At 63.0% G+C, this 458,351-nt stretch carries 424 protein-coding genes, 2 tRNA genes, 5 pseudogenes and 1 riboswitch (2 of these 432 running past the window's edge); of the genes and pseudogenes, 213 read left to right on the forward strand and 218 right to left on the reverse strand.

Annotation, left to right across the window (positions count from 1 at the left end):
* Both QFZ88_RS06685 and QFZ88_RS06690 read left to right on the forward strand, forming a co-directional pair.
* Positions 1-794: the 3' portion of an extensin family protein gene (locus QFZ88_RS06685; RefSeq protein ID WP_024925371.1), read on the forward strand. Its footprint begins 19 nt before the window's first position; 794 of the gene's 813 nt are visible here — the last part of the coding sequence; its start codon lies off the left edge, out of view; the stop codon is at positions 792-794.
* An 88-nt stretch (positions 795-882) separates the two neighbouring features.
* Entirely contained in the window at positions 883-2,193 is a 1,311-nt protein-coding gene (locus QFZ88_RS06690; RefSeq protein ID WP_024925372.1) for a hemolysin family protein, read from the forward strand.
* 75 nt (positions 2,194-2,268) lie between these two features.
* On the opposite strand, the gene QFZ88_RS06695 is transcribed toward QFZ88_RS06690, so the two are convergent.
* Entirely contained in the window at positions 2,269-2,871 is a 603-nt protein-coding gene (locus QFZ88_RS06695; protein ID WP_024925373.1) for an NADPH-dependent FMN reductase, read from the reverse strand.
* An 86-nt stretch (positions 2,872-2,957) separates the two neighbouring features.
* Here QFZ88_RS06695 and QFZ88_RS06700 point away from each other — a divergent pair, with 86 nt between their 5' ends.
* Positions 2,958-3,332, forward strand: a complete 375-nt coding sequence (locus QFZ88_RS06700) for a winged helix-turn-helix transcriptional regulator (RefSeq protein WP_024925374.1) — start codon at positions 2,958-2,960, stop codon at positions 3,330-3,332.
* A gap of 12 nt (positions 3,333-3,344) precedes the next feature.
* On the opposite strand, the gene QFZ88_RS06705 is transcribed toward QFZ88_RS06700, so the two are convergent.
* Positions 3,345-3,737: an acyl-CoA thioesterase gene (locus QFZ88_RS06705; protein ID WP_024925375.1), complete on the reverse strand. Its 393-nt coding sequence runs from the start codon at positions 3,735-3,737 to the stop codon at positions 3,345-3,347.
* A 208-nt stretch (positions 3,738-3,945) separates the two neighbouring features.
* Here QFZ88_RS06705 and QFZ88_RS06710 point away from each other — a divergent pair, with 208 nt between their 5' ends.
* Genes QFZ88_RS06710 through QFZ88_RS06720 form a run of 3 tightly spaced genes read left to right on the forward strand, consistent with a single transcriptional unit; the run spans position 3,946 to position 7,684 of the window.
* Entirely contained in the window at positions 3,946-5,562 is a 1,617-nt protein-coding gene (locus QFZ88_RS06710; protein ID WP_024925376.1) for a GMC family oxidoreductase, read from the forward strand.
* Entirely contained in the window at positions 5,559-6,770 is a 1,212-nt protein-coding gene (locus QFZ88_RS06715; RefSeq protein WP_024925377.1) for a mandelate racemase/muconate lactonizing enzyme family protein, read from the forward strand. Before QFZ88_RS06710 ends, QFZ88_RS06715 begins: the two co-directional genes overlap by 4 nt.
* Positions 6,767-7,684, forward strand: coding sequence for an NAD(P)-dependent oxidoreductase (locus QFZ88_RS06720; protein ID WP_024925378.1), 918 nt, complete (start codon positions 6,767-6,769; stop codon positions 7,682-7,684). Before QFZ88_RS06715 ends, QFZ88_RS06720 begins: the two co-directional genes overlap by 4 nt.
* 109 nt (positions 7,685-7,793) lie before the next feature.
* Here the strand turns inward: QFZ88_RS06720 and QFZ88_RS06725 are convergent, their stop codons facing one another.
* Positions 7,794-8,732, reverse strand: a complete 939-nt coding sequence (locus QFZ88_RS06725; RefSeq protein WP_024925379.1) for a diacylglycerol/lipid kinase family protein — start codon at positions 8,730-8,732, stop codon at positions 7,794-7,796.
* 757 nt (positions 8,733-9,489) lie between these two features.
* Between QFZ88_RS06725 and QFZ88_RS06730 the strand changes: the two genes are divergently transcribed.
* A complete protein-coding gene (locus QFZ88_RS06730) occupies positions 9,490-9,996 on the forward strand; it encodes a hypothetical protein (RefSeq protein WP_024925380.1) in 507 nt (168 codons plus the stop codon).
* Between the two features lie 90 nt (positions 9,997-10,086).
* Here QFZ88_RS06730 and QFZ88_RS06735 read toward each other — a convergent pair whose 3' ends face one another.
* The gene (locus QFZ88_RS06735; RefSeq protein WP_024925381.1) at positions 10,087-10,329 is read right to left on the reverse strand and encodes a DUF1344 domain-containing protein; all 243 of its coding nucleotides are present in this window, start codon (positions 10,327-10,329) and stop codon (positions 10,087-10,089) included.
* A gap of 523 nt (positions 10,330-10,852) precedes the next feature.
* Between QFZ88_RS06735 and QFZ88_RS06740 the strand changes: the two genes are divergently transcribed.
* Both QFZ88_RS06740 and QFZ88_RS06745 read left to right on the forward strand, forming a co-directional pair.
* The gene (locus QFZ88_RS06740) at positions 10,853-11,110 is read left to right on the forward strand and encodes a SemiSWEET family sugar transporter (protein ID WP_024925382.1); all 258 of its coding nucleotides are present in this window, start codon (positions 10,853-10,855) and stop codon (positions 11,108-11,110) included.
* A 47-nt stretch (positions 11,111-11,157) separates the two neighbouring features.
* A complete protein-coding gene (locus tag QFZ88_RS06745) occupies positions 11,158-11,640 on the forward strand; it encodes a YegJ family protein (RefSeq protein WP_244431127.1) in 483 nt (160 codons plus the stop codon).
* A gap of 4 nt (positions 11,641-11,644) precedes the next feature.
* Here the strand turns inward: QFZ88_RS06745 and QFZ88_RS06750 are convergent, their stop codons facing one another.
* Together QFZ88_RS06750 and QFZ88_RS06755 are read right to left on the reverse strand one after the other, a co-directional pair.
* Entirely contained in the window at positions 11,645-12,694 is a 1,050-nt protein-coding gene (locus QFZ88_RS06750) for a CapA family protein (RefSeq protein ID WP_024925384.1), read from the reverse strand.
* Between the two features lie 121 nt (positions 12,695-12,815).
* Positions 12,816-14,246, reverse strand: coding sequence for an amidase (locus tag QFZ88_RS06755; RefSeq protein WP_024925385.1), 1,431 nt, complete (start codon positions 14,244-14,246; stop codon positions 12,816-12,818).
* 333 nt (positions 14,247-14,579) lie between these two features.
* Here QFZ88_RS06755 and QFZ88_RS06760 point away from each other — a divergent pair, with 333 nt between their 5' ends.
* The 5 genes from QFZ88_RS06760 (at position 14,580) to QFZ88_RS06780 (ending at position 19,603) form a co-directional block, all read left to right on the forward strand.
* Positions 14,580-15,119, forward strand: a complete 540-nt coding sequence (locus tag QFZ88_RS06760; RefSeq protein WP_137901377.1) for a hypothetical protein — start codon at positions 14,580-14,582, stop codon at positions 15,117-15,119.
* 103 nt (positions 15,120-15,222) lie between these two features.
* Entirely contained in the window at positions 15,223-15,663 is a 441-nt protein-coding gene (locus tag QFZ88_RS06765) for an SH3 domain-containing protein (RefSeq protein WP_024925387.1), read from the forward strand.
* Between the two features lie 109 nt (positions 15,664-15,772).
* Positions 15,773-18,847, forward strand: coding sequence for an excinuclease ABC subunit UvrB (uvrB, locus tag QFZ88_RS06770; RefSeq protein WP_024925388.1), 3,075 nt, complete (start codon positions 15,773-15,775; stop codon positions 18,845-18,847).
* A 121-nt stretch (positions 18,848-18,968) separates the two neighbouring features.
* Positions 18,969-19,148, forward strand: coding sequence for a hypothetical protein (locus tag QFZ88_RS06775; RefSeq protein WP_024925389.1), 180 nt, complete (start codon positions 18,969-18,971; stop codon positions 19,146-19,148).
* 26 nt (positions 19,149-19,174) lie between these two features.
* Complete coding sequence (locus QFZ88_RS06780) at positions 19,175-19,603, forward strand: VOC family protein (RefSeq protein ID WP_024925390.1); 429 nt, start codon at positions 19,175-19,177, stop codon at positions 19,601-19,603.
* Between the two features lie 218 nt (positions 19,604-19,821).
* On the opposite strand, the gene QFZ88_RS06785 is transcribed toward QFZ88_RS06780, so the two are convergent.
* The gene (locus tag QFZ88_RS06785; RefSeq protein ID WP_024925391.1) at positions 19,822-21,534 is read right to left on the reverse strand and encodes a tetratricopeptide repeat-containing sulfotransferase family protein; all 1,713 of its coding nucleotides are present in this window, start codon (positions 21,532-21,534) and stop codon (positions 19,822-19,824) included.
* A 130-nt stretch (positions 21,535-21,664) separates the two neighbouring features.
* Complete coding sequence (locus QFZ88_RS06790; RefSeq protein ID WP_024925392.1) at positions 21,665-22,075, reverse strand: Kazal-type serine protease inhibitor domain-containing protein; 411 nt, start codon at positions 22,073-22,075, stop codon at positions 21,665-21,667.
* 543 nt (positions 22,076-22,618) lie between these two features.
* Between QFZ88_RS06790 and QFZ88_RS06795 the strand changes: the two genes are divergently transcribed.
* From QFZ88_RS06795 to QFZ88_RS06805, 3 genes are all read left to right on the forward strand, one after another.
* Positions 22,619-22,831 carry a cold-shock protein gene (locus tag QFZ88_RS06795; protein ID WP_024925393.1) on the forward strand — a complete coding sequence of 71 codons (213 nt, stop codon included), beginning with the start codon at positions 22,619-22,621 and terminating at the stop codon, positions 22,829-22,831.
* Positions 22,832-23,030: 199 nt separating this feature from the next.
* Positions 23,031-23,243 carry a cold-shock protein gene (locus QFZ88_RS06800; protein WP_024925394.1) on the forward strand — a complete coding sequence of 71 codons (213 nt, stop codon included), beginning with the start codon at positions 23,031-23,033 and terminating at the stop codon, positions 23,241-23,243.
* 191 nt (positions 23,244-23,434) lie between these two features.
* Positions 23,435-23,857, forward strand: a complete 423-nt coding sequence (locus QFZ88_RS06805) for a BA14K family protein (RefSeq protein ID WP_024925395.1) — start codon at positions 23,435-23,437, stop codon at positions 23,855-23,857.
* A 97-nt stretch (positions 23,858-23,954) separates the two neighbouring features.
* On the opposite strand, the gene QFZ88_RS06810 is transcribed toward QFZ88_RS06805, so the two are convergent.
* The 3 genes from QFZ88_RS06810 to QFZ88_RS06820 form a co-directional block, all read right to left on the reverse strand.
* Complete coding sequence (locus tag QFZ88_RS06810; RefSeq protein ID WP_024925396.1) at positions 23,955-24,596, reverse strand: MBL fold metallo-hydrolase; 642 nt, start codon at positions 24,594-24,596, stop codon at positions 23,955-23,957.
* Between the two features lie 145 nt (positions 24,597-24,741).
* Positions 24,742-25,053, reverse strand: a complete 312-nt coding sequence (locus QFZ88_RS06815; RefSeq protein WP_024925397.1) for a hypothetical protein — start codon at positions 25,051-25,053, stop codon at positions 24,742-24,744.
* 143 nt (positions 25,054-25,196) lie between these two features.
* Positions 25,197-26,090 carry a branched-chain amino acid aminotransferase gene (locus QFZ88_RS06820; RefSeq protein ID WP_024925398.1) on the reverse strand — a complete coding sequence of 298 codons (894 nt, stop codon included), beginning with the start codon at positions 26,088-26,090 and terminating at the stop codon, positions 25,197-25,199.
* Between the two features lie 243 nt (positions 26,091-26,333).
* Between QFZ88_RS06820 and QFZ88_RS06825 the strand changes: the two genes are divergently transcribed.
* The 4 genes from QFZ88_RS06825 (at position 26,334) to QFZ88_RS06840 (ending at position 30,266) form a co-directional block, all read left to right on the forward strand.
* On the forward strand, positions 26,334-26,879 hold the full coding sequence (locus QFZ88_RS06825; RefSeq protein ID WP_024925399.1) for a MarR family winged helix-turn-helix transcriptional regulator: 546 nt from the start codon (positions 26,334-26,336) through the stop codon (positions 26,877-26,879).
* The gene (locus QFZ88_RS06830; RefSeq protein WP_024925400.1) at positions 26,866-27,585 is read left to right on the forward strand and encodes a response regulator; all 720 of its coding nucleotides are present in this window, start codon (positions 26,866-26,868) and stop codon (positions 27,583-27,585) included. The genes QFZ88_RS06825 and QFZ88_RS06830 overlap by 14 nt, the downstream gene beginning before the upstream one ends.
* Positions 27,586-27,641: 56 nt before the next feature.
* On the forward strand, positions 27,642-29,051 hold the full coding sequence (locus tag QFZ88_RS06835) for an ATP-binding protein (RefSeq protein WP_024925401.1): 1,410 nt from the start codon (positions 27,642-27,644) through the stop codon (positions 29,049-29,051).
* Positions 29,052-29,243: 192 nt separating this feature from the next.
* A complete protein-coding gene (locus QFZ88_RS06840; protein ID WP_024925402.1) occupies positions 29,244-30,266 on the forward strand; it encodes a glycosyltransferase family 4 protein in 1,023 nt (340 codons plus the stop codon).
* A 14-nt stretch (positions 30,267-30,280) separates the two neighbouring features.
* On the opposite strand, the gene QFZ88_RS06845 is transcribed toward QFZ88_RS06840, so the two are convergent.
* The 3 genes from QFZ88_RS06845 to QFZ88_RS06855 all read right to left on the reverse strand — a co-directional run bounded on the left by QFZ88_RS06845 (position 30,281) and on the right by QFZ88_RS06855 (position 31,781).
* Positions 30,281-30,640 (reverse strand): tRNA-binding protein, encoded by a 360-nt coding sequence (locus QFZ88_RS06845; RefSeq protein WP_024925403.1) that lies wholly within the window; start codon positions 30,638-30,640, stop codon positions 30,281-30,283.
* Between the two features lie 6 nt (positions 30,641-30,646).
* Positions 30,647-31,147 carry a YbjN domain-containing protein gene (locus tag QFZ88_RS06850; protein WP_024925404.1) on the reverse strand — a complete coding sequence of 167 codons (501 nt, stop codon included), beginning with the start codon at positions 31,145-31,147 and terminating at the stop codon, positions 30,647-30,649.
* Between the two features lie 319 nt (positions 31,148-31,466).
* Positions 31,467-31,781, reverse strand: a complete 315-nt coding sequence (locus tag QFZ88_RS06855) for an accessory factor UbiK family protein (RefSeq protein ID WP_024925405.1) — start codon at positions 31,779-31,781, stop codon at positions 31,467-31,469.
* A gap of 89 nt (positions 31,782-31,870) precedes the next feature.
* On the opposite strand from QFZ88_RS06855, the gene lgt reads away from it, so the two are divergent.
* From lgt to QFZ88_RS06895, 8 genes are all read left to right on the forward strand, one after another.
* Positions 31,871-32,773: a prolipoprotein diacylglyceryl transferase gene (lgt, locus tag QFZ88_RS06860; RefSeq protein ID WP_051504762.1), complete on the forward strand. Its 903-nt coding sequence runs from the start codon at positions 31,871-31,873 to the stop codon at positions 32,771-32,773.
* A complete protein-coding gene (locus QFZ88_RS06865; protein ID WP_024925407.1) occupies positions 32,770-33,870 on the forward strand; it encodes a class I SAM-dependent methyltransferase in 1,101 nt (366 codons plus the stop codon). Before lgt ends, QFZ88_RS06865 begins: the two co-directional genes overlap by 4 nt.
* 11 nt (positions 33,871-33,881) lie before the next feature.
* Entirely contained in the window at positions 33,882-34,754 is an 873-nt protein-coding gene (locus QFZ88_RS06870; protein WP_024925408.1) for a phosphotransferase family protein, read from the forward strand.
* Between the two features lie 124 nt (positions 34,755-34,878).
* A complete protein-coding gene (pgeF, locus tag QFZ88_RS06875) occupies positions 34,879-35,676 on the forward strand; it encodes a peptidoglycan editing factor PgeF (RefSeq protein WP_024925409.1) in 798 nt (265 codons plus the stop codon).
* Positions 35,676-36,827 (forward strand): M24 family metallopeptidase, encoded by a 1,152-nt coding sequence (locus QFZ88_RS06880; protein WP_024925410.1) that lies wholly within the window; start codon positions 35,676-35,678, stop codon positions 36,825-36,827. The genes pgeF and QFZ88_RS06880 overlap by 1 nt, the downstream gene beginning before the upstream one ends.
* Before the next feature lie 58 nt (positions 36,828-36,885).
* Positions 36,886-37,521, forward strand: coding sequence for a hypothetical protein (locus QFZ88_RS06885; protein ID WP_024925411.1), 636 nt, complete (start codon positions 36,886-36,888; stop codon positions 37,519-37,521).
* Between the two features lie 134 nt (positions 37,522-37,655).
* Positions 37,656-38,591, forward strand: a complete 936-nt coding sequence (locus QFZ88_RS06890; RefSeq protein ID WP_024925412.1) for a ribose-phosphate pyrophosphokinase — start codon at positions 37,656-37,658, stop codon at positions 38,589-38,591.
* A gap of 240 nt (positions 38,592-38,831) precedes the next feature.
* Complete coding sequence (locus QFZ88_RS06895) at positions 38,832-39,875, forward strand: GGDEF domain-containing protein (protein ID WP_051512044.1); 1,044 nt, start codon at positions 38,832-38,834, stop codon at positions 39,873-39,875.
* A gap of 49 nt (positions 39,876-39,924) precedes the next feature.
* On the opposite strand, the gene QFZ88_RS06900 is transcribed toward QFZ88_RS06895, so the two are convergent.
* Entirely contained in the window at positions 39,925-40,689 is a 765-nt protein-coding gene (locus QFZ88_RS06900; RefSeq protein ID WP_024925414.1) for a sulfite exporter TauE/SafE family protein, read from the reverse strand.
* A gap of 48 nt (positions 40,690-40,737) precedes the next feature.
* The gene (locus QFZ88_RS06905; RefSeq protein ID WP_024925415.1) at positions 40,738-41,184 is read right to left on the reverse strand and encodes a hypothetical protein; all 447 of its coding nucleotides are present in this window, start codon (positions 41,182-41,184) and stop codon (positions 40,738-40,740) included.
* Positions 41,185-41,399: 215 nt separating this feature from the next.
* On the opposite strand from QFZ88_RS06905, the gene QFZ88_RS06910 reads away from it, so the two are divergent.
* The gene (locus QFZ88_RS06910; RefSeq protein ID WP_024925416.1) at positions 41,400-41,990 is read left to right on the forward strand and encodes a TetR/AcrR family transcriptional regulator; all 591 of its coding nucleotides are present in this window, start codon (positions 41,400-41,402) and stop codon (positions 41,988-41,990) included.
* An 8-nt stretch (positions 41,991-41,998) separates the two neighbouring features.
* Here the strand turns inward: QFZ88_RS06910 and QFZ88_RS06915 are convergent, their stop codons facing one another.
* Positions 41,999-42,832, reverse strand: coding sequence for an AraC family transcriptional regulator (locus QFZ88_RS06915; RefSeq protein WP_024925417.1), 834 nt, complete (start codon positions 42,830-42,832; stop codon positions 41,999-42,001).
* Between the two features lie 114 nt (positions 42,833-42,946).
* On the opposite strand from QFZ88_RS06915, the gene QFZ88_RS06920 reads away from it, so the two are divergent.
* The 9 genes from QFZ88_RS06920 to QFZ88_RS06960 all read left to right on the forward strand — a co-directional run bounded on the left by QFZ88_RS06920 (position 42,947) and on the right by QFZ88_RS06960 (position 50,728).
* Positions 42,947-44,173, forward strand: a complete 1,227-nt coding sequence (locus QFZ88_RS06920) for an MFS transporter (RefSeq protein ID WP_024925418.1) — start codon at positions 42,947-42,949, stop codon at positions 44,171-44,173.
* Positions 44,174-44,397: 224 nt separating this feature from the next.
* Positions 44,398-45,036, forward strand: a complete 639-nt coding sequence (locus QFZ88_RS06925; protein ID WP_024925419.1) for a 50S ribosomal protein L25/general stress protein Ctc — start codon at positions 44,398-44,400, stop codon at positions 45,034-45,036.
* 27 nt (positions 45,037-45,063) lie between these two features.
* The gene (pth, locus tag QFZ88_RS06930; RefSeq protein ID WP_024925420.1) at positions 45,064-45,807 is read left to right on the forward strand and encodes an aminoacyl-tRNA hydrolase; all 744 of its coding nucleotides are present in this window, start codon (positions 45,064-45,066) and stop codon (positions 45,805-45,807) included.
* An 87-nt stretch (positions 45,808-45,894) separates the two neighbouring features.
* The gene (gene ychF, locus QFZ88_RS06935; protein WP_024925421.1) at positions 45,895-46,998 is read left to right on the forward strand and encodes a redox-regulated ATPase YchF; all 1,104 of its coding nucleotides are present in this window, start codon (positions 45,895-45,897) and stop codon (positions 46,996-46,998) included.
* 9 nt (positions 46,999-47,007) lie between these two features.
* Positions 47,008-47,805: an APH(3')-II family aminoglycoside O-phosphotransferase gene (locus QFZ88_RS06940; protein ID WP_024925422.1), complete on the forward strand. Its 798-nt coding sequence runs from the start codon at positions 47,008-47,010 to the stop codon at positions 47,803-47,805.
* Positions 47,806-47,965: 160 nt separating this feature from the next.
* Positions 47,966-48,940: a magnesium/cobalt transporter CorA gene (corA, locus tag QFZ88_RS06945; protein ID WP_024925423.1), complete on the forward strand. Its 975-nt coding sequence runs from the start codon at positions 47,966-47,968 to the stop codon at positions 48,938-48,940.
* 92 nt (positions 48,941-49,032) lie between these two features.
* On the forward strand, positions 49,033-49,497 hold the full coding sequence (locus tag QFZ88_RS06950; protein WP_024925424.1) for a MaoC family dehydratase: 465 nt from the start codon (positions 49,033-49,035) through the stop codon (positions 49,495-49,497).
* Positions 49,494-49,961, forward strand: coding sequence for a MaoC family dehydratase (locus QFZ88_RS06955; RefSeq protein WP_024925425.1), 468 nt, complete (start codon positions 49,494-49,496; stop codon positions 49,959-49,961). Before QFZ88_RS06950 ends, QFZ88_RS06955 begins: the two co-directional genes overlap by 4 nt.
* Positions 49,962-50,095: 134 nt before the next feature.
* Positions 50,096-50,728, forward strand: coding sequence for a LysE family translocator (locus QFZ88_RS06960; RefSeq protein WP_024925426.1), 633 nt, complete (start codon positions 50,096-50,098; stop codon positions 50,726-50,728).
* Positions 50,729-51,883: 1,155 nt separating this feature from the next.
* Here the strand turns inward: QFZ88_RS06960 and QFZ88_RS06965 are convergent.
* The 12 genes from QFZ88_RS06965 to QFZ88_RS07020 all read right to left on the reverse strand — a co-directional run bounded on the left by QFZ88_RS06965 (position 51,884) and on the right by QFZ88_RS07020 (position 65,247).
* Positions 51,884-52,429 (reverse strand): adenine phosphoribosyltransferase, encoded by a 546-nt coding sequence (locus QFZ88_RS06965; protein ID WP_024925517.1) that lies wholly within the window; start codon positions 52,427-52,429, stop codon positions 51,884-51,886.
* Positions 52,430-52,537: 108 nt separating this feature from the next.
* Complete coding sequence (locus QFZ88_RS06970; protein WP_024925518.1) at positions 52,538-53,899, reverse strand: MFS transporter; 1,362 nt, start codon at positions 53,897-53,899, stop codon at positions 52,538-52,540.
* Positions 53,900-54,061: 162 nt separating this feature from the next.
* Entirely contained in the window at positions 54,062-54,754 is a 693-nt protein-coding gene (locus QFZ88_RS06975) for an acid phosphatase (protein WP_024925519.1), read from the reverse strand.
* Between the two features lie 134 nt (positions 54,755-54,888).
* Positions 54,889-55,761 (reverse strand): cytochrome c1, encoded by an 873-nt coding sequence (locus tag QFZ88_RS06980; protein WP_024925520.1) that lies wholly within the window; start codon positions 55,759-55,761, stop codon positions 54,889-54,891.
* A 28-nt stretch (positions 55,762-55,789) separates the two neighbouring features.
* Positions 55,790-57,091 carry a cytochrome b gene (locus QFZ88_RS06985; RefSeq protein ID WP_024925521.1) on the reverse strand — a complete coding sequence of 434 codons (1,302 nt, stop codon included), beginning with the start codon at positions 57,089-57,091 and terminating at the stop codon, positions 55,790-55,792.
* A gap of 17 nt (positions 57,092-57,108) precedes the next feature.
* On the reverse strand, positions 57,109-57,675 hold the full coding sequence (gene petA / locus QFZ88_RS06990; protein ID WP_024925522.1) for a ubiquinol-cytochrome c reductase iron-sulfur subunit: 567 nt from the start codon (positions 57,673-57,675) through the stop codon (positions 57,109-57,111).
* A gap of 222 nt (positions 57,676-57,897) precedes the next feature.
* Complete coding sequence (locus QFZ88_RS06995) at positions 57,898-58,212, reverse strand: DUF6665 family protein (protein WP_024925523.1); 315 nt, start codon at positions 58,210-58,212, stop codon at positions 57,898-57,900.
* Complete coding sequence (locus tag QFZ88_RS07000) at positions 58,213-58,698, reverse strand: GNAT family N-acetyltransferase (protein WP_024925524.1); 486 nt, start codon at positions 58,696-58,698, stop codon at positions 58,213-58,215. It lies immediately after the preceding gene.
* Between the two features lie 4 nt (positions 58,699-58,702).
* On the reverse strand, positions 58,703-60,592 hold the full coding sequence (locus tag QFZ88_RS07005; RefSeq protein WP_024925525.1) for an ABC transporter ATP-binding protein: 1,890 nt from the start codon (positions 60,590-60,592) through the stop codon (positions 58,703-58,705).
* A 144-nt stretch (positions 60,593-60,736) separates the two neighbouring features.
* The gene (locus tag QFZ88_RS07010; protein ID WP_024925526.1) at positions 60,737-62,647 is read right to left on the reverse strand and encodes an ABC transporter ATP-binding protein; all 1,911 of its coding nucleotides are present in this window, start codon (positions 62,645-62,647) and stop codon (positions 60,737-60,739) included.
* A gap of 143 nt (positions 62,648-62,790) precedes the next feature.
* Positions 62,791-64,680, reverse strand: a complete 1,890-nt coding sequence (locus QFZ88_RS07015; protein WP_024925527.1) for an ABC transporter ATP-binding protein — start codon at positions 64,678-64,680, stop codon at positions 62,791-62,793.
* A 42-nt stretch (positions 64,681-64,722) separates the two neighbouring features.
* Entirely contained in the window at positions 64,723-65,247 is a 525-nt protein-coding gene (locus QFZ88_RS07020; RefSeq protein WP_024925528.1) for a hypothetical protein, read from the reverse strand.
* 289 nt (positions 65,248-65,536) lie between these two features.
* On the opposite strand from QFZ88_RS07020, the gene QFZ88_RS07025 reads away from it, so the two are divergent.
* Positions 65,537-65,995, forward strand: a complete 459-nt coding sequence (locus QFZ88_RS07025) for a tRNA (cytidine(34)-2'-O)-methyltransferase (RefSeq protein ID WP_024925529.1) — start codon at positions 65,537-65,539, stop codon at positions 65,993-65,995.
* 212 nt (positions 65,996-66,207) lie between these two features.
* Here the strand turns inward: QFZ88_RS07025 and QFZ88_RS07030 are convergent, their stop codons facing one another.
* Complete coding sequence (locus tag QFZ88_RS07030) at positions 66,208-66,459, reverse strand: hypothetical protein (RefSeq protein WP_024925530.1); 252 nt, start codon at positions 66,457-66,459, stop codon at positions 66,208-66,210.
* A gap of 100 nt (positions 66,460-66,559) precedes the next feature.
* Between QFZ88_RS07030 and hemF the strand changes: the two genes are divergently transcribed.
* Together hemF and QFZ88_RS07040 are read left to right on the forward strand one after the other, a co-directional pair.
* Positions 66,560-67,474, forward strand: a complete 915-nt coding sequence (hemF, locus tag QFZ88_RS07035; protein WP_024925531.1) for an oxygen-dependent coproporphyrinogen oxidase — start codon at positions 66,560-66,562, stop codon at positions 67,472-67,474.
* 145 nt (positions 67,475-67,619) lie between these two features.
* Positions 67,620-67,805, forward strand: coding sequence for a DUF1059 domain-containing protein (locus QFZ88_RS07040; protein ID WP_024925532.1), 186 nt, complete (start codon positions 67,620-67,622; stop codon positions 67,803-67,805).
* On the opposite strand, the gene QFZ88_RS07045 is transcribed toward QFZ88_RS07040, so the two are convergent.
* Genes QFZ88_RS07045 through QFZ88_RS07055 form a run of 3 tightly spaced genes read right to left on the reverse strand, consistent with a single transcriptional unit; the run spans position 67,806 to position 70,338 of the window.
* Positions 67,806-69,077, reverse strand: a complete 1,272-nt coding sequence (locus QFZ88_RS07045; protein WP_024925533.1) for a CCA tRNA nucleotidyltransferase — start codon at positions 69,075-69,077, stop codon at positions 67,806-67,808.
* Positions 69,074-69,709 carry a CoA pyrophosphatase gene (locus QFZ88_RS07050; protein ID WP_024925534.1) on the reverse strand — a complete coding sequence of 212 codons (636 nt, stop codon included), beginning with the start codon at positions 69,707-69,709 and terminating at the stop codon, positions 69,074-69,076. Before QFZ88_RS07050 ends, QFZ88_RS07045 begins: the two co-directional genes overlap by 4 nt.
* Entirely contained in the window at positions 69,709-70,338 is a 630-nt protein-coding gene (locus QFZ88_RS07055; protein WP_024925535.1) for a DUF1285 domain-containing protein, read from the reverse strand. The genes QFZ88_RS07050 and QFZ88_RS07055 overlap by 1 nt, the downstream gene beginning before the upstream one ends.
* A gap of 147 nt (positions 70,339-70,485) precedes the next feature.
* Between QFZ88_RS07055 and QFZ88_RS07060 the strand changes: the two genes are divergently transcribed.
* The 4 genes from QFZ88_RS07060 to QFZ88_RS07075 are packed head-to-tail and all read left to right on the forward strand — an operon-like array spanning position 70,486 to position 77,288.
* The gene (locus QFZ88_RS07060) at positions 70,486-71,490 is read left to right on the forward strand and encodes an AAA family ATPase (RefSeq protein ID WP_024925536.1); all 1,005 of its coding nucleotides are present in this window, start codon (positions 70,486-70,488) and stop codon (positions 71,488-71,490) included.
* Entirely contained in the window at positions 71,490-72,407 is a 918-nt protein-coding gene (locus QFZ88_RS07065) for a DUF58 domain-containing protein (protein ID WP_024925537.1), read from the forward strand. Before QFZ88_RS07060 ends, QFZ88_RS07065 begins: the two co-directional genes overlap by 1 nt.
* Entirely contained in the window at positions 72,404-75,214 is a 2,811-nt protein-coding gene (locus QFZ88_RS07070; protein WP_024925538.1) for a DUF4159 domain-containing protein, read from the forward strand. The genes QFZ88_RS07065 and QFZ88_RS07070 overlap by 4 nt, the downstream gene beginning before the upstream one ends.
* Position 75,215: 1 nt before the next feature.
* Positions 75,216-77,288 (forward strand): membrane protein, encoded by a 2,073-nt coding sequence (locus QFZ88_RS07075; RefSeq protein WP_024925539.1) that lies wholly within the window; start codon positions 75,216-75,218, stop codon positions 77,286-77,288.
* Positions 77,289-77,480: 192 nt separating this feature from the next.
* Here the strand turns inward: QFZ88_RS07075 and QFZ88_RS07080 are convergent, their stop codons facing one another.
* The 3 genes from QFZ88_RS07080 to QFZ88_RS07090 all read right to left on the reverse strand — a co-directional run bounded on the left by QFZ88_RS07080 (position 77,481) and on the right by QFZ88_RS07090 (position 78,514).
* Entirely contained in the window at positions 77,481-77,696 is a 216-nt protein-coding gene (locus QFZ88_RS07080) for a hypothetical protein (RefSeq protein WP_024925540.1), read from the reverse strand.
* A gap of 252 nt (positions 77,697-77,948) precedes the next feature.
* A complete protein-coding gene (locus QFZ88_RS07085) occupies positions 77,949-78,206 on the reverse strand; it encodes a hypothetical protein (RefSeq protein WP_024925541.1) in 258 nt (85 codons plus the stop codon).
* Positions 78,207-78,238: 32 nt separating this feature from the next.
* Positions 78,239-78,514, reverse strand: a complete 276-nt coding sequence (locus QFZ88_RS07090) for a hypothetical protein (protein ID WP_244431128.1) — start codon at positions 78,512-78,514, stop codon at positions 78,239-78,241.
* Between the two features lie 264 nt (positions 78,515-78,778).
* Here QFZ88_RS07090 and QFZ88_RS07095 point away from each other — a divergent pair, with 264 nt between their 5' ends.
* Both QFZ88_RS07095 and QFZ88_RS07100 read left to right on the forward strand, forming a co-directional pair.
* A complete protein-coding gene (locus tag QFZ88_RS07095; RefSeq protein WP_024925543.1) occupies positions 78,779-79,498 on the forward strand; it encodes a response regulator in 720 nt (239 codons plus the stop codon).
* Positions 79,495-80,898 (forward strand): ATP-binding protein, encoded by a 1,404-nt coding sequence (locus tag QFZ88_RS07100; RefSeq protein WP_024925544.1) that lies wholly within the window; start codon positions 79,495-79,497, stop codon positions 80,896-80,898. Before QFZ88_RS07095 ends, QFZ88_RS07100 begins: the two co-directional genes overlap by 4 nt.
* Here the strand turns inward: QFZ88_RS07100 and QFZ88_RS07105 are convergent.
* The 4 genes from QFZ88_RS07105 to choX all read right to left on the reverse strand — a co-directional run bounded on the left by QFZ88_RS07105 (position 80,895) and on the right by choX (position 84,654).
* Positions 80,895-81,512 carry an alpha/beta family hydrolase gene (locus QFZ88_RS07105; RefSeq protein WP_024925545.1) on the reverse strand — a complete coding sequence of 206 codons (618 nt, stop codon included), beginning with the start codon at positions 81,510-81,512 and terminating at the stop codon, positions 80,895-80,897. The two genes, QFZ88_RS07100 and QFZ88_RS07105, sit on opposite strands and share 4 nt — an antisense overlap.
* A gap of 48 nt (positions 81,513-81,560) precedes the next feature.
* Entirely contained in the window at positions 81,561-82,742 is a 1,182-nt protein-coding gene (gene choV / locus QFZ88_RS07110) for a choline ABC transporter ATP-binding protein (RefSeq protein WP_024925546.1), read from the reverse strand.
* Complete coding sequence (gene choW / locus QFZ88_RS07115) at positions 82,739-83,593, reverse strand: choline ABC transporter permease subunit (RefSeq protein WP_024925547.1); 855 nt, start codon at positions 83,591-83,593, stop codon at positions 82,739-82,741. Before choW ends, choV begins: the two co-directional genes overlap by 4 nt.
* Before the next feature lie 125 nt (positions 83,594-83,718).
* Complete coding sequence (gene choX / locus QFZ88_RS07120; protein ID WP_024925549.1) at positions 83,719-84,654, reverse strand: choline ABC transporter substrate-binding protein; 936 nt, start codon at positions 84,652-84,654, stop codon at positions 83,719-83,721.
* Between the two features lie 207 nt (positions 84,655-84,861).
* Here choX and QFZ88_RS07125 point away from each other — a divergent pair, with 207 nt between their 5' ends.
* The 8 genes from QFZ88_RS07125 to QFZ88_RS07160 all read left to right on the forward strand — a co-directional run bounded on the left by QFZ88_RS07125 (position 84,862) and on the right by QFZ88_RS07160 (position 94,762).
* The gene (locus QFZ88_RS07125; protein ID WP_024925550.1) at positions 84,862-85,473 is read left to right on the forward strand and encodes a thymidine kinase; all 612 of its coding nucleotides are present in this window, start codon (positions 84,862-84,864) and stop codon (positions 85,471-85,473) included.
* A gap of 126 nt (positions 85,474-85,599) precedes the next feature.
* Positions 85,600-85,941: a c-type cytochrome gene (locus QFZ88_RS07130; RefSeq protein WP_373426400.1), complete on the forward strand. Its 342-nt coding sequence runs from the start codon at positions 85,600-85,602 to the stop codon at positions 85,939-85,941.
* A gap of 138 nt (positions 85,942-86,079) precedes the next feature.
* Entirely contained in the window at positions 86,080-87,168 is a 1,089-nt protein-coding gene (locus QFZ88_RS07135) for a hypothetical protein (RefSeq protein WP_024925552.1), read from the forward strand.
* 88 nt (positions 87,169-87,256) lie between these two features.
* Entirely contained in the window at positions 87,257-88,402 is a 1,146-nt protein-coding gene (locus QFZ88_RS07140) for a hypothetical protein (RefSeq protein WP_024925553.1), read from the forward strand.
* Positions 88,403-88,437: 35 nt separating this feature from the next.
* Positions 88,438-90,348, forward strand: coding sequence for an AAA family ATPase (locus tag QFZ88_RS07145; RefSeq protein WP_024925554.1), 1,911 nt, complete (start codon positions 88,438-88,440; stop codon positions 90,346-90,348).
* Positions 90,348-91,634, forward strand: a complete 1,287-nt coding sequence (locus QFZ88_RS07150) for a DUF6638 family protein (RefSeq protein WP_036254425.1) — start codon at positions 90,348-90,350, stop codon at positions 91,632-91,634. The genes QFZ88_RS07145 and QFZ88_RS07150 overlap by 1 nt, the downstream gene beginning before the upstream one ends.
* Positions 91,635-91,655: 21 nt before the next feature.
* The gene (locus tag QFZ88_RS07155; protein WP_024925556.1) at positions 91,656-92,777 is read left to right on the forward strand and encodes a DUF2333 family protein; all 1,122 of its coding nucleotides are present in this window, start codon (positions 91,656-91,658) and stop codon (positions 92,775-92,777) included.
* A 305-nt stretch (positions 92,778-93,082) separates the two neighbouring features.
* A complete protein-coding gene (locus tag QFZ88_RS07160; protein ID WP_024925557.1) occupies positions 93,083-94,762 on the forward strand; it encodes a formate--tetrahydrofolate ligase in 1,680 nt (559 codons plus the stop codon).
* A 117-nt stretch (positions 94,763-94,879) separates the two neighbouring features.
* Here QFZ88_RS07160 and QFZ88_RS07165 read toward each other — a convergent pair whose 3' ends face one another.
* Positions 94,880-96,529, reverse strand: coding sequence for a hypothetical protein (locus QFZ88_RS07165; RefSeq protein WP_024925558.1), 1,650 nt, complete (start codon positions 96,527-96,529; stop codon positions 94,880-94,882).
* 136 nt (positions 96,530-96,665) lie between these two features.
* On the opposite strand from QFZ88_RS07165, the gene QFZ88_RS07170 reads away from it, so the two are divergent.
* On the forward strand, positions 96,666-96,836 hold the full coding sequence (locus QFZ88_RS07170; RefSeq protein WP_161773324.1) for a hypothetical protein: 171 nt from the start codon (positions 96,666-96,668) through the stop codon (positions 96,834-96,836).
* A 110-nt stretch (positions 96,837-96,946) separates the two neighbouring features.
* Here QFZ88_RS07170 and QFZ88_RS07175 read toward each other — a convergent pair whose 3' ends face one another.
* Together QFZ88_RS07175 and QFZ88_RS07180 are read right to left on the reverse strand one after the other, a co-directional pair.
* The gene (locus QFZ88_RS07175; protein ID WP_024925559.1) at positions 96,947-97,420 is read right to left on the reverse strand and encodes a 6,7-dimethyl-8-ribityllumazine synthase; all 474 of its coding nucleotides are present in this window, start codon (positions 97,418-97,420) and stop codon (positions 96,947-96,949) included.
* Positions 97,421-97,496: 76 nt separating this feature from the next.
* Positions 97,497-97,643, reverse strand: a riboswitch (FMN riboswitch).
* Between the two features lie 56 nt (positions 97,644-97,699).
* Positions 97,700-98,245, reverse strand: a complete 546-nt coding sequence (locus QFZ88_RS07180; protein WP_036254427.1) for a sugar O-acetyltransferase — start codon at positions 98,243-98,245, stop codon at positions 97,700-97,702.
* A 139-nt stretch (positions 98,246-98,384) separates the two neighbouring features.
* Here QFZ88_RS07180 and QFZ88_RS07185 point away from each other — a divergent pair, with 139 nt between their 5' ends.
* The 3 genes from QFZ88_RS07185 to QFZ88_RS07195 all read left to right on the forward strand — a co-directional run bounded on the left by QFZ88_RS07185 (position 98,385) and on the right by QFZ88_RS07195 (position 101,395).
* Entirely contained in the window at positions 98,385-98,846 is a 462-nt protein-coding gene (locus QFZ88_RS07185) for a membrane protein (protein WP_024925561.1), read from the forward strand.
* The gene (locus tag QFZ88_RS07190) at positions 98,843-100,225 is read left to right on the forward strand and encodes an FAD-containing oxidoreductase (protein WP_024925562.1); all 1,383 of its coding nucleotides are present in this window, start codon (positions 98,843-98,845) and stop codon (positions 100,223-100,225) included. The genes QFZ88_RS07185 and QFZ88_RS07190 overlap by 4 nt, the downstream gene beginning before the upstream one ends.
* A 117-nt stretch (positions 100,226-100,342) precedes the next feature.
* Positions 100,343-101,395, forward strand: coding sequence for a succinylglutamate desuccinylase/aspartoacylase domain-containing protein (locus tag QFZ88_RS07195; RefSeq protein WP_024925563.1), 1,053 nt, complete (start codon positions 100,343-100,345; stop codon positions 101,393-101,395).
* 42 nt (positions 101,396-101,437) lie between these two features.
* On the opposite strand, the gene QFZ88_RS07200 is transcribed toward QFZ88_RS07195, so the two are convergent.
* Complete coding sequence (locus QFZ88_RS07200; RefSeq protein WP_024925564.1) at positions 101,438-102,151, reverse strand: DUF1868 domain-containing protein; 714 nt, start codon at positions 102,149-102,151, stop codon at positions 101,438-101,440.
* Positions 102,152-102,226: 75 nt separating this feature from the next.
* Entirely contained in the window at positions 102,227-103,141 is a 915-nt protein-coding gene (locus tag QFZ88_RS07205; RefSeq protein ID WP_024925565.1) for a DMT family transporter, read from the reverse strand.
* A 101-nt stretch (positions 103,142-103,242) separates the two neighbouring features.
* Here QFZ88_RS07205 and QFZ88_RS07210 point away from each other — a divergent pair, with 101 nt between their 5' ends.
* Positions 103,243-104,103, forward strand: a complete 861-nt coding sequence (locus QFZ88_RS07210) for a LysR substrate-binding domain-containing protein (protein WP_024925566.1) — start codon at positions 103,243-103,245, stop codon at positions 104,101-104,103.
* Between the two features lie 15 nt (positions 104,104-104,118).
* On the opposite strand, the gene QFZ88_RS07215 is transcribed toward QFZ88_RS07210, so the two are convergent.
* Positions 104,119-104,901, reverse strand: coding sequence for a MerR family transcriptional regulator (locus QFZ88_RS07215; protein WP_024925567.1), 783 nt, complete (start codon positions 104,899-104,901; stop codon positions 104,119-104,121).
* Between the two features lie 268 nt (positions 104,902-105,169).
* On the opposite strand from QFZ88_RS07215, the gene QFZ88_RS07220 reads away from it, so the two are divergent.
* Positions 105,170-107,359 (forward strand): anthranilate synthase, encoded by a 2,190-nt coding sequence (locus QFZ88_RS07220; protein ID WP_024925568.1) that lies wholly within the window; start codon positions 105,170-105,172, stop codon positions 107,357-107,359.
* 6 nt (positions 107,360-107,365) lie between these two features.
* Positions 107,366-108,295 (forward strand): cation diffusion facilitator family transporter, encoded by a 930-nt coding sequence (locus QFZ88_RS07225; RefSeq protein ID WP_024925569.1) that lies wholly within the window; start codon positions 107,366-107,368, stop codon positions 108,293-108,295.
* A gap of 2 nt (positions 108,296-108,297) precedes the next feature.
* Here the strand turns inward: QFZ88_RS07225 and QFZ88_RS07230 are convergent, their stop codons facing one another.
* A complete protein-coding gene (locus QFZ88_RS07230) occupies positions 108,298-109,395 on the reverse strand; it encodes a hypothetical protein (RefSeq protein ID WP_024925570.1) in 1,098 nt (365 codons plus the stop codon).
* Positions 109,396-109,486: 91 nt separating this feature from the next.
* Between QFZ88_RS07230 and QFZ88_RS07235 the strand changes: the two genes are divergently transcribed.
* A complete protein-coding gene (locus QFZ88_RS07235) occupies positions 109,487-109,924 on the forward strand; it encodes a DsrE family protein (RefSeq protein ID WP_024925571.1) in 438 nt (145 codons plus the stop codon).
* 60 nt (positions 109,925-109,984) lie between these two features.
* Positions 109,985-110,284, forward strand: a complete 300-nt coding sequence (locus tag QFZ88_RS07240; protein ID WP_024925572.1) for a putative quinol monooxygenase — start codon at positions 109,985-109,987, stop codon at positions 110,282-110,284.
* 50 nt (positions 110,285-110,334) lie between these two features.
* On the opposite strand, the gene QFZ88_RS07245 is transcribed toward QFZ88_RS07240, so the two are convergent.
* The 3 genes from QFZ88_RS07245 to QFZ88_RS07255 form a co-directional block, all read right to left on the reverse strand.
* A complete protein-coding gene (locus tag QFZ88_RS07245) occupies positions 110,335-111,327 on the reverse strand; it encodes a Bug family tripartite tricarboxylate transporter substrate binding protein (RefSeq protein ID WP_024925573.1) in 993 nt (330 codons plus the stop codon).
* A 171-nt stretch (positions 111,328-111,498) separates the two neighbouring features.
* Entirely contained in the window at positions 111,499-112,275 is a 777-nt protein-coding gene (locus QFZ88_RS07250; protein WP_024925574.1) for an esterase family protein, read from the reverse strand.
* Positions 112,276-112,278: 3 nt separating this feature from the next.
* Positions 112,279-113,445: an ATP-grasp domain-containing protein gene (locus tag QFZ88_RS07255; protein ID WP_024925575.1), complete on the reverse strand. Its 1,167-nt coding sequence runs from the start codon at positions 113,443-113,445 to the stop codon at positions 112,279-112,281.
* 416 nt (positions 113,446-113,861) lie between these two features.
* On the opposite strand from QFZ88_RS07255, the gene leuA reads away from it, so the two are divergent.
* The 4 genes from leuA to QFZ88_RS07275 all read left to right on the forward strand — a co-directional run bounded on the left by leuA (position 113,862) and on the right by QFZ88_RS07275 (position 121,346).
* Entirely contained in the window at positions 113,862-115,568 is a 1,707-nt protein-coding gene (gene leuA, locus QFZ88_RS07260) for a 2-isopropylmalate synthase (protein ID WP_051504763.1), read from the forward strand.
* A gap of 153 nt (positions 115,569-115,721) precedes the next feature.
* Complete coding sequence (locus QFZ88_RS07265; RefSeq protein ID WP_024925577.1) at positions 115,722-119,876, forward strand: hypothetical protein; 4,155 nt, start codon at positions 115,722-115,724, stop codon at positions 119,874-119,876.
* A 7-nt stretch (positions 119,877-119,883) separates the two neighbouring features.
* Positions 119,884-120,645, forward strand: a complete 762-nt coding sequence (locus QFZ88_RS07270; protein WP_024925578.1) for an alpha/beta fold hydrolase — start codon at positions 119,884-119,886, stop codon at positions 120,643-120,645.
* Between the two features lie 80 nt (positions 120,646-120,725).
* Positions 120,726-121,346 (forward strand): hypothetical protein, encoded by a 621-nt coding sequence (locus tag QFZ88_RS07275; protein ID WP_024925579.1) that lies wholly within the window; start codon positions 120,726-120,728, stop codon positions 121,344-121,346.
* Here QFZ88_RS07275 and QFZ88_RS07280 read toward each other — a convergent pair.
* Positions 121,336-122,256 (reverse strand): metallophosphoesterase family protein, encoded by a 921-nt coding sequence (locus QFZ88_RS07280; protein WP_024925580.1) that lies wholly within the window; start codon positions 122,254-122,256, stop codon positions 121,336-121,338. The two genes, QFZ88_RS07275 and QFZ88_RS07280, sit on opposite strands and share 11 nt — an antisense overlap.
* A 53-nt stretch (positions 122,257-122,309) precedes the next feature.
* Between QFZ88_RS07280 and QFZ88_RS07285 the strand changes: the two genes are divergently transcribed.
* On the forward strand, positions 122,310-122,810 hold the full coding sequence (locus QFZ88_RS07285; RefSeq protein ID WP_024925581.1) for an NUDIX domain-containing protein: 501 nt from the start codon (positions 122,310-122,312) through the stop codon (positions 122,808-122,810).
* Between the two features lies 1 nt (position 122,811).
* Here the strand turns inward: QFZ88_RS07285 and QFZ88_RS07290 are convergent, their stop codons facing one another.
* The gene (locus QFZ88_RS07290) at positions 122,812-123,801 is read right to left on the reverse strand and encodes a glutathione S-transferase family protein (protein ID WP_024925582.1); all 990 of its coding nucleotides are present in this window, start codon (positions 123,799-123,801) and stop codon (positions 122,812-122,814) included.
* 277 nt (positions 123,802-124,078) lie between these two features.
* On the opposite strand from QFZ88_RS07290, the gene QFZ88_RS07295 reads away from it, so the two are divergent.
* The 6 genes from QFZ88_RS07295 (at position 124,079) to QFZ88_RS07320 (ending at position 128,930) form a co-directional block, all read left to right on the forward strand.
* On the forward strand, positions 124,079-124,603 hold the full coding sequence (locus tag QFZ88_RS07295) for a GNAT family N-acetyltransferase (RefSeq protein ID WP_024925583.1): 525 nt from the start codon (positions 124,079-124,081) through the stop codon (positions 124,601-124,603).
* 85 nt (positions 124,604-124,688) lie between these two features.
* Positions 124,689-125,450: a 3-hydroxyacyl-CoA dehydrogenase gene (locus QFZ88_RS07300; RefSeq protein WP_024925584.1), complete on the forward strand. Its 762-nt coding sequence runs from the start codon at positions 124,689-124,691 to the stop codon at positions 125,448-125,450.
* 8 nt (positions 125,451-125,458) lie between these two features.
* Positions 125,459-126,634: a CaiB/BaiF CoA transferase family protein gene (locus tag QFZ88_RS07305; RefSeq protein WP_024925585.1), complete on the forward strand. Its 1,176-nt coding sequence runs from the start codon at positions 125,459-125,461 to the stop codon at positions 126,632-126,634.
* A 36-nt stretch (positions 126,635-126,670) separates the two neighbouring features.
* Positions 126,671-127,444, forward strand: a complete 774-nt coding sequence (locus QFZ88_RS07310; protein ID WP_024925586.1) for a HugZ family protein — start codon at positions 126,671-126,673, stop codon at positions 127,442-127,444.
* 154 nt (positions 127,445-127,598) lie between these two features.
* The gene (locus QFZ88_RS07315) at positions 127,599-127,937 is read left to right on the forward strand and encodes an ArsR/SmtB family transcription factor (protein WP_024925587.1); all 339 of its coding nucleotides are present in this window, start codon (positions 127,599-127,601) and stop codon (positions 127,935-127,937) included.
* Between the two features lie 189 nt (positions 127,938-128,126).
* A complete protein-coding gene (locus QFZ88_RS07320) occupies positions 128,127-128,930 on the forward strand; it encodes a TrmH family RNA methyltransferase (protein ID WP_024925588.1) in 804 nt (267 codons plus the stop codon).
* Positions 128,931-128,985: 55 nt separating this feature from the next.
* Here the strand turns inward: QFZ88_RS07320 and QFZ88_RS07325 are convergent, their stop codons facing one another.
* Positions 128,986-130,224, reverse strand: coding sequence for a hypothetical protein (locus QFZ88_RS07325; RefSeq protein ID WP_024925589.1), 1,239 nt, complete (start codon positions 130,222-130,224; stop codon positions 128,986-128,988).
* A 137-nt stretch (positions 130,225-130,361) separates the two neighbouring features.
* Positions 130,362-130,883, reverse strand: coding sequence for a DUF1134 domain-containing protein (locus QFZ88_RS07330; RefSeq protein ID WP_244431141.1), 522 nt, complete (start codon positions 130,881-130,883; stop codon positions 130,362-130,364).
* A gap of 384 nt (positions 130,884-131,267) precedes the next feature.
* Here QFZ88_RS07330 and chpT point away from each other — a divergent pair, with 384 nt between their 5' ends.
* Both chpT and QFZ88_RS07340 read left to right on the forward strand, forming a co-directional pair.
* Entirely contained in the window at positions 131,268-131,897 is a 630-nt protein-coding gene (gene chpT, locus QFZ88_RS07335) for a histidine phosphotransferase ChpT (protein WP_024925591.1), read from the forward strand.
* 194 nt (positions 131,898-132,091) lie between these two features.
* A pseudogene (locus tag QFZ88_RS07340) lies at positions 132,092-132,448 on the forward strand (PleD family two-component system response regulator); the annotation flags it as partial.
* A gap of 74 nt (positions 132,449-132,522) precedes the next feature.
* Here QFZ88_RS07340 and ctrA read toward each other — a convergent pair.
* Positions 132,523-133,218 carry a response regulator transcription factor CtrA gene (ctrA, locus tag QFZ88_RS07345; protein ID WP_024925593.1) on the reverse strand — a complete coding sequence of 232 codons (696 nt, stop codon included), beginning with the start codon at positions 133,216-133,218 and terminating at the stop codon, positions 132,523-132,525.
* A gap of 448 nt (positions 133,219-133,666) precedes the next feature.
* Between ctrA and QFZ88_RS07350 the strand changes: the two genes are divergently transcribed.
* Entirely contained in the window at positions 133,667-134,044 is a 378-nt protein-coding gene (locus QFZ88_RS07350) for a flagellar export protein FliJ (RefSeq protein ID WP_024925594.1), read from the forward strand.
* Positions 134,045-134,087: 43 nt separating this feature from the next.
* On the opposite strand, the gene QFZ88_RS07355 is transcribed toward QFZ88_RS07350, so the two are convergent.
* Positions 134,088-134,474 (reverse strand): winged helix-turn-helix transcriptional regulator, encoded by a 387-nt coding sequence (locus QFZ88_RS07355; RefSeq protein ID WP_024925595.1) that lies wholly within the window; start codon positions 134,472-134,474, stop codon positions 134,088-134,090.
* Positions 134,475-134,563: 89 nt separating this feature from the next.
* On the opposite strand from QFZ88_RS07355, the gene QFZ88_RS07360 reads away from it, so the two are divergent.
* Complete coding sequence (locus QFZ88_RS07360; RefSeq protein WP_024925596.1) at positions 134,564-135,490, forward strand: NADP-dependent oxidoreductase; 927 nt, start codon at positions 134,564-134,566, stop codon at positions 135,488-135,490.
* A gap of 69 nt (positions 135,491-135,559) precedes the next feature.
* Here the strand turns inward: QFZ88_RS07360 and QFZ88_RS07365 are convergent, their stop codons facing one another.
* Positions 135,560-135,835, reverse strand: coding sequence for a DUF1153 domain-containing protein (locus QFZ88_RS07365; RefSeq protein WP_013529904.1), 276 nt, complete (start codon positions 135,833-135,835; stop codon positions 135,560-135,562).
* A 257-nt stretch (positions 135,836-136,092) separates the two neighbouring features.
* On the opposite strand from QFZ88_RS07365, the gene mnmA reads away from it, so the two are divergent.
* Positions 136,093-137,283: a tRNA 2-thiouridine(34) synthase MnmA gene (gene mnmA, locus QFZ88_RS07370; protein ID WP_024925597.1), complete on the forward strand. Its 1,191-nt coding sequence runs from the start codon at positions 136,093-136,095 to the stop codon at positions 137,281-137,283.
* Positions 137,284-137,311: 28 nt separating this feature from the next.
* Here mnmA and QFZ88_RS07375 read toward each other — a convergent pair whose 3' ends face one another.
* The gene (locus tag QFZ88_RS07375) at positions 137,312-138,277 is read right to left on the reverse strand and encodes a Gfo/Idh/MocA family protein (RefSeq protein WP_024925598.1); all 966 of its coding nucleotides are present in this window, start codon (positions 138,275-138,277) and stop codon (positions 137,312-137,314) included.
* A 314-nt stretch (positions 138,278-138,591) separates the two neighbouring features.
* Between QFZ88_RS07375 and QFZ88_RS07380 the strand changes: the two genes are divergently transcribed.
* A tRNA-Met gene (locus QFZ88_RS07380) sits at positions 138,592-138,668 on the forward strand.
* A gap of 830 nt (positions 138,669-139,498) precedes the next feature.
* On the opposite strand, the pseudogene QFZ88_RS07385 reads toward QFZ88_RS07380, so the two are convergent.
* The 10 genes and pseudogenes from QFZ88_RS07385 to QFZ88_RS07430 all read right to left on the reverse strand — a co-directional run bounded on the left by QFZ88_RS07385 (position 139,499) and on the right by QFZ88_RS07430 (position 153,096).
* A pseudogene (locus QFZ88_RS07385) lies at positions 139,499-140,122 on the reverse strand (tyrosine-type recombinase/integrase).
* Between the two features lie 137 nt (positions 140,123-140,259).
* Positions 140,260-142,272 carry a putative 2-aminoethylphosphonate ABC transporter permease subunit gene (locus QFZ88_RS07390; protein WP_024925599.1) on the reverse strand — a complete coding sequence of 671 codons (2,013 nt, stop codon included), beginning with the start codon at positions 142,270-142,272 and terminating at the stop codon, positions 140,260-140,262.
* A 1-nt stretch (position 142,273) separates the two neighbouring features.
* Complete coding sequence (locus QFZ88_RS07395) at positions 142,274-143,449, reverse strand: putative 2-aminoethylphosphonate ABC transporter ATP-binding protein (RefSeq protein ID WP_081766952.1); 1,176 nt, start codon at positions 143,447-143,449, stop codon at positions 142,274-142,276.
* Between the two features lie 66 nt (positions 143,450-143,515).
* Positions 143,516-144,538 (reverse strand): putative 2-aminoethylphosphonate ABC transporter substrate-binding protein, encoded by a 1,023-nt coding sequence (locus tag QFZ88_RS07400; RefSeq protein ID WP_024925601.1) that lies wholly within the window; start codon positions 144,536-144,538, stop codon positions 143,516-143,518.
* Between the two features lie 260 nt (positions 144,539-144,798).
* The gene (locus QFZ88_RS07405) at positions 144,799-145,917 is read right to left on the reverse strand and encodes a TIGR03364 family FAD-dependent oxidoreductase (RefSeq protein ID WP_024925602.1); all 1,119 of its coding nucleotides are present in this window, start codon (positions 145,915-145,917) and stop codon (positions 144,799-144,801) included.
* Between the two features lie 41 nt (positions 145,918-145,958).
* Complete coding sequence (locus QFZ88_RS07410; protein WP_024925603.1) at positions 145,959-147,305, reverse strand: (R)-1-hydroxy-2-aminoethylphosphonate ammonia-lyase; 1,347 nt, start codon at positions 147,303-147,305, stop codon at positions 145,959-145,961.
* Between the two features lie 58 nt (positions 147,306-147,363).
* Positions 147,364-148,818, reverse strand: coding sequence for a phosphonoacetaldehyde dehydrogenase (gene phnY, locus QFZ88_RS07415; protein WP_024925604.1), 1,455 nt, complete (start codon positions 148,816-148,818; stop codon positions 147,364-147,366).
* 11 nt (positions 148,819-148,829) lie between these two features.
* Positions 148,830-150,092: a phosphonoacetate hydrolase gene (phnA, locus tag QFZ88_RS07420; protein WP_024925605.1), complete on the reverse strand. Its 1,263-nt coding sequence runs from the start codon at positions 150,090-150,092 to the stop codon at positions 148,830-148,832.
* Positions 150,093-150,119: 27 nt separating this feature from the next.
* Positions 150,120-151,316: a 2-aminoethylphosphonate--pyruvate transaminase gene (locus QFZ88_RS07425; protein ID WP_024925606.1), complete on the reverse strand. Its 1,197-nt coding sequence runs from the start codon at positions 151,314-151,316 to the stop codon at positions 150,120-150,122.
* 115 nt (positions 151,317-151,431) lie between these two features.
* Positions 151,432-153,096, reverse strand: a complete 1,665-nt coding sequence (locus QFZ88_RS07430) for a Na/Pi cotransporter family protein (protein WP_024925607.1) — start codon at positions 153,094-153,096, stop codon at positions 151,432-151,434.
* A 99-nt stretch (positions 153,097-153,195) separates the two neighbouring features.
* Here QFZ88_RS07430 and QFZ88_RS07435 point away from each other — a divergent pair, with 99 nt between their 5' ends.
* A complete protein-coding gene (locus QFZ88_RS07435) occupies positions 153,196-154,053 on the forward strand; it encodes a LysR substrate-binding domain-containing protein (RefSeq protein WP_024925608.1) in 858 nt (285 codons plus the stop codon).
* Between the two features lie 40 nt (positions 154,054-154,093).
* Here the strand turns inward: QFZ88_RS07435 and QFZ88_RS07440 are convergent, their stop codons facing one another.
* The 4 genes from QFZ88_RS07440 to QFZ88_RS07455 all read right to left on the reverse strand — a co-directional run bounded on the left by QFZ88_RS07440 (position 154,094) and on the right by QFZ88_RS07455 (position 158,860).
* Positions 154,094-155,233 (reverse strand): hypothetical protein, encoded by a 1,140-nt coding sequence (locus QFZ88_RS07440; protein WP_024925609.1) that lies wholly within the window; start codon positions 155,231-155,233, stop codon positions 154,094-154,096.
* A 29-nt stretch (positions 155,234-155,262) separates the two neighbouring features.
* Entirely contained in the window at positions 155,263-156,780 is a 1,518-nt protein-coding gene (locus QFZ88_RS07445; protein WP_024925610.1) for a sugar ABC transporter ATP-binding protein, read from the reverse strand.
* Positions 156,781-156,876: 96 nt separating this feature from the next.
* On the reverse strand, positions 156,877-157,845 hold the full coding sequence (locus tag QFZ88_RS07450) for a sugar ABC transporter substrate-binding protein (protein WP_024925611.1): 969 nt from the start codon (positions 157,843-157,845) through the stop codon (positions 156,877-156,879).
* A gap of 43 nt (positions 157,846-157,888) precedes the next feature.
* Positions 157,889-158,860: an ABC transporter permease gene (locus QFZ88_RS07455; RefSeq protein WP_024925612.1), complete on the reverse strand. Its 972-nt coding sequence runs from the start codon at positions 158,858-158,860 to the stop codon at positions 157,889-157,891.
* A 163-nt stretch (positions 158,861-159,023) separates the two neighbouring features.
* Between QFZ88_RS07455 and QFZ88_RS07460 the strand changes: the two genes are divergently transcribed.
* The gene (locus tag QFZ88_RS07460) at positions 159,024-160,154 is read left to right on the forward strand and encodes an ROK family transcriptional regulator (RefSeq protein ID WP_024925613.1); all 1,131 of its coding nucleotides are present in this window, start codon (positions 159,024-159,026) and stop codon (positions 160,152-160,154) included.
* Positions 160,155-162,184: 2,030 nt separating this feature from the next.
* Here QFZ88_RS07460 and QFZ88_RS07465 read toward each other — a convergent pair.
* The 12 genes from QFZ88_RS07465 to QFZ88_RS07520 form a co-directional block, all read right to left on the reverse strand.
* The gene (locus tag QFZ88_RS07465) at positions 162,185-164,407 is read right to left on the reverse strand and encodes a nitric oxide reductase activation protein NorD (protein ID WP_024925614.1); all 2,223 of its coding nucleotides are present in this window, start codon (positions 164,405-164,407) and stop codon (positions 162,185-162,187) included.
* A 4-nt stretch (positions 164,408-164,411) separates the two neighbouring features.
* On the reverse strand, positions 164,412-165,245 hold the full coding sequence (locus QFZ88_RS07470) for a CbbQ/NirQ/NorQ/GpvN family protein (RefSeq protein WP_024925615.1): 834 nt from the start codon (positions 165,243-165,245) through the stop codon (positions 164,412-164,414).
* Between the two features lie 262 nt (positions 165,246-165,507).
* Positions 165,508-166,545, reverse strand: coding sequence for an aliphatic amidase (locus tag QFZ88_RS07475; protein ID WP_024925616.1), 1,038 nt, complete (start codon positions 166,543-166,545; stop codon positions 165,508-165,510).
* A gap of 37 nt (positions 166,546-166,582) precedes the next feature.
* The gene (gene urtE, locus QFZ88_RS07480; protein WP_024925617.1) at positions 166,583-167,278 is read right to left on the reverse strand and encodes an urea ABC transporter ATP-binding subunit UrtE; all 696 of its coding nucleotides are present in this window, start codon (positions 167,276-167,278) and stop codon (positions 166,583-166,585) included.
* Positions 167,271-168,029, reverse strand: a complete 759-nt coding sequence (gene urtD / locus QFZ88_RS07485; protein ID WP_024925618.1) for an urea ABC transporter ATP-binding protein UrtD — start codon at positions 168,027-168,029, stop codon at positions 167,271-167,273. The genes urtE and urtD overlap by 8 nt, the downstream gene beginning before the upstream one ends.
* Entirely contained in the window at positions 168,026-169,156 is a 1,131-nt protein-coding gene (gene urtC, locus QFZ88_RS07490; protein ID WP_024925619.1) for an urea ABC transporter permease subunit UrtC, read from the reverse strand. The genes urtD and urtC overlap by 4 nt, the downstream gene beginning before the upstream one ends.
* Before the next feature lie 34 nt (positions 169,157-169,190).
* A complete protein-coding gene (gene urtB, locus QFZ88_RS07495) occupies positions 169,191-170,060 on the reverse strand; it encodes an urea ABC transporter permease subunit UrtB (RefSeq protein WP_024925620.1) in 870 nt (289 codons plus the stop codon).
* 123 nt (positions 170,061-170,183) lie between these two features.
* Positions 170,184-171,431 carry a transporter substrate-binding domain-containing protein gene (locus QFZ88_RS07500; RefSeq protein ID WP_024925621.1) on the reverse strand — a complete coding sequence of 416 codons (1,248 nt, stop codon included), beginning with the start codon at positions 171,429-171,431 and terminating at the stop codon, positions 170,184-170,186.
* Between the two features lie 228 nt (positions 171,432-171,659).
* The gene (locus tag QFZ88_RS07505; RefSeq protein WP_024925622.1) at positions 171,660-172,328 is read right to left on the reverse strand and encodes an ANTAR domain-containing response regulator; all 669 of its coding nucleotides are present in this window, start codon (positions 172,326-172,328) and stop codon (positions 171,660-171,662) included.
* 22 nt (positions 172,329-172,350) lie between these two features.
* The gene (locus tag QFZ88_RS07510) at positions 172,351-173,508 is read right to left on the reverse strand and encodes a transporter substrate-binding domain-containing protein (protein WP_307417109.1); all 1,158 of its coding nucleotides are present in this window, start codon (positions 173,506-173,508) and stop codon (positions 172,351-172,353) included.
* Positions 173,509-173,601: 93 nt separating this feature from the next.
* Complete coding sequence (locus QFZ88_RS07515) at positions 173,602-174,618, reverse strand: alpha/beta fold hydrolase (RefSeq protein WP_024925624.1); 1,017 nt, start codon at positions 174,616-174,618, stop codon at positions 173,602-173,604.
* A gap of 62 nt (positions 174,619-174,680) precedes the next feature.
* Positions 174,681-175,994: a purine-cytosine permease family protein gene (locus tag QFZ88_RS07520; RefSeq protein ID WP_024925625.1), complete on the reverse strand. Its 1,314-nt coding sequence runs from the start codon at positions 175,992-175,994 to the stop codon at positions 174,681-174,683.
* Positions 175,995-176,334: 340 nt separating this feature from the next.
* Here QFZ88_RS07520 and QFZ88_RS07525 point away from each other — a divergent pair, with 340 nt between their 5' ends.
* On the forward strand, positions 176,335-176,961 hold the full coding sequence (locus QFZ88_RS07525; RefSeq protein WP_244437871.1) for a hypothetical protein: 627 nt from the start codon (positions 176,335-176,337) through the stop codon (positions 176,959-176,961).
* A gap of 49 nt (positions 176,962-177,010) precedes the next feature.
* Here QFZ88_RS07525 and QFZ88_RS07530 read toward each other — a convergent pair whose 3' ends face one another.
* Together QFZ88_RS07530 and QFZ88_RS07535 are read right to left on the reverse strand one after the other, a co-directional pair.
* The gene (locus tag QFZ88_RS07530) at positions 177,011-178,318 is read right to left on the reverse strand and encodes a M24 family metallopeptidase (protein ID WP_137901234.1); all 1,308 of its coding nucleotides are present in this window, start codon (positions 178,316-178,318) and stop codon (positions 177,011-177,013) included.
* Positions 178,319-178,822: 504 nt separating this feature from the next.
* Positions 178,823-179,306: pseudogene (locus QFZ88_RS07535) on the reverse strand (transposase); the annotation flags it as partial.
* 436 nt (positions 179,307-179,742) lie between these two features.
* Here QFZ88_RS07535 and QFZ88_RS07540 point away from each other — a divergent pair.
* The 6 genes from QFZ88_RS07540 (at position 179,743) to QFZ88_RS07565 (ending at position 184,936) form a co-directional block, all read left to right on the forward strand.
* Complete coding sequence (locus QFZ88_RS07540) at positions 179,743-180,582, forward strand: cytochrome c oxidase subunit II (RefSeq protein WP_024925628.1); 840 nt, start codon at positions 179,743-179,745, stop codon at positions 180,580-180,582.
* Positions 180,583-180,649: 67 nt separating this feature from the next.
* Positions 180,650-182,425, forward strand: coding sequence for a cbb3-type cytochrome c oxidase subunit I (locus QFZ88_RS07545; protein WP_024925629.1), 1,776 nt, complete (start codon positions 180,650-180,652; stop codon positions 182,423-182,425).
* Positions 182,422-183,126: a cytochrome c oxidase subunit 3 gene (locus QFZ88_RS07550; protein ID WP_024925630.1), complete on the forward strand. Its 705-nt coding sequence runs from the start codon at positions 182,422-182,424 to the stop codon at positions 183,124-183,126. Before QFZ88_RS07545 ends, QFZ88_RS07550 begins: the two co-directional genes overlap by 4 nt.
* 98 nt (positions 183,127-183,224) lie before the next feature.
* Positions 183,225-183,947, forward strand: a complete 723-nt coding sequence (locus tag QFZ88_RS07555; protein ID WP_024925631.1) for a heme-copper oxidase subunit III family protein — start codon at positions 183,225-183,227, stop codon at positions 183,945-183,947.
* 9 nt (positions 183,948-183,956) lie between these two features.
* On the forward strand, positions 183,957-184,343 hold the full coding sequence (locus QFZ88_RS07560) for a cytochrome C oxidase subunit IV family protein (protein ID WP_024925632.1): 387 nt from the start codon (positions 183,957-183,959) through the stop codon (positions 184,341-184,343).
* A gap of 119 nt (positions 184,344-184,462) precedes the next feature.
* Positions 184,463-184,936, forward strand: coding sequence for an aminoacyl-tRNA deacylase (locus QFZ88_RS07565; protein ID WP_024925633.1), 474 nt, complete (start codon positions 184,463-184,465; stop codon positions 184,934-184,936).
* Between the two features lie 39 nt (positions 184,937-184,975).
* On the opposite strand, the gene QFZ88_RS07570 is transcribed toward QFZ88_RS07565, so the two are convergent.
* The 12 genes from QFZ88_RS07570 to QFZ88_RS07625 all read right to left on the reverse strand — a co-directional run bounded on the left by QFZ88_RS07570 (position 184,976) and on the right by QFZ88_RS07625 (position 196,873).
* Entirely contained in the window at positions 184,976-185,797 is an 822-nt protein-coding gene (locus tag QFZ88_RS07570) for a DUF2189 domain-containing protein (RefSeq protein ID WP_024925634.1), read from the reverse strand.
* A 495-nt stretch (positions 185,798-186,292) separates the two neighbouring features.
* Positions 186,293-186,673, reverse strand: a complete 381-nt coding sequence (locus tag QFZ88_RS07575) for a c-type cytochrome (protein ID WP_024925635.1) — start codon at positions 186,671-186,673, stop codon at positions 186,293-186,295.
* Positions 186,674-186,993: 320 nt separating this feature from the next.
* The gene (doeB, locus tag QFZ88_RS07580) at positions 186,994-187,995 is read right to left on the reverse strand and encodes a N(2)-acetyl-L-2,4-diaminobutanoate deacetylase DoeB (protein WP_024925636.1); all 1,002 of its coding nucleotides are present in this window, start codon (positions 187,993-187,995) and stop codon (positions 186,994-186,996) included.
* 5 nt (positions 187,996-188,000) lie between these two features.
* Entirely contained in the window at positions 188,001-189,179 is a 1,179-nt protein-coding gene (gene doeA, locus QFZ88_RS07585) for an ectoine hydrolase DoeA (protein ID WP_024925637.1), read from the reverse strand.
* Positions 189,180-189,315: 136 nt separating this feature from the next.
* Entirely contained in the window at positions 189,316-190,308 is a 993-nt protein-coding gene (locus tag QFZ88_RS07590; RefSeq protein ID WP_024925638.1) for a cyclodeaminase, read from the reverse strand.
* Positions 190,305-191,294 (reverse strand): hydroxyectoine utilization dehydratase EutB, encoded by a 990-nt coding sequence (gene eutB, locus QFZ88_RS07595; RefSeq protein ID WP_036254473.1) that lies wholly within the window; start codon positions 191,292-191,294, stop codon positions 190,305-190,307. Before eutB ends, QFZ88_RS07590 begins: the two co-directional genes overlap by 4 nt.
* A 5-nt stretch (positions 191,295-191,299) precedes the next feature.
* Complete coding sequence (gene eutA, locus QFZ88_RS07600) at positions 191,300-192,076, reverse strand: ectoine utilization protein EutA (RefSeq protein WP_024925640.1); 777 nt, start codon at positions 192,074-192,076, stop codon at positions 191,300-191,302.
* 5 nt (positions 192,077-192,081) lie between these two features.
* Positions 192,082-192,741 carry an ectoine/hydroxyectoine ABC transporter permease subunit EhuD gene (gene ehuD / locus QFZ88_RS07605; RefSeq protein ID WP_024925641.1) on the reverse strand — a complete coding sequence of 220 codons (660 nt, stop codon included), beginning with the start codon at positions 192,739-192,741 and terminating at the stop codon, positions 192,082-192,084.
* A 17-nt stretch (positions 192,742-192,758) separates the two neighbouring features.
* Positions 192,759-193,418 carry an ectoine/hydroxyectoine ABC transporter permease subunit EhuC gene (ehuC, locus tag QFZ88_RS07610; protein WP_024925642.1) on the reverse strand — a complete coding sequence of 220 codons (660 nt, stop codon included), beginning with the start codon at positions 193,416-193,418 and terminating at the stop codon, positions 192,759-192,761.
* A 200-nt stretch (positions 193,419-193,618) separates the two neighbouring features.
* Positions 193,619-194,470, reverse strand: a complete 852-nt coding sequence (ehuB, locus tag QFZ88_RS07615) for an ectoine/hydroxyectoine ABC transporter substrate-binding protein EhuB (RefSeq protein WP_024925643.1) — start codon at positions 194,468-194,470, stop codon at positions 193,619-193,621.
* 93 nt (positions 194,471-194,563) lie between these two features.
* Positions 194,564-195,349, reverse strand: coding sequence for an ectoine/hydroxyectoine ABC transporter ATP-binding protein EhuA (ehuA, locus tag QFZ88_RS07620; RefSeq protein WP_024925644.1), 786 nt, complete (start codon positions 195,347-195,349; stop codon positions 194,564-194,566).
* 138 nt (positions 195,350-195,487) lie between these two features.
* Positions 195,488-196,873 (reverse strand): PLP-dependent aminotransferase family protein, encoded by a 1,386-nt coding sequence (locus tag QFZ88_RS07625; RefSeq protein WP_024925645.1) that lies wholly within the window; start codon positions 196,871-196,873, stop codon positions 195,488-195,490.
* Positions 196,874-196,957: 84 nt separating this feature from the next.
* Between QFZ88_RS07625 and QFZ88_RS07630 the strand changes: the two genes are divergently transcribed.
* The 4 genes and pseudogenes from QFZ88_RS07630 (at position 196,958) to QFZ88_RS07645 (ending at position 201,225) form a co-directional block, all read left to right on the forward strand.
* Entirely contained in the window at positions 196,958-197,440 is a 483-nt protein-coding gene (locus tag QFZ88_RS07630; protein ID WP_036254440.1) for an Lrp/AsnC family transcriptional regulator, read from the forward strand.
* 130 nt (positions 197,441-197,570) lie between these two features.
* Complete coding sequence (locus QFZ88_RS07635; RefSeq protein ID WP_024925646.1) at positions 197,571-199,064, forward strand: NAD-dependent succinate-semialdehyde dehydrogenase; 1,494 nt, start codon at positions 197,571-197,573, stop codon at positions 199,062-199,064.
* A 30-nt stretch (positions 199,065-199,094) separates the two neighbouring features.
* The gene (locus QFZ88_RS07640) at positions 199,095-200,474 is read left to right on the forward strand and encodes an aspartate aminotransferase family protein (protein ID WP_024925647.1); all 1,380 of its coding nucleotides are present in this window, start codon (positions 199,095-199,097) and stop codon (positions 200,472-200,474) included.
* Between the two features lie 8 nt (positions 200,475-200,482).
* Positions 200,483-201,225: pseudogene (locus tag QFZ88_RS07645) on the forward strand (zinc-binding dehydrogenase).
* Between the two features lie 213 nt (positions 201,226-201,438).
* Here QFZ88_RS07645 and QFZ88_RS07650 read toward each other — a convergent pair.
* From QFZ88_RS07650 to QFZ88_RS07665, 4 genes are all read right to left on the reverse strand, one after another.
* Positions 201,439-202,635: an NAD(P)/FAD-dependent oxidoreductase gene (locus QFZ88_RS07650; protein ID WP_024925648.1), complete on the reverse strand. Its 1,197-nt coding sequence runs from the start codon at positions 202,633-202,635 to the stop codon at positions 201,439-201,441.
* 77 nt (positions 202,636-202,712) lie between these two features.
* Positions 202,713-203,501, reverse strand: a complete 789-nt coding sequence (locus tag QFZ88_RS07655; RefSeq protein WP_024925649.1) for an amino acid ABC transporter ATP-binding protein — start codon at positions 203,499-203,501, stop codon at positions 202,713-202,715.
* A complete protein-coding gene (locus QFZ88_RS07660; RefSeq protein ID WP_024925650.1) occupies positions 203,498-204,241 on the reverse strand; it encodes an amino acid ABC transporter permease in 744 nt (247 codons plus the stop codon). The genes QFZ88_RS07655 and QFZ88_RS07660 overlap by 4 nt, the downstream gene beginning before the upstream one ends.
* A gap of 18 nt (positions 204,242-204,259) precedes the next feature.
* Positions 204,260-205,180, reverse strand: coding sequence for a substrate-binding periplasmic protein (locus QFZ88_RS07665; protein WP_024925651.1), 921 nt, complete (start codon positions 205,178-205,180; stop codon positions 204,260-204,262).
* Between the two features lie 118 nt (positions 205,181-205,298).
* Between QFZ88_RS07665 and QFZ88_RS07670 the strand changes: the two genes are divergently transcribed.
* The 3 genes from QFZ88_RS07670 to QFZ88_RS07680 all read left to right on the forward strand — a co-directional run bounded on the left by QFZ88_RS07670 (position 205,299) and on the right by QFZ88_RS07680 (position 210,886).
* Positions 205,299-205,979, forward strand: coding sequence for a GntR family transcriptional regulator (locus QFZ88_RS07670; RefSeq protein ID WP_024925652.1), 681 nt, complete (start codon positions 205,299-205,301; stop codon positions 205,977-205,979).
* Positions 205,980-206,543: 564 nt separating this feature from the next.
* Positions 206,544-210,143, forward strand: a complete 3,600-nt coding sequence (locus QFZ88_RS07675) for a DUF4082 domain-containing protein (protein ID WP_024925653.1) — start codon at positions 206,544-206,546, stop codon at positions 210,141-210,143.
* 164 nt (positions 210,144-210,307) lie between these two features.
* Positions 210,308-210,886: a DUF1349 domain-containing protein gene (locus tag QFZ88_RS07680; protein ID WP_024925654.1), complete on the forward strand. Its 579-nt coding sequence runs from the start codon at positions 210,308-210,310 to the stop codon at positions 210,884-210,886.
* Positions 210,887-210,938: 52 nt separating this feature from the next.
* On the opposite strand, the gene QFZ88_RS07685 is transcribed toward QFZ88_RS07680, so the two are convergent.
* A complete protein-coding gene (locus tag QFZ88_RS07685; protein WP_024925655.1) occupies positions 210,939-211,979 on the reverse strand; it encodes a LacI family DNA-binding transcriptional regulator in 1,041 nt (346 codons plus the stop codon).
* 220 nt (positions 211,980-212,199) lie between these two features.
* Here QFZ88_RS07685 and QFZ88_RS07690 point away from each other — a divergent pair, with 220 nt between their 5' ends.
* Genes QFZ88_RS07690 through QFZ88_RS07700 form a run of 3 tightly spaced genes read left to right on the forward strand, consistent with a single transcriptional unit; the run spans position 212,200 to position 216,066 of the window.
* The gene (locus tag QFZ88_RS07690) at positions 212,200-213,789 is read left to right on the forward strand and encodes a sugar ABC transporter ATP-binding protein (RefSeq protein ID WP_024925656.1); all 1,590 of its coding nucleotides are present in this window, start codon (positions 212,200-212,202) and stop codon (positions 213,787-213,789) included.
* Positions 213,786-215,111: an ABC transporter permease gene (locus QFZ88_RS07695; protein WP_024925657.1), complete on the forward strand. Its 1,326-nt coding sequence runs from the start codon at positions 213,786-213,788 to the stop codon at positions 215,109-215,111. The genes QFZ88_RS07690 and QFZ88_RS07695 overlap by 4 nt, the downstream gene beginning before the upstream one ends.
* Complete coding sequence (locus QFZ88_RS07700) at positions 215,098-216,066, forward strand: substrate-binding domain-containing protein (RefSeq protein ID WP_024925658.1); 969 nt, start codon at positions 215,098-215,100, stop codon at positions 216,064-216,066. Before QFZ88_RS07695 ends, QFZ88_RS07700 begins: the two co-directional genes overlap by 14 nt.
* A 77-nt stretch (positions 216,067-216,143) precedes the next feature.
* Here QFZ88_RS07700 and msuE read toward each other — a convergent pair whose 3' ends face one another.
* From msuE to QFZ88_RS07785, 17 genes are all read right to left on the reverse strand, one after another.
* On the reverse strand, positions 216,144-216,704 hold the full coding sequence (gene msuE, locus QFZ88_RS07705) for an FMN reductase (protein ID WP_024925659.1): 561 nt from the start codon (positions 216,702-216,704) through the stop codon (positions 216,144-216,146).
* Between the two features lie 32 nt (positions 216,705-216,736).
* Entirely contained in the window at positions 216,737-217,894 is a 1,158-nt protein-coding gene (gene ssuD / locus QFZ88_RS07710) for an FMNH2-dependent alkanesulfonate monooxygenase (protein WP_024925660.1), read from the reverse strand.
* 35 nt (positions 217,895-217,929) lie between these two features.
* Positions 217,930-218,778, reverse strand: coding sequence for an ABC transporter permease subunit (locus QFZ88_RS07715; protein WP_024925661.1), 849 nt, complete (start codon positions 218,776-218,778; stop codon positions 217,930-217,932).
* A complete protein-coding gene (locus QFZ88_RS07720) occupies positions 218,775-219,569 on the reverse strand; it encodes a taurine ABC transporter ATP-binding protein (RefSeq protein ID WP_024925662.1) in 795 nt (264 codons plus the stop codon). Before QFZ88_RS07720 ends, QFZ88_RS07715 begins: the two co-directional genes overlap by 4 nt.
* Before the next feature lie 55 nt (positions 219,570-219,624).
* Positions 219,625-220,635, reverse strand: coding sequence for an ABC transporter substrate-binding protein (locus QFZ88_RS07725; protein ID WP_024925663.1), 1,011 nt, complete (start codon positions 220,633-220,635; stop codon positions 219,625-219,627).
* Between the two features lie 244 nt (positions 220,636-220,879).
* Complete coding sequence (locus QFZ88_RS07730) at positions 220,880-221,485, reverse strand: 4'-phosphopantetheinyl transferase family protein (protein WP_244440134.1); 606 nt, start codon at positions 221,483-221,485, stop codon at positions 220,880-220,882.
* 44 nt (positions 221,486-221,529) lie between these two features.
* The gene (locus QFZ88_RS07735; RefSeq protein WP_051504786.1) at positions 221,530-221,967 is read right to left on the reverse strand and encodes a GNAT family N-acetyltransferase; all 438 of its coding nucleotides are present in this window, start codon (positions 221,965-221,967) and stop codon (positions 221,530-221,532) included.
* Between the two features lie 130 nt (positions 221,968-222,097).
* Positions 222,098-226,129: a Pls/PosA family non-ribosomal peptide synthetase gene (locus QFZ88_RS07740; protein ID WP_373426401.1), complete on the reverse strand. Its 4,032-nt coding sequence runs from the start codon at positions 226,127-226,129 to the stop codon at positions 222,098-222,100.
* A gap of 529 nt (positions 226,130-226,658) precedes the next feature.
* Positions 226,659-228,056 (reverse strand): NAD(P)(+) transhydrogenase (Re/Si-specific) subunit beta, encoded by a 1,398-nt coding sequence (locus QFZ88_RS07745; RefSeq protein ID WP_024925667.1) that lies wholly within the window; start codon positions 228,054-228,056, stop codon positions 226,659-226,661.
* 1 nt (position 228,057) lies between these two features.
* Positions 228,058-228,480: an NAD(P) transhydrogenase subunit alpha gene (locus QFZ88_RS07750; protein WP_036254443.1), complete on the reverse strand. Its 423-nt coding sequence runs from the start codon at positions 228,478-228,480 to the stop codon at positions 228,058-228,060.
* Positions 228,480-229,733: a Re/Si-specific NAD(P)(+) transhydrogenase subunit alpha gene (locus tag QFZ88_RS07755; protein ID WP_024925669.1), complete on the reverse strand. Its 1,254-nt coding sequence runs from the start codon at positions 229,731-229,733 to the stop codon at positions 228,480-228,482. Before QFZ88_RS07755 ends, QFZ88_RS07750 begins: the two co-directional genes overlap by 1 nt.
* Positions 229,734-229,817: 84 nt before the next feature.
* Complete coding sequence (locus tag QFZ88_RS07760; protein ID WP_024925670.1) at positions 229,818-230,042, reverse strand: aa3-type cytochrome c oxidase subunit IV; 225 nt, start codon at positions 230,040-230,042, stop codon at positions 229,818-229,820.
* 180 nt (positions 230,043-230,222) lie between these two features.
* Positions 230,223-230,372 (reverse strand): DUF3096 domain-containing protein, encoded by a 150-nt coding sequence (locus tag QFZ88_RS07765; protein ID WP_065996723.1) that lies wholly within the window; start codon positions 230,370-230,372, stop codon positions 230,223-230,225.
* Positions 230,373-230,450: 78 nt separating this feature from the next.
* Positions 230,451-231,224, reverse strand: coding sequence for an N-acyl amino acid synthase FeeM domain-containing protein (locus tag QFZ88_RS07770; protein WP_024925671.1), 774 nt, complete (start codon positions 231,222-231,224; stop codon positions 230,451-230,453).
* A 183-nt stretch (positions 231,225-231,407) separates the two neighbouring features.
* Positions 231,408-233,720 carry a putative bifunctional diguanylate cyclase/phosphodiesterase gene (locus QFZ88_RS07775; RefSeq protein WP_024925672.1) on the reverse strand — a complete coding sequence of 771 codons (2,313 nt, stop codon included), beginning with the start codon at positions 233,718-233,720 and terminating at the stop codon, positions 231,408-231,410.
* A gap of 145 nt (positions 233,721-233,865) precedes the next feature.
* Positions 233,866-237,345, reverse strand: a complete 3,480-nt coding sequence (locus QFZ88_RS07780; protein ID WP_024925673.1) for an indolepyruvate ferredoxin oxidoreductase family protein — start codon at positions 237,343-237,345, stop codon at positions 233,866-233,868.
* A gap of 163 nt (positions 237,346-237,508) precedes the next feature.
* Positions 237,509-238,696 (reverse strand): NAD(P)/FAD-dependent oxidoreductase, encoded by a 1,188-nt coding sequence (locus tag QFZ88_RS07785; RefSeq protein WP_244431131.1) that lies wholly within the window; start codon positions 238,694-238,696, stop codon positions 237,509-237,511.
* 112 nt (positions 238,697-238,808) lie between these two features.
* On the opposite strand from QFZ88_RS07785, the gene QFZ88_RS07790 reads away from it, so the two are divergent.
* Positions 238,809-239,486: a GntR family transcriptional regulator gene (locus QFZ88_RS07790; RefSeq protein ID WP_024925675.1), complete on the forward strand. Its 678-nt coding sequence runs from the start codon at positions 238,809-238,811 to the stop codon at positions 239,484-239,486.
* A gap of 8 nt (positions 239,487-239,494) precedes the next feature.
* Here QFZ88_RS07790 and QFZ88_RS07795 read toward each other — a convergent pair whose 3' ends face one another.
* Both QFZ88_RS07795 and QFZ88_RS07800 read right to left on the reverse strand, forming a co-directional pair.
* Positions 239,495-240,025: a hypothetical protein gene (locus QFZ88_RS07795; protein WP_024925676.1), complete on the reverse strand. Its 531-nt coding sequence runs from the start codon at positions 240,023-240,025 to the stop codon at positions 239,495-239,497.
* A gap of 10 nt (positions 240,026-240,035) precedes the next feature.
* Positions 240,036-240,644, reverse strand: a complete 609-nt coding sequence (locus QFZ88_RS07800) for a CGNR zinc finger domain-containing protein (RefSeq protein WP_024925677.1) — start codon at positions 240,642-240,644, stop codon at positions 240,036-240,038.
* 97 nt (positions 240,645-240,741) lie between these two features.
* Between QFZ88_RS07800 and QFZ88_RS07805 the strand changes: the two genes are divergently transcribed.
* The 3 genes from QFZ88_RS07805 to QFZ88_RS07815 all read left to right on the forward strand — a co-directional run bounded on the left by QFZ88_RS07805 (position 240,742) and on the right by QFZ88_RS07815 (position 244,213).
* Positions 240,742-241,647, forward strand: a complete 906-nt coding sequence (locus QFZ88_RS07805) for a branched-chain amino acid ABC transporter permease (RefSeq protein WP_024925678.1) — start codon at positions 240,742-240,744, stop codon at positions 241,645-241,647.
* Between the two features lie 188 nt (positions 241,648-241,835).
* A complete protein-coding gene (locus QFZ88_RS07810) occupies positions 241,836-242,420 on the forward strand; it encodes a TRAP transporter small permease subunit (RefSeq protein ID WP_024925679.1) in 585 nt (194 codons plus the stop codon).
* Complete coding sequence (locus QFZ88_RS07815; protein ID WP_024925680.1) at positions 242,417-244,213, forward strand: TRAP transporter large permease; 1,797 nt, start codon at positions 242,417-242,419, stop codon at positions 244,211-244,213. The genes QFZ88_RS07810 and QFZ88_RS07815 overlap by 4 nt, the downstream gene beginning before the upstream one ends.
* A 76-nt stretch (positions 244,214-244,289) precedes the next feature.
* Here QFZ88_RS07815 and QFZ88_RS07820 read toward each other — a convergent pair whose 3' ends face one another.
* Entirely contained in the window at positions 244,290-245,399 is a 1,110-nt protein-coding gene (locus QFZ88_RS07820) for a TRAP transporter substrate-binding protein (protein ID WP_024925681.1), read from the reverse strand.
* Positions 245,400-245,677: 278 nt separating this feature from the next.
* On the opposite strand from QFZ88_RS07820, the gene QFZ88_RS07825 reads away from it, so the two are divergent.
* Positions 245,678-246,451, forward strand: coding sequence for a gamma-glutamyl-gamma-aminobutyrate hydrolase family protein (locus QFZ88_RS07825; RefSeq protein WP_024925682.1), 774 nt, complete (start codon positions 245,678-245,680; stop codon positions 246,449-246,451).
* A 122-nt stretch (positions 246,452-246,573) separates the two neighbouring features.
* The gene (locus QFZ88_RS07830) at positions 246,574-247,440 is read left to right on the forward strand and encodes a hypothetical protein (RefSeq protein ID WP_024925683.1); all 867 of its coding nucleotides are present in this window, start codon (positions 246,574-246,576) and stop codon (positions 247,438-247,440) included.
* Positions 247,441-247,493: 53 nt separating this feature from the next.
* On the opposite strand, the gene fghA is transcribed toward QFZ88_RS07830, so the two are convergent.
* The 5 genes from fghA to QFZ88_RS07855 all read right to left on the reverse strand — a co-directional run bounded on the left by fghA (position 247,494) and on the right by QFZ88_RS07855 (position 253,843).
* Positions 247,494-248,330, reverse strand: a complete 837-nt coding sequence (gene fghA / locus QFZ88_RS07835; protein WP_024925684.1) for an S-formylglutathione hydrolase — start codon at positions 248,328-248,330, stop codon at positions 247,494-247,496.
* Between the two features lie 79 nt (positions 248,331-248,409).
* Positions 248,410-248,865: a GNAT family N-acetyltransferase gene (locus QFZ88_RS07840; protein WP_036254446.1), complete on the reverse strand. Its 456-nt coding sequence runs from the start codon at positions 248,863-248,865 to the stop codon at positions 248,410-248,412.
* Positions 248,865-249,992, reverse strand: a complete 1,128-nt coding sequence (locus QFZ88_RS07845) for an S-(hydroxymethyl)glutathione dehydrogenase/class III alcohol dehydrogenase (RefSeq protein ID WP_024925685.1) — start codon at positions 249,990-249,992, stop codon at positions 248,865-248,867. The genes QFZ88_RS07840 and QFZ88_RS07845 overlap by 1 nt, the downstream gene beginning before the upstream one ends.
* A gap of 416 nt (positions 249,993-250,408) precedes the next feature.
* Positions 250,409-252,853 carry a heavy metal translocating P-type ATPase gene (locus QFZ88_RS07850; protein WP_036254482.1) on the reverse strand — a complete coding sequence of 815 codons (2,445 nt, stop codon included), beginning with the start codon at positions 252,851-252,853 and terminating at the stop codon, positions 250,409-250,411.
* A gap of 372 nt (positions 252,854-253,225) precedes the next feature.
* The gene (locus QFZ88_RS07855) at positions 253,226-253,843 is read right to left on the reverse strand and encodes a TetR/AcrR family transcriptional regulator (RefSeq protein WP_024925687.1); all 618 of its coding nucleotides are present in this window, start codon (positions 253,841-253,843) and stop codon (positions 253,226-253,228) included.
* Positions 253,844-254,028: 185 nt separating this feature from the next.
* Here QFZ88_RS07855 and QFZ88_RS07860 point away from each other — a divergent pair, with 185 nt between their 5' ends.
* From QFZ88_RS07860 to QFZ88_RS07870, 3 genes are read left to right on the forward strand one after another with little or no spacing between them, the layout of a single operon-like run.
* A complete protein-coding gene (locus QFZ88_RS07860; protein ID WP_024925688.1) occupies positions 254,029-254,250 on the forward strand; it encodes a hypothetical protein in 222 nt (73 codons plus the stop codon).
* A gap of 2 nt (positions 254,251-254,252) precedes the next feature.
* Positions 254,253-257,435: an efflux RND transporter permease subunit gene (locus tag QFZ88_RS07865; RefSeq protein ID WP_024925689.1), complete on the forward strand. Its 3,183-nt coding sequence runs from the start codon at positions 254,253-254,255 to the stop codon at positions 257,433-257,435.
* A gap of 11 nt (positions 257,436-257,446) precedes the next feature.
* The gene (locus QFZ88_RS07870; protein ID WP_024925690.1) at positions 257,447-258,613 is read left to right on the forward strand and encodes an efflux RND transporter periplasmic adaptor subunit; all 1,167 of its coding nucleotides are present in this window, start codon (positions 257,447-257,449) and stop codon (positions 258,611-258,613) included.
* A gap of 67 nt (positions 258,614-258,680) precedes the next feature.
* Here the strand turns inward: QFZ88_RS07870 and QFZ88_RS07875 are convergent, their stop codons facing one another.
* A complete protein-coding gene (locus QFZ88_RS07875) occupies positions 258,681-259,748 on the reverse strand; it encodes a Gfo/Idh/MocA family protein (RefSeq protein WP_024925691.1) in 1,068 nt (355 codons plus the stop codon).
* Between the two features lie 93 nt (positions 259,749-259,841).
* On the opposite strand from QFZ88_RS07875, the gene QFZ88_RS07880 reads away from it, so the two are divergent.
* Positions 259,842-261,065, forward strand: coding sequence for an ROK family transcriptional regulator (locus QFZ88_RS07880; protein ID WP_024925692.1), 1,224 nt, complete (start codon positions 259,842-259,844; stop codon positions 261,063-261,065).
* 18 nt (positions 261,066-261,083) lie between these two features.
* Here the strand turns inward: QFZ88_RS07880 and QFZ88_RS07885 are convergent, their stop codons facing one another.
* From QFZ88_RS07885 to QFZ88_RS07925, 9 genes are all read right to left on the reverse strand, one after another.
* The gene (locus QFZ88_RS07885) at positions 261,084-261,959 is read right to left on the reverse strand and encodes a carbohydrate ABC transporter permease (RefSeq protein WP_024925693.1); all 876 of its coding nucleotides are present in this window, start codon (positions 261,957-261,959) and stop codon (positions 261,084-261,086) included.
* Positions 261,960-261,961: 2 nt separating this feature from the next.
* Positions 261,962-262,864, reverse strand: coding sequence for a carbohydrate ABC transporter permease (locus QFZ88_RS07890; protein WP_024925694.1), 903 nt, complete (start codon positions 262,862-262,864; stop codon positions 261,962-261,964).
* The gene (locus tag QFZ88_RS07895) at positions 262,861-263,955 is read right to left on the reverse strand and encodes an ABC transporter ATP-binding protein (RefSeq protein ID WP_024925695.1); all 1,095 of its coding nucleotides are present in this window, start codon (positions 263,953-263,955) and stop codon (positions 262,861-262,863) included. The genes QFZ88_RS07890 and QFZ88_RS07895 overlap by 4 nt, the downstream gene beginning before the upstream one ends.
* A gap of 4 nt (positions 263,956-263,959) precedes the next feature.
* The gene (locus QFZ88_RS07900; RefSeq protein WP_024925696.1) at positions 263,960-264,868 is read right to left on the reverse strand and encodes an ROK family protein; all 909 of its coding nucleotides are present in this window, start codon (positions 264,866-264,868) and stop codon (positions 263,960-263,962) included.
* A complete protein-coding gene (locus QFZ88_RS07905) occupies positions 264,868-265,659 on the reverse strand; it encodes a 6-phosphogluconolactonase (RefSeq protein WP_024925697.1) in 792 nt (263 codons plus the stop codon). The genes QFZ88_RS07900 and QFZ88_RS07905 overlap by 1 nt, the downstream gene beginning before the upstream one ends.
* Entirely contained in the window at positions 265,656-266,510 is an 855-nt protein-coding gene (locus QFZ88_RS07910; RefSeq protein WP_024925698.1) for a sugar phosphate isomerase/epimerase family protein, read from the reverse strand. The genes QFZ88_RS07905 and QFZ88_RS07910 overlap by 4 nt, the downstream gene beginning before the upstream one ends.
* A gap of 72 nt (positions 266,511-266,582) precedes the next feature.
* A complete protein-coding gene (locus QFZ88_RS07915) occupies positions 266,583-267,851 on the reverse strand; it encodes an ABC transporter substrate-binding protein (protein WP_024925699.1) in 1,269 nt (422 codons plus the stop codon).
* A gap of 278 nt (positions 267,852-268,129) precedes the next feature.
* Positions 268,130-269,845, reverse strand: a complete 1,716-nt coding sequence (locus QFZ88_RS07920) for an APC family permease (RefSeq protein WP_024925700.1) — start codon at positions 269,843-269,845, stop codon at positions 268,130-268,132.
* A gap of 101 nt (positions 269,846-269,946) precedes the next feature.
* A complete protein-coding gene (locus tag QFZ88_RS07925; RefSeq protein ID WP_024925701.1) occupies positions 269,947-271,656 on the reverse strand; it encodes an APC family permease in 1,710 nt (569 codons plus the stop codon).
* A gap of 333 nt (positions 271,657-271,989) precedes the next feature.
* Between QFZ88_RS07925 and QFZ88_RS07930 the strand changes: the two genes are divergently transcribed.
* From QFZ88_RS07930 to QFZ88_RS07970, 9 genes are all read left to right on the forward strand, one after another.
* A complete protein-coding gene (locus QFZ88_RS07930; RefSeq protein WP_245317408.1) occupies positions 271,990-274,767 on the forward strand; it encodes a phosphoenolpyruvate carboxylase in 2,778 nt (925 codons plus the stop codon).
* Positions 274,768-274,806: 39 nt separating this feature from the next.
* Positions 274,807-276,111 (forward strand): serine hydroxymethyltransferase, encoded by a 1,305-nt coding sequence (gene glyA / locus QFZ88_RS07935; RefSeq protein ID WP_024925703.1) that lies wholly within the window; start codon positions 274,807-274,809, stop codon positions 276,109-276,111.
* 85 nt (positions 276,112-276,196) lie between these two features.
* Positions 276,197-276,841, forward strand: a complete 645-nt coding sequence (locus tag QFZ88_RS07940) for a LuxR C-terminal-related transcriptional regulator (protein ID WP_024925704.1) — start codon at positions 276,197-276,199, stop codon at positions 276,839-276,841.
* Positions 276,842-277,039: 198 nt separating this feature from the next.
* A complete protein-coding gene (locus QFZ88_RS07945; protein WP_024925705.1) occupies positions 277,040-277,357 on the forward strand; it encodes a hypothetical protein in 318 nt (105 codons plus the stop codon).
* A gap of 10 nt (positions 277,358-277,367) precedes the next feature.
* The gene (locus QFZ88_RS07950; RefSeq protein ID WP_024925706.1) at positions 277,368-277,748 is read left to right on the forward strand and encodes a hypothetical protein; all 381 of its coding nucleotides are present in this window, start codon (positions 277,368-277,370) and stop codon (positions 277,746-277,748) included.
* A gap of 9 nt (positions 277,749-277,757) precedes the next feature.
* On the forward strand, positions 277,758-277,925 hold the full coding sequence (locus QFZ88_RS07955; protein ID WP_024925707.1) for a hypothetical protein: 168 nt from the start codon (positions 277,758-277,760) through the stop codon (positions 277,923-277,925).
* A gap of 11 nt (positions 277,926-277,936) precedes the next feature.
* Positions 277,937-279,331: an APC family permease gene (locus tag QFZ88_RS07960; protein WP_024925708.1), complete on the forward strand. Its 1,395-nt coding sequence runs from the start codon at positions 277,937-277,939 to the stop codon at positions 279,329-279,331.
* A gap of 54 nt (positions 279,332-279,385) precedes the next feature.
* The gene (locus QFZ88_RS07965; RefSeq protein ID WP_024925709.1) at positions 279,386-280,099 is read left to right on the forward strand and encodes a hypothetical protein; all 714 of its coding nucleotides are present in this window, start codon (positions 279,386-279,388) and stop codon (positions 280,097-280,099) included.
* A 2-nt stretch (positions 280,100-280,101) separates the two neighbouring features.
* Positions 280,102-280,386 carry a hypothetical protein gene (locus QFZ88_RS07970; RefSeq protein WP_024925710.1) on the forward strand — a complete coding sequence of 95 codons (285 nt, stop codon included), beginning with the start codon at positions 280,102-280,104 and terminating at the stop codon, positions 280,384-280,386.
* 103 nt (positions 280,387-280,489) lie between these two features.
* On the opposite strand, the gene QFZ88_RS07975 is transcribed toward QFZ88_RS07970, so the two are convergent.
* Positions 280,490-281,854, reverse strand: coding sequence for an NAD(P)-binding domain-containing protein (locus tag QFZ88_RS07975; protein WP_024925711.1), 1,365 nt, complete (start codon positions 281,852-281,854; stop codon positions 280,490-280,492).
* Positions 281,855-282,125: 271 nt separating this feature from the next.
* On the opposite strand from QFZ88_RS07975, the gene QFZ88_RS07980 reads away from it, so the two are divergent.
* Entirely contained in the window at positions 282,126-284,489 is a 2,364-nt protein-coding gene (locus QFZ88_RS07980; protein ID WP_024925712.1) for a DUF1989 domain-containing protein, read from the forward strand.
* Here QFZ88_RS07980 and QFZ88_RS07985 read toward each other — a convergent pair.
* Positions 284,456-284,986 carry a hypothetical protein gene (locus tag QFZ88_RS07985; protein WP_139116426.1) on the reverse strand — a complete coding sequence of 177 codons (531 nt, stop codon included), beginning with the start codon at positions 284,984-284,986 and terminating at the stop codon, positions 284,456-284,458. The genes QFZ88_RS07980 and QFZ88_RS07985 overlap by 34 nt on opposite strands.
* A 184-nt stretch (positions 284,987-285,170) precedes the next feature.
* Here QFZ88_RS07985 and folD point away from each other — a divergent pair, with 184 nt between their 5' ends.
* From folD to QFZ88_RS08000, 3 genes are all read left to right on the forward strand, one after another.
* A complete protein-coding gene (gene folD / locus QFZ88_RS07990; RefSeq protein WP_024925714.1) occupies positions 285,171-286,055 on the forward strand; it encodes a bifunctional methylenetetrahydrofolate dehydrogenase/methenyltetrahydrofolate cyclohydrolase FolD in 885 nt (294 codons plus the stop codon).
* Between the two features lie 57 nt (positions 286,056-286,112).
* Positions 286,113-287,792 (forward strand): formate--tetrahydrofolate ligase, encoded by a 1,680-nt coding sequence (locus QFZ88_RS07995; RefSeq protein WP_024925715.1) that lies wholly within the window; start codon positions 286,113-286,115, stop codon positions 287,790-287,792.
* A 97-nt stretch (positions 287,793-287,889) separates the two neighbouring features.
* Positions 287,890-288,288: a group II truncated hemoglobin gene (locus tag QFZ88_RS08000; protein WP_024925716.1), complete on the forward strand. Its 399-nt coding sequence runs from the start codon at positions 287,890-287,892 to the stop codon at positions 288,286-288,288.
* Here QFZ88_RS08000 and QFZ88_RS08005 read toward each other — a convergent pair whose 3' ends face one another.
* The 9 genes from QFZ88_RS08005 to QFZ88_RS08045 form a co-directional block, all read right to left on the reverse strand.
* Positions 288,289-289,059 carry an isocitrate lyase/PEP mutase family protein gene (locus QFZ88_RS08005; protein WP_024925717.1) on the reverse strand — a complete coding sequence of 257 codons (771 nt, stop codon included), beginning with the start codon at positions 289,057-289,059 and terminating at the stop codon, positions 288,289-288,291.
* Between the two features lie 150 nt (positions 289,060-289,209).
* Positions 289,210-289,842, reverse strand: coding sequence for a sarcosine oxidase subunit gamma (locus QFZ88_RS08010; protein WP_024925718.1), 633 nt, complete (start codon positions 289,840-289,842; stop codon positions 289,210-289,212).
* Positions 289,835-292,867, reverse strand: a complete 3,033-nt coding sequence (locus QFZ88_RS08015) for a sarcosine oxidase subunit alpha (RefSeq protein WP_179654203.1) — start codon at positions 292,865-292,867, stop codon at positions 289,835-289,837. Before QFZ88_RS08015 ends, QFZ88_RS08010 begins: the two co-directional genes overlap by 8 nt.
* A complete protein-coding gene (locus tag QFZ88_RS08020) occupies positions 292,867-293,166 on the reverse strand; it encodes a sarcosine oxidase subunit delta (protein ID WP_024925720.1) in 300 nt (99 codons plus the stop codon). The genes QFZ88_RS08015 and QFZ88_RS08020 overlap by 1 nt, the downstream gene beginning before the upstream one ends.
* Before the next feature lie 16 nt (positions 293,167-293,182).
* Positions 293,183-294,436 (reverse strand): sarcosine oxidase subunit beta family protein, encoded by a 1,254-nt coding sequence (locus QFZ88_RS08025; protein WP_024925721.1) that lies wholly within the window; start codon positions 294,434-294,436, stop codon positions 293,183-293,185.
* Between the two features lie 30 nt (positions 294,437-294,466).
* Positions 294,467-295,804: a type III glutamate--ammonia ligase gene (gene glnT / locus QFZ88_RS08030; RefSeq protein WP_024925722.1), complete on the reverse strand. Its 1,338-nt coding sequence runs from the start codon at positions 295,802-295,804 to the stop codon at positions 294,467-294,469.
* Positions 295,805-295,856: 52 nt separating this feature from the next.
* Positions 295,857-297,185: an FMN-binding glutamate synthase family protein gene (locus tag QFZ88_RS08035; RefSeq protein ID WP_024925723.1), complete on the reverse strand. Its 1,329-nt coding sequence runs from the start codon at positions 297,183-297,185 to the stop codon at positions 295,857-295,859.
* 13 nt (positions 297,186-297,198) lie between these two features.
* Entirely contained in the window at positions 297,199-297,936 is a 738-nt protein-coding gene (locus tag QFZ88_RS08040) for a GXGXG domain-containing protein (protein ID WP_024925724.1), read from the reverse strand.
* Positions 297,937-297,940: 4 nt separating this feature from the next.
* On the reverse strand, positions 297,941-298,837 hold the full coding sequence (locus QFZ88_RS08045; protein ID WP_024925725.1) for a class II glutamine amidotransferase: 897 nt from the start codon (positions 298,835-298,837) through the stop codon (positions 297,941-297,943).
* Positions 298,838-299,128: 291 nt separating this feature from the next.
* Here QFZ88_RS08045 and QFZ88_RS08050 point away from each other — a divergent pair, with 291 nt between their 5' ends.
* The 4 genes from QFZ88_RS08050 to QFZ88_RS08065 are packed head-to-tail and all read left to right on the forward strand — an operon-like array spanning position 299,129 to position 302,899.
* Positions 299,129-300,262, forward strand: a complete 1,134-nt coding sequence (locus QFZ88_RS08050; RefSeq protein ID WP_024925726.1) for an aminomethyltransferase family protein — start codon at positions 299,129-299,131, stop codon at positions 300,260-300,262.
* Between the two features lie 13 nt (positions 300,263-300,275).
* Entirely contained in the window at positions 300,276-300,875 is a 600-nt protein-coding gene (locus QFZ88_RS08055; protein ID WP_024925727.1) for a dimethylamine monooxygenase subunit DmmA family protein, read from the forward strand.
* On the forward strand, positions 300,872-301,837 hold the full coding sequence (locus QFZ88_RS08060) for a PDR/VanB family oxidoreductase (RefSeq protein WP_024925728.1): 966 nt from the start codon (positions 300,872-300,874) through the stop codon (positions 301,835-301,837). The genes QFZ88_RS08055 and QFZ88_RS08060 overlap by 4 nt, the downstream gene beginning before the upstream one ends.
* 21 nt (positions 301,838-301,858) lie before the next feature.
* Positions 301,859-302,899, forward strand: coding sequence for a heme-dependent oxidative N-demethylase family protein (locus tag QFZ88_RS08065; protein ID WP_024925729.1), 1,041 nt, complete (start codon positions 301,859-301,861; stop codon positions 302,897-302,899).
* 41 nt (positions 302,900-302,940) lie between these two features.
* Here the strand turns inward: QFZ88_RS08065 and QFZ88_RS08070 are convergent, their stop codons facing one another.
* From QFZ88_RS08070 to QFZ88_RS08120, 11 genes are all read right to left on the reverse strand, one after another.
* A complete protein-coding gene (locus QFZ88_RS08070) occupies positions 302,941-303,657 on the reverse strand; it encodes a helix-turn-helix domain-containing protein (RefSeq protein WP_024925730.1) in 717 nt (238 codons plus the stop codon).
* Positions 303,658-303,830: 173 nt separating this feature from the next.
* Positions 303,831-304,799 carry a 2-hydroxyacid dehydrogenase gene (locus QFZ88_RS08075; protein ID WP_024925731.1) on the reverse strand — a complete coding sequence of 323 codons (969 nt, stop codon included), beginning with the start codon at positions 304,797-304,799 and terminating at the stop codon, positions 303,831-303,833.
* Positions 304,800-304,877: 78 nt separating this feature from the next.
* A complete protein-coding gene (gene sucD, locus QFZ88_RS08080; protein ID WP_024925732.1) occupies positions 304,878-305,777 on the reverse strand; it encodes a succinate--CoA ligase subunit alpha in 900 nt (299 codons plus the stop codon).
* 11 nt (positions 305,778-305,788) lie between these two features.
* Entirely contained in the window at positions 305,789-306,973 is a 1,185-nt protein-coding gene (locus QFZ88_RS08085; protein ID WP_024925733.1) for a malate--CoA ligase subunit beta, read from the reverse strand.
* A gap of 13 nt (positions 306,974-306,986) precedes the next feature.
* A complete protein-coding gene (locus QFZ88_RS08090; RefSeq protein ID WP_024925734.1) occupies positions 306,987-307,952 on the reverse strand; it encodes an HpcH/HpaI aldolase/citrate lyase family protein in 966 nt (321 codons plus the stop codon).
* A gap of 22 nt (positions 307,953-307,974) precedes the next feature.
* On the reverse strand, positions 307,975-309,165 hold the full coding sequence (locus QFZ88_RS08095; RefSeq protein WP_024925735.1) for an aminotransferase class V-fold PLP-dependent enzyme: 1,191 nt from the start codon (positions 309,163-309,165) through the stop codon (positions 307,975-307,977).
* A 280-nt stretch (positions 309,166-309,445) separates the two neighbouring features.
* Positions 309,446-310,960 (reverse strand): aldehyde dehydrogenase family protein, encoded by a 1,515-nt coding sequence (locus tag QFZ88_RS08100; RefSeq protein ID WP_024925736.1) that lies wholly within the window; start codon positions 310,958-310,960, stop codon positions 309,446-309,448.
* Positions 310,961-311,154: 194 nt separating this feature from the next.
* Positions 311,155-312,426 carry an RNA polymerase sigma factor gene (locus QFZ88_RS08105; RefSeq protein WP_024925737.1) on the reverse strand — a complete coding sequence of 424 codons (1,272 nt, stop codon included), beginning with the start codon at positions 312,424-312,426 and terminating at the stop codon, positions 311,155-311,157.
* A complete protein-coding gene (locus QFZ88_RS08110) occupies positions 312,423-312,797 on the reverse strand; it encodes a YciI family protein (RefSeq protein WP_024925738.1) in 375 nt (124 codons plus the stop codon). Before QFZ88_RS08110 ends, QFZ88_RS08105 begins: the two co-directional genes overlap by 4 nt.
* 101 nt (positions 312,798-312,898) lie before the next feature.
* Positions 312,899-313,783, reverse strand: coding sequence for a transglutaminase family protein (locus QFZ88_RS08115; RefSeq protein WP_024925739.1), 885 nt, complete (start codon positions 313,781-313,783; stop codon positions 312,899-312,901).
* 5 nt (positions 313,784-313,788) lie between these two features.
* On the reverse strand, positions 313,789-316,200 hold the full coding sequence (locus tag QFZ88_RS08120) for a circularly permuted type 2 ATP-grasp protein (protein WP_024925740.1): 2,412 nt from the start codon (positions 316,198-316,200) through the stop codon (positions 313,789-313,791).
* Between the two features lie 180 nt (positions 316,201-316,380).
* On the opposite strand from QFZ88_RS08120, the gene leuD reads away from it, so the two are divergent.
* The 8 genes from leuD (at position 316,381) to QFZ88_RS08160 (ending at position 322,720) form a co-directional block, all read left to right on the forward strand.
* Positions 316,381-316,986 (forward strand): 3-isopropylmalate dehydratase small subunit, encoded by a 606-nt coding sequence (leuD, locus tag QFZ88_RS08125; RefSeq protein WP_024925741.1) that lies wholly within the window; start codon positions 316,381-316,383, stop codon positions 316,984-316,986.
* A gap of 161 nt (positions 316,987-317,147) precedes the next feature.
* The gene (locus tag QFZ88_RS08130) at positions 317,148-318,062 is read left to right on the forward strand and encodes a hypothetical protein (protein ID WP_051504767.1); all 915 of its coding nucleotides are present in this window, start codon (positions 317,148-317,150) and stop codon (positions 318,060-318,062) included.
* A 37-nt stretch (positions 318,063-318,099) separates the two neighbouring features.
* Positions 318,100-318,492 (forward strand): RidA family protein, encoded by a 393-nt coding sequence (locus tag QFZ88_RS08135; RefSeq protein ID WP_024925743.1) that lies wholly within the window; start codon positions 318,100-318,102, stop codon positions 318,490-318,492.
* On the forward strand, positions 318,489-318,839 hold the full coding sequence (locus tag QFZ88_RS08140) for a glyoxalase superfamily protein (protein WP_024925744.1): 351 nt from the start codon (positions 318,489-318,491) through the stop codon (positions 318,837-318,839). The genes QFZ88_RS08135 and QFZ88_RS08140 overlap by 4 nt, the downstream gene beginning before the upstream one ends.
* Positions 318,840-318,950: 111 nt before the next feature.
* Entirely contained in the window at positions 318,951-320,054 is a 1,104-nt protein-coding gene (gene leuB, locus QFZ88_RS08145) for a 3-isopropylmalate dehydrogenase (protein WP_024925745.1), read from the forward strand.
* A 4-nt stretch (positions 320,055-320,058) separates the two neighbouring features.
* Positions 320,059-320,721: a hypothetical protein gene (locus tag QFZ88_RS08150; RefSeq protein ID WP_024925746.1), complete on the forward strand. Its 663-nt coding sequence runs from the start codon at positions 320,059-320,061 to the stop codon at positions 320,719-320,721.
* A gap of 164 nt (positions 320,722-320,885) precedes the next feature.
* Positions 320,886-321,671, forward strand: coding sequence for a ThuA domain-containing protein (locus tag QFZ88_RS08155; protein WP_024925747.1), 786 nt, complete (start codon positions 320,886-320,888; stop codon positions 321,669-321,671).
* Entirely contained in the window at positions 321,671-322,720 is a 1,050-nt protein-coding gene (locus QFZ88_RS08160; protein WP_024925748.1) for a Gfo/Idh/MocA family protein, read from the forward strand. The genes QFZ88_RS08155 and QFZ88_RS08160 overlap by 1 nt, the downstream gene beginning before the upstream one ends.
* A gap of 573 nt (positions 322,721-323,293) precedes the next feature.
* Here the strand turns inward: QFZ88_RS08160 and QFZ88_RS08165 are convergent.
* On the reverse strand, positions 323,294-324,484 hold the full coding sequence (locus QFZ88_RS08165) for an acyl-CoA dehydrogenase (protein ID WP_024925749.1): 1,191 nt from the start codon (positions 324,482-324,484) through the stop codon (positions 323,294-323,296).
* A gap of 104 nt (positions 324,485-324,588) precedes the next feature.
* Here QFZ88_RS08165 and QFZ88_RS08170 point away from each other — a divergent pair, with 104 nt between their 5' ends.
* Together QFZ88_RS08170 and QFZ88_RS08175 are read left to right on the forward strand one after the other, a co-directional pair.
* On the forward strand, positions 324,589-325,485 hold the full coding sequence (locus QFZ88_RS08170; RefSeq protein ID WP_024925750.1) for a LysR family transcriptional regulator: 897 nt from the start codon (positions 324,589-324,591) through the stop codon (positions 325,483-325,485).
* 15 nt (positions 325,486-325,500) lie between these two features.
* Positions 325,501-326,055 (forward strand): putative immunity protein, encoded by a 555-nt coding sequence (locus tag QFZ88_RS08175; protein WP_024925751.1) that lies wholly within the window; start codon positions 325,501-325,503, stop codon positions 326,053-326,055.
* 62 nt (positions 326,056-326,117) lie between these two features.
* Here QFZ88_RS08175 and QFZ88_RS08180 read toward each other — a convergent pair whose 3' ends face one another.
* The 8 genes from QFZ88_RS08180 to QFZ88_RS08215 all read right to left on the reverse strand — a co-directional run bounded on the left by QFZ88_RS08180 (position 326,118) and on the right by QFZ88_RS08215 (position 335,535).
* Complete coding sequence (locus QFZ88_RS08180; protein WP_024925752.1) at positions 326,118-327,290, reverse strand: serine hydrolase domain-containing protein; 1,173 nt, start codon at positions 327,288-327,290, stop codon at positions 326,118-326,120.
* A 71-nt stretch (positions 327,291-327,361) separates the two neighbouring features.
* Positions 327,362-328,570 (reverse strand): serine hydrolase domain-containing protein, encoded by a 1,209-nt coding sequence (locus tag QFZ88_RS08185; RefSeq protein WP_024925753.1) that lies wholly within the window; start codon positions 328,568-328,570, stop codon positions 327,362-327,364.
* A 115-nt stretch (positions 328,571-328,685) separates the two neighbouring features.
* Positions 328,686-329,720 (reverse strand): extracellular solute-binding protein, encoded by a 1,035-nt coding sequence (locus QFZ88_RS08190; protein WP_024925754.1) that lies wholly within the window; start codon positions 329,718-329,720, stop codon positions 328,686-328,688.
* Between the two features lie 121 nt (positions 329,721-329,841).
* On the reverse strand, positions 329,842-330,876 hold the full coding sequence (locus QFZ88_RS08195) for an extracellular solute-binding protein (RefSeq protein ID WP_024925755.1): 1,035 nt from the start codon (positions 330,874-330,876) through the stop codon (positions 329,842-329,844).
* A 32-nt stretch (positions 330,877-330,908) separates the two neighbouring features.
* A complete protein-coding gene (locus QFZ88_RS08200) occupies positions 330,909-331,709 on the reverse strand; it encodes an ABC transporter permease (protein ID WP_024925756.1) in 801 nt (266 codons plus the stop codon).
* Positions 331,702-332,622: an ABC transporter permease gene (locus tag QFZ88_RS08205; protein ID WP_024925757.1), complete on the reverse strand. Its 921-nt coding sequence runs from the start codon at positions 332,620-332,622 to the stop codon at positions 331,702-331,704. Before QFZ88_RS08205 ends, QFZ88_RS08200 begins: the two co-directional genes overlap by 8 nt.
* Positions 332,622-333,719 (reverse strand): ABC transporter ATP-binding protein, encoded by a 1,098-nt coding sequence (locus QFZ88_RS08210; protein ID WP_024925758.1) that lies wholly within the window; start codon positions 333,717-333,719, stop codon positions 332,622-332,624. The genes QFZ88_RS08205 and QFZ88_RS08210 overlap by 1 nt, the downstream gene beginning before the upstream one ends.
* A gap of 130 nt (positions 333,720-333,849) precedes the next feature.
* A complete protein-coding gene (locus tag QFZ88_RS08215; protein ID WP_024925759.1) occupies positions 333,850-335,535 on the reverse strand; it encodes an amidohydrolase in 1,686 nt (561 codons plus the stop codon).
* Between the two features lie 339 nt (positions 335,536-335,874).
* Between QFZ88_RS08215 and QFZ88_RS08220 the strand changes: the two genes are divergently transcribed.
* The 4 genes from QFZ88_RS08220 to QFZ88_RS08235 all read left to right on the forward strand — a co-directional run bounded on the left by QFZ88_RS08220 (position 335,875) and on the right by QFZ88_RS08235 (position 339,351).
* Positions 335,875-336,447: a TetR/AcrR family transcriptional regulator gene (locus QFZ88_RS08220; RefSeq protein WP_244431133.1), complete on the forward strand. Its 573-nt coding sequence runs from the start codon at positions 335,875-335,877 to the stop codon at positions 336,445-336,447.
* A 24-nt stretch (positions 336,448-336,471) separates the two neighbouring features.
* Complete coding sequence (locus tag QFZ88_RS08225; RefSeq protein WP_024925761.1) at positions 336,472-337,503, forward strand: histone deacetylase family protein; 1,032 nt, start codon at positions 336,472-336,474, stop codon at positions 337,501-337,503.
* A gap of 352 nt (positions 337,504-337,855) precedes the next feature.
* Positions 337,856-338,587 carry a helix-turn-helix transcriptional regulator gene (locus QFZ88_RS08230; protein WP_373426377.1) on the forward strand — a complete coding sequence of 244 codons (732 nt, stop codon included), beginning with the start codon at positions 337,856-337,858 and terminating at the stop codon, positions 338,585-338,587.
* Entirely contained in the window at positions 338,584-339,351 is a 768-nt protein-coding gene (locus tag QFZ88_RS08235; protein WP_024925763.1) for a helix-turn-helix transcriptional regulator, read from the forward strand. The genes QFZ88_RS08230 and QFZ88_RS08235 overlap by 4 nt, the downstream gene beginning before the upstream one ends.
* 152 nt (positions 339,352-339,503) lie before the next feature.
* Here QFZ88_RS08235 and QFZ88_RS08240 read toward each other — a convergent pair whose 3' ends face one another.
* The 6 genes from QFZ88_RS08240 to motA are packed head-to-tail and all read right to left on the reverse strand — an operon-like array spanning position 339,504 to position 344,363.
* Positions 339,504-339,935 (reverse strand): hypothetical protein, encoded by a 432-nt coding sequence (locus QFZ88_RS08240; protein ID WP_024925764.1) that lies wholly within the window; start codon positions 339,933-339,935, stop codon positions 339,504-339,506.
* Positions 339,932-341,014, reverse strand: coding sequence for a flagellar biosynthesis protein FlhB (gene flhB, locus QFZ88_RS08245; RefSeq protein ID WP_024925765.1), 1,083 nt, complete (start codon positions 341,012-341,014; stop codon positions 339,932-339,934). Before flhB ends, QFZ88_RS08240 begins: the two co-directional genes overlap by 4 nt.
* Before the next feature lie 26 nt (positions 341,015-341,040).
* Positions 341,041-342,057 carry a flagellar motor switch protein FliG gene (locus tag QFZ88_RS08250; RefSeq protein ID WP_024925766.1) on the reverse strand — a complete coding sequence of 339 codons (1,017 nt, stop codon included), beginning with the start codon at positions 342,055-342,057 and terminating at the stop codon, positions 341,041-341,043.
* Positions 342,058-342,102: 45 nt separating this feature from the next.
* Complete coding sequence (fliN, locus tag QFZ88_RS08255) at positions 342,103-342,489, reverse strand: flagellar motor switch protein FliN (RefSeq protein ID WP_024925767.1); 387 nt, start codon at positions 342,487-342,489, stop codon at positions 342,103-342,105.
* A gap of 28 nt (positions 342,490-342,517) precedes the next feature.
* Complete coding sequence (locus QFZ88_RS08260; protein ID WP_024925768.1) at positions 342,518-343,453, reverse strand: flagellar motor switch protein FliM; 936 nt, start codon at positions 343,451-343,453, stop codon at positions 342,518-342,520.
* Positions 343,454-343,487: 34 nt separating this feature from the next.
* Complete coding sequence (gene motA / locus QFZ88_RS08265) at positions 343,488-344,363, reverse strand: flagellar motor stator protein MotA (RefSeq protein ID WP_024925769.1); 876 nt, start codon at positions 344,361-344,363, stop codon at positions 343,488-343,490.
* 164 nt (positions 344,364-344,527) lie between these two features.
* Between motA and QFZ88_RS08270 the strand changes: the two genes are divergently transcribed.
* The 31 genes from QFZ88_RS08270 (at position 344,528) to QFZ88_RS08420 (ending at position 373,012) form a co-directional block, all read left to right on the forward strand.
* Positions 344,528-346,336, forward strand: a complete 1,809-nt coding sequence (locus tag QFZ88_RS08270) for a DUF1217 domain-containing protein (RefSeq protein WP_024925770.1) — start codon at positions 344,528-344,530, stop codon at positions 346,334-346,336.
* 2 nt (positions 346,337-346,338) lie between these two features.
* Positions 346,339-347,061, forward strand: coding sequence for a flagellar basal-body rod protein FlgF (gene flgF, locus QFZ88_RS08275; RefSeq protein WP_024925771.1), 723 nt, complete (start codon positions 346,339-346,341; stop codon positions 347,059-347,061).
* Between the two features lie 6 nt (positions 347,062-347,067).
* Complete coding sequence (gene fliI, locus QFZ88_RS08280; RefSeq protein WP_024925772.1) at positions 347,068-348,468, forward strand: flagellar protein export ATPase FliI; 1,401 nt, start codon at positions 347,068-347,070, stop codon at positions 348,466-348,468.
* Between the two features lie 316 nt (positions 348,469-348,784).
* Complete coding sequence (locus QFZ88_RS08285; protein ID WP_245317404.1) at positions 348,785-349,291, forward strand: hypothetical protein; 507 nt, start codon at positions 348,785-348,787, stop codon at positions 349,289-349,291.
* Positions 349,292-349,377: 86 nt separating this feature from the next.
* Positions 349,378-349,794, forward strand: a complete 417-nt coding sequence (gene flgB, locus QFZ88_RS08290) for a flagellar basal body rod protein FlgB (protein ID WP_307417131.1) — start codon at positions 349,378-349,380, stop codon at positions 349,792-349,794.
* Positions 349,782-350,201 (forward strand): flagellar basal body rod protein FlgC, encoded by a 420-nt coding sequence (gene flgC, locus QFZ88_RS08295; RefSeq protein ID WP_024925775.1) that lies wholly within the window; start codon positions 349,782-349,784, stop codon positions 350,199-350,201. Before flgB ends, flgC begins: the two co-directional genes overlap by 13 nt.
* Complete coding sequence (locus QFZ88_RS08300; protein WP_024925776.1) at positions 350,198-350,524, forward strand: flagellar hook-basal body complex protein FliE; 327 nt, start codon at positions 350,198-350,200, stop codon at positions 350,522-350,524. The genes flgC and QFZ88_RS08300 overlap by 4 nt, the downstream gene beginning before the upstream one ends.
* 10 nt (positions 350,525-350,534) lie before the next feature.
* The gene (gene flgG / locus QFZ88_RS08305; RefSeq protein ID WP_024925777.1) at positions 350,535-351,323 is read left to right on the forward strand and encodes a flagellar basal-body rod protein FlgG; all 789 of its coding nucleotides are present in this window, start codon (positions 350,535-350,537) and stop codon (positions 351,321-351,323) included.
* A 4-nt stretch (positions 351,324-351,327) separates the two neighbouring features.
* Positions 351,328-351,801 carry a flagellar basal body P-ring formation chaperone FlgA gene (gene flgA / locus QFZ88_RS08310; protein ID WP_024925778.1) on the forward strand — a complete coding sequence of 158 codons (474 nt, stop codon included), beginning with the start codon at positions 351,328-351,330 and terminating at the stop codon, positions 351,799-351,801.
* On the forward strand, positions 351,798-353,048 hold the full coding sequence (locus QFZ88_RS08315; protein WP_024925779.1) for a flagellar basal body P-ring protein FlgI: 1,251 nt from the start codon (positions 351,798-351,800) through the stop codon (positions 353,046-353,048). Before flgA ends, QFZ88_RS08315 begins: the two co-directional genes overlap by 4 nt.
* An 8-nt stretch (positions 353,049-353,056) precedes the next feature.
* The gene (locus QFZ88_RS08320; protein ID WP_024925780.1) at positions 353,057-353,734 is read left to right on the forward strand and encodes a MotE family protein; all 678 of its coding nucleotides are present in this window, start codon (positions 353,057-353,059) and stop codon (positions 353,732-353,734) included.
* Complete coding sequence (flgH, locus tag QFZ88_RS08325; RefSeq protein ID WP_024925781.1) at positions 353,731-354,435, forward strand: flagellar basal body L-ring protein FlgH; 705 nt, start codon at positions 353,731-353,733, stop codon at positions 354,433-354,435. Before QFZ88_RS08320 ends, flgH begins: the two co-directional genes overlap by 4 nt.
* Positions 354,436-354,452: 17 nt before the next feature.
* Entirely contained in the window at positions 354,453-354,944 is a 492-nt protein-coding gene (locus QFZ88_RS08330; protein ID WP_024925782.1) for a flagellar basal body-associated FliL family protein, read from the forward strand.
* On the forward strand, positions 354,941-355,672 hold the full coding sequence (gene fliP / locus QFZ88_RS08335) for a flagellar type III secretion system pore protein FliP (protein WP_024925783.1): 732 nt from the start codon (positions 354,941-354,943) through the stop codon (positions 355,670-355,672). Before QFZ88_RS08330 ends, fliP begins: the two co-directional genes overlap by 4 nt.
* A 282-nt stretch (positions 355,673-355,954) precedes the next feature.
* The gene (locus QFZ88_RS08340; RefSeq protein ID WP_024925784.1) at positions 355,955-356,869 is read left to right on the forward strand and encodes a flagellin; all 915 of its coding nucleotides are present in this window, start codon (positions 355,955-355,957) and stop codon (positions 356,867-356,869) included.
* A 229-nt stretch (positions 356,870-357,098) separates the two neighbouring features.
* Complete coding sequence (locus tag QFZ88_RS08345) at positions 357,099-357,983, forward strand: flagellin (protein ID WP_024925785.1); 885 nt, start codon at positions 357,099-357,101, stop codon at positions 357,981-357,983.
* 114 nt (positions 357,984-358,097) lie between these two features.
* Positions 358,098-359,729, forward strand: a complete 1,632-nt coding sequence (gene fliF / locus QFZ88_RS08350) for a flagellar basal-body MS-ring/collar protein FliF (RefSeq protein WP_024925786.1) — start codon at positions 358,098-358,100, stop codon at positions 359,727-359,729.
* Positions 359,729-360,358 carry a hypothetical protein gene (locus tag QFZ88_RS08355; protein WP_024925787.1) on the forward strand — a complete coding sequence of 210 codons (630 nt, stop codon included), beginning with the start codon at positions 359,729-359,731 and terminating at the stop codon, positions 360,356-360,358. Before fliF ends, QFZ88_RS08355 begins: the two co-directional genes overlap by 1 nt.
* On the forward strand, positions 360,355-361,605 hold the full coding sequence (locus tag QFZ88_RS08360) for a MotB family protein (RefSeq protein WP_024925788.1): 1,251 nt from the start codon (positions 360,355-360,357) through the stop codon (positions 361,603-361,605). Before QFZ88_RS08355 ends, QFZ88_RS08360 begins: the two co-directional genes overlap by 4 nt.
* The gene (locus tag QFZ88_RS08365; protein WP_024925789.1) at positions 361,602-363,023 is read left to right on the forward strand and encodes a chemotaxis protein MotC; all 1,422 of its coding nucleotides are present in this window, start codon (positions 361,602-361,604) and stop codon (positions 363,021-363,023) included. Before QFZ88_RS08360 ends, QFZ88_RS08365 begins: the two co-directional genes overlap by 4 nt.
* Positions 363,020-364,360, forward strand: a complete 1,341-nt coding sequence (locus QFZ88_RS08370; RefSeq protein ID WP_024925790.1) for a flagellar hook-length control protein FliK — start codon at positions 363,020-363,022, stop codon at positions 364,358-364,360. The genes QFZ88_RS08365 and QFZ88_RS08370 overlap by 4 nt, the downstream gene beginning before the upstream one ends.
* Positions 364,284-364,883, forward strand: a complete 600-nt coding sequence (locus QFZ88_RS08375; RefSeq protein WP_244431134.1) for a transglycosylase SLT domain-containing protein — start codon at positions 364,284-364,286, stop codon at positions 364,881-364,883. The genes QFZ88_RS08370 and QFZ88_RS08375 overlap by 77 nt, the downstream gene beginning before the upstream one ends.
* Before the next feature lie 221 nt (positions 364,884-365,104).
* Positions 365,105-365,773 carry a response regulator transcription factor gene (locus tag QFZ88_RS08380; protein ID WP_024925792.1) on the forward strand — a complete coding sequence of 223 codons (669 nt, stop codon included), beginning with the start codon at positions 365,105-365,107 and terminating at the stop codon, positions 365,771-365,773.
* Positions 365,774-365,861: 88 nt separating this feature from the next.
* Positions 365,862-367,106: a flagellar hook protein FlgE gene (locus tag QFZ88_RS08385; protein WP_024925793.1), complete on the forward strand. Its 1,245-nt coding sequence runs from the start codon at positions 365,862-365,864 to the stop codon at positions 367,104-367,106.
* Positions 367,107-367,173: 67 nt separating this feature from the next.
* On the forward strand, positions 367,174-368,631 hold the full coding sequence (flgK, locus tag QFZ88_RS08390; RefSeq protein ID WP_024925794.1) for a flagellar hook-associated protein FlgK: 1,458 nt from the start codon (positions 367,174-367,176) through the stop codon (positions 368,629-368,631).
* A 5-nt stretch (positions 368,632-368,636) separates the two neighbouring features.
* Positions 368,637-369,686 carry a flagellar hook-associated family protein gene (locus QFZ88_RS08395; protein WP_024925795.1) on the forward strand — a complete coding sequence of 350 codons (1,050 nt, stop codon included), beginning with the start codon at positions 368,637-368,639 and terminating at the stop codon, positions 369,684-369,686.
* Between the two features lie 18 nt (positions 369,687-369,704).
* Positions 369,705-370,052: a flagellar biosynthesis regulator FlaF gene (flaF, locus tag QFZ88_RS08400; protein ID WP_024925796.1), complete on the forward strand. Its 348-nt coding sequence runs from the start codon at positions 369,705-369,707 to the stop codon at positions 370,050-370,052.
* Entirely contained in the window at positions 370,049-370,501 is a 453-nt protein-coding gene (gene flbT / locus QFZ88_RS08405; protein WP_024925797.1) for a flagellar biosynthesis repressor FlbT, read from the forward strand. The genes flaF and flbT overlap by 4 nt, the downstream gene beginning before the upstream one ends.
* Positions 370,502-370,503: 2 nt before the next feature.
* A complete protein-coding gene (gene flgD / locus QFZ88_RS08410; RefSeq protein ID WP_024925798.1) occupies positions 370,504-370,923 on the forward strand; it encodes a flagellar hook assembly protein FlgD in 420 nt (139 codons plus the stop codon).
* A gap of 10 nt (positions 370,924-370,933) precedes the next feature.
* Complete coding sequence (gene fliQ / locus QFZ88_RS08415) at positions 370,934-371,200, forward strand: flagellar biosynthesis protein FliQ (protein WP_024925799.1); 267 nt, start codon at positions 370,934-370,936, stop codon at positions 371,198-371,200.
* Between the two features lie 147 nt (positions 371,201-371,347).
* On the forward strand, positions 371,348-373,012 hold the full coding sequence (locus tag QFZ88_RS08420; protein ID WP_036254655.1) for an MFS transporter: 1,665 nt from the start codon (positions 371,348-371,350) through the stop codon (positions 373,010-373,012).
* Between the two features lie 24 nt (positions 373,013-373,036).
* Here the strand turns inward: QFZ88_RS08420 and QFZ88_RS08425 are convergent, their stop codons facing one another.
* Positions 373,037-374,818, reverse strand: a complete 1,782-nt coding sequence (locus QFZ88_RS08425) for a chloride channel protein (RefSeq protein ID WP_036254657.1) — start codon at positions 374,816-374,818, stop codon at positions 373,037-373,039.
* Positions 374,819-375,104: 286 nt separating this feature from the next.
* On the opposite strand from QFZ88_RS08425, the gene flhA reads away from it, so the two are divergent.
* The 7 genes from flhA (at position 375,105) to QFZ88_RS08460 (ending at position 380,452) form a co-directional block, all read left to right on the forward strand.
* Positions 375,105-377,192 (forward strand): flagellar biosynthesis protein FlhA, encoded by a 2,088-nt coding sequence (gene flhA, locus QFZ88_RS08430; RefSeq protein WP_024925802.1) that lies wholly within the window; start codon positions 375,105-375,107, stop codon positions 377,190-377,192.
* Positions 377,193-377,200: 8 nt separating this feature from the next.
* A complete protein-coding gene (gene fliR, locus QFZ88_RS08435) occupies positions 377,201-377,953 on the forward strand; it encodes a flagellar biosynthetic protein FliR (protein WP_024925803.1) in 753 nt (250 codons plus the stop codon).
* Positions 377,954-377,957: 4 nt separating this feature from the next.
* Positions 377,958-378,344, forward strand: coding sequence for a hypothetical protein (locus QFZ88_RS08440; RefSeq protein WP_024925804.1), 387 nt, complete (start codon positions 377,958-377,960; stop codon positions 378,342-378,344).
* An 88-nt stretch (positions 378,345-378,432) separates the two neighbouring features.
* Positions 378,433-378,978, forward strand: coding sequence for a rod-binding protein (locus QFZ88_RS08445; protein WP_024925805.1), 546 nt, complete (start codon positions 378,433-378,435; stop codon positions 378,976-378,978).
* Between the two features lie 5 nt (positions 378,979-378,983).
* Entirely contained in the window at positions 378,984-379,394 is a 411-nt protein-coding gene (locus tag QFZ88_RS08450; RefSeq protein ID WP_024925806.1) for a hypothetical protein, read from the forward strand.
* Between the two features lie 12 nt (positions 379,395-379,406).
* Positions 379,407-379,937, forward strand: a complete 531-nt coding sequence (locus QFZ88_RS08455; protein ID WP_024925807.1) for a hypothetical protein — start codon at positions 379,407-379,409, stop codon at positions 379,935-379,937.
* A gap of 230 nt (positions 379,938-380,167) precedes the next feature.
* Positions 380,168-380,452 carry an SCP2 sterol-binding domain-containing protein gene (locus tag QFZ88_RS08460; RefSeq protein WP_024925808.1) on the forward strand — a complete coding sequence of 95 codons (285 nt, stop codon included), beginning with the start codon at positions 380,168-380,170 and terminating at the stop codon, positions 380,450-380,452.
* A gap of 102 nt (positions 380,453-380,554) precedes the next feature.
* Here QFZ88_RS08460 and QFZ88_RS08465 read toward each other — a convergent pair whose 3' ends face one another.
* A complete protein-coding gene (locus tag QFZ88_RS08465) occupies positions 380,555-381,130 on the reverse strand; it encodes a GNAT family N-acetyltransferase (RefSeq protein WP_024925809.1) in 576 nt (191 codons plus the stop codon).
* A 95-nt stretch (positions 381,131-381,225) separates the two neighbouring features.
* A complete protein-coding gene (gene odc2, locus QFZ88_RS08470) occupies positions 381,226-382,359 on the reverse strand; it encodes an ornithine/lysine decarboxylase (protein WP_024925810.1) in 1,134 nt (377 codons plus the stop codon).
* A gap of 537 nt (positions 382,360-382,896) precedes the next feature.
* On the opposite strand from odc2, the gene QFZ88_RS08475 reads away from it, so the two are divergent.
* From QFZ88_RS08475 to QFZ88_RS08490, 4 genes are all read left to right on the forward strand, one after another.
* The gene (locus QFZ88_RS08475) at positions 382,897-384,096 is read left to right on the forward strand and encodes an amidase (protein WP_024925811.1); all 1,200 of its coding nucleotides are present in this window, start codon (positions 382,897-382,899) and stop codon (positions 384,094-384,096) included.
* Positions 384,097-384,100: 4 nt separating this feature from the next.
* The gene (locus tag QFZ88_RS08480; protein ID WP_024925812.1) at positions 384,101-385,000 is read left to right on the forward strand and encodes a LysR family transcriptional regulator; all 900 of its coding nucleotides are present in this window, start codon (positions 384,101-384,103) and stop codon (positions 384,998-385,000) included.
* An 83-nt stretch (positions 385,001-385,083) separates the two neighbouring features.
* Positions 385,084-385,752 carry a DUF1007 family protein gene (locus QFZ88_RS08485; protein ID WP_024925813.1) on the forward strand — a complete coding sequence of 223 codons (669 nt, stop codon included), beginning with the start codon at positions 385,084-385,086 and terminating at the stop codon, positions 385,750-385,752.
* 6 nt (positions 385,753-385,758) lie between these two features.
* Positions 385,759-386,898, forward strand: a complete 1,140-nt coding sequence (locus QFZ88_RS08490) for a nickel/cobalt transporter (RefSeq protein ID WP_024925814.1) — start codon at positions 385,759-385,761, stop codon at positions 386,896-386,898.
* A gap of 32 nt (positions 386,899-386,930) precedes the next feature.
* On the opposite strand, the gene denD is transcribed toward QFZ88_RS08490, so the two are convergent.
* The 4 genes from denD to QFZ88_RS08510 form a co-directional block, all read right to left on the reverse strand.
* Positions 386,931-387,896, reverse strand: coding sequence for a D-erythronate dehydrogenase (gene denD, locus QFZ88_RS08495; RefSeq protein WP_024925815.1), 966 nt, complete (start codon positions 387,894-387,896; stop codon positions 386,931-386,933).
* Between the two features lies 1 nt (position 387,897).
* Positions 387,898-388,104, reverse strand: a complete 207-nt coding sequence (locus tag QFZ88_RS08500) for a hypothetical protein (protein WP_024925816.1) — start codon at positions 388,102-388,104, stop codon at positions 387,898-387,900.
* Positions 388,105-388,166: 62 nt separating this feature from the next.
* The gene (locus QFZ88_RS08505; RefSeq protein WP_307417149.1) at positions 388,167-389,138 is read right to left on the reverse strand and encodes a cation diffusion facilitator family transporter; all 972 of its coding nucleotides are present in this window, start codon (positions 389,136-389,138) and stop codon (positions 388,167-388,169) included.
* Positions 389,139-389,351: 213 nt separating this feature from the next.
* Complete coding sequence (locus QFZ88_RS08510; protein WP_024925818.1) at positions 389,352-390,029, reverse strand: GNAT family N-acetyltransferase; 678 nt, start codon at positions 390,027-390,029, stop codon at positions 389,352-389,354.
* Between the two features lie 83 nt (positions 390,030-390,112).
* On the opposite strand from QFZ88_RS08510, the gene QFZ88_RS08515 reads away from it, so the two are divergent.
* Positions 390,113-391,321 (forward strand): pyridoxal phosphate-dependent aminotransferase, encoded by a 1,209-nt coding sequence (locus QFZ88_RS08515; protein WP_024925819.1) that lies wholly within the window; start codon positions 390,113-390,115, stop codon positions 391,319-391,321.
* On the forward strand, positions 391,318-391,626 hold the full coding sequence (locus tag QFZ88_RS08520; protein ID WP_024925820.1) for a Kazal-type serine protease inhibitor family protein: 309 nt from the start codon (positions 391,318-391,320) through the stop codon (positions 391,624-391,626). Before QFZ88_RS08515 ends, QFZ88_RS08520 begins: the two co-directional genes overlap by 4 nt.
* Before the next feature lie 72 nt (positions 391,627-391,698).
* Here the strand turns inward: QFZ88_RS08520 and QFZ88_RS08525 are convergent, their stop codons facing one another.
* The 4 genes from QFZ88_RS08525 to QFZ88_RS08540 all read right to left on the reverse strand — a co-directional run bounded on the left by QFZ88_RS08525 (position 391,699) and on the right by QFZ88_RS08540 (position 394,968).
* Positions 391,699-391,989: a hypothetical protein gene (locus tag QFZ88_RS08525; RefSeq protein ID WP_024925821.1), complete on the reverse strand. Its 291-nt coding sequence runs from the start codon at positions 391,987-391,989 to the stop codon at positions 391,699-391,701.
* Positions 391,990-392,072: 83 nt separating this feature from the next.
* A complete protein-coding gene (locus QFZ88_RS08530) occupies positions 392,073-392,828 on the reverse strand; it encodes an SDR family oxidoreductase (protein ID WP_024925822.1) in 756 nt (251 codons plus the stop codon).
* Between the two features lie 340 nt (positions 392,829-393,168).
* Positions 393,169-393,888 carry a tellurite resistance TerB family protein gene (locus QFZ88_RS08535; RefSeq protein ID WP_024925823.1) on the reverse strand — a complete coding sequence of 240 codons (720 nt, stop codon included), beginning with the start codon at positions 393,886-393,888 and terminating at the stop codon, positions 393,169-393,171.
* Positions 393,889-394,038: 150 nt separating this feature from the next.
* Complete coding sequence (locus tag QFZ88_RS08540; protein WP_024925824.1) at positions 394,039-394,968, reverse strand: rhodanese-related sulfurtransferase; 930 nt, start codon at positions 394,966-394,968, stop codon at positions 394,039-394,041.
* A 180-nt stretch (positions 394,969-395,148) separates the two neighbouring features.
* Between QFZ88_RS08540 and QFZ88_RS08545 the strand changes: the two genes are divergently transcribed.
* Both QFZ88_RS08545 and QFZ88_RS08550 read left to right on the forward strand, forming a co-directional pair.
* Entirely contained in the window at positions 395,149-395,841 is a 693-nt protein-coding gene (locus tag QFZ88_RS08545) for an N-acetylmuramidase family protein (protein WP_024925825.1), read from the forward strand.
* A 241-nt stretch (positions 395,842-396,082) separates the two neighbouring features.
* Positions 396,083-396,724, forward strand: coding sequence for a 2-dehydro-3-deoxy-phosphogluconate aldolase (locus QFZ88_RS08550; RefSeq protein ID WP_024925826.1), 642 nt, complete (start codon positions 396,083-396,085; stop codon positions 396,722-396,724).
* A 92-nt stretch (positions 396,725-396,816) separates the two neighbouring features.
* Here the strand turns inward: QFZ88_RS08550 and QFZ88_RS08555 are convergent, their stop codons facing one another.
* A complete protein-coding gene (locus QFZ88_RS08555) occupies positions 396,817-398,667 on the reverse strand; it encodes a DUF882 domain-containing protein (RefSeq protein ID WP_024925827.1) in 1,851 nt (616 codons plus the stop codon).
* A 255-nt stretch (positions 398,668-398,922) separates the two neighbouring features.
* A complete protein-coding gene (locus QFZ88_RS08560) occupies positions 398,923-400,440 on the reverse strand; it encodes a sigma-54-dependent transcriptional regulator (RefSeq protein WP_024925828.1) in 1,518 nt (505 codons plus the stop codon).
* Between the two features lie 143 nt (positions 400,441-400,583).
* Between QFZ88_RS08560 and QFZ88_RS08565 the strand changes: the two genes are divergently transcribed.
* From QFZ88_RS08565 to QFZ88_RS08595, 7 genes are all read left to right on the forward strand, one after another.
* On the forward strand, positions 400,584-402,419 hold the full coding sequence (locus QFZ88_RS08565) for a M3 family oligoendopeptidase (RefSeq protein ID WP_024925829.1): 1,836 nt from the start codon (positions 400,584-400,586) through the stop codon (positions 402,417-402,419).
* A 69-nt stretch (positions 402,420-402,488) separates the two neighbouring features.
* On the forward strand, positions 402,489-403,634 hold the full coding sequence (locus QFZ88_RS08570; RefSeq protein WP_024925830.1) for an aminodeoxychorismate synthase component I: 1,146 nt from the start codon (positions 402,489-402,491) through the stop codon (positions 403,632-403,634).
* Positions 403,583-404,251, forward strand: a complete 669-nt coding sequence (locus QFZ88_RS08575; RefSeq protein ID WP_036254675.1) for an aminotransferase class IV family protein — start codon at positions 403,583-403,585, stop codon at positions 404,249-404,251. The genes QFZ88_RS08570 and QFZ88_RS08575 overlap by 52 nt, the downstream gene beginning before the upstream one ends.
* A 53-nt stretch (positions 404,252-404,304) precedes the next feature.
* The gene (locus tag QFZ88_RS08580) at positions 404,305-404,601 is read left to right on the forward strand and encodes a CopG family ribbon-helix-helix protein (protein WP_024925832.1); all 297 of its coding nucleotides are present in this window, start codon (positions 404,305-404,307) and stop codon (positions 404,599-404,601) included.
* A complete protein-coding gene (locus QFZ88_RS08585) occupies positions 404,598-404,888 on the forward strand; it encodes a type II toxin-antitoxin system RelE/ParE family toxin (protein ID WP_024925833.1) in 291 nt (96 codons plus the stop codon). The genes QFZ88_RS08580 and QFZ88_RS08585 overlap by 4 nt, the downstream gene beginning before the upstream one ends.
* Positions 404,885-405,805: a heme-dependent oxidative N-demethylase family protein gene (locus QFZ88_RS08590; protein WP_024925834.1), complete on the forward strand. Its 921-nt coding sequence runs from the start codon at positions 404,885-404,887 to the stop codon at positions 405,803-405,805. Before QFZ88_RS08585 ends, QFZ88_RS08590 begins: the two co-directional genes overlap by 4 nt.
* Positions 405,806-405,926: 121 nt before the next feature.
* The gene (locus tag QFZ88_RS08595) at positions 405,927-407,372 is read left to right on the forward strand and encodes a homospermidine synthase (protein ID WP_024925835.1); all 1,446 of its coding nucleotides are present in this window, start codon (positions 405,927-405,929) and stop codon (positions 407,370-407,372) included.
* A gap of 88 nt (positions 407,373-407,460) precedes the next feature.
* Here QFZ88_RS08595 and QFZ88_RS08600 read toward each other — a convergent pair whose 3' ends face one another.
* The 3 genes from QFZ88_RS08600 to QFZ88_RS08610 form a co-directional block, all read right to left on the reverse strand.
* A complete protein-coding gene (locus QFZ88_RS08600; protein WP_024925836.1) occupies positions 407,461-407,748 on the reverse strand; it encodes a PTS sugar transporter subunit IIB in 288 nt (95 codons plus the stop codon).
* An 18-nt stretch (positions 407,749-407,766) separates the two neighbouring features.
* A complete protein-coding gene (locus QFZ88_RS08605; protein ID WP_024925837.1) occupies positions 407,767-408,228 on the reverse strand; it encodes a PTS sugar transporter subunit IIA in 462 nt (153 codons plus the stop codon).
* 80 nt (positions 408,229-408,308) lie between these two features.
* Positions 408,309-409,706 carry a PTS galactitol transporter subunit IIC gene (locus QFZ88_RS08610; RefSeq protein ID WP_024925838.1) on the reverse strand — a complete coding sequence of 466 codons (1,398 nt, stop codon included), beginning with the start codon at positions 409,704-409,706 and terminating at the stop codon, positions 408,309-408,311.
* Positions 409,707-409,948: 242 nt separating this feature from the next.
* Between QFZ88_RS08610 and QFZ88_RS08615 the strand changes: the two genes are divergently transcribed.
* The 5 genes from QFZ88_RS08615 to QFZ88_RS08635 all read left to right on the forward strand — a co-directional run bounded on the left by QFZ88_RS08615 (position 409,949) and on the right by QFZ88_RS08635 (position 415,466).
* On the forward strand, positions 409,949-410,326 hold the full coding sequence (locus tag QFZ88_RS08615; protein WP_024925839.1) for a hypothetical protein: 378 nt from the start codon (positions 409,949-409,951) through the stop codon (positions 410,324-410,326).
* A 287-nt stretch (positions 410,327-410,613) separates the two neighbouring features.
* Complete coding sequence (locus QFZ88_RS08620; protein WP_024925840.1) at positions 410,614-412,563, forward strand: 5'-nucleotidase C-terminal domain-containing protein; 1,950 nt, start codon at positions 410,614-410,616, stop codon at positions 412,561-412,563.
* A gap of 284 nt (positions 412,564-412,847) precedes the next feature.
* The gene (gene hemH, locus QFZ88_RS08625; protein WP_024925841.1) at positions 412,848-413,897 is read left to right on the forward strand and encodes a ferrochelatase; all 1,050 of its coding nucleotides are present in this window, start codon (positions 412,848-412,850) and stop codon (positions 413,895-413,897) included.
* A 121-nt stretch (positions 413,898-414,018) separates the two neighbouring features.
* Positions 414,019-414,981: an SPFH domain-containing protein gene (locus QFZ88_RS08630; RefSeq protein WP_024925842.1), complete on the forward strand. Its 963-nt coding sequence runs from the start codon at positions 414,019-414,021 to the stop codon at positions 414,979-414,981.
* A 20-nt stretch (positions 414,982-415,001) separates the two neighbouring features.
* A complete protein-coding gene (locus QFZ88_RS08635; RefSeq protein WP_024925843.1) occupies positions 415,002-415,466 on the forward strand; it encodes an NfeD family protein in 465 nt (154 codons plus the stop codon).
* Positions 415,467-415,507: 41 nt separating this feature from the next.
* Here the strand turns inward: QFZ88_RS08635 and QFZ88_RS08640 are convergent, their stop codons facing one another.
* Together QFZ88_RS08640 and QFZ88_RS08645 are read right to left on the reverse strand one after the other, a co-directional pair.
* Complete coding sequence (locus QFZ88_RS08640; protein ID WP_024925844.1) at positions 415,508-415,885, reverse strand: DUF4180 domain-containing protein; 378 nt, start codon at positions 415,883-415,885, stop codon at positions 415,508-415,510.
* Between the two features lie 66 nt (positions 415,886-415,951).
* On the reverse strand, positions 415,952-416,953 hold the full coding sequence (locus tag QFZ88_RS08645) for a KpsF/GutQ family sugar-phosphate isomerase (RefSeq protein WP_024925845.1): 1,002 nt from the start codon (positions 416,951-416,953) through the stop codon (positions 415,952-415,954).
* Positions 416,954-417,100: 147 nt separating this feature from the next.
* Here QFZ88_RS08645 and QFZ88_RS08650 point away from each other — a divergent pair, with 147 nt between their 5' ends.
* On the forward strand, positions 417,101-418,981 hold the full coding sequence (locus QFZ88_RS08650) for an outer membrane beta-barrel protein (RefSeq protein ID WP_024925846.1): 1,881 nt from the start codon (positions 417,101-417,103) through the stop codon (positions 418,979-418,981).
* 88 nt (positions 418,982-419,069) lie between these two features.
* Here QFZ88_RS08650 and galU read toward each other — a convergent pair whose 3' ends face one another.
* On the reverse strand, positions 419,070-419,975 hold the full coding sequence (gene galU / locus QFZ88_RS08655; RefSeq protein WP_024925847.1) for a UTP--glucose-1-phosphate uridylyltransferase GalU: 906 nt from the start codon (positions 419,973-419,975) through the stop codon (positions 419,070-419,072).
* 224 nt (positions 419,976-420,199) lie between these two features.
* On the opposite strand from galU, the gene QFZ88_RS08660 reads away from it, so the two are divergent.
* Positions 420,200-421,423, forward strand: a complete 1,224-nt coding sequence (locus tag QFZ88_RS08660) for a lytic murein transglycosylase (protein WP_024925848.1) — start codon at positions 420,200-420,202, stop codon at positions 421,421-421,423.
* Between the two features lie 26 nt (positions 421,424-421,449).
* Positions 421,450-422,670 carry a DUF459 domain-containing protein gene (locus QFZ88_RS08665; RefSeq protein WP_024925849.1) on the forward strand — a complete coding sequence of 407 codons (1,221 nt, stop codon included), beginning with the start codon at positions 421,450-421,452 and terminating at the stop codon, positions 422,668-422,670.
* A gap of 73 nt (positions 422,671-422,743) precedes the next feature.
* Here the strand turns inward: QFZ88_RS08665 and QFZ88_RS08670 are convergent, their stop codons facing one another.
* Both QFZ88_RS08670 and gltB read right to left on the reverse strand, forming a co-directional pair.
* Complete coding sequence (locus tag QFZ88_RS08670; RefSeq protein WP_024925850.1) at positions 422,744-424,198, reverse strand: glutamate synthase subunit beta; 1,455 nt, start codon at positions 424,196-424,198, stop codon at positions 422,744-422,746.
* Positions 424,199-424,344: 146 nt separating this feature from the next.
* A complete protein-coding gene (gene gltB, locus QFZ88_RS08675; protein ID WP_024925851.1) occupies positions 424,345-429,099 on the reverse strand; it encodes a glutamate synthase large subunit in 4,755 nt (1,584 codons plus the stop codon).
* Positions 429,100-429,612: 513 nt separating this feature from the next.
* Between gltB and QFZ88_RS08680 the strand changes: the two genes are divergently transcribed.
* The 4 genes from QFZ88_RS08680 to QFZ88_RS08695 all read left to right on the forward strand — a co-directional run bounded on the left by QFZ88_RS08680 (position 429,613) and on the right by QFZ88_RS08695 (position 433,600).
* Complete coding sequence (locus QFZ88_RS08680; RefSeq protein WP_024925852.1) at positions 429,613-430,665, forward strand: threonine aldolase family protein; 1,053 nt, start codon at positions 429,613-429,615, stop codon at positions 430,663-430,665.
* A 33-nt stretch (positions 430,666-430,698) separates the two neighbouring features.
* Positions 430,699-431,481 carry a PhzF family phenazine biosynthesis protein gene (locus QFZ88_RS08685; RefSeq protein WP_024925853.1) on the forward strand — a complete coding sequence of 261 codons (783 nt, stop codon included), beginning with the start codon at positions 430,699-430,701 and terminating at the stop codon, positions 431,479-431,481.
* A gap of 55 nt (positions 431,482-431,536) precedes the next feature.
* Positions 431,537-432,172, forward strand: a complete 636-nt coding sequence (locus QFZ88_RS08690) for a LysE family translocator (RefSeq protein WP_024925854.1) — start codon at positions 431,537-431,539, stop codon at positions 432,170-432,172.
* Between the two features lie 216 nt (positions 432,173-432,388).
* On the forward strand, positions 432,389-433,600 hold the full coding sequence (locus tag QFZ88_RS08695) for an MFS transporter (RefSeq protein WP_024926875.1): 1,212 nt from the start codon (positions 432,389-432,391) through the stop codon (positions 433,598-433,600).
* 79 nt (positions 433,601-433,679) lie between these two features.
* Here the strand turns inward: QFZ88_RS08695 and QFZ88_RS08700 are convergent, their stop codons facing one another.
* Positions 433,680-434,147, reverse strand: a complete 468-nt coding sequence (locus tag QFZ88_RS08700; protein WP_024926876.1) for an Hsp20 family protein — start codon at positions 434,145-434,147, stop codon at positions 433,680-433,682.
* A gap of 482 nt (positions 434,148-434,629) precedes the next feature.
* Here QFZ88_RS08700 and QFZ88_RS08705 point away from each other — a divergent pair, with 482 nt between their 5' ends.
* Positions 434,630-435,601 (forward strand): alpha/beta fold hydrolase, encoded by a 972-nt coding sequence (locus tag QFZ88_RS08705; protein WP_024926877.1) that lies wholly within the window; start codon positions 434,630-434,632, stop codon positions 435,599-435,601.
* A gap of 29 nt (positions 435,602-435,630) precedes the next feature.
* Positions 435,631-436,050 (forward strand): nuclear transport factor 2 family protein, encoded by a 420-nt coding sequence (locus QFZ88_RS08710; protein ID WP_024926878.1) that lies wholly within the window; start codon positions 435,631-435,633, stop codon positions 436,048-436,050.
* An 81-nt stretch (positions 436,051-436,131) separates the two neighbouring features.
* Here QFZ88_RS08710 and hisN read toward each other — a convergent pair whose 3' ends face one another.
* Positions 436,132-436,905 carry a histidinol-phosphatase gene (gene hisN / locus QFZ88_RS08715; RefSeq protein WP_024926879.1) on the reverse strand — a complete coding sequence of 258 codons (774 nt, stop codon included), beginning with the start codon at positions 436,903-436,905 and terminating at the stop codon, positions 436,132-436,134.
* A 397-nt stretch (positions 436,906-437,302) separates the two neighbouring features.
* Positions 437,303-438,196, reverse strand: coding sequence for an N-formylglutamate amidohydrolase (locus QFZ88_RS08720; RefSeq protein ID WP_036254561.1), 894 nt, complete (start codon positions 438,194-438,196; stop codon positions 437,303-437,305).
* Between the two features lie 211 nt (positions 438,197-438,407).
* Between QFZ88_RS08720 and cpdR the strand changes: the two genes are divergently transcribed.
* Together cpdR and QFZ88_RS08730 are read left to right on the forward strand one after the other, a co-directional pair.
* A complete protein-coding gene (cpdR, locus tag QFZ88_RS08725; protein ID WP_018429348.1) occupies positions 438,408-438,770 on the forward strand; it encodes a cell cycle two-component system response regulator CpdR in 363 nt (120 codons plus the stop codon).
* Between the two features lie 229 nt (positions 438,771-438,999).
* Positions 439,000-439,074: transfer RNA gene (locus QFZ88_RS08730), tRNA-Val, on the forward strand.
* Here QFZ88_RS08730 and QFZ88_RS29515 read toward each other — a convergent pair.
* From QFZ88_RS29515 to QFZ88_RS08790, 14 genes are all read right to left on the reverse strand, one after another.
* Positions 439,025-440,212 carry a tyrosine-type recombinase/integrase gene (locus QFZ88_RS29515; protein ID WP_353844578.1) on the reverse strand — a complete coding sequence of 396 codons (1,188 nt, stop codon included), beginning with the start codon at positions 440,210-440,212 and terminating at the stop codon, positions 439,025-439,027. The two genes, QFZ88_RS08730 and QFZ88_RS29515, sit on opposite strands and share 50 nt — an antisense overlap.
* Complete coding sequence (locus QFZ88_RS29520; RefSeq protein WP_081766978.1) at positions 440,119-440,466, reverse strand: helix-turn-helix domain-containing protein; 348 nt, start codon at positions 440,464-440,466, stop codon at positions 440,119-440,121. Before QFZ88_RS29520 ends, QFZ88_RS29515 begins: the two co-directional genes overlap by 94 nt.
* A gap of 10 nt (positions 440,467-440,476) precedes the next feature.
* The gene (locus QFZ88_RS08735) at positions 440,477-440,728 is read right to left on the reverse strand and encodes a DUF2274 domain-containing protein (protein ID WP_024926880.1); all 252 of its coding nucleotides are present in this window, start codon (positions 440,726-440,728) and stop codon (positions 440,477-440,479) included.
* 3 nt (positions 440,729-440,731) lie between these two features.
* Entirely contained in the window at positions 440,732-441,952 is a 1,221-nt protein-coding gene (locus tag QFZ88_RS08740; protein WP_024926881.1) for a TrbI/VirB10 family protein, read from the reverse strand.
* Between the two features lie 11 nt (positions 441,953-441,963).
* Entirely contained in the window at positions 441,964-442,992 is a 1,029-nt protein-coding gene (gene trbG / locus QFZ88_RS08745; RefSeq protein ID WP_024926882.1) for a P-type conjugative transfer protein TrbG, read from the reverse strand.
* On the reverse strand, positions 442,982-443,713 hold the full coding sequence (trbF, locus tag QFZ88_RS08750; RefSeq protein WP_024926883.1) for a conjugal transfer protein TrbF: 732 nt from the start codon (positions 443,711-443,713) through the stop codon (positions 442,982-442,984). The genes trbG and trbF overlap by 11 nt, the downstream gene beginning before the upstream one ends.
* Positions 443,714-445,036 (reverse strand): P-type conjugative transfer protein TrbL, encoded by a 1,323-nt coding sequence (gene trbL / locus QFZ88_RS08755; protein WP_024926884.1) that lies wholly within the window; start codon positions 445,034-445,036, stop codon positions 443,714-443,716.
* A gap of 33 nt (positions 445,037-445,069) precedes the next feature.
* Complete coding sequence (gene trbJ, locus QFZ88_RS08760; protein ID WP_024926885.1) at positions 445,070-445,795, reverse strand: P-type conjugative transfer protein TrbJ; 726 nt, start codon at positions 445,793-445,795, stop codon at positions 445,070-445,072.
* Positions 445,792-448,242 carry a conjugal transfer protein TrbE gene (gene trbE / locus QFZ88_RS08765; protein ID WP_024926886.1) on the reverse strand — a complete coding sequence of 817 codons (2,451 nt, stop codon included), beginning with the start codon at positions 448,240-448,242 and terminating at the stop codon, positions 445,792-445,794. The genes trbJ and trbE overlap by 4 nt, the downstream gene beginning before the upstream one ends.
* Positions 448,236-448,508, reverse strand: coding sequence for a VirB3 family type IV secretion system protein (locus QFZ88_RS08770; RefSeq protein WP_024926887.1), 273 nt, complete (start codon positions 448,506-448,508; stop codon positions 448,236-448,238). The genes trbE and QFZ88_RS08770 overlap by 7 nt, the downstream gene beginning before the upstream one ends.
* Positions 448,508-448,816: a TrbC/VirB2 family protein gene (locus QFZ88_RS08775; protein ID WP_024926888.1), complete on the reverse strand. Its 309-nt coding sequence runs from the start codon at positions 448,814-448,816 to the stop codon at positions 448,508-448,510. Before QFZ88_RS08775 ends, QFZ88_RS08770 begins: the two co-directional genes overlap by 1 nt.
* Positions 448,817-448,826: 10 nt before the next feature.
* On the reverse strand, positions 448,827-449,795 hold the full coding sequence (trbB, locus tag QFZ88_RS08780; protein WP_024926889.1) for a P-type conjugative transfer ATPase TrbB: 969 nt from the start codon (positions 449,793-449,795) through the stop codon (positions 448,827-448,829).
* The gene (locus QFZ88_RS08785; RefSeq protein ID WP_024926890.1) at positions 449,792-450,205 is read right to left on the reverse strand and encodes a hypothetical protein; all 414 of its coding nucleotides are present in this window, start codon (positions 450,203-450,205) and stop codon (positions 449,792-449,794) included. The genes trbB and QFZ88_RS08785 overlap by 4 nt, the downstream gene beginning before the upstream one ends.
* Before the next feature lie 108 nt (positions 450,206-450,313).
* Positions 450,314-452,344: a conjugal transfer protein TraG gene (locus tag QFZ88_RS08790; protein WP_024926891.1), complete on the reverse strand. Its 2,031-nt coding sequence runs from the start codon at positions 452,342-452,344 to the stop codon at positions 450,314-450,316.
* A 384-nt stretch (positions 452,345-452,728) separates the two neighbouring features.
* Here QFZ88_RS08790 and QFZ88_RS08795 point away from each other — a divergent pair, with 384 nt between their 5' ends.
* Positions 452,729-453,787 (forward strand): aminopeptidase, encoded by a 1,059-nt coding sequence (locus tag QFZ88_RS08795; RefSeq protein ID WP_024926892.1) that lies wholly within the window; start codon positions 452,729-452,731, stop codon positions 453,785-453,787.
* Here the strand turns inward: QFZ88_RS08795 and QFZ88_RS29525 are convergent.
* Positions 453,706-454,107: an invasion associated locus B family protein gene (locus QFZ88_RS29525; RefSeq protein WP_139116423.1), complete on the reverse strand. Its 402-nt coding sequence runs from the start codon at positions 454,105-454,107 to the stop codon at positions 453,706-453,708. The two genes, QFZ88_RS08795 and QFZ88_RS29525, sit on opposite strands and share 82 nt — an antisense overlap.
* Before the next feature lie 222 nt (positions 454,108-454,329).
* Positions 454,330-454,560 carry a hypothetical protein gene (locus tag QFZ88_RS08800; RefSeq protein WP_139116422.1) on the reverse strand — a complete coding sequence of 77 codons (231 nt, stop codon included), beginning with the start codon at positions 454,558-454,560 and terminating at the stop codon, positions 454,330-454,332.
* A 65-nt stretch (positions 454,561-454,625) separates the two neighbouring features.
* On the opposite strand from QFZ88_RS08800, the gene QFZ88_RS08805 reads away from it, so the two are divergent.
* A complete protein-coding gene (locus QFZ88_RS08805) occupies positions 454,626-455,669 on the forward strand; it encodes a GSU2403 family nucleotidyltransferase fold protein (protein ID WP_036254557.1) in 1,044 nt (347 codons plus the stop codon).
* Between the two features lie 119 nt (positions 455,670-455,788).
* Here QFZ88_RS08805 and QFZ88_RS08810 read toward each other — a convergent pair.
* The 3 genes and pseudogenes from QFZ88_RS08810 to QFZ88_RS08820 form a co-directional block, all read right to left on the reverse strand.
* Positions 455,789-455,980, reverse strand: a pseudogene (locus QFZ88_RS08810) (CopG family transcriptional regulator); the annotation flags it as partial.
* A 52-nt stretch (positions 455,981-456,032) separates the two neighbouring features.
* Positions 456,033-457,034: a DUF4105 domain-containing protein gene (locus QFZ88_RS08815; RefSeq protein WP_024926894.1), complete on the reverse strand. Its 1,002-nt coding sequence runs from the start codon at positions 457,032-457,034 to the stop codon at positions 456,033-456,035.
* A gap of 837 nt (positions 457,035-457,871) precedes the next feature.
* Positions 457,872-458,351 carry the 3' portion of a hypothetical protein gene (locus tag QFZ88_RS08820; protein ID WP_139116421.1) on the reverse strand. Its footprint extends 9,741 nt past the window's final position, so 480 of the gene's 10,221 nt are visible here — the last part of the coding sequence; its start codon lies beyond the right edge, outside the window — the gene reads right to left on this strand; it ends in the stop codon at positions 457,872-457,874.

The following is a 458,351-nucleotide window of genomic DNA, read 5'->3' on the forward strand; positions in this document are numbered from 1 at the left end:
CCATGCGGAGCGCCGCGCGGCCGAAGCGCGCCCCGTGGACGACACCCGGCCGCCTTGTGGCATTGTGCGTCGTGGCTGTGGCTTCAGCCTGCACCACCGGCGACGTCTTCGAATTGAAGCCTGCCGTGGATGTCGGCTCCACGACCGCCGCCCTGCCGAAAACGTCCGGCCTGCAAAGCCTCGTCCCTTCCAACCCCTACATGACCGCTGCCTATCCGCGCATGGATGAGCCGATGTCGCCGGTCGAGCAGTTGTCGGCGGAAGAGGTCGATTGCCGACAGGAATTGAAGCGGCTTGACGTGGCCTATACCGACCTCGCACCGATCCGCGAAGGGCAATGCGGCATCGAGCATCCGGTGAAAGTGACTGCGATCGGCAGCGTGCAGATGAAGCCGGCAGCGACATTGAGCTGCAACATGGCGGCCACCTTCGCTGCCTGGACAGAGAAGGAGCTCGTTCCGACTGCACGCTGGCGCTACTTCTCCGGCGTCAAGACCATCCATCAGGGATCGAGCTATTCCTGCCGCAGGATCGCCGGTGAAGGCGTTCTTTCCGAGCACGGCAAGGGCAACGCGCTCGATGTGATGAGCATCGAATTGAACAATGGTGAGGATATCGACGTGCGCAAGCCCGGCTGGTTCGCCTTCCGCACCAGCGGCTTCCTTGATTCCGTGCGCTCCGACGGCTGCGACTACTTCACCACGGTGCTCGGCCCCGGCTACAATTACGACCACCGCAACCATTTCCATTTCGACGTCAAGAACCGCAAGAACGGCTATCGCGCCTGCCGCTGAGGCGGCGCGTCCGATCAAGTTCAACATACATTGGACAAAACAGAGCTCGCCGCTTTTCGAAGCCCCCTTCGAAATGCTATGAGCGCGCATGCTTTATGCTGAAATCGGTATCGTGGTCGCTCTCATCTGTGTGAACGGCCTTTTGGCAATGTCCGAGCTCGCGATCGTCTCGGCCCGCCCCGCAAGGCTGAAGGCGATGATCGACCGCGATGTCCATGGCGCGGCGCGCGCGCTGGAACTGGGCGCCAACCCCGGCAAATTCCTGTCTTCGGTCCAGATCGGCATTACGCTGGTCGGCATCTTGTCGGGCGCGTTTTCGGGCGCCACGCTGGGCGAACGACTTGCCGACTTCCTGGCCGCTTCCGGCGTTGGTCCGCGATTTGCCAACCCCGTCGGCGTGGGCATCGTTGTCGCCATCATTACCTATGCGTCGCTCATCATCGGCGAACTGGTGCCCAAGCAGATCGCGCTGCGCGATCCCGAGCGCGTGGCGGCCCGCGCGGCGCCTTTCATGGCGGTGCTCGCCAAGATCGCCGCACCCGTGGTGTTCGTCCTAGACATTTCCGGCCGCGCCGTATTGTGGCTGCTCGGCCAGCGCGGCGAAAGCGAAGAGAAGGTCACCGACGAAGAGATCAAGATGCTGGTTGCCGAGGCCGAACATCACGGCACCATCGAATCCGACGAACGCCGCATGATTGCCGGCGTCATGCGGCTGGGCGACCGCGCCGTCCGCGCCGTGATGACACCGCGCACCGACATCGACTGGATCAACCTGCAGGCCGACGACGCCACCACGCGCAAGCTCTTGATGGAAACGCAGCACTCGCGTCTCCCCGCCGGCGAGAGCGTGGATGCCATGTTGGGTGTGGTGCAGACACGCGACGTGCTGGCTGCAATGCTTGGCGGCCGCGCGCTCGACCCGCGAAAGCATGTGAAGGCGGCCCCGATCGTCCACGACCAGGCCGATGCGCTGGACGTGTTGGCCAAGCTGCGCGAATCCGACGTGCCGATGGCGCTGGTCCATGACGAATACGGCCACTTCGAAGGCGTCGTCACGCCCGCCGACATCCTCGAGGCGATCACCGGCGTGTTCCGTTCCGACCTGGACGCCGGCGACGAGGAAGAAAGTGCCGTCCAGCGCGAGGATGGCTCGTGGTTGCTGGCCGGCTACATGCCCGCCGACGAAATGGCCGATCTGCTCGGCTTCGACCTGCCGGAAGATCGCGACTACGAAACCGTCGCCGGCTATCTCCTGTCCCACTTCGCGCATCTGCCGACGACCGGGGAAACAGTGGACGCGCAAGGCTGGCGCTTCGAGGTAGTCGATCTCGACGGTCGCCGTATCGACAAGGTCATCGCCTCGCGTCTGGCAGCGGCGCATCGTGGCGTGGTGCGCTAAGCTCCGGGCCTGAGGGCGCGGCAAGGGCAGCCTGTCGGCTGCCTTTTGCGCGTTCAGATCAACATCCAGGCGACTTCAAGCTGCTGCCACATCCGCCGTCTCGGCATCCGCGTCGCGCGCGGCCTTCAAGGCATGTGCAAACCAGGACAACTGGTTCAGCATGTCGTGCGCGGCCTGGTTGAGGTGCTCGAACTCCACGATCTTCCTGCCGGCTTTGATGGCGAGGTAGTCGGCAAGAACGATGTGCACGGCCGTACGCACCGGCGCCATCTGCAATTCGACGGCATTGAGACGCAGCTGTTCGATCGCGCGGGCACCGCCGACACCGCCATACCCCACGAAAGCCGCAGGTTTCCTGTTCCACTCGGTGTAGGCATAGTCGAGCGCGTTCTTCAGGACCGCGCTGGGCCCGCGATTGTATTCGCCGGTGACGAAGATGTAGCCGTCATATTCCTCGACCTTCTTCTGCCACTTCTGCGCAATCTCGTTGCTGGAGGGCACCCACAGCGACGACGCCACCTCATCGAAGAACGGCATCGGAAAATCACGAAGGTCCACCACCTCGACGGTTAAGTCGCCGCGTTCCCGGGCCAGTTTTGCAATCCATTCGGTCGGCGCGTCGGCGAAGCGGGCGGCACGCGTCGAGCCGATAACGACGGCGATCTTGGGCTTTGACATCTACAAGCTCCTCATCAAATACAGTATCATTTGGATACCGAGACTATATCTGATACTGTCAACTCGGTTGGCAAGGAGGCACTTTTTTGAAACCGAGGCACCCCCACATCACCAAGGATTGCCAGGCGGTGAGCGATATCCTGCAACGCATCGGCGACAAATGGTCTTTGCTCGTGGTGCAGAATCTCGGAGAGGGCCCGCAGCGCTTCAACGAGATCAAGCACGGCATCGGCAACATCTCGCAAAAGATGCTGACGACGACGCTGCGCAGCCTGGAACGCGACGGGTTTGTCACGCGCACGGTCTTTCCGACCATTCCGCCAAGGGTGGATTACGAATTGACCGATCTTGGCCGAGAGCTGTCGATCCCGGTCAAGGGATTGGCTGAATGGGCCATCGCCAATACAGGCCGCATCAACGAAGCGCGTGCCCGTTTTGACGGCATCAAGGCTGTGGCCTGACGGCCATCAGCGTCATTCGGCCGGCACGACTTTCGGCCTGCCTTCGCCATCGAGCGCCACCATGACGAAATCGGCGTGGGTTACCATTTCCATCAGGTCGGAAAGGTATCGTTGCGCCCAGGCCTCGACCTTCAGTGTCATCGAGGTCCGGCCGACACGCTCGACATGCGTGTAGATGCACAGCGTATCGCCGATTTTCATCGGCTTTGCGAAGGACATTTCCTTCACCGCCGCCGTCACCACCCTTCCCTTGGCGCGCTCCGCCGCGCGGATGCCGCAGGCAAGGTCCATCTGCGCCATCACCCAGCCGCCGAAAATGTCGCCCGCGGCATTGGCGTCCGAAGGCATGGCCAGCGTCCGCAGCGTCAGATCGCCGAGCGGTTTTCCATCCGCGTAATGCACCATGCGAAAGTCCCTCATGCCAAAGCGTCGTCATGATGGCGTAGCGACGTGACGCCAAGGCGTCAACGCCGCCACCACGCGAGACAGTGTTGCGCGAATGAAGAAACCACGTGGTCGCATTTCTCACACAGCATGCCGGAAGTGCCGGTGATTGCAGGGAATGCGACAGCTAGTCTGATGCCGACAAGCATTCCGGACATCACACCCCAACATGCAGACTTATGATTTCATCGTCGTTGGATCGGGCTCGGCAGGCTCGGTCGTGGCAGAACGCCTCTCGGCCTCCGGTCGCTTCTCGGTCCTGGTGCTGGAGGCAGGCGGCACCGACCGTCGCTTCTTCGTGCAGATGCCCCTGGGCTACGGCAAGACCTTTTTTGACCCTGTGGTGAACTGGAACTACAAGGCGGAACCGGACCCGGGGCTTGCCAACAGCGCCGATCATTGGCCGCGCGGCAAGATCCTGGGTGGATCGAGTTCCATCAACGCGATGGTATGGATCCGTGGTGCGCGGGAGGATTTCGACGCCTGGGCCGAAGCCGGCAACCCCGGCTGGAGCTATGACGACGTCCTGCCGATCTTCAAGGCGCTCGAGGACAACGAGGCTGGTGCCAACCAGTGGCGCGGGCGCGGCGGGCCAGTCCACATCACCGACAATCGCGCGCGCGTGCATCCACTGACGGTCCGCTATCTCAAAGCAGCCGAGCAGGCTGGCCTGCCGCCGAACAGCGACTTCAACGGTGCCGCGCAGGAGGGCGCCGGCGTCTACCAGATCACCACCAGGAACGGCCGTCGTGTCTCGGCGGCGCGTGCCTTCCTGCGCCCCGCCATGAAGCGCGCCAATGTCCGCGTCGAAATGCATGCGCTGGCAACAAAAATCCTGTTCGAGGGCAAACGCGCCGTCGGCGTCGAATATGTCCAGAATGGCGAAACCAGGACCGCGCGTGCCGGCAGGGAAGTCATCCTGTCGGGCGGCTCCATCAATTCGCCGCAGCTTTTGCAATTGTCGGGCGTTGGACCCGGCCCCCTGCTCACCGACCTCGACATCCCGGTCGTCCACGCGGCGGACAATGTCGGCCGCAACCTCCAGGACCACCAGGGCGTCAACTACACCTGGAAGGCTACGCAGCCGACGCTTAACCAGATCCTGCGACCGTGGTGGGGCAAGCTGCTGGTCGGCCTGCACTATCTGGTGCTGCGCTCCGGACCGCTGTCGATGTCGATGAACCAGGGTGGCGGCTTCTTCCGCACGGATGCCGACCAGCCGCGCCCGAACATGCAGCTCTATTTCCAGGTGTTCTCGACCGTGCTGCCTCGAGCCGGAGAGCGCCCTATCCTGACACCGGACCCCTGGCCGGGCTTCTCCATCGGCCTTTCCAACTGCAGACCGTCGAGCCGTGGCGAAATCATGATCCGCTCGGCGGACCCATTCGCCTACCCGAAGATCACGCCCAATGCCTTTTCGACCAATGAAGACGTGTCGGAAATGCTCGACGCGGTGAAATTCCTGCGCCGCATCGCAGCCATGCCGGCGATGGCCGAGGTCATCGCGGAAGAGGTTTTGCCAGGCCCGTCAATCACTTCCGATGCGGACCTGATTCAGGATTTCAGGAAGCGCTCGGGCACCGTTTATCATCCCGTCTCGACCTGCCGCATGGGGCCGGACCCATCGCGCGCCGTGGTCGATCCGCGCCTCAAGGTCCATGGCCTTGCGGGCCTGCGCGTCATCGACGCTTCGATTTTCCCTGACAATATCGCCGGCAACACCAATGCCGCCTCGATCATGACGGGTTGGAAAGGCGCCGAAATGGTTTTGGAGGACCACCGATGAAAATCACCGACGTCAAGACCTGGGTTGTCGGCAACCCTCCGCCGGGCATCGGCGGCAAGTATTTCATCTTCGTGAAGCTGACGACCGATTCCAACGTCGTCGGCTATGGCGAGGCTTACAACGCCACTTTCTCTGCGCATGTCACCGCGCGCATGATCGAGGATATGGCGGAACGCTATCTGGTCGGTCGCGACCCGCATGATGTCGAGAACTTCTTCCGCCGCTGCTATTCGTCCGGCTTCACCCAGCGTCCGGACGTGTCCGGCATGGGCTGTTTCTCGGCGCTCGAAATGGCTTGCTGGGACATCATCGGCAAGGAGGCCGGCAAACCGGTATACAAGCTGCTGGGCGGCCAGGTGCACGAGAAGCTGCGTTCCTACACCTATCTCTATCCGCATTCCGGCAGCGTCCATTCGGAGGACGCGAGCGGCAAGAACGTCTACAACGACCCCGACCTTGCCGCAGAATGCGCCGCACTCTACGTCGGCCAGGGCTTCAACGCGGTGAAGCTCGATCCGGCCGGTCCCTATACGGCCTTTGACGGCCATCAGCCCCGCCTGATCGACATCGACCTGTCCGCCCGGATGATCAAGGCGATCCGCGAGGCGGTCGGCACCCGCGCCGACATCCTGTTCGGCACGCACGGCCAGTTCACCGCGTCCGGCGCCTTGCGCATGGCTCGCGCCATCGAGCCCTACGATCCGCTCTGGTTCGAGGAGCCGGTGCCGCCGGACATGCCCGAGGTGATGGCGCAGGTCGCTCGTGGCACGTCGATCCCGATCGCCACCGGCGAGCGGCTGACGACGAAATTCGAGTTCGCACGTGTCATCGAAAATCGTGCCGCCACCATCCTGCAGCCGGATCTCGGCCGCTCGGGCGGCATTCTGGAAACCAAGAAGATCGCGGCGATGGCTGAGGCCTATCACATCCAGATCGCTCCGCATTGCTATTGCGGACCGATCGTCGGCGCCGCCAACATCCAGCTCGCCGCGACTCTGCCGAACTTCCTGATCCTGGAATCGCTCAAGCAATGGGATGGCTTCCACGCCACCCTGCTGAAGAAAAAAATCGAATGGCAGGACGGCTGGGTCATCCCATCGAAGGAGCCGGGCCTCGGCGTCGAGCTGAACGAGGCGGTGTGCGAAGCGCATCCCTACAGCGGCAAGGAACTTCACCTGCAGATGATGCAGACGCCGTTGATGCCGTGAGCGAGGCATACGCCTTCATCGGCCTCGGCCATCTCGGGGGTCATCTCGCCGCCTCGCTCGTCCGCAACGGCTTCGACGTCACCGTCCACGACCATGATCCGGCGGCGGTCGCGCGCCTCGTAGCGCTCGGCGCCACCGCCGCCGCCTCTCCAGCGGACGCGGCGGCCCGCGCAAAAAACGCCATCACCTGCCTGCCCTCGCCCAAGATCAGCGAGGCCGTACTCGCCGGCCCGGCTGGGCTGCTGGAAGGCCTGACGAGGGGCGGAACCTGGATCGAGATGTCGACCAACGGCCGCGACGAAATTATCCGTCTCGCGGCGCTTGCCGCCGCGAGGGGCGTCGAGACGCTGGAGTGCCCCGTCACCGGTGGCGTCCACCTCGCGGCCACGGGAAAAATCACGGCACTGGTCGGCGGCGACCCCGCCCTCTACGAGCGCCACCGCGAAGCAATCGAAGCGATGTGTTCGCGCTCGTTCCTGATGGGCCCGGTCGGCTCGGCGGCGGTGATCAAGGTCATCACCAACATGCTGGCCTTCATCCACCTCGTCGCCGCCGGCGAGGCGCTGATGCTGGCGAAGCAGGGCGGGCTCGATCTCGCCCAGGCGTTTCACGCCATCGCCGCCTCGTCGGGCACCAGCTTTGTCCACGAGACCGAGAGCCAGTTAGTGCTCAGCGGCTCCTACGACATCGGCTTCACCATGGATCTCGCGCTGAAGGATCTCGGCTTTGCCGCGCGCATGGGCGAGGAGTTCGGCGTGCCGCTCGACCTCGCATCGCGGGTCAATGCCATCTTCGAGTTGGGCAAACAAAAATACGGCGGCGACGCCTGGTCGACGATGATCGTCAAACTCCTGGAAGACGCAGTCGGCACTGACCTTCGAGCTCCAGGCTTTCCGGCCAAGCTTGAGGCCTGAGGAAAACGATTCAAGATCAACGGCTTGCCGCCCATAGCGGAATCGGATCGGCAGGTGGTTGAATCAACACCTGAGGACATTCGGCGTATGTCGCTGGAACCAGGCCTGCTTACCACCTGACCGACAGGGCCCGCGGCAGGATCTCGAACTGCGCCGGAATCTGGCCCGGCGACTCTCCGTCAATGTCGACGAGCGCGCTGTTGCCGTTCGCATCGCCGACCGGCTCCACCAGTAGCCTTTTGCCCCGTACGATGGTGATGGCCGGATGATTGCGATGCCGGCCGCCATAGAGCAGCCGGATATCCCAGATCAGCCGGAGCTTGCTCGCCGCCCGCAGGATGACGAAGTCGAACTGCCCATCGTCGAGCACGGCATCGGGCGCGATCATCATGCCACCGCCGAAGAAACGGCCATTGGCGGCGGCGACCAGCGCGACGCGCGCTTCGAACGGCTCGCCGTCGTCGACGGTGATCGACACCGTCTGAAAGCGGTAGCGCAGGAACTCCGTCGCCGTGCGCCATAGGAAGAGCAGTTTCGCCGACACCCTTCCCTTGCGCTTGTCGGCATTCACCGCCCGGTCCGCCGCCCCGGAAAGGCCGGCGCTGGCGATGTTGATGAAATGCCGGCTGGCGAGCGCTCCGTGGTCGTCGACATAACAGATGCGGCCGACATCGATCATGCGGGCTTCGCTGGCGGCGATCCGCGCGAGCAGCGCATCGATGTCGCGCGGAAGATCGAGCCCGCGCGCGAAATCGCTTCCGGTGCCGCAAGGCAGCAAGGCGAGCGCCGTGCCGGCATGGCCTTCGCCCACGGCCTGCAGCAGGCCGTCGGCCACTTCGCTGGCCGTACCGTCGCCGCCGGCGGCCAGCACCAGCTCGTAACCTTCGACGGCGAATTCCAGCGCCAGCCGCTCGGCATCACGCTCGGCCTGCGTCTCCCGCATGTCGAAGGCACCGAGATGCCGTTCGATCGCCGCGGCGACCATGGTCCAGTCCTGCTTCAATCGCCCGCCGCCGGCGACCGGATTGAGGATGACACCGACTTTCAACCGCGCCTCCCCCGATCGTGGCGGTTCTTTGCCGGCATTGAAGCGCGCAGGGGAATGGAGAGCAAGCGCCTGACCGAATTCGCCTGTTCAGGCCGCTCGCGGCAAACCGGCCTGTTTACCCGAAAAAACTGCGACCGCCAGCCGATATACCCGATAATCCCGGTATCCACAGGCCGTCAGCGGTTCCGGGCGCCGTCAAACGGGCGTATGGTTAGATTATCTCAGGCGGCCACGGATTGAACGGTCGAAAGACAACGGCAACCACGCGGAAACTCCTGAGGCCCGTACGGCGCCGACCGGCGCAGGTTTCGGCCTGATGCTGGAGCGGGAGCCACGAAGTACGGGGCCGCGGAAAGCGTGCGAACGCCAACGGCGGACCGATGCAAGCCATGAAGGCCGGGAAAGACCTTCGATGGCACGTCGACCGGAGTTCGAAAGGACCGAGAACGGCGTGATCCGGAAAGGGCGCTGCCTTTCGGGGTGCGCGACCTGAAGGGTCGTCAAAATCAAGGCTGGCACGCTGCAACAACCTTTGGATGTTGCGACCGCTGACTGGTCCTGGTCTGACAGGGAGGCGCTGGGAGAGATCCCGGCGCCAACTGTCTTTTGGAACCTGCCGGGCCGAACACGGCCACGGCTGCTGATCTTGTCGCGGCCGGCAGCGCTGCGCAAAACGCCACGCTCATTTCACAATCACAGCGAAATCCCGCCTTGTTCGAAGGTCATCGTCGTCGCGACTTCCGAAGGGACCGAACACGTGATCAAGACCGCCCTCGTCGCCATGACCATCGTCGGCTGCGACTGTGACGCCAAGCTTTGCGAATATATCGGCGAGACGCCGGCCAAATGGTCGAACCTTGCCGACTGCGAGGCAGCCATGAAAAGCCAAGTGCTGCGCCACAAGAGTTTCGACTATCCGTTGGTGTCCGGCGTTTGCCGCACCGTGCAGAAGCCGGCCAGCAAGCTCGCCGCGGCGCCTGCCACGCCCGATAACGGCCCGCCGCCTGTCATCACCGACGAAATCGCGGCGCTCGGGCTGCGCCGGCCCGAAATGCCAATCGGTCCGAGTGCGACGGCGGTCGCCAATCCCGATTTCAAGCCGACTTTCTACGATACGATGGTCGACGGAGGCCGCGCCGTCCTCTACCGCACCGAAAATGGCTACGCCCTGGTCAAGACCGGCCTCAGCCAGACTGTGTCCAGCACGGCTTCGGCAATGGGGCGTTCGGCCGGCTGGCTCTCGGCACAGTTGCCCTCGCCGTAACAAACGGCGTTGCGTCCGCGTTTGCCTGCACATAGCGGCCGGCCCGTCGGGGCCGGCCATCCATGGAAGGTTGTCGCCCGAAACGCGCGGCTACGATCCCTTGGCGATCGACGTCACGGTGCCCGTCTTGTCGTCGACGGTGACGTTCACTTTGGCGCCGACCTTGAGATGCGTCAGCGAGGCTTCCGGGGGCAGCTGATAGATTTTGCCGTCGTCAAGCGTGATCGACTTGGTGGCAGGGTCGATTGCCTCGATCTTGCCGGCCACCGTCGCGGCATAGGCTGAGCCGACGAGGGCAAGGAGAGCGGCTGCGGTCGCGAGGGTCTTCTTCATGGCTTGATGCTCCGTTTTCGGAAATCGAAAGTGCCCTTCAGCCTCTCCGCCAAAACAGGATCGAACGCGGCAGGAGCGGCAGGACAGGCAAAAGCTAACCGTTGACGGCCAGCGCAAACAAATCACGAAGGGTGACTTTGTTAAATGAAATCATGGGCTTATTTCAGACACATTTGCGCATAGCCACTGCTTCGGACCGTCTCGTGCCATTCGCTGCAGCGGTTTTGCGCAACAAAAGGAACTCGCTCGCCACCGAGCCCCGATGCCACCCGAACGCCGCATTTCGCGATCCCGCCATTCACGAAACGGCGCCGAAAAAATCCTGCCAGACACGTTTTATGACATCGCTTAGAGGCTTGTGACGCCCGGTTCGCGCCTCACGGATCGCTCGCATGGAGGGTTCCACGGGCCTGACATCTTCTTTTTTGGTCCAGCCCATGTCCGTCTTCCCAGGAATCACGCTTTCTGCCATTATTGAACCGGTTCAATCGGCCTCCCACCGATATTTGCGAAAGAAACTGTCTTGCTCCCGTCAATCGAACTCATCGGCGCGGTCGCCGCTTTCATTACGACCGTCGGCTGGATTCCGCAGGTCGCCAAGATCGCGCGCGAGCGCCGGGCTGGCGACATCTCGCTGGCCACCACCGGCTTCCTGGCCTTTGGCATCCTGCTGTGGGCACTCTACGGGGTGCTGATCGGCTCCTGGCCGGTCATCTTGGCCAACGGCTTCACCTTCGTGCTGGTCGCGGCTATCGTCGCCATGAAGCTGCGTTACGGCTGAAAGATTAAAGCCAAACTCGGATTGACCGGCAACAGCAGGAGCTGCCCGTGAACCGCTTGCCTCGACTGTTGCTGCTCATAGCCCTGTTCCTGGTCCCGCTTACCGCCGGCGCGCAAAGCGATGACAAGGTCGTCGACATCGCTCGGGACGACCCCGACATGAACGCCGCGATCAAACACGCCCGGGCGACGCTGGACGATTTCCTGAAACTGGCCGAAGCGCCACCGAACGACACCCAAGGCTACAAGCTGAAGGTGATGGTCCGCGACGGCGACGCCACGGAACATTTCTGGGTCATCCCGTTCAGCCGTACCAAGGAGGGTTTTGAGGGCACCCTTGCAAACGAGCCGCAAGCGGTCCGCAACGTGGTTGCCGGCCAGACCATCCAGTTCACCCGCGACGACATCTCCGACTGGGGCTACGCCAAGAACGGCCGCCAGATCGGCAGCTTCACGGTTTGCGCCATGTTCAAGCAGATGCCGAAGGAAGACGTCGAATTTTACCGCACCAATTACGGTTTCGATTGCTGACCAATCAGGCCTCGGCTGCCCCCAGCACACGCGCCAACCGCGCCTCGACCCGCGCGCGCAGCCGTCCGGGCAACGCATCCACAGGCATCAGCCGCTCGCGTCCGCCATCGCGCAACCGCATGAAGGGATGCATCCGGTAGCTGGCGACCTGCCCCCGGCTGCCCTCTTCCGCGCTGACATCGACGGTAAAGATCGCACCGATGCGGCCCGGCCATGGCTGGCGGGCCAACGCGGTGCCGAGGAAATCGCCGAGCCCATAGGCGACAGGTACCATGCCAACCTGCCCGACCGGCTGCACGACATGAGCGTGGTGCCCGGCAATCAGCCCGAAACCGTGCTCCACCAGGCGCCCGGCCAGCTCCATCGTTTCGCGTTGCGGAAAATGCCTGAACTCCCAGCCCCAATGCGGCACCGCGCACATGAGGTCGGCGTCTGCCAGACTACCATCCAGCCAACGTGCCGGATCGCCTTCCGTTGAGACACGGCCGGCAAACAGCGCCTCGTCGGCGTTGCGCCACAGCGTGAAGGCGGCGAAGCCGACCGACAGGTCCTGGACTTTGATACGCTTTACCGGACCGTCGGCAGCCGCGCCGATCACACCGATGCCGAGGCGCCGCAAGGCCGCCAGCGTCTCGTCGAACCCGTCAGGGCCCTGGTCCAGCATGTGGTTGTTGGCCACCGACAGCACCAGGCGTTGGGGCACGATACCGACGGCCGCGATTGCCTCCGACAGGAAGGTCTCGTTCATCGCATGATGCGTACCGATCCATGTGCCGAAACGGGCGCGCGCACGTCCCACCACCGGGCTCTCGCAATTGCCGATGACGAGATCGGCCGAACCGAGCAGTTCCTTCAAAGCTGGATCGCACACCGGCGCCTGTCGCGACGCAACCGCCGAAATGTCGCCGATGAACGCCAGCCGCACCGTTCTTGCCGGCCTGGGCGCGATCAGCGCGGCGGCGGGCGGCGCGAAATCCCGGGCATCGCCGTCGAGCGACGGACTCAGGAAGCGCGGCAGCCAGGAGAGCTTGTAGGAGAGCGGATAGTTCGACACGCGCGGCCCGGTTCGTTTGCTCCCGTTTACACATTCGAGCCGAACGGGTGAAGCAGCGTCAGGTCGAGTTCGTACCGACAAGGGTGCGAAACGACAAAGCCGTATTCAAAAGCGCGAACCTTCACGCGCTGATCGATGGCCGCCTGTCCTTCCAGGGCATAGCCTGTTCGAGCTGGGTCGAGACGGCCAGCACGGCGGCCTCGTCGCCATAGCGCCCGACGAGCTGAACCCCGATCGGAATGTCCTCGCAAGACCAGCCGAGCGGCAATGAGATCGCCGGCAAACCCGAGAGGTTGAACGGAAACGCGAAACCGGCATCCGCCCATTTCGCATTGTAGCGGTCGAGATCGGTCTCAGACATGTCGTAATAGCCCATCGGGCGCGGCAATTGCGTCAGCGTCGGTGTGACGAAGATGTCATAGGGGGAAAGATCGGTCGCGATGGCGCGGCTGAGCAGGCGCAGCTTATGAACGTCTTGCGCATGCTTGATGCCGCTGATCGAACGGCCGCGCTCGATCACCGCCCAGGTGATCGGCTCGACATCGTCCCGCGTCACCGGACGCCCGACGACAGCGGCCAGTTCCTCGAACATCGCCGCCACCTCCACAGGCCCCATATGGGTATAGGTGTTCCAGGCGTCGTTGCCGTCGAGCGCCATATTGTGCTCCTCGACATCGTGTCCGAGCCCCTCAAGGGTCTTGGCAGTCGCCAGCACCGCCGACTTCACTTCGGGGTCGACCGGCGTGCCGTTGGTGGACGTGACGGTGTAGCCGATGCGCAGCCGCTTCGGCGCGCGTCGCGACAATTCCAGCCAGCTTTCGGCTGGCCGTGGCGGCACGTAGGTATCGCCAGGCAGCGCACCGGCGACCGCGTCGAGATAGGCAGCGGTGTCGCGCACCGTGCGTGAATGGCACAGGAAATAGGCGCCGCCGTACCAGAAGTCGCCGTCGGGTGCGAGCGTGACGCGGCCACGCGAGGGTTTCAGCCCGACGATGCCGCAACAGGAGGCCGGGATGCGGATGGAGCCGGCCCCGTCGCTCGCCTCGCTGATCTGCACCATGCGCGAGGCCACTGCCGCCGCGGTGCCGCCGCTCGAACCGCCAGCGGTGATGCCTTCCTTCCAGGGGTTGATGGTAGCGCCATGCAGTTTGGGCTCGGTCGAGATCGACCAGCCATTCTCCGGTGCGTTCGACTTGCCGACCAGAACCAGGCCCGCCGCCTTAGCACGGCGCACCCCTTCGGAATCGTCGCTGGCCACGATATGCTTCAGATAGGCCGACGAATTGGTGCGCGGCGCGCCCTTCCACGAACTGCCAAGTTCCTTGGCCAGGAACGGAACGCCCGCGAACGGCGCCTTGCGGTCAACCCTGGCCGCCGTTTCCCGCCCCATGTCATAGAGACGGTGAATGACCGCATTGAGCCTGGGATTGAGGCGCTCGATCATCGCGATGGCGGTCTCGACCACTTCCAGCGGCGAAACCTCGCCCCGCTGCACCAGCCCAGCCAGACCCAGCGCGTCGGATTCGATGTAGACGGCCTGCAAACTCGTCATGATGACTCCTCCTCGCCAAAGACGGTGGCCCGGTCCCTCATCCGTCCCTGATACCAATGAAGATAGGCGCGTAGCGTCTGCCAAATAGAGCAGATAAGACAACTGTGCCGGGCCAGTTGCTGCATGGATAGCGTCCGCGAAACCGAAGCCCGGCTGGGCTATCTGGATATTGCGGTCAAAGTATCCGCGCTTCCATCAGCAAACGATATCCGCACAACGCGAAATGTCTAAATGCGAGGTTCACTAAACTTAAACTTGTACCTCTCACAGGAGCAACCATAGGTCAGTTTCCCAAAAAAGATCGCCCGAGTAAAAAATACCGGGGGATCACATTTGGCGCATATAGTTCTAAAACATCCCAGCAGGCGGGATAGAGCACCAGATATTGGCGATAAATTCTTCTTTTCCAAAAAATATCTTAGACTGGTTCAGAGCGCTCTGGGCGATTGGGTTCTCTTGTATATGCCGAGGCGCTCCGGAATATCGGCTTCTGGAAACTACAATGCGATTGCCTTTGCGGAGAATATCGTCGAGGCCTCCGAGCGGAACGGACACTACGTCCTCTCGCTGTCCCGTCTCGAGACGCTCGATCCGCCGCTGGGGGCAATCAGTCCCTACGTGATATATGAGAAAGGCTTAGCCGAGCCAGGATGGAAGTCTCCTCCGCAACGGCAAGTCCGAAAACTTGGCGATCGGGAGTTCATCAATATCCTTCAGGATCACCTTCAGGGATCGGCATATCAAACTCACTTCAATGCATCGTCTAAAGAACAAGAAGAGCATTCGAGGAAAATCGATCTTATCGAAGAATTGATACGGCGAGATCGAGAGCGAATTCGACAAAACTTTCCTCACGAACCCGATGGAACCTGACTTTCTTCCAGTCTCCCTAACTATATCTACAGACAAGGCTGGTGACGCTGCGAAAGCGCGGGCTAATATGCAATCCTTCGAACCGAAGTCATGGAGGAGGACGATGATGTTTCGTAAATTGCTGACCGCCCTTGCCTTGCTTGGCGGGATCGCAACCGCCGCGCCGGCGCTGGCGGCCACGGCCCACACCACCGGCAACGTCAACGTGCGCTCCGGCCCGGGGGCGGGTTATGCCAAGCTCGGCACGCTGACGGCGGGCACTCGCGTGAACCTGCGTGGCTGCGAAGACAATTGGTGCAATGTGCGGGGCGCCGGCCTCCATGGCTGGGTCTCGGCCAACTATCTGACCAATTATGCCGGCCGCCCGCCTGCGGTGGTCATCGCACCGACGATCGTCGTGCGGCCGCCACATCGCCCGCCGCACTGGCAGCGGCCGCCCCATTGGCACAAGCCACCGCACCGTCCGGGCTGGAAACCGCGTCCGCCCAGGCCGCATCCCGGCGCTCATTGCAAGATCGCCCCCGGTTTCCCCTGCCCGCGCTGACCGGCTCCTGACAGCCTGATGTCAGCAGCGCCGTTGAGATCGAAGCCGAAGGGTCGCTCAAGACCTTTCGGCTCTTCCCATTTTGGCGGACTCCTCCCATATTCGACGCATGGCCAAATCCTCCGACAAGAAAACGTCCGCATCGGCGCCTGACGACCGTGCGCAGCCGCGCAAGCGCGGCAACGGGGTTACCGACTTCCTCGACGCATCCGAGCCACTGCATCGCGGTGGCTTCAACGAAGCGCCGCAAGCAGAATTCGCCGGTGCGCCATTGAGCGGCTCGATCTCGGACTGGGCCGAACAGATTTCCAGGGAAGCGGAGAAGGCGACACCGAAGCCGAAAAAGGTTCCCGAAAAGAGCGCCGCACCGACGCGCACGGCACGTGGCACCTCCATGGGCGGCGCCGCCACGGCCAAGGAGCGCACAGCGGCCGGCCTCAACCCGGTCGCCGGCCTCGATATCTCGCTCGAAGATGCCGAAACGCTGTCCAATTCCGGCGTCACCGCCACCGTTGCCGCGCTGTCGGCGCTGATTGAAAGCGGCAACCCGCTGCACAAGAACGGCGTGCTGTGGACACCGCACCGCCCCGAACGCCCGGAGAAGTCGGAAGGCGGCATCGCCATCAAGATGGAAACGGAATTCAAGCCGTCCGGCGACCAGCCCACGGCGATCAAGGACCTTGTCGAAGGTGTCGCCAATGAGGACCGCACCCAGGTTCTGCTCGGCGTCACCGGCTCGGGCAAGACCTTCACCATGGCCAAGGTGATCGAAGAGACCCAGCGCCCCGCCCTGATCCTGGCGCCGAACAAGACGCTGGCAGCGCAGCTCTATGCCGAGTTCAAGAAGTTCTTCCCGGAGAACGCGGTCGAGTATTTCGTCTCCTACTACGACTACTACCAACCGGAAGCCTATGTGCCCCGGACGGACACCTATATCGAGAAGGAAAGCTCCATCAACGAGCAGATCGACCGCATGCGCCACTCGGCGACGCGCTCGCTGCTCGAACGCGACGACGTCATCATCGTCGCTTCGGTCTCGTGCATCTACGGTATCGGTTCGGTCGAAACCTACACCGCGATGACCTTCCAGATGTCGATCGGCGACCGCCTCGACCAGCGCCAACTGCTCGCCGACCTCGTCGCCCAGCAATACAAGCGCCAGGACGCCAACTTCGTGCGCGGCTCCTTCCGCGTGCGCGGCGACACCATCGAAATCTTTCCGGCCCACCTGGAAGACCGCGCCTGGCGCATCTCGATGTTCGGCGACGAGATCGAGACGATCACTGAGTTCGATCCGCTGACCGGCAACAAGACCGGCGACCTGAAAAGCGTGAAGATCTATGCCAACTCGCACTATGTGACGCCGCGGCCGACGCTGAATCAAGCCATCAAGTCGATCAAGGAAGAATTGCAGCATCGCCTGCAAGAGCTTGAAAAAGCTGGCCGTCTGCTCGAGGCGCAACGTCTGGAACAGCGCACCCGCTTCGACCTGGAGATGCTGGAAGCCACCGGCTCCTGCGCCGGCATCGAGAACTATTCGCGCTATCTCACCGGCCGCCGGCCCGGCGATCCGCCGCCGACGTTGTTCGAATACATCCCCGACAACGCGCTCGTCTTCATCGATGAAAGCCACGTCACCGTGCCGCAGATCGGCGGCATGTACCGGGGCGACTTCCGCCGCAAGGCGACGCTGGCCGAATACGGCTTCCGCCTGCCGTCGTGCATGGATAACCGGCCGCTGCGTTTCGAGGAGTGGGATGCGATGCGTCCGCTCACCGTCGGTGTTTCCGCCACCCCCGGCGCCTGGGAGATGGAACAGGCCGGCGGCGTCTTCGCCGAACAGGTCATCCGTCCGACTGGCCTGATCGACCCGCCGGTCGAGATTCGGCCAGCGAAGAGCCAGGTCGACGATGTCGTTGGCGAAATCCGCGAGACGACCAAGGCCGGTTACCGCACGCTGGTCACAGTGTTGACCAAGCGCATGGCCGAGGACCTGACCGAATATCTGCACGAGAACGGCATCCGCGTGCGCTACATGCACTCCGACATCGACACGCTGGAGCGGATCGAGATCCTGCGCGACTTGCGCCTCGGCGCCTTCGACGTGCTAGTCGGCATCAACCTGTTGCGCGAAGGCCTCGACATTCCCGAATGCGGTTTCGTCGCCATCCTTGACGCCGACAAGGAAGGCTTCCTGCGTTCCGAGACGTCGCTGATCCAGACGATCGGCCGCGCCGCGCGCAATGTCGACGGCAAGGTCATCCTCTATGCCGACCAGGTCACCGGCTCGATGGAGCGGGCGATGGCGGAGACCAACCGCCGCCGCGAGAAGCAGCTGGAATACAATGAGGCCAACGGCATCACGCCGGAAAGCGTGAAGTCGCGCATCGCCGACATCCTGGATTCGGTCTACGAGAAGGACCACGTCCGCGCCGACATCTCGCAGTTCACCGATAGTGCCGGCGCGATGATGGGCAACAACCTCAAGGCCCATCTGGAAGCGCTCGACAAGCAGATGCGCGACGCGGCCGCCAATCTGGACTTCGAGAAGGCGGCCCGCGTCCGCGACGAGATCAAACGGCTGCGCGAGATGGAGCTCGCCATCTCCGACGACCCGCTAGCGCGCGAGGTCGAGGGCCAAAGCCCCTCCTCTGGCCGGGAGAAGGGCAAGCACAACAAGGGTGTGGCCAAGCACCGTACCGCCGAGGAGCAGGAGCGTTTCCGCAAGCTCGACGAAGCCCGCGCCGCCGAGGAAGCGGCCAAGGCTGCCCGGCCGAACCTCTTCCGCAAGCCGCATCTCGACGAGATGGGCGCCGATGGTGCCGTCCCCGTGAAGAAATCGCTGTTTGCCAAGCCGTCCATCGACGACATGGGACCGGGCACCGACATGCCGACGCCGGCTGGCGCGGTTTCGCGTTCGCTGTTCAAGAAACAATCGGCGGCCGAGGCGCACGGCTCGGACTATGGCACACCGGACGACGGCAAGTCGCTGTTCCGCAAGAACACGCTCGACGAGATGACGGTGCGGCGAACGGAAAAGCCGGTCGAGGGTGCGCGTCCGGTCAAGCCGGAGGACGTGAAGCCGGTCGTGCGCGAACGTGCCGGCATCGGCTCCTACGAAGATCCGGGCGACCAGCGCCGGCAGACACGGCGACCCAAGAAAAGCGGCCGGCCGGGACACTGATCGCGAGGGCTCCCTCCGTCGGCTGAAATAAATTTTGCGCCGCTGTCGGAATGCGATCGCACCATTCGTTCCTTGGTTGTCGGCACGATGATGTCGCCGCCAATCAGAGGGAGAATGCACCATGTCGATCCTGTCATCCATTGGTCGCATCGCGACCCGATATTCGGCGGCACGCACCCACGCTCGAACCCAGCGCGTGCTTCGTTCGCTGCCGATCGAATTGCGCAAGGACATCGGCTGGCCCGAGGCTGTCGATGAACAGCCGAGCCGGCCTTTCAGAATCCAGGCAACAGTTCGCTAGTCACATTGTAACGAGAGGAAAGTCAGATGAACGACACGACCGCACAGACCGAATATCCCCGCCCGAAAGTACTCGGCGGACTGATCGCCTATCTCCAGGTTGACGGTGCCGTGAAAGCCGCCGATTTCTACAAGCGTGCCTTCGGCGCCGAGGAGGTGTTCTCCTATCCGCCGGACGAACAGGGCCGCACCATGCACATCCATCTCTACATCAACGGTTCGTCGCTGATGCTGAGCGATGCGTTTCCGGAGCATGGCCATCCGCACAAAGCGGCCCAAGGCTATACGATGCAGCTCGTGCTTGGGGCTGACAACATCGAAAGCTGGTGGAAACGCGCGGTGGATGCCGGCTGTGAAATCGAAAACCCGCTTGCGGAAATGTTCTGGGGCGACCGCTGGGGCAGCCTGCGCGACCCCTTCGGTGTCAACTGGGCAATGAACGCTCCCATCAAGTAGCCAGAGGCCGGCCTTTCCAAAACGGAGGCCGGTTTCCAACCGCCGGATCGTATCCCCAGACGATCCGGCGGTTCGTTTTTTGAGATCCGGCGCAGCCCGCCCAATCTGCTAAAAGCGATTGCAGAGACGGCAGAGAGCTGGCCTGCCTTGCGCGCACCGCCAAATTGGCACCGTGCGCATCATGAAGCTGTTCTAAGCCGTTCAACCTTCGAGCGGCGCTACTTCAGCCGCTCGATCAGCGGGTTCAGCCGATCGCCATAACGTTTCCACAGGTCGACCGAACCCTTGTACATGGGCTGGCGCACTTGCGCGGCCGACGCCGTGCGCACCTGTCGCTCGTTCTGATGGAACGACAATACGGCATCGCTCCATGGCAGGCCGAGATAGTCGATCAGCGCGCGGCTCTGGCCTTCCTGGTCGGCGACGAAATCCTCATAGCGCACGTCGTGCACGACACCCGGCAGGACGGCGTGCCAATGCGCCATCATGTCCAGGTAGAGATTGTGGAAATCGGCCAGCTCGGCGAGGTCGTAGCCATAGAGATGGCCGTCGCCGCGGAAATGCGACTTGAAGATCGACAGGCAGGTGGCCACCGCGTTGCGGCTGCAATGCACGATCTTGGCCTTGGGCAGCATCAGGTGCAGGAAGCCGACGAGCAGGAAGTTGCCTGGCATTTTGTCGGTGACATGTTTGAAGCCCGGATAGCGGGTATGCAGCATGTCGAGATAATCGTGCCCGGCATCGGCAAACGCCTTGTCAGGCATATCGGCGATGCCAGCCGGGAAGCCGCCCTTCATGTCGAGCGGGAACCCCTTGCCGACAGCGGTCTTGAGGATGGTGAGCTCGCCGGCGCCGAACACCTGCGGATGGCTGGCGATGATCTGCTCGACCAGCGTGGTGCCCGAACGCGGCATGCCGACGACGAAGATCGGCGCATCGTCCTCGATCGCACTCGACTTGTGCTTCTCGAAAAATGCTTTGGTGAAGGTCGCCTTCATCGCCTCGAATTCGGCGCGCGTCCTGGCGCCGTCGTAGGCGATGCCCTTGCGGCGGATGGCGTTGCCCTCGGCGAAATAGTCGAACGCCTTGTCGTAGACCTTGAGATCGTCATGCGCCTTGCCGAGGCCGAAGGAAAGCTGCATGCGCGCCAGGCTGTCGGCCGGTACCTTGGCATGCTGCGCTTCCATCGCGGCCAGTTCGCCGTCGCTTTCACGCTGCGGCTTGACCTGGGAAAGCATCAGCCATGATTTCGCCTGCGTCGGATCGGCCACCAGCGCCGTGCGGAAATGCTCGGCCGCTTCGGAAAGCCGCCCCTTCTCCATCAGCCCCACGCCATAGCCGTGGTTGAGTTCGGCATCCTTGGGCCGGATGGCCAGCGCCTCGCGGAAAGTGGCCAACGCATCGTCCAGTCGCCCGGCTTCCTGCTGCGTCTCGGCAAGGCCGGCCCTGGCCCGCATATGGAACGGGTTACGGCCGATCGTGGCGCGGAACACCTCTTCCGCGGCGTCGAAATGGCCGATCTGGCGAAGCGTCGAGCCGAGATTGTCGCGGGCCGCGCCATGGTCCGGCTTTGCCGCCACCGCCTTGCGGAACTGCTCGGCCGCCGCAACCCCGCGACCGGCATCGCGCAGCACCGTGCCATAATTGTTCAGGAAGTCCGGATTCTTCGGCTCGGCCCGCAGCGACTGTTCAATCAGCGCAAGTCCCTCGGTACTGCGACCGGTCTGATGCAGAAGCAGGCCGAGAAAATGCGCGGCCGCGGCATGGTTTGCCTTGGCGCCAAGCACCTGCCGGTAGAGGTTTTCGGCTTCCTGCAGCCGCCCCATCTGGTGCAGTTGCAACGCCTGCCCGACGGCGCGATCCAGATCGCCACCGCGCGGTGGTTGCGTCGGGCCACCGGCCCCACCCTTTGCGCCTTCGCGCCTTCTCAATGCCCGGTTGATGGGACACCTGCCATGTTCGTCTGAGCCTGTTGCGACCTAGGCTATCCGAGAGCCGGTTTCAAGCATCAACCGAGGTGGGTGCCGTTGCCGGAAAGACAACGGCACCCGTGTTCACGGTCTAGCAGGGGCCATCGTCGACGACGCGCCAGCCGGCGGCGCGCGCCTCGCAGCCGTTCGGAAATGTCTGCAACTGGCCATGCCGGCGGGCACAGACCGGCGCATATTCGCGGGTGCAGAACTGCGGACGATCGCCGCCATCGTCCCAGCCACCGCCTCGGCATTGGCCGTCGCCAATGATGCGATAGCCGGACCGACGTGCCATGCAGGCATTGGCAAAGGTCTGCCTGTCTCCGCCGCGCCGCGCGCAGACGGGCGCATATTCGCGCGTGCAGAATTGTGGCCCAGGCCCCGGGAAAGGCGGGCGTGGTCCTGGCCCTTCGTCGACCACCACCGTACAGGCCGCAAGCACCAGGGCGACAATGGCAAGCGCCGCTCCCTGCGGCCGCAAGAAGAACTTCAGAAACTGCATGGTCGTCCCTCCATCACCCCCTCCCGACGCAAGACGCCGGGCGATATGGCCGTGCGCAGCGATTAACGCGACAGCCATATTCAGCGCGATTGAATAGACACGGCTTGGCGGAACGCAAGCGCCGGCTTCAACCGTGGTGAATAGGCGGCCCTACGGGGCATGAAACGACACGCGGCCGCTCGTCGCCGACGAGGGACGAAACCCGTTCCTCTCGATCTGGGCCTATCCTTGCGCGCCTGTGGTAGATGACCATGTATTGTCTTAGTATTAGGGAGCGTGAAAGCTGGGTGTTGTTCCCTCAGGCTTCAGCTTGCAACAATCACATTTCCGTGCGATAAATTTTGTGTTCGGGCATTTGCGACCCGGAGACTGGAACGTTTTGCACGACCCTTTCCCCGATAGTGTGAATCTCTGACGGCCCCGTTTTTCGGCGGGGGTTTTTGTCGTGCGCGAATGCATGAACGCCGAAGCAAGAACCGGGAACTGCCAACCGGCGCGAGACGAGGCAGAACCCACCATTGAACGGGTGAAGGAGTTTCCCCAATGGCCCAGACCGGTACCGTAAAGTTCTTCAACAGCACCAAAGGCTTTGGCTTCATCACGCCGGACGGCGGCGCCAAGGACGTGTTCGTTCACATCTCGGCGGTCGAGGCCTCCGGTCTGCGCACGCTCGTCGATGGCCAGAAGGTCACCTTCGACGTGGAACCCGACCGCATGGGCAAGGGTCCGAAGGCCGTCAACCTGCGCGCGGCATAAGTTTTTTCGAATTCGAGCAAATTCGAGAGGCGCGACGGTTTCCGTCGCGCCTTTTTTCATTGTCAAAGCATCGGCGCGGCTGCGGTTTCCGTACAGCAAAAGTTTTTCTTGCCGATATCGCCAAAATAAACGACAAATTTGCCGTCTGGGTTCTTTGCGGGCCCGGAGACTGGACTGATGGGGTTCAAAGGAGTTTCCCATGCCGCAGACCGGCACTGTCAAATTCTTCAATCATGCCAAGGGTTTCGGCTTCATCACGCCGGACGACGGGGCGAAGGATGTCTTCGTTCATATCTCGGCTGTACAAGCATCGGGACTTCCTGGTCTTGAAGATGGACAGAAAGTGACTTTCGACACCGAGCCGGATAAGCGCGGCAAGGGTCCCAAGGCGGTCAACCTGACGGTCGGCTAAGCCGGCGATCAGGAATTACATGGACCGATAGAGTTCGCCCACCGCCTGATCGACGCGGTGGGACGTATTGGCCGGGTCGCGCAAGCGCCACTTTTGTTCAGCCTCCGTTCAGCCACGACCCACTATTACTGGCTGCAAGACCGGGCCACGCCTCCAGAAGAACCAGGCGAACCGGGATGAAGGAGACCGTCATGAACAGATTTTTCAAAGCCGCCATCCTGTCCGTTGCCGTCGGCGCGACGACGCTGGCGACCTTCTCGCCCGCAAGTGCTGATGACTGGCGCTGGCGCCGTCACCACAACCGTTCGGGTGATGCCCTCGCCGCCGGTGTCGTGGGCCTTGCGGCCGGAGCCATCATCGCTGGCGCGCTGTCGCAACCGCGCTATCGCGAGCCGACCTATTACGACGACTACGATCCTTACTACGAGCCTCAGCCCCGTTACGTGGTGCGACCGCGGCCGGTCGTGCGGCAGTATTATTCCTACGCCGGCGGCGTCGAGCCCTGGACTCCGGAATGGTACAGCTATTGCTCGGACCGCTACCGCTCGTTCAACGCGCGTTCCGGTACCTTTACCGGCTATGACGGCCAGCAGCATTTCTGCACCGCCAACTAACCGGCCACCAAACCAAAGTTCCCTGCCCAACGAAAAGCGCCGCCTTCGGGCGGCGCTTTTTTTCTTGTGATACCGCTCTGACGGGAAGTCGAAGGGATCAGACCAGGAAAGGGTTGGAGCGGCGTTCGTCGCCGAACCGGCTGCCCGGGCCGTGCCCACACAAGAAGCCGATGTCGTCGCCAAGCGGCAGTAGCTTTTCCTTGATCATGCGGATCAACGTTTCATGACTTCCGCCGGGAAGATCGGTGCGGCCGACGGAACCGTGGAACAACACGTCGCCGACATGGGCGAACTTCGCCGCGCGGTTGAAAAAGACGACATGCCCGGGCGCGTGCCCCGGGCAATGCAGCACCTCGAAGACATGCTCGCCGAACGATACGGTCTCGCCTTCAGCCAGGAACCGGTCCGGCACGCAGTTGCGGATCGTATCGGTGACGCCGAAACGGCGCGCCTGGTTTTCCAAATTGTCGAGCAGCGGCTGGTCCGCTTCATGCGGTCCGATGATATCGACGCCAAGCGCATCCTTCAAATCCATCGCGCCGCCGGCATGATCGATATGGCCGTGTGTGATCCAGATCGCCTCGACGGAAATGCCGTTGTCGCGCACTGCCGCCAGAATGCGGTCGACATCGCCGCCGGGATCGACCACCACGCCCGCCTTGCTGTCGCCGTCGAACAGGATCGTGCAGTTCTGCTGGAATGGCGTGACCGGAACGATGCCGGCGTTGAGCTGACCCATGATGGCTCCTTCGTCTTGTCCTTCCACCTAGAGACCCCGACCGGCCGCGTCCAGTCTCGCCGAACATGGGAAGGCTCCGAGGGGGCTTCCCAAAACGAAATGGGCGGCCGAAGCCGCCCATGCCGAAAGATATAAGTGTCCCGACTTACTTCTTCATCGCGTTCATGACCATGCCGATGACGCCGGTCAGGATCGCACCACCGCCGGCGCCGCCGACGATGTTGTTCAGGTTGAGTGCGCTGCCCAGACCGCTGGCGGCAGCCGTAGCTGCAGCCGGGTCAACCGCGCCGCCGTGAAGCAGGCTGCCGAGAATTGCAGCACCGCCAACGCCGCCGATTGCACCACCGAGCAGCTTCGGAAGCTGGGACATCGCTGCTTGCTGCAGCGCCGCGCCCACCGCCTGACCGCCGACGATACCGGTAACCACCTGGACGATGATCGGAAGAAGTGTTTCCATTCTGAAGTCCCTCCTTGGATGCCAGCCGCCGCCGGCAGACGCCATCATGAGACCGCGAATCGGTTGAAAGTCAAATGCAGAAAAATGCAGGCTTAAAAAACCAGCGCAAAACTGCTTTCTGACCACAATTCCACGATTTTTTCTTATGCAGCGGCCGCCGCGCGCTTGGGTCGAACAGCATCGGCATAAGCCTGCACAAGTGTTTTGCTGATCGCACCGACCGCGAATCGATATTCGCCGACCTCGCTGATCGGCGTCACCTCAGCCGCCGAACCGGTCAGGAAACATTCTTCGAAGCCCGCCAGTTCCTCCGGCCAGATCGCGCGCTCGACCACTTCTATGCCGCGCTCGCGCGCCAGTTCCATCACCGTGCGCCGGGTGATGCCGTCGAGGAAACAGTCGGCCGTCGGCGTGTGCAGCTTGCCGTCCTTGACGAAGAAGACGTTGGCGCCGGTCGCTTCCGCCACCTGCCCGCGCCAATCGAGCATCAGCGCGTCGGCATAGCCCCTCGCCTCGGCCAGATGCCTGGACATGGTGCAGATCATATAGAGGCCGGATGCCTTCGACTTCGAAGGCGCCGTTTTGGGATCCGGTCGCCTGTAGTCGGCCCAGTCGAGCCTCAGTCCCTTCATCTTCTGTTCGGCATCGAAATAGCTCGGCCACTGCCAGATGGCGACCGCGCAATGGATGCGGTTGTTTTGAGCTGCGACGGAGGTCTGCTCGCTGCCGCGCCAGGCGATCGGCCGCACATAGGCGTCCTCAAAACCCTGCATCTTCAAAAGGGTGCTGCAGGCCTCGTCGATCTCGGCCACCGAATAGGGAATGGTGTAGCCGAGGATTTTCGCCGACTCGTGCAGGCGCTGGCTGTGCTCGGTCAGCTTGAAGATTTCACCGCCATAGGCCCGCTCGCCTTCGAAGACGGCGCCACCGTAGTGGAGGCTGTGGGTCAAGACGTGGACTTTCGCATCGGCCCATTTGATGAACTCGCCGTTCATCCAGATGAAGCCTTCCAATTGGTCGAAGGGAACAGGCGCCATAAATCCTCCCGCGCGCGGACGGTCCGCGCATCGCTGTCACGTTGCGTTTGCTGTCGTTTCGGCTTGAGGGCGGCCGGTCGATGCCTCGGCAGGCTTCGCTTGCAAACTGTCGAAAAGTTCGGGAAAGGCGGTCTCGCCTTGCCTTTTCGTTCGCAATCGGCCCTAAAGCTTATCAAAAATTACCATCGTCCGGAAAATACGTCAATAATGCTGACATAATTTTCGGCTAGGTACGGGATCATCATGGCAGACCGCAAGACCGCTCGACCAACGCCGATCACAACGCCGGTAAGCGACGAGGACGGCATCGACTTCGGCATCATCGAGCTCTTCTTCTTCGCCTATCGGGATTTCACCTCGGATCCCGACGAGATCCTCACCGATTATGGCTTCGGCCGGGCGCACCATCGCGTGCTGCACTTCGTCAACCGCAGACCCGGCCTCACCGTCGCCGAATTGCTGGACGTGCTCAAGATCACCAAGCAATCCCTGGCCCGCGTGCTGAAACAGCTGATCGACACCGACCACATCGTGCAGTTACCCGGCCCGCGCGACCGCCGCCAGCGGGAGCTCTATCCAACCACCAAGGGCCGCGCCCTGGCGCTGGCCTTGGCACGGCCACAGTCGCGCCGCATCAGTACGGCATTGGGAGATTCCGGTGTCGAAAACCGCGCCTCGGTCGAATTGTTCCTGAAGGCAATGGTCAATCCGGAACTGCGGGCGCAGATTGATATTCTGCCCAGAAACCCGATCCAGAAACTGTCAGGGGACGATCATGGAGAACATTGAAAGGACTGACAGGCCGCTGGCCCCGAATGACGATGCACCGCATCTGCTGGTGGTCGATGACGATACGCGCATCCGCAACCTCCTGAAGCAGTACCTCACCGAGAATGGCTTCCGCGTCACCGTCGCCGGCAACGCCGACGAGGCGCGTCGCAAGCTTGTCGGCCTCGATTTCGACCTCCTGGTCCTCGACATCATGATGCCCGGCGAAAGCGGCGTCGACCTGACCCGATCGCTGCGGACCGACAAGAACGTGCCGATCCTGATGTTGACCGCGCTGTCGGAGACCGACAACCGCATCAGCGGGCTGGAGGCTGGCGCCGACGACTATTTGCCGAAGCCATTCGATCCGCGTGAGCTGATCCTGCGCATCAACAACATCCTGCGCCGCGGCGGCCCGGCCACCACGCCGAAGGTCGAGCAGCTGGTGTTCGGCCCTTACACGTTCCAGATCGCCAAGCGCGAGTTGAAGCGTGGCGGCGAGGCGCTGAAACTGACCGATCGCGAACAGGAGATCCTCGCGATCTTCGCCGCCCGCGCCGGAGAGACCATCCCCCGGCACGAACTGGTCGGCGACGATTCAGAGGTTGGGGAGCGTACGATCGACGTCCAGATCAACCGCCTGCGCCGCAAGATCGAGCGCGATCCCGCCAATCCCGTCTGGCTGCAGACGGTGCGGGGTATTGGGTATCGGTTGAGCGTGGAATAGAATGAGATGCTGGCGACCGGTTCACCGGCGACAGCTTCGCGCGAACCGGTAGGTGGATGGCGACTTCGGAATTGCAGGGACCCAAACCGGAAGGCGGACCTATCGGTCGCGTGCTAGGCGCCTTGCCGCGCGGCTGGCGCCGGTTCTGGCGCCTCGTCTCCTTCTATATGCCGAAGCGGCTCTATGCCCGCTCGCTCATCATCGTCATCGCGCCGATGATCCTTTTGCAGTCGGTCATCGCCTATGTCTTCCTCGAGCGGCATTGGCAGCAGATGACGCAGTTGCTGTCGCAGGCGGTGGTGCGCGATATCGCCGCCGTGATCGACCTGATGGAGACCTATCCGCGCGAGGCCGACTACGCCAACATCATCCGCATGGCGCAGGATCGCATGCAGCTGAAGGTCGACCTCCTGCCGCCCGACCCGCTGCCGCCGCCGGGACCGAAACCCTTTTTCTCCATTCTCGACGACGTGCTGCCGGCCGAGATCACCCGCCAGATCAACCGGCCATTCTGGATCGACACGGTCGGCAATTCCAACGTCATCGAAGTGCGCATCCAGCTGGAAAACAAGGTGCTGCGTGTCTTTGTCCGCCGCAGCCAGGCTTACGCGTCCAACACCATCGTCTTCCTGATCTGGATGGTCGGTACCTCGCTGGTGTTGCTGTTGATTGCCATTCCTTTCCTGCGCAACCAGATCCGGCCGATCCTGGCGTTGACCGAGGCCGCCGAGAGCTTCGGCAAGGGCCGACCGATGCCACGCGACTTCCGCCCGCGCGGCGCCGAGGAAGTACGGCGCGCCGGTTTCGCCTTCATCCAGATGCGTGAACGCATCGAACGCCAGATGGAGCAGCGCACGGCGATGCTGACCGGCGTCAGCCACGACCTGCGCACCGTGCTGACCCGCTTCAAGTTGCAATTGGCGCTTATCGGCGGCAGGCGAGCCGACACCGAGGCGCTCAACCAGGACATCCAGGACATGCAGTCGATGCTGGAAGGCTACCTGGCCTTCGCGCGCGGCGAGGCCTCCGAAGACCAGGGCGATTTCGATCTGGAGACCTATTTCCAGAAGTTGCGCGACGAGGCGACGCTGCGCAAACGCAAGTTGACGACGGCCATCAGCGGTCCACGCCTTGTCCATGTCCGCCCGAACGCCTTCGAACGCCTGCTGTCGAATGTCGCCGGCAACGCCTTCCGTTATGGCCAGATCGTCGACATCAAGGCCGTCAACAGCCGTGGCTCGCTGGTGGTGACGATCGACGACGACGGCCCCGGCATCCCCGCCGACAAGCGCGAGGAAGTGTTCAAGCCTTTCGTGCGGCTGGACGAAGCGCGCAACCTCGACGCCAGCGGCACCGGCCTCGGCCTTTCCATCGCCCGCGACATCGTTCGCAGCCATGGTGGCGACATCACCCTGGACGACAGTCCACAGGGCGGCTTGCGGGCTGTCATCCGGGTGCCGTCCTAGGACATTTCATCGCGGCGTCATGAAAACATGGTCAAGAGCGCGCATGAAACGCGCGATTTTCCATGATTCGATCTGGCGGTTGGACCCCGGCGTCCTGCCCGCCCGACCGGGCTGGCGCGAGGAATGGCCGTTGTTGGGCCGCCCTCGCCGATCACGCGCGGACAAGATCCGGCGACAGCGCGGCGAGGCCTCATGCGCATCCTGATGGTGACCGATGCCTGGCGCCCTCAAGTCAACGGTGTCGTCCACACATTGGAGCGGCTGTCCGAGACCCTGAAGGGACAAGGCGTCGAAACCGAATTCCTGACACCCAACATCTTCCGCACCCTGCCACTGCCGACCTACCCGGACATCAGACTGGCCCTGACCACACCGCGCCATGTCGCGCGACTGATCGCCGAGACCAAGGCCGACCATATCCACATCGTCACCGAGGGGCCGCTGGGCATGATGGCGCGGCGCTATTGCCGAGCAAATGGCCGGCCTTTCACCACCAGCTATCACACGCGCTTCCCGGAATATCTCAGCGCCCGCCTGCCCGTGCCCGAAAGCTGGGCCTATGGCTGGCTACGCGACTTCCACAATTCCGGCCAAGGCACACTCGTCGCCACCCAGTCGCTGGCCGATGACCTCGCCGCGCGCGGCTTCAACAAGCTGAAGCCCTGGACCCGTGGCGTCGACATCGAGCATTTCCGGCCGACCAAGCGCGGCGAGCTTGCCTTTCCGCGGCCTATTTTTCTCTCGGTCGGCCGGGTCGCCATCGAAAAGAACCTGCCGGCCTTCCTCGATCTCGATTTGCCTGGAAGCAAGGTGGTCGTCGGTGATGGGCCAGAGCGCGCCAAGCTCTCGGCACGCTATCCCGGCGTGCATTTCCTCGGCCATCGCCCCAGCGGCGAGCTGGCCGAACTCTACGCCTCCGCCGACGTCTTCGTGTTTCCAAGCCGCACCGACACGTTCGGCAACGTCATCATCGAGGCGCTGGCCAGCGGCACGCCTGTTGCCGCCTATCCGGTGACGGGGCCGATCGACATCATCGGCGACGGCATCGGCGGCAAGGTATCGGAAGATTTGCGCGAGGCCGCGCTCGGCGCCCTCGAAGTCAGCCGCACGGAAGCCCGCGAGCGCGCCTTGCGCTACAGCTGGAAGGCCTGCGCGGACATGTTCATGGACACGGTGAACGATGCTTTGGGACGGCGCGAGAAGCTCGCCGCCTGAGCCGGCTTCTATGACTAGTAGAGCCGGCCGCCGTCGGGCACCTTGCGCTCGATCGCGCCAAGCACGACATCGCCATCGGCGTCCGGGAAGCCCAGGGTCAGCACCTCCGACATGAATTTGCCGATCTGGCGCGGCGGGAAATTCACCACCGCGAACACCTGACGGCCGATCACGGTCTCCGGCGTATAATATTTGGTGATCTGCGCCGACGATTTCTTCACGCCGATCTCCGGCCCGAAATCGATCTTCAGCTTGATCGCCGGCTTGCGCGCCTCCGGAAAGGGCTCCGCCTCGATAACGGTGCCGGCACGGATGTCGACACGGTCGAAATCGGCGAAGGTGATGTCCGGCTTGCGCTCGCTTCTGGCAGTCATGGCGGGTCAGGCGTTTCCGTGCGTTTCGAAAAGCACGCTCGACAGCGCGTCCTTGGCCGAGGTGCCGGACCAGACGACAAACTGGAACGCCTGGAAATAGCATTCGCAGGCTTCAAGCGCAGAGGACAACAACACCTCGACCTGCTGGCTGGACGGCTCGACACCACCGGCGAGCAACAGCGACTGGCGGAACATGATCGCGCCCTCCTGTTCCCACAGGTCGAAATGGCCGAACAGCATCTGCTCGTTGATCAGCGACAACAGTCGCATCACTTCCAGCGTGCGGTTTTCAGGCACCTTGATGTCGAAGGCACAGGCCAGGTGCAGCGCCTCGAAGTCCTCCATCCAGGAGAAGGAGACATGATAGTCGGTCCAGGTTCCGGTCACGGAGATCGAAATCTCATCGTCGCCGGCGCGTTCGAAAGACCAGTCGTTGTTGTGCGCCACCTGTTCGATCACGTCGACCGGATGGATCTCGCGGGAAAATTCGAGCTCAAGGAGTTCCATGGAATGCTTCCTGTCGTTCTGGGAGCGCCACCGCACGCTCCGCGGGGGAGGCACGCACAACGAACAAATTTCTAGAACTCGGACGGCCTGGACTGCTCGACGCAACACTCCATGACCGGACCCCACCGCCCGGCGCATGACCCGTTCCGAATCATGCAGCAAATTCAGTCTATTGATCGGGAGTCGCGTGACCAGCCCAATTTTTTGGGACGGGCCATTCGCATGTGGACAGCGAGAGTCACAAAGAGTCACACGCGCCCTGTAAGCGATTCACGACAAAGCGCTTTTTCAGGCGGCGGGTTGTGGAAAGATTTAACGATTATTTTTTTGCGCGCGGCTTGGCGCTTGTCGTCGAAGCCGGCTTTTCGGCCTTGTCGCCAGCGGAACCCGCCAGTTGGGCCTCGAGTGCCTCGATCCGCGCCGCCAGTTTGGCGTTCTCTTCGCGCGCCTTGGCGGCCATGTCGCGGACAGCGTCGAACTCTTCGCGCTGCACGATCTCCATGGAATTCAGGAGCCGTTCCGCCTGCGCGCGGAAGGCGGTTTCCACCTCGCGGCGCACGCCCTGCGCGGCGCCGGCCGCGTCGGTGACCAGCTTGGCGAATTCATCGAGGATGCGGTTCGGTCCGGTCGACATGGCAAAACCCCTGTTGTCTGCTTTGACCTAATGAGCCCCTTGCCAGAATGCAAGGTTGCTCCGCCTTGACCCTGCCAAAAGCCTGCCCCATGGTCCGCGCCCGAACGCGACCCGCATGGGAGATTTTCTTGAGCGACCTGCTGCCGCTTGCCGCCCTGTCCTTTCCGAACATAGATCCGGTCATCTTCCAGATCGGGCCGTTTTTCGGCTACGGCCCGCTGAAGGTGCACTGGTACGGTGTCGCCTATGTCGTGGGCATACTGTTTGCCTGGTGGTATGCGAAGCGCCTTATCACCAACACCCGCCTTTGGCCTGAAGGCAGACTGCCCATGAAGCCCATCGACATCGACGATTTCGTTGTCTGGGCCGCCGTCGGCATCGTCGTCGGCGGGCGTCTGGGCTACGTGCTTTTCTACAATTTGCCGCGTTATCTCGCCAATCCGATCGAGATTTTCTACCTCCAGGATGGCGGCATGTCCTTCCATGGCGGCATCACCGGAACCATCCTGGCGATGCTCTTTTTCGCGCGGTCGCGCGGCATCCATGTCTGGTCGCTGTTCGACGTGGTGGCTGCCGGCGTTCCTGTCGGCCTCGGCCTCGGCCGGCTTGCCAACTTCATCAATTCCGAGCTCTGGGGCCGGCTCTCCGACGTGCCGTGGGCGGTTGAATTCCCGACCGGCGGGCCGTTCCCGCGCCACCCCAGCCAAATCTACGAGGCATTGCTCGAAGGCCTCGTGCTCTTTCTGCTGTTGCGCTTCCTCACCCATTCCCGATTGAAGCTGATGACGCCCCGCTTCGTCTCCGGCGCATTCGTTACCGGCTATGGCCTGTCGCGCATCTTCGTTGAATTCTTCCGCGAGCCGGACCGTCAGCTTGGCTATCTGTTCGGCGGCTGGCTGACCATGGGCATGGTCCTGTCCGTGCCGATGGTGCTGATCGGCATCTGGTGCATGGCCACGGCCAGGCCGGTCACGCACACACAGCCGGCATGACCCGGCTGAAGCGCCGCATTGTCGAACTGATCGGAACGGTCGGCCCTATTCCGGTCAGCGAATACATGGCGCTTTGCCTGTTCGACCCCGAAGCGGGTTATTACACCACGCGCGAGCCCTTCGGCGCCGGCGGCGACTTCATCACCGCGCCCGAGGTCAGCCAGATGTTCGGCGAACTGGTCGCCGTCTGGCTCTACCAGACCTGGCAGGCCGCCGGCGCGCCGATGCCGGTGACGCTGGCCGAAATCGGGCCGGGACGCGGCACCTTGATGAAAGACATGCTGCGCACGCTGACGCGCCTCGATGCGGATTTTGCCCGCTCAGCGTCCGTCGCGCTGATCGAGACCAGCCCGCGGCTGCGCGACGTGCAGAAGGCGACGCTGGCCGGCGTATCTGATGCCGTGGAATGGCACGAGACGGTCGCGTCTCTGCCCGAAACGCCGCTGTTGATCGTCGGCAACGAACTCTTCGATGCCATTCCGATCCGGCAATTCGTGCGGACCGCCGACGGCTGGCGCGAGCGCATGGTGGGCCTCGACGCGAATGGCGAACTCGGCTTTTACGCGGGTGCTGCCTCGCTCGATCCTTCGCTGCTGCCGCCCGACGCGGACACCGCGCCAGCCGGCGCCATTGTCGAGATCGCCCCGGCCCGCTCGGCACTGATGCAGACGATTGCCGAGCGCATCGCCGAACATGGCGGCGCCGGCCTGTTCTTCGACTACGGTCATCTGCAGCCAGGGGTCGGCGACACGCTGCAAGCACTGCGCCGCCACGATCACGAGGATGTGCTGGAGAGCCCAGGCGAAGCCGATCTAACCTCGCATGTCGATTTCGCAGCCCTTGCCGTCTCGACACGCGCGGCCGGCCTACATTCCGATTTCACCACGCAAGGCGCCTTCCTGCTCAGCATGGGTCTGCTGGAGCGCGCCGGCAGCCTCGGCGCCAATGCCGACAACACCACGCGCGAGCGCCTGTCGGGCGAGGTCGAACGCCTCGCCGGCCCACAGGCGATGGGCGAGCTGTTCAAGGTGCTGGCAATCGCGCATGAAGACATCGTCCTGCCGGTGTTCCACAGCCAGGTCGATCAACCGGAATAAGACCGCCAACGATGCAGGAAACCGAACTCGATACGCTGAAGGCGACCATCCTCGCCCACTTCCCCGATCTGGCCGAGGCTCGATTCAGCCTGCTGACCAACGGGTTCGATTCGGTCGCGGTGGATGTCGATGATCGGCTGATCTTCAAGTTCCCACGCCACGAGACCGCCAGGCAATCGCTGGTGCGGGAGGTCAGCCTCCTGTCCGTCATCCGTCCTGCCATCGCCATGCCGGTTCCGGATATCCGCCTGGTCGACGGACCACCGATCTTCTCGCATCATGCCAAGCTGAAAGGTGACTATCTGGAAACGCCGTATTATGCGCGCCTGTCTGAGCCCGCGCGTGATGATCTGGCAAAACAGCTCGCGCGTTTTTACGTCGACCTGCATGGCCTCGACATGGAGAAAATGAAGGCCGCCGGTGCAACACCCGTCGAAGCCTGGATGGAGCCCGACGAAGTCCGCGAAAGGGCGCCGCCGCTTCTGTCGGGCGAATTGAAAGCCCATGCCGAGCGGATCATTGCGTCGTGGGCCGACCTTCCGCCGGATCCCTGCGGGATCACCTACGGCTTCTTTGATGGCCATGGCTGGAATTTGGCTTTCGATCAGGAAACCAGCCGCCTCAGCGGCGTCTATGACTTCGCCGATTCCGGCTTCGGCTCGCTGCACCGCGATTTTGTCTATTCGAACTTCATTTCCACCGACCTGACCGAGCGCATCGTCACCAACTACGAAGCCTTGTCAGGGCGCGTGCTTCGGCGCGAACGCATCGAGGTGCTCACCGGAGCGCACCGCTTGTGGGAGTTGGCGGCAGCCGTGGACGATCCACCACGAATCCCTTTCATGATGGATCATTTCGCATATTGGGTGACCACGCTACGTTGAGCCTTGCGGCAATCGCGCCACCGATCGCGATTGACTTCGTCCCCCGCCCTGCCCCACTGTCCGCGCTTCGAACCGTCGACCGCGGCGTCTTGACGAATCCTGCCCTGGCGAAGACAAAGCACGCATGCTGGACAAAATGATCCCGGACCCGCTCCGGTCACCGATGCTCGAAAAGGCGGCGGCGCAAGGCATCCGCCACGGCTATTTCACGCGGGTCGGTGGCGTATCGGGTGGCATCTATCGCGGCCTCAACATCGGCGCCGGCTCCCAGGATGATCCGGAATTGGTGCGCGAGAACCGCCGCCGTGTCGCCGATTGGATGGGCGTGGCCCCGAGCCATCTGCTCAGCGCCTACCAGGTCCATTCGCCCGATGTGGTTGTCGCGCGCGAGCCGTTCGCAGGCGAACGGCCGAAGGTCGACGCCATTGTCACCGACCGCCCGGGCATCGCCATTGCCGCCACCACGGCCGACTGTGGGCCTGTCCTGTTCGCTGATGGCGCTGCCCGCGTGGTTGGTGCCGCCCATGCCGGCTGGAAGGGTGCTTTCACCGGCGTGCTCGAAAACACCATCGCGGCCATGGAAGGCCTGGGCGCCAGGCGCGAAAACATCGTCGCGGTGCTTGGCCCGTCGATCAGCCCGAGAAATTACGAAGTCGGTCCCGAATTCATTGCCCGCTTCGTCGAGGCGTCCGCCGACAATGCGCGCTATTTCGCGCCGTCCGGCAAGGCCGGCCATGCACTGTTCGACCTCAACCGATACACGATCGATCGGCTCGTCCAGGCCGGTGTGACCGCGCATGGCCTCGATCGCTGCACCTACGCGGAAGAAGACCTTTTCTTTTCCTATCGCCGCACCGTCCACCGCAATGAGCCGGACTACGGACGTCAGCTGTCGGCGATCGTCTTGGAGGACCACGGCTGATGGCGCTGCATTTCGAACGCTCCGAATTCGACGCGCGCCGCGACCGGCTGATGATCGAGATGGCCGAGAAGAAGCTCGACGCCGTGCTCCTGTTCGCGCAGGAGAGCATGTACTGGCTGACCGGCTATGACACGTTCGGCTTCTGCTTTTTCCAGTGCCTAGTAGTGAAGGCGGACGGCTCGATGGTGCTTCTGACCCGCTCCGCCGACCTCAGGCAGGCGCGGCACACCTCCACCATCGAGGACATCGTGGTGTGGACCGATCGCGCCGACGCCAACCCGGCGATCGACCTGCGCAACCTTCTCAACAATCTGGACCTGCTCGGCGCCCGCATCGGCGTCGAATACGACACGCATGGCCTGACCGCTTACAACGGCCGCCGCCTCGACGAGCAGTTGCAGACCTTTGGCCAGATCGCCGACGCTTCCGGCGTTGTCGGGCGGCTGCGCCTGTTCAAGAGCCCGGCCGAGATCGCCAAAGCCGAAAAGGCGGCCGCCCTGGCCGACGACGCGCTGGATGCGGCGCTGCCGCTGATCAAGCAGGGTGGCGACGAGGCGCAGATCCTGGCCGCCATGCAGGGCGCAGTGTTTTCAGGTGGCGGCGACTACCCCGCCAACGAATTCATCATCGGTTCCGGGCCGGACGCGCTGCTGTGCCGCTACAAGGCCGGGCGCCGCAAGCTCACGAAGAACGACCAGCTCACGCTCGAATGGGCCGGCGTGTTCCATCATTATCACGCGCCGATGATGCGCACGATCCTGACTGGCAAGGTCTCCAAGCGCCATCAAGAATTGTTCGACGCGTCGCGCGCCGCGCTCCTCGCCGTCGAAAAGGCGATGACACCCGGCAACAGTTTCGGCGACGTCTTCGACGCGCATGCCCGCACGCTGGAAGCGCACGGCCTGACGCGGCACAGGCTCAACGCCTGCGGCTATTCGGTCGGAGCTCGCTTCACGCCGTCCTGGATGGATATGCCCTTGTTCTACCAGGGCAATCCCGAACCGATCGCGCCAAATATGACGCTATTCGCGCACATGATCATCATGGATTCGGAAACCGAGACCGCGATGACGCTGGGCCGGACCTACCTCACCACCGAATCCCAGCCGAAGCCGCTTTCGCGCCATGATCTCGACTTGATCGTGCGGTGAATCGATGCCGGGAAGGGCGACAGGGCCGTTCATACGTCACCGAGGAGTCCGTCTGCCGATGAGGCGATCGTGCCTGACCACCGCGTCGTTGCTCGCGGCGTTGATCCTGTCGGCCTGCAACAGCGCCAACGACACGCTGCAGCCCGGCAAGGCCGCGCCGGGCGCCCAGCCCCCCGCCCAAGGCCAGGCCGCGGCGACACCCACCTCGCCGGCTCCCGCAACATCGGCGACGGGAATAACCGCGCCGCAACCCGGCGTGCCTGCAACCGCCGGCACGACGCCCACAGTATCGCCGGCGCAGACCGCTGCGGTGCTCGGCAAGATGCGCCTGCAGATCGCCCCGATCGTCGGCGCCTCCGTCGAGGCGGCCACGCCGCTCACCCAGCGTCTGGCGGCCCGCGCCAAGGAAAGCGGCATCACGCTGGCCGGCAGCGCCAACCAGACCGCGACGCACGTGCTCAAGGGCTATTTCTCGACCATCACCGAGGGCAAGGACACCACCGTCATCTATGTCTGGGACGTCTACGACCCGGCCGGCAACCGGCTCCACCGGATCAACGGCCAGCAGAAGGCGCCTTCGGCCAAGGGCGCCGAGGGATGGGCCGCCGTCCAGCCAGCCACGATGCAGGCGATCGCCGACCAGACCATCGCGCAATTGACCAATTGGCTCGCCGGCCGCCCCGGCGGATCCTAGCCGGCTTCGTGCCACGCGCCTTTCCCCAGGGTTAAGCCTTTGTTGGGATTCAGCTGCGGATTCGCCAATACGACGCTTGCAATACCGGCGAGGGCCGTTAAAAGCCCCATAAACTCCACCACCAGGTACGGTGCATGAAACTCTTCGCGGGCAATTCCAACAGGGTGCTGGCCGAAGGCGTCGCCCGCTATCTCAACATTCCGTTGGGAAAAGCCAGCGTCAGGCGCTTCGCCGACCAGGAGATTTTCGTCGAGATCCAGGAAAACGTGCGCGGCGAGGATGTCTTCATCCTGCAGTCGACGTCCTATCCGACCAACGATCATCTGATGGAACTTCTCATCATGATCGACGCCTTCATGCGCTCGTCGGCCAAGCGCATCACGGCGGTGCTTCCCTATTTCGGCTATGCGCGCCAGGATCGCCGCGCCTCGGGCCGCACGCCGATCTCGGCCAAGCTGGTCGCCAACATGATCGCCCGCGCCGGCGCCGACCGCGTTTTGACGCTCGACCTGCACGCCGGCCAGATCCAGGGCTTCTTCGACATCCCAACCGACAACCTCTTCGCGGTCCCGGTCATGGCCCGCGACGTCAAGGCCAAGTACAAGCAGCTCGGCAACGTCATGGTGGTGTCGCCCGACGTCGGCGGCGTGGTTCGCGCCCGCGCGCTCGCCAAGCGCATCGACGCCCAGCTCGCCATCGTCGACAAGCGGCGCGAACGGCCGGGTGAATCGGAAGTCATGAACGTCATCGGCGACGTGCGCGGCAAGGACTGCCTGCTCATCGACGACATTGTCGATTCCGGCGGCACGCTGTGCAATGCGGCCGACGCACTGCTCGCCAATGGCGCCACCAGCGTCACCGCCTACATCACCCATGGCGTGTTGTCGGGCGGTGCGGCAGCCCGCATCTCCGGCTCGCAATTGCAGGAACTGGTGATCACCGATTCCATCCAGCCGACCCAGGCCGTCATCGATGCGCACAACATTCGCGTCATCTCGATCGGCGACCTGATGGGCGAGGCGATCTCGCGCACCGCGACGGAAGAATCGGTCTCCAGCCTTTTCGACTGACACGTGAAGTAACGCGCCACAAACCGCGCAATCCCGAATTGCGAAGACCCGCGAGCTTGTATTAGATGTTCCCTAAGTAAGGGGATACTTCTGGATTCGGGCTTCGCATTGCTTACCGGCAATACAAGTAACGTCCCGGGGAGTTTCGAGGGCCTTGTCTCTCGGGCCCTGCTTTGGCTGAGCTCGACGGGCACGCCAGACCCGCCTGAAGTCAGACGCCGCCTGGTGCAGATCACGTTCATGCGCAAGGCCGCTTACGTGATCTCGCTGATCTGCGTCCTTTCGGCGGGCACCGCCGTCATCGCGCTTACAGGGCAGACCTGGGCCTATTTCTGGATGGCGGCCGAGTTTGCCATCTTTGTCGCCCGCATCGGCATCGTCACTGCGGTCGAACGAAAGCCAGATCTCGACCCCGAAAAGGCGATGTATGTGCTCATGCTGGTTGCCATGGCATGGGCCGCCACCTTCGGTATCGGCGCCTATCTCTGCATCATGAGTGGGAACACCACCCTGATCGCGCTGGCCAGCATATTGGCGATGGGCGGTATCGGCACGGTCGCCTCGCGAAACGCGGTGACCCCGCGACAGGCGGTACTTTTGATGTGCCTGGTGGCGCTGCCCTATGTCGTCGCCGCGCTGACCTCGCCCACCGCCGGGATGTTCGTCGTCAGCTTCTTCATGCCCTTCTACACCGCCGCCATGATCGCGATGATGGCTCAGAACTACGACATCACCATACGCATGATCCGCGCCGAATACCTCAATCGCCAGCTCGCGATGACGGATGTGCTGACGGGGCTGCCCAATCGAATGTTTCTCGACGACGAGCTCGACAGGCTGTGCGCGGCGATCGGCCGAGGAGAAAAGGCGAGCGGGTTCAGTCTGCTTTACATCGACCTCGACGGCTTCAAGGCGGTCAACGATATCCGTGGCCACGCCGCCGGCGACTTCCTGTTGAAGGCCGTCACGCAGCGCCTCGCTCGCACGGTTCGGGAAGGCGACAGCGTCTGCCGGCTCGGCGGCGATGAATTCGTGATACTCCTGCCGAGAGCAGGCGCTGTGGAGGCAGCCTCCCTGGCGGATAGGATCATCGGCGCCGTTGCCCGCCCCTTCGATATCGATGTCGGCGAACTCGTGCGCATCGGCACCAGCATCGGCAGCGTCACCGCGCCCGCCGACGGCGACACCCCGGCCTCCTTGATCGGCAATGCCGACATGGCTCTTTATGCCGCCAAGGCAGCAGGCAAGGGAACCCATCGCGCGCATGCCGCAAGCAGTGTGTGATTGTCCTGATCCGGATCAGTCGGGGCCGCACGACAGCAGCCAATCCCGCCTAACGCAGCAGGCCGTCCAGCAGCGGCAGGCTGATCAGCGCCGAAAGTGCGATCAGCCCGAAGCACAGCCGGCGGAAGGTCTGTTCGCTGGCTATGCCGAACATATGCGCGCCGAGCCACAGCCCCAGCCCGTAGGCAGGCGCCGCAATGACAGCGAGCGCGGCGATCGGCGCTGTGATGAGGCCGCCCCAGAGATAGCTGACCGCGGTGATCGCCGAGGAAATCGCAAAATAGAGAATGATGTTGGCCCGAACCGTATTGCCCGCAAAAGCGCCGCCCAGCCAGTAGGCCACGACCGGCGGGCCGCCGACCTGCGCCGCGCCCGAGAAGACGCCGGAGATCGCCCCGACCGCCACGGTGAGCGGAGCTCTCGGACGACCATGGTAACGCCAGCCCGACATCAAAAGGAGAAGAAGCAACACAACGATGGCGATGATCGACCAGCGGATGACGAGCGGGTCGAGATGCGCCAGTGCATAGGTGCCGAGCGGCACGCCGACGAGCGCGCCCAGCGCCATGACGAAGACATTGGTTTTGTCCGCCAGCCGCCACGCGCCGGGAACGAACCCCACCGTCATCACCCCATCCACCACCAGAAGCAGCGGCGCCGCCACCTTGGGGCCGATCACCGCGCTGGCCATCGGGACAAAGATCAGCGCCGCGCCAAAGCCCGAAAAGCCGCGCGCCAGACCGGCGATCAGGGCGATGAGAACGATAGCGAGGATGGCCTGGGTTGAGGTGCCGGCCAAAAGGGAGTGGAGCATTTTGTTATCGAAAGACTGAATTCCCGCTGTTTCTAGCTGGTTCCTGCTCTACCGGACAGAGCCCGGGCCGAAAGCGACAACTATTGCCTCGGCCGCTTGCTTGAATCGGACGCTCAGCCCCTCGGGTTCCCCGCTTTGGCGGCTTGCCTTCGCGCCCTCGCCCATCAGGATCAGCAACTCCGCGGCAGTATCGGGTCGCAAAAGCCCCGCACGCGCGCAAAGTTCAGCCAACCCGTCGCGATAGGTTTTTGGGTCTTTCCCGACCATCCTGTTGATGGAACGGTCGTGCTTGCCCGGTCCAATGACGCTGCCGGCGAATTCGCAGCCATCGCTTCGAACATCCTCAGCCACCTGGTCGATCCAAGTCCCAAGCTGCGCCAGAGGGTCTCCCGGACGCAGGGCATCCAGGTCATCCCAAAGCCAATCGGCATTTTCGATCGGTCGTTGAAGGGATCGCCCAATGACATCGGTGTGTAGCGGAATTTCCAGGGACATGGTCTGACCTCGGATGTTGTCAGTCGAACGTGCGCCTCTCTGGAGGCGGGATGCTTTCCAGCTGCGCCACGGAGCATTTAGGCGTCGACCCCACGCTGGTTTCCCAGGCGTGTTGCCAATTCAGCAAACTCTTGCTGGCCGTCGCGGCTTATCGTAAGAGGAGATGTTCTCCGGTTATATACGGAGATATCCTCCGCATAGCAAGGATTTTTTCAATGGTTCGTCAGAGCGAACCCTCCGCCCCCCGGAAGCCGAGAGCAGATGCCGAGCGCAACCGCATCCGGCTGCTTTCTGTCGCCAAGGTGGTCTTCGCGGAAAAAGGCTCGAATGCCAGCCTCGACGAGATAGCGCGCCGCGCCGGTGTCGGCGCCGGGACCCTCTACCGTCACTTCCCCAACCGCGATGCGCTGGTCGCAGCGATATACCGCAACGAGACCGAGCAACTTGTTGCGGCAGCGGACCGTCTCGTGAAGGAGCACGCGCCTGTCGAGGCACTGCGCTCATGGCTTTTGCTGTTCGTCGACTACATCACCACCAAACACGGAATGCACGAGCTGCTCCAACCTGTGCTCAGCGGAATGTCCGACCTCCAATCGGCATCCGTGACGCAGATGCAGCAAGCAATTTCAGGGCTGATTGAGCGAGCCGTTGAAAGTGGGGACGTTCGCCGAGATCTCGATCCCCGCGACCTGATGTTCGCGCTTGCGGGTGCGGCTAAATTCGGCGCGGGATCCGACGGCCTGCAGGCTGCCAGACGGCTGGTCGACATTCTGATAGCCGGTGTCCGAACGCCCTCGAAATCCTAGATTTCGCCTCACCCCACCTCCCTCGCCCCGCGCAGATACCCTCTCGGCGACGTACCCAGCATGCGCTTGAACATGGTGGTGAAGGCCGGCACGCTGTCATAGCCGAGATCGAGCGCGACGCGGGTGATCGGCTCGCCATCGGCCAGCCTGGGCAGCGCCGCGAACAGCAGCGCCTGCTGGCGCCAGGTCGACAGCGACAGGCCGGTCTGGCGGTGGAAGACGCGGGTGAAGGTACGCCGGCTCATACCCACCGTCTCCGCCCAGTCGTCGATCGTCGCATGAGGCGATGGCTCGGCGACGAAGCGACGGCAAAGCGTGGCGATGCGGGCGTCGGCCGGAAAAGGCAGGCCGAGCGGCCGCTCCGGCATGGTCGGGATCTCGTGCAAGAGCAGCGCCATCAAAAGCGCCGCCCGTTCGCTGGGAGGCTGTTCAGTCGGCAGGGTGACGGCCTCGATGATCAGACTGCGCATCAGGTCGCTGACGCCCACCACGCGCAGCCGTGTCGGCAGGCCCTCGACGGCATTGGGCGCGACATAGATCGACCGCATCGAGACATTGCCCAACATGTCCACCGCGTGCTCGATGCCGGCCGGGATCCACATGGCGTGGTCGGGCGGCACCATCCAGCGCCCATATTGGGTTTTCACCAGAACCACGCCGGCCAGGGCATGCAGCAACTGGCTGCGGTTGTGGTGATGGTCCGGCACCGTATAGCCGTCGGGATATTCCGACGGCAGCGCCACGATGAGGTCGCGCACGCGCTCCAGCCACTCCAGACGTTCCCTGTGCAGCTTGTAGAGTTGCTCGACCGGCGCTTCCCGGTAGGAGACGCTCATTGGCATGGCATTGGCCCACTTGCGTAATAAATGGACCAAACCACGAAAGAAGTAGGGTGACAACGGGATTATAAGCTCCCGCGCGGCAGCCTGCCGCAGACATACCCAAGGAGCATGATCTTGACCGATACCGCAGCGACGGCCGGTCGCGCGACCGCAGCGACCACCACAGCCTTCACCGTCATCCTGGCAGTGAGCTTTGGCCATTTCATCAACGACATCATGCAGTCGCTGCTTTCGGCCATTTATCCGCTTCTTAAGGACAATTATCGCCTCGATTTCTGGCAGATCGGCCTTTTGACCTTCACCTTCCAGGTCACCGCCTCGCTGTTGCAGCCGGTGGTCGGCATGGTCACCGACAAGCGGCCGATGCCCTTTTCCCTGCCCTGGGGCATGGCCTCGTCGCTGGTCGGGCTGATCGTGCTCGCCTATGCCGGCCATTATTGGCTGCTTCTGATCGGCGCCTCGCTGATCGGCATCGGCTCGTCGATCTTTCACCCGGAATCGTCGCGCATCGCCAGGCTGGCGTCTGGCGGCAAGCACGGCCTTGCCCAGTCGCTGTTCCAGGTCGGCGGCAATGCCGGCCAGGCGATGGGCCCGCTGCTGGCGGCCTTCATCGTCGTGCCCTTCGGCCAGACCAGCATCTCCTGGTTCGCCATCGGCTCGCTGATCGGCATCATCGTGCTTTGGCAGGTCGGCAACTGGTACATCCGGTTCCGCAAGGCGAGCGGCAATCGCCCGGCAGCCACCCATGTGTCGCCCTTCCCGCGCAACCGCGTCGCCTGGGCGCTGGTCATCCTCACCGTGCTGGTGCTGTCGAAGAACGCCTATATCGCCAGCCTGTCGAGCTACTACACCTTCTACACCATCCATAAGTTCGGCGTTTCGGTGCAGATGTCCCAGGTGCTTCTGTTCGCCTTCCTCGGCGCCTCCGCGCTCGGCATCCTGCTCGGCGGGCCATTCGGCGACCGCTACGGCCAGAAGGCGATGATCTGGTTCTCCATCGTCGGCGTCTTGCCGTTCACGCTGATCCTGCCTTATGCCAATCTGGAATGGACGGTGATCCTCACCATCCTGATCGGTCTCATCCTGTCCTCGGCCTTCTCCAACATCGTGGTGTTCGCGCAGGAATTGGTGCCGGGCCGCGTCGGCATGATCGCCGGCATCTTCTTCGGCTTCGCCTTCGGCATGGGCGGCATCGCCGCTGCTATCCTCGGCGTGGTCGCGGATGCCAAGGGCATCGACTTCGTCTACCAGATCTGCTCGTACCTGCCCTTGCTCGGCCTGCTCACCATCTTCCTGCCCAACATGAAGGAAGCCAAGGGCAAGGCCGCCAAGGCGGCATAGTCCGGCAAAGGCGGCCACGCTTGCGCGTTTGGCCGCCTTCCGCTATAGAGCCGCCACCCGCGTAGACACCCTTGGAGGCAACGCGGCTGAGGGCCGCCAGGCTCGCAAGACCCCAAAAAGCACTTTCCGGTTTTTGTGGTCGCGCACGGATGGCGGCTTTCGACATTTTCGGAGACCGGCACGCCGGGCACCGGAGATGCTCCAGCAACGCGAAAGGAAATGCCATGAGCCACGACACTTACGAGCTCAAGGCCGAGGCGCGCGAACAGGTCGGTAAGGGGTCCGCCCGTGAAGTTCGCCGCAACGGTAAAGTGCCTGCAGTTATTTACGGCGACAAGCAGCCTCCCCTGGCGATCGCCCTGTCCTACAAGGACATCTTCTACAAGATCCATGGCGGTGGTTTCCTGACCACGGTCGCCACGATCGATGTCGACGGCAAGAAGATCCAGGTCCTGCCGAAGGACTATCAGCTTGATCCGGTCAAGGACTTCCCGATGCATGTCGACTTCCTGCGCATCGGCAAGGACACCGAGGTCAATGTCGACGTTCCGGTGCACTTCATCAACGAAGAAAAGTCGCCCGGCATCAAGCGCGGCGGTGTCTTGAACATCGTGCGCCACGAAGTCGAGTTCCACTGCCCGGCCAATGCGATCCCGGAATTCATCACCGTGGATCTCTCCGGTGCAGACATCGGCGATTCCATCCACATCTCGTCGGTCAAGCTGCCGAAGGGCGTGAAGCCGGTCATTTCCGACCGCGACTTCACCATCGCCACCATCGCCGGTTCGGCCGCGATGAAGCCGGAGACCGAGGAAGCGGAAGCCGCTGCCCCGGTCGCTGAGGCCGCAGCCGAAGAGAAGTAAGTTTCGCCGCCCGGGAGCGCCGCAACCATGCTTGTGTTTGCAGGTCTCGGCAATCCGGGCGCGAAATATGCCAACAACCGGCACAATGTCGGTTTCATGGCGGCGGACGCTATCGCCCGCCGCCATTCCTTTTCGCCCTGGTCGAGAAAATTCCAGGCCGAGATCGCCGAAGGCAGGATCGGCGGCGAGAAAATACTTCTCATCAAGCCGCAGACTTTCATGAACCTGTCCGGCCAGGCGGTTGGCGAGGCGCTGCACTTCTACAAGCTCGAACCTTCGGCCGTCACCGTCTTCTACGACGAGATCGAACTCCCGGCCGGCAAGGTGCGTGTCAAGACAGGCGGCGGTTCCGCCGGCCACAACGGCATCCGCTCGCTCGACCAGCATATCGGCAAGGATTACCGGCGCGTGCGCATCGGTGTCGGCCATCCCGGTGCCAAGGAAATGGTGCACGGCCATGTGCTGGGCGACTTTTCCAAATCCGACCAGGAATGGCTGGACGTGCTGCTCCAGGCCATGGCCGACAGCGCCGAGCAGATCGCCAAGGGCGACGACAACTCCTTCATGAACCGCGTGACGCTGGCCCTGCGCGATAAGCTGCAGCCGACCGGACCGAACGACACGCCGCCGCCAAAGCCGCCGAAAGAGCCGGCCTCGCCCAAGGCGCAGAGCCATATCCGCCAGGCCAGGCCGCAGCAGCCTGCCGCGAAGCTTCCCGAAAGCGGGCCGATGGCGGCGATGCTGAAGAAGCTGTTTGGCAACAAGGACTGAGCCGCATAGGCCGAAAGGCTTGACGATCATCGACCCTTTCGCCCATAGCCTGAGCAAATTCTTAGTTCCCGATAGGACCACATCATCATGGGTTTCAAATGCGGCATCGTTGGGCTGCCCAACGTCGGCAAGTCCACGCTGTTCAACGCGCTGACGCGCACCGCGGCCGCGCAGGCGGCGAACTATCCCTTCTGCACCATCGAGCCGAATACCGGCGAAGTGGCGGTGCCGGATCAACGCCTGCGGAAGATCGCCGACGTTGCCAAGTCGAAGGAAATCATCCCGACGCGCATCTCCTTCGTCGACATCGCCGGCCTGGTGCGCGGCGCCTCGAAGGGCGAAGGACTGGGCAACCAGTTCCTCGCCAACATCCGCGAGGTCGATGCCGTCGTGCATGTGCTGCGCTGCTTCGAGGATGACGACATCACCCATGTCGAGGGCAAGATCGACCCGGTAGCCGACGCCGACACGGTCGAGACCGAACTGATGCTCGCCGACCTTGAAAGCCTGGAGCGCCGGATCGTGCAGATCCGCAAGCGCGCCGGCGGCAAGGACAAGGAAGCAAGCACCGTCCTGCCGATGATGGAAGAGGCGCTGAAGCTGCTGCAGGACGGCAAGCCGGCGCGCGTGCTGCTGAAAGGCATCGCGCCCGAGGATCTCGCTATCCTGAAGGGGCTGAACCTGCTCACCTCGCATCCGGTGCTCTATGTCTGCAACGTCGCCGAGGGCGATGCCGCGACCGGCAACGAACACACGCGCGCCGTCGAGAAGATGGCCGAAGCGCAGGGCGCCGGCACCGTGGTGATCTCCGCCGCCATCGAGGCCGAGGTGGCGCAGCTTCCCGATGCCGAGGAGCTCGAATTCCTCGCTTCCATGGGGCTGGAGGAACCTGGCCTCGATAAGCTGATCCGCGCCGGCTACGACCTCCTGCACCTGATCACCTATTTCACCGCGGGCCCGAAGGAAACCCGCGCCTGGACGATCGAGCGCGGCACCAAGGCGCCCGGCGCGGCCGGCGTCATCCACACCGACTTCGAGCGCGGCTTCATCCGTGCCCAGACCATCGCCTACAACGACTTCATCACCCTGGGTGGCGAAGTGGCGGCCAAGGAGGCCGGCAAGGCGCGTGACGAAGGCAAGGAATATGTCGTCCAGGACGGCGACGTGATGCTGTTCAAGTTCAACACCTGATCCGGATCGATGACGGCGCACGCCAGCCCTGAACTTGACCTTCCACCGGCTATCCGCGCGATGATCGCGGGCTATGCCTGGGACCGAGACACGCTTGGCCATTCGGATGCCGGCGTGTTCAGGCTGGAGGCGACTGACCGGCCCCGATTGTTCCTGAAAGTCGAGGAAAGTGGGGGCCATGCCGAACTGCCCGCCGAGGTGGAGCGCCTGCGCTGGCTTGCCGGTCAGGGCGTTGCCTGTCCCGAGGTGCTGGCTTTCGAAACCCATGCCGGCCGCGACTGGCTGCTGATGAGTGCCATGCCTGGGCGGGATCTGGTTTCGGCTGGCCCGCTGTCCGCCGAAAAGGCCATCGCCGTGATGGCCGGGGCGCTGCGTAACCTGCATGCGCTGGATATCCGTTCCTGCCCCTTCGACCACCGGCTCGAACACCGCATCGCCGACGCCAGGGCGCATCTGGAGGCCGGTCTCGTCGACGAGGAGGATTTCGACGACGAGCGCATGGGGCGCACGGCGGACGATGTTTTCGGCGATGTCATCGCCTTGCGACCCTCCAGCGAAGACCTCGTCGTCACCCATGGCGACGCCTGCCTGCCGAATTTCATGGTCGACGGCGACCGTTTCTCGGGCTTCATCGACTGCGGCCGCCTCGGTGTCGCCGACCGCTGCCAGGACCTTGCGCTCGCCTGCTGGAGCATCCACCATAATCTCGGCCCGCAATGGGTCGACCCCTTCCTTGCCCACTACGGTGCGCCGGACATCGATAGCGGCAAGCTCGCCTACTACCGCCTGCTCGACGAATTTTTCTGATCGCAGGCGCGTCTTTACGACCGTGACTGCAGCAGCCGCGGCGTCCGGTGGCCGTTGCGGCTTGACGCGGCCAGCCGCCGGGTCTATCGCGCCCTTGCGCCGACCAGCTTTCCCGGCCCGGCGTCCCCTCGAAACAGCCCTCGGCATGGGAGACCACGCGATGATCAAGGCCTTCGTCGTGGACAATGATCGGCTGCGCGTTGCCGACTACCTCGAAGAACAGCGCGACAGCATCGTCTGGGTCGACCTTTTCAATCCCACCAAGGAAGAAGAGACGGCCGTCGAGACGGTGTTCGGCATCGCCGTGCCGACCCGCGAGGAGATGGAGGAGATCGAGGTTTCCTCGCGCCTCTATGTCGAGGACGGCGGATATTTCATGACCGCCAACCTTCCCTCGCAGACCGAAGCCGACAAACCGGAAATGTCGCCGGTCACCTTTGCCCTCGCCAACAAGCGCCTCGTCACCGTGCGCTATCATGAGCCGCGCGCCTTCAAGACCTTCCCGCTGCGCGCCGAAAAGGTGGCGACCGGTTGCACCAGCGCCGACACCATCCTGGTCGGCCTGCTCGAGGCGATCGTCGACCGGCTGGCCGATATCCTCGAAAAGATCGGCCGCGACATCGAGACGATCTCGCATGACATCTTCGAGGCGACCGCCACCAGCGCCTCGCGCCGCAACCGCGACTTCCAGGAGCTCCTGAAGAGCATCGGCCGCAAGGAAGACCTTGCCTCCAGCGTACGCGACAGCCTGATCTCGCTACAGCGGCTGGCCGGTTTCCTGACCCATGCCGCCACGCAGACCAAGATGGGCAAGGACAGCCGCGCCCGCATCAAGACGCTTTCGCGCGACGTCGTTTCGCTGGCCGACCATTCCGCCTTCCTGTCGCAGAAGATCGGCTTCCTGCTCGACGCCACGCTCGGCATGATCTCGATCGAACAGAACGCCATCATCAAGATCTTCTCGGTGGCCGCCGTCATCTTCCTGCCGCCGACGCTGGTGGCATCGATCTACGGCATGAATTTCGAGGCGATGCCGGAATTGAAATGGCAGGTCGGCTACCCGCTTGCCATCGGCCTGATGATCGTGTCGGCGGTGCTGCCCTACTGGTACTTCCGCCGGCGCGGTTGGCTTTGAACGGGCAAACCGCTGCGCCAAGCCCGGCCAAGCCTTGCGGGACGGGACGGCAGCGTTCAAAGTAATAGTACAAGCTTGAACGGGATTGCGCGATGACCGGCAAGAAATGGGCCTACGAGGATTTCGCCGAAGGCGCGGCGATCGATCTCGGACCCAAACATGTGACGGCGGCCGAAATCATCGAATTCGCCTCCGAGTTCGACTTCCAGCCGATGCATCTCGACGAGGAAGCCGGCAAGGCCGGCCTGCTCGGCGGCCTCTCCGCCTCTGGCTGGCACACATGCGCGATGTTCATGCGCATGATCTGCGACGCCTTCATTCTCGACTCCACCTCGCAAGGCGCGCCCGGCGTCGACCATGTCAAATGGAAGAAGCCGGTGCTCGCCGGCGACACGCTGACTGGCAAAATCACCATCCTTGCCAAGCGGCTGTCCAAATCCAAACCCCGGCTCGGCTTCGTCACCATGCGCGCCGAACTGTTCAACCAGCGCGGCGAGACCGTGTTCGAACTGGAGAACACCGGCATGTTCCTGACACGCGCGGGAGCCGACGCATGAGCCTCGACGACTATCTCGGCATCGGCACCACCGTCACCCTCGGCTCGCACCGCTTCGAGCCCGAGGAGATCAAGGCCTTCGCCCGCAAATACGACCCGCAGATCTTCCATGTCGACGAGGAAGCCGCCAAGCACAGCCTGCTCGGTGGTCTGTGCGCGTCAGGCTGGCACACCGCCGCCACCTGGATGAAGTACAACCTGACAACGCCGAGACCAACCGGCGCGGTCTGGAAAGGCCCCGGCGCGGAGCCGGAATTCGGTCCCTCCCCCGGCTTCCGCAATCTGAAATGGCTGAAACCGGTCTTCGCCGGCGAGACCGTCACCTTCACCCGCACCGGCGTCGCCCATCGCCCGCTCGCCTCGCGGCCGGGCTGGCGGCTGCTGACAATCCTGTGCGAGGCCTTCGATTCCACCGGCGACAAGGTGATCGAGTTCGAAAGCTCGGTGCTGGTGAAGGCCGAATAGGCACTTTGAACCCGGCCCGCCGTCGCCTCCTGACACCAAGTTGTCAGGAGCACTACGCTATCTGATCGGCCATTGAAGAGGACGAAGGAGCGTCGTTGGGGCGCATCCATCTCGTCCCGCGGGGGATGTCGCCGATGGATGCCAGCGCCTTGTGGCTCTATTTCGTTCTGCTCGTCGGCATCATCGTCGTGCCCGGCATGGATATGCTTTTCGTGCTGGCCAATGCGCTCAGCGGCGGGCGTCAGGCAGGCATCGCGGCAACGGTCGGCATCATGCTCGGCGGCATCTGCCACACCATCTTCGGCACTGTCTTCGTCACCGGTCTGTCGACCCTGCTGCCGGTCGTCGCCCCCGTCATGATGGTGGCCGGCTCGCTCTACATGATGTGGATCGGCTACACGCTTGCCCGCAGCGCGATTTCCGTCGACACGGTCGAGGCGGCGGCGGCACGCCCGCTCGGCACGATCCTGGCGCAGGGCATGCTCACCTGCGTGCTCAACCCCAAGGCCTGGCTGTTTGTGCTCGCCGTCTACCCGCAATTCATGAAACCGATCTACGGCCCGATCTGGCTGCAGGCTCTGATCATGGGGACGATGACCGTCACCGTGCAGATGGCCGTCTATGGCGGCCTGGCACTGGCGGCGCTGCGCGGTCGCGATGCGCTGACCGACAACCACGCCGCCACCATCTGGATGGGACGCGGCGCCGGCCTGCTTCTGATGGCGGTCGCCGCCTTCACTCTGTTTCGGGCTGTCAGGGGGATGTGACGAGAGGGATATGACGGAGCGGCATCCCACGCCTTCGTCATTCCGGGCCAGCGAGGCGAAGCCGAGCGCCGACCCGGAACCCATTGAGCAGCACGGCCGGGACCTGGGTTCGCGTGGGCGGCGGTGAAAGATGCGGCGCCGGTTCGGCTGCGTGAACGGTTCAGGACGAGGACCGGGCCGTGCCAGACGATGAAGCGGCCAATGGGTTCCGGCTCTCGCTGCGCTCGGCCGGAATGACGGCGGCGCAGTCGCGTCGACGCGATGACGCGTTGATACACTTCTTCATCGCCACGCCCTGCTTTTCGCAGTCTGGCCATTGTCAAAAAACACTCCCCTTGAGGGAGGTGGGAAGCGGGGCGCCGGGTCGGTGCCTCTTAGCAAACAGTACGTGGCGCCTTCCGGGCGCCCCGCCAGTGTTCTTGCCCCGGACCGACCTCGCCGTCCTTCGCGACGGCAGACTTCGGGCCTCGAAGCCGCCATTCGCGGCGGCCGGGTTTTTCCAGGGCCCGGACTTAGGGCTCGTCACCAGACAGCGCCACCGTTAGCGCTGCCAGTCCGGCACCGGCGCCCTCCCTGATACCCGGTGCGCACCAGGTTCCCGTGAGGGCGATGCGCCGATTGTCGACTGAAGGCGAGCGGCGTGAACAAATCCGCGCACGATTTTTCGCGTGGTTTTCGGCAAGGGATTGAACGGACAAGGTTCTTTCTTTCGACCTGCGTCTTCCTCCACGCATCCAATCCACATCCCGCACCGTGCCGACGCGTCAGTGTTCCGGCATGGATTCCCGACACGCTTCGCTCGTTCCTCGCTCACGCGGTCGGGAATGACGGATGTCCTCGAGCGCTTTCGCCAATCGCGCGGTTCTGATCGCAACGGTTTTGACGGCCACTGTCGTTCGCACCGACGGGTTTAGGGGACCGCCGTTGTTCGCGCAGACGGTTTTAGGGATCGCTGCCGTTCGCAACGACATTGATGCGAGGCTGGGCATGGACAATTGGCGAGACCGCCCATGCAACTCGTCATTCCCGGCCGCGTGAGCGACCGCAGGGAGCGGTGCGTGTCAGGAATCCATGCCGGAACGCTGACGCGCCGGTGCGGTGCAGGACGTGGATTGGACGCGCGGCCCGAGGCCAACGGAATTGGAAAGGAACCCTTCAGTGGCCGTCGAAGGCCATCAGGGTACGCACCGGCACATTGAGCGCCTCGAGCTTCTTGCGGCCGCCGAGGTCCGGCAGATCGATGACGAAACAGGCGGCGATGATATCGGCGCCGATCTGGCGCAGCAGCTTGACCGCCGCCTCCGCCGTGCCGCCGGTGGCGATCAGGTCGTCGATCAGGATGACCTTTTCGCCCGGCGCCACGCCGTCCTTGTGCATCTCCATCTCGTCCAGCCCGTATTCCAGGCTGTAGGCGACGCGCACGGTTTCGTGCGGCAGCTTGCCCTTCTTGCGGATCGGCACGAAGCCGGCCGACAACTGGTGGGCGACGGCGCCGCCGAGGATGAAGCCGCGCGCCTCGATGCCGGCGATCTTGTCGACCTTGCGGCCGGCATAGGGATGCACCAGCTCGTCGATGGCGCGCCGGAAGGCCTGGGCATTGCCGAGAAGCGTGGTGATGTCACGAAACAGGATGCCGGGCTTCGGATAGTCCGGAATGGTGCGGATCGAGGCCAGCAGCGTGTCGGTCGAAGAAGATGTCATCGGGAATCCATGTCGTGCCGCCCCATCGATAGAGACTGGCGCGGGCAAAGGAAAGTGCGAAGCCGGCATGGCCTCGCATTTTCGGCCGCGACCCGTGGCCTGCCCCGCTCAGGCCAGGGTGTCGGGCTCGGTGGCGCGCGGATCGTCCGGCTCCGGTGCCGCCTTCAGCGCCACCGCGACGAGGCCCGCAGCGACCATGAAGGCGCCGACCAGCCACAGTCCGGCCTTCGGGTTTCCGGTCAGGTCGGTCAGCCAGCCGGTCACATAAGGGCCGACAAAGCCGGCGAGATTGCCGAGCGAGTTGATGAGGGCGATGCCACCCGCCGCCGCAGCACCTGTGAGGAACATGGTGGGCAGCGCCCAGAAGGTGGGCAGCGCCGCGCAGATGCCCATGGCGCAGATCGTCACCGCGATCATCGTGGTGAAGGGTGACTGCATGTAGAGCGCGACGGGAATGGCGAGCCCGCCGACAATGGCCGGGATCGCCACATGCCAGACACGTTCGCGGGTGCTGTCGCCGTGGCGCGCCCACAGATACATGGTGACGGCGCCGAACAGGTAGGGGACGGCGACGATGAAGCCCTGCTCGACCAACGAGTAGTGCGTGTTGAAGGTCTGCTGGAAGCCAGCGATGATCGTGGGCAGGAAGAAGCCGACCGCATAGAGCCCGTAGACGATGCCGAAATAGACGAAGGCCAGCGCCAGCATGCGCGGCTGCGTCAGCGCCTTGACCAGCGGATAGTGATAGCGCTGCGCGGTCTGGACACGTTCGGTATCCATCTCGTTTTGCAGCCAGGTGCGCTCGTCGGCGTCGAGCCAGGCCGCGTCCTGCGGCCGGTCGGTCAGGTAGAACCAGCACATCACGCCGAGCAGCACCGCCGGCAGGCCCTCGACCAGGAACATGAAGCGCCAGCCGTCGAGCCCGAACAACACGCCATGGCCGGTGGCGATCAGCCAGGCCGACAGCGGCGAACCGAATACCGACGACAGCGGTATCGCCACCATGAACAATGCCACCGCCCGCGCGCGTTCACGCTTGGGGAACCACAGCGTCAGGTAGAGGATGATGCCTGGGAAGAAGCCCGCCTCGGCGATGCCGAGCACGAAGCGCAGCGCATACATGGTGAGCCCGTTGGGCACGAACGCCATCGCAGAGGCGACGATGCCCCAGCTGACCATGATACGCGCGATCCAGCGGCGCGCGCCGACCTTGTGCAGCATCAGATTGCTGGGCACTTCGAGCAGCAGATAGCCGATGAAGAAGATGCCCGAGGCGAGCCCGAAGGCCGCCTTGTCGAAGCCCAGCGCATCGTTCATGCCGTGGGGTGCCGCGAAACCGATATTGGTGCGGTCGAGATAATTGACGAAATAGAGCAGGCCCAGGAAGGGCAAAAGCCGCCAGGCGACTTTTTGAATGACACGCTCGCGGATGTTGGGGGCAACGGAAGTCGAGTGAGATGAACCGACCACGGCTTTTCTCTCCGATTCGACGCCCTCCCCCGTTGGCTACGTAAACATGCGCGCGTCAGGGTGTCCATTGGCATGCGCCAGGCTGAAACAACAAAAAGGGCGCCACCTGGGCGCCCTTTCCTGACGGTTGTGGTATCGAAGACTGGCCCGGAGGCAGGCTTCCTACATGCCGAGATCGGCGCGCAGTTCCGCCTTGGCCGCATTGTATTCGGCCTCGAATTCGGCGTTGTGCTGCAGGTTGGAGGCGATCACCGCGCCGGAGATGCGGCCCATTTCGATGTCGGACGGATAATGGATGCCGGCAACGACGCGGTTGTTACCGTATTCCCAGGCGCGCGCCATGATCTCAGGCCGCTTTTCGGGAACCATGTTGGACAGGATGATGCCCATCATGGTGCCAACCGTGGTGTGACCCGACGGCCAGGAGCCCGAGGTGGACGGCTTGACGATGGGCTTGACCATGTCGCTCAGCATATGCGGGCGGGGACGCTTCCAGGTGTCCTTGGCGGGATCGACGACCGCGCCTTCGGTGGCCGCGACGCGTTCGAAGAAGGCGTCGAGCTTGGGCAGCGTCTCCTTGGTGAACTTCGGACCCATGACGTCGGCGAAGCGCCAGACGTTCTCTTCGGCGTCGGCCTTGGCGCGTGCTTCCATTTCGGGCGTGCGGGTGAGCTGCATCGTCAGCACCTCGGCGATTTCGGCCTTGGTCTTGGCCGAATCATTGGCCGGCGGCGACGGCAGGATCGCGGTCAGATCGACATCGGTATTGGTGAGGAAGGGCTTGGCCTCTTCGGCCTGGCCGGTGGCGGTCAGGACGATGAGGAAGAGGCCGGCAAGCAGGCTGGTTTTGCGCATGGGAGACATCCTTTGCGAGGGAGACGGCGGAGCTTCTTCCGGCTCGGTGACAGCCATGTGACGCCACCCGCAAATGCAAAGGGCCGGCCTGAACGAACAGGCCGGCCCTTGCGGAAAACAGGATGTCCCAGGCGTCAGTGAGCGACGTTCGACCACACCTTGCGCTTGGTCAGATACATCAGCACCGCGAACAGCAAGAGGAAGATCATGACGCGGAAGCCGGTCTTCTTGCGGTCTTCCAGATGCGGCTCGGCGGCCCACATCAGGAAGGCGGAAACGTCTTCCGAATATTGCTCGACCGTCTGCGGCGCGCCGTCGTCATAGGTGACCTGGCCGTCGGAGATCGGCTTCGGCATCTTCAGCGACACACCCGCGTTGAAATACGGGTTGTAGTGCGTGCCTTCGGGAACGGTCATGCCGGCCGGCGGCTGCTGGTCGTAGCCGGTGATCAGGCCGTGGATATAGTCCGGACCGCCGGTGGCGTACTGCGTGAAGATGTCGATGACGAACTGCGGGAAGCCGCGCTCGATGCCGCGCGCCTTGGCAAGCAGCGACATATCAGGCGGAACCGCGCCGCCGTTCGACGCGGCAGCGGCCTTGTCGTTCGGATAGGGCGACGGGAAATAGTCGGAAGGAATGCCGGGGCGCTCGAACATCTCGCCGGCGTCGTTCGGGCCATCCGGAACGGTGTAGCCGGCGGCGAAGGCCTTGACCTGCGCTTCCGAGTAACCGAGGTCGGAGAGCGTGCGGAAAGCCACCAGCTTCATCGAGTGGCAGGCCGAGCACACTTCCTTGTACACTTTCAGGCCGCGCTGCAGCTGTGCCTTGTCGTAGGTGCCGAACGGCCCCGCGAAGGTCCAGTTCATCTCCTTCGGCTTGTGGATCGGGAAATGCGTCGGGTTGGCCTCATGCGAAGCCTCCCCTGCCTTGCCCGCTTCCTCGGCATAGGCGGCCGCGCCGACGAAGAGCGCGGAGACCGCCGCGAGCGAAATGAGAATCTTCTTCATACCAATATCCCCTGGATTCTCTTGACGCTCAGCCCTTGGTTTCCGGAGCGGCGGTGGCGCCCGACGGATGCCCGGAGCCGGACTTGTTCTTTTCCAGAACCGCCTCGGTGATCGAGTTGGGCAGACGCCGCGGCGTCTCGATCAGCCCGAGCACCGGCATGATAATCAGGAAGAAGGCGAAGTAGAACAGCGTCGCCAGCTGCGCCATCAGCACATAGGAGCCTTCCGCCGGACGCGAGCCCAGCCAGCCGAGCAGGATGGCGTCGATCGCGAACAGCCAGAAGAACAGCTTGTACCAGGGCCGGTAGACAGCCGAACGGACCTTCGAGGTGTCGAGCCACGGCACTAGGAACAGCATGGCGATGGCGCCGAACATGGCGAGCACGCCGCCGAGCTTGGAATCGATCGGCCCGATGTTGAAGGTGATGGCGCGCAGGATCGCGTAGAACGGCAGGAAGTACCATTCCGGAACGATGTGGGCCGGCGTCTTCAGCGGATCGGCAACGATGTAGTTGTCGGGATGGCCGAGATAGTTCGGGATGTAGAAGATGAAGTAGGCGAACAGCGCCAGGAACACGATCATCGCGAACGCATCCTTGATGGTCGCGTAGGGCGTGAAGGCGACGGTGTCGGTCTTCGACTTCACCTCGATGCCGGTCGGGTTCGACTGGCCCACCACGTGCAGCGCCCAGACGTGCAGAATAACGACGCCGGCGATCATGAACGGCAGCAGGTAGTGCAGCGCGAAGAAGCGGTTCAGCGTCGGATTGTCGACCGCGAAGCCACCGAGCAGCAGCTCCTGGATCCAGGTGCCGACCAACGGAATGGCGGTGAAGAAGCCGGTGATGACGGTGGCGCCCCAGAAGCTCATCTGGCCCCACGGCAGCACGTAGCCCATGAAGCCGGTCGCCATCATCAGGAGGTAGATGATGCAGCCCAGGATCCACAGCAGCTCGCGCGGCGCCTTGTAGGAGCCGTAATAGAGACCGCGGAAGATGTGCATGTAGACGGCGATGAAGAAGAACGACGCGCCGTTGGAGTGCATGTAGCGCAGCAGCCAGCCATTGTTGACGTCGCGCATGATCTTCTCGACCGAACCGAAGGCGAGGTTCGTGTCGGAGGTGTAGTGCATGGCCAGCACGATGCCGGTGAGGATCTGCGCCACCAGCATGATCGACAGGATGCCGCCGAACGTCCACATGTAGTTCAGGTTGCGCGGCACCGGATAGGCGACGAAGCTGTCATAGACGAGCCTCGGCAGCGGCATGCGCGCGTCGAACCAGCGTCCGATGCCGGTCTTGGGCGTATAGGTCGAGTGTCCCTCGCTCATGGATATGTCCCCCTGCCTCAGCCGACGCGGATCTTGGTATCGGAGATGAATGAAAAGACCGGCACGGCCATGTTTTCCGGCGCCGGGCCCCGGCGGATACGGCCGGACGTGTCGTATTGCGAACCATGGCACGGGCAGAACCAGCCGCCGAAATCGCCCTGCTGGCCGAGCGGGATGCAGCCGAGATGGGTGCACACGCCGATCATCACCAGCCAGTTCTCCTTGCCCTTGCCGGCGGAGCGGTCAACGTCGTTCGCCGGGGCATCCGAGGCGAGGTTGGCGTTGCGGGCGAGCGGGTCCTTCAGCTCGTCCAGCTTGACTTCCTGCGCGGCCTTCACCTCTTCCGGGGTACGGTTGCGGATGAAGACCGGCTTGCCACGCCACTTGACGGTCAGCGACATGCCGGGGGTCAGCGAGGACACGTCCACCTCGACCGAGGCCAGCGCGCGCGTCGAGGCGTCGGGCCGCATCTGGTCGATGAACGGCCAGGCGACCGAAGCCGCGCCGACAACGCCGGCCATGCCGGTGGCGATATAAAGAAAATCACGGCGATTGGGGTCGTGGGTATCGTCGGTTGCGCTCACGGGTGCCTGGTCCTTTCGCCTCTTCCGTGCCGAAGGGCGAGCCCCCTGTCCCGCTTGAGCATCCCCGCTCAATTCGCACCGGCCCGACAGCGCATGGCAACAGGCTAGCGAATTCCTCCGGCATTTGGATTTCGGTTTATGCGTGCGGCCCGTTTTTGTCCAGTCGGGTGAGCACGACAGGGCAGATTGTCGCGGGGACAAATGCCGCGCCGGGAAACGATCCTAGCCCGCACCCAGCCTGACAAGCACTTCGCGCGGGATTTCAAGGTCGCGGATCACCGCATCGTGACGACGGAAGCCGCACAATTCGCGCTGGATGAACCAGGCATAGACCGCGTCCGCCGCCTCCTTGAGCAGTTTGACCCGGCCGGGCTCATCGCCGGCATGGGCGCGCAGGCGAGCGATGGCTTTTTCTGCCCGTTCGCCAGCCCTGCCGAGCGCCGCCGCCTTCTCGGCCAGGATTTCGTGGCCGAGCGCATCGAACAGCATTTCGGAGGCGGAATTGCCGGAGAAACGGGAGGGAGGGCGCAACGACATTCAGTGCCTTTCCTCGAGAGCAGGCTGATGCAAACGCCCGTCCAACATCAGGCGATGCGTGACGAAGTCCTGCTGGACGCGTTGGAAACCCAGCGATTCGTAGAAACGATGCGCCTCGACCGGTGCACGGGTGTTCAGCACGGAAAAGTGCCGGCCGGCGGCGTCGATCACCGCGCCGACCAGCATGGCGCCCACGCCGCGCCGGCGATGGGCTTCGCCAACATAGAGGTGCCGCACCCTGCCCTGTCGGCGCCCGGCGACATAAGGATCGATGTTGAGGCCGCACACGCCTGCCAGCTCGCCGTCGCGCCATGCGCCCAAAAGCATCTCGCCCATCGCGTCAAAACGATTGCCGCCTTCGGTCCAATTGCTCCCGAGCCGCGCCAGCATATCAAAACCGTTCCGCCGGCTTTCCTCCAGCAATGGCTGGAACGGCGGCGCCGTCGGCTGGAGAGGCTGCAACAGATAGGCGAACGAGACGGCCATCGCCTCACTCCGCCGCCCTGGTCTCGTCCAGCGGGTCTTGCTCGTTGAAGAGGAAGCCGCCGGACTGGCGTTTCCACAGCCGGGCATAAAGACCGTCGAGCGCCACCAACTCGTCATGGGTGCCTTCCTCGACGATTCGGCCCTTGTCCATCACCACCAGCCGGTCGAGTGCCGCGATGGTGGAGAGCCGATGCGCGATGGCGAGGACGGTCTTGCCCTCCATCAGTTGATAGAGATTGTCCTGGATCGCCGCCTCGACCTCCGAATCGAGCGCCGAGGTCGCCTCGTCGAGAATGAGGATCGGCGCGTCCTTCAGCATCATGCGGGCAATCGCCACCCGCTGCCGCTGGCCGCCGGACAATTTGACGCCGCGCTCGCCGACCTGCGCCTCATAACCCTTGCGACCGCGTGGATCCTCGACGTCGACGATGAAGTCGTGCGCGGCGGCCCGCCTGGCCGCCTCGACGATCTCGGCGTCGGAGGCGCCTTCGCGGCCATAGCCGATATTGTCGCGGATCGAGCGGTGCATCAGCATCGCTTCCTGGCTGACCACGCCGAACTGGGCGCGCAGCGACGCCTGCGTCAGGTCGCGGATGTCGCGGCCATCGATGAGGATGCGGCCCTTTTCGACATCGAACAGCCTGAGCATCAGGTTTACGACAGTCGTCTTGCCGGCGCCCGACGGCCCGACCAGCGCGACGCGCTCGCCCGGGCGGATGTGGAGGTTCAGATTGTCGATGACGCCGCCTTCCTTGCCATAGTGGAAGGAGACGTTCTCGAAGCGGATGTCGCCGCTGGAGCGCGGCATGGCGACGGCATTTTCCGAATCGCGGATGGCCGGCGTCACCGAGATGGTTCGCGTGGCGTCCTGGATGGTGGCGTAGTTGCGCACCAGCCCGTTGATGTTGAACATCATCCAGCCCGACATCTGGTTAAGCCGGAAGACGAGGCCGAGCGCGGCCGCTATCGCGCCCGTCGAGATATGGCCGGTCGTCCAGTTCAACACCGCGATGACGGCGATCAGGCTCATCATGATGCCGTTGAGGATGGCGACCGAGGAGCGGACGGTGGTGATGGCACGGGTCAACCGCACCACCGCCGTCAGGAACCCCTCCAGCCCGTCGCGGATATAGGCATGCTCGCGCTTGCCGCTGTCGAACAGCTTCACCGCGACGATGTTGGTGAAGGCGTCGACCAGCCGGCCGTTGAAGACCGAGCGCTGGTCGGCGGTCTCGCGCCCGGCGCGCCGCATTTCAGGCAGGAGGAACCAGACGATGCCGGCGTAACCGGCGAACCACAAAGCCACGACAACGCCCATCAGCGGATCGAGCGAGACCAGGATGGTGATCGCCAGGATCAGGAAGGTCAGGAACGACCACATGGTCTGCAGGACGTTGATGATGAAATCGCCGACGGCCTCGCCGCCCTGCATGATCTTGGTGGCGATGCGGCCGGCAAAGTCGTTCTGGTAGAAGCCGTAGGGCTGCTGGATCACTCGGCGGAACGCCTGCCAGCGCACCATGGAATAGAAACCCGGCACCACCACCTGCTGCTCGACGATCGCCGAGGCGATCATGATGACGGCGCGCACCACAAGGATGAGGAACAAGAGCCCGACCAGCGCCAGCCAATGATCGCGTAGCAATGCGGCCGGCGACGATTTATCGAGCAGGTCGATCAGCCAGCCGACCGACCAGTACATGGCCGCATCGACGGCGCCCGCGAGGCCGCCGGTGACCAGAAGCAAAAGGAACGCGCCCTTGGCCTGGTTGGCGAAATAAAGAATGAACCGCCAGGCATCCGCCGGCAGCACTTCCCGATCCGTGTCGCTGAACGGGTCGATGGTGCCCTCGACGGTACGCCAGATGCGGTCTCGGAATCCTCCGGTGCTCACCAGCCAGTGTCCTCACTCATGGCTTGAACGAACTGATTCAAGGCATCAAATGCCACGCTCATCCTTTTGTTCCGATTCACGTCTTCGCGATAGTAACCGGACCGGCCGCAAACACCGCCGAAGATCGGTATGGGCCGCCCCATGTCATCGCTCCACCGCCTCTTCGGTCAGCTCCGCCTTCGCGCTGACGACAGGTTCCTGCGCGGGACCGTCGTTCGGCAGGAAGCCGCCCGACTGGCGTTGCCAGAGCTGGGCATAGAGCCCGCCCCTGCCCACCAGCTCGTCGTGCGAACCTTCCTCGATGATGCGGCCCTGATCCATCACCACCAACCGGTCCATCGCCGCGATGGTCGAGAGCCGGTGGGCGATGGCGATCACGGTCTTGCCTTCCATCAAGCGATTGAGGTTCTCCTGGATCGCCGCTTCGACTTCCGAATCCAGCGCCGAGGTTGCCTCGTCGAGGATCAGGATCGGCGCGTCCTTCAGCATGACACGAGCGATGGCGATGCGCTGGCGCTGTCCGCCCGACAGCTTGACGCCGCGTTCGCCGACATGGGCATCGAAGCCGGTCCGCTCTTCGCGGTCCACCAGACCGGCGACGACATCGGCGACATGGGCCGCATCCACAACGCGTGACATGTCGGCATCGGTGGCGTCCTGGCGCCCGTATTTCAGATTCTCGCGCACCGAGCGATGCAGCAGCGACGTGTCCTGGCTGACGAAGCCGATCGCGGCGCGCACGCTCTCCTGCGTCACGTCGCGCACATCCTGCCCGTCGATCAGGACGCGGCCGTCCTGGACGTCGTAGAGGCGCAGCAACAGGTTCACCAGCGTCGATTTGCCGGCGCCCGAACGGCCGACGACACCCACCCTCTCACCCGGCGCGATTTTCAGCGACAGGTTCTCGATGAGGCCGCCTTTTCCGTCCTTGCGCCCGTAGTTGAAATTGACCCGGTCGAGTTCAATCGCGCCCTTGGTCACCCGCAGCGCCCTGGCGTCGGGCCTGTCGAGCATCCTGATCGGCTTGGCGATGGTGGTCATCGAGTTGCCGGCCGTGCCGATCTGCCGGAAGATGTTCCCGCCGGCATCCAGGATCCGGTAGGAGATGCCCGCGATCTGCAGTGCAAAGGGGATGGCCGTGGCCACCGCCGCGGCACTCATTCCGCCCGTGCTCCAGCGCGCCAGCGCCAGCCAGCTGATGGCAACCAGCAGGCTGGCGTTCATGACGAACAATGCCGACCACATGCCGGTGAACACGCGCATCAGCCGGTAAAAAGTCTTGGCGTGTTCGACCACCGCCTGCGACACATACCTGTCCTCATGCTCTCCGGTCGAAAACGTCTTCAGCGTCAGGATGTTGGTGTAGCTGTCGACGATGCGGCCACTCATCACCGACCATTGTTCCGAAAGGTCCGTCGAACGCTGCGCGATCAGCGGCATGCAGTATCTGAGCAGCAGACCGTAGAACACCAGCCAGACGACGATCGCCGCGACCAGCGTGAGGTCGAACTGCGCCAGCACGGTGACGGCCACCGCGACGAACACCACCGCATACCAGACAGTATCGATGGTCAGGTTGACGGCGATCTCGATGGAATCGCCGCTCTGCATGACCTTGGTGCCGATGCGGCCGGCGAAATCGTTCTGGAAGAACGTCCAGTCCTGCCGCGTGACGTGCCAATGGCTCTGCCAGCGGATGAGATCGATGAAGTTCGGCGCGATCGCGTGGTTGCGGACAAGCGCGTCGAGGACGATGGTGAACGGCCGCAGGAAGACGACGCAGGCCATGAAGACCAGCATCGTTCCATGCTCTGTGAAGAAGCTGTGCGGATCGGAGCTCGCCAGCATGCCGACGATGATGCCGACGAAGATCGGCAACATCGCGTCCACGACAGCGCCCGCCGCAACGAACAGCATGCGCATCGCGAAACCCGCGCGGAACTGCATGATGAAATAACGGAAAAAATTCCAAAGCCCCATTGGCGGCTGGCGGTCTTTTGCCAGCGCAACGGGGGAATAGCGGGTCTCAAACCAGTCGAAGACTTTGGCGAACATCTTCTTCACTCACGCGGATGCGGGTCCCTGAGGACTGAGGTCCGGCGCCCGGATTCTATCGACGCCGGACGCCGTGGATTCGTTTTCGACAGTCCAAAGGGCACCATCCGCGCCGACCGGCGCGGATGGTGCAGGGCAAAAACCTATTCTGCTGCTTCCTCGGTCACGTCGACGCCCATCCTGGCCGCCGGTTCGTGTCCGGGATCGTCATGCAGCAGGAAGCCGCCCGACTGGCGCTGCCAGAGCTGGGCATAGAGCCCACCCTTGGCGACCAGCTCGTCATGCGTGCCCTCTTCGATGACGCGGCCCTGATCCATCACCACCAGCCGGTCCATCGCCGCGATGGTCGACAGGCGATGCGCGATGGCGATGACGGTCTTGCCCTGCATCAGCTTGTAGAGGTTCTCCTGGATCGCAGCCTCCACTTCCGAATCGAGCGCCGACGTTGCCTCGTCGAGGATGAGGATCGGCGCGTCCTTCAGCATGACGCGGGCGATGGCGATACGCTGGCGCTGACCGCCGGACAGCTTGACGCCGCGCTCGCCGACATGGGCATCGAAGCCCTTGCGACCCTTGGCGTCGGCCAGAGCTCCGACAAAGCCGAGCGCCTCGGCGCGGCGCGCGGCCTCGACCATCGCTTCCTCGCCGGCATCGGGGCGGCCATAGAGGATGTTGTCGCTGACCGAACGATGCAGCAGCGAGGTATCCTGCGTGACCATGCCGATATGGGCGCGCAGCGAATCCTGCGTGACCTCGGCGATGTTGTCGCCGTCGATCAGGATGCGCCCGCCTTCCAGGTCGTAGAAGCGCAGCAACAGGTTGACCAGCGTCGACTTGCCGGCGCCCGAGCGGCCGACGATGCCGACCTTCTCGCCGGGCTTCACCGTCAGCGACAGGCCTTCGATGACACCCTTCTGCTTGCCATAGTGGAAGCGGATGTCGTCGAAGCGGATCTCGCCCTTGTGGACTTCGAGCTCCTTCGCGTTCGGCTTGTCCTCGACCAGACGCGGCAGCGAGATCGAGCCGATGCCGTCATGCACCGTGCCGATATTCTCGAACAGCGCCGACATCTCCCACATGATCCACTGCGACATGCCCCAGAGCCTCAGCACCAGACCGATGACCACGGCGACCGCGCCGATCGTCACCATTTCGCCGAGCCACAGCCAGATCGAAAGCGCCGCGACCGAGAACAGGAGCAGCGAGTTCAAAACGTAGAGCACGCCATAGAGCTTGGTGACCAGCCGCATCGACCGGTAGACCGTGTCGAGGAAGCTCGCCATGCCTTCCTTGGCGAAGGAGGCCTCGCGCTTGGCATGCGAGAACAGCTTGACCGTCTGGATGTTGGTGTAGCTGTCGACGACGCGTCCGGTCATCGTCGAGCGGGCGTCGGCCTGTTCCTCGCCGACCTTGCCGAGGCGCGGGATGAAGTATTTCAGCAGCACCAGATAGCCGATCAGCCAGACGGCGAGCGGCACCGCCAGGCGCCAGTCGGCGGAGCCGACGATCACCAGCATGCCCAGGAAGTAGACGATGACGTAGTTGAGCACGTCGATGAGCTTGATGACGCATTCGCGCACGGCAAGCGCGGTCTGCATCAGCTTGGTGGCGATGCGGCCGGCGAACTCGTCCTGGTAGAAGGTCATCGACTGCTTGAGCAGATAGCGATGCACCTGCCAGCGAATGCGCATGGGATAGTTGCCCATCACCGTCTGCTGGTTGAGCAGCGAATGGAACCACACGGTCCCGGGCAGCACGAAAAGCACGACGAAGGCCATGCCCGCCAGCTTCCACTTCTCGGTCTGCAGGAAGGTCTCGCGGTTCTGCGCCGACAGCCAGTCGACGATATGGCCGAGGAAGCCGAACATCCACACTTCGGCAACAGCGATCGCCGCGATCAGAACGGCATCGATAGCGATGTAGGGCCATACGCCGCGCGTATAATGGATGCAGAAGGCCAGCAGCGTCTTCGGCGGCTCGACCGGCTCCTCGGCCGGAAACGGATTCAATCTATTCTCAAACCAGCGGAACATCGTTTCGTACTCTAAATGAAAAATTGGGAGGCGCGCGCAGCTTTAAGCCGCGCGCGCCCATGCGGTTGCATCACTCTTCTCTTCGGCCTGCCGGGCAGCCGGCTGGCTCGCATGCTTGCTGCCTGGACGGGAAGCGGCAAGGCCCTCGCCTACAGGCCCGCGCTCTCCCTCCTGAGAGGCCGAGGCCGGAACATCCGTCTTCACCAAGCGCGGCTTGAACAGGCCGATGAAGCGGCGCACCAGCGACGGTCGGCGGGGAGCCGGAACGGCCATGGAGAAGTCGACATCCGGCAGCATGCCGCGATGCGGCCGACGCCGCATCTCGGCATGCGACGCCGACGAGTGGGTTTCGCCGACCAGCAGCGCCCAGCTTGCCAGTTTGCGTTCGTGCAGGCTGCGTGAGCCCGGTGTCTTACAGGGATCGAACATCGGTCCGTCCTCCAGTGAAAAGAACAGGTTGAAAGATGGATTGGACCCATCGGCAAAAGGCATGCCGGTGGTGAAAAACGGTTGGAACTGAACGCGGTCAGACGGGGCGTACAGCCCCCGGGTCTTGGGTAAAAACATCGCAGGATTCCCTTGATGGCCGGAAGAGAGGTCCGGCTGGGATCGGTGCGATGGAGCCTAGAGTGCTAGGAGAAACGTCGAACCGAGCCAGCCGTCGGGCATACGCCCCACGCCAGAAGGCGTGTGATACACATGGTCAGGATGGTTTCCATGAACGCCTCCGTCGGTTCGAGTTGACAATGCCGGCCTGATACACGCATTCGCAAAAAATGACCAGATGCCAGTCGAGCAATCGCCGAAACCAGGAACCATCTGTGGCCGATCTGCCACGCATCCAGAAGACGCCGAAATGAAGCACGGTCTGCGCATCGCCCTCTACCAGCCGGATATTGCCGGCAATACCGGGACAATTCTGCGCTTCGCCGCCTGCACGGGTCTTGCCGTCGACGTCATCGAGCCGGCCGGCTTCGACCTCTCCGACCGCAACCTCAGGCGCGCCGGCATGGATTATCTCGAAATGGCGGTGCTCACCCGCCATGTCGATTGGCCTCGCTTCGAGGAGTGGCGTCGCAGCGAGGGCCGCCGGCTGCTGCTTTTGTCGACCAAAGCGGCTGTGCCCTATACGGATTTCGCCTTCGCCGAGGGCGACGTCATCCTGTTCGGGCGCGAATCCGCCGGCGTGCCGGACACTGTCCACGATGCCGCCGACGCGCGTCTGCTCATCCCCATGCAGGCCGGCGCCCGCAGCCTCAACGTGGCGCTTTCGGTGGCCATGGTGGCTGGCGAGGCCTTGCGGCAGCTGGCTTAGCGCCTCTATTCCGACGCCCTCCGTCTCCGTCGGAGCACTGAAGACAGCACGCCGTCCGTCTTTTCCAAGATGGCTCGCCGAAACCGCCAAGCCTGATACGCACATCGTTTTTCGCCTTCGCTCATCCGTCGAAGACAATCTCTCTACAAGTTCAAGCTAACTTGAAGTCAAGGGGTGCGAGGGACGGAGGCGCTTTGGGCCGCCGCGCCGGGTCAATCGGCGACCGGCAGCCTGCGAATGGTGAATTCGATGACGTCGCCCGGCCGTTCGAACCAGCTTTCGATGGTCGTCCAATAGGCCTGTTTGGGCCACCGCTCGAACCACTCCTTTGCCTTCAATCGGGCGTCGGAACGCGGCAACACAAAGGTTTCGCGCAGGAAGCCGTCACGTGGCGTGGCCTCGGCGCGGGCACGGTCCAGCCTCTTCTTGAGGCCATCCAGCGGTGGTCTTGCGGGAGTACGCACAAAAAGAACTCCTTGACCCAACTTCTGAGAAGATTAGGGATCGCGCCCGAAAAAGACGAGTCATTTGTCGGGCAAAGATGCCCGCGCCCGGAGACGGCACTTGGAACGACCCGAAATACCGGCTGGTCTGCCCGCCGACATCGAAGACAAGAAGCAGCGCGCCCGCGCCTGGTTCGAGGAACTGCGCGACCGCATCTGCACCGCCTTCGAGGCGATCGAGGACGAATTGACCGGCCCGCAGGCTTCCTGGGCGCCCGGCCGCTTCGAGCGGACGCCGTGGCTGCGCGAGGACGGCAAGGGCGGCGGCGGCACCATGTCGATGATGCATGGCCGCGTCTTCGAGAAGGTGGGTGTGCACACATCCACCGTCCATGGCGAGTTCTCGCCCGAGTTCCGCAAGCAGATACCCGGAGCCGAGGAAGACCCGAGTTTCTGGGCAAGCGGCATCTCGCTGATCGCCCACCCCTGGAACCCGAACGTGCCGGCCGTGCATATGAACACGCGCATGGTGGTCACCTCCAGGCACTGGTTCGGCGGCGGCGCCGACCTGACACCCGTGCTCGACCGCCGCCGCACCCAGGACGATCCCGACACGGCCTGCTTCCACCGCGCCATGCAGTTCGCCTGCGAGAAGAACGCGGCGGTGGCCGATTACCCCCGCTTCAAGACCTGGTGCGACGACTATTTCTTCCTGCCGCACCGCAACGAGGCGCGCGGCATCGGCGGCATCTTCTTCGACTGGCAGCAGTCGCCGCAGGAGAAAGGCGGCTGGGAGGCGGACTTCAATTTCGCGCAGGACGTCGGCCGGGCCTTCCTGGTCGTTTATCAGCATCTGTTGCGCGGCAACTTCAACGACAACTGGACCGACGGCGACCGCGAGGAGCAGTTGATCCGGCGCGGACGCTATGCCGAGTTCAACCTGCTCTACGATCGCGGCACGCTGTTCGGCCTGAAGACCGGCGGCAACGTCAATTCGATCCTGTCCAGCCTGCCGCCGCAGGCGAAATGGCCCTGATTTGACAGGAACTTGCCGCCGCTCCGGCTAATTCGCCCAGGCTTCGCGGGGGCAAGTGACGGCCGCGACGGCCATTTTCGAGGCAACCAAAGCGGCGGCGGCGTGTTATGCTAACCGTTCCGACGACGAGGAAAGGAGGACTCCGATGAAGGAATTTCACTGCGGCTCGCTCGTCCCCGGCTGCGACTGGCACACCCGCGCCGAGGAGGAAGCGGAAGTCATGCGCCGCGCGGTCGAGCATATGCGCGAAACCCATGGCGAGACGATCATCCGCGAGACCATGGTCGAGGCCATCCGCTCGCGCATCGAAAAGGTCCGCGACGCGGCTTGATCAGGACTTGTTGAGTATTTCGGCGGCGCGTTCGAGCAGCGCGCCGCGGTCTGGCTGGAAGCCCTTCTCCACCCATTCCGTCTCCAGCGTTTTCAGCAACGCTCCGAATTTCGGGCCCGGCGACAGGCCAAGCGCCGACATATCGGCGCTCTTGACCGGAAAAGCCGGCTTTTCCCATTTCTCCGCGAAGGCAAGCAGACGCGCATAGCCGCCGGCCTCGGTCAGTGCCGCATCGTCGGTGGCGACACGGGCACGCGCCGCCGACAGCGACAATTTCAGCCGGTCGACGACCGCCTGGCGGTCACCGAGATAAAGGGTCTTGGCGAGCATGCCTTCGGTCGTCTTCGCCTCGATGGCCGGCGTCAGCGCCCAGCGCTGCAGGCGGTTCGCCTCGTCGGACGAAAACCGCAGCCGTTCCGCCATCGCCTTCATCCTGGCCGCGTCCGGCGGCACCATGGCCGCCAACCGCAAGAGCGGCTGCGCCGGCCAGCCGAGATCGCGTTCCGCCGCGATCAGCCCATGGACGGCGTCGATGCCCCATTTCTCGCTTTCCGGCAGCACGCGCGACAACACGCCGGCCTGTCGCATCCACAGCAAGGCCCGTGACGGGTCGGGCGCCGACAGCAGCTTCTTCAGTTCCGCCCAGACACGCTCCGCCGAGAGCCGGTCGAGGCCCTCTTTCAGCCGCGCGCAGGCTTTCAGGCCGTCCGCGTCGGGACGCCCTGCCCCATACCAGGCGAAAAACCGGAAAAAGCGCAGGATGCGCAGATAGTCCTCGCGGATACGCTTTTCGGCATCGCCGATGAAGCGCAGGCGTCTTGCGGCGATGTCGGCGATGCCGCCGACCAGATCGACCACGGTGCCGTCTGCCTTCGCGTAAAGCGCGTTGATGGAGAAGTCGCGTCGCTCCGCATCCGCCTTCCAGTCGCGGCCGAACGACACTTTCGCATGGCGGCCGTCGGTCTCGACATCGGCCCTCAGCGTCGTCACCTCGTAACCCTTGCCGGCAATCACCACGGTGATGGTGCCGTGTTCGATGCCGGTCGGCACCGCCTTGAACCCGGCGGCCCGCGCACGCCGCATCGTCTCCTCGGGGCGATTTGTGGTGGCGATGTCGATATCGGCCACCGGTTCGCCGATCAGCGCGTTGCGCACCGCGCCGCCGGCGATGCGCGCCTCTTCGCCCGCTTCCGACAGAGCGGCCAAAAGGCGCTTGAGGTTCTTGTCGGCGAGCCAGTCGGCCTTGTCGGCGATGGAGACGCTATCCGTCACGCGTAGAGCCTTTCATAGAGCGTGCGGATAATGCCGGCCGTCACGCCCCAGATGCGTTGGCCGTCATACGGCATCTCGTAGAAGAACCATTCGAGGTCGTTCCAGAAGCGGCTGTCGCGGCGGTGGTTGGTCGGGTCCATCAGAAAGCTGAGCGGCACCTCGAAGGCGGCGTCGACCTCGTCATGGTTCAAGGTCAGCGAAAAACCCGGCCGCACCACAGAAAGCACCGGCGCGATGCGGTAGCCGCTGCCGGAGACATAGTCCGGCATGCGTCCGACAATGTCGATGAAGCGGCGGTCGAGCCCGATCTCCTCGTGGGTTTCGCGCAAGGCGGCGAATTCAGGGGAATGGTCGTCGTCGTCGATCCGCCCGCCCGGAAAGGCGACCTGGCCGGTGTGGCTGCGTAGCGTTTCAGCGCGCTTGGTCAACAGAACGGTGGCTTCAGTGCCCCGGTCGATGACCGGGATCAGCACGGCGGCGTCGCGCAGCGGCTCGCTGCGTTTCAGGCGCGGATGGCCGGGGTTGAAACGATGGTCGCCATCCTCGTCGGGATGCACCAGGAAATTCTCTTCCCGCGCAGCGCGCATGCGGAAATCGGCAGCCGAGAACAAAGGAGGCAACGATTGGTCCATCAGGCGCTCAGTTCCGCAAGCCGGATCGCCGGCATGACCGGGTAGACCTCGCCATTCGACCGCAAGGCGAACATCGCCACGCCGCCGACGTCGATCTCCTCGCCATGGCCGACCAGTTCGTACATCACCGGCCGCGCCACCAGCGCCTCGAGCCGGCCGCGCACCAGCACATAGGGTTTCAACCCGCCGGTCTCGGCCTCGTCGACGAAGCGCAGCGGGTTGGCCGGCCCGACCTCGACCACGTCGCCGACATTGGTGCGGAAAGTGATGACCTGCTCCCCGTCCCCGGCCGAGACATCCACCTCGACGGCGACGAAGGGCGCGTCGACCACACGGATGCCGACCCGCTCCACCGGCGTGACCAGATAGGTCCTGCCGTCTTCGTCCTGCCGCAGCACGGTCGAAAAAAGTTGCACCAGCGGCATGCGGCCGATGGGCGTGCCGAGATAGAACCAGGTGCCGTCCTGGCGGATTTCCATGTCGATGTCGCCGCAGAAGGGCGGGTTCCAGCGTTCGACCGGCGGCAGGCCCTTGCCGGCACGGGCGGCACGCGCCACCAGCGCCTCCAGCCCGCGCGCGTCGGCGGCGGCGGTCATGCTGTCGGGTGCTTGTCCGGAGGTTGCGGTCATCGTCACGAAATAGTCACTGTTGTTGCGCTTGTCAGCTATACACGGTCAAATAAGCTCGGGGTCAGAGCCCGGCGAAGGCCGAATCGCCGTACGATGAACGCGCATATGATGCGGGCCGGCGTCCTCAACGACAAGGATCGATGCCTGATGAGCGTGATGGTCAAGGAAAGCCCGATCGACGAGAAAGAGATGATCGCCGCCGCCGAAAAGGCGCTGGCCGACATCTCGCGGGTGCGCGACGGCGTCGGCCGCGTCATCTTCGGCCAGGAAAGCGTGATCGAACGCGCCCTGGTGGCGCTTCTGGCCGGCGGCCACGCGCTGCTGGTCGGCGTGCCGGGCCTGGCCAAGACCAAGCTGGTGGAGACGCTGGGCGTGGTGCTCGGCCTCGATGCCCGCCGCATCCAGTTCACGCCCGACCTGATGCCGTCCGATATCCTGGGCTCGGAGGTGATGGAGCAGGACGAAAGCGGCAAGCGCTCGTTCCGCTTCATCCGCGGACCGATCTTCGCTCAGCTCCTGATGGCGGACGAGATCAACCGCGCCAGCCCGCGCACGCAGTCGGCGCTGTTGCAGTCGATGCAGGAATACCATGTCACCATCGCCGGCGCCCGCCACGACCTGCCCGCCCCCTTCCATGTGCTCGCCACGCAAAATCCGCTGGAGCAGGAAGGCACCTACCCGCTGCCCGAGGCGCAGCTCGATCGTTTCCTGATGCAGATCGACATCCTCTATCCCGAGATCGAGGCCGAACGGCGCATTCTGCTGGAGACCACCGGCATCGACGAGGCCAAGCCGCAGAACATGCTCGATCCCGCCCGGTTGCGCGATATCCAGACGCTGATCCGCCGCATGCCGGTGCCCGAGAGCGTCGTCGAAGCGATCCTCAAGCTGGTGCGTTCGGCGCGGCCCGGCCAGGGCAATGCCGAAACCGACAAGCATGTCGCCTGGGGTCCCGGCCCGCGCGCCAGCCAGGCGCTGACGCTCTGCGCCCGCGCCCGCGCGCTCTATGACGGCCGCCTCGCCCCGTCGGTCGACGACGTCAAGGCACTGGCCGAGCCGGTGCTGCAACATCGCATGGCGCTGACCTTCGCCGCCCGGGCCGAAGGCATGAGCGTGCGCGACGTGGTGGCGAAACTGACCAAAGGGCTGTGATGGCCAGGATCGGCGAGGCACAGGCACCGGTTGCCGCGCATGACGCGCTGGCAAGGGGCCGCCTGCGCGCATCGCTGGTGCCCGATCTGCTGGTCGAGGCGCGCCGCATCGTCAACACGGTGATCGCCGGCTGGCACGGCCGCCGCAAACGCGGCATCGGCGAGGATTTCTGGCAGTTCCGACCCTATGTCGAGGGCGAGGCGGTGGCGCGCATCGACTGGCGCCGCTCCGCCCGCGACGACCACACCTATGTGCGCGACCGCGAGTGGGAAGCCGCCCACACCGTCTGGCTGTGGGCCGACCCGTCTCCGTCCATGCTCTACAAATCGGCCGGCGCGAAAGTGTCCAAGCAGTCGCGCGCGCTGGTCCTGACACTCGCCATGGCCGAACTGTTGTCGCGCAGCGGCGAACGCATCGCCTGGCCGGGCGTCACCGACCCGTTCACCAACCGCAACGGCGCCGAGCGCATCGCCGCGCGCCTTGCCCATGCCGCGGTTTTGCCGGCCAGGCCCGACCTTTCCGGCATACGCCGCTTCGCCGACGTCGTGCTGATCAGCGATTTCCTTGACCCTGTCGAGGAGACGTTCGAATGGCTGGACGGGTTGGCCCGGCGTGGCGCGCGCGCCCATCTGGTCGAGGTGGCCGATCCCGCCGAGGAGACATTCCCTTATGCGGGCCGCACGGAATTCACCGACCCCGAAACAGGCGAAAAGCTGATCGCCGGTCGCGCCGAAGTGCTTTCCGAGGACTATCGCAGGCTCTATGTCGCCCGCCGTGAGACACTGGCGGCCTGGGCCAAGCGCCTGGGCTGGAGCTACACCGTCAACCACACCGACCACCTGGCTTCCGAAGCGCTGGTGCGGCTGCATATGGCGCTCAGCGTCGATGACAGCCACCTCGGAAGGGTCGGCGCATGAGCTGGCTGCCGCTCTCCTTCGGTGCGCCCATGGTGCTGTGGGGCCTCGTCGCCCTGCCCGTCATCTGGTGGCTGCTGCGCTTCACGCCGCCGCAGCCGCAGAAGGAAGTGTTCCCGCCGCTGAAGATCCTGGCCAGGGTGCTACGCTCGGAGGACACGCCGAACCGCAGCCCGTGGTGGCTGACCCTGCTGCGCCTGCTGATGGCCGGCCTGGTCATCTTCGCGCTGGCCGACCCGGTGTGGAACCCGCGCGAGCGTATCCCTGTCGGCGGCAGCCTGCTTGCCCTCGTCGTGGACAATGGCTGGGCGAGCGCGCCCGACTGGAACAAGCGTGTCGCTACCGCCGAGCGGCTCATCAACGATGCCGAGAAGAAGGAGATGCCGATCATCCTTGCCTTCACGGCGGAGAAGGCGAACCAGCAGATCGGTCCCTACAGTGCGGGCGATGCCCGCAGCCGCCTGAACGCGGTGCAGCCGCGCCCCGTGCCGGTCGACCGCGAAGGTGTTTTCCTGGCCGTCGCCAACACGATCGGCCAGAGGACCGGCGCGACCATCGCCTTGCTCACCGATGGCCTCGCCGCCAAGGATGATGACAAGGCTTTCGCGACATTGCTTGCGGCCAAGCCCGCCAACATCGTCTGGGCCGCGCCGGATCGTCTCGATATGGTCGGCTTGACCGCGGCCGACAACGGCCTCGATCGCTTCAGCGTCACCGCCATACGCGCGCCCGCAGGCGTGCCACGCGCCATGACCGCCGGCGCATTCGACGAAAAGGGCCGGCGTATCGGCGACGCTGCCCTCACCTTCCGACCCGGCGAAGCGGTAGCATCGGGCGAAATCGTCGTTCCCTTCGAACTGCGCAACGATTTCGCCGCGATCTCGCTGGACGGAGAAAATCACGCCGCCGGCGTCCGACTGCTCGACGGGACGGCAAAGCGCCGGCGCGTTGCCTTGCTGTCTCAGGCACCGACGGACGATACCAGGCAGCTTCTCTCCCCGCTCTATTACATCCGCCGCGCTCTTGAGCCATCGGCCGACATCATCGAACCGAAAAGCCCGGACCTCCAGGAGGCCATTCCGCAGCTTCTGGAGCAGAAGCCGGCGGTCATCGTCCTGGGCGATGTCGGCACCGTGCCGGACGCGGTGCGCGAGCCGCTGATCAAATGGATGCAGAATGGCGGCACCTTGATCCGTTTTGCCTCGACGCGGCTGCTTACCGCCGGCAATGACGACGAGTTGCTGCCGGTGAAGCTCAGGCTCGGCGAACGCCTGCTGGGCGGCGCGCTTTCCTGGACCGAACCGCAGAAAGTGACCGAGTTCCCATCGAACGGCCCGTTCGCGAAACTCGCGCCGCCGCAGGACGTGACCGTCTCGCGCCAGATCCTGGCCGAACCGACCCCGACCTTGGCCGAACACACATGGGCGACGCTGGCCGACGGCACCCCGCTGGTGACGGCCGACAGCCGCGGCAAGGGTATCGTGGTGCTTTTCCACATCACCCCTTCGGCGACGTGGTCGAACCTGCCGATTTCAGGAAGCTTCGTGGAAATGCTGAGAGCCATCGTCCAGCTCTCGCGCAACCAGGGCGCTGTTGGAGCATCAACGGAAAACGCGCCCGCCGCCACTTTGCCGCCCTACCGGATGATTGGCGCCGACGGCCAGATCGGGCCGCCAAGCGGTGAAGCAAAGCCCTTGCAAACCGGCAAGGCTCCGCTGCCCGTGACCATAGAGAACCCACCCGGTCTCTACGGTACCGAAAACGGCGTATTCGCGCATAATCTTTTGCCGGCGGATGCGACATTGGCGCCGATCAGCCGCCCGACGGTATCGATCCCCGTCGTCACCGAAAGCTACGCCGTCGACGAACAGCAGGACATCAAGGGACCGCTGCTGTTCGCCGCGCTTGCACTGTTGATCGTCGACGGATTGGTCGTGTTGTGGCTGACCGGTCTCTGGCGCCGGGCGGCCGGCCGGATGACGGCGGCAGCCGTCGCGCTGATCATCCTTCCCGCGCTGTTCCTGCCCGTACCGCCCGCCTTCGCCAGCGACGCCAAGCCCGGCGATCAGCAGGCGATCGACGCTGCCACCGTGACGCGGATCGCCTATGTGCTGACCGGCAATTCCAGCATCGATGCCGTTAGCCGCGCCGGAATGGGGGGGCTTACCCGTTTCCTGCGCGAAAAGACCGCGCTGGAACCCGGCGACCCGACCGGGGTCAACATCGAAAGCGACGACCTCGCCTTCTACCCGCTCATCTACTGGCCGGTGGACGCCAATGTCCCGGTGCCGTCGCAATCCGCGATCGCCCGCATCGACGAATATATGAAAAATGGCGGCACGGTTCTGTTCGACACGCGCGACCAGTTCGCCGCCACGCTCGACGCTTCCGCCAGTCCGGCGACGCAGCGCCTGCGCGATATTCTGGGCACGCTCAACGTGCCGCCGCTGGAGCCGGTGCCGTCCGACCATGTGCTGACCAAGTCGTTCTACATCCTGAACGAGTTTCCGGGACGCTATGCGGGAAGCCCGCTCTGGGTCGAGGCCTCGCTCGAGGCCAGCAACCCCGGCAACCGCCCGGTGCGCACCGGCGACGGCGTGACGCCGATCATGATCACTTCGAACGATTTCGCCGGCGCCTGGGCCGAGGACGAAAACGGCAATCCGCTCTTTCCGACCGTGCCGTCCGACCCGATGCAGCGCATCTATGCCTTCCGCGCCGGCGTCAACATCATCATGTACATGCTGACCGGCAACTACAAATCCGACCAGGTGCACGTGCCGGACCTGCTCGAACGGCTTGGTCAATGAGATGAACTGGTCGCTCGCCTTCGAACCGCTCCTGTCCTGGCCCCTGCTGGCGGCGATGCTGGTGCCGCTGGCGCTGCTTGCCGCTGTCGGCCTGTGGTTCCGTCAGCGCGGCGCAGTGCTGCGCCTTGTAGCCCTTGCCGCGCTGGCGCTTGCCCTGTTCAACCCGGTGTTCCTGGACGAAGATCGCGAAGCGCTGAAAAGCGTCGTCGCCGTCATCGTCGACCGCAGCCAGAGCCAGGACATCGGCGACCGCACCGCCCAGACCGACGCCGCCGTTGCCGGCCTGAAGGAACGGCTCGCCCGCTTCAAGCAGTTCGACGTGCGCGTCGTCGAGGCCGGCAAGAGCGGCGCCGCCGAGGAACGCACCGAGACCCGCCTGTTCTCGGCGCTCGACGGCGCGCTGCGCGACGTGCCGCCGTCGCGTGTCGCCGGCGCGGTGATGATCACCGACGGCGAGGTGCACGATGTGCCGGCCGGCCGGCCGGAGTTCAACGCACCGCTCCACGCGCTGATCACCGGCCACGAGAACGAAAAGGACCGCCGCGTGCGCTTCGACAAGGCGCCGCGCTTCGGCCTTGTCGGCAAGCCGCTCGACATGACCTATCGCGTCATCGCCACCGACGGGCAGACCGGGCCCGTCGACGTGCGCGTCTCCGTCAACGGCCAGCAGGTCGCGGTCGAACGCGCCTTCATCGGCCAGGAAATGCCGCTGCAGGTGACGATCCCCAGCGCCGGTCGCAACATCGTCGAACTCACCATCCCGAAGGAGGATGGCGAGTTGACCGACATCAACAACCGCGCGATCGCGCTGGTGGACGGCATTCGCGAAAACCTTCGCGTCTTGCTGGTCTCGGGCGAACCGCATGCGGGCGAACGGACCTGGCGCAACCTGCTCAAATCCGATGCGTCGGTGGATCTGGTGCATTTCACCATTCTGCGGCCGCCCGAGAAGCAGGACGGCACGCCGATCAACGAGCTGTCGCTGATCGCCTTCCCGACACGCGAACTCTTCGTCGACAAGATCAACCAGTTCGACCTGATCATCTTCGACCGCTACCAGCATCGCGACGTGCTGCCGATCCTCTATTACGACTACATCGCCGAATATGTCGAAAAGGGCGGCGCGCTGCTGATCGCGGCCGGCCCCGAATATGCCGGACCGAGCACGATTGCCCGCACGCCGCTGATGTCGGCCCTGCCCGGCATGCCGACCGGCGAGGTTATCGACAAGGCCTTTTATCCACGCCTGACCGAACTCGGCCAGCGTCACCCGGTCACCCGTGGGCTTGAGGGGTCCGAAGCCAGTCCGCCGCGCTGGGGCCGCTGGTTCCGCACCATCGGCATCGATCGGCCCGAGGGCGAAGTGGTGATGAAGGGAGCCGAGGACCGCCCGCTTCTGGTGCTCGACCGCAAGGGCCAGGGCCGCGTCGGCATGCTGCTTTCCGACCAGGGATGGCTGTGGGCGCGTGGCTTCGAAGGCGGCGGCCCGCATGTGCAGCTCTATCGCCGCGTCGCGCACTGGCTGATGAAGGAACCGGAGCTGGAAGAAGAACGGCTGACCGCCGACGGTCGTGGCATGACGCTGGAGGTGCGCCGCCAGACGATGAGCGACGATCCCGGCGCCGCCCGCATCATCACCCCTTCCGGCAAGCCGCTCACCCTGACCTTGCAGAAATCGGAGCCGGGAATCTTCAGCGGCAGCATGGAGGTCGGCGAAATCGGTCTCTATCAGGTTGCCAATGGCGACCTGACCGCGCTTGCCCATGTCGGCCCCATCAATGCGCCGGAATTCGGCGATGTCGTTTCCACGGAGAGCAAGCTGAAGCCGGCCACTGAGGCCACCGGCGGCAGCGTGCGGCGCCTCGTCGCCGGCACCGGCAGCGACATCGCGCTGCCTTCGATCGTGCCGGTGCGCGGTCAGGCCGAGGCTGCCGGACGCGACTGGATCGGCTTGCGCACCACCGACGACAGCGTGCTGAAGGCGGTGTCGCGCGTGCCGCTGTTCGGCGGCTTCCTCGGGCTCGGTCTGCTGCTCCTGGCGCTGGGCAGCATGTGGTACCGCGAAGGCCGCTAAAGCGATCCGGCAAGTATGACAGGGAGCCGCCGCTTCGGTTGCTCCAGCCAAGCTATCCGAGACGACGGAGATAGCGCGCCGTAACGACTTTAGATCAGCTTGCGACACGCCCGCCAAACGACAAGAAGGCCGCGCTCCGAAACCCCGGAGGCGGCCTTCTTGTCGATCCCGCCCGTGGCGGAAGCCGTATGTTTAGGCGGCCTTCTTGGCAGCCGCGTAGTGGTGACGATGATGCTTGCGGGCGTGATGCTTCCTGTGGTGCTTGCGATGATGAGCGCGGTGATGATGCTTCTTGTGCATCACGTGCTTGGCAGTCTCGGCGGCATTGGCCGAGCTGGCGCCGACGATCGGCATCGAGAAGGCAAGCGCCACGGCGAGGCCGAGGGCCGACAGAAGGGACTTTCTCATGGACGTGTTCCTATGTTCCTGGTTGAGCGGGCCAGTACCGGTCGCGTGTCCGTTGGGAATCGGTCGCCGCCGGCAGGGATTACCCTGGCGCATGGGCCGGACAGAGGGGGCGCCTGACGAATAGTCGCCCGGGCTGCACGTCGAAGCGTCGTTTCCGCTGAGGCCCGCATGGCCGCGGCGGGTCGGGAGACCGCAAGACCGCCTTCGAGAGGGGGGACGCCGAAGGCGGTCTCGAGGTTAGCCAAGGACGATTTACATCGTCTTCTTGGCTTCGGCCTTCTTGGCAGCCTTCTTGTGCTTCTTCACAACTTTCTTCTTGGTGACCTTCTCGACCGGCTTCTTAGCGGTCGCGGCCGGAGCTGCGGTGGTGGTGGTGGCAGCAGCCGGAGCGGTCGTCGTGGTCGTGGTCGCCGTGGTCGAAGCAGCGTTCGCGGCGGTCGTGCCGAGAACCGGCATCGAGAAAGCGAGAGCAACAGAGAGGCCGAGAGCGGAGAGGATGGTCTTCTTCATAATAGGCTTCCTTTTTCAGTTTGGGTCGAGCTTCACTGACTGGGATCGTCAGGTGTCACTCCAAGAAGCTTCAAAGCGGTGGCGTAGGTCCGGATGCCCTGGGCCTGCTTGCGGTCCGCGCAATACCGGGTCGCCTTCTTTTGAAGCACCTTTGCCTGGGCGACCTGAGCCGCCTCGGCGTGGGTTTCGATGGCCTCGTCGAGTTGTTGACTTAGCCGGTTGCAACGTTCGCTGCGGGTGATGGGGGTGTCTGCTTGCGAGTGTCCGACGGCGGACATGACAAGCGAAACACCGAGCATCGCAGCCATCCATCCATTCGAACATCTTTGCATCGTCAGTCCCTGCGTTCCCCGTTTGCGAGGCGCCGCGACCGGTGTTCTGGCCGCTGCGAGGACCCTTATCGCATCGGTTTTTTGCGTCAGTTTTTCCCGGATGTTGAATTTTGTTTCTGGATTGTTTCTGAGGAGGACGCGCCTTCGAAACGCCGCAGCCGCTGGCCAAGACGATCGGGCAACCCTATCCTAAGGGCGAAACCAACTGCCTCCCCGGCAAAGCATTGCGATGGGTATCTCGTGAAATCCGATGCACACATTCTGATCGTCGACGACGACAAGGGCATACGCGACCTGCTTCAGGAGTTTTTCGAGAAGCGCGGCCTGCGCACCTCGGTGGCCCGCGATGGCAACGAAATGGAAGCCACGATGCGGCGCAACCAATTCGACCTGGTCATCCTCGACGTGATGCTGCCGGGCAAGAGCGGGCTGGAACTGTGTCGCGAGCTGCGCAACACGAACCAGGCGCTGCCCATCATCATGCTGACCGCCGTCAATGAAACGACGGACCGGGTGGTCGGCCTGGAGATGGGTGCGGACGATTATGTGCCGAAACCGTTCGACCCGCGCGAACTGCTGGCCCGCATCCGCGCCGTGCTGAGGCGCAACAACGCGACTGAGGCCCCAAGGCAGCAGCCGCGCCAAGTCTACCGCTTCGCCGGCTGGACGATGGATTGCTCGCGCCGCCGGCTGATCGCGCCGGGCGACGTGCGGGTGGAACTGACCGCGGCCGAATTCAACCTGCTGCACACATTCGTCAAGAGCGCGCAGCGCGTGCTCACCCGCGACCAGCTCGTCGAATTGTCCGGCGGCGACGTCGGCATCAACTATGACCGCAGCGTCGACATCCTGGTCAGCCGGCTCAGGCGCAAGATGGAAGACGACCCGCGCACGCCCAAGCTGATCCACACGGTGCGCAGCGGCGGCTACCAGTTCATTCCCGAGACCACCTCCGAATGAAGCGGTTCCTGCCACAGACCCTGCCCGCCTGGGTTCTGCTGATCGTGATCGCCGCGCTTTTGATGAGCCAGGTCGCCACGCTCTACATCGTGGCCAGGGACCGTGCCGCCGTCGCCGACATCGTCGACTACTACCGGCTGAACGATCGCGCCTATTCGGTCGTCCAGTTGCTTTATGCGGCCACCCCGGCGGACCGCAAACGCATGGCTTCCGGTGTTGCTAGCACCAGCTATGCGATGACCGTTTCCGACAGCCCCGTCGTCACCTCTTCGATCGCTCAGAACGACCAGCTGGCGGAACTGGAGGACATCCTCGTCAGCCGCCTGGCCCGCTTCGGCGTCACCGAGGCAAGGGTGCGGCGCGACGAGGCGACCCAGCCCGAAAAACCCGTCCGCAAACCCGGCTCCGATGCCGGCGAGGTGGAGAAGGATCTCCTGAGGCTCGCGGCCGGCTTCGCCGAAAGCGACAAGCTGACCGCTTCGATCGAGTTCTCCGACGGCCAATGGCTGAACTTCACCGAACCGATCATTCCGCCAGGCCCGGTGCTGAACCCCGAGAGCCTGCCGCTTTATGCCATCGTCGCCGGTCTCGTCGTGGCGATGTCGGTCTGGTCGCTGCGCCGCCTGACCGCGCCCTACCGGGTGATGGAAACGGCAGTACGGCGCATCAGCAACGACCTGAAGAGCCCGCCCATATCGGAGGCCGGCAGCCGCGAAATCCGCGCAGCGGCCCGGGCGATCAATTCCATGCAGTCGCGGCTGCGCGAATATGTCGAGGATCGCGAGCAGCTCGCGGCGGCGCTGGCGCACGACCTGCGCACGCCCCTCACACGCATGCGGCTGAGGCTGGCGCTGCTGCGCAAGTCGAAGCTGCACGACGACCTCGCCCGCGATTTGAGCGACATCGAGGACATCGCCCGCTCCGTCATCGATTTCGCCACGTTCGAAGTGGCGGAGGAGAAAAGCGAGCGCATCGATTTCCTGTCACTGGTCGAATCCGTCGCCGACGGCTTCCCCCAGGTGACGCTCGACGACAACGGCACGCCGTCGCGCGAACTGATCTGCCTGGCGCGGCCGGTGGCGCTGCGCCGCTGCGTCACCAACCTCATCCAGAACGCGGTGACTTATGGCCAGAAGGCGCATCTCAGCCTGCATCATTCCAACAGCCAGATGGCGCTGCTGATCCGCGACGAAGGCCCCGGCATACCGCAGGCCAAGCTGGATGCCGTATTCAGCCCGTTCGTCCGGCTGGAGAAATCGCGCAACCGCGAAACGGGCGGGCTGGGCCTCGGCCTGACGATCGCCCGCAACATCGCGCGGGCCGCCGGCGGCGAAATCTATCTGTCGAACCATCCCGAGGGTGGCCTGCAGACTGAGCTGCGCCTGCCGCTCGCGGTTTAGCGCCAGGCAGCGACCCGGCCGGTCGCCTCATCCAGATTGTCGGCCAGCGTACGACCGGAAGCCTTACGAGGCTTAAGGTCATGGTCGCCGTCGGGCAGCCACTGGACGGCGATTGTCCCAGCGAGCTTGTAGCTAGCCACTTCCTCGCGAATGCCGAAGGGGTCGCGTTCGCCCTGGCAGATCAAAGTCGGGCATTCCATTGCGGCGAGGTGAGCGGTTCTGAGCTTGTCTGGCTGGCCTGGCGGGTGGAACGGGTAACCGAGGCAGACGAGCCCAGCGATTTTCCCCGTCCTGAACAGTTCGTCGGCGACCATGCTGGCAACCCGCCCGCCCAGCGACTTGCCGCCGATCAGCAACCTGCCGCCGGTTGCGGCAGCAGCGACGGCCTGTCGATATTCGTCCAGAAGCACCTCGGCGCGAGGCGGCGGCTTGCGCTGGCCGGACCGTCGCGCCGCCATGTAGCCGAACTCGAAACGCAGGGTGCGGACGCCTTTGCCCGCCAATTGCGCAGACACGGCATTCATCCAGTCCGAATCCATCGGCGCTCCGGCGCCGTGGGCAAGCAACAGGGTGGTGCCGGCGTCCGCCGGGCCGTCATCGAGAAACGAGATCATGCCAATCCCTTGCGTTCGTTCGGCACACCGGTCCGGAAAGACACGAACCTATCGGCGCAGAACCGCCGAGAGAACATCGCGAATGCCGATGGCGCCGACGAAGCGCGACTGGTCGTCGAACAGCGCCACCGGAGCCGTTTGCGAGCGGTGCATGGCCAGCATCACGGTCTTGAGCGGCGTGCCGGGCGTTGCCCAGAACACCTGCGCCGCCTCGTCGGGCTGGCGCTCGACCTCGGTGCAGGAAACCCATACCGCCGGCTTGCCGTCGCGCTCGGCGGCGGCGACCAGGCCATGCTCGTCGATCTTGAAACGCGTGGTCTTGCGCCGGTCAAGCCAGATCCAGCCTTCCTCGGCCTGTTCGAGATCGCGACGGTCGCGCATGACGTTCCAGGCGGTGAGCACCGAGAGCGGGTTCACATTGGCAATGAAGTCGCGGACATAGTCGTTGGCGGGCCGCAGTACGATGTCCTCCGGCGCGCCGGACTGCACGATGCGCCCGCCCTCCATGATGGTGATCGTGTTGCCGATCTTCAGCGCCTCTTCGAGGTCGTGGCTGACGAAGATGATGGTCTTCTTCAGCGTCTTCTGCAGCTGCAGAAGCTCATCCTGCAGCTTGGTGCGGATCAGCGGATCGAGCGCCGAAAACGGCTCGTCCATCAGCAGGATCGGCGCTTCGGTGGCGAAGGCACGCGCCAGGCCGACGCGCTGCTGCATGCCGCCCGACAGTTCATGCGCGTATTTCTTCGACCACGGGTCGAGGTTGACGAGCTTCAGCTGCTTGTCGACCCGGGTCTTGCGCTCGGCGTCCGGCACGCCGGCGAGTTCGAGGCCGAGGCCGACATTTTCCTCGACCGTGCGCCAGGGCAGCAGGCCGAATTGCTGGAACACCATGGCGACCTGATGCTGGCGCAGCTGCCGAAGCGTCGCCTCGTCGCAGGAGACGACGTCGACCATGCCGTCGCCGTTCTTGACCATGACCTGGCCGCGGCTGACGATGTTGAGCCGGTTGACGGCGCGCAACAAGGTCGACTTGCCCGAACCGGACAGGCCCATCAGCACCGAAATCTCGCCCTCGTTGACGGTGAGGTTGGCGCCCGCGCAGCCCAGCACGTTGCCGGTTTGCTCGAGGATTTCGGCGCGGGTCGCTCCCTTGTCGACCATTGCCAGCGCGTCGGCCGTGTCCGGACCGAACACGATATCGACATTCCTGAAATCGACGGCGACGCTCATTTCTTGCCTCCCACGCCAATGCGCGTCATGCGGTCGAGCACGATGGCCAGCACCACGATGGCAAGGCCGGCCTCAAGACCGAGGTCGATCCTGCGCGAGCCGAGCGCCCGGTTGATTTCAGTACCGAGACCGCCGGCGCCGATCAGCGCGGCGAACACCACCATCGACAGCGACAGCATGATGCACTGGGTCAGGCCCGCCATGATGGTCGGCAGCGCCGCCGGCAGCTCGACCTTCCATAACAATTGCCGCTTAGTGGCGCCGAAGGCCTGGCCGGCCTCGATGATCGAGGTCGGCACCGAGGTGACGCCGAGATGGGTCAGGCGCACCGCAGTCGGGATGACGAAGATGATGGTGACGATCAGGCCAGGCGCGTTGCCGAGGCCGAACAGGGTGAGCACCGGGATCAGGTAGACGAAGGTCGGCAATGTCTGCATCAGGTCGAGCACCGGCAGCATCACCTTGTAGACCTTCGGCTTGTGCGCGGCCCAGATGCCGAGCGGCACGCCGATCGCCATCGAGGCGGCAGCCGCGGCAACCACCAGAACTAGCGTCTGCACGGTTTGCTTCCATAGGCCCTGGTTGATGATGAAGAGCAGGCCGAGGAACACGCCGATGGCCAGCACCTTCGAGCGCTGCAGCCACCAGGCGAGCAGCGCGATCAACAGCACGACGAGGACCGGCGGCATGACCAGCAGCAGGCTCACGATGCTGTCGAGCAGCGTGTTCAGCCCGTTCGAAAAGCCGCGGAAAATGCTGTTGAAGTTATCCGTGAGGAAGGTGAAGAACGCCTTGCCCCACGCGCCGATCGGTATCTTCCAGGTCACCAGGAAGTTTGAAACCGGATCCATCTGCCCTCCCATCTCGCGCCGCCGTCCGCCCCGCACGAACGATCATCTTGTCACAGGATATGGAAAAGGGCAGCCCCCGGCCGGGCGGCTGCCCCCTTTGCGTCGCCCGCCAGGGGCGAGATCGGTCAGCCGCCGATCGCAGTCTTCACGGCCGCAGCCGCGTCGCTACCGTCGAAGGCGGTCACGCCAGTGAGCCAAGGCTTGACCGCGTCGGGGTTCTTCTTCAGCCATTCGGTCGCGGTCTTGTTGGCATCGCTGCCCTTCAGGATCGAGTCCATCATCTGGCCTTCCATATCCAGATTGAACTTCAGGTTCTTGATGAAGGCGCCGGCATTCGGGCACTCCTGAAGGTAACCCTTGCGCACGTTGGTGGAGACGGTGGCGGCGCCAAAGCCGGAATTGCCCATGCCGTCGAGATAGGTGATCTTCATGGCGCCCATCACCGGATGCGGCGTCCAGCCGAGGAAGGCGATCCACTTGTTGTCCTTCATCGACTGCTCGGCCTGGGTCAGCATGCCGGCTTCAGAGGACTCGACCAGCTCGAAGCCCTGCAGATTGTCGGCGGGGTTCTTGATCATGTCGAGGATGATACGGTTGCCGTCATTGCCGGCCTCGATGCCGTAGATCTTGCCCTCGAACTTGTCCTTGAACTTGCCGAGATCGGTCAGCGTCTTGACGCCGGCGTCGGCGACATAGGACGGCACGACGATGCCGTAGCCGGCGCCGGTGAGGTTCTGGCTGATCGTTTCGACGGAGCCTTCGGCGGTGTAGTCCTTGATGTCGTTGGTCATCGACGGCATCCAGTTGCCGAGGAAGACGTCGAGATCCTTGTTCTTCAGCGATGCATAGGTGACCGGCACCGAAAGCTGGATGACCTCGGGCTGATAACCGAGCGCGGTCAACAGCACGGAGGCCACGCCCGTGGTTGCCTGGATGTCGGTCCAGCCCACATCCGACAGACGGACCTTCTTGCAGCTCTCCGCATCCCCGGCGAAAGCCGTACCGGTAGCCAGGAAGGCCGCAAGGCTCATTCCTGCGACGAAAGACTTCATACGCGACATGAACTTTCTCCCATTGTGTCTGTTCGGCGAAGCGGAATCCGACGCCTGGCCTTGTTATGTCAGCCAAACACCATTCTTGTGCCGTTTCAAGCACCACGAGATACGATTGACGGCGCGCATTGGCCGATCAGCGACACGGCTAAGCTTTTTTGGTGGACGGCCGAAAAGCGCCCCTCGCAGCCGCGTACAACTTCTGCATAAAGGGCCATGGCAAAGCTCTATTTCAACTACGCCACCATGAATGCCGGCAAGACGACCATGCTCTTGCAGGCATCCTACAACTATCGCGAAAGCGGCATGACGACGATGCTGTTCGTCGCCGGCCATTACCGCAAGGGCGACACCGGGCAGATCTCGTCGCGCATCGGGCTCGAAGCCGAGGCAGAAATGTTCCGCGACGGCGACGACCTTTATGCCCGCATCGCCGAACACCACGAGCACACCACCGTCCATTGCGTCTTCGTCGACGAGGCGCAGTTCCTCGAGGAAGCGCAGGTCTGGCAATTGGCCCGCGTTGCCGACCGGCTGGGCATCCCCGTGATGTGTTATGGCCTGCGCACCGATTTCCAGGGCAATCTTTTCACCGGTTCGCGCGCCCTCCTCGCGCTCGCCGACGATCTGCGCGAGGTGCGCACCATCTGCCGCTGCGGGCGCAAGGCGACGATGGTCGTGCGGCTCGGCCCCGACGGCAAGGTCGCCAAGCAGGGCGAACAGGTCGCCATCGGCAAGGACATCTACGTGTCGCTCTGCCGTCGCCACTGGGAGGACGAGATGGGGCGTGCCCAGCCGGACGACTTCATCGGCTTCACGCGGCCCTGACCGCGGCGAACGGGACTCTGGCCGCCGCAACACGACGCTGATACGGTTGGCCAACCGATCCGAGGAAGACCCATGACCCGCCAGGCGCTCGGCCCAGCCATCGCATTGATTTCCGTGCTGATCTCCATGCCTTCCTTCGCCGGAGGCGACGCAGCGGCCGGCAAGAAGGTCTTCACCCGCTGCATGGCCTGCCACGACGCCACCTCCGAGCAGGACAGGGTCGGCCCGCATCTCTTGGGCGTCATCGGCCGCGCCGCCGGCAGCGCGCCGAGCTATCTGTCACGGTATTCGCAGGCCATGAAAGACGCCGGCGGTGGCGGTCTTGTCTGGAGCGAAGCAACCCTGACCGACTATCTGCGCGCGCCGAAGGCGAAGGTGCCGGGCAACAAGATGGGCTTCGCCGGGCTCAAGGACGATGCCGACATCGCCAATGTGATCGCCTATCTCAAGGCCGACCCCAAGCCGTAAGCGGCGAACGAAAGACCACCGACATCGGCCGCATTGCGGCGAAAGCGCCTGGCCTGTCTTTCAATCGCCAATCGCCCCCCATATATTCGCCGCAACCTGTCGCGTGCAGGTCCGTGTTGACACCGCTAGGGGGACCCGATGGCGACATTGCAGAATTTCGACACCGAGATTGCCAAGACCAAGCAGGTCGTCGAGGAGATGCGCTCCAAGATCGAGCAGTCCGGTAGCGTGCTCGACACGCTCGCCAAGGCCGACAAGAAGATCGGCGATGCCAATTTCGACATCGAGAACGCCCGCATCGACGACGTGCTGAAACAGCAAAAGACGATGGAAGCCAACATCGCCGACCTCATCATCGGCCTCGAGGACGCCACCAACGTGTTCGGCGCCGAATTCGAGAGCATGAAAAACTACACCGGCTGGGAAAACTTCGTCGGCATCTTCTCGGCCCAGAAGAAGCAACGCCTGCGCACCGACCGCGTGCGCAACATGTCGCTGGCCGGCAACCTGCAGGAACTGCTGGCCAAGTCCGACACCATCGTCGGCATCCTGAAGGCGCAGAAGCAGGTGCTCGACCAACGCTACAAGACCTCCGAGGCCAGCCTTTCGCAGGTGATCGAGCGCCGCAAGGCGACCATGACCGAGCTGGAAGCCGTGCAGAAGCGCATCATGGAACTGAACCCGATGCTGCTCGACGTCGAGAACAGGATTGCCGCCTCGACCAGCCAGAAGGATCGCACCGCGCTGGAGAGCGAGCGCTCCAAACTGGCCACCGAATACAACGAGCGCCAGGCCAAGGAGCAGGAATTGCTGGCGGCCAGCCAGACGCTGGAGCGCTACACGTCCATGTTCCAGACCTTCGTGGATTCGCTCAACAACCAGATCGCCGCGCAGTCGACGCTGATCAACAAGCTGACCATCGATACCGAGCAGCGTATCGTGCTCTACAAGGCGCTGGAGGATTCGCTGAAGACAGCCGCCCAGCAGGATGTCGCCCACAAGATCAACACACTGGGCTCGCAGGTCGACACCACGGCTGAGGAGACCATGGCCGGCATCGGCGCCGCCGCGCAAAAACACATTGGCGACCTGCTCGAGATGCATGAGAAGAACATGGTGGCGACCGCCGACATCCAGCGCCGCAAGAAGCTGGCCGACGATGCCTTTTCGCGCCGCTTCGAGGATGTGATGAAGAAGCACAACGCCGCGAACTACGTGCAGTCCTGACCACGACACGACAGGACTGTCCGCATTCAATGCCTTCTTCCGATCGCCCCCATAGCCGCCATCCCTTCGCCTGGAAGGGAGTAAAGCCATGACCGTCGAGACCGAAGCGGCCGAGCGCTATTTCTCGGCCATCACGGCCGCCCTGTCGGGGCTGGAAATCTTCATGCGCGACGACCGCTCGCCGCTCTACCGGCACGGCATCGTCGCCAAGATCGTCGCCGAATACATCGCCCGGCTCGACAAATCCTTCACCTGCTGGCGCAACCGGCTGGGCTTCATGGAGACGTTCAAGATCTCGCGCGCCGAAAGCGGCTATCCGGTGTTCCAGAACCTGCTCGAACTGGAAAACGACCGCCGGCAGGCCGATAGCCGGCTGGCGACGATCCCCTCGGCCCGCGAACTGCGCGCCGAGATGGCCGACTTCATCCTGCGCCACAAGGAGTTTCCGGCAGCGCTCCAGAAGTCGATGGCCGAGCGGCTTTACCTGGAAGACATCAAGAGCGGCGAGACCTTCGCGCCCTTCTCCCTGGCGCAGACCGCCAAGGTCTCGGTCAATCCGAAATCCGGCCTGCCCTATTATCTCGTGCATTGGGCAAGCTTCGACGGCACCGCCAATTTGCCGCTGATCTATATGGCGACCGTCGAGGATTCCTCCGACGGCATCGTGCGCCAGCTGGTCGACAAGGACGGACGCCTGAACGAGAAGGTCGAGATACCGCTGCCCGTCGACGGCCTGCTCAACCCCGACCTTGCCCGCCGCTTCGACGACTTCACCGAAAAGAACTCGTCCTACTCGCTGGCGCCGCTGACCATCGCCGTCAATCTCGACAAGGATTTCGAGCCACTGCATCCAAAACAGCTGCGGCGCGTGGTGCTCGGGCCCTTCTATTCGGCCGGCATCACCGACAACAATTCGACCGTCACCGAGGTGCTGGCCAAGGTGCGCAAGCCCGAAAATGCCTGGCTGCTGACCTGGACGATCCAGGAGGTCTATTCGAAGGGCGAGAAGCCCGGCCGGCGCGGCCTGTTCTCCAGCGAGAAGACCACGCAGGAGTTCTTCATCAACACCGACGATCTCGAAGCGACCCGCCAGGGCGTTTCCAGCTACGAGAACCACGCGCTTGTGCCGCACGAGGCCTATCAGGCGCTCTACGCCGCCGGCGAGGCGCAGAAGATCTTCGGCGGCTACAAGGTCCATATCCTGTCCGGCGGACGGGTGATTTCGGATGTGTAGCGACCATCCGAACCAGACGGCTTGACGGGGGACGAATGGATACCGGCCTGACCACCATCTCCGAAGCGGCGATCGAAAAGCATCGCGCCACCGCGCAGAGCTTCATCACCCGCATCGTCGTGCTGGAAGACCCCGCCCGCGAACAGGGCACGGCGCTCGCCGGCACCGGTCGCCGCTTCGTCTCGACGGTTTCGACCGGCTCGGTGCGCAAGACACGCGAGGTGGAACTGGTAAGAACGGTTGCCTCCGTGCGGCCGGACGATCAGCTGCTGTCGATCCCGCAGCACACGCTGCTTTACCGCGCCCGCCGCGGCATCGCGATCGCGCTGGCGGTCGCCGACATTTTCGCCGAAGGCTCCGACCTCGAAAGCCTGCAGGCCAGGAACGCTCGCGCGCCGCTTGAAGGCGACGAGGCCAGCCATTTCAAGAAACTTTTGTCGGCCTCCGCCTATGTTTCGGCTTTTGCGCTGGCGTCCTACCTAACGCAGTCGATCGACAGCGACGGCGAGGCGCCGAACGACATCGCCGAGCCCGATCTCCTGTTCGACACGCCGCAGGATGCGGTCAAGTCGCTGGTGGCCGGCCTTGACCGGGCATTGTCGGGCGCCAAGGACGATGCCGACCTGCTGGCGCGGGCGAAAAGCTTCGCCCGCATTACCATCGACGGGCTTCTCGCCCGCAAGGGTCGCTTCGACGGGCTGGGCACCTTCGAGAACGCGCATATCCGCATCGACGCCGACGATTTCATCCTCGACGGTTTCGACGTCGCTCCCGGCAAGCGTGCCAAGCCGCTGGTGATGACTTTCAAGAAGCCGGAAGAAGTCGTCGGCAACCACATCGCCAAATACCAGTCGATCAAGCTGGCCAAGATGCTGATGGCCTACGACTTCGACCGCGAGCTCAACCCGTTCGTCGAACTTGGCGGCTTCCTGTTCACCTTCATCGGCGACGGCGCACCCGGCACCGGCAAGACCACGCTGATCCAGATGATCGCCGGCCTGGTCAACGATTACTGCAAGGTCGCCGGCTATCCCTTCGCCTATGAGAATTTCGGTGTCGACCAGATCTCGTCCTACCAGGGCAAGTCCGGCCAGAATTGCCGGCAGTTCATCAACAATGTGCTGAACCCGCGCGCCATCGGCTTCGGCACCATCGACGACATCGACCAGGTGGCGGCCAAACGCTCCGACGACCGGGCTTCCGCCGGCCAGCAGGAAATCACCGGCGTCTTGATGGACGCCTTTGCCGGTGCCGGCACGGTGGTGCGCGGCAATTGCTCTTTCGGCATGTTTTCCAACTATCCGGAAAACGTCGACGACGCGTTGCGCCAGCGCGCCGGCGCCCGCTGGCTGGTCGACGGTCCGCAGACCCGCGACGACTACATCGACATCTTCGTGCTTTTGGCCGGCAAAAACCACAAGATCCCGCTCGGCGACCACGAGCTTTACGCCGCGCAGGAAATCCAGCGTGCCGTGACCGAAGCCTATGGCGAACACGCCAAACCTCGGGAAGACGGGCTCGTAAGAGTTTTCGAGCGTTTCACCAAGGAGAATGGCACGCCCAAGACCATGGAGGACGTCGGCACTTATCTGCACATGATCAAGGAAGCAGAACCGCGCTTCACCGGCCGCGCCATCAAGAACGTCACCGACGCCATCAAGATGCGGGCGATGGACATCGAACTTCCCGACGAATGGTTCGAAAAGCCCGAGGCCTTCATGCACAAGGCCTATGACGAGAAGAAAGCGATGATCGAGGAACTGCGCGGGCCATTCGACATGGACATGGTCATGCAGGAGATCAACCGCTACGCCGACTCGGAGTTCCGCTACGCCGACAAGTCCGACGACGCAGCGGTGGACAAACTTCTACGCGACGCCAGGCTGCGCGAACGCGCCGCGCGCGAAATGGCGGAGTTGCAGAAGAAGGGGCTGTGGAACGCCTGATGGACCTCCTGCGCGACAACGAGCTGATCTATGGCCGGTTGCTCACGGTGGACGAGCCGCATCTGATCGGGCGCTACAACAAGGCACTCGCCGCGTTCGGCCTGAAGCCGACGGGGCTGGAGAGCTTCCATATCGACCGCACCGGCTTCTCGCCGGAGATCGCCGAGGAATGCGGAGACCAGGCCTATCTCGATCCGAACGGGGTCAACCGCCGCTTCATCATCCTCACCCCATCGCAGATCGATCTGCCGGTGGTGCACACCGCCTTCTCGAACACCTCGCAGCTGATGTTCGAATTCATGTCCAGGAACAGCCGCGCCATCGACGCGCTGACCATCAAGGACGTGCTCTATGGCGAGATCGAGGATTCCGTCTCGAAGGTCGAGGACATCGAGGATCTCCTGTCCATCAACCAGGTAGAGTTCCGCGTTCTTTCGGCCGAAGACGTTCTCGGCAAGGCGGCGGAACTCGGCACCCTGGTCGATCGCCTGAAACAGGAACCCGACGCCTGGCGCGACAACGAGATGCTCGACCGCATGGTGGAACTGGCCAAGGTCACCGGCGATATCCGCGAGAACGCGCTGGTGCCGGACCAGGTCATCTTCCGCCACAACGCATACTGGACAAGCCATTTCGGCGGGCTCTATGTCTTCGTCGACAAGGACGTGACAACGGTGGTCGGCGACCCCGCCGCGCCCGGTTTCCGCCGCTCGCGGCCGTGGCAGGTGAGCTACCTGTCGATCAAGGACGCCGACACTGTTTTCAAGTTCCTCGCCACCTCCGGGCGCATCGAACTGCCGCGCGCGTCATGGGTCGAGAGTTCCGGCTATCTCGAGCACCGCGCCGAGATGGTGGTGCGCGACCTGATCTGGCAGTCCGATCCGGACCGCAACCTCTCCAGCGTCGACAAGGTGTGGCTGCAGACCTGGATCCACAACCACGCCGACGCGATCAACCGCGACGGCAATTTCCCCTTCCTCAACGCCGCCAAGCGCGAGATCGGCCAGCTTGGCCGGTTGAAGATCGAGGAGGTAAAGCCGCAGCAGCGTTTCCTGGTGGTGCGCGCCAAACCAAGCCATCCCGACGCCTGGCTGACCAACCGCCTGATCTCCGATTTCGTGCCGTCGGACTTCGTGTCCCGCTACATTTTCAACAAGCAGGGTTTCTATCGCGACTACGAAGGCTACAGCGAGGTATGGCGATCGCATGTTGTCGATGTCCTGAAAACCACATATCTCAGGGACAAGGCGACGTTCAGGACCCGTCTCTATGGCCTGGCCGACTGAACCGACGAGGGGTGTCACCGCATGCTTGATCCGATCGTGAACTTTTTCACCCGGATGTTTCAATGGATCGGCCGCGGTATCGGCTTTCTGATCGGCATAGCGCTGTGGCCGTTCATGTGGGTCGGCCGCTGGTATTTTCAGCGGGGCTGGATGCTCAAATCCATTCTGGGTGCCGCCCTGCTCGTGCTGATCGGGCTCTACGCCAATTTCTTCTATGCCACCCAATGGTGGAACAATTTCGATCCGAACTACGTCAACAAATATGACTTCGCCAAGAGAGACGTCTCGGCCGGCGAACAGGTGACGGCCGGCGGCGGCACCGACACGACCAAATCCTGCGCGCGCTCGGCGATCGCCGACATGACGGCCGACTTGACCGATTTCAACGTGAACCAGAATGCCTGGATCTCGTCGATGATCCTCTACAAGGTCGGGCTGTTCGGCTACGACTGGGACAAGACGCCGTTCATGGACAACAAGGCCTCGTTCCAGCGCGGCATCAACCAGGCGGTGCGTCGCACATCGACCGAGCTTGCCGACAATATGGGCCGCGTGCGCACCACCTCGCAGATCGACGGCGACCTGCAGGAAGCCCGCGGCAACCTGCAATTCGACGAAGCCACCTGGTATTTCGGCTTCAGCCCGTTCGGCCCCAAGACGCCGACGCCCAGCTACTATCGCGACGCCATCAAGAAGCTGCGCGCCTTCAACGGCAGGCTTTCCACCTGCCAGGCCGTGTTCGACGCCCGCGCCGACAATCTCAAGCAATATATCGACCGTATCGCCTCAGACATCGGCTCGACCTCGGCCATCCTCAAGGACCGCGCCGAGAACTACGATTACGGCTTCTTCGACTTCCGCGCCGATGACCGCTTCTGGTTCGCCTATGGCCAGCTCTACGCCTATTACGGGCTGATGAAGGCCGCGCAGGCTGACTTCGAGGACGTGATCAAGCAGAAGAACCTGAAGAGCCTGTGGGACACCATGGACGCCCAGTTCGTCTCGGCGCTGCGCATCCAGCCCTGGATCATCGCCAACAGCGACGAAACCGGCATCTTCGCGACCCATCTGACGACGATGGGTTTTTATATCCTGCGCGTCCGCTCGAACATGGTCGAAATCAGCAGCGTGCTTTCGCAGTAGCGAATAGCGAATAGCGAATAGCGAATAGCGAATAGCGAATAGCGAATAGCGAATAGCGAATAGCGAATAGCGAATAGCGAACAAATTAGCCGGCTGCGGCCATGTCGCAAGCAGGATTTAATGTACGCTCCGGCCTTGCCTACTCGCTACTCCCTATTCGCTATTCGCTCTAAACGACCCTGTCGCATTTCGCGTATTGTGCGGCTGTTTTGAGACGGCGGGATGGCCTCCCGCTCGGCTTCTATGCAGCCCGACACCGGCGGCCAATGCCGCGCCTGCCACCTGACGATTTGGGAGACCACCTTATGGCCGACTATAAGAGCGACATTGAGATAGCGCGCGGCGCGAAGAAGCAGGCGATCCAGGCGATCGGTGCCAAGATCGGCATACCGAGCGAGCATTTGCTGCCCTATGGCCACGACAAGGCGAAGGTGTCGGCCGAGTTCATCAAGTCGGTGAAAGGCAACAAGGACGGCAAGCTGATCCTGGTCACCGCCATCAACCCGACACCGGCCGGCGAAGGCAAGACGACGACGACGGTGGGGCTCGGCGATGGCCTGAACCGCATCGGCAAGAAGGCGGTGGTGTGTATCCGCGAGGCCTCGCTCGGTCCGAACTTCGGCGTCAAGGGCGGCGCCGCCGGCGGCGGTTATGCCCAGGTCGTGCCGATGGAGGACATGAACCTGCACTTCACCGGCGACTTCCACGCCATCACCACCGCCCACAACCTTCTGTCGGCGCTGATCGACAACCACATCTATTGGGGCAACGAGCTCGGCATCGACATCCGCCGCGTCGCCTGGCGTCGTGTCATGGACATGAACGACCGCGCCTTGCGCCAGATCATCGTCTCGCTGGGCGGTGTCGCCAACGGTTTCCCGCGCGAGGCCGGCTTCGACATCACCGTTGCCTCCGAAGTCATGGCGATCCTGTGCCTTTCCACCGATCTGAAGGATCTGGAAAAGCGCCTCGGCGACATCATCGTCGCCTATCGCCGCGACAAGACCCCGGTCTATGCCCGCGACCTGAAGGCCGACGGCGCCATGGCGGTGCTTCTGAAGGATGCCATCCAGCCGAACCTGGTGCAGACGCTGGAAAACAACCCCGCCTTCGTCCATGGCGGCCCGTTCGCCAACATCGCCCATGGCTGCAACTCGGTGGTCGCCACCACCACGGCCTTGAAGCTCGCCGACTATGTCGTCACCGAGGCCGGCTTCGGTGCCGATCTCGGTGCCGAAAAGTTCTTCGACATCAAGTGCCGCAAGGCGGGCCTGAAGCCGGCTGCCGCCGTCATCGTCGCCACCGTGCGCGCCATGAAGATGAATGGCGGGGTGAAGAAGGAAGACCTCGGCGCCGAGAATGTCGAGGCGGTGAAGAAGGGCTGCGCCAATCTCGGCCGCCACATCGAGAACGTGCGCCAGTTCGGCGTGCCGGCGGTAGTGGCCATCAACCACTTCCATTCCGACACCGATGCCGAGATCCAGGCGATGAAGGACTATGTCGCCAAGATGGGCGAGGAGGCGATCCTGTGCCAGCATTGGGCCAAGGGCTCGGCCGGCATCGAGGAGCTGGCCAACAAGGTGGTCAGCCTCGCCGAAAGCGGTGCCTCGCAGTTCTCGCCGCTCTATCCCGACGACATGCCGCTGTTCGAGAAGGTCAACACCATCGTCAAGCGCATCTATCGCGGCGACGAGGCGATCGCCGACAAGTCGATCCGCGACCAGCTGCACCAGTGGGAACAGGCCGGCTACGGCCACCTGCCGGTGTGCATGGCCAAGACGCAATATTCCTTCTCGACCGATCCGAACCTGCGCGGCGCGCCGACCGGCCACACCGTGCCGGTGCGCGAGGTGCGGCTTGCCGCCGGCGCCGGCTTCGTCGTCATCATCTGCGGCGAGGTCATGACCATGCCGGGCCTCCCCTCAAAACCCTCGTCGGAGAAGATCTTCCTCAACGACCAGGGCCAGATCGAGGGGCTGTTCTAGGCACAAAGGGCAATCGGCAGTCGGCAGTCGGAACAGGAGTTCACCCGACTGCCTACTGCCCTCATCACATGAGGCCTTACGGCCCTGATCGCGCTGTCGCCCTAGTCCCCGGAGTTTTTAAGAGCCTTGCTTGGCGGGGGTAGGCGTCGCCGGGTTGGCAGTGGTGGCTGGGCTAGCCGGGTCGTCAAACTTGCTAACTTGGCGCTTTGCCGCGTTCACCAGGCTGTCGAGGAAGTCGAAGAAGACCTCGATGCTGAAGCCGAACACGAAGGCGAGCGCGAACAGTCCGAGCCCAACCGCCTTGAAATCCTCGCTGCTGTCGAAGATACCGACCCACAGCCAGGCCAGTAGTACTCCGGCAAGCGCGCCCAGCGCGACACGGTGAACGGTCCTGAGGAAGGTCGGGTCCGGCAGAAGCGGATCGAGAATCCGGCGCATGTAGAACATCAGCGCGCCGAGCGCGCCATAAGCCGCCGGCAGAATGATGAAGGAATAAAAGGTGTTGGTGTCACGGACCTGAGCCTCGAGCGAAGCCATATCCGGGATCGAGCCGGAATAATAATAAAGGCCGATCTTGCAGTTCTGGCTGATGATGTCGGCAACCCTGACGCCGAACTGATTGTCGATCGTATAGGCGATGGCGGCGATATACTGCCTTGCGGGGTCCGCAGTCGCCGCGGATGTCTGGCCTTCCGGGGCGAGATAGTCCAGATGCGAGCAGAAAGCTCCCCGCATCACCACACTGCGCGGCTCGTGGCCATAGCCACCAGATGGGGGAGGCGGGCTGGGGTCGGTAGCAGCGTCGCTCGCCGCCGAGAGACCGCCACCACCCGGCCCCCCGCCGTCCGATGTCATGCCAGGGGTGGCGCCGCGGAAGCCTGGTGGGCATATCGCGATGGCAGGCTGCGCGCCGGCACTTTCGGGAACACCGACATTGCCGCTGCTCATTGACCGGGGAGATTCCGCAGCCTTCTTGAGCGCCTCCCCGGCGCTGAGATCATTCAGTAGAAGACAGGCGAACCAGTTTGATATCTTGTCGCCGACCTTACGGGCGGTTTCCATGCCCGCGATGGGGTTCTTCGCCAATTTCTGGAAAGTCTCGGCCCGGATTTCCAGCGCACGTATCTGCTGGTCGAGTTTGATCAGCTCATCCTGTTTCGAATAGGCCGCCTCGCGGGCCAGCAGATAGCGTTCGCGCGTATCTCCCGACTGCAATCCAGCCTCGCCGGATGCATCTCCGGCCGTGCCGCCGGCAACCGCCGGGATCGCGCCCTGTCCGGCGGGATCGCCTTGACCCTCTCCATCTTTCTTATCGGACAGGCGCCTTTGCGCTTCGTTGAGTTCACGTTCCAGCAGGCCGAAACGTTCCAGCGAATTGCTTTTTTGCAGTGCTATGAGATCGGTGGAAAGCAGCCTGCCCGAATTGTAGATCTGGGTGAGCTGCCCGACCATGGCCATGGAGGCCAGCGATATCAGGACCAGGAACGCGATCCTTGCCCTGTTGCGCCATGAATTTTTGAATGGATTCCAGCCGTTCCTGATGGCGACCAGCGCCTGCGGTTCGATATTGGCGGTGCATTTGCGGAAGGCCTCCTGAAGCGCCTTCACCTTATCGTCCTGGATCTTGCGCTCGGCCTCGGGCAGTTGTTCGACCGCCTTGATCGCGGCCCACAGTTCCGCGTCGTCGATGGTACGGTTTGTGCGCGCATATTCGGCGATACGATAGGCATCGCTGATCAGACGATCGACGAATGTTTCCTCCGCCACCCAAACCTCCCCCATCAAGAGGCCGGCACGCCGGCACCTCTAGTTCAGATAACCCGACACATATCCATAGGGTGACGGGCAGCCGCACGGATTGCCCGGCGGTCCGGGGGGATTGGCCCAGCACCAGAAAGTGGCTGTGAAGCAGATCGTGCCCGGCTGGTGCGGGGGCACCTGCGCGAAGGCCGAATGTGCCAGAAACGCAAGGCCGGCAGCGGCCAATGCAAGAATTGCCTTCGATCTTTTCGACAACGCCATGCGTGCCCCCAAGCCACGCTTCGCCCTTGCGGGACAATTGGCCGATTTATAGGGGCATCGCCTCGGCAAATCAACTTAAAGATGTATTATCGCCAAAAATACAACCTGTAGGCTAAAGGAGGAGAGAACGCCGGGCCTACCCGACGTTCTCGTGCGGCAAGATCAGGCGGCGATCAGGTCGCGCGCTTTCAGGATCTCCACGCAGGCGCCGGCCGCCTCCCTGCCCTTGACCCTGAAATGATCGAAGAAGAAACGATGATGCTCGGCACTGTCGTGGAAATTGTGCGGCGTCAGCACCGCTGACAGCACCGGCACGCCGGTTGCGAGCTGAACGCTCATCATGCCGTCGAGCACCGCCTGGGCCACGAATTCATGGCGGTAGATGCCGCCATTGACGACGAACGCCACGCCGAGGATGGCTGCATGGCGACCATTGTCCGCCAGCGTCTTGGCATGCAGCGGGATTTCGTAGGCACCAGGCACGTCGAAGATATCGACGGCCAGGCTGCCCCCGCTCAGTGTCTCGATCTCCTTGGCGAAGACCTCGACACACTGGTCGACGATGTCGGCGTGCCAGCGGGCACGGATAACGGCGACGCGGCGGATTTCGAACTGTTTTGGGGATTGCTGATTCATGGGTCCTTCCTTCCGTTTCGAACCAGAATCAGGACGCACGACGCGGAATCCCGGCAGCTTGCGCCACCGCTATTCCGTTCGTTCTCTTCCATCCGGACTGTGACCGTCGGCTCCGGAATTACACCGGATCTGCTGACCCTTCCGTTGCCGGAAGGCGCTCGCGGGCTCGGGTGCGAACACCCTTACCGCCGGTGGGGACTTTCACCCCGCCCTGAGAACATTAACGCCGCGAGTTAAGGAGACGGCCCGTCGCCCTGTCAACCCGCAGGAACAATCATTTCAGCCAACTGGCCGAGCCGGATTGCCGACAACGGTCGAGCCAGCGGCCACATTTCGGGTGACCACCGAACCCGCGCCGATGATGGCATTGTCGCCGATGGTGATGCCACCGAGGATGATGGCGCCACCACCGATCCAGACATTCTCGCCGATCGTCACCGGCCGGGCGATCTCCAGCCCTGCCAGGCGTTTTTCCGGGTCCTTGTGATGTTCAGGGCAATAGATCTGCACGGTTGGCCCGAGCATGGTGCCCTTGCCGATGCGGACCGGAGCGGTGTCGAGAATGACGCAGCCGGTATTGAGGAAGACGCCCGCGCCGAGGAAGATGTTGAAGCCATAGGCGCAATGGAACGGCGCTTCGATGCGGGCGCCCTCGCCCGCCTGCCCGAGCAGCGCGCGCAACAACGGCGCGATGTCGCCCCGCTCAAGCGGCGGCAGCGAACGATGTTCGAACACGGCCTGGCTGGCAACGAGCCGCAAGGCGTCAAGCTCGGGATCGACGCAATTGTACCATTCGCCAGCCTTCATCTTGTCGCGTTCGGTCATCTGCAGCGTCCTTGCTTGGAAGGCCCACGAATCTCGTCGCCTCCCTCGCGGATTTCGTCGCCCAGATCCGAACGATGGTCAAATGCAGGGCATATGCTAGGCTGCTTATCAAAGGCCGTTCCAAGCTGGGGGACCTGTCATGCTTTATCTGCTTGCACTGCTGATCGGGGTTGTCGCGGGCTTGAGGGCGATGATGGCGCCCGCCGCCGTCGCCTGGGGCGCCCATCTCGGCTGGCTGCCGGTTGCCGGCACATGGGCAAGCTTCATGGGCCACTGGATCGCCGTCGCCCTCTTCTCGATCCTCGCCCTCGTCGAACTGGTCACCGACCAGCTGCCCTCGACGCCCAGCCGCAAGGTGCCGCAGCAATTCGGCGCCCGGCTGGTCACCGGCGCGCTGTCCGGCGCGGTCATCGGCGCGACCGGCGGTGCCACGATCGGCGGATTGATCGCTGGCGCGATTGGCGCGGCGATCGGCACGTATGGCGGCGCCGAAGCGCGGGCGCGTCTCGCCGCCGCTCTCGGCCGTGACTTGCCCGCCGCGCTGATCGAAGATGTTGTCGCAATCGTCGCCGCCCTGCTGATCGTGGCCGCCGTCGCATGACGGGCGAGGCAAAGGCCTTCGACGCCATCGTCGTCGGCTGTGGCCAGGCTGGCCCGTTCCTGGCCGGACGGCTGAGCGGCGCCGGCATGACGGTGGCGCTCGTCGAGCGCAAGCTGGTGGGCGGCACCTGCGTCAACACCGGCTGCATGCCCACCAAGACGATGGTCGCCAGCGCCTATGCAGCGCATCTCGCCCGCCGCGCCGCCGATTACGGCGTGACGCTTTCCGGCCCGGTCGGCATCGACATGAAGACGGTCAAGGCGCGCAAGGACAAGGTTTCCGACGATGCCCGCCACAGGCTGGAGGAATGGATCGCCGGCATGCCCGGCTGCACGCTGTTTCGCGGTCACGCCCGGTTCGAGGATGCGAACACCGTGCGCGTCGGCAACGAGCTTTTGCGCGCCGGCAAGATATTCCTGAATGTCGGCGGCCGCGCCTCGGTGCCGGACTTGCCGGGCATCGGCGATGTCGCTTTCCTGACCAACTCCTCGATCATGGACCTCGACGTGCTGCCGGATCACCTGGTGGTGGTCGGCGGCAGCTACATCTCGCTGGAGTTCGCGCAGATGTTCCGCCGCTTCGGCTCCAGGGTGACGGTCATCGAGAAAGGCCCGCGGCTGATCGGCCGCGAGGACGAGGATGTCTCCGCCGCCATCCTGTCGATATTTGAGAACGAGGACATCGCCGTGCATCTCGGCGCCGACGACATCGCTTTCGCCAGGCAGAGCAAGGACGTGGCGGTCACCTTTTCGCGCGGCCAGCCGCCGGTGGTCGGCTCGCATGTGCTGCTGGCGCTCGGCCGTATTCCCAACACCGACGACCTCGGCCTCGACAGGGCCGGGGTCGCGCTGGACAAACGCGGTTACATCGAGGTCGACGACCAGTTGCGCACCAGCGTGCCGCACATCTGGGCGATGGGCGACTGCAACGGCAAAGGCGCCTTCACCCACACCTCCTACAACGACTTCGAGATCGTCGCGGCCAACCTGCTCGACAACGATACGCGCAGGGTGGGCGACCGAATTGAGGCCTATGCGCTCTACACCGACCCGCCGCTTGGCCGCGCCGGCATGACCGAGACCGCCGTGCGCCGATCCGGCCGCCGCGCGCTGGTGGGGCAGCGCCCGATGACACGGATTGGCCGGGCGATCGAGAAAGGCGAGACGCAAGGGTTCATGAAGATCCTGGTCGATGCCGACAGCGGCGAAATCCTCGGCTGCTCGGTGCTCGGGCCTGGCGGCGACGAGGCTGTGCACTGCGTGCTCGACCTGATGTACGCCAAGGCTCCGGTAAGGACGCTTCAGCGCGCCACGCATATCCACCCCAATGTCGCCGAAATCCTGCCGACGATCGCACAGGAACTGACGCCACTGGTCTGAGCCGGCGCACATCCCGGACGCTGCGGGACCTCGCTGCGCTCATCATCAGCGGCACTGGACCACTCGACATGGCCCTGCCGGCACGGCATGAACGACAGGCACCCGACGGAGAAGACCATGGAAAAATCGATCGAGCGGCTGGCTGGCGACAGCGAGGGCGTTGCCTATGAATTCCCGGTCTTCCGCTTCAAGGGGAGCGATGCCGCAGCACCGACCGCCTATCTGCAGGCGGCGCTGCATGCGGGCGAGCTGCCGGGCACGGTGGCCATCGACGCGCTGATGCCGATGCTGGCGAAAGCGGAAGCCGAAGGCCGCGTCAAAGGCTCGATCACCGTGGTGCCCTGGGCCAATCCGGTCGGTCGCGCCCAATATATGTTCGGCGAGCTGGAAGGCCGCTTCCATCTGCCCAACCGCGTCAATTTCAATCGCGACTTCCCGCTGATCGACAAGCCGGACACCGCGCTGCTGCCGGCGGAAGACAGACTGCCGACCGTCGACCAACGGCTGAAGGCCCGACTGCTCAAGCTGTCGGTCGGCCATGACATCGTGCTCGACCTGCATTGCGACGACGAAAGCGTCGCCTACCTCTACGTGCCGGCCGTGCTGTGGCCGGCCATGCAGGACTGCGCCGCCGCGATGGGCGTCGAAGCCGTGCTTTTGTGGGAAGGCGAGAGCGGAGCTGCCTTCGAGGAGGCCTCGCTACATCCGCACCTTTCCGCCGGCAAGGAACGGCTCGAACGTTTCGTGGCCACCACCGTCGAATATCGGGGCATCGCCGATGTCGATCCGGCCATGGCCGAGGCGGACGCGGCCGGCCTCTACCGCGTGCTCGTCGCGCGCGGCGTCATCGCCGATCCCTCGATGCCGAAGCCCGGGCGTTTCGAGGGGGTCGTCTCTCCGCTCGAGAACATCGACATGATGCCGGCGCCGAAGGCTGGCCCCGTGCTCTACGATGTGAAACCCGGCGACCGCGTGAAGAAGGGCGACAGGCTGGCCACGATCGTGCATGCGCCTGGCGAACAAGGCGGCCGCGTCGAGATATTCGCCCCGCAGGATGGCTACATCCTCACCCGCCGCTCGCATCGCATCACCCGCAAGGGCGACGACCTGGTCAAGCTGATCGGCGCCAAGCGCAGCGAAGACGCCCGTTCCGGCACGCTGGAGGCCTGAGAGGCGCTCCGGCGCATCGTTCGCGAGCACGATATCGGGTTCTCAAGCGAGGTCGTGCACCGGCTTGAACTCCGTCATGTCGTTGAAAGTACAGAAGGCCGGTGGGCCGAGTTCGAGCACGTCGATCTCGGCCAGGAAGCTCCGCTCAAGCTCGGCAAGGGCCGGCAGATAGACCGTTTCGGCACCGACCGGCAGCCACGCTTTCAGATAAGCGAGCGTGACGTGGAAGGTATAGCGGTCATGGTCGGGATGGCGGTAACCGAAAGGTTCGACCAGCCGGTCGCGCAGGGCGCGGATGGTCATTTCGTCCGCCAGCGTGGCGCCGGTCGCGACCAGGCCGAGCGGCGTGATCTCGACCGGCCGCATGCGCAGCTCTGGCGCCGAGGGAAAGCCTTCCAGCCGGTCGACAAACAGCGTCGTGGTCTCATCGATCGGCACGTCGCAAGCCACGTCTCGCGGCCAGTAGACAGGCTGCCGGCGTCCTTCGATGGTGCCCTGGAAAACGGTCATGTGCAGGCTTGAAACCGGCGTATAGGCAAAGCGATCGCCATGCGGCAACGCCATCATCGCTTCGCGCACACGCACCAGCGCCTGCTGCGTTTTCGACCCATCGAGCACGTGGCTGACGATGGTGTTGCCGGGCTGTGGCAGGAAATTGCCGGCCGCGTCGAACCGCCGATTGAGATAATAGGGAGGCTCGCTCTTGCCGATCTCCGTGAAGTTTTCGGCAAAGGCATCGTTTCGTTGGTAAGGCACTGTGGCTCCTGCAAGACCGGTGTCGGAGCCCGTCTGTAGTTTCGCGGCTTGAAGGCTGTGTGACAGGATTCGTCGTTACTCGGCTGGCGGGGCCAGCCGCGCCGACGCGCGCCGGCCCGGGAAACGCCAGCCCAGCCGAACGCCCAGCGTCGCGGCCGCGATCATCGCCATGCCGATTGCCTGCGGCAGGCCGATGGGGTGATTGTAGATCGCCCAGTCGATGATGATGGCAATGACGGGATAGATGAAGGTGAGCACGCCGATCACCGGCGTCGACAACCATGGATAGGCCGAGAACATCATGACATAGGCGATGCCGGTGTGGAGCACGCCGATGCCGACCAGCCAGCCCCAGGACGCTGCCGGGATATGCTCGGAAAAATTGGCGAGCGGCGCCAGCATGATCGTTCCGACGACGGTCTGGCAGAGCACGGTGATTTCCGGACGTTGTTGGCCGAGCCCTTTGGCCAGCACAGTGACGATCGCATAGAGCAGCGCGCCGCCGAGCGCCATCAGGATGCCGAACGCCCATGTCGCGGTCACAACCGTGTTGGAAGCGACGAGGCCGCTGGCCAGCACGACGCCGACAAATGCCGAGACCATCCAGATGACCTGGTCGGCACTCACCCGTTCCTTAAGAAAGACCACGCCGATCAGAACCACGAAGAACGGCTGGATGTGATAGATGATCGTCATGACGGCGATCGAGGTCTTGGCGAAACCGGCGAAGAATGCCGTCCAGCTCAGCACCATGCAGACACCGCACAGCGCCGCCCGCGCGAGCCGCGCCGGCGAGAGACCCGGATCGGGCAGGTAGCCGCGCAACAGGCACCAGGCGCCGAGGAAGACCGTTCCGAAAGCGCAGCGCCAGAACACGGTGGTGATGGGGTCGAGCCCGGCTTCGGTGACAAAGGCGCCGACCGTGCCAGCGATCATCATGGCAACGGACAGGTTCAGCGCGGGAAAGCGAGGGCTCGATGCCTGGGTCATGCAGCGTCTTCCAGAGGATGCCGACGAGCAGCAAGCCAGTCTCCGCTCTTTCACGCAAACGAATAGATTTGGTATTAGCTATTCGATATGCTGATAGCGCTATGACACCGCTTCTCGACCTCGATCTTTTGAAGACATTCGTCGCCATCATCGAGAGCGGCAGCTTCTCCAGCGCCGCCCCGCGCGTTGGGCGTAGCCAGTCTGCCGTCAGCATGCAGATGCAGCGGCTCGAACAGACGCTCGGAAAGCAGCTGTTGATACGCACGCCGAAGGCGGTGACGGCCAACGCCGCCGGCGAGGAGTTCCTGGTCTATGCCCGCCGTTTGCTCAAGCTCTCGGACGAGGCCTGGGCGAGCGTGACGCGACCGGAAGAGGCAGGCAGCGTCCGTCTCGGCGTGCCGGACGATTATGCGGCCTATCTGCTGCCGCCGGTGCTGTCGCGGTTCTCGGCCGCACACCCGCTGGTGACGGTCGAACTCGTCTGCGAGCAATCGACCGCGCTGGTGAAGACGATGGCGGAAGGCCGGCTCGATCTTGCGATCATCACCCGCCTGCCCGACCAGCCGCTGGAGGTGCTGCGGCTGGAGCGTTGCGTATGGGTGGCCTCGCCCCATCATGTCGCCTGGGAGAAGGACCCGTTGCCGGTGGCGTTGTTCGAACCGGGCTGCGCGGCGCGGCTGAACATGCTGGACGTGCTGGCCAAGACCGACCGCGCCTTCCACTGCACCTATTCCAGCGCCAGCCTGCTCGGCCTCGTCGCGGTCGTGCAGGCGGGGCTGGCGGTTGCCGGACTGGCGCAGCTCAGCGTGCCGCCGTCGCTGCGCATCATTGGCGAAAACGAAGGATTGCCGCCGCTTCCCGATCTAGAAATCGGCATCATGCGCAATCCCTTGTCGGCGACGCCCGCCGTCGAGCGCCTGGACGAATTCCTCCGCCGCGACCTGGCGGAAAGATCGTCATAGGTCGGCGCAGGATCGTCAGCAGCCCTCCCCCTGCCGCCTTGCCCATGCCCGCATCGCGGCCGGCAGCCAGGCACCGAAACCCTTGGCGATGGTCTCGTAGCGCGCAACGAAATCGGGATGCGATTCGTAGAGATCGGCGAGGTTCGCATAGGCGCCCGGAGCGCAGGGCTTGCTCCATGTCGCGGCGACCCAATCGCGGTGCCGGACGATCAGCGGATCGAGCGAGCGCGCTTGTGGCGGCGCGCCTTCCCGCATGGCCTCGGCCAAGGCATCCTCGATCTGCTTCAGTTCCTGCATCAGGCCAACGAGTTCATCCGAGGGCATCGACTGCGTCTTGATCTTGTTCGCGTCGATCTCGGCGCGAACGTTCTCGCCATGGCGCTCGATCAGCCAGGCTTCGTATTCGGCCTGTTTTTGCGGCGACACCACGCCGCTATAGAGGTCTTGATCCTTCATCGCCTTTTCTCCTTTCAGTTTGGCGATGGTGCGGTCGATGGTTTTCAGCATGCGTCGGTAGCGTTTGGCCTCGGCTTCCAGCCTCTCGCGCTGTTTGACCAGCGACTGAAGCCGGTCGAACCCCGGATCGTCGAGCACGGCGCCAATTTCGCCGAGCGACAGGCCGAGCTCGCGCTGGATCAGGATCTGCTGCAGCCGCAGCAATTCCTCCTCGCCATAGTACCGGTAACGGTTGTCGCCGACGCGCGCGGGTCTCAACAGCCCGATCTCGTCGTAATGATGCAACGTCCGCACCGATATGCCGGCGAGTTCCGCCAGTTCGCTGACCGTGTAGGTATTCATCGACCACACCTCGTGACCTGACCGAGATAGGCTCTGACGCGGCGTGAGGGTCAAGCGTGGAAATCCGGTTGCGCGGGAAACCGTTCGCGGCTATGGAATTTGCCATGTGCACGAAGTCGATCAAGAGCATTTGGTGGTGGGCCAGCTAACAGCGGCCTGTCGAAGCGCGTGCGCGTGAACAATCGAGATGGCCGCAGGAGAAGTCCGGCGGCCTTTTGTTTTCCAGAGATGCCTCCAGACCTCGCCGCGGCGGAACAGGGAGATGGCAATGACGGTGGAAATTCTGGAGAACGGCGCGGAGCGGTTCGTTACGGCGGGTGGCGTGGCGATTACGCGGGAACGCCATGACGTGCCTTATGCGGGCGCGATCGAAACCTATATCGATGGGCTGAATTCGCGCCCGGGCGCGGTGTTTTCCTCCAATTACGAATATCCCGGCCGCTATACCCGCTGGGATACCGCCATCATCGACCCGCCGCTGATGATCTCGGCGCGCGGCCGCGCGATGCGCATCGAGGCGCTGAATGCACGCGGCGAGATGATGCTGATGGTCGTCGCACGCCATCTCTCCGACCTTGAGGATGTTGCCGTCACCCAGACGACGAAGCGGCGGCTGGCGCTGAAGATCGCCGAGCCCGGCCGCGTCTTCACCGAAGAGGAACGCTCGCGGGTTCCGTCGGTCTTCACGGTGCTGCGCGCCTTCACCGCACTGTTCAAGACCGCCGAAGACGCCAATCTCGGCCTCTACGGCGCCTTCGGCTACGACCTCGCCTTTCAGTTCGACCCGGTCGAGCTCAAGCTGGAGCGCAAGGAAAGCCAGCGCGATCTTGTCCTGTTCCTGCCCGACGAGATCCTGGTCGTCGATCACTATTCGGCCAAGGCCTGGGTCGACCGCTATGAATTCGCCGCCGACGGCTTCTCCACCGAGGGCCTGCCGCGCGACCGCGTCGTCGAGCCGTTCAAGCCGGCGGACCGCATTCCGCCGCGCGGCGATCACGAGCCGGGCGAATACGCCAAGCTGGTGCGCAACGCCATGGACAGCTTCAAGCGCGGCGACCTGTTCGAAGTGGTACCCGGCCAGATGTTCTTCGAACGCTGCGAGACCGCGCCCTCCGAAATCGCGCGGCGGCTGAAGACCATCAACCCCTCGCCCTATTCCTTCTTCATCAATCTCGGCGAAGGCGAATATCTGATCGGCGCTTCGCCGGAGATGTTCGTGCGCGTCAACGGCCGCCGCGTCGAGACCTGCCCGATCTCCGGCACCATCAAGCGCGGCGACGATGCCATCTCCGATAGCGAGCAGATCCTTAAACTGCTCAATTCCAAGAAGGACGAGTCCGAGCTCACCATGTGCTCGGACGTCGACCGCAACGACAAGTCCAGAGTCTGCGAGCCGGGTTCGGTGCGTGTCATCGGCCGACGCCAGATCGAGATGTATTCGCGCCTCATCCACACGGTCGACCACATCGAGGGCCGCCTGCGCGAAGGCATGGACGCCTTCGACGCTTTCCTCTCCCACGCCTGGGCGGTGACGGTGACCGGAGCGCCGAAGCTGTGGGCGATGCGCTTCATCGAACAGAACGAAAAAAGCCCGCGCGCCTGGTATGGCGGCGCCATCGGCATGGTGCATTTCAACGGCGACATGAACACAGGCCTGACGCTGCGCACCATTCGCATCAAGGACGGCATCGCCGAAGTGCGCGCCGGCGCGACGCTGCTGTTCGACAGCATTCCCGAGGAAGAAGAAGCCGAAACCGAACTGAAGGCCTCCGCCATGCTTTCCGCCATTCGCGACGCCAAGACCGGAAACTCGACCGGCGTCGAACGCACCACGGCCCGCGTCGGCGAGGGCGTGAACATTCTTTTGGTCGACCACGAAGACAGCTTCGTCCACACTTTGGCGAACTATTTCCGCCAGACCGGCGCCAATGTCTCGACCGTGCGCACGCCGGTTCCCGACGAAATCTTCGACCGCCTGAAGCCGGACCTTGTCGTGCTTTCGCCCGGGCCCGGCACGCCGAAGGATTTCGACTGCGCCGCCACCATCAAGAAAGCGAGGCAGCGCGAGTTGCCGATCTTCGGCGTCTGCCTCGGCCTGCAGGCGCTGGCCGAAGCCTATGGCGGCGAACTGAGGCAGCTCGCCATTCCCATGCACGGCAAGCCGTCGCGCATCCGGGTCTCAAAGCCGGGGGTCATTTTCTCTGGTCTGCCGAAGGAAGTGACGGTTGGCCGCTACCATTCGATCTTCGCCGATCCGGTTCGCCTGCCCGACGATTTTATCGTTACCGCCGAGACCGAGGATGGCGTCATCATGGCCTTCGAACACAAGAAGGAACCGATCGCGGCCGTGCAGTTCCATCCCGAATCGATCATGACCCTCGGTCACAATGCCGGCATGCGCATGATCGAAAATGTCGTGGCGCATATGCCGCGCAAAGCCAAGGAAAAGGCAGCCTAGCCTGAAATGACAGCCGCCGCAGCCAAGAGTGCCTCCAAGCAGAGAGTGGTCACGCTCGCCTTCTGGTCGATCATCGTCGCCTTCGCAGTGACGGGACTGAAGATCGTCGCCTGGCGCATGACTGGCTCGGTGGCGCTCTATTCCGACGCGCTGGAATCGATCGCCAATGTGGTGACCGCGATCGCCGCTTTATGGGCGATCAAGATCAGCCACATGCCGGCCGACAGCGACCATCCGTTTGGCCACCACAAGGCCGAGTATTTTTCAGCGGTGCTTGAAGGCGTGCTGATCGTGGTGGCGGCGCTGCTCATCATCGCCAAAGTGTGGGATTCGCTGCGCAATCCCACACCGCTGGAACAGCCCTGGATGGGTCTCGGCATCAACACCAGCGCTGCGATCGTCAACGCGGTCTGGGCCTTCATCCTGATCCGCGTCGGGCGCGCCGAGAAGTCGCCGGCGCTGATCGCCGATGGCCGGCACGTGATGACCGACGTGGTGACTTCCGCCGGCGTCCTGATCGGCCTGATCGGCGCCATCTTCACCGGCTGGCATGTGCTCGACCCGCTGCTTGCGCTGATCGTTGCGCTGAACATCCTCTACCAGGGCTGGAGGGTGATGGGGGAATCCCTGAGCGGCCTCATGGATCGCGCCGTCGACAATGAGGAACACCTGCGCATCCGTGACATCATCTCGTCCAACTCAAAGGGTGCGCTGGAGGTCCACGACCTCAAGACCCGCATCGCCGGCCGCGCCACCTTCATCGAGTTCCATATGGTCGTGGAAGCTGACATGACGGTCGCCGAAAGCCACGCCATTTGCGACCGCATAGAAGACGCGCTGAAGGCCGAGATCCCCTCGGTGCGCATCACCATCCACGTGGAGCCCGACGACGAGGCGAAGCTGCCCAAGGGCACGGTCGCCGTGCCCTTCGCCTGAGCCTATTGCGCGCAGGCGGCTTGCGGCATCGCCTGCAGGCGGAAAACCCTGTCGTCGGATTTCGTCTCGGTTGCTGCATCCACCTGGCATAGCGGGGCGAATGGTAGGCTGGCCTTGGGATTGGCCAGCATCATCGTGCCGTTGGCGCCGCGGCGCAGATAGATTTCCTTCTGCGACAGATCGCATGACGGACCGCTGTCCGTCGGCGCGGTCGCCACGCAACGCCATTGATCCGCCTCGCCCTCGCAGGAATAGGTCTGCACGCTCCTTGTCGCATTCTGGCGGGTGGTGACGGCAACCACGAGATCGGCGCCGTTCGGCCAGCTCGCGGCTTTGCCCTTGGCCGCGAAGGCAGCGATTTCGGCACCGCTGCGAAAGACCCGGATCGTTTGCGTTAGCTGGTTCGGATGCGAGGCAAGATGCTCGGCCGAATAGTCGCGGCCGTAGCAAAAGGGCTGGTCCGGCTTCAGCCTGACGCGCAGCGGATCGCCGAGCGCCGGATCGACGGGATCGATACGGGCAAATTCCGCCTTGCAGTCCGCCGCCGGCCTGCGCTCCAGCCGGAAACCGTCATCGTCCACGCCGAGCGCCTGCCGGTCATATTCGGCCTTGCCGAGTTCGTCCTCGGACCCGCCACCCAGATAGATGTCGCGCGCGACACCGCCGACCACCAGTCTTCCCTCCGCGTCGAGGGACAGCTCGGCCATGGTACGATCGCATTCCATGCCGCAGCGGATCTTGCCTGCACCGCCCTCTTCTTCTGAAGCGCGGCACCAGCCGCCGACCCATTCGGGTTTCCTTGCACCGCGCGCTGTCGTCGTCATGAAGCCGTTGTAGCCGGCGGAGGCCAAGCCGTCGGACGGATCCTCGCTCGGCCGGCTGACCGGATCGGGACCGTAATAGAAGAAAATGCGCGCCACCTTCTGGCGCGGATGCGTCTTCAGATGGTCGGCATCGTAGACGCGGCCAAAACAGGCGCTGCCGCCATCCGGGCTGAATTGCTTCAACGGCGCCAGTTCGTCAGCGGTTACAGCCGCGGTCAGGACGAGTGCACACGCAATGCCGAGACTGGCGGTCGTGATAATCTTCGACGCTTTCATCGCATCCCCCACCAGGACCTGTCGCAATCGATTTTATGCTAGGAATCGACACAAGGCCACGCGCATCACGCGGCGCGGACAGGAGGGCTTCATGCTTCGCAGGGATATGTTTCGCGGACTGCTCGCCGGTATTGGCGTCACGTTCGCGTCAGGCCCGGCCGGCGCTGCCACAGCAATGCCTAACCGGCAAAAGGTCGCCTATCATCTCAGCGACGTCGACAAGGTCGCCTTCGTGCTGGGCAACATCAAGAACCACTATGAGGGTACAGACGGAAACGTCGAAATCGCCCTGGTGGTTCATGGCCCGGCGCTGGAGGCTTTCAGAAGCGCGAGCGCCTCGGCGGCGATCTCCGGCCGCTTTGCCGGATTGGTCAAACAGGGGCTGGTGCCGCATGCCTGCGCCAATACCATGCATGGCATGAACATAGGACTGCCGGACCTGTTCACGGGCTTCGTCAGCGCCGACAAAGGCGGGGTCGTCAAGCTCGCCGAACTGCAAGGTGCCGGCTATGTCTATCTAAGACCTTGATATCGACCCCGACTTCGTTCGATGATCGCCGCCAATGACAGAGGTTGAAGGGAGCCCCTGATGTATGGCCTGATCGGAAAGATGCGTGCAACTCCCGGCAAGCGCGAAGACCTGCTGCAGCTCCTGCTGGAAGCCACCGACTCCATGCCGGGCTGTCTCAACTACATCGTCGCCCGCGACCCTGCCGACACCACAGCGATCTGGGTGACCGAGGTCTGGGTCGATGCCGCGAGCCACAAGGCTTCGCTCAACCGGCCGGACGTTCAGGCTGCAATTGCCAAGGCCCGTCCGATGATTGCCGGTTTCGACTTCCAGTTCGAGACCGAACCGGCCGGAGGTTATGGGCTCGACCAGCCCTGATCTCGGCCAAAAGCGGCGGGAGCAAAGGAGCCCCCGCCGGCAGACCATCGTCAATCGACCTGGATCTTGGCTTCCTTGACGATCGGCTCCCATTTGGCGAGTTCCGCCTTGACGTGGGCACCGAGTTCTTGCGGCGTCGAGCCGACGATGGTGGCGCTGAAATCGCCCATCCTTGCAATCACCGCCGGGTCCTTCATCGCCTTGGTCGCCGAGGCGTTGAGGCGATCGATGACCTCCTTCGGCGTGCCGGGAGGCGCAAACAGCGCATTCCAGGTGTAGGTTTCGTAGCCAGGCACCCCGGATTCCGCGATGGTCGGAAGATCGGGGAAGGACGGGACGCGCTTGGCCGTCGTCACACCCAGCGCCTTCAGCGTGCCACCCTTGATGTGGGAGGACGAGGACGGCAAATTGTCGAACATGATCGGCACCTGGTTGGCGACGACGTCGTTCAACGCCGGCCCGGCGCCCTTGTAGGGTATGTGCTGCATATCCACGCCAGCCATGATCTTGAACAGCTCGCCGGAAAGATGCAGGGGCGTGCCGATGCCGGACGAGGCATAGGAGTACTTCTCGGGTTCGGCCTTCAGAAGCGCGACGAGTTCCTGGACGTTCTTGACCGGCAACTCCGGATTGACCACCAGCACGTTCGGCACGACGACCAACAGCGAGACCGGCGAAAAATCCTTTTCGGGATCGTAGGGCCTGGTCTTCAGGATCAGCGGGTTGAGCGCATGGGTGGCGACGGTGCCCATCAAGATGGTGTAGCCGTCCGGGTCGGAACGCGCGACGCGATCGGCACCGATATTGCCGCCGGCGCCGGCGACGTTTTCCACGATGACCTGCTGGCCGAGATCATCCGACATTTTCTGCGCGACGATACGCGCCACCAGATCGGTCGAGCCACCGGCGGCGAACGGCACCACCAGCGTCACCGTCCGGTTCGGGAACTGCTGCGCCGAAGACGGCGAAGCGACAGCCGCCAAAGACAGCGCCGACAAGCCGAGCGCCAAAGCGGCGCGTCGTGACAATTTTGAAAAGTTCATCCTATTCCTCCTCTCCCCCACCCTATGCGCCTTGGGCGCACGAGTTGGTTACGATAATCGGGAAGAGCAGACAACAACGACACGGCGACGGCTTCATGCATACGCACGCAAGCCAGTCGGGCACCTTCACGCTGAGGATAGCCCGCGTGAGACCGCGTTGTTTGCCGGCTTTCAGTCCAGCCTGTGCTTCAGGTCTTCATCCAGCCAGCGGCCGAAGAAATAAGGCAGCTGCTTGTGCCACCACGGCCAGTCGTGGGCGACGTCACCACCCCAATAATCGACCCAGGCGGGGATCGCCTTTTCGCGCAGGATGCGTTCCAGCGCATGCGTTTCGACCAGCATCTGCTCTTCCCAGGCACCCTGGCCGCTACAGAAGATGAGCCGCAGCGAACGCAGCCGCGCAAGCAGCGCCTCGTCGGTGATGCCTGGTAGATAGTCGAGCGGCGAGTTGTAGAAGATGTCGCCCGCCAGCGTGCTGCCCAGGAAACCGCGGGTCGAATAGACGCCGGAAAGCGAGATGACGCCGGCGGCAAGATCGGGATTGCGGAAGACGAAGTTCGAAGAGTGATAGCCGCCCATCGAGCAGCCCGAAAACAATGGCTTCAGCACGCGGCCGCCATTGGCCTCCGCGGCCGTGGCTGCAAATTCCGGCAATGCCTCGTCGCGGACATAGCGGAAATAGGCCTCGTGCCGGCCGATGCGGTGAGCCGGATCGCCGTGCTTGTCGAAGAAGCTCTCGCTGTCGATGCCGTCGACAGTGAAAATCTGGATGCGGCCAGTGTCGATGAAGTCGGCTAGCGAATTGACGCCGCCCGCATCCTCGAACTGGTAGAAGCGCCCCTGCGACGTCGGGAAAACGACGACCGGGCGCCCGGCATAGCCGTAGCGTTTGTATTCCATGTCGCGGCCCAGCTTGCCGCTCCAGCGCTTGTGATAGGAAATGTCCATCGCTCAAGCCTCCTCGGCATGGATGTAGTCGACCGCTTCGCGCAGTGCCTGACGGTCTCGCGACCGCAGCTGGTAGGCGTAGTTGCCCATGGCGCGGCTGAAAACCTGTTCGATGGCCTGGTGGTGCACGACCTTGTCGCCGTGCGCGGCTAACACATCGTCATGGCTGTGGCGATAGCGGAGATGGTCCTTGCGGCTGGCATAGACGGTGAAATACTTGCCCTTGAACGGCCCGCCAACCGTGTTCTGGACCACCATGTTGGCCCATTCGGCATAGATGTCGATGTCGAAGCTGTAGTTGATAGCGTCCGGCATCCACGCGCCCGGCGGGCGGATGTTCACTTCCAGCGCGATGATCTTGCCCTGGCGGGTCTCGAACAGCTCGATATGGAAAAACCGCTCCTTGAGGGCGAATGCCTTGACGATCTTGCGGCCCGCTTCCTCCACTTCCGGCGGGATATCGGGCCGGCAGGTGTAGCTCATATGCTTGTTCTTGTTGACGACATCCATGATGGAGTCGTCGTATTTGGTGCTGGCGGCAAACACGATCTCGCCGTCCCGGTTGACCAGTCCGTCATAGGTGACCACCAGCCCGTCGATGAATTCCTCCATGACGAAGCTCATCCCTTCCGGCTTGATGCGGAAGAATTCGTCGAGTTCGCCGACATTCGAGATCTTGTAGGTGTGGGCAGCACCTGCGCCGGAATCCGGCTTCACCACCACCGGGTAGCCGACACGGCGGATGAATTCCAAGGCGCCAGAGCGTTCCGAGGTCTTGCGTTGGGCGATGACGTTGACGCCGGCCTTGCGGAACGACGCCCGCATGCGGCTCTTGCGTTTGATGTTCTTCACATAGTCGAGCTTGATACCATCGATGTTGAAGTCGGTGCGGATGCCGGCCTCGAGATCCAGCCAATGCTCGTTGAGCGACTCGAAACGATCGATGCGGCCCCATTTGTGAATGAAATGGCCCATCGCCCGATAGATCAGGTCGTAATTCTCCATATCCGCGATGAGGTAGTATTCGCTGAGCGCATTCTTCAGCCTTGGCGCCAGCGCCTCATAGGGCGCGTCCCCGATGCCGAGCACGGTGGCGCCGGCTTTTTTGAGCCGATCGCAGAAATCGGCACCGTTCGACGGGAAATGCGGCGAGAAGAACACGAAATTCATGAACAGCCCTCCCGGTCGCCGTGCCCAACGGCGAGACCTGGAGAAATGTGACGCATTTAGATGAAACCGCAAAGCAAAACCGTGCCCTGCCTTTTCACCCGTGCGGCAGCGTTACCCTTGCCTCCGTGGGGAGGCTCCTGTAAGAGAACGGCCATGACGACGCGCCCCGCATCCTCTGTCTCCCGTTCGGCCAGCCTGGCTGGAGAGACCGTGCGCGCGCTTTCCGCGACCCTGCTTCTTCTCGGCCTTATCGGCGATCGCCGGGCTCGCTGAAGGAGCACCCGGCGGTCGATACCGCCGCATGGCGTGCATGCTCCTCGCAAGTCACATTCAGCGAATGAACATCAGGTAGTGGTGCCGCTTGCACCGATGGCCGTCATGGAATGAGGCCCCGCAAGCCGCCGGGAGAAAAGACGATGAACGCACGAGAAGAAATCCGAGACGCGTCCACCAAGGGCATGCCGCAGGCGATACGCAAATATCAGCCCTATCCGTTGGTAGGTCTCACTGACCGCACATGGCCCAACAAGGTGATCGACAAGGCGCCTATCTGGTGCTCGGTCGATTTGCGCGACGGCAACCAGGCCCTGATCGACCCGATGGGGCATGAGCGCAAGGCGCGTATGTTCCAGTTGCTGCTCGACATGGGCTTCAGGGAAATCGAGGTCGGGTTCCCGTCGGCCTCGCAGACCGATTTCGACTTCGCTCGCTGGTGCATCGAGGAAGGCAATGTGCCCGACAATGTCGACCTGCAGGTGCTCGTGCAGTGCCGGCCGGAATTGATCACCCGCACCTTCGAGGCGCTCGAAGGCGCCAAGACGCCGATCGTGCACTTCTACAATTCGACCAGCGAATTGCAGCGCCGCGTCGTCTTCCAGAAGGACGTCGCGGGCATCAAGCAGATTGCGACCGACGCAGCCAAGATGATCTCCGACATGGCCGCGAAAGCCGGAGGCGGCTATCGCTTCCAGTACTCGCCCGAAAGCTTTACCGGCACGGAATTGGAAGTCGCTCTGGAAATCTGCAACGCGGTTGCGGAGATCATGAAGCCGACGCCTGAGAACAAGCTCATCGTCAACCTGCCGTCGACCGTGGAAATGTCGACGCCCAATGTCTATGCCGATCGCATCGAGTGGATGATCCGGCATCTCGACAACCGGGAAAACCTGATCATCTCGTTGCACCCGCACAATGACCGCGGCACCGGCATTGCGACGACCGAACTCGGCCTGATGGCCGGCGCGGACCGCGTCGAAGGCACCTTGTTCGGCAACGGTGAGCGCACCGGCAATGTCGACATCGTCACGCTGGCGCTGAACATGTTCACGCAGGGCGTCGATCCCGACCTGGATTGTTCCGACATCAACCGGATGAAGGATGTCTACGAATATTCCAATCAGCTGAAGATCCCGGAACGCCACCCCTATGTCGGCGAACTCGTCTACACGGCTTTCTCCGGTTCGCATCAGGATGCCATCAACAAGGGCATGAAGGCGATCAAGGTCGCCAACACACCCCTGTGGGAAGTGCCCTATCTGCCGATCGACCCCCAGGATGTCGGCCGCAGCTATGAAGCGATCATCCGCATCAATTCGCAGTCCGGAAAGGGCGGCATCGCCTATGTTCTGCAGGCCGACCACGGTCTCAATCTCCCGCGCAGCCTGCAGGTCGAGTTCAGCCAGGACATCCAGTCCATCACGGATGCCGAAGGCAAGGAAGTGTCGGCCAAGCGCATCTACGACCGCTTCATCGACCGTTATGTCGAACAACCCGGCGCCAGGCTGAAATTCATCGACCATCAGACCTTCCCCGATACGGAAGTGAAGGGCCGCCGCGTCGTCGAGGCCGTTATCCTCGACAGGGGCAAGGAAATGACGATCAGGGGGACGGGAACCGGCCCGATCGACGGCTTCGTCGATGCGCTCTCGCGCCATGTCGGCGTCGAGATGTCGGTGCTCGACTATTCCGAACATTCCCTGCAGCGTGGCTCGAATGCCTCGGCGGTTTCCTATGTCGAAATGGAGCATCCGGGCGGCAAGACTTTCGGCGCCGGCATCAACACCAACATCGTCGCCGCTTCGCTCGAAGCGGTTGTATCGGCGGTAAACCGCATCATCGGCTAAAAAACCGCTGATTCCCTTGATTTCACGGGTTGCCCCGGCTGGATTTTTCCAGCCGGGGTTGTAATGATTCAACCGGGGTCTTGGGGAAGCGTTTGTGTCAGAGCGCAAATGCGTGATAAAAAAATGACTTGTGCCGACTTGAAAGGTTGACACTTGCAGCATACGACGCCTGCCGCCCCCGCAGTGCGCGAAACGCTTGAGAAATTGCTGGCGAGCCAAACATTTGGACGCTCAGAGCGTGCGCGTGAGTTACTCCGTTACCTTGTAGAGCGAGAACAGGCCGGCGAAGCCAGCCGGCTGAAGGGCTTTGCGATCGCCGTAGACGTCTTCGGCAAGGATGCCGGCTTCGACCCATCCACCGACGCGGTGGTGCGCGTGCAGGCAGGCCGGCTCCGCGAGCTGCTCCAGCAATATTCGGCGACCGAGGGGGTCAACGACCCCATTCGCATCACCATCCCCCGCGGCGGCTATGTGCCCCAATATGAGGTGACTGAAACAGGCGTACCGTTCCACCAGATTACGCCCTCGCTGCAGCCACAGATTTCTCCGGCCAGCGAACACCCTTCGCCTGCCGCGCCAGCCAAGGCGCCGGCGGCCGAAGCGGATAGGCGTCAAACACCGGGATCGTCCGGCACTTTGATGATCCCGCCTCGCCATTTGCGGGCGTTTTGGGTCTTCGCCGCGATTTTTCTCGTCGTCATGGTCGTTCTGGTCATACTCCTGCTGCGACAGGCCGATGAACCCGGGCGGACGCCGGTCGCGGCGGGTGCTTCCGCCACGCCTGCCCCGGATTCCACCATCGTTGAGACGTTGGGAAAACTCCCGGCGATTTCCCTGGTCGTCGAGGGAAACACTCCGCCGGTCCAGCGCGTCGAAGCGATATTGCGTTCCGGCCTTGCCCATCTGGAGACCATCCAATTCATTGATCGGGACCCTCGTCAGGACCCGCCGCAGCAGGTCAACCCGACGTCATTTGTCTTCAATGTCAAACCCGGCACGACGGTCGGAAATGTCACGATCGAGGTCCAGAACCTGAAGACGGGCCGCATCCTGACTTCCGAAACCCTGACCTCGTTCCAGACCACCGCCTCGCAGGTGACCGATCGCGTCGCCAAGATACTGGGTGACGTGACTGGCCAGTTTGGCTCGATCTACGGCTATATCGAGCAGAACGGCTTGCAGAACGACCTCACCGCATGCGTGCTCCTCGGCAGAGCCTATGCCTCCAATCAAGGCGCCAAGAGCCATGAGGCAGCTTACCGCTGCCTGGAGAACCTGATCGCACGCGGCGAAAAGTCGGCCTTTATCTATGCGCTCCTTGCCGGCCTGGAGCTGGATGCAACCGTCTGGGCCTATCCATATCCAGCAACCTCAAGCGTGCAGCAGGCGATGGTCTTCGTGAACAAGGCCATCCAGATCGACCCCACGAGTTCCCGCGCGTTTCGCATGGCCGCCTATGCGGAGGGGGTTCTTGGGAATTCACAGGAACGGGTTCGCTGGGCAAAGAAGGCTTACGACGCCGCCCCTTACGATCTGAGGACCATGTACCACTATGGCTGGGCCCTTGTGATGGCGGGCTCGTATAGCGAAGGAACGGCACTTCTGGCGCGCGGCCTCGACCTTGCCGATCCGCATGGCAAATGGCTCGACTACGCGCTGTTCCAGGGCGCCTTCATGACGGGCAATCCGGAGCTGCAGAGACGGGCCGCCCTGGCGCTGGCGGCCGTGGAGCCGCTGCCCGAATATCTCTTGGCGCAACTGATCGTTGCCAGGCACAATGGCAACAAGGCGGAAGTGGCGCGCCTGCTGACCGAGATCAAAGACAAGTTTCCCACATTCGCGGAAGATCCACGCGCGACATTCGTCAAGAACCACTATCCGGACGATCTGAGCGAGAAGCTGGTGCAGGCTTTCAAGACGGCCTCCCTGGAATATGCCAGCATGGTGGCCTCGCCCACCGTACCGCCGACGCCCTCCGTTGCCGTGCCCGTGCCAGGCCTGGAGGATTTGCCGACCGTCTATCTGGTGAACACGGAGAGCAGCACCGCCTCGGAACGTGTGATTGCAGCCCTGCGTGATGGCTTGTCCCGCTTCGACACCCTGGAATTTGTCAGGAAAGAGGTCCCGTCGAAACCGACGCCAACCAGTTTTTCCTTCCACGTGCAGCCCGGTCCGACAACGGGCAGTGTGACGGTCGAATTGCAGAACCTGGCAACCGGGCGTGTCCTGTCGGTACGGAAACTGGAAGCGTTCGACGCAACGGCGTCGCAGATCGACAACAGCGTCGGCAACATACTGGCCGAAACGGCGTCGGTGCCCGGTACGATCTACAGCTATCTCCAGCAGGTCGGGCTCCAGCGGGGGCTGACGCGATGCCTGCTGCTTAGCAACTCCGCCAGGGTCCACCCCCAGCTGGAATCGTTCAAAAACGCCTATCAGTGTTTGGAAATGATCGAGCGCAACGGGGCCAAATCCACCCTCGTCTATGCCGAATTGAGCAATCTGATACTGAATTCGCTGATTTGGGATTTTCGCTACCCGGAAGACGCAACGGTGGAAAAGGCGGCAACGCTTGCCCAACATGCCGTGGAAATCGACCCCGACAGTTCCCAGGCCTATGGGGCAAAGGCGTTCGTCGCGAGCAGGCTGGGTGATCGGGAAGGCACGGTCAAATGGGCCAAGATGGCCTACGATCTCAATCCATACGATCTGGCAACCGCGGCTAACTATGGCTCGGCCCTGTTTTTCAAGCGCGACTACAAGAACGGCATGGCTCTGCTGACCCGGGCAATCGATGGCTCCGGCGCAGTTCACCCGGCATGGTGGGACTACAAGCTGTTCTGTGGCGCGTTCATGCTGGGGGACCAGCAGATCGCCACGCGTGCAGCGCTTTCCCTGACCGCGGCTGGCGCGGACGCCCGCTTCCTGGCGGCACGGCTGATCGTCGCTTCCCAATCCGACGACCGCCGCAAGGCCAGTGCGTTGTTGGATCAAATACGGACGAAGTTTCCCGACTTTGCGGCCAATCCCCGCAGCATGCTGGAAGAATGGAAATTCGTGCCGGAGGAAATGACCGACAAGCTCGTCAGCGCGCTGGAAAATGCCGGTCTCGGCCGGGCCACTGCATCGGCGAACCCGCCGGCGCACTCCGATGCCAATATCGGCGTCGGACCTGAAGACCTGCCGATCGCCTATGTCGTTTCAAAAAAGGCCGATCCGGCCACCGAGCAGGTTGCCGCTGCCCTGCGGGCGGGACTTTCCCGTTTCGAGACCGTCAATTTCATCGGCCGCGATCCGGCTGACGATCGCAACAAGGCCGCCGACGCGACGAGTTTTGTCTTCAACATCACGCCCGGGCCAGGCACGGGCTGGGTAACCGTGGAACTGCAGAACCTGCAGACAGGCACCGTGGCATTGTCCCGCACAATCGCGGTTTCGGACACGACAAGCGCACAGATCGAACCCCAGATCGGTAAGATCCTAGGGGACACAACTCCAGTTTCCGGCCTCATCTATACATTTCTGGAGCGCAACGGTTTTGCCAAAGGCCTCACCGCCTGCCTCATCCTGGAGAACGCCTTCGAGCTGGAAGCCAATGCCAAGGTTCACGAAAAGGCATATCGTTGTTTCGAGGCCTTGGCCGCCAATCACGCCAAATCGTCCATGGTGTATTCGAGCCTCTCGACGTTGACGACGACCGGCCTGATCTGGCGCTACGCCTACCCGCTGAATTCCTCGCTCGACAAGGCGGGCGAGTTCGCGCAACGCGCCATCCAGGCCAACCCGTCGAGCCCACGCGCCTACAATGCGAAAGCTTACATCTCCAACCGGCTGGGCATCTGGACCGATACGGTGCAGTGGACGTCGAAGGCCTATCAGATGAACCCCTACGACCCGCAGGCAATCGCATCTTATGCCTATGCGCTGATTTTCAGCGGCGACTACGTCAAGGGCACCTCGACCATGATCCAGGCGATCGACGCTGCGGATGGAGCCCACGCAGCCTGGTGGGACTACGGACTTTTCGCCGGAGCCTATATGCAAGGAGACAAGGAACTGGCGGCGAAAGCGATCAGTCCGATCGCGACCGCGGCCCCCAACCCGCTTTTCCTCACCAGCCGATTGGTGATAGCCAGTGAGGTGGGCAACCAGCAAATGGTGAACGACATCATCGGCCAGTTGAATGCGAACTTCCCCGCTTTTGTCGCCAACCCGCGAGCGACATTCACCAAGCGGAACTATCCCCCTGGAATGGTGGAAAAATTCATCCAGGGGCTTCGAACGGCGGGACTAAGCGGCGCTACTTGAGGAGCCCATGAGCCTCTTCGCAAACATCCAGGGAACCGGACCGGAAACCATCGTGCTGCTGCACGGGGTTGGCGGTTCGCATGCCGTTTGGGCCGATATCGTGCCCCAGCTTGCAACCGAGGCGGGATTGATCGCCTATGACCTTCCCGGCCATGGCGCCTCGCTCGAGGCCGAAAGCGCGCGCTCGCCAAAACGCATGGCGGAAGCGATCCTGGCCGATCTGGTTGAACGCGGCATCGGCCGCGCCCATCTCGTCGGCCACTCGATGGGCGGTGCAATCGCCACGCTGATCGCGCTGGCCGACCCGGACCGCTTCGCGTCGCTGACCCTGCTTGCGCCCGGCGGCTACGGGGAAGAGATCGACGCCGACCTGTTGCGCCGATTTGCGGCCGCCGAAGACCCGGATGAAATTCGCGCCTGCCTGGCCGCTATGTCAGGCCCGGGCCATATTGTCTCCGACAGGATCGTTGCCGACGCCATGGCAATGCGCGCACGCCCCGGCCAGTTGAAGAAGCTCAGAGAGATCGTCGCGACAATCGCCAAGGGCGGTCGGCAAGGTGTCATTCCGGCCGACCTGCTGGCGAAATTGACCATGCCCGTCGCGGTCGCCTGGGGCGTTCTGGACAGCGTTCTTCCCGTCAGCCAGGCCGATACCCTGCCCGACCGTTTCGACCTGCACCTGGTGCCGGTCGCCGGCCACATGCTGCCCGACGAGGCTCCCGGCCTCATCGTCGAATTGCTGCGGGGGATAATCAGGAACAGCGTCTGATCCTGCCGACACGATTGCCGTGAGTGCAAAGCGACAAGGTTTGTGTTAACCGGTGATTAACCAAACCGTGAGGCAAGGCAATGCCGGAAACAGGCGAAACCGTGACCCCGTTGAACCAGGCGCGCAGGCTCTCCGACGCTGTCCGCGACGTGAAGAACGCACTGGCCGATCGTGACGATGTCGTCGTCGACATGCGCGAGGCGCACCGCATGCGGCTCGAACTGCTGGCTGCGGAACTGGCGCCCATCTTCGCCGAGGTGCCTGCCGACGTCGATTATTTCGATTTCGCGCTCTCTTCCGGTCTGCAGCCAAGGCTGTGGATCGATGCCGTCAGCCATGTCGCGATGGGCCGGGACCGCCGCTGCTACCGCTTCCTGAAGGACACCCGTGTCGGTCGTGTTGTGCTGGCTGAATCCACCGATATGAAGGCAGTCGCCGACCAGGTGACACGTTACGTCGCCGAGCGCATGGTCGAGCGCCAGCGCCTGCTGGAAGGTGGAGTCGAGCCGGCAAGCGGGTTGATCCGACCGTCAGCGGCGGAAGCCGAACCACCGTTGCGAGCCGTCGTTCACCCCTCGCGCGGTCGCTCGTTCCTTGGCGGGCTCGGCCTTGTCCTTACCGGAGCTGTTGTTGGTCTCGCCATCTCCGCCGCCCTGTTCTGGGAACGCGTCGTAGCATTGATCGACAGCGTCAAGCCGTAGATTTTTCCGGCTCCGCGCCCAACTCCATTGTCAGCAGTTCCGCTGGCGTCAGCGCAGGCCCGGTCAAGCCACGCCGCGACAGTTTTATCCGCCAGCCGCTGTCCACCCTGCCGATGTCGAGCAGATTGTATTGCGCCGCCGGGTGCCGGCCACCAAGCCCCTGCCCCGCTGCGGCCACACCCACGACCGGTACTTTGTGGACGCGTCCAATCCAGTAGAGCGTCGGATCGTGCGAATGACCATGCAGCACGAGATCGGCACCGTGTTCCCTGACGATGGCCTGGAACCGCTTGATACCGAACAGGCGCTTGTGCTGGGCGAGAGCACCGCGCACGGGCGGGTGGTGGATAAGGATCACTCGACACAGATCGCGCCGGCCCGTTTCCTCCAGAAGCCGCGCCAGCCGCGCACCCTGCTGCTCTTCGAAAAAGCCGTTGGCCATGAACGGCGCCGTCGCACGCGCCGTCGACACGCCGATCAGCGCGATCTCGCCACGCACCCTGAGATAGGGAAAACTATGGCGATCGACGGCATGATTGGCACCGTCTCCGCACATCCATGGCGCCCAGGCCCGACAGGCCTTGTCGAAAGCGCCCGGCACATAAGCGTCGTGATTGCCGGGAACCACGGAGACGTCATGCGGGGCGCCAAGCGTTTCCAGCCACAACCGGGCCATCTCGATCTCGCCGTCCAGCGCCAGATTGACCAGATCGCCGGTCACGGCAATGTGGTCGACATCGCTTGCCTTGATGTCCGTAACCAGCGTGTCGATGATGGCGTCGTGCATGGTGCGGCGGCGGTTGCGCTGCCAATTGACATAACCCAGCACACGCTTGGACGCGAGGTCGCGATAGGTTACACCGGGCAACGGTCCGAGATGAGCGTCGGAAATATGCGCAAGCCTGTACATCATGTCTTCTTAAGCGAGCAGCCGCCGGCAATCCACCCGTGGTTTCTCATGCCATGAGCGGCACGGACCCGGAAATGCCGTTTCGCCAGACCGGCTGGCCGGGCGTGAGGGCAAGGCTCTTCCATATGCTCTTCCTGCTGAAGCGGCCGATGACGCTTGGCGCGCGCGGGCTGATCCACGATCGCGCCAGCAATTCAGTCTTCCTGATCCGCCATACCTACGTGCCTGGCTGGCAGTTGCCGGGCGGCGGCGTGGAGAAGGGCGAAACCATGGAACAGGCGCTGACACGCGAGCTCGCCGAAGAAGGCAACATCGCCCTTGCCGGGCCACCGGTGCTGAAATCCATCCACCTCAACGCCGTTTCGAGCCCACGCGACCATGTCGGCTTCTACCTGGTCGAAGCCTTCCAGCAGACGGCACCAAAACGGCCCGACTTCGAGATCGCCGAGGCCGGCTTCTTCCCGCTCGACCGTTTGCCCGAGGGCACGACGCCGGCGACGCTGAAGCGCATCGCCGAAGTCTTCGACGACGCGCCGGTTTCGCCTTACTGGTAAGTCAGCGAGCCTTCCGGAAGCGGCTCCGATCGTGTGGGGCCAGATAATCAAGCTGCGGCCCTACCGGCACGATGCCGGTTGGATTGATGGTGAGATGGCTGGCGTAATAATGCGCCTTGATGTGCTGCATGTTGACCGTCGGGGCCACGCCCGGCACCTGATAGAGCTCGCGCAGATAGTTCGACAGGTTTGGATAGTCGGCGATGCGGCGCAGATTGCATTTGAAATGGCCGACATAGACGGGGTCGAAGCGAACCAGTGTCGTGAACAGCCGCCAATCCGCCTCGGTAATACGATCTCCGACCAGATAGCGCTGATGCGAAAGCCTGTTCTCCAGCTGGTCGAGCGTGGCGAACAGTTCACCGAACGCTTCTTCGTATGCGGCCTGCGTGGTGGCGAAGCCGGCACGATAGACGCCGTTGTTGACGGCCCGATAGATGTCCGCGTTAACGGCATCGATCTCGGCGCGCAGCGCCTGGGGATAAAAATCGACTGTCGCGTCCCCCCATTCGTCAAAGGCCGAATTCAGCATGCGGATGATCTCGGAAGATTCGTTGGAAACGATGGTCTCTTCCTTCCGATCCCATAAAACCGGCACGGTGACGCGGCCGCTATAGGTTGGGTCAGCCTTTGTGTAGACCTGATGCAGGAAATCGAGCCCATAGAGCGTGTCGCCGGTCGCGCCGTCCGCGACGCGGAAGGTCCAGCCGTTCTCGCCCATGAAATGATGCACGACCGAGACTGAAATGATGCCTTCGAGCTTTTTCAAGGCGCGGAAGATGAGCGTGCGGTGAGCCCACGGACAGGCCAGTGAAACGTAGAGGTGGTAACGTCCCGGTTCCGCTTTGAACCCGCGGGATCGCCCTTCGGCCGGCTTGCCGTCGACGGTCACCCAGTCACGCCATTGCGATTGGGTGCGCTCGAACTTGCCGCCGCTTTGTTTGGTGTCGTACCAGCGGTCCTGCCATTTGCCGTCGACCAGCAATCCCATGATGGCTTTCCTTGTTTCAATTCACTCCCATTTAGGGCAGGCGCGCCGGCTCCGAAACGCCGCCTGGCTGAACACACCGTCAAATGCTGGCGCAACACCGGCAAAAACGCCGATTGCGATGCGCAACATTTGATGCTAGCGGACAATTCCATGTTCGACTTCTTTGCAACGATCCGGTTCGACCGACGACGAAAGAGCGCCCACGCTTGATGAAGCGCGGACTGGCGAACGCCGCCGTCTGACGCACTCTTTCCTCGTATACCGGAACGCAAAGACCATGAGCCTTGCCGACGTGATTTATCTGCCGGAAACCCCGGCGCACGACGCCGAAATCGAATCCATCAACGAAGAAGCTTTCGGACCCGGCCGGTTCACCCGCGCCGCCTACAAGATCCGTGAAGGCGGCCCGCACCAGCGCAGCCTGTCTTTCGTCGCTGTCGACGGCGGAACCGTCATCGCCTCCGTGCGCATGACACACATCGTCGCCGGCGACGGCTCGGCGCTGCTTTTGGGGCCGCTTGCGGTGCGGCCTGCCTATAAGAACCTGGGTATCGGCCGCAAGCTGGTGGCGATGGCGCTCGAAGCCGCGACCAAGGATGGCTGGCCCTCGGTGGTCCTGGTTGGCGACGAGCCTTATTACGGCCCCCTCGGCTTCAAGCGTATCCCGCGCGGACAGCTTTCGATGCCGAGACCAGTCGATCTCGACCGGCTGTTGGCGCACGAAATCCAGCCGGGGGCGGTGGCCAAGCTGACGGGCATGGTCCAGCACGCCGATCAGGTGGGCGTCGCCGAACCGGCCTGACGCGACTGCAACATCAACCATCGTACCGGCCTGTTGCAGCATCGCGACCGGCCCCGTAGCATGCCTGTAACACGGAGGAGCATTCATGAACCCAAATGGCCAGATCGCGATCGTGACCGGCGGCGGTTCGGGCCTTGGTGAGGCGACGGCTCGCGCGCTTGCGGCCAAGGGCGCCAGGGTTGCGCTCTTCGACGTCGGCATCGACCGCGCCGACAAGGTTGCAGCCGAAATCGGCGGTATCGCGGTCAAATGCGATGTCAGCAGCGCCGAAAACGGTGCGGCAGCTGTCGCTGAAGTGGCGAAGACGCTCGGCGAACCGCGCATTCTCATCAACTGTGCCGGTATCGCCATCGGCGTGAAGACGGTCGGCAAGGATGGCCCGCATCCACTCGACCAGTATCGCAAGGTGATCGAAGTCAACCTGATCGGCACCTTCAACATGATCCGACTTGTCGCCGATCGCACCGCCAAACTCGAGCCGCTGACCGGTGCCGAGCGCGGCGTCATCGTCAACACAGCCTCGGTCGCGGCCTATGACGGGCAGATCGGGCAGGCCGCGTATTCGGCATCCAAGGGTGGCGTTGTCGGCATGACCTTGCCGGTTGCGCGCGACCTCGCCCGTTCCGGTATCCGCGTCTGCACCATCGCGCCCGGCATCTTCAAAACGCCGATGATGGCCGGCATGCCGCAGGAAGTGCAGGATTCGCTGGGCGCGGCGGTCCCCTTCCCGTCGCGGCTCGGCGAGCCGTCGGAATATGCGGCCCTGGCCTTGCATATCGTCGAGAACCAGATGTTGAACGGCGAGACCATTCGCCTCGACGGCGCCATCCGCATGGCACCGAAATAGCCGTTTCGATGGGAGAGGCCGCGCGACAGGGCGACAAAAGCGGGCCGCTGGCCGGCCTCACCGTAATCGAGATGGCCGGCATCGGTCCGGTGCCGCTCGCAGCTCTAATGCTCTCGGAAATGGGCGCGAACGTGCTTCGCATCGTAAGAAGCGGGCCGAACTGGCAGTTTATTCCGCTGGCGCCGGAATACGATCTCGACAGCCATGGCCGCGCCATCCTCGCACTCGACCTGAAACGGCGCGAATGCGCGGAACTGCTGCTGCGCCTGGCTGAGAAGGCCGATGTGCTGATGGAAGGGTTTCGCCCCGGCGTGATGGAACGCCTTGGGCTTGGGCCGGCCGAGACGCTGGCGCGCAATCCGGCGCTCATTTATGGCCGCATGACCGGCTTTGGGCAGGATGGGCCACTCGCCGAGCGCGCCGGCCACGACATTACCTATCTCGCTTATTCCGGCATTCTTCACGCCATAGGCCATCAAGATGGGAGGCCGGTGCCGCCCCTCAATCTGGTCGGCGACTATGCCGGCGGGTCGATGATGCTGATCGCAGGCGTGCTCGCAGCGCTTTTCCACCGCTCCAGAAGCGGCCAAGGACAGGTGGTGGACGCGGCAATGGTCGAAGGTGCGTCGCTGTTGACCGCGCCTTTGCACGCGATGATGGCGGGCGGCCTGTGGCAAGACCAGCGCGGCGCAAACCTGCTCGATTCCGGTACCCCTTTCTACGACACCTACGAGACCGCCGATGGGCACCACATCGCGATTGGGTGCCTGGAACCGCAATTCTTCGCCGAATTCGCCCGGCTGCTGCCGCTCGACCAGCGTTTCGTGTCCGGCCAGTACGATCGAAAGCTTTGGCCGCAGATGCGCGAGACCATAACCCTGCGCGTGCGGGAGAAAACACGCGACGAATGGGACCTGGTCTTTTCCGGGACGGACGCCTGCGTGGCGCCGGTGCTCTCGTTCGCCGAGGCCAGGAACCACGAGCACAACCGCGCACGCGGAGCCTTTGTCGATATCGGCGGCTTTAGCCGGCCGGCACCCGCGCCACGGTTTTCAACGACGCCGTCATCGGCGAGTACGCCATCGAGCGAAGCTGATCGCGACACGGCCGCCATCCTGACCCGGTTCGGTATCGGCCAGGACGAGATGGAAGCTCTTGTCAAAGCGGGTATCGCCGGCCAATAACTGGACCATAACATTCAGCTTATTGTGGTGAGTTTCGTGGAACAACAGAAGAAAGATGTCCTCAGGGAAACCGACGCGCAGTCGATTCGTCTGGCCAAGACATTGCTGCGCACGGCCCGCTTCGGCGCCCTCGCCGTGCTCGATCCGGCGACCGGTGCGCCACTGGCCAGCCGTGTCGGTGTCGCCACCGACATGGATGGAACGCCAATCATCCTGATTTCCATGCTGGCCGCCCACACCGGATCCCTCATTGCCGATCCCCGCTGCTCGCTGCTGGTGGGCGAGCCCGGTAAGGGCGATGCGCTCGCCCATCCGCGCATGACGCTGGCGTGTCGGGCAACGCGCCTGGAGCGTGGGACCGAAGATCAGGCCCGGGCCGAACGGCGGTATCTCAACCGCAATCCCAAAGCCAAGCTCTATGTCGGGCTGGGAGATTTCTCTTTCTTCCGGCTTGAGGTGGAGCGCGCTTCGCTCAACGGCGGTTTTGGCAAGGCCTATCTGCTCGAACGGACGGACCTCATCGCCGACAACGCGATCAACGCAGCCTTGGCCGACAGCGAACAGTCGGCGCTTGACCACATGAACACCGAACATCTCGACGCGATTGCCATCTATGCCCATCACTACGCCAAGGCCGCGGGCGACGGCTGGGTGCTGACCGGTTTCGACGCCGAGGGTATGGACCTTGTCTCGGGTGATCTGACGGAACGTGTCTTCTTTCCGAAGCCGCTGGCAACCCAGCAGGACCTGCGCATGACCCTGGTGGAAATGGCCAAGGCCGGGCGGGCTGCCGGACAGACACAGGAATGACAGGCGCGACGGAACTCGCCGAACGACCGCCAAGTGGTCTGCACCACTTTGCGATTCCAATGCTCTTCCTGATTGCAAGTGACTGCAAATTTAGGGTACTATGAATTAAGCCATTGCCCCCATGGCGCCTGAGACGAAGAGATATGGGGCAACGATGCTTTCAGAAAACTTGATCAGCGACACCGAAACCGCCGCCGCTTTTCTCACCCTGATGGGCAATGAGAAGAGGCTCGCCATCATGAGCCATCTCGTCGATGACGAGTTGACGGTGGGGACCATCGCCGAAAAAGTCGATCTCAGCCAATCGGCCCTTTCGCAGCATCTGGCGAAGCTGCGCGCCTTTGGCCTGGTGCAGACCCGCCGCGATCGGCAGATGATCTACTATTCCTGCCGTTCTGAAGCGGTTCGCCAACTTCTGGCAACGCTCGGCGCCATCTTCTCCGGCAGCTCGGAACCCAAACAGCCGACACGTGTGAACAACACCACGCGCTGAACACGGCCAGTGCTTGTCCTCACGCCTGCCATGGCAGGGCCATTGGACAGCGCCTAAAGCCGGGCAGAAAATCTTCCGACGGTGACAGCTTCCGCAAACGACGAGCCACGACTATAGCGTCTGGTGCGTCGAGGCAGGCTCAATCTGCTTCCTGTGATGCGGCACGTTGTGGAGCCTGTCTGGGCCATCATGCAAATCGTCAATATCGACGACCCGAACGATCCACGGGTTGCCCCCTATCAAGACATCCGCGAGCGCGATCTTGTCGGTCGTCAGGGACGCTTCATCGCCGAGGGCAAGGTGGTGCTCGACGTGCTGCTCAGCACCGCGCGTTTTCCGGTCGAGTCCATCCTGGTGCTGGAAAACCGGCTGACTGGCCTCGACGCTGTCATCGCCAAGGCACCGCCTGGCCTGCCGATCTACGTTGCGAGCCGCTCGGTGATGGACAGCATCGCCGGCTTTCCGATGCATCGCGGCATCCTGGCGGTCGGTCGCCGGCGCGAACTGCAGGGCGCCGAACACCTGCTCGACACGTTGCCGGAATGCGCCTTGATCGTCGTGCTCGTCGGCATCTCCAACCATGACAATCTGGGCTCGATATTCCGCAACGCCGCCGCCTTCGGCGCCGATGCCGTTTTTCTGGACACAACCTGCTGCGATCCGCTCTACCGCAAGGCGATCCGCGTTTCTGTTGGCGCCGCGCTCAAGGTCCCTTTTGCGAGTTTTCCCGATCCAGTGCATTTGATGGCCGAGCTCGTGGCCAAGGGGTTCGACTGTCTCGCCCTTTCGCCAAACGGCGATAGCGAAATGCGCGATGTCAGGCCGGCGAAGCGATCAGCGCTTTTTTTCGGAACGGAAGGCGAAGGCCTGCCGCCGCCCCTTTTGGCCCGGATGCAGACATTGCGCATCGGCATGGTCAGGGATTTCGACAGTTTGAATGTCGCAGCGGCCTCCGCGGTGGCGTTGCACCACTTTTCCGCAGGACGCTTCTGAAGAGGCTCCGCTGCGGCACCCGCACATCCAGCCGAACCGACCCGTCAGAAACGGACTAACTGGGCGACGTCGTTTTCTGCAGCGCCTGCACGCGCTCCGCGATGCTGCGCATTGCCGTGCCATCTTCACGACCGGAGCTGGTTTCAGCGGTTGCCAGCACCTTGGCCACTTCGGAATTCGGCCCTTCCAGCGCCGCGGCAAGGCTGACGACCTCGGCCGCAAGGTCCTGCATCTGCTCGCGCAATTGCGCCCCTTCGCGCTGTTCCTTGCCGTTGCCGCCGCTCTTTCCGGCATCGAAGGCCGAGAGCCCCGCCCGCAATCTCTTGTTCTCGCGAGCAAGCGTCGCAAGCCGCGCTTCCAGCCGTTCGCGGTCGTTGTTGAGTTTGGCAACGACCTTTTCGGTGTCAACTCCACCGACACCGGTGAACAAGGGAGACAGTTGCGCCGCTGTCCGCTCCGCGTCGCGGCGTGGCTCACCACCGGCACCAGCGCCGGGCTCCCGATTGGCAGCCTCGAGCTGCACACCGTTCTTCTTCATGTCCTCACGAAGCCTCGTTAGTTCCCGATCGCGCCGATCCAGCGTTTCGTCGCGATCGGCGAGTGTCGACAGCAGGCGCTCCAGCTTCTTTTCCCGGTCGGCGAGTTTCTTCTTCTCGTTCGACAGCGCCTCGACCGCGGCCTTGCCTTCCGTCGCGATTTCCTGATGCCGCTTCTCGACTTCCTTGCGCTGCGCTCGCAGAACGGAAACGTCGTTGTTCAGTTTTTCGATCTCGGATTCGCGCGCCACCAGTTCGATCTGGCGGTTCGAGGAAGAGAAGCTGGCCTCTTCATACATGCGTCCGAGCTTTTCGATCTCTTCGGCTTTCTGCGCGATCGTCCGTTCGACCTCGGTCACCCGGGCTGTAAGGCGCGCGATCTCGGCGTCGCGTTGTTGCAGCTTGTCCTGCAAGTCGCCGCCAACTGCCCCCATCGCCGAAATGGTCTGATCTTTCCGCGCACCTTCGCCAGCCAGTTGCTTCAGCTCATCGCGGACCCGATTGATTTCGATGAACTGGACATTGCTTTTGTCCTTGAGCGCCTTGGCCTCCATCTCCAGGCGGCGCGCGGTCACCGCAAATTCGGCGCGCAACCTGTCCTTGTCCGCCTGGATCTCGGTGGTCGTGAGCGGCATCGCCGCCTCGACGCGCCGCTTGGTCAACACGCCGGCACGCCGCCAAGCCGCCGGCGCAACCAGCACGACCAGGAAACCGGCTACCAGGAAGCCTAGGAGAAAGAACAGGATCGACTGAACCAAGAGGGCCTATCCGTTGGGTTCGGCGGCGAAGCCGCGCGAGCAGAACATTGCCATGTCCTTATATTCGAAATCCAGTGTTTCGGCGGATTGTCGGGCTGCTCCCCCCACAATCCACCGAACCACCATAACTTTGCAGCTCAGAACGGGTTCCAGGTCGGCTGCTGGGTCAGTTTCAGATAGCCCAGATTGACGCCCAGCCGCGCGCCGACGCCGGTGCGAATCGGCACCAAGAGCACATTCCCGGCCTTGAGCACGTTGAAGCCGAGACCGGCAATGACATAGGCCGAGCCGGCGACACCGGCGAAACGGTTGTAAAGATTGCCGACGTCGTCGAGGTTGTAGACCAGCACCATGACGCGCGAGCCCTGCCCGCCGAAATCCCAGCCGAGCGATGGGCCCTGCCAGTAGACCTTATGGTCGCCGGCGTTCTTGGTGTAGAGCTTGCCTTCGCCATAGGTCAGACCGCCGACAAAGGCACCTGATCCTTCCTCGCCAAGCACATAGCCATTCGGCAAGCCATAGGTGGAGAAGATTTTCTCGACGACCGTGGCCAGCCCACCTGACGTTTCGCCAAAGAACTTATGGCCCGAATCGACGATTTCCTGGGACGTATACTGCTGAGCATACGAAGCCTGGAGCGAAAGGGTGAAAAAGCCCATCAGGGCGATCGTCAGAGCGAGGACGCGGGAGACGCGCCAATCGCGAAATCGGGAATGCATGCTTCCAATCTCCGTCTGGGAGCACCTTCGCCGACGCCTCGCACCCTCGCGACTCTCATCGGCCGCTTCCGGTGCCATTCCCTGGCAAACTATGCCGTAATCGTTTTTCAACCATTAAGCTCTCACATGATGATGGCGGTTCGAAGGCCGGTCGGAACCGTTTCTTCCGACGAGGTCGGCGCGACGCGCTCTTCGACGCCGACCTGTCTCCCGGATTTGTTGCTCCAACCGAATGCGCCGTATATCCAGATGGAACTGGGGGAGAGCGTGATTCGCACGGCGGGCAACGGTCCGTCCGAACTTGCTTCATTTCTCGAGGTTTCCATGGCTGACCTTTTCACGCTTACCCCCGCCGAACTCGCTGCGCTTCTTTGCAGCAAGGTCTGCCACGACATCATCTCGCCCGTCGGTGCCATCAACAACGGCCTGGAACTCTTGGACGAAGGCGGTGCCGACGAAGACGCCATGAACCTGATCCGGCAGAGCGCGCGCAACGCCTCGGCCCGGCTGCAATTCGCCCGCATCGCATTCGGCGCCGCCGGTTCCGCCGGCATGCTGATCGACACCGGCGATGCGGAAGCGGTGACGATTGCCTTCCTCAAGAATGAAAAGCCGGAGCTGACCTGGTCGGGCACCCGCGCCCTGCTGCCCAAGAACAAGGTCAAGCTTCTGCTCAACCTCGTGCTGGTCGCCAATGCCGCCATTCCGCGCGGCGGCAGGCTCTCCGTGATCCTCGACGAATTCGAGGAGCAGCCGCGCTTCACCTTGACCGTGAGCGGCCCGATGCTGCGCGTGCCTCCGAAGTTTCTCGAGCTCCACTCCGGTAACCGTCCGGACGAGCCGATCGACGCGCATTCGGTCCAGCCTTATTACACGCTGCTTCTCGCACGCGAGGCCGGCATGACGATCACCATCCGCGCTACCGCCGAAGAGATTGCTCTGGTCGCGATCTGACCCGATCCATATGCAGGCAACGGCATCGCCCGTTCCGAAAAACGGAACAGGGCTTGCCGGCATTTGTGCCGGCGGCGCGATGCAACGGGTGTCGTGCAAATTTTAAATATTGCTTTTTCGGCTTCTTAAACGCCGTCGTTTAGGATCGGCGCTGTTAGGGATGGCCTGCCTGCGGGCGGGAATGGGGACATACAATGAAACGCTGCATGTTCGTCGATAAGTCGAGCGTCATTCGCAAGGTGGCCAGGCGAATCCTCAGCGGCGAAGGCATGTTCGTGGCGGAAGCCGCGACCGGGGCGGCGGCCATCGATCTGTGCGCGACCGAGATGCCCGACATCATCGTGGTTGATTCGTCATTGCCGGACATGCAACTGACCGAATTCATCGGCCATATCCGTTCGTTCGGCACTGCCGCCATGCCTCTGATCATCGTGCTTCTGGTTGAGCTCGATCTCGGCGCGATTATGCGTGCAAAGCGCGCTGGCGCGCACGGTTATCTACTGAAGCCCTTCAATCGCGTGCAGCTGCTCGACCGCTTTCGTGCCATGCAGACGCAGGGCGCCTCACCCGCGCAACAAAAAACCCGGCGCGCGCCGGGTCTTTCGATGACCGACTACGAAAAAGGTCAGGCGCTTTCGCGCATGTCCTCCGGTTCGCGCAGCACGTAGCCGCGTCCCCAAACCGTTTCGATGTAATTCTGGCCGCCCGAGGCAGCGTCGAGCTTCTTGCGCAGCTTGCAGATGAAGACGTCGATGATCTTCAGTTCAGGCTCGTCCATGCCACCATAGAGGTGGTTGAGGAACATTTCCTTGGTGAGCGTGGTGCCCTTGCGCAGCGAGAGCAGCTCCAGCATCTGATATTCCTTGCCGGTCAGATGCACGCGCTGGCTGCTGACTTCGACAGTCTTGGCGTCGAGATTGACCACCAGTTCGCCCGTTGCGATGACCGACTGGGCATGGCCCTTCGAGCGACGCACGATGGCATGAATGCGGGCGACCAGTTCGTCCTTGTGGAACGGCTTGGTCATGTAGTCGTCGGCGCCGAAGCCGAGACCGCGAACCTTGTCCTCGATACCGGCCATGCCGGAGAGGATCAGGATCGGCGTCTTGACCTTGGACAGGCGCAGCGTGCGCAGCACCTCGTAACCCGACATGTCTGGCAGGTTCAGATCAAGGAGAATGATGTCGTAGTCATAAAGCTTGCCAAGATCGACGCCCTCTTCCCCGAGATCCGTCGTATAGACATTGAAGCTTTCGGACTTCAGCATCAGTTCGATGCTCTGAGCGGTTGCACTGTCGTCTTCTATCAGCAGAACGCGCATTTCATTCCCCTTTTCTGCTGCCGGACCATTTTCACGACCCGTCCGGGACCGGAGCAGTGATTGCCTAAGCCGAAGCTGCCATTGAATGGTTAACAAAACCTAATTTCGCACCGAAAGCGATACCAGATTTTTTAACCCCTTTCCACACACACTTGAATCCAATGATGAATCATCGAGCCAAATCCTGAATCGGCACATTAAGAAAGCACCGTAACCGACTCTATGGACTCACCTCTTGTGTCCTGCAGCCATGCCGAAATTTTTACCGGGCCTTAAGGCCTGACCCGTATGATTAACAATGCCCGTAAACGAATGGTTACCGTTTGGAAGAATCTTTAGGATTTTGTTTTCCATAGCGGTCCGAAAACCGGGGGAATACGGGTGCGATATCACCCTCGCAAGGCCAGCGAGGCGATAGTGCAGTGTGCGTTGGTAGGAGTACCGAATCATGAAGTCACGCGAGAACCTCGTTCGACTGAAGCAATTTCAGGTGAATGAGAAACGGCGGCAGCTTCTTCAGCTCGACATGATGATCGCTGAGTTCGAACGCATGGCCGGTGAGCTGGAATTCCAGATCACCGCCGAAGAGAAAAAAGCCGGCATCACCGACATCAATCACTTCGCTTACCCGACCTTCGCAAAGGCGGCGCGGCTACGGCGCGACAATCTGAGAAATTCGCAGGCGGATCTCGCGCAACAGCGCAGCGCAGCCGAATCACAGCTTTCGGAAGCGGAAACCGAGCTTTCCAAGGCCGAGATGTTGGAATCACGTGATTCGCGTGCACGTGAGACCGAAATCGGCGGCCGCAGCGCCATGATCGGTTAAAAGCGCTGATCGTCGACTATCCTGGTCGATAGACCGATCAGGCCTACGCGACTTCCCTGCCCCTTTCGGCGATCAGACGCGCATTCCTGATTTCCGGCACATGCCGCTCAGACCAGGAACGGATCTGGTCGAGCAGCCCGGCAAGATCTTGCCCCAGCGCAGTCAGCTCATATTCGACATGCGGCGGGATCACCGGGAACACCTGGCGCCGCACAAGACCGTCGCGTTCGAGAACGCGCAACGTCTGCGTCAGCATCTTCGGGGTGATACCTTCCAGCTTGCGCGCCAATTCGCCGTTGCGCATGCGCCCATGGCGCAACGCGCTGACGGTCAGATAGACCCATTTGCTGGACAGCATTTCGAGCACGGCATGCGACGGACAGGTTCGCCGAAACGCATCGTAGCCATAGGGTTCGCAGGTACTATCCATGAGGTGCCTATATATCAAAATAGTGCATACTAGACAATGGGTAGCAACTATCTTTTCTATAGTGTCATCCAAATCAAAGGAGACACTCCATGCAAGCCATCAGCCAGACCAGTGTCGGCGGTCCCGAAATCCTTACCCTGGTAACGCGCCCGGTCCCAACTCCAGGTGCCGGGGACGTTCTCGTCCGGGTCCGCGCCGCCGGCGTCAACCCGGTCGATATTGCTGTGCGCGCAGGCTGGTACCCCTTGCTCGGTGAACCGCCCTATACCATAGGCTGGGACATTTCCGGCATTGTCGAACAGATCGGTCCCGGTGTGACTGATTTCGCGATCGGCGACGAGGTCTTCGGCATGCCGCGGTTTCCCAAGGAAGCGGCTGCCTATGCCGAGTTCGTCATCGCCCCGGCTTCCGAGCTTTCATTCAAGCCGAAGAAGATCGACCATGCTCACGCCGGAGGCTTGCCACTCGCTGGTCTGACTGCATGGCAGGCCTTGGTCGGTGCCGGCAATATCAAGCATGGCCAACGCGTGCTGATCCACGCCGCGGCCGGCGGTGTTGGCCATCTGGCGGTTCAGATCGCCAAGGCACGCGGCGCTCATGTCGTGGCGACCACAAGTCCGGCCAAGGTGGATTTCGTTCGCAGCCTCGGCGCCGACGAGGTGATCGATTACACCACCACCGATTTTGCCGATGTCGCCAACGACATCGATCTCGTTCTGGAAACGATCGGCGGCGAGAACGCCGAACGCTCGCTCAAGACCTTGAAGAGCAATGGCACGCTGATCTCGCTCATCGGCATCTCCGACAAGGCCAAGGCCACGGCGAAGGAACTGGGTATCCGCAACGAACACATCTCGGTCGTGCCGGATCGCGAGGCGCTGGAAGAATTGTCCCGCCTGATCGAGGCAGGCAAGCTCGCCGTTCAGATGGCGAAGACATTCCCACTGGCGCAGGCGGGTGCCGCCCATACGTTCCTTGGTACCAAGCCGGCAGGAAAGGTCGTGCTGACCATGTGACGCCAAAGCAAGGCTAAACGACAAAAAGGCGCGGAACCCGCGCCTTTTTTGATGTCGAGAATCGGCTGCTCAGTGCCGGTATTGCTGAATGCGCGTGGTGCGCAGCCCGGCCAGGCCATATTCGTCGATGGATGCTTGCCAGGAAAGGAATTCTTCGGTGGTGAGCTTGTAGCGCTGACAGGCTTCGTCGAGGCTGAGCAATCCGCCCCGCACCGCAGCAACCACTTCCGCCTTGCGCCGAATGACCCAGCGACGCGTGTTCGTTGGCGGCAGATCGGCAATTGTAAGCGGGCTGCCGTCAGGCCCGATAACATATTTGACTCGCGGTCTAACCAGATCGGTCATCGTACTCTCTACTGAAAACTCACAGAACCAATCCCTGCCACAGTACCGCCACAGCTTTAAAAATTGCCTAAGCGGTTGCTCATGGATAAGTAATGTTCGTGAACGTCACGTTAGGCTTTCTGTAAGCTTTTGATACAATTGCCCGACGCTTCGGATGAGATGCGCGTGGGGCTCCCGGCTTGTGCTGGCGCGCCCGGACCGCATGCCCTATATAGGCTGGACTGCCCGTTTTGCGGCTGGCTTGCGGAATAGACATGATGAACAGCCTGGACCTTCCCGGACGTCCCGAAAACACGCGCGTCGTCGTTGCCATGTCTGGCGGCGTCGATTCCTCCGTGGTGGCGGGATTGTTGAAACGCGAAGGCTACGATGTCGTCGGCGTCACGCTGCAGCTTTACGACCACGGCGCGGCAACCCATCGCGCCGGTTCCTGCTGTGCCGGCCAGGACATCGACGATGCGCGGCGCGTTTCCGAAACGCTCGGCATCCCCCACTACGTGCTCGATTATGAGGAACGTTTCCGCAAGGCTGTGATCGATCCCTTCGCGGAGAGTTACGTTGCCGGCGAAACGCCGATCCCCTGCGTCTCCTGCAACCAGACCGTGAAGTTCGCCGACCTTTTGGCGACCGCGCAGGACCTCGGCGCCGACGCGCTGGCGACCGGTCACTATATTCGTTCGAAGGCCAATGGCGCGCACCGCTCCCTCTACCGGCCGGTCGACGCCGATCGCGACCAGAGCTATTTCCTGTTTGCCACCACACAGGCGCAGATCGACTATCTTCGCTTCCCGCTCGGCGGCTTGCCGAAGCCCGAGGTTCGGGCGATGGCCGAAGAAATGGGGCTGGTGGTTGCCACCAAGCAGGACAGCCAGGACATCTGCTTTGTGCCGCAGGGCAAATATTCCGACATCATCGCCAAGTTGAAGCCGACGGCCGCCAATCCGGGCGACATCGTCCATATCGACGGCCGCGTGCTTGGGCGCCATGAGGGCATCCTGCGCTATACGATCGGCCAGCGCCGCGGCATCGGCATCGCCTCCGGCGAGCCGCTTTACGTCGTGCATCTCGATGCCGATCGCTCGCGCGTCATCGTCGGCCCGCGCGAAGCGTTGGAAACCCACAAGATCTATCTGCGCTCGATGAATTGGCTTGGCGACGGCGGGCTGGCCGATATTCCCGCCGGTGGGCTCGAACTCTTCGCCAAGGTCCGCTCGACACGACCGCCCCGCCCCGCCGTCCTGCATCACCGCAACGGCAGCACCTGGGTCGAGCTCGCCGACGGCGAATCCGGCATCGCGCCGGGTCAGGCCTGCGTGCTCTATTCCGACGATGGCAATGAAGCGCGCGTCTTCGGTGGCGGTTTCATCGAGCGGTCGGAGCGCGGCGCCGAGGCGGAAGCCATGTTGAGCAAGCTGGCCGCAAGACCTTCCAACATCGCCGCCGAATAGCAGCGCCGGCCTTTCGGTTCAGCTGACCTCAGCCGGCATTGCCGTCGTGAACCACGGTGCCGGCGGTCAGGATGCGCAGGACCTGGATCGCTTCCTCGCCATTGGTGCGCGGCTCCGACCGGGTCTCGATGCAGTGGATGAAGTGTTCAAGCTCGCGCGTCAGCGGCATGCCCTGCTCGATTTCGACATAGGACGGCTCGTTCATGGTGAAGGCCCATTGGCCGCTGTCCTGCCACACCGAGTGCCGGTAGACGGCCAGCTTTCGCTCCCACGGCTCGACATCGTCGAACACCGCCATCGCCTTGGTGCCGACGACGGTAAGCCGCCGTTCGCGATAAGGATTGAGCCGCGATGCGAACAGATGGCTTCTTAGATCGTTCGGAAAGCGCATGTGCACATGCGCGAAATCGCTGAGATGGTCGAGAAGCGCGGCCCCTTCCCCACGCACCTCGAGCGGTGCCGTACCGGTGATCGCCAGGATCATCGAGAGGTCGTGCGGCGCGAGATCCCATAAAGCGTCATTCTCGGTATGGAATTTGCCGAGGCCAAGCCTGTGCGAATGAATATAGCGGATGTCGCCGAGTTCGCCTTCGTCGACCAGCGCCTTCAACTTCTCGAAGGCGGGATGGAAGCGCAACACATGGCCGACCATGAAAACGCGGTGATTGTCCTTCGCCGCCTGCACCGCGCGCTCGGCGTCGGGCACGGTGAGCGCGATCGGCTTTTCGACCAGCACGTCCTTGCCGGCTTCGACAGCGCGGATCGACAGGTTGGCATGGAACTGCGGTGGCAACGCCATGACGATGGCGTCGACATCATCCCGCGAAAACAGGTCGTCGGGCGCGATCGCCAGGCAATCCTGTTCGCTGGCAAAGCCTTCGGCACGGGCAAGATTGAGGTCCGAGACCGCGTGAAGTGCGCCCAGCCCTTTCAGCGTCCGGATATGGTTGCTGCCCCAGTACCCGCACCCGAGGACTGCAATACGCGGTTTCATCAAATAGGAACTCAAGCATTTCGCGCGAAAATCGTCGACTGAGACATAGCGGTGCACCTCGCCGAACTCAACCCCACCACCAATCGCCGCAGACGCCGGGGACCTGTTATGCCGTCTTTTCAGATGCTTCCGCTGTTTTGCGAGGCACTGGCGATCCCGCCTTCCCACAAGTCAGCGCCGCACCCGCATTTGCCGGGCCAACTTGCACGTCTGCGTGCTTGACAGGATTGGTACCGCCACCTTATATCCGCGCGACCTTGGCGCTGGCCGGACGATCCGCTTCGAAAGCGGCTACGGTGAGGCGCCGACCCAGTGGCGGGGTAGCTCAGTTGGTTAGAGCACGGGAATCATAATCCTGGGGTCGGGGGTTCAAGTCCCTCTCCCGCTACCATCACTCTCAAAATAATTGAAATCATACTACAAACGTGGATGCGTCGTAGCGCCTCGTCCGCAAAACCCTGAACGATTTCAAGGCCTGAGCCTGCTGTCATTGTGGTGCCAACGAATAAATTGCGGACGCTTGGCAATACCATGGCGAGTGCCGTGAGTGGGGCCGCAAGCGGGCCGTTGCCCTTTGGGCAGCCAATCCGCCAAAACGGAAGCAGAAGTTTGTGCCCCGCCCAATCAAGAGCGCCCACTAATGTCTCGCCAGCGTTTCATGTCGATCTGGCAATACCTCGATTCTATGTCAGAACGTTTGCCCTAAAAGGGCGTGGCGTGTGCACGGTGCTATGTGCGTTTCCAGTGGGGGAATGAAAATCTCTACAGCTCAGCGCAACTATCTGCTTCTGAAGCGACGAGGTAGTTGCAACTGATGTGGTTCAATCGCAGCCTCGCATTGAGGACGACGCGGAACAAGCTGCAATGCCCTACGCGAAGACCACGATGAACCTGCGCGAGGGACCTGGCACCAAATTCGCTGTAATCACTGTCGTCCCAAAGGGGCTCGACGTTTCGGTTATGGAAGCCAAAGGGCATCTATTCGTGTCAAAGTAAACGAGAATACAGCCGGATGGATGGCGAATTCTGCAATCGCCGAACGTTGATAATCGTTCTGCAGACTCACTGTTGTCTAGATCCGCCGAAAGTAGCGCTGATAGTTCAGCGATCGTTCGTGTTGATTAACCCGCCCAAGGTAAGATCGACTTTTCGCCGACTCACCGTCTGGAATGAAGGCGCCTTGCTGAATCTGCTCCGCCATCTCTAGCGAGGCAATTTGTCTTAGATTTCCGTCGTCTCGGCGAGCGTCAATGCATCATCGATATCAACACCGGGATATCGAACCGTATTATCGATCTTGGTGTGTCCAAGCAGGATTTGAATAACTCGAAGATTTCCGATGGCTTTGTAGATCAATGCTGCCTTGGTACGGCGGAGCGAACGTGTTCCGTATTCCTCAGCACGCAGTCCAATCGCCGTAACCTATTCATCGACCAATCTCGCGTACTGTCGGATGCTGAGGTGCCCTTCGCGGTCAACTCGGCCTGGGAACTGTAGTCGTCGATACAGCCCACGGCGTTCGAGCCACGCGAGCAGACTTACCCTCGTGTCTGCGGCAATCTCGAACTAGACGTGCCGACCGATCTTCTGCTGGATCACCATTGATCAGGCCCGTATTGCCGGACCGGAAACAAGTGATCCGATCTTCATCTTGATGAGGTCACAACCGCGAAGCTTGCTGTCAATCGCGAAGTCAAACAATGCCCGGTCACGCATCCGCCCTTCGCGATCTAGGAAAAACCGGATCAACCAGATTTGCTTCACTTTGAGCACTCGTTTGGCGCCGACCTGCTTGCCTACATTCCAGGCTGGCCGACCTTTGGCGACCGGGCCATACTGTGAGATACCCGTGACATTTCTCCATTTGGCCAATATGGCCAAATGGAGAATTATAGGAGGCCGATGCGGACTGGCGGCTTTTTGATGCGAAAACGCAGAAAGCAAACACTCGCTCGTCGGCAACATCGGTATTGTGAACAAGATTATCTTCCGCGCCAGATCTGCGTTCGCGACAGGAGAAAGCGCGACACCAGCGCGTGGATCAGGCGGGCGGCGATGTTGGTGTAGAAAATCATCATGCCCATGGCCGCCGCAGGTGCGACATCGCCCGCATCGTCCATATTGAGAACCGCCACTGAAGCAAGCTGCGTGTGCGTGGAATAGAGGAACACGACGGCCGAAACCGTCGTCATCGCATTGACGAACAGATAGATCGAGATGTCGAGGATCGCCGGCAGGCAGACCGGCAGAGTCACCCGAAAGAACAGCTTATGGAAGGGCTGCTTCAAGGAGGCCGCCACCGGTTCGAACTCGCGGTCCATCTGCTTGAGCGCCGTCAGCGCGGTAAGATGCGAGACCGTGTAGAAATGGGTGATCGTGCAGATCACCAGGATGGCCATCGAGCCATAGATCGTATGCAGCGGATTTGCCGGGTTGTTGAAGAAGAAGATGTAGGCGAGGCCTAGCACCATGCCGGGCACGGCCATCGGCAGCATGGCAAGGAATTGAAACAATGAGCGCCCGGCGCGGAAGCCATCGCTTTTCTCTACCATATAGGCACCGGTGAAGACGAGGATGGTGCCGAAGAAGGCCGTCAGCAGCGCCATCTTGATGGAGTTGTGATAGGAAGCCCAGCCGCCGCCATCCATCAGGTCGAAGCGGAAATTCTTCAGGCTCGGCGTCAGATCGTAGGGCCAGAATTTGACCATTGCGGCCAGTTGGCAGACCCCGATCATCGTCAGGATGAAAGCGGCGATCAGCCCGCAATAGGCAAGGCAGCCCCAATCGAAACCGCGGTTCGGTTTCGGCTCGTAAGGCACCGAGCGGGCGGACAAGAGCGCCACCTGTTTCTTCTGGATCGTGCGGTCAACGAAGAAAGCGGCGATGGCGGGAATGATGAGCAGGACGGATACCACCGCCCCCATTTCGAAATTCTGCTGTCCAATGACCTGCTTGTAGATGTCGACGGCGAGCATGTTGTACTGGCCGCCGATGACCTTCGGCAGGCCGAAATCGGTGATGACCATGGTGAACACCACAAAAGCCGCGGATACGATGCCATAGCGTGCGCCCGGCACGGTCACCGTCCAGAAGGTGCGCCATCTTGTGGCGCGAAGCGAGGCCGCTGCCTCATAGTGGCGGGCGTCCGCCACGCTGAGCGATGTCGAGATGATGAGCAACGCATGCGGCAGTGTGAAGAAGACCGAGCCAATGACGATGCCGATCGGCCCGTAGATCGAATAGCCCATCATCCAGTTTTTCAGCAGGCCCTGATTGCCGAACAGATAAACAAGCGCGATACCGGGAAGCAGCGACGGCACCAGGATCGGCACGCTCATGACAAGCCGGAAGAAGCCCTTGCAGCGCATGCGGCTTCGGTTCAGCGCATAGGCAAGGCCGAAGGCGATGGCGATGACCAGCACCGTGCTGATCACCCCCATCAGGACCGAGTTCCAGATCGCCTGCGCCAGCGAAGGCGTTGAGAAATAGGCGATGAAATTGTCGAAGCCGACGGTGCGGGCCGGCCGCAGCACAACGCGGCGGAAGCTGTTGGAATCAACCTCCACCCAATCGGTGCCGCGCTTCAGCTCCGAACCGACCAGGAAAGCGGAATGCTCGGTCGTTCCGCGGATGCGGTATTTGACCGGGCTGCGGAAACTGAAATCCTTGTAGAGGCCGGTCAAAGAAAGCCGTCCGTCGGACCCGGTGCCGAGTTGGGGCTCCGTGATCGCCTTGGCGTCCGCGTTGAGCGCGGCGACCGTGCGTGCGGGGCCGAAGCCGGTTCCGCTTTCGTCGCTGCGCTCGATCTCGAAGGCGTTGAGATCGAAGCGATAGGTCGACATCGACTTCGACAGCAGCACATAAAGCGGCGCCGCCAGAGCCAGTACGAGATATAGCGCGATGATCAGCATCAGCCCGCGCTTGACCAGATCGTCGGACGACAGCTGCAGGCGTGGCGCGTGTCCTGCGGGAAGAGCGATAGCGGCGGCGCTCATCTCAGGCTGCCTTCGGGAAGACAAGCACACGGTTCTGCGGCAGTTCGACCTGCAGATGTCCGCTTGTCTCGATGCGCAGCCGGCGGACAGCATTGAGCGAGAAGTCGCCGATCAGGCGCTTTTCGCCGAGACGTGGCGAGACCAGCCGGCAACGCCAGAAACTGCCGAGGAACTCCATTTCCTCGACCGTGACCTCGACCAGATTGTCCGGCGTTCCGATCGGGTCTGGCGCTCCTGGCGAACGCGCGCCATCACCATGGGGAATGATATCGACCGGACGGATCACTGCCATCACCTCATCGCCGGCAGCACAGATATGCGGCGCGCAGACGAGTTCGGTCCCGGCGAGCGCCAGCCTGTCGTTTCCCAAGGCCCTCGCCGCGAACTGGTTGGTTTCACCGATGAAGTCGGCCACGAACAGGGTGCTCGGATGGCGATAAACCTCGGTCGGCGTTCCCACCTGTTCGATCACGCCGTGGTTCATGACCACGATGCGGTCTGCCATCGACAGCGCTTCCTCCTGATCATGGGTGACCATGATCGTTGTCACGCCGAGTTTGCGTTGAAGCTCCTTGATCTCGTGGCGCAGATGGACGCGCACCTTGGCATCGAGCGCCGACAAGGGCTCGTCGAGCAGAAGCAGGCCCGGCGATACCGCCATGGCGCGGGCAAGCGCGATGCGCTGCTGCTGGCCGCCGGAAAGCTGGGCCGGGTATTTTTTTGCCTGTTCCGACAAGCCGACCAGGGCAAGCAGTTCCTTGACGCGCGCCTGGATCTCCGCCTTCGGTCGCCGGGCATTCTCCAGGCCGAAGGCGATGTTCTTCTCGATCGTCAGGTTCGGGAACAGCGCATAGGACTGGAAGACGATGCCGTAGTCGCGCCTTGATGGGGGCAGGTTCGAAATATCCCTGCCAGCCTGGCGGATCGTTCCGCGCGTCTGCAGATCGAGGCCCGCAACGGCGCGCAGCAGTGTGGTCTTGCCGCAACCGGAGGGCCCGAGGAAGCAGACGAACTCGCCCTCCTTGATTTCCAGCGAGACGCCTTTCAGCGCGACGAAGTCTCCAAAGGTCTTCCATAGCTGGTCGATCGCCAGGTAACCGGGCCTGGCAGGGTTGCCTGCCCCCGGCTCAAAGCGCGCCGGAGCGGCGGCCGCTCCAGTGACGGTCTCGTGTTTCATCTCGCGGCCCATCATTGATGTTCAAGCAGAACGGGCGCCGCTTTGACGGCGCCCGGCTGGGATTGCTCAGCTTTTCGGCTCGGACTTCGCGTCGTAGCGTTTTGCCCATTCCGCCAGGATCGCCTTGCGGTTGTTCGCCGCCCACTCGAAGTCGTTCTTGATCATGTGGTCGGCGACATTGGCGGGCAGATGCTCCACCGGCTTGGCGATGCCGGGATAGGCGAGAACGGCATAACCTTCGTTGTACATCTCATTGGCCTCTTTCGAGACCGAGAAGTCGACCAGTTTCTTGGCCGCGTCGAGCTTGGCAGTGCCCGCGACGATGGCAGTGGCTTCAGCCTCCCAGCCTGAACCTTCTTCCGGGAAGATGATGTCGAGCGGCGCGCCCGCGGATTTGGCCTTCGCGCCCGGGAACTCAAACGAAACGCCGATAGCTGTCTCGCCGGCGCCGGCCATCTTGCACGGCTTGGACCCTGAATGCGTGTAAGCGGAAATGTTCTGGTGCAGGCCGTCCATGAAGGCCCAGGCGTCCTTCTCGCCGAACATCTGCAGCCAGGCCGAGACGTCGAGGAAACCGGTGCCCGAGGAATTCGGGTTCGGCATCACGACATGGCCCTTGTATTCGGGCTTGGTCAGATCCTTCCAGCTTTTCGGCGCGGCAATGCCGAGCTTCTTCGCCTCGAGGGTGTTGAAGCAGATGGCGGCGACATAGGCGTCCATGCCTGTCCACGACGGTGGATTGCTGTTGTCGACGAAGCGCTTGTCGAGTTTGTCGACGCCGGCAGGCGCATAGGCTTCCAGCATGCCTTCGCTTTTCAGCAACAGCAGCGACGTTGCCGCCAGCCCCCAGACGACGTCGGCCTGCGGATTGTCCTTCTCGGCAAGCAGCTTGGCGGTCATGACGCCGGTGGAGTCACGCACCCAATTGATCTTGATGTCCGGATAGGCCTTTTCGAAAGTCGCCTTGTAGCGATCGAGGTCGACGGCCTCGATCGCGGTATAGACCGTCAGATTGGTTTCGGCGATCGCCGTCGAGGCGGCAAAGGTCGCAGCAAGCGCTGCAAGCACGGATGCAATACGAGATTTCATGGCTTGGATTCCCCGTCTGGTGGCACATTCTTCGATGCATTGGGACGCCGATCCTGCGGCTGTGCCGGCCCAGAGAATGCCGGCACACGACGTCCATGAGCCACTCTAGATGAAGGGATTACGATAAGTGAAATCTATTTATTCTATGAAACAATAGGCTGGACTGATGTTTGTCACAGGGTTGTCATGGACGGCCGTGAGCACGTCGAAACCGGCTGCCGTTCCTGCTTTTTTCGGCTCAAAGACCGCTTGAAAATCGATCAGAAGCCGAAGAGCTCGGCGACGGTCTCCTCGCCAAGGGCAAAGCCCGTACTGGCGCCGGTGCCGCTGGTAACCATCACCAGCCTGACATCCTCATGCGGCGCATCGCGAAACGCCGCGTGGCTGGCGGAAGAGTAGGTTCCGGTCCAGCGTGCGGTCACCGCCGGCTGCACCTGCGGAAGCAGCCTGGCGAATTCGCGGAGGATCAACCGGTCGACCTCTTCCGACCCGAAGGGGTCGGGCGTGGCGCCATAGTGATGGGAATCGCCGATGACCAGCGAGCCATCGGCGCTCTGGGTGACGATCAGATGGACGCCGTTGGCGAGCTCCCCGGCCTGCTCGTTTTCCAGCCGGCGCCGGAGGGCTGCCGCCTCCGGCAGCGCCGCATAGCCTTCATAACGCAACAGGCTGAGATCGGAGACCAGAGCCGCGCCGAGCTGGAAGCCGGGATTGGCCAGGCGCAGCATCTGCAGCTTGCAGCGGCGCACGCCATATTGCCCGATGCGCTCCGGATAGAGGCTGATCAGATCGTCACCGGGACACACCACCACCCTGGCAGCGTGAACAAGTCCGGCACTTGTCACCACCGCGCCGGGCTCGATCGCGGTCACGGCTACGCCGAAGCGGAATTCGACACCGAGTTGCCCGGCCAGGAACGCGGTCAGTTTTGGCAACACATCGCGCGACTCCACGCGCAATTCATGCGGGCTGTAAAGGCCGCCGGCGATCTCCGCGCCACGCAAGGCAGGCAGCCGGGCGATGACGTCCGCCGGCGTCAGAAGCTCGCATTCGGCACCGTCCGCTGTTGCCGCGAAGGCCTCCAGCACGGAAAGCGCCTCGGCCCGGCGGGCGACGACCAGCTTGCCGCGATGCAGGACGTCGAGGCCGGCCTCGCCGGCAAGATCGAGCCAGATGGCACGAGTTCGTTCAGCGCGCGCGCGTGAAATGCCGGGCTCCTGCCCGCTGACCACAACCAGCCCGAAGTTGCGGATCGAGGCGCCGTTGGCTTGGGCATCCCTGTCGATGACCACCACACTGAGGCCACGCCGTGCCGCGGCAAGCGCATGGGCGAGGCCTACGATCCCCGCCCCAACCACCGCCAAGTCAAACTGCGCCAAAATCGCCTCCCATGTTCCTGCTTGTTGTTGTGGGTGTCCGCCTAGCCGGCCATTATGGCGCGCTCGACGATGGCGAGCGCCCGCTCGAGATCCGGGCGGCCGATGACCAGTGGCGGCGACAGCGTCAGCACATTGCCGGCGCTGATCTTGAAACTCAGGCCTTCTTCCAGGCAGCGGTAATAGACGCGCTCCGCCAGTTCGCGCGCCGGCTTGTAGCTGCCGCGTTCCTCGACCAGTTCGACACCCATCATCAGACCCCGGCCGCGCACTTCGCCGACATGTGGCGAGCGCTCGATCAATTCGCCGAGCCGGGCCATGGCGTAGGCGCCGAGTTCGGCGGCGCGTTCGGCCAGTCCCTCTTCCTCGATGATGGCGATTGTGGTGAGAGCGGCGCGCGCCGTCACCGGGTTCTTTTCATGGGTGTAGTGGCCGATTGCAAAATCGCCCGCCACATCGAGCGCACGTCTGGCGACCACCGCGGCGATGGGCAACACGCCGCCGCCCAATGCCTTGCCCAGCACCAATATATCGGGCGCGACCCCATCGTGCTGATGCGAGAAGATTTTGCCGGTCTTGCCGAGCCCCGTCGGAATTTCGTCGAAGATCAGCAATGTACCGTGCCGGTTGCAGGCTTCGCGCACCGCTTTCCAGAAACCGGGCGCCGGCACCAGTGGCGTCGCACGCATCGGCTCGGCGATGACGGCGGCGAAGTCGCCCTCGCGGCCGAGCACATAAGAGATCATGTTGGCGCAGGCCTGGGCCGAGGCCTCGAGGCTGTCGTGGCCGTAGGCGCAGTTGCGGCTTGCCCACGGCGCGACATGCTCGGCACCCGTCATCAACGGCCCGGCGATCTGGGAACGGAACGTCGCCTCGCCGCCGACCGAGATCGCGCCGAAACCAGCACCGTGGAAGGCATCCCAGAAGGATAAAGTCTTGAAGCGTCCGGTGGCGGCGCGGGCGATCTTCAGGGCGACCTCGATGGCGTCGGAGCCGCCGGTGGTGAACAGCACCTTCGACAGATCCGCGCCCGCAAGTGCGCCAAGTTTTTCGGCGAGCTCCACAGCTGACTCGTTGGCGAAACGGCGCGGCGCGAAGGACAACTCATCCAGTTGCCGCTTGATGGCTGCGATCAGGCGCGGATGCGCATAGCCGATATGGTGGACGCTGTTGCCATGGAAATCCATGAAACGCCGGCCGGCCAAGTCCTCGATCCATATGCCTTCGGCCCTGGCGATCGTCGACACGCATGGGCTGGACAGTGACTGATGCAGAAAGGCGTCGGCGTCGCGCTCCAACAACGCACGCGACGGCGCGTGATCCTGGCGCGCGTCCCAGTCCCTGCGGGCGGGCGCCTTGTTGGACTCCCCTTCGGTGTGCACGATCGTCATGGCAACCTTTCCTGAATCCCGAGCGGTGGCAGGCGCGCCCTGCCACCCCTGCCCCGACCTACCAGGGCAGCGAGAAGGTCTTGACGTTGGTGTAGGATTTCATGGCCTCGATGACGCCTTCCTTGTAACCGTTGCCCGAATCCTTGATGCCGCCGAACGGGCTCATCTCGATGCGGTAGCCGGGCACTTCCCAGATGTTGACGGTGCCGACCTGCAGGCCGGAAATGTATTTCTGCATGCGGCGGAAATCGTTGGTGCACACGCCCGACGAGAGCCCGAACGCCGTCGAGTTGGAAAGCGCGATGAGGGCATCGTCGTCATCCGGCGCGCGGATGATGGGGATGATTGGCCCGAAGGTTTCTTCCATCACCAGCTCGGACGAATGCGGCACGCGGTCGACGACGATCGGCGGCAACAGCGCGCCCTTGCGGCCCGGATTGTAGAGCACCTCGGCGCCCTGCTCGGCCGCCATGTGGACACGGCGTTCGAAAAGTGCCGCGGCCTTCTCGTGCACGACTGTGCCGAGTTGCGTGGCAAGGTTCATCGGGTCGCCGAACACGATCTTTCTGGCGCGTTCCAAGACAAGCGGCACGAAACGGTCGGCCACTTTTTCCTGCACCAGGATGCGCTTCACCGCCGTGCAGCGCTGGCCGGAATTCCTGGTGGCGCCGGCCACGGCAAGGTCAGCTGCCTTGGCGAGATCGTCGTCGGAGAGATCGTTGAGGATGATCAGCGGGTCGTTGCCGCCAAGCTCCAGAACCTGGCGCCTGTAACCCGCCTTCAAGGCGATCATCTTGCCGACCGGCACGCCGCCGGTGAAGGTGATCAGGTCGATATTGGGATTGGTGATCATCTCGTCGCCGATGTCCTTCGGCCAGCCCGTGACGATCGAGAGCATCTGCGGCGGCAGACCCGCCTCATAGAGGATGTCGGCCAGCACCAGCGCGGTTATCGGGGTGAGTTCGGTCGGCTTGACGACGACGCAGTTGTTGGTGGCGACCGCCGGGGCGACCTTGTGCGCCACCATGTTGAGCGGATGGTTGAACGGCGTGATCGCCGAGATCGCCTTCAACGGCTCGCGCAGCGTGAAGATCTTGCGCTGCTTGCCGTGGGGAGTGAGATCGCAGGAAAATATCTGGCCGTCATCCTGGATCGCCATCTGGCCGGCCAGGGTGAAGACATCATGGGCGCGGCCGACCTCGTAGAGTGAATCCTGCTTGGAGATGCCGAGTTCCAGCGTGACCAGATCGGATATCTCTTCCTTGCGGGCATTCAGCAGTTCGGCGGTCTTCAACAGAATCTTCTGGCGCTCGTATCGCGTCAGCTTCGAGGTGTAGCCTGCAGCGATCTCGAAGGCCTCCCTGGCATGGGCCGCGCCGCCGGCCGGCACCGTGCCGGCCACCGTGTCATTCCAAGGGTAGCGCACCTCGATGACATCGTCGGCATCGACCTTCCTGCCGGCGATCCGCATCGGCTCGTGCCGGACCTTGATCGACGTCTCAGCCTTGGTCATGGCAATCGTCCTCACTGCGCCGGCTGCGCGGCCGCCATCACCGCGTAATAGAAGGCATCGAAATTGCGCAGCGCCGGCGCATCGGGCTGGCCGGTCAGCACCCGGTTGGTGATGAAGGGCACGGCCTGCTCGGTGAGGCCGCCATGCGAACGCAGAGGTTCGTCGAGCGCTGCCAGATCGTGGCGGTGTTCGCTTGTGCCGATCGTCTTGTTCTCGCCGGAGACGAAGATGATGTCGCCCATGCGGTCCTCGGGCAGTTCGAAGCGGGCGCAGCCTTCCTCCCGGCCGAGCACCAGCGTGATACCCTCCACCTTGGCAAGCTTGGCCATGATGTCGGCGCGGTCGGCGCTCTTCGGCAGATAGGCGGTGGCAAAGGAACCCAGTGCGCCATGATGCACGACATAGGGATCGGTGATCGGTAGGATGACGCGGGCCGCATCCTTGCCCAGCCACTCGTCGAGCAGGTCCTGGGCGTAGACGACGTCGGGTGAGCCATCGGCCTTGTGCTTGGGCTTCATGCCGTGGTCTGCGGTCACCACGATCGCCGTCCCGAGCGCGTCGAGTTCTGCCAAATACCGGTCGAACATCGCGTAAAAGGCGTTCGCCTGCTTCACGCCGGGCGCATATTTATGCTGCACATAGTCGGTGGTGGTCAGGTACATGACGTCTGGCCGAAATTCCTTGAGCAGCTTCACGCCTGCCGCGAAGACGAATTCGGACAATTCCGCGGAATAGACTTCCGGCACCGGGCGGCCGAGCCAGGCGGAAGCGTTGTCGATGCCATTGCCGGCCTTGGTCGTGGTGTTGGCCTTTTCGGAGGAGAAGCAGACCGCGCGGTTGTCGTCATAGGCCAGGCCATGACCGAGCAGCGCGCGCAGCTTGTCCTTGGCCGTCACCACCGCCACCTTGGCGCCAGCGTCGTAGAACGCCTTGAAGACGGTCGGCGCGCGCAAGAATTTGGGATCGTTCATCATCACCTCCTCGCCCGTTTCGGGGTTGTAGAGGTAGTTGCCGCAGATGCCGTGCACGGCTGGCGGACGGCCGGTGGCGATGGAAAGATTGTTGGGGTTGGTGAAGCTCGGGATCACCGAATGCGCGGTGCGCACGGTGCCTCTCTGCTTGATCCGCTCCAGCGCCGGCATCAGCCCGGCCTCGATCGCCTCGTCGAGATAGGCGGGTTCACAGCCATCCAGGCAGATCGCGATGGCCGGCACCCGCGGCCATGCATAGTCGCGTCCATTGGCGGACACAGCCACCGGGGACATCTGGTTCATCGGGATTTTCCTTGTTTCTTGTCGGGTTCAGGCGGCGAGTTTGGCGCGTTGGGCTAAGGCGGCCTGGGGTGGTGCAGCACTCGCCACACCCATTTCGGCCAGCGACTGACGGGCCGCCTCGACGACACGGTGCATGACGTGTTCATCCATCCGGCCGATGCAGCCGACCCGGAAGGAATCGATCACCGTCAGCTTGCCGGGATAGATGATGAAGCCCTTGTCCTTCATCAGCTCGTAGAAACGCTCGAAGACGAAATTGCTGTCGGACGGGCAGAAAAAGGTGACGATGATCGGCGAAAGCCAGCGATCGGACAGCAAGGTCTCGAAGCCGAGCTTGCGCATGCCTTCGACCATGACATTGCGGTTCTTCATGTAACGCGCGCCGCGCGCGGCCACGCCGCCTTCCGCCTCATGCATGCGCAAGGCCTCGAGAAAGGCGGCAACCACATGCGTCGGCGGCGTGAACCGCCACTGGCCGGTCTTTTCCATCGCAGCCCATTGCGCATGAATGTCCAGCGACAGCGAATGGCTGTTGCCCTTGGCCTTTTCCAACTCGTTCTTCTTGGCGATGACGAAGCCGAAGCCCGGCACCCCCTCGATGCATTTGTTCGCCGAGGAGACCATCGCCTCGTAGCGGATCTTGCCGACCTCCAGCGGAATGGCGCCGAAAGCGCTCATGGAATCGACCAGCAGCTTGCGGCCCCTGGCGTAGGCGGCTTCCGAAATCTCGGCGACCGGGTTGAGGATGCCCGAACTCGTCTCGCAGTGAATGGCGATGACGTGGGTGATGGCGGGATCGGCATCGAGCGCCGCGCCCACTTCGTCGCCGCGCGGCGGCAGATAATCGCCCTTGTCGATCAGCGTGAAGGCGCGGCCGAGATATTGCATAGTCTGGGCGGCGCGCAGGCCGTAGGCGCCATTGGCAAGCACCAGCACCTTGCCGTCCTTCGGCACGAAGGAGCCGAGCATCGCTTCCACGCAGAAGGAACCGGAGCCCTGGATAGGCACGCAATCATACTCGCCCTTGGCGTCGCCGATCAGCGCCAGAAGGCGCCGGCGCAAATCCGCGGTCATGGAACGGAAATCGCCATCCCACGAACCCCAGTCCCGCAACATCGCCTGCTTGACGGTGTAAGCTGTCGTCAGCGGTCCCGGCGTCAGCAGATAAGGCTCACCCAAAGCCGGCGGATCGAAACCCTCTACAGGCGAAAACTCGGATCGCATCGACTGTCCTCCACTGCACTTAGGTTCTGGCGTTTCGATGTCGGGATTGTTGCAGAGAAAGAGATATCTGAAAAATCGTTATTTTGTATCCGACCATAACATGCACTTATGATTACTAGGCGACGCGCGCGAGGCGACTGCCGAGCAGGTCGCCCGTCTGCGTCAGCAATGGATAGGCTGTCGCAACGAGCAGCGAGTTGATCTCCTTGAAGGCGCGCACGACTTCCAGGTGGATATCGCTGGTTTCGATGCTCTCGATCTTTCCGGACTGCAGCCGGCGCAGATGCCGTTCATGGCTCTCGCGCTGCATGGCGCGGATACGTTCCTTTTCGGCGACCAATTGGCGCGCCGAGGCGACGTCGTTGGAGATGAGTACATTCAACGCAAGCTGCATGTTCTCGACAACCCGGGCATGCAGCTCATCGAGTTCGCGCCAGCCTTCGGTGGAGAATTGAAGTTCCTTTTGCGCACGCTCGGATGCGAGCACGAGCAGGTTCTTGGCGACGATGTCGCCGGCATATTCGAGATTGATGGCAACGTCGGTCAATTCCATGCCGCGGCGCGCCTCGTTGGCCGTCAGCTTGCCGCGATTGACCTCTGCAACATACAGCTTGATGCCGGTGTGCGCGTCGTTGATCTCGTCGTCGATGCCGCGCAGCCTGGCAATCTGTTCAACCGTTCCAGAGCGGAACATATCCATGACCGGCCGAAACATCCGTTCGACGAGTTCACCCATGCGCAGGAGTTCCCGTGTAGCGCTGGCCAATGCCAGCGTCGGCGTCTTGATGACCGATCGGTCAAGCGCACTCAGCCGCTGGCGGGTGATATCCGCATCCCCCTCGCCCGCAGGCTCTTGCGTCATGCGCGTGACCAGCCGAGCCACAGGATCGACGAATGGCAGGCAAACCAGAGCAAGGGCCGCATTGAAGGCCAGGTGGAAATCGACCAGGGCAGTCACCGGATCCAGCCCGCGCATGATGGTGGGCATGCCGGCGGTTTCGACCGCCACCAGCGCGATCCCGGCCGCCGTCACACGAAACAAGAGATTGCCGAGCGGCAGGCGCTGCGTTGCCTTGTCCATGCTGCGCGACAGCCAGAAGGCGATCAGCCCGCTGCCCATATTGGCTCCCAGGATCAGCGGCACGCCCGCTTCCAACGGGATGACGCCTTGCGCGGCAAAAGCCGAGATCATCAGGATCGCCGCGACGCTTGAATGGATCAGCCAGGTGAACAGCGCGCCGAGCAGAACGGCCATCATGGCGTCGCTGGCCAGATAACCGGAGATCACCGGCAAAAGTTCGGCGTGACGCAGCGGGCCCGTCGCCTCGCCGATGAACCTCAGCGACAAAAGGATGAAGCCGATGCCCAGCACCATGCGCCCGGTTTCACGCAGCCTCTCACCGGACAGTTTGAGATGCATGACGCCGCCGGCAGCCAAGCAGACCGGGACCAGCCAGCCGAGATCGAACGACAGGATGCGCACGACGAGCGCCGAACCGAAATCGGCACCGAGCAGCAGCGCCAGGCCGACCGGTACGGCGAGCAAACCGCTGGCGACGAAGCCGCAAGCGATCATCGCCACCGCCGTTGAGTTCTGCAATGTCACCGCCATCGCGGCACCGCCGGCAACAGCGCGGATCGTGCCCCCTTTGGCCTCGCCGAACAGCCGGCGCAGCAGCCCGGCATAAGCGCGCTCCATGCCGGTACGTACCAAGTGCACGGCATAGAGCAAAAGCAGCGTCGCTCCCGCGAGATGAAGCAAAAGAAGGGAAAAATGCATGGCCGGCATCCCGTGGCTCAAAAAAGATCGGCCGGGCCTTTACATAAGTCAATTCGTTAGTTTCTATGATTTCATTGGCCATTCTTATGGAATGATGCGATGCGATACGTGCAATTGCGAGCTTTTCACTATGTCGCCATCTGCGGCGGTTTCTCGCGCGCCGCCGAGAGCCTGTTCCTGACCCAGCCGGCGATTTCGGACCAGGTGCGCAAGCTGGAGGAAGAATATGACGTACTGCTCTTCAACCGTCACAAGAAGCAGGTGACGCTGACCGCCCAAGGCGAGCGGCTGCTCGAGATCACCCACCGCATGTTCGACAGCGAGCAACAGGCCAACGATCTGCTTTCGGAATCGCGCGCGTTGCGGGCCGGCACACTGCGGATCATCGCGGATGCCGCGCACCATCTGCTGCACGTGCTGGCAGCCTTTCGGGCGAAATATCCGGGTGTGCAGGTATCGCTGCGCGCAGGCAACACGGAAACCGTGATCGCCGGGCTATATGCCTATGAAGCCGATATGGGCGTGCTTGGGGAAATCCCGGAAAGTTCCGATTTCCAGATCCTGAAACTCAACTCGTCCCCGATCATCGCCTTTGTTGCCCACAATCACCCGCTGGCAAGCGCGAAGAAGCTGGCGCTTGCCGACATTGTCGCGCACCCCCTCGTCCTGCGCGAACGCGGATCCAAAACCCGCTTCAAGCTGGAGGCGCTTGCTGCCGAAATGCGCGTGGATTTGAAGCCCGCGATCGAGGCCGAAGGACGCGAAGCCATACGCGAGATCGTGGCGTCGGGTGCCGGTGTCGGCTTCGTGACCCGGGCCGAGTTCGGTTATGACGGGAGATTGAAGCCGATCCAGATCGACGCCCCGGAAGTGCTGATGGACGAGGCATTGATATGCCTGCGCGAACGCGCCAGCGGCAAGCTGGTCAAGGCATTCTGGGATCTGGCCATGGCATAGCCCAGCTAGTTCAAATCAGTCCAGCATCAAAGCCTGATAATTATGCCTGCCGGAAGTTTCGCAGGCGCGCGATCATCGCCTTCCCGTCGGCTGTCTCGCTACGCTCGATCAACTGCGACAGGGTGAAGACGCAAACACCGTCGACCGGGCTCGCCTCCAGTCGTCCGACCGCATCCGAAAACTCCTCGGCGCTGATGTCATCGGCCCGGCCATGGCCTGCGTGTATGCCGTCGAGATAGATGGCCTTTGCCTGCAAGGTGCAGATCGCGCGCGCCTTGCCGCGCTGCTTGATGTCCGAGGCTATCCTCGCCGGCCAGGCGCTGTCGCGGCGTAGAATCTGGTGGTAGGCCATCACCTCGAAGACATCGACGACGGCATCGAGACGGCTGACATCTTGGCCGAACACTTCGGTCACGGCATCGTCGAAGTCGGTGCGAAAGAACGGCAACGTATTGATGGCAATCTCGGTGTCGGGTTTGATGGCGCGCACGGCGCTGCGTATGCCGCCAATGGCGGAAACCGTAACGCCGCACTTCCAGTCGCGCCAGGCCTCGCGATAGTGGCTAGCGATCCTCTGGGCTGCCTGTATTGGCTGATCGACCGGGATGTCGGCGCCGGTTTCGTCGCGAAAACGCCGCAGCGTATCGGGCGCATAGCTGTAATCAGGCTTGGAAGCGCGCTGCATGTCCGGCAGCCAGGTCTCCCAGAAGCCGGGCCAGCGGATGAAGCCGAGATGGATGCCCTCAGGCTGCAATTCGCGGACGGCCGTCTCGAGCAGGCCGATCTTGTGAGCCAGGTTCTCCTCGCGATCCGGCGCCATCCCGACATACCAGTCCTCCTGGACAGCCCGGTTGCCATGCTGATCGATGGGCAAAAGATCCGGGTTCCGGCGGGTGTAGGCGGGGTCGAAACAGATGTTGAGGCAGCCGAAATAGGAGATGCCCCGGTCCTTCAGCGCATTGCGAAACGCCAGGTCGTCCTGCGCGGCGTAGCGCGCTCGGTCATGGCCGCGAACGGCACTTTCAACAGCCGTGTCCTGCATCGGCAGATAGCGGCTTTGGGTGATCACATAGGTAATGCCCATCGACCGCAACAGATCGGCGGCCGCCTCGATTTCCATCCCATGCTTCAGGAACCAGTCGTTGTCATAGATTTTCACCCCGACGCTCAGGTCCATCATCGTATCGTCCTATGCCAAGGAAGGAGGAGTTAGTGGACCGTCGTGGCCCGCGAGGACGCCTCGGCGCTTCTGCTCATCGCCGCGAGCAGCCGCGCGCGATCGAGGTCGCGTCCATCCTCGATTTCGGTCACCGTGCCGGCCTGCACGATCGCAACGAGATCGGACAGTGCGAGGATTTCGTCCAGATCGTCGGAGATCAAAAGCACCGCTGCACCAGCTTGCGCGAGCGATCGAATCTGGAGGTGAAGTTCGGCCTTGGCGCCCACGTCGACACCCGCCGTCGGCTGGTCGAGGACGAGCACTCGCGGTTCGGCGGTCGCCGCGCGTGCCAATAGTACTTTCTGGGCGTTGCCGCCGCTTAGCGTTGCGACATTTCGCTCCGGCTCCGCCGGCCTGACATGGAAGCGCCGAAGCGCCTGGGCAACAGCCTGCCGCCGCATTGCGCGGCGCACCACGCCCAGGCGCGACATCAGCGGCGCGAGCGCCGTAAGTTCGATGTTGGCGCGTATCGACCCGGTCAGGACCAGCCCGTTCGTGTTGCGGTCTTCCGGTACGAGAACGAGGCCATGTCGCCCCGCGCTGACGGGATCGAGACGGGGCAATGCCTGCCCCTCGAGCTTCATGATGCCGTGGCTTTCGACGTCGCCGATCAGCGCGCGCGCTATGCGCGATCGTCCCGATCCGATCAGGCCGGCGAGGCCAACAATCTCGCCAGCGCGCAGCTCAAGGGAAAATGGCCGCCGCCCCGAGACCGAGAAGTTCTCTAGCTTGAGGCGCACCGCTCCGCGTTGTCCCAATGTGGAAGAAATCGGTTGGGGTGCGGCTTTTGCATCGCCGACAAGCAGGGCCGCCAGGCTGTCCACCGTGAAGCTGGAAGATGGGCCACTTTCGACGACCCTACCGTCGCGAAGTACGGTGACACGGTCTGCGACCTCGATTACCTCGTCGAGGAAATGGCTGATGTAGATGACACCCATGCCGCCAGCGGTCATGCGACGCATCAGGCTGAAAAGATGCTCTCGCTCGGCGGGGGCGAGCCTGGCTGTGGGTTCGTCCATGATGAGGATGCTGGCGTTCTGTGACAATGCCCGCACGATCTCGGTCAGTTGTTGCGCGGCAACGCCAAGCTTGCACACCGGCGTATCCATGGGCAGTTCGATGCCGAGGGCCGCCGCTTCGCGCAACGAGCGCTCCCGCAACGCCGCGTGGGAGACGAGGCCGGCCATAGCACCGCGCGGTTCGCGCCCCAGCGCTATGTTCTCAGCGACCGTGAAATCGGGAACCAGCGCGAAATCCTGGTAGATGGTGGCCACGCCATGTTCATGCGCCTCTCGCGGCGTCGCCAGCGCGACTGTCTTGCCGGCAATGGCAATTGTGCCACCGTGATCTGCGTAAAGCCCGCCCAGCACCTTCATCAGCGTGCTCTTGCCCGCACCATTATGGCCGACAAGGGCATGGATCTCGCCCTTGGCAAGCTTGAACGACACACCATGAAGCACGGTGCTTCCCGCGAAGCTTTTGCGGATGTCGGTCATTTCAAGAAGCATGATTGCGCATCTTTGCTGTTGATCGCGGCAGGCTCGCTATCGCACTTGCGCGAGCCTGCCGCGGCGGAGGCAGGCAGGTGCGGCTGGATCGCGGAATCAGCCGCCCCAGGCCGGAGGAAACTGCTCCACATTGTCCTTGGTCACGATCGGCAGATCGAGGAAGTGATCAGGGGAAGGCACTTCGGCTGTTTTTCCGTCGAGCAGTTTGACCGCGTCCTTCACGCCGGTTACGCCCTGCGGCGCCGGATCCTGGTTGACGGTGCCATAGACCGTGCCGGCCTGAATCGCGCCGCGCACATCGGCCGGGTAATCGCCCAGGATGAACTTGACGTCGGTGCGTCCGCTCTGCCTGGTGAAGCTGGCGCCATTTACACCTTCCGGCCCCTGGTCGATGATCGCTTCCAGCGAACCGGGCTGGTAGCGGCTCAGGAAGTCCTGGGTGACAGCCAATGCCTTGGCATTGTCCCAGTCGGCCGACTGTTCCTCGACGATCTTAATGTCGGGGTATTTCTTCAAGGTTTCCATCAGGCCGGCCTTGCGGTCGATCTGCGAGGATGTGCCGAGCTTGCCGAGGATATAGGCGACCTTGCCCTTGCCTCCGATCGCCTTGGCCAAAAGCTCGCCTTGCTGACGTCCAAAAGCGACGTCGTCCACGCCGACGAAGGTTGCGATCTTGGCGCCGGAACTCGTATCGACACGGTTGTTGACGGCAATGACGGGAATGCCGGCCTCGTTCGCCTGCTTGATGACAGGTACGATGCCCTTGGCATTGCTCGGCGTGACCAGGATGAGATCGACTTTCTGCGCGATGAACTGCTGCACGACCGAGATTTCGGTCGACAGGTCGCCATTGCCGCTCTGCAGGTCCAGCGATACGCCAAGGTCCTTGGCGGTATCCTGAGCGCCCTTGATGAGGTTCGAATAGAACGGAACCGAAGTGTTCCAGATCATCATGCCGATCTTGCGCTCGGCGGCCATCGCGGACTGACCGTCGATGGCGAATCCGAGGGCAAGTATGGCGACCGCAGCGTTCAGAACGGTACGGCGGGAAAAATGTTTCTTCATGTCGTTCCCCTTGCTCACAGGTTGTTTGTCGTCGTGAGTCGTTTCAGCGCAATTCCCGGCGCTTGCGCTGATAACTGTCGAAACCCACCGCCACGAGGATGACGGCGCCGGTGACTGCTGGTTGCCAGTAGGGCGAAATGCCCAGCAGATTGAGTGCGTTGGCGACGACACCAAGGAGCAGCGTGCCAAGCACGGCGCCGCCCACATTGCCGACGCCGCCGCTGAGCGGTACGCCGCCAACCACGACGGCAGCGATTGCCGCGAGAGGCCAGTCGGCAGCACTTGCGGGCTGGCCGATACCGGTCTGCCCAAGCAGAACCACGCCAGCGATTGCCGCGAACAGGCCGCCAAGCGCGTAGGTGGCGAGTGTCACCCGGTCGACATTGATGCCGGCGAGCCGAGCCGCGACCTTGTTGCCGCCAACCGCGTAGATGTGGTGGCCGAAAGTGGTAAAGCGCAGGATCGCCCAAGTCAGGCAGGCGATCGCCGCAAAGATAATGGTCGGGATCGGGATCGGCCCGATGCGGCCGAGCCCGAGTACCGTAAAGGCCTCCGGCACGCCATAGACCGGCTGAGCGGCCGTGCCGATAAAGAGCAGGCCCGTGACCAGCACCTGTGTCCCGAGGGTCGCCACGAACGGATTGATGCCGATCTTGGCGATGCAGAAGCCATTGAACAGGCCGACAACGGCGCCGAGCGCCAGCGCGGCGACAATTCCGAGAGGCCCCGAAACATGCACGATCATGGCTGCGGCCACGACCGAGGCCATGGCGCCTACCGCGCCGACGGAAAGGTCAAAACCGCCAAGCACGATCATCAAAAGCATGCCGCATGCGACGATGCCGATGATGGAATTGCGCTGCAATACGTTGGCAATGTTCGCCCAGGTCGCGAAGTTTGGTACCGCGAGCGCGGCGACGACGACGACAAGAACGAAAATGATCACCAGCGCATAGCGCGACAACAGCGCGGCATGCGAGCCACCCGGGCTTTTGCGAGATGGGACTTCGGTCATGCGGCTCCTCCGCGGCTCGCACGCGGCAGCCGCATCCTCCATCGCAATCGTCGCGGCGGGATTTGCCGCCGGCCATGCGATCCGAGGGCAAGATAAGGGGCAAAAACAGGCACTGTCAATAAATAAAGTTTGTTAATTTAATATAATCTGCTAGCGTTGGTTTGTGCTTGAATCTCCAGCCAACCTGCCGGCCAGCAACGCTTCCGATGTCCGCCGCCGCAATCGGCGGCTGATGCTGCATGAATTGCGTTTGCGCGGAAGCCTTTCGCGAGCGGAGTTGGCGCGCGCCACCGGGCTCACGCCGCCAGCCATCGCCGGCATCATCCAGGATCTGCTTGACTCTGGGCTGGTGCGGGAAGCCGGGCGACGCAAATCCGCCCGCGGTCAACCGCCGATCGAGATCGAGATCGCCCGGGAAGGCGGCTACGCGGTTGGCCTGCGCGTCGACACGCGCGGCTACGACTTCGTCGTTTCCGACCTTGGAGGCGAGGTGGTTGCCAGCGGCCAGGGTGAGATACAAGGCGAGGAACCGGAAGAACTGCTGGAATTCCTCGCTGCGCTCTATGAAGGTCTCGCCGAAAAATACGGCGCGGGCCGCAGCCTTGGGCTTGGCCTTGTCACGCCGGGGCCATTCGACGCAATCTGGCCGGGGATACCGACCCCCGGCGCCATAGCGGCGCTGCAGACGCGTTCACTTGTCGAAACGCTGACGACGCGTATTGGCGTCGATGTCTTCCTCGAGAACGATGCCACTGCCGCCGCGCTTGGTGAGCGGCTCAACGGTGTGGCGCGCGAGGTCAACCATTTCTTCTATGTGTTCGTCGGCGAAGGTGTTGGCGGCGGCATTGTGATGAAGGGCGAGCCCTATCGCGGCGAGAGCGGCAATGCGGGCGAGTTCGGTCATCTGATCGTCGACCCCACCGGGCCGCGCTGCTATTGCGGCAACAGTGGATGCCTTGGGCAGTACCTGTCGCTTTCCTCGTTGCGGCAATTCCAGGCTACGCAGCCAGACGGAGCGTCCGAGGCGGCGCAGGAGGCCTGGCTGGCTAGCGCTGCTCGCGCGCTCTCGCTGGCACTCGTCACCGTTGAGAATCTGCTCGATCCCGAAATGATCGTGCTCGGTGGAGCCGCGCCAAGACAACTGCTAGCAAGGCTTTTCGATCGCGTCGGCGAAATGCGGCCCTCGGTCCGTCTGGGGCGGCAAAGGCGGCTGCTTCTCAGCGATCTTGGCGAGCGCAGCGCTTCCTACGGCGCCTCGACCCTGCCCATCATTGCCGTGACAAGTCCGTTCTAGGCTGTGAACGGAGAGCTCGTCATTCAGACCGGCGACACGTCGACGAACCAACCGCAACACTGCGTGGATGCTCACCGGCGTCATGAGACGATTGGCAAAGCTGAAGGCGGGCTGCCTTCCAGAGCTATACCAAAATGGTGGGCATCGTCTCAAGTCACTGGGTACGTCGCCAGTAGCGAGCCAGGATGTTGCCATCAATTGTCCGCGAACAACGCGCCGCTCGCAAAGAACCACATCACACCAAAATCGTCGCGCGAAGACAACCAGTTCGACATGTCGACTGCCGAGGGGCAGTGGCGATAGCGACATGCCCTGTTGCTCTAGGCCCATGTCTCATCGATGAGCACAAGTCGTTCCAGATCGAGATCGAGTTGGCCGTCGGACTAGGCACCTATCCTGACGCGCTTCATGATATCGGGCAACTTTGCTCTGCCACGTGGGCGGTCTTTTTTGGGGGATCGCACAGCACGAAGAAGTGTCGTAGCGTGCCGGAACTGAACTTCAGGCCCTGTGCCTTAAGCACCTGCCCTACCTCCTAGATGGATCGGTCCGCCCCGTCCCAAGCACCGCAATGCTCGCTGCCGATGAACATCAATGCAGCCGGATCGACGGTCGCCGCCGAGCACGTTCGAACGATCCTCACTCTGTTCACGCTCACGCGCTCGCCAATGGCTCACGCTCGCTGCGCTTACTCCGAACCAACCGCAGCTTCCCGGCGCGTCGCGCCGCCGCAACACATGCCAGCACAGGTTCCCGCAGATCAACCGATAAGGCTTTCGACATATCTACCGGCCTCCTTCCGACACATAACTAGACTCACCTCAGCACTGATCTAGGAATCCCGATTCCATCAGATCGAGTCGTGCTCTAAATCAACCCGCAAACTGCGCCGAAAACGCCTCTCTTCAAAAGTCCAAATCGTCTCAAATCATTCGACGATGGACGGACTAGGCCTGATAGGTGCTCCAAGCGCATGTAGGTTGGCGGCCGGTATGGAATATGAAAGCCACGCATTTTTCGGGGCCGGTATAAACACATCTAACCGTTGCCCGAGCGGTGCGCTTTTTTGTTGCATCCACTTCGGGAACGCAGATGGTAGTCTTCCATAACTGAATTTGAGGGCGCAAAGCAGACTCGCCTATGCGCACGCTATTCTACGCTGGACTTCCCTGACCCTTTGAAGCCGCTTTATTTTGCTCAGGGGCTACTCACAAATCGGAGGTGCAAGTTTTGAGAAGGAAGCCAATGCCGCTCAACGAGAGTCAGAAACAGACGAAATGGCAGCGGCGCAGCAGCACAAATCGCCGCTGAAGGGACGCTAACGCCGCCGTTTTTATCCGTCATTCCCGCTCCATTATCAATTGGAGAGTTAAGTAGCCGATCATCAAGGGATTGAAAGAGCGCGGAATTAACCTTTACCGTCATGGATACTGTCAGAATCGCACGCAATTGATCTTCCACAAAGAATGTGGCGCGGTGCGCGGCATCAATCTGGACGCATGCATTCTATACAGCGTGCGGGAGTTGAGGGCCCAACGACAATCACGAAACTGCTTATATCCGGGCGGCGAAACCACCATCAAATCAGCCGTAGTAATCTTTGGTTGATAAAGCTGGGTGTCTGCGGAACAGTTTTTGTACTGCCCCTACAGGGGCAGATGCGACCTCCTAATCAATGCGATGGCGCCGCACTGCTCCCCTGCGTGTTCGTGAACCGCAGCGAGCACCCGTACCTTGGTTGCGTTGATCGCACTGTAAAACGCGCAGTTGAAATGTGGCAACCAAGACGAACGACACTCGCCCATGCTTTCAGCAAAACGAAAGCGGGCAGAAACGCCGCAAAACCCCACCCTACCTTGTTGAACACGACAAAGGTGAGTCGGACGACATCGAGTGCAACCGGAAGCGCCGGGCTCAGCGCAAGGAATTCGTCTGGCGCCGCTAGGAACGTTGTAGTGTTTACCGGACCAACACTGGGAATCGCGTACCAGCGCCGGCGAATTCCTGCCGCCTCATCGGAGAATGCGAGCCTATCTTGCAATTGTCAGATAGAGTTTCGGCAACAGATCGGTGAGCCGCTCGACCGCCGCGATGGTGATCGCATTGCGCTGGCCGAAGATGCGGCCGAGATAGGACTCCGCGTTCGACTCCAACCCGACACAGAACGTATCGATGCCGAAGCGGTTGAGGTGATGGACGGCCTTGCGGGCATCCTCGACCAGGTAAAGCCGGTCCTCGACATCGAGGTCGGATGGCTCGCCGTCGGTGACAACCAGAAGCAGCCGGCGATAGCTGCGTTGGCGGGCGAGGTCGGCGCCGGCATGGCGCATGGCGGCACCGATGCGGGTGGAGAGCCCGCTTTCAAGACCGTCCAGCCGCGCATCGACAAAATCGTCGTAGGCGCGGCTGAAATCCTTGATCCGGAAGTAGTGCACGTCGTCGCGCTTGTCGGAGCAGAAGGCGGCAATGGCGAAGGGATCGCCCAATCCCGCCATCGCCCGTGCCAGCAAGGCTGCCGACTGGCGCTCGACATCCAGCACCGAGCGCGTTGAGCCGCGCACCTTTTCGGCCGTCGACTGCGAAATGTCGAGCAGAAGTAGCACCGACAGGTCACGGCTGCGCCGCTCGTAACGGCCATGTATTCGGTGATCGGCAGCCTCGCCGATGCGGCGGGCGACCGTCGCCTCGATGCAGGCGTCCATGTCGAGGAATTCGCCTTCCGGCTGGCGGCGCAGGCGCTCTGCGCGGCTGACACGGGCGGAGCGGATCAGCGCCGTCACCCGCGCGACGAGATCGGCATGCTCTTCGCGCAACCGGGCGACGGGGCCGTTGGCTGCGGCTTTCGGCGTGTATTCCTTGACCGAAGTCCACTCCGGCTGCTCGCGCCCGGTGACATAGTCATATTCGGGATAACGGGCAATGAGCACACCATCGTGCGCCTGCTCGATCACCTCGACACGCCCGCCAGTGTCGCCCATTTCCGTTTCGGTGCGATCGGGCGGGCGGCTGTCGTCCTGCTCTTCCCGAATACGCGCCGAAGACAGCACCTGCTCGGCTTCCGACGATTGTTGCTGGTCGTCGTCGCCGAAATCCCAGAGGCCGAGATTGTCGTCGCGATAGGGCGGCTGCACGACATAGTTCTTCGGATCGAACTGTACCCGCATCTGGCCGAGATCGTTGCCGAGCAGGTCGCCGATGCGGCGGCTGATCTGCTGTCCACCCCAATCGGCCTCGGCCTCGAAGAAGGCGCGGCGGCCTTTCTGCACCCAGGGATCGGGATCGTCATATGCCGGATCGGCAAGGGCCCGCGCCAGCCGCGCGAACAGCCCGGGCGCGGTGGCGGTGCCGGATGGTTCGGCCGCATGGAAAGGCGTGAATAGGCGGCGAAGACCGGGAAGTTCGCGCGTGGCCAACTGCTCGACCCTGGCGTCCTCGATCAACGAAACCAGCGCGATCTGGGCCGGCTTCAACCCGCCGACCGGGAAGCGCTCGCGCGAGAATCTGAGATGAGCACCGATATGGGCGACGGCGGCGCGGTAGAGCTTTTCGCCGTCACTGCCCGAAAATCCGGGATAGGCGGCGGGCAACCTGAGGACGCTGCCGTCGAATCCCGGACGACGCCGCGCCTGTTCCGGCGCGTTGGCCGGCGTCTCGCGCATCGGCGGCGTCTCGCCCCACAAGGCCGCAAGATAAGGTTTCAGCCTCGATTCCAGATCGAGAAACCCGACCTCGCCACTTTCGCGCAGCAGCCAGCGCCGCGCATTGGGGTCTTCCAGCGTGAAGAAGCGCAGGCGTCGTTCAGGCTCGCCATTGCTCGAGCGCAGCCCGATCCTGACCCAGGAAGCCAGCGCTCGGGCGTCAAGGCGCGCGACTAGGTTGGCGGTCTGGTCGAGCAGCGCCGCCGCCGATTCCGGCGCCTGATCGCCGACCTGCTCGACGAGCCGCAGCCATTCTTGCAGCGAGGCGGCATCTGTGTAGTGCTTTGCGGCGGTGATCGCGGCGACCGGAGCCAAGGCGGCTGCGCGACGGCCGGCCCTGATCGCCAGGCCTGAGACGATCGCGGCAAGCGCAATCGCGGCCTGCGGCGAGGCCAATCGCGCCAGTTCGGGTGCGTGATTGAGATAGCTGTCGGTAACGACATCGCCATAACCGGCACCGGCAAGGCGGCGGCAAACATCGCCCCAGGCATCGTAGAGATCACCTGGAAAGGCGGAACGTATGGCCTCGTCCGATTGCATCGACTGGGCGATCATCGCTTCAGAGGCAGGCGGCGATCGCGGCGGTGAGCGCGTCGCGCATGTCGGCATCGTCGGTGATCGGCAGCACCAGCGCCACCTCACAGGCCTGGTCGAGCGTGATGCCGCCGGCTACGAGATGACCGGCGTTGATCAACATGCGTGTCGAGGCGCCCTCCTCCAGGCCATGGCCTTTAAGATTGCGCGAGCGCTGCGCGATCCGCACCAGCGTCTCCGCGACGGGTCGTTTGACGCCGGCTTCCGAGACCACGATCTCCGCCTCGATCGCGGCATCCGGATAGGTGAAGGCGATCGCTGCGAAACGCTGCTTGGTTGATTCCTTCAGGTCCTTCAGCACACTCTGGTAGCCGGGGTTGTAGGAGATGACGAGCTGGAAGTCAGGATGCGCCTTCAGTACCTCGTTCTTCTTTTCGAGCGGCAGGATGCGACGGTCGTCGGTCAGGGAATGGATGACGACTGTGGTGTCCTGCCTGGCCTCGACGATCTCGTCGAGATAGCAGATCGCGCCGGAGCGGACAGCGAGCGTCAACGGTCCGTCATGCCAGACCGTGCCGTCGGCATCGAGCAGGTAGCGCCCGACAAGGTCGGAAGCGGTCATGTCCTCATGGCAGGAAACAGTGACCAGCGGTCGCTTCAGCCGCCATGCCATGTGTTCGACGAAACGGGTCTTGCCGCAGCCGGTCGGCCCCTTGAGCATGACCGGCATGCGCGCGCCATAAGCAGCCTCGAACAGCGCGACTTCATGCCCGACGGAGCGGTAATACGGTTCTTGGATGATCCTGAAATCGTCGAGCGCGGGATTGTGAGCCGATTTGGCGCCGCTTGTACTATGCATTTCCAACCTCGATACAATGTCGGTCAATTCCCCTCATCCTTCCTTTGAAGAGCAGCGGGATGAACGGCGACGAAGCCACCGTGAAGTGCCGGCGGAGTAAAAACCTGGGCCAAACGTGCCGCAGCCCCTGGCGCATGACCCCGAAATCGGAACGATTTCCGGAAAGGATCATGCGCCCACCCAACGTGCTGGAGCGTCCCTTGCGCGTCCAAGAGGACGCGCGACGCTCGAGGTGGCCGCGACACGCCAGTGGCCGCGCCGTTCAGCGGTGCGCCGCCACCTTGTTCGGGATGCCATCGATCGGGCTTTCCGGCGTGCCGACCGTCTGACGGGTCATTGCCTCTACCTTTTCGCGCGTGCCTTCCGGATCGGTGATCCACTGATGGTAGAAGTTGTACGGACATGCAGCATGACCGCGAGTGTCGTCACCGGAGTTGATGAGGCCGGTGTAACCGCGGTGCAGCAGTTTGAAGAGATGGTTCTGCGATTGCATGTTGCGGCGCGCGTCGCGCAGCAGTGAGGTCGACAGCTGGGCATACTGGATGCCATTCTCCTCGGTGCCGCATTCGCCGAGCGTGCGGCCATCGAAGCCGATGATCGCCGAATGGCCGAAATAGGAATAGACGCCGTCGAAGCCGGCGGCGTTGGCAACCGCGACATAGACATTGTTGGCCCAGGCCATCGATTTCGAGATCAAGATCTGCTGTTCCTTGGCTGGGTACATATAACCCTGGCAGCGGATGATCAGCTCCGCCCCGCGCATGGCGCAGTCGCGCCAGATTTCGGGATAATTGCCGTCGTCGCAGATGATGAGCGAGATCTTCAGGCCCTTCGGGCCTTCGGAGACATAGGTGCAGTCACCGGGATACCAGCCCTCGATCGGCACCCAGGGCATGATCTTGCGGTATTTCTGAACGATCTCGCCCTTGTCGTTCATCAGGATCAGCGTGTTGTAGGGCGCCTTGTTGGGGTGCTCTTCATGGCGCTCGCCGGTCAGCGAGAACACACCCCACACACGCGCCTTCTTGCAGGCCTCGGCGAAAATTTTGGTCTCCTCGCCAGGGACAGCGGAAGCGGTCTCGTACATCTCCTTCTGGTCATACATGATGCCGTGCGTGGAATATTCCGGGAAGATCACCAGATCCATGCCGGGCAGGCCGCGCTTCATACCTTCCACCATGTCGGCGATCTTGCGGGCATTAGCGAGCACTTCCTCACGCGAATGCAGCCGCGGCATCTTGTAGTTGACGACGGCAACACCGACGGTGTCGTTGCTGCTCGAAATATCGCCATGGTACATTTTTCAATCTCCTCCTGTGGTTGCTGAACGTAGTTGGCTAGACGACGAGATGTTTGTGGATGAGGTCGTCGCTTAGTTCGGTGATGGGGCCGCCGACGGCGACGCTGCCGCGATTGAGGATCGCGAAATGTTTCGAGGCGCGGCGGGCAAAGGCTATGTTCTGCTCGACCAGCACGATGGTGAGGCCTTGCTTGCGGTTGAGGTCGATCAGCACGTCCTCGATCTGCTCGACGATGTTGGGCTGGATGCCTTCGGTCGGCTCGTCGAGCAGCATCACCTTGGGTTCCGACAGCAGCGCCCGCGCGATCGCCAGTTGCTGCTGCTGACCACCGGACAGGTTGCCGCCGCGGCGGTTGAGGAATTCCTTGAGGATCGGGAACAGGTCGAGCACCCATTCAGCGATGCGGCCGCCGCCACCCTTGGCGGCAAAAGTGCCGACCATCAGGTTTTCCCGCACCGTGAAGCCGGGCAGGATACCGCGCCCCTGCGGTACGTAGCCGAGACCGGCCAGCGAGCGCTCATGGGTTCGCTTGGCCACCAATTCCTCGCCGTCGAGCTGGATCGAACCGGTGGTGCGGCTCATCAGGCCAAGCACGGTGCGCAGCAGCGTGGTCTTGCCGACGCCGTTGCGGCCGAGCACAGAGAAGAAGTCGCCTTGTTCGACTTTCATTGACACCGATTGCAGGGCGCGGCTGCGTCCGTAGAAACCGTCGACATTGGCAAGCTCAAGCATGGCCGATCCCTCCCGAACCGAGATAGGCGTCGCGCACCGCCTGGTTGCCTTCGATGTCTGCGATACTGCCTTCCGCCAGCAGCTTGCCCTGGTGCATGACCGAGATGGTCTGGGCGATGTCGCGCACGAAGCCCATGTCGTGTTCGACGACGATCAACGTGTGGCGACCGCCGAGCCGGTTGAAAAGCTGCGCAGTCTTCTTGGTTTCCTGCGCCGTCATGCCGGCGGTCGGCTCGTCCATCAGGATCAGCGACGGGTCCTGCGCCAGGATCAGCGCGATTTCCAGCCACTGGGTCTGTCCATGCGAAAGATGGGCCGCCGGCGTGTCGAGCTCATCCTCGAGGCCGACCATCTCGGCCAGCCGTTCGATCTCGTCATTGTCGCCGCCATGACCGAAGGTCACCAGATTGGCCAGCACGCCGGGCTGCCTTGAATGGCCGATATGCAGATTGTCACGCACGCTGAGCGCCCGGAACACGCTGGGCACCTGGAACTTGCGGCCGATGCCGGACCGCGCGATGGCGTGTTCGCTGAGCCGGTGGATGGGCTTGCCCTTGAAGACGATCTCGCCACCCGACAGTCTGGTCTTGCCGCAGATCAGATCGAGCGCCGTGGTCTTGCCGGCACCGTTCGGACCGATCAGGCAGCGCAGTTCGCCAGCGCGAACCTTGAGGCACAGGTCCGACACGGCGCGGAAGCCGCTGAAGGACACGCTGGCATTTTCTACAACCAGTTGATTTTCGGTGGTCATCGTGTGCTCTCGATCTCGCGGCCGTTGGCGATGGGTTCGGCATGCGGCGCGGGTTTCGGCACTGGGGCGGGCCGTTGCCGTTCGAAGCGTCGTGCAAGGTTGGCGAAGGCACCGGCGATGCCTTGCGGCAGGAACAGCACGACGAGGACGAACAGCAGGCCCATGATCAGGGTCCAGGTGTCGAGGAAGGTTTCCGATTCCGACAGCGCGCCCTGCACGCCGGTGACGATGAGGGCGCCGAGCATCGCGCCGAGCAGGCTCTGGCGACCACCGACCGCGACCCAGATGACGACAGAGAGCGAGAGCGGCACACCGAGGAAGGTCGGCGAGGCGAACTCCATGACGATGGTGTAGAGCATGCCGGCAAGGCCTGCGATCGCCGCCGAAACCGAGAAGATGAAGATCTTGTAGAGCGCGACATCGTAGCCGAAGAAGCGGACGCGGTCCTCCTCGTCTCGGATCGCCTGTACGATCAGGCCGGCCTTGCTCTTGGTGATGGCCAGCGCCAGGAACAGCGTGACCGTCAGGCAGATCGCGACCAGATAATAGCTCGACGAGCCATAGGCATCGAAGGTGATGCCGGCGATATCGAACTGGCCGAGATCGGTGATGCCATTGAAGCCGCCGGTGAAAGCCTGCTGGTCGATGATGACGAGCTGCACCACCACCATGGCGGCAAGCGTGATGATGGCCGCGTAGACACCGGTCACCCTGCCCTTGAATACGAACCAGCCGAGCAAGGCGGCGACGCCGGCGGGCAGCAGGATGCCAGCCAGCACGCCGAACAGCGGTGAATGGAACGGCGTCCAGAACCAGGGCAGTTCGGTGACGTTGTTCCAGACCATGAAATCAGGAAGACCGTCGGCCCCCGTGTGCACCGGAATGGTCTTCAGCTTCAGCATCATCGCCATGCAGTAGGAACCGATGCCGAAGGTCATCGCCTGGCCGAGATTCAGGATGCCGGCATAACCCCAGGACAGGCTGAGCGAGACGGCCAGCATGCCGAAGACGAGGTAGCGGGCGTATTTGTTGAGCAGGAAGGCGTCCTGCAAAAACACCGGCACCAGCAGGATGGCCAAGCACACCGCCGCGTAGAGCGCGAATTCGGTCTTTGTTCTGGCGAGCACTCTGTTGTTTCCCTGGCTGGACATGATCGTCGTTTCAGGCGCGCAGGCGCGCGGTAAACAGGCCCTGCGGCCGGAAGCGGATGAGGACAACGATAGCGAGCAGCACCAGCGCCTTGGCGATCGTGTCGTTGGAATAGAAGGCTAGGTAGCCGGACAATTCGCCGAGGATGCCGGAGCTGGCCAGCGTGCCCATCAGGCTCTGGGTGCCGCCGAGCACCACCACCATGAAGGCGTCGACGACATAGGTGGTGCCCATTTCAGGCGACACGCTCTTCAGTGGCGATACCAGCGCCCCGGCGAGGCCGGCCATGCCTGCACCATAGGCAAATGTCGTGCGGTAGATGCGGCCGGCATTGATGCCGAAGGCGGAGGCAACCGCGCGGTTCTGGGTGATGGCGCGCAGCTTCAGGCCGAAATTGGTGTAGCGGTAGATGCCCCAGGTCAGCGCGAACAAGGCGAGCGCCAGAAACAGGATGAACAGGCGGTAAGCCGAGTCCGTCGCGCCCAGAATGTTGACGCTCTGCGATAGGGATTCTGGCATCTTCACGTAGCGCAGTTCGCCGCCGGCGGTCAGGCGTATCGCCTGCTGCGCCATGACGCCGATGCCCCAGGTCGCGAGGATCGTGTCGAGCGGCCGGTCGTAGAGATGGCGTATGACTAGCGCTTCGATGAGCCAGCCGAACAGCGCCAGCAGCAGGAATATCGGCACGAGGCTGGCGAGCAGGCCGAGCCCGAACTGCGTCTGTAGGAACCAGGCCGCATAGGCACCGAGCATGACGAACTCGCCATGGGCAAGGTTGATGACGCCGGTGACGCCGTAGATGATGGCGAGGCCCAGCGCGACCAAAAGCAGGATGGAGCCGATGCTCAGGCCCGTCATGATCTGGGAGACGAAGATTTCCATGTCGCCGCTTCTTCCAGGATAGAGAGGCGGTGGCGGTACGAAGCCCGCCACCGGACGCCTTGAAATTGCGCATCGCGCTTTCCTAAAATCGGTTCCGATTTTCGGGCCGATGCGCGGGCACAATCAGCTCTGTTTGAGGCCTTCAGCCGTGCAGTGCTGGTTGGGGTAGGCCTTGTAGGGCGACGGCTCGAGCCAGTTGGCCGACTGCTTCAGGATTTTGAACTGGCCGTCGGCCTGGCACTGACCGATCTTCGGCCACAGCCAGCTGTGCAGGTTCTCGGGCTCGATACGCACCTTGCCTTGCGGAGCAACCAGCTCCTGCCCCTTCACCGCCTCGCGGATGGCGTTGGGAGAGATGTCGGAGCCGGCCAGTTTCTCGACCGCCTGCTTGAACAAGTAGATCTGGAAATAAGACGGCTCGGACACGAAGTGGGTGACCTTGTCGCCGCCCCAGCGCTTCTTGTAGGCGTCGACGAATTTGTGGTTCTCGGGCGAGTCCCACACCATGAAGTAGGGCGCAGAGGTGAAGTGACCCGCGGCTGCCTCGCCGCCCATCGCCGCCACTTCGTTTTCGGAGGTGGTGAGGCTTGCCATCGGCATCTTCTCGGGATCGAGGCCGGCGGCGTGATACTGGCGGTGCAGCGCCACGACGGAATCGCCCACCACCGTCGAGAAGATGACATTCGGCTTTTCAGCCTTCAGCTTGTTGATGACGGACGAGAATTCCGAATGGCCGAGCGGCACATATTCCTCGGCCACCACTTCCGCGCCGAGCTCGGCCAGGAGCTTCTTGCAGTAGTTGTTTTCTTCCTTCGGATAGATGTAGTTCGAGCCGATCAGGTACCAGCGCTTGCCGAACTTCTCGACCAGCCACGGCACGAAATCGTCCTGCTGCTGGTTGGGCACGGCGCCGGTGTAGATGACGTTCTTGGAGCATTCGCGGCCCTCATAGAGGGTCGGGTACCAATAGAGATTGTTCTGCTTCTCGAACACCGGCAGCACCGCCTTGCGGCTGGCCGAGGTGTAGGAGCCGAACACCGAAACGCATTTGTCCGACAGCACCAGCTTGCGTGCCTTTTCGGCGAAGGTCGCCGGATCGGAGGCCGGGTCCTCGACCACCGGCACGAGCTTCCTACCGTTGATGCCACCGGCGGCATTGATCTCTTCGATCGCCATGATCGTCGCCTTGTTGAGCGACTCCTCGATGATGGCGGTGGTGCCGGTGAGCGAGAACAGCACGCCCACCTTGATCTCGCCGTCGGCGGCGTAGGCCAGCGACGAATTCTTGTTCCAGATATGCGGGAAACCGACGAGGGACACGGTGCCGAAAGCGGCAGTGGCCTTCAGAAAACTGCGACGATTGCTTTTCACCTTCTTCTCCCCTGAAAACAAAAAAGCCCCGAAGCGAGCTGCCGAAGCAGACCGTTTCGAGGCCGTATTGCCCTGTTGTTTTTTGCGGCAGCAACGCCGCTGCGAACCTAATGGCTCGCTAGAGTAAGCTCGTACGCAACAAAAAACCCCACGTCCCGCTTCCGCGAAAGTCGTGAGGTTCCGTTACCTATATTTCGCCGGCAGCGTCGTTGCTGCCGATGTGGAACGCTAGCCAAGAAGTTCGTAGGAGTCAATGATGGCGCTGGCCACCGCGCCGATGGTCACGCGCCGCTCCATCGCCTGGCGCCTGAGATAGTTATAGGCCTCCTCCTCGCTGACGTTCTTCAGCCGCATCAGTAGCGATTTCGCCCGCTCGACGCTGCGCATGGTGCGCAGGCTTTCGTCCAGTTTTTCGATGCGCCCCCTGAGCCTGCGCTCATAGAGGAAATGGCCACGCGCCAGCGCCAGCGTCGACTGCACCGAGCGCGCCGTCGCCGGATAATGCAGCACGCCGTGAGCCGCGCAATTGTGGAGCAGGTTGAGGTCGAGCAGGCCGGCACCGGGATCGATGACCACCAGCGCCGAGGCGGGCTCGCCCGGAATCCAGGGCAGTCGCTGTGGCAGGTCGGGCGAAAGCACGCAGAAGACCACGTCATACTGCGCCGGTATCTGCGACGGCATCGGCCATTCGTGCTGCACGTCGCAGCGCAGGCGCTGCAACTCACGCACCAGTCTTTCGCCGTCATCGTCGCGGTCGACAATGACCGCCACCTTGAGATTCCAAAACGAACGCGACGACGACGGGCCGGAAGGCGCATCGCGATTGCCGGCATCCTTCCTGGCGCCGGCAGCCTGTCGCTCGCGGGCAAATCTTGCGATGTCGATGGTTTCCTGCACTGTCTATTCCTCCCCGCCGCCGTTACGCAAGCTCGAGATTTTTCTGGCCAAGACTGCGCCCATAACCCAGCAGATACGGGTCGGACAGGACACAGGAAGGCGATTCATAAACAAGGTCGAACTGGCCCTCCCGATTGGCGCGGCCGATGCGCGTCCACAGATCGGCATGGCCCCAGATCGGGTTGATGACGACATCGCCTTGCGGCGCTTCGAACTCCGACCCCATCACGGAAGCGCGCAGGATCTCGGTGTCCATCGAGTTGGTCTGCTCGAGCGTCTTGGCGAAAGCGTTGACCTGGAAATAGGACGCCTCCAGGCACATGTTAGTCGGTTCATCATCGCCATAGCGTTTCTTGTAATCGCGGACGAAGCTGGAGTTGCGCTCGCTGCCGACGCCCTGGAAATAGGGGGCAGCGGTAATGTGCCCTTCGCCGACATCGAAGCCCATGGCGCGGATTTCAGCTTCCGTCGTGGTCAGGCTGGCGATCGGCATGACCTTGGGATCGAGACCGAGGTCGGCATAGGCCTGGTATAGATAAACCGTGCCGTCGCCGACGACGGTCGAGAAGATGACATCGGGCTGCGCGCGCTTGACGTCGCGCATCACCGGCAGGAACTCCTCCCGCGAAGCGCCCATGCGCACATAGGATTCGCCGACGACGGTGCCACCGCTGTTGCGGATAAATTCACGCATGATGCGGTTGGATTCGCGCGGATAGATGTAGTCGGCGCCGATGAAATAGAAACGGGTGCCGTAGCGCTCCATCAGGATGCGGCAGAGCTCGACGCTGTTCTGGTTCGGCGTCGCACCGGTGTAGATGACGTTGGGCGAGAATTCGAAGCCCTCATAGAGCGTCGGATACCACAAGAGCCCGTTCAGCCGCTCGACCACCGGCAGCACGGCCTTGCGGCTGGACGAGGTGTAGCAGCCGAAGATTGTCGAAACGCCGTCCTCGACCATCAGCTTCTTGGCATAGCGGCCAAAGGCGCTAGCCTCTGAACCGGGATCATAGACGATTGGCTCAAGCGGCCTGCCGTTGATGCCGCCCGAGGCGTTGATTTCTTCGATCGCCGTCAGCGTGCCGCGCAGCTGCGTCTCCTCGATCACTGCCATGAAGCCGGAGCGCGAGAAGAGGACGCCAACGCGCCACGGTTCGGAGGTATTGCTTGATCTCGTCAATATACGCTCCCACGATTCCCCAGTGCCGCTTGGTTCTTGTTCTTGCTGAAAGCTGCGGCCGGCCGCGCAGCTTGAGGCCGGCCGCATTGCGGGTCAACTGGCCAGAAGTTCCTTCAGCTTGCCATCGAGGAATTTGACATCGTTCGGGCTGGTTCCCGGCCCGCCCGCGAAATGCCCCCAGACAGATTCGAACGGAAGGAACTTGGCGTTCGGCATGTTGGCCACCTCGAACTCGCTGTCTTCCGGCGGGAAGTAGAGATCGGTGCGGCTCGGCATGACGAAGGCCTTGGCCTTGACGGCCTTGAGCGCCTTCTTGAAGTCGCCCTTGTAGAGCTCGTTGTCGCTGATGTCGCCATTCTGCCAGGTCCACAGCATGGTCAAAAGGTTGTTGGCATCCTTGGGCAGGAAGAAACCTTCCCAGAAGGAGACCAGGAAATCCTCCAGCGAGGAATGGCCAAGCGCCTTGAGGTCGAGCTCCTGGCGATAGAAAGCCTGCGAGAAACCCCAGCCGGCATAGACGCGGGCCATGGCGCGCAGGCCCTTTTCCGGCTTGTCGTCATACCAGCCATTATTCCAGGCGGAGTCGGCCGTCAGCGCTGCCTTGACGCCTTCCAGGAACACGAAATTGTGGCGCGAGCATTTGGCCGAACCGCAAAACGGCGCGATGCGCTCGACCATGTCGGGATACATCGCCCCCCAATGGAAGGTCTGCAGCGCACCCATCGACCAGCCGACAACCAGCTTCAGTTTCTTGACGCCGAATTTCTCGGTCACCAGCTGGTGCTGGGCGCGGACATTGTCGTAGGCCGTTACCTGCGGGAAGCGCGACTTGTTGTAGGGCTCCGGCGTGTTGCTTGGCGACGACGACAGCCCGTTGCCGAACATGTTCGGGATGATGATGAAATATTTAGCCGGGTCGAGCGTCATGCCCTTGCCGATCAGCCATTCATTGTCGACGTGCTGGCCGGAATACCAGGTCGGGAAGACGATGACATTGTCCTTCTTGGCGTTCAGCTTGCCGAAGGTTTTGTAGGCAAGTTTGGCGTCGCGCAGCGTCGCCCCGCGTTGCAGGACAAAATCGCCCAGCGAATAGATTTCATAGTCAGGCATCAGGCAGTTTCCTTTACTTTCGAATGTGGAGACGAGGCCCGGTGACCGGGCCTCACCTGAAATCATGCGGTTACGCGTTCCGGCGACGGCCGCAGCGCCAGCGCCGCATAGGCGATGCCACCGGCAAGGGCTGCGCTGATGGCGGTCGAGAAATGCGGCAGGTAGAATTCGACGATGACCGCCACCGCCGAGCCGATGATCCAGGCGATGAAGGCGCTCGGGCGCCAGTCGCGGTCGATCTCAGCGTTCCTGCGGGCAAGATACTGGTCGACCAGGATGATCGCGCCGATCGGCGGAACCAGGATGCCGAGCAGAGACAGCCACTGGATGAAGAAGGCCCAGACATTGCCCGCCGCGACCGCGATGCCGATGGCGCCGAGGATGACGGCCATCACGCGCATGCGGGTACCGAAGATGCGCGACCAGCCGGTGGCGGCATTGTAGAGACAGTGCGCGCAGACCGAACCCAGGTTGAGATAGAGGAAGACGAAGGCGAGCGCGCTGAGGAAAGCCATTTGCTTGCCGTTCATGTGGCCGAACATGTTGTCGGCGCCGAACGGGTTGGCATTCGGAACGGCAAGGGCGGCCGTCATGATACCGCCGACCAGCATGGCAATCAGATTGGCGAACGGGAACGCGCTGAACGTGGCGATCAGCGAACTCCTACTATCCTTGGCCCAGCGGTTGAAGTCGGCGCTGACTGTGCCTGCATCGATGAAGAGCGCAATGACGACGGTCAGCCCCACGCCCATGGACATGGTGGCCGCGCCATTGTTGCCCGGATAGGCGAGGATCGCCTGCCAGCTGGTGGCGGAAGCCGTATCGAACACCACCCAGCCGCCGAGGATGACGAAGAGCGGAACCGAAACCAGCCCAATCAGATGCAGACCATGCACGCCGACGAAGGTGATGCCGATATAGAGAAGGCCGGCGACAATGGTCATCGCCACATAGTTGAGATCATAGGCAGAGCTGATCAGCGCGCCGGTGATGCCGGTCTGCACCGCGTACCAGCCGAGCAGAAGCGTCGACAGCAGGCCGGAAGCGAAAACGTAGCCTTTGCGGCCAAACACAATCGAGGCCAGCAGCGCGAAATTCATGCCGCGGTTGGTACCCAGAAGACCCAGCGCTCCGACATAGGCAAACATGATGAGGTTGCCGATCACCATTGCCCACAGCGCGCTGGTGAAGCCCATGCCGAGCACGAGGATGGAGCCGGTCATGGCGCCGGTGATGATCATCGGAAAGCCGATCCAGACCGTCGTCACCGAAAAGGTCGAGCGCCGGGCCGCCGTCGGCACAGGCTGATGTTCGTATTCTTCTCCCAGTATGTGATCGACGCTATCGAGCGTCTCGATCTCCGCTTTGTTGTTCATGCCACCCTCCCAGGGGTCAAACGCGTTGCGTGTGCGGCTGTCGTCGCGATTGGACGTCCTTGTCCTCACCCGCTTTTCCCGGTGGAAGCGCATTCAGGCCATGGTCCGAAAGGCGCGCGGCGGAACCATTGGCGGTTCGCCGGCGCAAGCCCCTTGTCATAGCCGTCCGGCGCCGGTTCCCCATCGGCATCTCGGTCGGTATCGCCAAAACGACAAAGGCCCCCCGATGGCTTCGTTTCCGAAGTCAAAGGGAGGCCTTCTTGCCTTGATCTGATTGGGTGGCCTCGTTGCCACCTGCCCGTCTATCGGGCGCCGTTACACGTACACCTACGCCAGGAACGTGTCAATTAATGCACCGGAGTCAGAAGATGACGGCGGCACGCGCTGTCGCAAGATCGAGATCAGTGAAGACAAACCTTCATTCGCAATGGTCGTACAGCAGAGCGTCGGACGTCGATGCAAACCCATATCCTGCGGGATCGAAGTAATTTCTACATTCTGTTGGAGAGAAGATATCGCTGATGGCCTAACACGGGGCGTTGCTGGTTCTGATGGAGCAGCTATTGACGATCCGAGCGGCAATCTGAACGTCTGGGAATCGAAACCGATACCTTGGCACGGCACGCCTGCATCTGTGATCGGCTCGCCTCACCACTGCAAGGACGTTGACGACATTCAGTCAGCCGAGAGCGTGGTCGTGCGGGCCAGCGCGCTGCCGAAGCCGCTCATCGAAATCGGGAAGCTCACAGACTGCTGCATGTCCGCCGCGACAGCGTTGATTTCCAACGCCTTACCGGCTTTGACCAGGGAGCATGACTGTGTTTCTTGGCTGTCCCAGGTCTTCGTGCATGTGGAAGACCGGATGGCAAAAAGCTGTCCGCCCAAGATTGTGCGGCGTGGGCCGGTTGCGATGGGCGCGGTGCTGCGCAGAGCCTTGGCATACCAATTCTCGATGATTACGCGATGATAGGCATTGCTGATTGGTGTGACGCGGCATCAAATGCGCCCGCGCCAAGCTACGACATTCTGGTCAAACCACGTGGCAGCGTGTTCATGACTTCACAGCCACTTTCGGTGATGAGAAGCTGATCCTCTATCATCAGTGCGCCAAGACCATTGGCGTAAAACGGCGTCTCGAACGCCATAACCATTCCGGGTTCAAGGACAATCTCGCTGTCGGCCGATATGAACGGCCATTCCTCAATCCCAACCGCCGCCCCGACGGAGTGACCGAAATGTCCACGCGAATAGGACTTCAGGCCGTAACGTTGGATCGAAGCCAGCGTTGCGGCATGGATATCGCGCAACATCACGCCCGGCCGGAACATGCCAAGGCCATCCATGAAAGCCTGCTCAAGGCAACTGAAAATACCTGCCGCCAATCGGCTGGGCTCACCAAAAACGTAAGTTCTTGCACTGTCCGAGCAATAGCCGGAGACGATGCACCCGACATCCGCTTTCACGACAGATCCCGGTACCACCTTGGCGTTGCCGTCCCAAGGGTCTACGCCTACGGAAATGTAATCCCACGTATCGACCGCGCCGACACCTGTTGATCGGGCGGTCGTATCCACTCCGGATCGCCAAGCACTCGAAAGGTCGGTCGAGCTATGGCCCGCCGCAATATTTTCGGAAAGGTTCTTCAGCCCGGCTTCGGCTAGGCGGCACGCCGAACGCAGGTTGGCCGTCTCTGCCGGCGATTTCACCAAGCGGAGGCGCCGGATCAGATCTGTTGCATCGACGAAGCGCTGATTTGGCAGGCGCGCTGACAACGAAGCCAGATCGCGGGCGGGCAGAAAATCGAAATCCGCACCGATATTGCTTGCTTGCAGGCCACGTTCCCGCAGTACGTCGTCAAGGAGATCGAATACCCGATTGCGGTCGAAGGTGGCCGGTCGCACCAGGGCCGATGTCGAAGATTGGAAGCTTTCGGCCAGCCCGGCGTCATCCGGAATGTCTCGGTAGTCTGCCATATCGACCCAGGCGGGAAATGTCCTCACATCCTCCAGACGCCTGGACTGCTCTGAGCTTTCCAACTGAAAGTCACTGATGATGGAAGCAATCGGCGCATCGGCGGATGCCGGAACCACGGCGATTGCTCCCCCAGCGCGCCTCCACATTGCCGCGGCCCCCGCGGGGGTCCCGGTCGCGTATCGGAAATTTTCGGGCGAGAAAAGGACGAGGGCCTCAACGCCGGCGGCCGTCATCAATTGTTCGGCTCGCGTCCGGTTCAAATACATGGTCGCCTCGAATGTGGATGAGCCCAAAAAAGGGAAGGCTGCCGCGATGATCTGTCCAGTGCCATGGTCCATCAGCTTGCGCAAGGCGGCGCCGCATTGCTGGGATCGCTACTCGTCAACGAACTTCGCGGACACGAAGCCGACTGGTCTTGACCTCCACGACCGTCCTGTGGACGCACGAATTGAACCTTCGACCGAATTGACGCAGACGGCGATTTCTTCGGTCAGAAGTTCGGCGGGCTGATGGCCCAAATAATAATCGCTTCGCGCGAGCCGGGATTGGAGCCGAGGGCCGCGATGGCCCGGGTTTAACGGCTGTCACCATAGACCGTCCCCTCGCGCAATTCGCGCTCGGCGGCGTATCGATCCAATCCGCAAAGGGGGCTTCAGACCTGATAAGACGTCTCTGGCGTTCCTGGCTGGACGTTACCTCGGACCTTCCGAGCCCAAGCGCAACAGGGTCGCTCGCGCCGATCCACAGTGGATACACGACCGTACGGGGGACCCTCGCACGGCGACGCTTAGGAATTCTAAAGCGGTTCTATTCGGGTCGGAACAAGAACTGTTCTCTGGACAGGCAGTCTTTTTTCAACCAAAGACAACAACAATAGATTTGACGACGTTTCCGCCTTGAGGGCTTCTGCGCATCTGGCGTCGGTGGCGAAGCGGACTGCCTGCACCAATTGCAGCGCTGGCGGGACACGCGACCACATGGTCTTGATGACTTGGCGGCCACCGCGGGTCTTGTGAACAACCTGACCATCAACGCCACGGCGGGATCAACGAAATCCTATCTCGTGAAAATTTAGGTCGGCGTGCTGTGGACTGATGTGGTGAAATACGCCCGCGATGGTTTGGCGGATCCGCAAATGGAAACCTTCGGCTGAATGACGTGTATGGCGTCGCGAACATACTCGCGATTGGAATGGTTTACCGTCTCATAATCGGCAAAGCTTTCATCAATCGCAATGAATGCCTTTGCTTCATAGTTCATCAATCGTGTATCCGGTGCGATCTGCGCTTCGATCGCACGCTCTGCTGCCGCAATGAGAGCCCCGCGACAATCTCCACTTTCTAGGCGCCAACAATCGAATTCCGGACTGCCCTTTATGCGACTTTCGAAGCGCAGAGCATGAACACTTCAACGATGCGGGATCGATTTCGAATTCGCCGCCTAGTCACTTTCGCGCCACGAGTGGCCACTCGAAGGCATAGTCAAGAAGGCTGTATTGGGGCGGTTAGCGGAATGCCCGCTTTCGGGCTAACCGGACCGGAAAGCCGCCTCTAGAATCCAGCTAAAGCCGAACGCCTTGTGCCAAATCCGCCCAAGCACACGCGGCGTCGGTTGTGGCCGGACCTTGCTATGCCAAGGTGCCACAAATCAGGCTGGTCGCGCTTAGCTACACTTGCTCAAAAACAATCGCTCTGGAATTGCAGCCGCAAATTGAGCTAGTATGAGCTTGGCGTTCCTGCGGGATAGCATCCCTTGGATGCCGGGGGAACGAAGGATGGCCGTAGCGCTCGTACTCGTTCTGATTGTCGTAGGCTCGGTCCTGTTCCACGTGCTGAGCCCGTGGTGGTCTACGCCGATAGCCTCCAATTGGGGCTATATCGACAACACCCTTGTCATCACCTTCTGGATCACCGGGACGGTCTTCTCAGCCGTCGTCCTGTTCATGGCCTACTGCATTTTCCGCTTCCGGCACAAGGAAGGACGGGAGGCTGCGTATGAGCCCGAAAGCAGGAAACTTGAATCCTGGCTGACCGTATTCACCGCCATCGGCGTCGCGGCTTTGCTGGCGCCCGGCCTGTTCGTGTGGAGCCAATTCGTCACTGTTCCCAAAGACGCGACCGAGATCGAGGTCTTCGCGCAGCAATGGCAATGGAGCTTCCGCTTGCCCGGCAAGGGCGGCAAGCTCGGCACGACGAACGCACGCTTTATCAGCCCCGACAATGCGCTCGGCATCAACCCGCAGGACCCTGACGGTCAGGACAACATCGTTGTCGTAGGGGCGGATCTGCATCTGCCGGTCGGCAAGCCGGTCAAGGTTTTGCTGCGCTCGATCGATGTCATCCATGATTTCTACATTCCGGAGTTCCGCGCCAAGATGGACATGGTGCCGGGCATGGTCACCTATTTCTGGTTCACGCCGACCAGGACTGGAACGTTCGAGATCCTTTGCTCCCAGCTCTGCGGCGTCGGGCATGCCTTCATGCGTGGCGTCGTGAAGGTCGATACCGAACAGGATTACCAGGCATGGCTGCAGCAGCAGTCGACTTTTGCTCAACTGTCGGCGCCCGCCAAGACGGGCGCACTGACCGTGCCGATAAGGGTGAAGGCCGAGTAGAAAACACATTGCGCGGCGGCGAAGGCGTTGCTTCGCGGGAAGGCTGAAACGAACGAAGAGGTGCAGGATGGTCGACGTCACGCCTCATGGAGCAGGTCTCGTCCCGGCCGCGGAAGTGGCCGAGGCCGAGCTCTATCACCCCCACAGCTGGTGGACGAAATACGTCTTTTCGCAGGACGCCAAGGTCATCGCCATCCAGTACGCCGGCACGGCCACCGCCATCGGCCTTGTCGCGCTGGTGCTATCCTGGCTGATGCGCCTCAAGCTTGGTTTTCCCGAGACGTTCACCGCGATCACGCCTGACATGTACTACCAGTTCATGACCATGCACGGCATGATCATGGTGATTTATCTTCTGACCGCGCTTTTCCTCGGCGGTTTCGGCAACTACCTGATCCCGTTGATGGTCGGCGCGCGCGACATGGTGTTTCCTTATGTCAACATGCTGAGCTACTGGGTGTATCTGCTCGCCGTTCTGGTGTTGGCCAGCAGCTTCTTTGCGCCCGGCGGCCCGACCGGGGCCGGCTGGACGCTCTATCCGCCGCAGGCCATCACCTCGGGCACCCCAGGCGGACAGGATTGGGGCATCATCCTGATGCTTGTTTCGCTGATCCTATTTATCGTCGGATTCACCATGGGCGGCCTGAACTATGTCGTGACCGTGCTCCAGGGCCGCACGCGCGGCATGACGCTGATGCGCCTGCCGCTGACCGTCTGGGGCATTTTCACGGCCACCGTGATGGCACTGCTTGCTTTCCCCGCGCTTTTCGTTGCCTGCGTCATGATGCTGTTCGACCGGCTGATCGGGTCGAGCTTCTTCATGCCGGCGATCGTGGAGATGGGCGCCACCCCGCTCCCGCACAACGGCGGCAGCCCGATCATGTTCCAGCACCTGTTCTGGTTCTTTGGCCATCCCGAGGTCTACATCGTGGCGCTGCCCGCCTTCGGCATCGTCTCCGACCTGATCAGCACCCATGCACGCAAGAACATCTTCGGCTACCGCATGATGGTCTGGGCCATCATCGCCATCGGCGCGCTGAGCTTCGTGGTATGGGCGCATCACATGTATGTCTCAGGCATGCATCCTTATTTCGGCTTCTTCTTCGCCACCACCACGCTGATCATCGCGATCCCCACCGCCATCAAGGTTTACAACTGGGTATTGACGCTGTGGCGCGGCGACATCCATCTGACGACCCCGATGCTGTTTGCGCTGGCGTTCATCGTCACCTTCATCAATGGCGGGTTGAGCGGCCTGTTCCTCGGCAACGTGGTGGTCGACGTGCCGCTGGCGCAGACGATGTTCGTGGTCGCACACTTCCACATGGTGATGGGCGTGGCGCCCGTGCTTGTCGTCTTCGGCGCCATCTATCATTGGTACCCCAAGATCACCGGCCGGATGCTCAACGAAGCGATGGGGCGTTTCCATTTCTGGGTCACCTTCCTCGGCGCCTATCTTATCTTCTTCCCCATGCATTATGTCGGGCTGGTCGGCGTACCGCGGCGTTACCCCGAGATCGGCGATACTGCCTTTGTCCCGCCATCGGTCCATACGCTCAACCAGTTCATCACCATTGCCGCCCTGACCGTCGGCATGGCCCAGATGGTATTCCTCTTCAACCTCATATGGAGCATCCGGCATGGCCGTGAGGCCGGCAACAATCCATGGCGGGCAACGACGCTGGAATGGCAGACTGCGGGCACGCCGCCGCCGCACGGCAATTTCGGCAAGGATTTGCCGGTCGTCTATCGCTGGGCTTACGACTACAGCGTGCCCGGCGCGCCCGAGGACTTCATTGCGCAGAACGATCCGCGCCCGCTGACCCAGGGCGGCAGCACATGAGCGCGGCACTGTTCTTCCTTGCGGCGATAGCCGCGGTGGTCGGCTGGTGGCTGTCGCGACAGAGGCTGATGTCGAAACCGTGGTTGGAGGCCGGGCCGGTAACGGCTTTCCCCGGTACCGAAGCGTCGCTCATGCACCCGGCCAAGATCGGGCTTGGCGTCTTCCTCGCGGTGGTCGGCGCGCTGTTTGCGTTGCTCATCAGCGCCTATTTCATGCGCATGATCTATACCGACTGGCAGCCAGCTCCGGTTCCGGCGATCCTGTGGCCCAACACGGCGATGCTGGCGCTAGCGAGCATGGCGCTTCAAGGCGCGGTGTTCGCTGCGCACAAGGGACAGCTGGAGAATGTGCGACTTGCCCTTCTCGCTGGCGCGCTGGCCTCATTAGCCTTCCTGGGCGGGCAGTTGCTGGCTTGGCGCGACTTCGCCGCCGAGGGCTATTTCGCGACCGGGAACCCGGCCGCCAGCTTCTTCTATTTGCTCACGGCGATGCACGGCCTGCACATCGTTGGCGGACTGGTCGCGCTGAGCCGGGTCAACATCCGGGCATGGCGGAGCGTCAGGCCGGAAAAGCTCGTTTTGTCGACCGAGCTCTGCGCGATGTACTGGCATGTCCTGCTGCTGGTTTGGCTGGTGCTTGTCTCAGTGCTCAACGGCTGGGCGGCCGATCTGATCGATATCTGCCGCGGACTGCTTGCCTAGGGTCTCGCGAGACGCGCGAGGGCTCAGAGGTGCTTGTTCGGACGCTCGATCGTGTCCCAGGACGGGGCAACAGGATCGTGATTGAAGAGGAGTAGCGGATGTCCGAGACCACGCAGGGACATGGCGATCATACCGCTTCGCGACCGCCGGGCCTGCACGGTATCGTCGCCGACTGGTCCTCCGACCAAAGGGCTTTCAAGAATGTCTCTTGGGGGAAGGCCATGATGTGGATCTTCCTGCTCAGCGACACCTTCATCTTCGGCTGTTTCCTGTTGTCCTACATGACCGCCCGCATGTCGACGACGGTGCCTTGGCCCAATCCGAGCGAGGTTTTCGCGCTGCATTTGTTCGGCCAGGATGTTCCGCTGATCCTGATCGCGATCATGACGTTCGTGCTGATATCCTCCAGCGGCACTATGGCGATGGCCGTCAATTTCGGCTATCGGCACGACCGCAGGAAGACCGCGGCTTTCATGCTGCTTACAGCCGCTCTCGGCGCGGCCTTCGTCTGCATGCAGGCCTTCGAATGGACCAAGCTCATCACCGAGGGCGTGCGGCCCTGGGCGAACCCGTGGGGCGCCGTTCAGTTTGGGTCGTCCTTCTTCATGATCACCGGCTTCCATGGCACCCATGTCACGATCGGCGTGATCTTTCTCTTGATCACCGCGCGCAAGGCGTGGCGCGGCGACTTCGAAACCGGCGCGCGGGGATTCTTCACCAGCCGCCGCGGCCAATACGAAAGCGTCGAGATCCTGGGGCTCTACTGGCACTTCGTCGATCTGGTGTGGGTGTTCATCTTTGCATTCTTCTATCTTTGGTGAGGTGGAGCGATGGCACAAGCGGAAGCGCAAGATCACGGGCTGCATGGCAGCGCCGCCGCCCCCGCGCCTGCATCGGTACATGCGGAGGGCCAGCAGCATCCGATCAAGCTTTATCTCGTCGTCTGGGGCTGGCTGTTCGTCCTCAGCGCCGGTTCCTACAGCATCGACTATTTCGGCCTTCAGGGACTTCTCAGATGGGGCCTGATCGTTACATTCATGATGCTCAAGGCCGGGCTGATCGTCGCCGTGTTCATGCATATGGCGTGGGAGCGGCTCGCGCTTGCCTATGCGATCCTGGTGCCCCCACTGCTGATCCTGGTCTTCGTCACGATCATGGCGCTCGAGTCCGACTATACCGAGCTTACACGCGTGCTGTCGTTCGGCATGGGACCGTAGGTGTTTTCGCCGTTTGGCCCGCGCCAGGTCGCGTTCTTCGTTGACAGGAAAAATGATGGGAGGACAATGGCGGCCTCGTTCTCCGATGCGTCACCACCTCCAACCGAAAGGCGCCCACGATGACGATCGCAACAAAACTCAAGGACTATATTGTCGGCAAGGGTATCCACTACGATACCGTTACCCACCACAGGACCGCGACCAGCAGCCAGACGGCGCAGGCAGCGCATGTTCCGGGCCGCCGGCTCGCCAAGTCGGTGCTGGTTCACCATGAGACGGGCTATGCGCTCGCGGTTGTGCCAAGCAACCACCGTATCGAGCTCAACACGCTGCAGGCCGTCGTGGACAGACGGCTCGGCCTCGCTTCGGAAGATGAAGTCAGCCAATTGTTCAGCGACTGCGACATTGGCGCGGTGCCACCGGTAGGTGCCGCCTACGACGTGCCGGTCATTCTTGACGAAAGCTTCGATGTGGACACAGACGTCTACTTCGAAGCCGGAGACCACAAGACGCTGGTGCACGTCAATGCCGATGACTTCCGTTCCCTGTTGCAAGGTGCGCGGGTCGCCCGCTTCAGCCATCTGGCACACTGAAAACCCGATGCCCGCGCCGTCATGATGAGAGACGACTTCCTAGGCTGGCTTGCCCGCTCTCGACGGCGGCGGCTCCACCACCTTGCGGTATAGATGCCAGGTGGAATGACCGAGAATTGGCAGCACGACCGCCAATCCCGCGAATACAAGCAGCGAGCCGATGATCAGCCCAATGGCGACGATCAGTCCCCAGACGGCCATAACGATCGGGTTGGCGAGGACGACGCGCACCGATGTGTGTATGGCCTCGTAGGCGCCGACGTCGCGATCAAGCAGCAGCGGGAAAGCGACCACGGTCGTGCACAACACGGCCACGGCAAATGCGAACCCTATGGCGTGACCGAGCACGATCAGCGTCCAGCCGCGGCCTGTGGCGAATATCTCGGCGATAAAGCTGGACAGTGACGCCGGCGGCTCGGGGCCGAACAGGTGCTCGTAGAAAACCTTGGCTGTCAAAAGCCACGTGATGAAGATCGCGAACAGCATGATCCCGACCGCCGCGATGGAAGGCAGCGCCGGAGAGTGCCTGATCTCGAAGGCGTGGCGCCAGGATGAATCGAGCCCGGCTTCCCGCCTTCGGCTGATCTCGTAGAGACCGATCGCCGCGAACGGACCGATCAGCGCAAAGCCGGACAACAGCGGAAACAGCAGCGGCAGTGCGTTTTCTCCCGATGTCCAGGTGGCAAGTACCACGCCGACGAGGGGATAGATCATGCACAAAAACACGATATGCGAGGGCTTGACCATGAAGTCGTCGATACCGCGCCTGAGCGCATCAAAAAGGTCGGAAACGCGGATTTTTCTGACTTTGGTGTGCACCAGCGTTTCGCTGGCGCCTGCAATCACGTGAAAGCTTGCCATGGCCGTTCCTCCAAATCAGGTCCGGCAAGGTCTCGGGTTTCGCAGGGCTACCGCTCAGCATGGCTGGCCACGCAAACCGCGACCTCAACCCATGACCAACATACTCCTTCGTGCCCTTTTTGTCCCGCTTTCGTCGGAAGGCGTGATCGCTGCCGAAGCGACGCGCTGGCTCCACAGGCCTTTCTTCGGTATTCTGATACGCCGCCGTTCGCCCTCTTGGGCGTCAAGGACGCTGTACCACTTAGATTGGTGCCTGACCCTTTTAGAAGATCGCTCCCGATTTCTGGGATCATGCGCCCCGGTCGAAGGTGAAGGTCATGGACAATCAGACGCTTCTCATACTCGGCCTTGGCATCATTATTCTGCTGCTGTTGGGGTTTTGTGCCCTGCCGTCGTGACGGCAAGGACGCGACACTCTCAACCGTGAAGTTGCCGGCTGACCATCGTCTTTCGGGATGAGCATGCAGCCATCGAGGAGCCTGGATCGCTCCCCACTTACTTGGAAACCTGTTTCAGGTAGGCGATGACGTTGGTTATGTCCTGATCGTCCTTGAGACCGGGAAATGTCATCTTGGTTCCCTTGACCATGGCCCGGGGGTCGTGAAGATACGTCGTCAAGGTCGGCTCATCCCATTTGACGCCGGATTTTCCGGCCGCGACCATCGCAGCCGAATAGGCGAAGTTGGGATGCGTGCCGGCGGTGCGCCCAATGACGCCGTGCAGCGACGGGCCGATCAGGTTCCTATCCTGGTCGGCGATATGGCAGACTTTGCATTTTGTGAACACTTTTTCACCTGCGGCGGCGTCCTGCGCCTGCGCGGGGTGGCTGACAAACGTCGCGATGGACAAGACCGCAAGAAGCGCTATCACGCGCATGGCATTGCTCCCTGATTATCACCGCACGTCAGACAATCCGCGCCATACCAGCCCTGCTGGAGCGCCCTGCATGGTAGAGCGGAATATCCCCGTCTCCTCAGTGGAATTGCGGCACCTACATACCACAGGGCCACGCCGGTGGGTAGAAAAAGCCAGTCCTTGCGAAGGTCTAGGCCGCGTGCTGACGAGTGACCGCGGCGAGACGCGGAAGCGGAATGACGGCCTCGAGGCCGGAATGCCTCACACTGGAATTCAGGCGTCCCCCACGCATCCAATTGAACTTATCCCAGGCGGACATCGCAACTGGCTCGTCGGAAACATCAGGAGACCAGCGCACCAATCACCGAGACGCAATCGCCGGCCTTGACCAAGCCGGGGAAATGGCGCGCGGCCAGCAGGCCCGACATTCTGGCCCTGATCTCTTGCGGGGTCTGACCGGTGCGGCCCAAGGAATGGATGCGCGCCACCACCTGGCTATCCTCGACTGGCTCACCGAGGTCGACCATGGTCTCGATCATGCCGTCATCTTCGGCGAAGGCGAAGCAATCATCCGAGGGCATATCCAGCCACTGGGTTCTGCGCTTCTCGACCACACCATCGACGATGCCAGCGTGGCGAAGCACGTTGAGGATGCCACGGCGGGCGATGCGCACGGTTTCCGCCCGCGACGTCCCGCCGCCGCCAAGCTCGGTGGTGACGAAGACCTTGCCCATCTCCTCGGCCGCGGTGTCGTACATGCCGACCGCATCGATCTCGGTCATGCGCATCGAGAACGGCGCCGAGAAGGCCTCGACCGCTGCAAAGGCCTTCGCTTCCTGCGCCTTGTCCGCCAGCATGTGCGCGGCACAGAACGGCACGAAGTCCAGCGTTCGGCCGCCGGAGTGGAAGTCAAACACGATGTCCGCGCGGGGGAGCAGCTCGCGCTGGAAATAGTCCGCGATCTTCTCGGTCACCGTGCCGTGGGGCCGGCCGGGGAAAGAGCGGTTCATGTTGCCCTTGTCGATCGGCGAGGTACGCGTGCCGGCGCGGAAGGCCGGATAGTTCATCGCCGGCACGATGATGACCGTGCCGGAAACTTTTTTCGGGTCGAGCGCGCGGGCGAGTTCATAGAGTGCCAGCGGCCCCTCATACTCGTCGCCATGATTGCCGCCGGTGAGCAGCGCCGTCGAGCCTTTGCCGTTGCGGATAACGCAGACCGGGATCATCACGGAACCCCAGGCGGAATCGTCGCGGCTGTAAGGCAGGCGCAGGAAACCGTGCTGGACGCCGTCGCGCTCGAAGTCGACGGTCGCCGTGATCGGCGACGGACGCAGTGCTGACATCGGCCTCAGTCCTTCACGAAGAGCTTGCGCGGCACATTGGCCAGGCATTCGACGCCGGTGTCGGTGATCAGGATCGATTCGGTGATCTCCAGCCCCATCGTCTCCAACCAAAGACCGGTCATGAAATGGAAAGTCATGCCGGGTTTGAGTTCGGTGCGGTCGCCGGGGCGCAGGCTCATCGTGCGCTCGCCCCAGTCCGGCGGATAGGACAGACCGATCGAGTAGCCGGTGCGGTTGTCCTTGACGATGCCGTATTTCTTGAGCACCGCGAAGAAAGCATTGGCGATGTCTTCGCAGGCATTGCCGGGCTTGGCGGCGGCAAGGCCGGCCTCCATGCCCTCCAGCGTCGCCTTTTCTGCATCGAGGAAGGCCTGCGTCGGCTTGCCGAGGAAGACGGTGCGCGACAGCGGACAGTGGTAGCGGTTGTAGCAGCCGGCGATCTCGAAGAACGTGCCCTCGTTCACCTGCATCGGCTTGTCGTCCCAGGTCAGATGCGGCGCCGAGGCATCTGCGCCCGACGGCAGCAGCGGCACGATCGCCGGATAGTCACCGCCGATGTCGTCGATGCCGCGCGTGCCGGCATCGTAGATTTCGGCGACCAGATCGCATTTGCGCATGCCGACCTCGATCTTGTCGACGATGCGCTGGTGCATGGCTTCGACGATGCGGGCGGCCTTGCGCATGTAGTCGATCTCGGTCGGGCTCTTCACGGCGCGCTGCCAGTTCACCAGCGCGGTGGCATCGGCAAAGCGAGCATTGGGCAGGTGCTTCTGCAGGGCAGCGAAGGCAGCAGCCGAGAACCAGTAATTGTCCATCTCGACGCCGACGGTGAGCTTGTCCCAACCGCGCTCGGCAAGCACAGTGGCGAGATAGTCCATCGGATGGCGCTCGGTCGACTGCACATAATGATCGGCGTAACCGACGATGTTGTCGTGGGCGAGATAGGCGGTGCGCTTGGCACCGTTGGCATCCTGGCCACGACCATACCAGACCGGTTCGCCCGAAGGCGGCACGATGACGGCCTGATGCACATAGAAGGACCAGCCGTCGTATCCCGTTAGCCAGGCCATGTTGGAGGGATCGCTGATGATCAGAAGATCGACGCCCCTCACCTCCATGGCCTTGCGCGTCTTGGCGAGGCGATCGGCAAATTCGCTCCGCGAGAATTTCAGGTTCGGCTGCATCGTTCTTGGTCCTCGTTTGTTGGGCCTGGAGCCTGTTTCAACTCCGTTGAATCCGGCTCGTCGTCAGTTTGGTGTTCGAGCGCGATCTTTTCGGAAAACCGGCTCCCACTTTTTCGGATCACGCTTTGGCCAGGCATCAGCTCTCAAAAATGGTTCCGGCATTGGCCGCCCGCGCGCGGTCGCGGGTGAGCGTAGCGATCGCGGTGTCCTGCACGCCGGTACCGGTGAGGTCGGCGATGGTGATGTCGCTTGCCGAGCGGCGGCCGGGCTTTTCTCCAGCTATGATTTGGCCGAGTTCGGTGACCTCGGCGTCGGCGGCAAAGACTGCCGCCTCGATGGCATGATGAAGCTCGCCCAGACGCCGCGTCTGCTTAGCGTAGTCGGCGACATAGAGATCGGCCATGCCAAGGATTGTCGGCGCGATCTCGTTCTTGTGCTCGGCATCCGAACCCATGGCGGTGATGTGTTGTCCGACCGAGACGAAACCGGCCTTGATCAGCGGCTCGGTCGACGGCGTGGTGGTGACGATGACGTCAGCCCCGGCCGCCGCCTTTGCCGCGTCCGGTTCCGCACGCACCAGAATGCCGAGCTTGTCGCGCAAGTAGGCTGCGGTCGCCTCGGCCTTGGCGGCGTCGCGCGCCCAGATGCGCGCTTCCTCGATAGGCCTGACGAGACGCAACGCTTCAAGCTGCAATCGAGCCTGCATGCCGGCGCCGAAGATCGCCGCGACCTTCGAGTCAGCACGCGACAGATGCCTGGCCGCGACCGCTCCAGCGGCCGCCGTGCGGATATCGGTAAGATAGCCATTGTCGAGCAGCAGCGCCTCGATCAGGCCTGTCCTTGCCGAAAGTAAAATCATCATCCCGTTGACGCTGGGCAGGCCAAGCTTCGGATTGTCGAAGAAACCGGGGCTGATCTTGATCGCGAAACCGTCGATGCCCGGCACATAGGCCGTCTTCACGTCGACTTCGCCGCGCTGCTCGGGCATGTCGAGCCTGAGAATCGGTGGCATCGCCACTGGCAGCGTGGCCAAGGAGCGGAAAGCGTTCTCGATACCGGCGACAGTGTCGAGATCGAGCGTCACGATCTTGCGCAGTTCTGCTTCGGTGAGAATGGTCATGCGGCTCATGCGGCGCGCTCCCTCAATGCAGGTGCCTCGCCGCAGACGATGCGGCGGTGCAGATCCATGTCGATGTTGCGGCCGGAGAGGATAAGCACAGTCGGCCCGCTCACCCCGACTTTGCCGGCAAGCAGCGCCGCTATGCCAACGGCGCCGGCACCCTCGACGATCTCGCGTTCCTGTTCGTAGGCATGGCGGATACCGGCGGCGATCTCGTCTTCGGAAAGCAGGACAACGTCGTCGAGCAGGGCGCGGCACATGGCAAAGGTCAGCCGGTTGTCGAGTCCGATGCCGCCGCCGAGCGAGTCTGCCAGCGTCGGCAGTTCCTCGACCTGCACGGGCCGGCCAGCATCGAGGCTCGCTTTCATCGCCGCGCCGCACACCATCGAGATGCCTATTATTTTCGTACTCGGACTGACGCCTTTGATCGCCGCGGCGACACCCGCCGCCAGCCCGCCGCCGGAGAGCGGCACCAGCACGGCCGCAGCGTCCGACACCTGCTCCATGATTTCCAGCCCGAGCGTGCCCTGCCCGGCGATGATATCGGGGTGGTCGAAAGGCGGCAGCATGACGAGCCCTTCCTCCGCCACCAGCCTGTCGACTTCCTGCTGGGCGTCGTCCTGACTATTGCCGACAATGCGGACATCCGCGCCGAGCCGGCGGATGGCGTCGAGCTTGTTGTCGGGCACCAGCCTCGACATGCAGATCACCGCGCGCATGCCTTCGAGCTTGGCGGCATGCGCAAGTGCGCGGCCGTGATTGCCGGTCGAGGCCGCCACGACGCCGCGCGATCTCTCCTGCGGATTCAAGGCGGCAATTGCGTTGGACGCGCCGCGCAGCTTGAACGCGCCGGTGGTCTGATGATTCTCCAGCTTCAGATGAACCGGACCACCGGTACAATCCGAAAGGCTTTGCGATACCACACAGCGTGTCCGCTCGACCTTGCCGGCAATACGCTCGCGCGCGGCGCGAATATGCTGAAGCTCAACCGTCATTTCGATCACGCGGCCAGCGGCTTGGTCATCAGCCGGCCGAACTCCGGCCGTGGCGTGTCGTCGCCGCACAGCCGAAGGCAGTTCCAGGCGCTGGCCTGGTTGCTGGTGACGACCGGTCGGCCGATCGCCTCTTCCATGCCCGGAACAGCGAGCGCGGCGCGCAGCGCGGTGCACGAGACGAAGAGCGCGTCAGCCTGGGGATGCATTGCCTTTCGCGCGAGCTCGACAAGCGAAACTGGTGTGATGCGCGCCATCTCGCGGTCGTCCTCGAAACCGAGGCACGTGAAGCTCTGGATGTCGAAGCCATGCGCCGCGAAATAGGCGGCCATCGGCTGGCTGGTCTCGACCGTATAAGGGGTCAGGATGCTGACCCGCTGCGTGCCAAGGGCGTTGAGGCCGCGCATGCCAGCCATCGGTGGCGTCACCACCGGAATACCGGGCTTTGCCGCCTGGATCGCCGCTTCGATCTCGGCATCGCCGATCACCACGGAAGCAGACGTGCAGGAATAGCAGACGGCGTCGAGTGGCTCGTCGGGCAGGATCAGCGCTGAGCCCGCCGAAAGCGAAGGCTGCATCTTGCGCAAATTCTCCGGTGTCGTCGGATTGGCATAGGGAATACGCGCGACGTAGACGCCGATGCGCTCGCTCGCCACCATGCGGCGAAAGTCCACCTCGCTGGTGTGGTCGGTGGCCAGAGCGATCAGGCCAACGCGCTTTTCCAGCGGACGTTTGTCGAGCGCGGGGCGCGTCGTTTCGAGGCGAATCTCGGGCAACGGTTTCATGGCTTTCATCTTTCGATCCGGCCGTAGCGATGCTCCAGCCAGCGCAGCAGCATGACCGAGCAGAGGCTGATGACGAGGAAGAAGGCGCCGACCAGCGTTATCGGCTCGATGTAGCGGTAGTAGGTATTGGCGACGCTCTTGGCCTGGTTCATCAGTTCCAGAACGGTGATCGCTGAAAGCAGCGGCGTTTCCTTGAACATGGCGATGAAATAGTTGGCCAAGGCCGGGATCATCGGCGGGATCGCTTGTGGCAGGATGATGTGCGTCCAGGTGTGACGGCCGCTGAGATTGCAGGCCTTGGCCGCTTCCCATTGGCCGCGCGGCACGTTGTCGATGCCGGCGCGGTAGACCTCGGCCGTATAGGTGCCGTAGTGCAGGCCAAGGCCGATGACGCCTGCCACCAGCGGCGGCAACAGGATGCCGATGTCGGGCAGCACGTAGAAGATGAAATAGAGCTGCACCAGAAGCGGCGTGCCGCGGATGAACTCGGCAAACCAGCCGACACCGAGCGAGACGAGCCGGTTCGACGAGCGCCGCGCCAACGCTATCCCAAGCCCCACGATCGCGGCCAGGATCGAGCCCAGGACCGTCGCCAGAATGGTGATCTTCACCCCCTGGAGCAGCACCGGCATGATCTGCCGGACGAAATCCCAATCCCAATCCATTTACTTGGCCCAATCCATCAGACGCGCACTCCGTCGAGGCCACGCGCCATGCGGCGCTCCAGCGTGCGCACACCCCAGGAGATGATCAGCGCGAGAGAGAAATAGATGACCATCGCGGACAGGAACGGCGTCAACGTGCTGCCGGTCTGCGAGCGCACCACCTGCGCCTGGAAAGTGAGGTCTGCGAGCGAGATAAGCGACACGACCGATGTTGCCTTGAGCAACTCGATTGCGTTGTTGCCGAAGGTCGGCAGCATGACGAGCAGTGCCTGCGGCAGGATGACATGGCGCATGCCTTGCCAACGGCCGAGGTTGAGCGCCGTGCAGGCTTCGTATTGCTCGCGACCGACGGACAGAATGGCGCCGCGCACCACCTCCGCCCCGTAAGCGCCGACATTGAGCCCCAGCGCCAGTACGCCGGCTTGCAGCGGCGTCAACGACAAGCCGGCAAAGGGCAGCACGAAATAGGCCCAGAACAACTGCACGAAGATCGAGGTGCCGCGGAAGAATTCGATATAGGTCGTGGCAATGGCCCGCACGACGAAGAAGCGCGACAGGCGGCCCATGCCGGCAAGGAAGGCCATGATCAGCGCAAGCACCGACCCCATCAGCGTCAGCTCGATGGTGACAAGCGCCCCTTGCAATATCAGGCCGAAATAGCCGGGCCACTGGGTCATGAATTAGAGGTTTCCAACGTTTGCTCTTGGCCCGTCTTCCCGTCCAGGGGAGACAAGCCGGTTCCCCCTCCGTAGCTGCAGCGCAACTGCGGAGGACGGGCAGATGATGGGCAACGCGAACTTGCAAAAGTTTGGCACCGCCCCTCACCCGCCCCTTCGGGCCACCCTCTCCCCGCGAGCAGGGAGAAGGAAGGAAGGAGCTACTTCGCCGTGCAGAGCTTCTCACGCGTCGTCGACATCGCGGCCGCTGCCGAGAAGCCGTAGGGTTCGATGATCTTGGCGAACTCGCCGGACTTCTTCATCTTGGCGAGTTCGACGTCATAGGCATCGCGCAACGCCTCGTCGCCTTTCTTGAACGCGGCGCCGTCGCAGTAGACTGGAGCACCGACCACCGGCGCGATCACTTCGAGGTTCGGATCGCTAGCCTTCTTGAGCAGGTCGTTGATCGACAGCACGGGCAGCGAATAGGCGTCGATACGGCCGTCCTGCACCATCTTCAGGCCGCTCTGGCCATCCGGCACGACGATGACGCGATCGCGCGGCACGCCGGCGTTGAGCGCCAGCTTCTCTTCGGTGCCACCACCCGGCGCGCCGACAGTCGCCGAGGTATCCTTGGCGATGTCCTCGTAGCTCTTAAAACCCTTCGGGTTGCCCTTCTTCACCAGCAGCGCCTCTGCATCGCACAGCACCGGTTCGGAATAGACGACGGCCGCGCAACGCTCCGGCTTCATGAACAGGCCGGCGGTGACCACGTCGAAGCGGCCGGCCTGGAGGCCTGGGATCATCGCGCCATATTCGGAGATCGAGGCTACGACATCGGCGACGCCCAGCCGTTTGAAGATCTCGCGCGCCACATCAGGCGCCGCGCCCGAAACCTTGCCGTCGGCGGCCACCGCCGTATAGGGCGGCTCATTGGCGATGGCGAGGCGGGCAAAGCCCTGCGACTTCAATTTCTCGAGCTTGCTGTCATCCGCCGAACCGGCGCTCGTGGCGGCGAGCATGGCGGTCAGTGCGAGGCCGGCGACACCAGCCAGAATGCCAAGTTTCTTCATTGTTCCCAACTCCTTGTTTCTGTTTTTGGCATGCTTGGTTCGGGACGGCCGTTGGCCGTCCGTGGACAACTACGTCGCCCGTTTGCATTGCGGTCAGATACGATGTCCTGCTGCGATGATCTTCTTCAGGAAACTCTGCGTTCTCTCCTGTTTGGGATGGCGGAAAATCTCGTCGGGCTTGCCTTCCTCGACGATCCGGCCACGGTCGAAGAACAGCACGCGGTCGGCGAAGTCGTGGGCGAAGCCCATCTCGTGGGTGACGAGAAGCATCGTCATATCGGTTTCGGCGGCGAGCTTGCGCATGACGTTGAGCACCTCCTCGACCAGTTCCGGGTCGAGCGCTGAGGTGACCTCGTCGAACAGCATGATCTTGGGCGACAGCGCCAGCGCCCGCGCAATCGCCACGCGCTGCTTCTGGCCGCCGGAAAGCTGCGCCGGCATCGCCTTCGCCTTGTCGGCAAGGCCAACCATATCGAGCAGTTCCATCGCCCGCTTCTCGGCGGCGGCGCGCGCAACGCCCTTGGTCAGCATCGGTGCCAGGGTGACGTTGTCCATGACACATTTGTGCGGAAACAGATTGAAGAGCTGGAAGACCATGCCGATCTTCTGGCGCATTTTTGCCAGATGCCGCTCGTTGGCCGGCAGCAGCTGCCCGTTGCGCTCCATGTGGTAGAGCTGCTCGCCGTCGACCTCGATGTGGCCGCCGTCGATCTTCTCCAGCGTCATCAGGATGCGCAGGATCGTCGTCTTGCCGGAGCCGGACGGGCCGATCAGCGCCAGTTTCTCGCCGGGCATGACCTGCATCGACAGGCCGTCTAGCACCTTGAAGGCACCGAAGCTCTTCGAAATCGCGTCAACCTTGATAGTGGGCGTGGGCAATCTGTTTTCCCCATTCTGGAGAATGCTATGCCCTTAACGATGCGAAACACACCAAATCATGTCAATTGGGAAAATAATATCATGACAATATTTTCCGATGCGGCACAATTTCAGGGTAATCTGCGCTCTGCTTTTGCATCAGATGGCGAGCAGCAAATGCTCCGGATCGCCACGCAAAAGCTTGGCAACAACGCCGAGGCCTGCGCGCAGTTCCCCCTCGGTGGTCGATCCGAGTGAGATGCGTACGGCCGGACGCCACGGCGTGTCGGCGATGCGGAACGAAGTACCCGGTGCGATCGCCACGCCGCGTAAGCGCGCCTGCGACACAAAGCTCTCCTCCGCATGGTCGCCCGGCAACTCGAGCCACAGATGCAGCCCGTCGCGATGGGCGCGATACTCGACCCCCGCCAGCATTTCAGCCGCTATCTCCTGGCGCTGCCTCAATGCCCCACGCTGCCAATTGACCAGCTCCAGCGCCGTGCCGTCGCTCACCCAACGAGTTGCGATCTCCGCCACCATCGGCGTCGCCATCCAGTTAGAGACAAGGTGACGGTTGGCGACGGCCGCGACATAGCGGTCGGGCACGGCGAGGTAGCCGATGCGCAGGCCGGGCACGGTAATCTTGGTGAAGGAGGTGACGAAAAGCGTGCGTTCGGGCGCGAAGGCCGCGACCGCGGGCGGCCGACCTTCGACCAACGGCCCGAGCACATCGTTCTCGATGATGGCGATGTCGTGCTTGCGGGCAACGGCCGCGATCTGCTCGCGACGCGTAGCATCCATCAACGTCGCCGTCGGATTGATGACCGAAGGCTGCACGAAAACGCCGCGAATGTCGGAGAGGCGGCAGGCCTCGTCGAGCGCCTCGGGGATCAGCCCATTGCCGTCGATCGGCAGGCCTTCAAGGTTGAAGCCGAGATAGCGGGCAAGCGGGATCAGCGTGTGGTGGCCTATCGCCTCCGTGGCGACGGTAGAGCCAGGCGGCGCCACGCTCATCAGCGCCACCGTCATGCCGGCGGTGGCGCCGTTGGTGAGGCTAATGTTCTGGGGCGAGGCCTCAAGGCCGCAGAGCTTTAGCCAGTCGACCGCGACCGCGCGGTGGCGCGGAAACACCATGTTCGGCCGGAACGACAGCGCCGAACTCGCCGGCAAATTCTCGGCCAGCCAACCCAGCGCCTGCTTCAGCTTCTCCAGATGCATCGGCTCGCAGACCGGCTTCAGGATGGAAAGGTCGATGACTTCGCCCAGGCGCTCCGGGATGTAGGGCGGTTCGGGCTCGCGGTGTTGCGTCTGCACGAAACTGCCGCGGCCGACTTCGCCGGAAATCAGCCCTCGGCGGATCAATTCCTCATAGGCGCGACTGACGGTCTGCACGGAAAGTTTCAGATCGTCGGCAAGGTGGCGATGCGTCGGCAATTGCGCGCCATTGGCGAGCCGTCCGTCATGGATGGCGCGCGCGATCTGGTCGGCCAGCGAGAGATAGGCCGGACGGCGGATGAGAGCTGGATCTGGTTGCCACAATGTCATGACTTAATAGAGATCGAAATCAGTGCAATTGACAATCGAAATGTTGCGCCCTCATGGTGGCGCGAACGAAAGGCGGAACCCCGCATGGCGGTATCGAAACTTGACCCGATCGACCTCAGGATTCTCGACGCCATCCAGCGCGACGGGCGCATCACCAAGCTGGCGCTCGCGGAGAAGGTCGGTCTGTCGCCGACGCCGTGCTGGATGCGGCTGCGCAAGCTGGAGAAAGCCGGCATCGTGACCGGCTACCACGCTTCCGTGGCCATGCGCGCTATCGCGCCAGTGGCGACGGTGCTGATGGAGGTCACCCTGGCCAATCATCGCCAGGCGGACTTCGACCGTTTCGAACGCGTCGTGCGCGATGTTCCAGAAATCGTCGCCTGCTGGTCGGTCGGCGGCGGCGTTGACTACGTGCTGAAAGTCATGGCGCGCGACATCGATGCCTATCAGCGGCTGGTCGACAGCCTGCTCGAACGCGAGATCGGAATCGATCGCTACTTCACCTACATCGTCACCAAGACGGTCAAGGACGAGACCGTGCTGCCGGTGACCGACCTGCTGCCGTAACAGGGCTGGCAGGCGGAGAGATTGTCTACCGCTCGACACCAATAGAGAGAATCTCTCTACCGACAGGCGTCGAAACAGTCTCACTCTTTGCCCGGCACGGCTGATGCTTCGGCATCGAATGGAGACGCCGATGTCCGCGCATTTCGCTCGCCCGCACCGCCACGAAGCACTCGACCGGCTTGCCGATCGCCGCTTGCTACGCGATCTCGGCTATGTCGACGGCCACTGGACCGCGGGCGAAGCGGCCGCGAGTTTCGAGGTCACGGATCCGGCGACAGGCTCCACCGTGGCCTTCGTCGCAGCGCTTGACGCAGGGCAGACGACGGAAGCAGTCGACGCGGCCACCCGTGCCCTGCCCGCGTGGCGCACGGCGCTGCCGCAGGAGCGCGCCAAAATCCTGCGAAAATGGTTCAACCTGATCATCGCCGCAAAGGACGATCTGGCACTGCTGATGACGCTGGAACAGGGCAAGCCGCTGAAGGAGGCGCTTGGCGAGATCGACTATGCCGCGTCCTTCGTCGAGTGGTACGCTGAAGAAGCCAAGCGTCTCAATACCGAGAGCGTCACCAGCCATCTGCCGAATGCTCAGATGACGGTACACCGCGAACCGCTCGGCGTTGTCGGCATCGTCACGCCATGGAATTTCCCGTCGGCCATGCTCACCCGCAAGGCCGCCGCCGCTTTAGCCGCCGGCTGCACGGTGGTGGCGCATCCGTCCTCCGAAACGCCGCTCTCGGCGCTCGCTCTGGCCGAACTCGGCGAACGCGCCGGGCTGCCGGCGGGTGTTTTCAACGTCGTGATCGGCGACGCCCGCACGATTGTCAGCGCGATGTGTACCGATGCAAGGGTGCGCGCCATGAGCTTTACCGGCTCGACCGAAGTCGGCCGGCTGATCGCCGCGCAGAGCGCGCCAACGATGAAACGGCTGGTCATGGAACTCGGCGGCCATGCACCGCTGATCGTCTTCGACGACGCCGATATCGAGAAGGCGGTGGCGATTGCGCTCGACGCCAAATTCGCCACATCTGGCCAGGATTGCCTCGCCGCCAATCGCATCTATGTGCAGCGCCCGATCTACGACCGCTTTTGCGCCGCTTTTGCCCGCCGCGTCGAACAGCTTCGCACCGGCAACGGGCTCTCCGGCGATGTCGAGATCGGGCCGCTAATGCATGAACGTGCCGTCAAGAAGCTGGAAGAGCAGGTCGCCGACGCAATCGCTCGAGGCGCGCGCTGCCTGACCGGTGGCAAGCGCCATGCGGCGGGCCTGCTGTTTTACCAGCCGACGCTGTTGGTCGATGTCCCCGACGAGGCGCTGATCATGAAGGAGGAAACCTTCGGTCCGGTCGCCGCGGTGACGCTGTTCGACGATGAGGCGGAGGTTGTCGCTCGCGCCAACGCCAGCGAATATGGCCTCGTCGCCTATGTCGTGACCGAGAACGGCGCCCGGCAGGCGCGCCTGGGCCGCGCCCTGGAATACGGCATGGTTGCCATCAACCGTGTCAAGATCACCGGTGCGCCGATCCCCTTCGGCGGCGTCAAGCAGTCCGGCATCGGCCGCGAAGGCTCGCGCCACGGCCTCGAAGCCTTCACCGATCTCAAATACCTTTGCTTGGACATGACCTAAGGCCATTCCGGAAATTTCAGGAGTCAAAAAATGCTCGAACAGTCCAACGAACTCTCAGCCTGGGATCGCGACCACTTCTTCCATCCTTCGACGCATATGGGCACGCATGCGCGCGGCGAGTCGCCGGCGCGCATCATGGCCGGCGGCGAAGGCGTGACCGTTTGGGACAACACCGGCAAGAAGAGCATCGACGCCTTTGCCGGCCTCTATTGCGTCAATGTCGGCTACGGCCGCCAGAAGATCGCCGACGCCATAGCGAACCAAGCCAGGAACCTCGCCTATTACCACGCCTATGTCGGGCACGGCACCGAGGCATCGATCACCTTGGCCAAGATGATCATCGACCGCGCGCCGAAAGGCATGTCGAGGGTCTATTTCGGCCTCTCCGGTTCCGACGCCAATGAGACCAACATCAAGCTGATCTGGTACTACAACAACGTTCTGGGACGCCCCGAAAAGAAAAAGATCATCTCGCGCTGGCGCGGCTATCACGGCTCCGGCGTGATGACGGGATCGCTGACCGGCCTTGAGTTGTTCCACAACGCTTTCGACCTGCCGCGGGCGCCGATCCTGCACACCGAGGCACCGTATTATTTCCGTCGCGCCGACCGTTCGATGAGCGAGGAGCAGTTCTCGCAACATTGCGCCGACAAGCTGGAGGAGATGATCCTCGCCGAAGGCCCGGACACGGTCGCAGCCTTCATCGGCGAACCGATCCTCGGCACCGGCGGCATCGTGCCGCCGCCGGCCGGCTATTGGGAAAAGATCCAGGCCGTGCTGACCAAATATGACGTGCTGCTCATCGCCGACGAGGTGGTGACCGGCTTCGGCCGTCTCGGCACCATGTTCGGTTCCGACCACTACGGCATCAAGCCGGACCTGATCACCATCGCCAAGGGCCTGACCTCGGCTTATGCGCCGCTCTCCGGCGTGATCGTCGCCGACAAGGTCTGGCGGGTGCTGGTCAACGGTTCCGACAGGCTCGGTTCGCTGGGCCATGGCTGGACCTATTCGGCACATCCTATCTGCGTTGCCGCAGGCGTGGCCAATCTCGAACTGATCGATGAGATGGACCTAGCGCGGAATGCCAGCGAGACCGGTGCCTATTTTCGTGCCGAACTTGCCAAGGCCGTTGGCGGCCACAAACACGTCGGCGAGGTGCGCGGCGACGGCATGCTGGCAGCAGTGGAGTTCGTCAAGGATCGCGACGACCACGTCCTCTTCGACCCGGCGCTCAAGGTCGGACCGCAGATTGCCACGGCGCTTGCGGCCAATGGCGTCATCGGCCGCGCCATGCCGCAAGGTGACATCCTCGGCTTCGCTCCGCCACTCTGCCTGACACGCGAGGAGGCCGACACCATCGTCGCCAGGACCGCCGACGCGGTGAACAGCGTCTTCGCCAACATCTGAGAAGCGACATGACCGCCGTGCCCCGAACCATCCCCGCCACGATGGCCACAGTGCAACTTACTGGCCATGGCGGCCTGGAAAAGCTCGTCTACCGCACGGATGTAAAGGTGCCGGCACCGGCTGCAGGCGAGGTGCTGGTCAAGGTCAGCGTCTGTGGCATGAACAACCCCGACGCCCGGATGCGCCAGGGCGCCTATGGCACGGAGGAAGATGCCTGGGCGGTCTTGACCTGGCGCCGGCAAGGCAACACGCTGACCTTCCCGCGCATCCAGGGTACCGACATGGTGCGCACACCGTCGGCAAGGGCAAGGAGCAAGCGGTGCTCGGCATTGGCGCCGAGAGGGTGATCACGCGCGGCGTCACTGATCTGCCGGCCGCCGTCGATGAGGCGACTGGAGGCCCGCCGATCGACGTGGTTGCCGATCTTGTTGGCGGTGTCATCTTCAACAACCTGCTGCGCATCCTGCGCGCTGAAGGACGCTACACAACGGTAGGCGCTATTGTCGGTCCGGTCGTGCAACTCGACCTACGCACCGTGTATCTGAAGCAGTTGCAGTTGCTCGACTCGAGCCAAGGCACGCGAGCGGATTTCCGTCCCATCGTTCGCTATGTCGGGGCAAAGAACATCAAGCCTCTGGCCGGAGGGGTCTACAAGCTATCAGACTTCCACCGTGTCCAGACTGACTTCATGGCCAAGGGCTTTGTCGGCAAGCTTGTGGTGGCGCCGGACGCGATATGGGGCGATAGCTGAGGTCATTGACCTAGCGCGGCCAAGTCCTGCCGAGAGCAGCTGAATTAATTCTTAGTGGTGAAGCCCTACCACAACCGACATAATGTCTCACACCATCGCCACCTTCAGCGTGGCCGCCATTTATGTCCGTTTCTGGTTGCCGATAGCCCGGCGGAACGTCCGACGCGATGGCGCTTAGCTGCCATCGAACATGCAATAGAAATAGCGATCGAACTAAGCCGCAAGAATAGCGCTCACCATACGGGCGGTACGGGGTGCAAGCGTCAGCCCTATGTGGCCATGGCCGAAGGCAAGGATAACATCTCGCCCTCCCTTCGATGGCCGGATGACGGGAACGGAATCGGGCATGGACGGGCGGAAGCCGAGCCAGCTGCGGTCTGGTTCGCCAAGGGTCGGGAAAACCCGGCGAGCATTCGCAACCAGCGACTGCAGCAGCCGGGTGTTGGCCGGAGCAGCGATACCGCCGAGTTCCACCAGGCCGGCGACGCGCAGCCGGCCACGCATGGGGCACAAATAGAAGCCGTGTGCGGTCGGGCAGACCGGCCGTTCCACCGGCGGCTTCTCCATGTCGAACTCGATATGGTAGCCGCGCTCCGTGTCGAGGCGGACCGGATCGCCGATCTGGGCCGCCAGCCTTTGGGAATGTGCGCCTGCGGAGATGACCACGGCTCGCGCGCCGATCTCGAACGGCCCGGCCAGGATGCGGACCCCGGCGGACGCACGCGCGATCGTGTGCGCGCAAGCCGGCACGAATTCGACACCCGCCCTGCGGGCCGCCATCGAAAGACGGCGCATCGTCTCGCCCGGATCGACGAGATTGATCGCATCGGGAAAGAACAGGCCGCCGCCCTCGACAGGCGTCAGCCGGGGTTCCAGTCGCAGCACCTCGTCGGGCGAGAGCAGCTCCAGGGCAACGCCGTAGCTGCGGCGCAGCGCGATGTCTGTCGCGGCTGCCTGGAAAGCCTTGCGGGTCTGGTAAAGATAGAGGCAGCCTTCCGCCGAGAGCAGGTCCGATGCACCGATTTGCGCCGCGAACTCCCGCCATGCCGCCGGGGCGTCGGACAGGAGTTCCGCAATGCGGCGGGTGTTGTCACGGTAGCGGTGCGGCAGCGATTCATAGGCGAAGCGCGCCAGCCACGGAAACAGGGCGGGCAAGGCGGCGGCGCGGATCGACAGGGGGCTGTCCGCGTCGAACAGCAGCGGCAGCAGGTTGCGCAGGACCGAGGGCGTGCCCACCGGCAGGACCGCATAGTCCGCGATAGTGCCGGCATTGCCGTAGGAGGCACCGCTGCCCGGCTCGTTCGGCTCGATCACCACGACCTCGCGGCCGTCGGCGCGAAGCCGAAGCGCAATTGCCAGACCGATGACGCCGCCGCCGATCACGGCGACGTCGGTCGAAATCCTGCTCATCTGATTCATACCAGGTTGGGAGGGGGACGGCGCCACCACATGGCGCCGCCGGTTGTGGGGCCGACCGGTGCCGGCGTTCAGCCGGACGCTGCGTATTTGGCGACATAGGCGCGCGTGCGCGCCTCGCGTGGCCGGTCGAGCACATCCGCAGCAGTGCCTTGCTCGATGATCTTGCCGCCGTCGATGAAGACGACCCAGTCCGACACTTCCCGCGCGAAGGGCAGTTCGTGGGTGACCAGGATCATCGTCATGCCATCGGCGGCCAGTTCGCGCATGACCCGCAGCACCTCGCCGGTCGATTCCGGATCGAGCGCCGAGGTCGGCTCGTCGAACAAAAGGACAGTGGGCCCAAGCGCGAGCGCCCGGGCAATCGCCACGCGCTGCTGCTCGCCACCCGACATGCGCTCCGGATAGGCCGTCGCGCGATGTGCAAGGCCGACACGGGTGAGCAGGCGCACGGCACGCTCCACCGCCTCGCGCTCGCCGATCCCCGCAGCGTGCATCTGCGCGAGAACGACGTTCTCGACCGCTGTCAGATGCGGGAACAGGTTGAAGCGTTGGAACACCATGCCGACGCGTTGGCGCAGCTTGGCGAGGTCCTTGCATGTCACCGCCCCCCTGGCGCAGATCGCCTCGCCATTGACCTCGATGACGCCGTCGTCGGGCTGCTCAAGCAGGTTGACGCATCGCATCAGCGTCGTCTTGCCGCCGCCGCTCTGGCCGATGATGCTGACGATGCGGCCGCCCGGCACGTCGAGATCGATGCCGCCGAGCACCTGCCTGCCATCGAAGGACTTCTTGAGGCCGCGGATGGTGACGGCCGGCCTGGTGGCGGCCTCCGCTACGTTGACGATATGCTGTGTCATGCGGTTCCTCCCGCGAGCAAGGTCCTGGCCAGCCGTAACCGCCGCCGCCGCCCGCGCGACAGCGGTACGCCCGCCTGGATCGTCCGCTCCAGCCACAGCAGGCTTTGCGACAGCGGATAGCAGACCGCGAAATAGATGGCCGCGATGACGAGATAGACCTCCAGCGCCCGGAACGTCTCGGACGCGATCAGCTGCGCCTGCGTCATCAGTTCGGCCGCCGAGATCGTCACCAAGAGCGAGGTCGATTTGAGCAGGTCGACGAACATGGTGTTGGTGCCGGGTAATGCCAGCCGCAGCGCCTGTGGCAAGACGACATGGCCGAAGGTGGTGCCACGGCCAAGTCCCAGCGCCTGCGCCGCCTCGTTCTGGCCGGAATGGATGCCGGCGATGGCCGCGCGGAAGATCTCGGACAGATAGGCCGCGTAGAACAGGACGAGGCTGAGCACACCGGCGGCGAAGACGCTGAGTTTCACCCCGACCGACGGCAAGCCGAAATAGGTGACGAAGATGATCGCCAGCAGCGGGACGTTCTTGAAGACCTCCGTGTAGAGGGCGGCCGGCAGCCGGACCAGGCGCAGACGGTTGAGGCGCATCAACGCGAGCACCAGACCGAGAACCGCGGCACCGGCGAAGCTGGCGACTGTGTAGGCCAGGGTCCTGAGCAGACCCCAGCCGATATTGCCCGCGTAGTCGCTCCAGGGAACCTGGAGAAATCCGGTGAAGACATCGGAAGGGGACATTGTCCGGCCCTCCGCTCTTCAAGGGGCGATCGAGGGTGGCGACCAGTCCGCGGGACGATCGACGCCGCGGCGTTGAGCTGCCATCTCCGGCGAAGGAACCAGGAATTGCTTGGGGTCGCCGCCCCATTTGGTGATCAACGCCGAGAGCGAGCCATCCTTGTACATGGCGTCGATCTGGTCGGACACCGCCTTGGCCAGCTTGGGCGCCTCCTTCGGCAGGTAGAAGCCGGTCATGTAGGACTGGAAATACTGGTAGTCAGGATGGGCCTTGACCTCTTCGGCGGTCGGCGGCGTCAGGTATTCGACGCTGAACTTCATGTCCGGCCGCTGCTTCTGCTGGTAGACGATCAGCAACGGATCGAGGAAGCCGACATTCAGCCGACCCGACGCGAGGTCCTGGAAGACGCTGTCGGCCGAGGGATAGGTGTGCGGCGTAGCATTCGGCACCTGAGCGATCGATTTCGCCCAGACATAGCCGGTGACCGTGCCGAGGTCCTTGCCTTCCAGGCTCTTGACGTCCGGATATTTGTCGGAGCCCGCGACGGCCATGGCTGGCGGCGAATAATAGGGCGGGTCGGTGAACAGGCCGACCTTCTGGCGCGCATCCGACCAAGCGATACCGCCGATGGTGATGTCGGCGCGCCGCGACTGCACCGAGGCAAGCATGCCGGGAAAATCGGTGACGTTGACTTCCATCTTGAGGCCGAGCTTGTCGGCGACCGCGGCGAGGATATCGCTGTCCAGCCCGACCAGTCTGTCATCCTTCATCGCCGTATAAGGCATGTAGGGCTGGATGGTGACCTGGAGCACGCCGGGTTTCAGCGTTTCGAGATCCTCCGCTGAGGCCGGCTGAAACACGCCCAGCAATCCCATGCCGAAACCCAGCAAGGCAGCGAAACCTCCCTTGAGCGACGACGACGAAAATTTCCCCTTTTTCATGACCGATACCTCCCTGTCATCGTATCAATATATTTGTAATATATCGATCAGTATATTATACATATCCATTGTCAAGTGATTCTCGGCGATCGCTTCCCGGTACGGTGGAGACAAGGTGATGGACGCGCGGATGCGTGAGGGAGACGCTGATGAGGCCGGCACGACACTGGCCGAGCGCACCTACCTGCAACTGCGGGAGGACATCATCACGGTAAAGCTGGCGCCCGGCACGTTGCTGCGCGAAAGCGAGCTGATGCGGCGGCTCGACGTCGGTCGCACGCCGGTGCGCGAGGCGCTGCTGCGGCTGCAGCGCGACGGCTTCGTCGATGTCAACGGCCGCCGGGGCACCTCCGTCAGCACCATCGATATCAGTGATCTGTCGGCGATCTACGAAGCGCGCGCGACCATCGAGTCTTGGGCGACACGGCTGGCGGCGGAGCGTCTGCGCGAACCGGAACGCAGGGAGGCGCGGAAATTACTCGAGGAGCTCGCGGCTTTTTCGGATCGGCCAGAACCCGAGCCCCTGCTGGCGCTCGATCGTCGTATTCACCGCTTCATCTACCGCGCCGCCAAGAACCCCTATCTGTTCGACACGCTCGACCACTACCACAACCTGTCGCTGCGGATCCTGCATGTGGCGACGCGGCGATTCCCCGAGTTGATGTCCGGTCTCGACAAGGTCCTGCACGAGCAGACCCAGATGCTCGAAGCGGTCTGCCGCGGCGACGGCGAAACTGCCGAGCGCATCGCGCTGCATCACGTTCTGAGCTTTGAAGAGGACGTACGCAGGGTCATTTAGGTGCCAGTCGCGCTGACCACTCGAAGGCGCCTGCGATCAATCTGGAGACCGGAGTGCCCAATCGTGAACTCGGCGGGCACAACCGCTCCGCCATGCCTGCTTCCACGAGGCGCGAACTGAATTTCAACGACTGACATGAAGGCGCAAAGCAGCCGACCCAATCCCGGCTCACTTAAGTACGAGTGTCATTGTCAGAATAATTTTGTACCTAGATGCACCGAGTTTGCGGCTGTCCGCTGCAGGAGCAGTATCACACGGCCCCCAGCCACTCGCCGCTGCCGGTACATGCCGCCAGTGTGATCATGTCAATTGCCACAGCGGGTTGGCGGCTCATGTGATCTGACGAAACTGGTCCGCCTTTCCTGAAGTGGATAACCAGTTGCTTCCTAATATAGGCAGGCACCATCCAACGGATGGCTAGGTTGTATCGACCAGCCCCTTGCCATAGCAGTTGCGCTGGTTTCGCGAGGCGGTAACGGCTATGCTGGCAGCCAGCGAATTCGCTTTCGAAACTTATTGCCCTTCCTGACTTCATCGTGCCGCAGTCCAAAGGAGTCTGTTGCGATGGCGGGCCTGAATCCGATTGTGATCGAGAACCAGAAGACTGGTAACCCACAAAGCGAGTGGGACCTCGACGGACCGTCGTCCAGCAACATCCAGGGCTTTGCCACGACCATCAGCGTCAACGCGGGCGGCACCGTATCCCTCAAGATCAACACCGATTCGGCCAATTACAGGATCGCCATCTACCGGCTCGGATACTATGCGGGACTGGGCGCCCGGCTGATCACAACGATCCAGAAGACGACGGCTTCCGTACAGCCGGCGCCGGGCGGAACGCCGGCCATCGGCCTAGTCGATGCCAGCAATTGGGCGGTCACCGCCACATGGGCCGTTCCTTCGGATGCCGTTTCCGGCATCTATATCGCCAAGCTGGTGCGGCAGGACAGCACTGCAGGCGCCAGCCACATTCCGTTCATCGTGCGCAACGACGGCGTTCGGCGCGACATCGTCTTCCAGACCTCGGACACGACCTGGCACGCCTATAATGGCTGGGGCGGCGCCAATCTCTATGGCGGCAATGCCACAGCGAGTTCGGACGGCCGTGCCTACAAGGTCAGCTACAATCGGCCGTTCGTGACCCGCGACGGCATCGGCACCTATGCGGGGCCGCAGGATTTTGTGTTCAGCGCCGAATATGCGGCGATCCGCTGGCTCGAGCGCAACGGTTTCGACGTCGCCTACGTCTCCGGCGTCGATGTCGGCCCCGGCGCCTACCCGTTGACCAACTACAAGGTCTATATGTCGGTCGGCCACGACGAATACTGGTCCGGCGACCAGCGGGCCAATGTCGAGGCCGCGCGCGATGCCGGCGTCCATCTGATTTTCATCAGCGGCAATGAGGTCTATTGGAAAACGCGCTGGGAAGCGGACGCCAGCGGCGCCCCGAACCGGACACTGGTGACCTACAAGGAAACGCATGCCGTCGCCAAGATCGATCCTTCCAGCCAATGGACGGGAACGTGGCGCGATCCGAGCTTCACGCCGATCTCTGACGGCGGCCGACCGGAAAACGCGCTGACCGGGACCATTTTCCAGGTGGATTCGTTCCGGGCGGACACCATCACCATTCCCTACGGCCCATCCAAGTTCCGGTTCTGGCGCAACACCTCCGTAGCGGGCACCCAGTCCGGCCAGGTGGCCTCACTGGCGACAGGCATTCTGGGCTACGAATGGGATGAATCGCCGGACAACGGCTTTCGCCCACCGAGCCTGATCCACCTTTCTGCAACCACGCTTTCGGTCAACACCTATCTGCTGGACTACGGCAACACCGTCGGTCCGGCGCAGGCGACGCACAATCTTGCACTCTACCGCGCACCCAGCGGCGCGCTCGTTTTCGGGGCGGGCACCGTGTTCTGGTCGTTCGGCCTCGACACCGACCATGACTACGCCAATGACGGCCCCGTCACGGTCACGCCGGAAGATCCGAACGTCCAGCAGGCGACGGTCAATCTCTTAGCCGACATGGGCGTCCAGCCGCAGACCCTGCAGGGTAATCTGGTGACGGCATCGGCGTCGACGGACCTGACGCCGCCTGTCTCCACAATCTCGACGCCAGCGGCCGGCGCAAGCTTGGTCCAGCAGCAGGCTGTGACGGTCAGTGGCACTGCCTCAGATGCTGGCGGGTTGGTCGCGGTCGTGGAGGTCTCGACCGACGGCGGCGCGACCTGGCATCCCGCCACGGGCACCACCAATTGGACATTCACCTGGCAACCGCTGCTTCCCGGAAACTACACGATCACCGCGCGCGGGGTCGACGACAGCATGAATGTCGAGACGCCCGGCGCGGGCGTTTCCGTCACTGTCACGCCCGCTGCAACCGTCAGCCTGTTCACGCAGAAGGATGTGCCCTTCACCCTCAGCACCGACGATCACAACGCCCTGGAGATCGGGCTCCGCTTCAAGGCGACCACGGGCGGTACTGTGAGCGCCATCCGCTTCTACAAGAACCCGAGCAATGTCGGCGCGCATATTGGCCATCTCTGGAGTTCGACGGGGACGCTGCTGGCGGCAGCCAGCTTTTCCAATGAGACGGCCAGCGGCTGGCAGCAGGCGAACCTGACGACAGCCGTCACGCTGACCGTGGGAGCCACCTATGTCGTCTCCTATTCCTCCAACGGCTTCTATTCGGTCGACTACAACTATTTCTATCGCCAGCGCAGCATTGGGTCGCTGGTCGCGCCCTCTGGGCTGAGCGTGGGAAACGGCGTGTTCGTTTACGGTTCTGCCGGCTCGTTCCCCTCGAGCTCCTTCCTCAATTCCAATTATTGGGTCGATGTCGTCTTCAACCGCGCCGGCGGGGCTGGAAATCTTCCGCCGACCGCCAACAACGACAGCGGATTCGTCACCACGGAGAACACCGCGCTTGCCATTCCGGCATCGTCCTTGCTTGCGAACGACACCGACCCCAACGGCTACACGCTTTCGGTGACTGGTGTCAGCAGCCCGACCAACGGCACGGTTGCCTACAATGCCGGAACCCAGATCGCGACCTTCACGCCGACGACGAACTATGTCGGCGATGCCGGCTTCGTCTACTCGATCACCAATGGACATGGGGGCACGGCCTCGGCGAATGTGGCATTGGCCGTCAACCCGAGCGGACAGACCACGGTCAGTCTGTTCAGTATATCCGACGTCCCGGCAACTGTGACGGAGAACGACAACAACGCCGTTGAATTGGGCGTCCAGTTCCAATCGTCCGCGGCCGGACAGGTGACCGGCATCCTCTTCTATAAGGGGCCGCAGAACACCGGGACCCACATCGCCAATCTCTGGACCGCGAGCGGAACCCTTCTCGCCACCGCCACCTTCGTCAATGAGACGGCAAGCGGCTGGCAAGTGGTAACCTTTCCGGCGGTCGCGATTTCCGCGAACACGGTCTATGTTGCGTCCTATCACACGCAGACCGGATATTATTCCGCAAACAGCGGCTACTTCTCGACCGCGCATGTGAGCGGGGTCCTGACAGCACCGGCGACCGGCCCTGTCGGCGGCAATGGCCTCTACGCCTATGGCGCGAGCAGCGCCTTCCCCACGAGCAGCTACAACGCGACCAACTACTGGGTCGACGTCGTCTTCCAGCCGACCAGCCAGAGCACCTACAGCCTCTTCAGCCTCAACGACACACCGGCCACGGTAACGCAAAACGATCCGAATGCCGTTGAACTTGGGGTCAAGTTCCAGAGCAGCAGTGCCGTCCAGGCTCTCGGCATCCGCTTCTACAAGGGACCGCAAAACACCGGCCCCCACGTTGCCAATTTGTGGAGCAGCACGGGAACGCTGCTGGCAACTGCCACTTTTGCCGGCGAAACGGCAAGCGGTTGGCAGACCGTGACCTTTGCCTCGCCCGTTCCGCTGACCGCGAACACGATCTATGTGGCGTCATATCACACCACGACGGGCTACTATTCCGCCACGTCCGCCTACTTCACCACCGGCCATACCAGCGCGATGCTGCTCGCACCGGACAGCGCGAGCGCCGGCGGCAACGGGGTCTACATCTATGGCGCCAGCGCTTTCCCGACGAGCAGCTACAATTCCACCAATTATTGGGTTGATGTGATCGTCAGCAACAGTTCGGGAGCGCCAGTTGTATAGAGCCGCCCTTGGTTCCCTTTGCACAGGGTACCCAAGGGCGGTCGGACCATGCGATGTTCCGCTCCGCCTTGACCGTTTCCGCCACGATGCGGCTTTGACAAAAATCGGCGCCTGATCACATTAAGGGCCGTCAAAGTCTTCGCTCGAGCAAACGGTCTTCGTGAATGGCATCGCAATTTTCCTGGTTCAACGAGCCCAAATCCTGGTCTGGTCATGCGCTGGGACTAAAACTTAAAACGGACGCCGATACGGATTTCTGGCGCAAGACCTTCTATGGTTTCATCCGCGATAGCGGCCATGCCTACCTGCGGCCGGTCGAAGGCGATTTCACAGCCGAAGTGACAGTCCTTGGCGACTATTCCGAACTCTATGACCAAGCTGGTCTCTTTTTCCGGCTCGACGAACGAAATTGGATCAAGGCCGGGATCGAATACACCGACGGAATGATGCATTTCTCCGTTGTCGTCACCCGTGATGTTTCGGACTGGTCCGTGATACCGCTGCCATCGGCTCGACCGAGCGATCCGGTCCGCATCCGGCTGACGCGGCATGACGATGCCGTGCGCGTGCAATATGCCGTGGGTGCAATGGCTTGGCAGATGGCGCGGCTATGCCCGTTCTCGGCCACGCGGGCTGAAATCGGCGTCACGGCCTGCTCGCCTCAAGGGCCGGGTTTCACCGTATCATTTTCGCAGTTAGTCGTTGGCGAGGCGATCGCACGCGACCTCCACGCTCCGGAGTAGCAGCAGACGAATCCCCTCTTCCCGCCGACGCAAAACACCAGCTGTCGTTCGGTCAAACCAGCGAGGTGGCGATCTTTGGCGTGGCCGCCCCAGTTGTTGCCGACAAGGGCCGGCAGGAATTTCGCACCATCAGGCGCCCTTTGAGAACGAGGCGGCGCGACGGCGCATCGCGATTGCCGTTCAAGCGGTCAAGCAGAAGCATGGCAGCCTGCTCGCCGATGGCCTGCACCGGCTGCGCGATCGTGGTCAATTGAGGATGGAACACATCGGCCCATGGGAAATCGTCGAAGCAGATGATCGAAATGTCTTCCGGACAGGACAAGCCGATGTCGCGGATCGCCTTCATGGCTCCGACGACCATCGGGTTGTTTGCGGAGAAGATCGCGGTCGGGCGTTCGTGCAGGGAAAGCAGTTGCATGGCGGCGGTGTAGCCGTCGGCCTCATGCAGATCACCGGAGCGGACAAGGCTCTGGTCGAATGTCAGCCCGGCGGCGAGCAGCGCCGCGCGATAACCGGCCATGCGGTCGCGCATCGGCGAGATGTCGAATGAGCCGGTTATGTAGCCGATACGCTTGTGGCCCAGATCGACGAGGTAGGTGATCGCCTCGAACACGGCCTGATGATTGTCGAGCACGACCCTGTCGGTGTCGACATTCTCGCATTCGCGATCGAGCAGAACGACCGGCACGTTGGCGCGTTCGACCGTTTCCTTGAGGAAAGCGCTGTCGCCCACGCGGGCCACGATGAGACCGTCGACCATACGGTCGAGGAGAAGCCGGATCTGGTCGTCCTGGTTGTTCAGGTCTTCATCAGTGCAGCACAACATCACCGCATAGCCTGCCCGGTCGAAGGCCTGCTGGATGACCGAAACGACGTCGGTGAAAAAGGGGTTGGTAATGTGCGGTACGGTGAGACCGACTGTGCGGGTCGTGCCGACCTTGAGACTGCGCGCGATGGCATTACGCTTATAGCCGATCTCGCGGATCGCCTGCTCGATGCGGGCGCTGAGCTCCTGGCTGACGGTCGTCGTGCCGTTGATGTAGGCCGAAACGGTCGCCACGGAAACACGCGCTGCTTCCGCCACGTGCAACATGGTAGGAGCGCCGGTTTTTCGATGCTTTCTCGCCTTTAGCTCGGTCATCTTCTAAACGTTTCAGCGTGTACGTCGACGTAACACCTATGGAATTCCCTTGTTTTTTGCAAGAATCAAAAAAACATGGGCTGGAGGGACGATCGTCAATCTTGACTCTATCGAAACGTTTAGATTAGCTTTTTCGCATGACTGGCAGCGCGGTAGGGAGGCCGTTTCTGTCATGGCCACTCGTGAATTTGCGACTTCGCCGGATCATGGTGCCCCCTCGCCGGGGCAACCTATTCTTGCTGCCGACAACATTTCGAAGGCCTTCGGCGGCATCGCGGCGCTCAGCGATGTGAGTTTCGACCTCAGACGCGGCGAGATCCATGCCCTGATGGGCGAGAACGGCGCCGGCAAGTCGACGCTGATGAAAATCCTCTCCGGCGTCTACACGGATTACGAGGGAACGATTTCGGTTGCCACGCAACCAGTCCGGTTTTCCGGCGTACGCGACGCCGAGGATGCCGGCATCGCCATTATTCACCAGGAACTCAACCTCGTTCCCGAACTGAGCGTCGCCGAAAATATCTTCCTCGGCCGCGAAAAGCTGATCGGTGGGCTGATCGTCAACCGCAAGGCGAGTTTCTCGGCAGCCCGAGATCTCCTCGCCTCGCTTGGCATCGAACTCGATCCCGAGGCGCGTGTCGGCAGATTGCGCGTCGGTGAACAACAGCTGGTCGAGATCGCCAAGGCGCTGTCCAAGTCGGCACGCATCCTCATCATGGACGAACCGACGTCCGCCTTGTCGCCGGCTGAATGCCAAAGGCTGTTCCGCATCGTCCGCCAATTGGCCTCGCAAGGCGTCGCGATCGTCTACATCTCGCACCGCATCGATGAGGTCATGCATCTGGCCGACCGCACCACCGTCTTCCGGGACGGGCGTCACGTTCTGACACGCTCGATGGATCGACTGGACGAAAACGCGCTCATTGCCGCCATGGTCGGCCGCACCTTGCTCGATCCTTCGACAACCGCGCGCAATGCCCATTACGACACGCCGATCCTGACGGTGAGGAACCTTCGCCTAGACAAGCCGGACCGAAACGGATGGCGGACGGTTTTGTCGGATATCGACTTCGATCTCGGACGCGGCGAAATATTGGGCATCGGCGGCTTGCTCGGTTCCGGTCGAACGGAAATCCTGCAATCGATCTTCGGCAGTGCTCAAGGGCGGGTTAGCGGCGAGATCAGGCTGGATGGAAAAGGCATCGACATTCGCTCGCCCCGCGATGCCCGCCATCTTGGCATCGCCCTCGTCACCGAGGACCGCAAGGCGGAGGGCCTCTATCTCAAGGCCTCCATCGCCGACAATGTCGCGCTTCCGCTCGTCGACGCCCTTTCCCGTTTTGGCTTGCGCTCCGTTGCCGGCGAGAAAGCGCTGGCCGACGAAGCGGTCAAGACATTGGGAATCCGCTGCAGCGATATCGACCAGGTCGCCAACACCCTTTCAGGCGGCAATCAGCAGAAGGTGGTGATCGGCAAATGGCTGGCGACCAAGCCACGCATTCTGCTGTTGGACGAGCCAACGCGCGGCATCGACATCGGCGCCAAACGCGACATCTACGATCTCATCTTCCGATTGGCTGATCAGGGGCTAGCCATTGTGGTGGTCAGTTCCGAGATGCCGGAACTGCTGCACCTTTCGGACCGCATCCTGGTGATGGCCGAGGGCCGTCAGACCGGCATGCTTCAACGCCATCAAGCCAGTGAGGAGCGGATCATGCAGTTGGCTGCGCCCCGGCGCGCAAACGGACGGACGGCAGCATGAATGCGTTGAGACTTGTGTCGCGTACAAAGCTCTACTGGGGGCTGATCGCCATTTTTTTGATTGGCGTTCTGGGCTCGCCGGTCACTTCCAAGGGCACCAACATCTTCCTGTCCTACGGCAATCTGCTCGATGTGCTGAGACAGGTTTCCACGACCGGCCTCATTGCCACGGGCATGACGGCGGTCATCATCACCGGCGGCATCGATCTTTCGGTCGGTTCGCTGATGGCTATCTGCTCCGTGGTGACGGCGATGCTGCTCACAATGCCTGGTGCCACGCCGGCTGCCCTCATGGGCATACCCGCGGTCGGCCTGGTTGCGCTGCTGATTGGCGTTGCCACCACGCGTTTCCTGTTCGCCAACTTCGCCAAGTCGGCGAACGGGGTCACACTCCACCGCATGCCACATCTTGATAAGATGCGTGGTGTCGTTTTGCCGGCCGTGGTCGGCATCCTGCTGTGTGCCCTCACGCTCTGGTTTCTTCTGCCGCAAGTCGACACGAAGTTCGGCGTGCTCGGCGTTCTCATCGTGGCACCCTGCGTCGGATTGCTGTTCGGAGCGCTCAACGGCCTGATCATCGTTGGTGGCCGACTGCAGCCCTTCATCGTCACGCTTGCGATGATGGTAACGGCCCTGGGCATCGCCCGCCTCACCGCAGGACAGAACAATGCGGTGCTGCCCGTCTATACCGGTTCCAACGCCACCGAGGATTTCGAAATCCTGCGCTCGCTCGCCTTCGGCATCATTCCCATGCCCGGCCTGTTCTTCCTTGGCGCCATCGTCATTTATGGCGCCGTGCTGCGCTTCACGCCCTTTGGCCGCTATGTCTATGCGATCGGCGGCAACGAGGAAGCCGCGCGGCTTTCGGGTATCGCCGCCGGTCGCGTGAAGATCGCCACCTATGCCATTTCGGGCCTGCTCGCCGGCATCGCCGCCGTGCTCTATGTGGCGCAATACCGCCAGGGCAAACCGGATGCGGGTGCGGGGCTGGAACTCGATGCGATCGCCGCCGTCGTCATTGGCGGCACCAGTCTGATGGGCGGGCGCGGCAGCCTCGCGGGGACCTTGTGCGGCGTGCTGATCTTCGGGCTGCTGTCCAACATCCTGCAGCTGCACAACATCAATTCGAACCTGCAGCTTGTGCTCAAAGGCCTGATCATCATCGGCACGGTGCTGGTCCAGGAGCGCAACGCCGCTGATCTTTTCGCCCATATGCGACTTTCGCGGAAGCGATCGGCGCACACGCCAACGTCCGTTGATGAGCGGGCGATCAAAGAGACCAAGTCTCGAACAATCGGAGGAAACGCAAATGAAACGCCGTGAATTTCTTGGACTGGTGGCCCTGACAACAGCACTTGTCGCCACGACAGCGCTCGTCCCGGGTCAAAGCGCGTTCGCACAAGACAAAAAGTGGACCATCGGCTTCAGCCAGGTCACCACGATCGAGCCGTGGCGGGCGCAGTTCAACAAGGACATCCTTGCTGAAGCCGCCAAACACCCGAACGTCAATCTCATCATCACCGACGGCGAAGACAAGACCGAAAAGCAGGTCGCGGATGTCGAAAACCTCATCCGTCAGCAGGTCGACGCGCTGCTCATTTCACCGAAGGAATCCGCCGGTCTTACCGGCGTCGTCCAGAAGGCAATCGATGCCAAAATCCCCGTCTTCGTGCTCGACCGCAACGTCGACACGAAGGATTTCATCCAGTTCGTGGGCGGCGACAACAAGTTGATCGGCCGCGCCGCCGGTGAATATGCGGTCGAACTTCTGGGCGGCAAAGGCAAGGCAGCCGGCAATGTCGTCGAGATATGGGGCGGCATGGGTACCGAGCCGGCGCATGACCGTCACGATGGCTTCCATGAATTCACCGACAAGGAACCGGGCATCAAATATCTGCTCGACAAGCAGTCGGGCGACTGGAAGCAGGACCAGGCCTACAACATCATGGCGACCGCACTGCGCAACAACGAGAAGATCGACCTGGTCTACGGCCACAACGATCCGATGGCCTATGGCGCCTATCTCGCCGCCAAGGATGTCGGTCGCGACAAGGACATCAAATTCATAGGCATCGACGCCTTGCCCAATGAAGGCGTGCAGCTCGTCAACAAGGGTGAACTGACGGCGACTTTCCTCTACGCAACGCCTGGAGCGGAGGGGTTGCGCCAGGCGTTGAAATATCTCGCCGGCGAGAAGGTCGAAAAGACCGTTATCCTGCCGACCTTGAAGATCACCAAGGAAAACGCGCCGCAGATCCTGAAGGACAACGGCCTCTAATTTCACAATTGCTGCAGGCAGCGGCCGACATCAAAATTTCGGTCGCTGCCTCATCGTAAACGCCCATGCCGCCGGCATCATTCGGCAGCGACGGCGAATCCAATACGCGATCTGAGAGCCGCTCCGGCTTCGTCGAGTGCCTGGTCGATACGGCGCGCGAAGGCCTCCGATGCCGGTTGGCCATCGGCGAAATCGCGCTCCGTCGCATAGATGGCCGTCGGCAGGGAATAAGCCTCGAAGAACCCGAACAGTGGCCGAAGCTGGTGTTCGACGATCAGCGCATGGCGGTCGCCGCCGCCTGTCGCGGTCAAGAGCACGGGTTTGCCGCGCAGTGCCGTCGGATCGAGCAGATCGAAGAAATGTTTGAACAGCCCGGTATAGCTGCCCTTGTAGGTTGGTGAACCGACGACCAGCAGATCGGCTTCCGCAACGGCGCGCAGAATTGTCCCTGCCTGATCCCCCAGATCGGACGCCCGCCGCGCCGTGGCGAAGGACGCCCCCAGATCTTCGATGTCCCAGCTCGCGGCAGACAGCCGGTTGCGGCGTCCGATCTGTGACACGACATGGTCGACGAAGCCGAAGGTCTTGGACGGGCGTGTGATGTTGCCGGAAAAGCCGACAATGCTGGTGTTGGCCACGGGCGAACTCCCTTTTCTCGATGCTCGGTCTCTCAGGAAGCTGATGCGGCAACGCGCGGACGCACACCACGACCAAACTCGACGTCCCAACCGCGCAGCGCCGGCGACGACGCGCTGGCAAGGTCAAGTTTCGGGAACAGCAATTCGGCGACGTTGTAGACCTCCTCGAGATGCGGATAGGCCGATGCAATGATGGTTTCGATGCCGATGTCCTGGTATTCGCGAATGCGCGCCGCGACATTGTCGGGACTGCCGACCAGCGCTGTGCCCGCACCGCCCCGCACAAGCCCCAGCCCGGCCCACAGATTGGGGCCGACAACCAGCTTGTCGCGACGGCCCTGATGCAGCGCGGCCATGCGTTTCTGGCCGACCGATTCCGACACATTGACGAAGTTGTTCTGCGCTTCGGCGATCACCTCATCGGAGACATGGCTGATCAGCCGGTCGGCGGCGGCCCATGCCTCTTCTTCGGTTTCCCGCACGATCAGATGGATGCGCAATCCAAAACGGATGTTTCGACCTTCCTTCGCGGCGGCCTTGCGCACCTGCTCGATCTTTTCGACAAGTTGTTCGACGGGTTCACCCCAGCTCAGATAAACGTCGACATGTTTGGCGGCGATCGCGATGCCGGCATCCGACGAGCCGCCGAACCACAATGGCGGATAAGGCCGCTGTACCGGCGGGAAAGAAATGTCGGACCCACGCGCCGAGAGATATTGGCCCTCGAAATCCACCTCTTCGCCCGACAAGATGCTTCGCCAGATCGAGAGGAACTCGTCCGTCTGCGCGTAGCGTTCACCGTGGTTGAGCTTGATGCCATCGCCGGCAAGGTCGCTCGGATCGGCGCCGGTAACGACATTCAGCAGCACGCGGCCGTTGGAAATGCGGTCGAGCGTGGCGGCATGGCGGGCAAACAGGGCCGGCGTGCCGCTGCCGGGGCGCAGTGCAACCAGGAAACGCAGCCTTTCCGTCTGCGGGATGAGCGCCGCCGCCGTGATCCAGGCGTCTTCGCAGCGCGTGCCGGTCGGCAAGAGTACGCCCTTGAAGCCCAGCCGATCCGCCGCCTGGGCGATCTCCCGCAAATAACCGAACGTGGCCGGCCTGTGGCGCTCGTCGGTGCCGAGATACGGCCCGTCGCCATGGGTGGGCAGGTACCAGTAGAGATCGAGCGGACGCTTCGGATCGGACATGGGATTTTCCTTCTGCGGTCGTTGTTCGAAAACGGTCAGAGCTTGCCCTTCCAGGGCACCAGCCGCCGCTCCAGCCAGCGCATGCCGGTGGCGAAGGCAAAGGCAAGAACCGCGATGATGATGAGGCCGACGAAGACGACGTCGGTGGACAGGAAGTTCGCGGCCGACATGATCATGTAGCCAAGGCCGGATCGTGCCGCGATCAGCTCGGCCGCCACCAATGTCGACAGGCCGGCGGCGATGCCGATGCGCAGGCCGGTCAAAATCTCGGGCAGTGCCGAAGGCAAGATGATGTTGAAGAACAATTGCAGCCGGCTTGCGCCCAACGACAGCGCCGCGTTGATGCGCTCGGCCGGCACGGAACGCACTCCGGCTTGCGCCGAAAAGCAGATCGGTGCGAAGGTGGAGAGCGACAAAAGCACGATCTTCGAGGTTTCGCCGATGCCCAGCCAGATGATCAGCAGGGGCAAGTACGCCAGCGGCGGCAGACCCCAATAGAGGCCGATCGGCACCGAAAGCACGCCTTTGGCCCAACGATTGAGCCCCATCAAAAGACCGATCGGAACACCAAGACCGACACCGACGGCAAGAGCGGCCAGGATGCGGCCAAGGCTGGCCAGCGTGTGCTCCAGCAGCGTGCCGTCGGCATAGCCGTCCTGGGCAACCGCGTGGAACTGCGCCAGCACTTCCGCAGGCGAAGGTAGGAACAGCGGCGAAGCCCAGCCGAATTGCGTCGCGACGAACCACAGCGCGATCAGCGCGACCAGCGTGATGCTGCTGATGAGCAAGGTGGTGGTGGTGCCAACAATCGGTCGCGAGCGGTGCGGCTTCGGCGCCGGCTGAACATGGGCGAATACGGTGCGCGGATCGGCGGCAAGCGTCATTGCAGAACTCCCTTGCCGGATGCTGCCGGACGGTGGATCAAAGCGCGGATTTCCTCGCGCAGTTCGATGAAGCGCGGGTCGGACAGGATCGGACCAATATCGCCGGTCTCGGCGAATTCGCGCGCGAAATCCGCGTCAAAGCGGGCGACGATGCGGCCAGGCCTCGGCGACATCACCACCACGGTGGTGCCAAGCGTCAGTGCTTCTTCGATGGAATGGGTGATGAAGAGGATCTGCTTGCCGGTGCGCGCCCACACCGACGCCAGCAACTGCTGCATCGTCTCGCGTGTCAGGCTGTCCAGCGCGCCGAACGGCTCGTCCATCAAGAGAATCTTGGGATCGGTGGCCAATGCCCGTGCCAAACCGACACGCTGGCGCATGCCGCCGGAAAGTTCGTAGGGCGGTTTGTCGCCAAACTCGGACAACCCGACCAGATCCAGCAATTCCTGCGCCTGTTGGCGGCGTTGCTTTCTGGCGACACCGCGGAACTTCAGCCCGAGCGCGACATTGTCGATGACACTGGCCCAGGGCAGCAGCGTATCCTTCTGAAAAACGACGCCGCGGTCGCCGCCAGGGCGGTCGACAGGCTCCCCATCCAGGGTAATCGACCCCTCGGTGAGCGGCAGGAAACCGGCGACGGCATTGAGCAATGTGGACTTACCGCACCCCGATGCCCCTACGGCAACAACGATGGAATCCGGGGCAATATCCAGCGAGACACGGTCGAGCGCGTGAACGCTGCTGCCGTCGGAAGCTGGAAAGGTGACACTGGCATCGCGGATGCGGAGCATATCGAAACCTCCGGGCGATACGGGCCTCAACCGGCCCGTATCGCTCTGGCTTTTGTCAATTGGAAACCTTGGCGGCTTCCGCGTATCGCGGGTCGACGAAGGCAGCGTAGCTGTCCTTGACGGCGGTGATCTTGCGCTGTTCCTTGAGGAAGTTCGCCGTATCTTTGAGGATTTTCGCGACCCCGCTCTTTTCGCCGCCGCCCAGCCATTTGTCGGAAAGCTGTTCCTGCAAAGGCGGCACCACAGTGGATTTCAGCCGCTCCGCATTCTCGGCCGGTGTTCCGCCCTGCAGCCCGGCAATGAGCTTCGCGTTCTCCGATTCCGGACCCCAGGCCGCCTTGTCCTTGGCGAAGGAGACAAAATAGCCATCCACCTGCTGCACATATTGCGTCAGGAATTCGGGATGCTGCTTGGCGAACTCGCCGGTCGCCACCAGGGCGCTGAAGGTCGGCGCGCCGCGGTCAGCCACCTGCCCCGCCGTCAGAAGCACCTTGCCGTTCTTCTTCAATTCCGACAGCGCCGGATCCCACACGAACGCACCGTCAATGTCACCGCGTTTCCAGGCCGCCACGATTTCAGGCTGCGGAATGGCGATGACCTGTGCTTCCTTTTCCGAAATGCCTTCCTGCTTGAGCACGGCAAGCAGCTGATAATGGTCGGTCGAAACCGGTGCGGCGGCCAGCTTCTTGCCCTTGAGATCGGATGGCGTCTTGATCTCCGGCCTCACCACCAGCGCCTCGCCGTCGCGCGATACCGAAGAGATGTAGAAGGCTTTGACGTCCAGCCCCTTGGAAACCGCCGCGGAATACGGGCTGGAACCGACATCGCCGATCTGGACAGCGCCGGAAGCAATGGCGGCAAAGATATCCGCGCCCGAATTGAACCGGCGAAATTCGATGTTCCAACCGGTCCTCTTGGCGATCTCGCCATTGGCGATACCGACGAAATACGGCACCGAGCCGGTCTGATAAGCGATGACCACCTTCTTTTCGTCAGCGGCAAAGGCCGACGAGATGAGAGCGCCGATGGAGAGACCCGCGAGAGCGGCGGTGAACAGTTTGCGCATGCGTTTACCCCTTTGCTGATCGAGGTTTGTTCCCCGAACCATCAGCGCACGTCGCTGATCGGCTTAAACGCTACTGAATTTGTAGAATTAGTTTAGAAAGCTTTTTGCGAATATCGTCCGAGTTCGGAACGATCTGTCTAATCGCATCGAGACGAAACAACGCGATTCATTCGAGAGGCGGACGTCCGCGCCGGGCACAGCATCTCAGCCGCATCGCGAGCGTCTTCCGAACCAGAGCTTTTTTTCAGCGAACGAACGCCAGCACGACGATGCGGGGAGCAAGGCAGTATGCGAGCGTTGCACGACGTCCGGTGGTCGTCGTCGCCCTACTCGCACTCAGGTCTATCGCGATATCCCCATAATCCAGGATTTCGTGATCAAGCGGATAGACCGCCTTGTAGACCGCTTCCTTGGCCGCAAACAGGATGCGGCCGGCGAGTTGCCGATCCACTGCCCCGACAACGTCTATGCTTGTTGCGACGAGCGCGGCGATCTCGTCCGGTAGCGCGATGGCAGGCTCGACATCGATGCCCAGGGAGCCGACGTCGGTAATCGACGCAACCGCAGCGACCGCCATCTCATCGTCATGGGCGAGCGAGCCGGAGATGCCGTCAGGCCAGACTGGAGCGCCGGAAGGTGAGCGCAAGACCGGGAAATCGTTGATGCCGATATTCGACAACAGACTGTGTGCGATCCAACGCGCGGCGCCGCTGGCACGGCGCATGGCCGGGCGGCGCGCCGGGATGGAACCGGCCTCCTCGGGCAAGAGATGGGCCTCATCGCCGTCGCGGATCGATCGGCAGCCGACGCCGACGCCAGGCGGCGCGATGGCGGCCATTGCTTCAAGCAACGAGACTTCCTCGGCGGAGCGTGCGGGAATGGGTGGCGGCCGCGTCAACGATCGTCCGTCGGCGACGGCACAACGAGATCGGCGATCATTTCGCCGTCCTCGTCAAGGCCTTCTTCCACGAAGCCGGCGGAGCGGTAGAGGTGCCGTGCACCTTCATTGTCAGGCGCGTAGCAAATCGAGATATGCCTGATATGGCCGAGCTGCGCAATTTCGTCCAGAACCTGCAGCAGCGCGGCTCTGCCATAGCCCCTGCCTTGATGTTGACGGTCGATCATGAAGCGGTAGATGCGCGCCTCGTCATCATCCTGCGGCGCCTCATACATCAGGAAGCCGACAACGCCATCACCAGCCATCACCACGCGTGGCCGGGCGTCTTCGTCCAGATCGGCCTCCTCGAGGGACTCGGTGTTGCTGGCGACGAAATCCAACTGGTCGTGTGCGAGCTCCAACGCGGTGACCTGGGCCCGATTAGCCTCGGTCACCGGCACGAGATGAACCTGCGCAGCCTTCTGAACATGCGTCGTCAACACATCGCCTCCGCCGTCAGCCTGAATGTCGCGGACGCCTCGACCACGACAAGCGGGCTACCGCCTTTCGTGGTCGATCCGGCGTTCAAGCGGCCGTCTTGATCTCATCGCGCGTAACGGGCGTGACGAAGCGTTGGAGCTTGGCTGGGTTGCCCCGCCATATCGAATTGGGCTCCAGCACTTCACCCTTCATCACGAAGGAATCGACATCGACGACCGACCCGTCGCCCATCACCACGCCATAGTGGATGAACGCCGCCGGTCCCAGCGTGCAGCCCTTGCCGATCCGGATGTAATCCGACTTGAAGGCACCCTCTTCCAGCGAATGGGCCTGGATGACGCAGCCTTCGTTGAGGGTCGCATCATCGCCGATTTCGACCAGCGAGCGCTCGGTCAGGTTGCTGCCGCCATCATACACCCTGCGACCCACCTTGACGCCCAACATGCGCATGATCATCGGCCGGAACGGCGTGCCGCCAAACAGGCGCGTTATCGGCGAATCCGACAGTTTCCAATGACGCTCGTGGTGCCAGAAGCTGACGTCGTAGATCGTCGTCATCCGAGGCTTCAGCTTGCCGAAGCCGAGGCTGGCCCGCTCCAACAGGACGTAGAACGGAATGGTGATCGCCGAGGTCAGCAGCACCGCTACAAAGAGCGCCATTTCCGCCCAGTCGGTGTAATAGTTCAGCGCGCGGTCCCAGATCACCAGCGTCACGAACAACATCGCCCATTGCGCGAACAGGAAGAGAAGCGCCGTCACCGCATTGTAGACATTCTTGGATTTGAGACGACGCAGGCGCTCGTCCTCGTTGATGCCCGCGATCAACTCCTTGTCACGGTTGACCATGCGCGGGATTTCGAAGGAAGGCGAACCCAGCAGGCCGACATTCTCGCGCACCGGTCCGTCGATCGGCACCATCACCTTCGTGCCGAGCAGGCAGTTGTTTCCGGTCCGTCCGTCTGGCGGATAGTAGATATTGTTGCCCAGATAGTTGCGTTCGCCGAGCCGTGTGTGGTCGAGCCGGAAGGCGGAGGCGGACTTGTGCATGTTGATCATGAAAAGCCCGTCCGACACCATGGTCTGGGTGCCGATCTCACACAGGAGCGGATTCTCATGCTGCTGGTTGCTACCGAAGTTGGAGCCGGTCTGAACCACCTTGTTGAGCTTCCAGCCAATGGCGCGCATGTAATACACGATCGCCGAGCTGTCGCCGAACAGCAGATTCAGCAAGCGTGCATTGCTGAACAACTCGACCACCGTCTGAAGCCAGTACCGGAACCCGTAGAGCGTGTAGGTACGACCCGGCTTCAAAATCAGGCGGATCAAGCGCGGCAGCAGCGTCGCGGCCAGCAAGGCGACCGCGAGGTAGCCGAACAGCGTGACCGTGGTGCCGATGGCGACGATGCCAATCGTCTCCTGATAGTCGTCGCTGACATTCTGCCAGTAGGCATGGAAGAGCAGCGGCAGCGGCGTGACGATCATGAACAGCCCGACGAGCTGAGCCGCTTCGAACAGGATGCGTCGATAGTTGGACGCATCGACGTTGCGGACCTTGCAATAATTCGCCTCGGTCGGCACCGCCGGCGACCCATGCCAGCGTTCGCCGTCCGGGATGCTCTGTCCGCGCTGCAACGAGGACGCATGGCCGAGCTGGGCACCATCCCCGATCCTGGTGTCGATATCCATGGTGCTGCCGACACCCACGAAGGCGTCCTTGCCGATGGTCAGCGGTCCGGTGTGAATGTAGCCGGACTGCGCCCGGTAGCCGAGGATCATCGATTCCTTGCGCAGGATCGTGTTGTCGCCGATCGATATGAGGTCCGTACACACGGGCACGGTGCGGCATTCGATGACGGTGTTTTCCCCAAGCCTGGCGCCGAGAAGGCGCAGATAGATGGAGTACAGCGGGTTGCCGCGGAAAAGAACGACCGGGGCCGTGCGGATCAAGGTCTGGATGACCCAGAACCGGTAATAGCGCAGGCCCCAGATCGGAAAGGCTTCCGCTTTCCAGCGTCCCACCAGCAACCACTTGGCAACGATGGCGAAACCCGACATGCCGAAGAAGACACCGCCCGAGAGCAGCACGCAGCGTAGATACAGCTGGAACGGCTCATCGAGCTTGTCATAGACCCAATTGAGACCGAGGTTGAACGCCCACAGGCTAAAATAGCTGTAGAGGCCGTAGAACAGTAGCTGAGCCGCGCCGCAGGTCCAGTACGCGAAGTTCGATGCCTGGTGCGTGAGAACACGCTCATCGGTGGCTATCGTCGTCTCTTCGGGAATGCGCAAATGCTGCGCGAGGCTTGCAACGGTCGGGTACAGGTAGATGTCCCGCATCGATGCCGTTGCCCATTCCGGCTTGGTGCGGACGCGGGCGCAGAAGCGCGCCATCAGCAAGGAATTGGCGCCGAGATCGTCGAAGAAATTGTCGTCGGCCGATACGAAGAAATTGTCCCCGGCGGAGGCTTCGCTGAGATTCAAGACATCGGAGAGCGCCGCAGCCAGAAAACGTTCGTCCTCGTTACCCGGTTGCACGATCGCCCGATCCGCCGTCAGCCGGACATTTGTCGGCTTTGGCAGCTGACGTAGATCCGCCTTGTTTGAGACCGTCATCGGAATGGCTGGCAGCTCTTCCAGATAGGAAGGCACCATGTAGTCGGGCAGACGCCGTTTCAGTTCGCGGGCAACGTCACCGCGCGAGATCGGCGGCAGCCCTGTCTTGGGCGCGTAGTAGGCAACCAATTCCACGCGACCGGGTTCGATTTCCCAGGTTGTCACCGCAGCCTGCGCAATGGCGGGCTGGTCCAGCAGAACGGCCTCGATCTCTCCGAGCTCGATACGGTATCCGCGGATTTTCACCTGGGTATCGATGCGCCCGTTATACTCGATCTCGCCGTCATCGTTGATGCGGCCAAGGTCACCGGTGCGGTAGATGCGCTTGGAAGGGTTGTTCGGCAGCCCAACGAAGTCGGGGATGAATTTCTGCTCGGTCAGATCCGGCCGGTTGAGATAACCGACGGCAAGCCCGATGCCGGCAAGACCGATCTCGCCCAGTTCACCAGGCTTGGTCAACGCAGCTTCCGTCGGGTCGACGATGACGACGGAATAGGTGGGCAACGGTGCACCGATCGTCACCGGCTTGTCCGGCGTGAGCAAGCCCATCGTCGCCGTAACGGTGGCCTCGGTCGGGCCGTAGGTGTTGAGGATCTGTCGGCCCGGCTTCGACCAGCGCACGACGAGATTGTGAGGACAAGCCTCGCCGCCGACCAGTAGCGCCCGCAAGCTGGGCACATCGCTCTCGATCGAGGACAGCAGGGTTGGACTGCAGGCCATGCAGGTGACCTTGTTGTCCCTGAGGAAATCGGCGAGCTCCTCGCCCACAAGGGTAAGCTGGCCCGGAGCCGGCACGACCGTCGCGCCTGCCGCGAACGGAACCCAAATCTCCTCAGTGGAGAAGTCGAAGGCGATCGTCATGCCCTGGTAGACGCGATCGCTCGGCCGATATCCATAGGATGCTGCGGCCACACGCACGAAGTTGCAGATGCTTTGGTGATTGACGACCACACCCTTCGGGCGGCCGGTCGTGCCTGACGTGTAGAGGATGTAGCAGGTTTCGTCGGAAGCGGGTGTGGCCCCTTTCCGCGACAGCGGCTTGTCGGACTTCTTCCCGATTTCGGCCGACGGACCATCGACCAGGACATACGGCACGGGCAACCCCTCAGCCCGGGAGGAATAGGCCGCGATCGTGACGATCAGCTTCACGCTCGCATCGTCGATGATGAGCGTCATCCGCTCTTCGGGGAAAGCAGTGGCGAGCGGAACGAAGGCCGCGCCGGCCTTCATTACGGCCAGCAATGCGACATAGGTTTCCGCGGAGCGGTCGAGCAGGAGACCCACCCGGTCACCCGGCTTCACACCCCGATCGACGAGCAAACGGGCGAACTGATTTGCGCGTTTGTCCAGTTCCCGATATGTCCAGACGCGTCCATCCGAGATAACAGCAGGCGAAGTGGCGAACTTCCCGGCAAGTTGCTCGAAGAATATGTCGAGCCGTTCGCCCGGTTGCCCGGCTTGTGCGAAGTCGGCACCCGTCAATATCTGGGGACGCCCGGCCATTCGGGAGCCTGGCGCCGTTTTCGACTTTTCGGCCGAACCCTGAGCTTTGTCTCGGTCGAGCTCGGCGTCGTCAACACCGTGGTCCATTTCCGTTCTCTTTCGTCGTGGGTCGAGCGTGGCTGAGCGCATATCGCGCAAAGGGCCTGTTGCCTTTCCGGCAAGCATGGTCTGTCGGCCGACTGTGCGCCGCTACGAATGACCTCTCCTTCGTGCAGGTCCAATAACCAAAGCTTTCGCAGAAGAAAAGGCCGCATTTTCGGGCGACAGTTGCTGCACTTCCGATTTGCCCGTCTTCAAGGGCGAAGAAATCGGGCAAATGCGCGGTCGTCGACGTGCTGGCGCCCCCTTCACGAGAAGGCGATCCCCGGCCCTGGCCCCATCATCAAATACAAAGACAGGCCAGATTTCCGCAACCACGGACTGATGACGCTCAGTGCGCAAGCGAGCCAGTTTCGCAAAAAAGAAAAAGCCCGGCACGTGCCGGGCTTTTTTCTTTGTCCTCAACGCTGGCCCGCGAGCGCGGCCATGCTCAATGGTCCATTGCCTTGACGATTTCCTCGGTCATCTTCTTGGCGTCGCCGAGCAGCATCATGGTACCGTCCTTGTAGAACAGCGTGTTGTCGATGCCTGCATAACCGGAACCCAAGGAGCGTTTGACGAACAGGCAGGTGCGGGCCTTGTCGACGTCAAGGATCGGCATGCCGTAGATCGGCGAGCTCTTGTCGTCACGCGCCGACGGGTTGGTGACATCGTTGGCACCGATGACATAGGCGACGTCGGCCTGCGCGAACTCGGAGTTGATATCCTCCAGTTCGAACACCTCGTCGTAAGGTACATTTGCTTCAGCGAGCAGCACGTTCATGTGCCCGGGCATACGTCCGGCGACCGGGTGAATGGCGTACTTCACCTCGACGCCGTTGGCCTTCAACTTGTCGGCCATTTCGCGCAGCGCATGCTGGGCCTGCGCCACCGCCATGCCGTAGCCCGGCACGATGATGACTTTCTGGGCGTTCATCATGAGGTACGCCGCATCGTCGGCGGCACCCGTCTTGACCGTGCGCTGGACGCCGTCATCGGCAACGGCGGCCGTCTCGCCGCCAAAGCCGCCGAGAATGACCGAGATGAACGAGCGGTTCATGCCCTTGCACATGATGTAGGACAGGATCGCACCGGAAGAACCGACCAGCGCACCGGTGATGATCAGCGCCAGATTGCCCAGCGTGAAGCCGAGAGCGGCTGCCGCCCAGCCCGAATAGGAATTGAGCATCGACACCACGACAGGCATGTCCGCGCCGCCGATCGGGATGATGAGCAGTACACCCAACGCCAGCGAAGCGATGACGATCAGCCAGAAAATGGTGGTCGACTGGGTGGCGACGAGCAGAACGATCAAAACGACCAGGCCGATGCCAAGTGCCGCGTTGATCAGGTGGCGCGACGGCAGCATGATCGGCTTGCCCGACATGCGTCCGTCGAGCTTCAGGAAGGCGATGACCGAACCGGTGAAGGTAATGGCGCCGATGGCGACGCCGAGGCTCATTTCCACCAGCGCCTGCGCGTGGATCGCGCCAGCTTCGCCAATGCCGAAAGAGGCCGGCGCATACATGGCGGCGGCAGCCACCATCACGGCAGCCATACCCACCAGCGAGTGGAAGGCCGCGACCAGCTGCGGCATCGAGGTCATAGCAATCCGCCGCGCCGTATAGGCGCCGACGCTGCCGCCGATCGCGAGGCCGAGCACGATGAGCGCGAAACCGCCGAAGGACGGCTTGGCCAAAAGCAAGGTGGTGACAATGGCGATCGCCATGCCGATCATGCCGTAGAGGTTGCCCTTGCGGCTGGTGGTCGGGTGCGAAAGGCCGCGCAGCGCCAGGATGAACAGGATGCCGGAGACCAGATAGAGGAAAGAGGCGAGATTGATGTTCACGTCACTTGTCCTTCTTCTTGTACATCGCCAGCATGCGCTGGGTGACAAGGAACCCGCCGAAGATGTTGACCGAGACCAGCACCAGGGCGATGAAGCCGAAGCCGGTGGCGGCACCCGCGGCGGAGACACCGACGGCCAGAAGCGCGCCAACCACGATAACCGAGGAAATCGCGTTGGTGACCGCCATCAACGGCGTGTGCAGCGCCGGCGTCACCGACCAGACAACGTAATAGCCAACGAAGATGGCGAGTACGAAGATGGCAAAGCGGAACACGAACGGATCGATCGCGCCGCCCGACAGCGCATGTGCGGCGCCGCCGACCGCGTCGGCGGTACCCGGTGCGTTGGCTGCCTCCTTGAGGGCCAGGCGAACGGCGGCACTAGCCTGGTCAAGCTGATCGAGGGCTTTCTGCAAGGCTTCCATCAGGCGGTCCCCTTCGACTTAGCCGCGGCGGATTTCTTTTTCGCGGCAGGTTTGGGCGATGCATCAGCGACCATGGTCGAGGCAGGGATGGCAGCTGGTTCGACTTGAGGCTTCTGGTCAACCTTGGCGAAGTTCGGATGCACAACCTTGCCGTCGTCGGTCAGCAGCGTTGCCTTAACCAGTTCGTCTTCGCGATTGATGGCGATCTGCTTCGAGGACTTGTCGACCAGCGTCTCGAGGAAGGCGAACAGGTTCTTGGCATAAAGCAACGAAGCGGACGCCGCGACGCGACCGGCCACGTTGAGATGGCCGACGATCTTGACCCCATTGCCGGTGGTGACGATCTTGCCGGCCTCGGCACCGGCGACATTGCCGCCGCGCTCCACCGCAAGATCGATCAGAACCGAGCCAGGTCGCATCGACGCCACCATTTCAGCCGAAACCAGCTTCGGCGCCGGACGGCCCGGGATCAGCGCCGTGGTGATGACGATGTCCTGCTTGGCGATATGCTCGGCTGTCAGCGCCGCTTGCTTGGCCTGATATTCCTTCGACATTTCCTTGGCGTAGCCGCCAGCGGTCTCGGCCTGTTTGAACTCTTCGTCCTCGACAGCGATGAACTTCGCGCCAAGCGACTGGACCTGCTCCTTCACTGCCGGCCGCACATCGGTGGCGGTGACGACGGCACCAAGGCGGCGCGCGGTGGCGATGGCCTGGAGGCCGGCAACGCCAACCCCCATGATGAACACCTTTGCCGCCGGCACTGTTCCGGCGGCTGTCATCATCATCGGCAGTGCCCGGTCATATTCGCCGGCACCGTCGATCACCGCCTGGTAGCCGGCAAGGTTCGCCTGCGACGACAACACGTCCATCACCTGGGCACGGGTGATGCGCGGCATGAATTCCATGGCAAAGGATGTCACGCCAGCCTTAGCGAGGGCGGCGACCCCGGCATCGTTGCCGTAGGGGTCCATGATGGCGATGACGGTGGCGCCCTTTTTGTAGGCCTTGAGTTCGGCCTCGATTGGACGACGAACCTTCAGAACCACGTCAGCCTTGGCGACGTCGGTGGCCTTGCCGATGGTGGCACCTGCCTTGGCGAAATCAGCGTCTGGGATGCGCGAGGCGTTTCCGGCTCCCGCTTCGACGACAACATCAAAACCCAGGCCGGTTATGCGTTTTACCGTATCGGGAGACGCAGCAACGCGCCCCTCGTTCGCATCAATCTCGCGAGGTATGAATACGACTTGTCCCACCGCATGATCCTTTCGGCTGGAACTCAGTTTCCTACAGAGCGCCGGCCTAGCGGCCGGTGCCGCCCCACACAGGATGGGAAGGTATTATCGGAGAATAAAGCCGCCGATCGCCAGGACGATCACGAACAGCACCGAGCCTGAGAAGAACCCGCCGGCAAAAAAACCGAAGGCCATGGCGATCAGCAGCGCGACGCAGAAAAGCGAGCCATATTTGGCGAGCGCGATAAATCCCGCATAGGTGCGCTCATGTTCGGCATAGTCCATCTGGGCGCCCAGTTCGACAGGACCAGTCGGCGAGTGATCGGCCATTAGAATTCCCCTCCGGAAACATCTCAAGCGCACATAGCGAAAAGCGCCGCCAAGGGCAATGGCGCAGTTGCCGCACAACCAGCGCCAACTGCGTCAAGATAATCTTGAAAGCCAGCTTCCGATCAACTCGCAAAGGTCGGATCGATTGTCGTCCAAAAGCGCTGGCAATCGTCCGGATTATCAGCCGGCCAGATGCGGGAACAGACCGAGCAGACCGGCGACGATCAGATAGAACGCCACGATATAGTTCAACAGCCTGGGCATGATCAGGATCAGCACACCGGCGATCAGCGAAATCAGCGGCGTCAAGGTGATGGTGGACATGGTCATCCCCGGCTCCTCCCAAGTGGCAACGAAGAATCCGCTTCGTCGTTAGAATCGCGTCAAGGCGCCGTCTTGGCGGCTCCGTCAGGCCGCGTCGCGAAAATATTTTGCGGTCGGCAAGATGGTCAATGGTGCCAGTTCGCCGGGCCGTTGCTTCTCGAACAGCATGCGCCGTTCAGCGGCGGTCGAACGAAAGAACGGAAATCGCGCATAATAGCGGTCGCGATTCGCATATGCATTCGTGCGGAACAGAACAACTCGGTTGAACACACCTGGGTAGGAACGCGGCTCGCTGATCTGTTCCGAATAATAGACGCGCTTATAGAAGCCCGCGTGATCCTCGCGCACGGTCGAAAGACCGTAAGGTGCCTCGAAGTAGAAACAGGCCATGCCCGCCAGTCGCAGCGTCACGTAAGCAAGCTGCGGATAAACACGCGTCCAATCCGGGTCCGACGCAAATCTGCTCATGCAAACGAAGGTGTCCCCGGCTTCAAGCATAGGGAAAACAATATCGCCAAAGGCCTTTGTCGACGGAGATATCGGGGTCTGCTGCGTAACGTGATGGATGCGCATCGTGCTTACGAGGCGCTGTTCGACATAGACTCCGAAGCGATAAACATTCGTGGTCTCGTCCAAATCATCACTGATGATATGAGCGATGTTGTCGGGGATCATATCGTTGGAGCGATAAGCCTTGTAGCGCAGACGATAGATGTCTTCGAGGTCTTCGCCCTTGTCGCAACGGCGGTACTCGGATTTGTTGAGAAGCGCGAAGACCTTGTCGCTCAGACTAGGTCCTTCAGGCACAACAGTTCGTGCCAGCCCGGCATCCTTGCCCGGTTCACTCAGCGTACCCATCACTTTACCCCGTACTCCACCGCGATGGGGAGGGTATGCAACGGCGTCTGCATGTAAAGGTCAAAAAGCACTCGATCTCATTTACCGATTGTTAAGGTTAACGCCCTCCCCGGCGAATATGTATCAGAGCCCTTCCATTGTCGGTAGCGCCAAACGGGAATCGCCCTCCCTCGTTGAAGGGGCTTAGCGTTTGACAGCGCGTGGGGCCGTTTGCATCTCGTCAACAAAGGGCCAGATCGTGCTCGACATAGTCTCGATCCCCGAAGCGCTGAGCGCAGAGCCAAAAAGAAAACCTTGTACAAGGTCAGGTTCGACCTGCTGAGACAGGATTTTCAGTTGCTCGAAGGTCTCAACCCCTTCGATCGTAACGCTAAGCCCAAGTGAGCGCGAAACGTTGACGATGCCCTTGAGCAATTCCAGCGAACGCGGACTTTGGGCCACATCCATAAGGAAGGAGCGATCGATCTTGACCTTGTCCAGCGGCAGTTTGTGCAGATAGCTCAGGCTGGAGTAACCGGTGCCAAAATCGTCCAAGGCGATGCGCACGCCCAGCTTCTTGATTTCTTCGATCAGCTCGCGCGTTTGCGCCTTGTCGTCGAGAAGGGCCGTTTCGGTTACCTCGATCTCCAGCCGACTTGACGTCAGGTTTGCGGCGGCAAGGGCTCTGCGTACCTTATCGAGGACATCGTTGTCGCGAAAATCCTTCGCCGAAAGATTGACCGAAACCGAAATCTGCTCTGGCCATTTGGCGCATTCGGCGCAAGCCGCCTTCAGCACCAATTCGCTGATCTGCGAGATGATCCCCATCTCCTCGGCGAGCGGAATGAAGATTGCCGGAGAGATCGGGCCGAGGTCGGGATGATCCCATCGGCAGAGCGCCTCGCAGCTGACGATGCGCATCGTCTCCATGGCAACGATGGGCTGGTAGACAATACGCAGCGCGCTGGCCTCGACCGCGGAACGCAAATCGGCCTTCATCAATTGCCGATTGCGGAAGGCAGCATCCATGGAGGCTTCAAAGAGCCGCCAGCCATTCTTGCCGAGTTCCTTGGCCTTGTAGAGCGCGAGATCCGCCTTGACGATCATCTCGTCGACAGTCGTGCTGTCGACCCTGGATAGCACCGCGCCGGCGCTGGCCTGAATCCGTAGCGCGTGGCCAGCCACATCCACTTCACCTTGAAGACCCGAGAAGATGTGCTCCATCAAACCGGACAGATAGCTTTCATCCTCGACCCGGTCGAAGAACAACATGAACTCGTCGCCACCGAAGCGGCTGATCGTGACACCGGGAGCCGCAAAGGCGGACAAGCGTTCCGCTGCCGCATAGATCAGCCCGTCGCCAACCGGGTGACCGAGCGTGTCGTTGATGCTCTTGAAATCATCGAGATCGATGACAACCAGCCCACACAGTCGGCTGCGGTCGCCACCCGACATCGCCTCGCTGACCAGTTCGTGAAAATAGGCGCGGTTCATCAATCCGGTGAGGCTGTCGTAGCGTGCCATGAAACGGATACGTTCCTCGGCCGACACACGTTGAGTGACATCCTCGAAGGTGATGACACCAAGTTCCTGGGAGCCTTCGCGTGCCGAAAATTCGTAGTGCTGGCCATTGGTCAACGACACCAGCACCTTGCGGTCCCGACCTTCGCGCAGGGCGCGTGTCAATTGCGCCTCGACATAACGGCAGTCCTTGGCTGCCAGCAGACCACCGGCAACGCCGCGCATCAGCAGCGAATGGATCGACCTGCCGAGCAGCTGATCTGCCGAGTTGAGTGACATCAGGTGCGCGGCTTCGGCGTTGGCGACAATCACCTTGCCGTCAGGATCGAGCATGACCAGGCCGTGCGACATCGTGTTTAGAGCGCGGTTGAAGCGGCCGGCAATCCGATTAGCCCGTTTTTCAGCGGAGATCGCGGTAAAGAGAACGTCACGGACAGTGTCCGCATACCGATGAATCGCCAACAAGAACGGCGCAGAGAGCAGACCCAAAGCGATGTGGTAGAAATCGCCCCGCAAAAGAAAGCCAAGGGACATTGGGCAGGTCAGCGTGATGATCAGGATAATGACCATCCGGGGCGAACCGTAGTTGCGCCCTGCGATACCGGTCGCTGTCGCCAGTGAAATGCAGACTGCCGCAGTCTCGGAGAAACTATCTTCAGCGGTATAGATAGCTACGAGACTGAAGAGACCGAGCGTGGCTCCATGCAAGGCACCGTAGGTGATGTACCTGTTTTCTCGCTGCCGTGCTTCTTCACGCGTTTTAGCTACGGGCAAGGCCGAATAGTTGCGCATGTTGACCACGCGCACGAAGCCGACAGCCAAAAGACAAAGCACCACCGCGAAATAAGCTATGTTGCCGGTTTTCGCCCAAACCAGCGAAATCAGCACGGATTGCGCGGAAATGCCGATGGCCAACGTGAACCCGTCGCGAAAAAGGGTTTCCACGAAGGGGACGTAGACGTCGTCTGGCAGTTCTTTCGTTCGCGTGATTGTCACGTCTGGTTCCCGTGCTCGGGACCTAACTCCTGACACAGCCGCCTTAAGAAAGGCTTAGAAAGACTAAAATTAGAGACGTTTCCCTACTGCATCACAGCTGCGCACACGACAGATGCCGAACACGCGGCCACAAGGATTATAGACTTCACTCGGCGGCTTGCAATTGTGCGCCTGTCTGAGCGCCCTCCAATCGCTCCAGAAGCCGCAATCGCTCGCCCGCAGCTTTCTCCATCGCCGCATGCTTGACGTGGCCATAACCGCGCACCATCGCCGGCACTGAGGCAAGGGCCGCGGCGGCTTCGATGCGAGCCGGGGTCAGCGAGCGGGCAATCAGATCGAGATCGCGTTCATATTCGGCAAGCAGTTGCCGCTCCTGTCGGCGCTCGGTCGCATAGCCAAAGATGTCAAAAATCGTGCCACGCAGCCCCTTGAGTGCTGCAAGCACACCAAAGCCTTTCATCATCCACGGGCCAAAACTCGACTTGCGCGCCTTGCCGTCGGCATCGCGGCTGCCGAGGATCGGCGGCGCGAGATGGAATTCGAGCTTGCCGTAGCTCTCGAACTGCTGCGCGAGCGCCCGTGTGAAGGAACCGTCCGTATAAAGGCGCGCAACCTCGTATTCGTCCTTGATCGCCATCAGCTTGAACAGGTTCCGCGCCGCCATCTCGGTGACGGTCTTTGAGCCCGGGATTGCTTTCTCCTCGGCGGTGCGCAGCGCGGCGATGCGCCTGGAGTACCGCTCGGCATAGGCCGCGTTCTGATAGGCCGTGAGGAACGCGACACGCCGCGCGATGACTTCGTCGAGCGTCTCGGCTTTTTCAGTCGGCTGGCCACCCTTGGCCTGGCGGTCTACCTGACCGCGCACGAATTCCGGTTCGTGCGCCGCGCGGCGTCCCCAACGGAAGGCGGCAATATTCATCGCCACTGCTTCGCCGTTCAGTTCGATCGCCTTCTCAACGGCTTCCGCCGACAGCGGCAAGCCACCATGCTGGAACGCAAAACCCAGCATGAACATGTTGGCGCCTAACGAATTGCCGAACAGCGCGGTGGCTGCGCGGGTGGCGTCGAAGAAATGTGCATGGCCGTCACCTGCGGCTTGGCGGATTGCTTTCTTCAAGCGCTCAGTCGGCAATGAAAAATCCGCCGACCGCGCGAATTCACCGGGCATGATCTCCGCGGTATTGGCGACAAAGATGGTATGCCCCTCGCGCACTGCCCCCAGCACCTTCTTGGCGCCGGAAACGACGAGGTCGCAGCCGAGCACGAGGTCGGCCTTGCCGGCCGAGACGCGAATGGCGTGGATCTCGTCGGGCGATCGCGCAACACGGACATGGGTGAATACCGAACCGCCCTTCTGCGCGAGACCGGCCATGTCGATCATGCCGCACCCCTTGCCCTCCAGGTGCGCGGCCATACCGAGTATCGCGCCGACGGTGACCACTCCGGTGCCACCAACCCCATCGATAATCGCCGCCCATCCGTCCTTATTGAGCGGAAACTGCTCCGGCTCTGGCAAGCCCGCCAGCGGATCCGCTTTGCCGGCAACGCCGACGGCCTTTCTGATCTTGGCGCCATGCACCGTCACGAAGGAGGGGCAAAAACCATTGACGCAGGAAAAATCCTTATTGCAGGATGACTGATCGATCCTGCGCTTGCGGCCAAATTCGGTCTCGACGGGCTGGATCGAAACACAATTGGACTGCACGCCGCAATCGCCGCATCCCTCGCAGACCAGTTCATTGATGAAGACCCGCTTGTCGGGATCGGGAAAGGTGCCGCGTTTGCGACGCCGGCGTTTCTCGGCCGCGCAGGTTTGATCGTAGAGCAACACCGACACGCCTTTGACTTCCCGCAGCTCGCGCTGGACGCGGTCGAGGTCGTCACGATGATTGATGGTGACACCAACGGGAAACTCCGCCCTGCCGGCATATTTTTCCGGCTCGTCGGTGACGACGGCGATGCGGTCGACACCTTCGGCACGCACCTGGCGGGCGATCATGTCGACGGTCAGGCCACCCTCATGCGGTTGACCGCCGGTCATGGCCACGGCATCGTTGTAGAGGATCTTGTAGGTGATGTTGGAGCCCGAAGACAGCGCGAAGCGCAGCGCCAGCGTGCCGGAATGGTTATAGGTGCCGTCGCCCAGATTCTGGAAAATATGGTCGCGCTTGGAGAACGGTGCCTGTCCTACCCATTGAGCGCCCTCCCCGCCCATCGCGGTGAAACCGACCGTGGAGCGGTCCATCCACAATGCCATGAAATGGCAACCGATCCCCGCCGCGGCGATGGAACCATCCGGCACCTTGGTGGAGGAATTGTGCGGGCAGCCTGAGCAGAAAAAAGGCGTGCGCGAGCCAATGTCCTTGGTGTCGGCCAGCATCGCCTGGAATTGCTTGAGCTTCGAGACGCGCTGGGTGATTTCGTCCGACGGGCCGATGGTCTTGATGATCCGTTCGCCAAGCGCGATCGCGATCTCGTTCGGGTCGAGCGCGCCCTTGGCCGGAAACAGCCAGTCGCCGCGCTCATCCTTCTTGCCCACGATGACGGGTTGGTTGGCCGTGCCGTAGAGATTTTCGCGCAGCTGAACTTCGATCAGCGAGCGCTTCTCCTCCACCACCACCACTGTCTCCAGCCCCCGCGCGAATTCCACGACGTGCTGGAGATCGAGCGGCCAAGGACAGCCGACCTTGAACAGGCGGATACCGAGGCGATTGGCCGTCGCCTCGTCGATGCCGATATCCTCGAGCGCCTGGCGTACATCGAGATAGCTCTTGCCGACGGTGACAATACCAAGCTTTGCCTTGCGACCGCCGGAATAGACGATGCGGTTCAATCCGTTCTCGCGGATGAAAGCCGCCATGGCGGCACGCTTGGCCTCGTGCAGGCGTGCTTCCTGCCCAAGCTGGTCAAGCTCGTTTCGGATGTTGAGACCGCCGGGAGGCATGTCGAAATCGGGCAGAACGATATTGAGACGACCAAGCGAGGCATCGACCGAAGCGGTCGATTCGATATTGTCCTTCACGCATTTGATCGCGGTCCAGGTTCCGGAGAAACGCGACATGGCAAAGCCGAGCAGGCTGTAGTCGATCAGCTCCTGCACGCCTGCAGGATTGAGAACCGGGATCATCGCGTCGACGAATGCGAATTCCGTGGCATGCGCGTTGGTGGATGATTCCGCATTGTGGTCGTCGCCCATCAGGGCAAGCACACCGCCATGTCTGGAAGAGCCGGCAAGATTGGCGTGGCGGAAAACGTCACCCGAACGGTCGACGCCCGGCCCCTTGCCATACCAGACTGAGAAGACGCCATCATACTTGCCTTCGCCCAGCAATTCGGCCTGCTGCGATCCCCAGCACGCGGTTGCGGCAAGCTCTTCATTGAGCCCAGGCTGGAAGACGACATCCGCGGCCGAAAGCTGTGCTTTTGCCCGCCACAGCTGCTGGTCGAGCCCGCCGAGCGGCGAGCCGCGATAGCCGGAAACAAAACCAGCTGTCTTAAGCCCAGCCTGACGGTCACGCTCGCGCTGCATCAAGAGCATGCGCACCACGGCTTGCGCCCCGGAAAGGAAAACCCGTTCCTTGGTGAGATCGAATTTGTCGTCGAGCGCAACGTCGTGCAGCGTCATGATACCTCCGCGCGAAGCCGTTGGGATTCGCTACAGCGACTGGAATGGAAGCAGTCTTCCTGCCACGATCCGCAAACGTCAATTCAATTCGGCTGGATTTGTGGCGAGCCGTTCCAGCCGCAGGCTCTGCTTTTTGATCTGTGTAGTCGAGCGGCCTCAGTGTCTACCATCCGGCGAAACGTTGTGGCCGCAACCATGTCTGGAGCGGATTTCCGTCTCCCGACAGCACCGCGTCGACCAGCCAGCGAGCCGTCGCCGGCGCCGCGTGCATGCCGATCGAACCCATGCCGCCATGCACGAAAAGGCCTTCGACCGCTGTCCGGCCGGCGACCGGCAGGCCGTCCGACAGCATCGGCCGGTTGCCGGGATAGACGTTCTTCACGGCTGGTGAACCGAGCCCGGAAATCATGCGCAGCGCCCGCGCGGCGATGCGGCTCGGCATATCGGTGTTGCGCAAGAGATCGCGGAAAGCCGGCTGCACGGAGGCACCAAGGCGCGCATCGCCGCCCATCATCGGATTGAGGCAGATAGCCTCGACCCCGGCCCTGTCGTCGTTCTGGGCCGCGACGTCCGCGAGGCCCGCCAAGGACATACGGCGGCCGAGTTCGTCCTGGTCGGGCCAGGTCAATTCCTCGACGATCCAAGGCAGTTCGAAGTCCAGCTTGCCCAGCTGGATCAGCCAACCGCGCCCGGCAGTGAACGGCAAGCCGGGCAATGGCCCGTCACCCACGGTACGGCGCAACATGTCCGACATCCACAGACCGTTGGCGATGAACACCATGTCGGCGGCAATGATACCGTCATCCGTCAGCACACCAGCGATCTTGCCGCCACGCGAGGCGATCTGCGCGACCCTGAGACCGGTTCTGAAATGGGCTCCTGCCAAACGCGCGACATGGGCAAAGGCGTGGGTGGCGCCCATCGGTTCCAGCGTCCATGCCCGTTCGACGAAGTAGCCGCCGGCAACGTTGAAGCCGAGCCGCGGATGGTCCCGCGCGAGTTCGCCCCCGCTGACTTTCTCCATGCCTACGCCGGCTTCGCGATAACGATCCGCGACCGTGGCTGCTTCCTCCAAACTGGCGTCGTCCTCGGAAATGAGCAGGTGGCCGATCCGTGCGAACTCGAAGGGAACGGGACCATCGGCAAGTTCGCCATACACTTCGACGCTTTTGTCGAGCATCTCCACCACGGCGCGCTGAGGACCGGACAGCAGTGTCCCCGTGTTTCGCCCTGACGATTCGGCCGCGATGAGGCTCTGTTCGATCACGGTCACCCCCACACCCCGCGAGGCCAGTTCGTAGGCCAGCGTGCATCCCGCGATGCCGCCGCCGATGACGACCGCTTCCGTCATTCGTTTTTCCATTCTTCCCTCCCCTATTGTATTCTCGTATACGAGTATACATATTCGATTTGACGTTCAAGGAGCTTTGCTGCACGACGTGTTTCACAATCTGGATGGGCACATGGACAGGCTGGCCAAGATCGCGGAAGGCAGAAGCGTCAGGCCGCAAACGGCGGCCGACGGCGTAACGGCGATCCTGCGGGAGGCGATCGCCACCGGCACGCTGGCGCCGGGTGCCATGCTCAGGCAGGACGAACTGGCCAAGAATTTCGGCGTCAGCCGAATGCCGGTGCGCGACGCTCTGCGCTATCTCGAAGCCGAAGGTCTTGTCGCCATCCACCCGACACGCGGTGCCGTGGTGGCGGCGATGAATGCCACCGACATTAGCGAGCTTTATGCGCTGCGTGAGCTGCTCGAAGCCGAAGCGCTAAGGCTTTCGATACAAAAGCAGAATCCCGACAGCCTGCGCCTCGCCGCCGAAGTGCTAGAGCAGCTCGACCGCGAAAACGACGTCGGCCGTTGGGGACAGCTCAACCGCGAATTCCATCTGGCCCTCTATCGCGATTGCGGCAACCGGCGCTTGCTCGACTTGATCGAAGCGCAGCACACCGCCTCGGATCGCTATGTGCGCATCGTGCTGTCCAACCTCGACTACCGTGAGCGCTCGCAGGACGAACATCGCGCCATGCTCCTCGCATGCATGCAAGGCGACCGGGTGGCCGCGGTCGGCCATCTGACCGGGCATTTCCGCGATGCCAGCAAGGCCCTGCTAAACTACATGGCGTCGCGCGAACGCTAGGTCCGGTTTCAAGCCTTGGGGCAGTTGGGCTTCGGCTCGCCGGGCAATCGCCCATCCGGATGATCCGCCAGCTCCGGATTGAGTTCATAGACCGAACCTAGAACCAACGGCCGGTCAGGCAGCACACTCTGGTCCTCGTCGGAGATCAGCGTCGTCTGCAGCGTCTGCAGCAGTTTGCCCGTCGCATCCTGGATGCGAATGGAAACCGCATAGGGGCGATCCTTCACCACGCATGTCAGCGCCGGGCTGGTCAGCGTCACATGCTGCATTTTCGGCCAGATCGGCTGGTCCACGACAAACGGCGCCCCGCCAGCCGGGTTCTCGAAGGTCACGACCGCCACCTGTCCGTCTTCCATGGGCCGCATCGGGTTGAGCGTGACGACATAGGTTGCGCGCGCCAGCCGATAGTTGAATTCAAACAGGCGTCCGGAAACCTCGAAGTACTTGCCATCCTCGGATTGGCGGCAGGCGCCGAGTGCAATCGTGGACAGCAGCGCCAGCCCCATCGCCCCCAGCTTCGGCCCGGACCATCCGGCCATCTTCGCGTTCCTAGACATGATCTGCCCCCAGAGCCGTCTTGCGACGATGATAGTGACGGCTGGCCTTGCGCCGGTTGCCGCAGACCGCCATGTCGCACCACAGCCGGCTGGAGTTGCGGCTGCGGTCGACAAACAGCCAGCGGCAGTTGGCGCATATCCTGAGACGGCGGGCCGTCTCCGTGCCGAGCAACGACAACGCCGAAACGGCGAGCGCCGCCTCGAAGGCAAGCGGCGTGGCCGGGTTGCCGAACGGTTGTTCAAGACCGCCAATCCTGGCGTCGCTGCCGGCAAGCCCCTTGGCACAGGCCTTGAGAAAACCCGCCAGATAGGCAGCGTTGACCGCGCCTTCCAGAACCGCGTCGCGAAACAGCCGGTCGGTCGCCTCGCGAATGTCCAGCACCGCCGGTGCGATCCGTCCCGGTTCGCTTGCCTCCAATCGACGCCCGCCCAGTTCATCTGCACGAAAGGTGCTGGCCGCATCGGCGAAACGAGCGATCTCGGCCGGATTCTCGAAACGATCGAAACCACGCTCCGGGTCACCACGCAGAACCACGGTGTTGGCCGTGTCGAGAGCCAGAATGCCACCGGCGAAACGATGAGGGATCCATGAAATCGTCATGTTTCAAATCTAACCTGTAAAACGAGTTTGACAAGTTAGATTCGATATGTGCAGCCTTGTTCGGGCGCCGCGTCATAGGCGACCGAACGGGCGTGGCATGCTTTATTTCATTCAGCAGATTCTGAACGGACTGCATTCGGGCGTGCTCTATGCCCTGCTGGCGTTCGGCTATGCCTTGACCAATGGCATCCTGCACCGCACCAACCTCGCCTATGGCGCCTTGTTCGCCTTCTGCGGTCAAACGATGATCCTGGTCGCGGTTTTCGGCTACCAGGTGCTGTGGCTCACCTTGCCGGCAACCATCCTGTTCGGCACGGTGGTGACGTTCATCTATGCCGCGCTGGCCAGCCGTTTGCTGGCGCGCTCGCTGTTCGAACCGCTTGCCAACCGTTCCCCCAACACGATCGCCGCTGCCACGCTCGGTGTCGCCCTGGTTCTGACCGAGCTTTCCCGCATCGCCGCGAACACACATGACCTTTGGTTGCAGCCGATGCTGGCCCAACCCGTCGTCTTCGCCGAAGCGGATGGTTTCAAAGCAACGCTCACCGTCATTCAGCTCATGAACTGCGCGCTGATCGTCCTTGTCCTGCTCATCGGCACCTTCGCGCTCGCCTATTCGCGCTTCGGCCGGCAGTGGCGGGCCGTTTCCGACGACCCGCGCGCGGCGGCCATGTGCGGAACCAATGTCCGCAGGGTCTTTCGCCTTTCGGTGCTTGGCGGCAGCCTCTGCGCCGCACTCGCCGGCGTGCTCGCGGCGCTCTATTATGGCAATCTCGGTTTCAGCGCGGGAATGATCTACGGCCTGAAGGTTCTCTTCGCTACGGCCGTTGGCGGCTATCTCTCGCCGCCTCGTGCAGCCTTGGGCGCCGCAGCCTTCGGCTTGGCCGAGTCGCTCTGGACCGGCTATTTCCCGATCGAGTGGCGCGACGCGTGGATGTTCCTGTTCCTGGTCGCCGTCCTGGTGCTGGTCGGCGCCGGCCGCGACAGCCACCGAACCGCCTGATCGCATTAAACTTTCGTTGCATGAGCGTCCCCAGCACCCTTGGGAAAGCTGGAGCGAGCCGCGCTCCCACTGTTGCAGCTGCCTGACCTCGTGTTGACCCGTCGACCAGACGCGGCATACCGTTGGTCCAAGCGGGTGTTGCGCGACGAAGGGGAGCAGCGCGTCCTGCAAAAGAGGGAGGGAATTTCATGGAAGGGCTTCTGGCTCTGTCCCGGGGCGTTGATCGTCTCAACGAAATCATCGGAAAATGGGTGTCCTGGCTGATCCTGGTGTCGATCCTGGTGAGCGCCGGCAACGCCATCATCCGGAAGGTATTCAACATCTCGTCGAACGCCTGGCTGGAGCTGCAGTGGTATCTGTTCGGTGCCGCCTTCATGCTGGCTGCCGCCTACACGCTGAAACAAAACGAACATATCCGCATCGACATCGTCTACGGCATGTGGTCACGCCGCGTGCAGCATTGGATCGACCTGATCGGCCACCTGTTCTTCCTGATGCCGTTCGTGCTGCTGATGGTCTACATGTTCGTGCCTTACACCCTCCACTCCTTCCGGTCCGGCGAGGTGTCGACCAATGCCGGCGGCCTCATCATCTGGCCGGCCAAGGCGATCCTGCTGGTTGGGTTCTTCCTGCTGGCGCTGCAGGGTGTTTCCGAGATCATCAAGAAGATCGCCATCATGCGTGGCGAGATGGACGATCCGAACCCCTTTGTTTCGGTACACGAGCAGGCTGAACTCGAAGGCAAGGCGCTGGCCGACGAGGTACGTTCGTGATCGAATTCATCGCGCAGAACATGGCGCCGATCATGTTCGCTTCGCTGGTCGTCTTCCTGCTCGTTGGGTACCCCGTTGCCTTCTCGCTGGCAGCGACCGGCCTCGCCTTCTTCGCCATCGGCGTCGAACTGGCGCCATTCTCCGGCGGGTCGATCAACCTGTCCTGGCCATTGCTATGGGCCTTGCCGGAGAATTTCTACGGCAACCGGGTGATGTCGAACGACGTGTTGCTTGCCATCCCGTTCTTCACCTTCATGGGCATCGTGCTCGAACGCTCCGGCATGGCCGAAGACCTGCTCGATACCGTCGGCCAGCTGTTCGGTCCCATCCGCGGCGGCCTCGCCTATGCGGTGATCTTCGTCGGCGCACTGCTTGCGGCAACCACCGGCGTGGTTGCAGCCTCGGTCATCGCCATGGGCCTGATCTCGTTGCCGATCATGCTGCGCTACGGCTACGACCGGCGCGTCGCTTCCGGTGTCATCGCCGCATCCGGAACGCTGGCGCAGATCATTCCACCATCGCTGGTGTTGATCGTTCTGGCCGACCAGCTCGGCCGCTCCGTCGGCGACATGTACAAGGGCGCGCTCATCCCCGGCCTGGTGCTGACCGGCCTCTACATGGGCTATATCCTGATCATGTCGTTCTGGAAGCGCGACTCGATGCCGGCCCTGCCGCTCGAAGCGCGCACGCTGGGGCACGGCGTGACCTCGTTGATCGTCGCGTTGCTGGTAACCGCGGTGATCGCCTATGTGGCGCATGTCTATCTGTCACCCACGCAAGGCGCCAATGCCGACATTCTGGGCGCCACCGTCGGCGTCATCGTCATCTACATCTTCGCGCTCGCCGACCGCGCCCTCAACTTCAACCTGATGTCGCGGCTGGCCCAGCAGGTGATCATCGTGCTGATCCCACCGCTGGCGCTGATCTTCCTGGTGCTCGGCACCATCTTCCTCGGCATTGCCACGCCGACGGAAGGCGGTGCCATGGGCGCGGTTGGTGCGCTCGTGATGGCCGGCCTGAAAGGGCGGCTGTCGCTGGACGTCATTAAACAGGCACTCGCCTCGACCACCAGATTGTCGTCCTTCGTCCTCTTCATCCTGATCGGCGCACGCGTCTTCTCGCTCACCTTCTATGGCGTCAACGGCCATTTGTGGGTCGAGCACCTGCTGGTCTCGCTGCCGGGCGGCGAACTCGGCTTCCTCATCGCGGTCAACATCCTCGTCTTCGTCCTAGCCTTCTTCCTCGACTTCTTCGAGCTGGCCTTCATCATCGTGCCGTTGCTGGCGCCGGCAGCCGACAAACTCGGCATCGATCTGATCTGGTTCGGCGTGCTTTTGGGCGTCAACATGCAGACGTCCTTCATGCACCCACCCTTCGGTTTTGCGCTGTTCTATCTGCGATCCGTGGCGGCACGCGTGCCTTATCTCGACCGCATCACCGGCAGGCAGATCGCGCCGGTGACGACCGGCCAGATCTATTGGGGGGCGGTGCCATTCGTCTGCATCCAGGTGGTGATGATCGGCCTGACCATCGCCTTCCCGCAGATGGTCATGCACTACAAGGGCCCCACCGTCGATCCGAGCACAATCGAGATCAAGGTGCCGGAATTGCCGGGCATGGGCCTGCCGCCGCTGGGGTCACCACCAGGCGCCGACGGCACCGCGCCAGCGCAACCGCCCGCCCTCGGAACCGATCTCTCGCAACCGCCGAACTTCGGCGGAGATCAACCGGCGCAACCCACCCCACCCGCATCGCCGGCAACGGATCTTTCGAAACCGCCCAGCTTCAACTGAGCCATGGTCTTAGCCGGACCCAATGAAAAACCCGGGAACAAGTCCCGGGTTTTTTTATCATCTGGTGCAACCGATATCAGAGCTTGCTGCCGCGCTGCTGCAGCATCATGAAGGTGTCGTAATTGTATTCGGCCACCTGCGCCCACAGATAGTGTTCCTTGCGGAAGGCCTTGATCGATTCCCAGATCTTCTTGAAGTCGGCATTGCCGGCTTCCATCTCGGCATAGACCTCATTGGCCTTTTCGAAGCAGGCCAGCATGATTTCCTGGCTGAACGGACGCAGTTTGGCACCTGCGGCCACCAGCGATTTCACCGCCTTCGGATTCACGTAGTCGTATTTCTGGACCATGTTGGCATCGGCCGCCTGGGCCGCCGTGTGCACCAGCGACTTGTAATTTGCCGGCAGTTCCTCGAACTTCGCCTTGTTGAACAACAGATGCACGGTCGGACCGCCCTCCCACCAACCGGGATAGTAGTAATAAGGCGCGACCTTCTGGAACCCGAGCTTCTCGTCGTCATAGGGGCCGACCCACTCGGCCGCATCGATCGTGCCCTTTTCCAGAGCCGGATAGATGTCGCCGCCGGCGATCTGCTGCGGCACCACGCCAAGCTTCTCGATCACCTTGCCGGCGAAACCGCCGATGCGCATCTTGAGACCCTTGAGATCGGCGACGGTGTTGATTTCCTTGCGGAACCAGCCGCCCATCTGCACGCCGGTATTGCCACCGGGCAGGCCGTAAAGCCCTTGCTTGCCAAGGAATTCATTGAACAGGCCGATGCCGCCGCCATGATAGTGCCAGGCGTTCATGCCACGCGCGTTGAGCGAAAACGGCACCGCCGCGCCAAGCGCCCAGGTCGGGTTCTTGCCCCAGTAATAATACGCTACGGTGTGACTGGCTTCGACCGTCCCCGCCGCCGTTGCGTCCGCCGCCTGCAGACCGGGAACGAGTTCGCCCGACGCAAACACCTGTATGGTGAAGTTGCCGTCCGTGGCTTCCGAAAGCATCTTTGCAAAGACTTCGGCACCGCCATAGATCGTGTCCAGCGACTTCGGGAACGACGAGGTCAGACGCCAGGTTATCTTCGGATTGGACTGGGCGATGGCTGGTGTGGCAAGCGTCGTGGCGACGGCTGCCGCTCCCGCCCCGGCTGCGCCAGCCTTGCGGATGAACGAACGACGATCCATGAAGTTCCTCCCTTGTGGATCAATTGCTGAAAGTGCGTTTCGAGAAATGTACTAAGTACTGGTAATGGCGCGAAACAATACACGCCGTAAAACCCGAGTCCAGCGAGGCCGGACCGCCAGAAGGCCAGCTTTCCCGGCTCTGCAACTATAGTCTAACGTCACAGTGCAATCCGGCTCACTTGCCTTGGCAAAGCCGCAAACTTGTCGTGGAAAAACGCGCCGGTATCGCCTATTTTATGGGCATTCCAGCTTTGGACCCAATGGAACACGATCCCAAAATGCACCAGCCGCTCGTCGCCGTCTCGACCGATGTCCGCCAGTTCGACAACTACACCTGGCACGCCGCTCCCAGGCAATATCTGGAAGCCGCCATTGCCGGCGCGGGCGTCTTTCCTGTCCTGGTGCCGTCCTTCGGCGATCGGCTCGATCTCGATGAACTCTTGTCCTCGGTCGACGGCGTCATGATGACCGGCTCGAAGTCCAATGTGCATCCCTCGCTCTATGGCGGCGACGCCAGCGAAGCCAACGGCCCCTACGATACCGATCGCGACGCAACCACCCTGCCCTTGATCCGCAAGGCGATCGAGCGCGGCGTGCCGCTGCTGGCGATCTGCCGCGGCATCCAGGAGATGAATGTCGCGCTGGGTGGTACGCTTGCCACGGAGATCCAGGAACGCGAGGGCGTGCTCGATCATCGGGCGCCTGTTTCCGACAACCAGGACGAACGCTTCGCCATTCGCCAGACCGTCAGCATCAAGCCGGGTTCGTGCCTGGCCGGTGTCTTCGGTGCGGGCGACCTGATGGTCAACTCCGTGCACCGGCAGGCAGTGGAGAGACTGGGGCCGAAGCTTCAGCTAGAGGCGGTCGCCACTGACGGCACGGTCGAGGCGGTTTCAGTGCGCGATTCGCGCGCCTTCGCCGTCGGCGTGCAATGGCACCCGGAATATTGGGTCCAAACCGACAGCGTTTCGCAGCGCATCTTCAAGGCCTTTGGCGATGCCGTGCGGGCGCATTCGGCAGCCAGGGCGGCATCGCGCGCTGCAGCCGAATAGGCAGGTTACCGAAACTCGATTTCTTCTGAACTCCGGTCACCGTAAACGCTCCTTAGCGTTCGGTTTTCTTCGCCTTTTGCTGTGCGTTTCGTTATGAAGAACGCATTGGGAAGGGGAAGCCGATGGCGTTCAGCGCGCAGGAAATTGCCGAACATCCGGCTTTGCATCGGTGTGTCCGCGGCCAAGCGGCGGCACTGCTCTCCGCCTATGAGGGGTCGCCGCGCCTGTCGTCGGTCTTTGCGACGCAGCAGCGTTGGCTGATGGCGCATGCCGGCCTCGCCCTGCATTTCCGTGCAGACCCGCATACCCGTCACGACGCCTTGACGACCGCCCGTTTCCTGCAGGCGGTCGAGCAACACGCGGTTGCCAGTCGCAACACGGCCGATGCCTTCATCAAGGAAATGCTCAAATACAACTACGTCGAGCATTTGCCGGAAAAGACCGACCGCCGCTCGCACCCGTTCCGGCCCACCGAGGAAACTCTGCAAGTCCTGGCCGGCTGGGCGATGGTGCACCTGGCCACCCTGGACGGCTTGGATCAGGGCGCGAGGCTGGCAACCTTCGCGGCGCATCCCGATGCGATCGCGCGGTTGCATCCGCCAATCGCCGACGGCCTACTGACGTCTACTCCCGTGCGTGAGCCGCAGCAGACCTTTTCGTTGTTCACCTGGCTCAATAATGGCGGCGTCGTCATGGAATGGCTGATCTCGAGCATCGATCCGGACCAGGCCAACATCGACCGCATCCCGACTGGCATCGTATCGCTCGGCGACTTCGCGAAGTGGCTGAACCTGTCCCGCACCCACCTTGCACGCAAGCTGCGCGATGCCGAGCATCTCGGCAGCATCGGCTGGCTCGGCCAACGAGGCCGTTCCGTCATGTGGGTCTCGCGCGGCTTCTACGAGGAATACATGAACGCGCAGGCGGTCAAGCTCGCCATCATCGACCAGGCTTTCGAGGAAAGCTTCCTTCAAGACGCTGTCCGTTAGGACGGCGCGTCGCCCGGTCAGCCGCGAAAAAGCCGGCGAATGCCTGGCGGCGCCTAACCGGCCAGCCTTTGGGCATGCCAGCGCAGATGGTCGTCCATGAAAGTCGAGATGAAATTGTAGGAATGGTCGTAGTCATCCTGCATACGAAGGCTGAGCGCGATGCCCGCCTTTTCGCAGGCTTCTTCCAGAAGCCATGGCCGCAGGCCTTCATTGAGGAAGCCGTCCGCCGTGCCCTGGTCGACCAGAAATTCCGGGAACCGGTTTCCGTCATCGATCAGCAACGTAGCGTCATAAGCCCGCCAATCCGCACTGTCTGGACCAAGGTATTTTTCCAGCGCCGGCTTTGACCAGCCGGCCGTGCTCGGCTGCACGATCGGCGCGAAAGCCGAGCAGCTTTTGAAGCGACCGGGATTTTTCAGCGCAACGGTCAGCGCTCCGTGGCCGCCCATCGAATGGCCGAAGATTCCCTGGCGCGACATGTCCGCCGGAAAATTTGCGCTGATGAGAGCTGGCAGTTCCTCGGTGACGTAGGAGTACATGCGATAGTTTTTGGCGTATGGCTCCTGCGTGGCGTCGACGTAGAAGCCAGCGCCCTGGCCGAACTGCCAATTGTCCTTTTCGTCCGCCACGCCATCGCCGCGCGGACTGGTGTCCGGACACACGACCATCAGGCCAAGTTCAGCCGCCAGCCTACGGTATTCGCCCTTGTCCATGACATTGGCATGGGTACAGGTGAGGCCGGACAAATACCACAACACCGGCACCGGCCCGTCCTTGGCCTGCGGTGGAACGAAAACGGCAAAAGTCATGTCGCAGGCACAGACCTCGGACGCATGCGAATAGACGCCCTGGACACCGCCATGCGACTTCGACGTGGAAACGGTCTTCATCCGTCTTGCCTTCCAATCAAGTGATGTCTTGCCAGCCGAAAAACTCCCGTCGGCTGCTTCTGACGCGACTGCACCAACCCTAGGGCCGCTGCATGTCGATATGGGGAATGCCGTCCTCGAGATATTCATCCGAGACGGCGACGAAACCGAAGGTCGAATAGAAACCCTGCAGATGGCTTTGTGCTGACAATGCGATGGAACGGCCTGGGTAAAGCCGTTCGCAGGCGCCGATTGCCTCGCTCATCAAATGTTCGCCGAGCCGTTTGCCGCGATGCCTCGGCGAGACGACGACCCGGCCGATGTAAGCGGGGCCGTCCTCGTCGGAAGGTAGGTGAATGCGACCGCTCGCCAGCAGGTCGTCTCCAGCGAGCAAGCGTATGTGCAAAGCGTCTTCGTCGCGGCCGTCCAGTTCCGGATAGGGGCATTTCTGCTCGACCACGAACACGTCGACGCGCATCTTCAGCATCGTATAGAGGTCGCGTGCCGAAAACTCGTCCAGCCGCCGCAGGTCCGTCTCGAACGCGACCTCGGGCATCAATACACCACGACGCTCCGGATCGACTTGCCCTCATGCATGAGGTCGAACCCCTTGTTGATCTCTTCCAGCTTCAGCGTGTGCGTGATCATCGGGTCGATCTCGATCTTGCCGTCCATGTACCAATCGACGATCCTCGGCACGTCGGTGCGGCCCCGCGCGCCGCCGAAGGCGGTGCCCATCCAGGTGCGCCCCGTCACCAGTTGGAACGGCCGCGTGGAAATCTCCTGACCCGCGCCCGCGACACCGATGACCACCGACTTGCCCCAACCGCGATGCGCCGCTTCCAGCGCCTGGCGCATCACCTTGGTATTGCCGGTGCAGTCGAAGGTGTAATCGGCGCCGCCGATCTGGTCGGCGCCACGCTTGGTCAGGTTGACCAGGTAAGGCACGATGTCGCCGTCCACTTCCTTCGGATTGACGAAATGCGTCATGCCGAAGCGCTCGCCCCATTCCTTCTTGTCGTTGTTGAGATCGACGCCGATGATCATGTCGGCGCCGGCGAGGCGGAGGCCCTGGATGACATTGAGACCGATACCGCCCAGACCGAAGACGACTGCTGTCGCCCCCTCTTCCACCTTGGCGGTGTTGATGACGGCGCCGATGCCGGTGGTCACGCCGCAGCCGATGTAGCAGATCTTGTCGAAGGGCGCGTTCGGATTGACCTTGGCGAGCGCGATCTCGGGCAACACGGTGAAGTTCGAAAACGTCGAGCAGCCCATATAGTGGAAGATCTTGTCCTTGCCGATCGAGAAGCGCGACGTGCCGTCCGGCATCAGGCCCTGCCCTTGGGTGGCGCGGATCGCGGTGCACAGATTGGTCTTGCGCGACAGGCAGGAGGGGCACGAACGACATTCGGGCGTATAGAGCGGAATGACGTGGTCGCCTTTCTTGAGGCTCGTCACCCCCTTGCCCACGTCGACGACGACGCCAGCGCCCTCATGGCCCAGGATCGCCGGAAAGATGCCTTCCGGATCGGCGCCCGACAGCGTGAACTCGTCGGTATGACAGATACCGGTCGCCTTCACTTCGACCAGCACTTCGCCTTCGCACGGCCCTTCCAGGTCCACTTCCATGATTTCAAGCGGCTTGCCCGCGGCTACGGCAACAGCGGCGCGTGTTTTCATAGTTTTCTCTCCCAACTGATCCCATCGCCAGGCATCTTGCCCGGCGGGCTTCGATTGAACGGCAAGGCCGCCTACCCGGATTGACCGGGAAAATACCCGCGCCACCGTAACCCCGGCGATACGTCGCAGCTATCGCATCAGCGACGAACCGTTCGATAGTCCTGTTTGGATTCGGCGTCTTCCGGAGAGGTCAGGGTGTAGGGGAAGCCGATGCCGTCGGCAACCGTCAGATGGGTACTACGAAAGGTCCAGCGATTGCTCGCCCGGCCGGCTGCCGGGTTTGTGGAAAATGCCGCGCAAGCGAAAGGCGCGATCCCTTCATCAGACTATGTCCAATGAAGAGACCGCGCCCTTGATCCGTTATCCGCGGATGACTTACGAGCGTTTACGCAATACGCTTTCCTTCACGCTCCCAATCAGCCCGCCTTCAACGGAGCGCGGAAGCGTTTCAACCTCAGCGCATTGGTCAATACGAACACGCTGGACAACGCCATCGCGCCGGCGGCCAGCATCGGCGACAGCAAGGTGCCGTTGAACGGATAGAGCAGGCCAGCGGCCACGGGAACCAGCGCGACGTTGTAACCGAAGGCCCAGAACAGGTTCTGGCCGATGTTGCGGATGGTTGCCTTCGACAGCGCGATTGCATTGGCAACGCCGCGGAGATCGCCCGCCATCAACACCACGTCGGCGCTTTCGATGGCAATGTCGGTGCCGGTGCCAATGGCGATGCCGACATCGGCTGCCGCCAGGGCCGGCGCGTCATTGATGCCGTCGCCGACAAACGCCACGCGGGCGCCGCCGGCCTGAAGCCGTTTCAACGCTTCGACCTTGCCGTCCGGCAGCACCTCGGCGACGATCTCGTTTATGCCGATCTGGCGGCCGATCGCCTGGGCGGTGTGCCGGTTGTCGCCGGTAATCATCGCCACCCTGAGGCCCAATGCCTGCAGCGCCTTGATTGCGGCCGGTGTCGACTGCTTGATCGGATCGGCGACCGCGACAACCGCCGCGAGTTCACCGTCAATCGCGGCATAGAGCGGACTTTTGCCCTCGCCGGCCAGTCGCTCGGCCACGGCGGCGAAATCGGAGACGTCGAGGCCGATTTGCGCCATCAGGCGGTCGGCCCCGATCTCGACCCGGCGTGCCCCGACCCGGGCACGAACGCCAAAGCCTGGAATGGCTTCGAAGTCGGTGGCATCGACCAACTCCAGCCCGCGTCCCTCGGCAGCCCGCACGATCGCTTCGGCGAGCGGATGCTCGGAGCGTGCTTCGACCGAAGCAACAACGGCGAGCAGCTCATCCTCCTCGAAATCGTCGGCGACGATGAAGTCGGTGAGTTCCGGCCTGCCTTCGGTCAAGGTCCCGGTCTTGTCCAGCGCGATGACGGAAGCGTCCCGCAGCGTCTGCAGCGCATCGCCCTTGCGGAACAACACGCCTATTTCGGCGGCGCGGCCGGTGCCGACCATGATCGAGGTGGGCGTGGCCAGGCCCATCGCGCAGGGGCACGCGATGATCAGCACGGCGACGGCATTGACCAAAGCGAAGGACAAAGCGGGGTCCGGGCCGAAGACCAGCCAGATCGCGAATGTCAGCAGCGCCGCAACGATCACCGCCGGCACGAACCAGGCCGTTACCTTGTCGACCAGTGCCTGGATCGGCAGCTTGGCCCCTTGCGCGGCCTCGACCATGCGGATGATCTGGGCAAGCAGGGTCTGCGAGCCGACCTTGGTAGCGTGAAAGGAAAAACTGCCGGTCTTGTTGATGGTGCCTCCGACGACCTCGGCGCCGATCCCCTTGGAAACGGGCACCGGCTCGCCGGTGATCATGGATTCGTCGACGAAGGACGAACCTTCGACGACTTCTCCGTCCACGGCGATCTTTTCGCCGGGTCGCACGAGGACGACGTCGCCCACGCGCACATCGCCCAGCGCCACCTCGCTGGTGATACCGTCTCGAACGACCCGCGCGGTCTTCGCCTGGAGACCGACGAGCTTCTTGATCGCCTCGCCGGTTCGCCCCTTGGCACGCGCCTCGAGAGTGCGCCCAAGCAGGATCAGCGTCACGATGACCGCCGCGGCCTCATAGTAGACATTGGCGGTTCCCACCGGCAGCGCGGCCGGCAGGAAGGTGGCGACCACGGAATAGACCCAGGCCGCGCCGGCGCCCATCGCCACCAGCGCGTTCATATCAGGAGCACCCTTGAACAGCGCCGGCAGGCCCTTGGTGAAGAACCGCAGACCCGGACCGAAAAGCACGATCGTGGTCAGCACGAATTGCAGGCGCCAGCTCCAGATCCCGAATGTGCCCATCACCCAATGGTGGAAAGACGGGATCAGGTGCGAGCCCATTTCAAGGATGAAGACCGGCAGCGTGAATATCGCGGCTATCGCCAGCGCGCGGCCAAGCGCCCTGATTTCCGCCTGCCGATTGTCCGCGTCGCGCTCGAAAGCCTGGTTGGCGACGATCTGCCGGGCTTCGTAACCCGCGGCAGCCACCGCCGCCTCCAGGGCGGCGCCGTCGACCGCGCCAAGCGTGAAATCCACCGTCGCGCGTTCGGTCGCCAGATTGACATTGGCGTTCGAGACCCCCGGCACCGCTTTCAATGCCCGCTCGATGCGGGCCACGCAGGACGCGCAGGTCATGCCCTTGATTGCCAGCTCGACCGCCTCGCTGCGCGGCTGATAGCCAACAGCAGTGACCGCCGTCAGCACTTTTGCCAGATCCGGCTCGCCGGAAAAGACGACCTCGGCACGTTCGGTGGCCAGATTGACGTTGGCGGCAATGACACCGGGAGCCGCCGCGATGGCCTTTTCCACGCGGCGCACGCAGGAGGCACAGGTCATGCCCTCAATGCCGAACTGCATTGTGGTGGCGGATTTCGAAGCGGTTTGCACCGGCAGGTTTTGGGGTATGGCGTTCATGACTTTGCAACTCTCTTCTTGAGCAGTTGCCAACACAGATAAAGCTTCCAGTCATGGGAAGGTCAAGCGGCATATTTTCCGCGCTGGCCTGACGGTCATCCGCCTTCGAAACAAGACTTGACCTTGCCATGGCGGGAAGGCGCAGACAGTGGCGGCCTATAACGAAACGCCAAACCCCAGCCCTGTCCCAATGCTTGCAGCCGCATCATATTCACCATCGGAAAGCGAACATTTCTCGCAGACGTACAGCTGCCGTGTGGGCAAACAGCACATGGTCACCGGATGGGAGGCTGGCGGAAAGCAGTCAGGGGCAGATCAGGCTTTGTCGCCCTGCCCGCCCACGGTTGCGATGATTTCGTCGGCCATGCGCTTGAAACGGGCGCTCGGCCCTTCGGCGCCTTCGCTCTGGCGGCTGATCTTGGCCCCTTCAAGCAGCAGACCGAGCATGTCGGCCACCATCCGGGGCTGTTCCAGCCCTGCCCTTTCGCAAAGTTCCGCAAGCCGGCCGCGAAACCGCTTCTTGGCGTCTTCGATGACGCGGCGGGCGGGATGGTCCTCTTCCGCAAGTTCCACCGCGGCGTTGGCCATCTCGCAGCCGCGTTCGTCGGAGCCAAGGCGTTCCGCGCAGTTTTGGACCCAGGCCGCCAATTGCGCTTTCGGGTCGCCCGGATATTTGCCTTCGAGCTCGTCCCAGAAGTTGCATCCCTCCGCGACCGCCTTCTGGATGCATTCGACGATGAGATCGTCCTTGGAACCAAAATGCCGGTAGAGCGTCATCTTGTTGGTGCCGGCGGCTTCGGTGATCGCTTCGATACCGACGCTGCGGATGCCGTGATGGTAAAACATCTCGCGCGCCGTCAACACGATGCGCTCGCGCGGACGCAGGTTTACCTGAGCGTTGATGTCAGCATGCTGCAAAATTTTGTCGTTCATAGCTTGACGTGAGTGTTACCGGTCAGTAACTATCTGGCTGTTACCGAGCGGTAACATTCCTTAATGTCCCCGTCAAGGTCGACCATAGGCCAAGTCGGACAAGGTGATGGATCAGGGCGATGGCCGAAAAATGCGGCTTTCGTCATCGGGAATCTGTCGCCGCAACATCGATCAGGAGGCACACGATGGCATTTCATTACAGAGCCCTGACCATTGATCAGCTGCTGAATGACCCGATGACCCTCGCCGTGATGCAGGCTGATCATGTCGATCCGGCCGCTCTCAAGGCGATGCTTGTCCGCACCGCAGCGCGCCTGCGCGCCGCCGACCAAGATACGCCGCTCCCTGGCATCGACGCCGCCTTTCTCCCGGCGGATCCCGTTCCCGATCTCCGAAAAGCCGTTTGAACATGGTCAATTTCTTTATCCAGCGTCCGATCTTCGCCTCGGCGATCGCCATCATCATGGTGCTCGCCGGGTTGATCGCCTATTATCTTTTGCCCGTCGCGCAGTTCCCCAACATCGCGCCGCCGCAGGTCGTCGTCAGCGCCAATTATCCGGGCGCCAGTTCGCAGGTTGTCGCCGATACGGTGACGACGCCGCTCGAACAGTCGATCAACGGCGTCCAAGGCATGACCTACATGTCTTCGGCAAGTTCCAATGACGGCTCCTCGCGCATCACCGTGACCTTCGATGTCGGCTATCCGCTCGATATTGCCGCGATGGACGTGCAGAACCGTGTCTCGCAGGCGGCATCCTCCCTGCCGGCCATCGTCAACCAGGCCGGCGTTACCGTCAAAAAGCAGAACCCGAGCTTCGTGCTGATCGTGAACCTGACCTCGCCGGACGGCTCGGTCGATCCCGTCGCGCTCAGCAACTATGCTTATTTGCAGGTGGCGGATCCGCTCAAGCGCGTCCCCGGTGTCGGCGATGTGCAAATCTTCGGCGAGCGCCGCTATTCGATGCGCGTCTGGCTCGATCCCGACAAGCTGGCCAATCTCGGCATCACCGCCGTCGACGTGCAGAGCGCCATTGCTGAGCAAAACGTGCAGGTCGCGGCCGGCAAGATCGGCCAGTCCCCGGCACCGGCCGGAACGGCCTTCGAGATGCAGGTCAACGCCACCGGCCGCCTGTCCGATCCCAAGGAGTTCGGCAACATCGTCGTGCGCGCCAATTCCGCGACCGGTTCGCTGGTGCGCCTGCGCGACGTCGCCCGCATCGAGCTGGGTTCGCTGCTCTACAACTCGTCCACCTATGCCAACGAGAAACCGACCGTCGTCATCGCGACCTTCCAGATGCCGGGCTCCAACGCGCTTGAGCTGAAGAAGAACATCGAAGCCAAGATGAAGGAGCTGTCGGCGCGCTTCCCGAAAGGCATCCAGTATACGATCTTCTACGACACGACCAAGTTCGTGTCGGCCGCCATGGACGACGTGGTCAAGACCCTGCTGGAAGCGCTGATCCTGGTCGTGGCCGTCGTCTTCATCTTCCTGCAGAACTGGCGCACGACCCTTATCCCCGTCATCGCCATCCCGGTCTCTTTGATCGCCACTATGGTGGTGATGCTGGCGCTCGGCTTCTCGCTCAACATGCTATCGCTGCTCGGCATGGTGCTCGCCATCGGCCTTGTGGTCGACGATGCCATCGTGGTGGTCGAAAACGTCGAGCGACAGCTCGAAGCCGGACATCCGCCTTTGGAAGCTGCCCGGCTGGCGATGAAGGAAGTCACAGGCCCGATCATTGCCACCACGGCGGTGCTGATGGCCGTATTCATTCCGGTCGCCTTCATTCCGGGTGTCACCGGCGAGCTCTACAACCAGTTCGCGCTGACAGTCGCGATCTCGGTCGGCATCTCGGCCTTCAACTCGCTGACGCTTTCACCGGCGCTGTCGGCGGCCTTCCTGCGCCATCGCCCGCCGTCCAACTTCGTTCTCTATCGCTGGTTCAACAGCGGTTTCACCTGGCTCTCGCATGCCTATTCGGCATCCGTGCGCGGGTTCATCAAGCTGCGCTGGCTGATGATGGGCGTGTTCGTGGCGCTGATTGCCGCGACCTATCTCATCTCGACGCGCGTCCCGACGGCCTTCCTTCCGGTCGAGGACCAGGGCTATTTCTTCAACATCGTGCAGTTACCCGACGGCGCCTCGCTCGAGCGAACGGACGAGGTGTCCAGGAAGGTGCGCGAAAAGCTGCTCGCCACGCCTGGTGTCGAGTACGTCATCACCGTTGCAGGCTTCAACTTCCTGACTTTCGCCAACCAGTCGAACTCGGCGGCGCTGTTTGCGATCCTGAAGCCATGGGATGAACGCGGCGCGGGGATGAGCGCCACCGACATCGTCAACAAGGTACGTCCACAGTTGTTCGGCATGCCTGACGGACTTGTGCTGGCTTTCGAACCGCCGTCCATCCAGGGTCTCGGCACCACTGGCGGCTTCGAGTTCCAGGTTGAGGATCTTGCCGGCCGTGGCGCCAACGCGGTCAACGAGGCCACGCAAGCCTTGCTGGCGGAAGCCCGCAAGCAGCCCGAGCTCAACCCGCAAACGCTGTTCACGACCTTCTCGACCTCGACGCCGCAGTTCAACTTCGACCTCGACCGCAACAAGGCCAAGCTGCTCGGCCTTGCCCTGCCCGATGTCTTCAACACCCTGCAGATCTATCTCGGGTCACTCTATGTGAACGACTTCAACATGTTCGGTCGCACCTTCCGCGTCACCATGCAGGCGGACAAGGCCGCACGCGCGGAAGCAACCGACCTGACCAAGCTCTACGTCCGAAACAACACCGGTCAGATGGTGCCATTGTCGACGCTTGGCATGATGAAGTCGGTCGTCGGCCCCGAAACGGTCTCGCACTACAACAACTACGGCTCGGCCTCGATCAATGGCAATGCGGCTCCCGGCTTCTCATCCGGCCAGGCCATCCAGGCCATGCAGCGGGCGGCCGCGACCGCGCTGCCGAACGACTTCGGCTTCGAATGGACGGGCATCACCTACCAGGAGCTGAAGGCAGGCTCGGTCGCCATTCTGGTCTTCGCACTCGCCATCGTCTTCGTGTTCCTGATCCTGGCCGCGCAGTACGAGAGCTGGTCGATGCCGTTCATGGTGATTTTGTCGGTGCCAACCGCTCTGTTCGGCGCGCTGCTCGCCATCTGGCTGCGCGGCATGCAGATGGACGTCTATTCGCAGATCGGCTTCGTCATGCTGATCGGCTTGGCGGCCAAGAACGCGATCCTGATCGTCGAATTCGCCAAGCACCTTCGCGAGCAGGGCATGAGCATCGTCGAGGCCGCCATGGAAGCGGGCAGACTGCGCCTTCGCCCGATCCTGATGACCGCCTTTGCCTTCATCCTGGGCGTCGTGCCCCTGATGCTGGCCACCGGCGCGGGTGCCGCCAGCCGTCAGTCCCTCGGCACGGCGGTGTTCGGCGGCATGCTCGCCGCAACCATCCTGACGCTCGTCTTCGTGCCGGTCTTCTACGCCATCATCGAACAATGGCGGGAACGGCGGTCCGGCGCTGAAACTGCACATACCAATACCAAGCCTCACGGCGACCAGCAGCCCGCGCTGCCGGCGCAGGCCGAGGCAGCCGAATAATGGAGTCTCCCATGCGTCCCTGGAAAATCACCACAGCCGTTGCCGTGATCGCGGCGGCGGCAGCCTATGTCCACTTCAATGGTGAACCGGCCGTCCTGTCCGGCCTGCTCGCCAAGCCTGCCGACGCTGCCGCGCCCGCGGCCGCGCATCAGGCCATGCCCGTCCCCGTTACCAGCGTGGTCAAGAAGACGCTCCCGGTCTATCTCGACTACACCGCGCGCACGGAGGCGATCCGCACCGTCGCCCTGCAGGCGAAGGTTTCCGGCTACATCCTCGAACAGGCGGCCAACGACGGCGCCGACGTCAAGAAGGGTGACCTGCTCTACAAGATCGACCCGCGCGACTATCAGGTGGCGCTCGATCAGGTGAAGGCACAGGCGCAGCGCAATCAGGCCTCGCTCGAATACACCAAGGCGAGCCTGACGCGCGGCAACGATCTGATTAAGACAGGTTTCCTGTCCAAGGATGGTTTGGATCTGCGCAGCAGCACCATGCAGCAGGGCGAAGCGTCAGTCGCGGCCGACAAGGCCGCGATCGAGGCCGCCCAGATCAATCTTGGCTACACCGAAATCCATGCCCCCTTCGACGGTCGCCTCGGTCGCAACCAGGCAACGGTCGGCACCCTCGTCAATGTCGGCGGCACTTCGCTCAACACGCTGGTCCAGATCAGTCCGGTCTATGTCACATTTACGCCGAGCGAAGGCGACCTCGTGCTGATCCAGAAAGCCAGGACGAATGGCGCGATCGCGGCAGAGGTCTCGGTCCCCGGCGACAAGAATGCATCCCGCAAGGGTGAACTGACCTTCATCGACAACAAGGTGGATGCCGCCACTGGCACCATCATCGCCCGTGCCACCATCGCCAATGACGACCGCTCGTTGCTGCCCGGCCAGTATGTGAACATCCGCCTTCTGGTCGGCGAGACGCCGAACACGCTTCTGGTGCCGCAAGTCGCGCTCGGCTCCAGCCAGCTTGGCAAATATGTCTACGTGATCGACGAGGGCAACAAGGTCGGTATGCGGCTGGTCGAGCTCGGCCAGACAGACGGTGAGCTGGTCGCCATCACCAAGGGCATCAGCGAAACCGACAAGATCATCAGCGGCAACCTTCAGAAGATCGGGCCGGGCATGCCGGTAAACCCCCAAACGGCAAGCCCGGCCCCGGCCCCGGCGTCCTGATACCAGGCGTCGGACCGACCCAGCCGGCCATCGGGGAATCCCACTGGCCGGCTGGGCGATATCATTGTTATGCGGCCATGAAGGCCCGGCCCACCTTGGTGAACAGGTCAAGGTCGGCAACTGAATCCTTCAACGTCGTCTTGGCCTTAGCTCCGTTGACCACGCAGTCGTGGAAAGCGTCGAGCTCGATGCGGAACGGATCTTCGTAGCTCGGCCCGAAGGTTTCAGTCCGCGTCTCAGTATCCGTGGAATCGATGATCTCCAGCCGCGACGGCAGGTTGCGGATATAGGGCGTGTCATAATTGACGCGGAATTGCTGCCGGTCAGTCAGGATATCGATACCGGCGTCGAAGCGCGCCACGTTGTGGATCAGCGCTTCGTAGACAGCTGTGAAATGACCGTAGTCGAACAGCACGGAGATCGACTCCCCGCGATGCTGGCGCGCCGCATGCACCCCCTTCGGCGCACCCAGCAATTCGCGCATCGCCGAGAAGGAGTGCGATGAAAGGCCTGTCAGCACCTGATAGGCACGCAGCTGATCGCGGGTCGCGTCGGCACCCATGACCGAACGCAGCAGCCGTTCGGTCTCCACCCGCCCCTCGTCGATGATCGGCTGCGGCACGTCCTTCGGATAGAATACGTTGCGCGTCTGGCGGATGAAGAACGGGCCTTCGCAGATGATGTCGCGCACGCGGGCGTGCAGCACCGTGTCGACGGCCGGCATGCGCTTCTTCAATTCCAGGAATGGCCGCGAGAAGCGACGCATGTAGCCGACGAAGATCGTCTTCCTGTAGCTTTCCGCGCGCGGCAGCAGCGGTGTCAGCTCGTCCGCGGTCAGACAGACCGGCTTTTCGATGAAGATATGTTTGTCGGCGTCCATCGCCTGCCCAAGCAGGCGGCCATGGATATGGTCCGGCGTCAGGATGAAAACGGCGTCCAGATTGGCATCGGCCAACAGGTCTTCGGCGCGCTGGTAGCGACGCGGGACGCCGTAGCGTTCGGCGATATGATCGACCAGGGACGGCGCGACGTCCATCACCGCTTCGATGCGATAGCGGCTGTCGTCGGCCAGGAGCGGCAGGTGCATGAGCTGGGCGACTTCGCCAAGGCCGATCAGGCCGACGCGGATGTCCATGGTGGTCTCCAAAATGCTAAGGACTACAAGGAATTCCTGTGGTAGATGACACGGATCGTCGATTTATTCAACTGAGTGGATTTAGGTGATCGCGTGAAAGTCAGAAAAGCCGGTCTCGGCAAGAACAACGAGTTCACCAAACGCCTGAACCGCCAGACGGTGCTCGATCTTCTGCGCCGCGAGCCCGCGCAGAGCCGAGCCGATCTCGCTCGCCTGACCCGGTTGAGTCCGCAATCGCTGTCCAACATCATCGACGATCTCGAACGGGCCGGGCTCATCGAACGCACCGGCAAGGTCTATGGCGGCAAGGGTCAGCCGCCGACCAACTACCGCATCGCCGCCGAACGCGGCTACGGCATCGGCCTGCACATCGATCGCGACCTGGTGCGGGCGAGCCTTGTCGACTTCAACTTCGTCGAGTGTGTCGGTCTGCGCCGGCCGCTCGGCGCGCGCACGGTCGAAGGTGTCCATACCGCCCTTGCCGCCGTGATCGATGATCTTGTCGCTTCGGCTTCGGTCCCGGCCGATCGCGTCTGGGGCATCGGCATCGCTTCGCCGCGCCTGCGCGATGCCTTGACCCTCGACGCTCCCCATCTCGAAGGTTCGTTCTGGAGCGAACTCCACGGTTACGAAATCGACCGCCGCCTGGCCGAGCAGACGGGCATGGCCGTCATCATCGAGAACGACGCCAATGCCGGCGCACTGGCGGAACTGACCTTCGGGCAGGGCCGTGCGGTTCGCAACTTCTGTTATCTGCTGCTCGGGCACGGCCTCGGCGCCGGATTGGTGCATGACGGTGCGCTGTTTCGTGGCGGCTGGTCGAACGCCGGCGAGATCGGCCGCATCCTCATTCAGCATCATGGGGAGAGCGTCTATCTGGAGCGGATCGTGTCCGTGGAGCATCTTTTGGACATGATCGGCGCCAGCGGCAGCGCGCGCGACGCGGAAGATGGTTTTGCCAGCCTCATCAGAGCCCATCCCGACAGGGCGGAAGCCTGGCTGGCCGATGTGGCGCCGCATCTCAACTGGCTGGTCGGCACACTCGAGAACATGCTGGACCCGGAAACGATCATCCTCGGCAGCGATCTGCCCGAATGGCTGCTCGACCGGCTGCTGACACGGTTGGAACCCCTGCCGCATACGATCGCGCTGCGCGACGACCGCGCCGAGCCGCGCCTGCAGAAAGGCCTGCTCGACCGCAACATGATCGCGCTCGGCGCCGCGACGATGCCCCTGCTGGCAACCCTGGAAGCGCAGCCTTCGGCGAAATGGAACATCGCCGGTGAGATCGTCGACGTCTTCTACGGGCTGGATTGAGACCGGCCGCATGGGCCGTCAGCCCTTGATGGCACCGGCGGTCAGCCCGCTGACAATCCGCCGCTGGAAGATCAGCACCAGAACCAGCAACGGCAGCGTGACAATGATCGATGCCGCCATCACCGGCCCGAACGGGTATTCGTAGCGACTGTTGCCGGAGATCAGGCCGATCGCCACCGGCACGGTACGGTTCTCGTCGCTGAGGATGAAGGTGAGCGCGAACAGGAATTCGTTCCACGCCAGGATGAAGGCGAGCAGACCGGTGCTTGCCAGCGCCGGCCCCATCAGTGGCAAAAGGATCCTGGTCAGGATGCGCCAATGCGAACAACCGTCCATGATCGCCGCCTCCTCCAGCTCGCGCGGAAATTCGCGCATGAAGGAGGTCAGCACCCACACCGTGAACGGCACTGTGAAGATCAGATAGGCAAGGATCAGCGCGCCAACGCGATTGTAGAGGCCGAGCCAGCGCACCAGTTCGAACATGCCCGACATCACCGCGATCTGCGGGAAGATCGAGACCACCAGGATCGCCATCAGCATGGCCTGCCTGCCGCTGAAATTCAGCCGGCCGAGCGCATAGGCGGCGGCGACTGCGAGCGCCAGCGAGATCACGGTGGTCGAACCGGCGACGATCAGCGAATTGATGATTGAGCCGGTGAAGACGGGGTCGGCCAGCAGGGCCTTGTAGTGGGCCAGGTCAAAGCTCGGCACGAGGCTGGTCGAAAACAGTTCCGAGCCGGAGCGGAAGGACGAGACGATCGCCCAATAATAGGGGAACAGCGTGTAGGCGAGCACAAGCAGGCTGAGCATAACAAGGCCGGCCGAGCGTGCCCGTCTTTGCCAACGGTAGCGAGTGGAAGATCGGCGTCTCGCCGTCGCTGTTGTGCTGGCCATGGTCATTTCCCCGCCGCGCGGTCGAGCCGCATCGTCCCGATGATGAGGATCGCGACCAGCGCGATCACGAAGAACACCCAGGTGGAAGCAGCCGAACCCAGGCCTGTCTCCTGGAAGGAGATCAGCTGGTTGCGCGCATAGATCGAGATGGTCTGCGTGCGCTCGCCATTGCCGGCGAGGATGTAGGCAAGGTCGAACATGCGCATGGCATCCAGCGCGCGAAACAGCACCGCCACGCCGATCGCCGGCCTGAGCAGCGGCAGGGTGATCGACCAGAAGCGCTTCCACCACGGAACGCCATCCACAAGTGCGGCCTCGCGCACCTCCTCTGGGATCACCTGAAGCCCGGCCAGGATCAGCAGCACCATGAACGGCGTGGTGATCCACACATCGACGAAGATGATGACGCCCATGACCAGCGACGGCGTCGCCGTCCATGCAATGCCGTGGTCGATGAAACCGAGACCGATCAGCAAATTGTTGAGAATGCCGAACTGGTCGTGCAGCATCCATTCCCAGATCTTGGCCGACACGACGACCGGAATGGACCAGGGAATGAGGATGGCAGCGCGCAAGGCGCCTCTGCCCGGCAGCGCCTGGTTGAGCAGCAGCGCGATGCCCAGCCCGAGAAGGGTTTCGAGCGACACCGAAATGATCGTGAACACCACCGTGTTGGCAACCGCCCGCCACCACTGACCGTCCATCGCGATGTCGACGAAATTCTGCCAACCGATGAAATCGTAGACCGAGGGATCGTCGAGGGTCGCATTGGTGAAGGAAAAATACAGCGTGCGGGCGAGCGGCCAGAAGGCAACGAGGGTCAGCGCGACGAGAGCCGGCGTCAGGAACATCCACGCCGCGCGCGTTTCCTTGCGTTGCAATGCGTTTCCGCGACGCGTGCTCATGCCGCGGCCTGCCTGGCAAGAGAGGTGACCAGCCGCCGGCCGTCGCCGTCGAAAGCAAAAAGCGCATCGTCCGACCAGGTCAGCCCGACTTTTTCTCCACGCGCGAGCGCCAGATGGTTCGAGAGACGCACCGTCCAGACCAGATCTTCGGCGACGCGCACATAAGCGAGATGCTCGTGGCCGAGATCCTCGGCGCGCAGCAATTCACCCGAAATCCGCGCAGGTTGCCGCGCGCCCGCGATGGCCAATGCTTCCGGCCTGATGCCGACCGAAGCGGGAGAAGAGGCGCCTGCTCCGATCGCGAGGTCCAGCCCGCCCGCGCCGCTCAGCCGCCAGCCGTCATCCGCTTTTGCCGCCGTCACCGGCAGGAAGTTCATGCGCGGCGAGCCGATAAAACCGGCGACGAAACGGTTGGCCGGACGATGGTAGAGTTCCTGCGGCGTGCCAACCTGCTCGATGCGTCCCTCGTTCAGAACGACGATCCTGTCGGCCAGGGTCATCGCCTCGACCTGATCATGCGTCACATAGACCATGGTGGTCTTGAGGTCTTCGTGCAGCCGCGCGATCTCGACCCTCATTTCCGAGCGCAGGTCGGTGTCGAGATTGGATAGCGGTTCGTCGAACAGAAACACCTTCGGCTGGCGCACAAGGGCACGGCCGATGGCGACACGCTGGCGCTGGCCGCCGGAAAGCTCGCGCGGCAACCTGTCGAGCAGATGGCCGATCTTCAGCGTCGCGGCAACCTGTTCAACCTTGGTGCGGATCGCCTCCCGCCCGATGCCGCTGGTCTCCAGCGCGAAGCCGATGTTGCGGGCGATCGTCATGTGCGGATAGAGCGCGTAGGACTGGAAGACGATGGCGATGCCGCGCTTGGAGGCAGGCACTTCGGTCATGTCTTCGCCGTCGATGTCGATGTCGCCCGCCGACACGGGCACCAGCCCGGCAATCAGGCGCAGCAGCGTTGACTTGCCGCAGCCCGAGGGCCCGACGAACACGACGAATTCGCCATCCGCGATCTCAAGGTCGACATTGCGGATGATGTCGACCGAGCCGAAGCTCTTGGATACGGATTTCAGGCTAATGGTGGACATCGTTTCATTCCCCAGCTGAATTCTTGTCCGCGTGCAGCGCGGCGGCACCGATCACGCCGGCAGCAGACCCGAGCGCGCTCGCCAGAACGGGCAGCCCCCGGCAGGCTTCGGCCCAAACATAGGTCGGAACCTTCGACCGAAGCCTGTCGAAATAAGGCTGCGCCGTGCCGAGGCCGCCGCCGATGACGACGCCATGCGGGTCGATCATGTTGATCATCTGACCAAGATAGCTGGCCAGCGCCGTCGTCGCCTCGTCAAGCAATTGCGCGCCTTCCGAGCCAGCGCGGCCTTCGACGATATCGCGTGCCGTTGCCGTCCGTCCCGTGCGTGCCTTGTAGACACGCGCCATGCCGAGGCCGGAGGCGAAGGATTCCAGCACGAAGTCCGCACGCCGGCCGGAAACACCGTCGAACGCAACCAGTTCGCTTGAGGCGAAGTGGATGGCAAAGCCATTGGCGCCGCGCTGGACGATGCCGCCGACGCAGCTTGCAAAGCTGAGACCCGTTCCCGCCGAGACGAAGACGAAGCTGGGCAACGCCTTGCCGTGGCCGTAGTGCAGTTCGGCGAGCGTTGCGACACGTACGTCGCTGTCGACGGCAACGGGACCGTGGCCGGCAAAGGCTCTGGCGATGTCGCTTTGGCTCCAGTCCGCGATCCAGCTGCTGGCCGGAACACCGTCGAGGCCGACCAATTCCGGCAGGCCGATGCCAATGCCGGCCGAAGCGATGCCTTTCGCCTCGGCGCTGCGTTGCATGCGCTCCGCAATATCGGCCGCGACCGCAAGGATCGCATCGGCCCCCTGCCCGTGAGGCGTGGGCAGTTCGGCCTGGTCGACCAGAGTGCCAACGGTTAGATCGACCAGGCCGCCGGCGATCTTGGTGCCGCCTATGTCAATGCCAATGGCTGCGCGCATCAGTCTTGGGCCGCCGCCCTGTCAGCCAGGATCTCGCCGGCGCGGCAGGCAGCCACCACGCTCGCCGGCCAGTCGGGATCGTAGTCGGGCACCGACGTCAGCCGGTCAAAGGCCAGGCGTTTGCCATCGCCCCAGACGATCATCACCGCAGCCTTGGACAGCCTTGCAATCGTATCGATGCCGACGGTGACGCCAAAGCCCGGCACTTCGTCGAGCGACCGAAAGTCCGGAAAAGTCTTCATGTTGTCGCGGCGCGTTTCCTCAGCCAGCGGCACCACGCGCGTGCGGCTCCACCGTCCGCTGCCGCGAGGATTGAAGGCGACATGGCCGTCGCTCGCGCCCGATGCCAGGATGAACAGATCGATGCCGCCCGCCGCCTCGATCCGGGCATCGTAGGCCGCGGGATCTTTCGGGTCGGGGAACCAGATCTGTTCGGCCGGAATGCGAAAATTCTCCGGCAGAGCGGCGTTCAAGACGCCGACGATCTCTTCATAAGCAAAACGCCGGCAGGAGAAATGGCTGTCGACCGAAACATGGTCCAGGCCTGCCGACGTCTCCACCAGATAGTCGTCCATCATGACGATGGTGACGTGGCTGATGTCCTGCGGCGCGGCGGCAAGCATATGTCCCATCGCCTGATAGGCCGGGCGTGGCGAACGTCCGCCGGGACAGCCGAGGAGAAAATCTCGACCGGCCGAAGCCGCGTCCGCGATCATGCCAAGCAGCCGAGCGGCGAATGCGTCACCGAGCGTTTCGGCATTGTCGAAGACCTGTGGTTTGATCGCGCTCATGCCAGCAGCCCTTCCAGATAGATACGATTGCGGGCGGCAAGCGCCTCGGGTGTCTCAGCGGCATCCTCGCTCGGATCCTGTTCGACGATGCACGGGCCCGAGTAGCCCTTCTCCTTGAGCAGCGCGATCACCGCGGGGATGTCGACAACGCCGTCCGGCAGCGGGCACATCACGCCGGCTGCGAAGGACTCGTTCGGCCCCAACTCACCCGCCAGCACGCGCGCGCGGACCTTGGCGTCGACATTCTTCAGATGCATGAAGCCGATCCGGTCCCAGACCTTGCGCATATAAGCGATGGGGTCCTGATCCCAGAAGGCGTGGTGGCCGGTGTCGAAACACAAATCGACATCCGTTTCGTCAAGCAGGCGATCGATCTGCGCTTCCCGCTCCACGCAAGTGCCGACATGCGGATGGAAGGTCAGCTTGACACCATAGGTCTCGGCGACATGATGCTGGGCATCACGCACATGGGCGATCATGGTCTTCCAGCCTGTTTCATCGACGACGCCCGGCCTGTCGGCCGGATACCATTCGCTTTCGTCCATCAGGATCAGGTTGGGTGCATTCAGCTTGGCGAGTATAGGGCCGAGGCTGTCGAGTGCCGTCTTCAGCACGGGCCATGATCCCGGTTCGGCCAGGACATGCACATGGGCAGCACCGGCCAGCGTCAGGTCACGTGCGGCAAGCGCGTCGGCGAGTTGTCCAGTGTCGGTTGGCAGGAAGCCGAGCGGCCCCAGTTCCGTGACGCGATAGCCCGCGCGCGCCACCGCATCGAGGTAGCCCTCAGCGTTGATGCTGTTGCCAGTGGGATAAAAGACGCCCCAGGAACAGGGCGCATTGCCGATTTGCATGCTGATCTCTTGCTGTTTGAAAAGGATTGCCGGCGCGCAGGGAGGAGCGCGCCGGCCGTCACACGGTTCGTGTTACCACTTGCCGCGCTTCTTGATGGTCTCGAGATCGGCCGCCAGCGCCTTCAGCGCCGCTTCCGGCTGCTCCTCTCCGGCCAGAACGCCGTGCACGGCCTTGTAGAAGGCCTGCGAGACACGATTGTAGCCGGAGCCGGTCACCGCCGAGGGGCGTGCGACGCTGTCGGCGAAAGCCGTCTGCGCATCCTTGAGGAAAGGCAAAGCCTTCAGCACATCGGCATCGTCGTAGAGCGAGGCGATCGTCGGATTGTACGCTCCCTCGATGGCGCGGCGCTTCTGCTCGTCCTTACCGGCCATGAAGCTCAACAGGCTGACGGCGGCATCCTTGTGCTTGGTGTATTTGGAGATGCCGAGATGGGCGGTGCCCATGCAGCCGCTGGACTTGGCGCCATCCTTGCCGACCGGCAACGCGGCGACACCGACCTTGCCGACCAGCGGCTGATCCTTGCCCTGCGAGGTACCCCACACATAAGCCCAGTTGCGCAGGAAGACGGCATTTCCAGCCTCGAAGACGCTGCGCGAGGACTCTTCATCGTAGTTCAGCACGCCCTGCGGGCTGATCGTGTTGACCCAGCCATGCGCCTGCTTGAGCGCCGCGGCGGCACCAGCATTGTCGATGGTGATGTTGCCCTTGTCGTCGACGATGGTGCCGCCGTCGAAGCTGCTCACCCATTCGATGGCATCGCAGGTCAGGCCTTCATACGACTTGCCCTGCCAGGCGAAACCCCACATGTCCTTGTTGCCGGCGGCGCGCTCGCCATCCTGAACGGCCTTGGCCGTTTCCGTGAATTCCGCCCAGGTCTTCGGCACCGGCTTCTTGTATTTTTCCAGAAGGTCCCTGCGATAGAACATCAGGCCGGTGTCGGTGTACCAGGGCTGGGCCACGAACTTGCCGTTGACCGTGCCGGCGGCGACCGTCGACGGGAAATTGGCGGCGATGTCTTCCTTCGGCAGCACGGCGGAAAGATCGAGCAGATGGTTCTGCAGCAGGCCGATCCAGACGACGTCGAGCAGAAGCACGTCGGCATCCTGCGATTGGGCGGAGAGAAGCTGCTGGTAAAGCGGCAGCGCCTCGTCCCACGCGGCTGGCATCTTGTTGATCTTGACCTCGTTGCCGGTTTTCTTGGCCCAGGCCTCGGCACCGTTCTTGCAGAGTTCATATTCGGCACCCGAAGACGAGCAGAACAGCGACACCGTCTCGGCCCATGACGGCGCGGCGGCAAACAGCGAAACCGCCAATGCGGCGGCACCCCAGACATGCTTCATGAAATCCTCCTCCCAACCCTAAACTGACCGCCGTCCTCACACGGCGGCCGCCAAGGTAAATCCAGTGAGTGGATTTATCAAGCCATAAATCCACTCACTGGATTTATGGCACAGGATGATCGAACCGCGTCCGAAATCGGTCTTGAATGCACGACGTTGCACGGCCGATCCCTGACGCCAGATATCGTGCAGCGGTCCGCGTTGGGCGATTTCAGCGATGGGGGAGATGTCGAGCGGAGATGGCTGGCGACGGGTCCCGCCCGCCGCCAGCCGAAAGCTCAGATGACGAAGAACCAGTTGGCGGCGAGCACCACGGCGGCACCGGCGATCAGGGTGAGATAGGGCAAGATGCCGGCCTTCCTCACCTTCAGGTCTTCTTGGGCGATGCCGAGGTCGTCGAGCATATGTTCGGGGAACCTGCCGCCGTCCTGCACATAGTGGCGGAAGCAGAATACCGGAATGATGAGCGCGGCCGCGATGAAGCCGGCCCACAGCGCCCAGGGATTCCACACCTTGGCGCCGGCGCCCATGAACATGGCGTTGACATAGGAAAGAACGGCCCCGACCGCGATCAGGATCGTCGGTGCTTTCCACGGCCGCTTGATGTGGCCGTTGTCGATGCGATGAATCCAGCCCGCATTGAGGTTGAGGAAGTTGAAGATGATGTAGCCGCAGTTCGACACGGCCAGCACGAAGAAGAAGCTGGTGGCATCGGCCGCCGCAACCGCGAGCAGGAAAACGTTGAAGGTCAGGTCGGTCCACATCGCGCGTGTCGGTGCGCCATGCTCGTTGGCGTGATTGAGGTAGCGGGGCAGCCAGCCATCGACCGAACCCTGATAGAGGGTGCGCGACGACCCGGCCATTGCCGTCATGATCGACAGCATCAGGGCGAGGATCATCAGCATCACCATGATCGAGGTGATGAAGCCCGAACCGCCAACCATCCTGGCCATGGCGTCGGCGACGCCGGAGCCATCGACAATCGGCGTGGCCAGCATGCCGTTGAGCCCGAGCACACCCTGGAAGGTGAACGGCACCAGCGTGTAGAGCGCCAGGCAAAGAAGGCCCGAATAGAAGATCGCCCGCACCGTGTCGCGGCCCGGATTCTTGAATTCGCTAGTGTAGCAGATCGCGGTTTCGAAAGCGTAGGCCGACCAAGCGGCAATGAACATGCCGCCGAGCACGAGGGTCCATCCCGCGACGTTCCAGGCGCCAGGCGCCGGGGCGTAGGCAGCAGCCAGCGGCACGAGCGGCGAATAGTTCGCCCAGTTGATCTGGCCGGTGATGATCGGCACGACGCCGACGATCAGCATCGGAATGATGACCAGCAGCCCGATGTATTTCTGCACGCTGGCCGTGCCGAGAATGCCGCGATGCTGGATGGCGAAGGTGATCAGCATCAGGACGACGCCGATGAAGAAGATGGCGTTCAGCGAAAAGCTCACCGGCCCCAGCGTGCCATGGAACAGCGACCAGTTGCGGATGGCCGGCGTCGCCGCGCCTGTCAGCACCGTGATGGCGTCGGCCGCCGTCTTGCCGACATTGGCCGGATCGGCGAGCCAGGTTGCAACCTGCGGAGAGGTTTCCGTGAAGGCGGGGATCGGCGCCAGGGCATTCAAGATGTAGGCGGCGGCAATCGAGCAGCCGAGCGACAGCACGGGTGTCCAGGCCAGCCAGTTGCACCACACCGACAGCGGCGCGATGAACTTCGAATAGCGCAGCCAGGCGGTGGCTCCATAGACAGACGCGCCGCCCGATTTCGACGGAAACAGGCCGGCGATCTCGGCATAGGTGAAAGACTGGATCAGGCCGAGGATGATGGAGGCCGTCCAGATCAGATAGGCGGGTGTGCCGACCGTTCCGGCGATACCGCCGATGGAAAACAGCACCAGCGCCGGCACGCCGCTGGCCACCCAGAATGCCCCGCGCCAGTCGATGGAACGATGGAGCTGACCATCTCCGGCATGGGCTGCAATGTCAGTTGTCGTCGTCATGGCTCGGCTTCCCCTGCGGCTCCGTGGAGCACTTCCCCTGGTTGTTATGGAGAACCCCGCGCGACCATCGAGGCCGCGCGGGATCAGTGGTCAGTCCTCGGTCAGAGCACGAAGTACCAGTTGGCGATCAGCACCACGATCAGACCTGCGATCAGCGTCACGTAAGGCAATGCGCCCGCCTTGCGCTCGCGCAGGCTGCTTTCGCTCATGCCGAGATCGTCCAGCATGTGATCGGGGAACTTGCCGCCGTCCTGAACGTAGTGGCGGAAGCAGAACACCGGTAGGATCAGCGCCGCCGTGAACAGCCCCGCCCAGAGCGCCATCGGGTTCCATACCTTGGCACCGGCGCCCATGAACACGGCGTTGACGAAGGCGAACACCGCACCCGCCGTGATCAGCCAGGTCGGCGCCCGCCACGGCCGCTTGATGTGGCCATTGTCGATGCGGTGGATCCAGCCGGCATTGAGGTTGAGGAAGTTGAAGATGATGTAGCCGCAATTGGCGACGGCCAGGATGAAGAAGAAGCTGGTGGCGTCGGCGGCGGCGATCGCCAGCAGGAGCAGATTGAAGACGAGGTCGGTCCACATCGCCCGCGTCGGCGCGCCGTGATCGTTGACGTGGCTGAGGTATTTCGGCAGCCAGCCGTCGACCGAACCCTGATAAAGCGTGCGCGAGGAGCCGGCCATGGCCGTCATGATCGCCAGCAGCAGCGCCAGGATCATCAGCATGATCAGCAGCGTTTTGACGATGCCGCCCCCACCGACCATCGTGGCGAGCGCATCGGCGACGCCTGAGCCGTCGACGATCGGCGTGGCCAGCATGCCGTTGAGGCCCAACACACCCTGGAAGGTGAACGGAACCAGGATGTAGAGCAGCACGCACAGAAGGCCTGAATAGAAGATGGCCTTGAACGTGTCCGTCTCCGGGTTCTTGAATTCGCGCGTGTAGCAGACGGCCGTCTCGAACCCATAGGTCGACCAGGCCGCGATGAACATGGCGCCAAGCACCAGGGTCCAGCCGGCTATGTTCCAGGCACCGGGCGCCGGGGCGTAGGCGGCGGCAAGCGGAACGAACGGCGAGTAGTTCGCCCAGTTGATCTGGCCGGTCAGGATCGGCACAATGCCGACGATCAGCAGCGGCACGATGACGAGAAGACCGACGACCTTCTGCACGTTTGCGGTGCTGAGGATGCCACGATGCTGCACGGCGAAGGTAATCAGCATCAGCACCGCGCCGATCCAGAACGTCGCGTTGAGCGAGAACGAGACCGGACCGAGCGCATGGGTGTAGAGCGTCCAGCTGCGGATCGCAGGTGTGGCTGCGGCGGTCACCGCCGTCACCGCATCTGCGGCGCTCGTGCCGGCATGCGCGGCAAGATAGGCCACCACTTCCGGTGAGGTTTCGGTGAAGCCCGGGATCGGCGCCAGCGCGTTGAGGATATAGGCGGCGGCGATTGAACAGCCGAGCGACAGCACCGGCGACCAGGCGAACCAGTTGCACCACACCGACAGCGGCGCGATGAACTTCGAATAACGCAACCACGCGGTTGCCCCATAAACCGACGCGCCGCCCGATTTATTCGGGAACAGGCCGGCGATTTCGGCATAGGTGAATGACTGGATGAAGCCCATCAGGATGGACAGCGTCCAGACCGCGAAGGCGATGTTGCCGCCGACGCCGGCGATGCCGCCGATCGAAAACAGAACCAGCGGCGGCACGCCGCTGGCGACCCAGAATGCGCCGCGCCAATCGATGGTTCGACGCAGGTTCCCGCTGGCTTCCGCCACGTAGGTATCTTCCATGGCACTCATGGCTAGGTTTCCCATTGTTGACTGTCCCGTCACGGACGTCCCGACATTGCGGGTTATGCGTAGCGGGTTTCCGCTTAGTCTTATTTGTTTCCCACAAGTGAAGATCATCGGAATCCCTATCGCCGTCAAGCGATTTTAGCGAACCCGGCAAAATGTTAGTTTTTAGGCCCCGGATTGCGACTTTGGCGTCAAAATCTCGCTCTTTCGCCCAATCTCCGCACTACCCGAACGGGCGAGGATTCTACCCGTCCAGGCGTTTTCAACGCCGGCGAATGGCTTATGCTTGCAAAGCACTATTATGAAAAAAACATTCATGATAGGAATTTATCGCCAGTGTTTGTTGAGGAGGCAACGGACATTCTCGGATCAGCGCAAATCCGCACGTCCTGGAAAGACGTGCCCATCGTAGCGGTGGAGGATGGCAAGCCCCTCGTCTCTCGCAACGACGTGCGCGAGTTGCTGTTTGAGCTGCTCGTTTCGGTCGTCAGGGCCCGTGAACCGGAGATCGCCGAAGTTTTGCTGGGTCGCGCGTCGCTCGATACGCTGCCCGGGGAACTCCGCATCCCGGCACTGCAGGCGACAGGCATCTGGTTTCAGCTGATCGCCATTTCCAACGAACTTCAGGCGATGCGCACCCGCCGCGAAACCGAACAGTCGGGAAATCCCGACGACGTGGTGGGCTCTTTTTCCAATGTCGTCGGCGAGATCGCTGCCGAGGGCTATTCCGCCGAAGCCGTGCAGGAGGCTCTGGACGGTCTGTGCGTCGGCCCGACCATGACCGCGCACCCGACCGAAGCCAAGCGGGTCACGGTCCTTCAAATCCATCGCCGCATCTATCGCAAACTGACGGAGATCGGGCAGCAGCGCTGGGCGCCGCGCGAGCACGATCTGCTCGTCTGCGATCTCAAGAGCGAGATCGAACTCTTGTGGATGACCGGCGAACTCAGGCTCGAGCGCCCGTCCGTCGAGCGGGAGATCGCCTGGGGCCTGCATTTCTTCCGGGAGGTTCTGTTCGAGACCACACCGCAGCTCTACGACCTCGTCGAGGGCGCCTTGAAGCGGCACTTCCCGGACTACGCGCTTGCCGTTCCGTCCTTCATGCGCTTTGCGTCCTGGATCGGCGGCGACCGCGATGGAAACCCGAACGTCACCGCGCAAACGACCGCCTATGCGCTGGCCGAAAACCGCAATGCGGCGATCAGGTGGTATCTTGGCCAGGTCCGCCGGTTGACGACCATGCTGAGCGTCAGCGCCAATGTCGTCGACATACCGGACGATTTCGCTCCCGCCCTGGCGGGCATTCTGCATGCAAGCGGATGCGCCGAGGCGATCGCCCAACGCAATGTCGACGAGCCGCTGCGCCAATTCACCGCCGCCATGCTGCGGCGTTTGGAGGCGATGCTGGGCAAGGGCAACGGCGTTCCCTACCCCAATGCAGAGGCCTTCCGGACCGATCTGGAATGCCTTTCCGATACGCTTTTGAAAATCGGTGGCAAGGTGATGGCACAGCGCCTTGTCCGGCCGCTGCTGCAACAAATCGAGAGTTTCGGCTTCCGCACCGTTGCTCTGGACATCCGGCAGAATTCGACGGTGGTGAACCGGACCCTTGCCGAACTGTTCACCGTCATCGACCCAAAAGCCGAACCGGTCACCGCGGTTTCGCCGCGCTGGTCCGGGCGCATCCGCGACGCCATCCGCAGAGGTGAGCGCCTCGACCCTAGCCTCGACCGCACCCGCCTGTCGGAAGAAACACGCGAGTTGCTCGCTTTGTTCGACGTGATCCGCGAGGCCTCCACCGACAAGAGCGGCGCGGTCGGCGCGTTCATCCTGTCGATGACGCAATCGGTCGACGACATCCTCGCCGTCTATCTGCTTGCGCAGTTCTGCGGTCTGGCTACGGCCCCGGATGGCAGCGGCACAATCAACCTGCGGATCGTGCCGCTGTTCGAGACGATCGCCGACCTGCGCGCGGCACCCGCGATCATCGACCAGCTTCTTGGGATTTCCGTCGTTCGCCGCTCGATCCGCGACTTCGGCAATCGCCAGGAAATCATGCTGGGCTATTCCGACTCCAACAAGGATGGCGGTTTCCTGGCGGCCAACTGGGAACTGAGCAAGGCGCAGAAGCAGCTCACGAAGCTCGGCAAGAAGAACAAGATCCGCATCTCCTTCTTCCACGGGCGCGGCGGCTCGGTCAGTCGTGGTGGCGCGCCGACCGGCAGGGCAATCGCCGCGCAACCGGCGGGCACGATCGACGGTTCCATGCGCGTCACGGAACAGGGCGAGGTCGTTTCCTCCAAATTCGCCAACCGGGGCACCGGCCTGCACCAGCTCGAAATTCTCGCCGCCAGCGTTTTCGCGCACAGCGTCAAATCGCCCAACGAGGCCGAGCTGAAGGACGTTCCGGAATTCGAGGAGGCTCTGGAGGCGCTCACCGGCATGTCGCTGGCTTCTTATGTCAGCCTCATCAACGAGCCCGGCTTCATCGACTATTTCAACCAGGCGAGCCCGGTCGAGGAATTGTCGCTGCTCAAGATCGGCTCGCGGCCGGCACGCCGTTTCGGCGCCCGCGACATCAGCGATCTGCGCGCCATTCCCTGGGTCTTCGCCTGGAGCCAGAACCGCCATCTTTTGACGGGCTGGTATGGCATCGGCAGCGCGATCAATTCCTTCATCGCCGTTCGTGGCGAGGCCGGCCGCGACCTGCTTCGCCAGATGTTCGAACGCTCCCGCTTCTTTCGCCTGATCATCGATGAGGTCGACAAGACGCTCTACCAGGCCGACCTCGAAGTAGGCCGGCTCTATTCCGGGCTCGTCGTCGAGCGCGAGACCGGCAGGCGCATCTTCGGAAAGATCGAAGCCGAATACGAACTCACCAGCCGTATGGTTCGCGAGATCGTCGGCAATACCGACTTTTCGACACGCTTCCCCGCTTTCAAGCGCAATTTCGACCGTTTGCGGCCGGAAATGGACAGCATCCACGCGCTCCAGGTGAAACTGTTGCGAGAAGTGCGCGATCAGGCCGCAAACGCTTCGGCGTCGCGGCGCCCGATCAACGCACTTCTGCTCTCGATCAATTGCATATCCTCCGGCCTCGGCTGGACAGGGTAGAGACGGGACAGGCGCCCAGCGCCGGAAAGGATTGGACGCATGAACATCCCCCAGCGACCGGGCCTCGGCAATCTCGGCCAGTTCTTTCGCGCTAGCGTCGCCACAACCGACCCGGCCGTCAGTGCAGCCATGGCGCGCGAACTGGGCAGGCAGCGCGACGAAATCGAGCTGATCGCTTCCGAGAACATCGTCTCGAAGGCGGTGCTAGAGGCCCAGGGTTCGGTTCTGACCAACAAATACGCCGAGGGCTATCCGGGTCGTCGTTATTATGGCGGTTGCCAATATGTCGACGAGGTCGAGGAACTGGCGCGCGAGCGGGCCCGGCAACTGTTCGGCTGCGCTTTCGCCAATGTGCAACCGCATTCCGGCAGCCAGGCCAACCAGTCGGTGTTCATGGCGCTGATGCAGCCGGGCGATACCTTCATGGGATTGAACCTCGCCGCCGGTGGTCACCTGACCCACGGCTCGCCTGTCAATCAGTCCGGCAAGTGGTTCAAGGTCGTTTCTTATGGCGTGCGTCCGCAGGACCAGCGCATCGACCTCGACGAGGTGCGCGACCTTGCCCGCCAGCATCGGCCGAAGGTGCTTCTGGCCGGTGGCTCGGCCTATCCGCGCTTCATCGACTTCAAGGCATTCCGCGAGATCGCCGACGAGGTCGGCGCCAAGCTGTTCGTCGACATGGCGCATTTCGCCGGTCTGGTCGCCGGCGGCGTCCACCCGAACCCGCTCGACCACGCGCATGTCGTGACCACCACCACCCACAAAACCTTGCGCGGCCCGCGCGGCGGCATGGTGCTCACCAACGACGAGGAGATCTCCAAGAAGGTCAATTCGGCGGTGTTCCCCGGCCTGCAGGGCGGACCGCTGATGCATGTCATCGCCGCCAAGGCGGTGGCCTTTGGCGAGGCGCTGGCACCGGAGTTCAAGACCTACGCCGCCAATGTCGTCGACAATGCCAAGGCGCTTGCGCAAACCCTGGCATCGGGTGGTGTCGATATCGTGTCGGGCGGTACCGATACGCATCTGATGCTGGTGGACCTGAGACGCAAGAACCTGACCGGCAAGGCCGTGGAAGCGGCACTCGGGCGCGCGCATATCACCTGCAATAAAAACGGCATTCCGTTCGACCCGCAGGGACCCGCCGTGACTTCCGGCGTCCGGCTGGGCACGCCGGCCTGCACCACGCGCGGTTTCCGTGCGGATGAATTCCGGCAGGTTGGACAACTGACCATGCGGGTGATCGACGGACTGGCCGCCAATGGCGAGGACGCCAACGGCAAAATCGAAGCGGAAGTGCGCGAGGAAGTTGAAGCCCTGGTGCGGCGATTCCCGATCTACGACTAATTTAGGTCGCGCTGGAGCCCACGTGAAGCCGATGACCGCTGTATGGAAAGTTCAGCATCCGGGTTGGGAGACCGATGTCACGCCCATGACGGAAGAGAAGAAGTTCAGGGTCCTGATCGCGGAACGCAACCCGCTCGTCGTTGCGGCGCTGGGCGACATGATCCGGCGTGATGACCGCTTCGATCTCGTCGGCGCCGTGCAGGGTGGCGAGGCGTTTCTCGCAGCGGTCTCTGGTGGAGAACCAGGTTTCGACCTCGCCGTTCTCGGCTGGAAACTATCGGACATGGACGGCAGCGGCGTTCTGGCGGAACTGCAAAAACGCAACCTGCACGCCCGCGTCGTCATCTTTTCCAATGACCACGACATCGCCATCCTCAAGCAATGCGTGCGCCTTGGCGTGCAAGGCTTCTGCTACCAGTTCGACGACCCGGCAATCCTGTTCGATACGCTGATCGCGGTCGCCCATGGCCGCATCTGCATCCCCTATGTTGACGTCTCGCGCATCAACGACACGCCATTGTCGCGGCTGACCCCACGGGAACGCGAACTGCTGGCTGTTCTGGCCGACGGCTGGACCAATTTGCAGATCGCCACGCGCACCGGAATTTCGGAAAACACGGTGAAATATCACCTGAAGAACCTTTACGACAAGCTGGATGTCCGCAATCGCGCCATGGCTGTCGCATTGTTCGCCAGCGAAAGGAATCGCGGCACCCATATCGGCTCGTAGCAGCCCCGGCGCCGCTTCACGCCCCCTCCGACTGAACTGTAAGCGCCACCCTTCGCAGTGCAATGGCGAAGTGGTGCGTCGCAACATGCGCTTTTCCTTGACAGTTTGTCGCAGTTTCTCAATATTCCCCTTGGGCAAATAGTTTTCTGCAAAATCAACAACAATGCCCCGCAGTCGCGCAGCCTCATGGAGGGGAAGATGGATGCGACATCAAGCCAGCATGCTGGTTCAACCACCTTTGACGAACGTATAGACAAGATGCATGGCCGCGACCGCATGGGTGCGGTCGCCTTTGTGGCGGCAACGTGGATCGCGATGCTGTTCACGCTGTTTACCGTCTGGCCATACATCACCGTGCCGGGGATCCGGGCGATCCTGGCGATAGCCGCAGCCCTTGTTCTTGCTCTGAACACCGCGGCCATCATCGCCATGCTGCGCCACTATGGCGACGACAAGCATTTCATCTACGGGCTCGACCTGAAGCATCTCGACGAGATGCGCAAGCGACGCGGCTGAGGAGAAAACGATGGCTTACAAACCTCCGAAACAGAGCCTGACTGGACAGGTTTTCGACGTCTTCATCCTTCTCCTGCTCACCGTCGGCGCACTCTATATCCCGCTCTATCTGGGCCTTGCGGGTGCTGCGAAGACGCCGCAGCCGATCGCCAACCCGACCTGGGAGGCGCTTGGCCAGAACGCCACCGAACAACAGCAATGGGCGGCGCTCGGCATTACCGACCCTGCAGCCGCCAGCGACATCGTCACCGCCCGCTTCGACTATTCCTTCAGCTGGGTGGCGCTGGCCGTCATGGCCGTTCTCGTCATCGGCTATTTCGTGATGGTCGTGCGGTTGTCGGACAGGGAATACCGCGAAGTCATCGAAGAACGCTTCGGCCCGAAACGATAGGAGCGCGCGATGGATACCTGGAACATTCTCGAATACGCCGCCTGGGCGCTGTCCGCACTGTTCGGCGCCTTGATGCTCATCGACCTGATCAGGGTCGATACCACCTATGACAACGATCTGCTGACCTCTTCGCGCGAAGGCGAGATCGAGGCCACGGCCGAACGTCACACGATCTGAGGGAAACGGCGATGGCAAACGTGACTTCAACCGCCGCGCCGGAGCGGCTCCAACTGCTGCGCGTGCTGGGTCCGGCCCATGTCTGGGCCCTGGGCGTCGGCATCGTTCTGGTCGGCGAATATATGGGCTGGAACTTCTCGGTCGGCAAAGGCGGCATGATCGCCGGCCTTGTCGCCTGCTGGGTGGCCGGCCTGCTTTATACCTGCGTGGCGATGATCGATTCCGAAGTAACCTCGACGGTCGCGGCCGCCGGTGGCCAGTACGCCCAGGCCAAGCATATCGTCGGGCCGTTGATGGCCTTCAATGTCGGTCTTTTCCTGGTCATGGCCTACACCATGCTGGAAGCCGCCAACGCCATCACCGTCGGCTTCCTGCTCGACACCGTGGCCGGCATGCAGGGTCATTCCGGCCTCAACCAGAAGCCCTTCATCATCCTCGCCGTGATGTTCCTGGCATGGCTGAATTATCGCGGCGTGCTGGCAACGCTGACATTCAACCTCGTCATCACCGCGATCGCCTTCGTGTCGATCATCGTGCTGTTCCTTTCGGTGCAGTTCGGCGCCTCGGCCGTCCCGCTGGATTTCTCGGCGATCACCAGCGATCCCCTGCCCTATGGCTGGGTCGGCATCGTCGCGGCCCTGCATTTCGGCCTCTGGTATTATCTCGGCATCGAGGGCACCTGCCAGGCGGCCGAGGAAGTGCGTTCGCCGGCGCGCTCGCTGCCCTACGGCACAATGGCCGGCATCATGACGCTGCTGATCGCGGCGACCCTGACCTGGTATGTCTGTTCTGGCTTGATCCCGTGGGAATATCTCGGCCAGTCCGGCACGCCGCTGTTCGATGCGGCGCGCGTCACCGGCTCGACCGGGCTGATGCTGCTCCTTTTCGTGGGCACAACCTTCGCCACGCTGGCCTCGGCCAATGGCTGCATCAACGATGCGTCCCGCGCCTGGTTCTCGATGGGACGCGACCGCTATCTGCCAAGCTGGTTCGGCGCCGTGCACCCCACCTACCGCACGCCGTACCGGTCGATCGTCTTCCTGGTCCCGATCGCGCTCATCTTCGCGCTCGGCGCCCCGCTCGATCAGGTGGTGACGTTCTCGATCCTGTCCGGCCTGCTGGGCTACACCTTCATGACCTTCAATATGGTGATGTTCCGCAAGAAGTGGCCGCTGGACACCATCAAGCGTGGCTATGTGCACCCGTTCCACCCAATACCGGCGCTGCTTCTGCTGGTGCTTTGCGCCACCGCCTATGTCGCGGTCTTCCTCGGTTACGGCACGCAGCTCATCGCCATGATGTGCTTCTACATCATCGCTTCGCTGTGGTTCCATTTCTGGCGCTATCGCTTCGTCAGGCGCGGTGATCAGTTCACCATGCCGTGGCCGCGGCCGAGCGGGTATTGAACCCATGACGCCGCGCGATCAGCTCAACCTTGCCGCGCGGCGTCGGATTAGAACATGATGGACAACCTCGCCCTTGTCCTGCTGGCAATAGCCGCTATCGCCGTGTTCATGGCGGTCGCGCAACGCGACCGCCTGAGACTCAACCGGCAGCGCAGCCGCCTTCTCGATGCCGCGGCTGGCCTCTTCGACAACAGCCGGCTTCGCGCCGCCCCTGACGGTTTTCCGATCCTCGACGGCAGCCTTTCCGACGGGCGACGGATCCGCATCGAATTGATTGCCGACACACTGGTCTGCCGGCGGCTGCCGCAACTCTGGCTGAAGCTGACGCTGGCCGAACACGAGCCTGTCGCCCGGCCATCGATCGGCGCGCTGTCGCGACCGACCGGCGCCGAATTCTATTCCATGGTGCATGATTTGCCCGAATGGCTGGCACCGCCCCAGACCGAGGCTTCCATTCTGCTGCGCGGCGACGGGACCGCCACGCCCACCGAGATCAAACAGGCTTCGTCGATCTTCCAGGCCCTGTTCCGCAACCCCACGGTCAAGGAAGCCGTCATCACGCCGCGCGGCGTGCGCCTGATCCGCCAGGTCGCCGAGGGTGATCGTGGCGCGCATCTCGTGCTGCGGCAGGTCCGTTTCCCGATCGAGCAGGTACCGGCCGATCTGATCCGCACGGCCATTGCGGAAGCCCAATTGCTGTCGGAGACGCTGGCAGGTGACCGCACCGGAACCATGCAAGCCAGTGCGTTGGCGCCCATCGAGGCATGAGAATGAAAAAAACGATCAACCCTTATCTCGTCCTGGCGCTGGCAATCGTCTTGCCGGGCGCCGGCCACGTCGCCATCCGCGAAGCACCGCGCGGATTGGTCTTCGCCTTCTTCGTGCTGTTCTTTTCCGTGCTCACCTACGTGACGACGACACCAGACCAATCCTTCATCGGTCGTCATGCCGGCGGGCTGTTCGTCTGGGCGCTGTCGATCCCGGATGCCTACCGCCGGGCGCGCATGAAATATACGACAGCCAATCGGATAGCCGGGGCATCCGGCAGTCGATAGAGCCGACCAAATTATCCATCAAAAAAGCCCGCCGCGCTGCGCGACAGGCTTTTTCCAATCTGGGGTGCTTATCCAAGCGGGTTCGGGTTTCGACCGACTGCCTTCACTCAGCAGCAACGGACGAAGCGGTGCGCAGATACGATTCGAGTGAATCGTCGAGAGCATCCTTCCACGGCGTGTGATGCGCCGGCGCCATCGTGCCGGTGATGACCGAACGGTAGGAATGGTTGCGGAACTCCATGATGCCCTTCTTCTTGTGTTCCTTCCACTCGAAGAAGGCCTCGTTGGCGCCGTCCACATCGAAGCTCGGATAGTCGGTTTCGGCGATCAGTTCCTTGACGTAGTCGCCCTGATATTCGATCGCGTCGTGAGCATCCTTGCCGGCATCCTCGCGCACTACCCGGTCCGCGACGTCGGCGATCATCTCCTGCTTGCCGGACGGCAACTCGATGCGGCCGAGGATCACGTCACGTGTCCACCAGGCCTGCGCGTCGAACATGTTGAAGGTGAACCACTGGTCCTGCATGCCGAGATAAAACAGCGCCGGATTGTGGACATAAGCGACCCCCTTGTAGAGATCGGCGGTCGCCAGCCGGTTGGCGGTCCTCAGGCGCAGATCGTCGGGCAGGAACGGGAAGTGGTGCTTGTAGCCGGTGCACAGGATGATCGCGTCGACGCGTTTCGTCGACCCGTCCTTGAAGGTGACCGTATTGATGTCGACCTTTTCCAGCAGCGGCTTCTCCTCCCAGTTGTCTGGCCAGTTGAAGCCCATCGGCGCGGTGCGGTAGCAGTTGGTGACCGACTTGGCGCCGTATTTCCAGCACTGCGAGCCGATATCCTCGGCCGAATAGCTGGTGCCGACGATCAGGATGTCCTTGCCGGTGAATTCGCGGGCGTCGCGGAAGTCGTGGGCATGAAGGATGCGGCCGTTGAAGCGGTCGAAGCCGGGGAATTCAGGCACGTTCGGGGTCGAGAAATGGCCCGAGGCGACGATGACGTTGTCGAATTCCTCGGAGTAGCAATGATCTTTCGGCAGATCCTGCACGGTGACGGTGAACTTCCTGGTCTGTTCGTTCCAGGTGACCATGCGCACGACCGTCTCGAAGCGGATCCATTTGCGAACGCCGGCCTTCTTCACCCGGCCCTCGATATAGTCGAAGAGCACGGCGCGCGGCGGATAGGAGGCAATCTGCTTGCCGAAATGCTCCTCGAAGGAATAGTCGGCGAACTCCAGGCCCTCCTTGGGACCGTTCGACCAGAGGTAGCGGTACATCGAACCATGGACCGGTTCGCCATACTGGTCGAGACCGGTGCGCCAGGTGTAGTTCCACAGGCCGCCCCAATTGGCTTGCTTCTCGAAGCAGACAATTTCGGGAATGTCGGCGCCTTTCTCCGCGGCGGATTGAAATGCCCTCAGCTGTGCGAGGCCCGACGGGCCAGCTCCAATCACGGCGACGCGCGCTTTCATACGGAAATACCTCCCAGTTGATTTCCATAGCGAAAAAAATTTCACTGTGATGATAATAACGGCATTTTGCCGCTGTCAATAAGCTTTGCGTCCAAACTGTCATCAAGCCTTGCGGAACCTGGCTTCGGTGCCCGAAACTGGACGAAAGAACGAGGATCTGAATCCGCCGCCCCGCCTGCAATGCCGAAACGAACGCTTGCGCGGCAGGGTGAATTGAGTATTCTCTACATTGAAATTATTTTACACACGGGCAAATTCGTGTGAGGTGGTCATGCAGCAGACAGCCTATCCCACCGTGGTCGCCGGCCCCCCTCGGCCGAGCCTCATTCTGCGACCGGGCCTGCTATTGCCGGGCACCGAGCGCTATCATGTGCCCGGTGGTGGCGCCATCGTCATCGACATCGAAGCCGGCGACAGGATCACCGTCCGCAATTCCGAAGGTGGCCAGGCCAGCGAGTTGCTAGCTTTCGACCAATCGGGCCGCAGCGACCCTGGTATCATTGGAGCCAAGACGAACAGCAACGCCGCCGGCCTCAAGGCGCTGCTGCTTGGTGGCGACGACAGCCTGCGCGCCCTGCGCGTAGGGCTGGAACGCCGGAAGCTGCAACTGGCCAAGGCCGACGCCTTGCGCATCTTCTCCGGCACCACGCCAGCCGGAACCGAGGAGAACTTCACGGCAACGCGCTCCGGCTCGCTTGTCGTGGCGGCGCCCGGAGGCCCGATGGCGGTGGACGGCCACGACACCGCGACGCCGCTGGTGGTGATGGTGCGCCGCGCGGCACTTCGCGCCAGGGGTAAATCGGACCTGCCCGATCCCCTCGCCGACCCGGTGCTCGATCTCAGGGTGAAGTCGCGCACTGCGGAATCCTATTTCGTCAAGGCGGGCGACTACATCCAGATCATCGATGTAGACGGCCGCCAATGCACCGACTTCCAGTGCTTTTCGGCGCGCAAGCTGGACAAGGGCCGCGACCTTGCGCTCGACGTCACCGCCACCCGGTCCTTGATGGGCCACGCCTATCCGATGCCTGGCCTGCATTCGAAATATTACGACCAGGATTTCGAGCCGCTGGTCGAGGTCGTGCAGGACACCTGCGGTCGCCACGACGCCTTCGCGCTTGCCTGCTATGCCAAATACTACGACGACATCGGCTATCCGGGCCACATCAACTGCTCGGAGAACTTCAATGGCGCGCTGACCCCGCACGGTGTCACCGCTCGCGGCGGCTGGATGGCGGTCAACTTCTTCTTCAACACCGGCATCGATGCGCATGGCGTCATGTTCTCGGACGAGCCGTGGTCGCGGCCCGGCGACTATGTGCTGCTGCGGGCTCTCACCGACATCGTCTGCGTGTCGTCGGCCTGCCCGGACGACACCACGCCGGCCAATGGCTGGAACCTCACCGACATCCACGTCCGGACCTATTCCGGACAGCACAAATTCTCCCGTGCGATCGCCAGAAGAATGACCCCGGACGCAGAGCCAAAGATGACCCGCGAAACCGCCTTCCATTCCAGCTTCGCCAAACACACCCGCAACTTCATCGAATATAAGGGCTATTGGCTCGCCAACGCCTTCGCCAAGGAAGGGCCGCTGCAGGAATATTGGGCCTGCCGCGAAAAGGCGGTGGTGATGGACCTTTCGGCTCTGCGCAAATTCGAAGTCACCGGCCCGGATGCCGAAGCGCTGCTGCAATACACGCTTACCCGTGACGTCAAGAAACTCGGCATCGGCCAGGTCGTCTACACGGCCATGTGTTACGAGCACGGCGGCATGATCGACGACGGCACCTTGCTGAGGCTCGGCAAGGATAATTTCCGCTGGATCGGCGGCGATGAGTACTCAGGCCAGTGGCTGCGCGAGAAAGCCGAGGAGCTTGGCCTGAAGGTGCTGGTACGGTCCTCGACCGACCAGATGCACAACATCGCCGTCCAGGGCCCGAAAAGCCGCGATATCCTGAAGGAGATTATCTGGACACCGCCGCACCAGCCGGCGCTCGCCGAGGTCGACTGGTTCCGTTTCACCATCGGCCGCATCGGCGATGCGCAAGGCGTGCCGATCGTCGTCTCGCGCACGGGTTATACCGGCGAGCTCGGTTATGAAATCTGGTGCCATCCGCGCGACGCTGAAAAGGTCTTCGACGCGGTCTGGGAGGCAGGCAAGCCGCACGGTCTTGTGCCGATGGGCATGGCGGGCCTCGACATGGTGCGCATCGAGGCGGGCCTGATCTTCGCCGGCTACGAGTTTTCCGACCAGACCGACCCGTTCGAGGCCGGCATCGGTTTCACCGTGCCGCTCAAGTCCAAGACCGACGACTTCATCGGCCGCGAGGCACTGATCAGACGCAAGGATAATCCGACCCACAAGCTCGTCGGCCTGGAAATCGACGGCAATGTCGATGTCGGCCATGGCGACTGCGTCCATATCGGCCGCGCCCAGATCGGCGTGGTCACCTCATCCATGCGCTCGCCGATCCTTGGCAAGAACATTGCGCTGGCAAGGCTCGACGTCACCCATGCCGAGGTTGGTACTGAAGTCGAGGTCGGCAAGCTCGACGGTCATCAAAAGCGCCTCCCTGCCCGTGTCGTTCCCTTTGCTCACTACGACCCGCAGAAAACCAGGCCGCGTTCTTGAGCCGTCTTACGGGCGGGTCGCTTGTCTCCCTGAGCGATCCGCCCCTTTTTCTTCTGGCGCCTCTTCGCACCGGCAGCGACAGAATTGGCCACATCGCCACCGGCACCGCTTTGAGCGCGCGAATGTGGACGAAAGGCTGACAATTTCGCGCGATTCACGCCTTGCCTGATATTTCCTTGTGTGCAAATATCTTTCCCAAGATGCAAAGGCGAGACTGTGCCGTCGACGCGTCGCGAAAGCTCACTCGAGACGATGAGGCAGCCGTGTCGAAAGTTTTGCATGATCTTCACCAGGGCCATGCCCCGATCACCCTTCATCAGGCCTTTCACGATGCCCTCGACGCACTCGAAACCGAGAGTGGGTCGAACGAGCCTTCCGTTTTCGTCGAAGGCTGCGCGGTTCCGGTAACCGCCGTCTTCGGCGCCATGCTGGAATGCACTGACCTGATACCGTTTCGCATCCGCGAATCCATCAATGCCCTGCTGGCCGCGGCGCATGAGAGCAACCTCGTCGACAGCGGCGACATCTATGCACGCGGCGCCCGGCTGATGTTGTCCCATTGCCGCAAGGCGTTCGGACCTGTCCCTTCGCCCGCCGGTCTCGACACCGCCTGTACGCGAACCTCCCCTTCCCGGCTTTCGTCGCATTGAGCGGGATCACTCCGACAGCAAGGACCGTCTCATGAACAAGATCATCGACGGCAAGGCCGTCGCCGAGGCGCTGGTAGCCGAGATCAGGGATGCCACCGAGCAATTGGTGGCACGGACCGGCACCCAGCCCGGCATCGCGGTTGTCATCGTCGGCGAGGATCCCGCCAGTCAGGTCTATGTTTCGTCCAAGGGCAAGAAGGCGAAGGAATGCGGTTTCCATTCCATCCAGCACACCTTGCCCGGGGACACGTCCGAGGACGAGCTCGTCGGGCTGATCGAACGCCTCAATGCCGACAACGCCATCCACGGCATCCTCGTGCAATTGCCGTTGCCGAAGCAGATCGATGCCGGCCGCATCATCCAGACCATCTCGCCGGACAAGGATGTCGACGGCTTCCACTTCGTCAATGTCGGCAAGCTCGGCGCCGGCGAACTCGACACCGCCTTCGTGCCCTGCACGCCCGCGGGCTCCATGTTGCTCATCGAGCGCACGCTGGGGCCCGATCTGTCCGGCCTCAACGCGGTCGTCGTTGGCCGTTCCAACATCGTCGGCAAGCCGATGGCCAATCTGTTGCTGGCCGCCAACGCCACCGTCACCGTCGCCCATTCGAGGACGAAAAACCTGCCCGAGCTCTGCCGCACCGCCGACATCCTCGTCGCCGCCGTCGGCCGACCGGAGATGATCAAAGGCGACTGGGTCAAGCCCGGCGCCGTCGTCATCGATGTCGGCATCAACCGGCTGCCTCCTGGCGACAACGGCAAGGCACGGCTGGTCGGCGACGTCGCCTATGACGAGGCGTTGCCCGCCGCCGGCGCGATCACACCTGTCCCCGGGGGCGTCGGCCCGATGACGATCGCGCTTCTGATGTCGAACACGCTGGCATCCGCCACGCGCGCCACCGGGCAACAAAGCTGAAGCGAAGCCAGTTCAAGAGACAAACCTGGAACGAACGAGACAAGGGAGGAGAACCCCATGGCCGAATTTAAGAGCGACATCGAGATAGCGCGCGGCGCGAAGAAGCAGGCGATCCAGGCGATCGGTGCCAAGATCGGCATACCGTCTGAGCATTTGCTGCCCTATGGCCACGACAAGGCGAAGGTGTCGGCCGAGTTCATCAAGTCGGTCAAAGGCAACAAGGACGGCAAGCTGATCCTGGTCACCGCCATCAACCCGACACCGGCCGGCGAAGGCAAGACGACGACGACGGTGGGGCTCGGCGATGGCCTGAACCGCATCGGCAAGAAGGCGGTGGTGTGCATCCGCGAGGCCTCGCTCGGTCCGAACTTCGGCGTCAAGGGCGGCGCCGCCGGCGGCGGTTATGCCCAGGTCGTGCCGATGGAAGACATGAACCTGCACTTCACCGGCGACTTCCACGCCATCACCACCGCCCACAACCTTCTGTCGGCGCTGATCGACAACCACATCTACTGGGGCAACGAGCTCGGCATCGACATCCGCCGCGTCGCCTGGCGCCGTGTCATGGACATGAACGACCGCGCGCTGCGCCAGATCATCGTCTCGCTCGGCGGTGTCGCCAACGGTTTCCCGCGCGAGGCCGGCTTCGACATCACCGTCGCCTCCGAAGTCATGGCGATCCTGTGCCTTTCCACCGACTTGAAGGATCTCGAAAAGCGCCTCGGCGACATCATCGTCGCCTATCGCCGCGACAAGACCCCGGTCTATGCCCGTGACCTGAAGGCCGACGGCGCCATGGCGGTACTGCTGAAGGATGCCATCCAGCCGAACCTGGTGCAGACGCTGGAGAACAATCCGGCCTTCGTCCATGGCGGCCCGTTCGCCAACATCGCCCATGGCTGCAATTCGGTGGTCGCCACCACCACGGCGCTCAAGCTTGCCGATTATGTCGTCACCGAGGCCGGTTTCGGTGCTGATCTCGGCGCCGAAAAGTTCTTCGACATCAAATGCCGCAAGGCGGGCTTGAAGCCGGCTGCCGCCGTCATCGTCGCCACCGTGCGCGCCATGAAGATGAATGGCGGGGTGAAGAAGGAAGACCTCGGTGCCGAGAACGTCGAGGCAGTGAAGAAGGGCTGCGCCAATCTCGGCCGCCACATCGAGAACGTGCGCCAGTTCGGCGTGCCGGCGGTCGTCGCCATCAACCACTTCCATTCCGACACCGATGCCGAGATCCAGGCGATGAAGGACTATGTCGCCAAGATGGGCGAGGAGGCGATCCTGTGCCAGCATTGGGCCAAGGGCTCGGCCGGCATCGAGGAGCTGGCCCACAAGGTGGTCAGCCTCGCCGAAAGCGGTGCCTCGCAGTTCTCGCCGCTCTATCCCGACGACATGCCGCTGTTCGAGAAGGTCAACACCATCGTCAAGCGCATCTATCGCGGCGACGAGGCGATCGCCGACAAGTCGATCCGCGACCAGCTGCACCAGTGGGAACAGGCCGGCTACGGCCACCTGCCGGTGTGCATGGCCAAGACGCAATATTCCTTCTCGACCGACCCGAACCTGCGCGGCGCGCCGACCGGCCACACCGTGCCGGTGCGCGAGGTGCGGCTTGCCGCCGGCGCCGGCTTCGTCGTCATCATCTGCGGCGAGGTCATGACCATGCCCGGCCTGCCCTCCAAGCCATCGTCGGAGAAGATCTTCCTCAACGACCAGGGCCAGATCGAGGGACTGTTCTAGGCGCAAAGGGCAATCGGCAGTCGGCAGTCGGAACATCAGTTCACCCGACTGCCGACTGCCTACTCCCGACTGCCCTGTTCAACCCGCCGCAAAACAGATGACGCCCCCCGGAAAAGTCTCGCTCTACGAAGCCGTCGGCAAGGATGATGGCTTGAGCCGGCTCGTGCGGGCTTTCTACGACATCATCGAGCAGGCCCCGGAAGCGCAGGAGTTGCACCTTTTGCATCGCCGAGGCCACGGCATCGCGCATTCCCGCATCGAACAGTTCGATTATCTTTCAGGCTTTCTCGGCGGTCCCCAGCACTATGTGCAAAGGCACGGCCATTCGCGGCTGCGCGCGATTCACGACCATGTTCCGATCGGTCCGGAGATGCGTGACCTGTGGCTGAAATGCATGATTAAAGCCGTGGCGGTGGCCGGCATCACCGACCCGACCGCCAGCCTGCTGATGCAGCATTTGACGCGGGCAGCCGAAATCGCCCGCAATCAGGACTAGCTACCCGGAAATCGCGGCCCGCGCCTGCTCTTCCAGCCAGACCACCATCTTGCGATAGGGCACCGGGCCGTGGCTGACGCGGGCGACGCCGAGCTCCGCCAGCTTCTGGCGCGGCGGCACATGCGCCAGCGCGATGATGTTGACCGGCAGTGCAACGGCCTTGCACAATTTCTCGATCAGCGCCGGATCGCCCAGTCCCGGTGCGAAGAAGCCATGCGCACCAGCCTTCTCATAGGCAGCCGCGCGGGCGATTGCCTGCTCGACCAGCGCCTCGCTGTGTTCTTCCGGCTTTGCTTTCAGGAAAATGTCGGTGCGAGCATTGATGAAGGCCGGGACACCGCTCGCCTTGACCGCATCGGCCGCCGCCCTGACGCGCTCGACCTGGGTAGCGATCTCATAAAGACCGCCGCCGCCCACGATCTGATCCTCGAAATTGAAGCCGACCGCTCCGGCCTCGATCGCTTGCCTCACCGTACTCGCAACCGTCGCCGGAGCCGGACCGTAGCCGCCTTCCAGATCCATCGTCGCCGGCAATTCCACCGAGGCGGTGATGCGGCGGAAATTATCCAACGCCAGCGCCAGCGGAATCTTCTCGCCATCGGCGAAGCCGAAGGCCGCAGCCACTGGCCAGCTGCCGGTCGCCAGCGCTTTCGCGCCAGCCTTGACGACCGCCTGGGCGCTGCCGGGGTCCCAGACGTTGAAAAGCACCACCGGGTCGCCCTTGACATGAAGGGCGTGGAAAGCGCGCGCGCGTTCGATCTGATCGCTCATGGAATTGCCTTATGCCGGGATAACAGACCGGGCGAACCTATCGCGCACCCGGCCGTCACGCCATGGCACAGATCGGCGTGGCGACGCGTCCAACCGACCGGACAGGATCCCGGCGGGTCACCCGTGCCCGTCCGATATGAAGGCGAGCGTTCAGGCCAAGGGCGTACGCGAGGCTTCGATGCCATATTCGGCGGCCGCATCGGCCAGCGTATGCCAGAGGCTGTCGGCGAAGCTGGTGAAGACGAGCAGATTGTAGATCGGACTACCGCCCGGCGCATCGGGTCCGCGCCAGAGATTGACGCCGGTATGGTCGATCGAGGTCGCCGCGGCAGCTCCAACCGGGAAGACCGTCTCATGCAGGTCGATCGACGACACTTTGACCAGCGCATCGCGCGCCTTGTTGCCCGAGATCTGGATCAGGCAGCGCCCGCCCGATTGATCGCTCAGCGATGCCGCATCGCCAAAGACAGCCGCAAGCGGCAAGACCGCATTCTGCAGTCCGTTGCCGATACGCACAACGAGGAACTGGTCTGGACCGGACCAGATCAGTGTCGCGCCCTTGCCGGCAATCGCGGCCGGACGATCGGGCGCCGCCACCCCCCATTCCTTCTTGGCGGCCTTGGCCAAGTCGGCGGCACGACCGCGCCTTGCCATCACCTGCACCAGACTGAAGTCGCTGATCTCGGTCATCGCCACACCGGCCTGGCCTGCGGCCAGACCCAACCGGCCCGGCGACAAAGCCTTGCGCAACGGCGACTGTGCTTGCCAGGAAAACTCAGCCACGTTGACGCCCTCCTTCAGGATCGTAGAAGACCGGACTGGTGATCTCGACTTCCATGTCCTCGCCTCTCAGCGGATCATAGGCCCGCATGATCTCGCCAAGACGCTCGCGGCCGCGCTCGACCAGCGCCAGCGCGATCCAGTGACCCGACATCGGCGAATAGCAGACCGAGGTGAGATAGCCCTGGTCGGTATCGGGGCCGGGAACCGCACCCTTGGGGACGACATGTGCGCCGGAGCGCAGCCTGTTCGCCTTGTCGACCGGCTTGATGCCGACCACCACCTGCCGGTCGGATGCAATCAACGCCTCGCGCCCGGCCATGGCACGGCCGATATAGTCCTTCTTCTTTGACGCCATCTTGCCGAGGCCGAGATCGTCCGCCGTCGTCGTGCCGCTGAGTTCCGGCCCGGCGACATGGCCCTTCTCGATGCGCATGACGCCGAGCGCCTCGGTGCCGTAAGGGGTGACGCCGAATTCGGCGCCTGCCAACATCAGGTTCCGCGCCATGGCCTCGCCGTAACGCGCCGGCACGCCGATCTCGAAGGCCATCTCGCCGGAGAAGGAGATGCGGTAGAGCCTGGCCCGCATGCCGCCGCGCAGCGACACCTCTCGCACGCCCATGAACGGGAACCCTTCGTTGGAAAGGTCTTCCGAAGGGTCGCACAGCTTCTTCAAGAGATCGCGCGTGTTCGGCCCGGCAATCGAGAACTGCGCCCACTGGTCGGTCACCGAGGTGAGCTGCACGTCGAGTTCAGGCCACAGCACCTGCCGGCAGAATTCCAGATGTTGCATCACCAGTCCGGCCTTGGCCGTGGTGGTGGTGAGGAAATAGTGATCCTCGGCCAGCCGCGACGTGGTGCCATCGTCATAGACCAGCCCGTCCTCGCGCAGCATCAGCCCGTAGCGGGCCTTGCCGACAGCAAGATTGGAGAAGGTGTTGATGTAGACGCGGTCGAGGAATTTACCCGCGTCGGGGCCATGCACGTCGACCTTGCCAAGCGTCGAGACATCGCAGAAGCCGACGCCGTTGCGCACCGCCTTGACCTCGCGCGTCACCGATTCCAGCCAGTCCTTCTCGCCGGCGATCGGATACCACTGCGCGCGTTTCCAAAGTCCGGTGTCGACGAACACCGCGCCGCGTTCCGCCGCCCAGTGATGCGACGGCGTCAGCCGCCAGGCGTGGAAATTCTCGTCGCGATGATGGCCGGCCAGCGCGCCGATCGCCACCGGTGCATAGGGCGGACGATAGATGGTGGTACCGGTGTCGGCGATATTGCGCCCGGTCGCCTCGGCCATCAGAGCAAGGCCGTTGACGTTGGAAAGCTTGCCCTGGTCGGTCGCCATGCCAAGCGTGGTGTAGCGCTTCAGGTGCTCGACGCTTTCAAAACCTTCGCGCTGGGCAAGCTTGATGTCCGATGCGGTCACGTCGTGCTGGAAGTCGACGAAGGCCTTGCCGCCTTCGACATGCCAGAGCGGCGCAATCGCGTAGCCTTCGTCGCCGCCGGCCGGGGTCGCGCCGGTTTTGCCCTTGGCGCCGTATGCCTCGGCTGCGGTCGTCCCTGCCTCATGTCCGGCACGCAGGCAGGCGGCCAGCGAGAAATCGCCATTGGCGGCGCCCACCATGACCATGCCGGGCGGACATTGGCCGGGTACGAAAGCGGCGATATCGTCGCGCCATACCGGTCTGCCGCGATGGAACGAGGACAATGCGACATTCGGGTTCCACCCGCCCGACATCGCCAGGCAGTCAGCCTCGATCTGCTGCGTGCGTCCGTTCGTATCGCGCACCACGATGCTGCGCACGCCATCGACACCGCCATGGACCTCGCTCACCACGCCGGCGAGCAGCCTGGTATCGGGCTCCCGCTGTGCCTTGGAACCATCGCCGCGGCTGTCGATCACCGCCGTGACGATGCCACCGGCGCGCCGTACGGCCTCCGCAGTACGCCAGCCGTCGTCATTGTTGGTGAACAGCGCGACCCGGCGGCCCGGCATCGCCGCAAAACGATTGATGTAGCTGCGCACGGCGGACGCCATCATCACGCCCGGCCTGTCGTTGCCGGGGAAAACGATCGGCCGCTCGATCGCGCCGGCGGCGACCACGGCCCGCTTGGCAACGATGCGCCATAGCCGCTGGCGTGGCTGATATGCCGGCGGTGTCGCGACATGATCGTTGACACGCTCCAGCGCACCATAAGTGCCGCCGTCATAGACGCCGAACACAGCCGTGCGGGCCATAATGCGGACATTGGCGAGGCTCTCGATCTCGCGCAGCGCGCCGGCCAGCCAGTCCGATGCCGGCTTGCCGTCGATCTCGCCGCCGTCCGAAAGCAGGCGACCGCCAAGACGATTGTCCTCTTCGGCCAGGATGACGCGCGCCCCCGTGCGCCCGGCGGCCAGTGCCGCGGCAAGCCCGGCCGGGCCGCTGCCCACCACCAGCACGTCGCAATGCGCCCAGGCCTTTTCATAGTGGTCGGGATCGGCCTCTTTGGAAGCCTTGCCGAGACCGGCTGCGCGGCGGATGGCAGGCTCGTAGAGCTTTTCCCAGAACTTCGCCGGCCACATGAAGGTCTTGTAGTAGAAACCGGCGACGAAGATCGGCGACAACAGCGAATTCACGGCCATGACATCATGGCGCAGCGACGGCCAGCGGTTCTGGCTTTCGGCAATAAGCCCGTCATAGAGCTCGGTCGTCGTGGCACGCGTATTGGCTTCGCGACGGGCGCCGCTACGCAGTTCCACCAGCGCGTTCGGCTCTTCGGCGCCGGCGGTGAGGATGCCGCGCGGCCGGTGATATTTGAACGAACGCGCGACCAGCTTGACGCCATTCGCAACCAGCGCGGAAGCCAGCGTATCGCCGGCAAAGCCGGCCATGATCTTGCCGTCGAAACTGAAGGAGAGCGGCTTGGCGCGGTCAACCAGCCCGCCGGCGGCGAGGCGGTGCGACTGCGTGGCGCTCGCAACCGAGCCCGTCTGGCCGGAAGCGTCGACCCGTTGCAGCCGATCGGTTTGCACGGCGTCAGCCATCAGCGGCCTCCTGTCCCGGCGCCCGCGCCAATTGCGGCGCGCACGGCCGTGATGTCATGGGTCGTCGTGCTGCGGGTGACGGTCAGCCACGAGCGGCAACCGCCACCGTGGTACCAGTGCTCGGTCATGTCGCCGGCAACGTTGTCGCGCAGATAGACATAGTCGAAGAACAAATCCTGCGCGTCAGGCTGTTCGCCCCCGTCGGCGGCGAAAGCCGACGGCCGCTTCGGTGCCGCGTCGCCAAGATAGGTGAACTCGCCGAGTTCGCGTTCGCCGCAGAATGGGCATGCAATGCGCATGACGCCTTACTCGCTTTCAATGCAGATTGGGTTGGGCGCCCTGGCCCTTCTCGTCGATCATCGCGCCACGCCGGAACCGGTCGAGCCGGAAGCGCTTCGCCTCCTCATGCGGCTCGTCGCGGGCAAGCAGATGGGCAAAGACCAGCCCGGAGGCGGGCGTCGCCTTGAAGCCGCCATAACACCAGCCGGCGTTGAGGTAGAGCCCGTCGATGGGTGTCCTGTCGATGATCGGCGTGCCGTCCATCGACATGTCCATGATGCCGCCCCATTGGCGCAAGAGCCGTACGCGGCCGATCATCGGCATCAAAGCCATGCCGCCTTCGCAGACGTCCTCCATGACAGGCATGTTGCCGCGCTGGGCATAGGAATTGTAGCCGTCGAGATCGCCACCGAAGACAAGCCCGCCCTTGTCGGACTGGCTGACATAGAAATGGCCGGCGCCGAAGGTGATGACGCCGGGGATGAGCGGCTTGATCGCTTCCGATACGAAGGCCTGCAGCACATGGCTTTCGATCGGCAGGCGCATGCCCGCCATCGCCGCGACGCGCGAGGTGCTGCCCGCCACCGCCATGCCGACCTTGCCGGCGCCGATCGTGCCGCGCGAAGTTTCGACGCCGGTGATTTTTCCGTTCTGGTCGCGCGTGAAACCGGTCACTTCGCAATTCTGGATGATGTCGACACCGAAGGAATCGGCGGCGCGCGCATAACCCCACACGACAGCATCATGGCGGGCCGTGCCGGCACGTGGTTGCCACAACCCACCCATCACCGGGAAACGGGCATTGTTATAGTTCAGGAACGGCAGCACTTTTCGGATCTGTTCCGCGTCGAGCAGCTCGGCATCGATGCCATTGATGCGCATGACGTTGCCGCGTCGGGCAAAGGCGTCGCGCTGCGCATCCGAATGGTAGAGGTTGATGATGCCGCGCTGGCTCACCATGGTGTTGTAGTTGAGGTCCTGCTCCTGCCTCTCCCACAACTTCATCGACAGTTCGTAGAAGCCGGTATTGCCAGGCAGCATGTAGTTGGAGCGGATGATGGTGGTGTTGCGGCCGGCATTGCCGGAGCCGATCCAGCCCTTTTCAAGCACCGCGACATTGCGGATGCCGTATTCCCTGGCGAGGTAATAGGCGGTGGCCAGTCCATGACCGCCGCCGCCGATGATCACCACGTCATAGTGTTTTTTCGGCTGGGGATCGCGCCAGGCGCGCGTCCAGCCCTTGTGGCCTGAAAGCGCCGCCTTGGCGAGCGAGAAGATCGAGTACCGCATTTCAGTCTGTTCTGGCTTCTGTTGGTACGACTACACGTCGAGCGTATGGTCGCGCTCCCATTGAGTGAAGTGCGAAGCGTAGGAATTCCACTCCTGCTGCTTGAGGCGCAGGAACGCAGCGGAGAACTCCTCGCCCATCGCCGCCTTCAGCGATGCGTCCTTGTCGTATTCGCGCAGCGCATCGAGCAGGTTGAGCGGCAGCTTGGCGCCATGGGTGACGGTGTGGCCGTCCTTGTACATGTCGATGTCGCTGCGTGGGCCGGGATCGGCCTTGCTCCGCATGCCGTCGAGGCCGGCGGCGATGATCACCGCCTGCATCAGATACGGATTGGCCGCGCCATCCGGCAGCCGAAGCTCGAAGCGGCCAGGGCCAGGCACGCGCACCATGTGGGTGCGGTTGTTGCCGGTCCAGGTCACGGTGTTGGGAGCCCAGGTGGCACCGGAGACGGTGCGCGGCGCGTTGATGCGCTTGTAGGAATTGACCGTCGGGTTGCAGATGGCGGCAAGTGCGGAGGCATGTTTCATGATGCCGCCGAGGAAAAAGCGGCCCTGTTCGGAGAGACCGAGTTCCATGCTCTTGTCGGCGAAGGCATTGGTCTTGCCGCCGAGGTCCCAGACCGAGATATGCGCATGACAGCCGTTGCCGGTGAGCCCCTGGAAGGGCTTCGGCATGAAGGTCGCACGCAGGCCGTGCTTTTCGGCGATCGATTTCACCATGAACTTGAAGAAGGAGTGCTTGTCGGCTGTCGCCAACACATCGTCGAAGGCCCAGTTCATCTCGAACTGACCGTTCGCATCCTCGTGGTCGTTCTGGTAGGGCTCCCAGCCGAGCGACAGCATGGCATCGCAGATTTCGGCGATGACATCATAGCGGCGCATCACCGCCTGCTGATCGTAGCAGGACTTGGCGGCGGTATCGTATTCGTCCGAAATCTGCTTGCCGTCCGGCGTCGTCAGGAAGAACTCGGGTTCAACACCGGTCTTGACGCGGATGCCGAATTCGGCGGCTTCCGAGACCAGTCGCTTCAGCGTGTTGCGCGGCGCCTGGGCGACGCTCTTGCCTTCCATCAGGCAGTCGGACGCCAGCCAGGCGACTTCCGGCTTCCACGGCAGTTGGATCACCGAGGACGGATCCGGCACCGCCAGCATGTCCGGATGCGCCGGCGTCAGGTCCAGCCATGTGGCAAAGCCGGCAAAGCCGGCTCCGTCCTTCTGCATGTCCGAAATCGCCTGTGCCGGCACCAGCTTTGCGCGCTGGCCGCCGAACAGGTCGGTGTAGGAGATCATGAAATATTTGACGTTGTGCGCCCGAGCGAAATCCTTCAGCTCTGCGGTAACTGCCGTGCTGGCCTCGAAATTGGTTCCCATTGTTTTCCCCTGGGTTGTTCTTCTTGTTGTTTTGATTGATCGAAGAAGTTGCCTAGAAGCTGCCCTTTCCCGGTATCCAGCCGGTGCCGGCAAGCGGCACGCCGGCCATGGCAGCGGATTCAATGGTGAGCGCGCAGAGATCCTCCGGCTCGAGATTGTGAACGTGATTTTTGCCGCAGGCTCGCGCGATCGTCTGTGCCTCCAGCGTCATCACTTTCAGGTAATTCGCCAAACGCCGGCCGGCCGCGATCGGGTCGACCCGCTTCATCAGTTCCGGATCCTGCGTGGTGATGCCGGCCGGGTCCTTGCCTTCGTGCCAGTCGTCATAGGCACCGGCGGTGGTGCCGAGCTTCTGGTATTCGTCCTCCCAGCGAGGATCGTTGTCGCCCAGCGCAACAAGTGCGGCCGTGCCGATCGAAACCGCGTCGGCACCCAGCGCCAGCGCCTTGGCGACATCGGCGCCATTGCGAATGCCGCCGGAAACGATGAGCTGGACCTTGCGATGCATGCCGAGATCCTGCAGCGCCTTCACCGCCGGACGAATGCAGGCAAGCGTCGGCTGGCCGACATGTTCGATGAACACTTCCTGCGTCGCCGCCGTGCCGCCCTGCATGCCGTCGAGAACGACGACATCGGCGCCCGCCTTCACCGCCAGCGCGGTGTCATAATAAGGCCGCGCGCCGCCGACCTTCACATAGATCGGCTTCTCCCAGTCGGTGATTTCGCGGATTTCAAGGATCTTGATCTCGAGATCGTCCGGGCCGGTCCAATCGGGATGACGGCAGGCCGAGCGCTGGTCGATGCCCTTGGGCAGCGTGCGCATTTCGGCGACGCGGTCTGAAATCTTCTGGCCGAGCAACATGCCGCCGCCGCCGGGCTTGGCTCCCTGGCCAACCACGATCTCGATGGCGTCGGCCCGGCGCAGGTCGCGCGGGTTCATGCCGTAGCGCGATGGCAGGTATTGATAGACCAGCGTCTTGGAATGACCGCGCTCCTCCTCGGTCATGCCGCCGTCGCCGGTGGTCGTCGAGGTGCCGGCGATGGTGGCGCCGCGCCCGAGCGCTTCCTTGGCCGGACCGGACAGCGAACCGAAGCTCATGCCGGCGATAGTAATCGGGATTTTCAGCTCGATCGGCTTCCTGGCATGGCGTGCGCCGAGGACGACACTGGTGTCGCAGCGTTCGCGGTAGCCCTCAAGCGGATAACGCGAGATCGAGGCGCCGAGAAACAAGAGGTCGTCGAAATGCGGCAGCTTGCGCTTGGCGCCGGAACCACGGATGTCGTAGATGCCCGTCGCCGCCGCGCGGCGGATTTCCGACATCGTGTATTCGTCGAACGTGGCCGACCTGCGGGGCGTCGTCGGAGGATTGTGATAGGTCATTTATGCGGTCCCCTCAGTACGCGTCGGCGTTGTCGATATTGAAATTGTAGAGCGTGCGCGCCGATCCGTAGCGTGTGAATTCTTCCGGCTTGACGTCGGCGATGCCGGCACGGTCGAGCAGCTCCTTGAGCTTGGCGATGTGCTCGGCGCGCATTTCCTTCTTGATGCAATCGGCGCCCAGGCTCTTCACCTTGCCGCGCACGAACAGCCGCGCCTCGTAGATGGAATCTCCCAGCGCATCGCCGGCATCGCCGAGCACGACGAGATTGCCGGACTGCGCCATGAAGGCCGACATGTGGCCGACATTGCCGTGCACGACGATGTCGATGCCTTTCATCGAAATGCCGCAACGCGACGAGGCATTGCCTTCGATGACCAGCAGGCCGCCACGGCCGGTCGCGCCGGCATACTGGCTGGCGTCGCCTTTCACGATGATCTGGCCCGACATCATGTTTTCACCAACGCCCGGCCCTGCCGAACCATGAACGGTGATGCTGGCCTTGTCGTTCATGCCGCCGCAATAATAGCCGACGCTACCGCGCACCTCGACATTGATCGGTTGGTCGACGCCGGCGGCCACCGCATGATTGCCCTTCGGATTGACCACTTCCCAACTCGGCTCGTCGGCCGCGTCGGTCACCTGGTGCAGAGCGAGGTTGAGCTCGCGCAGCGGCGTCGCATCGAGATCGAAGACACGCGGCGCATAATTGACTTCGCGCTGAGGCGCCTTGGCGAGGTTTGTCACGGACATCGGCTCAGTGCTCCCAGAAATAGACGGTTGACGGCTCGGGCTCCCAGACCTTGGCATCCTCGATGCCGGGCAGCTTGGTCAGCGCGCGATATTCGGAGCCGAAGGCGACGTAGCGATCGGTCTCGGCCAGCACCGCCGGCTTGCAGGCGATCGGATCGCGCACCACGCCGAAGCCGTTCTTGGTGCCGACGACGAAGGTGAAAAAGCCGTCGAGATCGTTGACGCTGCTTTCCAGCGCCTGACCGAGGTTCTGACCGTGCGCGATCTTCGACGACAGGTAGGCGGCCGCCACTTCGGTGTCGTTCTCGGTTTCGAACTTCATGCCCTCGCGGATCAGTTCGCGGCGCAGATTGTTATGGTTCGACAGCGAGCCATTGTGCACCAGGCACTCGTCGGGGCCGGTCGAGAAGGGATGCGCGCCGAGCGTGGTGACGGCGGATTCGGTCGCCATGCGCGTATGGCCGATACCATGGGAGCCGGTCATCTTGGCGACATCGAAGCGCTTCACCACGTCAACCGGCAGGCCGACTTCCTTGTAGATCTCGATCGCTTCGCCGGCGCCCATGATGCGCACGCCCGGACGAAGTTCGGCGATCGCTTCGCGCGCCGCTTCGACCTTGGCGACCGGTACGTCGATCACCGCATGGGTCGACTTCACCAGGAGCTTCACCTTGATGCCGATCTTCTTGCCAAGGTCCGCCTCGAGACCCGCGAAATCAGCTTCGGGAGCCGGCGACTGGATTGTGATCTTGGCCTTGCCCTTGGTCGCCGCGCCATACACCGCGATGCCGGCGCTGTCCGGGCCACGGTCGGTCAACATCACCAGCATTTCGGACAGCATGGCGCCGAGCTGCGGCTCCAATGTCTTGTCCTTGAGGAACAGTCCCACGATTCCGCACACGACATCACCTCCAATGGCAGCAGTCTGATGACGAAACGCTAGCAGCTTTGATTTGCCAATTCAACTGCTGTGAATGTTTTTTTCCCTACAGAAAACTCTCATACTGGATGCACGGCACGACCGGCGCTTCCACGGCCGGGGTATAAAAAAGTTGCCTGGCAGTAATATTTCTTGCACAAAGATATTGCCCTGCCGGCGAATTTCGAGTCAATATGCTTCCTACGAAAGCGCAAGCCGATAAGAAAAAGAACGGCTGCGTTTCGATGGTACCCTTGAGGAGAAGGACCCAAAATGACAGCTTCCTGGCGTTTCTCGACATTGGCCGACCGTCACAGGGCCTTGGGCTCCAAGCTCGAAGACTGGAGCGGCATGGGCACGGCCTGGTCCTACGACAAGGATGCGGATGAAGAATACACCGCCATCCGCACCAAAGCCGGCCTTATGGATGTGTCCGGCCTGAAGAAGGTCCACATCACCGGCCCGCACGCCTCGCATCTCATCGATCTTTGCACGACGCGCGACGTCGAGAAGATCTATCCGGGCAAGTCCGTCTATGCCTGCATGCTCAACGAGGCCGGAAAATTCACCGACGACTGCGTCATCTACCGCATCAGCACCAATTCCTGGATGGTCGTGCACGGTTCGGGAACCGGCCACGAGGAACTGACCCGAGCCTCCATCGGACGCGATGTTTCGGTTCGCTTCGACGACAATCTTCACGACCTGTCGCTGCAAGGCCCGACCGCCGTCGACTATCTGGCCAAGCATGTGCCCGGCATTCGCGACCTCAACTACTTCCACCACATGCAGACCCAGTTGTTCGGCCTGCCGGTGATGATTTCGCGCACCGGCTACACCGGCGAGCGCGGCTACGAGATTTTCTGCCGTGGTCAGGATGCTGGGACGATCTGGGACCGCATCCTCGCCGAAGGCAAGGCGGACGGCATCATTCCCTGCCGCTTCACCACGCTCGACATGCTGCGCGTCGAGAGCTACCTGCTCTTTTACCCCTACGACAATTCGCAGAAATACCCCTTCGAGAACGAAGGCCCCGGCGACACGCTGTGGGAGCTCGGCCTCGATTTCACCGTCAGCCCGGGCAAGACCGGCTTCCGCGGCGCCGAGGAGCACTATCGCCTGAAGGGCAAGGAGCGCTTCAAGATTTTCGGCGTCCTGCTCGACGGCACCAAGCCGGCGGATGAAGGCGCTCCGATCTATCGCAACGGCAAGAAGGTCGGCGTCGTCACCTGCGCCATGTATTCGCCGCTGGTGAAGAAATCGATGGGCATTGCCCGGCTCGACGTTGACTGCGCCGTGGTCGGCACCGAGCTCGAAATCCGCAACGCGTCCGGATCGGTGAAGGCGACCGCCCAGGCCTTGCCATTCGACGATCCGAAAAAGCTGAAGCGCACGGCGAAAGGCTGATACGTTGGACGGGATGCCGGCAAAGACGATCCTAAGTCGCCCGGTCTATGGAACCCTGTCGCCCCAGACCGGCAAGAACCATCTCCTCGTCGCGGACGCCGAAGGCGCGTCCGCGATCCTCGATCTGGCGAAGAAGGCCCCCGAAGGTTTCTTCGCCAGTGCCCACATCATCTACGTTCCGGGCAGGACCGGGCAGCAGTTCCAGCCCGCGCTTCGCGCGTTGAACGCCGCCCAATTCTACGAGGGGCCGTCCATCGCCGCTGCACTGCCTCGGCTCAAGCAGACGCTCGCCAATGCGCATATGGGGCTGCGGCTCTATCTTGCCGGCACCGAAGGCCTGATCGGCCAGGCCATGCAGGCGGCGCTGGAAACCGGCATCGACCATTCCTCGATCCAGACCGAGCATCGCGGCTCCTGGGCGCGCCGTGTGCAATGCGTGCACTGCAAGGGCATCACCGAGAACGTCACCACGCAGCCGGTTACCTGCGCGCATTGCGGCCTCCTGCTTCTGGTGCGCGATCACTATTCGCGCCGCCTCGCCGCCTTCCAGGGCGTCTGCATCAATGCCGAGGATCCGAGCGAGATCCCTCAGAAAGAGGAGATTTTCCGGTGAGCGCGGGAACCACGAAATTGAACGTCACCGTAACCGACGTGGTCGCGGTCAACGAACTGGTCAAGCGTTTCCATTTCGAGCGCACCGATGGCGGCGACCTGCCAACCTTTTCCGGCGGTGCCCATGTCGTGGTGGAAATGCGCGACGGCGACAAATCGCGGCTGAACCCCTATTCGCTGATGAGTTCGCCGCTCAACACGCGCGACTACACCATCTCGGTGCGGCGTGACGATTCCGGTCGCGGCGGCTCGCTGTTCATGCACGGCCAGGTCAAGCGCGGCATGGAGATGGTGATCTCCTATCCCGTCAACCTGTTCTCGCTCGATCTGCGCGCGAAAAAGCACGTGCTGCTGGCCGGCGGCATCGGCATCACGCCGTTCATGGCGCAGACCGCGCAGCTTGCCGGTGAAGGCGGCAATTTCGAGCTCCATTACACCTGCCGCACGCCGGCGCTCGCCACCTACGCCGACACTTTGCGCGAACGCTATGGCAAGCGCATCAACATCTATTACGACGACGCCAACGAGCGCCTGCCGCTCGAACGCCTTTTGACCGCGCAGCCGCTCGGTACCCATCTTTATGTCTGCGGCCCCGCCGGCATGATCCGCTGGGTCCGCGAAACGGCGGCCGCGCATGGCTGGCCGGACGAGACCGTGCACTACGAGCACTTTGCCGCCCCGCAGCCGGGCTTGCCCTTCGACGTCACGCTCGCGCTCAGCAGGAAGCAGATACGCGTCGGCGGAGAGCAGAGCCTGCTCGAGGCGATGGAAGCCGCCGGTATCGACCCGCCCTATCTGTGCCGCGGCGGCGTCTGCGGCCAGTGCGAGACCAATGTCGTCTCCCATGACGGCACTTTTAAACACAACGACCACTGGCTGACCGAGGCCGAACACTGCTCGGGCAGGAAGATCATGCCTTGCGTCTCGCGCTTCGAGGGCAAGTCCCTCGTGCTTGAGCGCTAGCGGAACCACAGGGAGGAACCTATGGGCATCAATTTCAGGCAAGAGACGTTCCGCGACGATTTCACTTTCAGGAACAGCCCGGAATTCATCCGGCGGTTTCCCTTCCCCTTCCACGAAGACGCCTACATGTACGCGGTCAACATCGAGCCGCATGTGCAGGGCCCGAAGGACAGCGTTTTTGAAAACCTGATCGATGTCGACGAACACTACGTCGCCGAGATGCGGGACCGCGCCATGGTGCTGGCCGAGGACCCGTTGCGCTGCCAATCGCTGCCGCACATGACGCTGGCCGGCTGGGACCTGCTCGAACTTTTGATGACCGAACAGGCCAAGGGTTATCCCGAGCATTTCTCGCTGACGCGCGAGGGTGACCGCTGGCGCTGGATCAACCGGCCGCTCGGCATCGACGACACCTTCACCTTCGGCGACCTCTCCACCCTGCCCTATGGGCCGATGGAATACATCACCCGCCAGAGCCAGGGCGATTTCTGCATTCTCGACCAGCGCGACGGCAATCTTTGGATGGATGCCGGCATGGTCACCACGCAAGCCGACTGGTCGCTCGATTTCGACATCGGCATGAACTTCTTCGAATGGCATGCACCGGTGCCGCTGGCGCATGAAAAAGGCATCTTCACCCGTGCGCTGAAATTCCTCACCAACATCCAGCAAGGCAAGCCGGCGCGGCGGCTGAACTGGACGATGACCATCAATCCGCGCCTCGACACCAGCCCGGAGAACTACCACAAATGGGGCACCGACCGAACGACGGTCACCCCTGAAAACGTCGGTGACAAGGTGCATCTGCGGGTCGAACTGCAGAGCTTCTGGCGCCTGCCGCGCTCCAACGCCCTGGTCTTCCCGATCCGCTGCTATCTCATCAAGATGGACGAGCTGGTAACCCAGCCGAAATGGGCGCGTCGCTTCCACCGCGTGCTGCGCGACCTGCCGCAGCAACTGGTCGACTACAAGGGCCTCACCCGTTATCGGCCGACGGTCATCGAATGGCTGTCGAAATATGATGACGGCGCCCCGACCTCGCCCGGCTTCGGCCCGGACTAGACTTCACCTGTCGGGGCGGAGAACGAGGAGCCGGACCCGCGCTAGTCCTGGTTGGAGCCCTGTCCGTAGGAAATGATCGACAGGTAGCGGATCGGAAGTTTCGTCAGTTCGTCGGGGCCGTGCGGCGCATCGGCGTCGAAGAACAGGCTGTCGCCCGGCAGCATCCGGAACAGGTTGTTGCCGTGGCGATAAACCACTTCACCTTCCAGCATATAGAGGAATTCCATGCCGTCATGCTGGAAGGCCGGGAAGACATCGGAATCTTCCGTCAGCGTGATGAGATAGGGTTCGACCGTCACCCCCGCTGTATTCGAACTGATATAACCGAGCAGGTTGTATTGATGACCGGCGCGGGTGCCGCGGCGTTCGACGTCGACGCCTTCGCCGGCCTTCACGAACACGGCATTGCGCTCTTCCTCGAAACGCCGGAAGAAGGAACTCAACGGCACGCCGAGTGCGCGCGACAACGCCTGCAAAGTCGTCAGCGACGGCGACGTGATGCCGTTCTCGATCTTCGACAGCATGCCGAGTGAAATATTGGTGGTTGCGGCAAGATCGGCGACAGTTATGCCGAGCTTTTTGCGGAAAGCCCGCACCTCGTGACCGATGGCGACTTCCAGAACCTTCTCGCGCGTATCGCGAACCGCATGCGGATCCTGATGCAGCGGAGCCGACTTGGGCTGAACGGAAGCTTTTGCCTTCTTGGAAGCCTTGGTGACGTCACCGCCGCCCTTACCATCCTTGACGGACTTGTCCATTATATACCCCCGCAACTTCGCTGTTCACCATAGGTAAACATATTCACCCTTTGGTTCAAGACCAAAGGATAAGTGCGACGAAGTGCAAGGGGCTTGGGAAAAACCAACCCTCTCGGACCAAAAAGATCAGCTAAGCTTTTTGCGCGATCGACCTCCCTTGACCGGACGCGTGCTCAAACAACGCGATCGGGAACAGTCCCGCCGGCGAAGAAAGCGGTGATGTTATCCACCACCTTCATGCCCATGGCGACACGGGTTTCTTCCGTGGCGCTGCCCAGATGCGGCAACAATACGGTGTTTTCCAGCCGGATCAGCCGCTCCGGAACCTGGGGTTCTTGCGCAAACACGTCGAGCCCGGCGCCGGCGATCGCATGACGCTCCAGCGCATCGGCAAGCGCGTTTTCATCCACCACGTCGCCGCGCGCCGTGTTGATGAGGAACGCGCTTTTTTTCATGCGCGCCAGCCGATCCGCATTGATCAGGCTGCGGTTCTCCGCACCGCCCGGGCAATGCAGCGAGACGAAGTCGGCCTGCTCGAGCACATCCTCGATCGACAGCAGTTGCACCGCGCCCAGCGCCCGCGTCTCCTCGTCATCGACACGCGAGCGGTTGAAGAAGATCACCTTCATGCCGAACCCAAAATGCGCGCGGCGGGCCATTGCCTTGCCGATCCGCCCCATGCCGATGATGCCGATCGTCTTGCCGGTCACCTTGGCGCCGATCATGTGGGTCGGGCACCAGCCCTTCCATTCGCCGGCGCGAAGCTGGCGTTCGCCCTCGCCGGTGCGGCGGGCAACGGATAACAAAAGGCTCATCGCGATATCGGCTGTGCAGTCGGTCAACACACCCGGCGTGTTGGTCACGACGATGCCACGCCGTTTCGCCGCCTCGACGTCGATATGGCTGAAGCCGACGCCGAAATTGCCGATGATCCTGGTGCGCGGCTGCTCCTCGGGGAAAACCTCCGCCGGCAGTCTGTCGCTGACGGTCGGCAGCACGGCGTCGAAATTCAGCAGCGCCGCCTTGAGCTGGGTCGCCGTGAACGGAATGTCGCCCGCATTGAGCGTGGTGTCGAAGCGCTCGGCGAGCACCTGTTCGACAGCGGCCGGCCACTTCCGGGTCACGATCACGCGTGGCTTCATCGATTGCTCCTCCAGGACACGGTATCGGGGCAGTGCCGTGGGCCGGCGCCGCCCCGATTGGATATTGCGTCAACCTGTTTAAGCGGCTTTGCGCTGCTCTGCCAGCACGCCGGCCACGGTCGGCCCGAAGGAAGCCGGCGTTGCCACGATGGTGACACCGGCGTCACGCAGGATTTCCACCTTCTCCTGCGCGGATTCGCCGAAGGCCGAGATGATGGCGCCGGCGTGGCCCATGCGTTTTCCCTTCGGTGCCGACAGGCCGGCGATGTAGGCGATCAGCGGCTTCTTCATGTTGGTCTTGGCCCATTCGGCGGCTTCCGCCTCCTGCGGCCCGCCGATTTCGCCGATCATCACCACCGCGTCCGTCTCATCGTCCTTCTCGAACAGTTCGAGAATGTCCTTGAACGACGAGCCGTTGATCGGATCGCCGCCGATGCCGACGCTGGTCGACACGCCGATGCCGAGCGCCTTCATCTGCGAGGCGGCTTCGTAGCCCAGCGTACCGGAGCGACCGACGATGCCGACGCGGCCCGGCAGATAGATGGAACCGGGCATGATCCCCATCAGCGCCTGTCCGGGCGTGATGACGCCGGCGCAGTTCGGGCCGATCAGCGTCATGCGGTCCTCGCGGCGGTAGCGCAGCATGTAGCGCTTCACCCGCATCATGTCCTGCGAGGGGATGCCGTCGGTAATGCAGACGCAAAGCTTGATGCCGGCATCGGCCGCTTCCATGATCGAGTCGGCCGCGAAGGGCGGCGGCACGAAGACGATGCTGGCCTCCGCGCCGGTCTCGCGCACCGCACCCTTGACCGTGTTGAAAACCGGAATGCCCTGTTGCGACTGGCCACCCTTGCCGGGCGTGACGCCGCCGACGACATTGGTGCCGTAGCGTTTCATGTCCTCGGCGTGGAAGGAGCCGATCTTGCCGGTCAGGCCCTGGACGATGACTTTCGTATTGCGATTGAGCAGAACTGACATCTGGTCCTCCCTCAGCTGGCTTTCTTGAGCGTCGACTGGCGCATCGCGGCGACCGCCTTTTCAGCGGCTTCCGCAAGCGTTTCGGCCACGATGATGGTTTGGCCCGAAGCGCTGAGAATACGGCGGCCTTCCTCGACATTGGTGCCGGCAAGCCGCACCACCAGAGGCACATTGACCCCCACTTCTGTCATGGCCTTGAGCACGCCCTCGGCCACCCAGTCGCAGCGGTTGATGCCGGCGAAGATGTTGACGAGAATGGCCTCGACATTCTTGTCGGCGAGCACCGCGCGGAACGCCTTGGCCACCCGCTCCGGCGAAGCGCCGCCGCCGATATCGAGGAAGTTCGCGGGCTCGCCGCCGGCGATCTTGATCATGTCCATCGTCGCCATCGCCAGCCCGGCGCCATTGATGATGCAGCCGATATTGCCGTCGAGGCCGACATAGGAGAGACCGCGGTCGCTGGCGAAGGTTTCGCGCGGGTCTTCCTGCGATTTGTCGCGCAGTTCCGAAATCTCCGGCCGGCGGAACAGCGCGTTCTCGTCGAACGACATCTTGGCATCCAGCGCCATCAGATTGCCTTCGCGGGTCACCGCGAGCGGATTGATCTCCAGCATCGAGGCGTCATAGTCGCGAAACACCTGGTAGCAGCCCATGATGGTGTCGGTCGCCTTGCCGATCAGGCTGTTTTCCAGCCCCAGCCCGAAGGCGATCTCGCGCGCCTGGAACTGCTGCATGCCGACACCCGGGTCGACGGTGGCGCGGATGATGGAATCCGGCTGCCGCTCGGCGATCTCCTCGATCTCCATGCCACCGGAGGCCGACGCCACGATCATCACGCGCTCGGCCTTCCGGTCGAGCACGAAGCCGAGATAGATCTCCTGGCGGATATCGACGGTTTCCTCGATGTAGAGACGCGACACCAATTTGCCGCGCGGCCCGGTCTGATGCGTCACCAGCTTGCGGCCGAGCATGGTTTCGGCGGCATCGGACACTTCCTTGTCGGACTTGCAGATGCGGATGCCGCCGGCCTTGCCGCGCGCGCCGGAATGGATCTGCGCCTTCACCACCCATTTGTCGCCGCCGATCTCGCGGGTGCGGTAGGCGGCTTGTTCGGGACTGTAGGCCAGCCCGCCACGCGGAATGTGGACGGAGTGGCGCGAAAGCAGTTCCTTGGCCTGATATTCGTGAATGTCCATGTCGAACTCCCTCTTAGTTCGGCAGCGCCTGGCGCGAACGCGCCGACTGCTCGATTGCTTCGTGCGTCACCAGCACATTGCGGGCCATGCGTTCGGAGGCGGCATCGATCATCTTGCCGTCGAGCGCGGCCGCACCCTTGCCCTGTTCTTCCGCCTCCTTCAGCACTTCGATGATGCGGCGGGCGCGAGTGACTTCCTTCTCCGGCGGCGAGAACACCGCATTGGCGAGTTCGATCTGCGAAGGATGGATGGCCCATTTGCCCTCGATGCCCAGCGCCGCCGCCCGGCGGGCGGCCGCGATGTAGCCGTCCGGATCGGAGAAATCGCCGAACGGACCGTCGATGGCGCGAAGACCGTAGGCCCGGCAGGCGACCGTCATGCGCGACAGCGCAAAATGCCATTGGTCGCCGGGATAGTCGGGATTGAGACCGCCGATATTGACCGTGCGCGCCTTGCAGCTCGCCGCATAGTCGGCGACACCGAAATGCAGCGCCTCCAGCCGGCTTCCGAAGGCGGCGATCGCCTCGACATTGGCCATGCCGAGTGCCGTCTCGATCAGGGCTTCGAGGCCGACGCGTGTCTTGTAGCCCTTGGCCATCTCGATCTGGTTGACCATCGCCTCGACCATGTAGAGATCGGCCGGCACACCGACCTTCGGCACCAGGATCGTATCCAGCCGGTCGCCGGCCTGTTCCATGATGTCGACGACGTCGCGATACATGTAGTGGGTGTCGAGGCCGTTGATGCGCACCGACACGGTCTTGCCCTTGGCGCGCCAATCGATGTCGTTCAGCGCCTCGATGATGTTCTTGCGCGCGCGCTCCTTGTCGGGCGGCGCCACGGCATCCTCGATATCGAGGAAGATGAAGTCGGCGGCGCTCGACGCCGCCTTCGTGATCATGTCCGGATTGGAACCCGGGACCGCAAGCTCGGAGCGCTGCAGCCGCAGCTTGCGCAGATGGTTGATGGTGTGGCTCATGCCGGCTCTCCCCGCGCTCTGCTCAAGCGGCCTTGGCGACGGCGACCGGCCCGGCCAGCCGGAAGTGCTCGAGCGCGGCGCCGACGCCGGAACCCGGCGCCAGCTTCACGCCACAGTCACGCAGCGCCATTTCCGCCGCCGAGAGAGCGCCGCACACCATCACCTCGTTCAACCAGCCGAGATGGCCGATGCGGAACACCTTGCCCGCCACCTTGTTCAGGCCGACGCCAAGCGACGTCTGGTACTTGTGGTATGCGCGCTTGACGACTTCCGCGCTGTCGATGCCTTCCGGCACATGGATGGCGCTCACCGTGTCGGAATGCCATTTGCGCTCCTTGGCGCAGAGCTTCAGCCCCCAGGCATCGACCGCCTTGCGCACGCCTTCCGCGAGATGGTGATGACGGGCGAAGATCGCCTCCAGCCCTTCGGCCTCGATGAGATCGAGCGAGACGCGCAGGCCGCGCAACAGTTGCGTCGCCGGCGTGTAGGGGAAAAAGCCGTTGTCGTTGTTGCGGATCATGTCATCGAAGGAGAAATAGCAGCGGCGGCCCTTTGCGGTCTTGGCCGCTTCAAGTGCCTTCTGGCTGACCGAGAGGAACCCCAGGCCGGCCGGCAGCATGAAACCTTTCTGCGAGCCCGAGACGGCGCAGTCGACGCCCCACTCGTCCTGGCGGAAATCGATCGAGCCAATCGACGAGACACCGTCGACGAAGAGCAGCGCCGGATGGTTTGCCGCATCCAACCCCTTGCGCACGCCGGCGACATCGCTGGTCACGCCGGTCGCCGTCTCGTTATGCGTGCAGAACACCGCCTTGATACGGTGCTCCTTGTCCGCCGCGAGTCGCTCCGCATAGATCTCGACCGGCACGCCGGTGCCCCATTCGGTGTCGATGACGTCGACCTCGAGGCCGAGCCGCTCGGCCATGTCGACCCACAGATGCGAGAACTGGCCGAAACGCGACATCAGCACGCGGTCGCCAGGGCTGAGCGTGTTGGTCATCGCTGATTCCCAGGCGCCGGTGCCCGACGACGGGTAGATGAAGACGCGGCCGCTTTCGTTCTTGAACACCCGCTTCAACCCGGCGAACAGGCCAAGCGTCAGCTCGGGAAAGGTCGAGGCGCGCATATCCTCCATCGGCAGGTTCATGGCCTGCCGGACCTGCTCCGGAATGTTTGTCGGCCCTGGGATGAAGAGATGCGTGAAACCAGCCATGATGATCCTCCCGATCTGTCTGCGCCAACCCTTGCCAAGGCCGGCGGGCAATTCGGCGGGCTCCGCCGTGGGAAGAATAATCTTTTCCTGCCGCGCCTCTCACAACACCTGCCAAGGTGGAACCTTCCACCATCTAGCGTCGGCACAAACCTGCCTGCCGGGTAGGCCAAGCCCCTACCCGGATAGGCCGAACGCCACCCGGAACGCCGGCGATGCGAAGACAACGAAAAACGGCGGACCAAGGCCCGCCGTTCATCATGCTCGGAAAGCGCGAGATCGCTTAATCGATGTCGAAGGACACGCCCTGCGCCAGCGGCAGTGCCTTGGAATAATTCACCGTGTTGGTAGCGCGGCGCATATAGGCCTTCCAGGCGTCCGAGCCGCTCTCGCGACCGCCGCCGGTTTCCTTCTCGCCACCGAACGCACCGCCGATTTCGGCGCCGGAGGTGCCGATATTGACGTTGGCGATGCCGCAGTCGGAACCGTCGGCGCTGAGGAAGCGTTCCGATTCCTGCAGGTCGCGCGTGAAGATCGACGACGACAGGCCCGCGCCCACCGCATTGTGCAGGTCGAGCACCTGGTCGAAGTCGGAATATTTCATCACATAGAGGATCGGCGCGAAGGTCTCTTCCAGAACCGGGCCGGCCTGCTTCGGCATCTCGACCAGCGCCGGACGCACATAATAGGCATCCTTATGGCCGTTCTCGACGCGAGCGCCGCCGGTGATCTTGCCGCCATGCTCGCCGGCTTCCTTCAGTGCCTTCTGCATGCCGTCGAACGCCATCTTGTCGATCAGCGGGCCGACCAGCGACGAGGTTTCCAGCGGATTGCCGACCGAAACGCTCTCATAAGCCTTCTTCAGGCGCGGCACGAGCTGGTCATAGACGCTCTCATGCACGAACAGGCGGCGCAGCGTGGTGCAGCGCTGGCCGGCGGTGCCCATGGCGCCGAAGGCGATGGCGCGCAGCGCCATGTCGAGATCGGCCGACGGGCAGACGATGCCGGCATTGTTGCCGCCGAGTTCAAGCACGGCGCGCGCGAAACGCTTGGCCAGCCGCGGGCCGACCTCGCGACCCATGCGGGTCGAGCCGGTGGCCGAAACCAGCGCCACCTTGGGATTGTCGACCAGCACTTCGCCGATGCCGCGCTCACCGATCAGCACCGGTGCCAGATTGGCCGGCGCATCAGTGCCGAAGCGCTTGACGGCGCGTGCGAAGATCGCCTCGCAGGCGAGCGCGGTCAGCGGCGTCTTTTCGGACGGCTTCCACACCACGGAGTCGCCGCAAACCAGCGCCAGCGCCGCGTTCCACGACCACACGGCGACCGGGAAGTTAAAGGCCGAGATGACGCCGACGACGCCGAGCGGATGCCAGGTCTCCATCATGCGGTGGCCGGGGCGCTCGGTGGCGATGGTCAGGCCGTAGAGCTGGCGCGACAGGCCGACGGCGAAATCGCAGATGTCGATCATTTCCTGCACTTCGCCCAGACCCTCGGACGGGATCTTGCCGACCTCGATCGAAACCAGGCGGCCGAGCTCGGCCTTGTGGGCGCGCAGTTCTTCACCCAGCAGCCGCACCAGTTCGCCGCGCTTCGGACCGGGCACCAGGCGCCAGGCCTTGAAGGCCTCATGCGCGGCATCGATCGCCTTGCCGGCATCGGCCGCCGAAATCTGCTTCAGCGCCGCAAGCTGCTCGCCCGTCACCGGGCTGCGCACCACCAGATCGCCGCCCGAAAGGGCTTCCTTGGCAACGCCAAGTTTCGCGAGCAGTTCGGCGGTTTCCTTCGCAATCGTCATCGTCATCCCTTTCGAATTTGTGCTGATATGGCGACAGCAGCAGCCATCCGCCACCCCGCGGCTCCTCCTGCGCGGGTCTTTGGCGTGGCATTACCCGTTTCAGGGGCAAACCGCCACCCCGGCATGGTCCAAGCCTGTGGCAGTGACGATTGATCCAGTGAAAAACGATCCGAACGAATGATCGTGCCTTCGACCTAGCTGGCCTTTTCAGCCTTGCCTTGCGCGGCTTCCGCCTTCAATCGATCGAGATGCATGCGGATGTGGGCCGCTTCCGCCGCCGTATTGGCCAGCGCGATCGCCCTGTCGAAGGCGACACGCGCCTCCTCGTTGCGGCCAAGCTGCATCAACAGCCCGCCCTTCAGCCCGAAGAAATGGAAATAGCCGGAAAGCCGCTCGGCAAGCGGTTCGATCATGGCCAGCGCTTCCTCCGGCCCGCGCACCTTGGAGACGGCGACAGCGCGGTTCAGCGTTACCACCGGCGACGGCTGCATGCGCTCGAGCAGGCCGTAGAGCAGGTCGATTTCCTGCCAGTCCGTCTCCGCTGCCTTGGCCGCGCGGGCATGCAACGCGGCGATCGCGGCCTGCACCTGATAGGGGCCGGGCTTGCGGTGGCGCAGCGCCTTGTCGACGAGAGCCAAACCTTCCTCGATCATCTTGCGGTTCCACTGCGTGCGGTCCTGGTCCTCCAGAAGCACGATTTCGCCATTGGCGTCGAAACGCGCCGGCGCCCGCGCATGCTGCAGCAGCATCAGCGCCGTCAGGCCCATCACTTCCGCCTCGGTCTGGAACAGCCGCAGCAGCAAGCGGGCAAGCCGGATCGCTTCCTCGCATAGAGGCTCGCGCGCCGGCGCTTCGCTGCTGTTGGTGGAGTAACCTTCGTTGAAGACGAGATAGACCATCGCCATGACGGCGGCCAACCGCTCGGCCCGCTCCACCGCGCCCGGCGCCTCGAACGGCACGCCGGCATCCGCGATGCGCGCCTTGGCGCGGGTGATGCGCTGTTCCATGGCGCTTTCACCGACCAGGAACGCACGCGCTATCTGTTTCACCGAAAGGCCGGAAACGATGCGCAAGGCCACCGCGATCTGCTGGGTGGACGGCAGGTCCGGGTGGCAGCAGATGAACAACAGCCTCAGGATGTCGTCCCGGTAATGCGCGCCGTCCAGCCGCTCAGCGATGTCGGCTTCCGCATCCTCCAGATCGGAAACCTGGTCCTCGTCCGGCATCGCCGTCTGCTTGCTTCGCTTGCGCACCGCGTCGATGCCGCTGTTGCGGCCGACGAAGATCAGCCAGGCGGCGGGATCGCGCGGTGGTCCGTTCTGCGGCCAACTCTTCAAGGCGCGCAGGCATGCGTCCTGGAATGCTTCCTCCGCCGTATCGAGATCGCGGAAGTAGCGCAGCAACGCCCCCATCGCCTGCGGGCGCGCGGCGCTGATGGTGTTGCTGATCCAGGCGAGATCGCTCATACGGGAACCCTTACTCTGTCGAACATGGAAATCGGCCGGATCTCGTAGGATCCGCCGCTGGGATTGACGTCCGAAAGCTCCCGCGCGAAGTCCAGCGCCTCGTCGAGATTGTCGCAATCGATCGTATAGAAGCCGAGGAACTGCTCCTTGGTCTCGGCAAACGGCCCGTCGATGACCAGCGGCTCGCCCTTGACCTTGCGCAGCGTTGTGGCGGCGGTCGTCGGCAGGAGGCGCGCCACAGGGCCGAGTTTCCCGGCCTTGACGTACTTCTCCTGCACCTTCGACAGCTTGACCATGATCTCGTCGTCCTGCTCCTTGGTCCAGGTACCGACGACGTCTTCGGAGGCATAGCAGAGGACGGCGTAGAGCATTGCAAACCCTTTCTGTGTCTAAGGACGTAAGAGTTAGGTATTTCCCGACATTGCGTCGACAAAAAATCTGAAATTTCGGCGGCGCCGCGGGCGGCGTCCGCTCAGGCCTTGCCGCGCGTCACGGGGATGACATCCACGGCCTGCACGCCGGCCTGGCCGCCGGTCGTTTTCAGCACGCCGACGATCGGCGCGACATCGCCGTAATCGCGACCGTAACCAACGGTGATATGGTCGTTGGAGGCGCGCATGCCATTGGTCGGATCGAACTCCTGCCAGCCGGCTTCCCGCCCGCACCAGACCCTGACCCAGGCATGCATGGCGTCCGCCCCCTCCAGCCGCTCCTTGCCGGGCGGCGGAATGGTGCGCAGGAAGCCGCTGACATAGCCGGCCGGGATGCCCAGCCCTCGCAGGCCGGCAATCATGACATGCGAAAAGTCCTGGCAGACGCCGCGTTTCAGCGCGAAAGCGTCGGAGGCGCGCGTCTCTACGTCGGTCGCCGTGCCGTCATAGGTGAAATCCCGCCGGATGCGGTTGCAAAGCTCGGTAGCGGTGGCGATCGCCGAGCCGCTCGCGCTCACGCGTGCATAGGCGGTGATCGCGGCATCGAGGCCGGCATAGTCGGTCCCGGTCAGGAAATGGTGCGGCGCGTCCGGTCCCAGCGAGCGCACCGATCCGATCTCCAGCGCGAGCTGGTCGACATTGGGCGAAACATCCAGGCCGGGCTCGGGCCGTGTCACCGAGACACGCGCGCTCATATGCACGTCGAGTGTCCTGTGCGCTTCGCGGAAGGCGATGGCGGTGACGTTGGAGCCGAAGAAATCGTGGAAATCCGACCGCTCGCCAGGTTTGGGCGAAAACGACAACGACGCCGCCACGATGCGCTGGGTGCCGGTAAGGTTAGCCGGAAGCACCCGCACCAGATGCCGGCCGCCGCCGGCGGCGGCCTCGTAGTCGTAGTGCAGATTGAGGCGGATGTCGTAGAGCACCGGAGTCAGCCGAAATAGGCCTTGGCGAGGCTGTTATAGAGGCCGCCGATTTCCTCCGCCAGTTCGCCGAGCGCCTGGGTCGTCATGTCGGACGGCTCCTTGATGGCGAGCGCCGTGTTGAGCCTGAGCACCTCCTTGGCCGCCGGCGACATATGGCCACCGCTGCCCTCGGTCGGCAGCAGCCCGATTTCTTCCTTTAGCCGTTCCACCTGGAAGAAGATCGAGCGCGGATTGAGCGGATCGAGCGCAAGCAGATCGATGACCGTGCGCCGACCGGCCTGGACCGGATATTGGCGGCGATGGGTCATGACGCTGTCGCCGATCTCAAGCATCATGTCGAGCGCGCCTTCCGGCGCGTCGGCGCGTGTCAGCCTGGTCAGCATGCGCGCCATCTGGATGCCGCGCTCCAGCCGCCGCCCGATTTCCAGGAAGCGCCAACCGGTGAAACGGTACATGTTTTCGTGCAGCAGGCCGGAAAAGCCGGCCAGCTTGCGCAGGATCACCGTCATGGCGCGTGTCGCGTCGTCGCCGCGCGAAACGGTGGTCTCGAACAGATGCAGCGTCTTGGACAGGTCCTTCAGCGCCAGCCAGCCATCGGGCGAAAAGCGGTCGCGGATCTGGCCGGCGCTGTAGACGGCACTGTCCAGCATATCGAGCAGGCCTTGCGGTACCGGATCGGCGACATCGATGCCGATCGGGTCGAGATAGCCGCGCAGTTCGGCAAGCAGCGGCATGGCGGGATCGGAAGTCTCGGCCAGGCGCACGTGATAGGCGCGCAGGATGCGGGCGGTGTCCTCGGCCCGCTCGATGTAGCGGCCGAGCCATGTCAGGTTTTCCGCCGCCCTGCTGGGCAGGCTGCCGGGCACGGTGCGATCGAAGCCTTCGCTTTCGCGCGGGAACAATGTCTCGCGCTCCACCGGCTTGTCGCTCACCACCCAGACGTCCGCCGCCTGGCCGCCGCGCTGCATGGCGATCGCGGTCGGGTCGAGCGAGAAACCGACACGCGCGAAACCGCCCGGCATGACCGTCCAGCCGTTCGGGGTGCGGGCCAGGTAGACGCGAAGGCTGGCCGGGCGCGGTTCCAGCCGCCCGTCGACATAGACCGGCGTGGTCGAAAGCGTCACCGCCTCCTGGCCGACGAAATCGCCGCCCTCGACCTCGATCCGCATGGCGAGCGCGGCCCGCTCCTCTTCCGACAGCGCCGCGCCCAGCACGCTGGCCCCGTCATCCTCGAAGGCCAGCCGGGTCGACAGCGCCGGTCCGATCACCATCCTGTCGAGATTGGCCAGCACATGCGCGCGCTCCGCTCCCTGTCCGCACCACCAGGTCGCGACGCTCGGCAAGAGCAATTCTTCCCCGCCAAGCTCCTTGTGGATCTGCGGCAGGAAGGCCAACAGCGCACGCGTTTCCAGAAGCCCCGTGCCAAGCCCGTTGACCGCGGTCACCGCGCCTTGCCGCACGGCTTCGACCAGCCCCGGCGTGCCGATTTGCGAATCCGGCCGCAATTCGAGCGGGTCGGCGAAAGCCGCGTCCATGCGCCGCCACAGCACGGAGATCGGCACCAGCCCCGCCACCGTGCGCACCATCAACCGGCCGTTCGAGACGGTCAGGTCCTCGCCTTCCAAAAGCATGATGCCGAGATAGCGGGCGATATAGGCATGTTCGTAATAGGTCTCGTTGAGCGGTCCCGGCGTCAGGATCGCGACGCGCCCGCGCGAGGCTGCCGCCGTGGTGTTGAGCGCATCGCGGAAACGCCGGAAGAAACCGGCCAGCCGGTGCACATGCAGTTCGCCATAGAGTTCCGACAGCGCGCGCGTCGTGGCGACCCGGTTCTCCAGCGCGAAGCCGGCCCCCGACGGCGCCTGCATGCGGTCGCCCAGCACCCACCAGCGCCCGTCCGGCCCGCGGCCGAGTTCGAAGGCGCAGAAATGCAGGTAGTGCCCGCCGGCAGGCACGGTTCCTGCCAGCGGCCGCAGATATTCCGGACTGCTGGCGATCAGGCCGGGCGGCAGCAGGCCGCCCTCCACCAGCCTGTTCGGTCCGTAGATGTCGGCGGCGATCTTTTCGAAAAGGTCGGCGCGCTGGATCAGGCCGGCGCTGATTGCCGACCACTCCTTCTCCTCGATCAGCAGCGGCACATGCGCCAGCGGCCATTCGCGCTCGTTGGCGCCGGCCTTGTCATAGACGCGATAATAGACGCCGGCATCGCGCAGATATTGGTCAGCCCTGGCAAAGCGCTTGACGAGCTTTTCGGGACCGAGCGCCTCCAGCGAAGCGATGAACGGCTTCCACAACGGTCGCGGATTGCCGGCGGCATCCACCATCTCGTCGACAACGCCGTCGATCGGCCGATAGTGCTCAAGCAGGCTGTCTGCTTGGCCTGCCGCCCCGGTTCGCTGCTGATTCCCGCTCGCCATGATCGATCTAGAACGTCGGTTGCCGCTTGAGGTCAAGCCTTGTTGGCCAAAGGGTCTTTATATGTGCTCCGGCTCATTGATGATGGGCTGGGCCTAAACGTCGGGATGACAGCTGCCTTTCATTTGTCCGGCTCCTTGTGTAAAGCGAGACCAGCAAACTCCCAAGACGGGCAAAAAGCCATGGACAAGTTCACCAAGCTCACCGGCGTTGCGGCGCCCCTGCCGATCGTCAATGTCGACACCGACATGATTATCCCCAAGGATTATCTCAAGACGATCAAGCGCACGGGCCTGGCCAAGGGACTTTTCGCCGAAATGCGCTTCAACGAGGACGGCTCGGAAAACCCCGATTTCGTGCTCAACAAGCCGGCCTACCGCAAGGCGCAGATCCTGGTCGCCGGCGACAATTTCGGTTGCGGCTCCTCGCGCGAGCATGCGCCTTGGGCGTTGCTCGACTTCGGCATCCGCTGCGTGATCTCGACCTCGTTCGCCGACATCTTCTACAACAACTGCTTCAAGAACGGCATTCTGCCGATCACGGTCAGCCAGGAAGATCTCGACAAATTGATGGACGACGCCGAACGCGGCGCCAACGCCACCCTCTCGGTCGACCTCGAAGCCAAGGAAATCCGTGGCCCGGATGGCGGCGTCGTCACCTTCGACCTCGACGATTTCAAGCGCCACTGCCTGCTCAACGGTCTCGACGACATCGGCCTGACCATGGAAAAGGCCGGCGCCATCGCCAGCTTCGAGCAGCGCAACGCCGCCGAGCGCCCCTGGGCCTGAACCGGCGTTCGTCGCCTTCCGGCAGTTTTCTGTCGGCGCTTTTCCTTGCCGGCGGCCAGGCCCCTAGCCCGGCCGCCGAGACGGACTGAGATCAGACCCCGTGATTTGGTCTGATCCGTGGCAGCGGAGCGTTCCGTTGCCGTTCAACGGGAGATGCCGTGATGGGATTGCTAACGCGATTGTCGGCCGCCGCTCTTGTCTCGGCCAGTCTTTGCGGGATGGCGATGGCGCAGCAGGCGCCGGCGACGACGGAGGCTCCCGCCGCGACAGCCAATCCGGCACCGGCGGACAATGCAGCGCCTGATGCCGGCGACAAACAGGCGCCTATCCCCTTCGAGGGCGGCAGCTTCACCGTCACCGAAACTCCCGATTCCGACAAGATCCTGGCCTTCGACGGCAAGGAAGTCGCGCGCAACTACGACGTCTTCTTCGACAAGATCGTGAAGGTGGGCGGCATCAATGTCGCCCTCTTCGCAGCCGGACCGGGCGGCAACCAGTGCGGGCCCGACACGGTGATTGCCTGGAAACCGGAGGGCGGCACGCTGCAATCGGTCACCGTCGACCAGAACGACTGCGGCGCGCCACCGACCTCCGTCGCCGACGATGCGCTCTATTTCGTCCCCTACCTGCTTCCCGGCGATTCCGGCGATGCGCTGAAGTGGACACCGCAGGATGGACTGCTGATCGCCGGTCGGCTGAGCTACACGCCGCAGCCGAACACCGGCTGGGGCGACATCGATGCCTCAAAATACCAGAACATCATCGACGCCTTCCACAATGAGGCCGTCTACAAGGCCGCCGAGAAACTGCTCGGCGATAAGATGAGCGACGTCGCGACCAGCCTGCTGGTCGGTGGCGGCACGGAAAAGACGCCGTCCGGCGCCTTCTACGCCACCGGCTGCGTGCCGCATGCGTGCGGCGGCAGCGACGGCTTCATGGCGGTCGACGCCAACAACAAGGCGCTCTATTTCGCCCAGCAGTCCGACAAGCCGGAACCGAACGCCTGGCCGCCGCTGACGGAATGGCCCAATGAGATGAAGGACGCCCTCAAGAAGGCGTTCGAACAGCCGCAGTAATCACCCTGTCAGGGGTCGATGGATCAGGAGCAGTTCAATGCGCAGATTGATTTCGACGGGTTCGCCCTTCGAAAAGACCGCGGGCTATTCGCGCGCCGTCGTCCAGGGTGACTGGTGCTTCGTCGCCGGCACCACCGGCTACGATTACACCACCATGACCATGCCAGACACGGTCGAGGCGCAGGCCCGCAACTGTCTCGAGACCATTTCCGGCGCGCTGAAACAGGGCGGCTTCGAACTGGCCGACGTCGTGCGTGCCCACTACTACATCACCGACCAGAACGACGTGGACAAGGTGTTCCCCATCCTCGGCGAATATTTCGGCGACATCCGCCCGGCCGCCACCATGGTCGTGTGCCTGCTCAACAAGCCGGAAATGAAGATCGAGGTCGAGGTCACCGCGCTGCGCCGCGGCGCCACCGGCCTGTGACGGTCAAGCGCATCGTCGCCAACATCGCCACGGCCGACACCGCCACGGCCCGGCGCTTCTACGGTGACGTTCTCGGCCTCGATCTGGTCATGGACCATGGCTGGATCGCCACCTACGGCTCGAACGAGCGCATGACGGTGCAGATCTCCTTTGCCGAACAGGGCGGCGCCGGCACGCCGGTGCCGGATATTTCCATCGAGGTCGACGATGTCGATACCGTTTTGGCCGGTATGAAGCAGGCCGGTTTTACCGTCGAATACGGCCCCATAGACGAGCCCTGGGGCGTGCGCCGTTTCTTCGTGCGCGACCCGTTCGGGCGGCTGGTCAACATCCTGGAACACCGCTGAGGTCGTTTCCATAAGCCTGGGCTGACGGCTCTCGCCAAACGCGGACTTGCGCAGACGCTGCGGCAACGCTAGCAAGACCGCGGTTCACGGCACTTTTCCAGGACGGTCTCCATGGCTTCGAAAAATCTCTTCCTCCTCCCCGGCGACGGCATCGGCCCCGAGGCCATGGCGGAAGTGAAAAAACTGATCGTCGCCATGAACGAGAAGCTCGGCTCCGGTTTCGTCACCGACGAAGGCCTGGTCGGCGGTTCGGCCTATGACGCGCATGGCGCGGCGATCTCCGATGCCGACATGGAAAAGGCGATGGCGGCGGACGCCGTGCTGTTCGGCGCCGTCGGCGGCCCGAAATGGGATAGCGTGCCTTACGAGGTTCGCCCCGAGGCCGGCCTGTTGCGCCTGCGCAAGGACATGGAACTCTTCGCCAATCTGCGCCCGGCGATCTGCTATCCCGCGCTCGCCGCCTCCTCCTCGCTCAAGCAGGAAGTGGTCGAGGGCCTCGACATCCTGATCGTGCGCGAACTGACCGGCGGCGTCTATTTCGGTGAGCCCAAGCAGATCATCGACCTCGGCAATGGCCAGAAGCGCGGCATCGACACGCAGGTCTACGACACGTTCGAGATCGAACGCATCTCGGGCGTCGCCTTCGAGCTTGCCCGCACCCGCAAGAACCATGTGACGTCGATGGAAAAGCGCAACGTCATGAAGTCGGGCGTCTTGTGGAACGAGGTCGTCACCGCCACGCACAAGGCCAAGTATTCCGACGTCAAGCTCGACCACATGCTGGCCGACGCCGGCGGCATGCAGCTGGTGCGCTGGCCCAAGCAGTTCGACGTCATCGTCACCGACAACCTGTTCGGCGACATGCTGTCTGACGTTGCCGCCATGCTGACCGGCTCGCTCGGCATGCTGCCTTCGGCGTCGCTCGGTGCACCCGATGCCCGTACGGCCAAGCGCAAGGCGCTCTACGAGCCGGTGCATGGCTCGGCCCCCGACATTGCCGGCAAGGGCATCGCCAACCCGATCGCCATGATCGCCTCCTTCGCCATGTGCCTGCGTTATTCCTTCAACATGGTCGCCGAGGCCGATCGTCTGGAGGCTGCCATCGCCGCGGTGCTCGACGACGGCCTGCGCACCAGGGACATTATGTCGGAAGGCAAGACCGAAATCGGCACCGTTGCCATGGGCGATGCCATCATCGCCAAGTTCTTCGGTTAGCCGCATGGTCTCGGGCCGCGACCCAGCCCAGCCGGTCGGCGTGCTTGCCCGGCTGGCAAGCGCGCTGGGTCGAGGCGACGAGAAGCCAAACCAGGAACTGGCCGCCGCTCTGGCCGCAAGTGGCAATGGCGACGACATAGCCGTCCTCGCGCACGCGCTGGCGACCGCAGCCAAACCGGTTCGCCACGATGCCATCAAGGTGCTCTACGAGATCGGCGCACTGCGGCCCGACCTGATCGCGCCGCACGCGCAAGCCCTCCTGACCGCACTGAAGAGCCGTGACAACCGCATCGTCTGGGGCGCCTTGACGGCGCTGGACACCTTGGCCGCGACCGCGCCGGAGTTGATTGCGGCCCATTTGCCCGACATCCTCGATGCCGCCGACCAAGGCAGCGTGATCGCCAAGGACAAGGCGGTTTCCATGCTGGCGACGCTCGCCGCCAACGGCAATTCCTTCGCCTGGGACAGGCTGCTCGCCATCCTGCGCACCAGCGCGGACAACCAGACGCCGATGTACGCCGAACAGGCGCTGCGTGCCGCCCCGATGCAAAACGTCGAGGCCCTGGCCGAAGTGGTAGGGGCACGTGCCGGCTCTATTCCGCAATCGGCCAAGCGGACCCGGCTGGAAAAAGTGCTGCGCCGGCTCGCCACGCTCAAGGCGAAGTGACACTGCGCCTGAAAAGCCCGGCCACGCCCTTCGCAGCCCGTCGGCCCGCCAGGCGCTAGCAGCCGCATAAATCATCCCGGAAAAAAACGCCGACGTTCTTGCAACCGACATTGGATACTGTAGATTGAACCGATCCAATCATTGGTTTTCCACGGAGGAGCAGCATGCCGATCAGCGCACTGGTATGGGGCGAAAACGTTCATGAGCAGACCAGCCGGGTCGTCGCCGGCCTCTATCCGCTCGGCATGCATGGCACCATCGCGGCGGCCCTCAACCAGGACAAGGACATCAAGGCCGGGACCGTCGTCCTGCAGGATCCCGAACACGGCCTGACCGAGGAACGCCTGGCCAAGACCGATGTGCTCGTCTGGTGGGGCCATGCCGCGCACGGCAAGGTCGAGGACGCCATCGTCGAACGCGTCCAGAAGCGCGTCTGGGAAGGCATGGGCCTGATCGTGCTGCATTCCGGGCATTTCTCGAAAATCTTCAAGCGGTTGATGGGCACGCCCTGCTCGCTGAAATGGCGCGAGGCCGGCGAGCGCGAGCGCATCTGGGTGGTCAACCGCAACCACCCCATCGCCAAGGGACTTGGCGAATGCATCGAACTGCCCAACGAGGAAATGTACGGCGAACCCTTCACCGTGCCGGAGCCGATGGAGACCGTTTTCGTTTCCTGGTTCGAGGGCGGCGAAGTGTTCCGCTCCGGCCTCACCTATCAACGCGGCGCCGGGCGCATCTTCTATTTCCGGCCCGGCCACGAGACCTATCCCACCTACCATCATCCCGACGTGCACACGGTGCTGCGCAACGCCGTGCATTGGGCCCACAATCCGATGCCCGCCTGGACGGCGGTGACGGACGCACCGAATGTGCCGATTTCGGCCGCCAGGGAACCGCTGGTGGAGAAGGGGCCGAAACTGCACAAGGATGGCGAAGAGGGCCTGCGCTGATGCGCCGCCTGCTCCTGCTCGGCACCGGCGGCATTGCCGGCCAGCACATGGAAGAGTTCGGCCAGCTGTCGGAATGCCGGATCGTCGCCTGCGCCGACGCCCTGCCCGGCCGTGCCGCCGCTTACGCGGAAAAGAACGGCATCGCCCACGCCTTCGATGGCCTGGACGCAGCCCTTGCCTGGGGCGAGTTCGACGCCGCCATCAACGCCACCCCGGACGGCGTCCACAAGGACACCACGCTGCAGCTGATCGCCGCCGGCAAGCATGTGTTCTGCGAGAAACCGCTGGCGCCCAACCATGCCGACGCGCTGGAGATGACGGAAGCGGCCGAGCGCGCCGGCCTCGTCAACATGGTCAACCTCACCTATCGCAACTCGCCCGCCCTGCAGCTGGCCCGCCAGATGGTCGAGGCCGGCGAGCTCGGCGACCTGCGCCATGTCGAGGCGAGCTACCGGCAGAGCTGGCTGGTCGGCAAGGCCTGGGGCGATTGGCGCACCATGGACCAGTGGCTGTGGCGACTGTCGAGCGAACACGGCTCGACCGGTGTATTGGGCGATGTCGGCATCCACATTCTCGACTTCGCCACCTATGGCGCCGCCGACGGCATCGCCAGCCTCAATGCCGAACTGGTCACCTTCCCGAAGGCCGAGGGCGACCGGATCGGCAAATACCGGCTCGACGCCAATGACAGCGTGGCGATGACCGCGCGCTTCGGTTCGGGCGCGCTGGCCACCATCCTGGCCACCCGCTACGCCACCGGCCACCTCAACGATCTGGAACTCAAGCTGCACGGCACCAAGGGTGCGCTGTGGGTCGAGACCAATGGCAAGACCTCGTCGCTCAAGGGTTGTTTCGGCAAGGATATCGACGACGCCGTCTGGCGTGACATCGCCCTTAAGGAGACCAGGCGCAACGCCCGCCGCTTCATCGATGCGCTCACTTCCGGCATCAACGGCGACCCGTCCTTTCGCCGCGCCGCCGACATGCAGAAGCTGATCGACGCAGCCTTTGTGAGCAGTGCCGACAAGCAACCGGTCGCGATCGGTTGATCTCGCCATATGGCGGCGAAACGACGCCATCCGATGTGATGACACACGCGGGTCGGCGCCTGTCGGCTAAGAAATAATCCTGTCTATCCAATGCCTTGGTCGAACAGATCAGGAAAATTCATCGAAATCGAACTCACACCCTTTCGGCCTGCCGCATCCTTGCGCCTGAAAGCCGTCCTCAAGGGAACCTGGTGCGCACCGGGTATCAGGGAGGACGTCGGTGCCGGACTGGCAGCGCTAACGGTGGCGCTGTCTGGTGACGAGCCCTAAGTCCGGGCCCTGGAAAAACCCGGCCGCCGAAAATGGCGGCTTGAGGCCCGAAGTCTGCCGTCGCGAAGGACGGCGAGGTCGGTCCGGGGCAAGAACACCGGGCGGGGCGCCTGTGAGGCGCCACGTACTATTACAGAGAGGCACCGACCAGGCGCCCCGCTTTCCCACCTCCCTCAAGGGGAGTGCTCTTTGACAAAAGCCAGGGCGGTCTTCCGCAGCGTGGCAATGAAGACGCTTGGCATCCGGGAAGGACGCACCCTTTTAACCCTCCCCGCGAATGGGGGAGGGCAAAGTTGCCTCAGTTCAGAAAAACGCCTGCAGGCCGGTCTGGGCTCGGCCGAGGATCAGCGCATGCACGTCATGCGCGCCCTCATAGGTGTTGACCGTCTCCAGGTTCTGCGCGTGGCGCATGACATGGTAGCCGATCTGGATGCCGTTGCCGCCATGCATGTCGCGGGCCATGCGGGCGATGTCGAGCGCCTTGCCGCAATTGTTGCGCTTGACGATCGAGATCATCTCCGGCGCCATCTTGCCGGCGTCCATCAGGCGGCCGACGCGCAACGAACCCTGCAGGCCGAGCGCGATGTCGGTCTGCATGTCGGCGAGCTTCTTCTGGTAGAGCTGCATGCCGGCCAGCGGCTTGCCGAACTGCTTGCGGTCGAGCCCATACTGGCGGGCACGATGCCAGCAATCCTCGGCCGCGCCCAGCGCGCCCCAGGAAATGCCAAAGCGGGCGCGGTTGAGGCAGCCGAACGGACCCTTGAGGCCGGCGACATTCGGCAGCAACGCGTCCTCGCCGACCTCGACGCCTTCCATGACGATCTCGCCGGTGATCGAGGCGCGCAGGCTCAGCTTGCCGCCGATCTTCGGCGCCGACAGGCCCTTCATGCCCTTTTCCAGCACAAAACCGCGGATCTGGTTGTCATGCGCGGCGGACTTCGCCCACACCACGAACACGTCGGCGATCGGCGCGTTGGAAATCCACATCTTCGAACCGGAAATGCGGTAGCCGCCAGGCGTCTTCTCGGCGCGGGTCTTCATGCCGCCCGGGTCCGAGCCGGCGTCCGGCTCGGTCAGGCCGAAGCAGCCGATCCATTCGCCGGAGGCGAGCTTCGGCAGGTACTTCTTGCGTTGCTCCTCCGAGCCATAGGCGTGGATGGGATACATGACCAGCGACGACTGCACGCTCATCATCGAGCGATAGCCGCTGTCGACACGCTCGACCTCGCGGGCGACCAGCCCATAGGTGACGTAGTTGGCGCCGAGACCGCCATATTCTTCCGGAACGGTGATGCCGAGCAGGCCGGCTTCGCCCATTTCGCGGAAGATCGCCGGGTCGGTCGTCTCGTTCATATAGGCGTCTTCGATGCGCGGCATCAGCTTGTCGGCAGCGAACGCGGCCGCGCCGTCGCGGATCATGCGCTCGTCCTCGGACAGCTGGTCGTCGAGCAGGAACGGATCGTCCCAGACAAAGGCGTTCTTGTCGGCGGCCATGGCATATCTCTCCCGGATTGCGCGGAACGTCCGGCTTATCGGCCCCCGCCCCGCAAAAATCAAATGAAATTGCCACCGCGATCAATGACGATTAGTAATGGATCATGAGCGTGCAACGTCGCCTTCTGCCGGCCACCGGCGCCCTCGCCGCCTTCGAGGCGGTGGCACGGCTCGGCTCGTTCACCGCCGCGGCACAGGAACTGGCGTTGACGCAGGGCGCCATCAGCCGGCAGATCAAGCAGTTGGAGGATCAGTTCGGCAAACGGCTGATCGAGCGCGACAGCCGCAACGTCCGGCTCTCGCCGGAGGGCGAGATCTATGCCGAGACGGTGCGCGCGGCACTTGGCCAATTGCGCGAGGCGGCCCTCGGATTGATGAGCAATCGGCATGGAGGGGTCCTGAACCTTGCCATCCTGCCCACATTCGGCACGCGCTGGCTGATGCCGCTGATCCCCGATTTCGTCGAAAAGAACCCGGACATCACCATCAACTTCGCCACCCGCATCGGCCGGTTCGACTTCTCCCGCGAGCGGCTGGACGCCGCCATCCATGTCGGCCAGCCGGACTGGCCGGGCGCCACCTCGACCCTTCTGATGCGCGAGGAGGTGGCGCCGGTCGCCGCGCCCGAATTCCTGGAAGCAAACGCCGTTGCCGCGCCGCGCGACCTCGGCCGCCTGCCGCTCCTGCACATGGCCTCGCGCCCCGGCGGCTGGGCGGAATGGTTCGAGCATCAGGGGCTGGCGGCGCCGACCGGCCCCGGCATGCAGTTCGAGCAGTTCTCGACGGCCGCCCAGGCCTGCATCGCCGGCCTCGGCATCGCCCTGTTGCCGCTGTTCCTGATCGCCGGCGAATTGCAGCGCGGCCAGTTGGTGCCGGCACCGGGTGGCCCGATGCAAAGCCGCAGCGCCTATTACCTGGTGGTGCCGGACGAAAAGCGGCTCTACCCGCCGGTCGCCAGTTTCCGCAGCTGGCTGCTCGCCAAGCTGCCGCAGACAGACTGACGGGGCGGTCGAGCAATGACGGACGCGATCGCTCTGGATATCGACGACCTGCGCGCGGTCACCGCCTATGCTGCCGAAAACGCGGCGGGCGTGCTGGCTATCTTCGAAGCATCGCATCCTTCGGATACCCGTCCGCGCGACGCCATCGCGGTCGCCCGGGCTTTCGCGCAAGGCGGCAAGCGCGGCAAGGCGTTGCGCGACGCCGCCTGGGCCGCGCTCGAGGCCGCCGGGCAAGCCGACGATGCGGCGGCAAACCAGGCGGCACGGGCGGCGATGAGCGCATGCGGGGCGGCCTATCTTCACCCGCTGGCCCGCGCCACGCAGGTCCGGCACATTCTCGGCGCCGCCGCCCACGCGACCCACGCCGCCGAACTGGCGGCCGGTGCGGCGCCGGATGCTGGCGCCGACCATCTGGAGCAGGCCGCTCGGCTAGCCAGCCCAAGGGTGATCGAGGTGTTATGCCGCTATCCCCCAGCACCGCCCGGCGGCGGGCGTGTCGGAGAATTGCTGCGCGCGCTGGACCGCAGGCTTCGTGGCACGGCACTGGCCGGCGAGGCAGGCGAAAGCTGAGGTCGGCCCGCAACACCCTTTCTGCCTTCTCCCCTTGCGGGAGAAGGGACGCTCCAGACGCCTTAGACCATCGTCGCTAGCGCCTCGAAGAAGGCGACGTTTTCGTGGTCGAGCGGATCGTCGACCGGTTCCGGCTGCGACGACATCTTGACGATGACGACCTCGCTCGCCGGATCGACGAACAGCCACTGGCCGTGGATGCCGATGCCGCAATAGGAACCCTTGCCGCTCTGGTACCATTTGTTGCGATAGCGTCCCTCAGGGAACAGCTGCGCCATGTCGCCCCGCTTCCAGGCATCCTGGCTGCCGGCTGTCGTCGTGTCGCGAACCCATGCCTCCGACACCACGCGCGTGCCATTGGCGAGACCGCCCTGGCGCATCATCTCGCCGATGCGGGCGAGATCGCGCGGCGTCAGCGAAATGCCGCCGGCGGTGCGGGCCGCGCCAAGACGATCGACGGTGATCGCGCCTTCGCCGCAGGCGCCAAGCGGTGCCCAGAGTTTCTCGCGCAGCAATTCCGGCACGCGCAGGCCGGAAGCGCGCTCGACCAGCATGCCGAGCAGGTCGGAGTTCGGCGAGCGGTAGCGGAACACTTCGCCATGCGGCCCAGGCAGGCGCTTGATCGACAGGAGGAATTCTTCCAGCCCTTCCTCGCCGCCGCCCGGGTTCCACAGCGTCGCCCGGCGATAGCGGGCGAAGGCGCTCTCGGGATCGAGATAGGCTTCCTCGAAGTCGAGGCTGACCGTCATGTCGAGCACGTGGCGGACCGTGGCGTCGCCATAGGCCGACCCGACCGCTTCGGGAATATAGGTGGTGACCGGCGCTTCCAGATCGAGGCGGCCTTCGCCTCCCAGGATGCCGGCGAGGATCGCGGTCAGCGATTTGCTGATCGAAAAGACGAGATGACGATTGCCGAACGCCATATGCGGCGCGAACCAGTCGCCGACGAATCTACCGCCCTTCATGACGGTGAGCGCATCGGCATGCGAACGCGCCAGAAAGCCCGCCACGGTTTCGCTGCCCTCGGCCAGCGCGACCGTTTCGCCAAGCAGACCGCTCATATCGGCTGCCGCCGTCTCGCCGGCCGCCGGGCCAGCTTCGATGCGCGCGCTGGGCACCAGTTCGCCGACATTCTGGAACGCCCAGCGGTTGAACGGCGTCGTGCGCCAGTTTGCCAGGCCTACGTCGCTGCGGCGAAAGCCGAATTTGTCCTCGAATGCGGTTGGGTTGGTCACGTCCTGTCCTTCCTGGGTAGTGCACGCAGCGCGGGAACCTTGGCGGCCACACCGGCTCTGCATCGATTGATCTATTCGGCGGCCGAGCCCAGCTCCGTCGCGATTGCCGCGATCGCCTTCAGCGTCGCCACCGCATAGGGTGTGTTGGAGAAGTCCGGAAAGGACGACAGCTTCACCGTCACCATCCGGTTGTTCCAGTCCACATGGATGAGCTGCCCGAAGACACCACGGCACATGAGCGCGCGCGAACGCGGATCCTGGATCCAGAACTGGTTGCGGTAGCTGCCTTCCGGCAGGCTCTCGGAAAACTGCGTGCCATGCACGCCGTTCCTGGTCGCCTCGATCCAGTCGGCGGGCACGATGCCGGCACCGTTGTCGAGGATCATCTGGCCGAAACGTGCATAGTCACGAAGCGTCGCGTTGAAACCGCCGTCGGCCAGCGCGTAGCCGGCGCTGTCCACGGTGAAACAAGCGCTTTCCTCTGCGCCAAGCTTCTGCCAGAGCTCTCCGGAAACAAGCTCGGCCAGCCTGCGCCCGGTCACGCGTTCCATGACGAAGGCCAGCACATCCGTCTCGATTGACCGATATTCAAAGGCTGCGCCGTGTGGCCGGGTGGTTTCCTTCAGCCGCAGGATGAGTTCCCACACATGGGCCGGCCACGGGAAAGAGGGATCGCTATCGGGCGGCGCAGGTTTCCAGCCGGAAGCGACGTCAACCTGACCGATATCGGAATAGCGATCGGTATAGGCTTCCGAAAACTTAACGCCGGTCGTCATGTCCAGCACGTGCTGGACCGTCGCGCCTGCCCAGCCAGTTTCTGCAAGTTCAGGAAGATAGGCCGTCACAGGTTTTGCCGGATCGATCAGACCCCGGCCGACAAGGATGCCGCAGACCGCAGCCGTAACCGATTTCGCCATCGACTGCGACAGATGCAACGAACGCGGTGTCATGCCGTTGAAATAACGTTCATAGGCGACCGTGCCGTCCTTCAGCACCAGGAAGCCGTCGGTATAGGTCTCGTCGAGAAGGCCGGCGAGCGTTGAGGGACGGCCAAGACTGTCGGTCACAGCCAGCGCATCGAGATTGGTCTCGGCGCGCGGCAATTCGCTTGCCGGGCCAGTGCCACGCCAAACCTCCACGGTCGGCACGATCTGGCGCATGTTCTGGAAGGCCCAGCGGTTCCAGGGCGCCCTGTCCCAGTCAAGCCGGGGTGGCACCAAGATCGGCGGTGTCCCCTGCATGATCGGTGGATGCGGATCGCTGTTGCGGTAGGGCTGCATGAGAAGCGCCTCCTGCGACATTCTCTAAACTTGTCGTTCAATGGCCGGTGCCGACTATGCTCGTCAGCGCCGGGCAGGTCGTCCGGCGGCTATTGCCGCCGGACGACAGGACCACTTACTTGCGCAGTTCGGTCCAGATCTTCTTGTAGAGCGCGTCGGCTTCTTCCGAGCACATCAACGCCATCGTGCCGTGCGGCTTGGCCTCGGCCGGCACCACGATCTCGGGCGCGTCGCGCATCTCGGCCGGCATGAACTTCTCCGAGCCGGCAACGCCATTGGCGTAGCGGTGATAGGCGGAAAGCCCTGCGGCAACTTCCGGGTCCATGATGAAGTTCTGGAACAGCTTGGCGTTCTCGACGTTCTTGGCGTCCTTCAGGACGACCACGTTGTCGGACCAGTAGGTGAAGCCTTCCTTCGGATAGCCGTAGTGGATCTGCGGATGCGCCAGGCGCATGCGCAGGCCGGCGCCGTTCCATGTGGTCGAGCCCTTGAAGTCGCCGGCGCCCATCTTGTCGATGGCGCCATATTCCATGGCGATCCAGTTCGGCTTGGCCGCCACCAGAAGGTCGCGCACCTTCTTCAGCACTTCCTTGTCGGCCGTGCACTGCTCGCCGCCGACATAGCGGATGGCGGCGGTCATCACGTCCTTCATTTCCGGAACGACGTTAACCTTGCCCTTCAGCTCGTCCGGCGTCTTGAAGACGATGTCCCAGGTGTTGATGTCGCCCTTGTAGGTGTCGCTGTTGACGACGATACCGACCGTGCCCCAGGCCCATGGCACCGAATATTTGCGGGCGGGGTCGAAATCGGGATTGGCCCATTCCGGGGCGATGTTCTTGAAATTCTCCATGCCGCCCGGATTGGTTTCCAAGAGCAGGCCTTCCTGGATCCAGATCGGCAGATGCGTCTGCGACGGCACCGCGATGTCGAAACCGGAACCGCCCTGGCGCACCTTGGCGAGCGCGGTGTCGTTGGAATCGTAGTCGGTGATGGTGACCTTGACCTTGTACTTTTCCTCGAACTTCTTGATCACGTCGGGGTTGGTGTAGTTGCCCCAATTGTAGATGTTGAGCTCGCCCTCGGCGCGGGCGAAGCCGGTCGCGGCAACGAGCGCCAATGCCGCCGTCGCGGCGAACAATCTCGAATTCATGGCAGGGCTCCTTTTTCTTGGTTGCGGTGTTTTCTGCCTGCTTCGGGCAAAAGGGGTGTGACAACCGGGACCGATTTCATCGGTCCCGGGTTCGTCATGTCGGGTAGGCTGGCTGCGAAGCTTACTTCTGCAGCTCGGTCCAGATCTTCGAGTAGATGTCCTGGATTTCCGGCGCGCAGAGGTGCTGCAGTTCGCCCAGCGACTTCACGTCGGCCGGGATGTTGACTTCCGGCGCGTCCTTCATGTCGGCGGGCATGAACTTCTCCGAACCGGCAATGCCGTTGGCATAGCGGTGGAAGGCCGAGTTCAGCGCCGCGTTTTCCGGATCCATCATGAAGTTCTGGAACAGCTTGGCGTTCTCGACGTTCTTGGCTTCCTTCAGAACGACGACGTTGTCGCTCCACAGGCCGTAGCCTTCCTTCGGATAGTTGTAGTGGATGGCCGGGTTGGCCAGCCGCTGGCGCAGCGCCGAGCCGTTCCAGTCGCTGGTGGCCTTGAAGTCGCCGGCGCCCATCTTCTCGATGGTGTTGTATTCCATCGCGATCCAGTTCGGCTTGGCGGCGACGAGCGTGTCGCGCACCTTCTTCAGCACCGCCTTGTCGTCGGTGCACTGCTTGCCGCCGACATATTTGATGGCGGCGAAGATGACGTCGTTCATCTCGGGAACGACATTGACCTTGCCCTTCAGCTCGTCAGGCGTGTTGAAGACGATGCCCCAGCTGTTGGCCGGGCCCTTGTAGGCGTCGGTGTTGACGACCACGCCGATCGTGCCCCAGGCCCATGGCACGGTGTATTTGCGGCCGGGATCGAAATCGGGATTGGCCCATTCCGGCGCCACGTTCTTGAAGTTCGCCATCTTGCCGGGATCGGTCTCCTGGATGAGACCTTCCTTGATCCAGATCGGGATGAAGGTCTGCGAGGGGATGGCGATGTCGAAACCGGTGCCGCCCTGACGCACCTTGGCGAGTGCGGTGTCGTTGGAATCGTAGTCGGTGACGGTGACCTTGACGTTGTACTGCTTCTCGAACTTCTTGATCATGTCGGGGCTGATGTAATTGCCCCAGTTGTAGATGTTGAGCGCGCCCTCGGCGCGGGCGAGGCCCGTCGAGGCCATCAGCGCCAGCCCGACGGCTGTCGCGGTTGTCTTCCAGTTCATTTCAGTCTCCCATTTTTTTGGTTGGTTTAGGCCTAGTCGCGTTTCCTGCTGACGAAGAAGAACAACGTGACGATGATGACCGACAGCAGCAGGAAGGCCGTCGAGATCGCGTTGATTTCAGGGGTGATGCCGCGGCGGATCTGGCCGAGCATGTAAGTTGGCAACGTGTCCTGGCCGCCCGACTTGACGAATTCGGTGATGACGACGTCGTCGAGCGAAATGACGAAGGCGAGCATCAGGCCGGCGAGGATGCCGGGCCAGAGCAGCGGCAGCGTGATGCGGCGGAAGGCCTGCCAGGGCGTGGCGTAGAGATCGGCCGCCGCGCGTTCCAGCGACAGGTCCATATTTTCCAGTCGCGCGCGGATCGGCAGATAGGCAAAGGGAATGCAGAACGCCGTATGCGCGGCGATCAGGTAACCCAGGCCCGAATAGCCGGTGAAGATCTTGATGCGCGAGAAGAAGATCAGCAGCGCCACGCCGGTGACGATTTCCGGCACCATCAGCGGCTGGTTGATCATCGCATATTTGAAGGTCAGCCCCGGATAGGGCGGCGTGCGGGTGGTGGCCAAGGCCGCCATGGTCGCCGCGATGGTGGCGAGCGTGGCGGCCACAGCCGCGATCTGGAAGGAGCGCAGCGTGGCATCGATCACCTGCGCGTTCTGCGAGGCCGACTGGAACCACTTCAGCGAGAAGCCGCCCCATTCCGACGTCGAGGGTGCCTCGTTGAAGGCGTAGACCACCAGCACGATGATCGGCAGGTAGAGCGCCACGAAGCACACGGCGGCGATCGTGGTGAAGCCCGGCTGGTGGCGAATGGAGAAGCTCTTAGCCATGCCGCACCTCCTGCGAGCCGGCGTTGCGCACGTAAACCAGGAGCGCCGCCATGACGATGAACATGACCGTGATCGACAGCGCCGAGCCCAGCGGCCAGTTGCGGCCCTGACCGAATTGCAGCTCGATCAGGTTGGACAGCATCATGTTCTTGCCGCCGCCGAGCACGCTCGGCGTCACATAGGCGCCGATGGCCGGGATGAAGACCAGGATCGAGCCGGCGATGACGCCGGGCTTGACCAGCGGGAAGATGATGCGGCGCAGCACCTGCCAGCGCGAGGCGTAGAGATCGTAGCCCGCCTCGACCAGACGGAAGTCGAGCTTTTCCATCGAGGCGTAGACCGGCAGCACCATCAGCGGCAGATAGACATAGGCCATGCCGATCAGGATCGCGACGTCGGTGTAGAGGATCTGGATCGGCGCCGAGATGATGCCGAGCTTCAACAGGATGGTGTTGACGATGCCTTCGTTGCGGATGATCTGCAGCACCGCGAAGGTGCGGATCAGAAGGTTCGTCCAGAACGGGATGGTGATCAGGAACAGCCACAGGTCACGCGTCTTCTCGCTGCGCGTGGCCATGAAATAGGCCGTCGGGAAGCCGAGCGCCAAGGTGGCGAGCGTGGTGATGACCGCCAGCTTCACCGAGCGCCAGAAGATGCTGATATGGGCGGCAGCCAGCGACAGCGTGTCGTCGAAGATGTCGCGCTCGAACAGCACCGACACCCAGGCGTCGGTCGAGAACTGCCACTTCACGTCGCCATAGGGGCCGGGCGTGAGGAAGGAATAGACGAGCACGATGGCCAACGGGCCGACCGCGGCGAAAAAGATGGTGAGCAAGGCAGGCGTCGTAAGGTACCAGCGGTTGCGAACGTCGCGCCGGTCGGCCGCCTTGGCGATTTCCTCGGCGGTGGCCATCAGTCCCTCAACACTTGTGCTGCGTCGTCGCTGATAGAGATGCCCGCCTTCTCGCCCGTCTCGAAGCCGCAGCTGGCGCTGCGCGCATTCTGCTGGCGCACGATGAAGAGGTCGTCGCTGCCGTCGAGCCGCAAATGGATGTGCGTGTCGGTGCCGAAATAGACGATGTTCTCGACCGTGCCCGAAAGCTCGCCCTTGCCCTTGACGAGCTTCGCATGTTCGGGCCGCACCACGACGGTCGCCTCGCCCTTCGGCTGGAAGCCGTCGGCAACGCTGGCCATGATGGTGGCACCCGATTTGAGCGTCGCGCGTGCCCTGCCGTTTTCCACGCCGGCGATCGACGCGGTCAGGAAATTGGTCTCGCCGATGAAGTCGGCGACGAACCGGTCGGCCGGCTTGTCATAGATGTCCCAGGGTGAACCCACCTGCAGGATCTTGCCCGACGACATCACCGCGATGCGGTCGGACATGGTCAGCGCTTCTTCCTGGTCGTGGGTGACGAAGATGAAGGTGATGCCGGTCTGGTTCTGCAGCCGCTTCAGTTCGATCTGCATTTCCTTGCGCAGCTTGTAGTCGAGCGCCGAAAGCGGCTCGTCGAGAAGCAGCACTTTCGGCTGCGGCGCCAGCGCGCGTGCCAGCGCCACGCGCTGCTGCTGACCGCCGGAAATCTGGCTGGTGCGCCGCGAGGCCAGATGCTCCATGCGCACCAGCTTCAGCATCTCGGCGACGCGCGCCTTGATCTCGGCCTTTGGCTTACGCAGCATCTCCAGGCCGAAGCCGATATTCTGCGCCACCGTCATGTGCGGGAACAGCGCATAGCTCTGGAAAACAGTGTTGACCGGCCGCTTGAACGGCGGCAGCAGCGCGATGTTGTCGCCATAGAGCTGGATCTCGCCGGCGCTCGGATAGTCGAAGCCGGCGATCAGCCTGAGCAGCGTCGTCTTTCCGCAGCCCGACGGCCCCAACAGCGTGAAAAACTCGTTTTCCCGGATCGATACTGAGACCGTGTCCAACGCGGCAACCGCCGCTTCCCCAGAACCGAAGACTTTCCGTACATCACGGACTTCGATCGCGTTCTTACCCGGTTGTTCCGGCACGCAAACCCCTCTTTTTGTTCTCGGCCTGCCCTCGAAAGCAGGCTTCTTTTTCTGTCTCAGATTGTCACCACAAGCCGCCACGCTTGGCAACAATCGCATTGAATACCAGTTCAGGAAGCGAAACGAATGTTCAGCTTGCGACCTGATAGGTGACCTTACCTCCGCAGATGGTGACCGCCGGCCGCACCTCGTGCAGCTGGCGCGGTTCCACCGCTTCGATATCGTGCGAGAGCACCACAAGGTCGGCCATGAAGCCTTCCTTCAGCCTGCCCTTTCGGTGCTCCGTGAACTCGGCATGGGCGCCCTCGACCGTGTAGGCCGCAAGCGATTCCATCAGCGAGAAACTCTGGTCCGGGTCGCCTTCGGCCCACGGCTTGCGCAGCATCGCCGCCTGCATGCCACGGATCGGATCGATCGAGGCGACCGGCCAGTCGGAAGCAAACACGACATGGGCGCCGGCGCTCTTCAGCGTGCGCCAGGCATAGCTCAGCGGCCAGCGCGCCTTGCCGATGCGCGACACGGTCGGCTCCAGCGGGAAATCCATCGCGCCCGGAGGATGCGGAGGCTGCATTGAGGCAATGACGCCGAGTTCGGAGAAACGCGGCACGTCCGTCGGCGCGACCACCTCGATATGCTCGATGCGGTGGCGGCTGTCGCGCTTGCCATTGGCCTTGGCGGCGGCTTCGTAGCCGTCGAGCACGGCATTGACCGCGCCATCCCCGATCGCATGCACCGCGATCTGCAATCCACGCGCATCGATGGCGACGGCCAGTTCCTTGAACTCGGCCGGCGTGAACAGCGGTTCGCCGACCCAGTCGAGACGATCGGCGTAGGGCTCGACCATCACGGCGGTCCAGGAGTCCAGCACGCCGTCGTAGAAAACCTTGACCATGCGCGACGACAGCCATTCGCTGTCGTATCGCGTGGCCATTGTCGACGCCTTTTCCAGCATCTCGAGCTTCATGAAATTCTTGAAATGGAAGGGCATCTTGACACGACAGGAGAGCCCTTCCTCGGCCTCGATCTCGGCCAGCAGTTCGAGCTGGTAGAGATTGCCATCCATGTTCTGGATCGAGGTGATGCCGTGTTCGGCGCACCAGGCAAGGCCGCGCCGCATGATGTCGCGGTCGGCGGCGCGCTGCGCGGGCGTCGGCGCGGGATCGGGCTCGCCGCCGGTCGACAGGCCGAGCCGCACGCGTTCCTCGTCGGCCAGCGCCAGCACCGGGCCAAAGGCCTCGCCTTCGCGCAATTCGCCCTCGGCTAGCCCGTCCTCGCCCATGACGATCTCGTTGCCGGGTCCGAGCGCGCGGCCATGCAGCACGCCGGCGGCTTCAAGCGCCTTGGTGTTGGCCCACATCGTATGGTGGTCGGGCGCGGCCATGCAGAACGGCCGGTCGGGCAGGATTGCGTCGAGATGATGCCGGGTGACGCGTTCATCGCCGAGAATGGTGTAATCGGCCGACTGCGCGACCAGCATCGGCGCATCGGGGCGCTTGGCCGCATAGGCACGGACCGCGTCACGCAACGCGTCGAACCCGTGCACGCCGATGAGCTGCAGATGCGCCAGTTCGGCGGCGCCGGAAAAGAGATGCATATGCGCTTCGATGAAACCGGGGATCACCGAACCGCCCTTGGCGTCGATGACTTTCGTGGCCGGCCCCTTGAGCGCCTCGATGGCAGCGCGGCTGCCGACGGCAAGGATAGCGCCATCCTTCACGGCAACGGCTTCGGCGGCTGGCAGATCGTCATCCATGGTCAGGACACGACCATTGAAGACGATCAGATCGGCTTGACGAACCGTACCCGTGACAGACATCGCAGCTCCGCGCTTTGTGACTGACCTAGACTGCCCAGCCTACTGTTCCACGACCGACCGCTCCGCTGGAACGACGTTGTGAGACGGAAAGCTGATGCCAGTCCGCCGCCCTCGGAATTCCCCTGGTTTCCCTAAAGACAGCGTGATGAAAAAATGCGACTAATTATTCGCGTTTGTCAATACGCGGTTTTTGGAATGCATTGTGGACAGCACCCTTCGCGTGTGGTGAGAGCTAGCGGAGGATGGGGGATTCGAGCAGTGAATCGCGATCTCAAACGGAAAACCAGGATTGCGCTCGAGCCCCGCAAGCAGCCGCGGCAGGAGCGGTCGAGCAAAGTCGTGGACAGGATTCTCGATGCTGCGCTGATCTTGACGCGAGAACAGGGAACCAAGACACCGACGACGCTTGCCATTGCGCAGCGCGCCGGTTTGTCGGTCGGCTCGGTCTACCAATATTATCCCAACAAGGAAGCTATTCTTCTGGATCTCGCACGGCGCTGGCTGGGCGCGTTTCCGGAAGTGATCGCAAAACGCATCGAGGCACCACGACCGACCGACCGCGACGCCTTCCGGCGGGAGGTGCGCGAACTCTTCATCGACACGTCCAGGCTTTATCTCGACAACGCCAGCCTGATGCCGGTCATCGAGGCCATCACCGGCAATGCCGAGCTGAGGCCGATCCAGAACGAATATGACGAGCGGATTATCGCCCTCTACGCCGCCTGGCTGCAGCATGTGAACCCCGCCCTCAAGGACGAGGTCGCCGGCCGGCTGGGCGTCTTGATGATGGAAGTCGGGCACGTATGCCGGCTGGTCGGCCTGAAGAGAGACCGCAAGGCCTTCGATCTCATCCAGGACGACGTGGAAATCATGTGGCTCGCTCTGGTCACACCCTATCTCGATCTCGACTAAAAACCATTCCAGGGAAGGAACCTTATGAAGACTGTCTATTCGCCGCTCCATGCCGGCCACGCCGGCACGATGGAACTGATGTCGGGAGCGATCATGCCTGGCTTCGAGAAACCGTCCCGGGCCGAAATCATCAAGGCACGGGTCGAGAGCGAGAAGCTGGGGCCGATCCTGGCGCCGGAGGTTCACGACCTCGCCGCCGCCAAGCGCGTGCACAAGGCCGACTACATCGACTTCCTGCCGACCGTCTATCCGGAGTGGGAGGCGCTTGGACGTTCCGGCTCGGCCATCCCTTACACCTGGCCGACGCGCGGCCTGCGCGGCGACGTGGTGCCGGCTACGCTCGACGGCAAGCTCGGCCATTATTCCTTCGACGCCGGCGCACCTTTCGTGAAGGGCACTTGGGAAGCGATCAAATCGTCCTATGACGTCGTCATGACCGGCGCCAAGCTGGTCAAGAACGGCGAGCGCGCCGCCTTCGCCTTGTGCCGTCCGCCCGGCCACCATGCCGGCGCCGGCTTCATGGGCGGCTATTGCTACATCAACAACGCGGCAGTCGCCGCGCAATGGTTCCTCGACCAGGGCGCCAAACGCATCGCCATCCTCGATGTCGACTACCACCACGGCAACGGCACGCAGGAAATCTTCTATGCCAGGGCAGACGTTCAGGTGCTGAACCTGCATGGCGATCCGATGGTCGAGTACCCCTATTTCCTCGGCCATGCCGACGAAGATGGCGAGGGCGCCGGCGAAGGCTTCAACATCAACTACCCGCTTCCCTTCGGCACGACCTGGGAAGCCTGGAACGCCGCGCTGGAAGACGCCTGCGCCAAGCTCGCCGCCTACGCACCCGATGTCGTCGTCGTCTCGCTGGGCGTCGACACTTTCGAAAAGGACCCGATCAGCCAGTTCAAGCTGAAGAGCGGCGACTATCCGAAGATCGGCGCCCGCATCGCCAGGCTGAACCTACCGACACTGTTCGTCATGGAAGGTGGTTATGCCGTCGACGAGATCGGCGTCAACGCCGTCGGCGTGCTGACCGGCTTCGAGGGCCGCTGACGCAATGCGGCGCCTCGCCGGCATCGATCGGCGAGGCGTTGCGCATGGCAAAACCCAGCAAATGCGCGGGTGAGTCGCATTTGTGAGTCCGCTGAATCCAAATCTGTCAAATCCTGTTTGAAGTTGGATTCAGCAGAGGCTAAATTAAACCCGAATCAGCCGTTCCGCGGGGGCGCGGCGAACCATCTAAAGTCCTGATGTTCCGGTGTTTTCCGGCGCAAGGCGCGATTGGTTTCGCGTTCCCCTGACGGATTCGTCCGATCGGGCGCCTTTTCGTGCCCGGAGTGAGTTTAAGGTAATTGTGACGCGTATCCGCGTCCGGGGCTGATGAAAACAGCGCCGGGCAAGAAAGATGGATTCTGGCCTCAAGACTATGACAGCCTTCGCAGCGCCTTTGACATCGGATGCAGTCGGAATTCGCCTCTCCTCCCGGGCGGACCTGACCGGCTTCCTCACCCAGCTCGCCGACGAGATCGGCGCCGACAGCTATATGCTGGTCGCCATCGTTCACGAACAGGAACGCAACGATGCCCGCATCGTCGCCTCCAACTGGCTCTATGACGCGATCGAACTGATCGGCAAGCGCCTGATCGCCAGCCTCGCCCACGGACCGCTGACGGCGGCACCCGGCACCCGCGCCCAGCCCCTGGTCACCGCCCATGCCGACACCGCGAGCGGCCTGCTCAGCGGCGAGGAAGCGAGGCTGCTCGACGTGCTCGGCCATGCCGAGCTTTATTCGCTGCGCCTGGATGTCGGCCGGCAACGCCTCTTCGTGCTGTTTTCCGCCGCCGAGACAGACCGGATCGATCCGGCGGCGCTCAATCGCGCGCAGCTGAAATGCTGCTACGCTCTGTCGCAGGTTTCGCAGCTTCTGGCAGCGGCGGCGGTGCAGGACCCGCTTTCCGACCGCGAGCGCGAATGCCTGTTCTGGGTGTCGGAAGGCAAGACCACCGAGGAGGTCGCGGTAATCCTCGGCGTCTCGGCCAACACGGTCAACAGCTACATCACCCACGCCATCCAGAAGTTCTCGGCCTCCAACCGCGCGATGGCCATCGCAACAGCGATCAGGAGTGGCATCATTTGACACGGGCTCATGCCAGCGCGACCGCCGAGCACGCTTTCGGCTCCCATTCCAACCCCTTCGGCGGCTTCGTCGGCGGTTCCGAGTTGCAGGCCGTCACCATTCCCGATGCCGTGCGCCGCTGCCGCTGGATCGCGATGGATATCAACGCCGAGGCTTTCGGGCTCTTTTTCGTCGCCCCCGCCGCCGAGCGTGCGCGGCTGGTGGCCTGCTTCGATTCCGACTATCCAAGCGTCGCCCAGGCGACACGGATGGTCTCCGATCCGGCTGGCGAAGAGATCGTCCAGCACACGCGTCAATCGACCGGCCCGCGCTGGTGGTGTGACGACAGCCAGGCCGAAAGCGGAGGCGCGTTGCGCGACCTCACCTGGGTGGAGCGGACGACGCCGCTCGTTCCCGGCACCACCGGCATCGCCTTCCCGGTCCATGCCGACCACGGCCAGTGCGGACTGGTGGTGTTCTTCGGCGCCGCCATGACCCTGTCCGGCAACGCCGTCTACGACATTCACGCCCGGTGTTTTTCACTGTTCAACGCCGTGGCGCGGATCCGGCCCGGCGAAACCGGGCGAGCCCGCGCTATGTCGAAACGCGAGCTGGAATGCCTGAAGCTCACCGCCAATGGCTATACCAGCGAAGAGATCGCCCGGCTGCTGAAACTGTCGGTACACACTGCCAACCAGTATCTGACCCAGTCGGCGCAGAAGCTGGACGCAGTGAACCGCACCCAGGCGGTCGCCAAGGCCTTGCGCCTCGGGCTCATCGACTAGCAAAGACGGACAAGAAAGCGGCTTGGGCTGCCTGTTGCCGGCGGTCGCCTACTGCATCGGCCAGAAAATCGGAATCGATTTTCGGTAGGCACGATGCAGCAGATAAAGAGTGTTAGAGTGTCCTTTGCGCGTCCAATTGGACGCGCGGCGCTCTAACCGATCGCCTCGGGACGGCGGATGCGGGCATCTTCGAGCAGGGCTTCCAGCAGTTCGGTGTTGCGCTCCGGGTCTTCGTCCGGTTTTTCGAATGAGACATAGTTGAGCACGACCGAAGCCTCGTTCTCGGTCAGCGTAAGCTGGAAATAGACCGTTGCGCCGCGTGGCCTGAGCTCCAGGTCGAGCACGATGCGCGGCCAGCCGCTCCAGTCGACATGCACCTCGCCACCATGGCCCAGCCGCAGCGTACCCGGCATGAAGAAGAGTTCCGACGCCGAATCCACCAGGTCCGACAGGCAGGCGAAATGCTCCAGCCGGATGAAGGCGATATAGTCGGCGACATCGATCAGCCGAAGCTCCGACACGACCTGCTCGATGGCGCGGGCGACGATGATTTCACGCGAAAGTGTGTGCGGCTGTCGATTCATGTGACCCGTCGGCGCTCCGCCTTGTTTGAGTAAACCACCCGTACCAACTCGGCGACTGCTTGGTAAAATTGTGATGGGATGACGCTATCAACCGAAACTTGCTTGTACATGGAGCGAGCCAAAGCAACGTCCTCGAAAATCGGAATATTGTGCTCCTTGGCGATCTCGCGAATACGCAGCGCCACGAGATCCTGGCCCTTGGCCAGCACAACCGGCGCGGCGTCCTGATCGCGCACATATCGCAACGCAATCGAGAAGTGCGTCGGGTTGGCGATGACCAAAGTGGCGTTGGGCACCGCCGTCATCATGCGCCGTCTTGCCCGGTCGCGCGCCAGCGAACGCAGCCGCGACTTGACGATGGGGTCGCCTTCCGACTGCTTCAACTCGTCCTTCACTTCCTGCTTGCTCATCCTGAGATCGCGCTTCCAGTGGAAGCGTGACCAGACGAAGTCGGCAGACGCGATCACCGCCATGACGAAGACGATGGCAACGAGGATCTGCACGGCGATCGAGCGGATGACCTGCACGAATTCGACCGGGCTGGTGATCATGCCGTTGAGCAACTGGCGATGCGTTTGCGAAAGCGCGAAGAACAGCACCGTGATGGCGAAACCGACCTTGGCCAGCGATTTCAGAAACTCGACGAACCCCTGCACGCCGAACATCCGCTTCCAGCCCTGGAAGAGCGAGATGCGCGACCATTGCGGCCGGATGCGCTCGCCGACGAATTGCGGCAGGTTCTGGAAGATCGAAGCCCCGATGCCCGCGACCACCAGGAGCACGAGCAGGCTGACCACGGCGCGGCCGATCTCGGCCAGCACCATGCTGTAGAGCTGGATGACGTCCGTCTCGGTGTCCATCGGCCAGGATTCCGGCCGTTCGAGAAACGATGAGAGGAATACGCTGAGGCTGAGAACGGCTTCGCGCGCGTAGAACACGGTGAAGACCAGGATGGCGACGAAGGAGGTGAGGATCGCGGCTTCCTTCGAGTGGGGCAGCTTGCCCTTCTCGACGGTGTCGCGAATCTTCTTCTCTGTGGCTTCCTCGGTTTTGGAGTCCTTGTCCTCGCCGTCAGCCATGTCGCGCCCGACCCGTCAAGGCGCGATCAGGCGGCGTCTGCGCTCGGCGCGGACGGCAGCTCGTAGGCTCCTTCGCGCGCGAGACGCACCGTGGTCGCCGCGATCGTCTTGCGGGCGCCCATGATATCGGCCAGCGGAATGCCTTCCGAGCCCTGGCTGAGCTCCGCCTCGATCATGCGCCGCGAGCGCTGGCCGATCGACGACAGCACCGCCTCGGTGAGCGCCGGCGGCGCCCCGCGCAGCGCCAGCGTCACCACTTCGCTGGACAGGCCGTCGAACACCAGAACGCGTGCCTTCTGGGTGAGCAGCGGCAGGTCGTCGAAGTTGAAGATGCGCGCCTTCACCCCGTCCAGGTCAGGGGTGCCTGCTGCCTCCAGGTCCTGCATCGTCTCGTCAAGCTGGGTCTTGTCCATCTCGTTGAGCAGGCTGGCGACGCGGATCTGGCCGGCGGTGGTGTCTCTCGAAGCGGTTTCGGCAAGCACGCGAGCGCGCAACTGGTTCTCGATGATCCGAGTCGCCGTTTCCGGCACCACCGTCATCGTTACCATGCGGCGCAGGATTTCGCTGCGCAGCGGCTTGTCGAGGATAAGCAGCACGGCGGATGCCGGCTGCGGCGACAGCATCGACAACACCATCGCGGCGGTCTGCGGGTGTTCGCCGGCCAGGAAGGTGCCAAGCCGCTGGGGTTCCAGCTTTTCCAGTTGCGGCCAGATCGGCGGCGGGCCGGACGGCTCGGCTTCCGCCTTCTTGCCGCTCATGATGGCGTCGACTTCTTCGGGCGACAGCGATTCGTTGAGAATCGTGTCCATCTTGTCGGCGGAATCGAGTAGGCCGGCACCCTCGGTGAACTCGGCCTCGAACTCCGCGACGACGCGTTCCAGATCGGCCTGCGGGATGGTGCGCAACAGACGCGCGGCTTCGATCAGCGCCTTCAGCTCTTCCTGCTTGAAGAACTTCAGCAGACGGCTCGCCGAGGGCTTGCCCATGGCAACCAGAATGGCGGCAGCCTTCTGCGCACGCGACAGCGTCAGCATCGTGCTCATCTCGTCTCATTCCCCGATCGCATGGAGGCCCCCGCCGTCATTTTGTCAACCAGCCTTGGTGGCGGTGACGATCTCGGTCAGCCGGATGCCGAAGCGCGACGGATCGTTTTCCAGAACGGTGATTTCGCCGCGCGCGATGCGGCGGCCATTCACCACCACGTCGACCGGCTCGCCGATACGGCGGTTGAGCGCCACGGTCGAACCCTTCTGCAGCGCCATCAGGTCCGAGACCTGCATTTCGGCGCTGCCCAGCACGATCTGCACGTCGACCGGGATGTTGAGGATGACGCCGGGGTTGGCGGCGGACGCATCCCGCGCCGGACCGCCGACGCGCTGCTCTTCCTCCTGCAACACGCCGCGCAGTTCCTCGATGGCGCGGTTGAGCTGGTCGTCCGGAGCGTCGAGATCGGTTTCGTTGTTGGTCTTGTTCATGCGTCGTCTCCAAGAAGCAGCTGCCGGCTCAGCCGGGCATCAACCCGTCGATGAAATCCTGCCCGGCATCGTATGGCTGATTGATGCGGACCGTGTAGTTCTGTCCAAGCTTGCCGAATTCGCAAACGAACAGGGTCTTGTTGCGCGCCGACAGCCTGGCGCGCCCCTGCGCGTTTTCCTCGATTTCCAGCACCTGGCCGGCCTGCAGCAGGGCGAGATCGCCGAGCGTCATCCTGGCAAGCGGCATCGTCGCCTCGAGCGTGACCGCCGAACGCTTGACCTCTTCCGAGAAACGCTCGTGCCAGTCGGTCTCCGAGCCCTCTTCCTCGCCAGCTGCGCCGGGACCGTTGCGCTGCACCAGAAGCACGCGCTGCGGGATCATGACGGTGATCGTGCCGCTTTCGGTCGGCGTCGACAGGCCGAAGATGATGCGCACGGCAGCGCCGTCGCGCAACACGCGGCGGCGCGCCTCGTGGCCGGACATCGCGCGCGGCACCGGCAGGCGAAGGTCCAGCGACCGTTTGCCCGAACCGTTGAGGATCTGCGCTATCTCTTCGAACACCAAGGTCGCGACATCCGCCTCGAGCGGCGAGAGGTCGCGCTGGATCGGCGTGACGGCCTGGTCAGGGTCGCCGCCGAACAGCGCGCAGATCATCACCGCCACCGCCCGCGCGTCCATCACCAGGGTCAGCGCATCCGACGACACCGGCGAGGACACCACGGTCATCGCGAAATTGTCGCCGGCCTGTTCGCGCGCCTCGGTGGTGCGCGACACTTCGACCGCCCTCAGATCGATCGTTACCTGCGCGCCGATCTCGCCCGAGAGACGCTTCTGCAGCGGGGATACGACACGCTCGGCCAGCGAACGGCCGGCGCCAATGACATGCGACGCCTCGCCACTGTCGCCGACCAGGCGCTCGATGATCAGCGCGCGGCTGTCTTCCATTGTGGCCAGGCCGCTCATGACGCCGTCCCGCCCCTGCCTTCGAATGCCATGCTCACGCCGCCTTCTTGTCGGCGGAGCCGGTGCTCATCGTGCTCTGTTCGACCGCGTCGATCGAGGGGCGGTCATAGGACGAGATCGTCTTGCGGCCGAACTCGATGGCGACCTGCGGCAGCGAGCCGTTCATGTAGGCGAGCAGGGTCTGCTTCACGATGATGTAGAGCCTGTTCTTCTTCTCGCGCACCATCTTGATCTTGGTGGCGATAGGACCGACCACCGCATAGGAAAGGAAGATGCCGAGGAAAGTGCCGACCAGGGCGGCGCCGATCAGGCCGCCGAGGATCTCCGGCGACTGGTCGAGCGCGCCCATCGCCTTGACGACGCCGAGCACCGCCGCGACGATGCCGAGCGCCGGCAGGCCGTCGCCCACGGCAACCATCGCGTGATAAGGCTTCAGCTTGTCCGCCTTGATGGTCTGGATTTCCTCGTCCATCAGCGCTTCGATCTCGAACGGACGGGCATTGCCGATGATGATGATGCGGCAATAGTCGCAGATGAAATGCGTCAGGTCGTGGTTCTTGAGCACGGTCGGAAACGCCTGGAAGATCGGCGACTCTTCGGGATTGTCGATATGCGCCTCGACCTCGGAGCGCGACTTGGAGCGCAGCTCGCGCATCAGCGAATGCAGCACGCCGAGGGTTTCGAGATAGTCCCGTTCCTTCGGCACCGACTGCTTGAAGGCTTCCATGATGCCTTTACCGGTGTCCTTCACCGTCTTCATCGGATTGGCGACCAGGAAACACCCCAGCGCCGCACCGCAGATGATCACCGCTTCCCACGGCTGGATCAGCACCTGGATGTGCCCACCCATGGCCATGAAGCCGCCAAGGACGCAACCAAGCGTCACCACCAAGCCGATCAGAATGCCCACTGCCGGTCCTTCCGCAATTCAACTGCATCAGGAAATAGACGCCGTGCCTTGTGTGAGGCTTGAATCGCCGTGGCCGACCTCGCTTAGGTTTTAAGCGATCCGATTCAGCTTCGCGCAAGGAACCTGAGCTACTTTAGCACGAACTGCTTCAGCGGGAGGCGTGCGTGACGACGTATCTGGATTATCAACTGATCACGAGAGACCTGAACAAGTCGCTCGACCGAACCAGCAAGCAGGTCGTCGTCTCGCGCGAGACGAAGTACTATCTCGACAACATCGGCAAGGTGAAGTCGATCGACGATTTTCTCAAGAACGACCGGCTGTTCAAATATGCCATGAAGGCCTTCGGCCTCGAGGACATGTCCTATGCCAAGGCGTTCATGAAGAAGGTGCTGACCGAGGGTGTCGACAGCCCCGACTCCTTCGCCAACAAGCTGACCGACAAGCGCTACGCCGACTTCGCCAAGACCTTCAATTTCAAGCGCTATGGCGCGAACGCCACCACCTATAACGGCGCGCAGAACGATGTGCCGAAGAACTTCAACGCTCAGGTAATCCTTACCTACTCGCAGCAGGGCGTCGACTTCGTCGAAAACGAAGTCAGCTATTACATCGGCAAGATCGGCAACGTTAAGTCGATCGACGACCTGATGGCGGATTCGCGGCTGCTCTACGTCGCCATGGGCGCCTTCGGACTGGACGCGAAGAAGGAGCCGCCGGCGACCGTCCGCCAGATGCTGGAAGGCGGCGTCACCGACCCCAACAGCCCGGCCAACAAGCTCTACGACAAACGCTACGCGAACTTCGTCGCCGCCTTCAATTTCGTCGAGAAGGGCGACCAGACGACGGCGCAGGACTCGGTGCAGAACCTGGTGCCGAAGCAGTTCATCGCCAACACCGGCCTGGTCACCATCGTGCCCCGCGCCGAATACACCAAGGCCGAGAGCGACTACTACAAGGCCAATATCGGCAATGTGAAATCCATCGACGACCTGATGGCCGACAAGCGCCTGCTGCGCGCCGCCATGGCCGCCTATGGGCTGGATGTGGATGTCGAAACGCCGAAGACCATTCGCAACATGCTGGAGGGTGGCGTCACCGATCCCAACAGCCCCGCCAACAAGCTGACCGACAAGAGTTACGCGAACTTCGTCACCGCCTTCAACTTCGTCCAGTATGGCGACACGACGACGAGCCGCGACGCGGTGCAGAAGGACACGCTCAAGCTCTTTTCGACCAAGAGCTCGTTGGGCATGATCAAGCCCGGTTCCGACTACATCGCCGCCGAGACGGCCTATTACAACGCCAACGTCGTCAAGCTGACCTCCATCGACGACCTGATGGCGAACCAGCGCCTGCTGAACTATGCGCTGAGCGCCTATGGCCTGGACCCGTCCACGCAGACGCCAGCGACCGTCCGCAAGATGCTCGAGGGCGGCATCACCGACCCCAACAGTCCGGCCAACAAGTCCGGCAGCAAGGCCTATGTCGCCTTCGTCACCGCTTTCAACTTCGCCCAGTATGGCGAGAAGGCGACGACCCGCACGCTGGCCCAGCAGCCATCGACCGACAAATATGTGCGCCAGACGCTGGAAGAGGACGCCGGCAAAACCAATGACGGCGTTCGCCTGGCGCTCTATTTCCAGCGTAAGGCGCCGACGCTGACCAACTGGTACGAGGTTCTGGCCGACAAGGCGCTGTCCCAGGTGGTGCGTACGGCCTTCGGTCTGCCGGACTCCTTCGCCAAGGCCGATATCGACAAGCAGGTGCAGCTCTTCCAGCAGAAGTTCAACATCAAGGACTTCGCCAACCCGCAGAAGCTCGGCAAGTTCATCGGCCGTTTCACCACCATGTACGAGATGAACAACCCTTCCTCGCCGCAGATCTCGGCGGCCAGCGTCCTGTTCGCACAGCCCACCACCGCAGGCATTTCGACCGACCTCCTGCTCACCATGCAGCGAATGAAATTCTGACCATGCAAGACAGCCTCTACGTCGCCCTCTCCTCGCAGATCGCGCTGGAAAAACGCCTCAACACCATCGCCGACAACGTCGCGAACGCCTCGACGGTCGGCTTTCGCGCCACCGGCGTGAAGTTCGAGGACGTCGTTTCCGGCACCGGGCAAAAGGCGGTCTCCTTCGCCTCCACTGGCGACACCTTTCTTTCAGGTGCGCATGGCGGCATGCGCGAAACCGGCAGTCCGTTCGATTTCGCCGTGCAGGGCGACGCCTGGTTCGGTATCCAGACGCCCGCCGGCACGGTAATGACGCGCGACGGCCGTTTCTCGATGAACGAGAATGGCGAGCTGTTGTCGATCGAGGGCCACCAGGTGCTCGACGCCGGCGGCGCGCCGATCCAGCTCGACCCTCGTGGCGGTCCGCCGAAGGTCAGTGCCGACGGCGCGCTACGCCAGGGTGATCGCCAAGTCGGCGCCATCGGCCTGTTCAGTTTCGACCCAGGTGTGAATTTCACCCGCTATGGCAATTCGGGCATCGTGCCGCCGAAACCGCCGGAACCCATCACCGACCGCTCCGACGTCGGTGTCGCCCAGGGCTTTCTGGAGGATTCCAACGTCAATCCGATCATGGAGATGATGCGGCTGATCCAGGTGCAGCGCGCCTTCGAGAACGTCGCGGCGATGGTGCGCCAGGCCGGCAGCTCGACCGACGACGCAATCAAGACCCTGGGATCCAAGTAAGCGCCCATGGCCGCCGACCGGTCCCTGATCCGCATTACCGAAAGGGACGGCATGCCGGAAAACCGGCTGGCCGTGCTGGAGCATGTGTGGCGCCGTTTCGACGACGACACCGCGATGTTGAAACAGGGCGGGCTGGTCGCCGAGGTTTCACCCACGCACTACAAGGTGAACGGACTTTCCGACATCGCCCGGCTCGGCGACGTCGTCGAACACCGGAGCCGCAGCGGTTCGCGGCAAGGCGAAATCGTCCATATCGGGCGCGACGATGTCGTCGTCGCCCCATTTGAGCGCAGCCCCGATGCCGGCATCGGCGACGCCGTCTTCCGGCGCGGTCCGTTGACGGTGACGCCGCATTCGTCCTGGCGCGGCCGTACCATCGACGCGCTTGCGCGCGCCATCGACGGCGGCCCGCCGCTGCTGCGCAGCCCGGACACCGGCGCACACCACGATGCGACGCCCGGCGCCATGGCGCGGCAGCGCGTCGGCACGTCCTTCACGACCGGCGTGCGTGTCATTGATATCTTCACGCCGCTCTGCTTCGGCCAGCGCATGGGAGTGTTCGCAGGCTCTGGTGTCGGCAAGTCGACGCTGCTCGCCATGCTCGCCGGCGCCGACGCTTTCGACACCGTGGTGGTTGCTCTGGTTGGCGAACGCGGCCGCGAAGTGCGCGAATTCCTCGAGGACACGATCGGCGAGGAAGCGATGCGCAAGACCGTGGCGGTGGTCGCGACCAGCGACGAAAGCGCCATGATGCGCCGCCGCGCGCCTGATACGGCGATGCGGGTTGCCGAACATTTCCGCGACCAGGGCCATCGCGTGCTCCTGGTGCTGGATTCCATCACACGCTTTGCGCACGCGCTGCGCGAAGTGGCAACCGGCACCGGCGAGCCGCCGGTGGCGCGCGGTTATCCTGCCTCCGTCTTCACCGACCTGCCGAAGCTGCTTGAGCGCGCTGGACCTGGCCTCGAGGGAACAGGTTCGATCACCGCCATCATCTCCGTGCTTGTCGACGGCGACGATCACAACGACCCGGTCGCCGATTCCGTGCGCGGCATTCTCGACGGCCATGTCGTGCTCGACCGCACGATCGCCGAGCAGGGACGCTATCCGCCGGTGAACCCGCTCGCATCCATCTCGCGCCTTGCCTCGAAGGCATGGACGCCGGACCAGCGCACATTGGTGACCAAGCTGAAGTCGATGATCTCGCGCTTCGAGGACACGCGCGACATCCGCCTGCTGGGTGCTTATCAAGGCGGCGCCGACCCGGAGCTCGACATGGCGGTGCGCCAGGTTCCGTTGATCTACGAAGCGTTGACGCAATCGCCCAAGGATGGCCCCTCGATCGATCCTTTCTCGGATCTCGCCCATCACCTGAGAGGCAGGCAGAGTGCAGATGCGGGAGATTGATCTTCAACAAACAGAGGCGTTGTTGCGCGAGATGCTGGCGCAGGCGGAAGAAGCCGAGGAGCGCGCCCGCCCCCGCAAACGCCTGTTGTCCAAACTGCCCAACCCGCTTTCGGGATTGGGCCGCAAACGCGCTTCGGCTGGCAAGGCTCAACGGGAGGTCGGCAGAAGCGATGCGCTGGCCGAACTGTTCGCGCCGCCCGATATTACGCCCGAGCCCAGGCAACATTTACCAAATCTAAGCTCGCGCAGGCGTAAGACTGCCCGGACCGATGTCATCCGAGATCGGCCCCAGCAATCGAGCGAGCCGACCCCGAGGATGAAGAAAGACACCCGGCGCACTGATTTTATCATGGCCGCCTGCGGCGTGGCGCTCGGCCTCACGTGCGCGCTGTTTCCCTGGTATATCTTCTTCAATCCCGATCAGTTCGGCGTGCAGGCAATGAAGTTCGGCGGCCGCGGCCACAATGCCGGGCGCATCATGGTCCAGCCGGACGGCGCCGGCACCGCCGATCCATTGCCGGCTCAATTCGCCGCGCTGAACGCCAATCTCGACCTCGGCTTCACCGGTTCGCTGCAAACCAAATCGCTGACGCCGGAACAGGCGCCGGGAGCTGACGAACAGCCTTATCCGCTCGAGGCAGTGACGTTCCGCCTGGTCCATGTCGCCAACGGACGCGCCATGATCGAGGACAATGCCGGGCTTTGGATCGTCCAGCCCGGTTCGACCCTGCCGGACTCCTCGCGCGTCAAGTCGATCGAGCAGCGCAAGGGCAAGTGGGTTCTGGTCACCAGCACCGACCGGGTCATCGAAGTCTCCAAATAGGACCACGCGCACCGAGCCTTGCCGATACGCGTAAGGCCCGCGCAAGACTGGTGTCCTAATTTCCGGTTAACGATCCGGAGATTCCCATGGAGCCTGTCAACCTCTTCGACCTCGCGACCCGACAGTCCCAATGGCTGTCGGTCAGGCAATCCTCGGTTGCCGGCAACATCGCCAATGCGAACACGCCCGGTTACACCGCCACCGACGTCGAGCCTTTCGAGAAAGTGCTGGACCGCACCGCCGTTCGCCTGAGCGCGACGCAGAGCGGCCATCTCGGCGGCGCCACGGAAGCCGCCTTCACCGTCAAGCCGCAGGAACCCACCGGTCCGGTGATGCCGTCCAAGAACACGGTGGTGATGGAGAACGAGCTGATGAAGGCCGGCGAAATCCGCCGCGCCTTCGAGCTGAACACGGCCGTCGTCAAGGCTGAACACGGCCGTCGTCAAGGCCTTCCACACCATGCTCATGACCACAGTGAAGAGCTGATCCGATGGACGCACTAGCCGCCGCTCTCAAGGTTGCAGCCTCCGGTCTCGGTGCGCAGTCCGAACGAATGCGCGTCGTTTCCGAAAACCTCGCCAACGCGCAGTCCACCGGCACGACGCCCGGCGCCAATCCCTATCAGCGCAAGACCATCTCCTTCGTCTCCGAACTCGACCGCGCTTCCGGCGGCTCGCTGGTCGAGATCAACTCCATTGCCCGCGACCCCGCTGATTTCCCGGTTGAATTCCAGCCCGGCAACCAGGCGGCCGACGCGAAGGGCTACGTCAAGATGCCCAACGTCAACGTGCTGATCGAGATGGCCGACATGACCGAGGCGAACCGCTCCTACGAAGCGAACCTGCAGGTAGTGAAGCAGGCTCGCGATCTCATTTCGATGACCATAGACCTGATGAGGAACCAGTCATGATCGGCGGTATCGGCGCTGTCCACCTAAAGTCCGCCAACAGCGGTTCGGAAACCTCCACCGACCTTCTCACCGGAACGGGCGCCGCCCCGACCGGAACCCAGGTCGCATCCACTTTCGCCGAGGCGCTCAACCAGGCCGCCACGAAGACGGTGAACACCCTGCAGCATGCCGAGCAGGCTTCCATCCAGGCCTTGAAGGGCGATGTCGACACCCGCCAGGTGGTCGACGCCGTGATGGGCGCGCAGCAGGCGCTTCAGACGACCATCGCCATCCGCGACAAGATCGTCTCCGCCTATCTCGAAGTCAGCCGTATGAGCATCTGAGGACACATCCGTGAAAGCCCTTGCCATAGCCGCCACCGGCATGAATGCCCAGCAGACCAATCTGGAAGTCATCGCCAACAACATCGCCAACATCAACACCACCGGCTACAAGCGCGCGCGGGCGGAGTTCTCGGATCTTCTCTACCAGGTCGACCGCACCCAGGGCGTTCCCGACCGTGGCAACACCTCGGTCGTGCCGGAAGGCGTGTCGATCGGCCTCGGCGTCAAGACCAGCGCCGTGCGCAACGTCCACATCCAGGGCACGTTCACCAACACAGGCAACGAGTATGACCTCGCGCTGGACGGCAAAGGCTGGTTCCAGATCGAAGGCGCCGATGGCCAGACGCGCTACACGCGCGCCGGCACCTTCAACACCAACGCCACCGGCCAGATGGTGACCGTTGACGGCGCGCCGATCGTTCCGGCCATCACCGTGCCGCTCGACACCAAGGAACTCATCATCAACAAGACCGGCCAGGTCTTCGCGCGTGTCGATGGCCAGATGGATCTGCAGAACCTCGGACAGCTGACCATCGCCACCTTCGCCAACGAGGCCGGCCTGGCGCCGCTCGGCGACAATTTGTTCCAGGAGACCGTGGCTTCCGGCCCGGCCAATGTCGGCGTGCCGGGCGACCCCGGTTACGCCACCATCCGGCAGAACTATGTCGAGAACTCCAACGTCGACCCGGTCAAGGAGATCACCGACCTGATCTCTGCGCAGCGCGCCTATGAGATGAATTCCAAGGTCATCCAGGCCGCCGACGAAATGGCAGCGGTCGTCTCCAAGAACATTCGGTGACATCATGATCCGGCTCGCCCTCGGTCCTTATTTCCGCCGTCTCGCGCTCGCTCTGGCATTGGCCATGGGCGTCGCGCCGGCCTTTGCCGACGAGGTCGTGCTGATCCCCAACCGCGTGATCTATCCCGGCGAAACGATCGGCCTCGCCGCGCTGAAGGAAGTCACGCTCGGCGCCGGCAAACGCAAGCCGCAGGGCGTCGTCACCGTCGCCGCCGACCTCGAAGGCAAGATCGCCAAGCGCACGCTTTTGCCCGGTCGCTACATTCCTGCCACCGCGCTGCGCGATGCCTGGCTGGTCGAACAGGGCGCGCCCGTCCTGATCAACTTCGTCGTCGACAGCCTCTCCATCACCGCGTCCGCCATCTCCTTGCAGCCCGGCTCCGCCGGCGACCTGATCAAGGTCCGCAATGTCGACAGCGGCAAGGTGCTAACCGGCACGGTCATGGCCGACGGCACCATTCGGGTCAGCGCTTCATGAAGAAGTGCCTCACTTTCACTCTTGCGGCACTGCTTTGCGCCCAGCCCGTCCTCGCCGACGGCCTGAATGCCAAGGCCAAGCGTGAGCTCGCGGCCAAGGCGACGCGCGAAGGCGGCCAGTTCGACGATCCCAACTACGATCCCGACACGGCAAGCCGCATGTTCCAGGTCTCGCCCGGGCCGAGCTCGCTGCCGCCCGGCCAGGTGGCCTCGCGCATCAAGGACGTCGCCCGCCTGCAAAGCGCCCGCGACAACCAGCTCGTCGGTTATGGCCTGGTCATCGGCCTGCAGGGTTCCGGCGACTCGCTGCGCAATTCGCCCTTCACCGAGCAGTCGATCCGCGCCATGCTGGAAAATCTCGGCATCGCCTCGCTCGGCACCAATGCGCGCGCCAAGAACGTCGCCGCCGTCATCGTCACCGCCAACATGCCGCCCTTCGTGCAATCCGGGGCGCGCATCGACATCAATGTATCCTCGATGGGCGACGCCACCTCATTGCAGGGCGGCACGCTGATCATGACGCCGCTGAAGGCCGCGGACGGCGAAATCTACGCCGTTGGCCAGGGCTCTGTGGTCGTTTCCGGCTTTACCGCGCAGGGTCAGGCGCAGCAGGTGACGCAGGGCGTGCCGACCGCCGGCCGCGTGCCCAACGGCGCCATCGTCGAACGCCAAGTGCAGGCGGAATTCGGCGACCAGGCAATGCTGACGCTGCAGCTCTACAACGCGGACTTCTCGACGGCCGTCCGCATCGCCGACGTCATCAACGACTACACACGCCAGCGCTTCGGCGCGCGGGTCGCAGCTGAACGCGACAGCCGCACGGTTTCCGTCAAGAAGCCGAAGGGTGTCTCGGCGGCACGCTTCTACGCTGAGATCGAGAACCTCGTGATCGAGGCCGACACGCCTGCCCGCGTCGTCATCGACGAACGCACCGGCACCATCGTCATCGGCAACCAGGTCAAGATTTCGCGCGTCGCCATCAGCCACGGCACGCTCACCGTGCGCATTACCGAGGCACCGACCGTCATCCAGCCGGAGCCCTTCTCGCGCGGCGTGACAGCGGTCGAGCCAAACACGGCCATCGACATCAGCCGGCCCAACGGCCGCGTCGCCGTGCTCGACGGTCCGAACCTCGAGACGCTGGTTTCCGGACTCAACCGCCTGGGCGTCAAGCCCGACGGCATCATCGCCATTCTGCAGGGCATCAAGTCGGCCGGCGCGCTGCAGGCCGATCTCGTGCTCCAATAGGCTGTCCGATGACCGAAGCGACCCGCCCTTCCCGCCACCGCCGCACACCGCCGCGCCTCGCCGTCGTCGGCGCCGTCGTCGCCCTTCTGGCGTCGCTCGGACCGGTTCGCGCGGAAGACGCCGTGCGCCAGGTACTGCCCGGCGGGCCGACGGCCGACGCCCCGCAGAACCTGACCCGTGAGGCGCCGCGCGCCGAGATCGCCGAGGCTCCATTGCCATTGCCGCTGAAGCAGCCGGCGGCGGTAGCCAACCTCACCACCGGCTCAACGCCGACGGCGCCCGCCAGCAACGAAAGCGAGGTGCAGCGTTTCTGCTCCAACATCGCCGACGCCGCGCGCGACCGCCGCTACTCGCTGCAGTCGGCCGAGCTCAAGCAGTTGCAGAGCGAAGTCGACAAGCGCATCACCGCGCTCGAGGAAAAACGCGCCGAATATGAAGCCTGGCTGAAGCGGCGCGAAGTGTTCCTGGCGCGCGCCGAGGACAGCCTCGTCAAGATCTATTCCGGCATGAAGCCCGATGCCGCCGCCGAGCGGCTGGCCGGCACCAATGTCGAGCTCGCCGCCGCCATCCTGATGAAGCTCGATGCGCGCAAGGCAAGCGTCATACTGAACGAGATGGACAAGAAAGCGGCCGCCGCGCTCACCGGCATCATAGGCAGCGCTGCGCGCAGGGTAGACCCGACATGATCCGCAAAACTTTGATTTTGTTCGCTGCCGCCAGCCTCACAGGCTGCGGGACAGACCTGAACCAGGTCAACAAGGAACCGGCCATGTCGCCTGTCGGGTCCGGCATCCGCAGCCAGGCCGCGCCTGTCTATCAATATCCGGAATCGCCTGCCGCGCCGCGTCGCCGTTTTTCCTTGTGGGACGACCGCCAGAGCCGCCTGTTCACCGATCCGCGCGCGCTGCGCGCAGGCGACATCCTGACCGTCAAGATCAAGATCAACGACCGCGCCAAGTTCAAGAACCAGAACGACCGCAGCCGCACCGCGAGCCGTTCGCTCGGTCTCAAGGCCGATGCCGAGTGGGATAGCGCCAAGACAGGCGGCAAGCTCGACGGCTCTATGGAATCGAAGACCAAGACCAATGCCGACGGCGCCATCGAACGGTCGGAGACCATCGAGCTGAACGTCGCCGCCGTCGTCACCAATGTGCTGTCCAACGGCAATCTGATGATCACCGGCTCGCAGGAAGTACGCGTCAACTACGAGATGCGCGTGCTCACCATCGCCGGTATCGTGCGGCCCGCCGATATTGGCCAGGAAAACACCATTTCCTACGAGCGCATCGCCGAAGCCCGCATCTCCTATGGCGGCCGCGGTCGCGTGTCGGAAGTCCAGCAGCCGGGTTACGGCCAGCAAATTCTCGACCAGGTACTGCCGTTCTAGGCGCGGGATAGAAGAGCGTGGCAAACACCGAGCAGATCGCAGCACCGAAGGGCCCCTCCCTCATCGTGCAGATGGGGATGCTCTTTGCCATGACCGGGGCGGCACTCGGCGTCGGCTGGTTCGCGGGCACTTATCTGAAGAATTCCGAGAAGCCGGCACCGCCGGTCAAGGAAAGCCACCAGAAGCTGCCGACCAAGGAAACCAAGAAAGAAGGCGAGACCACCGGACCGGTTCTGGTCGAGCTCGCCTCGCTGACCACCAACCTGGCCGCGCCGACGGATGTCTGGGCGCGGCTGCAGGTCTCGCTGGTCTTCGACGGTACGCCGCCGCCGGGAATGGCGGAAAATATCCATCAGGACCTGCTTGCCTTCCTGCGCACCGTCAAGATGCATCAGGTCGAAGGCGCCAGCGGCTATCAGCATCTGCGGGCCGACCTGCAGGAGCGCGCCGCGATCCGCAGCGGCGGCAAGGTCAAGGAAGTGTTGGTCAGGGCGCTGCTGTTCGAATGAAAAAAATCCTCCTTTTCGCCGGCGTCTTCGCGGCCACGGTAACGGCAGCGAGCGCCCAGCAGATCGACCTCGGCGGCATCGGCCAGGCCAGTGGCACTACCGTGGCCACGATCATCCAGATGTTCGGGCTGCTCACCGTGCTTTCGGTGGCACCGGGCCTGCTGATCATGGTGACGAGCTTCACCCGCTTCATTATTGCCTTTTCGATCCTGCGCGCCGGCATCGGCCTGCAATCGACGCCGGCCAACCTGATCCTGATCTCGCTGTCCCTGTTCATGACCTTCTATGTCATGGCGCCGACCTTCGACCGCGCCTGGGCGAACGGCGTGAAGCCCTTGATGGACAACCAGATCAGCCAGACGGTGGCGCTGGAGCGCATTTCCGATCCGTTCCGTACCTTCATGCTGAGCAATGTGCGCGACAAGGATTTCGACCTGTTCGCCGACCTCGCCCGCGAACGCGGCCAGACGGTGGCCAAGGAAACGGTCGACCTGCGCATCCTGGTGCCCGCCTTCATGATCTCAGAGATCCGCCGCGGTTTCGAGATCGGCTTCCTGATCGTGCTGCCCTTCCTGGTCATCGACCTGATCGTGGCCACCATCACCATGGCGATGGGCATGATGATGCTGCCACCGACGGTGGTGTCACTGCCTTTCAAGATCATGTTCTTCGTGCTGATCGACGGCTGGAACCTGCTTGTCGGCAGCCTGGTGCGATCGTTCAACTAGCCCGCAGAGCGGCTCGTTCCCCCTTTGCTCGAACGTTTATTCGGTTCATTTGCCAGCGTGGCGCGCTGTGGTTGCAACGTCGCCGCGTGCACACCCAATTGCTAAAATAATCAGCGGGTTAATGCTGGTTAACCATGTTCCTTAGAACTTTGCTAGCAAGTCGCCGCGATAGTGCCCCCTATGGCGGGTGACCTTCCCTGAAGCACTCATTGGCATGATGCCTCTCCGCCATACCGGCCGATCCGGTATGTCCCTGTACTGTGTTTTAGGGGCTTTTTTCCCATGTCCAGCATCAACACGAATACCGCCGCTCTTACCGCTCTGCAGAGCCTGAGCGCTACCCAGAAGTCGCTCGAAACCACCCAGGGCCGCATTTCGACGGGTCTGCGCGTTGCCACCGCTTCCGACAACGCCGCCTACTGGTCGATCGCGACCTCGATGCGTTCCGACAACAAGGCCAACTCGGCCGTTCAGGACGCGCTCGGCCTCGGCGCCGGCAAGGTGGACACCGCCTACACCGCCATCAACGACATCAAGGACCAGGTCGACAAGATCAAGGCCAAGCTGGTTAACGCCCGTGGCGCCAGCCTTGAAGACCAGAAGAAGATCGCGACCGAAATCACCGGCATCCAGAACCAGATCAAGTCGTCGGCGACCAACGCCAACTACGCTGGTGCCAACCTGCTCGTCAGCGACGGTGCCGCGACTTCCGACCTGAACGTCGTCGCTTCCTACAACCGCGTCGGTACCGCCGTCACGATCGACACCGTCAACGTGAAGGCCTCCGACATCCAGATCTTCGGCAAGGCCGCCGGCGGCGCTCCGGACTTCACTGCTGGTCTTCTGAAGGACATCGTCGCCACCGGCGCGACCGGCCTGTTCGACACCAGCGGCGCGACCGCTGTCACCGACGCCAATGTCGACGCTGCTCTGGTCAAGGTTGAAACCGCACTTGCCGGTCTGACCACCGGCGCTGCCTCGCTCGGTGCCGCCAAGTCGCGCATCGACACGCAGAAGAACTTCCTGTCCAACCTGTCGGACTCCATCGACAAGGGCGTCGGCCAGCTCGTTGACGCTGACATGAACAAGGAATCGACCCGTCTGCAGGCCCTCCAGGTCCAGCAGCAGCTCGGTGTCCAGGCTCTGTCGATCGCCAACGGCTCGTCGCAGCAGATCCTGTCGCTGTTCCGCGGCTAAGCCGAACCTTCTCAGGCAACAACGATCCTATGAATGGGCCGCGCGCAAGCGCGGCCCATTCTCTTTTTTGGCTTTCGCCACCCCCTACATTAGCTTCATCTTAATGGCCTATTAACCATGACTGGTTAGTTGTGGTTAACCACGTTTGTTCCGCCCGCTCATTCGACCGGCGACAACCGAGGCAAGGCATAGCGCGGCGACGGCGCGCCATTTGAGAAGGGGAGTTATCTTGGCGAGTATCATGACCAATGCCCAGGCGTTGACTGCGCTGCAGAGCCTGAGCGCCACTCAGAAGGCACTTGAACAGACGCAGTCCCGCATCTCCACCGGCCTCCGCGTCTCCACCGCCAGCGACAACGCCGCCTATTGGTCGATCGCCACCACCATGCGTTCCGACAACAAGGCCAACTCGGCCGTGCAGGACGCACTCGGCCTCGGGGCCGGCAAGGTCGACACCGCTTACGCCGCGATCATCGACGTCAAGGATCAGGTCGACAAGATCAAGACCAAGCTGCTGGCTGCCATGGGCAAGGGCCAGGACATCCAGAAGCAGATCGCGACCGAAATCAAGGCGATCCAGTCCGGCATCAAGTCCTCGGTCACCAATGCGTCTTATGCCGGCACCAACATGCTGCAGACCGACGGCCTGGCCGCTTCAGACCTGAAGATCGTTGCCGCTTACAACCGCACCGGAACGACCGTCAACATCGACACCATCAACGTCGCCGCAGCCGACACGCAAGTGCTGGATACCGGCGGTACAGGCGGTTTTGTCGGCGGCTTGCTCCAGCCAGGCTTCTTCGATCCCAGCGCGGCGCAGCTCACCGACGCAGCCCTCACGACTGCATTGGGCACCGTCGAAACGGCCCTCGCTAAACTGGCGGATGGCGCGGCGACGCTGGGTGCTGCCAAGTCGCGCATCGACACCCAGAAGAGCTTCCTGTCCAACCTCAGCGATTCGGTGGACCGCGGCGTCGGTCAGCTCGTCGATGCCGACATGAACCGGGAATCGACCAAGCTCCAGGCGCTCCAGGTTCAGCAGCAGCTCGGTGTCCAAGCACTGTCGATCGCCAATTCCAGCGCCCAGAACATCCTGTCGCTGTTCAAGAACTGATCCATTTCATTTGCTTCTTTCCAATCGGGCCGCGCCACCAGCGCGGCCCGATACCATTTTCGCACAAGCTTCAGCGTCTAGTGTTTCGACGGGCAACCATGGGACTATCGATCCGTGCCGGAACAACTCAGAAGCATCGTCATCAATCTCCAGGATTTCGGCACCAAGCGGCTGGCCATCATGGCCGGCATCGCGTTGTTGACGCTGGCCGTCATCGGCATCGCCTCGGTCTATCTCAACCGCCCCTCCTATGAGACGCTCTATGTCGGCCTCGAACGCTCCGACGTGAACCAGATAGGCATGGTGCTTGCCGAGGCCGGCATGAATTTCGATGTCGGTTCCGATGGCGCCAGCGTGCTGGTTCCGGTCGGCACCACGGCAAAAGCCCGCATGCTCCTGGCCGAAAAGGGCCTGCCCACCAGCGCCAATGCCGGCTACGAATTGTTCGACAAGGTCGGTTCGCTCGGCCTCACCTCCTTCATGCAGCAGGTGACCCGCGTGCGCGCCCTGGAAGGCGAAATCGCCCGCACCATCCAGTCGCTGGCGGGTGTGAAGGCCGCGCGTGTCCACATCGTCATGTCCGAACGCGCCAATTTCCGCCGCGAGGAGCAGCAGCCCTCGGCTTCGGTGGTGATCCGCTACGCCGGCGTCGACGGCGGCAAGGCCGCCATGTCGATCCGCCATCTGGTTGCAGCCGCCGTGCCCGGCCTGTCGGCGGAAAAGGTGACCGTGCTTGATTCGGCCGGCAATCTGCTCGCCGCTGGCGACGACCCCTCCAACACCAGCGCCGCCCGCTCGCTCGGCGTCGAGCGCACCGTCGAAAGCCAGATCGAGGACAATATCCGCCGCGCGCTGACGCCCTATCTCGGCCCTGACAATTTCCGCGCCAGCGTGAAGGCCGACGTCAACACCGATACGCGGCAGACCGAGGAGACCATCTTCGATCCGGAATCGCGTGTCGAACGCTCGGTCCAGACCGTCAAGGCGAACGAGAACAGCAATCAGCGCCAGGCGGCGACGCCGACCACCGTCGAGCAGAACCTGCCGGAAACGCAAGCCGCCGCCACCGATGGTCCGCAGTCGAGCTCGCAGAACGACCGCAAGGAAGAGATCACCAATTACGAGATCAATTCCAAGAAGATCGCCACGGTGTCCAACGGCTATTCGGTCACCAAGATGTCGATCGCCGTCGTCGTCAATCAGCAGCGCCTGATGTCGGTGCTCGGCAAGGACGCCAAGCCGGAGCAGATCGCCCAGCGCGTCGCCGACATCAAGAAGATGGTGGCGTCCGCGACCGGCCTCGACGAAAAGCGCGGCGACATCATCGATGTCTCGGCGGTCGAGTTCATCGACGGGCTGGACGGCCAGCAACTGGCCTCCCCCGGCATCCTCGACGCCGTCTCGCGCTACACCGGCAGCCTGATCAATGCGGCCGCCTTCATCGTCGTCGTCTTCCTGGTCGCCTTCTTCGGCCTACGCCCGATGGCTGCGGCCCTGTCGAACAAGCCGGCGGCGCTCGCCGGTCCGAGCTTCGACGACGTCCAGCGTTCGCTGCCCACTCCGGATGCCACCGCGACGGAGGCGCCGGTCGGCTCGCTGGCTGACAACCGCCCAACGCCGCTCGACGACCTGCGCAAGAAATTGCGGCCGGCGCCGCAGGATCGGCTGGCGCGCATGGTCGACATCAATGAAGAGCGCACCGCCAACATCCTGCGCAAATGGACGGCCCAGGAAGCCGCCGGCTGATGCGTCAGGCTTCGCTTTCCGATCTGTTGCCGGACTTCGGCACGCCACAGATCCATAGTGGCGTCACGGTTACTCATGTCGATCCGCACCCGCATCCGCCGCTCGATATGCCTGCCCCGGTCGACATCGACAAACTTGTCGCCATGGCCGTCGCCAAGGCGGAAGACGCGCTGGAAGCTACGCTGACGGCGGCGCATACCGAGGCGCTGGCGGCCGAACGCCAGGCACTGGCCGACGAAGCCAGGGCGATGGTCGAGACGCTGGGCACTGACCTCGGCACCGCGATCGCGGACCGCGCGGAAAAGCTGGAACACAGGCTCTACGATCTGATGGGCGATGCCGTCGCCCGCATCGTCAGCGGGCTGTTGAGCGACGAATTGCAGAAGCGCTCGCTGGCGGCGCTGGAACGCGTCATCCGCGACACGCTCGCCGATGCCGAAGCGGTCCGCATCAGCGTTCGCGGACCACTGTCGCTCTACGAGCCGCTGAAGGCCGCGCTCGGCACGCGCGCCGCCAATCTCGACTTCGCCGAGGCTGCCAGCCTCGACCTCACCATGACCGTGAACGACACCGTCGTCGAGACGCGCATGTCGGAATGGTCGGCCGCCCTGTCGGAGGTTCTCGCATGAGTACGGCAGACGGCGCCGAGCCGCGCCAGGAAATCATCATTGTCCGGCGCAATCATCACGATCACGACGAAGGCCATCACGGCGGCGTCTGGAAGATCGCCTTCGCCGACTTCATGACCGCGATGATGTGTTTCTTCCTGGTGATGTGGCTGATCAACGCCGCCAACGAAGAGACGCGCGCCGCCGTCGCCTCCTATTTCAACCCGGTGCCGCTGGTCGACCGCAGTTCCAGCCGCAAGGGTCTCGAAGATGTCGGCGACGGTCCGGACGAGCCCGGCTACACCTCCAACGATCCCGTCGAAGGAAAGACCAAGCAGGGCCACAACGGCAAGGGCAATCCCGGCACGGCGCAGGACAAGCAGACCGGCAGCAACGAGAAGCCCAACAAGGCGGAAGAAGCCAAGAATTCCGACCAGAAGTTGTTCGCCGACCCCTACGCCGTGCTGGCCGAGATCGCCGCCGAAACCGGCACCCGCCAGAACATAAGCGCCAAGGGCGAAGGTGGCGTCCAGACCGCCGGGCCCGCGACCGGCGCCTCTGGCGGCGAATCCTACCGCGACCCATTCGCGCCCGATTTCTGGTCGCAGCAGGTGTCGACGCCGTTGCCGGAAGCCAGCGCCGAAAACCCGAAGACCGACAACGAAGCGACCAAGCCCGGCGAGACGGCTGCACAAGCCCAGCAGACGGCCAAGGACGGCACAGCGGCGAAAGACCCTGCGATGGCCAAGAAGGCGGCTGCCGAAGAAATCGAGCAAGCCGAAAAGCAGGACAAGAAGCCCACGGACGCGACCGTCAAGGCGGCCGAAGACGTCAAGAAACAGATAGCCCAGGCCTTCAAGCCCGGCGATGCGGTAGCCGACGGCGTCAGCGTCGAAGCGACCGACAAGGGTGTCGTCATCTCCGTCACCGACAGCTTCAATTTCGGCATGTTCGAGATCGGCTCGGCGGTTCCCCGGCGCGAACTGGTGCTCGCCATGGAAAAGATCGGCCACATCGTCATGGAACAGAAAGGCCGGATCGCCATTCAGGGTTACACCGACGCGCGCCCGTTCCGGGGCGACTACGACAACTGGCGCCTGTCCACCGCGCGCGCGCATTCGGCCTATTACATGCTGGTGCGCGGCGGCCTTGACGAGGGCCGTGTCAAGGAAGTTTCCGGCTTCGCCGATCGCGAACCGAAGAACAAGGCCGACCCGCTGGCCGCCGTCAACCGCCGCATCGAGATCCTGCTGGAGGCGGGGGGATGATCCGCGCCGCGCGCATCGGCGCTGCCGGCCTCGCCTTGCTGATGCTGGGGACGGCCAGCGCAGCCTTCGCCCAGGACCCGCTGCAGCCCTACCAGATGGTGCGGTCGCTGCAACTCGTGCAGGACAGGCTCGCATCCGGCGACCACGCCGCGCTGCCGATGCAGAACAAGCTGCTCGAAATGGTCGATGCCCGTTTTCGCGCCGCCAGCTCAGATGATTTCAAGGAACTAAAGAACCTGCGCGCCCTGCTCGTCTACGGCATGAGCGGCGGCAACCCGGCAACGGTCAAGGCCGCGGTCGGGCGCATTCAGCTCGACCAGACGAACCAGGCGATCGTCGAAGGCGTTCTCGATTATCTCGGCGGCCGCCCGGCTCCGGCGATCGAAGCGCTGAAACCAGTCGATCCGATGATGCTGCCGCCGGATGTCGGTGCCTTCGTCGCGCTGGTGAAGGGCTCGCTGCTGGCTTCCGAAGACCCGGTCCAGGCGTTGACACTTCTGGATCAGGCCCGCCTGCTCAGCCCCGGCACGCTGGTGGAGGAAGCAGCACTGCGGCGTTCGGTGGCGATTGCCACCACGACCGGAGACGCCGCCCGCTTTGCGCTGGCCTCGACCCAATATGTCGAACGCTACCTGCTCTCGCCCTATGCCAGTCAGTTCGCCGACAGCTTCGTTTCCGGCGTGGTCACGCTGCACATGGCGCTGAGCCAAGACAAACTCGCCGACATCACCTCGATGATGGACCGCGAACGCGAACGGGTCATCTATCTGCGCATCGCCCGCCGCGCGGCAATAGACGGCTTGAACGAATTGTCCGCCTTCGCCGCGGCCAAGGCCATCCCCGACGGTACCAGCGCAGTGGGAACCGGCGACCCGCGGGCCGAACTCTATGCAAGTCTTTCCAACATCACCTCGGCCACCGTCGACGACATCCGCGCCAAGCTGAAGACGATCGACCGCACCAAGCTGTCGCCGAGCGACCGCGAGTTGCTCGACGCCGCGCAACAGATCACCCAGGAGGTCGTCGCGCCGCCGGCTACGGCGGTGTTCAACCAGCCGCAGCCTGAGCCGAAAACCGACAAGTCCGACCCTCCGGCCAAGAGCGTGGCCAAAGGCAAGGCAAAGGCAGAGACTCAACAAGCCGCGAAAACGTCCGCGCCGCAAGCCGTAGCGGAGGACGGCTCGGACCTGCCGCCGGTAGAAGGCGCAGTCTCCGAACGGCCAGCGACTGCCGCCGCAGCCCAGCCAAAGCCCGGTGCCGCGCCAGCAAATCAAGGTGCGGCGGCACAGTTGCCAGCAGCCGTTCTGCCGGCCTCCGCGAGTGCCTCAGCAGCACCCGACACCACCGATTCAGCGATCGCCGATACCAGGCGCAAGTTGAACAAGATCGACCTTTTGCTCGGAGCCTCCCCTCAATGACCGCAAGCGTTGGCCAGACTTTCGTAGGCACCGCGCTGCAGCGGTCCACCACCCAGCAGTCCGACGCCAGGACCGGCGAAGACAGCCCCGCCTTCGGCGAATTGCTTGCTCACGAAAAGACGCCAGGCAAGGAACGGATGGTGCATGGGGAAAAGACGCGCGCCGATTTCGCCGTTGGCAAAGCCGGCGAACAGCCCGATGCGGCAGGACTACTCGCGAACGACGAGGCGGTCGCCGGCCCCGACGGCAAGGGCAAGCGCAAGCAGGCCACCGATGATGAAACCACGGACGCCGACGACCGCACCGCCGGTTTGCGTGATCGGCTGCCGCTGATGATGGCCTTGCACGGGCTGAACCGCGCGCAGGCTGATGGCAAGGACCAGGCGACCGACCCCAACGCCTCGGCGGGAAATGTCGATCCGGACAGCATCAGTAAGTTGATGCGAACGAATGTCGCGCGCCAGCAAAAGGCGGACGGAACCGTCGAAGAAGACGGTGAGCAGGCGCCAAAACTCCAGATCGACAAATCCACGCAAGCGATGCGCAGCGCGGATGGCGCATCATCCGCAGCGATGGCGGGTAAAACCGACTCGCTGACGAACCTGCCCGCCGAAGGCAATGCGGACCCCGTCGACGCGACACTCGAAGCCGCCGGAACCGGCGGCAGCCAACCAGCGCAGGTCGATCCCTTGTCGGTCGAAAACGACGGCCATCGCAGCTCAAGCGCCGTCCTGAAACAGTCCGGCGCCGCGCGCGCATCGGTGGTCAGCGAGCAGAACTTCCCGGCGCCCGCCTCGCAGGCCGTCAGCCAGACCGCGCGCGACGTCATTGATGCGATTGCCGCCAGTGGCAAGTCCGAACTGGCCTCGCCGACACCCGCCGCAGCCAATCAGAACGGTGCTTCTGTTGCAGTTCCGGCACACGTCTTGAAGATAGAATTGCATCCGGCCGAGCTCGGCGCGGTCACCGCCAACCTTCGCCTTGCCGGCGAGCAACTGTCGATTGAACTGAGGCCTGAAACGCATGAGGCGCATCGCCGATTGTCGTCGGACAGCGAGACCATCGTGAAGTCGCTGAAGGCGCTCGGATTCGATATCGACAAGGTCACCATTCTACAACCCTCGATAGCAGCGACGCCTGCCGCGCGCGTGGATGCGACGGCGAACGGCGCGAGCGCTGGCCGCGACCAGTCCTCGTTCCAGCCGGGAGGCTCCGGCGGCAATGGCGACGGCATGGGTGGACAGCAATCGGGAAGGAACCATGGCGATGAAAGGCATCAGGATCAGCGCCAGGCGCAGTCTTCTCGCCAAAATTCTGGTAGCGGCTTGTTTATCTAGCCCGCTTGCCGCCACGGCCGCTTCGGCAGCTGCAAACCCATGCGAAGCCGAAATCCTGCGCGCCGCCGACCGGTATAAAATTCCGGCCGGCATCCTCTATGCTGTCGGCCTCACCGAGACCGGGAACAAGGGCAGCCTCCAACCTAATGCTCTGAATATAGAAGGAAAAGCCGTGTTTCCGCGCAGTCGTTCGGAGGCGCTCATCACTTTTCAAAACGCGCGCCGCGAAGGCAAGACGCTGATCGATCTCGGCTGCATGCAGATCAATCACCGCTACCATGGCGACCAGTTCCGCAGCGTCGATGACATGCTCGACCCACGCCGCAATGTCGACTATGCGGCGCGCTTCCTGACGCAGCTGCATGCCCGTCACGAGACCTGGTCGATGGCGGTGGCGCGCTACCATGCGGGGCCAGACAACGACCCGGCGCAGAAACGCTACGTGTGCCGCGTCATCGCCAATATGGTGGCCGTCGGCTTCGGCAAATGGACGGCCAACGCGCGCAGCTTCTGCAACCTTTAGGTTGTATGCTCAGAGAGTATCTCGGACGTCTGGCACGCCCTGCCGGAGCCGCGATTTTTCGACGTTCCCGACTCTCCACGGTAGCGAAATTGTACACGGTACAACCACGACGATTCCCGACTCCCAAGAAACCAGCCACAAAAAATGACGGTTAGTCAGGATTCGGCACCCGGACTACGCCTTTCGCCAACGGGGCAGATGAACTGATTCGGGGGTGGGCGATGATCGTGATCGTTGACGAACGAGAACTTGTGACCGAGGGTTACAATTCGCTGTTCGATCGGGAAGGTGTGGCTAGCGCGGGTTTCGCGCCAAGCGAGTTCGATGCTTGGGTGTCGAGCGCGCCAGCGGACGATCTGAAATCGGTCCGGGCTTTCCTCATCGGCGACTGCCGCGAAGGCGCGGTGTCGCCGCGCCAGATCCGCGACCGTACCGGCGCCCCGGTCATCGCGCTCAGCGAGCACAACTCTCTCGAAAACACATTGCGGCTGTTCGAATCCGGCGTCGACGACGTCGTACGCAAGCCGGTCCACATCCGCGAGATTCTGGCACGCATTTCGGCGATCCGCCGGCGCGCCAACGAAGATTCCACCTATACCGAGATCGGATCGATGCGCATCTTCATGGATGGCCGCGATCCCGAAATCGAAGGCCAGCCGATGCCGCTGCCACGGCGCGAACGCCGCATCCTCGAATATCTGGCCAGCAATCGGGGCCGCAGGGTCACCAAGACCCAGGTCTTCAACGCCATCTACGGCATCTTCGACGAAGAGGTCGAAGAGAACGTCGTGGAAAGCCACATCTCGAAGCTGCGCAAGAAGCTGCGCGAACGGCTCGGTCACGACCCGATCGATTCCAAGCGCTTCCTCGGCTACCGGCTTATCGCCTGATGCAGCCGACCGCAGCCCGCGCCAGCCTCGCACAAGACAAAGCCGCTAGCGTGAACGGCGACCCCATGCGCAGAACGGAGACGTTGCGATGAGCCTCTATGGAATGATGCGGACCGGCGTTTCCGGTATGAACGCGCAGGCCAACCGCCTGTCCGCGGTCGCCGACAACATCGCCAACTCCGACACCACCGGCTACAAGCGCTCTTCCGTCGAGTTCTCCAGCCTGGTCATGTCGAACACCGGCGGCGCCTATAATTCCGGCGGCGTCAACTCGACGATCCGCACCGCTGTCACCGACCGCGGCGATCTGAGAGGCACCTCCTCGGTGTCCGACCTCGCCATTCGCGGTGACGGTTTCTTCGTCGTCCAGGATTCCGGCGGCACCCCGTTCCTCACCCGCGCCGGTTCCTTCGTGCCGGACGCGCAGGGCAGGCTGGTCAACGCCGCCGGCTTCCAGCTGATGGCTTACAGCTACGCGAACGGCACCCCGGCACCGACGGTGAACGGCTTCCAGGGTCTGGTGCCGGTCCAGATCACCAGTGGCGACATGACCGCGACGCCGTCCACCACCGGCACCTTCAGCGGCAACCTGCCTTCTGGCGCCACAGTGGTGGCTACACCGCCGTCCGGCAACGCCGCGGGCGCCCAATACACCAACAAATCGTCGATGGTCGTCTACGACAAGCTCGGCAACAAGGTGATGGTCGACGTCTATTTCACCAAGACAGGCGCCGGCGCCTGGGAAGTCTCGGTCTTCGATCAGTCGAAGGCAACAGCTGGCGGACCGTTCCCCTATACAGGCGGCGCGTTGCAGACGGCCAACATCACCTTCGACGCCAACGGCAAGCTCACCGGCGGCACCGACAGCATCACCTTCACCGTTCCCGGCGGCAATCCGCTGAAACTCGATCTCAAGGGCCTCAGCCAGCTGGGAACCGGCTATACCGCCACCGCGCAGGTGAACGGCAACGGCCCGAGCAGCATCGAAAAGGTGTCGATCGGCAAGGACGGCACCATTTACGCCCAGTACGCGGATGGTTCGACCAAGCCGCTCTACAAAATCCCGCTAGCGACGGTGCCGAGCCCAGACCGGCTGGTCCAGCAGTCCGGCAACGTCTTCACCCAGAGCCCGGACTCGGGCGACGTGCGCATCGGCTTCGCCGGTGACGGCAAGCTCGGCGACATCATGTCGGGCAATCTCGAGAATTCCAACGTCGACATCGCCGAGGAGCTCACCAACATGATCTCCTCGCAGCGCAGCTACACCGCCAATTCGAAGGTGTTCCAGACCGGCTCCGAGCTGATGGACATCCTCGTGAACCTGAAGAGATGAGGCGCGGCATTGGGGAGCGGTCGATGGTCGACCGCTCCCCGGCCGCATCACTGCCTGAAAGATCCGCATGTCGTTGTCATCCGCACTCAACATCGCCCAGTCCTCGCTCAAGGCAACGTCGCGGCAGACAAGCATCGTCTCGCGCAACGTCTCGGACGGCTCCAATCCCGACTACTCGCGCCGTTCCGCAATGCTGGTCTACACGGATCCCGGCGTCAGCGTCGTCAAGATCCGCCGCGAAGCCAACGACCTGCTGTTTCGCCAGAACCTGAGCGCCCTTTCCGCGTGGAGTGGCCAGGGCGCCCTGGCCAAGGGCATGGACAAGCTGGAACTGCAGGTGAACGGCGTCGACAACGCGTCGTCCGCGTCCACCGCGATCGGCAACCTGCAGAAAGCCTTGCAGCTTTACGCCACCACGCCATCGAACCAGAACCTTGGTTCCAGCGTGGTCGAGGCCGCGCGCCAGGTCGTCCGTTCGCTGAACGATGGCACCAAGGCGATCCAGGATTTCCGCACCCAGACCGACGGCGAGATCACGACCGCAGTCAACGACATCAACGACCTGCTCAAGCAGTTCGAGGTCGCCAACAAGGCGGTCGTCTCGGGAACGCGCTCCGGCGGAGATGTTTCCGATGCGCTCGATAACCGCGACGCGATCCTGAAAAAGATCTCGGAATATGTTCCGATCTCCACCTACACCCGTGGCGACAATGACATGGTCATCACCACGGGCGACGGCACCACGCTGTTCGAGACCATCCCGCGTTCGGTGACCTTCACGCCCTCGGCCGGCTATGCGCCCGGCGCGGTGGGCGGCCAAATCTATATCGACAATGTGCCGCTGAAGACGACAGGCGTGACCGATGCGCCAGGCAAGCTCGCCGGCATGCTGCAATTGCGCGACAACGTCACCGTCACCATGCAGAGCCAGCTCGACGAAATCGCGCGCGGCCTGGTCACGGCCTTCAGTGAGAGCGCAACCGGGCAGCCGACGCTCGCCGGCCTGTTCACCTGGTCCGGCGGACCGGCCGTGCCGCCCGCGGGTACGCTGGTCGACGGGATAGCCGGCACGATCAAAATCAACCCGGCGGTCGACCCGTCAGCTGGCGGCAATCCCGTCCTTCTCCGCGACGGCGGCATCAACGGGGCGGTTTATCGCACCAATCCGAACGCCGCGGGCAGCGGCGCTTCCTATGCCGACCGGCTGATCGCCTATGGCGAGAAGCTGACCCAGCCGATGGCCTTCGATCCGGCAGCCGGCATCACGGCAAACTCCAGCCTCGTCTCCTACGCAGCCAGTTCGATCGGCTGGTTCGAGGGCGTGCGCCAGCAGGCATCGACCCTGGCCGACACAAAGGAAGCGCTGGCGCAACGCACCGGCGAAGCCCTTTCCAACGCCACCGGCGTCAATGTCGATACCGAGATGTCGCTGATGCTGGATCTGGAACACACCTACCAAGCGTCGGCGAAAATCCTGACCACCGTCAACCAGATGCTGGATACCCTCCTGAGCGCCGTGAGATAAAAATCATGAAAACCACGTCCGTTTCATCGTCAGCCATGTCCAACGCGATGCGCTATTCGCAGTCGCGCATGCAAGCGGAACTCGTGAAGCGCCAGAAGGAAATGGATACGCTGCGCGTGGCCGATCTCGGCCTGGCGCTCGGTGCCCGCACGTCGCAGTCGGTCACCTTCGCCCGCGATCTCGAGCGGCTGAACAGCATCGTCGATTCCAACAAACTGATTTCGTCCCGTCTGTCGACCACGCAGGACGCCCTCGGCAAGATGGGCGATGCGGCGCAGCGTCTGCTGACGGCCGTCACCACCGCCGCGAGCGGCGACCCGGGCTCCAACGTCACCCGCGACGCCGGCAAGGCGGCGCTGCAATCGATGACGTCGATCCTCAATTCGAGCATCAACGGCGAATATCTGTTTGCCGGCACCAACACCGATGTGAAGCCGATCAACGACTATGGGGCGGCGGGCTCGCCGGCGAAGGCTGCCTTCGATGCCGCCTTTGTGGCGCGCTTCGGTTTCCCCGCGACCGATCCGGCCGCGGCCAGCATCACCGCCACCCAAATCAACGACTTCATCACCAACGATGTGGCGCCCCAGTTCCTTGGGGCAGGCTGGAAGGCCAATTGGTCGAACGCCACCGATCAGCAGATCGTCAGCCGCATCTCACTGAATGAGACGACCGAATCCTCGATCAGCGCCAACACCGATGGTGTCAAGAAACTCGCCATGGCCGCGACCATCGTCAACGAGCTTTTCTCCGGCAATCTCGGTGCCGAAGCCAAGAAGGCGGTGGCCCAGCGCGTCATGACGATTACCGGCGAGGCTATCGGCGCCAACGCCCAGACCCAGTCGCAGGCAGGCATCATCGAACAGCGGGTGAGCGACGCCAGCGACCGCATGAAGGCACAGATTGGTCTGTTTGAAAAACATGTAGTCGACCTGGAAGGCGTCGATCAGTACGAGGCCGCCAGTCGCGTCAACGATCTGATGTCGCACATCCAGAACTCGTACGCCTTGACCGCCCGTATTTCGCAGCTCAGCCTGATCAACTTCCTGAAGTAACCGCCGATCGGACAAGTGATGTACCAATTCTCCTATGCCGATGTTCAGACTGACTCCATGGCGGACGCCAAGGAACGCGAGCGGCAATTGCTGACGCGGTCGATCGACCTGCTCATCACCGCTGCCAATGCCGGCCGCGATTCGATGCAGGCGGTGGACGCGCTGCATTTCACCAACCGCGTCTGGACCACGTTGCTCGAAGACCTTTCCTCCAGCGACAACGCCCTGCCGAAGGAACTGCGCGCCAATCTCATCTCCATCGGCATGTGGCTGCTGCGCGAGACCGAAGACATCCGCCAGGGCCGCTCCGACAATTTCGACGGCCTGATCGAAGTCTCCCAGATCATTCGGGACGGCATTCAATGACCCCGGCCAAGAGCACGCTGAAACTCTCCCTGAAGCCGGGCGAGCGCATCTATCTGAACGGCGCCGTGATCCGCGTCGACCGCAAGGTCACGCTGGAACTCCTGAACGATGTCCAGTTCCTGCTGGAGAGCCACGTTTTGCAGGCGGAAGAAGCCTCGACACCACTCAGGCAGCTCTATTTCGTCGCGCAGATCATGCTGATCAATCCGCAGGGCGCCAATGAAGCGCGCGAAATGTTCCGGCATTCGCTGCCGCTTTTGCTCGCCTCCTTCGACAATGAGCGCATCCGCTCGACCTTGAAGGATGTCGACCGCATGGTCGGCGAAGACCATGTCTACGAAGCGCTGAAGGCGATCCGTTCACTCTATCCGCTCGAACGGCTGGCACTCCAGAACGACGACAACGAAACCCAGGACACAAAGCGTCCTATGGCAGTGGGAGCACGCTGATCATGGCCGTCGACATGAACACCAACAACACCACCTACTCGAACAACACCCAGCCCTCGGAGCAGAAGTCGAAGACCTCGGTCGACTACCAGTCGTTCCTCAAGCTTCTCGTCGCCCAGATGAAGAACCAGGATCCGACCAAGCCGATGGATTCGACCCAGTATGTGGCCCAGCTTGCCACCTTCTCGCAGGTCGAGCAGTCAGTGCAGATGAACAAGCGGCTTGAATACATCCTGCAATCCTCGGCTCTGTCGCAGGCCGATTCACTCATCGGCCGCCAGCTGACCTCGGCCGACGGCAAGGACACCGGCGTGGTCAAGGAAGTGAAGTTGGCCAGCGATGGCCTGATCGCGATCCTGGCCAACGGCAAGGAAGTGCCGGTGCTGCCGGGCGTTTCCATCAAGCCCGCGCCGACCACCTGAGGTTTCGCCTGTGAACGAGGCCGACGCACTCGATATCGTCCAGTTCGCGGTCTGGACGGTGCTTACCGCCTCGGCGCCCGTCGTGCTGGTAGCTATGGTGGTGGGCATCGGCATCGCGCTCATCCAGGCGCTGACGCAGATCCAGGAAATCACGCTGACCTTCGTGCCCAAGATCGTCGCCATCATGCTGGTCGTGGCGTTGACCGGCCCCTTTGTCGGTGGCCAGATCTCGGCCTTCACCAACGTCGTCTTCGAGCGAATCCAGCACGGCTTCTGACCTGGGTCAAAATCTGGGCCGCTGTGGCGGGATTCTATCCGCCGCCTGGACCAGTCCAATTTCGAAAAGGCGTTCGCCTTTTCCGCAGTCTCGTCTAATTTCGTCGGCAAACGCAGCCATTAAGAGCGGCGATTCACGAGACGAGACATGCCTCACGACAGCGGTCCGGCGATCGAGGACGAGCCGAGTAGCCAGCGCATTTCAGCGCTCGCACCCTTTCAGCACGGCATCTTCCGCGCGGTCTGGAGCGCCAGCCTGGTTTCTAATCTGGGCGGGTTGATCCAAGGCGTTGGCGCCGCCTGGATGATGACGCAGATCGCCACCTCGCCCTATCAGGTGGCGCTGGTGCAGGCATCCACGACGCTACCGATCATGCTGTTCGCGCTCGTCGCCGGTGCCATCGCCGACAGCTACAACCGCCGCAAGGTGATGCTGATCGCGCAGAGCTTCATGCTGGTGGTGTCGCTGCTTTTGATGGTGTTCACCCACCTCAACCTGCTCACCCCCTGGCTGCTTCTGGCCTTCACCTTCCTGATCGACTGCGGCACGGCATTGAACAGCCCGTCCTGGCAGGCATCCGTCGGCGACATGGTTCCGCGCAACAAGGTGCCGGCGGCAGTGGCGCTCAACTCGATGGGCTTCAACCTCACCCGCAGCGTCGGTCCGGCGCTCGGCGGCATCATCGTGGCGACGGCCGGCGCCGCCGCCGCTTTCGCCGCGAATGCCGTCAGCTATGTCGGCCTGATCGTCGTGATGGCGCGCTGGAAACCGAACCTGCCGGTTTCCGGCCTGCCGCGCGAATCTCTCGGCGCCGCGATGGGTGCCGGACTGCGCTATGTCGCCATGTCGCCACATATCGGCAAGGTTCTGGTACGCGGCTTCATGTTCGGCTTCAGCGCCGGCGCGGTGCTGGCCCTTCTGCCTCTGGTGACGCGCGACCTCGTCAAGGGCGGGGCGCTGACCTATGGCATCATGCTCGGCGCATTCGGCATCGGCGCGGTCATCGGCGCGCTGACCAGCGCGCGGCTGAGACAAATGCTGTCCAGCGAAACCATGGTGCGCTCGGCCTTTCTCGGCTTCGCGCTCTGCGCAACCGTCGCCGCCATCAGCCCCGCCGCCTGGCAGGTGGCGCTCGGTCTCTTGGTGGGTGGCGCCTGCTGGGTCACCGCGCTCTCGCACTTCAACGTCACCGTGCAGATGTCGACGCCGCGCTGGGTGGTTGGGCGGGTGCTGTCCATCTATCAGATGGCGACCTTCGGCGGCATCGCGCTGGGCAGCTGGATCTGGGGCGTGACCGCCGACACCCATGGCCCGAGCGTCGCCCTTCTGGCGGCGGCGGCCACGATGCTTGTCGGTGCCGCCATCGGCTTCTTCCTGCCGCTGCCGCAGCACATCGCGCCCAATCTCGACCCGCTCGACCGCTGGCGCGAGCCGATGCTGGCGCTGGACCTCAGGCCGCGTTCGGGGCCGATCGCCGTGATGATCGAATACGTCATCAAGGAGGAAGACGTTCCGGAGTTCCTCAAGGTGATGACCGAGCGCGGTCGCGTCCGCCGCCGCGACGGCGCCCGCAACTGGGTGCTGGCGCGCGACCTCGAACATCCGGAAGTGTGGATGGAAAGCTACCACACGCCGACCTGGCTGGATTACATCCGCCACAACAAGCGCGCGACCCATGCCGACGCCGAAATCACCGAACGCATCCGCGCCCTGCATTCCGGCACCGAGCGACCCAGAGTGCGGCGCATGATCGAGCGCCCGACCAACCCGAACGGCTATTACGGCACGCCGAAGCCGCACGAGGAGCACTAGAGCGCCGCGCCAGGGTAACGCCGCTCAGCTTTCTCCCGAAAGATCGCGCCGCGCCTTGTCGAGCTCTTCCGTATAGCGGCGCAGCATATGGCCCTCGGTGAGCAGACCGACGACCATCCGGCTTTCGAAGTCGTCGACAACCGCAAGCTCTTCGGCGCCGGCGCGCTGGAAGGTCTCGGCCGCCGACTGAACGTTCATCGACGGCACCAGCACCGAATTGGCGGAGCGCGCCAGCGTCAGCACCGTACTTGCGCTGTCGGGCACGTCGCCATAGGCGTCCGAGACGATGACCATGCCGACATAGCGGCCATCGCCATCAACGACGATGACGCGCTGCGCCGAGCCAAGCGGCACCTTCTCGCGGAATTCCGCGATGGTGGTGGCCGCACTGATGGTGCGAGTTTCCTTGCGCATCATCACGCCGACGGTGAGGCTGCGCATCCAGCCGACATCCTGCGCCGAACGGATCGTCTCGCCGCGCAGGTGGAAACGCCAGGTCGAGAAGGAATAGCCAAATGTCTCGCGTACCAGGATCGAGGTCATGATCGCGGCGGCCAACACCACGCCGGTCAGCGTCAGGTCACCTGTCGATTCCAGCGCCAGGAAGGTCATGGTCAGCGGCCCGCCGATGATGCCAACCGCCATCGACGTCATGCCGACCACGGCGGCAATGGCGGGATCGATGCCGGACGCGGGTGCGATCAGCAACATCAGCGCCGCGAAAATCTTGCCGAGCAGCGCGCCGAGCAGCAGCGAAGCGAAAAACAGACCGCCGCGGAAACCGGAACCCAGCGAGATAACCGAGGCGGCGATCTTGAGCAGGAAAACGGAAGCGATGACGGTGAGCCCGTAATTCATCGCGAATTCGCGGTGCAGCGCGCCATGGCCGCTGGACAGGACCTGCGGGGTAATGAGGCCGAGCAGCCCGACCGCGCAGCCGCCGAGGAACGGCCTGAGCGACGCATCGATCGAAAGCCGGGTCAGGCCACGCTCGACAGTCGCCACCATATACATGATGGCGATTGCGATACCGCCGGCGATCAGGCCAAGCGCGAGGAACGGCAGATACTGGCTGGCAGTCAATGTCGGCACGGCGCCAAGTTCCAGCGGGAACGGCGCGCCGCCCAGCCAGTTCGTCACCAGCGTGGCGCAGATGGCCGCCGTCATCACCGGCGCGACATTGGCGATGGAGTAGATGCCGATGATCAGTTCGAACCCATAGAAGGCGCCGGTCAGCGGTGCGTCGAAGGCGGCCGCGATGGCGCCGGCGGCGCCGGCGCCGACGAGAATGCGCACATCGTTGCGCCGCATGCGGAAGAACCGCGCCAGCCGCGAGCCGAAGCCGCCGCCGACTTGCGTATAACCTGCCTCTAGGCCAACCGAGGCGCCGAAGCCGGACGACAGAATGGTCTGGCCGGCAATGATGAAAGTGTCGGTCAGCGACATGCGCCCACCATAAAGCGCGTTGGCCTCGATCGGGTCGACCGGCGTGCGGAACTTGCGCTTGCGCAGCCAGATGATGGAAAGGCCGAGCAACAACCCGCCGATCGCCGGGGTCATCGCCTGCAACGGGTTGCCCAGCGAAAACATCGCAGACAGGCGTCCGCCTGCCGGCACGTCGAACAGCAGCCAGTGCATGCCCTGCACCAGCGCGCTCATCGCCGTCACCGCAGCCCCCGAAAAAGCGCCGACAACGGCCGCGATAAAGACGACGATGATGCCGCGCGCTTCCAGCACGGGAACGGAACGGACCAGAAGGGCGCGCAGGCGACGGGCGTGGACGGGCAGCGAATGGGTCGAAGACAACGGACGGCTCGCGAATGTCTCATGAGGCACCAAGCCCCAACCGCCTGATACGCCTGACTTTATGGCATGACAACGGCGAATGCCGACACAGTTTGTCGGACTGGTGGAACCGAGCGCCGCGGTTCATCGGCCGCCGGCGAGCTCCAGGTCCTGGAAGCCCGAAAACCAGGCAACGGCTTTTGCCGCTCAACCGACCGCGTCTCACCCCTCGCGCAAGCTTGGCCGGTTACGGTGCATGGCCCGGATTGCCGTTCCGGGCCTGGCAGGCATTGGACGTGAGGTAGATATGGCCATCAGCGAGAGCATTTCGGCGGGCGCCGTGCCGCGCAGCAGCCGCGATATCTTCTTCGCGCTGGGTATCGTCGTCATCCTGGCGGTGCTGTTCCTGCCGATCCCGGCTTTCCTCATCGACGTCGGCCTCGCCTTTTCGATCGCGCTGTCGGTGCTGATCCTGATGGTGGCGCTGTGGATCCAGCGCCCACTCGATTTCTCGTCCTTCCCAACGGTGCTGCTGATCGCCACGATGCTGCGCCTGTCGCTGAACATCGCCACGACCCGCATGATCCTGTCGCACGGCAATGAAGGGACCCACGCCGCCGGCTATGTCATCAGCGGCTTTTCGAAGCTGGTCATGTCGAGCGACTTCGTCATCGGCCTGATCGTGTTCCTGATCCTCATCGTGGTGAACTTCATCGTCATCACGAAGGGCGCGACGCGTATCGCCGAAGTCGGCGCCCGTTTCACCCTCGACGCCATTCCCGGCAAGCAGATGTCGATCGACGCTGATCTTTCCGCCGGCATGATCGACGACAAGACCGCGCAACTGCGCCGCCGTGAACTGGAGGAAGAGTCTTCCTTCTTCGGCTCGATGGACGGCGCTTCCAAATTCGTGCGCGGCGACGCCATCGCCGGCCTCATCATCACCGCCATCAACATCGTCGGCGGTATCGCCATCGGCTATCTGCGCCATGGCATGGGTCTCGGCGAGGCGGCCGACGTCTTCATCAAGCTTTCGGTCGGCGACGGCCTCGTCACCCAGATCCCGGCGCTGATCGTTTCGCTGGCCGCCGGCCTGCTGGTTTCCAAGGGTGGCACGCGCGGCTCGGCCGACCAGGCGGTGTTCGGCCAGCTCGGCGCCTATCCGCGCGCGCTTTATGTGGCGGCCGCTTTGCTCGGCCTGCTGGCGCTGATGCCGGGCCTGCCGATGTTTCCCTTCGTTACGCTGGGCGCCGGCATGGCCGCCATGGGCTACATCATTCCGCTGCGCCACAACCGCCGCGTGGCCGAGCAGGAGGAAGCGCTCGGCAAGGAGGCCGCCGCCAAGGTCGAGGAAGAGAAGAATTCGGTGAAGGCCTCGCTGGCCACCGCCGAGATCGAACTGCTGATCGGCAAGCAGCTTTCGACCAAGCTGCTCACCTCGCACCAGGAACTGGCGTTCCGCATGGGCAAGATGCGCAAGAAGTTCGCCGCGCAATATGGCTTCGTGGTGCCGGAGGTGAAGCTCAGCGACGACTTCGGCATCCCGCCGAAAAGCTACCAGATCAAGATCCACGGCACGGTGGTGGCCGAGCACCAGATGCGCGTCGGCGAACTGATGGTGCTGTTGGGTACCCGCGACCTGCCGGAAATCCCCGGCGAGGAAGTGCGCGAGCCAGCCTTCGGCATGCGCGCCTATTCGGTGATGGAAGCTTTCGCCGAGGACCTGAAGCGCGAGCAATATACGTTCGCCGACAACATGTCGGTGCTACTCACTCACCTGTCCGAGGTGATCCGCAACAACCTGCCGCAGCTCCTCTCCTACAAGGACATGAAGGCGCTGCTTGATCGCCAGGACCCCGAATACCGCAAGCTCGCCGACGAGATCTGCACCTCGCACATCTCCTATCCCGGCCTGCAGGCGGTGCTGAAGCTGCTGCTCGCCGAGCGCGTGTCGATCCGCAATCTGCATCTCATCATCGAGGCGATCGCCGAGATCGCGCCGCATGTGCGGCGCACCGAGCAGATCGTCGAGCATGTGCGCATCCGCATGGCGCAGCAGATCTGCGGCGACCTGACCGAGGGCGGCGTACTCAAGGTGCTGCGCCTCGGCAACCGTTGGGACCTCGCCTTCCACCAGAGCCTCAAGCGCGACGCCAAGGGCGAGGTGCGCGAGTTCGACATCGACCCGCGCCAGCTCGAGGAATTCGGCCAGGAAGCCACCAAGGCGATCCGCCAGCACATGGAGGCCGGCGAGCGCTTCGTGCTGGTCACCGCGCCCGACGCTCGCCCCTATGTCCGCATGATCATCGAGCGCCTGTTCACCACGCTGCCGGTGCTCAGCCATGTCGAGATCGCCAAGGGTGTCGAGATCAGGGTGCTCGGGACCATTTCGTGACGATGGGACTGACCACCCTCTCGCAAAGTTTTATCCTGGCGGCGTTCCTCGCCTTCTGCCGTGTCGGCGCCTGCCTGATGCTGATGCCGGGCCTTTCCTCCATCCGGCTGCCGATGCAGATCCGCCTGTTCGCGGCGGTGGCCGTCACTGTCGGCCTGCTCGCCTTCCTGTGGGACAACATCTATCCCCATGTCGATATGCGGCCGGCCATCTTCGTGCCGATGATCTTTTCCGAGCTTCTGGTCGGCGCGCTGATCGGCACCCTGACCCGGCTCTACATGGAGGCGCTGCGTTTCATCGGTGCAGCGATCGCCATGCTGATCGGCTATGGCGGCGTCGGCGGTCCGGCCATCGAGGAGCCCGAACCGCAGGCGGCACTTGCCGCGTTGATCTCGTTCGCGGCGCTGATGCTCCTGTTCGCGCTCAACTTCCACCATGAGGTGATCCGCGCGCTGGTTGCGTCCTACAAGGTAGCGCCGGTCAACGTCTTCTTCAGCGGCCAGGCTTCGCTGGTCGATGTCACCGACACGCTTTCCGAGGCCTTCCTGCTGGTGCTGCGGCTGGGCAGCCCCTTCGTCGCCTACGCCATCCTGGTCAATCTGGCGATCGGCTTCGTCAACAAGCTGACGCCGCAGATCCCCATCTACTTCATCTCGCTGCCCTTCGTAATCGCCGGCGGCCTGATCCTGTTCTACTTCGCCGTGCCGACGCTGCTGTCGCTGTTCGGCGACGGCTTCATCGAAACGACGCTGGCAAGGTGAGGCGATGACAACGCGCAAGGACCGCCTGAAGAAGCTGGTGCAGGTGCAGGAACAGTTGCGAGCTCTGCACGAAATGCGCCGCGCCGGCTTCCTGGCGCAGGCGCAGACCGCCGAACAGGAAGCGGCGGAACTCGCCCAGCGTTTCGACGCGCCGGATTCGCTATCGACGCTGTTTCCCGAAATCTACCAGCAGCGCATCGCTGGGGCGCTGGCGCGGCGCGACCAAAATCTCGAAGGTGCACGCCTCGAGGCCGGAAGCCTCGCCACGGCCACCGCCCGCACCAACATGGTCGAGCGCGCCTATCGCGACGCACGGCGCCAGGATGAACGCCAGCGCTCTGATCGCGAGCGGCTCGATCTGATCGAGATGAAGCGCGGCAGCGACGGATGACAACGCCGGGGGCGCTTTTGCCTCGTAAGCCTGCGGCAAGCTTGTTCAGCCATCATCACTCAACCCGAAATCGGAAGAAGGTACAGCTTTGGCGATCTCCCCTCCCAGCGACATCGTACTGGACGTGGCCCGCGCCGCGGAGCCGATGGACGTCGAGGCCGCGCGCGCCGCGCTGACCAAGCGCGCCGGCGGTGCCAACGTCGCCTTCTCGCTTGGCGGCGACATGGCCTCGCGCCCCGCGGATCCACCGGCCGGCACCGACCGCAGCAAGGACTTCAAGCGCTTCGAAGCGATGGTGCTGCAGACCTTCATCCAGAACATGCTGCCCAAGGATAGCCAGAACGTCTACGGCAAGGGCCTGGCCGGCGACATGTGGAAATCGCAGCTGGCCGAACACCTCGCCAACGTCATGGCCGAGCGCGGCGGCATCGGCATCGCCCGCTCGATGCTGACCGACCACTATCGCGATGGCGAAAAGACCTTGCCGGTCGGAACCGTCTCCGGCGGGCCGGAAAAAGCAGCGATCGACGAGCAGAACCGGTTGTCGGATTCGCTCGTGCAGGAAATGCAGCGCCGCATGGTCCGCACGATGAGCGGTGATGCGACGCCCGTTGAAACAAAGTCCAAGGTTTAGGAACGATGATGGATCACTCGGAACACACTTCTGGCCTGGTTGCGCATTCCGACCTCAACGTGTCCAGGATCGGCAGCCTCAACGCCATCATCAATCGCATCGAGGAAGCGGTCGAGACCGAAACGGCGGCGATCCGCACCGACGTGAATTTCGATCTGAAGGCCTCGAATGCGCGCAAGAGCCGCTGCCTCTACGAGCTCAACCGCGTCATGAAGACCGTCACCCCCGAGGAGCTCGCCTCCGAGCATCAGGAAGGCCTGCTGCGCCTGCGCGGCAAGCTGGAACGCAACGAGGCGGCCCTTCTCGCTCACCTCAGCGCCGTCAGCGAGGTGGCGAACCTGATGAAGAGCGCCATCCAGTATGCCGAGACCGACGGCACCTATTCCGCCGGCGAATTCGGCTGGGCGCGTTCGTAACGGCCCCGTCCCATGATCAAGTTCGTCATCGCAGCGCTATGGATCGTCGCCGCCACCGTCGGCGCGGTCTTCTACGCCTTCCAGGCGGCCGGCGCGCGTGGCGACGATCCGCCACCGAAACCCTTGCTCGGCGGACTGGACTATGTCTCGACCGAGATCATCTCGGTGCCGCTGATCCGCAACTCGACCGTCGAGGGTTATTTCCTGACCAAGCTCGTCTACACGGTCGAGCCGAAAGAGATGGCCAAGCTGTCAGTACCGGCCGCAGCGCTGATCACCGACCAGGTCTATTCCTATCTCTACGCCAACCCGCAGATCGACTTCTCCAAGCAGGCGACGATCGATCTGGACAAGTTCCGCAATTCGATCCGCGACACCGTCAACGCCCGCGTCGGCATTGACCTGATCCACGAGGTCCTGGTCAATCAGGTCAACTATCTCAGCAAGGACGAAGTGCGCGACAACGCCATCAAGCGGCGCAGCGGCGCAGAACCGACGGAACCGGCGATGAACAAGGTTCCGCCGCCGACATCCGCGCACTGAGCTCCACGGATCAGTCCATTCTGGCGGCAAAATCGCTGGTGCGGTGAGCCCCATCGGCACGCCGCATTTGTCACCGAAATCACGTTGACGTAAACGTCAATCAAAGGCTATATGCGTGCTCGACGGCCGACAAGCTCGGGCGCGCAGGCGCTCGCCACCGGTCCGCACGGGTTCGGAACGGTCCGGACTGCACAACTGGCGCAAATGCGCCGTTAACAAGGGAGACAGTCATGGGCGTTCAGGAAATCGCAGATCAGCTCAAGTCCAAAGTTGCCAGCGCCGGCTTCGACAAGTCGGTGAAGTTCGATACCGGCGCCGACGGCGTCATCGTCATCGACGGCGCGACCGTTTCGACCACCGACGCCCCGACTGACTGCACCATCAAGCTCTCGCTCGACAATCTGGAATCGCTGCTTGCCGGCGACCTCAACCCGACCATGGCCTTCATGACCGGCAAGTTGAAGGTCGAGGGCGACATGACGGTCGCCATGGCGCTGAGCCAGCTCGTCGGCTGACCCGAAGACCATCGCCGAGATACTACCACGGCCTTGTCCTGGCGTATCGGCCAGAAATCAATGATAACGGCGGCAGATTGAGCTGAAAGCTACCTGCCGCCTTCAGGCCGCCACGATCCGCATTCCCGCCCGCTCGCCGGCCTTGCGCCCAGCGGCCTTCAGCGTACCGTGCGCGCCGTCCAGCGCGCCCTCCGCCAACTCCAACGCCAGGAAGCGGTCGCGCTCATAAGGGCCGGGCATCGCCAGGCGACCGGTCTTTTCAGCCGAGAAGCCGAAACGCCCGTAATAGGGTGCATCGCCGACCAAGAGCACGGCGCGATGGCCGAGCCTGCCGGCTTCAGTGATCGCCTGCCGCATCAGCGCCGAGCCGATGCCGGCGCTCTTCACCATCGGATCGACCGCAAGCGGACCGAGCAGCAGGGCTGGCGCACCACCCTCGCCCAGCCGCACATCCCAGAGCCGCACGGTGCCGACGATGGCACCGGTCTCGTTGCGGGCAACGAAAGCCAAGCCTTCGGACGGGCGGCGTCCGCGCCGCAGCTTTTCCGACGACTTGCGCTTACGGCCCGCGCCCATGGCGCGGTCGAGCAGCGCTTCGCGCGCGGCAGCGTCGGCGCCGTTCTCGGCGGTGATGATGAAGGCAGGCAGCGCTGCCGGGAGAATTTTGGCGATGTCCATTTCCGCGATCCTTCACGAGCGGAGGTGTTCCACAAGCGAACCCACCGCCGGCATTGCTGCCGGCGAGCGGGATGATCTGACGAGCTTTGCGCCCGTCAGATCACGTAGGATCGGAGAGGCTCGAAGCCGTTGAAGGCGACCGCCGAATAGGTGGTCGTATAGGCGCCGGTGCCTTCGATCAGCACCTCGTCGCCGATGGTCAGCGACAAAGGCAGCGGATACGGCGCCTTCTCGTACATCACGTCGGCCGAATCGCAGGTCGGTCCGGCGAGCACGCAGGGAGCCACCTCGCCACCGTCATGCGCGGTCACGATCGGGTAGCGGATCGCCTCGTCCATCGTCTCGGCGAGACCGCCGAACTTGCCGATGTCGAGATAGACCCAGCGCACATTGTCGTTGTCGGCCTTCTTCGAGATCAGCACGACTTCCGACTTGATGACGCCCGCATTGCCGACCATGCCGCGGCCCGGCTCGATGATGGTCTCCGGGATGTCGTTGCCGAAGTGCTTGCGCAGCGCGCCGAAGATCGCCTGGCCATAGGCCTGCGCCGCCGGCACATCCTTCAGGTAACGGGTCGGGAAGCCGCCGCCCATGTTGACCATCTTCAAGACGATGCCTTCCTCGGCAAGCGTCGCGAACACGCGCTTGGCATCGCCCAGCGCACGGTCCCAGGCGGTCAGGTCGGTCTGCTGCGAGCCGACATGGAACGACACGCCATAGGCGTCGAGGCCCAGCACCTTGGCGCGGCGCAGCACGTCGACCGCCATCGCCGGCACGCAACCGAACTTGCGCGACAACGGCCATTCGGCGCCTTCGCCGTCGGTCAGCACGCGGCAGAACACGCGCGCGGCCGGAGCGGCGCGGGCCACCTTTTCCACCTCTTCGACGCTGTCGACGGCGAACAGGCGGATGCCGAGCGCATAGGCCTTAGCGATATCGCGCTCCTTCTTGATGGTGTTGCCGAAGGAGATGCGGTCGGCGGGCGCGCCGGCGTCCATCGCCATCTCGGCCTCGGCAACCGACGCGGTGTCGAAAGACGAGCCCATCGCTGCGAGCAGGCGCAGGATTTCCGGCGCCGGGTTTGCCTTCACCGCGTAGTAGATCCGGGAATCGGGAAGCGCCTTCTCGAAGGCGCGGAAGTTATCGCGCACGACATCGAGGTCGACGACGAGGCAAGGGCCTTCGGGGCGTCGGGTGGCGAGGAAATCGAGTACACGTTGCGTAGCCATCGGAACCTCCATCGCACCAGGCGGTGCGTGCAAAGGTGCGGAACGCGGGCCTTCTGCCTCGCGAACACGCGGTCAAACAAAGGCGGGACGAAAATCCGATGGTACCAGCCGGTGGAGACCCCGGAACCATGGAAAGCCGTCTCGCGGCGATGGACCTAGCCTTGCCCGGCTATGATCCGCTTTGTCTGCCTTGGCTTGGATGGGAAATCCCAACCGCACTGCCGGCAATGAGGGTGTGCCTCTTCAGTAACCCCGGTCTATGGACAACCGGAAAACACCAGAAAGGCCCGCACCGTCGTTGCTTCAAGACGTCCTCGGATCGGCGGTTGGCCGCTGAACCGACCGGGCTCGTTACTTCCCGGGTACCGTCCCGATATCCTCGCCATTCGAGGGTCGGGGGACGCCCACAGGCACGTGCGACTTTGGGCAAGCGCGATATAGGCGCGCATGCTTTCACAATCAATTAAAATCGAACCCCGGCTTGAAAAAATTCGGCTGTCGAACGACTGTGGACGCACAGTATCCAGATATTGAACGATGCCCAGCCAGCGCGACCCCTTCAATGCCTTCCTCGATTTGCCACAAGTGGCTGTTTCCCATGCACAATCCGGCCCGCTAGCCGGCCTGTCCCTGGCCGTGAAGGACATTTTCGACGTCGCTGGCTACGTCACCGGCTGCGGCAATCCCGACAAGGGCGAAAACGGCGCAGCAGCGGCTAAAACGGCACCCACGGTGCGAAAACTGCTCGATGCCGGCGCGCGATTCGTCGCCAAGACACAGACCGACGAGCTCGCTTTCTCGCTGATGGGTCAGAACGCCCATTTTCCAAGGCCTGTGAACCCGGCCGCCCCCAACCGTGTCACTGGCGGGTCGTCCTCGGGCTCGGCAGCGGCCGTTGCCAGCGGTCTTGCCGACATCGCAACGGGCTCCGACACCGGCGGCTCGATCCGCGCGCCGGCAAGCTTCTGCGGCCTGATCGGACTGCGCACCACCCATGGCGCGATCTCGCTTGAAGGCACCATGCCGTTGGCGCCCAGTTTCGATACCTTCGGCTGGTTCGCACGGGACATCGGGACCTACGAGAAGGTGGCGGAGGTGCTATTTGGGAGAGAGGATGCGGTGAGCCTCGCTCACCCGCGCCCCTTCCGCCTCGCAGCCCTCAACGACCTGCTGCTGGGCAATGTGGAAGCGGCGGAATATCGCCGCATGATTGACGCCATCGCGCCAATCCTCGGCGAATCCAAGATCGCCCCTGCCCTCACCCACGACCTTGACGACCTCTACTGGTGCTTCCGCAAACTGCAGGCTTCCGAAGCCTGGGGTTCGCATGGCCGCTGGATCGAAGAGGGTGACCGCCGCCTCGGTCCGGGCGTCAAGGAGCGGTTTGCCTATGGCGCCAGCATCGACCAAGGTACCGTGACGACCGAAACCGCGTGCCGCGCCTCCTTCCGCGCCGAACTCGCCGACCGTCTCGGCGACGACGGCATCCTCGTCCTGCCGACCGTACCGGGCGCGGCACCGTTGGCAGCTTCGAGTTTCGACGAAACGCAGGCCTATCGCGAGCGTGCCTTGCATCTGCTTTGCCTGTCCGGGCTTTCCGGCTTCCCGCAGATCACGCTGCCGCTTGGAACCGTCGATGGCGCGCCATTCGGCATCTCGCTGCTCAGCCCGCAAGGCAGCGACCTCGCGCTTGTCCGGCTTGGGCGGCGTATTCTCGAAACAGCCGGAAAGGCCTGACGCGATGGACACTCTCACCCGCATGCGCGCCTTCATCGACGTGGTCGAGGCGGAGGGTTTTTCGGCCGCAGGTCGCAAGATCGGCCGTTCGAAGGCGCTGCTCTCCAAATATGTGCGCGAACTGGAAGACGAACTCGGCGCGCTCTTGCTCAATCGCACCACCCGTCAGTTCTCGCTGACCGAGGCCGGCCATACCTATTACAAACGCGCCTCCGAGATCGTGCGCGAGATCGACAGCCTGTCGGACGCGGTGCGCGACAGTTCCGGCGACGTGCGCGGCAGGATCAAGCTTTCGGCGCCGCGCACCATGGCGGACGCGGCGGTCGGTCAATCGATGATCGATTTCGCCAGGCAATATCCGGACGTCTCGCTGGAGGTGCATCTCGACGATCGCTTCGTCGACCTTGTCGAGGAAGGCTTCGACCTCGCCATCCGCATCACGCGGCTTGAAAACTCCTCGCTGATCGCCCGCAAGCTGGCGCCGTTTACGCTGAAACTCTGCGGTTCGCAGGAGCTGATCGCCAAATATGGCAAGCCGACCCGCCCTCAGGACCTGGCGCACATGCCCTGCGTGGTCGACACCAATGGCCGCTGGGCCTCCAACTGGCCGTTCCGTGGCGACGACGGCGACATCACCAGTGTTCCGATCAGCGGCCCGATGATGGTCAACAGCCCCATCACCACCCGCATGGCGGCCCTCGCCGGCCTGGGCTTTGCCCTGCTGCCGGATTTCGTCGCCGCACCGGAAATCAAGAGCGGCCGGCTGATCTCGCTGCTCGAGGACCGCATCGACTTCAACGGCGGCATTTTCGCGGTCTATCCGCACCGCCGCTACCTGCCGGCGAAGGTGCGTGTCTTCGTCGACTTCATGGTGCAGTGGTTCAAGACGCACGAAACGTCATAACATTTTCGTTAGCCCGGTCCCACTTTCGCCCGGTTTCTGGTAACCCTCGGGGCCATGCTCATCCGAAGGAATCGCCAGGGTCCATGAACGTCCGGGGACGAATAGCCACTACGGCCGCGGCCTTCGGCGCCTTGCTTACCGGCACGGTGCCGGCCATGGTCCACCCGCACGTCTTTGCCGAGGCCCGCCTCGACGTCGTGCTTTCCCCCGACCATCAGTCGATCGCGGCATTGCGCCACCTCTGGCGCTTCGACGAATTGTTCTCCTCGACGGTGCTGATGGAGTTCGACAAGAATTCCGACCTCAAGCTCGACGATGCCGAGCTGAAGGAAGTGGCCAACACCATTAAGGCGTCGCTGGCCGAGTACAATTATTTCCAGATGGTCACCGTCGACGGCAAGGACGTCAAGATGAAGGCGCCGGCCGACATCGTCGCCTCCTTCGACAACAACCAGCTCATCGTTCTGTTCGAAGACCAGCCGCAGCAACCACTCAGGCTGAAAGGCAAGATCGACCTCGGCGTCTACGATCCGACCTTCTATACCGCCATCGACTTCACCGACGATACCAACCTCTCGGTGAAGGACCTGCCTTCCTCCTGCAACCGCTCCGTCATCCGGCCGGACCCGGACCAGGCGATCGCCCAGAACCAGAAGACCCTGACGGAAGCGTTCTTCAACGATCCGACAGGCACGGACATGAGCAAGATCTTCGCGACCAAACTCGAGTTGAACTGTCGGCCAGAAGGGTAACCCCCCGTGACCAAGACGACGACACGCCTGATCTTCTGCCTGCTGGCGACGGCCTTCGTGACGGCGCAGCTGGCCGGCCACGCCCACGCGCAGAGCTCGCTGGGCATCGGCACCAATGACGCGATGGCGCCGAGCACCGGCCTGTTTTCCGGCTTCCTGACCTGGGTCAACTTGCGCCAGCAACAATTCTACCACGCGCTCGCCGACGCCATCAAAGCGATGCGCCAGGACGGTTCGAAACTCTGGCTGCTGATCGGCCTGTCCTTCGTCTACGGCATCTTCCATGCCGCCGGCCCTGGCCACGGCAAGGCCGTGATTTCCTCCTACATGCTGGCCAATGAAGTGGCGCTGAGGCGCGGCATCCTGCTCTCCTTCATCTCCGCCTTCCTGCAGGCGATCACCGCCATCGTGGTGATGCTGCTTGCCTATTTCGTGCTGCGCGGCACCTCGATCTCGATGACCGACACCGCCTGGTTCCTGGAGATCGCGTCTTACGCCTTCGTGACGGTCTTCGGCGCCTGGCTATTGTGGCGCAAGCTCGGCCCGGCGGTGAAGCGCTTGTTCGGCGCGGCACCCACCTACAGCCTGTCAGCCGCGCATGCCCATGCCGGCGGCCACAGCCATGCCGACCATGGTCATGCCCGCGCGGCACATTCGCATGACCATTCCGCCCACGACCATCATGACCACGGGCACGATCACCACGATCATGCCGGCCATGATCATCACCACCACGACCACCATCATCACGATCATGGCCCGGGCCAGGTCTGCGAGAGCTGCGGTCATTCGCATGCACCCGACCCGACCCTGCTCGCCGGCGACCGCTTCGACTGGCGCAGCGCCTGGACGGCGGTTGCCGCCGTCGGCATCAGGCCCTGCTCCGGCGCGCTGATCGTGCTGTCCTTCGCCTTCCTCAACGGCCTGTGGGCTGGCGGCATCCTGTCGGTGCTGGCGATGGCGGTGGGAACGGCGATCACCGTCTCCCTGCTCGCCACGCTGGCAGTGACGGCCAAGGACTGGGCCGTGATGCTGGCCGGCGACGGCCGTTTCGGCAACCGCGTCCATTCCGCCATCGAAATCGGCGGCGCGGCGATGGTGTTCCTGTTCGGCCTTATCCTGCTGACGGCCAGTCTGCGAGCTTAAGCGCTGTCTCCCCTTGCGGTGGAGAAAAACACCTACTCGCCCAGTTCATCCTCGATATGCGCATGGATGATAGCATCGAAACTGGTCTCCGCTTCGAAACCCAGTTCCCGTGCGCGGCGTGCCTCGAAGCGGGTCGGCCAGTTCTTGACGATCGCCCACACCGCCTCGTCCGGCGCCTCGCGGATCAGCGCGACCGCTTTTACACCGGCGACGCGGCCAAGCGCCTCGATCTGCTCGGCGACGCTGACCCCGACACCCGGCATGGTGATGTTGCGGCGCGGGCCTACGGTCGCGCCGTCGATCTCGGCGGCGCGGATCAGGAACCCGACCGCCGAGCGCGGGCTGGCATGGGTGTGCACCACCGAACGCGGCACCGGCAGCATCGCCTCGACGCCGTTCAGCGGCTCACGGATGATGCCGGAGAAGAAACCGGAAGCGGCCTTGTTCGGCTTGCCGGGCCTGACACAGATCGTCGGCAGGCGAATGCCGATGCCGTCGAAGAAGCCGCGTCGCGAATAGTCGGCCAGCAGCGCCTCGCCGACCAGTTTCTGCGTGCCGTAGGAGGTCAGCGGCGTGGCGTGGAAATCGTCGGGAATGACCGGCGGAAACGGTGCGCCGAACACGGCGATCGACGAGGTGAAGACGACGCGTGGATTGTAAGCCGCCACCCTGATCGCGTCGAACAGTGCTCTCGTGCCGTCGAGGTTGACCCGGTAGCCGAGGTCGAAATTGGCTTCCGCCTCCCCGGAGACGACACCGGCCAGATGGAAGACGATGTCTGGGCGCGTTCTCAAAAGCGCGTCGGCCGCGCCGGGCGCGGCAAGGTCGCCGGTGTGGATGGTGGTCGAAATGCCGGCCGCGACAGGCGTTTTCGGCGCCACGATATCATGCAGGTCTAGCGCTGCGATGCGCCTGCCGCGCAGCGCGCCGTCCTTCGCCAGTCGCGTCGTGAGCTTGCGGCCGATCATACCGGCCGCACCGGTGATCAGCACGCGCATATCAGTTTCCCTTTCGCCGCTGGGCGCGGCTGCGCAGCCAGAACACGAGGAAGAAGGCCGCCACGAACAGCACCGCGACAATGCCGGCCAGCACCGTCGAGATATTGCCGATCGCTAGCATGATCGTTGGAAGATAGAAGGCCGTCACGCCGAACAGAAGCATGATCGACAGCGCGGCGATGGCCGAGCGCTTGCTTTCGCGGTCCATGGTGGGTCCGATCCCGGGTCTCGGTTTCCGTTTGTCGACGTCTCGTTAGCACAGCCTGCCGTTCAATGCAGGTGCCTGGGCTGCGGTGAGACGCCACGCACGGCCTCTCGCGGGCGGCCGTCCTCGGCGCGGCGGTCGAATTCGATTTCCACGGTCGCATGGCTGATGTCGTGCCCGGCACGCAGGCGGCTTTTTATGGCGTCGACGGCGACATGCGCGTCCACGCCGTCCTTCAGGCTGGCATGCAGCGTCGCCATGTTGCGGGCCCCGTCGATGGACCACAAATGCACGTGATGAACCTCGCGCACGCCGGGCACATTGTCCTGGAGGTCGTTGACGATGGCGTCGCGGTCGAGTCCCGCCGGCGTTCCCTCCAGCAATACATGTGCGGCCGCCCGCATCAGGTTCCAGGCCGTCGACAGGATCAGAACGGCCACCAACACCGACAGGATGGGATCGATCGGCGTCCAGCCGGTTGCCAGGATCACCAGCGCCGCGACGATGGCGGCCAGCGATCCCAAAATATCGCCCAGCACATGCAGGAGCGCACCGCGCATGTTGAGGCTTCCGCGGTCGCCGCCATGCAGGATCACGAAGCCCGCGACATTGACAGCCAGGCCCAGCGCCGCGACCACAAGCATCGGCCCGCCGAGCACCGGTAGCGGCGCCTGGAAGCGCCGCCACGCCTCGTAGCAGATCCACAACGCCACCAGGAAGATTGCGAGGCCGTTGGTATAGGCGACCAGCGTCTTGACGCGGCCATAACCATAGGTGTGCCGGCCGTTGGCCGGCCTCTCGCCGAGATGGAAGGCGTACCAGGCGAGCCCCAGCGCGATTGCGTCGGTCAGCATGTGGCCGGCATCGGCAAGCAGCGCCAACGAACCGGTTAGCAGGCCGCCGATCACTTCGGCGACCATGAAACCACCGGTCAGAACCGCCGCGGCGAGAACGCGCTTCTTGTCGGCGGCACCAAGATCGTGCCCGCCATGCATCATGGTCTTGGCTGTACGAACCGTGGTCGTGCGAATGATCATATCCCATCAGCCAACCCTCTTGGCGGGGGAACTTAAATCAATTCATTTGGATATAGAAGCATTCCGCTGCCATCCAGCGGCCACTAATCTTCGACTTTAGTACAAGATATTCAGAAACCAGCCGGCTAAGGATAAAATTCAACTAAAAATCCCCTGCCCGCCCTATGGACCACGCTTTTCGCACCGAGTCATTTAAGTTCGGCTCAGCAGCCGTCAATGTGATCGGAACGCCTCCAGACGCCGCTTCTGCTGCCCGGCGGCGTCGAAATTGGCCGGGTCCAGCCAGGCTTCGTAAGCCTTCTTCAGCGCCGGCCATTCCTTGTCGATGATCGAGTACCACGCCGTATCGCGGTTCTCGCTCTTGACCACCAGATGCTGGCGGAAAATACCCTCGAAACTGAAGCCGAAGCGTTCCGCCGCCCGCTTTGACGGTTCGTTGTTGTTGTTGCACTTCCACTCGTAGCGGCGGTAGCCGAGCTCGTCGAAAGCATATTGGGCGAACAGGAACTGTGCCTCGGTCGCCGCCGGCTTGCGCGCGATCAGCGGCCCCCAATAGATGTTGCCGATCTCGATCACGCCAAAGGCGGGCTCTATGCGCATCAACGTCTGCCGGCCGGCGACCTTGCCGCTCGCCTTGTCGATCACCGCGAAAAACAGCGGGTCGCTACTGGCTTCCACCTTGTCCAGCCAGGGCTGGAACGCCGCCCGGCTTTCCGGCGGCACCTCGAACAGCCAGCGGAAGCGGCCGTCGGCGTCGGTCACCGAGGAGGCCTCGAACAGGCCGTCGCCGTGCCGCGCCGCGTCCAGCGGCTCCAGCCGCACATAACGGCCTTCCAGCACCTTGCGCTCCGGACGCGGGCGCGGCTGCCAGTTCTTCAGATCTTCGGACACCATTGGCTCCTTAACGTTTGACAGGGCTCGCGCACCCTTTCAAAAAACACGGATGCGCAACTAGCACCAGCTGGACCAACAAAATGATCCACACAATCCCTGCCTTCGATCGCCTCGGCGAGGAAAATGCCTTCGCGGTGCTCGCCCGCGCTACCGCGCTTGCCGGGCAGGGACGCGACATCGTCAATCTCGGCATCGGCCAACCGGATTTCCGCACGCCGGAACACATCGTCGAGGCCGCCATCAAGGCGCTGCGCGACGGCCACCATGGCTATACGCCGGCCACCGGCCTTGCCGCCACCCGCGAGGCGGTGGTGCGCCGCACGCTCGCCACCACCGGCGTCGAAGTCTCGCCCGACAACGTCATGATCCTTCCCGGCGGCAAGCCGACCATGTTCGCCGCCATCCTGATGTTCGGCGAAGCGGGCGCCGATATCCTCTATCCCGATCCCGGCTTTCCCATCTATCGCTCGATGATCGAATTCACCGGCGCCCGGCCGGTGCCGGTGCCGATCCGCGAGGAAAACGGTTTTGCCTTCTCCGCCGACGAAACGCTGGCGCTGATCACACCCACCACGCGCCTGCTCATCCTCAACTCGCCTGCCAATCCGACGGGCGGGGTGACGCCACGTACGGAGATCGAGAAGCTGGTGAAAGGGCTGGAACGGCACCCGCATGTCGCGATCCTCTCCGACGAGATCTACGACGTGATGACCTATGACGGCGAGCGACATTGTTCGCTGCTCACCTTCCCGGAAATCCGCGACCGGTTGATCGTGCTCAACGGCTGGTCGAAGACCTGGGCGATGACCGGTTGGCGCATGGGCTGGTCGATCTGGCCGAACGGCGACAAGGGCGCGCATCTCTACGACAAGGTGCGCAAGCTGGCGGTCAATTGCTGGTCCTGCGTCAACGCGCCCAGCCAATATGCCGGCATCGCCGCTATCGACGGCCCGCAGGACGAAGTCGCCGCCATGATGCGGGCCTTCGATCGCCGCCGCAAGCTGGTGGTGGAGGGCCTGAATGCCCTGCCCGGCATTTCCTGCATCACGCCGAAGGGCGCCTTCTACGCCTTCCCCAACATCTCCGGCACCGGCTGGAAAGCCAAGAAACTTGCCTCCGCGCTGCTGGAAGAGGCGGGCGTAGCTCTGATCGGCGGACCGGATTTCGGCGTGCTTGGCGAAGGCTACATGCGGCTTTCCTACGCCAACTCGGAAGACAACATCGCCCGTGCCCTGCAAAGGATCGGCGATTTCCTGATCGCGAACGCAAAGACGGGAGGCACCCCATGAGAGGTACAACCCTGTTCGGGCTGATATCGCTGGTGTTTCTCGTTGGCACGTTTCAGGTGTCGGCCGATGAGCCGATAAAAGCCTGCGGCGGCATAAGGGGCCTCTCCTGTAGTGCCAGCCAATTCTGCGAGTTTCCGGTCGAGACCCAATGTGGCCGCGCTGATCGCATGGGCATTTGCATGCAGAGGCCTGAGATTTGCACGGAGCAATATCAGCCGGTGTGCGGTTGCGACGGCAAGACCTACGGCAACGATTGCGCACGCCGCGCCGCAGGCGCTGCCAAGCTCAAGGATGGGGAGTGCTGAATACCGTCAGACCAATGGCGCTGCACTCATTCAACCAATCCCGGCACTGCCGGAAAGCCTATCACCCAAGAATTAGGTGCTTTGCACTTTAGTCAAGCGCAGCGCAACCTCAACGATAAGACGCACTGCCAACAACTGAAGCACTAAGGTCGCCGCACTCATTACCCCTCCAAAGGCGACGATCGATGCCGACGCACCGAGAACAGCTGGAGTTTTGGGAACAAGAAGAAGCCAAATAGTCGTACCCAACGACTCTAAAACAATTCTCATCGTGAAAATAACTAGTGCTAGCCTCCACAGAACGATTGCCAATTTCTCGACGTCTACGCGCTTTAAAACCCAAATATCCGAAAACTTGCTCATCGACACCCCCGACGTCAGACGACACTCTGGCAGAATTTCTGTACCAGGCCAATTTAGACCCGTTTTTATCCGCGGCGACGTTATCAGCCTCGCCCGACCAGCGGCATCTTGGTCGCCATCACCGTCATGAACAGCACGTTGGCGTCGAGCGGCAGGCCGGCCATATAGACCACGGCTTCGGCGACACGTTCGACATCCATCACCGCTTCCGCCGCGATAGTGCCATTGGCCTGAGGTACACCCACCGTCATCGGCACGGCCATTTCGGTCAGCGCATTGCCGATGTCGATCTGCCCGCAGGCGATGTCGAAGGGACGGCCGTCCAGCGCCAGCGTCTTGGTAAGGCCGGTGATCGCGTGCTTGGTCGCTGTATAGGGCACGGAGCCCGGTCGCGGCACCTGTGCCGAAACGGAGCCGTTGTTGATGATGCGCCCACCCATCGGCGTCTGCCGACGCATGGCGCCGAAGGCGGCGCGGGCGCACAGGAAGGAACCGGTCAGGTTGACGGCAACGATGTCGTTCCAGACCTCGACCGGGATTTCGTCGATCGGTGTCGATTTGTAACCCATGCCGGCATTGTTGAAGAGCAGGTCGACCCGTCCGAACGCATCCGTGGTCGTCTTGAACAGCGCCTCGACCTGGTCGGGCTTGGTGATGTCGCAGGCGACCGCCAGCGCCGCCGCCTTGGTCTTGCCGGCAGCCGCGATTGCGGGCTCGAGCACCGCCTTGCGCCGGCCGCAGAACACCGTGTTCCAGCCGTCCTTCAGCAAGGCTGTCGCAACGCTCTTGCCGATGCCGGTACCCGCGCCGGTGACGATTGCCGTGCCCTTGATTGTCATGCCGTCCTCCCCGGCGCATGCCCCCGAAAATCGGAACGGTTTTCGGACAGGATCGGGCGCCAACTTAAAGTGTTAGAGCGTCCTTTGGGCGAACGATAGGGTGCGGCGCTCAACAGAGACCGAGGCATGGCAAATGAATGCCGCCGTGGCAAGCCGCGGCGCGAGGATCAGAGGGATGGATGGAGATGGCCAACAAAAAGGGCGGTCATTGGCGACCGCCCAGTCTGAACCAGCTTGGGAGGAGGATAGCCGATCCGATGCTTAAAATGATGCGCCTGACTGGTTAACGAAAGATTAACGCAGCCGGCGCCGGTCAACCTTGCGCTGTCGCGTCAGCTTCCTACCACTTCGGATTGACGCCGACCGGCGCTTTTGCCGAGGCGACGGTCGCCTCGATATGATCGACCAGCGCGTCGGGCAGGCTGAGCCGTCCGGCCAGCATGTCGAGATAGCCACGCTCGGCGCGTGTGTCCGGGTCGATGGCGAGACGCGAGGCGGTGTAGAGCTCGATCTTCTGCGCCTCGGTCTTCGCGGCGGCAGCGAGCGCGTCGACATCCGTCGGCGCCGCCAGCGCATCCCGAAGGAAGTCGGTGGCCTCGGCGCCGAGGCCCGACAGGCCGACCTTGTCGATGATCTTGCCGCGCTCCGCCTCGTCGATACGGCCGTCCGCCTTGGCGGCGGCGATCATGGCGCGCACGATGGTCAGCGCGAATTCGGCCTCGCCCTGCGGCGCCTGAGCCGGATCGAAGCTGTCGCCGGCCGGCGGCGGCAACAATTCCGGCTCCCTGGCGACATCGGCCGGCTTCTGGCCGGCCTTGTAGTTCTGGTAGGCCTTGTAGGCCAGCCCGCCAATGGCGGCAAGACCGCCAAGCTTGACGGCCGTGCCGGTCACCTGACGCCCCGCGCCGGTGCCCAGAAGCACGGCAGCCAAGGCGCCGGCGGCCAGCGGATTGTCCTTGGCCATCTGAACGGCCTGGCCTGCCTTGTCGCGCACGGTTCCGGTGGCGCCGGGAACTTGCGAGCTCAGAAGATCGTCGAGCAGTTTCTTGGGGTCGAACATCAAGGGCTCCAGCTTGTCTCGGCGGTTTTCATCCGCAGAGGTAGGCGGGCGAAGGCAACATTACAATGACATCGGCGCCTTTCTTGCTGCGTCGCATGCGCATGGAAGGCCCCCCAAACGGGCTTTCGTGCCGCCGGCCAGATGCCGGGATCAACTGCCGATATGCCGGCGGTCGCCGCGCCGGGCGGCCAGTTCGACCTGGCGGTGGCGCTCGGCATAACGGGCGCGGTCGTCGTCGGAGCGCGCCTCATGGCAATGCGGACACGAGATGCCGGCCTTGTAATGAGGCGAAGCCCGCTCCTGCGGCGTCAGCGGATGCCGGCAGGCGCGGCACAGCTCAGCCTCGCCCTCGGCCAGCCCATGCGAGACGGAGACGCGCTCGTCAAAGACAAAACACTCGCCTTTCCAGAGACTTGCGTCTTCCGGTACGTCTTCGAGATATTTCAGGATGCCACCCTTGAGGTGGAAAACCTCGTCGAAACCGAGCGATTTCACATAGGCGGTCGCCTTCTCGCAGCGGATGCCGCCGGTGCAGAACATAGCGACCTTCTTACCTTCCAGCTCGGCGCTGTGGTCGCGCGCCCATTGCGGGAAATCGCGAAAACTCTTGGTTTGCGGATCGATCGCACCCTCGAAGGTGCCCAATGACACCTCGTAGTCGTTGCGGGTGTCGATGACGACGGTGCCCGGATCTGAGATCAGCGCGTTCCAGTCCTTGGCCTCGACATAGGTGCCGACAGCGCCGAGCGGGTCGATGTCCGAGACGCCCATGGTGACGATCTCGCGCTTAAGCCGCACTTTCATGCGATGGAACGGCATCTCGGCCGCTTCCGAATACTTGACCTCGAGCCCGGACAATTCCGCAATGGATTCAAGATGTTCGATGAGCGCCGCAATGGCCTCGGCGCTGCCGGCGACGGTGCCGTTGATGCCTTCATGCGCCAAAAGCAGCGTGCCCTTGATGCCGTGTCCGCAGCAGAAAGCGGCCAGCGGCGCGCGCAGCGCTTCGTGGTCGGCAAGCCTGGCGAAGCGGTAGAGCGCGGCGACGCGAACGGGTCTGGGCGGCGCGGATTGGTTCATCGGGCACGTCCGTACCCCCTCGCGCCTGTGGACACAAGCACGGGGTGGCGGCTCCGGTGCACAAAAAAGCGCCTGCCCGTTCAAGCCCTTGCGCGGCAGGGGCCGGATTCCGGCGCCCGAATTTATACACAGGCCCGCGAACGGTTCGAAAATCGGTCGAAAAATGGAGAACCGTCCGTCATGTTCGATGAAACCGTCAACACCGCAATCCGTCGCGCCGCCCGCGCCGCCGATCTCGACGCCGCAGCCCTGTTTGCTCTCGTCGAGGTGGAAAGCGGCGGCCGGTTTTTCACGAAAATGGACGGCAGGGCCGAACCGCCGATCCGCTTCGAGGGACACTATTTCGACCGCCGGCTGCAAGGGGCCTCCCGCGAGGCAGCACAGGCTGCCGGTCTCGCCTCTCCCGTCGCGGGAGCGGTCGCCAATCCGCGAACCCAGGCGGCGCGCTGGGCGCTGCTGACGCGGGCGGCGGCCATCGACCGCAAGGCCGCCTATGAATCGACCTCCTGGGGTGTCGGCCAGGTCATGGGCGCGCACTGGGCCTGGCTGGGGTTTGCGGACGTCGAGGCGCTGGTGGCCGAAGCGCGCTCCGGTATCGAGGGCCAGTTGCGGCTGATGCTGCGCTATGTCGACAAGGCCGGTCTGGCGCCGGCGCTGCGCAACCGCGACTGGACCGCTTTCGCGCGCGGCTATAACGGCCCCGGCTATCGCCGCAACGCCTATGACCGCAAGCTTGCCGCCGCCTACCGGCGCCATGCCGGCCTGGCCATCGGCACGTTTGAAGAACTGGACAAGGATGAGCCCCCGGCGCCGTCCGCCGATCCGCTCCACCGCCGCGTTCTCAACTGGCTCGGCCGACAGGTCGGTCGCTAAACGTCGGCTCCACACCGCCGGTCGATGGCAAACGCCAGGCTTAAGATTTTCCACCGGCTGACACTGGTTATCCGGCCGACCGACGCTATCCTTCAGGCCAAGCGCCGGTGTGGCCTCCTATCAGTGCGAAGCTACGTGGACTTGGACATGGCCCTCTGCTAGACAAATTTAAATCGGTTGAATTTTTGCCGGAAAACGGCGTCGGCGAGAAGCCGGGAACAACAAGCCAAGGACAACAGGAATGTCGAACAAGACCGCAAAGCTGCTTTCGCTGCTCGACGGCCAGCCGGTGATCCCGGTGATCAAGATCGCCGACGTCAAGGATGCCGTGCCGCTGGCGCGTGCCCTGGCGCGTGGCGGCCTGCCGGCCATCGAAATCACGCTGCGCACCGACGCGGCGCTCGACTCCATCCGCCGCGTGGCGGCCGAGGTCGAGGAGGCAGTGGTCGGCGCCGGCACCATCCTCAATGCCCGCCAGTTCGACGAGGCGGCCAAGGCCGGCTCGCGTTTCATCGTCAGCCCCGGCCTGACCCGGGAAGTGATCGCGGCCGCCAGCGGCAGCGACGTGCCGCTGCTGCCCGGCGTCATCACGCCGGGCGAAATCATGGCTGCCGCCGAGGCCGGGCTCGATTTCCTGAAATTCTTCCCGGCCGAACAGGCCGGCGGGGCCGCTTTCCTAAAATCGCTGGCTTCGCCCTTCGGCGGCATCCACTTCTGCCCGACCGGCGGCATCGGTGCAAACAACGCCAAGGACTATCTCGGCCTGCCGAACGTGATCTGCGTCGGCGGTTCCTGGGTGGCGCCCGACGAGATGGTCAAGGCCGGCGACTGGGCCGGCATCGAGGCGCTGGCGCGCGAAGCGAGCAAGCTGCGCAAGAAGTGACTTGTCCCTCCCCGCGTGGGAGATCAAAAACTAAGCCGCAAACAAAAACCGCGCCTCATGGGCGCGGTTTTTCGTTTTGGGAACCCACAGACTTACTTGGTCTGGAAGCGGGCCACCGAGAGGAACTTCACGGCGGTGCCGGTGAAGCGGCTGGCGTCGGTCGGCTGGCCGTCCGGCTGGAAGCCGGCGGTGTAGACCTCGCTCGGCGCCGAACGCACCAGATTGTAGGCCAGACGCGGCGCGGTGGTGGAATCCGTCACCTTGGCGATCTGCTCGTTGGCCTGCAGCGCCCAGCGCGCCGCCTTCGGCGCGGCCGGAAGCACCACGGACTTCGCGGTCGGCTTGGCATCCTGCACGTTGGCGCGGGCTTCCTTGCGCGTCGTCTTCACGCTGCCGCCCATGGCCGCGGCCGGATCGGAGCCGGCGGGACGGGCGGCGACGGCGCCACGCGGCGTGGCGGCATCGACGCCGGACGGATCGTTGAAGGCCGAACGCGGCGCCGGGCTCGGCGTGACGGCGGCGACCTGATAGGTGTCGGCGGCGGAGGACTGCTCCAGCACGGCCTTGACCGCGTCGGTACGCCCGCCGGGCGGTACCGCGAACGCGTCGGTGGCCGTCGGTCGCGAGCCCTTACCGGTGTCGGCAAGCGCCAGAAGCACCGCCTGCTGGTTGGGTTCGGCCTGGGCCGTCGCTGTTTCCGGTCGCCGGGTCGGAACCGGCACATTGGCGGCGACAGCCTGATCATCCGCGCTAGCGGCGGCAACCGGCTGCGGCGCATTGGCATCGGCCATGCCGAACGGCACGGTGTCAGGCGAAACAGGTGCCGCGGCGGCCACGACAGTCGGCTGCTCGGCCTGGCTGGTCGCGCTGGCGTCCGCCACGCCGAATGGAACGGTCTCGGGCGTCGGCGGCGTCTGCACGCCGACATCCGCCTTCGGACGCGGCGCCGCACCCGGCAGCGGCACGGAACGGGCCGGCAGCGCCGCGATGATCGTCTCCGGCGTTTCCTTCTTCGGCTCGTCGGCCAGCTGCGGCTCTTCCGGCGTTTCGGCCACGGCCGGAACGTCGGTGCGCTGCGCGTTCTCAGGCGAAACGATGGCGATGCCAGGCTTCGATGCCGCGGCCGGCTTCATCGCGGCCTTCGGCTTCGGCGCCGGCGTCATCGCGACATCGGCGGAATCGTCTTCCTCGTCCTCGCCGCCGCCAAAGAAGGCAGCCAGGAAGCCACCCGACTTGTGGGTGGTGCCGCCGGCGCTGGCCAGTTCGATATTCGGCGTGCCGTTGGACTTGCGCGCCTTGTAGGAGGCCATCGCCTGCTCGTAACCCGGCAGCGGGCGACCGTCGCTCGGCACATGCAGCGTCTTGCCGTTCGGGAACAGGCGCGCCAGTTCCTGGCGGCTGATGCCCGGCCAATGGCGCACATTGCCGACGTCCATGTGCACGAAAGGCGAGCCGGAGGTCGGATAGTAGCCGACGCCGCCGCCCTGCATCTTCAGGCCGATGTCGCGCAGCTTCTTCAGCGGCACGCCTTCGATGTAGAAGTCCATCGCGCGGCCAAGGATATGCTGGCTCTTCTCGGCGACGCCGCTGCGGCGGCTGCGCGATTTCAGCATGGCGTTGGTGGACGGCGCGCGATAGCCGCAGATGACCTGGATATAGCCGCGCGAACCGCTCTGGCGATAGGCTTCCCACACCAGATCCATCAGGCGCGGGTCCATCTTGGTCGGTTCGTTGCGACGCCAGTCGCGCAGGAAGAAGTTCAGCTTCTTGAGGCCGGCCTGATCATAGCGGCCGTTGCGCTTGAAGACGATTTCGTCGACTTCGCCGGTGTGCAGATTGCGCAGCTTGAGCGCGCGCACCTCGGCATGGGCGGCGCCAGCCGAGACGGCAAGCAGGCCAGCCGCCATCGTGGCGCCGGCAAGCCATTTCCGCCAGACGCTCAACGAGGATTGACGCCTGTTCTGGTGTCGTTCGATTCTGCTCAAATCAAAAGGCCTTGCAGACTGCCGTTTGTCCCCGGATTTGATCAAACGGGCATGGTGGATTCACACCCGATAATCGATCCTAATGGTTAATCGACACTTATTGAAGCCGAAATGCGGTAACACCGTGGCGATATCCCGCCCTAATTTCCGCAATTCGCTTCTTGGTAAACCACTGGTTTAAACGAGGAAACTCGCCCGAAGCTTGCGCGGGAATCAGGAGGCTATCTTTTCCGCCCGACCGGTTTCGGGATCAATGCCATATTCCTTGAGTTTTCTGTACAGCGTCGAGCGACCAATGCCAAGCCGCCGCGCCACCTCGCTCATCTGGCCATTGTAGTGGTCGATGGCAAGCCGGATCATCTCCAGTTCGACCGCCGCCAGCGAACGCACATCGCCACGATCGTCGAGCGCGGCCAGCGTGCCGAAGCGCTGTTCCAGGCGCGGCGGCAGGCTTGCGTGAGCAGGCATTTGCGGCACTGGCTCCACCGCCTCGTCGGCAAGGTCGGGCACCACGGACGGCGCGGCCGCTTCCAGCACCACGGTACCTTCGACCTGGGCACGGATCTGCGGGAATTCCTCCACCGTCAGCGTCTCGCCTTCGGCCAGAACCGAGGCGCGGTAGATGGCGTTTTCGAGCTGGCGGATGTTGCCCGGCCAGTCATAGGCCTGGAGCATGGCCAGCGCCGGTTCGGCGATCGACAGCCGGCGCTTCGGGCCGACCGGCGTGACCTTGTCCATGAAATGCCGGACCAGGAAGGGGATGTCCTCCTTACGGCGGCGCAGCGGCGGCACCATGATCGGGAAGACATTGAGGCGATAGAACAAATCCTCGCGGAAGCCGCCATCCTTGACCTGCTGCAACAGGTCGCGGTGAGTGGCCGAGATCAGCCGGATATCGACCTTGACCGTGGCGCGGGCGCCGACCGGGTCGACCTCGCCCTCCTGCACGGCACGCAGGAGTTTTACTTGCACATCGAGCGGCAGGTCGCCGATCTCGTCGAGGAACAGCGTGCCCGAATGCGCCTCGACGAACTTGCCCGCATGTTTTTCGGAAGCGCCGGTGAAGGAACCCTTCTCGTGGCCGAACAGGATCGATTCGACCAGATTGGCGGGGATGGCGCCGCAATTGACGGTGACGAAGGGTTTCGAGCGACGGTCGCCGCTGCCCTGGATGGCGCGCGCCACCATTTCCTTGCCGACGCCCGATTCGCCCTCGATGAGGATCGGGATGGACGAAGCCGCCGCCTTCTGGCCGAGCCGGATGACGCGCTCCATCGCAGCACTTCGCGTGGCGAGGTCCTTGAAGGAGAGTGTCTGGCCGGCGCGGCGCGCGGTGCGCTTCACCGCCACCTCGACCTCCTCGACCTTGAGCGCGCTGGCGATTGCCGCCTGCAGGCGCTCCGGCGAGGCCGGCTTGACGACGAAGTCGAAAGCGCCGTGGCGCATCGCCTTCACCACCGTTTCGATGCCGCCTTGCGCGGTCTGCACGATGACCGGGATGCGGATGTCGCGCTCGCGCATTGCCTTGAGTACGGCGATACCGTCCATGCCGGGCATGGCGAGGTCGAGCACCACGACCGACACGTCGCGGGCGCCCGGCCCATCCATCGCCGCCAGCCCGGCCTCGCCGCCATCGGCGGTGAGCGCCGAATGGCCGAAACGGCTGAGCGCGGCCTCCACCAGCCTGCGCTGGACCGGATCGTCGTCGACGATGAGGATGGAACCTGTCATGAGTGTCGCGATTTCCCCGTCGCCATCGCTTGTGCCCTATGGATCATCTTGGCACAGGGTTCTAAATAAGCTTTCAAAAAAGCCGGTGAACGAATTGCTTAGGATTTGACCGGCCCGCGCGGCATTTTCCGGAAGGTGTTGAAATGCAAACGTTTTTTGACCGGCTTCATGCGCCGGCCCAAATCGGCCGCAAGGCAGCCGAACTCGGCAATCTGCCCGAATGGAACCTGGCCGACCTCTACGCCGGCATGAACGCGCCGGAACTGAAGCGCGACATCGACAAGGCCGGCGCCGATGCCGCCGCCTTCGAGGACCGCTGGAAGGGCACCTTGGCGGCCGAAGCCGCGCACGGCGCCGACGGCAAGCTCGGCGAGGCGCTGAAATCCTATGAAGCGCTGGAAGAGCTGATCGGCAGGATCGTCTCCTATGCCGGGCTGGTCTATGCCGGCGACACCTCCGACCCGCAGCGCGCCAAGCTTTACGGCGACGTCCAGGAGAAGATGACGGATGCCTCCTCGCATCTCCTGTTCTTCGGGCTGGAGCTGAACCTGGTGGACGACGCGGCGATCGAGCAGGCGCTCGCCGCCGACCCGGAATTCGGCCACTACCGACCCTGGGTGCTCGACCTCAGGATGGACAAGCCCTACCAGCTCGAGGACCGCATCGAGCAATTGTTCCACGAAAAGTCGGTGACCGGGCGCGGCGCCTGGAACCGGCTGTTCGACGAGACGATGACGGAGCTGCGCTTCGACATCGATGGCGAACAGCTGGCGCTGGAGCCGACGCTCAACCGGCTGCAGGACGCAGACGGCGCGGTGCGCCGCCAGGCTTCCGAGGCGCTGGCCGCGACCTTCGCCAAGAACCTTCGCACCTTCACGCTGATCACCAACACACTGGCCAAGGACAAGGAAATCTCCGACCGCTGGCGCGGCTTCCAGGACATCGCCGATTCACGCCACCTCGCCAATCGCGTCGAGCGCGGCGTCGTGGATGCGCTGGCGAGCGCCGTTCGCGACGCCTATCCGCGCCTGTCGCACCGCTATTATCGCATGAAGGCGCGCTGGCTCGGCATGGACGAGATGAACCACTGGGACCGCAACGCGCCGCTGCCCGAAACGCCGCAAGCGACGATACCGTGGGACGAAGCCAGGAACACCGTTCTGTCAGCCTATCACCGCTTCTCGCCGGAGATGGCCGATATTGCGCGCCGCTTCTTCGACCGCAACTGGATCGACGCGCCCGTGCGGCCCGGCAAGTCGCCCGGCGCCTTCGCCCATCCGACGGTGCCGTCGGCGCATCCCTATGTTTTGTTGAACTATATGGGCAAGCCGCGCGACGTGATGACGCTGGCGCACGAACTCGGCCATGGCGTGCATCAGGTGCTGGCCGGCGGCCAGGGCGCGCTGATGGCTTCAACCCCGCTGACCTTGGCCGAGACCGCCTCGGTGTTCGGCGAGATGCTGACCTTCCGTTCCCTGCTCGACAAAACCGAGGACCGGCGCGAACGCAAGGCCATGCTCGCCCAGAAGGTCGAGGACATGATCAACACGGTGGTGCGCCAGATCGCCTTCTACGAATTCGAGCGCAAGGTGCACACCGAGCGCAAGAACGGCGAGCTGACCTCCGACCAGCTCGGCAAGTTCTGGCTGGAGGTGCAGGCGGAAAGCCTGGGCCCAGCGATCAAGCTGCGCGAGGGCTACGAGACCTTCTGGGCCTACATCCCGCACTTCATCCATTCGCCGTTCTACGTCTATGCCTATGCCTTCGGCGACTGCCTGGTGAACTCGCTCTACGCCGTCTACCAGAACGCCGAACGCGGCTTCCAGGAGAAGTATTTCGACATGCTGCGCGCCGGCGGCACCAAGCATCATTCCGAGCTGTTGAAACCGTTCGGATTGGATGCCTCGGACCCGGCCTTCTGGCAGATCGGGCTTGGCATCATCTCCAACCTGATCGACGAACTGGAAGCGCTGGATTAGGACGGCTTACCCCCCCTTTGCGGGGAGGGGCGATCCGCGCGACGGATCGGGTTGGGGGTATAAGACAAATTGACGGTAGCCCCTTTCGCTCTCTTCCGCGACGATCAGGCCGGCCGCGAAGTGCTGTTCGAGGAGCCGTCGGCGCTAATCGTCGCCGACGAAGCCCATGATTTCGAAGCGGCGCTGGAACAGGCCGAGGCAGCGCGTCGCGCCGGAAAATGGCTGGCTGGTTACTTTTCATACGAAGCCGGCTACCTGCTGGAATCGAAGCTGAAGCCACTGCTGCCCGAGGGCCGGCGCGCGCCGCTGGTGGCGCTCGGCGTCTTTGACGGACCCTCCGACCGCAGCCTGCCGTCTGGCCAGCCCGACACCAACGGGCCGATCTTCGATGCGACCGCACGTTGGTCGTTCGAGGATTACGAGAAACGCTTTGCGCGCCTGCACCGCCATCTGCGCGAAGGCGACTGCTACCAGGGCAACCTCACCTTCCCCATCAACGCGCATTGGTCGGGCGATCCGCTCGCCGCTTTCAACGCGCTGGTCGCGCGCCAGCCGGTGAAATATGGCGCGCTCGTTTCGCTGGCCGGCCCGACCGTCTTGTCGCGCTCGCCCGAACTGTTCTTCCAGATCGACGGCAATGGCTGGATCGAGACACATCCGATGAAGGGCACCGCACCGCGCGGCGCAACGCCAGAGGAAGACGCGGCGCTGAAGGAGTTTTTGCGCAACGACGAGAAGAACCAGGCCGAAAACCGCATGATCGTCGACCTGTTGCGCAACGACATCTCGCTGATCTCCGAGGTCGGCACGCTGGATGTGCCGGACCTGTTCCGCATCGAAAGCTATCCGACCGTGCACCAGATGGTGTCGACCGTGCGCGCAAGATTGCTGCCCGATCTCAGCATCCGCCGCATCTTTTCGGCACTCTTTCCATGCGGCTCGATCACCGGCGCGCCGAAGATCCGCGCCATGGAAATCCTGCGCGAGCTGGAAGGCGTGCCGCGCGACGTCTATTGCGGCGCCATCGGCTGGATAGCGCCCAATGGCACGATGCGCTTTTCGGTGGCCATCAGGACCATCTCGCTCTTCGCCGACGGCGAGGCCGTCTACAATGTCGGCGGCGGCGTGGTGTTCGATTCCACGGCGCAGGAGGAGTATGAGGAATGCCTGCTGAAGGCCCGCTTCGCGACGGGAACCGCCCCGGCTTCACGCTGATCGAGACGTTGCGCTGGCAGCCCGGCGACGGCTTCCTGCGCTTGGACCGGCATCTGGCGCGACTGGCAAGCTCGGCCAAGACGCTTGGCTTCCGCCACGAACCGGCAACAGTGCGAACCGCGCTGGACGATGCCATCCGAGACGCCGACGGCCCGCTGCGCATGCGCCTGACGCTCGCTGCCGACGGGACCGTCGAAGCGACCGCGCAACCGTTCCAGCCTTTGCCAACGGGGATGGTATGGACACTGCGGCTGGCGCAGACCCGGCTCGCTTCCACAGACGCGTTGCTGCGCCACAAGACAAGCCGCCGCGAGGCCTATCTGGCGGCGCGCGCCGAATACGCCCCGGCGGAAGCCGACGAAGTGCTGCTGGCCAATGAGCGCGACGAGATTTGCGAGGGCACCATCACCAACCTCTTCGTCGATGCTGGCGACGGCGGCCCGTTGCTTACTCCCGCGCTCGGTTGCGGGCTGTTGCCAGGCATATTGCGCGGCGAACTGCTGGATCAAGGCAAGGCGCACGAAGCGGTTCTAACCTTGGCCGACCTCGCCGCAGCGAAGCAACTTTACGTCGGCAATTCACTGCGCGGGCTGATCGCCGCAAGGCTGGTTTATTGACCTTCCGACCAGCGGCGCATACATTGTGTTCACCTGTGTTCATGGAGACGACGATGGCAGCCGGCGGCACGTTTTCGGTGCGCCTCCCCCCGGAGACGAAACGAGAGTTGGAGGAGTATGCCAAGGCCACAAAGCGCTCCAGCGCCTTCATCGTCAAGGAGGCTGTCGAGGCACATCTGGCGGAGCGCCGCGCCTATCTAGAGGCGATCGAAGAGGGCGAACGCGAGGCCGATCTCGGCGTCTTCGTTTCGGGCGAGGCGGTATTCAAATGGATGGAGTCTTGGGGCACGGACAAGGAATTGCCGCGGCCCGAACCGGATGTCTTTCCGGCCAATGATGGCAAATCTTGATCCTCGTCGTCACCCCCAGAGCCGCGCGCGATCTGGACGACATCCACTCCTATATTGCGCATGATGACCCGTCAGCGGCGAATGACGTCATGCGCCGGCTGGTCAAGGCGCTGAAAATGATCGCGGAACGCCCGGCGATTGGCCGGCAGGGCGCCACTGGCGCCAGGCGACACGAATGGTCCGTTCCGGGCCTGCCCTACCTCATCCCCTACCGTGTAGAGGCCGAAAGGGTGATCATCCTTCGCGTCTTCCACACCGCCCGTTTGCGCCCACTTGATTGGTCATGATGCCTCCCCACACCCCCTATGACGGTTCCTCCAAGCTGTTCGCCATCGGCCTGAAGCCGCTCGAACTCGACCGCTGGCTGGAGATCGACGATGATTTCGGTGCCTATCTGACCGAGAAGCGCCGGCTCTATGCCGAACTGCCCGACAAGGTCTTTGTCGAGGAGGCGGGAACCCGCGACGCGCAGCGCGAGGTGCTGGAGCTGGTCGAGGCGCATATGGCCGCCTATCACCCAGGGATGCTGGATGAGGCGCGGGCGGCGGGCGGCGCAGGCTCCAGCGCGCCGGCCGACGCACCGCTGGTGGCGGCCTCGCTGATGGTTCAGGACGATCTCATCCTGATGCGGCGCGGCGAGGACGGCTGGCGGCTTGCCGCCGGCTCATTGTGCTTCCCCTCCTCCTGGTCGCTGACCGAGAAATTCGGCAAGCCGCTGCACCGGATCCATGATCCGGTGCCGGGTTTCGGCACCGGCACGCGGCCCGCCGAAGTGATCAGCCGCATGTTCGACAATCTGCAAGGCCAGGCGGTGGAACGCTTCAACTGGTCGGTCCAGGCCAACGATGCGCTTTACCACCCGCTGTCGGACCGCCAGCGCATCGCCCGCGCCGCCGACCGGCCGTCGAACTTCCCCGACGGCGACATCAACGCGCATGCCTTCATCCGCGTCGAGCGGCAGACATTGCGCAAGCTACCTCTGTCGCGCGACATCCTGTTCACCATCCGCATCCATCTCGACCCGCTGGCGGTGCTCGCCCGCCATCCCGAGCGCGCCCGCATCGCCGCCTCCTTCGCCACGCAGCTTGGCGAACTGGACGAGGCGCAGCTCGACTACAAGGGGCTGACCGCCGACCGCGACCGGCTGGTGGTCTATCTTGGCGAGATGGCGGCATCTCCTTCTCCCCTTGTGGGAGAAGGTTAGGCGCCAGCGGCCGGATTCGCTTTATTGTGACAAGCATGTATGGTTTAGCAGTTGCAGCCGGGCGCATCCGCGTCCGGCTTTCTTATGAGGACAATGCGTCAAAGAAGGAGTGCCGCAAAAAATGGCGAATGAAAAATGGCCCGTCTACGGTGAGATCACCGGCCCGATCGTGATGATTGGCTTCGGTTCGATCGGCCGTGGCTCGCTTCCGCTCATCGAGCGCCATTTCAAGTTCGACAAGTCGCGCATGGTGATCATCGATCCCAGCGAAGAGAACCGCAAACTGGCGGATGAGCGCGGCATCACCTTCCTGAAGGAATCTGTCACCAAGGATAATTACAAGGAACTGCTGACGCCGCTGCTGACCAATGGCGGCGGCCGGGGTTTCTGCGTCAACCTGTCGGTCGACACCGGCTCGGTCGACATCATGCGGCTGACCCGCAAGCTCGGCGCGCTTTATGTCGACACCGTCGTCGAGCCGTGGTTGGGCTTCTATTTCGACACCGAGGCTTCCAATGCCTCGCGCACCAACTATGCGCTGCGCGAAAGCCTGCTGGCCGAGAAGCGCAAGCATCCGGGCGGTCCGACCGCCGTTTCGACCTGCGGCGCCAATCCCGGCATGGTTTCCTGGTTCGTCAAGCAGGCGCTGGTCGACCTCGCCAAGGAGCTCGGCCTCGATGCCGAGACGCCGGCGCAGGACGACCGCGAAGGCTGGGCCAGGTTGATGAAAAAGGCCGGCGTCAAGGGCGTGCACATCGCCGAGCGCGACACTCAGCGCACCAAGAAGCCGAAGCCGATGAATGTGTTCTGGAACACCTGGTCGGTGGAAGGTTTCATTTCGGAAGGCCTGCAGCCCGCCGAACTTGGCTGGGGCACGCATGAGAAGTGGCTGCCGAAGAACGCCAAAAAGCACAAGAAGGGCTCCAAGGCCGCCATCTATCTAGAACAGCCCGGCGCCAACACCCGCGTGCGCACCTGGTGCCCGACGCCCGGCCCGCAATATGGCTTCCTCGTCACCCACAATGAGGCGATCTCGATCTCCGATTTCTTCACCGTGCGCGACAAGCATGGCGAAGTGACCTACCGCCCGACCTGCCACTATGCCTATCACCCGAGCAACGACGCCGTGCTGTCGCTGCACGAGATGTTCGGCGCCGCCGGCAAGGCGCAGCCTGTGCACCACGTGCTCGAGGAGAACGAACTGGTCGACGGCTCCGACGAGTTGGGCGTCCTGCTCTACGGCCACAAGAAAAACGCCTACTGGTACGGCTCGCAGCTGACGCTCGAAGAGGCGCGCAAGCTCGCTCCCTACCAGAACGCCACCGGCCTGCAGGTATCGTCGGCGGTGCTGGCCGGCATGGTCTGGGCACTGGAAAACCCGGAAGCCGGCATCGTCGAGGCCGACGAGATGGATTTCAACCGCTGCCTGGAAGTGCAGAAGCCCTATCTCGGCCCGGTGAACGGCCACTACACCGACTGGACCCCGCTGGACGGCCGCCCCGGCCTGTTCCCGGAAGACATCGACGAGAAAGACCCCTGGCAGTTCCGCAACATCCTGGTGCGGTAAGCACCAGCAGATCCAAAACAAAAAAGGGCGTCATCGACGCCCTTTTTCATTTAACCGGCCGTGACGGCTGCTGTCGCTGCGGCCGTCTCTACTTCCGCAGCTCGGCCTCGATATCGTCCAGCGCCTTGTCCTTGCCGATGCCGGTGAGAAAGGCGAGGCCCTTGACGAGCGGCACCGTCACCGAAGCCGAGATCGGCGTGGTCGAGACGATAAGGTCGACATTGTCGGCCATCGAGGCCACTTCGGTCGCCTTGCACTGCATGGCGTTGAAGGTGAGCCCGCGCGCCTTCATGGCTTCGGTCACCGCGACGTTGACCGCCGTCGAGGTGGCGACGCCGGTGCCGCAGGCAAATAGAATGGTCTTCTGTCTGGCCATGTAAATGTCCTTTCCCGCTTAACCCAGAACCGCTCTGACGTCGTCGACGCTTGCTGCCCGCTTCAGGCCGGCCAGCGCTTCCGGGCTCTGGATGGTGCCCATGATCTCCTGCAGCATTTCTATCTGCTTGTCCTTGTCGTTGATGGCAAGCAGGAAGACGATGCCGACCGGTACCGCCTCGTCCGGCTCTTCCATATTGGCGAAGGTGACCGGCTTCGACAGCACCGCCAGCGCCACGCCCGCTCTGTTGACATGCACCGGGTCCGTGTGGGGAACCGCCACGTTTTCCGCGAGACCCAGCGGCAGGCCGGTTGGCATCGTCTGTTCGCGCTTCACCACGGCGTCGGCATAGCTTGGCTTGACGTAGCCGAGCGTCTCCAGCCTGGAGGCGAGCTGGCGGATCACCGCCTCGCTTGTGTCGGCGTCCACGCCAAGCAGGATGGCTTCGGGGTCGATATGGTCGATCAAGGCTTGCGCCATCAAGTCTTCTCCAATGTTCGGGGCCGGCGGCTGTCACGCCACCGGCCCCTTCTTAATCATGCAGGCGAAAGCGCCCGCTTTCAGGCGGACTGCTCATCCTCGGCGCCGGCGGCGCGCTCCCAGGCCAGCGTGTTGCGGCGATAGAGCACGAAGACGGCCGCTATCACCACCGCCAGCAGGCCAAGGCCGGCGATGCCGAGACCCTGGATCGCCTCGATGATCACGTAGGGCACCCAGAGGAAGCCGTCGACCACCGAGGTGATCTGCACCGCGTTTTCCGGCATCTTGAAGCCCGACGAGATGGCCGCGCTGGTGAACAGCGGCGCCAGAGCGTTGGCGACATAGAAGCCGAGCGCCAGCGTGACGGTGCCGACCACGACCATGCGGAAGACGTTGCCTTTCAGGAGCGGCGCGGTCATCGCCACGATGAAGGGGATGACGGCGAGGTCGGCGAACAGGATGACGCGGTTGCCCGGCAGGATCACCGACAGGATGATGGCGATCGGCACCAGGATCAGCGACGACGAGATGGCGGCCGGGTGGCCAATCAGGATCGCCGAATCGAGGCCGACCAGAAGCTCGCGGTCGCCGGTGCGCTTGCGCACGAATTCCTGGGCGGCGTCCGAGACCGGCAGCAGGCCTTCCATCAAGACCTTCACCATGCGCGGCAGAAGCAGCATCACGGCGGCCAGCGTCATGCCGGTGGTGAGGACCTTGGACAACACCGTGCCAAAATCGCCGGCGTTGTAATAAGCGATGGCGCCGAGCACGAGGCCGATGATGAGGCCGAGCACCACCGGCTCGCCGAACACGCCGAAGCGCTTTTCGATGGTCTCGGTCGAGATGTTGATCTTGTTGATGCCGGGGATACGGTCGATCACCCAGTTGAGCACGATGGCGATGGGCAGGATCTGCGCCGAGGCCAGATGCGGCACCGAGACGCCCGGAATGCCGTAGAACTGCTGCACCGCGCGCGCCGACCAGTCGGCGAACAGCAGCGCAAGTGCCGCGACAAGTGCCGCCACTGCCAGGCCGTAACCCAGGCTGCCCGTGGCGGCGGTGGCCAGCGAGCCGACAAAGGCGAAGTGCCAGAAGTTCCAGACGTCGACATTGAGCGTGCGGGTGAGGCGCAGAAGCAGAAGCGCGACGTTGACCGCGATGCCGATCGGGATGACCCACAGGCCAACCGACGAGCCGAAGGCGATGGCCGCGGCCGACGGCCAACCCACGTCAACGATGTCGCGATGAATGCCAGTGTTGGTGACGATGGCCTTGGCCACGTCGCCGATCGAATTGAGCATCAGGCCGAGCACCAGGTTGATACCGATGAAGGCGACGCCGATGGTGACGGCGGCGCGGAAGGCGCGGCCGACCTTGGCCCCCAGCACGACGGCGATGATAAAGATGACGATGGGCAACAGCACCGTTGCGCCAAGCGTGTCCACGGCCGCTTTCAGGCCGGTCAAGAAACTGTCCATTTTCCCTCCCCAAGACCGCCCGATTGGTTTCCGGTGCGGTTTCTCCAGAACATTTGTGTTCTTCGATATACGAAAGTTGCAATGTTTCAAGAAGCTGTCAATCGACCAGCCCGACAAAGTGGTGGACTGACCGACTGTTGCCGGATCGCAACGCTCGGCATCGCCCTTAGATTGGCGAGCCTTGTTTTCATCCGCAATTCGAGCGAAGGAAAGGGTGCGGACCGAGGAGAGGTTTTTTCGACATGACGACAGCGCGCAAACTTGTCTTGGCTGGCCTCGCCGCCGGCGCAACCATGGCGTTGGCCGCGTGCCAGACCGGCGGCCCGGCCGAGCCGCCACGTAACGCCGCTCCCAAGGGCGTCGAGGGCTCGTGGATCGACGCACAGGGCACCGGCCTTTCCACCATTTCAGGCGGCAAGTTCCAGACGGTGGCGACCGACACCGGCCAGAAACTGGCCGACGGCAGCTACCGGCTGACCAGCCAGACCTCGATCGAGATCAACGGCACGTCGCTGATCCGCCAGTCGCCGATCGCCTTCAACTGCCTGCTGGTTTCCATCAACCAGCTCAACTGCACCAGCCAGGCCGGCCAGAACTTCGTGCTGACGCGGCGGAGCTGACCGCGCCGATTCCAGGCGCGACAAGGCTTCACCACCGGCTCTCATTTCGAAAACAGCCGCATCGTCGCGATGCGGCTGTTTTCGTTTACTCAACATTTTTCGCCGGCAAAGCCTGACCCGAATCCGCTTGCATCGGCCGGGAGGCGATGGGAACATGCCGCCAGAGGGCATGTAAAATTCCAGTCAAGCAGGGCGGCTACAACGCCGTGAACGGGCTCGCGCGCATCGCCCCGAAAGACGCCCGGCTGGGGCGAAGGCGAGCCGCCACGACAAGAGGGAGAGCAGGAATGAAGAAGATCGCTGTCGTAATGGCCCTTTCGGCCTCGGCGCTTGCCATGAGCAGCGGCGTTTCCTTTGCCGACTATACACTCAACATCCTGCACATCAACGACTGGCACAGCCGCATCGAAAGCAACAACAAATACGAATCCACCTGTTCGGCCGAGGAAGAGACCAAGGGCGAATGCTTTGGCGGCGCCGCGCGCCTGATCACCGCGATTGCCCAGGAGCGCAAGAAGCTGGAAGGCCAGAACGTGCTGTTGCTGAACGGCGGCGACAATTTCCAGGGCTCGCTTTTCTACACCACCTACAAGGGCAAGGTGGAGGCCGAGTTCCTCAACGAGATGAAGTTCGACGCCATGACCGTCGGCAATCACGAGTTCGACGATGGCGAGGACGCGCTGGCGCCGTTCCTCGACGTCATCAAATTCCCGGTCCTGTCGGCCAATGTGAAGGCGAGCGCCGCCGCCAAGGTCGGCGACCGCATCAAGCCTTCGGTCGTGGTCGAGGTCGGCGGTCAGAAGATCGGCATCATCGGCGCCGTCACCAACGACACGCCCGAACTCGCCTCGCCCGGCCCCAACATCACCATCGAGGACGACGTCAAGACGATCACCGCCGAGGTGGAGAAACTGAAGGGCCAGGGCGTCAACAAGATCATCGCGCTCACACATGTCGGCTATCCGCGCGACAAGGAGATGATCGCCAAGATCCCCGGCATCGACGTGGTGGTGGGCGGACATTCGCATTCGCTTCTGTCCAACACCGACCCGAAGGCCGAGGGTCCCTACCCGACGATGATCGACAACCCGGGCGGCTATAAGGTGCCGGTGACCCAGGCCGCCTCCTATTCGAAGCTGCTCGGCGAGTTCAAGGTGGTGTTCGACGACAACGGCGTCGTCAAGGAAGCCAGCGGCAACCCGATCCCGCTTGACAAGTCGGTGACACCGGACCCGCAGGTTCTGGCCCGCATCAAGGAACTCGGCGCGCCGATCGAGGAACTGAAGGCCAAGCAGGTCGGCGAGACCACCGCCGCCATCGACGGCAGCCGCGACAATTGCCGCGCGCGCGAATGCACGATGGGCAATCTTGTTTCCGACGCCGTGCTCGACCGCGTGAAGGGCCAGGGCGTCGAGATCGTCTTCACCAATGGCGGCGGCCTGCGTGCTTCGATCAAGGAAGGCAAGGTGACGATGGGCGACGTGCTCACCGTGCTGCCGTTCCAGAACACCGTCGCCACCTTCAAGGTGCCCGGCAAGACTATCGTCGGCGCACTGGAACACGGCGTTTCCGGCGTCGAGGAAGGCAAGGGCCAGTTCCCGCAGGTGGCCGGGCTGAAATACGCCTTCGACAAGTCGGCGCCGGCCAATGGCGGCCGCGTCAAGTCGGTCGAGGTGATGGAAGGCGGCCAGTGGAAGCCGATCGACCCGGCCAAGGAATACATCGTCGCTTCCAACAATTACGTGCGCCAGGGCGGCGACGGCTACAAGCTGTTCGTCGACGCCAAGGACGCCTACGACTACGGCCCGAGCCTGGAGCAGGTCGTGGCCGATTATGTCGGAACGCACAGCCCCTATACGCCGAAACTGGACGGTCGCATCACCGAGCTGGCGGCGGCAACGCAACCGGCTGCCGCGACGGAGGCCGCCAAACCGGCAGACACGGCGCAGGCCGGCGGCACCGCAGCCCCGGCGGCGAAGCCCGCCGATGCAGCTTCCTCTGAGACAGCCAAGCCGGCAGAGGCTGCAAAACCCGTCGAAACGGCCAAGCCGGCGGAGACCGCCGCCCCGATCCAGGCCGGTGGCACGCACACCATCGTCAAGGGCGACACCTATTGGGATATCGCGGTCAAGGCCTATGGCGACGGCACCAAATGGCGCCGCATCGCCAATGCCAACCCCGGCCAGGAGGCGCACCGCCTGCTGGTCGGTTCGGAGCTGAAGATACCGGCGAAGTGAGGAACTTACCTTCTCCCCCTTGTGGGAGAAGGTGGATCGGCGCGCAGCGACAAGACGGATGAGGGGTGTTGCAAGGAATGAGGCGGCGCAAGGGAACCGCCCTGTCCTGACGAGCTATGTCGGGGAATGTCGCGCTCCGTCCAACACCCCTCATCCGACCTCACCTAAGGCGGCTTCGCCTGCGGCTCGGCCACCTTCTCCCGCAAGGGGAGAGGGTGGATTGGCGCAAAGGTGCGGCCAGACGCGACATTGCAACCTGCGACGCCGCTGCTAGATACACTGCCATGACGCTCGCCACCGACCCCAAAGCCGCCGCCGCGCCTGCCGGCAGCCTGCCCAACGCCGCACCGCAAAAGGTCGGCCTGATGCTGGTCAATCTCGGCACGCCCGACGGCACCGAATACGGGCCGATGTGGCGCTATCTGCGCGAATTCCTATCCGACCCGCGCGTCATCGAGATGCCGCGCTGGCTCTGGTATCCGATCCTCTACGGCCTGGTGTTGACGACGCGCCCAAAGAAATCGGGCGCCAACTACGCCAAGATCTGGAACCGCGAGAAGAACGAATCGCCGCTGCGCACCTATACGCGCGGGCAGAGCGAAAGACTGACGGAGCGTCTCGCCGACCTCGACAATGTCAGCGTCGACTGGGCGATGCGTTATGGCACCCCCTCGACCCGCGCGGTCGTCGAAAAGCTGGTCGGCCAGGGCTGCGACCGCATCCTCACCTTCCCGCTCTATCCGCAATATTCGGCGACCACGACAGCGACCGCCAACGACCAGCTGTTTCGCGCGCTGATGAAGCTGCGGCGGGCACCGGCGGTCCGCTCAGTGCCACCTTACTATGCCGAGCCCGTCTATATCGACGCGCTCGCCCGCTCGATCGAAAAGCACCTCGCCACGCTGGATTTCGAACCGGAGGTGATTGCCGCCTCCTATCACGGCATTCCCAAACCCTATTCCGACAAGGGCGATCCCTATCAGGCGCATTGCCTGGAAACGACGCGGCTCTTGCGCGAAAGGCTGGGCTGGAGCGAGAAGAAGCTGATCACCACCTTCCAGTCGCGCTTCGGCGCGCAGGAATGGCTGCAGCCCTACACCGACAAGACGATGGAGCGGCTCGGCAAGGAAGGCGTGAAGCGCATCGCCGTCGTCAATCCCGGCTTTTCCTCGGACTGCATCGAGACGCTGGAAGAGATCGCGCAGGAGGCGCGGGAAATCTTCCTGCACGCCGGCGGCGAGAAGTTCGCCCACATCCCTTGCCTCAACGACAGTCCCGAAGGCATGGACGTGATCGAGACGCTGGCGCGCCGCGAACTGGCCGGCTGGATTTAAGCTTTCGCCGAGACTTCGGCTGGCCGCCACGAAGCGGCATCCCAATCCCTACCGCCTCTTTCGATTGTAACGGCGCTGAAACACACTTAAGTGTTTTGTGAGGCAATTGAGGGAGAGCCGAATGGACGTCAGCGGTTTCACGGGTTTCGACATTGCGATCGTTGTTTTGGTCGCCCTGGTGCTCATCCTGTTGTTCAAGGGCATCCGCACGGTGCCGCAGGGATACAACCATACGGTCGAGCGCTTTGGCCGCTACACCAAGACGCTGACGCCGGGCCTGAACATCATCAACCCCATCTTCGAGCGCATCGGCGCCAAGCTGAACATGATGGAACAGGTGCTCGATGTTCCCACCCAGGAAATCATCACCCGCGACAACGCCATTGTCGGCGTCGACGGCATCGCCTTCTTCCAGATCCTGAACGCCGCCCAGGCCGCCTACCAGGTGTCGGGGCTGCAGAACGCCATCCTCAACCTGACCATGACCAACATCCGCACGGTGATGGGCTCGATGGACCTGGATGAACTCCTGTCCAACCGCGACGCCATCAATGAGCGGCTGTTGCGCGTGGTCGACGAGGCGGCGCATCCCTGGGGCGTCAAGATCACCCGCGTCGAAATCAAGGACATCAACCCGCCGGCCAATCTGGTCGATTCCATGGCCCGCCAGATGATGGCCGAGCGCGACAAGCGCGCGCAGATCCTGGCCGCCGAGGGCCTGAAGCAGTCGCAGATCCTGGAAGCCGAAGGTCGTCGCGAAGCTGCCTTCCGCGATGCCGAGGCGCGCGAGCGTTCGGCCGAAGCAGAAGCCCGCGCCACCCAGGTGGTGTCGGAGGCGATCGCCAAGGGCGACGTGCAGGCGATCAACTATTTCGTGGCGCAGAAATACACCGAGGCCTTGGCCAAGATCGGCACCGCCGGCAATTCCAAGATCGTGCTGATGCCGATGGAGGCTTCCTCGCTGATCGGCACGCTGGGCGGCATCGGCGAGATCGCCAAGGAAGTGTTCAGGGACGATGGCCGGGGCGGCACCAGCCAGCGGCAATCGACCCGCCCGCCGCTGGTGCGGCCCGGCGAAAGCTGAGCGCTGTCGGGAACAACGCCATGATCGAACGCTTGATCGTCGAACTCGGCCCCTGGAACTGGATGGTTCTGGGTTTTGTCCTGCTGGTCGCCGAAATCCTCGCCCCCGGCGTCTTCCTGATATGGATCGGCATCGCGGCGCTATTGATCGGCGCCGCCTCGCTCCTCCTGTGGGACGCCGCCTTCTGGACCTGGCAGGTGCAGGTGCTGGCCTTTCTGGTGCTGGCGCTGGTGTCGGCCTATGCCGGCAAGCGCTTCTTCAGCAGCCAGCACGCCAAGAGCGACCAGCCATTGCTCAACCGGCGTGGAGAACAGATGATCGGCCGCACCGCGACTTTGGCCGAGCCGATCCGCGAGGGTCGCGGCCGCATCCAGCTGGGCGATACGCTGTGGCGTGTCTCCGGGCCGGACCTGCCGGCGGGCACCCGCGTCAAGGTGACAGGTGCCGCGGAAACCGACCTGGAGCTGACGGTCGAGAAGATCTGAGCTTTACCCCTCCCCTGTGTGGGGAGGGTTACGTGAACGACCTACGCCGCACCCGCTCGCAACAGCAGCTTCTCTTTCAGCACCTCGAAGCCGGGCACGAACCAGATCGAACTGCCCTTGTTGGTTTCGCGCACGAAGTCGCGCAGCGGCCCGCTGCGTTCCAGCGTATCGCCGATATCGCCGACGATCGCGCATTTCAGCTGATAGTTGACCATCTTCTGGAATGTCGCGCCGGCAAGACCGGTGGAGAGTTTCAGGAAATCCGGCCCCAGCCGCTCGACCGGAATGGCGACGACATCGGCCTGGTGCGAAAAGGCCGTCCCGATGAAATCGTTGATGTCGGCCTCGCGGGCAAGCAGCGCGCCTTCCTTGGCGCAATGCAGCACGCGCGCACCGCCGATTTCGATCACTTCGTCCATGACGTTGCTCCCGCTCGGGCGCGAAGCCGGCGGTCATTCAAGGACTGGCTTCGCGATGAAAAAAGGTCAGGCCGCGCCGATGCGCAGCAAATCGTGGAAATGCACGAGGCCCACCGGCACGCCGTTTTCAACCACAACCAGCGCACCGATATTATGCTTGTTGATCAAGGCGATCGCCGCGCCTGCCATCAAGCTCGGCTCGATCGTCTTCGGCGAGCGGGTCATGATGCTGTCGACCGTGGTCTCGGCGAGGTTGCGGTGCAGGTTACGACCCAGGTCACCGTCGGTGACGATGCCGGCCAGCTTGCCGTCGCTGTCGACCACGCACACACAGCCGACCTTCTTCTGCGCCAGCGTCATCACCGCCTCGGGCATCTTGGTGCCGAGCGCAACGAGCGGAATCTGGTCGCCGGTGCGCATGATCTCGGAGATCAGCGTCAGATTGGCGCCGAGCTGGCCGCCGGGATGGAAGGTGCGGAAATGGTCCGGCGTGAAGCCGCGCGCCTCAAGCAGCGCGATGGCGAGTGCATCGCCCATCGCCAGCTGCAAAAGCGTCGAGGTGGTCGGTGCCAGTCCGTGCGGGCAGGCTTCCTGCGCCTTGGGCAGCGCCAGCACCACGTCGGCGGCGCGCGCCAGCGCCGATTTCTCGCCGGCGGTGAGGCCGATGAGCGGAATGGAAAAGCGCCGCGAATAGTCGATGATGCCCTTGAGCTCCAAGCTCTCGCCCGACCACGACAGCGCGATGATGGCATCGTCCGGCGCGATCATGCCGAGATCGCCGTGATTGGCCTCGACGGGATGAACAAAGAAAGCCGGCGTGCCGGTCGAAGCCAGCGTCGCGGCGATCTTGGAGCCGATATGGCCGCTCTTGCCGACGCCAGTGACGATAACGCGGCCGGTGATGCGCGAAAGCGCGTCGACAGCCTGCGCGAACGGCTCGGCCAGGCCGTCTTCAAGGGCCGTGCTGAGCGCGGCCAATCCCGCCTGTTCGGTGGCTACGGTTCTGAGCGCCGAAGCGATCGCGGCCTGACGGTCCGCCCGCTTCCTCTTCAAGCTTGCAGCATGCATGGACGAAGCGCTTAGCGCTTCATGCACAATCTGTCCAATTCAATCGTCCAGGGCCGTGAACAGGCCCCGGCCTAACACTCCATTAACCATCACAATTTACGGTTCGGTAAGCATGGCGCGGGGGTGCGCCACGAATGTGTGGTGACGATGTCGCGGGCCCAGCCTGACAAGAGCAGCCAGAAAAGGACGGCCGCCGGCGCTTTGCTGCTGGCGGCGACGGCTTTGCCATTGCTTTTGATGCAGCCCTCCTTTGCCCAGCAACTCGACCTGCGCGGCGCCGTCAACGACCCGTTCACGCCGCAAGCCCAGCCGGGTGCCCTGCCCCCCGCCAACCAGCCGGGCGTCGCGCAGAACCAGCCGCTCAACGGCGCGGCCGCGCCTGCAGCACCTGCGGCCGGCATCGCCGAACCGGCCTACCGGCCAACGAGCCGCGGCGCCCTGCCCCAGGACCTCAACGCGGCACCCGCCGATGCCACCGGCAATGTCGACGCCGCCGGCAACGCGTTGCCCGCCGACAATGGCGGCGCCAACGGTGCGGCAGCAGCCGCTCCGGCGGACCCCTTCGCCGACCAGCCCCTGACGACCAACCGGCGCCAGGCCGGCGCTTCGGCAAGGACACCCGCGGCCAATGCCGCCCGCGCCAACACGACCGGACAGCGCAACCGCAACGATGCGACGACCGCGCGGAACAACGGGCAAAACAACCGCGCGACGGCGCGGCGCAATGCCCCTCGCCGGCCAGGCGCGACGGCGACCGCGGCGGCAGCCGGAGCGGAAGCCGAGGTCGACCGTAACCTGCGCACGGGAACCGTCGATCTGGCCGATCGCCAACCGCTCGACCCCCGCGCCCAACGCACCGGCCCTATCGAGGGCGGCCGCGCGCGGCCGGACGACACGCCTTACGCACCGCTCGGCATCAAGGTCGGTTCCTTCACGCTGCGGCCTTCGCTGGGACAGGGCGTGCTGGCCACCTCCAATGCCGATTCCAGCGCGAACGGCCGCTCGGCAACGATCTCGCAAAGCACGCTGCGTCTCAACGCGACGTCCGAGTGGGCGACCAATTCGGCCGTCATCGACGGCTATGGCACCTTCCGCAAGAGCTTCTCCGGCCAGGATGTGAAGGAGCGGCGCGGCCGCATCGAGGGAACGCTGAATGTCGACCTCGACCATGATTGGCGCGCCATTGCCAAGCTGGGCTACGAAACGGCGCCTGAGGGCGCGACCTCGCCAGCCGGCGTGCCGGGCGCGATCACGCAGCCGCAGCGCAACACGTTCGACGGCAGCCTCGCCATCCAGAAGAACATCGGCAAGCTGCGGCTTGGGCTGAAAGGTGCCGCCCAGCGCGACGTCTTTGGCGACGCCACCCTGGGCGACGGCACCATCCAGTCGCAGGAGACGCGCAACTCCACCCTCTACACCGCCACCCTGCGCGGCGGTTACCAGATCTCGCCGGCCCTCACCCCCTTCACCGAAATTGAGGTCGGCCGGCGCGTCTTCGACCAGACCGCGGACCTCAACGGCTTCGAGCGTTCGTCCAACCGGCTTGGCGTGCGCGGCGGCCTCGAACTCGACATGGGCGAAAAGTTGAGCGGCGAGGTTTCGGCCGGCTGGATGCGCGAAGCCTTCCAGGACAACCGCTTGCAGCCGGTTTCGGGCGCCACCGTTGCCGCCAATATGCGCTGGTCGCCGGTGCGCGGAACCATCGTCGGCCTGACTGGCGAAACCACGCTGGAAGACACCACCACGCCTGGCCAGAGCGGCTCGATCCTCTATTCCAGCGGCCTCACCTTCGAACGCCAGCTGCGCGCCAACCTGACCGGCAACGCCGCCCTTGGCCTCGCCTATCGCGACTATATCGGCTCCAGCGACCACGACCTGATCTACAGTGGCCAGGTCGGCGCCACCTGGTGGCTCAACCGCTATCTCGGCGTCACCTCGTATCTCCGCCACGAACGGCTGAGCAGCAATGTCGAGGGCCGCCCCTCGAAGACCAACAGCGTCTATCTGGGGCTGACGCTGCAGCGCTGAGGCTGCCCAAGACCAAATGCAGGCCCGAAACAAAACCGGCCGCCTTGCGGCGACCGGTTTCGACAGGGATCGAAGATGTGGAAAGCGGTCAGACGACCGAAGCCTTCACGCCGGCCTTCTCGAACTCGTCGAGCAATGTGCGGATGACGCTCGCCATGTTGCCGTTCACGTCCTTGCGCCAGAGCGCGAAAGCGACATTGGCCTCGATGAAACCTTCGGGCGAGCCGCAATCGAAAGTGCGGCCCTGGTAGTGATAGCCGTAGAAGGATTGCTTGTCCTTCAGCTTCAGCATGCCGTCGGTGAGCTGGATCTCGTTGCCGGCGCCGCGTTCCTGGTTTTCCAGGATGCCGAAGATTTCCGGCTGCAGGATGTAGCGGCCGTTGATGTAGAAATTGGACGGCGCCGTGCCCTTCTTCGGCTTCTCGACCATTTCGGTGATGCGGAAGCCGGTGTGGGTGTCCTCGCCACGCCCGACGATGCCGTATTTGTGCGTCTCTTGCGGATCGCACTCCTGCACCGCGATGATGTTGTTGCCGGTCTCCTCGTAGAGCTCGACCATGTCCTTCATGCAGCTTTTTTCAGACTGCATGATCATGTCGGGCAAGAGAAGCGCGAACGGTTCGTCGCCGACCAGGTCGCGCGCACACCACACCGCGTGGCCAAGGCCGAGCGGCACCTGCTGGCGGGTGAACGAGGTCTGTCCAGGCGCCGGCTGCAGGCGCTGCAGGCGCGACAGCACCTCGTCCTTGCCGCGCTGGGCGAGCGTGTCATAGAGCTCGAACTGGACGTCGAAATGATCCTCGATGACCGCCTTGTTGCGGCCGGTGACAAAAATAAAATGTTCGATGCCGGCTTCGCGGGCCTCATCGACGACATATTGGATGACCGGTCTGTCGACGACGGTCAGCATCTCCTTCGGGATGGCCTTGGTGGCGGGAAGGAAGCGCGTGCCGAGGCCGGCGACCGGGAAAACTGCCTTGCGTACTCTTTTCATCAATCAACGATCCATTGCGGATGACAGGGTCAATCCCTGCTTCACGACATTTCCATGCCGGAATTGAAGACTAGTGAACAGGCTGCCAGACTAGGGCTTTGCAGTCAAAAATCATTAAAAATTATATCAGCACTGCTTTTGGCCTCGCGTCGGGTCTATGGTAAACCAAATCCTAACCGGGTTCGGCCATGAATGCTCTTCCTGCGATGATAATGGAGGACATGATGCCCATTCGCACCGCCGCCAAAAAGTTTGCCGGCATGATCTCGGCAGCGGCGCTTTCGCTTGCTCTTATTCTGCCGGCGGGCCCGGCTTTCGCCGACGCCGGCTTCCGTCATTGGGTCGCGTCCTTCCGCGCCAGCGCGGTGCAGGCGGGCGTTTCCGGCGCCGTCTATGACGCCGCATTCCGAGACATCAAGGACCCCGACCCGGAAGTGCTGCAGAAGGCGCGCTTCCAGCCCGAATTCACGGCGCCGGCCTGGGATTATTTCGACAACCGCGTGCATGAGCAGGCGATTTCCAACGGCCAGGCGATGGCCCGCAAATGGAAGCCGTGGCTGGACAAGATCGAGGCCCGCTTCGGCGTCGACCGCTACATCCTGCTCGCGATCTGGTCGATGGAATCGAACTATGGCGAGATGCTGAAGCGCGACGACGTCATGCGCAACGTCATCCGCTCGCTGGCCACCCTCGGCTACGGCGACCAGAAGCGCTCGAAATATGCCCGCACCCAGCTGATCGCCGCGCTGAAGATCCTGCAGACGGGCGACATCGACGAAAGCCACCTGCAGGGCTCTTGGGCCGGCGCGATGGGCCACACCCAGTTCATTCCGACCAGCTACCAGACCTATGCCGTGGATTTCGACGGCAACGGCAAGCGCGACATCTGGAACTCGGTGCCGGACGCGCTGGCCACCGCCGCGAACCTGCTCAAGAAGAACGGCTGGCAGTCGGGCAAGACCTGGGGCTACGAAGTGACCCTGCCCGACGGAAAAGTGCCGGGCGGCTCCATGTCGCTGTCGAAATGGCAGGCGCTGGGCGTAACCCGGGCCAGCGGCAAGCCGTTCAAGAACGGCACCGACCGCGCCGAACTGAAGCTGCCGGGCGGCCGCGAAGGCCCCGCCTTCCTGATCATCAAGAATTTCCAGGTGATCAAGCGCTACAACAACGCCGACAAATACGCCTTCGCCGTCGGCTTGCTGGCCGACCAGATTGCCGGCCGCGGCGCGCTGGTCAACGACTGGAGCCGGCCCTTCACCAAACTGAGCTTCGCCGAGAAACAGGAACTGCAGCAGCGCCTGGCCGAGCACGGCTATTACGACGGCAAGTTCGACGGCAAGATCGGCCAGGCCTCCAAGGATGCCATCTCCGCCTATCAGTCGAGCGCCGGCTTGACCCCGGACGGCCATCCGAGCATGGAAGTGCTGAAGGTATTGCGGCGGAAATGACCGCATAGGCAACGGAGACGCATAGCTTGGCATCGCGGTTCTTGGCACCTTTGCGCCGCCTGCCGGTTCTGCTCCTGGCCGCCGGCTTCCTTGCCGTCGGCATCGCCGCCGCCTGGCAGGCGCCGGCCTTCGCCCAGGAAGACCCGGAGGCGCGGCCGTGGTCGCTGCGCGACCTGTTCTTTCCCCGCCGTAGCGAGCGGCTGGTGCCACCCGGCCAGATCGGCCAGCCGCAGAAGCCGAAGCACAAACCGAAGCCGGTCGTGCGCAAGCCCGTCGAGCCGCCGGTCACCGCCGTCGAGAAGACGACCGACGCCCGCGTCATCCTGGTGGTTGGCGACTTCCTGGCCAGCGGCCTTGCCGAAGGGCTGAACGAGTTCTTCGCCAACAATCCGGCCATCAAGGTCGTCGACCGCGCCAAGGGCTCGTCCGGCTTCGTGCGCGACGACGTCTACAATTGGCCGCAGGAGATCGCCGCACTGGTGGCGGCGGAGAAGCCCGCCGCCGTCATCGTCATGATGGGTTCCAACGACCGCCAGCAGATGAAGGTGGGCGACGAGCGCGAAACCCCGCGTTCGGAAGTGTGGACCAAGGCCTACGAATTGCGCACCCAGGCGCTGGCCAAGGCGCTGGCCGGCACGAAGGTGCCCTATCTGTGGGTCGGCATGCCGGCCTTCAAGCCTTCGAAGATGACCGCCGACATGCTGGCCTTCAACGGCATCTACCGCGCTGCCGCCGAAGCCTATAACGGCGAGTTCGTCGACATATGGGACGGCTTCGTCGACGAGAACGGCGCCTTCGTTTCGACTGGTCCCGACGTCAACGGCCAGCCGGCCCGCCTGCGTGGCGACGACGGCATCAACCTGACGCGCGGCGGCAAGCGCAAGGTGGCCTTCTATGCCGAAAAGCCGCTCCTGAAGATCCTCGGGCTTTCAGGGCTGCTCGGTGCCGCACCCGCCGCGCTGCCGGCCAGTCCTTCACCGCCGGGCATGCTGATGCCGCCGGCGGCGGCACCGATCCCGATCGACCGCACCGAGCCGATGGCGCTCGGCGACCCGGCGCTCGACGGCGGCTCGGAGCTTTTGGGTGCGACACCGCCCGCGAAACCCGCCTTGGTGCTTCCCGGCGAAAAACTGGCGGTGCAGGGTATCGCGCCGCCCGCTTCGCCCGGCCGGGCGGACGACTTCTCGCTGTCGCCAAAATCGCAGCCGGCCGCTGCACCGGACAAGACCGGCGCCTTGCGGCCCTAAGCGGACAAGCCTCTACGATAAAGGGGAGAACGAAGCGCCGGATTTCCTTGAAAGGCCCCGGCGCCAGGCCGCGTCAGCGCGGCAGAACGCTCGAACCGGTCAGCGCCTCATCAATGGCGCGCGCTGCCTGGCGACCCTCGCGGATCGCCCAGACCACCAGCGACTGGCCGCGGCGGATGTCGCCGGCGGCATAAAGCCGGTCAACACTGGTGCGGTAGTCGCTGTCGTTGGCGGCGACATTCCTGGAGCGCCGTGCGTCGGTGGCGATGTCGAGCTTGCCATCCAGTTCAGCGGTCACCGCGCCGTCGATCGGTCCGGCGAAGCCGATGGCGATGAAGGCGAGATCGGCGCGGATGACGAATTCCGAACCCGGGATCGGCTTGCGCTTCTCGTCCACTTCGCAGCATTTCACGCCGGTGAGCTGGCCTTCCTCGCCGATGAACTCCAACGTCGCCACCTGGAACTCGCGTTCAGCGCCTTCGGCCTGCGACGAGGACGTGCGCATCTTGGTCGCCCAGTAGGGCCATACGGCGAGCTTGTCTTCCTTCTCCGGCGGCTGCGGGCGGATGTCGAGCTGGGTGACGCGCACCGCGCCCTGGCGGAAGGCGGTGCCGACACAGTCGGAAGCGGTGTCGCCACCACCGACCACCACGACATGCTGGCCACCGGCCGTGATCGGCTCTGACTGCCAGGCAACCGACTGGATGTCCTCGCCGCCGACGCGCTTGTTCTGCTGGACGAGATAGGGCATCGCGTCATGCACGCCCTCGAGATCGTCGCCCGGAATGCCGGCAGGACGCGGCGTTTCCGAACCGCCGCAATAAAGCACGGCGTCGAACTCGGCGAGCAACTCCTCCACCTTCTTGTCGACGCCGACATTGACGCCGCAATGGAAGGTCACGCCTTCGCCCGCCATCTGTTCGACGCGGCGGTCGATATAGTGCTTTTCCATCTTGAAGTCGGGAATGCCGAAGCGCAGCAGGCCGCCGGGGCGGCTCTCGCGCTCATAGACATGCACGTCATGGCCGGCGCGGCCAAGCTGCTGGGCCGCCGCCATGCCGGCGGGACCCGAGCCGATGATGGCGACCTTCTTGCCGGTCTTCTTCTCCGGCGGATAGGGACGGACATAACCGGTCTCATAGGCCTTGTCGGCCAGTGCCTGTTCAACCGTCTTGATCGCGACCGGGATGTCCTCGAGGTTCAGCGTGCAGGCTTCCTCGCAGGGCGCCGGGCAGATGCGGCCGGTGAATTCCGGAAAATTGTTGGTCGAGTGCAGGTTGCGGATCGCCGCGTCCCAGTCGCCATTGTAGACGAGATCGTTCCAGTCCGGGATCTGGTTGTGGATCGGACAGCCCGTCGGGCCGTGGCAGAAGGGAATGCCGCAATCCATGCAGCGCGCGGCTTGCTTCTCGACTTCCGGCTGCGACATCGGCAGCGTGAATTCGCGAAAATGCCGGATACGATCGGATGCCGGCTGGTACTTGTGCACCTGCCGGTCGATCTCGAGAAAACCTGTTACCTTGCCCATGTCTCGGTTCCTGTAGAGCACGTGGCGGGGTTACCGCCGCACCCGTTATCCTCATCCGGTCGCGAGCGCAACCGCGGGATCGGGTCATTGATTGGCTGGGTGGTGATGGGCGCCGGGAAGCGATTGCCTCCCGGCCGACCAATTGCCTATTCGGCCGCCACGCTCATGCGGGCGCGCTCCATCTCCTGCAGCGCGCGGCGATATTCGACCGGCATGACTTTCCGGAATTTCGGCCGGAAGGTCGCCCAATTGTCGAGGATCTCCTTGCCCCGCGTCGAACCGGTGTAATGCACATGGTTCGAGATCAGCTGGTAGAGGCGCTCCTCGTCGTGGCTGGTCATGTCGCCCGATACGTCGACGCGGCCCTTGTGGTCGATGTCGCCGCCGTGATGGAGCAGTTTTTCCATCAGGTCGTCCTCTTCGGGAACCGGCTCCAGCTCGACCATGGCCATGTTGCAGCGGAGCGCGAAATCGCCCTCCTCGTCCAGCACATAGGCGACGCCGCCGGACATGCCGGCGGCGAAGTTACGCCCGGTTTTGCCGATGACGACAACGACACCGCCGGTCATGTATTCGCAGCCGTGGTCGCCGACACCCTCGACGACCGTGACCGCGCCGGAGTTGCGCACCGCGAAACGTTCGCCGGCGACACCGCGGAAGTAGCACTCGCCTTCGATGGCCCCGTAGAGCACGGTGTTGCCGACGATGATCGAATCCTCGGCGACGATCCTGGCATCATCCGGCGGGCGGATGACGATGCGTCCGCCCGACAGGCCCTTGGCGACATAGTCGTTGCCGGCGCCGATCAGATCGAACGAAATGCCGCGCGCCAGGAAGGCGCCGAAGGACTGGCCGGCGGTGCCGGTCAACGTCACCTTGATGGTGTCCTCGCGCAGCCCCTTGTGGCGGAAGCGCTTGGCGACCTCGCCCGACAGCATGGCGCCGGCCGAGCGGTCGACGTTGCGGATCGGCAGCGCGATCTCGACCGGCTGGCGCGCTTCGAGAGCGGGCTTGGCCTGTTCGATCATCTGGCGGTCGAGCACGTCGTCGATCGGATGCTTCTGGCGCTCGGTCCAGTGCACGGCCTCGCGCGGCGCCTCGGGCTTGTAGAACATTTTCGAGAAGTCGAGCCCACGCGCCTTCCAGTGATCGATCAGCTCGCGCTTTTCGAGGAGGTCGGTGTCACCGATGATCTGGTCGAGATGAGTGTATCCCATTTCGGCCAAAAGCTCGCGCACCTCTTCCGCCACGTAGAAGAAGTAGTTGATGACGTGCTCGGGCGTGCCCTTGAAGCGCTTCCTCAAAACCGGGTCCTGGGTGGCGACGCCGACCGGGCAGGTGTTGAGATGGCACTTGCGCATCATGATGCAGCCGGCCGCGATCAGCGGCGCGGTCGAGAAGCCGAACTCGTCGGCACCGAGCAACGCGCCGATGATGACGTCGCGACCGGTGCGCAGGCCGCCGTCGACCTGCAACGCCACGCGGGAACGCAGCCCGTTCAGCACCAGCGTCTGGTGCGTTTCGGCAAGACCCATTTCCCAAGGGCTGCCGGCATGCTTCAGCGAGGTGAGCGGAGATGCGCCGGTGCCGCCGTCATAACCGGAGATGGTGATGTGGTCGGCGCGTGCCTTGGCGACACCCGCCGCGACCGTGCCGACGCCAACTTCCGACACCAGCTTGACCGACACGTCGGCGGCCGGGTTGACGTTCTTCAGATCGTAGATCAGCTGCGCCAGATCTTCGATCGAATAGATGTCATGGTGCGGCGGCGGCGAGATCAGGCCGACGCCTTGCGTCGAATGGCGCACCTTGGCGATCGTCGCGTCGACCTTATGGCCGGGCAGCTGGCCGCCCTCGCCGGGCTTGGCACCCTGCGCCACCTTGATCTGCATCATGTCGGAGTTGACGAGATATTCCGCGCTCACCCCGAAGCGGCCCGATGCCACCTGCTTGATGGCGGAGCGCTCCAGATTGCGGCCGCCGCCCGGAAGCGGCAGGTAGCGGTCCGGCTCCTCGCCACCCTCGCCGGTGTTCGACTTGCCGCCGATGGTGTTCATGGCGACCGCCAGCGTGGTGTGCGCCTCCCTGGAGATTGAGCCGAAGGACATCGCGCCGGTGGAGAAGCGCTTGACGATCTCTGCCGCCGTCATCACCTCGTCCAGCGCAACCTTCTTGCGGCCGGTCTCTTCGGCCTTTCTGATGCGGAACAGGCCGCGAATCTGCTGGGCGCGCGCCGCTTCGCTGTCGATCTGGGCCGAGAACTCCTTGAAGGTCGACCACGACCCCTTGCGCACGGCGTGCTGCAGCGTGGCGACCGCGTCGGGCGTCCACATATGGGCTTCGCCGCGCATGCGGTACATATATTCGCCGCCAACCTGCAGGCTGTTGCGCAGCACCGGATCGTCGCCGAAGGCATCGCCGTGCCGCTCGACCGTTTCAGCCGAGACTTCGTCCAGCCCGACGCCCTCGATGAGGGTGGCAGTGCCGGTGAAGTACTTCTCGATGAACTCGCTCTTCAGCCCGACCGCGTCGAAGATCTGCGCCCCGCAATAGGACTGGTAGGTCGAGATGCCCATCTTGGACATGACCTTGAGCACGCCCTTGCCGAGCGACTTGATGTAGCGCGAGACCACTTCGTAGGCGTCGACCTCTTCCGGCAGCTCGCCCTTCCTGTGCATGTCGAGCAGCGTGTCGAAAGCGAGATAGGGGTTGATCGCCTCGGCGCCAAAGCCGGCAAGGCAGCAGAAATGGTGCACTTCGCGCGGCTCGCCCGATTCCACGACGAGGCCGACCGACGTGCGCAGGCCCTTGCGGATCAGGTGATGGTGCACCGAGGCCGTGGCCAGAAGCGCCGGGATGGCGATGCGGTCCGGGCCGATCTGGCGATCGGACAGGATGATGATGTTGTAACCGCCGGCAACCGCCGCCTCGGCACGGTCACACAGGCGCTCGACCGCGCCCGCCATGCCCGACACGCCTTCGGCGACCGCGTAGGTGATGTCGATGGTCTTGGTGTCGAAACGATCCTCGGTGTGGCCGATGGAGCGGATCTTCTCCAGATCGCCATTGGTCAGGATCGGCTGGCGCACTTCCAGCCGCTTCTTGCGCGAGGTGCCGACGAGGTCGAAAATGTTAGGCCGCGGCCCGATGAAGGAGACCAGGCTCATCACCAGTTCCTCGCGGATCGGGTCGATCGGCGGGTTGGTGACCTGGGCGAAGTTCTGCTTGAAATAGGTGTAGAGCAGCTTCGACTTGTCCGACATCGCCGAAATCGGCGTGTCGGTGCCCATCGAGCCGACGGCTTCCTGGCCGGTGACGGCCATCGGCGCCATCAAAAGCTTCAGGTCTTCCTGGCTGTAGCCGAACGCCTGCTGGCGGTCGAGCAAGGTGACATCCTTGCGCAGCGCGCGCGGCTCCACCGGGTTCAGGTCTTCCAGCACGAGCTGGGTGCGCTTCAGCCAATCCTTGTAGGGATGCTGCGCGGCGATCTCCTTCTTGATGTCCTCGTCGGAGATGATGCGACCCTCGACCAGGTCGATGAGCAGCATTTTGCCCGGCTGCAGGCGCCACTTCCGGACAATGCTCTTTTCCTCAACCGGCAGCACGCCGGCTTCCGAAGCCAGGATGACGCGGTCGTCGTCGGTGACGATGTAGCGGGCCGGACGCAGGCCGTTGCGGTCGAGCGTGGCGCCAATCTGGCGCCCGTCGGTGAAGCAGACGGCGGCCGGCCCGTCCCACGGTTCCATCAGGGCGGCGTGATATTCGTAGAAGGCCTTGCGGTCGGCATCCATCGACTTGTTGCCGGCCCAGGCTTCCGGGATCAGCATCATCATCGAATGGGCAAGCGAGTAGCCGCCCTGGAACAGGAACTCGAGCGCGTTGTCGAAGCAGGCCGTGTCCGACTGTCCTTCATAGGAAATCGGCCACAGCTTCGAGATGTTGTTGCCGAACAGCTCGCTGTCGACCGAGGCCTGGCGCGCCGCCATCCAGTTGTTGTTGCCGCGCACCGTGTTGATTTCGCCATTGTGGGCGACCATGCGGTAGGGATGCGCCAGCTTCCACGACGGGAAGGTGTTGGTGGAGAAGCGCTGGTGGACGAGGATCAGCGCCGTCTCGAAACGCGGGTCGGACAGGTCCTTGTAATAGGCGCCGACCTGGTAGGCCAGGAACATGCCCTTGTAGACGATGGTGCGCGCCGACAGCGAGACGCAGTAGGAGCCGATGTCCTTGTTGTTGTTCTCGGCATAGATGCGGCCGGAGATGACCTTGCGCAGGAGATAGAGGCGTGCCTCGTATTCCTCGTCATTGTCGATATCCGGCGTGCGTCCGATGAAGACCTGGCGGTGGTACGGTTCGGCAGCCGCGATATCGGGCGCCTTCGACAAAGAGGAGTTGTCGACCGGCACATCGCGAAAACCGATCAGCGGCAGGCCTTCCGACTGCGCTGAGTCGCGGATGATCTCGTCGACATGCGCGCGCAGCTCGGGATCGCGCGGCATGAACCAGTGGCCGACGCCATATTGGCCGACCGGCGGCAGCTCGATGTCCTGCTTGGCCATCTCCTCGCGGAAGAACCTGTCGGGGATCTGCACCAGCACGCCGGCGCCGTCGCCCATCAGCGGGTCCGCACCCACCGCGCCGCGATGGGTCAGGTTTTCCAGCATGAACAGGCCGTCCTTGACGATCTGGTGCGACTTCACGCCCTTCATCTGCGCGATGAAGCCGACACCGCAGGCATCATGCTCGTTGCGCGGATCGTACATGCCTTGAGCCGAAGGCGATCGATCGAAGAGCCCCGTAGTCGGGGTAGTGGTGGTTCGCAGGGCGGTTTTGACGGTGGCCGCTTTCGTCTGTGCAACCGGTGCAAAATCCGTCGTCACAGATAGCGTCGCTTCCGTCATCGTCCTGTCCTCCGTTCTGCGCCTTTTGGGCGCCTCTTCTCCAAGGGAAGCTTGGCGCTTCCCGTTCATAATTCTCGCACCTGTCGCGAAATCCTGGCGAACATGCCCTGGACCGGGCACTGTCCGGCCGGGTTCCGGCCTGTCATCGCTCGCCGATCGCGGCGGCAGCCGGACCGGCGTCGATCATACGCCAATCCAGCCTGGTTGGTATCGGTAAATAAGACAGCAATACTGTCCTAAATTTCTATGGCAGAATTCCCGACGCCATTCAAGACCGATTCGGAAAATTCACGGTCATTTGACGAAAGAAAATTACCTCAGACTGCCCGACATCGAAACTTTGTGGCTCGGTAGCACGTCCAGCCTCTGGCTCCAAACATCAGGACAGTGCTGGGCCTTGCGGACACAAGCGGAATGCGATCATGGTTCGCGCCTTCCCCGAGGCGAGGTGCGATCGGAATGCATCGACCCGGCCTCGTCTCGCTCTAATTCCCAGGAAAGACGGGCTACAGCATGTTTTTTGCCTCCGACAACTGGGCTGGCGCCCATCCCCGCATCAATGCCGCGCTCGGCGCGCACAACAGCGGCTTCGCCACCGCCTATGGCGACAGCGAGATCGACCGGGCCGTGACGCAGCGCTTCAGCGAAATCTTCGAGCGCGAGGTAGCGGTCTTCTTCGTGGCTACCGGCACCGCCGCCAACGTGCTTTCGCTGACCGCCTACAACAAATCTGGCGGCATCGCCTTCTGCCACCGGGAAGCCCACCTCATCGAGGACGAGTGCGGCGCAGCCGAATATCTCAGCGGCGGCGCGCGCCTGCATCCGGTGGACGGCGCGCTCGGCCGCATGGAGCCAAAGAACCTCGAAAGGGCAGTCGCCCGCTTCGCCGTCGACAATGTGCATGCTGGCCGGCCGATGGCCGTGTCGATCACCCAGGCGACCGAGACCGGCACTGTGCACGGCCTCGACGACATCGACGCCATTTCCAGGATCGCCAAAAAATACCGCCTGCCATTGCACATGGACGGCGCCCGCTTCGCCAACGCGCTGGTCTCGCTGGAGGCAACGCCGGCCGATATGACCTGGAAACGCGGCGTCGACATCCTCTCCTTCGGCGGTACCAAGAATGGCTGCTGGTGCGCCGAGGCGATCGTGCTGTTCGATCTCGACCGCGCCGAGGAACTCGCCTTCCTGCGCAAGCGCGCCGCCCAGCTCTTCTCCAAGTCGCGTTTCATCGCCGCCCAGTTCGAAGCCTATTTCAAGGACGATCTGTGGCTGGAAGTGGCCCGCCACGCCAACGCCATGGCGGCGCGCCTGGCCGCCGCGCTGGAGGATGCATCGAGCTCCAGGTTGGCCTGGCTGCCGCAGGCCAACGAGGTGTTCGCCGTCATCGACAGGAAGAAAGTCGAGAAACTGAAGGCGGCGGGCGCCGCTTTCTACGATTGGCACAAGCCGCATGGCTTCGACGGCCATATCGGCGAGAACGAAGGGCTCTACCGTTTCGTGACCAGCTTCGCCACCACCGAAAAGGACGTCGATCGCTTCGCCGACCTGCTCAAGGCCTGAGCGATCTTCCTGAAAGGCACGGGAGTAGCCGCGATGACCGCGATGTTTCAGGTCGATGCATTCTCGGACAGGATTTTCGGTGGCAACCCCGCCGCAGTGCTTGTTCTCGACGACTGGCTGGCCGATGCCGTCATGCAGTCGATCGCGGCCGAGAACAATCTCGCCGAAACAGCCTTCGCCCGCCCCAACGGCAAGGGCTGGGACCTGCGCTGGTTCACGCCGGTCCACGAGGTCGACTTCTGCGGTCATGCAACGCTGGCGACGGCGCATGTGCTGGCGGCCCATCTTGGCGTCACCGGCATCATGGCGTTTTCGACCCGTGTCGGCGAGTTGCGCGTCGCGCCAGTCGAAGGCGGTTATCAGCTCGACCTGCCATGCTTCGCCCCCGAAACACTGCACGAATTGCCGGCGACGATTGCCGGGCCGCTCGAAGGTGTCGCCCGCGCGATTTTCCGCAATTTCGAGAACGTCTTCGCCGAACTGCCGGACGAAGCGGCGGTGCGCGCCTTCGTTCCGGATTTACCGAACATCGCTAAACTGGGCGCGCAGGGCCTTGTGATCACCGCGAAGGGCCAGGCCCACGATTTCGTCTCGCGTTATTTCGCGCCCGGCGCCGGCATTCCGGAAGACCCGGTGACAGGTTCGATCCACGCCACGCTTGTTCCCCATTGGGCGGACAAGCTTGGCAAGAACCGGCTGTCGGCATTTCAGGCCTCGGCGCGCGGCGGACATCTTTTGTGCGAGCTTGCCGGCGAACGGGTGCTAATCACCGGCAAGGCCGTGACTTTCATGGAAGCGGAAATCCACCTATCCTGATGCCGGCGCGCCCGTTCCGGCGCGGCCGCCTCTGCCAACGATATGGGTAAAGACCATGCCATCGACCGAGCTGCTGATCGCCTTCTTCGTCACCACGGCGATCTTCGCCTACATTCCGGGGCCTGCCATGCTCTATGCCGCGGCGCAGACGATTGCGCGTGGCCGCTGGTCTGGACTGATGGCGACGCTGGGCATCCATCTCGGCTGCTATGTCCACGTCATGGCCGCGGCCGCCGGCCTCTCGGTACTCTTCCATGCCGTGCCGGTGCTCTATCTGGTGGTGAAGCTCGCAGGCGCCGCCTATCTGGTCTGGCTGGGCATTTCGATGCTCCGCGCCAAGGCGGAAGGCGGCGATGCCGCGCTGCCCGCGCTGGAAGCAAAATCCGGCCGACGCGCCTTCCTGGAGAGCATCACCGTCGAAGTGCTCAATCCCAAGACCGCACTGTTCTTCCTGGCCTTCCTGCCGCAGTTCATCGACGCCTCCGCCGGCCTGCCGGTCTGGGCTCAGTTCCTGATCCTGGGAACGATCGTCAACCTGATCTTCTCGTCGGCGGACTTGGTCTGCGTGATGCTGGCGGGCGTGCTTGTCGCCCGGCTCAAGCGCTCGAGCGGCGCCCAGCGCCTGATGCGCCGCGCCGGCGGCACGCTATTGGTCGGGCTCGGCGCGCATTTGGCCCTGCAGAGGACGTGAGGGAAGCGACCTATCTCCCCCGCAAGGGGGGAGATAGGGGCGCCGGCGCCAAAATTCCGTCTTCAGCCCACTTGACTTCAAGTTAACTTGAACTTGTAGAACCGCGAAACGGTCGATCCGGACCGCCGTCAGGCGGCTTCCAGGACAATCGCAATTCAAGGATGGGGCCGCGCCGCCGGGCATTGCCGGAGCGGTCCGCAGCAAGGAGACGACAATATGACATGGGCAGAAACAGCATTTCCCGCCAGTGCGACACGACCGGGAATTGGCCGCAAGGCGTCCCTTCTGCTCGTCGCGACCTTGACCATCATGGCCGGCACGACGATCTCGCCCGCGCTGCCGGCAATCGAGACGGCCTTTGCCCGGGTCGACGGCGTCAAGCTGCTCAGCCGCATGATGCTGACCCTGCCGGCGCTGTTCGTCGCCTTCTGCGCGCCGCTCATCGGCGGCCTCGCCGACCGTTACGGGCGGCTAAGGCTGCTGGTCGGCTCGATCCTGCTTTATGGGCTCGCCGGCATTTCGGGCCTGTTCGCCGACAGTCTGATGTCGCTGCTGGTCGGCCGCGCGGCACTTGGCGTGGCCATTGGCGGTATCATGACGCTGGCCACGGCGCTCGTCGGCGATTATTTCAGCGGCGCCGAACGCGAACGCTATCTCGGGCTGCAGCAGGCTTTCACCGGCATTGGCGGCGTCGCCTTCGTCGCCGCAGGCGGGCTCCTCGCCGACTATCACTGGCGCGCCCCCTTCGCCGTCTATGCCGTGGCCTTCGCCATTATCCCCGCGGTCGTCGCTTTCCTGACCGAGCCCACGCGCGCCGTCCGCGTCACCCAGGCGCCTGCACCGACCGGCGAAAACGCGATCCGGTGGCTGCCGGTCGCGGCGCTCTGTCTGCTCGCCTTCCTCGTCAACATGATCTTCTATTTCATCCCCTCGCAGCTACCGTTCTACATGCGCGCGGTCGGCATCGGCGCCGCCAGCAGCGCCGGCTTCACGCTGGGGCTGCACAATCTGGTGATGGCTGGATCGGCCCTCGCCTATGGCCGCCTGCGCTCGAGATTGTCCGTTTCGACGATCTTCGTCATTGGCCTTTGCCTGATGACGCTAGGGTTCGTGCTCATCTCGTTCTCGACGACGATGACCTCGGTGCTTTTCGCCATGGCCGTCGCTGGAGCAGGCCTCGGCCTCACCATTCCCAACCTGATATCGGCCATCATCGCGCTGACCAGTCCCACCACGCGCGGCAGGCTGGCCGGCATGGTCACGGCCTCGATGTTCATCGGCCATTTCACCTCGCCCTTCGCCAGCCAACCGCTGATTGAGGCCTTCGGCTATCAGGAGGCCTATCTTGCCGCCGCGAGCGGCCTTGCGGTCCTCGCCATCATCTGCGCGGCCATCGCGCTGAAAGGCGACGGCGGGAACAGGCGCTGATCGGGACACGACAAACAAAAAGCAGCGCCTCGCGGCGCCGCTTTCGTCTTGGGAGGGAGGCTTTGCGAAGCCGACCGCTTTAGTTGGCGGCCTTGGCCTCGATCTGCTTGGCCTTGGCCGGAGCAGCCGAGATGGCGATCTTGCGGGGCTTCAGCTCTTCGGGAATGTTGCGCTTCAGGTCGATGTGAAGCAGGCCGTTCTTGAGCGCGGCACCGACGACATCGACATGGTCGGCAAGCTGGAAGCGGCGCTCGAAGGCACGCGCGGCGATGCCGCGATAAAGCACTTCGGAACCTTCGCCATTGGTCTCGTCCTTGCGCTCACCCTTGATGGTCAGCACGTTGCGGTGGGCCTCGATCGAGACTTCATCTTCCGCGAAGCCGGCGACCGCCATCGAAATCCGGTAGGAATCCTCGCCGGTGCGCTCGATGTTGTAGGGCGGATAGCTCTGGCCGCCTTCCGGCTGGGCCACCGAATCCAGCATGGTGAACAGCCGGTCGAAACCGACGGTCGAGCGATAGAGCGGGGAAAAATCGACATGACGCATGGTGTGTTCTCCTGTTGAGCAACATGGTTTGCGTAATGGCCCTGACGAAACCCTTGCGGCGTTCCCAACGGACCAGCGACCCCGACATCGGCGGCCGCACAGGACATTTGGGTGGCCTCGAAAAGTGTTTCAAGACATTCGCCGAAGATCGTACCGAGCGCCTTTGCCGGCCTCGAAGGGCATCTACGCTCCAGACCCTAGATGAACGGCGGATGAACCGCCCCTTTTGCCGCCGTTCAGACGGCTTGCGTTAGGCTTGCCTCAACATCGCGATGAGCGGCGGCAACAAAGGCGCCGCGACGAGGCCGAGCCGGGTAGCAACGTCCCTTCCTCCCGGATCGACAGGAGCCGGAAGCGCGCCTGAAGGCGGCTTCCGGCTTCGCGCATTCGCGGCCGACCGGATTTGCTTTGCATTTTACCCGTTTGCTTCTATCACCTGATGATTGGCCCGGTTGCGGGCGCGAACCGCCTGATTGCGCGCGATGACCGACCTGTTCTACGACCTCCCCGGCAATCCCGTTCCTGAAAATGCCGTTGCGGGCTTCTTCACCACGCGCGACCGCAAGCAGATTCGCTACGCCCGCTTCGCCGCCACCGGCCGACCGCTCAAGGGGACAGTGGTGCTGCTGCCCGGCCGCAACGAGTGCATCGAGAAATATTTCGAGACCATCCGCGATCTCTCCAGCCGGGGGTTCGGTGTTGCCATCCTCGACTGGCGCGGCCAGGGCGCGTCGGACCGGCTGCTGCGCAACCCGCAGCGCGGCTATGTGAAGAGCTTCCGCGATTATGCCCGCGACCTCGAACAGCTGTTTGCCGAGGTAGTACTGCCGGATTGCCGCGGGCCGTACTACATCCTGGCGCATTCGGCCGGCGCGCTGGTGGCGTTGCTTTCGGCGCCCACCATGGTGAACCGGGTGCAGCGCATGGTGCTGATCGCGCCCTTCCTGGCCCTGCCCGGCCAGCCGGTGTCGATGAAGACGCTGCGCGGCCTGACCACGGCGGCGACTGTGCTCGGCCTCGGCCGCCTCTACGCTGCCTGGGGACCGCGAAAGGCGCTGCCGACGCCGTTCGAGGAGAACAAGCTGACCAGCGACCCGGACCGCTACAAGCGCAACACCGGCCTTTACCAGGCCTATCCGCAGCTCGCGCTCGGCGGGCCGACGGTGCGCTGGCTGCGTGCCGCCGCGATCGCCGCCGAGACGGTGCGAGATCCCGAATTCATGGCCGCGATGAAAGTGCCGACGCTGATCATCGGCGCGAGCGCCGACCGGGTCGTCTCGACCCGTGCCGTCGAGCATTTCGCCCGGCATGTGCGGCTGGGCTCCTTCCTGATGATCGACGGCGCCGAACACGAGATCCTGCAGGAAAAGGATTATTATCGCGAACAGCTGCTGGCGGCCTTCGATGCCTTCATTCCCGGCAGCGAAGCGCAGGCGGCTTTGGCCGCGGGCTGACGGGATAGAGCGAGACGAGGATACCGGCCATGACGACCCGCAGCCTCAAGTTCGCAGCCGCATTGGCGCTGGCCGCCTTCGCTGTTGCGCCGGCGGCGGCCGACGAGCCGGAGCGGGTGATGCAGGAATGGTACCGGCTGCTCGACCAACCCGATATTGCCGGCCTTGCCGGCCTGATCGCACCGAGCGCCACATTCCACACCGAGGCTTCCGGCAAGTCGCAGAGCCGCGATGAATTCATCGCCTATATGGAGCAGTCGCAGGACATCCTGGCCAATGCCGACATCCGCCACAGGCTGCAGGAAAAAGGCGAAACCTCGATCACGATGATCGTCTGTTACGATTTCCAGCCGGGTCTCACCCTCAACCAGGAAACCTACAGCGTCGCCGACGGCAAGATCGTCGACGCCCGCCAGAAGCGTCTCGCCGAGAACTGCGACGGTTTCTGACCGGCTGCCGCAAGCCCTCGGGCATTTGTAGCTTTGAAAGGTCCACCGGACCTTTCAATTCGCCTTCGGCGAACCAGCTTCTCAGGCCCGCAACGCTTCCATGGCCGCCTCGTGCAGTTCGGGCGTTGCGGCGGCCAGGATGTCGCCGCCATTCTCGGCTGGCCGGCCGTCGAAGGTGGTGATAACGCCACCGGCCTTCTCGATGATCGGGATCAGCGCCACGATGTCATAGGGTTTCAGGCCCGGATCGACGACGATGTCGACGCTGCCGGCCGCCACCATCGCGAAGGCATAACAATCGGTGCCGTAGCGCGAGAGCTGCACCCTGGTCTCGAAGCGGTCGAAGCGGCCACGCGCCTCACCCTTGAACAGTGCCGGCGTGGTGGTGAACAGCGTCGCGTCCTCCAGCTTCGTCGTCCTGCGCGCCGCGAGTTTGCGCGGGCCGCCCGGTCCTTCATAGAAGGCGCCATCGGCATTGGCGTAGAACAATTCGCCGGTGAAGGGTTGTGACATCATGCCGGCCACAGCATCGCCATCCACCGTCAGCCCGACCAGCGTGCCCCACACCGGTAGACCCGAGATGAAGGCGCGGGTGCCGTCGATCGGATCGATCACCCAGACATGGCGGCTGGCCAGGTTCTCGCTGCCATGCTCTTCGCCAAGGATGCCATGGTCCGGAAACTCCGCGCCGATCAGCGCGCGGATAGCGCGCTCGGCCTCGCGATCAGCCTCGGTGACCGGGTCGAAACCGGCGGCGAGCTTGTTGACCACCGCGCCCTGGCTGCGGAAACGCGGCAAGGTCTCGGCTGCGGCCGCGCCGGCGATCCGCCGCATGAAATCGGGGGAAATGTTCAATGTTTTCTCCTGAGGCCCCTGCTGGCCGGCTTTTCTCTAACCTCAACGCGCCCTCGCGTCCGGCCGTCGTACTTACCAAACGCGTTGCCGCAATGTCACGTGCGACGCGCGGCCGACATTTCATATTTCATTTTGAATTAATAACTCGCTTGACTTTTGTGCAGCGCACAATAATCTCGGATGCGGACAGGTTCTCCTGTCCATGCCCACCTTGGGCGTTTCCTCCCTAGACTTCGACCGCGTCGTGTCAACGATGCGGTCCTTTTTTATAGGCTGGATTTCCGTGAGATTTCAGTGAGTAGTCAGGTAGCCTTGGCGCGAGCCGGGGCGTCAGTACCGTTTCCCCACTCACTACTCACTATTCCCTACTCACTATTCCCTACTCTCTATCCACTCCTCACTCCGCCGCTTCCGGCAGGTCGAGGAAATGGTGGTCCGGTATCGCCATCAGATCGGCCGCGAAGCGGGCGAGATCATCCGCCAAGGCACTGAAGCCGGCGGATTTCTGGAGGGTCCGCTCGTTCATGTAGAGGCCGCGATTGACCTCGATCTGCAGTGCATGCAGGTTTCGCGCCGTCCGCCCGTAATGTTCGGTGATGAAGCCGCCGGCATAGGGTTTGTTGTAGGCGACCGAATAACCCATACCGGTCAGGAGGCTGATCGCGCATTGCGTCAGCGCGGCCGATGCCGAGGTGCCGAAACGGTCGCCGACAATGAAGTCTGGCCGCATGCCCTGGTCGCCGGTCCGCACGCTGGCCGGCATCGAATGGCAGTCGATCAACACGGCGAAACCAAAGCGGGTGTGGGTACCGGCGATCAGCTTCTTCAGCGTGTCGTGATAGGGCTTGTAGACGGTCTCGATGCGCCCGAACGCTTCCGACAACGGCAGCCTTGCGGCGTAGATGTCGAGCCCCTCGCCGACCAGCCTGGGAATGGTGCCGAGCCCGCCTGCCACCCGGGCCGAGCGGATATTGCAATAAGGCGGCACCGGCTCGGCGAACATGCGCGGGTCGAGTTCCCACGGCTCCCGGTTCACATCGAGATAGGCGCGTGGGAAATTCGCGGCCAGCATCGGCGCGCCGAGTGCGACCGCCGCGCCGAATAGCTCGTCGACATAACAATCCTCCGAACGGCGGATCGCCGTGCGATCGAGCTTGGCCATGGCCAGGAAGCGGTCGGGATAATGCCTGCCGCTGTGCGGCGAGTTGAAGACGAAAGGAACGCGCTGTTCAGCGCCCGAGCGGATTTCGAAGGGCGGGACGACCGCAAAATCCTCGGCTGCCGACGTCAAATCTCAGGAACCCACTGACACAGGCGTTTCATGGCTCCACCGTGCCATCGCACTGGCCGCATGTCCAGCATTTCGGCACTCTTTGATGACGTGACGCTGGGGATGAGGCGCCAACATTCACTTGATGTTTACCGCTGTGATTCCATATACGAGATGGTTAACGGGATTGTTTCTCTACAATCTCCGGGGGGATGATTCGGACGGGACAAGAATGGCACGCATTCTGCTGGCGGAAGACGATGACGATATGCGCCGGTTCCTGGTCAAGGCGCTCGAGCGTGCAGGCTACCAGGTCAGCGATTTCGACAACGGCGCCAGCGCCTATGAGCGGCTGCGCGAAGAGCCGTTCTCGCTGCTCCTGACCGACATCGTCATGCCCGAAATGGACGGCATCGAACTAGCCCGCCGCGCCACCGAGATCGATCCGGACCTGAAGGTGATGTTCATCACCGGTTTTGCCGCGGTCGCGCTGAACCCCGATTCGAAAGCGCCGCGCGACGCCAAGGTTCTGTCGAAGCCGTTCCACCTGCGCGACCTCGTCAATGAGGTCGAGAAGATGCTGCACGCGGCCTAAACAGCTCCAGATAGCTATTCCCCAGTATCGGCCGTGAACCGGTTGGCAGGCCTCACCTGCGGCCTTGGTGCGACCTTTTCACAAGCAAATTGCGCTCGGCACGCACGATTCCGCCAACTCCCGGGGCCACATGAGACAATCCCATCGCGGCATTTTGGATGTCGGCTTTCTTTCGTGTTTCTCGCTATTGACGCACCGAAACAAAAGTGGTGTATGCGCGGCATCGGATGGGCGTGTAGCTCAGCGGGAGAGCACTACGTTGACATCGTAGGGGTCACAGGTTCAATCCCTGTCACGCCCACCATCCACCCACTTGATGTTGAAAAGTTTTTCAGATCCACCGGCAGGCGAATTTCTGCCGGGTGCAACGCAGGTGGCACGCAAATCCAATTCGATTTGGCTGAATTGGCGCCCCGACGCTCTAGAATCGATCTCAACTCGATAAAATAATCGTCGATGGCCTGGCTGCCTCTGGCCATGTAATCCGGGTCGAATTTGGCATAAATCTCCGTGGTACCAGCCGCTTTGTGGCCGAGCAGCCCCTGGACCTCCCACGCCGGCACACCACGTCGACGAAGCTCCGCCGCCATTGTGTGACGCAGGCTGTAAGGGGTGACCTCCTTGGGTAGACCCGCCTCCTTCACCATAGTTGCGAAGACCTTCTTTATGCTGGCAATCGGTTTTCCGTGCCAATGGACGAAGCGTTCCACGTCCAGAGCCTTCACATAGGGCAGCAGGGTTTCCGTGATTGGAACAACGGGTCGCCTTTTCTTGGTCTGCTTTCGTCCGGGTGGGTTTAGTTCGATCCGCCGCATTTCCAAATCGACTTGTCTCGGCGAGAGATCGAGAACCGCATCAGGCCGAGCAAGCGTGTTGAGGGCAATCATGCAGAAAGTATGCAAATGGGGCCATTTCCTCGCCGTCGTCAGCAGCTGTCGCATTTCGTCGAGGGTGAGGCGGTAACGCTCCTTCTGGTCGCTTCGATCAGGCTCGTCGATAATGAAGGGAGCTGATTTGATTTCTTGCCGCTTCCAGGCACGATTGATTGCAGCCCGGCCGACAGAAAGAACCCGAGAAACGTAGGCGTTCTTGTACCCGCGGTCTTTCAGCCAAATGACGAACGCCTCCTGCCTGTCGATTCTCAGCTCAGCGACGGTCGCTCCACCCCAAAATTCATTCCAAAGGGCAAGTGCATGTTTCGCCTGGTCATGACTGGCGATACGAACAAGACGTCCTTGGCTATCGAGCTTGCAGACATGTCCGTGCCAATAGCGCAGCAGCACCTCAGCGAGCGGCGTATCGGCCGGCTCCGAGCTCTGAACGCGAGCTTTTTTGGCGACAAACTCCGCTAGGAGGATTTGGGCTTCCCGAAGGTCTGCTGTGCCGAGAGAAACGCGCTTTGTTTGTCGGGAAGAGGAGTCGAACCAGGTCGCATGCCACATTCGGGAGCGCGGCCGCTGGGAGAGCCAGTACCCGGCAATTTCTCCGATCCGCTCTCGCTGTTCGCGCATGCTTTGACCGTCCTGTTTTCGATGTAGTCCAGTAGAATTTGTTGAGTGTATCGATATCTACCACCGACCTTCAAGTAACTGATGTCGCCACGCTTTCGCATACGTTGAAGCGTGTCGATCGACACCCCCAGTGCTTTCGCGGCCTCTCCTTCCGACATCGGTCGTTCGAATCTAGCGACTGACATGACCGCACCGTCATATTTCGCCTTTCGTCCGGTTGCCCGAACTCCGAAGACCTTCCCGTCTCGCTTTCACAAAAACCCGGTCGCTTTCAAGGAATACGCCGAGCATAAATGGTATGAGCTCTGCCAGCGTTTCCGATTGGCCATAGGTCTGGCGGTAAACTGCTGCGTAGTCGTTGAGCGCCTGGCTCAGGTCAGCGCTTATGCTGATGGTGATTTTGGATGGTGTCCGGTCCGGCAACTTCCCGAGTTTCAGATTCGACATGATCTACTCCTGCTCTGAGTTTGGGTAAGGCCGCAGCACCAGATCCTTGCACACGATGACGCGCAGCGGCCAGCCAGGGCGGACAGTGATCGTAGGCTGGATATTCAAGTTCTTCTCGGTGATGCGCTGGCCGGCCCGGCTGACATTTTGCTGAGCGGATTCGCGTATTGCCTTGACCAGATCGCTTTCGCTGTCGCCGAACCTCAATTCCGTGCCGACACCCAGCAAGGTGGCAAGCGCGACGCCCTTGATCACCTGCCAGGTGTGGAAATCCACCTCGTCCTCGAGCCCGGCATAACCGGCGGTGTCGGTCGCCGGCAGATTGTCGATTTCTATGGACGAGCCGTCTGGCATCAAAATGCGGTGCCAGACCAGGAGCGCGCGTTTTTGCCCGAAGGCAACGACGCTGTCATAGGAGCCGATCAGTCGGGAACCCTGTGGAACGAGCAGGATACTGCCGGTCACTGTGTCGTGCACATTTTCGGTGACCTGTGCGACGACCAGACCTGGCAAGTCGGATTTGATGCCAGTGATCAGGCTTGCCGCGATCACGCTGCCGGCCATCAACTGATAGGGTGACGCCGGCGTCTGCAGGGCGTGTGAATTGTAGATGTCACTCTTGTTCTGCTGACCGACAAAATCGAGTTTGCGCTGCTGGTTGCCTTGATCGCCTTCAGCCGGTGCCACGGAAGCTGAAGCGACCGTCGCTTCCGACGGCGGCTGCGCTTTAAAGGACTCCGCTACGCTTTGCCCGCCACCGGCCACCTGGCTGAAACGATTTTCAATTTGAAAGAGGACTTTCGACTCGCGTGCCTCGATCGCCTGCTGTGCAAGACGTTGCCCCTCATCAGTGAGGGAGTTCCCTGGCGCGATACCGAGCTGGCGTTGATGTTCCAGGATCGGACGCCCCAAGTCCCCCGGTAGAGGTGGCCCCAGAACGGGAGCCTTCCGCCTGATCCCGGAATAATCCTTGGGCAGGGCATCAAGCCCCTCGGCCGTTGGCTTGCGGTCAGTGTTGTATAACTCTTCGACCTGCTGCTTCAGATGAAGTGCCGGCCCCCGCAGCGCGAACATGGTCACGCCAAAGACGGTGCCAGACCCAACGGCTGCAATCGTAACAATCACGCCGCGCCGGAACCGCACGGCGCGTCGCGGCGAACCTCGCAACTGCAATTTTTCAGGATCGAGCTTCGGCGGAAGATTGGAGCGGGAAGTGTCGATCATATTCCCTCCCGTCACCGGCTGGAACGCGCAAAAAGAGGCAGGCGTGGCGACAGCTGCCTGCCGTCGGTCCTGGCGATGCGCACCACCTCCTGCTGTTTGTTTCCAAGGCGCAGTTCGGCGGCGGCAAAAAGCCGATCCACGATGTAGTAGTTGCCACGAACACGGTAGTTGACCAGTTGGTTTCCGCCATCCGGTCCGACGATGAAGAGCGGTGGCGCTTCACCCTGATCGATGCGGCGCGGAAATTCGATATAGACCTTGCTGCCGTCATCGAAGGCACGTGCCGGTCGCCAGGGCGGCGTATCGCCAGTAATCGCGTAGCGGAAGCGGATGTTTTCCAGCGCGACATTCGATGCCACTGGCAGGGCGGCTTCAGCTCGAGCATTGCGCTGGCGCAACGCGATGATCTGGTCCTCGCTGTAAGTCCAGGAGATTGCAGCCATGGCGGTCTTTTCGGTGCTTTGGAGTTGCAGGTGATACGTTCGCCGTTCCGTGGTGATCACCAGATTGGTGGTAAGCCCGGCAGCAAAGGGTTTCACCAGCACGTGGGTCCGTTGGTTCCCACCGGTGCCACTGACCGTATCGCCGATAACCCACCGCACGGTGTCGCCGGCCGACACAGCTGTCAGTTTCTCGCCCGGTTGCAGTGCGATATCGCTTACGCGTTCTGGGGCGGCGTAGAGCTGGTAGAGTGCGCCGTCGGCGAAGGGGTAGACCTGCACCGCATTGACGTAGCCAAATTTGCTGGGCTGCTGTGTCGCAGCCTTGTTGGCATCGGCGACCCGTTCTTCAGGCGAGCGTTTGTCTTCGGCGACTTTGCCGGGCTCGGGCTGCAACTGCCCCGGAAGCGGCAATGGCTTCGGCACTTCGACTATCTTGACCGGTTTTTCCGGCGCCTTCTCGATGGCCGCGGGTTTGAAGTCTGTCGGGTCATAAGAGATTTGAGGCGGCGGCACCGGCTTAGACGCGCAGGCCGAAAGAACCGCGGCCGAGGTCGACAGTACGAGCAGCGCAGAGAGCGATGAATGTCTATTTGTCATTAGTGGGCTCCTTGGGAGAAACGGCTTGCGGCGCGGCGCTGTCGAGCTCACGCGACCAGGCGATGGCATTGATGAACACGCCGAGCGGGTTCTTGCGCAGTTGATCCGTATTCCGCGGTGACCGGATTACGATGGCCAGGATCCCGGTCCAGCGAGTCGTGCTGACAAGGCTGCCGCGCTCGAAAACCTGCTCCGTCCATTTGACCTGGAAGGAGCTGTCGGAAGCCCTCACCACGCTGGTCACCTGCACGGATACGCTGCGGGTGCCGATCTGACCGAAAGGATCATTCGCCTTGGCGTATTCGTTCAGGAAAAGGGCGGCTCGATCGGTGGCGAAATCATAGGCCGCCAGCCAATTTTGCCGAACCAGCACCGGATCTGTGGATACGGAGCGAACGTTCTGGATGAAGCGGCCGAGATGCCAGGCGATCTGGGCATCGTCCGGGACATAATCCTGGATGGCGGGCGCTACAGCGCGCACCTCACCCAAACGGTCAACCTCGATGACATACGGCACGACGCGGCTTTGCATCGACTGCCATAAAAGTCCGCCAGAAAGCCCGGTCGACAAAGCCAGGCAACCGACCGCCATGAGCCGCCAATTTCTGGCCTGCACCCGAGAGGAGCCGATACGCTCGTCCCAAAGCTGGGCGGCTTTCTGGTACGGCGTGACCGGTTGCGGTGTCCTGCCGTAGCGTTGAACGGGGCGTTTGAAGAGCATCTAGTCTTCCTTGTCGTTGAGAGACGGATTGGCGCTGCCGCCTGCCCTGTCACCGTCGCGGACGGCTTGAATGGCGGCATGGCGATGAGCACGGGCGGTCTGTTCTGAACGCAGGCGTCTTGCCCAGGCCGGGGCCGCATCGCCGGCAGCAGCGTCCGTGCTTTCGGCCATTGAGGTGACCGGCTTACCGCCGGTTGCCGTCCACGCAGCTTCGCGTCCTGCATCGACGCTGCGTCCGAATTTTCCAGCCGCGGATTTCGCTGCCTGCCTCGCAGCACCACCAGCGGCACTGGTCACGCCATGTATTCCAGCGGCGACGCCAGATAGGCCGGTGCCGGGAGAGGTCGCCTGACCCATCTGCCACGCAGAAGAAGCAGCCGACCCCATGGTTGTGCCGGCGCGGATTGCAGCGAGACCGCTGCCGGTCGCCATGCGTATGCCGGCAAGCGCGGCACCGCCGGCAACAAGCGATGCGCCAGCCGCCGCCACACCGGTTCCGAGTGCGGCGCCCGCGCCGAGCTGTGGCGCACCCGAAACCAGACCCGACGCAATCCCGGGCCCGAAGATGCCGAGCCCAAGCAGCGCCAGCGCGCCAAGGACCTGGGACATGGCTGCGGCCAGATCCGGCTCCTTGCCTTGCAGCGCGGAAGCGAACTCGCCGAACATCGTGGAACCGATCCCGACGATGATGGCGAGTACCATCACCTTGATACCTGACGAGATCACATTGCCGAGCACGCGCTCGGCCAGAAACGCCGAACGGCTCCACAGCGCAAAGGGAACAAGGACAAAACCCGCCAGCGTGGTGAGCTTGAATTCCAGGATGGTGATGAAGAGCTGGATGGAAAGGATGAAGAAGGCGATGATGACCAAAAACCAGGCCACCAGCAGCACGAAGATGGTCAGCGCGTTGCCGAAGATTTCGGGGAAGCCCAGAAGCTGGCTTGCCTGATCGAGCAGTGGCCAGGCGCCTTCGAAACCCGTTGCGGCAATGCGGCCGGGCCGCAGGAGACTGGCGGCGGAGAGATTTCCGGAGGACGCGTTGATGCCAAGACCGGCAAAGGATCGATAGATGATATCGGCGAGGTTTTTGAAATTGTTCAGGATGTACGCGAAGGCGCCGACATAGAGCACCTTGCGCATGAGCCGGCCGAAGATATTGGGCTCCCCGCCGAACGCCCAGGCCAGACCCGCCAACGTAATGTCGATCCCGATCAGGATGGTGGTGAGAAAGGCGACGTCGCCAGAAAGCAGGCCGAACCCGCTGTCGATATAGCGGATGAAGGTCTGCAGGAAGCGATCAATGACCCCAAGATCGTTCATGTCACCGTCTCGCTTGTCTTGAAGGACCGTGGATCAGTTGCCGCGATAGGCAGCGCCAGAACCGAGAAAGCGCTTTGTCATCTGGCGGGCGGCCTCTTCAGATTGCGCCTTGCGGGCGGCATCCTCGACCTCCGCCCGAAACTGCGTCGCAAGCAGAGTCTGGATCTGCATCTGTTGTTTGGTGGAAAGCGCGATCAGCTGGTTGGTGGCCTGGCTTGCCTGAAGCGCGCCCGCAGCACTCTGGCTGCGGCTGACAAGATCGGCAAGCAGGTCGCCGTCACTGCGCACATTCTCGACGATCTGCGACTGCACGCTCATGGTCTGGCGAAACGCCTGCATGGCGTTTTGCCAGCGCCCGCGTGCAGCACCCGCTACATCGCTGATCTTGATCGAAGCGTCATAGCTTTCCGGATACTGGCTGCGCCATTGGCCTTGAAGCTTGTCGAGATCGAAGCTCAGGCCACCGGCCTGGTCCATCAATCCATCGATGCGATGAAGCGCGCCGGTGAGCTGGCCAAGTGACGAAAAATCCAGGCGCTGAAGATTACGCGCCATGTTCTGCAGCATGGTCGCCTGGTTTTGAAGCGACTGGATCTGGTTGTTGATCTGTTCCAGCGAACGCGCCGCCGTCAGAACATTTTGCGCGTAATTCGACGGATCGAACACGATGCGGGCATGAGCAGGCTGGATGGAACCAGCCATCGACTTGGCGATCAGCGAAACGGCAAACAGGCTGCAGAGAAAACGGCGCCGCGTCATGGCGATTGCTCCTTGTCTGGTTGAGGGAACTGGCGAAGAAGCTCGGCGGCCCAATCGAGACCGCGTGCGTTCAGGAAGCGGGAGGCGAAGCCCTCTCGGCCATGCTCGGACAGGATGCCGTCGATCAGGGCCTGGCTAGCCGGATCGGAGGCGCCGCAAAGCGCGAGAGCGATCGGCCCCAGGCCAAGCTCGATCAGGCGATTGCCGCGGCGCGATTGCAGGTAGTAGTGACGCTTCGGCGTGGCGCGAGCGATCAAATCGATCTGGCGTTCGTTAAGACCGAAGCGCTCATAGGCCGTGCGCGCCTGCGGTTCCACGGCACGGTCATTGGGAAGGAAGATACGCTGGGGGCAGCTCTCGATGATTGCAGGCGCAATCGTCGAGCCAGAGATGTCGGCAAGCGATTGCGTAGCGAAGATGACCGATACGTTCTTCTTTCGCAGAACCTTCAGCCATTCGCGAATGCGAGCGGCAAAGAGAGGGTTGTCGAGATAGACCCAGGCCTCATCGAGAATAAGTAGCGTTGGGCGACCGTCAAACCGCTTTTCGAGGCGATGGAAGAGATAAGTGAGCACCGGCAGGACAGCACTTTGCTGATGCATAAGCTCTTCGGTCTCGAAGCACTGCACATCCGACAATGCCAGCCGATCATCGTCGGCATCGAGCAGCCGCCCGAAAGGACCATCGAGCGTGTACGGCAATAGGGCAGACTTCAGCGCATTGGACTGAAGCAGGAGCGAAAGGCCGGTCAGCGTGCGTTCCTGTGCCGGCGCTGTGGTAAGGCTGGTCAGCGCCGACCAGATTGCTTCCTTCACTTCCGGCGTGGCGGTGACGTTCTCATGCGTTATGAGGTTGGCGATCCATTCGGCTGCCCAACTGCGCGCCGCTTGATCGCCAATGTCGCGCAGCGGCTGGAAGGAAAGCGCGCCGTCTGCGCCAAGTGCATGATGTCCCCCGCCCATGGCAAGCGTTGCCGCTCGGGCCGAATTGCCTTTGTCGAAAACATAGACTTGGGCATCGGCATACCGACGAAACTGCAATGCGATTAGGGCAAGCAGGACAGATTTGCCAGCGCCAGTCGGGCCAACGATCAGCATGTGGCCGACATCGTCGACATGGGTGGAAAGCCGGAATGGTGTCGAACCGCTGGTTTCGGCAACGAAAAGCGGAGGAGCAGATCGTCCGGTTACCTTGGCGATATACGCGTTTGTCGCCGGGCCCGCCCACACCGACGACAGCGGCATGAGATGGGCAAGGTTCAACGTGTGAATGAGCGGCTGGCGAACATTGGCATAGACATGACCCGGCAGCGAGCCGAGCCATGCCTCGACCGCATTGACGCTTTCGCGGATGGTGGTGAAGCCCAACCCATTGATGATGCGTTCGACCGCGCGCAGCTTTTCGGCAGCGGCGTGATGATCCTTGTCCTTCACCGTTACGGTCGTGGTGAGGTAACCGAAACCGACGTGATCCCCGCCGAGTGCCTGAAGGGCGGCGTCCGCATCGAGCGCCTTGTTGTCCGCATCACTGTCTACGAGAGGAACCGGTTCGTTGGTCACGACCTCGCGCAGTATGGCGGCGATCGACTTGCGCTTGGCAAACCACTGCCGCCGCAACCGAGTCAGGGCTTTCGTGGCTTCCGCCTTGTCGAGCGGAATAAAGCGGGTCATCCAGCGATAGGTGAAGTCCTGGTGGTTGAGCGCATCGAGGATTCCAGGTCGAGTGAGGTTCGGAAACCCAAGTACAGTCAGGGTGCGCAGATGATGTTCGCCCAGCATCGGCTCCAGTCCGCCGGTAAGCGGTGCATCGACCAGCAGGGCGTCGAGATACATCGGAGTTTCCGGCACGACGACCGGATGGCGATGCGGCGAGATCGTGCCATGGAGATAGGTCAACGTTTCCGCATCATCGAGAGCACTGATTTCAGGCATAAGGCCTGACAAAAGATCCAGGACGCGATCCGTTTCGCCGCGGAATTGTGCGAATTCCTGGCGCCAGTTTCGTTCGCCCTCCAGGTGATGTGACTCGACAAACGCGCTTTCAGCCCGTGCCTGAGCATCCGGCGGTGGAATGAACAGCAAGGTCAGATGATAGAAACTCTCGAAATGCGCGACCTTGCCCTCGAAGGCCGCGCGTCGTTCCTCATCGACCAGCCATGAGGCAGCATCGGGAAAATGCGAGGCCGGATAGCCAAGCGCTTCGGCGCGCTCGGCCTCGAAAAACAACGCCCAGCCGGAGCCAAGCCTCTTGAGCGCATTGTTTGCACGCGCACATATCCCGACGAGCTCGGCTTCCGTCGCGCTTTCAAGATCAGGACCTCGAAATCGGAAGCTGCGCTGAAAGCTGCCGTCCTTGTTGAGCACGATGCCTGGCCCGATCAGAGCGGCCCAGGGCAAATGGTCGGCAAGCCGGTCGGCCTTTCTGCGATATTCCGAAAGGTTCAGCATGCCAGCCATCCTTTCTGGCGAAGGTGGCGGACAAGCACGCTGGCGAAATCCGGATCGCGTCTTGCGGCAAAGACCGTCAGCGAATGGCCAGCAATCCAGAGCACCAGACCGGCGATCCATTGCTGCAGACCGAAGCCGATGGCGGCGGTCACGGTGCCGTTGAGGATCGCCACGGCACGTGGTGCGCCACCCAGCAGGATCGGTTCGGTCAATGCCCGGTGAACGGGAACCTCGAAGCCCTCGATATGCTGCTCTCCGGAAACCATCAAACCAGCGCTCCGCCGTCGAAGGAAAAGAAGGAGAGGAAGAAGCTCGATGCCGCGAATGCGATCGACAGGCCGAAGACGATCTGGATAAGCCGGCGGAAACCGCCCCCCGTGTCTCCAAAAGCAAGAGTCAGGCCCGTGGTGATGATGATGATGACCGCGATGATCTTCGCCACCGGTCCCTGAACCGACTGCAGGATCTGTTGCAGCGGCTGTTCCCAAGGCATGCCGGAGCCGGCAGCGTAAGCCGGCGCTGCGAGCAGAAATACGAGCGCGGTTAACGAAAGGCAGCGAAGCTTCTTGCGCATGAGATTCCCTTCAAAGCTGCTGGAGTTGCGAATGTGTGAGCTCGGTGACGGCGTAGTCGCCATTGCCATCGAGGCCGGAGACCTCGGCGATCCCATCGATGCGGCGCGCGGAACCGCGACCGGCGATAAAGACGATCAGATCGACGGCATCTGCAATGAGGCGGCGCGGCACCGTGACCACGGCCTCTTGGGCAAGTTGCTCGATGCGGTAGAGGGCGGAGCGCACGGAATTGGCGTGGACGGTGGCGATGCCGCCGGGGTGCCCCGTATTCCACGCCTTCAGCATATCGAGCGCTTCAGCGCCCCTGACCTCGCCGACAATGATGCGGTCGGGTCTGAGCCGAAGCGTCGAACGCACGAGATCGGCAAGCGTGACCGAGCCCCTTCTCGTGCGTAACGCAACGCAGTCCTTCGCGGCACATTGCAGTTCGCGCGTATCCTCGATCAGGATCACCCGCTCATCGCGTCGGGCGACTTCCGCAAGCAGGGCATTGGCTAGTGTTGTCTTTCCCGACGACGTGCCGCCTGCAACCAGGATGTTGCGCCGCTCGATGACCGCCTTCTTCAGCGCTTCGGCCTGCACTGGCAGCATGATCTTGTCCGCCACGTAATCGGCTAGCGAATAGAGCTTTTGCGCGGGCTTGCGGATGGCAAAACATGGCGCCGTGACGACAGGCGGCAGCAGGCCTTCGAAGCGCTCGCCAGACGGCAGTTCGGCACTGACTATGGGGTTATCCCGATGTGTCTCCGCACGGATGTGGGAAGCAACCAGGCGAATGATGCGTTCCGCCTCGGAGGGATGCACGCTGACGCCGGTATCGACCCGCCCCTCTCCCAGCCTGTCCAGCCGCAGAGCGCCGTCGGGATTGACCATCACCTCGATGACCAATGGATCGGCAAGGGCTTCGGTGATCGCCAGCCCCATGGCGGTGCGCAGCATGGAACGCCGGCGAAGGTCGGCTTCGGGATGGGCGCTCATGCTTCCCCTCCCTCGCCACGATCCTTGCCAAGCGACCGTTTCCTCGAAGCGATCTGACGCCCGACCTGTTCGACGAATTTCTCGAAACGCTCCTGGGCAATCGCCTGCGTTGCCCTGTCTGGAACCGGCGTGTGGGCATGAAGCGTGATGGAGAAACGGATGAAGAGCGCCAGGCTCTCCAGGATCGTCTCGGCATCGAGCCTGATATGATTGAGGTCGCGGGAGAGGCGATCGAGCCTCACGCCGTAACGCTGGTCGAGCTCGTTCTCTCCGCGTTGCTCGATGAAAGCTTGCACCGCCTTCGCCACGACCGCCGACTTGGTGGTGGCGGGATCGCGGCTGAGGTTATTCAGCTTCTCGCTTAGCTCGGGTTCGAGCAGAAACTGATGACGAATGCAGCGAGATTTCATAGCGGCTCATTCCGAAGGGCCGGCTCTGCGTGCCGGCGGCGGGAATAAGCATCGGCCATATGCTCGAAATCGCTTATGGCCGTTATCTGCGCTGTGATGCGCTCTGGATCAGAAGCCGGGCACGATGTCCTTCTCCTCGCCCTTCCCTTCATTGATGCCATAGGCGCGAGACACGTTGGAAACCCGATCCATGACGCGCTTGTCGGCGACCGTCTCACTGTCATCGTCGGTCGGTCTGAACAGATCATCTTGCTCAGGCGCGTCGGCAATGACGTTGTGCTCTTCGGACAAACCAGGATGACGTTGCTGCTGGACGCCTCCCTCGTCTTCGATTGTCGCACCGGTGATCTTGCTATCGACGGCCAGACGACGATCAACGCCGCGCACCTGTCCGATCCATTCGTCCGGGCGCGGTGCAGGACAGTCCGCATAGGGGCCGTCGCCTGGCGTCGGCGCAGGCAGCACCCGCTCAGTAAAATTCCGGTCCTGATAATAGCGCAGCTTCTTCGCCCGGATCGGCAACAAGCCCGAAACCAACAACAGCTCGTCAGTTGGTGGCAGTTGCATCACCTCACCGGGCGTCAGCAGCGGCCTGGCGGTTTCCTGGCGGCTTACCATGACATGCGAAAGCCAGGGCGCCAGCCGGTGTCCGGCATAGTTGCGCATGGACCTCAGCTCGGTTGAGGTGCCGAGAGCATCCGAGATGCGTTTGGCGGTGCGCTCGTCGTTGGAGGAGAAGGCAATCCGCACATGGCAGTTGTCGAGAATAGCGTTGTTCTCGCCATAGGCCTTCGAAATCTGGTTGAGCGATTGCGCGATCAGATAGGCGCGGATCCCGTATCCCGCCATGAAGGCCAGCGCGGTCTCGAAGAAGTCTAGTCGGCCGAGCGCCGGAAACTCGTCCAACATCATGAGCAGCTGGTGTTTACGGCTCTTTTTCGGATCACCCTCCAGCCGCTCCGTCAGACGCCTGCCGATCTGGTTGAGCACAAGTCGCACCAGTGGCTTGGTTCGTGAGATATCTGACGGCGGCACGACCAGATAGAGCGATACCGGTCGGTCGGCGTCCATAAGATCGGCAATACGCCAATCGCAGGCGGACGTGGCCGCTGCTACAGTTGGATCGCGATAGAGTCCAAGGAACGACATGGCGGTGGAGAGAACGCCGGAGCGCTCATTCTCAGATTTGTTCAGCACCTCTCGGGCCGCCGAAGCCACCACCGGATGAACCTGAGGCCTATCCGCAGTCCCGAGATGGTTGGTGGTCATCATACGCCGCAGCGTCGCGGCAAACGAGCGCTGCGGGTCCGAGAGGAAGGTAGCGACACGGGCAAGCGTCTTTTCCTCTTCCGCGTAGAGCACGTGCAAAATGGCGCCGACCAGCAGTGAATGACTGGTCTTCTCCCAGTGATTTCGCCGCTCAAGCGCCCCTTCCGGATCGACGAGTATGTCGGCGATGTTCTGGACGTCCCTGACCTCGTCCAGACCTTTGCGAACCTCCAGCAGCGGATTGTAGCGCGCCGATCTCGGATCCGTCGGATTGAACAAAAGACAGTGCGAAAACTTCGACCGCCAGCCAGATGTCAGCTGCCAGTTCTCGCCTTTGATGTCGTGGATGACGGTTGAACCGGTCCAGGAAAGCAGGGTTGGAATGACCAGCCCGACACCCTTGCCCGAGCGCGTTGGCGCAAAGGCCATGACGTGCTCCGGTCCGTCATGACGCAGAAACCGATCCTTCAATCTGCCTAGGAAAACCCCTGCCGGCCGAAATAGCCCTGCTTCTTCGATCTCCTGCGTCTTGGCCCATCGCGAGGAGCCGTAGGTGGTGACCAGTCCGCGCTGTCGCGCACGCCAGAGCGAACCAATGATTGCGGCAGCACAGCCCAAGAAACCGCTGAAGCCGGCGAGCGCGCCAGCCTTGTCAAAAACCTCAGGAGCATAGGCATCGAAATGGAACCACCATTCGAAGAGCTTCCATGGTGCATAGACCGGCAAGCCAGCCACCAGAACCCACGGCGGCCCGAGCTGCGGCTGGTAATCCAGCATGTGCGCGCACCATTGGGTCGCAGCCCACACGCCAAAGAGGACAATTACCAGCACGACGGCGATCTGGCCGACAAGCAACTTTGTCGGTGTCATGGAGGGGGCTCCGCTTGTGGACGGGAGCAGCATGGCGCGACGTGCGGGAGTCTCGAACATGTCCTATGTGCGCGCATGTGCGACCGAGCGGACTTCGCCGGTTTGAACCATGGGCTCATAGGTGCAGCTGTCGCCTAGCGTGCGAGATTGCGGTCTGGGCATGTTGGTAAACTTGCGACGGTTGTCCCCAAGAAAAGCAACGTCATCCGTTCTCGCTGACACTGCCCTGCGATGGATATTCGCCCACTCGCAAGTGACGAATTGTCATCCTGGCAAAGTTCGATCCGCTGTCCCTTCCACCTCTTGACGAAAATTGCCGCGCCTGTTTGAGACCGTGCAATTGGAACGTTTGCTTTGGGGTGATGGGCAAATGGCGGATCGACTGTGAAGCGCGTTTTTCGTTTGCTTGCTGCGGTAATTGCGGGTTCCGCAGTGACCGGCTGCACAAGCATTTCCTACTATGCGCAGTCGCTGGAGGGTCATGTGAAAATCATGGCTGCACGCGAGAATGTCGGAAAACTGATCCATGATCCTGCGACGCCCGAGCCGCTGCGCGCCAAATTGACGTCGGCAAGCGCCATAAGGCGCTTTGCAACGGACGAATTGGCACTGCCTGAAAACAACAGTTACCGCAGCTATGTCGATATTGGTCGGGAGGCCGTGACCTGGGCGGTTTTTGCCGCGCCGCAATTCTCCCTGGCACCACGAACATGGTGTTTTCCCGTTTTCGGTTGCGTTCCGTACCGTGGTTATTTTGATCGGAAATCCGCGGCTGAAAGCGCCGACGAACTTCATGGAGCGGGGATGGACGTCTACATCACGGGCGTCACCGCATATTCGACCCTTGGCTGGTCCAGTGACCCGCTGCTCAGCACCATGCTGCGTCAGGACAACACTTATCTGGCAAGCCTTGTTTTTCACGAGCTGGCGCATCAGCGCATCTATGTGAACGACGACTCTGCGTTCAATGAAGCCTTCGCGGTCGCCGTCGAAACCACTGGTGTGAGGACATGGCTGCGCGCTGTTGGCGATCTCGCCGGACTGCGCCGCTACGAAGCCGACCGCGAACGCAGGGCCAATTTTCTTAGGCTTCTGGCGAAAACGCGAGACGAATTGCAGCGGGTTTACGAAAATCCCCGCCCCCCGGAGCAAATGGCGGTTGCGAAGGCAGCAACCATCGAAAAACTGCGGATGCGGTACCGACACATGCGTGACAGGCGTTGGGCTGGATATAGAGGATACGACGCCTGGTTCGATGCGCCGATCAACAATGCAAAACTCGCCGCGACCGCCGTTTACGGCGAACAGGTTCCGGCATTTCTTCGATTGTTCGACTTGTGTGCTAGCGACTACCCAAGGTTCTACGCGTCAGTCCAACGGATCGGGAGTTTGCCCAAATCTTCCCGCGCCGAAGCGCTTGATGCCGCGAAGACGTGCGATTGACTTGAACAGGCCTGGGAGCCAGTTTTCTGGGATGCGCTGAATCTGGGCGGAGCCGTAGGCGGACCGGCAGGTTTCGGGCGAGGCCGGAAGATACCCCTCTCCTGCTTCGCGGTGGCACCGGCCGTCAACGCGACAGCACCCCCAACACGATCAAGTGCTGTGGCGAAGCCGTGCCGCAAGATCGAGAACGGAGCAGCGGCGCCACCATCAGCCGCCGCCTTGACCTTGAGCACTGTGGCGGTACGCAGAGCGACCAGCGTCGGAGCGTCGAAGGTCACCGACACGAAGCAGCCAGCGGGCATACAAGCGCGGAAGCGCACCGGCTACATCGCCGGCTTCTCATCGATCTAGGTCGCTCCGTCTCTGGCTACTCTGCATCCGGTCAGGCTTTCGCCGATCACGGTGCAGGTTCAAATCACGGAGGTGTAACCACCGATGTCGATATTCCCTGACGGTGAGCATCTGAACGGAGAATTCGTCTCGAAGCAAACAGCACGATGATCCTGGTCCATCCACGGCCTCGTTGAGTCACGTTGGAGCAATCAAGATTTCGCCTTGGATATGCTGGCCAGAAGTTCTTCTCCGGCCCCAGAAGCCATGCCTGTTTCGTGACCTGCAGCCATGATCGTGCGCCCCAATTGAAAGCCAAATACTCTCCGTGGGTTCCTGGCTGGCACCGTGGCTGCCGGAGCACCACATCTGCGACAATCGATTTTCATAATATTTACAACAGCATCAACAGATACGATCGATTCTTTGTCAAACTGTTGCAAACTGCCGATCCACCCGCTACTTTCGGTTGCAACACTTTCTTTTCAATTGGCAGTCTGGTGTTGATATGATTGATTTTATTGAATTAAATAACGATCAGCGACGCGAAAAGATCAATTCCGACCAGCGATTCACAGCGCTGGCGGAGGCCCAGAAGAAGGCGAAGAGCTTTCGTGGATCCCTCGTCTGGCATACGGTAAAGGGCAGCGAGCACCTGATGCGCAGCTACTACGATTCTACGGGAGCGCGACGCCAGAAGGTGGAGGGGCGGCGCTCGCCAGCGACCGAGGATCAGAAAGCAGAATGGGAAGCATCGCGCGCGTCCACTCAACAAATGCTGTCCGTGCGGCAGGAGCAAATGGCGCGCCAGTCTGCTGTCAATCGGGCCCTCAGGCTCGGACGTGTTCCTTTAATTGCCGCAAGAATCATCAGAGCGCTCGATGACGTCGGCATTCTGGGCGAAGGCATCCGTGTTGCCGGAACCAACGCGATCTACGCCTACGAGGCAGCGGCCGGCGTCTTCGTGGATCCAGGGATTACAACGACCGAAGACATCGATCTCCTGATGGATTCGCGCAAGTCACTCAGAATTATGGCTGGGACCAACATAGAAGACGGAACGCTCATCAACCTCTTGCGCAAGGTCGATCGATCGTTCGAGCGTTCGTCCGCAGCGTTTCGCGCGGTCAATCGCGACGGATATCTTGTCGATTTGATCAAACCGCTTGCCAACCCGCCTTGGAAGCAGGGCCGTGCAAGCGTTGACAAGGCAGACGACGAACTTGTGGCGGCCGAGATTGCCGGCCTGGCCTGGCTGGAAAATGCCCCGGCATTCGAAGCAATCGCGATCGATGAAAGGGGCGGACCGTTACGCATCATCGTTCCCGATCCCAGGATTTTCGTGGCCCATAAACTCTGGGTTTCGAAGCAGCCTGATCGCGAGCCAGTCAAGCGCCGTCGCGACTTGGCCCAGGCGCAAGCTGTTGCTCGTTTGACAGCGCAGTATCTCGAACACCTCCCCTACGAAGCAAACCAGCTTCGTGTGCTTCCCCAGCCCGTTTTTGAGGAAGCTCGCCATCTTTTCGAGCTGCCGACGGCATCGAAGCCCTGATAGCCATAAATCTGCTGATCGCCCTGGCTGATGCGCGGGTCTCGCCACCGACGCCGGACGATCGGTGCAGACCTCCCGTTCGCTCGAACTTCGCCTTGATCAGCTATGATGGTCGAAAGCTACGTGCCTGGCGGCGCCGCTCGATCAACTTCCTCGGAGATCTCCCGTCGCAATTTCGGTCTCTTGGCCAGACGCCTGCCACGCGCAGTCACGAACGCATCGTAGCGTTCGCCTGCCTTGGCGCGGGCGGCTTGCACTGTCGGCTCCGGCAACGCAGGGATTGTTGCCAACCAAAAGCGGACGAACACGGCAAATTACTTGCCTCTCTTGGTCCATAACCCCCAACAAGCGGGAGATTGGCGCTTATGTATTCGGATCCGGCACGCCGTGTCTGATCTCTTCGGAAAAGCCCGGCCCAAGACCGAAGGCTTTGGCGCGGTCGCTGATGCGGGAGCGCTCGATCAGCTCGGCCAGCGGCAGCTTGGTGTCGACGCGTTTCTGGTCATAGAGGTAGCCTGGCAGATAGCCGTTGACGAGCAGGCGCCAGTCGGTCGGCACACTCGCGCCGACAAGCCGCAGGATGCGCACGATCGCCGTCGTGCAATTGGTGGTGATCGAGTTGTAGAATTGCGGTTTCGCGGCCAATGCATTGGCGTCCTCGACATAGCCGGCCAGGAAAATCCGCGCATCGTCGGGTGACACGTTAAGCCGGTAGAGGTGTACATCCTCGCCGCGCACATTGGTCCGCAAGCCGATCAGGTCGCGTTCATCGGCAGCGATCACGATAAGCGTATCCGTCTTGAAGGCGCCGGCAATCGGCGAATAGGTTCCGCCCACCCGGTAACGCGCCTCGATCGACCAGGCGATCCGCTCGCCGCCTTCGAAACCGAAGCTCACGATGGTGTGCGCCATTTCCGGGCCGGCCCAGTAGGACATGAACAGATCGACGGTTCTGAGCTTCGACAGGTCGTAGCTCCGCGTTTCCCAGCTTTCGGTGAAATCGGTCTGGCTGCGCCAGGTGAAGTTGCGCGTATCGGTCAAGGTCAGTCGGTCGCCTTCGATCCTGCCTGTCACCTGCCGCGCATCCTCCGGCACGAAGGTTACATCCCGCGGCGGCGTGATGCTGCTCCACCAGATCAGAACGCCGGCAAATACAACGGCAAAGACGCCGACGACGCGCCAGCGGCGGGTGAACAGGGCGATGAGCGTCGCTAGGCCAAACAGCCCGAAAAGTGCTGCAGCAGCGATGCGGCCCGTTTCCGGCATCGGCAGCCGGTAAAAGAAGGCAAGCACCGTCCAGGCGCTCGCCAGTGCAACGGCGGGGAAGAGGATCGCGATCAGAATAAAAAGGCCGGCACGACGCATCAGAACTCCGAAAACCATCTCCCGTGCGACCATCCGACCTTCTCATCCGAGCGCGGACGAACATCGTTGCGGATGATACAATTCGACAAGAGCCAAACCGGCTCGCCCAATCAGACATATATACGTTTCGGGCAAATCGGATGGAATGAGAAGGCTCATCGGAAATGGATGCATGGATCGCCGGATTCAGGCAAAGAGTCTGACAACTGGGATTTCTATAGCTTCCCGACTTGACAGCCGGGGCCGAGCCAGTGCGCGGATAGCCCGCCGGACGGCTTCATGGCGGTCGTCAATGAGATCGGGTTGGCGCGGGCCTGAAACGCGAGGGATGCCAGTTCGCATAGCGATGGCACGGCCATAGTGACTGGGCAGGGCGGACGGCGGATTGAGGGTGATCCGCGGAGATTTGGCTGAAGTGGCGGTTCAAACTGTCTTACCTTATCGTCGGCTATGGGGCTCCCAGAAAGTTCGACGATTGCTTTCTTGGGATAGAGCATTTCGGAGCGTAGGAATTCGCTTGTTTCGAACCCTAATTCGATGGCCCGGTTCAACTCTCACTCGACCGACCGACGTCATGTAAAATTTATGATCAACGCCTCGGCTGGTAACCGTACCGCCAATCGGTTTGCGTGGAACGTCAGAGTATCCAGGACGGATTCCAAGCCACTAGTTTACTATGATGCAGGCGGGGTAGTTCTCAGAAATAAACAGGAGCGCGAACAGCATTTTTCTATGGACGCAAACCTAACGTCTCAGTGACGTATTAGACCCCACTGAGGCAACAAGACCCGCTCGGTTGGCGAGCGGGTCTTGACTGCATCTGGTATCAAATGGCGGTCAGGCGGCAGCCCAACTCCGACCGGTAGCTGCAATATCCGTCGATTTCCAACTTGGGTCCGAGGCAGATGCCGCCATTTGCGGGCCAGTCGAACCGGCGGCGGTATCTGCCCCAAACGACGCCATCGCTGCAACCAGACTGTCGATCCTGGCGTTCGCCGGCATGGCGGCAACGGGTGCAGCATTGCTGTTGGCGGGAGGCAATCTCCCTGCCAACGCCGCGCTGGACGCAGCCGTCCGCTGGACCGCCGGCTGCTCATCGCTTGCGACCAGCTTGGAGGGACGAGACACCAAGGTCACGTCGCCAACCAGATTACGGGTGCCGCTGACCCTCTCGAACCAGCTCGTCCCGACAATCTCGGAACCGTCGCCGTAAGCGATAGCGCCTTCCGGACTGGAGGTTAGACCAATGCGGGTAATGCCGGCTTCAGCAAGTGTCTTCAGTTCACCAGCGTCTGTGACGCCATCCTGATTGGCATC

The sequence above is a fragment of the Mesorhizobium sp. YL-MeA3-2017 genome, assembly GCF_030814575.1.
In the GTDB taxonomy this organism is placed as follows: Bacteria; Pseudomonadota; Alphaproteobacteria; order Rhizobiales; family Rhizobiaceae; genus Mesorhizobium; species Mesorhizobium terrae.

Excerpts from the sequence above, each read along its gene's own strand:
- QFZ88_RS07740 (WP_373426401.1), bottom strand. The coding sequence starts at position 226,129 with ATGGCCGGGCGTCCCCAGATATTGACGGGTGCCGACTTCGCACAAGCC.
- QFZ88_RS08260 (WP_024925768.1), bottom strand. The coding sequence starts at position 343,453 with ATGAGCGGCCTGGCCACAATGGAAGACAGCCGCGCGCTGATCATCGAG.
- QFZ88_RS07365 (WP_013529904.1), bottom strand. The coding sequence starts at position 135,835 with ATGACCGATCTGGTTAGACCGCGAGTCAAATATGTTATCGGGCCTGAC.
- QFZ88_RS08130 (WP_051504767.1), top strand. The coding sequence starts at position 317,148 with ATGGGATTGCTAACGCGATTGTCGGCCGCCGCTCTTGTCTCGGCCAGT.
- folD (WP_024925714.1), top strand. The coding sequence starts at position 285,171 with ATGAACAAGATCATCGACGGCAAGGCCGTCGCCGAGGCGCTGGTAGCC.
- QFZ88_RS07860 (WP_024925688.1), top strand. The coding sequence starts at position 254,029 with ATGGCATTTCATTACAGAGCCCTGACCATTGATCAGCTGCTGAATGAC.
- QFZ88_RS08230 (WP_373426377.1), top strand. The coding sequence starts at position 337,856 with ATGGATTCTGGCCTCAAGACTATGACAGCCTTCGCAGCGCCTTTGACA.
- QFZ88_RS08205 (WP_024925757.1), bottom strand. The coding sequence starts at position 332,622 with ATGGCCACCGCCGAGGAAATCGCCAAGGCGGCCGACCGGCGCGACGTT.
- QFZ88_RS07060 (WP_024925536.1), top strand. The coding sequence starts at position 70,486 with ATGAGCGTGATGGTCAAGGAAAGCCCGATCGACGAGAAAGAGATGATC.
- QFZ88_RS08605 (WP_024925837.1), bottom strand. The coding sequence starts at position 408,228 with ATGGCGCAAGCCTTGATCGACCATATCGACCCCGAAGCCATCCTGCTT.
- QFZ88_RS07640 (WP_024925647.1), top strand. The coding sequence starts at position 199,095 with ATGCTCGAACAGTCCAACGAACTCTCAGCCTGGGATCGCGACCACTTC.
- QFZ88_RS29515 (WP_353844578.1), bottom strand. The coding sequence starts at position 440,212 with ATGTGGCATGCGACCTGGTTCGACTCCTCTTCCCGACAAACAAAGCGC.
- QFZ88_RS08610 (WP_024925838.1), bottom strand. The coding sequence starts at position 409,706 with ATGGACAGTTTCTTGACCGGCCTGAAAGCGGCCGTGGACACGCTTGGC.
- QFZ88_RS07950 (WP_024925706.1), top strand. The coding sequence starts at position 277,368 with ATGGCTTACAAACCTCCGAAACAGAGCCTGACTGGACAGGTTTTCGAC.
- QFZ88_RS08095 (WP_024925735.1), bottom strand. The coding sequence starts at position 309,165 with ATGGCTGGTTTCACGCATCTCTTCATCCCAGGGCCGACAAACATTCCG.
- lgt (WP_051504762.1), top strand. The coding sequence starts at position 31,871 with ATGGTCCGCGCCCGAACGCGACCCGCATGGGAGATTTTCTTGAGCGAC.
- QFZ88_RS06915 (WP_024925417.1), bottom strand. The coding sequence starts at position 42,832 with ATGCCAATGAGCGTCTCCTACCGGGAAGCGCCGGTCGAGCAACTCTAC.
- QFZ88_RS07820 (WP_024925681.1), bottom strand. The coding sequence starts at position 245,399 with ATGGATCGTCGTTCGTTCATCCGCAAGGCTGGCGCAGCCGGGGCGGGA.
- QFZ88_RS08705 (WP_024926877.1), top strand. The coding sequence starts at position 434,630 with ATGACCGACCTGTTCTACGACCTCCCCGGCAATCCCGTTCCTGAAAAT.
- QFZ88_RS07805 (WP_024925678.1), top strand. The coding sequence starts at position 240,742 with ATGCTTTATTTCATTCAGCAGATTCTGAACGGACTGCATTCGGGCGTG.
- QFZ88_RS07675 (WP_024925653.1), top strand. The coding sequence starts at position 206,544 with ATGGCGGGCCTGAATCCGATTGTGATCGAGAACCAGAAGACTGGTAAC.
- QFZ88_RS06735 (WP_024925381.1), bottom strand. The coding sequence starts at position 10,329 with ATGAAGAAGACCCTCGCGACCGCAGCCGCTCTCCTTGCCCTCGTCGGC.
- QFZ88_RS06780 (WP_024925390.1), top strand. The coding sequence starts at position 19,175 with ATGAACGACACGACCGCACAGACCGAATATCCCCGCCCGAAAGTACTC.
- QFZ88_RS07800 (WP_024925677.1), bottom strand. The coding sequence starts at position 240,644 with ATGACGATTTCATGGATCCCTCATCGTTTCGCCGGTGGCATTCTGGCT.
- QFZ88_RS06690 (WP_024925372.1), top strand. The coding sequence starts at position 883 with ATGCTTTATGCTGAAATCGGTATCGTGGTCGCTCTCATCTGTGTGAAC.
- QFZ88_RS08670 (WP_024925850.1), bottom strand. The coding sequence starts at position 424,198 with ATGGGCAAGGTAACAGGTTTTCTCGAGATCGACCGGCAGGTGCACAAG.
- QFZ88_RS07465 (WP_024925614.1), bottom strand. The coding sequence starts at position 164,407 with ATGATCGCCCAGTCGATGCAATCGGACGAGGCCATACGTTCCGCCTTT.
- QFZ88_RS08135 (WP_024925743.1), top strand. The coding sequence starts at position 318,100 with ATGCGCAGATTGATTTCGACGGGTTCGCCCTTCGAAAAGACCGCGGGC.
- QFZ88_RS08055 (WP_024925727.1), top strand. The coding sequence starts at position 300,276 with ATGCCGGCAAAGACGATCCTAAGTCGCCCGGTCTATGGAACCCTGTCG.
- QFZ88_RS07885 (WP_024925693.1), bottom strand. The coding sequence starts at position 261,959 with ATGGCCAGCACAACAGCGACGGCGAGACGCCGATCTTCCACTCGCTAC.
- QFZ88_RS08645 (WP_024925845.1), bottom strand. The coding sequence starts at position 416,953 with ATGCATGCTGCAAGCTTGAAGAGGAAGCGGGCGGACCGTCAGGCCGCG.
- QFZ88_RS07130 (WP_373426400.1), top strand. The coding sequence starts at position 85,600 with ATGCCTTCCTTCGCCGGAGGCGACGCAGCGGCCGGCAAGAAGGTCTTC.
- QFZ88_RS08315 (WP_024925779.1), top strand. The coding sequence starts at position 351,798 with ATGAAGAAGTGCCTCACTTTCACTCTTGCGGCACTGCTTTGCGCCCAG.
- QFZ88_RS06840 (WP_024925402.1), top strand. The coding sequence starts at position 29,244 with ATGCGCATCCTGATGGTGACCGATGCCTGGCGCCCTCAAGTCAACGGT.
- flgF (WP_024925771.1), top strand. The coding sequence starts at position 346,339 with ATGCAAGACAGCCTCTACGTCGCCCTCTCCTCGCAGATCGCGCTGGAA.
- QFZ88_RS07680 (WP_024925654.1), top strand. The coding sequence starts at position 210,308 with ATGGCATCGCAATTTTCCTGGTTCAACGAGCCCAAATCCTGGTCTGGT.
- QFZ88_RS06825 (WP_024925399.1), top strand. The coding sequence starts at position 26,334 with ATGGCAGACCGCAAGACCGCTCGACCAACGCCGATCACAACGCCGGTA.
- QFZ88_RS08375 (WP_244431134.1), top strand. The coding sequence starts at position 364,284 with ATGGCGATGAAAGGCATCAGGATCAGCGCCAGGCGCAGTCTTCTCGCC.
- ehuC (WP_024925642.1), bottom strand. The coding sequence starts at position 193,418 with ATGACCCAGTGGCCCGGCTATTTCGGCCTGATATTGCAAGGGGCGCTT.
- QFZ88_RS06975 (WP_024925519.1), bottom strand. The coding sequence starts at position 54,754 with ATGCGCAAAACCAGCCTGCTTGCCGGCCTCTTCCTCATCGTCCTGACC.
- QFZ88_RS07025 (WP_024925529.1), top strand. The coding sequence starts at position 65,537 with ATGAAGCACGGTCTGCGCATCGCCCTCTACCAGCCGGATATTGCCGGC.
- QFZ88_RS08420 (WP_036254655.1), top strand. The coding sequence starts at position 371,348 with ATGCCTCACGACAGCGGTCCGGCGATCGAGGACGAGCCGAGTAGCCAG.
- QFZ88_RS08225 (WP_024925761.1), top strand. The coding sequence starts at position 336,472 with ATGAAGACTGTCTATTCGCCGCTCCATGCCGGCCACGCCGGCACGATG.
- QFZ88_RS08190 (WP_024925754.1), bottom strand. The coding sequence starts at position 329,720 with ATGAATTCGAGATTGTTCGCCGCGACGGCGGCATTGGCGCTCGTTGCC.
- QFZ88_RS07240 (WP_024925572.1), top strand. The coding sequence starts at position 109,985 with ATGTATGGCCTGATCGGAAAGATGCGTGCAACTCCCGGCAAGCGCGAA.
- QFZ88_RS06965 (WP_024925517.1), bottom strand. The coding sequence starts at position 52,429 with ATGACATCTTCTTCGACCGACACGCTGCTGGCCTCGATCCGCACCATT.
- QFZ88_RS08320 (WP_024925780.1), top strand. The coding sequence starts at position 353,057 with ATGACCGAAGCGACCCGCCCTTCCCGCCACCGCCGCACACCGCCGCGC.
- QFZ88_RS07715 (WP_024925661.1), bottom strand. The coding sequence starts at position 218,778 with ATGACGCTTGCCGCCGATCCGCGCACCGTATTCGCCCATGTTCAGCCG.
- QFZ88_RS08455 (WP_024925807.1), top strand. The coding sequence starts at position 379,407 with ATGATCAAGTTCGTCATCGCAGCGCTATGGATCGTCGCCGCCACCGTC.
- QFZ88_RS06765 (WP_024925387.1), top strand. The coding sequence starts at position 15,223 with ATGATGTTTCGTAAATTGCTGACCGCCCTTGCCTTGCTTGGCGGGATC.
- QFZ88_RS07290 (WP_024925582.1), bottom strand. The coding sequence starts at position 123,801 with ATGGGATTGCTGGTCGACGGCAAATGGCAGGACCGCTGGTACGACACC.
- QFZ88_RS07390 (WP_024925599.1), bottom strand. The coding sequence starts at position 142,272 with ATGAGCGCCGCCGCTATCGCTCTTCCCGCAGGACACGCGCCACGCCTG.
- QFZ88_RS06925 (WP_024925419.1), top strand. The coding sequence starts at position 44,398 with ATGAGCCACGACACTTACGAGCTCAAGGCCGAGGCGCGCGAACAGGTC.
- QFZ88_RS07090 (WP_244431128.1), bottom strand. The coding sequence starts at position 78,514 with ATGGCTGCGATGCTCGGTGTTTCGCTTGTCATGTCCGCCGTCGGACAC.
- ehuD (WP_024925641.1), bottom strand. The coding sequence starts at position 192,741 with ATGGATTGGGATTGGGATTTCGTCCGGCAGATCATGCCGGTGCTGCTC.
- QFZ88_RS08640 (WP_024925844.1), bottom strand. The coding sequence starts at position 415,885 with ATGGACGAAGTGATCGAAATCGGCGGTGCGCGCGTGCTGCATTGCGCC.
- QFZ88_RS07195 (WP_024925563.1), top strand. The coding sequence starts at position 100,343 with ATGGAAAAATCGATCGAGCGGCTGGCTGGCGACAGCGAGGGCGTTGCC.
- QFZ88_RS06755 (WP_024925385.1), bottom strand. The coding sequence starts at position 14,246 with ATGACGAGTTTGCAGGCCGTCTACATCGAATCCGACGCGCTGGGTCTG.
- QFZ88_RS08165 (WP_024925749.1), bottom strand. The coding sequence starts at position 324,484 with ATGGCCGCCGACAAGAACGCCTTTGTCTGGGACGATCCGTTCCTGCTC.
- QFZ88_RS07865 (WP_024925689.1), top strand. The coding sequence starts at position 254,253 with ATGGTCAATTTCTTTATCCAGCGTCCGATCTTCGCCTCGGCGATCGCC.
- QFZ88_RS06800 (WP_024925394.1), top strand. The coding sequence starts at position 23,031 with ATGCCGCAGACCGGCACTGTCAAATTCTTCAATCATGCCAAGGGTTTC.
- fliI (WP_024925772.1), top strand. The coding sequence starts at position 347,068 with ATGGCCGCCGACCGGTCCCTGATCCGCATTACCGAAAGGGACGGCATG.
- QFZ88_RS08250 (WP_024925766.1), bottom strand. The coding sequence starts at position 342,057 with ATGAGCACGATGCTGACGCTGTCGCGTGCGCAGAAGGCTGCCGCCATT.
- QFZ88_RS07250 (WP_024925574.1), bottom strand. The coding sequence starts at position 112,275 with ATGGACATTTCCTATCACAAGCGCTGGAGCGGCAAGCTGGGCCGCGAC.
- QFZ88_RS06890 (WP_024925412.1), top strand. The coding sequence starts at position 37,656 with ATGAAACTCTTCGCGGGCAATTCCAACAGGGTGCTGGCCGAAGGCGTC.
- QFZ88_RS07635 (WP_024925646.1), top strand. The coding sequence starts at position 197,571 with ATGTCCGCGCATTTCGCTCGCCCGCACCGCCACGAAGCACTCGACCGG.
- QFZ88_RS06865 (WP_024925407.1), top strand. The coding sequence starts at position 32,770 with ATGACCCGGCTGAAGCGCCGCATTGTCGAACTGATCGGAACGGTCGGC.
- QFZ88_RS08500 (WP_024925816.1), bottom strand. The coding sequence starts at position 388,104 with ATGGACCGCGAAAGCAAGCGCTCGGCCATCGCCGCGCTGTCGATCATG.
- QFZ88_RS07040 (WP_024925532.1), top strand. The coding sequence starts at position 67,620 with ATGAAGGAATTTCACTGCGGCTCGCTCGTCCCCGGCTGCGACTGGCAC.
- QFZ88_RS08630 (WP_024925842.1), top strand. The coding sequence starts at position 414,019 with ATGGACGTCAGCGGTTTCACGGGTTTCGACATTGCGATCGTTGTTTTG.
- QFZ88_RS07630 (WP_036254440.1), top strand. The coding sequence starts at position 196,958 with ATGGCGGTATCGAAACTTGACCCGATCGACCTCAGGATTCTCGACGCC.
- QFZ88_RS08785 (WP_024926890.1), bottom strand. The coding sequence starts at position 450,205 with ATGAAATCTCGCTGCATTCGTCATCAGTTTCTGCTCGAACCCGAGCTA.
- QFZ88_RS06705 (WP_024925375.1), bottom strand. The coding sequence starts at position 3,737 with ATGGTGCATTACGCGGATGGAAAACCGCTCGGCGATCTGACGCTGCGG.
- denD (WP_024925815.1), bottom strand. The coding sequence starts at position 387,896 with ATGCGCGTGCTGATCACCGGTGCGGCCGGTATGATCGGCCGCAAGCTC.
- QFZ88_RS07560 (WP_024925632.1), top strand. The coding sequence starts at position 183,957 with ATGGCACAAGCGGAAGCGCAAGATCACGGGCTGCATGGCAGCGCCGCC.
- QFZ88_RS07450 (WP_024925611.1), bottom strand. The coding sequence starts at position 157,845 with ATGAAGAAACATTTTTCCCGCCGTACCGTTCTGAACGCTGCGGTCGCC.
- QFZ88_RS08090 (WP_024925734.1), bottom strand. The coding sequence starts at position 307,952 with ATGAGCCACACCATCAACCATCTGCGCAAGCTGCGGCTGCAGCGCTCC.
- eutB (WP_036254473.1), bottom strand. The coding sequence starts at position 191,294 with ATGACGGTTGAGCTTCAGCATATTCGCGCCGCGCGCGAGCGTATTGCC.
- QFZ88_RS08450 (WP_024925806.1), top strand. The coding sequence starts at position 378,984 with ATGATGGATCACTCGGAACACACTTCTGGCCTGGTTGCGCATTCCGAC.
- QFZ88_RS07520 (WP_024925625.1), bottom strand. The coding sequence starts at position 175,994 with ATGAACAACAAAGCGGAGATCGAGACGCTCGATAGCGTCGATCACATA.
- QFZ88_RS06795 (WP_024925393.1), top strand. The coding sequence starts at position 22,619 with ATGGCCCAGACCGGTACCGTAAAGTTCTTCAACAGCACCAAAGGCTTT.
- QFZ88_RS07550 (WP_024925630.1), top strand. The coding sequence starts at position 182,422 with ATGAGCGCGGCACTGTTCTTCCTTGCGGCGATAGCCGCGGTGGTCGGC.
- QFZ88_RS07375 (WP_024925598.1), bottom strand. The coding sequence starts at position 138,277 with ATGAAACCGCGTATTGCAGTCCTCGGGTGCGGGTACTGGGGCAGCAAC.
- QFZ88_RS08355 (WP_024925787.1), top strand. The coding sequence starts at position 359,729 with ATGCGTCAGGCTTCGCTTTCCGATCTGTTGCCGGACTTCGGCACGCCA.
- QFZ88_RS06985 (WP_024925521.1), bottom strand. The coding sequence starts at position 57,091 with ATGAGCGAGGGACACTCGACCTATACGCCCAAGACCGGCATCGGACGC.
- QFZ88_RS07960 (WP_024925708.1), top strand. The coding sequence starts at position 277,937 with ATGGCAAACGTGACTTCAACCGCCGCGCCGGAGCGGCTCCAACTGCTG.
- QFZ88_RS08000 (WP_024925716.1), top strand. The coding sequence starts at position 287,890 with ATGACGCCCCCCGGAAAAGTCTCGCTCTACGAAGCCGTCGGCAAGGAT.
- QFZ88_RS07215 (WP_024925567.1), bottom strand. The coding sequence starts at position 104,901 with ATGAATACCTACACGGTCAGCGAACTGGCGGAACTCGCCGGCATATCG.
- QFZ88_RS07205 (WP_024925565.1), bottom strand. The coding sequence starts at position 103,141 with ATGACCCAGGCATCGAGCCCTCGCTTTCCCGCGCTGAACCTGTCCGTT.
- QFZ88_RS07210 (WP_024925566.1), top strand. The coding sequence starts at position 103,243 with ATGACACCGCTTCTCGACCTCGATCTTTTGAAGACATTCGTCGCCATC.
- QFZ88_RS06790 (WP_024925392.1), bottom strand. The coding sequence starts at position 22,075 with ATGCAGTTTCTGAAGTTCTTCTTGCGGCCGCAGGGAGCGGCGCTTGCC.
- QFZ88_RS08560 (WP_024925828.1), bottom strand. The coding sequence starts at position 400,440 with ATGACAGGTTCCATCCTCATCGTCGACGACGATCCGGTCCAGCGCAGG.
- QFZ88_RS06905 (WP_024925415.1), bottom strand. The coding sequence starts at position 41,184 with ATGTCCCTGGAAATTCCGCTACACACCGATGTCATTGGGCGATCCCTT.
- QFZ88_RS06835 (WP_024925401.1), top strand. The coding sequence starts at position 27,642 with ATGGCGACTTCGGAATTGCAGGGACCCAAACCGGAAGGCGGACCTATC.
- QFZ88_RS07430 (WP_024925607.1), bottom strand. The coding sequence starts at position 153,096 with ATGCATTTTTCCCTTCTTTTGCTTCATCTCGCGGGAGCGACGCTGCTT.
- QFZ88_RS08025 (WP_024925721.1), bottom strand. The coding sequence starts at position 294,436 with ATGCGGTACTCGATCTTCTCGCTCGCCAAGGCGGCGCTTTCAGGCCAC.
- QFZ88_RS07810 (WP_024925679.1), top strand. The coding sequence starts at position 241,836 with ATGGAAGGGCTTCTGGCTCTGTCCCGGGGCGTTGATCGTCTCAACGAA.
- QFZ88_RS07160 (WP_024925557.1), top strand. The coding sequence starts at position 93,083 with ATGGCCGACTATAAGAGCGACATTGAGATAGCGCGCGGCGCGAAGAAG.
- QFZ88_RS07695 (WP_024925657.1), top strand. The coding sequence starts at position 213,786 with ATGAATGCGTTGAGACTTGTGTCGCGTACAAAGCTCTACTGGGGGCTG.
- QFZ88_RS07190 (WP_024925562.1), top strand. The coding sequence starts at position 98,843 with ATGACGGGCGAGGCAAAGGCCTTCGACGCCATCGTCGTCGGCTGTGGC.
- fliN (WP_024925767.1), bottom strand. The coding sequence starts at position 342,489 with ATGAACAAGACCAACAACGAAACCGATCTCGACGCTCCGGACGACCAG.
- QFZ88_RS08465 (WP_024925809.1), bottom strand. The coding sequence starts at position 381,130 with ATGGACATCGCCAAAATTCTCCCGGCAGCGCTGCCTGCCTTCATCATC.
- QFZ88_RS08100 (WP_024925736.1), bottom strand. The coding sequence starts at position 310,960 with ATGACGATTGCGAAGGAAACCGCCGAACTGCTCGCGAAACTTGGCGTT.
- QFZ88_RS07070 (WP_024925538.1), top strand. The coding sequence starts at position 72,404 with ATGAGCTGGCTGCCGCTCTCCTTCGGTGCGCCCATGGTGCTGTGGGGC.
- QFZ88_RS08440 (WP_024925804.1), top strand. The coding sequence starts at position 377,958 with ATGACAACGCGCAAGGACCGCCTGAAGAAGCTGGTGCAGGTGCAGGAA.
- QFZ88_RS08790 (WP_024926891.1), bottom strand. The coding sequence starts at position 452,344 with ATGACACCGACAAAGTTGCTTGTCGGCCAGATCGCCGTCGTGCTGGTA.
- QFZ88_RS08575 (WP_036254675.1), top strand. The coding sequence starts at position 403,583 with ATGCCTGCTGAAGGCCCGCTTCGCGACGGGAACCGCCCCGGCTTCACG.
- QFZ88_RS08150 (WP_024925746.1), top strand. The coding sequence starts at position 320,059 with ATGGTCTCGGGCCGCGACCCAGCCCAGCCGGTCGGCGTGCTTGCCCGG.
- QFZ88_RS08505 (WP_307417149.1), bottom strand. The coding sequence starts at position 389,138 with ATGATCATTCGCACGACCACGGTTCGTACAGCCAAGACCATGATGCAT.
- trbF (WP_024926883.1), bottom strand. The coding sequence starts at position 443,713 with ATGCTCTTCAAACGCCCCGTTCAACGCTACGGCAGGACACCGCAACCG.
- QFZ88_RS07665 (WP_024925651.1), bottom strand. The coding sequence starts at position 205,180 with ATGAAAAAGGGGAAATTTTCGTCGTCGTCGCTCAAGGGAGGTTTCGCT.
- QFZ88_RS08595 (WP_024925835.1), top strand. The coding sequence starts at position 405,927 with ATGGCGAATGAAAAATGGCCCGTCTACGGTGAGATCACCGGCCCGATC.
- QFZ88_RS07575 (WP_024925635.1), bottom strand. The coding sequence starts at position 186,673 with ATGCGCGTGATAGCGCTTCTTGCGGTCTTGTCCATCGCGACGTTTGTC.
- QFZ88_RS08380 (WP_024925792.1), top strand. The coding sequence starts at position 365,105 with ATGATCGTGATCGTTGACGAACGAGAACTTGTGACCGAGGGTTACAAT.
- QFZ88_RS07685 (WP_024925655.1), bottom strand. The coding sequence starts at position 211,979 with ATGTTGCACGTGGCGGAAGCAGCGCGTGTTTCCGTGGCGACCGTTTCG.
- QFZ88_RS07125 (WP_024925550.1), top strand. The coding sequence starts at position 84,862 with ATGGCAAAGCTCTATTTCAACTACGCCACCATGAATGCCGGCAAGACG.
- QFZ88_RS08770 (WP_024926887.1), bottom strand. The coding sequence starts at position 448,508 with ATGGTTTCCGGAGAGCAGCATATCGAGGGCTTCGAGGTTCCCGTTCAC.
- hemH (WP_024925841.1), top strand. The coding sequence starts at position 412,848 with ATGACGCTCGCCACCGACCCCAAAGCCGCCGCCGCGCCTGCCGGCAGC.
- QFZ88_RS08515 (WP_024925819.1), top strand. The coding sequence starts at position 390,113 with ATGATCCACACAATCCCTGCCTTCGATCGCCTCGGCGAGGAAAATGCC.
- QFZ88_RS08590 (WP_024925834.1), top strand. The coding sequence starts at position 404,885 with ATGATGCCTCCCCACACCCCCTATGACGGTTCCTCCAAGCTGTTCGCC.
- QFZ88_RS06850 (WP_024925404.1), bottom strand. The coding sequence starts at position 31,147 with ATGGAACTCCTTGAGCTCGAATTTTCCCGCGAGATCCATCCGGTCGAC.
- QFZ88_RS07825 (WP_024925682.1), top strand. The coding sequence starts at position 245,678 with ATGCACCAGCCGCTCGTCGCCGTCTCGACCGATGTCCGCCAGTTCGAC.
- QFZ88_RS06845 (WP_024925403.1), bottom strand. The coding sequence starts at position 30,640 with ATGACTGCCAGAAGCGAGCGCAAGCCGGACATCACCTTCGCCGATTTC.
- QFZ88_RS07435 (WP_024925608.1), top strand. The coding sequence starts at position 153,196 with ATGCGATACGTGCAATTGCGAGCTTTTCACTATGTCGCCATCTGCGGC.
- urtD (WP_024925618.1), bottom strand. The coding sequence starts at position 168,029 with ATGACCACCGAAAATCAACTGGTTGTAGAAAATGCCAGCGTGTCCTTC.
- QFZ88_RS06820 (WP_024925398.1), bottom strand. The coding sequence starts at position 26,090 with ATGGCGCCTGTTCCCTTCGACCAATTGGAAGGCTTCATCTGGATGAAC.
- QFZ88_RS07920 (WP_024925700.1), bottom strand. The coding sequence starts at position 269,845 with ATGACGACGACAACTGACATTGCAGCCCATGCCGGAGATGGTCAGCTC.
- leuB (WP_024925745.1), top strand. The coding sequence starts at position 318,951 with ATGGCTTCGAAAAATCTCTTCCTCCTCCCCGGCGACGGCATCGGCCCC.
- QFZ88_RS07690 (WP_024925656.1), top strand. The coding sequence starts at position 212,200 with ATGGCCACTCGTGAATTTGCGACTTCGCCGGATCATGGTGCCCCCTCG.
- gltB (WP_024925851.1), bottom strand. The coding sequence starts at position 429,099 with ATGACGGAAGCGACGCTATCTGTGACGACGGATTTTGCACCGGTTGCA.
- QFZ88_RS07965 (WP_024925709.1), top strand. The coding sequence starts at position 279,386 with ATGATGGACAACCTCGCCCTTGTCCTGCTGGCAATAGCCGCTATCGCC.
- QFZ88_RS07145 (WP_024925554.1), top strand. The coding sequence starts at position 88,438 with ATGGATACCGGCCTGACCACCATCTCCGAAGCGGCGATCGAAAAGCAT.
- QFZ88_RS08680 (WP_024925852.1), top strand. The coding sequence starts at position 429,613 with ATGTTTTTTGCCTCCGACAACTGGGCTGGCGCCCATCCCCGCATCAAT.
- QFZ88_RS08185 (WP_024925753.1), bottom strand. The coding sequence starts at position 328,570 with ATGCAGCCCTACCGCAACAGCGATCCGCATCCACCGATCATGCAGGGG.
- QFZ88_RS07985 (WP_139116426.1), bottom strand. The coding sequence starts at position 284,986 with ATGCGCCGCGGCCAGCAGGGCATTGATGGATTCGCGGATGCGAAACGG.
- QFZ88_RS07940 (WP_024925704.1), top strand. The coding sequence starts at position 276,197 with ATGACGGAAGAGAAGAAGTTCAGGGTCCTGATCGCGGAACGCAACCCG.
- QFZ88_RS08015 (WP_179654203.1), bottom strand. The coding sequence starts at position 292,867 with ATGGCTGACGCCGTGCAAACCGATCGGCTGCAACGGGTCGACGCTTCC.
- QFZ88_RS08520 (WP_024925820.1), top strand. The coding sequence starts at position 391,318 with ATGAGAGGTACAACCCTGTTCGGGCTGATATCGCTGGTGTTTCTCGTT.
- trbG (WP_024926882.1), bottom strand. The coding sequence starts at position 442,992 with ATGACAAATAGACATTCATCGCTCTCTGCGCTGCTCGTACTGTCGACC.
- QFZ88_RS07245 (WP_024925573.1), bottom strand. The coding sequence starts at position 111,327 with ATGAACTTTTCAAAATTGTCACGACGCGCCGCTTTGGCGCTCGGCTTG.
- QFZ88_RS07765 (WP_065996723.1), bottom strand. The coding sequence starts at position 230,372 with ATGACCATGTCCACCATCACCTTGACGCCGCTGATTTCGCTGATCGCC.
- QFZ88_RS08370 (WP_024925790.1), top strand. The coding sequence starts at position 363,020 with ATGACCGCAAGCGTTGGCCAGACTTTCGTAGGCACCGCGCTGCAGCGG.
- QFZ88_RS08480 (WP_024925812.1), top strand. The coding sequence starts at position 384,101 with ATGGACACTCTCACCCGCATGCGCGCCTTCATCGACGTGGTCGAGGCG.
- QFZ88_RS07995 (WP_024925715.1), top strand. The coding sequence starts at position 286,113 with ATGGCCGAATTTAAGAGCGACATCGAGATAGCGCGCGGCGCGAAGAAG.
- odc2 (WP_024925810.1), bottom strand. The coding sequence starts at position 382,359 with ATGGCTACGCAACGTGTACTCGATTTCCTCGCCACCCGACGCCCCGAA.
- QFZ88_RS08530 (WP_024925822.1), bottom strand. The coding sequence starts at position 392,828 with ATGACAATCAAGGGCACGGCAATCGTCACCGGCGCGGGTACCGGCATC.
- fliP (WP_024925783.1), top strand. The coding sequence starts at position 354,941 with ATGAAAAAAATCCTCCTTTTCGCCGGCGTCTTCGCGGCCACGGTAACG.
- QFZ88_RS07075 (WP_024925539.1), top strand. The coding sequence starts at position 75,216 with ATGAACTGGTCGCTCGCCTTCGAACCGCTCCTGTCCTGGCCCCTGCTG.
- QFZ88_RS07790 (WP_024925675.1), top strand. The coding sequence starts at position 238,809 with ATGGACAGGCTGGCCAAGATCGCGGAAGGCAGAAGCGTCAGGCCGCAA.
- QFZ88_RS07360 (WP_024925596.1), top strand. The coding sequence starts at position 134,564 with ATGCAAGCCATCAGCCAGACCAGTGTCGGCGGTCCCGAAATCCTTACC.
- leuA (WP_051504763.1), top strand. The coding sequence starts at position 113,862 with ATGAACGCACGAGAAGAAATCCGAGACGCGTCCACCAAGGGCATGCCG.
- QFZ88_RS07540 (WP_024925628.1), top strand. The coding sequence starts at position 179,743 with ATGGCCGTAGCGCTCGTACTCGTTCTGATTGTCGTAGGCTCGGTCCTG.
- QFZ88_RS08005 (WP_024925717.1), bottom strand. The coding sequence starts at position 289,059 with ATGAGCGATCAGATCGAACGCGCGCGCGCTTTCCACGCCCTTCATGTC.
- ssuD (WP_024925660.1), bottom strand. The coding sequence starts at position 217,894 with ATGTCCGATCCGAAGCGTCCGCTCGATCTCTACTGGTACCTGCCCACC.
- QFZ88_RS08035 (WP_024925723.1), bottom strand. The coding sequence starts at position 297,185 with ATGACCTATCACAATCCTCCGACGACGCCCCGCAGGTCGGCCACGTTC.
- QFZ88_RS07280 (WP_024925580.1), bottom strand. The coding sequence starts at position 122,256 with ATGTACAGGCTTGCGCATATTTCCGACGCTCATCTCGGACCGTTGCCC.
- pth (WP_024925420.1), top strand. The coding sequence starts at position 45,064 with ATGCTTGTGTTTGCAGGTCTCGGCAATCCGGGCGCGAAATATGCCAAC.
- QFZ88_RS06955 (WP_024925425.1), top strand. The coding sequence starts at position 49,494 with ATGAGCCTCGACGACTATCTCGGCATCGGCACCACCGTCACCCTCGGC.
- QFZ88_RS08805 (WP_036254557.1), top strand. The coding sequence starts at position 454,626 with ATGATTGATTTTATTGAATTAAATAACGATCAGCGACGCGAAAAGATC.
- flhA (WP_024925802.1), top strand. The coding sequence starts at position 375,105 with ATGGCCATCAGCGAGAGCATTTCGGCGGGCGCCGTGCCGCGCAGCAGC.
- QFZ88_RS07840 (WP_036254446.1), bottom strand. The coding sequence starts at position 248,865 with ATGCCCGAGGTCGCGTTCGAGACGGACCTGCGGCGGCTGGACGAGTTT.
- QFZ88_RS07305 (WP_024925585.1), top strand. The coding sequence starts at position 125,459 with ATGGGAGAGGCCGCGCGACAGGGCGACAAAAGCGGGCCGCTGGCCGGC.
- QFZ88_RS06900 (WP_024925414.1), bottom strand. The coding sequence starts at position 40,689 with ATGCTCCACTCCCTTTTGGCCGGCACCTCAACCCAGGCCATCCTCGCT.
- QFZ88_RS07180 (WP_036254427.1), bottom strand. The coding sequence starts at position 98,245 with ATGACCGAACGCGACAAGATGAAGGCTGGCGAATGGTACAATTGCGTC.
- QFZ88_RS08110 (WP_024925738.1), bottom strand. The coding sequence starts at position 312,797 with ATGCTCTACGCCGTCCTCTGCTATGCCTCCGAAGACGTCGTCGGTACC.
- QFZ88_RS08620 (WP_024925840.1), top strand. The coding sequence starts at position 410,614 with ATGAAGAAGATCGCTGTCGTAATGGCCCTTTCGGCCTCGGCGCTTGCC.
- QFZ88_RS07395 (WP_081766952.1), bottom strand. The coding sequence starts at position 143,449 with ATGAAACACGAGACCGTCACTGGAGCGGCCGCCGCTCCGGCGCGCTTT.
- QFZ88_RS07010 (WP_024925526.1), bottom strand. The coding sequence starts at position 62,647 with ATGTTCGCCAAAGTCTTCGACTGGTTTGAGACCCGCTATTCCCCCGTT.
- QFZ88_RS07295 (WP_024925583.1), top strand. The coding sequence starts at position 124,079 with ATGAGCCTTGCCGACGTGATTTATCTGCCGGAAACCCCGGCGCACGAC.
- glnT (WP_024925722.1), bottom strand. The coding sequence starts at position 295,804 with ATGGGAACCAATTTCGAGGCCAGCACGGCAGTTACCGCAGAGCTGAAG.
- QFZ88_RS07780 (WP_024925673.1), bottom strand. The coding sequence starts at position 237,345 with ATGACGCTGCACGACGTTGCGCTCGACGACAAATTCGATCTCACCAAG.
- choV (WP_024925546.1), bottom strand. The coding sequence starts at position 82,742 with ATGAGCGTCGCCGTCGATTTCAGGAATGTCGATATCGTGTTCGGTCCG.
- QFZ88_RS07870 (WP_024925690.1), top strand. The coding sequence starts at position 257,447 with ATGCGTCCCTGGAAAATCACCACAGCCGTTGCCGTGATCGCGGCGGCG.
- QFZ88_RS07285 (WP_024925581.1), top strand. The coding sequence starts at position 122,310 with ATGAGCGGCACGGACCCGGAAATGCCGTTTCGCCAGACCGGCTGGCCG.
- QFZ88_RS06895 (WP_051512044.1), top strand. The coding sequence starts at position 38,832 with ATGCGCAAGGCCGCTTACGTGATCTCGCTGATCTGCGTCCTTTCGGCG.
- QFZ88_RS07175 (WP_024925559.1), bottom strand. The coding sequence starts at position 97,420 with ATGAATCAGCAATCCCCAAAACAGTTCGAAATCCGCCGCGTCGCCGTT.
- flbT (WP_024925797.1), top strand. The coding sequence starts at position 370,049 with ATGACCCCGGCCAAGAGCACGCTGAAACTCTCCCTGAAGCCGGGCGAG.
- ychF (WP_024925421.1), top strand. The coding sequence starts at position 45,895 with ATGGGTTTCAAATGCGGCATCGTTGGGCTGCCCAACGTCGGCAAGTCC.
- QFZ88_RS07655 (WP_024925649.1), bottom strand. The coding sequence starts at position 203,501 with ATGACACAGCATATCGTCAACGTAGCGGAGGCCGCCACCAGGCCGGCC.
- QFZ88_RS07455 (WP_024925612.1), bottom strand. The coding sequence starts at position 158,860 with ATGACCGAAGTCCCATCTCGCAAAAGCCCGGGTGGCTCGCATGCCGCG.
- QFZ88_RS07970 (WP_024925710.1), top strand. The coding sequence starts at position 280,102 with ATGAAAAAAACGATCAACCCTTATCTCGTCCTGGCGCTGGCAATCGTC.
- QFZ88_RS08700 (WP_024926876.1), bottom strand. The coding sequence starts at position 434,147 with ATGCGTCATGTCGATTTTTCCCCGCTCTATCGCTCGACCGTCGGTTTC.
- QFZ88_RS07410 (WP_024925603.1), bottom strand. The coding sequence starts at position 147,305 with ATGACGATCGTGCACACCGAAGGGGAGTCCAACAAGGCGCCCGCCCGC.
- QFZ88_RS07750 (WP_036254443.1), bottom strand. The coding sequence starts at position 228,480 with ATGGAAGCCTTGCAGAAAGCCCTCGATCAGCTTGACCAGGCTAGTGCC.
- QFZ88_RS08170 (WP_024925750.1), top strand. The coding sequence starts at position 324,589 with ATGAGCGTGCAACGTCGCCTTCTGCCGGCCACCGGCGCCCTCGCCGCC.
- trbE (WP_024926886.1), bottom strand. The coding sequence starts at position 448,242 with ATGCTGAACCTTTCGGAATATCGCAGAAAGGCCGACCGGCTTGCCGAC.
- QFZ88_RS08815 (WP_024926894.1), bottom strand. The coding sequence starts at position 457,034 with ATGCGTCGTGCCGGCCTTTTTATTCTGATCGCGATCCTCTTCCCCGCC.
- QFZ88_RS06870 (WP_024925408.1), top strand. The coding sequence starts at position 33,882 with ATGCAGGAAACCGAACTCGATACGCTGAAGGCGACCATCCTCGCCCAC.
- QFZ88_RS07015 (WP_024925527.1), bottom strand. The coding sequence starts at position 64,680 with ATGTTCCGCTGGTTTGAGAATAGATTGAATCCGTTTCCGGCCGAGGAG.
- QFZ88_RS07050 (WP_024925534.1), bottom strand. The coding sequence starts at position 69,709 with ATGGACCAATCGTTGCCTCCTTTGTTCTCGGCTGCCGATTTCCGCATG.
- QFZ88_RS07140 (WP_024925553.1), top strand. The coding sequence starts at position 87,257 with ATGACCGTCGAGACCGAAGCGGCCGAGCGCTATTTCTCGGCCATCACG.
- QFZ88_RS07945 (WP_024925705.1), top strand. The coding sequence starts at position 277,040 with ATGGATGCGACATCAAGCCAGCATGCTGGTTCAACCACCTTTGACGAA.
- QFZ88_RS07315 (WP_024925587.1), top strand. The coding sequence starts at position 127,599 with ATGCTTTCAGAAAACTTGATCAGCGACACCGAAACCGCCGCCGCTTTT.
- QFZ88_RS08105 (WP_024925737.1), bottom strand. The coding sequence starts at position 312,426 with ATGAGCGATCTCGCCTGGATCAGCAACACCATCAGCGCCGCGCGCCCG.
- QFZ88_RS07915 (WP_024925699.1), bottom strand. The coding sequence starts at position 267,851 with ATGAAGCATGTCTGGGGTGCCGCCGCATTGGCGGTTTCGCTGTTTGCC.
- QFZ88_RS08735 (WP_024926880.1), bottom strand. The coding sequence starts at position 440,728 with ATGTCGAATCTGAAACTCGGGAAGTTGCCGGACCGGACACCATCCAAA.
- QFZ88_RS06715 (WP_024925377.1), top strand. The coding sequence starts at position 5,559 with ATGAAAATCACCGACGTCAAGACCTGGGTTGTCGGCAACCCTCCGCCG.
- QFZ88_RS08340 (WP_024925784.1), top strand. The coding sequence starts at position 355,955 with ATGTCCAGCATCAACACGAATACCGCCGCTCTTACCGCTCTGCAGAGC.
- QFZ88_RS08240 (WP_024925764.1), bottom strand. The coding sequence starts at position 339,935 with ATGAATCGACAGCCGCACACACTTTCGCGTGAAATCATCGTCGCCCGC.
- QFZ88_RS07155 (WP_024925556.1), top strand. The coding sequence starts at position 91,656 with ATGCTTGATCCGATCGTGAACTTTTTCACCCGGATGTTTCAATGGATC.
- QFZ88_RS08360 (WP_024925788.1), top strand. The coding sequence starts at position 360,355 with ATGAGTACGGCAGACGGCGCCGAGCCGCGCCAGGAAATCATCATTGTC.
- QFZ88_RS07270 (WP_024925578.1), top strand. The coding sequence starts at position 119,884 with ATGAGCCTCTTCGCAAACATCCAGGGAACCGGACCGGAAACCATCGTG.
- QFZ88_RS07400 (WP_024925601.1), bottom strand. The coding sequence starts at position 144,538 with ATGAAATCTCGTATTGCATCCGTGCTTGCAGCGCTTGCTGCGACCTTT.
- QFZ88_RS08650 (WP_024925846.1), top strand. The coding sequence starts at position 417,101 with ATGTCGCGGGCCCAGCCTGACAAGAGCAGCCAGAAAAGGACGGCCGCC.
- QFZ88_RS08485 (WP_024925813.1), top strand. The coding sequence starts at position 385,084 with ATGAACGTCCGGGGACGAATAGCCACTACGGCCGCGGCCTTCGGCGCC.
- QFZ88_RS07955 (WP_024925707.1), top strand. The coding sequence starts at position 277,758 with ATGGATACCTGGAACATTCTCGAATACGCCGCCTGGGCGCTGTCCGCA.
- flhB (WP_024925765.1), bottom strand. The coding sequence starts at position 341,014 with ATGGCTGACGGCGAGGACAAGGACTCCAAAACCGAGGAAGCCACAGAG.
- urtB (WP_024925620.1), bottom strand. The coding sequence starts at position 170,060 with ATGGAAATCTTCGTCTCCCAGATCATGACGGGCCTGAGCATCGGCTCC.
- QFZ88_RS07795 (WP_024925676.1), bottom strand. The coding sequence starts at position 240,025 with ATGGCCGGATGGTCCGGGCCGAAGCTGGGGGCGATGGGGCTGGCGCTG.
- QFZ88_RS08085 (WP_024925733.1), bottom strand. The coding sequence starts at position 306,973 with ATGGACATTCACGAATATCAGGCCAAGGAACTGCTTTCGCGCCACTCC.
- QFZ88_RS08550 (WP_024925826.1), top strand. The coding sequence starts at position 396,083 with ATGTCGAACAAGACCGCAAAGCTGCTTTCGCTGCTCGACGGCCAGCCG.
- QFZ88_RS06830 (WP_024925400.1), top strand. The coding sequence starts at position 26,866 with ATGGAGAACATTGAAAGGACTGACAGGCCGCTGGCCCCGAATGACGAT.
- QFZ88_RS08385 (WP_024925793.1), top strand. The coding sequence starts at position 365,862 with ATGAGCCTCTATGGAATGATGCGGACCGGCGTTTCCGGTATGAACGCG.
- QFZ88_RS07785 (WP_244431131.1), bottom strand. The coding sequence starts at position 238,696 with ATGACGGAAGCGGTCGTCATCGGCGGCGGCATCGCGGGATGCACGCTG.
- QFZ88_RS07100 (WP_024925544.1), top strand. The coding sequence starts at position 79,495 with ATGAAGCGGTTCCTGCCACAGACCCTGCCCGCCTGGGTTCTGCTGATC.
- QFZ88_RS07555 (WP_024925631.1), top strand. The coding sequence starts at position 183,225 with ATGTCCGAGACCACGCAGGGACATGGCGATCATACCGCTTCGCGACCG.
- QFZ88_RS08740 (WP_024926881.1), bottom strand. The coding sequence starts at position 441,952 with ATGATCGACACTTCCCGCTCCAATCTTCCGCCGAAGCTCGATCCTGAA.
- doeB (WP_024925636.1), bottom strand. The coding sequence starts at position 187,995 with ATGTCAGCACTGCGTCCGTCGCCGATCACGGCGACCGTCGACTTCGAG.
- QFZ88_RS07895 (WP_024925695.1), bottom strand. The coding sequence starts at position 263,955 with ATGTCCACCATTAGCCTGAAATCCGTATCCAAGAGCTTCGGCTCGGTC.
- QFZ88_RS06950 (WP_024925424.1), top strand. The coding sequence starts at position 49,033 with ATGACCGGCAAGAAATGGGCCTACGAGGATTTCGCCGAAGGCGCGGCG.
- QFZ88_RS06910 (WP_024925416.1), top strand. The coding sequence starts at position 41,400 with ATGGTTCGTCAGAGCGAACCCTCCGCCCCCCGGAAGCCGAGAGCAGAT.
- QFZ88_RS07425 (WP_024925606.1), bottom strand. The coding sequence starts at position 151,316 with ATGCGATCCGAGTTTTCGCCTGTAGAGGGTTTCGATCCGCCGGCTTTG.
- QFZ88_RS07625 (WP_024925645.1), bottom strand. The coding sequence starts at position 196,873 with ATGACATTGTGGCAACCAGATCCAGCTCTCATCCGCCGTCCGGCCTAT.
- QFZ88_RS06815 (WP_024925397.1), bottom strand. The coding sequence starts at position 25,053 with ATGGAAACACTTCTTCCGATCATCGTCCAGGTGGTTACCGGTATCGTC.
- flgD (WP_024925798.1), top strand. The coding sequence starts at position 370,504 with ATGGCCGTCGACATGAACACCAACAACACCACCTACTCGAACAACACC.
- QFZ88_RS07185 (WP_024925561.1), top strand. The coding sequence starts at position 98,385 with ATGCTTTATCTGCTTGCACTGCTGATCGGGGTTGTCGCGGGCTTGAGG.
- QFZ88_RS07890 (WP_024925694.1), bottom strand. The coding sequence starts at position 262,864 with ATGAGCACGCGTCGCGGAAACGCATTGCAACGCAAGGAAACGCGCGCG.
- QFZ88_RS08460 (WP_024925808.1), top strand. The coding sequence starts at position 380,168 with ATGGGCGTTCAGGAAATCGCAGATCAGCTCAAGTCCAAAGTTGCCAGC.
- QFZ88_RS07475 (WP_024925616.1), bottom strand. The coding sequence starts at position 166,545 with ATGTACCATGGCGATATTTCGAGCAGCAACGACACCGTCGGTGTTGCC.
- QFZ88_RS06810 (WP_024925396.1), bottom strand. The coding sequence starts at position 24,596 with ATGGGTCAGCTCAACGCCGGCATCGTTCCGGTCACGCCATTCCAGCAG.
- QFZ88_RS07670 (WP_024925652.1), top strand. The coding sequence starts at position 205,299 with ATGGACGCGCGGATGCGTGAGGGAGACGCTGATGAGGCCGGCACGACA.
- choW (WP_024925547.1), bottom strand. The coding sequence starts at position 83,593 with ATGGATCCGGTTTCAAACTTCCTGGTGACCTGGAAGATACCGATCGGC.
- trbL (WP_024926884.1), bottom strand. The coding sequence starts at position 445,036 with ATGAACGATCTTGGGGTCATTGATCGCTTCCTGCAGACCTTCATCCGC.
- QFZ88_RS07470 (WP_024925615.1), bottom strand. The coding sequence starts at position 165,245 with ATGCATAGTACAAGCGGCGCCAAATCGGCTCACAATCCCGCGCTCGAC.
- QFZ88_RS08365 (WP_024925789.1), top strand. The coding sequence starts at position 361,602 with ATGATCCGCGCCGCGCGCATCGGCGCTGCCGGCCTCGCCTTGCTGATG.
- QFZ88_RS07150 (WP_036254425.1), top strand. The coding sequence starts at position 90,348 with ATGGACCTCCTGCGCGACAACGAGCTGATCTATGGCCGGTTGCTCACG.
- QFZ88_RS08285 (WP_245317404.1), top strand. The coding sequence starts at position 348,785 with ATGAAGAAAGACACCCGGCGCACTGATTTTATCATGGCCGCCTGCGGC.
- QFZ88_RS06885 (WP_024925411.1), top strand. The coding sequence starts at position 36,886 with ATGAGGCGATCGTGCCTGACCACCGCGTCGTTGCTCGCGGCGTTGATC.
- QFZ88_RS07350 (WP_024925594.1), top strand. The coding sequence starts at position 133,667 with ATGAAGTCACGCGAGAACCTCGTTCGACTGAAGCAATTTCAGGTGAAT.
- QFZ88_RS07905 (WP_024925697.1), bottom strand. The coding sequence starts at position 265,659 with ATGAGCGCGATCAAACCACAGGTCTTCGACAATGCCGAAACGCTCGGT.
- QFZ88_RS08695 (WP_024926875.1), top strand. The coding sequence starts at position 432,389 with ATGACATGGGCAGAAACAGCATTTCCCGCCAGTGCGACACGACCGGGA.
- trbB (WP_024926889.1), bottom strand. The coding sequence starts at position 449,795 with ATGAGCGCCCATCCCGAAGCCGACCTTCGCCGGCGTTCCATGCTGCGC.
- QFZ88_RS06695 (WP_024925373.1), bottom strand. The coding sequence starts at position 2,871 with ATGTCAAAGCCCAAGATCGCCGTCGTTATCGGCTCGACGCGTGCCGCC.
- trbJ (WP_024926885.1), bottom strand. The coding sequence starts at position 445,795 with ATGACGCGGCGCCGTTTTCTCTGCAGCCTGTTTGCCGTTTCGCTGATC.
- QFZ88_RS08065 (WP_024925729.1), top strand. The coding sequence starts at position 301,859 with ATGGGCATCAATTTCAGGCAAGAGACGTTCCGCGACGATTTCACTTTC.
- QFZ88_RS07330 (WP_244431141.1), bottom strand. The coding sequence starts at position 130,883 with ATGGGCTTTTTCACCCTTTCGCTCCAGGCTTCGTATGCTCAGCAGTAT.
- QFZ88_RS08050 (WP_024925726.1), top strand. The coding sequence starts at position 299,129 with ATGACAGCTTCCTGGCGTTTCTCGACATTGGCCGACCGTCACAGGGCC.
- QFZ88_RS06880 (WP_024925410.1), top strand. The coding sequence starts at position 35,676 with ATGGCGCTGCATTTCGAACGCTCCGAATTCGACGCGCGCCGCGACCGG.
- QFZ88_RS08660 (WP_024925848.1), top strand. The coding sequence starts at position 420,200 with ATGCCCATTCGCACCGCCGCCAAAAAGTTTGCCGGCATGATCTCGGCA.
- urtE (WP_024925617.1), bottom strand. The coding sequence starts at position 167,278 with ATGCTTGAGCTTGCCAATGTCGACGGTTTCTACGGACGCAGCCGCGCC.
- chpT (WP_024925591.1), top strand. The coding sequence starts at position 131,268 with ATGGCTGACCTTTTCACGCTTACCCCCGCCGAACTCGCTGCGCTTCTT.
- QFZ88_RS08525 (WP_024925821.1), bottom strand. The coding sequence starts at position 391,989 with ATGAGCAAGTTTTCGGATATTTGGGTTTTAAAGCGCGTAGACGTCGAG.
- QFZ88_RS29520 (WP_081766978.1), bottom strand. The coding sequence starts at position 440,466 with ATGTCAGTCGCTAGATTCGAACGACCGATGTCGGAAGGAGAGGCCGCG.
- choX (WP_024925549.1), bottom strand. The coding sequence starts at position 84,654 with ATGTCGCGTATGAAGTCTTTCGTCGCAGGAATGAGCCTTGCGGCCTTC.
- QFZ88_RS07545 (WP_024925629.1), top strand. The coding sequence starts at position 180,650 with ATGGTCGACGTCACGCCTCATGGAGCAGGTCTCGTCCCGGCCGCGGAA.
- QFZ88_RS07770 (WP_024925671.1), bottom strand. The coding sequence starts at position 231,224 with ATGGGTACGCTGAGTGAACCGGGCAAGGATGCCGGGCTGGCACGAACT.
- ctrA (WP_024925593.1), bottom strand. The coding sequence starts at position 133,218 with ATGCGCGTTCTGCTGATAGAAGACGACAGTGCAACCGCTCAGAGCATC.
- QFZ88_RS08070 (WP_024925730.1), bottom strand. The coding sequence starts at position 303,657 with ATGGACAAGTCCGTCAAGGATGGTAAGGGCGGCGGTGACGTCACCAAG.
- QFZ88_RS08600 (WP_024925836.1), bottom strand. The coding sequence starts at position 407,748 with ATGGCCAGACAGAAGACCATTCTATTTGCCTGCGGCACCGGCGTCGCC.
- QFZ88_RS06960 (WP_024925426.1), top strand. The coding sequence starts at position 50,096 with ATGGATGCCAGCGCCTTGTGGCTCTATTTCGTTCTGCTCGTCGGCATC.
- QFZ88_RS08475 (WP_024925811.1), top strand. The coding sequence starts at position 382,897 with ATGCCCAGCCAGCGCGACCCCTTCAATGCCTTCCTCGATTTGCCACAA.
- QFZ88_RS08565 (WP_024925829.1), top strand. The coding sequence starts at position 400,584 with ATGCAAACGTTTTTTGACCGGCTTCATGCGCCGGCCCAAATCGGCCGC.
- QFZ88_RS08155 (WP_024925747.1), top strand. The coding sequence starts at position 320,886 with ATGCCGATCAGCGCACTGGTATGGGGCGAAAACGTTCATGAGCAGACC.
- QFZ88_RS08535 (WP_024925823.1), bottom strand. The coding sequence starts at position 393,888 with ATGTTCGACCCCAAGAAACTGCTCGACGATCTTCTGAGCTCGCAAGTT.
- QFZ88_RS07900 (WP_024925696.1), bottom strand. The coding sequence starts at position 264,868 with ATGCGCGCAGCCATTGGCATTGACATAGGCGGCACCAAGATCGCCGGC.
- QFZ88_RS07085 (WP_024925541.1), bottom strand. The coding sequence starts at position 78,206 with ATGAAGAAGACCATCCTCTCCGCTCTCGGCCTCTCTGTTGCTCTCGCT.
- QFZ88_RS08690 (WP_024925854.1), top strand. The coding sequence starts at position 431,537 with ATGCCATCGACCGAGCTGCTGATCGCCTTCTTCGTCACCACGGCGATC.
- QFZ88_RS06995 (WP_024925523.1), bottom strand. The coding sequence starts at position 58,212 with ATGTCGTTGCGCCCTCCCTCCCGTTTCTCCGGCAATTCCGCCTCCGAA.
- QFZ88_RS08020 (WP_024925720.1), bottom strand. The coding sequence starts at position 293,166 with ATGCGCATTGCATGCCCATTCTGCGGCGAACGCGAACTCGGCGAGTTC.
- QFZ88_RS07020 (WP_024925528.1), bottom strand. The coding sequence starts at position 65,247 with ATGTTTTTACCCAAGACCCGGGGGCTGTACGCCCCGTCTGACCGCGTT.
- ehuB (WP_024925643.1), bottom strand. The coding sequence starts at position 194,470 with ATGAAGAAACTTGGCATTCTGGCTGGTGTCGCCGGCCTCGCACTGACC.
- corA (WP_024925423.1), top strand. The coding sequence starts at position 47,966 with ATGATCAAGGCCTTCGTCGTGGACAATGATCGGCTGCGCGTTGCCGAC.
- QFZ88_RS06855 (WP_024925405.1), bottom strand. The coding sequence starts at position 31,781 with ATGTCGACCGGACCGAACCGCATCCTCGATGAATTCGCCAAGCTGGTC.
- QFZ88_RS08175 (WP_024925751.1), top strand. The coding sequence starts at position 325,501 with ATGACGGACGCGATCGCTCTGGATATCGACGACCTGCGCGCGGTCACC.
- QFZ88_RS08075 (WP_024925731.1), bottom strand. The coding sequence starts at position 304,799 with ATGAAGCCACGCGTGATCGTGACCCGGAAGTGGCCGGCCGCTGTCGAA.
- QFZ88_RS08775 (WP_024926888.1), bottom strand. The coding sequence starts at position 448,816 with ATGCGCAAGAAGCTTCGCTGCCTTTCGTTAACCGCGCTCGTATTTCTG.
- QFZ88_RS06775 (WP_024925389.1), top strand. The coding sequence starts at position 18,969 with ATGTCGATCCTGTCATCCATTGGTCGCATCGCGACCCGATATTCGGCG.
- phnA (WP_024925605.1), bottom strand. The coding sequence starts at position 150,092 with ATGAACCAGATGTCCCCGGTGGCTGTGTCCGCCAATGGACGCGACTAT.
- QFZ88_RS08040 (WP_024925724.1), bottom strand. The coding sequence starts at position 297,936 with ATGTCCGTGACAAACCTCGCCAAGGCGCCTCAGCGCGAAGTCAATTAT.
- QFZ88_RS08635 (WP_024925843.1), top strand. The coding sequence starts at position 415,002 with ATGATCGAACGCTTGATCGTCGAACTCGGCCCCTGGAACTGGATGGTT.
- QFZ88_RS07300 (WP_024925584.1), top strand. The coding sequence starts at position 124,689 with ATGAACCCAAATGGCCAGATCGCGATCGTGACCGGCGGCGGTTCGGGC.
- uvrB (WP_024925388.1), top strand. The coding sequence starts at position 15,773 with ATGGCCAAATCCTCCGACAAGAAAACGTCCGCATCGGCGCCTGACGAC.
- QFZ88_RS08195 (WP_024925755.1), bottom strand. The coding sequence starts at position 330,876 with ATGAACTGGAAGACAACCGCGACAGCCGTCGGGCTGGCGCTGATGGCC.
- QFZ88_RS06980 (WP_024925520.1), bottom strand. The coding sequence starts at position 55,761 with ATGAAGAAGATTCTCATTTCGCTCGCGGCGGTCTCCGCGCTCTTCGTC.
- QFZ88_RS07225 (WP_024925569.1), top strand. The coding sequence starts at position 107,366 with ATGACAGCCGCCGCAGCCAAGAGTGCCTCCAAGCAGAGAGTGGTCACG.
- QFZ88_RS07845 (WP_024925685.1), bottom strand. The coding sequence starts at position 249,992 with ATGAAAACACGCGCCGCTGTTGCCGTAGCCGCGGGCAAGCCGCTTGAA.
- pgeF (WP_024925409.1), top strand. The coding sequence starts at position 34,879 with ATGCTGGACAAAATGATCCCGGACCCGCTCCGGTCACCGATGCTCGAA.
- flgH (WP_024925781.1), top strand. The coding sequence starts at position 353,731 with ATGATCCGCAAAACTTTGATTTTGTTCGCTGCCGCCAGCCTCACAGGC.
- glyA (WP_024925703.1), top strand. The coding sequence starts at position 274,807 with ATGAACATCCCCCAGCGACCGGGCCTCGGCAATCTCGGCCAGTTCTTT.
- QFZ88_RS08540 (WP_024925824.1), bottom strand. The coding sequence starts at position 394,968 with ATGAACCAATCCGCGCCGCCCAGACCCGTTCGCGTCGCCGCGCTCTAC.
- QFZ88_RS08580 (WP_024925832.1), top strand. The coding sequence starts at position 404,305 with ATGGCAGCCGGCGGCACGTTTTCGGTGCGCCTCCCCCCGGAGACGAAA.
- QFZ88_RS07000 (WP_024925524.1), bottom strand. The coding sequence starts at position 58,698 with ATGGCCGTCTCGTTCGCCTATCTGTTGCAGCCTCTCCAGCCGACGGCG.
- leuD (WP_024925741.1), top strand. The coding sequence starts at position 316,381 with ATGGACAAGTTCACCAAGCTCACCGGCGTTGCGGCGCCCCTGCCGATC.
- QFZ88_RS07830 (WP_024925683.1), top strand. The coding sequence starts at position 246,574 with ATGGCGTTCAGCGCGCAGGAAATTGCCGAACATCCGGCTTTGCATCGG.
- QFZ88_RS07275 (WP_024925579.1), top strand. The coding sequence starts at position 120,726 with ATGCCGGAAACAGGCGAAACCGTGACCCCGTTGAACCAGGCGCGCAGG.
- QFZ88_RS07720 (WP_024925662.1), bottom strand. The coding sequence starts at position 219,569 with ATGCTCCGCATCCGCGATGCCAGTGTCACCTTTCCAGCTTCCGACGGC.
- QFZ88_RS07760 (WP_024925670.1), bottom strand. The coding sequence starts at position 230,042 with ATGGCCGATCACTCGCCGACTGGTCCTGTCGAACTGGGCGCCCAGATG.
- QFZ88_RS07980 (WP_024925712.1), top strand. The coding sequence starts at position 282,126 with ATGCAGCAGACAGCCTATCCCACCGTGGTCGCCGGCCCCCCTCGGCCG.
- QFZ88_RS07080 (WP_024925540.1), bottom strand. The coding sequence starts at position 77,696 with ATGAGAAAGTCCCTTCTGTCGGCCCTCGGCCTCGCCGTGGCGCTTGCC.
- sucD (WP_024925732.1), bottom strand. The coding sequence starts at position 305,777 with ATGTCAGTTCTGCTCAATCGCAATACGAAAGTCATCGTCCAGGGCCTG.
- fghA (WP_024925684.1), bottom strand. The coding sequence starts at position 248,330 with ATGAAGACCGTTTCCACGTCGAAGTCGCATGGCGGTGTCCAGGGCGTC.
- QFZ88_RS08160 (WP_024925748.1), top strand. The coding sequence starts at position 321,671 with ATGCGCCGCCTGCTCCTGCTCGGCACCGGCGGCATTGCCGGCCAGCAC.
- QFZ88_RS08215 (WP_024925759.1), bottom strand. The coding sequence starts at position 335,535 with ATGTCTGTCACGGGTACGGTTCGTCAAGCCGATCTGATCGTCTTCAAT.
- QFZ88_RS07515 (WP_024925624.1), bottom strand. The coding sequence starts at position 174,618 with ATGCCTGACTATGAAATCTATTCGCTGGGCGATTTTGTCCTGCAACGC.
- QFZ88_RS07925 (WP_024925701.1), bottom strand. The coding sequence starts at position 271,656 with ATGAGTGCCATGGAAGATACCTACGTGGCGGAAGCCAGCGGGAACCTG.
- QFZ88_RS07850 (WP_036254482.1), bottom strand. The coding sequence starts at position 252,853 with ATGCAGTTCGGCATTGAGGGCATGACCTGTGCCTCCTGCGTGCGCCGC.
- QFZ88_RS07135 (WP_024925552.1), top strand. The coding sequence starts at position 86,080 with ATGGCGACATTGCAGAATTTCGACACCGAGATTGCCAAGACCAAGCAG.
- flgK (WP_024925794.1), top strand. The coding sequence starts at position 367,174 with ATGTCGTTGTCATCCGCACTCAACATCGCCCAGTCCTCGCTCAAGGCA.
- QFZ88_RS08545 (WP_024925825.1), top strand. The coding sequence starts at position 395,149 with ATGTTCGATGAAACCGTCAACACCGCAATCCGTCGCGCCGCCCGCGCC.
- QFZ88_RS08120 (WP_024925740.1), bottom strand. The coding sequence starts at position 316,200 with ATGGCGAGCGGGAATCAGCAGCGAACCGGGGCGGCAGGCCAAGCAGAC.
- QFZ88_RS07660 (WP_024925650.1), bottom strand. The coding sequence starts at position 204,241 with ATGTCCCCTTCCGATGTCTTCACCGGATTTCTCCAGGTTCCCTGGAGC.
- flgC (WP_024925775.1), top strand. The coding sequence starts at position 349,782 with ATGGACGCACTAGCCGCCGCTCTCAAGGTTGCAGCCTCCGGTCTCGGT.
- QFZ88_RS07855 (WP_024925687.1), bottom strand. The coding sequence starts at position 253,843 with ATGAACGACAAAATTTTGCAGCATGCTGACATCAACGCTCAGGTAAAC.
- galU (WP_024925847.1), bottom strand. The coding sequence starts at position 419,975 with ATGAAAAGAGTACGCAAGGCAGTTTTCCCGGTCGCCGGCCTCGGCACG.
- QFZ88_RS08615 (WP_024925839.1), top strand. The coding sequence starts at position 409,949 with ATGACGACAGCGCGCAAACTTGTCTTGGCTGGCCTCGCCGCCGGCGCA.
- QFZ88_RS08200 (WP_024925756.1), bottom strand. The coding sequence starts at position 331,709 with ATGGCTAAGAGCTTCTCCATTCGCCACCAGCCGGGCTTCACCACGATC.
- QFZ88_RS07230 (WP_024925570.1), bottom strand. The coding sequence starts at position 109,395 with ATGAAAGCGTCGAAGATTATCACGACCGCCAGTCTCGGCATTGCGTGT.
- phnY (WP_024925604.1), bottom strand. The coding sequence starts at position 148,818 with ATGACCAAGGCTGAGACGTCGATCAAGGTCCGGCACGAGCCGATGCGG.
- doeA (WP_024925637.1), bottom strand. The coding sequence starts at position 189,179 with ATGCAGCCGAACCTGAAATTCTCGCGGAGCGAATTTGCCGATCGCCTC.
- QFZ88_RS07565 (WP_024925633.1), top strand. The coding sequence starts at position 184,463 with ATGACGATCGCAACAAAACTCAAGGACTATATTGTCGGCAAGGGTATC.
- QFZ88_RS07650 (WP_024925648.1), bottom strand. The coding sequence starts at position 202,635 with ATGAGCAGGATTTCGACCGACGTCGCCGTGATCGGCGGCGGCGTCATC.
- QFZ88_RS07570 (WP_024925634.1), bottom strand. The coding sequence starts at position 185,797 with ATGGCAAGCTTTCACGTGATTGCAGGCGCCAGCGAAACGCTGGTGCAC.
- mnmA (WP_024925597.1), top strand. The coding sequence starts at position 136,093 with ATGAACAGCCTGGACCTTCCCGGACGTCCCGAAAACACGCGCGTCGTC.
- QFZ88_RS06940 (WP_024925422.1), top strand. The coding sequence starts at position 47,008 with ATGACGGCGCACGCCAGCCCTGAACTTGACCTTCCACCGGCTATCCGC.
- QFZ88_RS07875 (WP_024925691.1), bottom strand. The coding sequence starts at position 259,748 with ATGGACATCCGCGTCGGCCTGATCGGCCTTGGCGAAGTCGCCCAGCTC.
- QFZ88_RS07590 (WP_024925638.1), bottom strand. The coding sequence starts at position 190,308 with ATGAGCCGCATGACCATTCTCACCGAAGCAGAACTGCGCAAGATCGTG.
- QFZ88_RS08300 (WP_024925776.1), top strand. The coding sequence starts at position 350,198 with ATGATCGGCGGTATCGGCGCTGTCCACCTAAAGTCCGCCAACAGCGGT.
- flgB (WP_307417131.1), top strand. The coding sequence starts at position 349,378 with ATGGAGCCTGTCAACCTCTTCGACCTCGCGACCCGACAGTCCCAATGG.
- QFZ88_RS07065 (WP_024925537.1), top strand. The coding sequence starts at position 71,490 with ATGGCCAGGATCGGCGAGGCACAGGCACCGGTTGCCGCGCATGACGCG.
- eutA (WP_024925640.1), bottom strand. The coding sequence starts at position 192,076 with ATGAAACCGTTGCCCGAGATTCGCCTCGAAACGACGCGCCCCGCGCTC.
- QFZ88_RS07355 (WP_024925595.1), bottom strand. The coding sequence starts at position 134,474 with ATGGATAGTACCTGCGAACCCTATGGCTACGATGCGTTTCGGCGAACC.
- QFZ88_RS08685 (WP_024925853.1), top strand. The coding sequence starts at position 430,699 with ATGACCGCGATGTTTCAGGTCGATGCATTCTCGGACAGGATTTTCGGT.
- QFZ88_RS07700 (WP_024925658.1), top strand. The coding sequence starts at position 215,098 with ATGAAACGCCGTGAATTTCTTGGACTGGTGGCCCTGACAACAGCACTT.
- QFZ88_RS07725 (WP_024925663.1), bottom strand. The coding sequence starts at position 220,635 with ATGCGCAAACTGTTCACCGCCGCTCTCGCGGGTCTCTCCATCGGCGCT.
- QFZ88_RS07440 (WP_024925609.1), bottom strand. The coding sequence starts at position 155,233 with ATGATGGACCTGAGCGTCGGGGTGAAAATCTATGACAACGACTGGTTC.
- cpdR (WP_018429348.1), top strand. The coding sequence starts at position 438,408 with ATGGCACGCATTCTGCTGGCGGAAGACGATGACGATATGCGCCGGTTC.
- flgA (WP_024925778.1), top strand. The coding sequence starts at position 351,328 with ATGATCCGGCTCGCCCTCGGTCCTTATTTCCGCCGTCTCGCGCTCGCT.
- QFZ88_RS07975 (WP_024925711.1), bottom strand. The coding sequence starts at position 281,854 with ATGAAAGCGCGCGTCGCCGTGATTGGAGCTGGCCCGTCGGGCCTCGCA.
- QFZ88_RS07445 (WP_024925610.1), bottom strand. The coding sequence starts at position 156,780 with ATGCTTCTTGAAATGACCGACATCCGCAAAAGCTTCGCGGGAAGCACC.
- QFZ88_RS08710 (WP_024926878.1), top strand. The coding sequence starts at position 435,631 with ATGACGACCCGCAGCCTCAAGTTCGCAGCCGCATTGGCGCTGGCCGCC.
- QFZ88_RS06805 (WP_024925395.1), top strand. The coding sequence starts at position 23,435 with ATGAACAGATTTTTCAAAGCCGCCATCCTGTCCGTTGCCGTCGGCGCG.
- flaF (WP_024925796.1), top strand. The coding sequence starts at position 369,705 with ATGTACCAATTCTCCTATGCCGATGTTCAGACTGACTCCATGGCGGAC.
- QFZ88_RS07105 (WP_024925545.1), bottom strand. The coding sequence starts at position 81,512 with ATGATCTCGTTTCTCGATGACGGCCCGGCGGACGCCGGCACCACCCTG.
- QFZ88_RS07320 (WP_024925588.1), top strand. The coding sequence starts at position 128,127 with ATGCAAATCGTCAATATCGACGACCCGAACGATCCACGGGTTGCCCCC.
- QFZ88_RS07055 (WP_024925535.1), bottom strand. The coding sequence starts at position 70,338 with ATGACCGCAACCTCCGGACAAGCACCCGACAGCATGACCGCCGCCGCC.
- QFZ88_RS07255 (WP_024925575.1), bottom strand. The coding sequence starts at position 113,445 with ATGAATTTCGTGTTCTTCTCGCCGCATTTCCCGTCGAACGGTGCCGAT.
- QFZ88_RS07235 (WP_024925571.1), top strand. The coding sequence starts at position 109,487 with ATGCTTCGCAGGGATATGTTTCGCGGACTGCTCGCCGGTATTGGCGTC.
- QFZ88_RS07220 (WP_024925568.1), top strand. The coding sequence starts at position 105,170 with ATGACGGTGGAAATTCTGGAGAACGGCGCGGAGCGGTTCGTTACGGCG.
- QFZ88_RS06710 (WP_024925376.1), top strand. The coding sequence starts at position 3,946 with ATGCAGACTTATGATTTCATCGTCGTTGGATCGGGCTCGGCAGGCTCG.
- QFZ88_RS07910 (WP_024925698.1), bottom strand. The coding sequence starts at position 266,510 with ATGCAAATCGGCAATGCGCCCTGTTCCTGGGGCGTCTTTTATCCCACT.
- QFZ88_RS08395 (WP_024925795.1), top strand. The coding sequence starts at position 368,637 with ATGAAAACCACGTCCGTTTCATCGTCAGCCATGTCCAACGCGATGCGC.